Here is a 412,797-nt window from a genome sequence, read left to right as displayed (position 1 = left end):
AGATCACGTTCATATCTGTTTCGGCTTCAGAATCTTCTAGATACTCAAGGTCACTAATTGGTTGACCTTTATATACACCAACTGAAATTGCCGCAATCATATGCTTAAGTGGGTTTGAATTGATCATACCTTTACTACGCATGTAAGTAAGCGCATCAACTAATGCAACGCACGCGCCACTGATTGATGCTGTACGTGTACCGCCATCAGCTTGAATAACATCACAATCGATAGTAATGGTGTTTTCACCTAACGCCTTTAAATCAACCGCGGCACGAAGTGCACGTGCGATTAAGCGTTGAATTTCCATTGTACGACCGCCCTGCTTACCGCGCGATGCTTCACGACCATTACGAGTATGTGTTGAACGAGGTAACATACCGTATTCAGCCGTAACCCAACCTTTACCTTGGCCTTTCATAAAGCGTGGTACACCTGCTTCAACAGTTGCTGTACACAAAACTTTAGTATTTCCAAACTCTACTAATACTGAACCTTCAGCATGCATAGTGTAATTACGTGTGAATGTAACCGGTCTAATTTGGTTAGGTGTTCTTTCGCTTGGACGCATTAACGATCCCCTTAATTCTGAATTTGCCACATTATAAGTCGATGTGGTGCCAGATGCCATGTTCATTTACATAATTAACTGCATCAGAAAAGCACATTTCAGAAAATTTACGCTAGAGGTTAAAAGCTGATTCGGTATAATCAGTCAACTTTGTAAATTTAATAACACTAGGAAATCATCCATGATCCACAGCATGACAGCTTATGCGCGCCGCGAAATTAAAGGCGAATGGGGCACTGGCACTTGGGAAATTCGTTCAGTAAACCAACGTTACCTTGAAACTTTTATCCGCGCACCTGAGCAATTTCGTGGCATGGAACCAGTTATTCGTGAGCGTTTACGTAAACATTTACAGCGCGGTAAGGTTGAAGTTTTCTTAAAGTTTGCTGCAAATCCAGCGCATGTTGGTGAGTTAACGATTAATGAATCACTCGCTGAGCAATTAATCAAAAGCGCACAATGGGTGCAAAACCAAAGCAATGGTGACATCAACCCTGTTGATATTTTACGTTGGCCTGGCGTTATGGAAGCCGAAGAGCTCGATATGGATAGTGTAAACACTGCGCTAATTGCAGGGTTTGACCAAGTAATTGAAGATTTTAAACAAGCTCGCGGCGATGAAGGCGCAAACTTACAAGAAATGATAGCAACTCGCCTTGATGCTATTTTAGAGCAAGTAACTATTGTTGAAGGCCACTTACCAGAAATTGCTAAATGGCAGCGCGAAAAACTAAACCAAAAGCTAGAAGAACTAAAAACAGATATTGATGAGTCTCGCCTTGAGCAAGAACTTATTTACCTTGCGCAAAAGCAAGATGTTGCTGAAGAACTTGACCGCTTAAAGTCGCATGTTAAAGAAACCAAAAAAATCTTAACTAAAGGCGGCGCATGTGGCCGACGCCTAGACTTTATGATGCAAGAGTTTAACCGTGAAGCAAACACATTAGCATCAAAGTCTATCAACAGTGATATCACAAACGCTGCTGTAGAACTGAAAGTGTTAATCGAGCAAATGCGTGAACAAATTCAAAACATCGAATAGTTTTTTTACCCGTCCAAGAATGTCTTAGAAGCCCTGTTATTTGCTTGTAAATACAGGGCTTTTTTATTTTTCCTGTCCAAATCGGTTTGCAGATGTCCGTTACCAGTTGCTGTTTAAGTGGTGGGCAAAATGGTGGGCAGGACCTGTTTTTTTGACTCAATAAGCAAAAAGTCAAGGTATCTGGTGAGCAGATTTTTGCATCTATCTCACCACCGCCTTATGCCATCCCCACTTATCGTGCTGCTTGCAGATTGTTCAATCACTCAACTATCGAACCAATCGATAAACAAACAGTGGTGGGCAATGGTGAGCAAATTTTAACGATTTCTTAGGAATATAGAGTAACAAACGATGGCAAAACTAACCGCAACTCAGGTGCAATCTTATGCTCGCACCGCAGCAGCAAACAAAAAATACAGTGATGGTAATGGCCTATATTTTTGCGTAAGAAAATCTGGCATGCCGTATTGGATGCTAAGGTATACCAGCCTAAACGGACGACGAGAAGCCACGCTCGGTCAATATCCAAGTATGACCTTAGCAGAGGCTCGACTTGAATCGTCTAAAATGCAGCTACAACTTCAGCAAGGTGAAGATCCATTAGCAATTCGCGCTATTGAAACCATCCCAGAGATCCAAAATGTCAGCCAGCTGTTTCAAGACTGGTATGCCAAAGACTTAAGTCGCCGGTTAAAGCACCCCAATATACCCAAACGTGTTTTTACCAAAGAAATTGCACCAGTGATTGGTCAACTTCCTATCCAAGCTGTGCGCCCCACACATGTGCGCGAAGTATTAGAGCGCATTCGAGAAAGTAACCGCCCTACCATTGCCAACGATACCTTGATGTACATGAAGCAGCTGTTTCGGCATGCGATAAAGCTCGACTTAACGCTGAACAACCCAGCCGCAGCATTTACCGTAGACGATGCCGGTGGCGTGGAGTCCAGTAAAGACAGGATGCTCAACAAAGAGGAAATTCACTACGCCTTTAGCGTGTTTCATACCCATATCAATAGCTTTGGCCGCGACAACTACCTCGCTTGCTGCCTGTTTTTGGTATTGGGTGTACGCAAAAGCGAACTGTGCGAAGCTATGTGGCGTGAAATGGATTTAACCACGGGCGTATGGGACCTACCCAAGGAACGCAGCAAAACTGGCGTGCCGATAAGCATTCCCTTACCGCGCCAAGCCATTGCCTGGTTTAACGAGCTGCAAATCCGCGCTTGTGGCTCGCCTTACGTTTTCCCAGCCAGACGAGCAAGCCATCGTCCACATATGGGGCCAGATACGCTGAACCGCGCCATTTCTAAACTCTTTGGTCGCGAGCCAGGGCGCAAAAAACAGCCTCCCAATAAAATGGGCAAACTTGAACACTTCACCGTACACGATCTGCGTCGCACCTTTCGCAGCCTTGCCGCCTCTTTGGGCATTGCAGGCAATGTGGCCGAACGCTGTCTTAACCATAAGCTAAAAGGCGTTGAGGGTATCTACGACCGCCACGATTACTTTGAAGAGCGCCGTATTGCCCATCAAACCGTGGCTGATGCGGTTGAACCGCTAGTGAACTTTGAGCCACATTCGCAACAGCACGCAGGAGAGCATTAACATGCAATTTATGATGCGACTCGCCCCCATTACCTTTCCAATAGCCGTGCTGGCAGGGCTTGGCTGGTGTATTGGCATTGCCCTACTCGAACAGTCTCATGGTATAGGCTACGCACTTACTCGGCATTGCCTGATGGTATTCGTGGTACTCGCTCCTTGGCTGATACTAAAACTCATGTTCTACGTGATTATCAGTTTAGGACGCAAACTGGGGCTCATCCCGCCTGCACGTCCAACGCACAGCTTGGGGTATGAAGAATCACTCTATTGGTTCAGAGTATTGGCCTTCTTCGATGGCAAACGCAGCCGCATGCCGAAAAGGCCCATCAGGCGAAACTAACAATCCCCCATTTGCTCACTTACCGTGGGCAGTTGGGACAATGGGGCAACACTTGATACAGCGAGCTTTAGAAAGTGAATAAGAGGACAGCAAACTGCCCCAAGGAATGGGGCAATTGGGGATGCGGTAAAAACTCCTAACCGCATCAAAAATACCAAACTTGCAAAAGTCCCAATATGGGACTACCATCTATTTATGAGAATTATCGCACTATCAACCTTAAAAACATTTTGGGAAGACAGCCCAGAATACATTGACGCTAAAGAGCCAACTTTAGCTTGGTATAGGCATGCATTAAACGCTGATTGGGGATCACCGTCGGATGTGAAACAGGACTTTAGAAATGCCAGCATCCTCAAAGATGGGCGTGTCGTGTTTAACATTGCCGGTAATAAATACCGGTTAGTTGTTTGGATCAATTATGCCTACAAAGTGGTTTACATACGGTTTATCGGCAGCCATGCGCAATACGATAAAATTGATGTGCAAACGATTTGAAGCCAAAAGGTAGTAACAAGAGGTAAATATAATGGACATCAGACCTATTAAAACAGATGCCGACTACCGCGCGGCATTAAACGACATCGAAAACCTAATGATGGCGGAGCCTGATACCGTCGAAGGCGAAAAGCTGGACATTTTGGTTACGTTAGTTGAAGCCTACGAAGCAAAGCATTTCCCAATGGATTTGCCAGACCCTGTTGAGGCAATAAAGTTTGAGATGGAGCGCAAAGGCTTAACGGTTAAAGATCTTGAACCCATGATAGGTAAAAGCAATCGTGTTTATGAAATCCTAAACCATAAGCGATCACTTACGCTAAAAATGATTTGGAAACTTCATGAAGGGCTAGGTATTCCAGCAGAGTCGCTCATCAAACCGCCTCAAGTTCGCGCTTCATAGCGCTGCACATAAAAATTATGTTGTCATGAATGACGCTCGCTACCCAAACATTTCTGCTATTGATAACAGGCTAGCTGAGCTTGAAAACGAAAAGCAGCAGCTTCTCGCATTAAGAGAGGCTTTGCGTAGCGCTCAAAACGAGCGTTCAGTACAGACATTCACGCCAGAACAAAAGGTCGCCCTATTCAGACAACGATTTCGTGGAAGAGAGGATATCTTTGCCAATCGTTGGCAAAATCAACAGGGCCGCAGTGGCTATTCCGTAGCCTGTGATAATGAATGGGTAAACGGGGTTTGCAACAAACCCCGCATTAAATGCCAATACTGTTCACACCGAAAGTTTAGCGAACTAAACGAGCGCATTATTTACAGGCACCTTGCCGGTCATCAAGTGGTGGGGCTGTATCCCTTACTGAAAGATAATACGTGCTATTTGTTGGCAGCCGATTTTGACAAAGGCTGTTGGCAAGAAGAAGTCAAAGCAATGTCTAAAGCGTGCCAAGCGTTTGATATTCCCCACGCGATAGAAATCTCGCGTTCTGGCAACGGGGCGCACTTATGGATCTTTTTTGACACCAATATCCCAGCTAACCAAGCTCGGGCACTTGGTTTCGCTTTGCTTGATAAAGCCATGGAAATATTTCCAAATCTATCGTTTGACTCCTATGACAGGCTCTTTCCTAACCAAGATGTTCTTCCTGAAGGCGGGTTTGGTAATCTCATCGCGCTACCACTTCAAAAGGAGGCTCGCCTTTCAGGTCGTAGTTGCTTTGTTGACAGTGATTTGAATGCGATTGACGATCAATGGCAGTACCTAGCTGAGCTTAAAACGCTTACGCAATCGAGTATTGATCAACTCATAACAACCATTTCACCCAACCCCCTATTACTGTCCGAACAAGGGCTAACAGATAACCGCCCACCTTGGGAAATCACAGCCAAAGCCACACCAATAAAATTAGAGTCTTTGCCGAAAACCGTGACCATTACCTTGGCTAACCATATCTACTTTTTGATGAGCGAGTTACCTGAGCCACTACTGGCAGGACTCAAGCGATTAGCGAGTTTTTCTAATCCTGTGTTTTTTAAAACACAAGCGTTGCGCTTTTCAACCCATGGCATTCCGAGGTTTATTTCCTGTGCTCGTATTGAAAACGGTTATCTAGCACTACCGCGAGGCTGTCTCGATGACTCGATTGCTTTGCTACAAGAGCACAGTATTTCGCCACTGTTTGACGATAAGCGTGAAACCGGCAAACCATTATTAAAACTTACCCCTGAGTTCACTTTGCGAAAGAACCAGCGTGACGCAGTGGCCGCAATATCTAAACATGACTTCGGTATTTTGCATGCGCCGACCGCATTTGGAAAAACGGTTACTGCCATCGGCATGATCGTAAAACGCAAAGTAAATACCCTAATACTGGTTCATAGCCGACAACTGCTTGAACAGTGGCAAGAGCGATTACGCACGTTTCTACCCGACGTAAACATTGGCAGTATAGGCGGGGGTAAAAGAAAGCCGAGTGGCATTATCGACATTGCCACCTACCAAAGCTTGGTTAATAAAAAAGACAACTCCATCACGCCTCTCATCCAAGACTACGGCCACATTATTGTTGATGAATGCCACCATCTGTCTGCGCCAAGGTTTGAAATGGTACTCAACGAGGTAAGAGCAAAATATGTATTGGGCCTAACAGCAACGCCAGAGCGACAAGATGGCCATCAGAAGATCATTTTTATGGCGGCAGGTCCCATTCGCTATAAAGTGAAACAAAGTCCTGATGAGCAATTTACTCAAACCGTGATGATTCATCAGCTCTACGATATACCGCCAGCTGAGCTAATAAAAACAGATGAGCGACCCAAAATAAGCGATGCTTACCGCTGGCTCGTCGATAACCAACAGCGCACTTCAAAAATTGTCTCAGACGCCTCTCAGTGTGTTCAAAATGGTGGACACCCGTTAGTCCTTACAGAGCGTAGAGAGCACGCAGAGTACATACACTCACGACTTACCGAGATGGGTATAAGCACTGTCGTACTTAAAGGTGCCATGAAAGCTGCGGAACGCAAGAACGCTGACAATCATCTGCAATCGGCTCAAGTCGTCGTCGCAACAGGAAAATATGTAGGCGAAGGGTTTGACCTACCAAGACTGGATACGTTGTTTTTGGCCATGCCCATCGCATGGAAAGGTACATTGGCTCAATATGCCGGTCGTATTCATCGTGAATCGGAAGGAAAAACACAAGTCACCATTCACGACTATGTGGACTGCGCCCTCCCTATGCTGCAACGCATGTTTAAAAAACGCGAGAAAAGCTACAAGGCAATGGGGTACGCCCTTGAATACTTTGAGGGTAACAGTGACAAGCAACCTTCACTCAAGTTGGAAGACACCTCTCCATCAAATCCCAAGTTAAATTAGCAAGCCGCTCTTCGTTGAACACTTCCTCATACTTTTATACCCATACGCCAAAACCACTATCCGTTTGGCTTTTGGATCGAAACGCCAAACAGGGAAATTAGACCACTTACTGTTTGGCTTCTCGATTGAAATCCAACGCTGCTAAGCCTTGCCGGTACTGGCACAAAGCAAGGTTTGGCACTTTTTGTACCCTAAACCAACCTCGGCATAAAAGTACAAACCGTTTGATTTTTTAAACCCAGAATGCAAACGATCGTTTGGCGTCTCGATTTTTTTGCACTAGCCAAATGCCGCCAAACAGCGCCGTATTGGACTATGTATATCAAACAGTTAGCCGCGCACAGATCATCATAAAAAACTGATTTGACTGGTTAGTTTGATGGCCATTTCTTTCATCTATTTCACCACCGAGTCTGCACCCGACGACTGAAAATAGACGGCATGAAGAACCATAAGGTGATAAGTGACGTGTTGTGGGCAAGTGGTAACGATTGGGATAGAGAATGGATACAGCAGCTGGTCGCGTTACTGGTTGGGCATGGCGCGTTTACTCTCTACCCAGCATTAAGCCAGTGCGATAATGCCGCCGAACGCTTAACCCGCTGGCTGGCCTATCAGCTACCGCGGGTTAAACAAGCACACCCTGGCTGCCCGATTTACCAATGGCTGAACAGCATTGGTGCAAAAGCGATCTTAGAAAAATGGCAGTACCCCGAGCAATGGCCAAACCTGTATTGGTTGCCTTTACCTGAGGTTGATGGCCACGCCCAAGGCGGGCTAGTTTTGTTACCAGCGCATTTGTTACCGGCACATTTATTACCGACAGATAGGAATGGCACGAGTCAAACCAACACATTGCTCGCAAACACGCCCGCCAACGCCTGTATCTTTTGGTGCATTACGCCTTTATCTAAAACAGGGAAACGCGCTACCTTACACCCCAATCAGCAAAACCGAGCTTTTTGCCTGCCCAGTTCGCCGGAGCAAATAGGAAAAACGTGCACGGGGTTATTGCTGAGTGGTTTAAGAAAAGACAACGGAAAACGAAACGCCAACGTGATCAGCCACCAAATCAATCTAGCGCTGCTGCACCACCTTTGTGGGCCGGAGAATGATGTGTGGATTACGAACAAATGCTTTGTTAACGAGAAGGAAACTCAACAACAAGGCTAAATAACTTGATATTTGTTTTGAAGAAAACCACAATTTCACTCAAGCTATTTAAAACTGGTTGAGCCTTTACCTAGCGTTTTGGCTCGTGGCTGCGCCTCAGTCGCCGTTAAGACTGGGGTTTACCTCTTCCAAACTACCCGAAATCACAAGCCCCAGAAACGAGTAACCCCTCACAGGGCGCTGATCTAACGGGTAGCGGGAGGGGTGTTGTTGGTGCGATTTTAATATCAAAAGCGTCAAATAGCTCGATATTTTTATATATGTCGCTACCTCTAATCTGCTTGCCTTTGCTTCAATTAGAACTGCCCAGAATTTCTGGGTGATCGCATTTGCGCGAACCGTCACATTTTAAACAAAAAGCACGACTACACTAATGGGTGAATTATCAATCGTAACTATCTTAGTACAGTAACTGGTTGCGTAACCAGCTACCCCCGATAAATCAAAAGCTTAACCAACAAAAAACATCAATACAGTCAGCGGCTAGATATCAAGTGACCAAGATACTTACACGGCAGTCAAAGTATCCCCACCATGCTTAGTAACTCTTGGGCGACACTGAATCTTCATTGCGTCGCTGACAAATGCGTTATCACTGGCTTTGCTAGACCAAATATATGCCTCACCTGGTTTTAACGCTCCAAGCTTCTCAGGCGTTAGTGATTTCAAACCGATACAGGCTTTTTGAATATGCTTTAACCAGTCCGGAGCGTTGAACTTATGCAGAATAATCTGTGATGAAAGCTGAATAAGTTCCACCGGTACAGACGGTGGATCTTGGCTGGCAATCATGACACTGGTGCCCTTGTGGCGCATTTCGCGTACCGTTTCCACAAGCCCTTTTACTAGGTCTGGACTATCGATGTATTTATGACATTCATCAAACACAATTAGCTTATTAAAAGATTGCCCTTGGTACTTGGCTTCCGAGAATATTTGCAGAAGCACCACAAATAAGCCTAATGCCTCATCTTTTTCGATGAATTCGTCTCGAACATCTACAACGATCATTCTGCCTGGTCGAATCAGCGAACCAACGTTTAATTGGTCATCAATGTACTGTTCAGCAAAATCCAAACGCATGTCTGCTAGGTCTTTAAGTGAATCCGAAAGACTAGAGTTTTGTATTCCATCCCTTATCGCTTGGATCGAGAGGTTATTTCGATTTTTACGCATAATATTGCCTAGTTGGCGGATATATGCGGCTTGGTTGCCGATAGCCCCCATCAAAAATTTCCAGTGCCCAGCTTGCAATTCAGAAGAACAAAACTTCAACGGATGTACCTCAATTCCAGGGTACTCAGCACGACGTTCGTTTAACTTGTCTTCAGGAGCTAACAACACAACATCATCTAAGGAAGCTGGCTCCGCACCATATACTTCTTTAAGCTTAGCTAACTGCGTAAAATCGTCATTTGGAGCTATCATCGACGTAAACTCAGGTTTATAGTCCTGAGTAGCACTGTAATGGAATATCACACTGGCCAACTCTTTATGCAGCGTATTGATCGATGGAATTGATTTAGTTGCCATCTCCACAACTGAGCCTAATGTATAGCTTTTGCCCCCTCCTTGAACACCAAATAAACTTAGTGTGTGTGTATGGTTTAAATCTAAGGCTATTTTCCGTCCATGGACCTCTCCCAATAGGCCAAACTGAGCAGAGTCACCGTTGACACCGAGAACGATATCGTGGGGAACGACCTCAATTTTATTACCCGTTGTGATGTTAGGGATGTGCAAATTTTCGTCTGGCTCTGGCTCTGGCTCTGGCTCTGGCTCTGGCTCTGGCTCTGGCTCTGGCTCTACAGTATTAGTTATTGCAGGAGCTGGATTACCAACAGGTTTTACTTCTTCAACGCCCTGATTAATCGACGGCGAAACAGTAGCTGGCTCATCATCATTAAAAGGCAGTACTTTAATCGTTTCATCTTTCGAAGTATCTGGCTTCTCAGGTAAAGTGATCGCAGCTTGAGATACTAATTCAGCCCAAGATACGGTTCTATCTCGCTCTTTATGTAAAAATTCGGCCGAAGTTAACTTAGGCAGCGTTAGCTCAAGTGAATCCAACGTTCCTTCACTGTGTTCATTATCCTCAGGCACTTTAGCGGAGAGCAATTCGTCAATATGGTTTCGCCCAACACGATGAAACTCGATACCAACTTCTTTTTCAACGCCGGAACTATTCTGACCGAAATCAAAAATAACTGCACTTCGGGTAATTGAAAGCTTGTATCCCTGTTCCAAGGTCCGAAGCAAAAATCTCGCCTCCTCAACAACCTCAGAAGTCAATAAACCAAAACGTTCAGATCGTTTAAGGTAATGTTCAAGAAGGACACAGAGCTTTTGTGTTTTAACCAAGCGATCAGGTCTATCCGGTGTTGTACGAGTCAAATCAAAATGACGCTGAAGAACACGTTCAGATTCCGAGATTTGCTCAGCAATACTCTTTTTTAAACCTTCGTACTTCGTCATATCGCCGACTTCTGAATAACACTTAACTTCGACTAAATTACAACGAATTGTGCGTGATGAAGCATCTAAATCGAACAATGCTAAATCAGTTCTTTTAAAGCTAACGTCAGCACCAAGCTCCCCATCTCCTTTTTGAAGCTCGGAATATAGCTCTAGGTGGGCATCTAAAGGAACAATGATCTGATCTTTGAACACCCCCTGGTATTCAAGATAAAGTTTGGATAGCGCCAACCCTAAGGCTTCCGACTTTGAAGCGCTATTTGAAGCCAGTTTTAGTGCAAGCCTGCCTGACAACGCTCTAAGTGAGTCTAAAACCCTCGTCGCCTTATTAACATCAGAAACAATTTGATGCTGTTCTAAGGTCCCTCTCAATAATGCTTCTATTTCTGTAGTAGAACGCGAAGTAATAACAAAGTTGTGCGTGTTTGAAGAAGCCATTTCAGGGCTGTGATCGATCAGATAATCTGGACGACCATCTTTACCACCGTGATCAAAAAATTCAATGCCCAAGTTTCTATCCACAGTGAATACCCAATCACTGACTTCGTGTAATTGATTTAACAAAGCTCTTTCAGCGCTATCAAGAGCCAACCTGACTACAGGCACCTGTTCTAAAGAAAAGTCGCCCGTCGCTAATGATGCGGTTATTCCCGACATCATTTTAGGCAGTTTTGCTATAGCCTCCGATATCTGGCCACCAAAAAGCATTTTCGCAGCACCATGTCTCGTGTGACGATCCCAAGCAACAACCCCATTCTCATCGAAGTAATCAATGCAATAGTCCTGATACAACCCATATATAGGCGCAACTTGTTCATCTGCCTGCGGTTTTACTACCGATAACTCTTGTGCAGGGAACACATCGAATAACATGCTTAGATGAGACTGAAACTCATCAGGCGACTGCTCAAACTCAGAGCTAGCTCTGAGCGAAATGCTTAACTTTGGCTGCAAGTGATTTTCTGCTGAATGAAATAGCTGATTTTCATTCTCACTGTCTTCGCCACTATTTATCAGATTAAATAAATCAGCGCCTACTTCTGTCGCGTATGGGTCAGCTACGAATAGACGAATATCAAAACTAATATGCTTTAGCTCCGGTTTCTTTCTCAAAGCCAACAACATGCCCGCTACGGCTCCCGCAGCCCCCGCGTTAAACACATTGATCGATAAACAATTCACATAGGGGTGTTGTATCAGATATCTTTCGACTTTTGTGGCGAGAAAGGTACTACTTTGCTTACCAACTTGCTGGTAATCATTTTTAATACCAAATGCCGTTTTAATTTTATCAATGAGTGCTTGTGGCTCTTTTTCTTGTGCAGACGACAGAATACTCCAAAATGGATGAATACTATCAAGTGCGACCATCAACTGGCCTTGAGAGTCTGGCAGAACGTAAGGAAAATTGGTTAATGCGAGTTCTTCTAATAAACTGTTTTTAGTTCCTACCGCGATTTCCTTACCAACCTTCTCACTCTGTCTTGCCCAAGCTTCCGCAAGAGAAGCCCATCCACCTAGCCATAAAGCCCTCAGTGGATGCGTAGGCCCCAGTAACATGGCTTTTTTATAGCTGCCGTCATAATTCCATATCACGATTGAAAGTGAATCCAAGCGAAGTAACGCGGCTAATTCAGTCGAATAGTCATGTCCATTTTCAGTTTCCTGAAATACCGCTGCTAGGTATTCTAAATAGCTGCTGGAATACAAGTAGGCTTCATGTGATGAAGACACATGATCATGAGCGACAGAAATTAGCTCTTTCTCATCTTGATGTATAATTTGAAAGTACGTTTCACGTGCCACTTTAAACTTTTCAAACTGGCTTTCTACACCCTTTATTGGCCAATCTACAGCATCGGCACCAGACTCACTTGCTTCTTGATTGCGAATTTCTACACGCCAAGTCAAAGCGGCCATTGGATTAGCTAGAATTTTTTGCTCAAAGTCTTTTAAGTAAGTGGTAACGGGGATTTGAATACCACTTCCTTTCTTGAATTTCACATTGACGATCGACTCAGCCTTACTCTTACTATCCTGCCAAGTCGTTTCCATTACTTCAGCATTGGCAAATTTCTCAGTTTCGATGACGTTGGCAAATTCAGCTTTAATCTTCGCATGCGCTAATGACGCCTCTCTGACTTTTCGCCCCTCAATTGGCTCAACCTCTGCATCTGCTGCTGGCAATACATAAAACAGATCACTTTCATTAATTCGTGAGCCAGCTTCCCCCGCACTGGACGTACCCCACGGTATTGGACACTGTTTGTCATCAACCAAGGGTAGTAATTCATCGTTTTCATCGAACGCTTGAATTCGAATGTAATGCCAACCTTCTTCCCATTCGATTCCAGTCAACTTATTAAACGTGATTGTAACTGTGGATTTTGATGTAGCTTTACCTACCTTAATTAACCCAACAAAATCACCTTGTTGAGTAAACACCTGAGCTTTATATTTCGCTAAACCATTAACTTCACTAGGCTTTGGTGAAACAGAAAAAGTCACAGAAAACTTTTTCAAACCACCTTGGCCAGTAGTTAATACTTGTTGGCCAATCAGTTGTTGCAAGTTTGGGTCTGTTTCATCTTCAGGAATAAGCGGCAAACCAACCTCAGTCACCGTTAAACAAACTGCATCAGTGGCATCTTCCTCATATTGAAAGCGCCATTTATCAAAAGTGAGTGCCCAGTTGCTGCTATCCACCACTAATTGCTTGCGCCAACTGCTATCGAGTAGATTTTCCTGATCATTTAAAAAGAGCGCTAATCTCTTGTTAAAATCTTCACCTTCTAGCTGTAGGTCATAAACGGTTGCAATCGCTGATTTCTCAGAGCGGTTTATAATTTGTACACACTCACGATTTTTAACTAATTTGCGTACCAACATAGAATGATCTTGATGCAACTCAAGATCAGGAATCAACCCCAACTCGTAAAGAGCAGCACCAGCAACACTTGGATCAAAGCCATTAATCTTAATCGTTAACGCGTATCGCAACCATTGATAAGCACTGAGTTTTAACGCCGCCTTTTCTTGAAGAATGAAGTAAACTTCGTCCAACAACCGCTTAATCGGATCAGGAGATTCAGCCTTTACTTGATTAAACGCAAGCCAATAAGCATCTGAAATATCAATTTGTTCAAAGGTCGCAGCACCAAAAGAGTCTTCAGAGGACGTTTTTAATTCATTGGGTACAAAAATCAGTAATGGCTGGCGAAGCTGGCCGTCTTCATCAGGGTTTCGCAGTTCAACAAGCTTGGTACTGGTAACCGAAAAATTGCGCGTCGCTTTCTCTGCCAATACGGCAACCTGGGCATACTCAACCGCACCTGATATGACTTCACTAAGCTGATACATCAGCTCAGTTTCTAAATCAGATACCTTCATGCAGTGGCCCGCACCGCGAGTTTCTAGTAACATCTTAAACTTAGGTACAAGGACACTGATTAAGCTGCCGTCAATATCTGACTTAATAACGGTTTGAATTCCCTTAATCATGCGCTATGTCCTTTCATACTTTCATTTTGCTTACTATTTATCTGATACCTTGGAGTAACCGTTTGTGTTACATACGCATCAGAAAGATCGCGATAAAAACCAATTTCTCGTAACCGGCGTTTAAAACCAGATAAGTTATCTCTAAGCGCTTTATTCACATCAATTGATGACTCACAGAAAGCATCTGTGTCGGGTAACGAATCAATAAAAATGCCATATCGTTCTTTTAAGAAAGTTAACAGCTCATCAACTCTTAATTCCTTAGTGTGAAAACCCAAGTCACCACCTTTAGTGAGTACCGCCAGCTGTAACAACACTTCTAGCAGTCGTCCATCAACGCTAAATCGACGTCCACCAGTGCTACCACTTTGTTGTTCTAACAAAGCACCAGGTTTATTCTTGAGCATAAGACTATCTAGGTTTTTGACTAAACCAGAGCGAATTGCATTACCTTGGACAAACAACAAAATCTCTATGTAGGTTTCATACTCAGGTAAGCCGAGCTGGGTAATAGCATGAATCTCTGGCGGAATTTCCTCTGACTCATGTGCAGATGACACTGACGCATCTAAAATTCCAGCGTTACGTTGACCAAAAAACTGATCGCGCTCTTGCTCTAACGGCGACTCCAGCAGAGTGAACAAATCAGGCACTGACATTTGTTTTATCGATTTTGCCCCCGATAATTTACCTTTTTTCGATAGATACTCTGCAAATTCATCGAGTTTTTTAACGCCGAAATAGGCTTTAATAAAAGCTGGAATACGCTTGTAGTGTAACGTCGCACTTTGCTCAGCCATCGATTCACTCAAGCTATTAGCGCCATTTGTCATGTCCACATAGAGCGCCGTCTTTTGTTTATTGCTCTCTTGGAGATTACGGCCCTTATTCTTAGCCAAAGCCGGTAGCAACTTAAACAATTTCAATTGGTATAGCGCCAGGTGAAAGGCTAACAATATCTTTATGTACTCAACCATCACTGAACGAGGAATATACTGGCGATACGTCAGAAGCTTAATGATATCTTCAGCTAAAATATCCGCAGCTTGTTGATTAAGCGGCGCAAACCGTTCTTGTAAGTCAGTATGATCCGGCGCGTCAGACTTTACTTGATCAGACAGTCTTAATATTGCCTGCGTTTCAACATCTACTTGCGACGAACTATCATACTGACCTGTCGTAGAATCGACACCAGCAAAGAAAAACTGTTTGAGTCGGTTAATCGCGGTCTGACCATTATTGGCATGGTAAAGCAACTCATATACTTGCTTAGAGGCACCATAATCCCGGCAATTTTTAGGATTTCGAAACAAATAAGTATTGCCGTGAAGTGGTCTCGGTGCAGCAACCGCTTCGTTAGCCTTGCCACGATTAATTAAGTCCACCAAGTGGGTTTCAATCCACTTTTCAATAGTAATAGGGGCTTGAGAGAAGTTTTTAAAATGTGTTTCATTACGAGAGTCTAGAAACTCGTCTTTAAACAACTCAACCGTCATACCTTTAGCACTTAGTTTACTAGAAGCGCCATTGTGCTTTAGCCGAGCGAATAGATGAGTTAAGACCCTATCCATTTCAACAATTTTGTAATCAAGATAGCTCACTTTATTGGTGCGAAAAGCCTTATCTTTTTTACCTAACTTCATGGCTGAACCTCCGCTACCAATCGTTCTAATTGCAACACACCACCTTCTTCGTCGCGGGTTATTTTTTCATACTGTTGGCCGTTGGTAGTTAACAAAACCTCTTGATAAGGCGCTGAAGCCAGTACGTTCTTAAATACGGTTAAACTTAAATAAAAACTCTGCTCCGCTTGCGCCGAAGGCACATAGCCTTGATTAAGGCGATGCAGCATTTCAAACAAGTCCAAATCTAATTCCAACTCTGCGGTAAGGCCGGTTGCATCTTGGTACTTGAGCAATAGTGACTGCGGACTATGCTCCACAAATGACGAGTTCATCGCTGCGTCTTTCACTTCAATGGAAAAAACATCCGATGGGAATAAGCGATAACTTCTAATAGTGCCTAAGTGTACCTTACGTACTTGCATCGCCAGCTGGCCGTTAAAATACATCGGATTATGCAAACCTTCGCCACGGTTAATTGCATTAATGGCAAGCGATTTCGCTTCATTTAGTAACGTACTGTCTTCGAGGTAACGTACTAATAACTTCGCTGAACGATAAGGCAGTAATGTTTGCCAGTTTTCTCCACGGCGCTCAAAGTAGGCCTTTCTGCGTAACATCCCAACCATATTACGATGAGATAGATAGCGTTCCTTACTCTCACTTAGTGCCGTGCCATTTGGTAAGCTCTGATGAACATTGGCTAGCAGCTGAGTTTCGTGTTCACTACGCTGATCAAACTGCAACCAATCAACTGCATCTAAGCCTAAAAAGTCCAGTCCGCGATCTAAGCGAACGTCAGACCCTTGAGCAATGTCAGTTTCTCTCAGCAGCTTTAACAATCTATCTTGGGTATTGTCGTTACCGCACCAAGCGTTAAAGTAATAACCGTGAAGAATTTTGTCGGCTTCGCCATTGGCATAGATTTCTTTAATTTCGTTACAGGAGTATTCACCGACTAGCGTATAACTCAGTGCCGAGCGTAAATCTCGCATCGTGATATGTAGCTGATTGCGTAAACTGGTCAGTTTGTAAATATACTTCAAACGCTCGATGACTTTAGGGCCAGTTTGCTCGTCTTGAAAGGTAGCAATATTGTGCTTAACGTAGCATTTGTCTTTTAGCGCACAATAATCACAGCCTTGCCAAACCTTGGCCGAGGTCATTTTTCCGATGATTCGCTCAAAAATAGACTCAGGTTGACTTTGCGTCGAAGCCAGCACATCGCGCATATTCAGGTTAACTACCGCCACGTCATTTTGCACTGAGCCATCTTTTAAACTTTGTTCAACTACGGCTTTTAGAGCAGAAAACCTTTCTGAATGTTGGGTTAAAAAGTCGACTAGCCGACCTTCGTTAATGGCAATTAACCGGGTCTCGTGATGTGGCCATGCATTTGAATCGTTACCTTGATAGACGCTAAAGAACTCTTCGAGTACCGCGTCATTATCTTTGTTACCTTCGTCTTGACTACCATCGTAGTTAGTCAGGTTTTTATGACCATTTATTTCAAACCAGCTGCCATTCCCTTGTGGGTTTAAGTGAACGCTTGTTCCTTGCGCTTCAACTTGAGCCTCCAATTGCTGCAAAAATGCGGTTTTGCCATCACCTGCATTACCGGTAATCAGTACCAAGCGCAGTTGCCCAGCCAGAATTGCAGGAGCAAGCTCGGTATCTAAGGCGGTTTCAACGTAAATTAACTTTGCGTAATCATCTAAGCCACGGGTGCCGGCATTTGAATGCCGACTTTGGCTATACAGCGTCAGCATAAAATCATGAAACGCAGATTTACTTGGGTTAGAGCCATCCGCAAGTGGCGGCAAATGAAACTGCGAAGTACTTTCTTCCGATAAAGTTTGCGCCTTTTTCAATTGCTGGACTTTATTCAGTGCTTTCAGCAATTGTTCGGCAGATTCAAAACGGTCAACTCGTTTTGGAGCGATCAGTTTTAGCAGGACCGCCGAAACATCATCGGTTAAATTAAAGCTCTGGGTAAACTCACTAGGGTGACGAGCTAACTCGTCCATAGGTGGGCACTGCACGTTGGCCCATGGGTATTCACCGGTCATGGCACGATATAGGGTAATGCCCAAGGCATATAAGTCCCTGTCAACTAAATCAGAGGCTTGCGGTGTTTCGGTAATACTTAAATCTGGTGGTAAATACTTCCGTGAACCGCCCCCCAAGGTTAAATCTTCAGCATCTACCGATACATTAAAATCGATGATACGAACTTTACCGTCTTTCCAAATCAGATTTTGTGGCTTGATGTCACAGTGGAAAATATTGTGCTCATGTAAATGCTGTAAACCTTCTGCTACCTGCTTAGCCATGGTCCACACTTCGTGTGCCGTTAATGAGCGTTGCTGGATCAGCTCACTGACATCTAGGCCTTCAAGGTACTCAAAAACAATATAAGGAGGACCTTGATTAGGAAGTACGTCTGCATCGTACACCTTTACCACATAAGGGTGCTCTGGCAGTTTAACCAAGGTGCGGTATTCCTGCTTTAAGCGCTCTAATACCGATTCTCTATCATTCAAAATCAGTTTCACCGCACGCGAAACATCACCAAAGGTATCCGTTACCTTATACACAATACCAAAACCGCCAGGTTTACCCAGCGGTTGCTGCACGACGTATTTATTAGTTAGCTGGTAGCCACTCGGTAAGCGCTTGTAATTGACTGAAGGCTCATGGGTATTTAACGATTTAACACTCAGTTGTTCGGGTTTATTAGCCTCAATAGTTTCTACTGCTGCTTTGGGTTGCCAGAGTGCATTAAATTGCGCCAGCGCATCTTCTGGGGTTGGCCGTTGCAGTGCATCTTTGTGACATAAGGTTTGTAGCCAATCATCAAATGCTGCTGGTAGCTGTTTATATCGCTCACTTAACTTTGTACTGAACAGACACGATTTCTCGATAGCTTGGGTGACCGAATCAAAGGCCGCATCACCACTAAACAGCTCAAAAATAACCAGACCTAAACTGTACATATCCGAGGCGCAGCTCGCTGCATGGCTATCAGCCCAGAGTTCGGGGGCTTTATAACGGTTTGAGATCCGCTGCTGTACTTCGTCTGCAATTGTGGTGGTGTTTTCACTCCCTATCCGAGCGTAGTCAAAATCAATCAGCCTTGGCTGACCATCGGCCCCCATTAAAATATGCTCAGGGGTAATATTGCGATGGACTACGCCATTGCGGCATAAATGCGCTAACGCCAACAACAGGTCATTAACGATGCGCTTTTTCTGATCCAATGTGAGTAGTGAGCTTGCGTCTTTAAGCTTTTTGCTGAGGATTTCGCCAGGAATGTCGTCGGTTAGTAGCAAATACTTGTCTTGAGCTTCGGTAACAAAAAAGTCTTTCACACCAATAATGGCAGAATGCGAGGGCATTTTTGCAATGGCACGATACGCGTTTTCAATTAAGCGCTTTTGCTTGCTGCGTTCCTCTTCTGGCAGATAAGGGTCGGCTTTATAGGCTTTAGCCAGCACAGTGCCGCCTTTGCGACCAGCGGTAATGTTAAATACACGGTATTCCGTAAAGTACTGATTATCGGTCAAAGTTTCAGCCACTTCCCAGTTACCAAAACGTACACCATGGCTACGCTTTTTGGCCGATTTACCCAAGGCCTCTGCGATAATCTGAATGTACTTAGTCACATTGCGCTCAAAGCGCTCTGGAATACGGGCACTGTCGGTGAAGAAACGGGTGCTGTTTTTTAGTGCCACTACATGGCCGCGCTCGCGATCTTCCGGGTCCTTGAACTCGCAATCATCTATAGTGAGCACCACCGCAGTGTCTACATAGATGTTTTTTAAGTCTCTATTTGCGCGATTTTGCTTACAAATGAGGCCAGATAACGACTTAGCATTGCCGCGTAATTTTGGTAATGGCGAGCGATAACTGTTGTGGGTAGTGTGCCAAGTGGTGCCGTCCACCTCAACTTTTCCGTGGATGCCCTTGGCATCCACTAAATAAATGGCATGGGGCGCAACAACACAGATATCCACTTCAAACAGCTGGTCATACTGTTCAACTTCAAAGCTATGAATAATAAAGTAATCGTCTGGTAACTTTTCTTTTAACCAAGCGATAGCTTTACGCTCTTCATCGTTAACCACATCACCAATTGCAAATACCTGTGCCATAAACCTTCCTTAATTTTCTTTCGCCGCTGCCTTTATTCCAGTTTCCACCATCGCTATGGCTTTATTTTCGTATTCGTCCGCTAAGTCCCTGGCTTTAAAGGCATCGCGAATGAGTTGCTCAACAGCTCTTTTATCATGTTGTTCTATTATTGGAATAGGTAGTTCAGATAGCATACCGACGTGAATATCTTGTTGTTTACTTCCAATACTCATAGAACGTAAACAACGGAATGCAGTTTCTGAACGAAGGAACGCGTACAGGTAAGCACCAGAGACTTCGGGATTAGCCGAACAAACTCTTAAGAAGTGCTGCGTATATACAAAATCCAACCATTTGCCCGTAATGAATATAGGTCTACAGAAAACCTCTCTTTCACCAAGAGTTCCTTGAGAAGCGATCATAACGGTTTCATCTTTAGCAAAAATTCCTTGCGGCGAATGAGCAGCGCTAATCCAGCGACCTTCGGGTTTGAACCAGAATCCTTGTTTTTGTCCAATTAATTGAACTCCGTGCTCTTGATCCGCATCTATTCTTTTGAAGCGAGCCCCTGACGACAACTGCCCACCCCGACAAATCTCACCAAGGGTTTTATGTGGCACAGATTTTAGATTCTCAATTAGTCGCTTGAATCGCCCGCCGAAGTTTAAAGCACGGATGGAGCGTGGGCTTTTTAGATAAATCTGATCACCAATATCCGGGCCTTCACTGTGCCATTCCTCTGGTGTGATATCGCTTAATCCCGCAGATGAGAACAATAGCTCTGTTGCTGCATCAATATTTTTTTGGAAGTCGGCTCGAAGCTTAGAGGATTTCTTGATTAGCGAATCAATTTCATGCTCTACAGATTTAGACAGCCGAGGCACAAGCATCCCTGTTAGGTGTTCTGGCTCAATATGCTGAATCATTGCACCATAAACGCCTTCAAGAACCATTGGCATACCAAAACTAGAATTCAAAAAAGCGTATATAAAACCAGCACCTATCTTTGACTCGTCTATGTCAAGACGCATGACATGCTCAGTACAACTCATTCCATCCATAAAATCGTTAACATAAGACATTCGACCTACGGTTCCAGACCGCGTAATAAGTATCTGGTCTTTATGCACCAATAATTTAGGGTTTTCCGACACTGATTTAGTTGCTATAAAGTTCAACTTTGAAAGATCTGATTGCAATACATCGCGACTAGATAAAAATGGTTTTCCATTTTGAGCGCTTGCTACCCAAATACGCTTATATCTTCCAGCATGATAAGTGCCGCCAAATCTGCCTGAAGTCAAATCACCTAAAACAGAAGATTGATTTTCTAGCTTGCTAAGTGCAACACGTACCTCGACAGCACCTCCCATAAAGGGATTACAATCTAATCTATGGCCATTAGCATTGAGCCAGCTACTTGGAATAGTCTTTACTTTCATTGGTGCTCCACCGGATACCAAATCTGAATCCGCTGCAATAAACTGTTAAACGAGTCAACTGCACAATCTTTGGAAAAAACGTCTTTGGCAATACGTTTATACAGCTGTGAGTGAGTCTTGTTACGCCCCCGGTTTTGGACTTTTAGGGCATCTATCACCGATTTAGGATCAACGGGGTTGAGCGCTGCGGTATCAAAATCTGAGATCATACCGATGGCTCCGGATTGTTAGCGCGAAACTCTTTCCAGGCTTTAGCAATTTTTGGCAAGTCGTCATCTAAAATTTTGCTACGACGCTTCAGCTTACGCACCACATTGTGGCCGTTGATGCGAATACGCTCTTCAACTTCTTCTTCGATAACTTTCTCTTCGCCGTCTGGGTGACGCTCATACAGCGTATTACCACGACGATCAAAGCCTACTTTTTCTGCAACTGCCATAAATACCGGGTATTCGGGCTCTCCACCGATGGCAATAGCATCTTTTTCAGTATCAGTTTTCTTTTTCAAGAACAGCAGGCTAGTTAAGATGTTTACGTTAGCTTCAACGATAAATGACTCAACAGGTAAGTCGACACAACCAAGCACCCAGCACTCTTGCATTAACCACCAGCGAATATACTCGTCACCTGGGTTACCTAGAATGCCGTCGGGTAACACGATACCCATACGTCCGCCCTGCTTAAGCCATTGCACGCAACGCTCAATAAACAAAATTTCGGGCGAAACTGCATCTTTACGGCGCTCTGTTTTTCTAAAGCCGCCGTTTTCAGTGCGCTCCCACACATAGGCAAGATCATATTGCTCTAGAATCTGCTTGTCGGTAACTGGGATATCGGAACCAAACGGTGGGTTATTAAGATCACATCAACACTGCCGTCTTTACCGCTGGAATCGCCAACAGGAATCGTTTTCTTGGCGGGGTCTACGCCCTTTAAATGTCCGTGTGGGTATTCCAATGAGTTCATGTGGTAGATGTTAGCCATGGCATTACTTGCCATCACCACGTTCATTTGCGATGCACGGCACAGGAAGGGGTCAAAGTCACAACCAAACAGATTGTTTTCGGCAAACTCTTTAATTTGTTGCTGAATAGAAATAAATTCTTCGGTGGTTTCAGCTGCCAGGCTAATAGCTTCTTTTTCTCTTAGCTGCTTGTTGATGAAGCTCAGGGTCTGCTCTAGGAAACCACCTGTACCGCATGATGGGTCCAGCACTTTTTCATGTGGTTGCGGTGCCATCATTTCGACAATAAGCTTGATTGCACCGCGAGGTGTAAAGTACTGACCACGGTCACCACGTAGGTTATCACCCACCACTTCTTGATAGGCTGCACCTTTGGCGTCCATTTCAGTACGGGTAAAGTCGTACTTAGCAAGTTCAGAAACCATGAATGCCAAAGCCCGATCTGACAAAGTGATATCTTCGTTGCCAGCAAAAATTTCTGGATAGGCTTTTTTTACCTTTTCAAATAGGGGGTTAATGCGTGCTCTGATTCTCTTACGACCTTCGTCGTCAAACTGCTCAGTTGGTGATGCCCAAAACTCACGGTCTCGATTGCCGATGCGCTCATCATACATTTTAGAGAATATAAGGTATAAGAACTGCCAGAATGCCGCATCTTTAGGCATACCTTCGTTACCGTGAATAAAATTATGACAACGACGGAATGCAGTAAGTAGCATCTCACGGTCAGCGGTTCTTAGCTGTGCGTTTGATGCAACGTCTCGACTCCCCAAAGTCTCATCTGCTAATGGCCAATCGCCAACTGCGTTGAACTTGGTATCGAATCGCGACTCTTCTTTTTCAACAAAGAAAAATTCGATGCCGTTGGTCCATAAACCCCACTGGCACTTTTCTAGCAGGTACTTATCACCAACCTGTTCACGCATCATATCCTCCATCAACTGAAGGTCTTTATGCGCTTGATCGTGATCACGCATTTTTACTGCGGATTTTTTGCCTTTTTTCGGCTCTTTATCACAGATAACAATGCGGCGGATATTTTCAGGAATATGCTCAGAACCATGCTCGAAAATGGCGATATCAATTTTCTTCTGCTTACCATCAATCTTAACTTTTACATCAAGCTCCATATCTTCAGCGCTGATGCCGTATTCATGGAACAAGGCGCGTAAGGTTTTTTGACGAACCAATTCTTTAGGTGTTTCTTTGATAGGATTATTCGTTAGGTAATCCAGCATCATGCCATCTTCGATGGCGAGTACTTCTGATGGCTTTTTATCGTTGGTTGTTGTCATTACTTGTTCTCATTAAATTCGGTTTCTGCTGGCGATTTTTGTAATAGATCTTGGATTTCACAATCAAACAAATCACACAGCTGATCGAGCGCCTCTAAGTCCACCTTAAGCGCGGTTTCTTTGTAAAGTAGCGTGACTGTTGTGCGGCTTAGGCCGGTTTCTCGCATCACGTCGCTAATGCGCATTTTTCTCTCACCCATTAATCGGGCTAGGTGGCAGCGGATCATGCTCTCTCCACGGTGTTTTCTTAACCATAAACTTGGGGATTTTTCACTGTTGCTTACCCTACCATGATTATGATTATTCTCAACTTATTTAAGTTAAAACCAAATAATTGAGCGTATTTGTTATTCGTTCGGTGCTGGTTGTTGGTACGCTAGCGGTTCACGGGAATGCCTCTAGCGGTATTGTCTGCGTTGGACTTCAAACATCGCTAGCTATTTATGTTGACTGGCGGTTCACTGCAAGTCGACAAGCCCATACAAGATTAATCGCCTCGTTAGTCATCCAAAATACTGCCTTTAACACAGTACATTCGTGGGCGTGTGTTGTCGGGCAGGCTGACTTTGCGCTGTGGTCGGTTGCCATCAGGGACTAGGTAGCCTGCGGCCATCAGTGCTTTGGCAGCGCGATCTGGACTTAGGCCTTCGGTGGCTTCACGCCAGCCAGTTGGGTAAAACAGGTAAAGGGTTTGTGGGCCTGTAGAGTCAATCCAACCCGCGCGTTGGCGTACTTGGCTGCTGTAACCGGTTTGTTTGGGCGTAAAGCGGCTTTCGCCATGCTGCTCAATAAAGCTGCGCACCTGGCGAATGGCTTGTTGATCTTCATTGGCAGCCACACCACCGCGGGCGAGTATCCATTGGTTTAGCTGGCTTAAACAGGCTGCCTCGACACTTGGGGTTGGCCAATCGAGTACTTTGGCTTGAATGGCTAACAACCCAGCGCTGGCCAGTAAGGCAAACTTTTCGGCGACCCGGCGCACTTGGCCGTCTGACTCGGGAGGTAAGCTGGTTAAAAAGCGTTGGCGTACGTTTTGGAAAACGGGTCGCACCTGTGCGCCGTGCTGCGTTAAATACCGTAACCAGTCCAAGGCCAAGCAGCCGTAATGTTGGCGACTTTGCTGTTTTAGATGATCGGCTAAATCGGCAGCGTTCATACCATGACTCTGGTTAAACACGCCCATTTGCGCTCCAGCATCCGCACTGAGATCAATCACGCGCACTTGCTGCCCTGCTTTTACACGCTTGCCGATACTGGCAAGATGGCTTTCAAGCGTCACTTCGCCAGTGGATAAAAACACCAAGCGCCAACGGGCGGGTAAGCGCATTTCACCGTATTTGCCTGCACGGGTTTTACCTTGGCCATTGGCAAGCATATAAGCGACATCGCCTGCCTCTTTTGGGTCAACTTCGCCCATTTCATCGAGCGCCAGCAAGGCATCGTTATGTGCTAACGCAGTGCCTTCTAAACCGTTGGCCGTGGCACGCCAACTGTGGCGCAGTTGATTAGGCTCGCCCCACACCGATAACGCCGGATACAGCGCTGCGGTTTTACCAGTGCTGCTGGCACCATAGAGGTGTAAACCAAAACCATCCACTCCGCACAAGTGCAACAAAGGCGCGGCCAGTGCAGCGCAGACACCAACAATTAATAGCGGGTTATCCAGACAATAACGGCCAACGTGCTGCCGCCAACTGTCGCTACTACCTTGTTGAATAAAGCCTTCTATCGGGTGCATGGTTTGCAGCACCATGCGCGGGTTATTGCTGTGTTCGCTTGGGTAAAAGGTGAGGCGCGGATGCACATAAGCGTGGTGATGCCAGCCAATGCAGTTCACGCTAATGGCCTTTTGCGTGGCCAGCTCGCCCATTTGTTGAATAAACAGGGAGAGCAACTGCCGCGCTTTGACACTGTTGCTTAGCCGCATGCCTCGGCTGAGTAATATCCGACGGTACTCGCTGCCGTCTCCGGCCAATAGTTCTGCTGGCATAGCCCAGTAGCGATGGCGATTGTCATCGTCTAACCAGTGCAATAAATAGCCGTAGTTGTCCCCTTGTGGATCGCGAGTACGAGCAGCTACTTGCAACCAGGAGCAGATTTTAACTGGGCTATCTTGCCCTGCCGGTTGCATCACCAGCCAGTTTTGCGCGTTATAGGCAAAACCTGGCGGTAATGTTGGCGCGCTGTTATTCATCTCACTTGCAGGTAACGGGGTTGATGCTGATGGTTTATCCGCGGCCATAAGCAGCACCGATACGGCGGGTTTCAATCCACTGGTCGATATCGCTTTCTAACCAGCCCACCGCACGCGCGCCAATACGAATGGAACGGGGAAATTCACCGTTGGCCATCAAGGCATAAATGGTGCTGCGGCCAAAGCCTGTTTTGGCCTTTACCTCGGGCAAGCGCAAAATCCGCTGCTGACGCGCTGGGTGTGTTGATGTGGTGGATGATTGTGTAGTTGGGTTCATCGTTTGCTTCCTCACTGATCTGTTAAGTTCAGTTAGGAGTTTGCCAGTACTAAACGGACGCAGTAGGCAGATAAATGCCCAGATCGTGCAGCTTTCTGAGGGTACAAGTAGCTACTTGCCCCAGTTTGTAGATAGTGCTCAAAACAATAAATGCTCTGTGGGCAGAGTTAGTGCGTGGCTAAGTGGCGTGAACTAAGGCTTTGCCCAAACTGCCCCAAAAGCCCAAAGAACAGCGTACTGCTTTGAAGTTTCCTACTCAAAACTCGGTTTTGGTGAGTCGTATGGATGGAGTGTTTATATGTCGAGTGTATCGACACACAAGAAAGACATGTCGAAAAAACAGTAAAAAATCGACATGACCAGCTCAGATCTTGGCTCACATTACTTCGAGAGATGGCAATTTATTGCTTTACAACTTGAAGACAAAAGTGAAACTATAATTTCACTAAATTAATATTTAAGAAAATATAGTTTCACTATGGATACTGTCGAGCCAAAATCAAAACGCACTGCGGTCATATTCCCTAGACAAAGGAAGATGTTAAACATCTTGGGCGAAAACTTAACATTGGCGATGAAGAGACGCGGCATTACTCAAGAAATGATGCATAGTAGGACAGGGATTTCTAAGCCAACACTACGTAAAATATCAAAAGGTGATCCTTCCGTTTCACTTGGTCACTACGTTAAGGTTTTGGCAGTCCTAGGCTTGTTAAACGACCTAACCAAGGTTGCCCGTGATGACGAGCTGGGAAGAAAGCTGCAAGACATCCAATTGCTGAATAAAAAATAAGTGCAGCAGTAGCCCATATCCACATGACTAAAACTTGGCCAGCAAGGTCAGCTTCAGAGAAGAAAGATAGCTATTAAAGGGCTGTTTTATACTCAATAAGAACCAAATTACACTTTTATGCGCATAAAAATGTATAATTCCACACTTTTCTGCGCGTTAAAGTGTAGACTGAGTTATACTACAGGCAGTTAACAGTCTTAATTGGCGGGAAATGACAATGCAGCGCAACTTACTAAACGCCCTAATAGCATGGAAAAATCAACCGGTGCGCAAGCCATTATTGATCGATGGTGCAAGACAAACAGGTAAAACCTATCTGCTACAAGAGTTATTTGGGAACACCTTTGCCAACATCCTTCGTATCGACTTCCTTGAAAACCCTGCTTACAAAGAAGCGTTCGATGGCTCTCTGTCACCTGACGAGCTAGTAATGAACATTGAGTTGTTAACCAACCAAGCGTTCAACCCAGAAACCGATCTGCTGATATTAGATGAAATTGGCGAATGTGAACGTGCCGTTACCTCACTAAAGTACTTTGCTGAAAAAGCACCGTCCTATTTTGTCGCTGCCAGCGGCTCGAATATTGGTTTGCTCAACACCTTCCCTGTGGGCAAGGTAGAACAATACAATTTACGACCACTGACCTTCCAAGAATTTATTTACGCATCCAACGAGCAAGCGCTGATCAAAGCATTTGATAGTCAAGCAAGCACACCGGCAGTACACACCAAATTGATGGACAAACTCACTGACTACTTTTTTACTGGTGGTATGCCGGAAGCCGTTTCTGCTTGGTATCAGTATAAGGATTCAAGCATTCTAGAGCGTGTTGAAAAAGTCACAAAAATTCATGCCGATTTAGTGGAAGGTTATCGCCGCGATTTTGGTAAGTACGCGGGCAAGGTCGACGCCACACTGATTGAATCGGTATTTAATAGCATTCCAGCCCAGCTATCACTTGTCAGCGATGAGTCGGTTAAACGCTTTAAATTTAAGCATGTGCATGAGCGTAAATCTCGTTATAGCGATTTTGAAACCGCGATCCATTGGCTTAACTGCTGCCGCTTAGCTTTGCCAAACTACCCTATTGAAGGATTGCCGAAATCTCCGTTAGCGGCCGATAAAAAAGAAAATATGGTGAAACTGTTTCTGTTTGATGTGGGCCTGCTTAATCATATGCTCGGCAGCAGTTATAAAGAAATTAAGCAACAAAACAATGATCTCTCTGTTTATAACTACAGAGGCTATGTGGCTGAAAACTTTGTGCAACAAGAGCTCACTGCTATTGGCGTTGACCCAAGCTATTCATGGCATGACGCCCGCGCCGAAATCGAATTTATTTTGGCGACCGATGAAGGCGATATCGTCCCTGTGGAGGTCAAAAGTGGTAAACGTACAAGAGCAAAATCGTTGGCATCCTACGTTGAAAAATGTACTCCAAGTAAAACCTTTAAGTTAACGGGTACACAAGGCTCATCCGCATTAGAGCAAACCAATATCGTGATGCCTTTGTATTTCACGCAGTATTTACCACAGAGATGGTAAAAGCGCGTTGCTTAGACCCCGAGGTCTACACAAAGTGACTTCATAGGTAACAATTTGGGGTATACGGATTTAATGGTTGATGGGTCACCTTCACCCCATCAATCTGATACCACCCTCAGATGGTTGATAGATCGACTCCGTAGTTGAGTTCCTCTGCGAAGTCCGGCAGTCCGTAACCGATGGTTTTCTTGTAGAAAGGAGAGACCTTCGCAGTCGGTGCCTTCTTCTTGTGCTTCGTGGTGTAGAGCATTCGTGCCCGCATCACCTCGAAGGAGTAACCGCGCCCTTCACGGTTCTTGTCCTTGGCCAGTCGGTTGATGGACTCCGTGTAAGCGTTGGTGACGGGCATGTCCGTCTCGAAGTAGGTCATGGTCTCTTCGCGCCAGTTTCCCACTGCCCTGACCAGATCGCTCCAGACTTCCTTTTGGCCCTTCGGGATGGTGGCTATCCACTCGTCCAGGGCGGCTTCTGCCTGGAGCCGTGTGGTGGCGTCCCAGATGCCGTAGAAGCGCTCCTTGTGCTCGTAGGCGGCCAGCAGTTGCGGGAACGCGCCTGTCCAGGTCTCCATGATGAGGCGCTCCCGGTCTGAGACTTCGTGAGCGCGTTTCAGCAGGATTTTCCGGTCTCCCTTGAGAGTCCGACTCTGGGACGGTTTCAGCTCCTTTCTGAGGCCCTTGCGCACTCTCTCTAGGGCATCGTTGGCCATGCGCACCACATGGAACTTATCGACCACGATACGGGCCTGGGGCAGCACAGCCTTGACCGCTGCCCGGTAGGGGTTCCACATGTCCATGCTGACGATCTCGACCTTCTGCCGGTCTTTCAGCTTCATCAGGTAGTTGGTCACCACGTCCTGGCGGCGGGTGGCCAGCAGGTCGAGCAGGGTTCGCTCCTCAATGTTGGTCAGAATGCAGCGGTAGCGCTTGTTCAGGTATAGCTCGTCAATGCCCAGGATGCGGGGCGTCTCGAAGCGGTGCCAGTGCCCCAGGAACTCGGCGCGGGCGTTGAAGATGTCGCGCACCGTCTTCTCGTCCAGGCCGGTCTGTGCCGCCACAAAGGTGTAGGGGTGGTTGAAGGATTCCTTCTCCACGTACTCATGCAGCCGCAGTGTCATACGGAATCCGTCCACCATTTTAAAAATTGGACTTGGTGGAAGGTATTATGGTGCAACTGATTCGGTTTTAGTACACTCCTCCCCTTCTAGGCTCCAACCTGCAGGGCAAGTATTAGTGCTTGGAACTTCTTCAGTTTTACTACACAGATCCACTGATAGAATATAATTTTCGGGGCAAGAGTAAGTCACAGCGGTAGATGTAGAGCTAACGCAGCTAGTGCCATTTAATGTGCCACCATCTGGACATGAGTAAACCAAACTCGCACTCTCTCTCTTATTACATTTCGACCCTGACAAACTATATTGTGATGGACAAGAGTAAGTCACAGCAGCAGATGTAGAGCTAACGCAGCTAGTGCCATTTAATGTGCCACCAGCTGGACATGAGTAAACCAAACTCGCACTCTCTCTCTTATTACATTTCGACCCTGACAAACTGTATTGTGATAGGCAAGAGTAAGTGATACTGGTAGTTTGTACTTTTTCGCAGCTAACACCGCCATCTGTATATCCACTTGGGCAATATTTATCCGCAGCATAAGATGTATTTGACATACATCGCCATACCCCAGAACCTAAATCAACGGTTCCAGCTGGACATGAATATGATGCAGGCACTGTCTGTCCATTCTTTTTTTGGCAAGTTGGATAGACTGAAGGAATTAAGGTTTCACCAGAACCGCAGACATACTTCCCCCCTTCATATTTGGTTAAAGCACATTGGGAACCTGAGTTATTCGTTAGTGTACAATTAGTTGAATTTGGATCAAATGAACTTCCATTAGGGCAATAACTAGTTGGCCCAGCCTCTTCATAACTAGGCTTGCATGACATGTAGATAAAATCCGTTTGCTCTACTTTCCTACACTGGTTACCTGAAACATTATAACCAGATGGACAACTCTTAGATGCATCAATTTGAATATCTTTATAACAGCTGCTTCCAGAGCGCGTATATCCAGCGGGGCAAGATGAGCTTGCTGCTGAGCTAGATGAACCTAGACATAAACCATTTGAGTATGTTGTACCAGATGGGCAATTCTTAGTAGCATCAATTTGAGTGTCTTTATAACAGTTGCTTCCAGAGCGCGTATATCCAGCGGGACAAGATGAGCTAGCAGGCGAGCTAGATGAACCCATACATACACCATTTGAATACGCTGTACCTGCAGGGCAGTTCTTAGTGGCGTCTACTGTGTATGTTTTAGAACAATCACCCGAATTGAGACTGTACAAATAACCTGATGGACATACTTTAATTGCTGGTTGAGTCGTGGTTCTGTAACACATTCCGCCAGATAAAATGTAGCCTTCAGGACATGTTGCCCCTTTGACACTTAGAGTGATGGTATAATTTGCAGCTCCTGATGATCCAACTACCCCTGGGTAAATTGGAATGTCTAGACCACCAGCTGAGTTAACAGCCTTATCAAATTGAACAGTTTGCCCTTTTGTTACAGTAATTCCATTTACAACAACAGAGCTTGGTGCGTCACTATGTAACTTAAATGTGATCTGCTGTTCACCAAAAGCCTTATTTCCCTCCAAGGTGTACAATGTTGGTACCTTTATTATTGTAAACGGCTCATCCGTTTTACTACTTAGTAAGCTTTTAGAAGACAAGGTGTTTACAGGATCAACATGTACTGTGGTTTCAGCTTTAGTGCTTAAAGATATATATACCAAGGCTAGTAGTAATAGTTTACGAAATAGCATTTTAGAACCCAAAGTAAGTTGTTATTCTAAATAGAATTCCTTTTTGAATTTGGTAAAAATTTGAAAATCTATCAAGTTGAGATTATTAATTTACTTGAAATGGATTTCAGAAATGCCTGAAAAAAATCTATTTTTGACAGATAATTTAGGGAAAGTGGAGTTAGTTTTTACGGCTGAAGGTTTGGTTTTCCGATTCTCGAACCAAAATAGTGGCTCTGCTAGGTGACAAAACTCCGACATGACATACTACCATTAGCAGTCTAAGTATTAACTACAACTCCATTGCGTGCTTGAAATAAAAACAGATTTGAAAAAAGACTGATGATTAATACTAATAACAGCTTAAATCTTTACTCAGTTTTTCTAGTTAAGAAATGAACCCAACCTTTCCATTCACTTTTGTAATGAAGATTTGGATTTGATGGTATATTAGCAGGCCTACCACCCTCTTTACTCAACTCCCTAAACTGCGTCATCGTCTCAACACCCAATGTCCGAGCAATTCGACAAGCTTCATGAAACTCAACGAATCGCCCACAACCAGGTGAGTTTTTAGGAGCTAAAACTTCTGACCATTTACAGCCATATACATTAGGTGGGCGCTTAGGCATAGACTCTGGAAATTCATCACCTTCACTGGCCTAAAGCCATTCTTTAATTGAGGATAACTTTTTCTCTCGAGCATATCTTGCTGCTTCTGTAATTGATACGTATTTATCTTGGGACATTTGTTTAAAGTGTCTTACACAGAATTTTTTTAATTCTACGATCAATTTTTAAAATTTTAAACATTATGAATTTCTAAATTACTAACAACTTTAGCTATACTAAGTATTTAGACTTGTAATGGTGCTATTCAACTGGCATAGCTCATCACTATTCACAAAACAAGCAACACTTCTTTCAAGTATGAGAAGCTGAGTAGACATGCATTAACTGATAATTATTAGCATCTTTCCAACTAATTTTGCCATTTCTATTATATCCACTAACGCAGTTCATCATCACGAATTTTAATGCGGCAGTATGAAAGCCATACTCTAACAATTCTCATTTGAGATGAAAGTATATTGACATCTACAATTATACACTCAACCAACCACCTAACTTAGACATTACAATTTAATTAGAAGTTAAAAAACTTGAAGCTATAAAAATAATGCCCGAAAAAAGCCAAACTCCACAGTATTTCACCCAGCAATTACTATTAAGATAAGTGACATTAGGATTATTAGAGTCAATTAAAATTGTACAATCAATCCCATTTTTAAACTGGGCTATAAGCTGCTGATCAAAAGCAACAAAAACACTATAAAAATTACCTTTGAATTTATAGCTGACTAACATCCTCTTGTAGTGCAAAAGCTCTAAATTGCGCACGTTATTATCAATTACATTGTTAATGTTTACAATTTTACAAACTCGCCAATGTTGCTTATCATAACGAATCCTGAGCCATCTTATAAATGTTAGTAAGCTCAACATAACGAAACAAAGCCCTAATAATAAAAGTAATAAGCTACTCATTTTTTTAATGACTTATAAATATAATGGGCAGTTATAAGATCACTTAACGCTGTGCCAACAGACTTAAATACTGTTATATCGGATTCACATTTTCTCTCATAGTTATTTTTTTTAGCTAGATCCGCAAGCTCGCCGGATATATTAGCTTCATCAAAAACTCCCTCAGAAATAGGAATCAACAATTCACCAGCTTCAGCAAGAACATTCTCCTTGCTATCTACATATACCTTACTTTGTGCGATAGTAACACTGTCACATTCGCGCGAGTCGCAGCGATGATTACCAATCAAATCAACATGCGTACCAGGCTTTAACCAACCACCTTTAAATAATGGCGTTGGTGAACCTGTTGCGCAGCTGATCACATCGGCACTTTTAATAACTTTTTCACAACTTTGTCCGATAACAAACTCAATATCAGTAAATGCACGCTGTAAGCTATTGTGTAAAACAGCAACTTTATCTTGATTACGCCCAATTAACGTTACACATTTAAAATCGCGCACACTCAAGTGTGCTCGAACCATATACTCAGCTAAATTGCCGCTGCCAAAAAACACTAAATGCTGGCTATCTTTTCGCGATAAATAGTAGCTTGCCAAAGCAGATACTACAGCTGTGCGCCAAAGTGTTACACGTGTACCATCAACTAGAGCAAGAGGTTCACCATGAGCACGAGAGAACAGCATTATTTTTGAATAAAGTGACGCATACTCACTATCAGTATTACTTGGAAAGTAGGTAAATGCCTTTACTCCAATAACCTGTTCATTCCATGCTGGTAATACGGCAAATGCGTCATGGTTTGTGTCTGTTTTATCTAACTCATACACATGACGCTTGGGCATAGTAAACTGCTGAGCAAATCCTTTTTGTAAAGCAATGCGAAGCGAGTCAAAATCTAGGACAGCATCAATTTGCGTTTGATCTATTACTTTCATCCTACCCCTCCAATTCGAACAGCTTAGGGGCGTGGGTTAATACTTCATAACCATTTTGAGTTATTAAAATATCGTCTTCTATTCGCACACCACCAAAATTCGGAATGTAAATACCAGGTTCAATCGTGATCACATTACCTGCCTCTAATACATGGCGGCAATTTTTATTAATAAAGGGCAACTCATGTAAAAACAAGCCAACTCCATGGCCCAACCCTTGCCCTGCCCATTTACCAAAACCAGAGTCATCGAGTACTTGCTGTGAGATGTTTTGTAAGTCTAGACAGTCAACACCTGCTTTGAGTAGGTTGATCGCTGCTTGCTGAGCATTACTTACGCTTTGATAGATTGCTGATTGTTTCTTTGAAGCTTTACCAAGTACATAACTGCGAGTCATATCAGAGCGGTAACCATTGACCACTGCGCCAAAATCAAGAGTAATAAAATCACCTTTAGATAGAGTACGTTCACTCGGGCTGCCATGAGGCAGTGCACAACGCTCTCCAAACATTAAAATAGTGGCAAACGACATTCCTTCAGAGCCTAGTTTTTGCATTCTGAATTCAAGTTCCAGCGCTAGGTCTCGCTCTGTTACACCTTCTTTAAAATAGGGTAATGTTTGTCTAAGCGCTTCGTCAGCAATGGCCGCAGCCGCTTTTATTTGCTCGACTTCCCAATCATTTTTAACCATGCGTAAACGTTCAACCATACCGGTAACTTGTGTAACTGTATGACTAGTTAACTCACTTGCCACTTGCTGCCAAAGTGCAACATCAATAAAAGCGGCATCAAAACCTAATTGACTATTAGTCGTTAAAAAACGATTTATGCACTGACCTAATGTTTCACTATCACGATCACGGCTGACAACCTCAAAGCCAATAGACTCTTCTTGAGCTCGGCCAAAATAGCGATAATCGGTTATTAGTACACTTTCCTCCGCAGTTATTAACGCGTAAGCAGCATTACCGCTAAAACCACTTAAGTAACGAATATTTTCATGGCCTAATACGAGTAGTGCTGTTAACCCATTTTTTTTTAATGCCTGCTTTAGTAATTGTTGGCGAGAGGTAAATTGATTTTTCATCGAAATATAAATCCTTGCTTTAGGGGATCATTTGGATCAATTAAAAAAGTATGTTTGCCAGTGACAAAGGCTTCACCGCTCACTCTAGGTATTACTGCATGGGTATCAGCTAACATGCGTTGCGCTTTTAGCTCAACTGAAAATATAGAGCCTAAAATACTCTCTATTTTTATTTGCTGTCCTAATTTAAGCCTGCCTTTTGCAAACTCTAATGCAGCTCTGGCACTCACGCCGGTACCAGTAGGGCTGCGATCTAATTCGCCCTCAGCAAAAATGCAGACATGACGACTAAATACAGAATGACTTTTTTGTGAATTTGAATAGAAAATCACCCCATATAAAAAGCTTAATGCATCATCGGTCGGGTGTTTTGGTTGGTAGTGGCTATTAACATGCTGCTTAATGATTTTTCCTAAGCTAATAATTTGTTCATGATCGTTGGGCGCCAAACTTACATCCAAAGTATCAGCATCTACAAAAGCATAATAAGCGCCGCCATAAGCAATATCGCAATTGACGGTACCAAACAGAGGTATCTCTATTGGCATATCAAGTTTTTCTGCATAACTTGCAACATTATCAAAACAAACACTTATTAGTTGGTTATTTCGAAGAGTAATATACGCCTTGATAAGCCCTGCAGGTGTATCTATACGTAACTCATTAACGCCTTCAATAAAGTTGCAAATACTGCTATCTTTAGCTGCTGTGGCAAGCGCAATGATAGCGTGACCACACATTGTGCTATAGCCTTCATTATGTAAAAACAGTACGCCAAAATGGCTATCTTTACGTTCAGGTTTAGTGATCAACGCGCCGTACATATCAGCATGACCTCGGGGTTCAAACATCAGTGCTTTACGTAGGTGATCGAATCTTGTTAGGCAATCAGCTCGCTTTTCAATCATGGTTTGCCCTTGTAGTTCAGCAAACCCATCAATGATTATGCGTAAAGGTTCACCGCCGGTATGCATATCAAGAGTATCCACTTGCAGCCAACCATCTTTAGGCTGTTGCCAATGAGAAAATAAACTGTTCGTCATAGTTAACCTTAAAATTTATACGAAAAATGCCAAGCAGTTTCCTGCTCAGCATTAAGGCTGTATGGCTCAAATGAGCATGTGCTTAAACATCAAAACAACAAACTAAATTACCCTAAGATAAATAGCTTAGTCCGCTGTTTTCAAACAGCTGTTTCACTAGGGAGTTAAAACTCTATACGTGCAACTAAAGACACATAACGCGCGCCTTGACGCCCTGTCACGAGTCCATAGTCTGGATTCAGTTCTAAGCCATTATCACCGTACTGCGCACGCTCTTCATTGATTGACATAGCACTATCACCATCAAATAAGTTATAGACGGTGCCTTTTAAAGTCATATCGGTACCAAAAAAGTCCGTGTTATAAGTCAATGACATATCGACATTCGTTAACCAAGGTAGGTTTCCTTTGCTACCACGAGGAGCTGGATTACCATTTTCATCGTAATGTGATGCTTGATCATAGTATTGGCTAATACACGCATCCCAAGGATTCCCCTCTGCACAGCTATCTACGCCCGCTGGATGAACTGAAAAGTAACTTTTAGGACGGCCTGATGTAGTACGGGCAACAAGACCAATGGTCAGAGCTTCTGTGATGTTGTATGCACCACTGAATTTAAATGCATGGCGGTGGTCGTTAGGTAAGTTACCGTAGCCGTGATCCATCAAATCGCCATAGTCATAAGAGGTTGTCCAGCCTGGATCAGCTTGGTCGTTATCCGTTTTCACAAGCCCTTCGGTGTTACCATAACTATGTGACCAGGTATATGAGGTATTAATACGTAAATCATCCGTCACATTGCCGTCTAAGGTAAACTCAAGTGCTAAGTACTTTCGCTTCGCCTCTGGTAAAGCAAGTTCATCAGCACTTAAATTAACCTCATCAATCTGCCCATCACCGTCAAAATCATATGACATTTGAATAGCTTCACCTGGGTTATTAAGCACATAATAAGAGCCTTGACCCACGTTATCGGTAATGCCCATTTCTGCCAGCTTTTTAGCTAATACCGGTCCGACATCAGTGTCTTCAACACTGCGCCCAAGATCACGATAAATAGCGCGTACACCTGCTGACATAGTATCGAACACTTCTTGCTGATAGCCGATAGTAAATTCATCACTGTACATTGGTTTTAATGTAGATGAAGCAATCAACCCTGGTTCAGTAATACCACGCTGGCGCCAACGCCTATCTCGCAGCATATCTCCTCTGCTTGGCGAGCCATCAGCCATTAAACTTGGTGCACCGTTTGCGTCTAGTTCATCTAACTCAAAGTACTCAAACCATTCAATCGAAGCAGATCCTTGGGTGATATTCATGTTCGCAGATACGGGTTGGAAATAACGCCCATATGTAGCAAAGATCTTAGCACTGCCATCACCCGACACATCATAAATAGCTTGCAAACGCGGTGCTATTTGATTGTCAATATCAACGAAGGCACGACCATCTGATACCGTGTTTTCAAACTGGCTATAGCGTAGCCCCATGTTAAGCACTAAACTATCGGTTGCTTGCCATGAATCATTAATATAAAAAGCGAGTGAAGTTGTATCTGAATCGACTTCGCGACTTCGAACTCGTCTTTCTATAAAGTCACTCCCCAAAGAAGCACCAGATACATCATTTTCACCGGCAGTTTTAACTGTCCACCATCCCTCAGCATCACCAATACCGTTTTGACCTTCAAAGTAATCAACTTTTACATTAGTGTAATCAATACCAAACTGGATTGAATGCATATCTAGATCCCAGTTGAAATCAATTCTTGCTTGGTCACGCGTAAATTCTTGTTCTGTTACCGATGAATTTGTGTGTTGACTTAAAGTGACAAAACCATCACGTTCATCCCAAACTCCAGGATTTGGAGATGCGACTACATTTTCAACGTTTTCAGTCACTCGGCCAACAACTGCTGAAACAGAAAAAGTATCAGTTAGGTAGCCATTATAATTTAAGCTATATACTTTACCGCCATCTTCCCCTGGTGCATCCACACCTTGTTGCTCACCAATCACATTCTCTTGCCAGCTGTAAGCAAAGGTTTTATCGGTCCAAGTGCGCTTATTGTTCATTGCTGAAAAACCCACTGAGTGATCTTCATTTATAAACCAATCTACTTTTGTAAACCAGCGGTCTTCATCGCGCTCAAAATCAGAATAAGTTGTTTGTCCTGCGCCAGTTGACTCTTCACGGCGCGGTGCAAACAAACCATAAAAAAACAAGGTATCTTCGATGATTGCACCACTAGCCCATAACTGAAGCTCTTTAAAATCGTAACTACTTTGCTTCGTATTAGTGCTAATAGTCCCATTTTCTTGATAAATAGAGTCGTGCTGGCTACGTAAACCATCAGGATCCCAACGTACTTCTGCACCGAAGTTAAAGTCATTATCACCAGACTTAGACACCGCATTAACAATACCGCCAAGTGCTCCACCAAACTCAGGGCTAACACCACCCGTTTTCACTTGCGTTTGTGAAATAGCTTCCCATGGCAAGCGAATTGAGCCTAAACCTGTACGGATACTGGTTACGTTTAAGCCATTAAAGTAATAACCATTTTCAGCTGCTGATGAACCACCAAAGCTTGAAGCACCATTAAAACTTGCGCCACCCGGTGCCGCTGTACCTGGAGCTAATAACGCAATACTTTCAAAACCAGTGTTTACTGGCATAGCTTTTAATTCAGCATCACTGAATGTTAGACCTGAAGTAGACGAAGCCATATCTACACGGCGAATCCCGTAACAGCAATTCGCTCAATATCACTACCGGCTTTATATAATTGTGCATCGAGAATAATTGATTGACCAATCGTCACTGCAACATTTTCTTCAACTAACGGCTCAAAGCCTTCTTTACTTATAGTGACATCATATGTACCAACTGGCACATTGCGCAGTAAATAGTCACCATCATTATTACTAGTAATGGTATACACTAAGCCTTTACTTTTATGTTTTAAAGTTATTGTAGCCCCGGTTAAATCGTTGCCAGCTTGTGCCACTACATGACCTTTAACAATGCTACTACCATCAACTGCTTTTGCTGTAGGAGTCATTATTAATGCAGCCGTTACCGCCGTTGCTAACAGCGATTTAATGCCTATTCCCCGAGTTTGCTTTTTATTATTTGTAAACATGTGAATGTTCCCTTGTTCCTGTTGGTTTTATTGCCTATTTAACTTAGACGACAAAAAATATACACTCATTACATATTGTATACAATATTAAATATACACATAATTCATATTCATCTTTAAGCAACTGATCTTATTAGTGAAAAATTCTTATGAACTTTCGACCCAACAGAAAGGATCTATTTATGGTGCTAATTGGAATAATAAAAAGGGAGGGAAGGCATCACTTCTGTATTATTGCTGCTGGAAAGCGAAAGCAATGCCTAAAGTTATAAATTAGAGTTTAATAGCCTGTACTAGTTGCTAGGTATATTTTTTAATTACTTTTTTCACCTTCTAATTTTATTAGTAATTTTTTTATATCGTTTTTAGCTTTAACAATATGATTTTTTAGAAATTCACAGGCATTTTGACAGTCTTTTTTTCTGCATAACTCAAGTAAAGTACGGTGCTCTTCAGGAGCTTTTGTTAAACCACCTGCCAATAAAATATGCATACGTACATAGCGCTCAGAGTTTTTACTATACATATCAACCAGCTCACGGGTTTGTGGGCGCGCGGCGCGGCTGTATAATTTAGCATGAAACTGACTGTTTAAATCTCCAGTAGCTAAATGAGTATCGCCAGCGTCCATAGCGCTTTCAAGCTCAGCTAAAATTAATTCTGCATCAATTAAATCCTGATCAGTTAAATTATTTATCGAATGTTTTAGTAGTTCCGCTTCGAGCAATGCTCTTAAATCAAAAATCTCATCAATTTGAGATGCCGAAAGCTGTGTAGCAGTCGCACCTTTATGAGCTTCAAAGTTGACTAACCCTTCAGCTTCGAGTTGAAGCAAAGCTTCACGTACTGGAATCCGACTTACGTTTAGCTCAGTGGCTAATGCTGCTTGACGTAATGGATCTCCCGCTTTGATTTCACCTGAAAGAATTTTTTCGCGGATAGCTTCTGCAACAAGCTGAGTTCGAGTTTTATGTTCTATGGCCATAGTAATTTCTATAAATTGCATTTAATATGCATTATACCTATGAAAACACGCATGCCAAGTTAGAATCCTTCATAATAAAGAGATAGCGGGAAATGCAATTTCTACTCCCGCTACAATTAACTAAGACTGATAGCAAATTGGTCGCAAAAATCTCAACATTGCATTTAACCCAACAGAAGTGCTGCGAACATCTGTGGAGCTTGGAAAAGGTCCACCATGGTTCATTGAGCCACATACTTCTACGCCGGTTGGCATTTGATTGTGTATTAAACGCCCTACTTTGTATTTCAGCTCTTCTATAACGTGTTCAGCTTTAGCTAAATCATCAGCGCTGTCATGCACACTTGCCGTAAGCTGCCCTTCAAGCGCTGCTACTAGTAAGCTTAACTGCTCCATGCTTTCATAACGAACCAATAAAGCGGCTGGGCCAAATACTTCTTCACGTAACATTGGAGTTGCTAAATAAGTATCAACATTACATGCAAATACGTGGGCATTACCATGAAAGTCTTCTGTGAGTTCCCCTTTAGCAATAAGCTCTACGTTTTCGAGCTCACTGCGCTGGCTAACTTGCTTTTTAAAGGTCTTCACAATACCTGGGGTTAATAAAGTATCTGAGGCGGCTGCACTAATGCAGTTGGCTACCTCGGCTTCTAATTCATCACAGCCCGTTGGTACCAGCCATAAGCCAGGACTGGTACAAAATTGGCCATTACCCATTAGCATTGATTGGCAAAGAGCTTCAGCCATAGCTTTACCTTCATTTTGCGCTTTATTGGGTAAAACTATTTGTGGGTTTATGCTACCTAGCTCACCATAAAATGGAATTGGCTCTTGGCGTTTCGCTATAGTAGCTTGCAGTAAGTTAGCCACATTAAACGACCCAGTAAAACCGACTGCTTTAATGGCCGGAGCTGCGACTAATTGATGCGAAATATCGTAAACATCACTTTGCAGCATTGAAAATACACCTAGCGGCATGTCACATTCTTTAATCGCAGCAAGCGCTGCACGGGCCATTAACTCCCCAGTGCCTGGATGCGCAGTATGATTTTTAACAACCACTGGGCAGCCTGCTGCAAGTGCGGCGGCGGTATCCCCCCCGAGTGTTGAAAATGCATACGGAAAATTAGACGCACCAAATACAGCTACAGGCCCAAGAGGTAAGTAATTAAGCTCTGTACGAGGTTTAGGTAGTGGCGAGCGATTACTATCAGCTTCATCAAGCAGCTTTAAACCTAGTGGTGAGTCTGGGTTTTCACGCAGTGCACTGGCAAATGCTTTTAACTGATTAACCGTGCGCATTCGCTCACCTTGTAAGCGTGCCATAGGTAAATTGGTTTCTTGCGCGGTTTGCGTTAGTAAATCATCGCCAAGTGCTAAAATTTGCTCTGCAATACACGCTAAAAAATCTGCACGCTGACTAAAACTCGTTTTTCTGTACTCGATAAAAGCATTATTAGCAGCATCAACTGCCATATTTAACTGAGTACTCGTTACATTAAAGTAGCGTGTCGATAATGGTTGATTTTTAGCCGGTGAAAAGGCTTGAAATTCACCTTGCTCAGCGCGACCTTGCCATTGTCCGGCAATTAGGCTTTGTCCTGTTAATGTCATGCTTTTCTCCTCGTTAAATTACTTGAAACCCATAGGCATATGGGTCGTCGTCATCTACTGTAATGGTGCTCGTTCCGGTTACCCGAGACCAGCCGCGAATGCTAGGTAAAATAGCAGTTTGACCTGCCACTTCAGACACCTGCTCTATACAGCCAATAAACTGGCTGCCAATATAACTTTCATGAATAAATGCATCGCCTTGCTGCAATAAGCCTTTACTAAACAACTGAGCCATGCGGGCGCTAGTGCCTGTTCCGCATGGTGAGCGGTCAATGGCTTTATCTCCATAAAAAACCGCATTAGCCGCATCTGAGTTGGAATTTTTGGGTGAACCAGTCCATAACACATGGCTAGCACCTTGAACGGTAGAGTCGAGCGGATGGATACATTGTATTTTGGTATTAATAGCATCACGCACTAATGGGCTGTATTTGAGTAATTGCCCTGCACTAAAATGTTCAATACCTTTAAAGTTGCCCTGTGGTTCAACAATAATATAAAAGTTACCACCAAAGGCGATATCAACCTTTAATTCGCCCAACTCTGGAATATTGATACATATAGACTGATGCGCTAAATAAGCAGGCACATTGTAAATTTTAACCCACTGCACTTTACCACCAGTCATTTCATAATTGACCTGAACTCGTCCTGCTGGCGTATCCAGTTTTAAAGTACCGGGGGTTTTAGCATGTAGCAAACCATGCTCTAAGGCGAAGGTTACAATGCCCATTGTACCGTGACCACACATAGGTAAGCAGCCGGAAGTTTCTACAAATAAAATGGCTGCATCACCATCTTCGCTAGTAGGTGGGTATAAAAAACCGCCCGACATCATATCGTGACCTCTGGGCTCAAACATGAGCGCTTGACGGATCCAGTCATGGTTAGCTAAAAAGTCCTGGCGCTTTTCGCTCATGGTATTTCCCTGTAACAGAGGGTGGCCACTTGTTATAAGCCGCACAGGGTTACCGCAAGTATGGCCATCTATACAAAAAAATGTTCCTTTGCGCATCACTTAATCCAATTTAGGTTTATTTACATCAACACAATACGCTTTCGCAGTATCGTTAAGCGTTGATGAAGAAGTTTTTTCATTTACAACCAGTGGTTTAAAATCTGCTATAGCTTTTACTATAGCGCTGCCAACTAGTTGCCATGTAGAGCTAACTAACTCATCACTATTAAACTGAGCTGCCATTGCTGGGTTTATGCCATGCCAATTGGTTTTCATTTGCCTATTCCGAACTGAATTTATGCTTGATATGATAAGTATATTGTATACAATAATCAATATCCTATTTTAATATTAAATTTATAGGTACACACCCTTAAAAGATTACAAATAACTAATTACACATAACTAATTGAAAATTATAACTAAAAATGAGTTAGAAAGAGCTTGTAGAGTTTTTTCTTACTACTTGTCAGTAAATACAATATCGATTTATTTTTTAAAAAACGTATAGCGTTTTACTTTTATCATCAGGGGAAGGTAATTTTGACCAATACAAGAACTCAAAGAGTCGCCGTGATCGGTGCCGGTGTAATTGGTATTTGCACAGCTTTACAGTTACAACAAGCTGGCTTTGCAGTGACGCTATACGATGAAAATGGCCTAGCGCAAGGCTGTTCAAAAGGTAATGCTGGGCACTTTGCCACCGAACAGGTATTTCCTCTAGCGCAGGTAGCATTATTAAAAAAATTACCTGCTATGCTTTTTAACCCATCAGGACCATTGCGCATTGATTGGCGCTATGCAATAAAAGCTCTCCCTTGGTTTTGGCAGTTTATTAAAAATATGCCTACTGCCAGATTTATTGCACATACACACGCTCTCAAAGCCTTAAATGAACATGCAATTCATGCTTATGAAAGATTATTAGCAAACTATCAACTGGGCCACCTGCTTACTAAACAAGGGAGTTTACTTACCTTTGAAAAAACCCCATTGGTTGATGTGCAGCGCACCTTGGCTATGTATCAAGCGCAAGGAATTAAAGTAAAGCTACTTGATACAAAGCAAGTACATGCTCTAGAGCCCAGTTTATCCGACAAAATAAAACACGCTTTATTATTTGAAGACGTTGCTCATAGTATTGAACCACATTTATTTTGTATCCAATTAGCGCAAAAGTTCAGTTTATTAAAAGGGCAATTTCGTCAACAGAAAGTAGTTGCTATCACGCCTAAAAGTGAAGGTTTTATGGTGAGTGATGAACAAGATAGTCTCAATTTCGATAAAGTCGTGATCGCAGCGGGTGCTTGGAGTGCCTCTCTCATCGAGCCGCTTGGATACACAGCACCTTTAGATACCGAGCGTGGTTACCACTGTATGGTTAATATTAACCATGGCCTAACACGGCCCGTAGCTTCTGCTGAACGGAGTCTTATCATGACCCCGATGAGTCAAGGGTTAAGAGTGGCAGGCACAGTGGAGTTTGCGGGTATAAATAGAAAGGCTAATAATAAACGTGCATTAGCTTTACTGCCCCATGCACAAGCGTTATTAGCTAGCCAGCCTCTTAGTGCCACGACTACATGGATGGGCTGTAGGCCATCATTGCCTGACTCATTACCTATAATAGGCCAAGCCCCCAATCACAATAACCTGTACTTTGCCTTTGGTCATCAGCATTTAGGGTTGACACAAGGAGCCATAACTTCCGAGTTAATTACAGATTTGTGTCTCAATAAAGCCCCCTCCATAAATTTAGAGCCATATTCTATAAACCGGTTTATGCGCTAATTCTTTAAAAATTATAATTAAACAAATACATAGGAGAACCTAATGATGACCAAAGGTATTGGTACTCAAACGAAAGAACAAGCACTTGCTAGTCTTTCCAATATGACTCGCGATTTAATTCCCATTCAAGCTGATGAGCATCTAGCCCGTATTGCCCGTGCTCAAGAGTATATGCAAGCCAATAATATTGATGCAATTTACTTAAATGCAGGGACTAACCTTACTTACTTTACGGGTATGCGCTGGTACGCAAGTGAGCGCATGGTCGGTGCTATTTTACCCGCGAAGGGCGAAGTACAATATATAGCCCCTGATTTTGAAATTGGCTCTCTCAATGGCTTTAAAGTTATAGAAGGCCCAATTCGCGGCTGGCTTGAACACGAAAGTCCTTATGCATTATTTGTCAAAGTGCTCACCGAAATGGGCATTGCTGAGAGCGGCACTGTAGGGATTGACGAAAGCGCGCAGTTTTTCATTTTCGATGGCATAAATAAAGCGCAAACAGGCTTAAACCTCGTTAATGCACAGCCTGTTACAGCTCATTGCCGCATGCATAAGTCAGCCAATGAACTAATGCTAATACAGCGTGCGATGGATATGACCTTAAAAGTTCATCAGGCCACAGCTAGCATGCTATATGAGGGTATAAGCACAACTGAGGTAGAAGAATTTATTAAACAAGCACACCAAAAAGTTGGCGCGCCTGGTAACTACTTTTGCATCGTTTTGTTTGGCCTCGCGACATCATTTCCTCACGGTGTCAAAGAGCCACAGATTCTTAAAAAAGGAGATATGGTTTTAATTGATACTGGCTGTAAAGTACACGACTACTTATCAGATATTACACGCACTTACGTATTTGGTGAAGCTACAGACCGCCAACGCCAATTTTGGAATTATGAAAAAGCCGCACAAATGGCCGCTTTTGATGCAGCTCAAACAGGTCAAAGTTGTGAGAGTGTCGACAACGCTGCCCGCTCTTACTTAGCAGAGCAAGGCCTTGGCCCTGAGTATCAAACACCTGGCTGCCCACACCGTACCGGTCATGGTATAGGCTTAGACATCCATGAATGGCCTTACCTAGTCGGCGGCGATAAAACACCTCTAGCCGCAGGTATGTGCTTTAGTAATGAGCCAATGCTAGTTGTACCTGGTGAATTTGGTGTGCGTTTAGAGGATCACTTTTATATGACAGAGAATGGCCCAAAGTGGTTCACTGAACCCGCTCATAGCCTCGAAAACCCATTTGGGTTATAAGATAAATATACTCATTGCTGCACGGCGAATACTTACCGTGCAGCTAATTAGTACTTGAAAGAACTAGACAACGAATTAGCCTAACAAGTCCAAAGCTTTAAGCCTCTCTCGTGCTAAAAGATATCTTGCACGAACGTCATCAATTTGCTGTTGAGTTAATTTATTACCGAAAGTACGAAGTCCACCATCCTTATCGTCATGATGAATTCCAAATGCGCACTTAAGGTACTCCATAAGTAGCGGTTGAGCATCCAAGTAAGAGATGGAATTCATAGCCTGAGAAATTTTGTTAGCCTCAGCCCATTCCCCTTTATTTACATACTCCTGCATCGTCACACTCGCTTTTGGGAAGATACAACCTACACCTGTGATCCCGCCACATGCTCCTGCTAGTCCGGCATGCACAGTGACAGTGTCTACACCTGCCAAAATTTTTGCATCTTTGTTTTCTAACATTATCGTCTCAATGATTGAAACATCTGACGTCGATATTTTTAACGCAGTTACTTCAGGAAGCGCAGCAAGTTTTTTAAGAAGCTCGGTTGAAAGCGCATGGTAGCCAGCTGCATCTGGGTTGTTATAAGGCATAATTGTAATGTTAGCCTCTTTAGCTGCTGTTGCACAAAGCGCATAATATTCATACATATATTCATCACTAGGTGCTTCTTTGGTCTTTGGCGGCATAACCATGACTGTATCTACGCCAACAGATGCAAGTTGTTTTACAATTTTTGCTATTTCTTCTTTGGTTTCTGCCGCTGCGCCACTGATCAGTGGGACACCATATTCTTTTGCAACATCAGAAAGAGCTTTAAGTAAAGAAAGACGCTGATCAACACTTAGATAACTATTTTCACCTAATGTGCCTGAGCCAACAAGCCCCCCCATTCTACTACCGCCTTTCCCTTGTACTTTTAAAATTTCTGCAGCGTATTTCTTTGTTGTATCAAAGTCTATTTCAAATGATCCAGATTCAGACTCTTTTAGCCATGTGAATACGGCCGGCATAACTGAAAAGCGCCAATCTGTGTTCGTTGTTTTCATCATATTTCCTGTTGCTTAAAGGTAACTCCTATAAATATTAACACAAATAGAATATTGTATACAATATTCTATTTGTGTTAATTCTCTTGTAATTTGTGAAGCTTAAGCTGTGGTGATTAATTTATGCCATAGTGTGATTAGTCTGGTGAACTGAATTAAACAGTGCCAATTATTGGCACCATTTACCTTGCTTTTGAGCAATTAGTAATAAGTGTGCTGCGCTCCATGAAAAGTTAGGCGCTCCTTGTTGCTCACCATTAAGCGGATTATAATTCTCACGTATTGGCGCATTAGAAAGCAAACCATTGGCATGATTTAATAGCTTTTCACTTAATTGCTGAGCTTGTTTGCAATAACCGTAATGACTCATACCTACTAACCCAAAGTAAGCTTGATCAAGCCATACTCGTCCACGCCAATAAATATCCGCACCGAAAGCCGGATTAGTCAGCGCAGCACTGCCAAGCGGAACGTAAGTATTAAACTCATTGTTATCAAGCATTGTTTTTACCACATCACTGGCCTGTTCCATATTCGCTACTTGATTAAACAACGGTGACCACCCTTCAGGACCTTTGCCTCTTTTTACTAAAGCCCTCCCAGCGCAACCATTCGCTAAGGGGGTATCTGCTATTTCAATGTCATAGTAGAAGCCTGTATTTTTATCAAACATGCACCGATTGATATAATCCCTTAACTGAGCGGCTTGCCTTAAAAAGTAACTTGCTTGGTGCGGTAACTTAAGCTGCTTCGCTATTTTACTTAAATAACGGTTATCAGCAGCCATATAAGAGGCTTGATCCACAGATTCTTGCAATAATGAATACCCAACTAATGTACCTGTATCATTACGATTTTCTGCAAAACCAACTTGCCAGTCACCACGAATCCCGCCGTTTTTTATATAACGATTTAACTGTTGATTATTTATAAAACCAAACACAGCAGCATCATCACGACCAGATTCCCAAGATGCGGCTGTTTGTGCCGGAACTTTAATTTCTAAGGTTGCTTCATCGCTTAGGTAAGTCCTATAGTTTTTTAAGCCACTTCTTGTTCGCCAACCTGCCGAGGTTTTTACTTTAAATAATAACTTGCCGTCACGAGTATTATGAGCTTTATCAACAGTGGCACCATACTCTGGCACACCGTTTTTATTATGATCACGATTGCGTAGCCACCATTCACGATAAGCAACTAGTTTAGGGTATATGTGCGCGAGCCACTGAGTATCGCCTGTATTTTCAAACACCTGCCACACAGCCCAAGCTGCCAAGCTTGGCTTAGTATTACGCTCATTCCAATTTGTGCCGTCCCCACCGCGTTTTGCACTAAAATTATAGGCCACTAAGTCAGGTATAAATCCAGCATCCCATGGCCTGACAGCATCGTTTGGCGTTATTTGATGCTCAAACACAGCATTCAAATTTTGCTTAGCAAGCTCTGGATTAAATGTTACCAGTGCATATGCCTGCTTGTAGCTATCCCAAGGCCAAGTTTGATTACCTGAAAACCAACGACCGGTCACGGCAGGACTAACGGTATCAAAACCTACTGCACCAGCTTTACTGCGCCAATTTCCAATTAACGTTTCAACACTTTTTACCGCAAGTTTTTGTAAGGCTGGCTGCTTGTTACTTATTGGCTGTGTCGCTTTATTTATATACTCTTGCCAACGTAATTTACTACGTGATAAATAGTATTCGGGTTGCTTTAAAATTTTATCAATAACCTCTTTTTCACGTACCGCTTCTTGATTATTTAATAAATATGAATAGCTTGTGTAGAATGTACGATTGTTTTTTATGTGCGTTGTGCTTGAGTAACTTAGGTCGTCATGACGTGTTCTAACCGCTAACGTTTTTTTAAGCAATAACTGTGAGCTCCCCGAAGTGAGTATGTGTCCATGCGCCCTTACTTTGCCAAAACTAATCGCAATACTATTGCTGGTGACTTGCCATCGGGGGTTTAATTTCGGATAAACCACAAATGGCGAACGCCCCGCTTTTTCGGTGCCATTGTTAGCACGTAAATGGTTTATAAGCTTTCCTGTGAAATGTAATGTAACAGGCTCTGTGGTTTTAATCTGTGTTTTAACTAATGAAGTGCGATTTGTCACAAAGCGTAAAGTAAGCGTTATGTTTACCCCATCACCGCTTAGCTCTTGCACTAACGCGCCGGGTTCACTGTAAGCCCGCATTGCTAGTTTCACTTTATTGGCCTCGTCAATTTTCTGGCCTTTATAAACAGTCAGCTTTTCTAGATAAGGCGCTATAAAATTTAAATACTCCTCAGTAACAATAGCAGGCCCGGTGAACGCACCGACGTTTTCATCTGTTGGTAGCAAATGTCCATGCCACGCGCCTAGATCAAAAAGAGGGCTAAAACGTTGGTGGCCGCCTTGCTCAAAGTCCTGCATATAATATGGGCTTCCGGTTCTATCTATTAAGTTTTTATAATCAACCACCTCACTAGCAGCAGCCTCACAATGACTGATTAAAAGCACGGTGATTAAAATAAACAGATTTTTAAAAATCATTTATTTAACCCTTTTGTATAGCGCTAATAAATAAAAACCAAATCCGGTAACTAGTGCAATGCCTGCAAATAATAGCCACATGATTTCGGGGGATTTTATCTCTTTGACTAGGTAACCATAACTCCACCCAGACAAAAATCCAGCAAATAAAAAGCCTAATGCCATAGATACAAAGTAATAACCCATAAACATAGCAGCACTGCCTGTTGGAGCTATGCTCGCTACATACTCTTGGCTTTTTGGAGAGGTGAGCATTTCACCAAAAGCAATTAATAATATAACCGTTACCACTATTAAACCGCCCAATTGGCTTAGTAAAACCCCCGCGCTCATTAATAACAACACTAAAAAAGCACCTGCTGTGACAATTAAACCGCTTATTAGGACAGATATAACTTTAAAATGCTGGCATTTAACACTTACTATTATTTGTAACAGAACAATAGCTGCAAAATCTAAATTAATCAGGTATTCAGGGTTTACCTGTCGGTATTTAAGCCACTGCTGCGCCAATTGCATACTTTGCTCAGCCGAAAAGCTAGAAGCACTGGCTTGTTTAAAAAATAGCGCTATTTCAGCAACAGGAACATTAACTTTTAAGTGGACTAACTCTAGACGCAAAGCCTCTAAATTTACCTCTTTGACTGGTGTTACACTATGAGTAGCAGCCAGTGTTTGCAGTTTGTTACTTAAAGCTTGAATATCAACATAAGCAAAAAAATCCACTGCTGATTGACCAAAGTAACTCAAGAGTACAACTAAATCTTGAGTATCAATATAGTCACGTATAAACAAAGGTAGAGTATAAAAAAGTTGGTTATATACCGTCCAAAACCCCGTTAATATTGCTAAATATAGTGCAAAACTACGATTGCTAACCCTCACCGGTTGTAGATACCATTTAGACGCTTTTTGCACGCTTACGCACTTATCCCATAACCAGTTCGCAGCTAACCAAATCGTAATTAGTGAAAAAGCTTGAGTGTACGTTAACCAGCTAACTCCCCCCGTCATTAAAATAATTACACTGGTAAACAGTAATAATGCGAAACGGCTGTTACCCAAAACATGTTGAGCTTGCTGTAAAACCGCTGCCGCACCTATGCTGCTACGTAGTTTACTGCTTGACTCACTGTAAAAAAGCAATGGAATAAAATTAATAACAATCCAAGATGCCGACATAATAAATACCGCATCCCAACTAATAGTCCTTAAATACCCAGCCACTAACGGGCCAATGAAGCCTCCCAAATTAACCATAGTGTAAAAAATACCAAAGCCTAATCCTCGGTTACTGTCGTTAGTATTTTGACTAATAGTGCCTACTACCACAGGTTTAAAGCAGGATGCACCAAAAGCGACTAACATTAAAATCATAAAGAACGAATTAAAATCAGTCACTTGACCTAAGAAGTAATAGCTTGGCGCCATCACAACAAATGAGCATGTAAACATTTTTTTATAGCCATAGCGATCGGCAAAAGCCCCAGTGATCACAGGTAATAAGTATAAAAAAAACGGAATTATCCCCTGTACGGCGCCTCGCTCTGCATCACTAAATCCGACCCCCCCTTGCTCAATGGGTGTGGTCATATACACCGACGATACTGCAAAAAAGCCATACCAAGCTAAACGCTCAAAAATTTCCATGGTATTAGCCAAGTAGAAACCTAACCCAAAGCTACGCCAAGTTTGTTTATTTTTATCGGTTCCCTGCTGTGCTGCTGATTGTAATTGTTGGTTATTATTCATAGTTTACTTTTTCAATTAAACGCAGTATTTTATATTGCATACAATATACAAACAAAGCAACTAAAATGACAAAAATTATATCTCTCACATTATTAACTTTACTACTCACTGCCTGTCAGCCCACGCCTAATACTAGTGCGAATAATAAACCTGATATCGGCAACATAAAAAGCGGCCCAAGTAAAATGCAAGCAAACATTACCGTCCAGGGCTATACCAGCACACTCAATAATATCGATATTGAGTTTTTAGGAAAAACAATTCCATATACATACAGCGATGGCAAAATAGGAAATAGTCGGGGCTACAACTGGTGGGTAAGTAAGCACTTTGCGCTAAAAAGTGATCTACCCAAAGAGAAGGTCACGCTATACTTAGAGCTACTTGAAATGGCATATCCACATTATGTTGCTTTATTTGGTATGGCTCCCCCAAATATTGAGCGCCAACGCATTGCAGTTGTTTATGGTAGTAGTCGCTCCCGTGTACGAGAAGCCATGCTTGATGATGGTTTTTTACGTGGGGTACATAAAACGGCCGGTGGTGAAACCATGTTTTATAACCGTGCCGGATATAATTTCCCCAGCCACCGTGAGCACCATCAGCGTTATATAGTTATTCACGAAACCATGCATGCTTTTCATATGGCATTAAACGGCCATTCAACGTGGGCACCTAATTGGATCACCGAAGGTTTAGCTGATTCGATTGCTCACCATGTTTATGATCCTAAGCAAAAACAACTCACCGTCATGGTATTTGATCGCGCCCCAATGAATTACATTGAAACCGGTTTAAAACAATATTACAGCGCAAATAAACCTACAATTGAAGAAATAAATGACGATCCAGCACTAAAACGTGGACTTAATTTTTTTATTATTCATTATCTTTTAAGCTCTCCTGAACGGGCACAGTACTTTGCTCACTTTATTGAAGAGCTCAGATTAGCGAACCCACACAGCGAAGCCACACTTTCAACAGCTAACTCACTGCTTAAAAGTACTTTTAAAAATTGGTCGGAAATAGAACAAGGTTTTGCTGATTTTGTAGAAAATATCCAACCTAGTTTCCATATTGTATCAGGGCCTTGGGAGCAAGACGGTAACGCTTACTGGCTACGTAATACTCAATCAACGGCGTTATCACGATTAGATATTAATCCCCCCTCAGCTGCCAACCACCCAGTCATGGACTTTCCAGCGCCAAAGCCGAGTTCACTCATTGATGTAGCAAATAAAAACCAAGTGGCCGCGCTAATCGAGTTCGAAGCTGCTCAATTACATCGAGGAAACATTGGCATAGCACTACAAGGAAAGCGTAACCAAAAAAACCAAAAATATCGCCGTACTTTTGTTGGTGAAGAGCAGGCAAGTGATGATCAATTGCTGATGCTGCTTATTGAAGATGGCAGTCACTTAATTATAAATGCACAAAGCTACGATAACTTTAAAGCAAAGCAAATAGCCCTGACACCTGAGATAAAAAGTGCATTAATCGCAGATAAGAAACTTGCAATAAACCTAACGCTCGAGCAAGCACAATTAAGCATTAACTTACACGCTCAAAGTAATAGTCAAAAAGTAACCCAACAATTTTCTATTCCCCTGAATAAGCAAATGATTTCAACACTTAACAGCGAAAAGATCAGCTTATTAGGTCAAAATAACAACCATAAAATCACCCCGTACTTATTTAACCCTACCCCCACTCGCTTGGTGTCTATCACAGCAGAGAATGCGCTTACAAACCCTTGGCTTTTTAAAAATTATGCTCTATTAAACCGAGTGTTTAAAACCTGCCAGCAACACGCGAGATTTATACCACAATGCGATCTTGAGTTGAGTAATATTTTGGCAAAACTCCCCTCTATAGAGCTGCACGATGAAGCCAGTTCTGAACTAGAGTTCTTGGAAAATAAATATATAGCCACGTTAAATAATGCTGGTTTTAGTACACTTTCCGGGGTTAAATCTGATATTTATTATCACCAACAGAAGCCTTTTTTAAGAGTTGTCAATCCAACTGATTCCCCTTTAGAAATTACTGCACAAGTAACACTCATAGATAGCGCTGATAAGCCAAGCAAAACTCATCAGCTAAAACGCAACTTGACTTCAGGAACACATAATATCTCACTGCCAACAGAAATAAATGCTGATAAGATTACTATTGCGCAAACTCTCAAATGGAAGTCGTTAACGCACCAAACTACGCTCTCAAGGCGAGTAACCCCGTTTAATGGCGTTGAGTTCAATATAGTAAAAACGAAAGAGCATGAAGACCATTGGTTAGTAGCGTTTAATTTATCTGGGCCTTATTCTGGAGAAACAACTGGGGACATTATTCTAACCTCAACATTATTCGAGCAAGCCACCCCCGCAAAATCTCAACAGAAAAGTGTTGATATAGCACCTTATGAACAAAAAACATACACCTTCAAAGTAACAAAAACTGACAAACCACAACAGATTTCTGTAAAGGCCATTTTAAATGTTGATGGTGAGCCTATTCGTCTTATTCAAGAGCTAACTTTGTCCTAAGCTTAACAATAGGACAAAAGCCACTTTCGCAAGAAAGTGGCTTTTGCCTCCTCTTTAGATTACCATTGTTTAGTCCAGCGTTAACTGAGTTGATGTTGCTTTCTTTCTCTTGGTATTCAGCCACCTTTGGCCTAATTTAATTACCTTTCAATGCACTCATCAATATTGAAGTTGTCAGCTTTGGCGACACTTTTGCAACGTAAGTACAATTGAATGTTTATTTATCAACTTTACATCCAAGTAGTTCAATTTATAGTTAGTTTAAATACCAGAAAAAAGCTAAAGGGGTGTTTTGACTTTGAATAAATGAACCTTTGCAATTAAGTTTGGTGCGACAGCTCGTGGCATTTGGAATCTGTTGTTGTCTGAAAATATGCGTCGATATGAATACGATAAAACATTCCTGTTTTACAAAGATATGGCTTCTCTCCTCAAGGAAATTAAGCCATTCGAGGAATCTAGCTGGATTAAAGCGTTTGATTCTGCTGCTCAGCAGGTTGCTCGCGACTTGGAAACAGCGATGAAGAATGCATTTTCTAAAGGTCGTTTGCAGCATTTTCCAAAGCACAAAGTTTCCTACAAAAGGAAGCGGCTTCACAATGATAGCTTCCGAGCGCTCAATAATTCCAACTGTATTCGAATTGAAAATGACGCTATAAGCATCCCAAAGGTCGGCAAAGTGCCAATCGTTCTGCATCGTGAGCTAGTGAGCAAAATTAAGACCGTCACTGTTCAATATCGTCACGGAAAATGGGAATGCAGTATCACTCAGGAAGTGGAATGCAAAACGGCTAAACAAGTTTTGGAAACTATCACTGGCTTTGACATCAACTCAAAGCAAACGGTTGTTGGTTCGAACGGATTTGTGGCCGATAATCCGAAGTTTTTAAAACAGTCAAAAGAGAAGCTAAATCAATTGCAACGCCAGCTTGCACGTCGAACCAAAGGTTCAAATCGCTGGCAAAAAACAAAACAACGCATCAATAAATTACACGGAAAAATCTCAAGGCAAAGGCTGGACTTTGCGCACAAAACTTCACGACAGATAATCAATGAAACTGATATAGCGTGTTTTGAAGATTTAAACGTAAAAGCGATTCAAAAGTTCAATGGCAGCATGGTTGCCGATAACGTAATGGGGCTGATAACTCAGCTTTCAAAATACAAAGCTGAGTTAGAGGGTAAGTTGTATCACGAAATTGGTCGATTTGAGAAGTCCACTGGGATCTGCTCAGAGTGCGGCCAAAACCATGTTTTAACATTGAACGATAGGTATTTCACTTGTGTAGCTTGCGGAACGCATCAAAACCGTGATCTATCGTCGGCTAAGAGCATAGAAAAGACAGGTGAATTAGATTTAATTGCGGCTGGAATCGTCGCAAGAGTAGCACCCGTATCTCAGGAGAAACAATCCGTTAAAACGAAAGTCTTCGAATTATCGAAGTTGGATTTTGGATCTGAGAAAAAAGAAGCAGCCTAGCCGTTAAGCTAAACTGTAGAAGCCCAGTGATCAGAGCGAAGCGATGTCGCTGGATAGTTCACATATTAACTAACGACACCCTTGACTGTTAAAGTCGACGACTAAGCTTGCACCAGTGCTATTACCAGCTACTTTTAGGTAGCCCCAGTATTCACTCTGGCCTGAAATATAAATACACTCTCCATTTCCGCTATTATTTGACTCAGCCACTTCATTGTTACCATTTGGCCAACCACTTGCAGCGTAGCTTAGACTTAAATCACCACTACCATTAGCGGTGGTGATCGCAATACCATTTTGGCCTTGAACATCTGCAATGCTAAACCACATAGGATCGCTATTACCTAGACAAATTACTTCGCCATCATTTAAGCGGCCACTGCTTCGGCTACCTTGACTAGCACACACATCTGGCACGTTAGAAGTCACTTGGGTAAATGATGCTGTTAACTGAACGTTATCAAATGCATTATAACCTCTAACCATCACATGGTATCGGCCTACTTGTGCAGGATTTATAGCACACGACTCTTCGTTACCACCAATGTAAGGGCGACAATCATATATAGCTTCACTCGGTGCTGCTTCAAAACTTACATATAAATCCGCATCACCTGTACCACCAGTTAAATTAAACATAAGGTCGCTGGCGCCTGAAGGAACATCAAAAGTGAAATATAAAAATTCATCTTGAGCGCCACTGATGTTAATTGGCTGGCTATTCAATAGCACACCATCATCAACACTACTGTCAGCTTCGATAGTTGCTACTGTAGTGACAGTTTGGCTTGCACCTTCATTATCAACCACAGTTAATGTTATGGTGTATTCTCCTGCACTTGTGTAACTATGAGTAGGATTTGCCAGATTTGAACTGCTACCATCGCCAAAGTTCCATTGATAACTAGCGATACTACCATCGCTATCATTACTACCATTACTCGTGAAGCTTATACTGTTATTTTGCATGCCAGAATATGGGCCATTAATTTGTGCTATTGGTGGGGTATTAGTGCTCGTACCTGCAACTAAGTCATCGCACCACTGTACAAATTCATTCTCATAATTATTGGCCCACTCTACAGTTTTTGATTTATAGGCACTCCAATTACCAGTTCGGGTATGAGCCAACATAGCATCAAGTTCGTTGTTGTGACGTTCAAACATAAAGCGAACAGCTAAGTAACCCCAGCGATAAATTCGATCTTGGTGGCGAGCTTGCTACACAAAAACTATTAGCATCAGGAAAATCATTTTCAGCGGTATTCGTTTATAACGATGCAATGGCTATTGGTGCAATTTCTACCCTAGAAGATAACGGTTTTAAAGTACCTTCAGATATTTCAGTTCTAGGTTTTGATGATGTTTTATTATCAAGGTATTCAAGACCTAAGCTAAGCACACTGAACTACCCTATTGAAGAAATGGCAATGCAAGCAGCTAATATGTCGCTTGAGTTATCCACTTCTGAAACAAAAATAGATAGCAATAAAAGCTATAAACACATCCCGAGATTAGTTAAGCGAGAATCAACTAGTTTTAAATAAAAACGAGTATGAAGTATTTATTTGGTGATTCATAAAGATAATTCACTCCATTTATACGCATCTGTTTCTGATGCTAAATCTTTAAAGTTTATCTTTATAGAAAAATAACAATCAAGCTATTCTGAAATATCCTTTACTGAATCTCGCTCGACTAAATCAGCAATAAACAAATGCGTTTGCTTACTTACAGGCACTGAAGTATCACTTAATTTTATCGCTAAATTAGTCGCATAATGTGCCATTTCTTCTACAGGGTAATGCATCGTCGTTAAACGTGGGCGACAAGCTATACCTACCAGTAAATCATCAAAACCAATTACTGATACATCTTCTGGTACCCGAATGCCAGAATCAAAAAGGGCATGAATAGCACCTATAGCCATCAAGTCATTATAAGCTAACAAAGCGGTAAATTTTTCTCCTTTAGCTAACAATGCTTTAACAGCACTTTCCCCACCTTCAATATTTGCAGTTGATTCTTCTACATTATTAGCATCGAGTTTTAAGTCATTTTTTTCGAGTATATTTCTTATACCTTCGACTCTACAACCTGGATCTCTATTTTGATAAATGCTGGTTACCACGGCAAAATTTTCATGCCCTCTTTCAATCAAGTATTGTGTCGCTAATTGAGCGCCTGATAAATTATCTAACCAGACACAACGATTTGAAATTTCAGGAATGTAACGATTAATTAAAACCAAACCCGGTATTTCTTTTGCCAGTTTAATTAATGTTTTTTCGTCTGAGTATTCACTATGTAAAATAATCGCTTTACAGTTGTTTTCACGTAAAGATTCTATCGCTTTAAGTTCTGACTCCGTTTCATAAAGTGAGTTTGCCATCAACAACTTGAAATTATTTTCTCTTGCGCCATTTTCAACACCACTCGCTAAAGAGCCAAAGAATGGCATTGACAGCTTCGGCGTTACTACGCCAATAGTATTTGAGGTATTACTGGCTAAAGCACTAGCATTACTATTAGGCCGATAACCAAGTTCTACGATAACTTTTTTAACGCGTGCCCGGCAAACATCGCCTACTTTGCCTTTGTTATGAATTACCCTTGACACTGTAGCTATAGAAACACCCGCTACCTTTGCAACATCCTTAATTGTAGCCATCTTAAACACTCTACTTTTGTTATATTTTTTTTAATTGATTTTGTTCGAATCGCTCGTCTAACTTTTTCCGTGTTGCTCTACTTTTATCCGCATCGACGTGGTAATACCGTAAGAATAATAAAGGCAATAAAGCAAATAATACCGTACCCACTGACAAAATAAGCCGCATAGACATGATACTTTCACTTGTTTGGCTACTTTGTTTCATCGCATCAAAGCCTATTAGATTTAGGCATAAGCCTGCAATCAAAACCGCTAAGGCCATGCTAATATTCACTACCCAAGTATGCACAGAAACAAACAAGCCCTCACGCCTTTTATCATGCTCTAGTTCATCTTCATCACATAAGTCGGCTAACATCGACGGTATTAACATTGTCATTACTGTCCACACCGCGGTACAAAACATTGCATCAATAATGATTAACCATCGAGAATCGGGAGTAAATATAAACCACTTCATGATACCACCACAAACGGTTAACCAATAAACCATTTTCAGTGTATTAACTTTACCATAACTAACTGATAATTTTGATAACAATGGAATACTGAGCAAACCGAAAATAGCATAAGCACTCGATAATATCCCCTTCCATATAGCACCTTGTGCTACATCACCATCGTGTAAGTAGTAAACCAACAAATAATAATCCATGCTCGCAGTAAAAGCCCCACCACATAATTGCAATGCAGTGAGTATTAACAGTATTAATAGTGGTTTATTACGCCTTAATGTTTTTAAGCTCTTAAATAAGTCTGTCCTAGCGCTCGAGACGTTATGGTGGTGTACTTTTTCTTTTGAAAATAAAGCAGGAATACAACCGAGTAAACCTATGATAAAAATACCTACGCCCCAACCTACATACTTTATGCCAATAAAAATACTACTAAAAATGGCAAGCTGAGCTAATGGGAATAACCACTGATAAAGTAAAGAGCCAAACTTAATAAAATAGGAGGTAAACCCCATTATTTCTGTTCGTTCGTGATGATCGTCTGTCATTTCATAAGATAAACAGGTCATCGGCACAGACAAAAACATTACGGCGAAATAAAATAAAATTGAAAACACGGTAAAATAGCTAAGTTGAATTGCTTCTGACCAGTCAGGCGATACCATCCAAATCAAACCAAATGTTAACGCACTAACCCATGCCGCAACAAATATAAATGGTCTACGGCGGCCAAATTTACTTTGACAATTATCTGATAAGTGCCCGACCCATGGTCCAAACAACGTACTCATTAACATAGGAATGGTTAGCGCAATAGCCAACAAAAAAGGGTCAACCCCCAATGTCATTTGATAAAATGGAATTGCGAGAATTGGTACGCTTTGATTAGCAAAATACATGGCAAAAAAGCCAATACCTAAGGCGAGTTTTGGCTTTATTATGCCTTGCTTGTCGTTATTATAATGTTGCAAACATTCCACCAAAGGATTAAAAAAATTCGCCTATCGCTAGTGTATTCATCAGTAGTGAGAAAGTAAAAAAATAACCACGTTACAATTATTCATTGTGGTTTTCCGATAAACCATAATCTTGAACTATTTTATCATAAATTAGAAAGTCTTCCGGCTTAGCAGTATAAACATTTCCATTTTTAGTAAACATAGACAGCCCCCATTCCCCCGATAATACAGGTTCCCAGAAAAATGTCCCTAATCCACGTTCATTAGGCAAATTAAACATAATATCATTTAATAAACGTCGCTGAGGATTATACTCAACAATACTAAAACTTAACTCCGAATACGTTTCAGCTAACAAATTTAAAGTGCCTTGCCATTGAGTAGAAGGTCCTTGCCATTTTTCATAAGCAGATAAGCCTAATACATCGAACTTAACATCATGTTCAAGTGCTTGGTTAACCCAATAAACCAAGCCCTCTCTGTCGCCAGTATTTTCAATATGCAACATAATAGGGGTATGTTCGTTGACCTGTTTGACCCCTTTAATGCCAGCTTTAAGTAGTGTTGCTAGGTTCTCCCAATTAGCCGCACTACCATTCAGAGCGGTACTTTCAACAGAGTTATTGCCGTAGCAATCTGTGTCATCTGTGGGTATATGGATGAGCATACCAGGAGTAATTTCATTACCAACTTGCACCATATCGGGAACTACACCTACAGATTTCATATCGGTTAATACGTCTATCGTGTAGTTTTTAACCTCTACAGCTAAATCTTCGATGGTATTAATATTACGCCACGCTCGAGGAATGACTTGTTTATTGGGGTCGGCCCAAGTATCACTATAATGAAAATCAAGTAACAACTTCATCCCTGCCGCTTTTACTTGTTGAGCCATTTCAATGATATGCGCCTTATCATTATATGACTCACTTTTCGTCTCACACCACTCTCCTATGCCCGATGCATAGCCATACTCGGCATTAGGGTCAACAAAGGTGCGTAAGCGAATATAATTAAAACCATGGTTTTTCAATAACGATAATAGTGTTTTTTCATTACCGTCGGTATCTATAAAAATAGCGCCATTGTCAACAAACTCAGCTAAGCTGGAAACATCCGCACCTAAAATATAGCTATCACTAGTCCGGGTGTTATCTACTACAACCTCAGTCTGACTTTCCTCTGATGATTTATTAGTTCCACTACCACATGCACCCAGCAATGTAACTACAGTCAATAACAATGTTATTGTGATTTTTTTATTAAAAAACATGATGAAAACCCTAATTATATTAAAATAGCATTAATAACGAATTAAATTAATACTCTCGATTTCATTATCATACCAATGTCCACCTTCAAGTAGCTTAATACAGCAATGATAATCACTATATTCATCCGTTCTCGAAACTAATATTTATTTAACCGCATAGTCATTAAAAGACAAAGGCTCACTGTGAATATTGAGTGAAGTCGATTTAGCCTGAATACTGGCATTTTTTAAAGACTCACCTATACGCAATAATATTGCCGATTTTCCTTGTTCTGTATTACTCTTATTTGAATAGATGATCTCAATATCACCTTCACTGATAAACTCAATTTCATGATTGTTTATAGGGACTAAATTCCCCTGTTTATCAGTAAACTGCGCATAAACAAAAACAATATCTTTAACACCTTCAATAGGCTGTTTTCCGCTAACATCTAGTGTTAGCTTAAGGGTAACAGGTTTTCCTGCTGTAGTCACTTGATGTTCGCTCACTAATTTACCATTGATAAATGCTTTAGCTTTCAATTGTCCGGGTAAAAATTTATTCAGCTTAAACTCAAAAGGTGGATGAGGTAGGTGACTTGAAAACTTATTTTCAGTCGGTGTTTGTTTTGCCACTAGTATTCCGTTTAACCATAGCTCCACTTCTTCAGCATTACTAAAAACACGGACATTGGTAGCGGAGTTTTTATTCCATTCGCTAGCAATATAAACCATAGGGCCAGATTCATACTGTTCCGACTTTTCTTGTGGGCTTCTTTGACTTTGAAAAAAGTAATAACTGTATTTAGGCAGACGATTGATACTCATCACACCTGAAGCTTCAAGATCATCAGCATAACCACGGTTATAATCGAACATCACCCAGTATCCATCAGCAAACGCAGGAATAGTTAAATTATCATTATGCGCTTCTTGTATGTTTCTTGCCTGTTGTAATAATCGTGCTTCACCCGATCCTAATAATTGCCTAGAGGTTCTTTCCTCTGTTTTTAAGTCTGCCCATGCATCTTGATTCAAGCCTGCATTTTGTGCGTAATACTCCCAATCACCATATTCAGAAACATTATAAGGTTGAGTAGGCACATCATAATGTTTTTGACGGTGCTGACGTGCTTGTAAATACAGATCATAACCCTGTTGCCAACCCGCAGAATAACCATTTGAATCTTCTTGCTTAACCACTTGGTGCAAATCAGCAATAAACGCCTTTGGCATTTGTGACTCATTCAAAGAACATTCCCAGGCAAGTACACTGGCGTGATTTCTATCACGACGAATTAAGTCATGACAAGTTTGGATAATTTGTGCTTTGAATGAATAATCTTCAAAATAATATTGCCAACCTAAAATAGCATCAATTAAAACAAGGCCTAATTCATCTGCGGCATCCATAAAAGCTTTGGAGTGAGGGTAATGAGAAAGTCGTACATAGTCGAAACCAGCAGACTTTATTTTTACCGCATCACGATAATCCGCTTGTGCTGACGTGGCATAACCAACATGGGGATATTCTTGATGACGATTTACCCCTCTTAAAAAAGTAATTTCGCCATTAATTAATAATTGATGCTTAGCATTAAACTCAAATTTACGTAAACCGATACGGGTTTGTTTTTGCTCGATGAGTTGATTATCTAAGTATATTTCACTGACTAGTTGGTATAAGTTAGGCGTTTTTGGACTCCATAATTTAGCCTGATTAACGGTTAACTGTTGGCTAAATTGTTTATCGCCACCGGCTAATAAACTAGTGATTTTATCTTCTGTTTCTGTCATTAATTGCCCAGCAAATAATAATTTCTGTTTAAGCACAAACCCCTTGTTCTCAGGGTATTGATTGGCAATATGAGTTTTAACATTAACAACAGATTCATCGGCACTTATTTTCGGAAACGTAACAAATACTCCGCCACTGGCAACTTTATTAGCATGCATTTCATCAGTGATATGCAATGGACTTTTAATCAATAAGCTTACACCACGATACAGCCCTCCGTAAGTATTAAAGTCTAAGGTCTTAAGGGGCTTAGGGCCTATAGTCGGATTATCAACATTGCTCAATTTTACTTTAATAATATTCGGGCCACTAAAGTTGACCATATCACTAATGTCTAATGTGAAAGGTAAATAACCACCTAAATGTTCAGCTATTTTTTGATCATTTAACCAAACTTCAGCATGATTCATTGCCGCTTCAAAACGAATGAAAATTTTATTATTTTCCCATTGTGGCTCAACCACTAAATCTTTTTGATACCAAGCAATGCCTTGCCACTGTTCATTAACCACTAAAGGTTCTATTTTCGGCGTATGTGGCAAATTTACTGATTGCCATTGCTCTTTACTTTGCTCTGAATCTAAACGTTTGAACTGCCACTCTCCATTAAGGTTAACGGTGCTAGAAGTTATTGTTTTAGCTTGTATTTCACTACAGGCAAATAATGTACTTATCAGTACAGCAGAGATAATGAATAAAAATGGTTTTAACACCAGAAACTCCTTTTTTTCTTTAAAATCAAAAAAAATTGATTAATGAACGCTTCTCAATGGAAACAATTCAATGAATACGGTTTAACTTTATTTATAACCGTGCTTTAGCAAAAATTACTTTCATTTTCTGGTCGAATAACCATTTCATGAATCTGTACATTTGAATGTGTAAAAATCATGTTATAAATGCCATCAGCAACATCTATAGAACTTAAATACTCAGGCCTTGTCTGGTCACGAAAGTCGGTATCTATACCGCCAGGGTATAAAGAAAGCACCTTAACGCCTGTACCATGCAGCTCTTTTCTTAATACTTTAATGTAAGTATCAAGCGCTGATTTACCCGCGCTGTATTGCGCTGTTCCTGGGTTTGAAAACAAACAAGTCGTTGACAATACATTAAGCAGCACCCCCTTTTTCTTGGTTAACATTTTGGGTAAAACTAATTCAACAAAACGAAGTGGTGCAAAAAAGTTAATCTTCATCATCCATTCTAATTGTTGCCAATCAGGTTCACCTGCTGGTGTTCTTGATGAATTTAAGCCTGCGCAATTGATCAATATATCGACATCACCAAACTTACTTTCTGCAGCCAAAACAAAATCATTTATTTTGTCTTTGTTTGATAAACAAAAGCTTTCAGAAAAAATACGGCTTCTGTTTGAAATATCAGCCAGAGTTTGTGCCAGCTTCGTGCTATTTCTGCCACATAAACTCAAGTTAAAATTTAAACTAGAATCTTGCGAAGAGAGCTTAATAGCCAATGCTCGACCTACCCCTGAAGAGGCACCTGTAATTAAAATATGCTTAGACATATGCAACCTAGGATCAATTAGTACGGACTTGAGGTTATATTGAGTTGAACAACTACCGACTTGGTATTAAACCAAGCCGGTAGAGAGTAACTACATGTTATATTGGAAACCAACTAGGATGCGACGTCCCCACTCAACATTAAATGCTGGTTTGTTGAAGTCGTTATCCCAATAGTTTTCAGAAGACTCATTGGTTAAATTCTGTCCTTGAAGGGTAAGTTTTAAATTTTCAGTCACTTGATAACCAATACTTGCATCAACCGTTGTTTCTGAAGAATTCAAATTAACTTGTGCAGGTAACCAGCTATTTACGCCCGTAAATTCACTACGGTAGTTATATGAAACACGAGCATCAAAGCCATCTTTCTCATACCATAAGGTTAAACTGCCGATATCTTTTGATAAACCACCTAAGTTATAAGGATTATTTGCTGGCTTAAATTCCATCACATCACTATCAGTGTATGAGTAGTTTGCATAAACCCCTAAACCATCAAATGGCGCAGGTAACATGTCGAAAGCTTGTTGATATAACACTTCAAAACCTTGAATAGTACCACCGTCACCATTAACTGTACCGGTGAAAGCATAAGTGTCGCCATCAAATTCAACCGTTCCTTCAGAGAGGCCAATGTGTGATTCTAAGTCTTTATAGAAGAAGTTAATGGTCGCTGCTGAGCTATCCCCCCAATAATATTCATAACCTAAATCAACTTGGTTGGCTACGTAGGGGTCAAGTGTTGGGTTACCACCTGATGCTGTCCATTGAGTTTGTGATTTATCAAACGAAAAACCTGTACGCATTTCAAGCAACGGTGGACGCGCCATGGTTCTAGCTAAGCCAAGACGAATTTGTGAATCATCAGTTATATTGAAAACCATATTTAACGATGGCAAAAATTCATCATAATCATGATCTATTGCAATAGGATCGGTACCTCCCCCATTAGTTTGCTCATGACCTGTAGATTCAACTTCTGTTTTGGCGTATCGTAAACCAACATTACCGGTAAATGGAATATCGCCGATTTCGCCCGACATATTTAACATCACATAAGCGGCAGTATTAGTTTCGTTTAGCTTCCATGATGGGGTTCTAGGGATTTTCCCCTCTAAAAAGACATAATCCTCTGTAGACCACACCAATAAATGGCTGCGGAGGTGGGTTACTACTTATAAGTGTGGCAAATTAGGTAAATATCGTACATTTAATACGGAACAGCCCTGATATGGCCATCAAAAACGAAATTACTATTCTCACGAGAGCAGAACAGGCAGATCTTTATTCCCCACCCATTTTTTCAATCGAAGAACAACGTCTGTACTTTTCTCTGAACGATGCGGAATTGGCAGTTTTTCGGTCAATTCGTCTCAGAGCTCATAGATGTTACTTTGTCGCGATTTTGGGATACTTCAAATCAAAGCCCGTCATCCTAGATATCGCTTACTCGCAGGTTTCTAAGGATTTAATGTTCATCAGTAAAGAGCTGCTTGGCGGCAAGGGGCTCAGACCATTCACTCCCTCACAAAAACAAAAAGATCGACTCTACGCAAAAGTATTAGACCTTGCTGGTTATCACAAATGGGACGAAAGTCAGCACTTCAATTCTCTTTTCGACCACCTTGTTCAGGTGGGCAATGCCTGGCTGGAGCCGCGTTACCTCTTTGATACTGCTATTGAATTCCTAACCAGTCACAGCATTGCTATCCCTAGGTACACCGTACTCCAGAGACTGATAAGCAGAGCGATGCAGCAGGTCAGAAAAGACCTGGCGCACCAACTTAATCAACTCACCAGTCCTGAACTTCACGTCTTTCTGGACAGCATAACAGCCATTGATGACGGACTAAGCCTGAACCAGCTCAGAGGCGGTGCAAAAAGTCTGACCGTACCTGAACTTAAAAAAGAGCTTGCCCTTTATCATCAGTTAGCGCCATGGCGCACGCAAATCAATGGCGTTATCGATGGGCTTAATCTGTCTCTTAAAAATCGACAACACTTCGGTGAGCTCATCAACTATTACGGTAGTAAACTCAAACGATTCAAACGCGCACAGCAGCATCTATGGTTGCTATGTCACCTGACAGAGCGGATACAACTGGCACTGGAACGGTTAACTGATGGGTTCATTTACCATATCCGCAAGCAACAAGAAGCTGCCAACACCTTTGCACAACAAGCAGTGTTCCTGTCCTGGCAGTCAGCCGCGGACAATGTCACGAAAGCGGCAGAGTTACTGCATCTGTTTGTGGATGAGAACATTGATGATAATCAACCCTTCTCAGTAGTCAGACAACAGGCATTGAAGGTCATGAATGACAGGGATATCCAGACCCTCTGCCTTTACCTGAAAAAACAGAAACGGACCGTGGAAGAGTACCAGTGGCAACATTACGATGAACAATGCAATCTCCTGGAGCAACTGTTAAGGCAGGTGTTCTTGTGCCTTGAATGTGAGGCCGGTAAAGGCTCAGAAGCCGTCGTCGCCCAACTTCAACAGATGCAGACGGAAATCGCATTCGGTGGACCACTGAAGACGATGGATACGTCGCTCATCCCGAAAAAGCACCTCCCATGGTTGGTTAAACAGGATAACGTTAACCCGCAACGTTACGAATGGCTGCTCTACCGGCAGTTAACCTCACGACTGAATGGACGCATTTATTTGCCAAATGTTACCAAATACCGCGCACTGGAAGACGACCTGATCCCCCAGACATCGCAGGATACCTTGCTGGCCTCATCAACACTGGACAGACTAAAACAGCCCGCAGAGTTATTGTTACAGGAGAAACAACACCGGCTGGAAAGTGCACTCAAAGACGTTGCTCTCCATATTGATGAGGGAGACAATCGAAATGTGATCATGAAAAATCGTACCGGTACCCGCTGGCGTCTGCCGACCAAAAGCGCTACATCTCTGGTCAACAATCCCTTTTTTAAGCGAATGCAACCGGTCGGTATCGCGGATGTACTGCGGTATGTAGAGCGCGAAACCGGGTTCATGAAATGTCTGACTCATGTACTTCCGATACAAAAACAAGGGTTCACTCATCAGGATGATTTACTGGCCATTCTGATTGCCAACGCCACTCACCGTGGTGTGTATGGCATGGCGCAGATCTCCGATCGAAGCTATGAACACCTGAGTACGGTGCAGGCCAACTATATCCGGCCTGAAACGCTGCATGACGCCAGCGACGTGATCAATAATGCGGTTGCAGCGCTACCCATCTTCCGCCACTACCATATTCAGGAGGACCAGCTGCATGCCAGTGCGGATGGTCAGAAATTCGAAACCCATCTGGAAACCTTTAAAACCCGGTACTCCTCTAAGTATTTCGGCACCAACAAAGGGATCACGGCCATGACACTGGTGGCCAACCACAGCGCCCTCAATGCTCGGATCATCGGTTCCAACGAGCACGAATCACACTATATTTATGACCTGTTACAATCCAACAGCAGTGAAATCAAACCTGACGTACTCTCGACAGATACACACGGTGTCAATCATGTTAACTTCGCCTTACTGGATCTATGCGGTTACAGTTTTGCACCGCGATACGCGCAGTTCAGTAGTGTCATCAATGATCTGTTTGACGTAACTGAAAATGAACACGGCGGCACCAACCTTGCCCTGAAAAAGCCCATCAGGACGAATGTCATCGAAACGGGATGGCAGGATATTAGGCGCATTGTTCTGTCACTTCAGACAAAGCGAACGACACAGGCAATGCTGGTAAGAAAGTTGTCTGGTTATCCTTCGGGGCACCCGACATTACAGGCGCTGACGGAGTATAATCGACTGGTCAAAGCGCAATATTTACTGGATTACATAGACAATGCCAGTTTGCGGCAGTACGTTCAGCGTGCCCTTAACCGGGGAGAAGCGTGGCACTTCCTGAGACGGGCTATTGCGTCGGTGAATGGCGATCAGTTCCGAGGCAAAAACGAGAGTGAAATCGCTATCTGGAATGAATGTGCAAGATTGCTTGCCAACGCGATCATCTACTTCAACTCCGCGATACTGAGTCATCTGCTGGGACACTTTGAAGCGAGAGGAGATGAAGAGAAAGCGGGTATCACTCGTGCTGTTTCGCCCGTTGCGTGGCAAAATATCAACTTAAGCGGAACGTATAACTTCACTAATACTGGGAAATTGCCCAATATTGGCGAAATAACAAGGCCGATAGTGGATGATTAGGCTCCAAGCTGAAAGTAAACCACCTCCGCAGCCATTTATTGGTGTGGTCTACAGAGGATTATGTCTTTTTAGAGGGGAAAATCCCTAGAACCCCCAATAGAAATCAAAGGAATCCACAACATAGCCGCGAAAGACCCGGTCAATCAGGTTGCCCATGGCGCCACCGAGGATAAGACTGTAAGCGATGGCTTCTCCTTTATGACGATTTTCAAGGATCAGCTTGATCAGAAAAATCGAGACCACTACCGCGATTCCGATAAAAAAGTAGCGCTGCCAGCCTCCACCATTCGCAAAAAGACTGAATGCGGCACCGGTGTTCCATAGGTGCACCCAGTTAAAGAACGGGGTCACCGAAACATACTCGCCATAGGCCATTGATTGCTGCACCAGCCACTTTACAGCCTGATCAGACGCTGCCAGCAGGCCCGATATGGACAATAGGGCATACGGCGAGAGCTTTTTGCCAATAATGAGCATTATTTAACCCTTCAACGCCAAAATGCGTCTGGCACCGTTAAGTACAATGCCCCCCGCGATGGTGCCGATAATCAGATCCGGATAATTGGAACCGGTCCACGCGACCAGGGCGCCGGCGGTGATGACCCCCAGGTTGATCACCACGTCGTTGGCCGAGAATATCCAGCTTGCCTTCATGTGCGCCCCGCCTTCCCGATGTTTGGATATGAGCAGCAGACAACTGGTATTGGCAATCAATGCGACGAATGCGATAGCCATCATCACCAGCGATTCAGGCTCACTACCGAATACAAAGCGTCTCACCACCTCTACGAGCACGCCCACAGCCAAGATCAGTTGCAGTACACCAGCAAGATGCGCGGCACGTACCTGCATTTTCACGCTATGTCCAACCGCATAAAGGGCAAGCCCGTACACCGCCGCATCGGCAAAATTGTCCAGGGATTCTCCAATCAGGCCGGTGGACTGGGCGACCAGACCGGCAGTCATTTCCACCACGAACAGAAGTGCATTGATGCCGAGCAACCAGCGCAGGGTCCCGGATTCTTGCTTAGCAGAAGCTGCCGAAAACTCGGCGGCCTTGATGGTCTCCGGATTTGCAGCGACGGTTTCCTGAAGCGAGGCGCCTAGCCCCAAGGTCTTCAGTTTCGAGGTGACGGGCTCGACCTCGCCGTCATGCACGACCTTCAGCCGGCGGTTCGACAAGTCGAAGGACAGCGCCCGAATCTCCTCAAAGCCGTTCAGGGCTAGGCGAATCATTCGTTCTTCTGATGGACAGTCCATCTTCGGCACGGCATAAACACTGACCCATCTCCCTGGCGCCTCGGAGGAGGCCTGTATATCGGTATCCGCTGCGGACGTTGCATCAGCGCCACAGGCGCCACCACAGGATTTGCTCATGATACGACTCCACTTGAACAATGTTGTGGTACCATTTTAAACTATAAAGCTACTATAAGGTCAATAGAGTAAATAATCCGTTGGGGAGGAGGCTGATGCGCATTGGTCAGTTGGCGCAGTTGGTAGGGGTCGAAACACAGACGATCCGCTTCTATGAACAGCAGGGCTTGTTGCCGCCGCCTGATCGGCAGGACAACGGTTACCGTGTCTATACCGAGAAGCATGGTGAGGGGCTGGCCTTCATCCGTCGCTGCAGAATCCTGGGCCTGTCACTGGCTGAGATTCACGAACTACAGAGCTATCAGGACGACCCTCATCAGCCTTGTACCGCCGTCAACGCCTTGCTCGATGATCACATCTCTCATGTGCGGTCGCAGATAACCGCTCTGCAAGCGCTTGAGAAACAACTCGTTTCACTGAGAGCGAGTTGCAACGATGACCGGGAAGTTGAGGCGTGTGGGGTTCTTGCTGGAATTAGCGAAGGAAACATGCACCAGCAGTAGGTGAAGCATCAACCAGATAATCCGATGAGATGCCGGTCTGTCTCACTCTCATGCAAAGGTAAGATCAACCATTTAATCCGCTTACCCACAATTTGTAGACCTTTGGTGGGCTTACAACCTTCCATTAACCCTCAATCAGTTTTTTGCTAACGTCATTTGGCCAGTCTCTTGCCTCATCGTTTAAGCAAATCACTCAAGCGATTTAACAGCGCTTTCCGGCTATTATTCGCCACAACAAAGCGCTTAAAACGTTGTTCAAACACCGCTTCATCCGCTTTGAACTGATAGGCCTCAAACAGCTGATGCAAATAGCGTGATGCCGCATCATAACCACTTGCGCAAGTTCGAACCGCTTGCTCTTGTGCTTGCTGCCAGTAGTGCTCACGCCGATTGTAAACATCCGTCAACGCTTTTTCTTTTTCTGCTTTTTCGATGGCTAATTTTTTTGCGAGTGCTGCAGCTTGCTCTTGCTGTAATTGGCTTTGCGCTTGCTCAATAAAAGGAGAAATTACCTCGGGGGTTAACCAATACTGATAGATCTCGTCTGTGTTGACAGGTTCTTTTCGCGTCAGCGCTAAGGCTTGGTGACGGGTTAGCTGGCCTTGCTCAAACAACGTGCGTAATAGCGTGTCTTTCTCTGCTTGCGAGAGATTATGGATCCACGCATCAAGCGTAAGCTGAGTTTGTTTGGCTTGGTGACTGGGTTGTTCGCTCAGCACCATGGCGAGCGCCTTAACCAATGCTAAGGGAATATCATACAGCGCAGCAAACGCCTGCTCCTCTTCACTGAGGTGCTCAAAATCGAATTGAATTAACGGCACTCGCTCAACGCCATCATTAAAATCAAACGCTTTGAGCCACATAAAGTACACAAGGCGCCAATCCCCTTGCATTAACCCGCTGCGTAACCCAGCTAAATGCTGGAAAAAGTCGTCAGCATGCTCATCGTCAAAATACTCATCATACTCCTCAAGGGAAAAAATCAGCAACTGCCACTCATCGTTTTCGTGAATATGAAGCCCATCACTTGAAAAGCCAAGTAACGCATCTGGAAGCGTTCCTGCTGGTAGCTTGATGTAGGCATCGATTGAGCCCCAATCGGCATAGTAAAAACCGATGTCAAAGTATTTTAACATCAGCTCAAAAGGCTCGGCCTTTAGATCACTGTAGGTGTAATACACCTGAAAGGCCGTAGCGCTGATCTCGGCACGGCTTGAAATGGCCCTGAGTGCTTGACGTGCTTTAGCATCTAAATACCCATCCAGACGCTCAAATTTATAGTATTGATATTCGCTCACGATGACCTTGCTATGTATTTATTGTGAATTGAAAAGTTTGTTTCAATAAAGGCAGTACCTGTACCGTCCTACCAACAGATTCCGTGTTTAAAAAACTTCTTGGATCAAGGGTCACAAATCCCCAAAACTGTAAAAATCGCTCAATAAACCGTGATTCGATGAGTATGCTTAAGTTTCTTTCCGGCGAGAAGTAATCATCTGCTGGGAAACCCTGTAGTAAATCTGGGAAAGCCACTTTCACCTCTTCAACCAGCAGATCTACACTACTGTGGCTTTGAATACGCCACAGCATAAACAGCCAAAAGGTTCGCAAGTCGGCATCAAACTCAAAACCGTCCAAATAGCCCCAGTTATATTTGCTGATGGCGGCTTCTAACATAGGTTTAAAAAATGCTTGTATACCTAACACCTGATACTGCTTTTGCGCTGATTTTTTCACATGGTAGCGGCCGCTACGTCGATAAATAATACCGCTAATTTCGGCAAGCACTCGGGTGTAGTGCAAAGCATTAAACTTGTCTTCGTTGCTGCCCGCAAACTCGCTGATACTAATGTTACGTTCGAATTGAGCAACGGCAAATTCGGGCAATAACTCACTGGCCTGTTTGACTAATTTAGTCGGTAAGTTGCCTTTAGTTGTGGCTTTGAAGGAGCCTTCTTGCGCCATGGCATCATCAAGAATGAGCGCTAGATAACGCATCACAGGGCTGGCAGAAAGAGAGTCGGGAGTGCTGATTGTCACCCACTGTAATTGATCAAAAGGCGCATAAAGCCAATTGGCCATTTGCGTTGGCGTCACGCCACAAAAATCGGGATGAGGTTGATGATTGCGTTCTTGCACTTTGTGCTGCAAAGCGGTATTGAGTTCATCAAGACTCAAATTTGGGTTCATTGCCAGCATGGTTTCAACATCATCGAAAACTTGGGCATGTTGCTTGGAAACGCTGCTCATACAACAACGTTTAAATTTTTTACCACTGCCACAATGGCAAGGATCGTTTCGGCCGAGCTTCATTGTTGTCCCTTCTTATTGTTGTAGAAAAAGCGCTGCATTTTCCTGTTTGCGCTGATCCAATGTTTTAGCAATCGCAGACACTGTTGTTTTACTGATACCTTGCTGCCGTGCAAGATGAGTAAATTGGCTGATAGCTTCTGCGACTTCTTCAATGACTTGCTTTGCCTCATGCCAATTCGCAAAGCCTGCACTGGTCGCTAGTTTTTGCATCACCTTAAGCGGTGGCGCTTTACCATAACCTCCGAACGCAGTGGCGTGTTCGTTAAATGGATGTGGGCTGAAAGTAACATCGTAAAAAGGGGCAGGATCCCATTGACCGTCATCCGCTTGCAAGAACGCCCAGTTTTTACTGTGGTCGTCTTGATTAGACGACAGCAGGTTAAAAATGGCACGGCGAAATTGCAGCTGCCCAGCGGCTGGCGATTTACACAACTGACGGCTGGCTTTAATTAAATCAATGTAGTCTAAACTTGGCGTTCGAAAGTCTGCATCCAGTAGCCCGCAAGCGCTGTGCATATGCAATCGACCTGAACTGCGATTGCCGCTTAAATTGGTCTGCTCCGTGACATAATCAAAACGCTTAAGCACCAACCAGGCAGACGCACCGCTTGTAGGTGGTGCTTCAATGAGTTGCCATAGCGGTGGTTGACACTTAGCAAGTTCTGCCATTTGTAAATAAACTGCCTCGCACAAACCTTCTTCATGCCCGAGCGCGAGATTTTTAGAAGTAAATTTAATCAGCCAGGCCTCATCTCCAGGCAGAGCAAAGGTTCGACAATGCTGAGTTTCTCCAGCAGGCATATAAATCTGCGCCTTTGGTCTTGCCCCACCCGAACTACCTCCGGCGACTAATGCGGCCAACACCTGTTGCGTATGCCCATCTAACTCATCGTGATTATCATCCATATAATCTGACATCGAAGAATCGAACAGCGTTTGTGCTTCTAAGCCTAACGTCGCTAAATCAATATCCGCGTGCGTGGTGGCTGAAAACTCAGACACCGGAGAAAAAGACAATGCTCCCATGCCTTTATCACCGACAAAGGCTAACCTATCCATCGCCGTTAATTGATTAGGTAGGATGCCCTTTTGCCGGAAAATACGATCTTGTAACAGCATGCCCCAGCCATCGGGTAAACAATCTCCAAATACGCCATGTACACCTTGGTGCGGCGCTTTAGGAGCGACTTGAACTTGCGCGTTCGCATGCAAGGTAAAAGGTGATAAGTTGCCAAACTGCTGCAAATAGCTGTCTGCATACTGGAAAAAAACACCTTGCCGATTCTGCGCCAAGACCCCTACTGCATCCTGCTCACCTGAACTTAAGGTGCGAGTCACGGCGAGTTTTTGAATGGGTTTAAAACTCATCTTTTAGCACCTCATCAATACTAGAGGGCATAGTGACCCGTTCTTTGCTAGGTTGTGTGAGTTGATAGAGCCTCTCTAGCGAATCAAGGGTCTGCCATAGCAACAGCAATTGGCGAAATGAAATTTGCCCGGTCAGCTCAAACTTTTTAATGGTGGCCGCAGGTACACAGCTTCGCTCAGCAAGCGCAGATCGTGACAGCTTTGCCTGCTTTCGTAACTCACGTAAATAAGCCGCATAGGCTTGGCTTACATCGGTATCATCAAGTAAGGTAAAATTCATCCGCAAGGACCAAATGGATACAGTTATACCCATTATAGCGAAATAAAACAGAAATTGGATGTTATTGTATCCATTTATGGTTGGGGTGTTGAAAAAATTACTCGATAAAGCCCTTCAAAACTGCTATGTTTTAGCTCTAACAGCAGCATAAAAACGGCACTGTTTTTCCATTGCTAACCACTAAGATTTTTCCATTGCTAACCACTAAGATTTCGTAAAAGCCATAGGCAAGTGGTGGGCAGTTTGGTGGGCAAACAGGCATTTTTGAACGGTTTCTTTTCGATAAACCATTGATTTTGTTATGGTCTAACCCGCTACTCAATGAGCAGATCCAGAATATTGAATAAGCACGCTTTACAGTTTTTTATAAGACCCAGCACCTGCTGGGTCTTTTGTTTTAAAAAGTCTAAAAGCAGGCAAACTTGAGCACTTTTAGCGAAATAAAGTACAATAGTTCAATTAAAGGCTTGGATTAGCGATAGTCCGAGCCTGTTTATTTTTTATTAGAGACAGATCATGGCGCAAACTCGCGGAAATTTATTTATCTTGTCAGCTCCATCAGGGGCTGGTAAATCAAGCTTAATTGGTGCTTTACTAAAGAAACACAGCGATATGAAAGTATCGGTTTCGCACACCACTCGCTCACCTCGTCCGGGTGAAGAAAACGGTGTGCACTATCACTTTGTTTCTGTGGATGAGTTCAAAGCGCTAATTGAGAAAAATGACTTTTTTGAATGGGCGCAAGTGTTTGATAACTACTATGGTACGTCTAAGCAAGCAATCGAAAGCCAACTTGCAGCAGGTATTGACGTATTTTTAGATATCGATTGGCAAGGTGCTCAGCAAATCCGCAAATTAGTTGATGATGTTGAGACTATCTTTATTCTTCCACCATCAAAAGAAGAACTTGAATCACGCTTAAATAACCGTGGTCAAGACTCTGCAGAGGTAATCGCAGGAAGAATGGCAAAAGCACAATCAGAAACATCGCACTATAATGAGTATGATTATGTTGTTGTTAACGATGACTTTGATACTGCACTTACAGAAATCGAAACTATCGTTATGGCTAAACGTTTATCGTTAAAAAGCCAAACTGTGCGCCATCAGGCGTTATTAGAGAACTTACTTAAGTAATACTTTTTAAGAATAAGATAAAAATTAACCACAAGCTATTGGCGAATTTAACTTGGTACAGTAAACTACGCCTTTGCTTAAGAATTTATTTGGAGTGCTGAGATGGCTCGCGTAACTGTTGAAGATGCAGTAGATGCAATTGGTAATCGTTTTGACTTAATTTTAGTTGCGGCTCGTCGTGCCCGCCAAATCGCGGTTGGTGGTAAAGATCCACTCGTTGATGCTGAAAATGACAAACCAACGGTTATTGCTTTACGTGAAATTGAGAAAGGGTTAGTAGATAGCTCTTCTATGGACTTAATTGATCGTGAAGAACAACAACATCAAGAAGCAGCAGAAATGGCTGCTGTGGCTGCTATCGTAGGTGGCAACCAGTAATCAAGCTCCCCGCTTTGATTTAGCTATACGGCTAGTATTTCTACACTAGCCGTTGGCAAGCCCTTCTTTTCATCGTATATTCTATTCATACCGTTACCGATTTACTTCATTTGCGCATTGGAGTGTGACTTTGTATCTATTCGAAGGCCTCAAAAAGAAAATATCCGAATACTTACCACCTGCTGATATTGAGCTGGTACAAAAAGCATACGTGGTCGCTCGCGAAGCCCACGAAGGCCAAACACGCTCAAGTGGCGAGCCTTATATCACCCACCCTGTCGAAGTGACACAAATACTTGCCGGCATGCACTTAGACCACGAAACGCTGATGGCTGCCCTGATGCATGACGTGATTGAAGACACTGACTTTAGCCAACAAGACTTAGCTGAAATTTTTGGCGACACGGTTGCCGAGCTTGTTGAAGGGGTGAGTAAGCTAGATAAACTCAGCTTTAAAGATAAAAAAGAATTCCAAGCAGAAAACTACCGCAAAATGATCATGGCGATGACTCAAGATATTCGCGTGATCTTAATCAAACTGGCTGACCGTACTCACAACATGCGTACTTTAGGCGCACTGCGCCCTGACAAACGCCGTCGTATTGCCCGTGAAACCCTAGAGATTTATGCGCCAATTGCGAACCGCCTTGGTATTCATGATATTAAAAATGAATTAGAAGATTTAGGCTTTCAAGCGTTATACCCGATGCGCCATCGCGCATTAAGATCAGAAGTAGTCAAAGCACGTGGTAACCGTAAAGAAGTTATCAGTAATATTAAGACTGAAATTGAAGCGCGTTTAGAAGAGTCTGGCATCGAAGCAACTATATCAGGCCGCGAAAAACACCTTTATAGCATTTACAAAAAAATGCTCAATAAAGAGCTGTCGTTTAACGAAGTGATGGATATCTACGCGTTCCGTATCAATGTTGATAATATGGATACCTGTTACCGCGTATTAGGTGTTGCTCATAACCTTTACAAACCAATCGAAACCCGTTTTAAAGATTACATTGCTGTACCAAAAACCAATGGTTATCAATCACTTCATACCTCATTAGTTGGCCCTCATGGTATTCCTGTTGAGATTCAAATTCGTACCCACGACATGGATCATATGGCAGATAAAGGGGTGGCTGCTCACTGGATGTATAAAAAAGCCGGTGATAGCGCAGGCCACACAGCACAGCAGCGTGCTCGCCAATGGATGCAAAGCTTACTGGAGCTTCAGCAAAGTGCGGGCTCATCATTTGAGTTTGTTGAAAACGTTAAAACAGAGCTATTCCCTGAAGAGATCTATGTTTTCACGCCAGATGGTCGTATCGTTGAACTACCTATGGGTGCGACAGCAGTCGACTTTGCTTATGCAGTTCACACTGATGTAGGTAATACCTGTGTAGGTGCACGCGTTAACCGTAAACCTCACCCACTAAGTAAAGCACTTGATACAGGGCAAACGGTCGAAGTCATCACCAGCTCAGGGGCGCACCCTAATGCAACTTGGCTAAATTTTGTTGTAACAGGTAAAGCACGTTTAGGTATCCGCAATTACCTGAAGAGCCAACAGCATGAAGAAGCCATGCTGCTCGGTCGACGTTTACTAGACTCAGCACTTGGTGAAACCAAACTGGATGATATTCCAGATGAAAACATTCGCCGTGTACTTCAAGAGCATGAACTAAATACCGTACTTGAGCTATTAGTCGAAATAGGCTCAGGTAATCTTATGAGTGTGCTTATTGCAAAACGCTTGATGCAAGTTGATGCTGACGACCTAGATGACCTTGCACAAAAAGCAAAAGCAACCATCATAGGTACTGAAGGCATGTTAGTTAATTACTCTAAATGCTGCCGACCTGTACCTGGCGATGCTATTACTGCTTATATAAGCCAAGGTAAAGGCCTTACAGTTCACCGCCAAGAATGTAAAAACATTCGTGGTTGGGAAAAAGAGCGCTCAAAATACTTAGTTGTAAAATGGGACGATAACCCAGAGAAAGAATATATTGCAGCCCTTCGTATTGAGATTATCAATCACCAAGGTGCGCTGGCTAAATTAACCAATGTTGTTGCCTCAACCCAAGCCAACATTGTTGAAATAGCGACTGACGAAAAAGAAAGTAATTTATACATGATAGATTTAGGCATCACGGTTAAAAACCGCGTTCATGTTGCTAACATTATGCGCCGCATTCGCGTTATGCCTGATGTGCAAAGAGTCTATCGTAAAAAGTAACAAGGATAATCATGAACAAATCTTTTATTTCTACTGATAATGCACCAGCAGCAATCGGTACTTACAGCCAAGCAGTTAAAGTAGGCACGGCTGTTTATTTATCAGGTCAAATTCCACTTGTGCCAGAAACAATGGAAGTGATCTCTGAAGACTTTACTGAGCAAACTCACCAAGTATTCAAAAACCTAACAGCTGTTTGCCAAGCTGCGGGTGGTCAAATTCAAGACATGGTAAAAGTGAATATCTTTTTAACTGACCTATCTAACTTTGCGATTGTTAACGAAGTGATGAGCCAGTACTTTAAGCAACCATACCCTGCACGTGCCGCAATTGGCGTACGTGCGCTACCAAAAGGCGTGCAAGTTGAGATTGACGGTATCATGGAGCTACCTTCAACAAACTAATCAGCCCTGCCAGCAACGCAAAGTTGCTGGCACTTTTTTAGAAAAAGTTCTTACTTCCCTCACCCGAAATTCTTGACTCATTAGCAAATCTCTAGCACTCTGTTGTTATAACAAGTAAAACCTTTAGCTAATGTAGTAAAAAAGGATCTCCAGGTGTTTAAGCTCGCTCACAACGGCAACGTTTTATTAGATGTTCATGAAAACTCGCCTCCTAGTGCTGCGTTTATTATCGAAGCATTAGAAAAGTCACCATTTTGCGAATGCAGAGTGGATCATGAAGCTATCAATAATTTCTTCAAAAGCGATTCAAATGAGCGCATGCTTGTTGTTGCCTCTAAACATGATGCGAGCCTAGTTGTTACCCTGAGTGATGACAAAATGCTGGCTACAGGCGAGCTGACTTTAGCTGAAGGTGGCAAAGTCATGACGCTTGACGATGCTAAAAAAGAGCTTATCAAAGCAGGTGTTGCCCGCGGTTATAAGCAAGCTTTCTTAGAAAAGTTATTACAACAACAGTTTGAGCTACCTGCAGGTGAAGTTGCTAAAGGAGTGCTCGCAAAAGGCCGTTTACCGATTGATGGCCAACCGTCTAAGTTTGTACCACAGGTTGAGACCTTAAAAGACCGCTTAAAAACACCTAAGCTACGTGAAGACGGCACAGCCGATATGCGTGACTTTGGCAAGCTCGCAAGTGTCGAACCTGGTGTATTACTTATAAAACAAATTCCTGCTACTCCTGGCAAAGAAGGATTTACTGTTACTGGTGATGTACTTCCTGCAAAACCGGGGGAAAACACCAAGCTAGTCGCAGGTGAAGGCACCGAAATATCAAAAAACAACCCGCTCGAGCTAATTTCTGTGATCGCTGGTGTACCAGTGGATATTGCCAACGGTATGCGTGTCGATGATATCTTTACTATTGCCGATGTAAACGTAAAAAGTGGTCACGTAGACTTTGAAGGTAGCGTCATTGTTACTCACAACGTTGAACCGGGCATGCGTATTAACGCCAAAGGCGATATCACAGTGATGGGCACAGTGGAATCTGGTCATTTATCAGCGGCTGGCGATATCACTATAAAACAAGGTGTAATTGGTCACCAGCTCGAAGATAAAAAGCTGTCATGTAATATTATCAGCCAAGGTGACATTCACTTATCACATGGTCAATACTGCTACCTTGAAGCCAATAATATCCTCATTGAACGCCAAGCCAGCCATTGCACAATGAAAGCTACTAAGCTGTTGCAGATAGGCCAAGAAGATAATCCGCAAGGTAAGCTATTCGGCGGAGAGATCCTAGACGCACAAATGTTAATTGCCGGCGAAATTGGCAATGAATCTGGCGCTAAAATGGTTATTCACTTAGCAGCTTCGGGTGCTGATGTCACCGCACAAACAGATCAGTGTTTAAAAGATTTAGCACAAACAGATTCACAACTTGATACTTTGCAAGAAGCTATCGAAAAAGCAGATCAAGTAAAAGACGCCGAAAAGAAAAAACAGTTACTCGCAAAAATTGGTGCCACACAAATGCACTATTGCGAGCAAGCTGAAATGCTTGAGAAAAAGCTATCAAGCTTAGAGCATCACCTGCATGATTTACTGGAAGATGCGCAATTAGTCGTTAATAAAAAACTGCATTCTGGCGTCGAAATTCATATTTTCGAAAAAGTTCTACTCACTAACCGCCAATACCCACCATGTAAGGTAAAACTTGAAGAAAACAAGGTTGAGGTAGAGTTTAAGACCAGTTAATAAAAAAGAGGCTTAAAGCCTCTTTTTACCAGGGTCATTACTCTTTAAAGAATTCCTTCCACTTGCTGTTTTAGCTGTTCAGGCCAAACACCAACTTGTACTTGCCCGATATGCTGTTTTTGTAACAACAACATAGCGAGTCGTGATTGACCAATACCACCACCAATTGTTTGCGGAAACTTCTTCGCCAGTAGCTGTTTATGCCAATCAAACTCTAACCGAGCTTGGTCGCCTGTAATCGCTAATTGAGTAGCTAATGCATCAGGGCTTACACGAATGCCCATTGAAGAGATTTCAAATGCATCTTCAAGCACAGGGTTCCAAACTAAAATATCACCGTTTAAGCCTGCAAATTTACTACAGGTTTGTGTTGACCAATCGTCATAATCCGGTGCTCGTACGTCATGAATTTTGCCATCTGCAAGTGTGCCGCCTATACCAATTAAAAATACCGCACCGTACTCTTGTGCTACCGCTTTTTCACGTTGTTTCGCAGTAAAGTCTGGATACATCTGACGTAGCTGTTCACTGTGTACAAAGGTGATTTGCTCGGGCAAAAACGGCGTTAAATCAAACTCGCTTGCGACAAAGCGTTCGGTTGCTTTAATCGCCTGATAAAGTGATGTCACGGTTTCTTTTAGCTTGTCTAAAGTACGCTCTGTACTCTCGCAAATTACTTTTTCCCAGTCCCATTGGTCAACATACACCGAGTGAATTGGGCTTAAAGATTCTTCATCAGGACGAAGCGCCTTCATGTGCGTATAAAGTCCTTCACCTACCGAAAAATCGTAATCAGCCAAGGTTTTGCGTTTCCACTTAGCTAATGAGTGGACTACTTCAAATTGGCTACCCGGAATTGTTTTCACTGCTACCGATACAGCATTTTCAGTACCGCTTAAGTTATCTTGAATACCATCGCCTACTTTTGCCAAGATTGGTGCTTGTACTTCAACTAACCCTAATTGTTGTTCTAATTGGCTTGAAAAAAACTGTTTTACTTTACTAATTTGCTGCTGTTGCTGCAGGTAGTGTGAACTCATAATAATTGGCCTCATTCCCAGTTATTGTTACTTGCTTAATTAGAGAAACCCGCTGCTTGGCCCCTCCTGTTAAAACAATCCTCAACTAAACAAAGATAATTTTCAATAACCCACAATAAAAAGAACTTAACATTGAAATTTTCATAAAAATAATGCTATAAAATTTATTGATTCAATAATTAACACTAATAAATACCATGGAAAATTATCAAATCGATAATCTCGATAAAAACATCCTTAATGCTTTAATGGAAAATGCGCGAACAGCCTATGCAGAACTCGCTAAACGCTTTGCAGTCAGTGCCGGGACTATTCATGTACGGGTCGAAAAGATGAAACAAGCGGGAATTATTACAGGCACCCAAGTCAGTATTGATGCCAAACAGCTTGGTTACGATGTTTGCTGTTTTATTGGTATTAACCTCAACAATGCCCGTGATTACCCACAAACTTTACTGCATTTAAAAGAACTAGAAGAAGTTGTCGAAGCCTATTACACCACAGGTAATTACAGTATATTTATCAAAGTGATGGCGCGCTCAATTGATCATCTACAAGATGTGTTAATTAACAAAATACAAGCCATCGAAGCTATTCAATCAACAGAAACGCTGATCTCATTACAAAACCCAATTAGCCGTGCTGTTGTTCCCTAGGGTATAATCAGCGCCAATTAGAATCCGTCAACGAGCACACAACTATGGATACAACTCGCTTTGAGCGTGTTAAGCGCGTGTTAGACCGCCGCCAAACGGACCTAACGGTTTGTTTAGAAGAAGTACATAAGCATCATAATTTATCGGCCATTGCCCGCACAGCTGACGCGACTGGCTGCCATCACGTACATGCAGTATGGCCAGAGAATCAAAAATGGTTAACTAACAATACCTCAGGTGGTAGTAAAAACTGGCTAGAAACTCACTTGCATCGTAATATCGATGAAGCGGTTGCCATGATGCGTGCGCAAAATCCTGAAGTACAAATTTTAGCAACTCATCTCAGCGACGATGCAGTCGACTTTCGTGAAATTGATTACACCAAACCGACGGCTGTTATTGTTGGCCAAGAACGTGATGGTATTTCGCCGCGTGCCCTTGCCCATGCAGATAAAAACATCATTATCCCTATGCAAGGAATGGTGCAATCTCTTAATGTATCTGTTGCTGCTGCACTTATTCTATTTGAAGCACAACGCCAACGTGAAGAAGCCGGACTTTACAACCGCGATATGCTTGATGCGAAAATAAAGCACCGTATCTTATTTGAAGGCTGCCACCCTATCATTGCTGAACAATGCCGTGAAAAAGAGCTACCGTACCCTGAGCTTGATGAAAGTGGTGAAATTGTTGCTGATGAAACGTTCTGGAACATTTTAAAACACACGCAACCGCTTGAAGCCACTAACGAGAGCAAGTAAACTGAAAAACAGTCTACTAATTAATAATTTGAGTCACCTTTGAGTCATCCTAGCTTAGCGTTATACCCAATTACAGAATTAAAAGGCGTCGGCCCGAAAATGGCCGAGCGCCTTGCTAAGCTAAATATTCATACGGTTCAAGACATGCTGTTTCATTTACCTCATCGCTATGAAGACCGGACCCGCATTCACCCAATTTGCGAACTCCAACCGCATAGCCATGTTAGTGTTGAAGCCACCATTGAAACCAGCCAGATTACCTTTGGTAAAAGACGCATGCTGGTTTGCCAAGTAAATGATGGCACGGGCCGTTTAACGCTGAGGTTTTTTAACTTTAGCGCAGCTCAAAAAAATGCCTTAAGTACAGGTAAAATCATTCGCTGCTTTGGTGAGATCCGCCGTGGTCGTGTTGGCTTTGAAATGACACATCCGGAATACAGCTTATCGGATACCCCTTCTGAGCAACCAACGAACACCACGCTTACGCCGGTTTATCCTGTTACCGAAGGGCTGAAACAGTTATCTATTCGTGCACTTAGCGATCAAGCTCTTGCACTATTAACTAAGTACCCTGTCGAAGAGTTACTGCCAGAGCAGTTTCAACCGACCGGAATGTGTTTAGCCGATGCACTTATGACCTTACATCGCCCACAAAACGATGTTGATTTAACTGCCCTTGAACAAGGTATGCACCCTGCCCAGCAACGGCTAGTGTTTGAAGAGCTGCTTGCGCAAAACTTAAGTCTTTTAAAGCTACGTCAAAAAGGGCAAACGGTAAAAGCAGTATCATTAAAGCCTCATAATCAACTTGAGCAGCAGTTTTTAGCTAATTTAGCCTTTAGCCCAACTAACGCGCAAAGTCGTGTGGTGGCAGAAATCAAAGGTGACTTACAACACCCATTTCCGATGATGCGTCTAGTGCAAGGCGATGTAGGCTCCGGTAAAACCTTAGTTGCAGCACTCAGTGCGCTCACCGCGATAAGCGAAGGCTATCAAGTAGCGCTAATGGCACCAACAGAGATTTTATCAGAGCAACATGGCATCAACTTTAGCCAATGGTTTAATCAACTCGGTGTTGAAGTCGCTTGGTTAGGTGGCAAAAGTAAAGGTAAAGAGCGTGCAGCAACTTTAGAAAAAATCGCCTCTGGGGAAGCACAAATGATTGTTGGCACCCATGCGTTATTCCAAGAGCAGGTTGAGTTTAACAATCTCGTATTAATTATTATTGATGAGCAACACCGCTTTGGTGTTCATCAGCGCTTATCACTGCGCGAAAAAGGCCGCTTTGGTGACTGTTACCCGCACCAATTAGTGATGACAGCAACACCTATCCCGCGAACGCTAGCAATGACAGCCTACGCTGACTTAGAAACCTCAGTGATTGATGAGTTACCACCCGGTAGAACGCCTATTACAACGGTGGCTATTCCAGATGCACGCCGAGACGAAATAATTCAACGTGTGAGAACAGCGTGTACAGAGCAAGGTCGTCAAGTGTATTGGGTTTGCACTCTGATTGATGAATCTGAAGTACTGCAATGCCAAGCCGCGGAAGATAGCGCAGAGCAATTAAAAGCAGCACTGCCAGAGCTAAACGTTGGCTTAGTGCATGGCCGGATGAAAGCCGCCGAAAAGCAAGCCATTATGAGTGAGTTTAAAGCGGGCAATATTCATGTACTCGTTGCCACAACGGTGATAGAAGTAGGTGTTGATGTGCCTAATGCCAGCCTTATCATTATTGAAAACCCTGAACGGTTAGGGCTTGCACAACTCCACCAGCTGCGCGGCCGTGTTGGTCGTGGGGCTACGGCATCACACTGTGTTTTACTCTATCACGCGCCATTATCAGCTACAGCGCAAAAACGCTTAGGTGTGCTGCGTGAAAGTAATGATGGCTTTGTTATTGCTGAGCGAGATCTCGAAATCCGTGGCCCAGGTGAAGTACTTGGTACCAAACAAACAGGCCTAGCCGAATTTAAAATTGCCGACTTAAACCGCGATAAACAAACACTCGATCATGTAAGACCCATTGCCTTCAAAATTTTGAACGACTATCCAGAGCTTACCGATAAATTGATTCAACGTTGGCTTGCTGGCAAATCAAACTACGCACAAGCTTAATCGCAAGTCTAACTAGGCTACAAATTCTCGGCTAGAACAAAAAAGCCCAGCTAATTAGCTGGGCTGACAAGTTAGGGAGTTATCCAAAGGTTGGATTAGAACTTGTATTCAATACCAACACCTAGGTAGTCTTGGTCAACTTGATTGTCTGTATCAAACGTTGAGTAGAAACCAAATACTTTGGTGTTTTTGCTAAGCTTGTGATCAACACCTGCAGAAATAGCTGTTTTCTTATCGCCTTCATCAAAGTCAATTACTTGGTACTGCACTTTGAAAGTATTACTATTCATTTGGTAAGCAGCATTTACTAAGTAGCCATCAGCTTCTGCACTACCATCCACTTTTTCTTGTGTTTGGTACATAGCACCTAGTTTAAAGTCACCTAGTTTACCTTGTACTGTTGCACGAACAATGTCGTAACCTTTTACTTCGCTGTCAGCTGCAACTGATGCATAGAGTTTGCTTTCTTTAAGTTTTGCATCGCCGTAAGTTAACGCTACTGAGTAACCGTTATCAGCGTCTACATCATCTTCAGCCACATAAGTTGCTAATACTTTGAAGCCACTGAAGTCTTTAGAAGCATAAGAAATTGTGTCGCCTAAACGGTTTTCACCTTTAAATGCGTTCTTGATATCACCTTCAAGGTCATTGAATAAATCAACTTTACCTTGAGACTGCTTCATTGCTGTATCGTTACGACCGATAACAACTTGACCAAAGCTACCTTTAACACCCACGTATTGGTTACGTGCAGTGATGTTATCGTCATTGTCGCCTTTTGAATCAGCGTCAGATACGTCTACACCAAACTCAAATTTATAAACAGCTTCTAAGCCTTCAGAAATTTTTTCTGAACCTTTTAAGCCAAAACGTGAGTTATTGCTTTTAATTTCAGTGAAAGACCCTTCGCCATCATCTGATGATTGAACAGTCACGTTTGCTTTACCATATACATCTACATCAGCTAATGCAGAAAAAGATAAACCACCAAATAAAGCTAGGAATAAGCTAGACTTTGCAAATTTCATGTCGTTTCCTCAATAATCGCAACAAAAAACACATGTGTGTTTCGATGCGCGCAGTGTGACAGCGAAAAATGACAGAAAGATGACAATTGAAATAAAAGCGTCAATTTAGCTTCATAAAATGTAATTATTTTTGAAATAAAAACGTAACCTTCTGTTGCAGCATTAATTTTTTATGAAAGCTAAATTAAATTAATTTTAAGCTTTTATTTGTAGTTCAGTTAATAAGGTCACTAACTTCTCTAATAAAGGAGTTTGTTCGTTATCTCTGTGGTAAGCAACAAACACATCGCGCGAGGTATGCGCAACATCTTCAACATGATAAAGCTCACCAGATTTAAGCTGCTCTTCAACTAGTAACTGAGGAATAAACGCACTGCCGCCACACTTCAAAATTAAATCAAGCGCAATACGACCCGTGCTGGTTCTAAAATAAGGAGGAGCGTGACCGTTAAACTCACGAGCATGCCATAAAGAAAAGGTGGTTCCCCAATCAACATAAACATATTGATTATCGAAAAAGTTTTCACTATTTGCTGTTTCAAACGCGCTCACTGGAATAATAGGTAGCTCACAAATTCGCTGTACAACTAGTTCATCTACTTTAGGGGGATCGAACAACACAGCTAAATCTAGAGTACGTTCCAGTAATAAGCGAGTACTCTCTTGTTGTGCTTTGACTTCAGCAACTAACGACACACCCGGCATAGCAGAAACAATATTAGTAATACCAAACTGTAAAAATGCATCCCATATATTAGGTGTTCCCGCTAAGCTAATTTGCTTATGCATATTATCTGCAAGTGCCACATCAACTTTTGCGCGCTGCATACCCGTAATGATCATTTGTGCGTGTGGCAGTAGTCGCTCACCCGGCGCCGTTAACTGTATGTTGTTTCGTTGACGAATAAATAAGTTAACGCCTAAACCTTGCTCTAATTGTCGGATCCGAAAACTCACCGCAGACTGTGTAATATATAAATTTTCAGCTGCTTTACCGAAATGGCGTGTACGAACCACTTCAACAAAAGTCTTCAATAAATCGATATCCATTTTTTACCCTTACGATAAAAATAATTTGTTTAATAAAATCGACAACTTGATCCATACTCCAGCAAGAAATTAGGGCATGAGGATAAAGCCATGAGCAATGACATTTCATCACTTCGTCAGGCATTTGCAAGCCAACGTCAATTCTATGATGATCAAAATTTCCCACGCGGTTTTGGTCGTAGTGGTCACTTCACTTTGCTAGAAGCCGACATTCTCGAGCAGCATGGTGTTGTTCTAAAGGGTTTATACAACAAAACCCTAGAACCACAAAATGAATTTCAAACTCAATTTGTACAAGTTGTTACCGGTAATCTTGAAGCGACCAATCCGATTGAGCGCGCTTGGATAAAATACCTTAAGCAAACAACCTGTAAAACCAAGTTTCACACATTATTTGGGCGCTCTCGCATTGCGACCTCAACACCACAAAGTGTTGAATATTATTCTGAGTCAGACAGCCTATAACAATTTGCTTTTTTACCCTTTTAGGGTTAAAACTTGTAATAACTTTTGTTTCGCCAATAAGTTATTACAAGGCAAGCTGTGACTCGAAGAATATTAATAATTGAAGATACGCCAACCATTGCGCGGGTGCAAAAGCACATCGCGCAAAAAGTTGGATATGAAGCCGACATAGCCGGTAGCTTAGCTGAGGCAAAAGAGCTTATTAGCAAGCACAGTTACTTTTGTGCCGTAGTAGATTTTATTCTACCTGATGCGCCAAACGGTGAAGCAGTTCCTTGCACCATCGAAGCCGATATCCCGACCATTGTAATGACTGGCAACCTTGACGAAACAACACGTAGTATCGTTGAAAAACACCCCATCATTGACTACATCACCAAAGAAAATAAACAAGCCTATCAATACCTAGAAAAACAACTGGCTCGCTTGCCTCGTAATGAGCAAATATTGGTATTAGTAGTCGATGATTCAGCGGCAACACGCCACCATATTTGTAACTTATTAACCCGTCATAAATACCAAACAATCGAAGCGGTTGATGGTGTTGATGCTTTAAAAGTACTGGCTGAAAACCCAAAAATATCGGTGATCATTACCGATAATGAAATGCCTAACATGAATGGGGATGAGCTCTGTGTTGAAATTCGCCGTTTATACTCCAACGATGAAAAGGCCATAATCGGCATTTCTGCACTCGATACTCTGCATTTATCAACGCGCTTTTTGAAATCTGGCGCAGACGATTACCTTCGTAAGCCATTCAACAATGAAGAGTTTTATTGTCGGCTCAGCCAAAACGTCGACATGCTTGAAAACATTAAAACGATTCGTTTACAAGCAAACACTGATTATCTCACTAAGCTGCCTAATCGCCGCTATTTCTTTGGTGAAGCAAACAGTCATCTAAAAGCTGCAAAAGTGTCAGATACCTCAGTCTCTTTAGCCATGATTGATATTGACCACTTTAAATCAATTAACGATAACTACGGTCATGATGCCGGCGATGAAGTTCTTAAGGGGTTATCGCAATGTATGGCAAAGTATTTTGAAGATAACTTAGTAGGCCGCTTTGGTGGTGAAGAGTTTGCAGTCTATTTTGCTGATCAAGACAAACAAGAATCGTTGCAACGCTTAGAGAAGTTCCGCTTATTTGTCGAAAAGCACAGCCCTGAGTTCAGTAAAGACCATATCAAGTTTACACTGTCGATTGGTTTTCATAATGGGCCTGTTTATAGTTTGGATGAACTAATAAAACAGGCCGATTTAAAGCTTTATCAAGCTAAAGACACTGGCCGCAACAAGCTAGTAAGCTAAGCCTACACAGGCTTAGTTACCGCCTCTAATTGCGCTTTGCGTTGCTTACGGCTCTGACGATACGAATCCCAGCTGAATAATGCCAAAGCGCTCCAAATACATGCAAATGTCACCACTCGCTCAGCATCAAATACCTCACCATAAAAAGCCACCGCAAGCATAAACATTAAACTTGGACCAATGTACTGAAAAAAGCCAAGCGTACTGTATTGCAGGCGCTTTGCTGCACCGGTAAAACATAACAGCGGTAAGGTTGTCACCACACCAGCACTAATAAGTAACAAGTTAATGTGCCAATCGTTTGCAGTTAAATCAGAGCTTGCTGATGGCATCATCAACCACCAGTAAATTAGCGCAACCGGTAATAAAATAAGTGCTTCAAGCAGTAACCCTGGCAATGATTCAATCGGCAGCTTTTTACGAAGTAGCCCATAAATAGCAAACGATCCTGCTAATGAGAAAGCAACCACAGGGAATGAACCAAAGCTCACAAGCTGAAGCAACACACCACAAAGCGCTAGACCTACCGCAACGCCTTGCCACTTGCGTAGTCGCTCACCTAAAAATAACATACCCAATAACACATTCAGTAATGGATTTATGTAATAACCTAAACTGGCATCGAGCATATGATTATTGTTCACTGCCCAAATAAATAACCCCCAGTTAAAGCCAAGTAAACTTGCTGTTATTACCAACATCAAAAGTAATTTAGGTTGTCCGAGTACAACACGAATACGCTGCCATTGATGACGAGCAGCAATAATAAGAAGTAAAAATAACACCGACCAAATAACACGGTGCATTAAGATTTCAAACGCAGAAATCTGCTGTAGAAACTTAAAGTAAATGGGCGCAAGACCCCACATAAAAAAGGCTAAACAAGCGAAAATAACGCCTTTTCGCTGCTCAATGTTGGTAGGCATAAGTTTGGCTTTATAGTTTAAAAACGCTATTTTACGCCCCCTTAGCAGTGACGCAACCAAAACACGCTAAATAAACCCATGTATTTACTTCTTAAAAGGGACTGTCATTATTGCAAAGTAACGCCTTGATATTAAGCACCTGTGAAACGCTGAATTCTGCATCTTGAGGTCGTTTGGGTATATTTCTACAGACATCGCCATAAAAAACCACTAAAATGCTTGGCGATGAATACCAATACCGCAATGTCCAACACACCCGTTCGATCACCACAAGCCGTACTCAAACAAGTGTTTGGTTACAAGGACTTTCGTGATGGCCAAGAAGCGATTATAGCCGCAGCGCTAGACGGACAAGACTCGCTTGTACTCCTACCAACGGGTGGAGGCAAATCATTATGCTATCAAGTACCTGCTTTGATCCTTGATGGTGTGACTGTGGTTATCTCGCCGCTTATTTCCTTGATGCAAGACCAAGTTGCCCAACTAAGAGCACTCGGCGTGCAAGCGGCCTACATCAACAACAGCCTGCCTTTTGAAGAGCAGCAAGCTGTCTATCAGCAATTGCACTATGGGCAAATTAAGCTGTTATATGTTGCACCAGAAAAAGTACTGCAACACGAATTTTTAGAACGCTTGAGTCATCTAAAACTCGCACTTTTTGCAATTGATGAAGCTCACTGTGTGTCGCATTGGGGTCATGACTTTAGGCCGCATTACTGTCGGCTCAACGAGTTAAAGCAACGCTTTATGCATGTGCCCATGATGGCCCTTACAGCAACGGCAGATAAAGCAACTCGTTACGATATTATTGAACAGCTTCAGCTTAACCACCCTTACGTGCACACTGGTAGCTTCGATAGACCGAACATTCGTTACACCATAGAAGAAAAATTCAAACCTATGGTGCAACTGCTTCGATATTTAAAAGAGCAGCAAAATCAAAGTGGCATTATTTATTGCACCAGCCGCAAACGGGTTGATGATGTAGCCGAAAAACTTGCAGACGCCGGGTTCAATGCCGCCGCCTACCATGCGGGAATGAGTAACGAGCAACGCCAATTTGTGCAATCGGGCTTTGCCCGTGACGATATTCAAATTGTGGTTGCGACCGTTGCCTTTGGCATGGGAATTAATAAACCAAACGTACGTTTTGTGGTGCATTACGATATTCCAAAAAGCATCGAGGCTTACTATCAAGAAACCGGTCGTGCAGGTCGTGATGGCCTGGCTGCAGAAGCGATTATGTATTTTGATCCGGCAGACATAGGCCGCGTACGCCGCTTTTTTGAAGATATTGAAGACGAGCAACGTCGTCGTGTTGAAGAGCAGCGCTTTAATGCCATGGCAAGCTTCGCCGAAGCACAAACATGCCGCAGACAAATCTTGCTCAATTATTTTAGTGAATATAAGCGCGAAACCTGTGGTAACTGTGATATTTGCTTAAACCCACCCACCAGCTTTGATGGCACCCTTGTAGCGCAACAAGCCTTGTCGTGTGTATATCGTGCTGAGCAACGTTTTGGGATTGGTTATATTGTTGAGTTACTGCGCGGTGCAAACACTAGCCGCATTCGAGATAACAATCACCATCAGCTAAGCACCTATGGCATAGGTAAAGAACACAGCGTGGAATTCTGGCTAAGTATTTTAAGGCAGCTTATCCATCAAGGGTTATTAAGCCAAGATATTACCCAAGGTTCGTCATTACGCTTAACCGAAGCCGCCCGTGCAGTACTTAAAAGTGAATATGCATTGCAACTTGCTGAGCCTCGCTTACAAGCTAAGCACGTTTACCAAGATAAACTCGCTCAGTTTAATTACGATAAAAAGTTATTTGCGAAATTACGCGCTTTACGTAAAGAACTGGCCGATGCCGATGATGTACCACCTTATGTGGTATTCAATGATAAAACCCTCGCTGAAATGGCGCAGTTAATGCCAACCAACGACAGTGAGTTTTTGAAGGTGTCAGGTGTTGGTTTCACTAAACTCAATAAGTACGGCGCACCGTTTTTAAATACCATTCGCGACTATCTTGCCACCAATTAGGACTGCTATGACTGAACTAACTTATGATGCCGAGCATGAGATTATTCTCATAACGTCGAGTGAGCTTCCACACGATGAAGACTTTGAACTTTGGGCAACCCTTTTCTTGCACGCGCCAGCCATAACAACCGCCGACTTTGATGCCGGTGCTGATCGTCATCAATTACGCTTTCACTTTACAGATCATAGTTTTAATCTAAACTTTGAACATTACAGTGAAAGTATTTGGATCAATGCTGAGGGCATAGAAGCCAGTGCTGCATTGCCACAACTTCATCAGTATTTAGTAGCGCAATTACAATAATAAGCTAGACATTTTCCCACGCTTAGTATGTAGTAGTTGCACAGGAGATACTCAACTAAGGGTGTAAATGGGATTTAAGCAGTCGCACTTTGTTGCTAGGTTAATAACACTATTACCAATCTGCATAGCAGCCAATGTTCATGCAGAGCAGTTCTTTACTGACGATAGTAATTATTGTCAAAACCAACGTACGCTTAAATCACAAGATAATAACTTACGCCGCCAGCTCGATGCGGATAACCCCCTACCCGATGCCGCTAATAACCGTAAAATAGTCTCTATTGAACTTGAACAGCTGAACGTATTTAACACTGAGCTTGAAGAAGAAAATAACTTTTTATTTCGCTTTGCCAATCGCGCTCACATGACTACAGAGCCTAATGTAATACACAGCGTTTTATTGTTTCAAGAAGGTGATGTTTACAATCCACGTAAACTGCTTGAGTCAGAGCGATTACTGCGTAAACAAGGCTACTTATATGATGCGCGTATCAACGCAAAGCTCGATTGTGATGGCAACGTACATGTAAAAGTAATTACGCGCGATCTGTGGACCCTACTGCCCGAAATAAGCTTTAGCCGCAGTGGTGGTAAGAATGAGTCGAGCATTGGCTTTCGCGAATCTAACTTTTTAGGCTGGGGTAAACGAGTGTCGTTTAGTCGTACCCGTGATGCTGATCGCACTGGTTATCTGTTTGTGTATGATGATCCGCATATTTTCTCTAGCCGTTATCAAGGCCGTTTAGAATATTCAGATAACGATGACGGTAAACGTCATTATCTCGATGTAAGCTATCCTTTTTTCTCGATTGATACGCCCTACAGCTACGGTGTTACAAGTTACTCTGATCAACGCCGAGAGTCACTTTACTATCGCGGTGACGTAGTTAGTGAGTTTGAACAAAAAACCTTATTAAACCGCGCTTACTTTGGTCATTCATCACAACTTGGTAATAGTTGGACTCAGCGCATTAAGCTTGGCATCGAAAACCGAGAAGAAACCTTTAGAGAAACGCCATTCACGCGCTTTCCTATCGCTGAAGATAGAACGCTGAGTTACCCTTACGTTAGTGGCCAATGGTTTGAAGATCACTACGTTAAGGTTAGAAACTTCGATAGCATCTACCGCACTGAAGATTTAAACCTTGGTTGGAATATCCATGCCTTACTCGGTTATTCGAGTGATGATTTTAGCGACGATGCCAGCCGTACTATTTATTCGTTATCTTTATCAAAAGCGCATTACTCTGGAGACAATCAGTTATGGCGCTTTAAAGCAGACCTTGATGGCTACTGGAATGAAGAAACCGATGATGTCGAAAACCTATTCGCTAGCACGCAGCTACAGTATTATCTCAATACCACACTAAGGCAAAGCTGGTATGCCAAAGTACGCTTACAATATGCTGAAAACCTCACTGCTGATAAACAACTCACTATTGGTGGTGAAAATGGTCTACGCGGTTACCCGCTTGACTACCAAGTAGGCGACCGCAGCTTCTTAGTGAATCTAGAAAAACGCTACTACTGGGAATATGACTTACTACAATTGTTTAAAGTGGGTGGTGCCGCGTTTTATGATATTGGTAGAGCTTGGTATAACGACAAAGATAATGGTGCCAATGGTAACGTGCTACAAAATGTGGGTGTGGGCCTGCGCTTAGCGCCAAGCCGTGCCAATGCCGGTACGGTTATTCACCTAGATATTGCCGCACCTATTAACAAGCAAGATGACGACATAGACTCTGTGCAATGGCTAGTAACGGTTAAAAATACCTTTTAAAGTAGTGTTATTGTTAAGCTAAAAAGCTAAAATCGAAGCGTAAAATATTAACTTAGGAACCCTTTTGGACTTCGTCGAATTCTTTAACGAGCAATATCATTTAATCGTGACTATTATCGCGGTTTTGCTCTATCCATTACTGCGTAAAACCACCAAAAAGCTGCTGTTAAAAGCAATTAAAGGCAAGGCTGATCCGCATCGTGAATACCGTGCGGAGCTGTTGCTGAATATTATTCTTGCCATTGTTATGCTGTGCTTAGTGTTAGTTTTTTGGGGGATAGAGCTACGGGGCTTATTAGTACTTGGCTCATCAATTTTTGCCATGCTAGGTGTCGCGCTTTTTGCCGCCTGGTCTTTACTAAGTAACCTAACAGCGTTCTTGTTGATGTTTATTCAAAACGACTGCCGTGTTGGCTTTTGGGTAAGAGTAATTGACGGTGCAAACTTCTTAGAAGGCCGCATTATCGAAATGGGCTTAATGAATGTTGTACTTGAGCATGTTGATGGTCACAAAGTGATTTACCCAAACAACATCTTTGTCACCCGCCCTGTAATGGTGTTAAAGAACCCACCTACAGCGACTAAAGCGCCAACCATAAAACGTATTTTAGGCCCAAAAAAGTAACGGCTTAAAGTTAACGAGACCTTGCTAAATAGGTGTTATTTTTCTGCTTCCGTAGGCGATTAATATAAAACAAAATAGAATGACTAAAGGGTGAAATAACACGATATGAGCAACACTTAGCTCTGTAAAAAAGCCGTGCGTAAGTGAAATAGCAAGCGTAAATAAGCCTGTGTAAAATAGAAACATTTTCATCTTTGATCCTTTAGTCATTTTTACGACAATTAAGTAAGTAAAAAAACTATAAACCTTGCACTTGCTCTAAGGTCAAGTAATAGATGGGGACAGGCGGATACAAAAAAGCCAAACATATAGTTTGGCTTTTTGAATTACAGAATAGGTTATTAGTTATTTAAATCTGCGGTTTTTAACTCGTCTTCAATATCACTTATTTCATCAATAAAGTTTTCGAGCTGTTGTTCAACTAGGCTGTTTGCGTGAGCAAAGTAAGCAAGATGGAATACTGCATCCCCCTCGTTTACCAGCGGCATAGTTTGCTGACCAATGACAATACCACTGCGTGGCGCCAGTAGTTCAAGTTCAGCATCACCTAGTGGGCTACTTATATAAGCTAGAACCTGCCCTTTCATTACTCGCTCACCCAGTGATACCTGTGCACGAACAATACCGTCAACTTCGGCACGTATCCAACTCGTCGAGCTTGCAATAACCGGCTCTGGCAGTTTCTTAGCACGCTTACCACGCACCATTTTTAAATGACGCATCACATAATCAACACCTTGCACGCCTGCAGCAATGGCAATTGGGTCAAAGCGAAGCGCTTCACCAGCTTCATAAGTAATAACGGGTATGCCTAAATTGGCCGCTTCACTGCGCAATGAACCATTACGAAGTGACGCATCAATCACTGCTGGGGTGCCAAACGCTTTTGCCATGGCTGCTGTTGCAGGGTCGCTCAAATTAGCACGAATTTGCGGCAAGTTCGTACGATGAATTGCACCTGTGTGTAAATCAATAATATGCGTACAATGCATTGCCACTTGAGTAAAAAACGCATTCGCCATTCGCCCAGCTAACGAGCCACGCGTTGAGCCCGGAAAACTGCGGTTCATGTCACGGCGGTCTGGTAAGTAGCGTGACTTGTGAATAAAGCCAAACACATTCACAATCGGTACCGCAATAATAGTACCGCGCAATTGCTCTGGATCGATTTTAGCAAGCAACTGCCTAACAACCTCAACACCATTGAGCTCATCACCGTGAATAGCAGCACATACCATTAATACAGGCCCTTGCTGCACACCATTGACGACTTCAATTGGAATATTTAACGGCGAATGGGTGTAAAGCTTGGCAGCTTCAATTGCAAATGTTTTACGTTCGCCAACACCCACCGTATCGCCTAAAATTGAAAACGGTGTATTTTTCTTAACCTTAGCCACGCACTTTTCCTTTTAATAGAGCGCTTATTTTCTTAACCTTTACCACGAGTTGCAGTTTTCTTTGATGCCGCTGTTTTTTCAATAAACTCGACAATCATGCCTGCAATGTCTTTACCGGTTGCAACTTCAATACCTTCAAGACCAGGTGATGAGTTAACCTCCATCACCAATGGACCACGAGCAGAGCGAAGTAAATCAACACCTGCTACGTTTAAACCCATCGCTTTAGCTGCAGCAACAGCTGTTTTTCTTTCTTCTGGAGTAATACGAACCAACGTCGCACTACCACCACGGTGTAAGTTAGAACGGAATTCACCTTCTTGCGCTTGACGCTTCATCGCGGCAATTACTTTATCGCCTAATACAAAGCAGCGAATATCAGCACCGCCCGCTTCTTTGATATACTCTTGCACCATGATGTTGGCTTTTAAGCCCATAAACGCTTCAATTACACTTTCTGCGGCTTTGCGTGTTTCAGCTAATACCACACCGATACCTTGGGTACCTTCAAGTAGCTTAATAACGACTGGCGTGCCACCCACCATGCTTAATAAATCTTTTACGTCATCTGGTTTACTTGCAAAGCCTGTCACTGGCATACCCACACCTTTACGAGAGAGTAGCTGAAGTGAACGTAACTTGTCGCGCGAGCGAGTGATCGCCACAGATTCATTGACAGGGTATACACCCATCATTTCAAACTGACGTAATACCGCACAGCCATAGAAAGTTACTGACGAACCAATACGCGGCACGATAGCATCAAAATCTTTTAAATTTTCACCACGGTAATGGATTTCAGGCTGCTCTGAATTGATGTTCATATAACAACGAAGTGCATCAATTACTTTCACTTCGTGGCCACGCTGCTCTGCGGCTTCAATTAAGCGACGTGTTGAATACAAATTTTGGTTGCGAGATAAAATACCAAGTTTCATAAGTTAAAAACCTTAACTGATAAACTCATACACGTAGCAACGTGTGATAAGTCCTTTTCCTATAATAAATGAGATAAAGCCGGATCAACGACTATGCGATTTTCCATTGCTGTACGCCCTAACAACATTCTAAACTTCATTGTTGAACGGTTACTTAAAGTCACCCTTACAGGCCAGCTTTGGGTTCCTGCGACTAATTTTGTTTCAATAAAGTAGCGTAGCTCACGCTGACCGCTTGAACTGGTCACATACTTACGCTCAACTACTTTGGCGCGACACTCTACCGTTGTTTCTACATCGTCTTGTAGAGGATGGGTAGTAAATTTCACCCATGCTTCGCCATTTTCTGAAAATTCCTCAATGTCAAAAGCATGAATACATGAAGTTCTCGCTCCGGTATCAACTTTTGCTTTGATTTTTTCTATTCCCAGTTCAGGCAGGCCAAGCCATTCTCGCCAGCCAACAATAATTTTTGCGCTCATTAATGTGCCCTCTATAAAAAAGTGTCTTATACGCTACAGAGCTAGAAACACCAACGAAATATATTTATCCACTCGATAAGTCGATTTCATTAATATAGTCTTGACTATACTAATGTATATACTCAACCATATCCCACTATTTGTAAAACGAGAGTTCAATATGATCAATGGGTTACTTCATGTCTTAATTTTAGACGAACAAGGCGGTGCACGTGCTATTGAAAATAGTACTGAGCTGCAAAATTGGCAACCCGAACACGGAAAACTTTGGGTGCACATGGACTACAGCCAAGCTGAAGCCGTTGACTGGCTTGAGCAAAGTAATTTATTAACTGATTTCGAGCTTGAGTCCCTTATTGCCGATGAAACACGTCCGCGTTTAAGCAAAGTCACTAATGGTAATATGCTGTTTTTACGTGGCGTTAATCTAAACCCTGCGCAAAGCCCAGAAGACATGGTCTCGTTACGCTTATTTATTAACGAAAATATTGTGATCACAACCCGTAAGCGCCGTTTATTATCGGTGCAGGATGTTGTTGAATCGTTTGATGGCGGCAATGGCCCTTGCTCAATCTCTGAGTTAGTTTGCCAATTGGCGCAAAACTTAACGTCGCGTATGCAAGCTGTTATCGACAGTTTAGATGACACACTCGATGGCTTTGAAGATGAAATTGATGAACCAAACAAAGGCTTTGATCATCAATCATTAGCACAAATACGCCGCCAAACAATCGCGTTAAAACGTTATTTAAGGCCACAAAAAGAAGCGCTTATTACTTTGTTAAACAACAAATATAAGTGGTTAGATGAAGACGATAAGGCACGCTTAAACGAAACAACCAATATGTTGATCCGTTATTTAGAAGAGCTAGATAGCTCAATTGAACGCGCGCAAATTATTCAACAAGCAATAACAAGCCAAGTATCTGAGCAACTAAACCAACGCATGTATGTGATGTCGGTGGTTGCAGCGCTGTTTTTACCACTTGGCTTTTTAACTGGCTTACTAGGTGTAAACGTAGGCGGTATTCCGGGCACTGAAAGCCCTTACGCATTTAGCTTATTTATTATTTTTTTGGTGGTGCTAACTGTTGGGATTGGCATTTACTTTAAAAATAAGAAGTGGCTATAACGCGACAACCTTTTTAATTAAATCAAGGCGGACGGCATGTTCGCCTTTTTTTGTTGCCAAAATCAGGTGCTCACCATCGGAGTTGAGTATTTTGAGGGTCTCTGCTTTTCCTTCTAACTGCTCACCAGATACTAAGGTAATGCGTAATAGAGATTTATGCATGCACCATAATTCATATTTATCGTAGTCGCCACAAGCGATAGGTTGATAAGTCATTAGCTTTTTGGAATTGTTTGAGGAGTTAATCGAGCTTAGAAGATATTAAAGTGAAGAGCAAATGGCGCTCTCGGCAGGGATCGAACCTGCAACTTAGCCTCCGGAGGGCCACGTGATATCCATTTCACCACGAGAGCACATTTGTCGTCGTCAATACTGACTCGCGATATCAGCATGACAACCCGGCAATGATAATGGCATCTTGTGCTAAATGCTAGCATCGAGGCCTTTATATGCACATAAATTCAGCAATTTGCATTAAAACACTTCACTTTCGTGCAGAACCAAGGTATTAACGTATACTTAATAAAATTAATAACAAGGTGGCAGTATTGCCATGTAAGGGGAATTTGATCATGAGTTTAATGTCTACAGAGCAAGTCGCGGAGTTTTTAGGTGTAAAAGTCGAACGCGTAAAACGTCTTGCTCGCGAGCATTTACTGATCTCGAAATCACAAGATGACAAAGGTGAACCTTTGTTTAATCCAGAAGACGTAAAAAAATATAAAGAACTTGCCGAGCGAATTGGCGGTCTTTAATTTTTAGCTTTTTCTATGAAGTGGTTAAGCTGTATTAGCAGTGGCGCCACTTTATCCATCGCACCACGTTGTTCGTACCAACAAATACATAAAAGCAAAAACAGCGCATGAAATGCCTCGAGCTTTTCAACTGATAAGTAAAACTCATGATGTTCGCACACTAACGCTTGATAGCGTTTAAGTAACGCCAGTTGCTGCTCGTCATTTAACGCAAAGCTCACTACCAGCGCAGCTAAGTCGAAGTAAACATCGTTGCTTTTGGCATACTCAAAGTCGATTAAAAACATACCCGACTCATTCACAATGATATTTTCTTTCACTAAATCATTATGACAAAAACCCATGTCTTTAGGCACTGAAGCAATATAAGCCAGTGACTGTTTAATTAGCTCTGCATGTTGCTGGTACCGCGCTGTTTGTTGGTAGTAGTTAATTTCGTAGGCAATATCCATAGGTTCAGTAAGCACAGGGTAACGGTGTAAATTAACTAAGTCGGGCAATAAGCTACTACAAAATTCACCGCTGGCAATACTACCTGCCACGTATTCGAAAATAGCCGTATCGGTTGCTTGCTCTAACCAAAGTGGGGCTGGGCAGCAGCTTTGCTTTGCAAAGTGCGCTTGCGCTGCAAGGCCAATCGCCGGCCAATGGTCGCGATAGTGCTTAACCAAGAAATCTTGGCTTGCTGTTTTAACCAGGTAGTTATCATTGCTTAGCCCCTCAACCAGCGGGCTGATTGAGGTGATAACTAAACGTGAGTTGAAGCGCGTAAAAAGCGCGTGAATTTGTTGCTCAGTTTTCATCTATAGCTGTGCAAGCGGCTTAGCCTGATGCTGCTCGTATTCTTCATACCAGGTTTTAAAGCCCCACGCGGCCATAATGGTGTAAAACACGAAAAGTACTAAGGTTGGGTAATACCCTTTTTCAAAGTATAGATACATAGATGCTGCATCAATCACAATCCAGTACAACCAGTTTTCCAGTACCTTCTTGGCAACAAGGTAGGTTGTCACCACCGCAAAACAGGTGGTAAAGCTGTCTAAATAAGCAAAATCAGCGTGAGTGTAATTGGTCATCACAAAACCAATGGCAACTGAGGCCAGTGAGGTGGCAAGCAAAATCACCGCATGACGCTTTAACGACCATGAAATAATGGGCAAATGATCTTTATTATTCATGCCCCTGCGCCAAACCACCCAACCATATACCGCCATATACATGTAGTAAAAATTAAGGAGCGACTCCATCAACAGTGCGCCATTCCAGTACATTACGGTATAAATAAAGGTGCTCACAAACGCGGCTGGCCAGCACCATAAGCTTTCTTTAATCGCTAACAGTAAATACGCCATCGATAGGGCAACGGCAATATATTCCCAATGCGACATGGCAGTAAAGCCAGAGAAGGTTTCGCTTAAAAATTCCATAACTCGCGCTACTTTAGGGTTTAGTCTTCGCTAGGCGACAAGTCACCATGTAAGAATTTACAGACGAAAATAGCTTTACCAAACTCTTCATAAGAACGTTTGATTTCAGTATTAAGTACAGACATCACTAAATCATAGTCACCGAAAATCTGAGTAGATAAGGTGTTGGTGATCACTTTAAGACCTTCGTAACTGTTTACACGGTCAATAAAACCTTTGATAAACGGAATGTAGTCTTGATGTAGTGGGTACTTACTGATCTCTACTGAAAGTTTCATTATGATTTACCGAGTCTTTGAAAAGTATTGCATTGTAACCCGCTTATACTAACAAGTCATGGCTATGGTTATTTTTTAGTGTAAAATCAGCCCCGATAAACATTGAGGATTCATTATGGCACGCCGCATCACTTACAAATTTAAAAACCAGCCTCGCGAAATCAATTTTGCAAAAGATAAATACCGCGATATGTACCATGCCATTGCTGCGGCTGAAGGCATTGATTTAACCAATTATTTAAAGATGGAACAGCAAGTCGAAATGACTTCAAAAGGCTCTGCAGCAGTACGTAACTTTCGTGACCAAGAATTCGCACGAATGGGTTTCAGTGACGTGTATTTTATTAAAGAGTAACAAAGTTACTCTTGATACTCGTAGCTCACACGTGGGGTGATATTACAGAGTAACTCGTAAGGAATAGTTGTTGCGCACTGGGCAATCTCTTCAACGGGTAGCTCAGGCCCCCACATAATCACCTCATCACCCACTTTGATGTTGTCGCGGTTATCACCAATATCCACCGTGATCATGTCCATCGCTACACTGCCAACAATACCATAGCGTTGTGATTTAATAACCACAGGTGTGCCCTGCTCAGCATGACGTGGATAACCATCACCATAGCCCATCGCAACCACCGCAAGCTTAGTCGGTTTATCGCTATGCCAGCGTCCGCCATAGCCAACACACTGATCGGCATCGACATCGCGTATCGCGATAACTCGCGTTGTTAAACGCATAACAGGCTCTAGTCCGTGCTGTTGCCCTACGCCATTGAGCATTGGCGATACACCATAAAGCATCAAGCCAGGGCGCACCCACTCGCCATGACCTTTTGGCCAAGCAATAATGCCAGCAGAGTTTGCAAGGCAATGCTGCTCACTTTTGCCATCTGCCAGTGAGTCAAATAAGGCAATTTGCTGAGCGGTTTTTTCATCATTGATGTCGTCGGCGCATGAAAAATGCGTCATTAACTTAATGTCATCGCGGGCATTCGGGCTTGCTTTTAAGCGACTGTAGAAAGACTCAAATTGCGATGGCGCAATACCCAGTCGATGCATACCCGTATTCACCTTTAACCAGCACGCAATTGGTGCATCAAGGCTTGTATTTTCAAGCGTTGCGAGCTGATTTTCATCGTGAATAATGGTTTGAAAGTTATTGGCAAGCAAGATAGGTAAATCATCTTTATGAAAAAAACCTTCAAGCAATACAATCGGTTTTGTCAGCCCACCTGCACGTAGCGCTAACGCTTCGTCTATTCGAGCAACCGCAAATGCATCGGCATCATTTAGATATTGAGCAATTTTAACTAAGCCATGGCCATAGGCATTGGCTTTAAGCACTGCCATTACTTTGCAACCAGGCGCAAAGCGCTTCACTTGCGCTAAATTATGAGCAAGTGCTTTTAGGTTGATTTCGGCAATGGCTAAGCGCATTAGTATTCGTCGTCCATAGCTGGACCCGCGTAGTTATCAAAACGCGAGAATTGTCCTTGGAAGGTTAAACGTACTTTACCGATTGGACCATTACGTTGCTTACCAATGATGATTTCGGCCACGCCTTTTTCTGTACTGTCTTCGTTATACACTTCATCACGGTAAATAAACATGATTAAGTCGGCATCCTGCTCGATTGAGCCTGATTCACGTAAGTCGGAGTTGATCGGGCGTTTATCGGCACGTTGCTCTAGGGTACGGTTAAGCTGCGATAGTGCAATAACCGGACACTGTAGTTCTTTTGCTAGTGCTTTTAATGAACGAGAGATTTCAGCGATCTCTAAGGTACGGTTATCCGACAAGCTTGGCACACGCATTAACTGCAAGTAGTCGACCATGATCATACTAATTCCGCCATGGTCGCGGGCAATACGACGTGCACGCGAACGCACATCTGTTGGTGTTAGGCCCGATGCATCATCAACATACATCTTACCTTTTTCCATCAACAAGCCCATGGTTGACGACAGACGCGCCCAATCGTCATCATCTAGCTGACCGGTACGAACTTTAGTTTGGTTAATACGACCTAGCGATGCCAGCATCCTCATCATGATTTGCTCTGAAGGCATCTCTAGTGAGTAAATAAGTACAGGCTTATCTTGTGTCATGGCTGCGTGCTCGGCTAAGTTCATCGCAAAGGTTGTTTTACCCATCGATGGACGTGCCGCCACAATGATAAGGTCAGAAGGCTGCATACCCGCCGTCATTTTATCTAGGTCAGCATAGCCGGTACTTACACCCGTCACACCATCTTGTGGCGACTGATAAAGCTCTTCAATCTTATCAACAGTTTTTTCTAAGATACTGTGTAAGTTTTGTGGACCTTCGGTGCTTTTACTACGCTGCTCAGCAATTTTGAATACTTTACTTTCAGCAAAATCGAGCAGGTCATGACTGGTACGCCCTTCTGGGCTAAAACCAGCTTCTGCAATTTCGTTCGCAACACCAATCATTTCACGAATAACAGCACGCTCTCGCACGATATTCGCGTAAGCATCGATGTTCGCCGCACTTGGTGTGTTCTTAGCAATTTCAGCAAGGTAAGCAAAGCCACCAACACTACTTAACTGATTGTTTTTCTCTAAACTCTCAGAAATAGTGATCAAATCGATTGGATCACCGCCTTCAGCAAGACTAACCATAGCCTCAAAAATCAGCTTATGGGTTCGGGTATAAAAATCCTGCGCAACCACTAACTCAGCAACACGGTCAAACGCTTGATTATCAAGCATTAAACCACCTAAAACAGATTGCTCAGCTTCTATTGAATGGGGAGGGACTTTTAACGTATCGACTTGCTTATCTGGTTTGGCCATAACATCACAAAACTAAAATTGAATGGCTCTATTCTATCTACTTGCTAAGGCTGTGCAAATAGTAAAGCGGGAAAACTTCCCGCTTTATTGTAATTGGGTATACCTGTAATCGTTATTTCTGTTTACGAAGTTCAATGCGTCCGCTAATCGTATCCATTTCGATATCAGCATCCCCACCGTTAATACTAAATTCTAAGTCGCTAGATGGGCCGTATTTCGCCTTCGTTGCTCTGTCATCACTAAGCTCATTAACGATTTTACCGTTAGCGTGAGCTTCAATTTCAAACTTTGCCGATACATCAGCAGGGAAGTAAAACTCTGCATCACCACTGACTGATTCAAAACGAATATTGGCATCTGCTAGTAACTTGTTGATGTGAACTTCTGCTTCACCGTTTACGGTATTGATGCGCAGCTTTTTAATTGCATCAAAAGCAAAGTCGATATCACCGTTTACATTTTCAAGGCGAACATCTTGTGCTTTGGTTTTTGACTTAATGTCGCCATTCACCGCGGTAAAGCGTAAAGCACCTTGCGAGTTTTTATCGTTAATTTCACCATTGACTGTTTCAAAGCGAATATCACCGTTTAAATCATGAGCGTTCACATCACCATTAACCGTTTCAAAGCTCATGTTGCCGCGAATATCTTGCACTGTGATATCACCGTTGACGGTATCGATCTCTGCGCCTGCTTCAAGCTCTTTAGCACTAACTGTGACATTCACCCCAGCAAATTCAAGCTCACTGCTTTTTGGCATGTAAATGGTTAAACGAGAGCCGTCACCACTATTCCAGCCACCTAAATTACGCGGCATTTTTACGATAAATTCAACACGGCTTCCTTCAACCTCTAAACGATAGCCTTGTGCCTTATCGTCAAGCTCACCTTCGATTTTAAGTTGTGGTTTATCCCACCCTTCAATGCGTACATCACCACGTTGGTTTTCAATAAAAATGCGTTTATTTGCAGGTACATCAATTTGTTCATTAATGGTTTGTCCTGCCATTGCCATCAGTGGCAGTAATCCTAAAGTTAAGGCTAGTAATTTCATAATTGTCACTCCTAAATCGTTTGCCACTTCGGTGCATGCACCTTGTTAATTAAGTCCAGTTGTTGCTGATAAACCTGCGACAGCATTTGTAATAAAGCTGGGTTTTCAGGTTCATTCTCAAGTGCTTGCTTAATGGCACTTTCGGCTTCTTCTAACTCTTTTAGTTGTTGCTGCCAGTTATCGGTTAACGCAGGTTGATTTTGATACTGCACCAACAAACCTTGCTTTTGCTTGGTAAAATAGTCGCTCATTGCCATCATGCTATTTGGCTCACCTTGGCCAACAAAAAGCTGTACGGTCAATAGTGCGGCAATACAACAAGCGGCAACTGCAGCGAGTTTATTCCAGCCATGGTTTGGCTTCTCAGCTTGCTCTGGTTGCCCTGTTGCAATTGCTCGCTCAACACCGGGCCAGAGATCTTTGTCTGGGCTAATATCTTGCTTATGGTTAAGCGAGTCATTTAAAAATTGTTCAAATTCTGGCTTACTCATTTTCATACCACTCTTTTAATAACTGCCTTGCACGGTGAAATTGCGATTTACTTGAACCGACCGCCATATCAAGCATGCTTGCTATCTCTTCATGGCGATAACCTTCAATTGCATGGAGTACAAACACCATACGTGCTCGCTCAGGAAGTCTCAGTACTAATTTGTCGAGGCCGTTAAAGCCTTCGCAATCTGCTGCGCTTTGCTCATCCATACCGCTTTGTTCAAAACTCACTACTTTTTGAAACCAGCTTTTATGTTTGCGAATGTAGCTAATCGCAATATTGCTGGTAACACTATGTAACCAAGTCGAAAATTGTGAGCGTCCATCAAAGTTAGCGATTTTATGCCACAACTGTACAAACACTTCTTGTGTTGCATCTTCGGCGTGCTCTTTGTCTGCAAGCAATCTTAAACAAAGGCTATAAACCCGCTTCACATGCAACTCATAAAGTGTTGCATAGGCAGCTTGATCACCGCTTTTTACGCGCTCTATCAAGGCATGCTCACTTTGCTGGGCGAATGCTTGTTCTGCATCTATCAACATCCTGGATGTTGTCCTTTATGATTATTGTTGTGAATTTAGTGTATTAGACGTAAGGAGGGATTCAAAAGGTTTAAATGAAATTAAATTTTTTTTGTGTAAGCTACAATTAATTGAGCTTACACAATTTTATTTGGGAATTAGCGTTATTCTCCAGGTGAAGCTTCGCTTTCTTCTTCAGTTGTTTCTGTGGTTTTGTAGCTCCAACCTAAAAATACGATGCGTGCCGAAGAAGCAGGCGAGCCACCATTTTGTACTTGTAATAAACCTGCATCATAGTGAGCACCACTGCCCCCTGATGCAGTAATTGTTGAGCCACGTACACTACCAAACAGCTCGCCACTGCCCGATAGCTTCACTGTTGTCAAAGGGGCATAAATAGCCGCATATAAATTAGCAGCACCGCTAAATTGTACCCCATTCACACCATTAAATGATGAATAAAATGATAACGACGGATGGCCACTGGTGGTTAATCCTTCCTGCTCAGTAATGACTTTTGCGCCTGCGCCAATATTTACTTTTCCGGTTAATAACACTGTTAAGCTACTGTCTTTTTTGATTGTTAAGCTGGTATCCCCTTCCATCGAAAAGTCTCCATCAATCAGTAAAATAACATCACCACCAGAAACTTCCATTTTGCCGTCACTGGTCATTTTGAGCCTATCAAGTGCAAAAATATACTCTTTACTATTACTGCCATTAGCTTGGTTTTGCGCTTTAGAGTTAAACAAGAAAACATCGGCAAGGCTTGGCAAAATAACTTGGCTACCACCGCTACTAAAAAAGCCCCTTTCAGTATTAAGTTTAAATTGTTGCGTAGGACCAATCGAAACAGAACTATAACTACTCACTTGGTCTGTGATACCTGTCATTTTCTCTGGCAAAATTAACGGGTCGCAGCTGGTGTCTGGATTTGTTGGGTCATAATCGGGGGCTGTTGGATCAGCAACGGTTATAGGCTCCACATTCGGGTTTACGTTAAACTTGCTATCACTGTAGTGAACACCATCTTGTTGATTATTGTAGGTGTCTTTAAAATCGCCTGAGCCGCCATACATAATATCGAGTGCTTCGCCTTGGCTATTCGTAATGAATGTTGACCACTGCATTTTCGCATCACCATTGGCTCGCACAACCCCCGAAACAGTCCCACCACGGTGAGTATAATAACCTCGGGTATAGACATTACCGTCAACACGTAAACCATTGCCAGGAGAGATATAAACGCCGGTATTTGAATGGATATTACCAATAATTGGTGATGAACCATTTAAGTAGATAACCCCGGTCGCTTTTACATCCCCCTTAATCGGTGAATGACCTGATAGCACCACGTCTGAGTCGCCAGCAATCGTTGAAACATCACCATCATTCGACTTGGTTTCTTCGTACGTGCCTTTGCTAGAATCGTAGCTATCGATACTGCCACTCCCCGACAGATTAACCCCTTTACAGCCCACCATCGCATTAGTGAAAATCGAGCTTCCCTTCGCGCCTTGTACAGCAAAACGGGCGACTAAATTACTTTGTGCGTCACCATCAAATCGTTGACCAAGGCTTGCAATTTCAAGCTCACCAGCAGCATTTTTACTTAAACTGGCATTAAAAATGGCATCATCAGCGATCACACCAGAGCCCGATGCGTTGCTAGTTTTACTGATCAAATCTTCAACCGCTAATACACCTTCGTCATTCAAGGTTTGTTGTAATAACTTAGCTTGTTCAAACACACCTTTTTCTGCCAATAAGCGACTGTTTAATTTCTTTTGAAAGTTACCACTTAAGCGCTCTTGAACAATGTTTTCACGTAGCGAACTAAGCACCACGATGCTGGCCATACTGGTTAAGATCAACACTGTAATTAGGGTGAAACCATTTTGCTTGTTATACACTGCCAGCTCCGTATGCTTTGACTAATATTGCATTGGTTAAGGCAATATCAATATTAATGCCATTGCCAAACTGCGCAGGTAAATCATTTGGCTTTACAGTAACGGTTACAAGCTCACCGGCGATATCAAATGACAAAGCTTCGATACCTGTCAGTAATCGCTCTGAGGCAGCACCATCGAGTGAACACATTAAGTTGCTACCATTTAAGCTATATACTTCAACCACCTGCGCAGTTGTTGCAGAGCCATCACAGGCAATGACAACACTTGGCTGAGTAATAGTAATCGTGCTTTTATCTGCACTTATGGTCGGTGTTAGTTGTGTTTGCTTTATGCTGCGGTTGAATACTTTACTGGTATAGCGAATCACTTCTTGAGCATTTTCAAGCTCTTTACTTACTTCAATCGTGCTTTTTATCGCCGAGTAAGACAAGCTCACCCCAGCTAATAAAAAAGCGCCTGCTGCCAATGCCACCATCAGTTCAACTAAGGTAAAACCCTGAACGTGTTTATTCATGAGCACACCGCCGTTAAATCAGGGAAACTGGCATTTAGACTAATTTGATTTTCTGCATTATCTGTCATGCGCTTATCGACCCAAGCCACATTAACTTGCATATCATCACTGTAAGTAGCTGGGATCGTCAGTTGATAATCACTCACTTGTGGCGCGAGCGAAGCTCTAAAAGTCGCGTCTTGAAAAAGTGCGGTATTGGTTTTTTGAATTTCACAAATACGCGGCCACAAACGCTCAATGGTGTTTTGCCCTTGAATAAGTGACACGGTGTAATTAAAGCTATTGGTTGCATATTGCAGCGATTTTAGCTGCGCTGCCGCCAAGCCTAATAATGCGATGCCAGCGATCACCACTGAAATCATCACTTCTAATAATGAAAAGCCTGTCTGCTTATTCATGCACATCCTCGCTGTGAATTTTCTACTAACCAGTTTTGGCCACTTTTAAGCACACACATCACGTAATCTGTGGTATTTGCGTGCTCATCTTTCACTAAAATTTCAGCTTGTTTATCAACTTCGCCACTGGCACTAATGGCCAATGCGACTAAGTTGACGGTAACACCGCTTTTTGTGACCGAAAATTCTTTTAAAACCGTGTCTACCCCGCCCTCGTTGAGGGTCACTTGCCAACTATTATTATTGACAACTAGGTTAATAGGTTTGTCGCGTTTGACCGCTTCACTGCGTGCAAACTTATAGGCGCTATTTAATTGATTTGCAGTTGTTACCACGCGATCTTGCAAAATTTGTTGGCTAAAAGACGGAAAAGCAAGGGCTGCCATAATGCCAATAACACTCAGCACAACCATTAACTCAATTAAGGTAAACCCTGCAATTCGACGCAATTGTGTTACTCCCAGCAATCACTAAATGAAGCGCTATAACTACCATCATGTTTAACGGTTAAGTCACCACAGCGATCACCTGCTTGCGCCGAACCCGATTTAGGAGCGGCTTTTAAACTGTAGCCACGATTTTTAAAGTCGCTTACAGCACCTGATACTTTATCTGTTGCTGTGTAGGTAAAGGTGTAATAGTCGGTATTTTGGGTTACGAATGCATTAGGGTAGCCGCCATTTCGTGAATAAATACGTTCGAGGCTGGCGCTGTATTGCAGTAACTCTTGTTGAATATCAGCACGGCGACTACGTTGCATATGCTCAGTGTAAGCAGGCAGTGCTACGCTATACAGAATCCCTAAAATAGCGATTACGATAAGAATTTCTACTAATGTAAAGCCTGTTTGTTTACCCATTCCATGTGGTACTAATGCACTTTTCAACCTCAACCCCTTAATACTTTTTAACCAGCACAATACAAATGACAGCGTTGTCAGTGTCAATTTTAACCAATTTACTTTTACTCATTCGATTATACTAATAAGAATAAGAAAATTAAGAAAAAAGAACGTCTGTTTGTAAAATAGGTAAGATTATAGGATTGGTATTTGTGTGTTTAAAATATAGAAACTAATACTATTAGATGGCAACCGAGGAAGCAATAGCGGTACAAAATGCTACAATTCATAAATTTCAGGCACAAAAAAGCCGCACCTAAGTGCGGCTTTTTTACTTAATATTGCTATTAAGCTTCAGCGATAACGATTACTTTGATAGTAGCCGATACGTCTGAGTGTACTGCGATTGCTACGTCAAATTCGCCAGTCTCACGGATAGTACCTAGAGGTAAACGAACTTCTGATTTAGCAACTTCAACGCCAACAGCTGAAATAGCTTCAGCGATGTCGCGAGTACCGATAGAACCGAATAACTTGCCTTCGTCACCAGCTTTAGAAACTAGTGTAACTTCAGCTAATGCTTCTAACTTGTCAGCGCGAGCTTGAGCAGCAGCTAGATCTTCAGCGATCTTAGCTTCTAAATCAGCACGACGTGCTTCGAAAGTTTCGATGTTAGCTTTAGTTGCAGGAACTGCCTTACCTTGTGGGAAAAGGAAGTTACGTGCGAAGCCAGATTTAACTACAACCTGGTCACCTAGGCCACCTAGGTTTGCGATCTTGTCTAGTAGAATAACTTGCATGTCTCTACACCTTTTAAAAACTGTTAATCCGCTGCTTACTTATGTAAGTCAGTGTATGGAAGAAGGGCTAAGTAGCGAGCACGCTTGATAGCAGTTGCTAGCTGACGCTGATATTTAGCGCTAGTACCTGTGATACGGCTAGGTACGATTTTGCCACTTTCTGTAACATAGTTTCTAAGAGTAGCTAGATCTTTATAATCGATTTGTTGTACGCCTTCCGCTTTAAAGCGGCAGAACTTACGACGTCTGAAATAACGTGCCATGAGTAAAATTCCTCAAAAAATTCTTTCTATATGTTGAGCATGCAAAACCAATTGGCTTAAGCCGTTTCGGCCTTCGTGACGGTTTAAAAACCCCGTCACTTGCACTTGTTGCCCAACGTGCAATTGTTGAGTTTGTTGTTGCATTGGCGTGCCGCTGGCAACAACTTGAAGCCTGACATAACTATTACGGTTAAGGTCTGCTTCAACTTGCATCGATTTATGTTCAAGAACAAAAATACAATGCGGTATACCAGCAGGGCTTTGGCTATATTTAGGTGTTTTACAAACAACCCCAGATAGTGTCAGCTGATTCATATAAGGATTAAGCGGTTGGCTCATCTTTTTGTCTCAACTGCAAGCGCCATGCTTGAACTCAAAACGATTAAGCAGCTGGTGCTTCTTTCTTCTCTTCTTTCGCAAGAGGAGATGCTTCAGTTACAGCGTCTTTAGTACGCATAACTAAGTTACGAAGCACTGCATCGTTGTAGCGGAAAGTAGTTTCTAGCTCGCTGATTACTTCAGTAGGTGCTTCAACGTTCATAAGAACATAATGAGCTTTGTGAAGCTTGTCGATTGGGTAAGCCAATTGACGACGGCCCCAGTCTTCAAGACGGTGGATAGTACCACCAGCTTCAGTGATAGAACCAGTATAACGTTCGATCATACCAGGTACTTGCTCACTCTGATCAGGGTGAACCATGAATACGATTTCGTAATGACGCATGGATATTCCTTACGGTTAATAGAGCCTTCTACCGTTTCGGCCAGTCGGTTTAAGGCAAGGAATTAAATTTAATAAGCCGAAATGAGCGCGCATTTTACGCTTAGATTGATAATTAAGCAAGATAAAACAGCAAGCCAAGCTAGATTATTGTGCCCTATTAAGATTTTCTAAACGCTAAAAACAAAAAACCCAGCCGAGGCTGGGTTTTTGAATTCTGAAAACTAAAATTACTTGATTTTAGCTTCTTTGAAAATCACGTGTTTACGAGCTTTAGGATCGTATTTTTTGATTTCCATTTTTTCAGGCATGTTACGCTTGTTCTTGTCGGTAGTGTAGAAAAAACCAGTACCAGCAGTTGAAACTAAACGGATCTTATCGCGCATGATTCAGTTCCTTAAACTTTTTCGCCACGAGCACGGATTTCTGTAAGAACCGCGTCGATGCCTTTTTTATCGATAATACGCATACCTTTAGTAGTAGTGCGTAGTGTTACAAAACGTTTTTCACTTTCAACCCAAAAACGGTGAGTTTGTAGGTTAGGTAGGAAACGACGTTTAGTCGCGTTTCTCGCGTGTGAACGGTGGTTACCAACCGCTGGACGCTTACCTGTAACTTGACATACTTTAGACATGTCTATATATCTCCAATAACTTCGCTCGAGCTTAATTTTCCCTTAGGCCAGTATTTGTGCCCCGGGATAAATCGAAGGGCGCTCTTTATACAGCTTATACAGGCAAAGATCAAGTAACAGATCTTATCCAATCAGCTCATGTGTAAATTTGATAGCGGCTAATTATAAAGATCGAATGCCCTTAGGGAAAGTAAAAACTGCATTTAAATTAAACTAATTTCTAAAATCGCCCTAAACTGCTCATTTTTAACACACTCTCTAATACAGTTGGCTCTATATAAGCCCTCTTTCAGCAAACGAAACACAATTTTCACCACCCACTATGATGTGATCCAGCACATTTATGTCAATTAAGGCTAAGGCTTGCTGTAATTTTGTGGTGATTAATTTATCGGCCTGACTAGGTTCAGCAACCCCGCTTGGGTGGTTATGAGCAAGTATTAGTGCCGCCGCATTATTACGCAGTGCAGCTTTAACAACTTCGCGTGGGTACACAGAAGCGGCATTAATAGTGCCGTAAAAAAGTACTTCGTCTTTAATTAGCTGGTTTTGACTATCTAAGTACAGCACCATAAATACTTCTTGCTGTAAGCCTCGCAGCTGAATAGTTAAATAGTCATACACGGCTTGCGGCGAAGTAAATAGTGCTTCGCGCTTACATTGCTCAAGCATATAGCGCCGGCTTAGCTCAAGTACTGCTTGAAGCTGCACATACTTAGCAGCTCCTAAACCCTTTTGGGCACAAAACTCTTGTTCAGATGCATTAAATAAGTTGTGCAAAGTGCTGTTTATATCAAGTAGGTGCTCAGCCAGCTCAATGGCATTCATGCCCGGCACACCGGTACGTAAGAATATTGCTAATAACTCTGCATCTGAGAGTGCTTTGGCGCCTTGGGCAAGTAACTTCTCCCGCGGCCTTGCTGATAAAGGTAAATCGGTTAATGGCATTGCTTCATCCTTAAAACAACTATTCCATTTATTAAACTGTACTATAAAATCCAGTTTTTGCCTGTCAGTAAAAAAGAAAACTTCATGCTATCGGTAAAGATTTGCTATCGTTAGCCCATATCGACAAAGGTTAAATTTCACGTAATGACAAAATCAGTAAATAAAAAAATCCTGCTAGGTATGAGTGGTGGTATTGCAGCCTATAAATGTGCAGAACTTGTTCGCCGTTTAAAAGATCGAGGCTGTGAAGTAAAAGTCGTCATGACCGACTCAGCCAAACACTTTATTACTCCTTTAACTATGCAAGCGGTAAGCGGTGAGATTGTTTCTGATTCATTACTCGACCCAGCAGCAGAAGCCGCAATGGGTCATATCGAATTTGCCAAATGGGCAGACCTTATTTTAGTCGCCCCTGCAACCAGTAATATTTTAGCCAAAATGGCCATGGGTATTGCAGATGACTTACTAACAACCCTACTACTGGCTACCCCAGCAAAAGTGGCGGTTGCGCCTGCAATGAACCAACAAATGTATGCCCACCCTGCTACACAAGCAAATCTTGCCACACTAAGTGAGCGCGGCGTGGCTATTTGGGGCCCAGGTAAAGGCGAGCAAGCTTGTGGTGATGTAGGCGCAGGCCGTATGTTAGAGCCTCATGAGTTAGTCGCGCTTTGTACACAACCTGAAGTAGAGCCATTACTTGCAGGCAAAACCATCACGATTACTGCAGGACCAACCCGAGAAGCCCTCGACCCAGTTCGTTATATCTCTAACCACAGCTCAGGCAAAATGGGTTATGCCCTTGCAGAAGCTGCACTTGCGCTAGGTGCAAAGGTAAATCTGATTTCAGGCCCCGTAACAATTAAAGCACCTGCCAATGCCCTGCTTACTAATATAGAAAGTGCTGAGCAATTACTTACCGCCTCAATGGAACTGGCCGCGCAATCGGATGCTTTTATCGGCTGTGCAGCAGTGGCTGATTACCGTGCAGCAGCAATTCATGAGCAAAAGATGAAAAAGCAAGGCGATGAACTAACCCTTACTTTAGTTAAAAACCCAGATGTTATCGCTAATGTCGCAGCACTTAGCGAAAACCGCCCTTATACCGTTGGCTTTGCGGCAGAAACTCAAGATGTTGCAAGCTATGCACAAGGTAAATTAAAGAACAAAAACCTCGATATGATCTGCGCAAATGACGTATCAAAAGAAGGCCTTGGCTTTAATTCTGATCATAATGCTTTAACACTCTTCTGGCACAATGAGCAGCTAGATTTAGCAATGGGAAGTAAAAAAGATTTAGCCATGAGCGTAATGACTGAGCTTGCCAAGCGTTTGTAAAAATGCTGGAAAGAAACTGAATAAAACATTAACATAAGCCACTCATTTGCACAAAAAATGGCTTGTCTGACTCCCAACAGCGCAAGTAATAAATTATAAGAAAGGAATGGTCATGCCTGCGACAAAAAGAAGTAATCGCAAAGAGCAGATTCTGCAAGCACTCGCACAAATGTTAGAAACCAGCCCAGGTCAACGTATCACCACCGCAAAGCTCGCGGCCGAGGTAGGTGTGTCTGAAGCTGCGTTATATCGTCATTTTCCGAGTAAAGCACGGATGTTTGAGGGCCTAATCGAGTTTATTGAAGATACCCTGTTATCACGCATTAACCTCATTTTAGAAAATGAGAAAGAAAGCCAAACACGTGTATACAATATTTTGCTGTTATTGCTAGCCTTCGCCGAGAAAAACCCGGGCATTACCCGCATTTTGACCGGTGATGCCTTACAAGGTGAACAAGAGCGTTTACGTGAACGTGTACAAGGCTTATTTGAAAAGCTAGAAACTCAGTTCAAGCAAGTGCTACGCGAACGCAAACTTCGCGAAGGTAAAGCATTCCAGTCAGACGAAAGCACCCTAGCCAACTTCCTACTCGCCTATGTAGAAGGTAAGATGAATCAATTCGTGCGCAGCGACTTTAAAGCAAAACCAAGTGCACAATTTGAAAAACAATGGCCAGAGCTACAGAAGATTTGGTTGTAGGTAATTAGCCGTAGGCGCGATTTCATATCGCGCAACGGTGAAATTAAAATTACGCGGGGTAAACCCGCTCCCCTTCTAACAAAACCTACCGACCACTTTTTTTAGCTTATGGCTGATAGCTTAAAGCTTACAGCTATCAGCTCACCTCCCCAAACACGCCACTTATCGTATCTACTCGAATTGTTTATTAAAAACGCTACACTGGGCGCATCAATTTAAAAACAACGAGAAAGATGAATGAAAGCGCAATTATCACTTTTGAGCTTAGCCTTAGTGACAAGCCTTGGTAGTGCACAGGTTAGTGCGAAAGAAGCTCTGCAATTTAAAGACGTGTTTGATTTTAAATACGCAAAAGGCACCCAACTTTCTGAAGATGGCCAAATTCTTAGCTTTAGTGCCGACCCTTATCGCGGTAATGCACAAGGTCAGGTTTATACATTAAACAACAACACCTTGCTAACTAGCGTTGAGCGCGGTACTCGCCCAACTATTAATAAAGCAGCAAACTGGGTAGCTTTTACTCAGGTACCGACCCTACTTGAAAAAGAAACCACCAAGAAAAAAGATGAGCTAAAAAACAACCTTGTTTTAGTGAATACTATCAATGGTGAGCAACAAACCTTTAACGATGTAAAAGACTATGCACTATCGGATGATGGTGTATGGCTTGCTTACCGACTCGATAAGAAAGCAGAAAAAGCAGATAAAAAAGACAGCGAAGAAAAAGACGAAAACAGCAGCGAAATCAAGCCAGACAAAAAAGATAAAAGCTTTGATTTAGTGCTTGTTAACCTTCAAGACAAAACCACTCACACCGTAGATAATGTATTTAGTTATGCAATGAGTAGCACTGGCGAGCAATTATTAGCAAGCCAAAGCTACAGCAATGGTGCCGATAACCAAGTTGTATTAGTTGATCTTAATAATGGCTTTGCAACTAGTGTGTTGATTGATGAGCCGGGTGTTGTGGCAAATAAAATAGCTTGGCAGCCAAACAGCAATACCGCAGCGCTATTAATTGGTAATTACGTTAATGATGATACACGCCGCCGTGACCACAGCTTACAGCTTTTACAAAACGGAGCGCTTTCAACCATTCACTCTGCAGATAGCAGCTGGACTATTGGCAAAACAGCATCGCTAAAATGGTCTGAAGATGGTGCTCGTTTATACTTTGAAAACCACCCTAAACTCGCTGCAAAAGTTGCCCTAAAAGAATACAAAGATGAAGCCTCTTTATATGATTTCGATACCATTCGCGACCAAAAGGGCCTTAACGTTTGGCACAATAAAGACGCTGAAATTAAGCCACGCGAAGAGCAGCAATGGAACAAAGCGAATAAGCTTCGCCACTACCAAGCGGTATATCATGTAAATGGTCAGCAAGTTGTGCAGTTAAGCACGCCGAACATGCCTGAGGTCTCACTTAATACTCATCGCGAAGCTCTATTAGGCTATTCAGACCGACCTTACCTAGAACGTATTATGTATGGCGGTTTTTACGCAGATTACTTCAGCGTTGATGTTAAAACCGGTAAACAAACCGCTATTGTCAGCGACTATCCGTTTAGACCAAGCCTTGCGCCTAATGGTCAATTTGCGGCATTTTTCCAAGACAGCCAAGTACAGCTCAAAGATTTAGGTAACAACAAGGTTTCGACCTTATCTAAAGCAATTAACGCTATTTTTGCTGATGATAAACATGACTATCCATCGCCTCAGCCGGGTTATGGTTTTGCTGGCTGGTTAAACGACAGCAGCCAAGTACTGGTTTACAGCAAATTTGATATTTGGGCTTTTGATGTCGCAACACAAAAAGCAACCCGTTTAACTCAAGGTAAAGAAAGCAATACCCAATATCGTGTTATTAAACTAGATAAAGACCAAGTGGGCTTTGCCAAAGACGAAATATTATTACTAAGCGCAACCAACCTGCAAGATAAGCAAACTGAAATTGCAAAACTCGACTTATCAAGCAATAAGGTAAGCAAAGTACTTTCGGGTAAAAAGCGCTTTGATGTAGTGAAAAAGGCAAAAAATGCCGATAAATATCTCTTTACTGCACAAACATATCAGCAATTCCCAGATTACTACCAAACTGATTTTAGCTTCAAAAAGCCACAGCGTGTTACCAACCTAAACCCACAAATTAGCAACTTTGCATGGGGCGAAAAACCTGAGCTTATTAGCTACAAAGGGTTTGATGGGGAAGACTTACAAGGTGTGTTGATCAAACCTGCGGGCTACAAAAAAGGCGATAAAGTTCCAGTAGTTGTGTACTTCTACCGCTATATGAGCCAACGCATGTATGACTTCCCGAAAATGGAATTAAATCATCGTCCTAACTTCCCGATGTTTACTTCAAATGGCTATGCGATTTTCTTACCTGATATCCGTTTTGAAATTGGTCACCCAGGTAAATCGTCAACCCAAACGATGATCAACGCCACTCAAAAGTTAATTGATTTAGGCATTGCTGATCCAGATAAAATTGGTTTACAAGGTCACTCATGGGCAGGCTACCAAAGCGCCTTTATGATCACTCAAACAGATATGTTTAAGGCGGTTGTATCGGGTGCGCCAGTATCGAACATGACCAGTGCTTATAGTGGTATTCGCTTAAAATCAGGCCTTGCACGTCAGTTCCAATACGAAACAGGGCAAAGCCGCATTGGTAAAACGTTATTCGAAGCCCCAGAGCTATACATCGAAAACTCACCAGTGTTCTTCGCAGATAAGGTGAATACCCCAATTCTGATTATGTTTGGCGACAAAGATGATGCTGTGCCATGGCACGAAGGTGTTCAATACTACCTAGCGCTTCGTCGTGCGGGTAAAGATGCCACCTTCTTACAATACGAAGGTGAACCACATCACCTGAAGAAATTTCCTAACCAAGTGGATTTCTCAGTACGCATGATGGAATATTTTGATCATTACTTAAAAGGCAAACCAGCCGCTGAGTGGATCAAAAATGGTGTACCCTTCATTGAAGAATAAGCAATAAGCTGAATTTAAGCTTACTGCACACCTCCCCCAGAGCCAGCATTTTTGCTGGCTTTGTTCTATAAAATCAATCACACCATCTATTTTTTCGATTTTATCAATCGATTTAAACCCCGGTTTGTAAGTGGAAAGTTAACCAGAACATAACTATATTTCACCCAACTTCTAACTGGAGACAACACAATGTTTAAGAAATCAACTTCAGCTTTGTCTAAAGTAGCTGTTGCGGTATCACTATTGGTGGCAACAGGCGTACAAGCTACAAACGACATCAAATCAAACCAATTCTGGTGGCCAGAGCAATTAGATCTTAGCCAACTTCGTGCCCATGGCGCAGAGTCTGACCCTATGGGTCCTTACTTTGATTACAAAAAAGAATTCTTAAAGTTAGACCTAAACGCAGTGAAAGCTGATATTGAGAAAGTATTGACTGATTCTCAAGATTGGTGGCCTGCTGACTACGGTCACTATGGTCCGTTCTTCATCCGTATGGCGTGGCACGCATCAGGTACTTACCGTACTTTTGATGGTCGTGGTGGCGCAGGCGGTGGTCAACAACGTTTCGACCCATTAAACAGCTGGCCTGATAACGCGAACCTTGATAAGGCGCGTCGTTTACTTTGGCCTATAAAACAAAAATACGGTCGCAGCATTTCTTGGGCTGACTTAATGGCGTTAACAGGTAACGTTGCGCTTGAATCAATGGGCTTCAAAACATTCGGTTATGCCGGTGGTCGTGAAGACGATTGGGAACCAGATTACGTATACTGGGGCCCTGAAGGCAAAATGTTAACTGACGAACGTCGTGACAAAAAAGGTAAACTTAAAGGGCCATTAGCGGCAGTTGAGATGGGCTTAATTTATGTAAACCCAGAAGGCCCTCACGGTAACCCTGATCCACTTCTAGCAGCAGAAGACATTCGTTTATCATTCGGCCGCATGGCAATGAACGATGAAGAAATCGTTGCGCTAATCGCCGGTGGTCACAGCTTTGGTAAAGCACACGGCGCGAAAAAAGCGACGTGTTTAGACAAAGAGCCAGCAGCAGCGGGTATCGAAGAGCAAGGTTTAGGTTGGAAAAACAAATGTGGTAAAGGTCACTCTGAAGATACCATCACTTCAGGTCTTGAAGGTGCATGGACAGTGACACCAACACGTTGGTCAATCAACTACCTACAAAACTTATTCAGCTTTGAGTGGGTTAAAACTAAGAGCCCTGCAGGTGCGACTCAGTGGATCCCAGAAAATGGTCAAGCGTCTAACCTAGTGCCAGATGCGCACATTAAAGGTAAGCGTCATGCGCCTATCATGTTCACAACTGATATCGCGTTAAAAGCAGATCCTGAGTTCCGTAAGATCTCACAGCGTTTCTTAAACGACCCGAAAGAGTTCGAACTGGCATTTGCTAAAGCATGGTTCAAACTAAACCACCGCGATATGGGCCCACGTGCTCGTTACCTAGGTGACTTAGTGCCAGAAGAAGTATTAATTTGGCAAGACTACATCCCTGCGGTTGACCACAAACTAGTAGACAGCAAAGATATCGCGTCACTTAAAGCTAGCATCTTAGATTCAGGTTTATCTGTATCTGAACTAGTGCGTGTTGCTTGGGCATCAGCAGCAAGCTACCGCGATACAGATATGCGTGGTGGTGCAAACGGTGCACGTATTCGCTTTGCTCCACAAAAAGATTGGCCGGTAAACAACCCGAAAGAAGTGGCTAAAGTACTTAGCAAACTTGAGAAAATCCAAACTAAGTTCAACAAAAAAGCATCTGGCGGTAAAGAAATTTCACTAGCAGATATGATTGTTCTTGGTGGTGCGGCTGCAATCGAAAAAGCAGCTAGCGACGCGGGTTTCTCTATCGCAGTACCATTCAAGCCAGGCCGTATGGACGCATCATTAGAAATGACTGACGTTGAATCATTCGAAGTACTTGAGCCAACAGCAGATGCGTTCCGTAACTACTACAGCTCAGCATGGAAATCACCGGCTGAAATGTTAGTTGAACGCGCTGACTTACTAAGCTTATCAGTACCAGAAATGACTGCACTACTAGGTGGTATGCGTGCCCTTAACGCGAATACTGACCAAACTAAACACGGTGTATTCACGAAAAAACCTGGCACATTAAGCAACGATTTCTTCGTTAACCTATTAGATATGTCAACGAAGTGGTCTAAGTCTTCTGAAGAAGGTATTTACGAAGGCCGTGACCGTAAGTCAGGCAAACTTAAGTGGACAGCAACACCAGTAGATTTAATCTTCGGTTCAAACTCAGAGCTACGTTCAATTGCTGAAGTGTATGCCTCTGACGATGCTAAACAAAAGTTCGTTGATGACTTCGTAGCAGCATGGACTAAAGTGATGACGCTAGATCGTTTCGACTTACGTTAATTCAATATCAATCGTGTTAAGTTATTAAGCATTTATAGCGACAGAAAAATAGAGTGATAACAAGGCATAAATTTTGACACGTAGTTATTCTACTTAAAAAAATTATAACGCAGTTAGCGCTTTATTTAGCTCGCTAGAAGGATTAAATGTTTAAGTCGATTGATATCATATTTCGCAACCAACAAAGCCGCTAAATTAGCGGCTTTTTTTATTTTCGTTGATAATTTACTCGACAAGGCAGCGGTTTAAGTTAAAAATAAAACTTTATCATTATATTTATTTGGACACAGGCATTAGGGATGATTGCGCGCTTTTTACTGCTTTTTGTTTTCTACTCATTATGCCTAAGCATAACTAGCCAAAGCCGTGCAGATAATTCCCCGATTGTTAATATCGAACAACGTAGCGTTGACCTCACTCAATTTGCTATGAGCTATTTTATTGATAGCACAGGCACTATGCCTCTTTCACAAGTTCAGCAGCAAAATTTTATCAACAGTCAAAACGAGCTTACTTTAGGCACCAACGCTAAAACGACGTGGTCAAAAATAGTAATAAAAAATAGCTACAGCGATACCCTACGCTTATTTGTGCATAACCCAGATGCCTATCATTTAGAAGAAGTCAGCTTTTACGAAACACAATCAGCACAACTGATAAACCAATCAGTTATTCAACTTGATAAAACAGGCCCTAAAGCCAACATGTTTGGTGGCAGTGCCGTGTTTTCGTTTTATATTGCTCCTAACCAGCAAAAAACAATTTATATAAAAAGCGTCACCTTTTCACATCAGTGGTTTGCATTAACTATTTATGATGAAGAGCATTCAAAGCGAGCCCTTGTCGGGAATGGTAATTACATTGCGCTACTTGTCGGGATGATGTTAGCGCTAATGATTTATAACTTCTTCTTGTATTTATCGGCACGTAAAATCGAGAATATTGTTTACGCCCTGTATCTTATCTCTGGTACGGTTTGGGTGGCGCTATCTTATGGTGTTGCTGCTAACTTCTTTGGTATTTTTAGTGCTGAGCTACTACAGCTCAATTCTAACCTACTGAGCATGCCAAGCTTTTTAGTGATTTTTGTAATGCTCATTTTCGAAACCAAAAAACATTACCCTAAAGAGCATATCGCGCTGTCGATTATTTTGTTCTTACTGGTAGCTGACTTTATCTATAGCCTGTTCGATATTGTGGGGGCATTAAAACCTGCCAGTAGCTTGGCAGCTTTAATGATGACGGTGACATTTGGAGTATCTATTTCGCTGTGGCGCAAAGGTAACACACTGGCAAAATACTTTTTGCTCGGCCACTCTATGTTCGTTATTTTTAATATGCTGGCGGTGCTTTATTACAAAGGGATCAGCGACGCAAACGTGATAAATAGCCACGGTGTAGGCATAGGTATTTTGCTCGAAGCATTAATGATGGCGTTTATTCTTTCTTATCGAATTAAGAGCCTCGAAAAAATTAAAGCACAGCAAACTGAGCTCAACCGCCTAGTCGATACAGATCCTATGACAGGCCTATACAACCGCCGTTATTTTGACAGAAAAAGTGAAGAACTGATTGCCGCAATGTCAACCAATCAGCAAGACCTAACCCTTCTAATTGCTGATCTTGACCACTTCAAAAACATCAACGACACATATGGTCACGATGTTGGCGATAAAGTCATTATCGCATTTGCCAACATACTCACCTCAGAGCAAGGCCTTGCTGATATAGCCTGCCGTTACGGCGGCGAAGAATTTGTGTTATTACTCAATTGTAACCTACTTGATGCAAAACAAGCTGCCGAGCGAATTCGCCAAAAAGCCCAAGAAACCTACATCACCATTGATGAGGTGCAAACCGTGCAATTTACCGTGAGTATTGGTGTACACAGCGTAGCTCATGCTTCAACAACTGTGAAAGAAACCCTCACCATTGCCGACAAAGCATTGTATAAAGCAAAAAGTAACGGCCGTAATTGTGTTGAAGTGGCTGCTTGAGGGGAAAGTGGTGAGCGGTAAGCGGTATTATGTAGGTCGCCATTTATGGCGACAATTTTTAGTGCTAGGTTCAAGTTTCAAGTTTCAGAGTAACTTAAGGCGTTAAAACCATTAGCTGAAATGAATAATGGTTGTTCCGGGTTGCTTTTTAGCTTGGTACATAGCCGCATCCGCTTCTTCAATTAGCTGGTTTGCTGCATACACACCATCGCCGAGAAAATGCGCTGTCACACCGATACTTGCTGTGACTTCAATTGACTTACCTTTACAACTAAAAGGGGCTGAAAATTGATCCGCAATTTTATGTGCCAAGCGATTCAGAATCGTCGTGTTAGTCACGCCTGAAATAGTCACTAAAAACTCATCTCCTCCCATTCTTATCACATAATCGGTACTTCTGACGGCAGCTTTAAGTTGCTTTGCAACCCATACCAAAACTTCATCGCCTAGTGCATGACCATGCTGATCGTTGATTTGTTTAAACTCATCTAAGTCGATATAAATAAAGCCCATTCCCTCAGCCACATCACCATTTTCACTAAATACATCATTTAATAATTGCTCTAGATAACGACGGTTCGGTAATTGAGTAAGCGGGTCAAGGTTAGCAAGCTCAATCAAAGCCTGCTCTTTATTTTTTCGAGCTGAAATGTCACGCACAATCGCAAGAAGATAGCTTTTCCCTTGATGGTCGATATGACACACACTCACTTCAGTTGGAAAAACCTGACCATCTTTTTGTTTTAAGCACGACTCAAAAATAGTGGTTTCTTGAGCTTTTATACGCGCCACCCTTTCTTGCCATTTAGCCTTGGTATCGTAGTCAGGGTTAATGTCTGGAATGGTTAGTTTTAAAAGCTCCTCCTTTTCATAACCTAAGCACCTATAAGCAAATTGATTACAATTAAGGATTTGACCAAACTGAGGGTTTGCAACAAAGATGGCATCATTTGATTTATCAACCAAATAGGTCAGCAAAATATCCGCGGCCGCCTCTTTATTGACTGTTGTTAAGTCAATAATTTGCGAAATATAACGCACAACATTACCGTCATTATCCATCTCAGCAACAATATTCAGCTGACAATAAATAGCATGACCCAACTTATGCATGTAACGCTTTTCGATTTGTAATGGCTGCTCAGGAAACTGATTAAGCTTGGCACGAATAGTTTTATTTAACTCTCTGTCATCAGCATGAGTTATAACAACATCATCTGCGTACACTTCATCGCCTTCGTAACCTAATAGTTGTTTTAGCGCCGGGTTTGCATATTCGAGTTTGCCGCTAGGCGAGGAAACAATGACAGGGATAGGTGTAATTTCTATTAACCGATAAATAGGATTAACAAACATCTGTACGTCATTAAGTTTCATGGGCAACTCGAGTCCAATACATTATTACTACTCAGTAAAATGAAATAATAGACTATAAATCGGAAGTTAGCTTTAAGCGGGGAGCTGTAAGCTAAATTATGTAGGTCGCCATTTATGGCGTTATTAAAAACGCGCTAAAGCACGACCTACGAGCAAGTGCTAACCTAGAGCCTAGCTCCTATGACCTGACCACTAACACCTTTCCCCTTGCAACTCGCAACTAGCAACTTAAATCAACAATACTGCCCTGCTGCAAAGCCACAGCTCCAAGCATATTGGAAGTTGTAGCCGCCTAGCCAGCCGGTGACGTCGGTGACTTCGCCGATGAAATAAAGGCCCGGTGACTTTTTCGCTTCGAAGGTTTTTGAGCTTAACTCGTCGGTGTCTACACCGCCAAGCGTGACTTCGGCTGTTCTGTAACCCTCTGTGCCGTTTGGTTTAATTTGCCAATTGTGAATGTAGTCATGTAACGCGTCGATTTGCGCATGGCTTAGCTGGTTTACATTGCAATCAGGGATCGCTTTAGTATCGTGCAGCATTTCAACAAAACGCTTTGGTAAAATTGTGGCAAGGGTGTTTTTTAGTGACTTTTGCCCTTGGCTTTGACGCCACTGCTCAAGTTGCTTTTTTAAATCGATCTCGGGTAACAAGTTGATGTACACAGTTTGCCCTGCACGCCAAAAAGAGCTGATTTGTAAAATCGCTGGGCCCGAAAGGCCGCGATGAGTAAACAAGATGTTTTCTTTAAACTGGGTGCCATCTTCACTGGTAACCTGACAAGGAATGCTGATCCCCGATAACCCATCAAAGCGATCTTTATCATGCTGGTGTAACGTAAATGGCACTAATGCCGCCATGGTTGGTAACACTGTTAAACCAAATTGCTCTGCAATTTTATAACCAATTGGTGATGCACCAAGCTTAGGCATAGTTAATCCACCGGATGCGACAACTAACGACTCACATTGATAGCTGTCTTGCTCAGTAATAACTTCATAGCCCGCATCGGTTTTTGTCACGCTGAGTACTTCGTTACGCAGCGCTATGTTAACACCCGCCCACTCACACTCAGTTAAAAGAATGTCGACGATATCTTGAGCGCTGTTATCACAAAATAACTGGCCCAGCGTTTTATGATGATACGCCAAGCCGTGACGGTCCACCAGCTCTATAAAGTCATGCTGGGTATAACGACTTAAACACGATTTGACAAAATGAGGATTACCACACAAGTAGTTGTCTGGGCTTGCGTTTTCATTGGTGAAGTTACAACGCCCGCCGCCGCTAATTAATATTTTACGGCCCGGCTTTTTGCCCATATCAAGCACAGTAACATTGCGACCACGGTAGCCTGCTTGTGCAGCACACATCAAACCTGCGGCACCGGCGCCAATCACAATTACATCTACTTGGGTCATTACTCATACTCACTAAAAAAATTTAGCTGATTATAACAAGTTATTGTCGCTGCTGTGTTAACACTGAGGTGTTTTTACAAAAAAGATAAAACCAAAAAACGAAATAAAGTAAAAGCTCAAAACCGTAAAATTATAACTTTATTATGAGAAATGTGTAGAAAAACACCATTAAAAGACTAGTTTAGACGTCTATACACTTAGTTATAACCAAAATAGAGACAACCATAATAAAACGATATTTTAACTAAATTTACATTTATTTTACCTTTGTCCCCCTTCGCGAAAAATATCGTGGAGATTTACATAACAATCTAGGGATCATTATGACAACTAACAACAACTTGAAGAAGTGCGCAATTGCACTGAGCTTGACTGCGTTGTTTGGGACGACGGCAGCAACGGCTACTCCAAACCAACTAATGTCACCATCTATGCTGGAAACTGCAGCGAAATTACAAGGCCAAGAAGGCTTTGGTACACAATTCATCATCAAGTATAAAAACAATAGTGATGAAATGATGACGATGTCGGCAGCAGAACAAACGCCAACTATGATGAATAAAAAAGCAAAAGGCTTTGTTAAAAACTTCACCAGCAAAAAAGGTAAAGTAAAAGCGCAATATGTTCGTGCAATGGCGATGAGTAATCACCACGTAATGCGTGCTGATAAAAAACTTTCTGCTCAAGAAGCACAAGAATTCATGCAAGAGATGGTTGCATCAGGTAACGTTGAATACATCGAAATCGACCAAATGTTAAAGCCATTTGCAACGCCTAACGACCCACGTTATGACGACCAATGGCACTACTACGAGCAAGCGGGTGGACTTAACCTTCCTACTGCTTGGGATACAGCAACGGGTAGCGGTGTAGTTGTTGCGGTGCTTGATACAGGTTACCGTCCTCATGTTGATTTAAATGCCAACATCCTTCAAGGCTATGACATGATCTCTAATGTGTCTGTAGCTAACGATGGTGGTGGTCGTGATAGCGATGCACGCGATCCAGGTGATGCAATCAGCGCTAACGAATGTGGTTACACACATGGTGCGCAAAACTCAAGCTGGCACGGTACGCACGTTGCAGGTACTGTTGCAGCAGTGACTAACAACGGTGAAGGTGTTGCCGGTGTTGCTTACAACTCAAAAGTTGTCCCTGTACGTGTACTTGGTAAATGTGGTGGTTTAACTTCTGATATCGCTGACGGTATTATCTGGGCTTCAGGTGGTTCAGTTTCTGGCGTACCTGCAAATGCTAACCCTGCTGATGTTATCAACATGAGTTTAGGTGGTAGCGGTTCATGTAGCTCAACAACGCAAAGTGCCATTAACCAAGCGCGTAACAACGGCTCTGTAATCGTAATTGCAGCGGGTAACGATAACGATAACTCTGCAAACTACAACCCAGGTAACTGTAATGGCGTTGTAAACGTTGCATCTGTTGGTCGTAACGGTGGTCGTGCTTATTACTCTAACTATGGTAGCAACATTGATGTTGCAGCACCGGGTGGCGCACAAAGCTTTGCGAATGATTCTGAAGGTGTGTTATCAACACACAACTCAGGCTCTACAGGCCCAAGCAGCGATTCATATCACTACTCGCAAGGTACATCGATGGCAGCACCACATGTTGCGGGTGTAGCAGCGCTAATCAAGCAAGCTAAACCTTCTGCAACGCCTGATGAAATCGAAAGCATCTTAAAATCAACAACTCGTTCTTTCCCAGCAACATGTACAAGCTGTGGTACAGGTATTGTTGATGCAGCAGCCGCTGTTGCAGCAGCCTCAGGCACAACACCGCCACCACCAACGGGTAATGTATTAGAAGATGGTCAAGCACTAACTGGTTTAAGTGGCTCAGCTAGCAGCCAAACTTTCTACACCATGGAAGTTCCAACAGGTGCGACTAACGTAACCTTCACAATGAGTGGCGGTACAGGTGATGCTGACCTATACGTTCGTGCAGGTAGTGCACCAACAACGTCAACCTATGATTGTCGCCCGTATAAAGGCGGTAACAACGAAGTATGTTCTATCGATAACCCAACAGCAGGCACTTACCATGTAATGCTGAATGGTTACTCTGCATACTCAGGTGTTAGCCTAGTGGGTGATTTAACAACTTCTGGCGGTGGTTCAGGCTCAGGTTCACCACAAGCAGGTGGCGGCACAGTGACTGACATCTCTGCAAGTGCAGGTCAATGGAAACACTACACGCTAGAAGTACCAGCAGGTATGGCAAGCTTCACAGTAACAACGTCTGGTGGTTCAGGTGATGCTGACTTATTCGTTAAGTTTGGTAGCCAACCAACAACTTCAAGTTATGACTGTCGTCCGTACAAAAACGGTAACGCAGAAACTTGTACATTCAGTAACCCACAAGCAGGTACGTGGCACTTAAGCTTAAATGCTTACCGTACTTTCTCTGGTGTAACATTGGATGCACAGTATCAACCTTAATAGTTGATCTCCCCAGTTCCCCCCTGGGACTTTTCAGCCGGACTTACGTCCGGCTTTTTTGTACTTATATTGCTATTACAACTTTTCGAGCACAGCTTCAGCGCGGCTTACTACAAACTCTTTATCTTGCTCAACAAACAGCCCTGTTACCGTTTGGTTTTCAACGATCATTGCATAACGCTTTGAACGTACGCCACCAAAACCAGCGGTGTCTTTATCTAGACCAAGTGCTTTAGTAAAGCTTGCATCACCATCGGCTAACATACGAATATGCTCAGCGTTATGAGCTTCACCCCATGCTTTCATTACAAATGCATCGTTAACCGATACACAGTAAATTGCATCAACGCCTTTAGCGGTAATTTTATCAGCTAGCGTAATAAACTCAGGTAAATGAGCATTTGAACAGGTTGGTGTAAATGCACCTGGCACCGCAAATAGCACCACTTTTTTATCTGCAAATAATGCCTCTGTTGATAGGGTTTGCATACCCTCGCTAGTTAATTCGCTAAGGGTTGCCGCAGGTAAAGTTTGGCCTTGTTCGATCATCGTGATTCCTTGAAAGAAAATAAGAGTACAGAGTATATACCCAAAAAATTGAATACCGCATGATTTAAGGGCAAACAATGCAAACCATTGCTCGCCCCTTGAAGAGTTATAAACCTAAGCTGGTTTTAATGGTGTGCATTTGCTCTTGTAGGCGGTGCTGAATATCACTAACCAGTGAGTTTGACTCACTTACCTGCCCTTTCATGCTCTGCATTGATTGGCTAAAGTTTTCGAGTAAGGCATTTTGCTGTTTAGCAAGCTCCATAGCATCAAACGCTACCTTGTTAGCATCTTGCGCGTTATCGGCAACGCCTTCTGAGTTACGTTTAAGCTCTTGAGCATTTTGTGTTTGCAGCTCGGCATCAGTAGCCAGTGCACTAATTTGCTCTGATACCATGGTTGAGTTTTCACTTAGGCGGTTTAGCTGATTGTTGATATCATCAAGCGAGCCTTGCGTTTGTCTGGCAAGCTTTCGTACTTCGTCAGCGACAACCGCAAAGCCTCGACCATGCTCACCTGCACGTGCCGACTCAATCGCCGCATTCAATGCCAGTAGATTTGTTTGCTCAGCAATGTTTTTGATCACCTCAATAACTTGGCCAACATCATCAACGCCTTTTAATAGCTCTTTTAAGCTATCTAGACCTTGCTCAACGCGCTCTTCAGTGCGAGAGCTTGCGGTTAACATGCTGTCGGCAAAGCCTAAGCTTTGCTCCATCGCACCAAAGGTTTGTTTGGCGTTATCAGCAACTTGACCATTAATGTTATTGACCTGCTCACCGATGTGCTGAATATCAGTAAGTAAACCTTGGTTTTGTTCAACCTGAGAGTGGCTGGCATCCGTTTGCTGAGCAATGGTATGTAAGTGCTCGCTCATCTCTAGCATAAAGTCATTAATAACCTTAAGCATTTGTGCTCGCTCTTCAGCTTCACCACGCTGGCGTTCAATCAATTGATTAAAGTAATGGGCAATTTCACCAACCTCGGTTTTCGGATTCTTACTCTCAATGTTTTTAAGTTCATTACTTTCAATCAAGAAGGCAAAGCCATCACGCAATTGGCGCAGAGGGTTAAGCACTTGGTTACGCTGTACGAAATACACACCCGCAGCTAAAACCACCAGCATGCCAATAGCGACACAAAACACGATGAAAACTTGTTGCTTAAGCTGGCTTTGTTCATCTTTTAGTTTTTGCTCTGCACCGAGCACCGTTGCAGACAACGCGCCGATTTGTTCGCGCAGTGCTTGCATGCCGGTTTGTCGTTGCTCAGCTTGCTCAAGTGTTGATGCTAAATCACGAGGGAAACGTTTAGGCCAGCTTGTTAGCTCTGCTTTAATATCACCGGCTAAATCTTCTGCTTCTTCACCAAAAAATAAAGCGTCTTCATCCACTTCACTCATTACACCTAGGTTTTCGAGTCTGTCGATTTTAGTAGCAAGGGCATTTAAGTTTTCAACACTTTGATTAAGGCTGTTTTTAGTGTCTTGATCAAAGTTGATCACTAACTTGTAAGTATACAAAGCAAGTGATGTCACTTCGCTGTAGTAGTCAGCAGCAAGTTGATAATATTCAAGCGCAAGCGCTGTTTGCGGCTCGGCTTTACGTGCATAGCCAATTAACGAAGAGGCAGAGCCTGCCATTTGTCTTAAAGAGTTATCGAGCAGTGCCATTTCGTTACCCGATAGCTTACCTAAAGCGCGATACTTACCGTTAATGTCTTTATCGAGGGCCGTCAGTTGGCTATTTAGTTGACCCGCTAGATCTGTTGGTAGCTCAGCTAAATGCTGCTTTTTAACATCGCTAATCAGCGTTGAGGCTTTATTTAAGTGTTGGCTGTCACCTTGCTCTAAATAATCATCAAGGTAACTTTTTAAATCAATAATGATGGTGTTTTTCAGCTTATTATAAGCGTTATCTTGCTGCTCTAAGCCGAGTAAGGTTTGACTAGCCCAGAACAGGGTGGCTGCCAGTAAGATACTGGCGAGTGTAAGTAAAACGGCCAATAGCCGAGTAAATGATGACACACGCATAAACGATATTCCCAAGTAACGTTACGCGCGTAGAATATTAACCTTTTATGACAATTTGATGTAAACCGTAAAAAATAACAAGTAAAAGCGATAGCAACTAACCCAAAAGGGTTAAATAAATACCAATTCGCTTAATATTGCGGATGGTATCAGACCATTGCAGCTTTTACGTATACATCAAACCGGTTCTTCTTGGTTTTGATTTGCATACTCGGGGTTTTGTCATTTAGAAATGGGGCGTAATCAGGGCGCTTCACAACGACTCGCTTACTGGCAAGCGGATAAGCAAATTCTAATAGATCATCGGCATCGCTATCTCCACCAACAAGCTCTTGGAATACTCGCATTTCTTTTTTAACGAGGGCTGATTTTTCACGATGAGGAAACATAGGATCTAAGTACACAACATCAGGGGTATCACTACACTGCGCCAGTAAAGTATGGCTTGAGCCAAACACTAGGCTCATATTTTCTTTCATCCAAGGGCCGATTTCTGCATCGTTATAGGCGCGTTCTAGGCCGTCGAATAATAGTGCAGCTACCACTGGGTGGCGCTCATGCAAAATCACTTTACAGCCTAGTGATGCCAGTACAAAGCCATCGCGGCCAAGGCCTGCAGTGGCATCAAGCACCACTGGCGTGGCACCTTTGTTTAACCCTACAGCCTTAGCTATTGCCTGCCCTTTACCACCACCAAACTTGCGTCGATGAGCTGCAGCACCCGTTACAAAATCAACATGAATAGCACCAAGCTTTGGCTCGTCCTTTTTCTTCAGGCTAAGACCTTGGTCGTCATAATGAAGCGAAAAGCCTGCATTTTGTTCAGCCCATTTGGCCAAACCAAAACGCTGTTCAATCGCATCTAAATAAGGACGCATTTCTTTAAAAGGACAATGAATTACCACGCAAAACTCCGAGCTATATTATTCGGCGCCAGTATAGCATGGCTTAAAATAGCTCGATATCCGTTTGTGAAGTCACATCTTCGGTCTCACTCGGTTCAGCCATTTTTTGTAAGCTCGCTAAAAGCTCACTACGCGATTCGATAATATGTTTTAGCTGAAACTTTATAAACGATAAGTCTTCATTGAGTGAGGTAAAAATCAGCTGAGTTTGCTTTAATTGCTGCAAGTGAAATGCGACTTCGTCGCTTCCCGATAAACCACTTTGCTCAATAGACTTGTTTAGCTCATCAAGTTGGGCGGCAAATTTCTCTACAGCATGTTCGCGCGAATCACTGTTTTGGTACATTTGATCAGATAGCTCGTTAAACGAGTTACCAATTTGCTGCGCCTGAGTCAGTGCCCGCTCATTGTTTTCCATGTCTTGTACTTTGGCGTTAGTCACTTCAAGAATATGCGGGAATAAATCTTTATAACGACCATAAAGCTGGGCATCATCTAGTGGCATGTTCTTAACCAGCATCGACACTTTAGGGTAATTAATAATAGTGCGATGGCTAAAATCAACAAAACGATTTGCATCACGGTGCTTTTCGAGTAGCTCTTGCTCAAGTGGACATACCCCACCCTCAGCACTACAAAATACGCCAACATCTTGATACCAAAACGCCAGTACGACATCGAGCTCCATCGGATTAAAAAATTCAAACATATGCTCAGATAACGCTTTGATATCATGTGCATGATAGCTTTGCCCAACGTAGCGCATAATGCGACCCATATCACCTGAGTCTGTCATCGCGATTTCGGCAGTGATTTGCGCTCGCTCTACATCACTTTTAAGCTTTTTTGAGTGCTGACGATATTGATATAACACGCGAATACGTGCCATGAGTTCTTCAGCATTAAATGGTTTTACAATGTAGTCAGCAGCACCTGCGTTATAACCTTTTACACGGTCTGGTAGGTCAGCTTTACCCGATAAAAACATCACAGGTGTGTCTTTTGTTTGCGGGTTAGCTTTTAATTCGTTACATACCTCAAAGCCCGTTTTACCCGGCATTTCGATATCAAGTAAAATGATGTCAGGGTTGTACTTTAACGCCTGTCTTAATCCTTCGTCGCCATTTTTAGCATGGATCAGTGTGCAAAAGCCCGATAGCGATTCCTCAATCACATGATGGATATATTTATCATCATCAATGGCTAATACAAGTTTTGACATGCTTAATTCCTATAAACTCTTTTTTAAGAAGGATAGTACGAGAGCGTGATTTTGCGAAGAAATATTAATAAAAAAAGCGCCTTACGGCGCTTTAGATCAACAAACTTTATTATGCAGCAATGCCGCTGTGTCTAAGTAGTGCATCAACTTGTGGTTCGCGTCCACGGAACTTTTTAAATAGCTCCATTGGCTCTTCACTGCCTCCTTTTTCTAAAATGTTCTTTAAGAAAGCTTCGCCCGTTGCTGGGTTAAAGATGCCTTCTTCTTCAAATTTAGAAAACGCATCAGCCGAAAGTACTTCAGCCCACTTGTAAGAGTAATAACCTGCGCTGTAACCGCCAGCAAAAATGTGGCTAAAGCCATGTTGAAAGCGGTTAAATGCTGGCGCTTTAACAACGGCCGTTTTACTGCGCACATCATCAAGAGTTGCTTGAATGTTACATGGCTCACCCGCTTTGTAAGTATGGTGAATAGTAAAGTCAAACAACGAGAACTCAAGCTGACGCAGCATTTGCATACCTGATTGGAAGTTCTTCGCCGCTAGGAGTTTATCTAATAACTCTTTTGGTAACGGCTCATCTGTTTCGTAATGGCCCGAAATAAAGCTTAGCGCTTCTTCTTCGTAGCACCAGTTTTCAAGGAACTGGCTTGGTAACTCAACCGCATCCCACGCAACACCGTTAATACCTGCAACCGGTGCAGCATCAACTTGTGTCAACATATGATGAATACCATGACCAAACTCATGGAATAACGTAGTCACTTCGTTATGCGTAAACAAAGCAGGCTTATCACCCACTGCTTTATTAAAGTTACACACTAAGTACGCAACGGGGGTTTGTAATTCGCCGTTAGCACGTACTTTACGACCCATGCAGTCATCCATCCACGCGCCACCGCGCTTGCGATCGCGAGCGTATAAATCTAGATAAAAACGACCACGTAAAGTATTGCTGCTATCGTAAATTTCGAAAAAACGTACATCAGGGTGGTAAGTATCAAACTCTGTCACTTCTTTAACGCTAATACCAAATAAACGGTTTACAGTAGTGAATAAGCCACTTAAAACTTTATTGGCAGGGAAATATGGGCGCAGTACTTCATCAGAAATCGCGTACTTCTCTTGCTTAAGTTTTTCGCCGTAGTAAGCATAGTCCCATGCAGCAAGCTCAGTCACACCGTGCTTGTCTTTTGCGTAGGCAGTTAGCTCGGCAAGCTCTTGCTCAGCTTGTGGTTTAGACTTAGCTGCTAAATCTTCTAAGAATGAGAAAACTTGTTCTGGCGTTTCTGCCATTTTAGTCGCCAATGACATATCAGCGTAGCTGTTAAAGCCAAGTAACTCGGCAAGTTCATGACGAAGGGCAAGCTCTTCGCTCATAATGGCAGAGTTATCAAACTCACCGGCATTAGGGCCTTGATCAGATGCACGCGTTACAAACGCAGTGTAAAACTCTTCACGTAACTCACGGTTATCAGCATAAGTCATGATTGGTAAGTAAGATGGAAAATCTAACGTGAATACCCAGCCATCTAGCTCTTTGCTTTTAGCTGTATCTGCACCAAGGGCTAACGCAGACTCTGGTAAACCAGCCAGTTCGCTTTCATCTGTAATGTGCTTTTGCCAAGCGAGTGTGGCATCCATTACATTATTACCAAACTTAGAGGCCAGCTCAGATAAACGCGCACTGATTTCGCCATAACGCTTTTGTTGCTCAGGCTTTAAAGCAATACCAGATAGCTCAAAATCACGCAGTGCATTAGTAATGGTTTTTTGCTGGGCAATCGTTAGTGTTTTAAATTCGTCACTGTTGTGAAGCTCGTTGTAAGCATCGTATAAACCTTGATGCTGACCAACAAACGTTGAATACTCAGATAACAACGGCAAACATTGCTCATAGGCTTCACGTAGCTCGTCGTTATTAACGACAGAATTCATATGTGATACCGGTGAAAATAAGCGTGATAACTTGTCATCAGCTTCTTCAAGCGGAAGCACCAAATCATTCCATGTGTATGATTTAGTTGCCAGTACCTCATCTATTTTGGTACGACACTCAGCAATCGCTGCTTTTAATGCTGGCACTACGTGTGCTGGTTTAATTTTAGAAAACGGCGGAAGCCCTTCTAAACCAATGAGTGGGTTATTTTCTGCAATTGTCATTTTCGTTCTCAAATTTTATGCGAAGATGATTTTGAAGTTGGGGCGAATTGATGAAATACAAGGGGCTTAACCTTGGTCTTTATTATGCTATTATCAACTTATTACTAAATCGATTAATTAATAAAGAATTATCTATTTTTGAGGACAAACTATGGCTCAGCATTTTGATTACATTGCAATTGGTGGTGGTAGTGGCGGTATTGCCTCTGCAAACCGTGCAGCAATGCGTGGCGCAAAAGTCGCTCTTATTGAAGCAAAACACATGGGTGGCACCTGTGTAAACGTGGGTTGTGTTCCAAAGAAAGTTATGTGGCACGGTGCACAAATTGCTGAAGCAATTAACGCATATGCACCTGACTACGGCTTTGATGTTGAATTAAAAAGCTTTAGCTGGGCTAAATTAGTTGAAAGCCGCGAAGCGTATATTGGCCGTATTCACCAAGGTTACAACAAGTACTTATCGAGTAATGGTGTAACTGTAGTAAATGGCTTTGCTAAGTTTGTTGATAACAAAACAGTTGAAGTAAACGGTGAGCTATACACGGCAGACCATATCCTTGTTGCTGTTGGTGGTCGCCCTACTATTCCTAACATCCCAGGCGCTGAGCTTGGTATTGATTCAAATGGCTTCTTTGAACTAGACGCACAGCCTAAGCGTGTTGCTGTGGTTGGTGCAGGCTACATTGCCGTTGAAATCGCTGGTGTACTTCATAGCCTTGGTACAGAAACACACCTGTTTGTTCGTAAAAACAAACCTCTACGTACTTTTGACCCATACATTGTTGATACGCTTGTCGATATCATGGCTAAAGAAGGCCCGACTCTTCACACTGAGTGTACACCAAAAGAAGTGGTTAAAGAAAGCGATGGTAGCTTAACAATTCACTTTGAAAATGGTCACAGCCAAAACGTTGATGAAGTTATTTGGGCAATTGGCCGTACACCTACAACTGACAAGATCAATCTTGCTGCGGCAGGTGTTGAAGTAACTGAAGGTGGTTACGTTAAAGTAGACGAATTCCAAAACACCACAGCTGAAAACGTATATGCTGTTGGCGATATCATCGAAAACGGTATTGAACTTACGCCAGTAGCCGTTAAAGCGGGTCGTACTCTATCAGAGCGTTTATTCAATAAAGAATTACCTGATGATTTAAAAATGGACTACGAGCTAGTACCTACAGTTGTATTCAGCCATCCACCAATCGGTACAATTGGTTTAACAGAGCAGCAAGCAATTGATCAATACGGCAGCGATAACGTTAAAGTATATAAATCAAGCTTTGCAGCAATGTACACAGCGGTTACTCAGCATCGCCAAGCATGTAACATGATGCTAGTGTGTGCAGGCGAAGACGAAAAAGTTGTTGGCTTACACGGCATTGGCTTTACCGTTGATGAAATGATCCAAGGCTTTGCCGTTGCAATGAAGATGGGCGCAACCAAAGCAGACTTTGATGCTGTTGTGGCTATTCACCCGACTGGCTCTGAAGAATTTGTAACGATGAGATAAACTCGCGTTACGAGTCAATTTTAAAACCTTGTGGTGCTGCCACAAGTTTTTTTTATGCTTAAAGCTGGCACAAACCTTGTAACTGTCAATAAAGTAACCAGTTATAGCAAGAATCTGCCCTCATTTACTGTGTAATTAAGTAATTATTACGCAGTAAACAAGGCATTTTTACAAGGAGGCACTGTGTCTAAGTCTGCAATTTTATATCGCATGGTGACCGATGAGCATATTTGCCCATTCGGTTTAAAATCAAAAGATTTATTAGAGCGTCATGGTTACGATGTTGATGATCGTCATTTAACCAGCCGTGAGCAAACTGACGAATTCAAACAGCAGCATGATGTAAAAACCACACCACAAACCTTTATCAATGATAAACGCATTGGTGGTTACGATGATTTGCGCGACTTTTTTAATCTGCCCGAGGCAGGTCAGCAAGGTACTAGTTACACCCCTGTATTAGCGATTTTTGCAGTGACCATGTTACTAAGCTGCGGTTTTACTTATGCCAGCGGTGAAGCTTTATTTTCTATGCAAAATCTGATGCTGTTCGTTGCATTATCAATGGCGGTATTAGCGATACAAAAGCTGCAAGACTTATTCAGCTTTTCTAACTCATTTATTACCTATGACCTATTGGCGATGCGTGTCGTGCCCTACGCCTATGTTTATCCATTTATCGAGGCGTATGTAGCGATAGGTATGGTGACTAAATTACCCGCCTTAGCTGTTGCACCATTTTCATTATTTATTGGTGGTATAGGTGCGATATCGGTTATTAAGGCTGTGTATATCGATAAACGAGAACTGAAATGTGCCTGTGTTGGTGGCGACAGTAATGTGCCGCTCGGCTTTATCTCTCTGAGTGAAAACTTATTTATGATTGCCGCAGGTATATGGATGCTATTGAGCTAATACAAAAACGCGAGGGATTACCCTCGCGTTCATTTTAACTATTAGTGAGGATTATTAAGCCGTACCACCCACCGTTAAGTTATCAATTTTAAGGCTAGGTTGACCCACTCCAACAGGAACGCTTTGGCCATCTTTACCACACACACCAACGCCTTTATCAAGCGCTAAGTCGTTACCTACCATCGAAATTTGCTGCATAACTTCTGGGCCATTACCAATCAGTGTTGCGCCTTTGATAGGTTGTGTGATTTTACCGTTTTCAATTAAGTAGGCTTCAGAAGCACTAAATACAAACTTACCCGACGTAATATCCACTTGGCCACCACCGAAGTTAGGAGCAAAGATACCTTTTTTCACCGAGCTGATAATATCGGCTTGGCTGTGCTCGCCACCTAACATATAAGTGTTAGTCATACGCGGCATAGGTAAGTGAGCATACGATTCACGGCGTGCATTACCAGTAGGGTTAACACCCATCAAACGGGCATTTAGCTTATCTTGCATGTAGCCTTTTAGAATACCGTTTTCAATAAGCACGTTATATGCAGCTGGTGTCCCTTCATCATCCACGTTCAATGAACCACGGCGATCAGCAATAGTGCCATCATCCACGACTGTACACAGCTCAGATGCCACCTTTTGACCTACTTTACCGCTAAACGCCGATGCGCCTTTACGATTAAAGTCACCTTCTAGGCCATGGCCTACCGCTTCGTGTAGTAACACACCCGGCCAACCTGCGCCTAGCACAACTTCCATACTACCGGCAGGTGCATCGATTGCTTCTAGGTTTACTTTTGCTTGGCGAACAGCCTCTTCAGCGTATTCCATCCAACGCGGTTTGCCATCGACTAATTCTTTAAAATAGCCATAATCTAAACGCGCACCGCCCCCTGCACCACCACGTTCACGACGGCCGTTCTTCTCAAGTAACACTGAGCAATTTAAGCGAATAAGTGGGCGAATATCGGTGGCAAAGGTGCCATCACTTGCAGCAATTAATACTTCTTCATAAACCGCCGACATTGAACTGATCACTTGCTCAGCATCCGGTGCTAATTGACGAATATAGTTTTCAAGTTCACGTAGCAGGCTTACTTTGTCATCGTTGCTCATGCTTTGAATTGGTTGATGCGGCGCATACTGCTCTTTAGCAGCAACATCACTGAACACCTGAATCGTTTTGTTTTCGCCAGCATTGGCAATGCTGCGCGCTGCCGTTGCTGCTTTGTTTAACGCTTCAAGGTTAATCGCATCTGAGTATGAAAAACCGGTTTTTTCACCGCTAACAGCACGCACTCCCACACCACGTTCAACGTTGTATGAGCCTTCTTTTACTAAACCGTCTTCAAGCACCCAAGATTCGTGGTGGCTTGATTGAAAATACAGGTCGGCATAATCAACTTGATGTTGATGAATAAAAGCGAGCGTTTTTTCTAATTCTTCTCTCGTTAGTTGGCTGTCATGTAATAAATGCTGTTCAACCGTGTTCATAATAAATGCTCTCTAAATCGTTGCTGAGACTGCACAGGCATGTCTTGGCGAATTGTATTCAAGCGGTTTAAATCAAGCTCATGGCTGATAAACCCGGTACCAGAGGCAAGCTCACTGAGCGTTTCTCCCCATGGTGAAATAATAATGCTGTGACCATAAGTGTGGCGGCCATTCTCGTGCTCGCCCCACTGTGCTGCGGCAACCACATAACATTGTGTTTCGATTGCACGCGCAGCTAATAAAATATGCCAATGAGCAGCGCCGGTAACTGTGGTAAAGGCACTGGGCACTAAAATAAGCTCAGCCCCTTGGCGCTGCATGGCGGTGAATAAGCCACTAAAACGTAGATCATAACATACTGCTAAGCCAATTTTACCAAATGGCGAGTCGACCACCACAATATCCTTGCCTGCTTGCGTCGCATCAGACTCTCGGTAACTGCGCGTAGTGTCGGCAACATCTACATCAAATAAATGAATTTTATTGTACTGCGCAACCACATCGCCTTGGTTGTTAAATAAAAACGAGGCGGCTAAATACTTACCATTTTGCAGTGAAACAGGCAGGGTTCCAGCAGCTAACCAAATATCATGTTGCTTACATAAATCAGTAAGCTTCGCTTTATATGACTCACTTTGCAGACCTAATTCATAACTTGCTTGGCTTTGCTTGCTAAAGATCAAAAAGCTTTCGGGTAAACACACTAGCAATGGCCGAGTTGCAGGTAACTGATTCAATGTCTCTGCTAATAAAGCGAGGTTTTGCTCAGCATTCATACTTGAGCACATTTGCACAGCAACAACCTGTGGATGAGGGTTAGCCTTCATTGTTATCTAAACTCGCTGAAGATGCGGCATCTTTTAATTTTAGTTGCGTCGATGACTGCGGCTGGCTTTGCGCGGCTTGCGGTAACGTCACTTCACGGCTCTTACGATCTACTTCTTCAACGACAGGATCGTTCATACTACCTGTTACTTTAAAGTTGATCTCTGAGATCACCCGCGCCGAATGAATCACTTTATCGATTGCCAGCGCTGCAAGACCACTTACCGGGTTAACCATCCATGCCACAATCACTGGAATACTCGACGTCACCTGCGGTGCAACCGCTAGGTCGTAATCAATTTCAAAGGTGTTTAAATTAGTATGGCCTTTGATCGTCAAATCGGCAGGCACACCATCAAGCTTGGTATCTTGGGTGTAAGCTATGCCCTTTTCTAGCTGCATGGTGCCTTGCATACTGTTATAGAAAAAGCCTTTCGAGAATACATCTCTAAAATCCAGTTTCAGCTTACGCACTAACGAATCTAAACTCAGTAAAGAGAATACTCGCGCACCACCATCACTGATCTCAGCAAGGTGCCCTTCGCCTAAACGCCAATCTAACTCACCAGCTAAACTTGGTACATCAAAGCTATAAGGTGCACCTTGCCATGCAAGATCAAACTTAATATTGGCATCTGAATCTTTTACTGTAGTGGTGATATCAAACTCATCAAATAACTCGCCAATATCGTCACTTTGTAAGTTACCGCTAAAGCGTGTTTGCCCATCAGCAAATTGCCCTTTACCACGTAATACGTGATCGCCTTTGTCGATGACCAGCTCAGTGAACAAGAGTTTATCGCTCTCTCCCACTAAGCTGCTTTTAATTTTATCGAGCTGATACTCAGCCACTTTACAATCTTCACAGTTAAACTCGATGGCTGGGACTCGGGTTAACCAGCTTAAATCTTCTGGTTCTGGTTCTGAGTCTTGCTCTGTTTGCTCTGCGACTTCGTTAAAATTAATACGCAGGTAGTCAGTAAAAATTTGAATTGGTCTGCGCGTTTCACCGGTTGGAATAAGTGCGTCGGCACGTAATTCTTTAGCATTTAGCTTTAACTCTAAGTCTGATTGCTTTGGTGCTAAGCGAAATTCAAAATCATTAAAGTCGATATTGTTTAGTGCCAGTTTATTAAATTTACCCGTTACGTTATTGAACGCAGGCATCACACTTGGTGCATCTGACTTAACTTTGGTAAGCGCAATAATCTGATCAATTAGGCCAAACCAAGGCACTATTTCGGTTTTTGGTAAATCGATAGATACCGCAAAACCTTCACGATTAAGCCCTAAATCTTGCGCACCTAAAATTAAATGGGCGTTACTAAATTTCTTTTCGCCGTTATCTAAAATCGCATTAAAGAATAACTGCTCATCGATATTCGCGGTGATCAAGTTAGAAATACGGTCGCCCTGTACCACTGCAGTTAATGGCCATTTCTGCTCTGCGCCTTTGTTATAAGGTGCAGGTAGCTGGCTGGTTACACCGATTAAATTACCACTCACATCAGCGCGGTAATTAAAGTCATTTGGTAAAAAGTTAAGCGACACATTAATATCAACATCACTTTGACCGCTTAAGTAACCGGCCAGTAAACCATGAGCTTGTTCAATTAAAGGCTCAGCTTCAAGGCCCAGCTTTACCGCAATTTCGGCACGATAAGTGTCAGCCACATTTTCACTGTTGTAGTTGGCTGTGAGTGGCATGCCCATCCAATCTGCTTTGGCATTTTTTAAGTCGATTTTATCGTTATTAAACTTAACAATACCGGTCATGTGGTTAAGCGTGATCCCTGGTTGTGCAAGGTAAACCGGAATATTAGCTAATTCAACTTCACCAATCGCATCAACATGACCCGAACGTAAATTTACTAACAGCTCAATATCGGCCGTCGCTTCGCCTTGTGGTTGCACAACTTCAAAAACACTCGCCAAAGGCTTAGCAAGCGGAGTTGCTGTAAAGAACGGGTTAAGCTTATCGCCATGAGCACGTTTATTAATGGCAACTTTTAGGATTTCTGCATTCATTAAATCAGCAATACTGACATGAACACTCTCCCCCAAAGCGAGGTTAACCAGTTTGCCCGACTTGCTGTAGATATCCATGCGCTCATTTTCGAAATGTAAAATGACGTTGGCATCTTCAACTTCAGGCCAGCTTGGTGAAAACTTATATTTAGCGTTTTCAACATTCGCTAACACTTCAAATTGACCTTGCTGCTCTTTAAACGGGAAACCTTTAAATGGCCCTGAAAACAGCACTTGAGCTTTATTGACTTCACCGCCCTTAATTGCGCCATTAAGGTAATTAACCAGCTTTTCGCTCATTACAGGTAACGGGAAATAATGCCCAGCGACTTTGGCATCAGGGGCATAGGCTTCGGCATATAAATCTAACCGCGGTTCATCGGTCAGGCTTAGCATCATCTCAGCAGCTACAGTCACTTCGTCGTTATCAAGCCAGATATTATCGCTACTAATGCGCCAGCCATCATCGTAATGGTGAAGGTCGAGCTCTACATTTAATTGATTGTAGGCAATATCTTGGCTAAAGCTGCCGTTTGTTAGCAGTTGATTGTTCTCGCCATATAGCTGAATTCGCCCAGCTGATTGATTAATTAAGCCATCAACACGAATCGCCTGACCGCCAGGAATGCCCTGCAGTGACAGCCAATTAATTTGTTCGCCCTGAAACCAAAGTTGCCAGTTATCTTGCTGACCCAACTCAAGATAGGCATCACTTAACTGACCATTGGGTTGACGGGCTAAAAACGGGGCAAGTACTTCAAAATTACTTAACTGCGATAACTTTGCCAGTAATGCAAAATCAAATTGCTTTAACCAAATTTGGCTTTTATCGCCAAGTTGAGCTTCAAACTGTAAGGTTGGCCATTGTTTTAAGTCACTTTCAAAGGTGAGTCCGGTGCTTTTTAAGCGCCAGCCATTTTGCTTAGGAAATAAATGAAAACCACCTTCGCTTAAACTGATTTGATGTGCTTCTTGGTTTTGTTGCCAATTGATAAAGCTCGGTAGCCACTGCACTTTTACATCACTGATCAGGCCTTTTTCAAGACTAAACCAGGTTTGTAAGTTGATGTCTGAAGTAAGTTGCTGCTTGTCGGTATTAATATATTGCGCCAGCCACTTAGATACATCAACGTTAGCTGCTTGCACATAGATATCGCCAGCCATGGTTTCGAGGGTCGAACCATTCAGCGCCATGCGGGCGTCAAAGCTACCAACAGAAATTCCCGGTAAGGCTAACGTGCCTGAGCCTTGATGTTGCTCTGGGGTATTTTGCCAGACAATGTTTTCGAGGATCAGCTTACGCTCTTTACCATCATTAAGGGTAAAATTAAGGCTGCTATCTTGCACCGCAAAGTGGCCCGTTTCACCAAGGAATAAACCTTCAATTAGTTCTTTTTGCTCAAAGTTGCTGGTTTGCTGGTTATTCCCCAAATCAAGCATAGTGGGTAAATCAACATCAGCATGAAAACCATTGATCACAAAGTAGTTCGATTTAAGCTGACGGGTTTTTACTGACTCCCATAAGTTAACTTCAAGGCTCGCTTTATCAATGGTGAGTGCAATCGGTGAGGTCTGATTATCTTCAAAAGAAATATCTTCGATGACTAATGCGGGGCCTTGGCCATGCCAACTGGCTGAGATTGAGCCAATCGCTAAATTTACATCAAATCGTTCATACAAAAACGCTTCAATGTCATCTTTATAATCATTTGCGTATGGCAGTGAATACTTTACCACAGAGACAATAACGGCCAGCAGTACGAGAGTAATAGCAAATACTTGCCATAACTTACGTAAACAATAAAAGCAGACCGTTTTTGCCTTCATTACATCATTACCACATCAAACTGTTCTTGGTTATATAAACTCTCTGTTTGAATACTGACTTGCTTACCGATAAATAGTTCCAGCTCAGCAAGGTTATGATACTCATCGTTGATTAATGCTTCGCTTACTGAAGGAGCTGCGTAAACCATAAACTTATCAGCTGCATAAGCACGGTTTACCCTAACGATTTCACGCAAGATTTCGTAGCAAACCGTTTCTACCGTTTTTTGCGAGCCGCGCCCTGAACACGCAGGACACACATCACAAAGAATGTGCTCTAAGCTTTCGCGGGTCCGTTTGCGGGTCATCTCTACTAAGCCTAGTGCAGATAAGCCGTTTATGTTGGCTTTTGCACGATCTTTTGCAAGTGCAGACTCAAGTGAGTGCAAGACTCGGCGTTTATGCTCATCACTAACCATATCGATAAAGTCGATGATAATGATGCCGCCTAAATTACGTAAACGTAGCTGACGAGCAATTGCTGAGGTCGCTTCGATATTAGTATTAAAAATGGTTTCTTCGAGATTACGATGGCCAACAAACGCACCGGTATTTACATCAACAGTTGTCATCGCTTCGGTTTGGTCGATAATTAAATAACCACCCGATTTAAGCTCAACTTTACGATGTAGCGCTTTTTGGATCTCGGTTTCAACATCGAATAAATCGAAAATAGGTCGCTCACCCGGGTAGTACTCTAGTGCTCCCGATAACAGCGGCACAAATTCTTCAGTAAACTCTTTAAGCTCTTGATAGGTTAGTTTTGAGTCAACACGAATACGCTCCATGTCTTCACCTACGTAGTCACGTAGAGTACGAAACGCCAGTGTTAAATCTTCATGCAAGATACTTTCTTTACTGGTTTTTTTGCGCTTAGTGACGATTTTTTGCCACAGTTTTTTTAAGAATTCCGCATCGTGACGTAGTTCAGCTTCCGACGCCCCTTCTGCTGCAGTACGAACAATAAAGCTGCCGTCATCATCACCATATTCGGCAACAATTTTCTTTAAACGCGAACGTTCTTCTTCGGTTTCAATGCGCTGGCTTACACCTACGTGTGTTGCATCTGGCATAAACACTAAATAACGAGAAGGAATAGTGATATCAGTTGTTAAGCGCGCGCCCTTGGTTCCTAGCGGGTCTTTAACCACTTGCACCATGATATGTTGACCTTGGCGCACAAGCTCACGAATATCTTGTACTTTTTTGATTGGCTGCTCATCAACGCCTTCTACAATTGAGGCACTGTTTACAATGTCTGATGCATGTAAAAAGGCGGCTTTCTCTAAGCCAATATCGACAAACGCAGCCTGCATACCCGGTAGTACGCGGCTGATTTTACCTAAGTAAATATTGCCCACAATCCCAAGGTTGCCAATACGCTCTAGTTGGATTTCTTGCAGTACGCCATTTTCGATAAGCGCAACGCGACTTTCGCTCGGTGTAACGTTGATCAGTAATTCGGTGCTCATGTTACCCTCTTAAAAATTCGTTTAATAACTGCTCTGTCTCATATAAAGGTAAGCCGACAACCGCAAAATAGCTACCCGAAAGGTGACTAACAAAGCGACCACCTAAGCCTTGAATGCCATAACCACCGGCTTTATCTTGCGGCTCACCACTATGCCAATAAGCATCAATTTCAGCATCGCTGAGCGGTTTAAATGTAACATCGGTGACAACAAGGCAGCTTTTTACTTGCTCACTATCAGCAATTGCCACAGCCGTCATCACTTGATGGGTACGGCCAGATAAGCGCTTCATGGTAGCGGTAAAATCAGCTTGGTCTAGCGGCTTACCAAGTGCGGTATCATCAATAACAACCACGGTATCGCTGCCAAGTACTGGGCGGTCAGTGTAACCCATAGCAACGCCTGATTGCGCCTTGAGTCTAGCAAGACGCTCTACATAGTCGCGCGGGGCTTCGTTTGGGAATTGGCTTTCATCAGCATCAACGCTAAATTGAGAAAACTCAACGCCAAGTTGGCTGAGCAACTCTTTTCGGCGCGGTGATGCAGACGCCAAATAAATTGCGGTTTGCATTATCTAATCCTGAAATGACGGCGATATTTACGCAAAATTAAGAATATCCACCACCAACAAAGCATGCCGGTTAGTACTGGCCACATATAATGCGGGCTAAAATAAACGCCCATTAAAAAGTGGTTAAGCCAAAATTGCATGAGGTGGTAAAGCGTTAAAAACAAAGCAATTAAAATGCTTTGCTGCCATAAAGAAAAGTTTCTAATTTTTTGGAAGTTACTAGCAGTGATAAATATACACACTGAATAAGTCAGTGAGTTCACACCGAGTGGCGAGCCTGATGCAAGGTCCATTAATAAACCAACGACCCAAGCTGTGCCAATATTTAAACGGTGTGGCACCGCTAACGACCAATACATTAATACCATTAACACCCAGTCTGGGCGGTATGGTTCAAACGAAATCGGCAACGGCATTAATGCCATTACCAATGCAAAGAAGATACTGATAGCAATCAGCAAAAAGTGACGACTATTCATTGCTGATGCTCTCCTGCTGATTACGCCACAGCACAACCAATAAGCGAATACGGTCAAGTTGCGCAATTGGCTCAGCATAAACCTGCGCAAAAGGACGCCCTTCATCACGGTTAATTTCGGTCACTACTGCAACCGGATATCCCTCTGGGAAGGTACCACCAAGGCCTGACGTAACCAAGATATCGCCAATGCGAACATCAAGGCTATGCGGTACATGCGAAAGTTTTACCACGTTGATTTTGCCAATCCCCTCAACCACGGTACGCACATCGTTACGTAAAATACGCACAGGTGTGGCATGAGTTGTATCGGTCATCAGTAGTACGCGCGAAGTAGTTGAACCCACTTGAGTGATTTGCCCCACTACCCCCATTTCGTCAATCACAGCTTGGCCTTCGCTTAGGCCATCCGTTGTACCACGGTTAATAACCACTTGGTGGCTATACGGGTTTGAATGAACAGAGAGCACTTGTGCAATAATCTTACGGTTTGATTGCTTAGCCGATGAACCGAGTAAAGCGCGTAACTTATCGTTTTCACGAGATAAAAATGACAGTTGTTGTAGTTGTTCGCTTTGTAGTAACTGCTTCTTTTTAAGTGCTTCGTTTTCGGTTAAAAGCTGTTCGCGGGTATGCAGGTTTTTCGCGCCAATACTAAATAACTCATAGGGCAAGTTGGCAAGGTAAATAAGTGGGCTAACTAAAGTGTTTAGGCTGGTGCGGATTGTTGTTCCACCTTGAGTGTAGCGATCGCCCACGATCAGCACGACACTCAAAAGCACTGCGACAAAAAGTCGCAGTTGCAAAGAGATGGTACGACCAAAAAGTAACTTCATTAGTCGTAACTAAATACGTCACCACCGTGCATATCAATCATTTCTAATGCCTTACCGCCGCCACGCGCAACACAGGTTAATGGGTCATCAGCAACCACAACTGGAATACCGGTTTCTTCCATTAATAGACGGTCTAAGTCTTTTAATAATGCACCACCACCGGTTAATACCATACCGTGTGCAGAGATATCAGACGCAAGCTCTGGTGGAGATTGCTCTAATGCAACCATTACCGCGCTCACAATACCCATTAATGGCTCTTGCAGTGCTTCTAAGATTTCGTGTGAGTTAAGCGTGAATGAACGCGGTACACCTTCAGCAAGGTTACGACCACGTACTTCAATTTCAATTGGCTCGTCTGTTTTGAAAGCTGAACCGATTTGGTGCTTGATGTTTTCAGCTGTCGCTTCACCAATTAAGCTACCAAAGTTACGGCGTACATAGTTGATGATAGCTTCATCAAATTTGTCACCACCAATGCGTACAGATGAAGAGTAAACCACACCATTTAATGAAATAATGGCAACTTCAGTTGTACCACCACCGATATCAACAACCATTGAACCGGTTGCTTCAGACACTGGTAAGCCAGCACCGATAGCCGCAGCCATTGGCTCTTCGATTAGATATACTTCACGAGCACCAGCACCCATAGCAGACTCACGAATAGCACGTTTTTCTACTTGCGTTGCACCACAAGGCACACAAATAAGTACACGTGGGCTTGGGCGCATAAAATTGTTGTTATGCACTTGCTTGATGAAGTGTTGCAGCATTTTTTCAGTAACGTAGAAATCAGCAATAACGCCGTCTTTCATTGGACGAATTGCTTTAATGTTACCCGGAGTACGACCTAACATTTGCTTAGCTTCGGTACCTACAGATGCTACGCTCTTAGGGCCACCAGCACGCTCTTGACGAATAGCAACAACTGAAGGCTCGTTTAATACGATACCTTCTTCTTTTACATAAATTAGGGTATTGGCTGTACCCAAGTCGATCGATAGATCGTTTGAAAAAATACCACGGAGTTTTTTAAACATGAGGCTGGATGACCTTTGAAAATTCGTTCTTATACTAGCTGCTCTGACTCTATCATGCTAATCATGAGAAAGCGCAACTGCTTTAATTAAAATGCTAAAAAAGGAAGCGTCCATTGCTTCCTTTTTAAATTCTTATCGTTCGCGTACTAAACGGAAACCGATATAGTTTGCACGAAAATCTGGCGCTAAGATTAAGCGCGTTGATACGCGTGCTAGGCTAGGAGCAAAATTCCATGCACCGCCTCGAACAGCCACATCAGACTGCCCTGACTTTTTGTTTGTCCATTCCCACACATTACCTACTGTATCGTATAGGCCAAATGCGTTAGGAGAAAACGACCCTGTAGGTGCCGCGCTCTTGTTTGACCATTCGCTACCACACCAGCCACAGTTCGCTAAATTTTTACCAATTTCGTTACCCCAAGGGTATTCAGTTTCTTTACCTGCACGTGCAGCGTATTCCCACTCAACCTCGCTTGGTAAACGAAACAGCTGGCCTGTTTGACCCGACAACCAATCGGCATACGCTTTAGCATCGTTATAAGTTAAACACACCGCCGGAAAATCACTTTCTTGATCAAAGCCTGGGTTGCGCCAATTTAAGGCCGCTTCCCACACAGGCTCACCATTTAAGTAATACGCACAGCCGCGATCTTTTTCTGCTTCTGTTTTATAGCCGGTATTCGCAACGAATTGCTCATACTCGCCAACGCTTACTTCTTTGCTTTGCATTGCAAATGAGTTAGCAATGGTTTTTTCTACCACTGGGCGCTCATTCGCTAAACCATTGCCGTTAATGTCACCCATCTTAAATTTACCAGCGGGAATAACTACAATGCTGGCAGAACTGGTTTTATTAACAATACTTGCAACAGGTGCAGTTACAGGTTGTTCTGGTGCCGCAGTCACTTCAGCAACAACAGGCTCTGGCACTTTAACTAGGTTTGCATTAATGGTTTGTGCTTTACGCAGATCAATTCGCGCTTTATAACTTTTGTAGCCACGTTTGCGAATTTCAATATCATGAAAACCTTTTGGTAATGATGTCGTTAACCTTGTTGCACCATAGCTAACACCATCAATAAACACTTCGTCGTCATAAACATTTGAACGCAGTGTTAATTCAACCATTTTAGATTTTTTTTGATCAGGTAATGGTTCAACCTTTATTGGCTTTTTTACAGAATAATCGCTTACTGGTTGCTCACTCATACGTGAAACCGATACCACCTGCCCATTATCCTGAGAGTCACTGAATGTTAACTGACTATCTGAGTAAGTGGTGCCGTAGCTTGGCTGAAAATTACCAGCCAGTGGTGTGCCATAGTCAGCACAAAAACGATTATCTAAATTAAGTAAGCTACATAAACGGCTGCTGTTTACATCACCGCGCATCGTCACACTTAAGTTAACGTTGTAGTTACCTTGGCCACTGAACGCGCTGTTCACGACATGGCTACTTAAAATCTTAACTTGTGCACCAGCAAGGTTACGTTTTGGCTCAACTAAACGCTCTTCAGTTAAGTTAGCAAAAATCTGGTCTACAAAACGTTTAGTGGCTTTTTGTAAGCCCATTTGTTGACCACGTTGCTCACAAGCAGCAAGTGTTTCGGTGCGCTTACAGTTAATCGTATGATTAACCTCTAATGTGCCTTCACGAGTGAATTCGTTACGTAAACGCTCAACACGTGCCGTTGCTAACTGCTCTTTTAAACTTTCTAAGGTGTTTAACTGGGTGTGCTTTGATACACGAATTTGCTCAATGTCTTTTCTATGTGAAGCAATTGCCGCCAATTGCATCGAAATATCATCTTTGTTTTGTTTGTGATCAACCACAGCTTTTTGATAGCGCGACTGCGCATTGCTGATATCAAGGGTTGGGTCATCAATAAGTCGGCGGTACATCTCGTTCATTGCATCTAACGCTTGGTTTTTTTCTTTATCTAGCTCAGTTGAGCGGGCGCGCAATAATTCGAGTTGTTTTTGTAACTGACTTTCTTCTTTTAGGTGTTTTTCGAGGATTAGGGTCGAGTTATCGTATTCGGCTTGTTTTTTACTGATCTCTGATTGAATGCCAGTTACCGTAGCAGTATCTTGTGCAAATGCACTAGTTGCTAGCAAACTAACTGAAATTAACAGAGATAAAGGAGCAATTCGCATATATTCCATTCCCAAAAAGCGGCAATTATTTGGTCATTATTATTTTTTTATAATTAAACTCTTATGCTATGTACTTGCAAGGCAAAACACAAGCTTTGTTCAATTATTATCTGAGTTTACATCTATTACCTTAGTTGATGCCAGTAAATAACAAAATCATTTGAGTTTAATTGACTAATTTCTATCTGTAAGACGACTTTGCTACAATTAGACGTGTTTTTTTATGAAAATTAATGCCGTGAATAGCTCTTTTGAATCACCAGTACAAACAATCCATCACCCCTTATTAGCTGCACGTAAAATTCAGCTAAGCATCAAGCGAGATGATCTTATTCATCCGCAAATTAGTGGCAACAAATGGCGTAAGCTAAAGTTTAACCTTGATGTTATGCAACAACAGGGCAAGTCTGAACTACTCACTTTTGGTGGTGCGTTTTCAAATCATATTCATGCCACGGCAACTGCGGGTAAGTTATTTGGCTTTAAAACCCACGGTATTATTCGCGGCCCAGAATTAGACGAAGCAAATCCAACACTCAACTACGCAAAGCAATGCGGTATGCGCTTACACCCAGTAAATCGAATTACTTACCGGTTAAGGCACGACCAAACGTATTTAGCACAGTTACAAGCGCAGTTTCCGAATGCCTACATATTGCCTGAAGGTGGTACCAACTCAGCGGCTCTTTTAGGTTGTAAAGAATTAGCGCAAAGCCTACCAAGCTCTGATGTGATTGTTTGCCCAACCGGTAGTGGCGGCACACTGGCAGGTTTAATCGAAGGTGCACCACAACACACAAAGTTGTTAGGTGTCGCAGTACTGAAGCAAGCGCACTACTTAATTGATGAGATAAAGCAGCTAAGTAATAAAGCAAACCAGCAACAAAACTGGCAGCTGCTTTGCGACTTTCATGATGGTGGTTACGGAAAGTTTAGCGATGACTTGTGGCAATTTTGCCAAACCTTTAGTGAGCAACACGCAATCCCGCTTGAGCCAATCTACAGCGGCAAAATGCTCTATGCCGTTTGGCAATTAATAGAGCAAAGTTACTTTAGTGAAGGAACGCATATCATTGCAGTGCACACTGGTGGGCTACAAGGTTTAGACGGCCTTAAGTACCGAGGGCTAATTGACTAGCTGTAAGGTGTAATATCCGCCAGTTTTTGCAATGGCTCAGCAAAGTAAAAGCCTTGAGCCGCAATGATCCCTAGGTTTTTTAAGGTCGCAAGTTCGTTCTGTGTTTCTACTCCAACCGCATAAACAGGAAAGTTTAGCTCAGTACCCTTAGATATTATTTGCTTTACAATTTTTTGCTGTTGGGTGTTGGTATCAATATTGTGTATCAGTTCAAATGCTAACTTAATACTGCATACATTTTTGATATCTCTATAAGTTGCTATATGTTCTGCACTACGCACGTTATCAATAACAATACCAGCAGACAGTTTCTCTAAACATTCAAACTGTTCACTGAGCTTTTTATGCTGTTTTAGATAATCATCTTCGCTTAGTTCAAATTGCAATTTGTCTGCGCTATTAAAACCTTCCATTTGCTGTTTAAACCACAGCCAAAACTCGTCATTAAACCAGTTCATTGCGTGTAAGTTTATACTCACCGTTAATGAACCCGTTTCGTTTAGCAGCATTTTCTTCACTTGAGAAATCACAGTTTGGTCCAATAACAAGACATCTTTTTTACTACTCATATGAGGAATAAAATGCCGAGCCGCAAGCAAGCCTAAACTTTTGTGTCGAATACGGATCAACGCCTCATGCTGTAAAATATCGCCTGTTTGTAAGTCGAACAGAGGCTGAAAAAACAACATAAAATGTTTTTTCTTAATGTACTCAAATAGGTGTTCTTTACTATCAGCGAGCATGCTTGACTGCGTATGACCAAAGGGTAAGCGATTAATGTGCTGCCAAGCACTTTGTTTCGCCAGCGCTAATGCTGATTTAGTAAGCTGATAAACCACGGCCTGATCAGCCCCTGTGCGGTAATTACACACACCAATTTTTATATCAGCACGAGACAAGTCACTACGATAGTTTAAACAAGCTTGATATATAACCTGATGTAATCGCTTAGTGTACTTATCAACTTCGGTGGCAGGCACACTGTTTAATGTCACGGCAATACCACCCGATGGCAATAATTTAACAGAGCGATTTACAAGTTCACCAAACCCTTTTGCTATGACTAACTTAAAGTAATTATCAACGTCGAGGTTAGCAGGGAAAGGATTTTTCCAAAAAAACAGCGCAAATAAATGGTTATAGTTTGTTGGCACACCATACAAAATATTTAAATCCTGATGACCTAAAGGTTTAGGTGATGCAACTTTCTTGGCTGTAACCTGAGTGTTTAATTGTTCAAATGGTTTGCTCAGCGGTTTTTCTGTTATTGCTAATTGCTTGAACATTTTTTTCCACCAGCGGTAGCCCCAATACCCAGTGCCAAGCAATATTAAATTTAGGAAAATAAATAAGTGACTTTCGACCAACCAAGAAGGCCAATGAAATAAACGTAAGTTAACCGTTTTATAGCTAAACACCTCTTGCTCTAAGTCGATAAAGTTTGCAAAGTTATGTGGTACATCACTGGCACTCATTGCAAAACCTTGGCTTTTAACTAAGGTAGCAATAATATCTTGCGAGGCAATCGGGTCGAGGTTTAATTCATACACTTGCTTGGCAAGCTCAGTACCGGTGCGATGAACTTTGTCGTGCAACACATCACTTAAGAAAATATTAAAAACAACTAATAGCAAAAAAGCGGCCGCCACATAGATGGCCACCGGTTGCTTTATTTGTGAAGCTAAGTCTCGTTTCATTTCACAGGTTAGTTGCTTAAACATATACAAAGTGTTGTTCAAGAACCCTATAAATACAAGGCTGCAGGGCGATTTAAAGCAATATCAGAAATATCCTAGAACCAGCGCTGTCAAAAGTTTTGTAATTTTAAACACCTAGCAAAAACAGTTAATGAGAATTATTTTGTAACCGACAAACTGCTACTTAAAGAGTAGTAAGAAAGTTTGCAGTGCTAAAGCTTCCCCCAAATCAACGCTGTTGCTAATCAACTTTAAACACATTTAGGGCATCGGATGTTCTTTGCTGTGCATTTTCTAAATCTGTAATTAACTTCTCAAGTAACGCTAACTCGTTTTGAACATCATGCATGTTTGAAGTGATATTTTGGCTTGCTTTGCTCGCTTCTTCAGCAAGCTGACTTTGCGATTCAATTGCATCGGATACCGTATTTGTTTGGCTACTCACATCAGCAATATTCGCTGTTAAGGTATCTATATTAGATAACGCTTGTTCACTGTTATCACTAACCATTTGCGTTGAGTCAGAGGTATTTTCCATATATACCTGCAACTGCTGAACTTGCTGTTTTATATCATCTAGTACTGAAGATATTTCAGATGTAGAGTCTTGGCTACGTGTAGCTAAACCACGAACCTCATCGGCTACAACAGCAAAGCCACGGCCTTGCTCCCCTGCCCGAGCAGCTTCTATTGCCGCATTCAATGCTAGTAAATTCGTTTGCTCTGCAATGCTCGAAATCGTATCGAGTACAGATTGAATACTATTTGTTTTAGCACTTAGGGCATCTGATTGCTCATGAGCTTGCTGTATTAACTCTGACAACGAGCTAATACTTGCTTTATTTCTACCAATAATTTGTTTAGTACTTGCAGATAAATCATTCGCCTTTATCGTATTTTTAGAGCTCTCTTCTGCAGATACTGCTATTTGCTCTATCTGGCTATATAGCCTAGTGAAGTTGTCATGCAATGTTGCGGTCGTTGAATTAATATTTTCAACACGCTCAGATAGCTCTTTAGCAAATGTGATCAATGATTGAACACTGGATTCGCTGGTGTTATTTGCTTGCTGAACTTGCCTAATTAAATCGGTAAGCGCATCGACGAGCTCATCAACGCTTCTGGAGATTGCACCAATTTCATCACTCGAATTATCGTTAATTCTCACCGCTAAATCATGGCTGGTAGCAATAGTGCTAATCACATCTCTAACCCTAGTTACTTTTCTCGCCAGCGACTTAATAACGAATAAGCCAAAAGCAAAGAACAAACCTATAAGAATAATGGCAAAGCCACTAGTGGCATAAACCTTAGTATTTGCACTACTACGACTTTGTTCAATCAGCGACTCTAAAGCTTGCTGCTTATTTAGAATATGCTTACGGACCTTACCTATTAACTCAGTGGACTGAGCAAACCAATCTGATGGTGTTGGGTAGCTTAAAGATAACTCACCACTTTCTTGATTAAGCTTTTCAACAATGTTTTTTACATCTTGATAAGTTTGCGAGCTGGTCAATTCTGCTAGCCACTTTTGATCAGCTTCATCTGTAAGTGTTAAAGAAAGCAAAAACAAGGTTTCTTCAATATTGTGAAAATAGCTACTGACTAAGACTTGATTACTCTCAGAAATAGACTTGGAAGATAAGACACCATTCACTTTACCTCTTACTTGCCCAAGCCTCTCCTTCAATAAAGACATTTCGACTATTGCAAGACCAGAGGCGATTGCCTCACTTTGTTTGACCTGTGAGACTCGTCTGTTGGCAACATCGAGCATAAACTTGTTTGAATCAGAATAGACCACAAACGCTTGTTTACCTTGCTTCTTGTCGACACTTTCTCTCAGCTCAGTGATTTTCTTATGTTTTGCTAATACCGCATTGAATAGTGTTGATGAAACCTTATGCTGCTGAGTGTAACGGGCAAATTTATCAAATGCTTTATCGACCACTAAACGCTGCTGTGCAACACGTTCTTTATTTTGACTATAGCCAGAGCCAATTAGGCCCGCCGTTAAGCCTCGTTCAACAGCCGTTTCGTGAGCTATCTCATCAATCATTAAAGCTTCACGTATATATACAGCATCTTTCTCAACTGTGCTTTTTCTAACAAGCGACTCATTGATAACAATATAAGACGCTGCAAACATCACAACCAAAGCAAAAGCGATAACCGCTGCAAGCGCCTGTTGAAAACTAATCTTCCTTAAAAGCTGCATAGTTAATAATAAAGTTGTGGAATTAAGGTTCTATAAACTTAGACTAGGTTTTGAATATAGCCAATTCAGCCTACCAACTTGCTTTTATACCAACCCGCTTAATTAAGTAGTCTATTTTGAGGCAATAAAACCTCGTTGATAACAAGGCAAAAATTTCGTTATTTAGTTATTCTAAATGAGAAATTTTTAACGCAGTTAGCGACAGGTTTAATCCCTCAAAATGATTAAGTATTATTGCGGGTTAGTATTAGGTAAAGCATTAACTCTCACACATAAAAAAGCCCCGCTTATGCGGGGCTTCTTAAAAACTAATTGCACAGTTTTGCAATGTCATCATCTAGAACGGAATATCGTCATCAAAGTCGATTGGTGGTTCCATTGGGTTTGATGCGCCGCCTTGTGGTGCATTTTGTGGTTTAGGAGCAAAACCGCCTTGTTGAGGTGCGCTGCTTTGCTGCTGACCATAACCGCCACCATATTGGTTATTACTTTGTTGTTGTGGTGCAGATTGCTGTTGTGGACGCTGTTGCTGCTGTGCTGGCGCAGACTGTTGCTGTGGAGCATAGCTATTATTGCTTTGTGATTGCTGTGCACCACCGCCGTAACCGCCACCTTGTTGTTGGCCACCTTGGTAACCGCCTTGTGATTGACCACCTTGATAGCCACCACCTTGCTGTTCACCACGACCGCCTAACATTTGCATTTGACCGCCCATGTCTACCACGATTTCTGTGGTGTACTTTTCTTGGCCTGATTGGTCAGTCCATTTACGCGTTTGTAAACGACCTTCAATGTACACTTGTGAACCTTTACGAAGGTACTCACCAGCAACTTCTGCTAGTTTGCCAAATAACACGACACGGTGCCATTCAGTACGCTCTTGCATTTGCCCTGTGTTTTTATCTTTCCAGCTATCTGTCGTAGCAATGCTGATATTCGCTACGCCATTGCCATTAGGCATATAACGTACTTCTGGATCTTGGCCTAAATTACCAACCAAGATAACTTTGTTCACACCGCGTGCCATGGAACTTCTCCTATAAAACGTTAGATTAAACCAGCCACTTTGCGTGCTTGGTCTAGGTCAAATTCTTTATCATTAATCTTTAAATAGCTGCGATTTTCATCACAGACAACCGTTGCTTCAATTACGCCCGGTAAAGCAACAAGACGAGAAGCAAGCGCTTGTGCCTGCTGCTCTGAACTTAATTCAGTCATTAAGCTAATTATTTTACTTCTTGGTGGGACTTGCATATTCCAAGCAAGGATAAGCCATATTACCCCAACAAGTGCCGCCGCCGCAAACACTGCTTGCGCACTTAATGCTTGAGCTACGTAACCCCCTAATAAACCACCTAAAAAGGCTCCAAAAAACTGCGTAGATGAAAAGACCCCCATCGCAGAACCTTTCTGGTTTGCAGGAGCAATACGCGAAACAAGTGCTGGCATGGTTGCTTCTAAAAAGTTAAAAGCAATAAAGTAAACCAACATACAAATACCGATGCCAATCACCGAATCAACCCATAACGACATCGCGAGCATGCTTAAAACAAGCAGTGCGATTGAGCCAATAAAGGCTTGTTTTTCTTTTTCTTTACGAATCGCCACAATCATCATTGGTGCCATCAAGAAAAACGCTAAAAACAGTACAGGTATATATAAATACCAATGGTGGTCTGCAACTAAGCCATCTTTTATAAGCTGGCCTGGTAAGGCTACAAATACGGTAGTTAATGTAAGATGAAGCAGCATCACACCAAAATCAAGGCGTGCTAATTGTGGATGTTTAATTAGTTGCTTAATATCATCAAGGGTAGCAAGTGTGTCACCTTTTGGCGCCTTATTGACAGCATTTGGCACCAAAAACAACACGATTAAAATACCTAAAATGGCCAGTCCTGCAGTAAGCCAAAATACCCCAGCAACTCCCCACGATGCAGCAACAATTGGCCCTAGTAGCATAGCAACGGCAAAGCTCATACCAATACACATACCAATAACGGCCATAACTTTCGGACGTTGTTCATCACGGCTTAAATCAGAAGCAAGCGCCAATAAGGCACTGGCAATCGCCCCCATGCCTTGTAGTGCACGCCCAAGCGTAACCATTTGCACAGACTCAGCGGTTGCCGCAATAACAGAGCCAAGTGCAAACACACAAAGGCCCCCAATAATCACTTTTTTACGACCAATTTTATCAGACAACCAACCCATAGGGATTTGCAGCACGGCTTGCGTTAAACCATAAGCACCAATAGCAAAGCCAATCCAAAGCGGCGAAAACCCTTCTAATTGCTGACCATAAATCGCCAATACTGGCATCAGCATAAATAGGCCAAGCATACGGAATGCAAAGACGCTCGCCAACGAAACGGCTGCGCGTTTTTCTCGAGAGTTGAGTGAAGATGCTGTCATGAATTACTGATCTTGCTGTCTATTAAAATTTGAGCGTGGATTCTACCACAAGCGAAAACTAAATAATCACCTGTAAGTGATGATTTTTTCTTTGATCAAGGATTAATCTTATCGCGTATTATGAGATACTGAAAAAATAATTAGGTAATAAAACGAGATAGCATGGAAAACATTGAAGTCCGAGGCGCCCGTACGCACAATTTAAAAGACATCAGCCTAACCATTCCCCGTGATAAGCTGATAGTTATCACTGGCCTATCTGGTTCAGGGAAATCGTCTTTAGCGTTTGATACTTTGTATGCAGAAGGGCAACGTCGTTATGTTGAGTCACTGTCAGCGTATGCAAGACAGTTCTTATCGCTAATGGAAAAACCCGATGTTGATCACATCGAAGGTTTATCGCCGGCTATCTCTATTGAGCAGAAATCAACGTCGCATAACCCGCGTTCAACGGTCGGTACTATTACCGAGATTTACGATTACCTACGTTTATTATTTGCCCGTGTAGGTGAGCCACGCTGCCCTACTCACGACTTGCCACTTGCCGCACAAACTATCAGCCAAATGGTCGATACAGTTTTAGAGCTTCCTGAAGGAAGTAAGCTAATGCTATTAGCGCCAGTAGTAAAAGATCGTAAAGGTGAGCACGTTAAGCTGCTTGAGCAACTCGCAAGCCAAGGCTTCATTCGCGCCCGTATCGATGGCGAAGTCTGTGACTTATCAGATCCACCGACTCTTGAGCTTCATAAAAAGCATACTATCGAGGTCGTTGTTGACCGCTTTAAAGTTAAAGATGGCCAACAACAGCGTTTAGCTGAATCATTCGAAACGGCCCTTGAGCTATCAGGTGGTATTGCCCATGTAGCGGCAATGGACGACTCACTCAGCGAAGACATGCTGTTTTCTGCTAATTTTGCCTGCCCTACTTGTGGCTATGCCATGAGTGAACTTGAGCCGCGCTTATTCTCGTTCAATAACCCGGCGGGTGCATGTCAAAGCTGTGATGGTTTAGGTGTGCGTCAGTATTTTGATCCAAACCGTGTTGTGCAAAATCCTGAGCTAAGCTTATCGGGTGGTGCAATTAAAGGCTGGGACAAACGCAGCTTTTATTACTTCCAAATGCTGCAAGCTGTCGCAGAGCATTATAAGTTTGACCTAGAAGTGCCTTTCCAAGAACTTGGTAAAGATGCTCAAAAGGTGATTCTAGAAGGTTCTGGCAAAACTAAAATTGCCTTTAACTATCGTAACGACCGTGGCGACTTAATTACGCGTAACCATGAGTTTGAAGGCGTTTTAAATAATATGAACCGCCGCTACCGTGAAACCGAGTCAAACTCAGTTCGCGAAGAGCTTGCTAAATACCAAACAAGCCAAGCGTGTCCGAGCTGTCATGGCTCTCGATTACGCGAAGAAGCTCGTCACGTATTTATTGGCCAAACAAACCTGCCAGCTATCACCACAATGAGTATTGGTGAAAGCATGGCATTTTTTGATGGTTTGAATCTAACTGGTCAGCGCGCACAAATCGCCGAAAAAATTCTCAAAGAAATTCGCGATCGTTTATCTTTCTTAATTAATGTAGGCCTTAATTATTTATCACTTGAGCGAAGTGCCGACACCCTGTCTGGTGGTGAAGCGCAGCGTATTCGTTTAGCAAGTCAGATTGGTGCAGGTCTTGTTGGTGTTATGTACGTACTGGATGAGCCTTCAATTGGTTTGCACCAACGCGATAACGACCGCCTACTAAAAACCCTTATTCACTTACGCGATTTAGGTAACACCGTCATTGTGGTTGAGCATGACGAAGATGCTATTCGCGCTGCGGATCATATTATCGATATCGGCCCGGGTGCCGGTGTTCATGGCGGCCATGTTATTGCACAAGGTACCCATGACGATATTCTAGCTAGCAAAGATTCAATCACGGGTCAGTACCTCTCTGGCGAAAAGAAAATTGAAGTACCTGAGGCTCGCCATCAAACTACCGACAAATGGCTTGAGTTATTTGGTGCCACAGGTAACAACTTAAAGAACGTTGATTTACGTATTCCATTTGGCTTAATGACCTGTATCACAGGTGTATCAGGCTCAGGTAAATCGACGCTTATCAACGACACTTTATTTAAGCTGGCTCATACCGAGTTAAATGGCGCAACTACCGCAGAAGCGGCACCTTATAAGTCAATTAAAGGCCTAGATCATTTTGATAAAGTGATTGATATTGACCAAAGCCCGATTGGCCGTACTCCGCGTTCAAACCCTGCAACTTACACTGGCATTTTTACCGGTATTCGAGAGCTATTTGCGGGTACTCAAGAAGCCCGTTCACGTGGCTATAAGGTCGGTCGTTTTAGCTTTAACGTTAAAGGTGGTCGCTGTGAGGCCTGCCAAGGTGATGGCGTGATCAAGGTAGAAATGCACTTTTTACCTGATGTGTATGTACCTTGTGATGTATGTAAAGGTCAACGCTACAACCGTGAAACCCTTGAAGTACAGTACAAAGGTAAAAACATTCACCAAGTACTCGAAATGACCGTAGAAGATGCCCGTGACTATTTTGATAAAATTCCGGCTATTGCACGTAAACTGCAAACCTTAATGGATGTAGGCTTGTCGTATATTCGCTTAGGTCAAGCTGCTACTACCCTCTCCGGTGGTGAAGCGCAGCGTGTGAAACTGGCTCGTGAACTTTCAAAACGGGATACCGGTAAAACCTTATATATCCTTGATGAACCAACTACGGGTTTACACTTTGCTGATATTCAGCAATTATTAGTAGTACTTCACCGCTTACGCGATCACGGTAATACCATTGTTGTTATTGAGCATAACCTTGATGTGATCAAAACCGCAGACTGGATTGTTGACTTAGGCCCAGAAGGTGGCTCTGGCGGTGGTGAAATTTTAATTTCTGGTACACCTGAAGACGTTGCCGAGTGTGAGCGTTCACACACAGGAAGGTACTTAAAACCACTACTATAAAAAGGATATTGCGTGCGTAGGTATTTAAAAATTGCAAAATGGCGCGCTAATAAACAGTTTCAACAACAGCAACGTAGCTGGCAGCCTCATAAAACGAGGCTGGTTGAACGATTACAAGCCATTTGGTTTAACTTAAGTACCGCACAAAAGCTCTATCTTTTAGCATTAAGCAGCCTGATTGTTCTGCAATCGGGCTGGTTAAGTGCCACCATCACCATTATTGCGCTTGTTATTGAATTTTGGCCCAAGTTTAACCAACTTTGGCACTCGCTTGCCGGCAAAGCACTAATTTTAATCTTCTATGCCAGTATCGCTAATTTTGTGTTGGCCGGTGCGAGCGGCATAGTTAATGATGTGACTCATGTGTCTTCCAGTCATTTTAACTACACCCATAACTTTGCCACCCTGTTATATTTACCCCCTTGGGCAATGGGAATAACCCTAGGTACTTTATTGTTATTTCAACTTTTTTTACCTTTCTATATCTTTGTTTTATTACTAATAAAGCCATTTGGCTCTGAGCGAATTAAATTTATAAGCCAAAGCTACTCACCTCTATTAACTGCCATCGTGCGCTTTGTTTTAGCATCAGTGGTATTTATTAACCTGATTTCGTTTATCGACGATCAGCCACCTGAAGAAGTGCTCGACAACATGGTTAGCACCTTTTTGGATAGCAAAGTCATTGCCAAAGAATCTGGTGAAGAGCAGCAAATAGCAGTCGAAGAACTCGGTGAAAAGCTTGAGCAACAACTTCCTGAAAGTGAAGAAAGCTCAGCCCCTAACCAAGACGTCAATATAGAAGGTGACAGCGAAACCGCCGAAAACCTTCGTCAGTTTTTAGATACCAAAGGTTACTTTGAGCGTAGCAAACGTTTAATTGCGATGTTTGCTTACAGCTTTGAAGCCGATAGCTATTCACGCTGTTTAAAAGCAGAAAACAGTAAAGCCGTTGAGCTGAATGATTACGAAATAGTGCAAGTAACCCCTGATCACCATGCTGAGTATGGCTATCGATTTGAAGTCATTGCTTGTGACTCGCCAGGCGTTACACCTGTAGAAAAATAGCGCAGCAATCAATATTACTCGCTTGGCTTACTGCGTTTTTCTCTTATGAAATGAAATATCGAAAGCCCAATAAAACCAAAGCAAACTAAGGCGATTACTAAATTAGGTATAAAAATAAGTAACATAGTAGCATCATAGCCGATCTTTGCGAATGCAGCACAAAGGCTACCAATGATAAGTTCAGTTAAAATTAGTTCCCATTCTAATGAGCTATTCGCAGGTACAGTTTTAGCCGCATAATGTTTTACTTTAAAACCCATATCAAAACCTCCAAGTTCCTATTTGCTACATTCAAATTATCATCAATAGGCAAAAACACAAAAATAAAATGATTTAAAACCTTATTTCCTCTCATAAGAATCACACTTAAGCTATTGAAAATAGTTAAGTTAGCATTTTAAAACCTTATATATAAATCGCTTAGAACTAGATAAGCGACTCAAGCAACTTTCCTCGCTATTGTAGTTTCCATCAACGGGCCACCAACCAACTTTGCTTCGCTGATAAAACTAATCAACCAATTAAGAGAATAAAGTTATGAGCAACTCAGTTTTAAAAATAGTGTCGATACTCGCAGTAAGCACGCTTGTTGTTACACTGCCAAACCCCTTATTTAATAGCCAAGATACTCAAAAATTAGAACAACATCTTGAGATATCTATCGAGGTTTCTATCGAGCAAATGAACAAAAAAGTTGACCATCAAATTGAGTTAAAACTCAACAAGTAATGCCCTGCTTGCCCAGGACATTGGGCAAGCTTTTTCAATTAACAGGCTAAAAGAATGAAACAACTAACTCAATTACTGCTCTCAACAATTGCTGCATCATGCTTGTTAACAACGAGTATTTGTAATGCAAAAAGTGCCGTTTGGCAGGTAAGTAAAGGTGATGAATTTATATACATTGCGGGGTCAATTCATGTTTTACCGCCCAAGGAACTACCGCTACCGGCTGAATTTAATCAAGCATATAAACAAGCCGATACCCTAGTAATTGAAGCCGATATGCCAGCGCCAAGTAATAGCTCAGCACAACTTACTATGCTTAAAGCACTGAGCTACCAAACTGGTGAAACTTTAAGTAGTAAGCTCTCTGCAACAGTAAAAAAACAATTAGAAGCACAGCTTACTCAATACGATATGCAACTTAGCGAACTCGACAGCTTTCGCCCTTTTATGGTGAGCTTGCTGATGATGTCGCTAGAACTACAAAAACAACAGCTTTTCGGTGAAGGTGTTGATAGCTATTTCGCAAAGCGAGCCCAACAAGACAGCAAAGAATTAGCTTACCTCGAAACCTTGGCATTCCAATTACACCTTTTTAAGCAATTAGGCAGCCAAGACGAAGATGCCTTTATTCAGTCACAGTTAGCTCAAGTATCAAGTTACCAAGCGCTTTACAGTGCAATGCTTGATGCATGGCGCAATGGCGATATGCACGCAATGAATGAGCTAACTATCATGCCATTAAAACAACATGATCCCCTCACCTACCAAATACTCATTAAGCAACGTAATTTGAATTGGCTTAACCATATTGAGCATTACTTTACTGATCAGCAAAAAGAGTTGGTACTTGTTGGCGCTGCTCATTTGGCCGGTGAAGATAGCCTATTAGCCTTGTTAGAAAGTAAAGGCTACGTGATTGCACAGTTTAGCGCTGATGAGGAGTAAGAAAATGGAAAAAACAGACAAAACCGCTGCCGCACTCATCTGCTTTTTTACTGTTTTAATTGTGCTGAGTTTTTAATAAAAAAATACCGCTTTATAGCGGTATTTTTATTTCAATAATTTGTGCAAGCTTACGGGCGAGGAATAAAACCTACCGCATCGTAGACTGCTTTTAATGTTTTTTCAGCGCGAATACTCGCCTTTTCAGCACCTGACTTCATAATGCTATCAAGTAGTGACTGATCTTCGCGAATTTCTTTAAAGCGCGCTTGGATTGGCTCAATCATATTAACAACCGCTGCTGCAGTGTCTTTTTTCAGGTGACCATACATTTTGTCTTCATATTCAGGTACTAAGTCTTCAATTGAGCGCTTAGTTGCAACTGATAATAAAGTAAGTAGGTTTGATACACCTGGTTTTTCTTCACGATCAAAGTAGATACGAGCTTGTTCGTCTGAATCGGTTACTGCTTTTTTCAGTTTCTTTTCAATCTTCTTCGGCTCATCTAATAACATGATGTAACCGTTTGGATTTTCATCTGATTTAGACATTTTCTTGAGCGGATCTTGTAAGCTCATTACACGTGCGCCGAACTCAGGAATGTATGGTTCAGGTAGTTTGAACACGTCACCGTATAGGTTGTTAAAACGTGTTGCGATATCCCGCGTTAACTCTAGGTGTTGCTTTTGATCTTCACCCACAGGCACTTGATCTGCTTGGTATAACAAGATGTCAGCAGCTTGCAGTACAGGGTAAGAAAATAAACCCACATTGACGTTATTCGCATGCTTAGAAGACTTGTCTTTAAACTGCGTCATACGATTAAGCTCACCCATTTGAGCATAACAGTTTAATACCCAGCTAAGCTGTGCATGTTCTGGCACTTGAGATTGTACAAATAACGCAGCTTTTTCTGGGTCGATACCACATGCAGCATAAAGCGCAATACCGTCCAGCACGCGCGAGCGTAGCTGCTCAGGATCTTGGCGTACAGTAATGGCGTGTAAATCTACTAACATAAAGAAACTTTCGTGGTCTTCCTGTAGCTTAAGCCACTGGTTAATAGCGCCAACATAGTTGCCTATTGTCATACCACCGGTTGGCTGAATGCCACTTAACACTACTGGTTTACTCATGATGTTCCTTTATATTTTTACTAAACTAAAAAGACGAAATTAAAATGCACTTACCTTTGGGTAAGAACGGGTATTATATCTAAGAAATTCTCGCAGAGGTACTCTGGATTGAAATCAGCGAGGTTTTCACCTTGGTTATAGCCATAACCGAGTGCGACAACGTCAACCTTAGCAGCTTTTGCTGCCAAAATATCACTTTTTGAGTCGCCTATCATAACCGCTTTGGCTGGGCTGACATCTAATTGCTGACAAGCAAATAGTAAAGGCTCAGGTGATGGTTTCTTTGCCATATCATCACCACATACAATCAACTGAAAATGACTAGTCAGTGAAAGCTTATCAAGTAACTTTTCGGTAAAACGACGCGCCTTATTGGTGATCACCACTTTAGGAATACCAGCAAGTGCAGCAAGCCCAGTTTCTACATGTTGATAAAGCGCACTGTAGTCACCTACAACTTGGTCATAGTGCTGATAAAACAAATTAATTGCACGCTCAGCAAGGGCTTCATCTAAATGCTCACTGATTTGCATATCGCCACTCAAACCACGCTTTACAAGTGTTTCTATGCCATTACCTACCCAACTCTCAACTAGCTTTTGTGTAACAACCGGAAATGCGAGGTCAGTTAGAGTCAGGTTCATCGCAATGTATAAATCATAAACACTGTCGACTAAGGTGCCATCTAAATCGAAAAATGCCGCATCGTATTTCATGACTCAACCTTTGCAAGCTCGCTGCGCATCGCATCGATAACAGCTTTGTAATCTGGTTGATTGAAAATCGCTGAGCCTGAAACAAACATATCAGCGCCCGCTTCTGCAATTTCAGCAATGTTATCAACACCAACGCCACCATCAACTTCTAAACGAATATTGCGACCTGAGTCATCAATAATTTTACGCGCTTGACGAAGCTTTTCGAGGGTATGAGGAATAAAGCTTTGGCCGCCAAAGCCAGGGTTAACCGACATTAATAGCACTACATCAACTTTATCGAGCACGTGCTCAAGGTAGCTAAGGCTGGTTGCAGGATTAAATACAAGCCCTGCTTGGCAACCACTGTCTTTTATAAGTTGCAAGGTACGGTCAATATGCTCGCTAGCTTCTGGATGAAAGCTAATAATAGAAGCGCCTGCTTCAGCAAAGTCGGGAATAAGGCGATCGACAGGCTTAACCATAAGATGCACATCTATCGGGGCTGTAATACCGTAATCGCGCAGTGCTTTACAAATCATTGGGCCAAAGGTTAGGTTTGGCACATAATGGTTATCCATCACATCAAAATGTACAACATCTGCCCCACTTGCGAGTACACGATCAACATCTTCACCTAACCGGGCAAAGTCAGCTGATAAAATAGAAGGGGCTATTAAATACTTTTGTAATGTTTCCAACATGAGAGATTCCATCATAATTTGCGACTGCAAGAAGAGCGCATAATGTAACCCAATCGACAGCTGATTAAAACACCACAGCTAACTGTTAAAACGCTATTACTCAAGGCTAATCCTTTTAGCTTATTGAATTAATGTAAATTTAATCAAAAATTGAACAATCGTTCTATTCAGCTGCTTGCATAAATGCATTTAAATGAAACAAAATATAAACATAAAATTTACTTTAAAAGACTAATTTTATTAAATTTTTATTTAATTCAGCCGTAATTAAGTTTGTTATTTGAGCAATTGTTATGTATGCTTGTCTAAATAACACAAACAAGGGTTATTCTCATGCGTGCTTTTAAAATAGGGATCTTAATCGCGTCCGCACTTACGGTTGCTGCGTTTGTATCTTTTTCATCTGCTGATGAAGACGACTTTTTAGCAGCGGCGTCTGGCTGCTCATGCAATACGCTTAACGCATCATCATCTTCTGCTCAATGTATGAAAGCAGAACAAGAAACAGGATGGTTTTCTTGGTTAACGGGTGATAGCCGCAGCGCTCAGTTCCATTATCTTGATTTACTTGAGTTATTAACAAGTAGTGAAGAGTCAAAGAAAGTTAGCGGTTTAGGTTCTAAGTTCTAAATCGCATGAACAAATTCATTAGTGCATTACAAAGTGTCTTTGCGGCATTTTTTGGTGTGCAATCAGAAAATAAGCGTCAAGCTGACTTTAAAGAGCATTCGCTCAGTACTATTATCGTCATTGCCCTCGTTTTATTCAGCCTGTTTGTCGCAGCGATTTATTTCACCGTTTCTTTGGTGCTAAATACATAGCCATTAGCTCATTCACTTTATTGCGTGAACCGCCCTTCGGGCTAATCGTGCGTTTTACCTGAATTTCATCCAGTGATGCTTGGCTGTAGATCTTACGAGTCCACACCGTATCGTGGTTAGAAATAAGTACCGGCGTGTTATTTTCGAATGCAGCCTGCTCAGCTAAATTCGCCAAGTTAGCTTGATCATCTAAATTGAAACCGCCTTTAGCGTAAGAAGTAAATGATGCTGTTTTACTCAAAGGCACATAAGGTGGATCGCAATACACTACCGCATTATTAGGAATAAGCTTAAAGACCTCGTCATAACCTAAACACGTAAAGGTTGCTTGCTGAGCTTTTTCAGCAAAGAAGTGCATTTCTTTTTCAGGAAAATACGGGCGCTTATATTTACCAAAAGGAACGTTAAAAATACCTTTAAGATTGTAGCGGCACAGACCGTTATAACCATGACGATTCATGTATAAGAATAAAATTGCGCGCTCATACACATCGCTGCTCTGATTAAACTGAACACGGTACTCATAATAAGCTTCAGGATGGTTATTGAGCTCTACAAATAGTTTTTTTGCATCGCTAATAAATTCGTCAGGCGTTCGCTTTAGCTCGGTGTACAGGTTGATCAGATCCGCATTAATATCATTTAAAATATAATGCTTAAAATCAGTATTGAGAAATACAGAGCCAGCACCAACGAAAGGTTCAACTAAGGTGTCAGCATCCATACTCGCTTGCTTTAAGCGGGTACGAATATCTTCAACTAGGCTGTATTTTCCACCCGCCCATTTAAGGAAGGCTCTGGTCTTTTGCTGCATCTGCTCTTAACTTCAATTCGGTGTTGCGCGATTTTACACTAATCAGTTTTAATTTACTGATTTAGTGAAGCGATTTCTTGTTTAATTTTACTTATTTTTTTATAAAACGGCTGATTTTTACGCACATTATCAGAAAGTGTTGTTACGCCCTTCTTAGCATCATTCAATGTGGCATAACTGCCATAAGTGACAATCCACCACGGCTTACCGCTCCGTAAGCTTTGGTAAGTATTTACCTGACCTTGCAAGCCATTTTCATTAATAAACTTATCGCTGATCTCTTGCTTAGTGACCGCTAGTAATTGGATTACAAAATTGTCGTCTGGCTGAGACAAATACCACGCATTCCCTGCTAATGGCTGCTCTGCTTCAATTGCAGACTCAGCTTGCTCAGCATCGCTGATAATGGCTGCTACAACTTCATCTGTGGTTGGTTGCTCAGTCTCTTGTGTAACTGGCTCTACTGGCAAAAGGCTATCAACAATCGCAGCCACGTTATTGTTATGGTTTTCATTTTCAGGTTTTTTATTGTCAGAGCCATCAACTGGCATCTCGGTTTCCAGAGTCGTGTTGTCATCATCATTAGTAGCAACTGGCTGCTGTGCTGGAGGCTCATCTTGAGCTTGTTCTAGAACAGGCTCTTTGCTTGCTTCTGGGCTATTTATTACTGCTTCTGCAGGCAGTGCTGTTGCCACAGAGCTTGTTGTATCTTGTTGGTAATGTGCTTTCCACCACTCGGTCATATCAGCTTTATATAAAAAGCCAATGATCAACAGCATGGTTGTGATTAAGAGCAAAATTACATAAAGCAGTTTATAGCTTTTCTCGGGTGCGCGAATATCCGCGGTTTGCTGTTCAGGCTCCCAAGCTAGCAATAAGGCAGGGTTACCATGCGCTTCTTGTAAAAATGTGCGAAAAACTGGGTCTTCTTCAACAGGTAGGTTATCGAAAAACCAACGCATAAGTTGCTTACTTTCGCTCAAGTTAAGCGCTTCAAGGTGAATTTCGACCGCTTGGCTAAACTGGCCGACCGATTGTGATGCAATTAGTATGTATAACGTGCTCGGGCTTTGATTGGCAATAATTTCTAATTGCTGAATTAGCTCTTCAGATAAATGACGCCCTCCATCAATCACCCATAAACAATCACCACAAGGCTGTTGCTTGTAGAGTTGATAGAAGTTTTCAGACAAACTTAAAGAATGATCAATTAGCGGGTTGCTAAAGCTTTGTTCTAACAGTTCAGTCATAAACTGTTGGTCGGTCATTTTTCCAGACAACTGAACAAACGCTTTATTAAAGTCGAGGTATTTATCAGTAATGAAGGTTTCTAATAAATAGCTTTTACCAAGGCCTGACGGGCCAAGTAAGCAAATTAGATTTTGCCCATATTCAAACTGCAGAGCGATTCGATCAACTAGCGCAGCACGGCTAGGCAATATTTGCGATTGCATTAGCGCGCTATTAAATCACAAACCTGCTGATCAGTAACATCACTTACCAGCGCACATTGACCAAATTGAGTAGGTAGAATAAAGCGAATCGTACCTTTTTTGTTTTTCTTATCTTTACGCATGTGCGTTAAAAACTGCTCGCTTGTCATTTCTGCCGGAATATCGACTGGTAAATCATACTCAGCAATCAATTTAACAATGCGTTCAACTTCTGCAGTAGTTAGGTCATCACGGGTATGTGCAAGGCGTGCTGCCAGCACCATACCTGCCGCAACGGCTTCGCCGTGTAGCCAGTTACCGTAACCCATTTGTGCTTCGATAGCATGACCAAAGGTATGCCCTAGGTTAAGTAAGGCGCGTAAACCTGCTTCTTTTTCATCTTGCGCAACAATCAAGGCTTTGATTTCACAACAACGGTAAATCACATGCTGCAATGTTTGCTCATCAAGTGATTTAAGATTAGCGATATTTTGCTCTAGGTAAGCAAATAATTCAGTGTCGTAAATGAGGCCGTATTTAATGACTTCTGCCATACCGGCTGCGAATTCACGCTCAGGTAAAGTATGAAGTGATTGCGTATCAATAAATACTGCTTGTGGTTGGTAAAACGCACCAATCATGTTTTTACCAAGTGGATGGTTTACTGCCGTTTTGCCACCAACCGATGAATCCACTTGCGAGAGCAAGGTAGTTGGTACTTGAATAAAAGGCACGCCACGCTGATAACATGCAGCAACAAAACCCGTTAGATCACCCACTACACCGCCACCTAAGGCAATAAGGCATGTATCTCGACCACAGTTATGTTCAAGTAAGAACGCCGAAATCTTTTCAAACCACTCAAGTGATTTATATTGTTCGCCATCAGGGATGGTAAAAGATAACGGGTTAAGATCAGCCAACGACGTCATTACATCATCAAGATATAAAGGTGCAATGGTGTCGTTGGTGATAATGATAGGTCGACAATCGCTGATGTGCTCGCGTAGCCGACCAGTCTCTTTAAGAGCAGATTGACCAATATAAATAGGATAACTTCGCTCGTCCAAATTAACTGTTAATTCAAGCATAGCTAGTTTCCTTTTTATTATTGGTTTTTAAAAATCTAATTTCTCGATGATTTGATTAGCAACAACTTTCGCGCTTTGCTCATCAGTGCGGACAACAAAATCAGCAACTTCTTTGTATAACGGTTCGCGTTCTTCAGCTAAGCGTTCTAATACATCACGCGGTGCTTCTTCTGTTTGCAATAATGGGCGACGCTTGTCGCGCTGCGTGCGTGCAACTTGCTTTTCGATTGGTGTCTCTAGGTATACAACGATACCGCGAGCAGATAGCTTGTTACGCACTTCTTTACTGATCACAGAACCACCACCAGTAGCAAGAACAATACCTTGCATCTCAGTTAGGTCTGAAATTACAGTTTCTTCACGAAGTCGAAAGCCCTCTTCACCCTCAAGATCGAATACCCAAGCAATGTCTGCTCCAGTACGACGCTCGATCTCTTGATCTGAATCGAAAAATTCAAGGTGTAATTGGTCAGCAATGTGACGACCAATTGTGCTTTTGCCAGCCCCCATAGGGCCCACTAGAAATATATTACGTTTCTCAGCCATATCTTTTTAGTACAAACGAACTCTAAAATTTGAAATAAAACCCCGCCTAACGACCTGGCCCCAAAATTAAGGAGGGGATTATCTCAGTAATTGCTTGGGTATTTCAAGTCAATTAGCATAAAAAGCCAGATAACGAGCAATTAAACATGCTAATTGCTCGTTGCTTAAGAAAAAATCACTTAATCGATTTGAATTTTTGGTGTTACAAAGATTAACAGCTCTTTCTTCTCGTTAAATTCACTCGTACTTTTGAACAATACGCCTAAGTAAGGAATATCGCCTAACAGAGGTACTTTCTTAGTTGAGTTAACGATTTGCTGTTGGAAGATACCACCAAGCACCACAGTTTGGCCGTTTTCTACTAATACCTGAGTTTGAATTTCTTGGGTATTAATTGCTACAGCAGAACCTGTTGGTGTTTGTACTGTATCACCACGCGTATCTTGCGTGATAACGAGATCTAAAATCACTTTGTTATCAGGGGTGATATGTGGCGTTACTTATAAGCTCAATACTGCTTTTTTAAAGGTTACTGTCGTTGCACCACTTGATGCTGCTTCAACGTATGGGATCTCAGTACCTTGCTCAATACGGGCTTTTTGTTGGTTAGCCGTCGTAATACGAGGACTTGCGATAATCTCACCACGGTTTTCTTCTTCAAGGGCACTTAGCTCTAAATCTAATATAGTGCCGTTAGCTAATTTAGCTACTTGAACACCAATACTACCCGCAGGGCTAGAAACCGGTAAGTTAACATTTAAGCGGTCAGAAATACTTGGGATATTATCGTAAGAGCCAGCACCAAACATGCCACCAGCGCCCTCTAATGTGCCAGAGATAGCACCGTCGCTACCTACATCGCTGATACCCCAGCGCACACCTAAGTCTTCTTGCACGTTATCATTCACTGTTACCATACGTGATTCAATCACCACTTGCTTAACAGGAATATCTAAAGTTTCCACCATACGGCGCACGCTTTCGATGCTTTTCGCTGTATCTTTGATAAGTAAGGTATTAGTACGTTTATCAACAGACACACTGCCTCGCGCAGAAATAATGCTGTTGGTGTCTGTTTTCAATAAGTCAGCAAACTCTTCTGCTTTAGCATAGTTAAGGCGGATATATTCACTGTAAAGTGGCTCTAAATCCTCAACTTGCTGTTTTGCCTTAAGCTCTTTTGCTTCACGTGCGGCAAGCTCTTCTGATGGTGCAACCATCAAAATAGTACCGTCCATGCGCTTATCAAGACCTTTAATTTTAAGCACAACATCAAGTGCCTGATCCCAAGGAACACCATCTAAACGCAATGTAATATTGCCTGTAACTGAGTCACTGGTTACTAAATTAAACTCGTTATAGCCTGCAATAATCTGTAGCACAGAGCGAATTGGAATATCTTGGAAGTTAAGGCTCATTGGGCGACCTTGATATTCAATACCGCCTTCGAGGTAGGCACGCTGCGTATCATCTTTTTCAACAGTTAGCGTAAAGATATTTTCAATTTGTTGGTGAGTAAACTTAAACGCTGCATTTGGCTCAACCACAATGCGCGTCATATTACCTTCTTTGAAGGTTTCGATGTTACTTACAACCGTACCAAAATCCATCACATCTAATTGATACAATAAGTCGTCTAAAATATCAGTGTGGTGGAACTCAGCAATAATTTTGCCGCCACTCTCATGAACATCAATTGCTGCTTGTGTATCTTGTAAAAAAACTAACAGGCGAGCTTCGCCTTTCTCACCACGGCGAAAATCAATCGACTGTACTGTATTAATAAAGTTGCTAGACGCTGTCAGTCCATCCGCTGAATCATCCGTTGCGATTGGGTTATCTGAAACATGCAAAGTAACGATATTGTCTTTCGCCATTGTTTTATAAATTTTTAGCTTATCTAACGTTACAACAACTTTTAAACCGTCTGCGGTCAAGGTGCTGGTTACATGCTGGATACCTGCTTGGTTAACTGGCACATCACGTACTTCATTATCAACACCTACATTACTGAAAAGCATTTCAATACGAGCTGGGGCGTTATATACCTGAACTTTTGGTTCAAATGTTAGCGCTTCATCAAATACTAGCTGTAATTGTGTTTCGCCTTTCATTAGCGGGTTATAACGTACGTCATACAGTAAAGGGGCAGCGATTGCTGTCTGCGTCAAAATTAAGGCTAATGCAGCTAACATGAATTTATGCATGTGTTTTAACCAAGCCATTCCTTTATGCATCTTCTTTTTACCTTTCATAAGATTAACTTGCACCATTTGTTTCCGCCTCTAACATTTCTAGCTTAGTCAGGCGCTCTTTCCAACAACCAGCCCCATCCGGGATTAATTCTAATAATTCTATATAATTGTCGTGCACTTGTTTAATTTCACCGTGATACAAACCAATATAATTACCTACAGTAACTCGATAAAGCGTATCGTCTGCAGCTTTTATCAGCGCCCACGTATTACCAACACGGCCAATAGTTCCTTGCATAACAAGGTTATCTAGCGGGTACTTTTCAAGTGGTTGACGAACACGATCAGGATCTGGGTGTAAGCAGTTTTTAACTTGCACTAAATTGCTCTGAATAATTTCCGGTTTAGGCGCCACAAATGGACTACGTAATTTTCCGGCATTATAAGCAAAGTGCTCGAACTTAGTGATCTCAGGAATCGGCTCAACTTTAGGTGTTGTACTTGCTTTAACCTGATCAATAAACTCTTTTTGTTCTGAAGTATCATCATTACACGCGCTAAGTACAAGTGTCATGGCAATAATTAAGGGAAGCTTTTTCATTTTTTAGTGCCCCCTTCATAACGATAAGTCTTAGCAACAACACTAAAAGTGAGTTCATTATTGCCGAGAGTTTGGATTGTAAAATCATGCAAACTTACAATTCGCGGTAACTGAGCAACTTTACCAACAAATTCACCAAATTCATGGTACGTCCCGACGACTTCTATTTTAATTGGCAGCTCTGTATAAAACTCTTTTTCAACTTCAGGTAACCAGCCAATTTTCAAAAACGTCAAACCACTAGTAGTACCAACGTAAGATAAGTCGTCTAACAAACCAGGTGTCTCGTTCGAGGTTGGTAAGCGTTTTAAAAGCTGCGAGAACTTATCTTCCATCTCAACCATTTGCTGGCGATATAATTCTAGGTTACTCGCAATTGCATATTTTGCTTTGTATGTTTGGCGAAGCTCAGTTTCTTTGGCTACCGCACTGTGATAACTGGCGATTTCGTCAGAAACTAATAAGCTGTAACTAAAGTATAAAACCAGCGCAGCCACAAACGCACAGCACAGAGCTTTAACAGCAATAGGCCAATCGCCCATGTTTTCAAGCTCAATTTCATTCCAATCTATGTCAGTTAACGCTTTGATATCAAGGTTCATTGCGTGCCTCACCTATCTGATCAAATGGTTTAACGTAAAAATCCATATTAAAGTCACTCAATAATCTTGAGGTTTGTTCACCTGCGACAATACCTTGCATAATAGGTCGCTCTAATAAATACGAGCCTTGAACTTGACGCAGCATGGTAGATAAACGGTTATTTGATTCACTGCGACCAATTACATGAATGCGGTCATCACGACGTTCAAGTTTCGTTAAATAAACCCCAGCAGGAACAATCTTGGCGACTTCATCCATGATTTGTGTACCTAGGTTACGGTTACTTTGTAGCTCTTCGATTAGACGCATACGCTGTTGTAAGTTTTCTTTTTTCTTATCAAGTTCGTTAATTTCACGAATACGTTGGTTCAATAAAGCTATTTCTGTATTCAAAAAGTTATTTTTTACATTTTGCCCATCGCGTAATCCGCCATAAAAAGAACTTAGTAAATACATACTTAAGAAGCTAATAACAACAACACCAAACAACACAGTGACGAACTTATTTTGTGAGTCTTTTCTTTGTTGTTCGCGCCAAGGCAGCAGATTTATATGTGGCATGATGAAAAGCTCCTTAATGCCAATCCTGTGGCTATCGCAAATTGAGTGCGGTGACGCTGCAACATATTGCGATCAATCTTTGGCGAAATTTCAATGTTAGCAAATGGCTCTGCAACAACAGTGTGAATGCCTAGCTCTTCAATTAGGAGCCTATCTAAGCCTTCGATCATAGCAGTGCCGCCAGTCAGAACAATGTAATCAACTTGATCTTTACCACTGGTTGTTAAGAACATCTGCACTGCACGACGAACTTGTTGTAACAATGAAGTTTGGAATGGGGCTAAAACTTCGAAGGTATAATTTGGTGGTAAATCACCTGTAGTTTTACCAATTTCAGCTTCATCAAAGCTTTTGTTGTAATACGCAACAATGCTATTGGTATACTGGTCGCCACCAAATACTTGGTCACGGGTGTAAATTGTTTCACCTTCTTGTACAACGCTAACCAGCATCAGCACAGCACCAATATCAACCACAGCGACACATTTATTGTATGCATCACTAGGTAATTGTTGATAATACACATCCATTGCTCGACTTAGCGCATAAGTTTCTACATCGACAACCGCAGCCTTTAAATTGGCTGTTTCAAGAGCGCCAACTCGCGCTTGCACACTTTCAGTTCGCGCAGCAGAGAGAAGAACATTCACTTTACTTGGATCAGCTTCATTGATGGCAAGTTTTTCAAAATCGATATTTACTTCATCAAGTGGGTATGGGATTAAACTATCAGCTTCGATGGCAATTTGTGACTCTAATTCAGCATCTGTTAATGATACATCCATAAAAATCACTTTCGTAATTACAGTTTGACCTGAAACAGCTACTGCTGCGGTTTGCACTGATTTAGGAATTTTTCTTTTTAGTTTAGCGATAACATTACCTATCGCTTCTATGTCTTGAATAGAACGCTCAGACATAGCGCCTTTAGGCATAGGTTCAATAGCTAACGCTTCAAGCCGCAAACCTGCGTCTGTCTCTTGCAACAACACTGCTTTTATACAGTGCGATCCGATGTCGATTCCTACCATCATAGATGAAGGCTTTTTAAATAGCTGACTTAGCATGTTTGCAACTTGGCCTTTGTTTTAATAATAAACAAGTTATAATTTTTATCTGAAAAAATATTATTCATTTTTTAATCAATATATACTAGCAGTCTCCGATTCTAATTGGGAGTCCATTTAGGGAAAATATAAGTGATTTTATTAAAGCGAACTTTACAATTTATTATCATCTGCTCATTTTTAGGACTAATCACTTTAGTTGGTCTATACTATTACGTTAAACCTGATATTCCTAGCGTACAGGTTCTAAAAGACGTTCAATTACAGACACCTATGCAGGTATTCTCACGAGATGGATTATTGATTAACCAATTCGGTGAAAAACGCCGCATTCCCGTTACAATAGATCAAATCCCCCAACCATTAATCGATGCAATTTTAGCAACAGAAGATAACCGTTTTTACGAGCATATCGGTATCGATCCAATTGGTATCGTACGTTCAGCCATTGTACTCATATCTACAGGCGAAAAGAAACAAGGCGCAAGTACTATAACCATGCAGCTTGCCCGTAACTTCTTCTTAACTAGAGAAAAAGCATACATTCGTAAGGTCAAAGAGATCTTCATCGCTTTACATATTGAAAGTATATTAAGTAAAGACGAAATCCTCGAATTATATTTAAATAAAATTGAATTAGGTAACCGCGCTTTTGGTATTGGTGCAGCTGCACAAGTTTACTACGGCAAAGACCTCAATGAGCTTACTTTAGCGCAAATGGCGATGATCGCTGGCTTACCTAAAGCTCCTTCAGCCCTTAACCCTATTCGCAACCCTGTACGCGCAAAGGCACGTCGCAACGTTGTACTAGGCCGTATGTATACCGAAAAGTATATTACACAGAGTGAATACGAAGAGGCTATCAATGCACCAATTACAGCTAAATTCCATGGTGCAGAAATTGAAGTGTACGCCCCTTATATCTCTGAGATGGTGCGTGCTGAAATGGTTGAACGCTATGGTCATGAGCGTGCTTACAATACTGGTTTTAAAGTTTACACCAGTGTTGATTCAAATATTCAGCAAGCTGCACAAGATGCCATAGTTGATAATCTGCACGCTTACGACATGCGTCATGGCTACCGTGGTGCTACGGCTCAGTTATGGGACAGTGAAAACGAAAGTCCACTTAACCAAGAAGAGATCTTATCTAAATTAAAAGATGTCAAAGAGTTTGGTCCACTATTAGCGGGTGTTGTAACTAATGTCGCTGAACAATCAATTGATGTGCTATTAAAAAGCGGCGAACAAGTGACGGTTGAGTGGGATGGTCTAAAATGGGCACGCAAATATATTACCCGTTACCGTCAAAGTTTCGCACCAAAAACGGCTACTGAAATTTTATCAGCGGGAGCGCAAATTTGGCTGCGTAAAAATGCAGATGAAAGCTACATTCTTAGCCAAGTGCCAGAAGCATCGAGCGCACTTGTTTCACTTGACCCACAAGATGGTCGTATTAAAGCCATTGTCGGTGGTTACAGCTTTGAACAAAGCCAATACAATCGCGCAGTTCAAGCAAAACGCCAGGTTGGTTCAAACATCAAGCCATTTATTTATTCAGCAGCACTTGAAAACGGCTACACACTCGCTTCAATTCTTAACGATGCACCAATTAATCAATGGGATAAAAGCCAAGGTGTAGCATGGCGCCCTAAGAATAGCCCGGCGGTTTACAATGGCCCTATCCGAATTCGCCGTGCACTCGCTCAATCGAAAAACGTAATTTCTGTCCGTTTACTACGTGGTGTAGGTCTTGAACGTACTGCAGATCACTTACTTAAGTTTGGTTTTTTAAATAGTGATATTAACCGTAGCGAGTCATTGGCCCTAGGTAGTGCCTCAATCACTCCTCTTGAACTAGCTCGCGGGATGAGTACTTTCGCCAATGGCGGCCACTTAATTACCCCTTACTTTATTTCTGAAATTCAGGATTCTGCTGGTAATGTGTTATTCAAAGCAGAGCCAGAACTGGCCTGTGATGAACCAGAGCAAGTTGTTACACCAGAGTTTGCATCATTAGATGATAACCAATTGGATCAAGCACAAAGTTTGAGCACGCCACGTTGTGCACCGCGTATCATTTCAAAGCAAAATGCATTCTTAATTTCGCAAGCTATGCACAGTGCAATTTGGGGTGGTGGTAGCTGGACTCACAAAACAGGCTGGAGTGGTACAGGCTGGCGTGCACAGGCGCTTGACCGTCGTGATCTAGCAGGTAAAACAGGTACTACCAATGATTCGGTTGATACCTGGTTCAGTGGCTTTAACCGCAATGTGATGACCTCGGTATGGGTTGGTTTTGATAACCCTGGAAAAGCCCTTGGCCGTTCGACCTACAATAGTAACCTCGATAAATCACAAATCTCTGGTGCAGAATCAGGTGCTAAAACCGCGCAACCTGCATGGGTCGACTTTATGCGTGCAGCCCTCGATGGCACGCCAGAAGCACCTATTGAGTTTCCTGAAGGTTTGGTATCGGTTCGTATCGACTTAGCAACAGGTCTTTTAAGCCATAAGAATGACTACACCAGCCGTTTTGAGTACTTCATTAAAGGCACAGCACCAACCAAGTACGTACTTGATCAACCAACAGACGTATTTGAAGAAAAGCTCAGCACAGAGGAAGAGTTGTTCTAAATAAGTGAATTGCTATTTTGAAACAATAAAAAAGCGCCCTTCTGGGCGCTTTTTGCTTAGCTATTTAAACTAAGATCAGCAAAATTATTTTAGGTTATTTACCAGCCAATACAGGTCTGAATGAACCCCAGCGGCAGTGACTTCTTTACCCGCTCCCGGGCCTTGGATCACTAATGCATTATCTGTATACCACTGCGAATTGATCACAAAGATGTTATCGCCCGGTTTAAGGCTTGCTAATACATCATCTTTGCCAACATTGACTAAACCGACTTGAGCCTGAACCTTACCATCAACGAGTGTAATAGCACCGGTATAGCGCACTACTTTATCTTCAGCTGCAGCTTGCGCTGCTTTTTCTGTCATGAATTCATCGAGTAGCTGTTTGTTTACAAGAAAATCTTGCCAGCTACCTGCTGCAAGCTGTTCAGGCATAAGTGGTGTCAAAGCAATATCATCTAGCTCTAAATCAAGGCCTAGATCACGCGCTAAAATCAGTAGTTTACGCTGCATATCACGGCCAGATAAGTCTTCACGAGGATCTGGCTCTGTATAGCCCATTTGCTGAGCTTGAAGCACTAAATCTGAAAACGGCACGCTGCCATCATAACTGCTACATAACCACGATAAAGTACCCGAGAATACCCCTTCAATACGGTTAATGCTGTCTCCGCTATTTTGCAAATCAGCTAAAGCAAAGTTAATCGGCAAACCTGCGCCCACACTTGTGTTATAACGCCACAACAAGTTTCGCTCAGCCAAATTAGTGCGTAGGTTTTGATACCAGCTATTTTCTGCAGTGCCCGCATATTTGTTTGCACTGATCAAATGACAGTTAAGTTCTACAAAATCAGGATACAACTGACTAAAAGCCTCACTGGCAGTGATATCAATCACCACTTTGTGCTCATAATCTAGCTCATTGATACGTGCTAATAACTCAGCTTTGTCGTAGCTTTGCGCTTCATTGTGCCACTGTTCTTGCCATGTTTCGGTATTTAAACCACTAGCACTAAAAAGCATTTGTTTAGAGCGTAAAAGAGCTACTACTTTTACTTTGTACTGAGCAGATAAACGAGCAAACTGAGCTTGTAGTTGCGATAAAAACACTTCGCCTACATTACCAAGGCCAGCAACGATAATGGCCAACTCTTGACCTTTGTTTACCAGCTTGTCATGTAGAAGAGTTAAAACATCACTGTCAATTGCCTGATCGTTTAAGATCAACACATAGTTATCGTCTTGTTGTACAAAACGCGGATGAATGCTTTGCTCTTTTAAAAGCGCTGTTGCTTGCTCTGTCAGCGCAATTACATCTGCCGTTGGTGCAACCACTGCACAACCACTTAAATTAGACTCGACAATATTTGCACGGCCCGCTAAGTGGCTTACAACTTGGTGAGTGCTTTGACCTGGCACTAATAAGTAAGTATCGCCATCTTTAGTAAAGTGGTGCAGGCTGTGTTGAATTAACTGACTAAGTTCACCGACTTCACCACTGCTTAGTTTATCAACCCGTAATAAATCGATGTTATCTAAGGTAGTAATAAAACGCTTTGCTTTACTGTAGCCTTCTTTTACTACTTCGGTTGGCGTTGCATCGCAATCAAAGCTACTTCTTACCACCAGTTTGATTTCTGAGTCTTTTAACGGCGACAAGGTTTTTGCATGCAATACTGGGTTACCTAAACGCGCTAATAGGTTAGCTTGCTCGCGGCATACCTTGGCGTACTTAACCGCATTTTTAACTTTCCGAGGGTCAGTACTAAATACCCCTTGTGTGTCTGTCCATATAGACACTTGCTTAGCAAAAGTATAACTCGCTAACAAGGTGGCACTGTAATCACTGCCATTGCGGCCTAATGTCACCGTATTACCTTGGCAATCTGCAGCTATAAAACCCGTTACTACGTTGATATGTTTTCTGCTAATCGCATCACTGCATTGCTGTTGGTTTTTTTGATGTAAAAGCTGACCATCATTTAGAGTAAACAGCTGTCTTGCATCAACATCTTGCGCATCAACACCTAACTGACTTAGGTAAGCGGCCAATAAACGCGCCGACCACACTTCACCATGAGCAAGTAAAGGTGCTTCAAGTAACTGCTGCTGACTAATTAATTCATTTAATACAGCAAGTTCATCTTTTAACTGTGCCAACGCCTGTTGTTTATTCTGCCCTATAAGTAGCTGCTCAATAAGCGCACGTTGATTGTTATCAATAAGCAATAGAATATCGCTAACAGCTTGGCTATCTTGCTGCTGGTAACTTTGCCAAAGCTTTACCAGGGTATCGGTTGTTTTACCCGATGCCGACACAACGACGCAATCGCCCTGCTCAGTATTCGCAAGAACGATGTTCGCTACCGCATGATAACGATCTGCCGAGCTTAAGCTTGAGCCACCAAATTTATGAACAATATTTACCATTTTTCTACCACAATGCCGTATGTGCTGGCGTTAACTTAAATGACGCGTTTTGTTGTGTATCTTGCTGTGCTTGCTTAGCTTCAGCTTTTGTAACTTGCTGGCCTTGACCTGGTTTTACTAAATTGAAAACACGGTCTAAATCTGCAATGAGATCTTTTACGTCTTCAATACCTACAGAAATACGGATCAGCGTATCGCCCACACCGGCTTCAAGGCGCGCTTTAGGCTCCATGCCTGCGTGGGTCATTGTTGCAGGGTGACAAATCAAGCTTTCTACCCCACCTAGCGACTCAGCAAGGCTAAAATCTTTAAGACTAGTTAAAAACGCAGCAGCATCGTTAATGTCGCCTTTAATATCAAAGCTCACCATGCCACCAAAACCACGTTGCTGTGCTTTAGCAAGCTCATGTTGTGGGTGAGAAGCAAGGCCTGGGTAGTAAACTTGGCTTACATAAGGTGAACTCTCTAAATACTCAGCAATGGCAAAGGCATTTTCTTGGTGCTGCTTTAAACGTACATTCAAAGTACGTAAACCACGAAGCGTTAAGTAGCTGTCAAATGGTGCACCAGTAATACCGATATTATTCGCCCACCAAGCAAGCTCATCGCCTAGCTCTTGCGTTGCAGCTATCACTACACCGCCCACTACATCAGAGTGACCATTGATGTATTTAGTGGTTGAGTGCACAACAATATCAACACCAAACTCAATTGGGTTTTGTAATGCAGGTGATAAGAAGGTGTTGTCAGCCGCAACCAAAGCACCGCACTGCTTAGCAATGCTAGTGATTGCTTTAATATCTGTTAAACGCAAGATTGGGTTACTTGGCGTTTCAATCCAAATCAACTTAGGTTTAATCGCTAAAATTTCTTGGAGATTTTCAGATTTAGTTAAATCCAAAACTTTTAGTTTTAACAGGCCACGTTTTTCAAGCGAGGTGAATAAACGGTAACTACCGCCATAACAGTCATGTGGGATCACTAACGTATCGTCACTGTTTAATAGCTGAGTGGCTAAATGCACAGCAGACATACCTGTTGCAGTTATAATACCTCTAGCACCACCTTCAAGCTCAGCTAAGGTTTCAGCTAAGATATCGCGATTTGGATTACCGCTACGACCATAGTCATACTGGCGCTTAGTATCAAAATCAGCAAACGAATAGGTGGTTGATAAGTAAATTGGTGGTACAACCGCACCATGATGTTTATCGGCTTCGATGCCGTGACGAACAGCAATCGTCGCTTTATTTTTTTCGCTCATTTCATCACCTATTCTTAAATTGGATGTTTAGACGTCTAAAAGGTTAGATGATCAAATATGAGAAGTCAAAGCATTTATGGCTTACACATAGAAGTTTATACATTTACACCACTAGATGGCTAAATAACTAGTATTTGACTATCTTTTTTAAAGAGATAGAATTTCCGCATCTTGCGCTGTGAATAAGGCGTAAATCACTGACAACCGAGGCAACGAAACAACTTATGGCTAAATGGAACGGTGAATACATTCACCCATATGCAGAACACGGTAAAAAATCAGAACAAGTAAAAAAGATTACCGTATCGATCCCACTTAACGTATTAAAAGTATTAACTGACGAGCGTACACGCCGCCAGATCAATAACCTGCGTCATGCGACGAACAGTGAGTTATTGTGTGAAGCTTTCTTACATGCTTTTACAGGTCAACCATTACCAAATGATGACGACCTACGTAAAGACAACCCTGAAAAGGTACCTGAAGAAGTTAAAAGAATTATGCAAGAAATGGGATTAGATATCCCAGTGCTTGATTCAGAATAAGTATTTCGGCCATCGGATCACCGCCGATAATCGCAGATATAAAAAAACTCAGCCTAGGCTGAGTTTTTTATTGCGCGTTATAACTAATTAAATTTAACGCATGTAATCTTCTGGCATGTCGATTTGCGCCACACCCGACTCTACTGCCGCTTCAGCAACAGCACGTGCAATACGTGGTAATAAACGCGGATCCATAGGCTTAGGAATGATGTACTCGGCACCAAACTCAAGTGACTCAACGCCAGCCGCTTTTAATACTTCACTTGGTACAGGCTCTTTCGCGATACCACGAATAGCATGAACTGCAGCAATTTTCATTTCATCATTAATTGCCGTTGCACGAACATCTAACGCACCACGGAAAATGAATGGGAAACAAAGCACGTTATTTACTTGGTTAGGGAAATCAGAACGACCCGTTGCCATAATTAAATCGTTACGCGCACTGTGTGCAACTTCTGGAGCAATCTCAGGATCTGGGTTTGAACATGCAAACACGACTGGCTTATCTGCCATCAGCTTAAGATCATCTGCAGTTAACAGGTTAGGACCTGATACACCAACGAATACATCAGCATCAGCAATTACATCTTGTAATGTACGCTTATCCGTATTGTTAGCAAATAATTGCTTATACTCGTTTAAGTCATCACGACGTGTATGGATCACACCTTTACGGTCAAGCATATAAATGTGTTCACGCAGTGCGCCACACTTAATTAAAAGCTCCATACAAGCAACAGCAGCGGCACCGGCACCTAAACATACGATGATAGCATCTTCGATATCTTTACCTTGCACTTCAAGAGCGTTAAGCATACCAGCAGCAGTCACAATAGCTGTACCATGTTGGTCATCGTGGAAAACTGGAATATCACAGCGCTCAATAAGCGCTTTTTCGATTTCAAAACACTCAGGCGCTTTAATATCTTCAAGGTTGATACCACCAAACGTATCAGCGATGTTAGCAACCGTATTAATGAAATCTTCTGTTGTGCGGTGTTTAACTTCAATATCAATTGAATCAAGACCAGCAAAACGTTTGAATAGTAACGCTTTACCTTCCATTACAGGTTTTGATGCAAGCGGACCTAAGTTACCTAAACCTAAAATTGCGGTACCGTTTGAAATAACTGCAACCATGTTACCTTTGCCTGTGTATTTATAGGCATTTGCTGGATCAGCAGCAATTTCACGGACGGGTTCAGCCACACCAGGGCTATAAGCTAAAGCGAGATCGTTAACCGTTTCGGCTGGCTTGGTTAGTTCAACACTAATTTTACCTGGAACGGGGTGAGCGTGGTAATGTAATGCTTGTTCACGAAAATCTGACATAACGCGATAGTATCCTGCAAAAAGTTAAAAAGTGAGAGAGCTTGCATCAGTACGATACCTGTAATGTATAAAAATTCCAAGTATTATCAGGTCTATCCTGTTATATGCTATATCGCTTAATTTTAAAGGATTTCCCAACAGTTTCTGCGCATAGTTGCGATTAATCAGACATAAAAATTCACCTATTTATGACCTTTTAAGCACGTGTTTTTGTATTTTATACGCACGTACACTGCAATTAGCCGAAATTAGTCCAAAATAGCCATTTCAACGAAGTTCACAGCATTTACTCACAAAGTTATTTAAATTTATTATTTTTAATAACTTTTATGAAAGTTTATACAAAAAAGAATATAGCCAAGGGATGGCACTTTGTCTGCAAAATTAGCGACATAATGGGCATAACAACCAGAAATAGTTATGCAAGATACATAAGTGAAGATGATAAGTAAGTAGCAGCGTTAATAATGAGTTTTGTGAATTTTAGGCATAAAAAAAGCACCCTAAGGTGCTTTTTTTAACTAAACAGCAGAGATTACTTCTTGCTGCTAAGTGCACCAAAGCGCTTGTTGAAACGATCAACACGGCCGCCAGTGTCTAAAATCTTTTGCTTACCAGTGTAAAACGGGTGACACTCAGAACATACGTCTAAGTGGATGTCTTTACAAAGAGTTGAGCTAGTTTCGAATTTGTTACCACATGAACAAGTTGCAGTGATAGCTTCGTACTTAGGGTGAATACCTTCTTTCATAGGGAACCTCTAGTTAAGGCCGTATCGCTCTCCAAACCCGAAGTTTGGCACCATACGCAGTTAATACAATTAATAGGCCGCGTATTTTATAGCTCAAGTGACCTTGCGACAAGCTTTAAATGCATCTTTCGCTAAAAAAATAATCAAGTGGGCTGTTGTTCAGTATTTGTTGGTAGGTTTTTAACAGTAATTTTAGTACATTATCTTTCTATCTTTGTTTCAGTTGAGTTGTTATGCACTTTGTAGAAGTTGCCATAAAAGTCCCTTTACAGCGTACCTTCGATTATAAAGTTGAACAGCTGCTGCATAGCCCTGAGTTAAAGCCTGGTATGCGGGTTCGCGTGCCATTTGGTAGTCAAAAAAAGGTTGCCGTGGTCTTGGCTCTTAAAACATCAACCGATGTTCCTGCTGACAAAATCAAGCCGATTATTGATGTTATAGACGATACGCCTGTTTTATCTGAGCAACATTTAGCATTACTTAAATTCACAGCACGCTACTACTGTTACCCATTGGGCGAGACCATTCATACAGCACTTCCGGCTGCATTAAGGCAAGGCGAATGCCCAGATAAAACCAGTATTAACATGGTTGAGCTGACCGATAAAGGTGCAAAACTGCCGTCGCTGAAAGCAAAAACCCAGTTAAGTTTATTAAAACAGCTAGCCGAATCAGGCAAATCATCGGTTACAGAATTAAAAGCACTCGGATTTACCAAAAAAACCATCGACAGTCTGCTCGATAAAGAACTGATCACCCAGTTTATTGAACATGATAACCAATGGCAGCAACGCGCGCCGACTGTTGGTAGCAAGCCGGTGCTTAATAAAGAGCAAGCTGTTGCCTGTACCAGCATTAACCAAGCTCGTGGCTTTACCAGCTTTTTGCTTGAAGGGGTTACCGGAAGTGGTAAAACCGAAGTGTATTTGCAATGCCTAGAAGAAGTGCTAAAAAAAGGTCAGCAAGCCTTAGTATTAGTGCCTGAAATTGGCTTAACACCACAAACGGTTAATCGTTTTCGTCGTCGCTTTCCTGATACCCCGATTATGCTATGGCACTCAGCACTGACAGATAACGAACGCTTACAGACCTGGCGTTTTTGTGAAAAAGGCAGCTGCGCTATAGTGATCGGCACACGCTCGAGTATTTTCTTACCTTTTTTATCTCTTGGCATGATCATCGTTGATGAAGAGCACGACAGCTCGTTTAAGCAACAAGATACACTACGCTATCATGCTAGAGATCTAGCCGCTTATAGAGCATACCAGCATAATATTCCTCTGGTTTTAGGCAGTGCCACACCAGCACTTGAGACCTTACATAAAGCAATTAATAACAAATACCAGCTGTTGAGCCTTACTGAGCGAGCTCAAACCAGCACCGATAACCAGTTCCACTTAATGGATATGAAAGGCCAGCCTGAACAAGCAGGTATTGCCCATGCCAGCCTTGCCTATATGCGCCAACATTTAGAACGTGGTAAGCAAGTGATGGTGTTTTTAAACCGTCGTGGTTTTTCGCCTACCCTTATATGCCATGAGTGTGGTTGGCTAAGTGAGTGCTCACGTTGTAGCACCAGTGCAACCTTTCATAAAGCCATTGGCCAGATGATTTGTCACCACTGTGGTGAACAACACCAAGTGCCTCATCAATGCCCGGATTGCGGCAGTACGCAGATTTTTCCAAATGGCAAAGGCACTGAACAAATCGAAGAGTTTTTAACACAAACCTTCCCTGACATTCCGATTAGTCGTATTGACCGAGATTCAACTCGTCGTAAAGGCAGCTTAGAAAAAGCGCTTGATGATATTAACCAAGGCGGTGCGCGTATCTTAGTTGGCACGCAAATGTTGGCAAAAGGCCACCACTTTGCCGATGTTAGCCTTGTTTTAATCCTAGATGTCGACAGTGGATTATATTCGTGTGATTTTCGCGCCACAGAGCATTTAGCGCAACTTGTTACGCAAGTGGCAGGCCGTGCTGGTCGCAGTGGTGAACCTGGGCAAGTATTATTACAAACTCACTTTCCTGAGCACCCGCTACTGCAAGACTTAGTTAATAATGGTTACCAAGATTTTGCCCGTTACGCACTCACAGAGCGAGAAGACGCGCAGCTTCCACCAATCACAAATATGGCTATGGTTCGTGCCGAAGGACATAACATAAATCAAGTGATGGATTTTTTAACTGATTTGGTTCCTGTCCAGAACGTATCTGGTATACAATTGCTCGGTCCGATACCTGCACCACTGGAACGTGTAGCAGGTAAATATCGCTTTCAGTTACATATTCAGGCGCAGGAACGCTCCCACTTACACCAATATTTAGCGCAAATGGTCGACTATATAAGTACCAGTAAATTAGCGCAAAAGGTGCGTTGGAGCTTAGATGTTGATCCTATAGATATGATTTAAAGGCCAATTAAGAGTCATGGCACAACACGATTACATAAATAAAAAACCAGCAAATCGAAATAATAAAAAACAAGCCCCGGCGAAAAAGCCCTTCCCTATTATTCTTGTTTTAATTGCGCTTATCTTAGTAGGCGGGTTTGGTTACGGCCTATGGTATATCAAACATAATGCTGATCCTGAGTTAGTAGAGCAGCAAGCAAACCCGACTAAAAAAGAAGAAGTAGTTATTCCACCACCTAAGACACCTGAATTTATCAAAGAGATTAAAGAGCACGAAGTTCAGGTTGAAGTAAAAGAAATTGAACAAAAAGGTCCATATGTAATGCAGTGCGGCTCTTTTAGAACATTAGAGCAAGCACAAACATTAAAAGCTAAAATCGCTTTTGCCGGCTTAGTGGCCGAAGTTAAGAAAACACAAGGCAGCAATGGTATTTGGTATAAAGTGCGCTTAGGCCCATACGAAACCAAACGTTTAGCCGAAAGTGACAAGAATAAACTTAAACGCATCAAAATAATGGGCTGCGGAATTTGGCTTTGGACTTGATTTTAGTTCATTCACCCATATAAACACCTCATCAATCGCTTTTTACGAGCGGCCTTGCCGCTCGATGATGAGGAATAATCATGACCACTATTGTAAGTGTACGCCGCGACGACAAGGTCGTTATTGGTGGCGACGGCCAAGTTTCACTTGGTAACACCGTAATGAAGGGCAACGCCCGCAAAGTTCGACGTCTTTATAATGGCAAAGTAATCGCTGGTTTCGCTGGCGGTACTGCTGATGCCTTCACCCTTTTCGAACGATTTGAAAGCAAACTAGAAATGCACCAGGGCAACTTAACCAAAGCTGCCGTAGAAATGGCCAAAGATTGGCGTAGTGATCGTGCACTTAGAAAGCTCGAAGCACTATTAGCAGTTGCAGACGAAACTGCTTCATTAATTATCACAGGTAACGGTGATGTTGTGCAGCCAGAAAACGACCTAATTGCGATTGGCAGTGGTGGTAACTTCGCGCAATCAGCAGCCACAGCGCTACTAGAAAACACCGACCTAAGTGCACGTGACATTGTAGAGAAAAGCCTTACTATTGCAGGCAACATCTGCGTATTCACGAATAATTTCCAAACTATTGAAGAATTGTAATAGGAACTGCCATGTCTGAGATGACGCCAAGAGAAATCGTTCACGAGCTTGATCAACATATTATTGGCCAAGCTAAAGCTAAAAAAGCAGTTTCAATCGCGCTACGTAACCGCTGGCGCCGTATGCAACTGAGCGATGATTTACGTAGTGAAGTAACACCAAAAAACATTTTAATGATTGGCCCAACAGGTGTGGGTAAAACTGAAATTGCTCGCCGCCTAGCTAAACTTGCTAATGCGCCTTTCATTAAAGTTGAAGCAACAAAGTTCACCGAAGTGGGCTATGTTGGTAAAGAAGTAGAAACGATCATCCGCGATTTAGTTGATATCTCAATTAAAATGACGCGTGAACAGCAAACCAAAAAATTCAAACATCGCGCTGAAGAAGCGGCAGAAGAGCGTATTTTAGATGCTCTTTTACCACCAGCACGCGATACCTTTGGTGAGTCAAAAACAGAAGAGAACTCTTCTACTCGTCAATCTTTCCGTAAAAAATTACGAGAAGGTCAGTTAGACGATAAAGAAATTGATATCGATGTTGCACAAGCTCAGCCAAATGTTGAGATCATGGCTCCTCCTGGTATGGAAGAAATGACCAACCAGCTTCAGAGCATGTTCCAAAACATGGGTGGCGATAAGCGCAGCAAGCGTAAGCTAAAAATCAAAGAAGCATTTAAGCTATTAGTTGAAGAAGAAGCAGCAAAACTTGTTAACCCTGAAGAGTTAAAAGAGCAAGCTATCTTCGCAGTAGAGCAAAACGGTATCGTGTTTATCGATGAGATCGATAAAATCTGTAAACGTGGTGAAGCGTCTGGCCCAGATGTTAGCCGTGAAGGTGTACAGCGCGACTTACTACCATTAATCGAAGGTTCAACAGTAAGCACTAAACATGGCATGGTTAAAACTGACCACATGTTATTTATCGCATCTGGCGCATTCCAAATGTCTAAACCATCAGACATGATCCCTGAGCTGCAAGGCCGTTTACCAATTCGCGTTGAGCTTGAAGCACTAAGTGCTGATGACTTTAAACGTATCTTAACTGAGCCTCATGCTTCATTAACTGAGCAACAACGTGAGCTGTTAAAAACAGAGCAAGTTGACGTTGAGTTTACTGATGATGCCATTGAACGTATCGCGAAAGCGGCTTGGCAAGTAAATGAGAAAACCGAAAACATCGGTGCCCGTCGCTTGCACACAGTGATGGAAAAACTAATGGAAGAAATTTCATTTGATGCTTCAGAAAAAGCAGGTTCAACACTAACAATTGATGCCAATTACGTTGAGCAGCATTTAGGTGCACTTGTTGAAGATGAAGACTTAAGTCGCTTCATTCTTTAATCAACAAATTAGCGTTATAATCTAAAGCCTCCAGTTGGAGGCTTTTTAGTTTATAAATCGTAGATTCGAGGCTCACATGAAAGAAGTCACTAAAGTGCATTATCACAGCGTTAGCAAAGTATTAGATGTTCATTTTGATGATCAGACTATTGCTCAATTTAGTGCTGAATTTTTGCGTGTTCACTCACCTTCTGCTGAAGTACAAGGTCATGGCAATGAACCTATGAAACTCGTACTTGGTAAGCAACAAGTAGGAATTAACAAGATTGAGCCGGTTGGTCATTATGCGATTAGACTGGTGTTTAGCGATAATCATAATAGCGGTTTATTCAGCTGGCACTATTTAAGTGAGCTGCAAGCTAACCATGATGAGCTTTGGCAGCAATACCAAACGAGAGTCTCTGAGCACGAGGCTAGCAAAGACAGCGTGCCTATTAAGTTTGTGCCTTAATACCTTGTCGCGGTATACACACCCAAACAACAAAAAAGCGCGATGACGACACCGTCACCGCGCTCTATTTATATAAAGTATCAAGTACTCATTAAACTTTAAACTTATCGATTGCCTGGTAGAGCACACGTGCTTGCTCAGACACCTCTTCGCTGGTTTGCGCATTAGTCGCCGCGTGGCCCGATGCCTCTTGAGCTATATCACGAATACGTACCACGTTTTTATTCACCTCAGAAGCCACTTGGCTTTGCTCATCAATTGCGGTGGCTATGTGAGTACTCATATCCATAATGGTTTGTACATCTTCGGTAATTGAGCGAAGTAACTCACCGGCTTTACTTGCCTGTGCTGCACTTTCGCCACCTTGCGTACGACATTGCTGCATAATACTCACCACTTCTTGCGTACGCCCTTGTAAGGTCGAAATGATACTCTCGATCTCTTGCGTTGAATCTTGGGTACGCTGCGCAAGTGAGCGAACTTCATCTGCTACTACCGCAAAGCCACGGCCTTGTTCACCGGCACGCGCCGCTTCAATGGCGGCATTGAGTGCCAGTAAGTTTGTTTGCTCAGCGATGCCACGAATAACATCAAGTACAGAGCCAATGGTTTCAGCGTCTTTTTCTAACTGCGACACCACGCTTGACGCATTACCAAGTGAATCAGATAAGTGGTTAATTTGCACCACAGTAGATTCAACCTCAGAGCCGCCTTGCTGCGCACTTAAGTTAGTCGACTCAGCTTTTTTCGCTGCAGCTTCAGTATTGTGTGAGATATCTTGAATCGTCGCCTGCATTTCGGTGGCAGCTGTGGCAACCATATCAGCTTCGTGCAGCTGCTCTTGCATACCTGAGCTAGTTGCTGCAGTCGTTTCAGATAAATGTTCTGTTGCCACGTTAAGAGTACTTAGCGCTGTATTTACCTCGTAAATCAGCTTTTTAAAATCACTGATCAAGCTATTAAAATCAACCGTCATTGTGGTGATTTCATCTTTACCTGATTGAGTAATCGACATGCTTAAGTCGTTATTGCGACGAATCTCGTTAATCGTGTGGTACACACGTTCGATAGGCTGAATAATTGAGCGGCTAGTAAAGTAAACTAATAGCATCACTAAAATGCTCGCAATTATAAACACAAGAATGGCAATCAACTGCGCACTAGCAGCACTCGATTCTACAAACTCTTTAGTTTGTGTGGTTAACTGATTAACGATAGCATCACTAAGCTCAACACTGCGTTTCATCTCACCGAGTGCCCCTGATTCTAAATCAAGGCCCAAAGCAACTTGTGCATCAACTAAGGCTTTAAATTTACTTTGATAAGTCGCAAGCAAACTAAGCAATTGGTTTTCGTAATTTGCATCAAAGCCAGCGTTTTTAATCTCTGATCTAAAGCTAGCAACTAAATCATCAAACTTGCCCATATACTTTAAATCAAAGCGCAGCATAAAGTCTTTTTCTGCACGGCGAAGCTGAAGCATTAAAGCCAGTAGTTTATAGTTTTCGCGTTCACTTAATAATGTTTCTACTTGATGCACCGCACCACGTAAATCACCATAAAGTGCATCTTTAGGATGTAAACCAATTTTCTTTTGTAGTACCACAACTTCATTGAAATCATCGTAATAAGTTTTCGCAAGGCGTCTAAATTCATTTAGCTTAGATGAGTCCATCGACAAATCTTTCACTAACTCGTCCAGTCGCGCCATTTTATTTTTTAGCTGCGAATACTCTTTTTCAAAAAGCTCAAGGCTATCGACATTTTTGTAAAACAAAAAGTTTTTTTCATGTTTACGCATCGCAAGTTCATGAATGTCGAGCTCCTCCGCATTTTGAATTGTTTCGTTGAGCTTTAGCATCATGCGCGACTCAAAGATAATTACACACAGCATCACAATCATTGCAAGACCAACAACGAGCGCGTTTAACTGTAAACGACGCTTAATAGTTAAGTTTTGTAATACATTCATTCAAAGTGCCTTATAGAAACATGCATTTAAAGTATAGCTAAACTATTTAAAGCAGCTAATAAAAAGTGGTTAAACTTGCCGCGCATTTTCCAATATAAGGTACTTTTAAACAATCAGTTTTTGTTCTAAATCAACCTGTTGCCATAGATGTTTATGCAATTTATCCAGCTTTTCCCATTGTTTTTTTTGCAACCAATCAACCAAAGGTGCTGGATCGCTCGGAAAATTCAGTTTTTTGTTCTGTGGCGATTGCAACCAATCATCCATCGCATTGGGGTTTAAATAGCTCATCACATGGGCTGCTCCCATCGACAATAGCGTCTGTGCATTAATCCCCTGCTCAAATTGTTTACCAAGTGGTTTTAACAAAAGCTTTTTACCTAATTGCAACGCTTCACTTGCAAGTTCAAATCCGGCGTTGCCAATTACACCACCAGCATTAGCGAGATCATTTAAAAAGCCAACGCGTGAAGGCGCTCTTAGATGAATATTACCGATAGAGCAATCTTGGGCATCTGGGTGATAACAGTAAAACTCACGCTCAGGAAAGTCTTTAAGATAGTCGACCACACTGTCTAAATTCTCAAAAGGTAGATACACCAACACCTTATTTTCGACCATCACCGGGTTATCATGGTGATGATTTGCAATAAATGGCGGAATGATGTTTTCTGCATAAGGCTGCCAATGCACCCCTAAATAAACACTCGCTGGCGCATAGTTACGGATCAGCGCACGGCGGAAGAAAGCGCGGCCAAACATCGGCACTTTATCAGATAAAAACGCCGCTTGATGGCTCATACCAATAACAGGGATACCTTGCTGTTTAGCAGCCCATGCTGTAATCGGCTCAAAGTCATTAAACACCAAGTCATAGTGACGTAAATCAAGATTTTTTATATCTTTTATAAGCTGCAATGGGCGCGCATTTTTCAACGTTTTAAAGCTATCAACTTGCCCCGATTTACTGGTAAACGACAAGCCTCGAAAAGCTCGGTAATCAGCAAAATCGTCCATATCAAAGTAGTCTTGCTCTTTACGACCCGAAAACACATAGTCAACATCGACTCCTAATGCTTTAAAGGTCGTTGCCATTACTCGTGCTCGAGTAATATGGCCATTACCCGTACCTTGAATACCGTACAAAATTCTCATATAGATCCCACCAACATTACAGCTAATACTGCACAACTTGACCCCATCACTGCGCCAATCACCACATCAGCAGGGTAATGCACACCAATAATCACTCTAGATGCCGCCACCCCTGATGCCCACATCAGCCACAGCACAGCCAATTCAGGAAAATAGATAGTCAAAATCGTCGCCACCACAAATGCCCCAGCACTATGCCCCGACGGTAAGCTAAATTGGTCGCTCGGCACCAAATACGCGCCTTGCACTAAGCAGTCGCAGGGTCTAACCCGCGCGATACGCTTTTTAGCTAAAAAGTAAATAGGTCGCTCAATGGCAAAGCCCACCAATATACTCATCGCCAGTTGTTGAAAGTGCAGCTGCTCGGTGAACCACCAAAAACCAAGAAACAACACCACGTAAAGTCCGCCATCGCCGCTTTTCGAAAACCCGAGCGCTGATCTTCTAAGCCAAATTGGCGAAGCGTCGTTGAATACACTTAAAAACAGCTGTTCATCCACTTTAGCCAATTTAGTAAGTATGTTGTTTGCCATGGTGAGCTCCTTGTCATACTTTGCGTCTAATTTTTATACTCATCTCAGCTTAGGCGCTAAAAATAACAATTAGGTGACGCTTTTGAGACACTAATGTTGCGATGGCGAAATTCCTTTGATTTAAACCAATAATCCGCTATTAAGTCGTTGTTATTGAGTTGTATCAGGGTATACTGAGTACTAAACAGACAGTCTCTTTAGAGGATGAAAAAATGGATTACAGCACTTCTGATTTATGCGACCACTTTGCAGATGTGGTTGATGTGCTCGAACCAATGTTTATCAATTTTGGTGGACGCCCAAGCTTTAGTGGTCGAGTAAAAACCGTTAAATGCTTTGAAAATAACGAGCTGATCCGCGAAATTTTATCAACCGATGGCACCGACAGCGTGTTATTGATTGATGGTGGTGGTTCAACCCGACGCGCCCTGATTGATATAGAGCTGGCTGAAATCGCATTAGAAAACAACTGGCAAGGCATTATTGTTTACGGTGCCATTCGCCATGTTGATGAGCTTGAAGAACTAGACTTAGGCATTCAAGCAATTGCGTCTATTCCTGTTGCTGCCGATAGTGAAGGCGCAGGTGAAGACGGCATTGGCGTTAACTTCGCAGGCGTATCTTTCTTTGATGACGACTTTGTTTACGCTGATAGCACCGGTATTATATTATCTGCTGAAGAATTAGAGTTAGAAATAATAGAAGACTAATCTCGGTGACAAACTACCTTAAAATTTATGATGAAGCGGCGGTAAAGCACTTATGTGTCCGCCGCGCTAACGAACTAAAAGCTTGGCAAGCCCTTGCCCTTCTCGACACTCAAGTTAACGCCCCACAAGCACTCATCGATGCAAAACAATTCGGTATTCGCTATGTTTTAGTTGGCGTATGTGAAGATATTGGCCCTCGCGCTAACTTAGGTAACGGTGGCTCAGGGCAAGCGTGGCAAGCATTTTTAAAGCGCTTTTTAAACCAAACGCATAACCAGTTTTTAAATCACGAGCGTGTGTTGCTACTCGGCGAAGTTGCCCTTGATGACTTAAACCAACAAGCTGCTGACCTTGATAATAAAAACGACGCTGACTTAACCAAACTACGTGAATTGTGCGCTGATATAGACACCCGCGTTGAGCAAGTGCTTGCGATGATTTTTGCAGCTGGCCTTGAGCCAATTGTAATTGGTGGCGGCCATAACAACTGCTTAGGTATTTTACGCGCCCTTAGTAAGCAACATGGCAAACCAGTCAACGCCATCAACTTAGACCCTCATGCTGACTTCAGAGAGTGTGAAGGCCGTCATAGCGGTAATGGTTTTAGATATGCGTACAGTGAAAACCACCTTGCTGACTACCATGTGATGGGTTTACACGAATTTAAAAATAACCAAGCGATTATGGATGCCCTGACAAACGCAGACTTCACGTTTGATAGTTACCAAGATATTCAAGTACGTCGTAAAGTCGATTTATCTTCAGCGTGTCAACACGCATTAGCGCAGTTTGATAATGCACCGCTTGGAGTCGAAGTCGACCTAGACAGCATCTCACTAATGCCGGTTAGTGCTTACACCAACTGTGGCTTTAGTGTAAGTGATGCAGAACATTTTGTGCATTTAGCGGCTAGCCAAACAACTGCTCGCTACCTTCACTTATGCGAAGGCGCCCCGTCGCAACACCCGGTTGGTTTAGAAGCAGGCATGAACGACGCTGGCCAAATAATCACTGCTCTTGTGAATGCGTATTTGCAGGCGAGAGAGGCAAGTTAGAAAGTTAGAAAGTTAGAAAGTTAGAAAGTTAGAAACTCTAAAATACCTAGTATCTAAGTCAAGGAACTCGCTAACTTTCAACCTGAAAGCTGAAAGCTCTAACTTTACTCTTTCCCCTAGTAACTTGCTAACTTACCCCTGATGCTCTAACCGCCACTGTTTTAACCACGACATCATGCCTACGCTGCTAAGCGGGTAATTAAAGTAATAACCCTGGGCGGCGTAGGTGTTCAACGACTTAACAAATTTAAGTTGCTCTAGGGTTTCTACCCCTTCACAAATCACCTTGGCATTATTTTGATTATGCATATCCACCATGCCAGAGACTAGGCTACGAACTTGGCTTTGATGGGCAAAATCAGCGGTCAACGATGCTGCTACTTTAATATACTCAACATTAAGATTTGGCAGCTTAGCAAGCCAAATAGGCGTGTCGCCAAAGCCATCAATACACAGCTTAATACCAATGCTATTTAGCCTTGCGACCATGGCTTTACCTTGGTCGTCTAGGCTCATAAATAGATCGAGCGGGCATTCAATGATTAAATCGCCCGGCTCTAAGCGGTGTTCATTCATAATGCGGTCAACAAATTCAATGAACTCTTCGTGCAGCATTTCTGGACCAAACACGTTAATACTAAGTGGTAGTTCAATGCCTTCCATACGCAGTGCCATAGCAAGCTCAGCAGCACGTTCAATAACATACGCTGCCACAGGGTAACTTAGGCCAGCGACACGAATATCATCAATAAATTTGTTAGCCGAAAGAATGCCTTGTTTTGGATGCTGCCAACGTAGCAGTAATTCTAAAAACTCAATCTGCTCGTCGCTATTACGAATAACTGGCTGAAAATAAAGCTCAAGTTCGCTGGCAAAATCGAGGTGTGCTAATTCACGTAGGCGTGCTTGTTGCTCTAATTGCTCGATCATCATTTGCGGGTGGTAAGGCACAATTTCTCGCTCTGGGTTTGAATCAAGGGCAAGGTTGGCAAATGAAATTAAGTTCTCGAAGCTGTATTCTGGTTCGTCACAATTCACATAACTGGCGCGCACTTTAACTTCAATCGTACAGTTAGCAACATTGAATGGCTTTAATGTTACTTGCCTGATTTGGCTGATCAGCTGCTCATGAAGATGTTTTTGCTCTTCGAGTGAGCAAATAAACGCAAAGTTTAAGCCCCCTAAATGCGCTAATTTTTCAGTATTTGCGGTGTTACTTACCATACTCAGCACAGCATCAACACTGAGTTGCTGTTTAATACGTGTGGCCGATTGCGCTAATAATAAATCACCAAAGTCACGACCAATATGCTGGTTAACATCGTTAAAGCCTTCAAGGCGGATCATCACTAGTGCACAATTTGCTGAGTGCTCTTGGGTCCATGCAACAAAGCTATTTCTGAGTGCATTACGATCAGGTAAACCTGTCAGTGGAGCGGCATCTAAATCATCGTTATGGAGCGGTTCTACTTCAACCTGCTCATCTTCTTCGGGCTCTTCGTAATTAAAAAAGCCTGAAACAGATAAAATAACTACCGAGAAAACAAGCCAATATAAGGCTGTGTCGAGTAATAGGTGGGCAGAGTATAAAACCGCGAACGAAATTGCGGCAGAGACACTCAATATTATGGCAAGCCAATTAGTGGTGCGAAATGCTTGCCATAAATGAAAACATAAAGCTAAAGCAAGTAAGATCACCAGCCAAGGTAATCCTAAGCTTAAAATAGCTAAACCTAGTACGCCATTAACGACTAGGCTTAGTCTTAAAATAGGGTTTTGGGTTACGCATAGGGCACAGATCATTGCCATAAAAACGCTACCAGCTAAAAACACTGGCACTACATCACTTGTTAAATTTACGAGTTGCGTGCTACTACTCGCTAAACTAAAAATCAATGACATGTAATCCAAACTGCGTAATAAAACTTATCTAACTAAGTCTACCCAAAATCCACAGATTTAACAGTTTATTTACGCCGAATTGGTAACTTAATTGTGCTGGGTGGGATATTTGCCAATGAGCAATATCAGCACGAGCCCCCACTTTTAACACACCACGATCGTCAAGACCTAACGCACCCGCGGCGTTTCGTGTTACACCAGCTAATGCTTGCTCTGGTGTCATACGGAAAATAGTGCACGCCATATTCATCATTAAGTGCAATGAACATAATGGTGAAGTTCCAGGGTTAAAGTCAGTTGAAATGGCGATCGGAACTTGGTACTGCTGCAGTAGTTCAATTGGCGGATACTTTGTTTCGCGTAAAAAGTAAAATGCACCTGGTAACAATACCGCTGCAGTGCCCGCTTTGGCCATAGCTTGAATGCCAGCTTCATCTAAGTGTTCAATATGATCTGCCGATAAGCCATTAAATTCGGCAACAAGCTCTGCGCCATGTTGATTAGATAACTGCTCGGCATGCAACTTAACTGGTAAGTTGTGCTTTTTAGCCGCTTCAAACACACGGCGAGTTTGCTCGTTGCTAAAGCCAACGTTTTCACAAAAAGCATCAACGGCATCAGCTAAATCAGCTTCAACAACACGGTCAAGCATCTCACCGCAAACCAAATCAATGTACTCATCACTACGGCCTTTATATTCAGGCGGTAATGCATGAGCACCTAAAAACGTGGTTTTAACATCAACCGGGTGGTTCTCACCGAGTAAACGAGCTACTTCGAGTAGTTTAATTTCATTTTCGCAATCAAGACCATAGCCTGATTTGACCTCGACAGTCGTCACGCCTTCTGCGTATAACGCATTTAAGCGCTCTTTAGCACTAACAAACAGTGTTTCGTGGTCGGCTTCGCGGGTTGCACGTACGGTGCTTGCAATGCCACCACCATTTGCAGCGATTTGTTCGTAGCTAACACCTTGCAAACGCTGCTCAAATTCTTCTGCGCGACTACCGGCAAACACTAAGTGAGTGTGACAATCAATCAACCCAGGTGTTAACCACTGCCCTTTTGCAGATACAGTTGGCGTTGCTAACGCGTCAAATTTAGGTAAATCGGTTTGTGCACCTAACCAGGCAATTTTGCCATCTTTAACGGCAATCGCTGCATTTTCAATGGCGCCGTACGGTGCATCAACAGCAGGATCCATTGTGGCGATATTGGCATCTGTGATCAGTAAATCCCAGAGCGCTTGATCATTGTTGGTTGTGTGCATTTTTCACCTATCTTGATGCTTGCTAAAGGCTCAGTATGAGCCTAAATTTAAATTTGCTTAAAGTTTATCAACTCATCTTGTATATACAAGGAAATTATGTCACCTTGTAACACACTGTTAACTTATAAATAAACTTTTCATAATGAGCGTCCCTAAGTTTGCGCAAATAAAAGAATTCATTCTGGAAAATATACAATCGGGAGAATGGCAAGAGAACGACCGTGTCCCTTCAGAAAACGAACTCACCAGTCAATTTCAAGTTAGCCGTATGACAGCTAGGCGCGCGCTCAGTGAGTTAACCGATGCCGGTATTTTAACCCGCAGCCAAGGGCAAGGTACTTTTGTTGCCAGCTTCAAATCACAATCATCGTTACTAGAAATCAAAAACATTGCCGATGAAGTTAAAGCGCGCAACAGCAATTACAGTTGTACGATTTTAGTGATGGAGTCAATCAGCGCTATTGCCCCCATCGCGATAGCTTTGGGTGTCGAGGTCGACAGCCATGTTTATCGAAGTGTGATTGTGCACAATGAAAACGAGCAACCTCTGCAAGTTGAGGAGCGTTTTGTGAACCCCGCTCTTGCTAAAGACTACTTACAACAAGATTTTCACAGCCTAACACCCCACGAATACTTATCGAAAAACGCTCCGCTCACTGAGGCTCGCCACACGGTCGAAGCAATTATGCCCAATCAAGAAATGTGTGAATGGCTCAACCTGTACAACGAAGAGCCATGCTTACAAGTGATCCGCCGAACCTGGTCATCGCAAGGTATTGTAAGCTTTGCGCGCTTAGTCTCACCGGGTAGTAAATACCGACTAGGCGGCCATCTTACTTTTAAAAAGTAGCTAAATAGGCGCTTGATAACGAAAATTAAGTGACTCAATCGCCGAGCCATCAATGATACGCTCGCCTTTATCATGGCTAGTAAATGTTGGAGGCTGATTACCCTGCTCAGCGCATTTTTGTTGGTAGTAATCTGCTTTTGTAGGATGCGCAGGATTAACCACATTATAAATGCTGCTCGCGCTTGACCAGTTTTCAATTACAGAAAAAATCGCCGCTATCACATCTTGCTGCTGTACCATGTTTACCACTTGCTGACTTGAGCTAGACAGCTCTTTACCTGCAACAAACTTACCCGGGTCGCGCCCAGGACCAACAAGGCCCGCTAAACGCAATACTTTACCACCGGCATTGAGCACTAACTGCTCAGCATCAAATAGCAGTTGCTGGCGCGCTGATTGGCAATTAATTGTTGTGCTTTCGTCGTAATGACCATTGTCAGTTGGGTAAACACCCGTCGAAGAACATAAAATAAAGCCTTTACAATTTAGTTGCTTGGCAAGCTCAAGCCCTGCTTGCAAAGTAGCTAAATAATTACTTTCTGAGCTGCGACTACGCGGCGGAATTGCACACACCCACCATGCATCTTCAAGTGAAACATCGTGTTTAAGCACTGTACCTTCAAACGCAACCTGGCGCTGAAAGTCATGTTCGTGCTCGCTACTACGGTGTGTACCCTGCACTTGCCATGCTAATTTTTTTGCCTCAACACAAAGCGCACTACCAAGCCAACCTGCACCTAAAACGACTAGTTTATTATTTTCAGAACTCATTTATCTAACTACCTCTTAGAATTTATTATTAACGTTCGCTTAACGGTGTAGCGATTTGGGTGCAAATATGATTAGATAGATAACTCTACCCGATAATAAAAACACGTGCACCTATGTTAAATAACCTCTCTTTACGTAAAAAAATATTACTACTCATCGGCGGGACGATAAGTGTACTACTGATCATCGCGTCTAGTTTTTTTGTTAGCCATATTGCTGATCTATCGCGCCAAGCTATTCAACGCGAAGCCGACAGCTATTTACAGAGTGAGCGACTTTCAATGCAAGGTTACTTTGCCAAATACGGTAAAGTGGTTCAAACCTTCATTACAAATCCGCATTTAGTGAATTGGTTCGACAATTGGACTGAACGTGATCAAAGCCTTGATAACCAACCTGGATACGACAGCGTTAATCAAGATTTTGTGCGTATCAGTGGCAACGATGACAACATCTTATCTGCCTTCTTTGCATCTGCAACAACAGGTGAGTACTTTAAAGAAAACGAGCGAACCACTCATTATAATGGCCAACCTTACTACGCTTACAAACGTGGTTGGTGGCAAGATGCTTTAAAGATCAACAAGCTTTATGTTGGTCCTATTTCTGTAGATTTAACCACAGGTAATGCCTCTGCAGTTGTGCAACAGCCTGTTTATAAGCAAAACAAACTAATAGGCTTTGGTGGTGTCGATTTACAGCTAAACAACATCAACGACATGGTTGAAGAAATTCGCTTTAATGGCCAAGGCTTTGGTTTCTTACTTGATGGCAATCAAAAGGTTGTGCACTTATCTAAGCGCACTGGCCACAAGCTATCTGTGACTGACGAAGGTCCGAATGGCAAAGAAGGCCTAGATGCCCTCGAAAAACAATTTAGCGACACATCAGGCTTTAGCGAATTAAACCGCGCGATGAAAAGCCAAAAAGATGGCAGCAGCTTTGTTACTTTCAAAGGTGAGCAATATTACGTTGTATACAACCGCCTTGAGCTAGAAACCCCTTACCTTGATTGGTACGTGGGTATTTTAATTCCAACAAGTATGATTGATGAGCCAGTAAATGATGCGGTGATGACAACCACAACCTCTGTGATCATCATTCTTGCGATTATCATTGCGATGATCTTCTGGGCCACGCAAATGATCACCAAGCCGCTGACTAAGCTAACTTACATTATGCGTGATATCGCATCAGGTGATGGCGATTTAACACAAAAAATCGAAATCAAGAGTAATGATGAAGTGGGCCAACTTGCTCATCACATGAATACCTTCATCGATAAACTTCGTGCAATGATGCTTAATACTGCTGCGCAGGCCGAGCAACTTAGCCAAGCTGCAAGCCAATTGAAAATTGTATCGCAAAAAACCAACGATGAAATTCAGCAAGAAAAGCAACAAGTTGATAGTGTAAGTGCGGCGGTAACCGAAATGGCGTCTACTGTGATGGAAATCTCGCGCAATGCTCAGCACACTAATAATGCAGCTGAAGAAGTGCAAACCATTACCGTTGACGGTACGAAACGTTCAACTCAAGCTCAATCAGTGATGACCGCTCTGGCGAGTCACATCGGTGAAGCGTCTAAAGTGGTTGCGGGTCTTGAGCAAGAAAGTGGCAATATCGGCGCGGTGGTTGATGTTATCAACTCAATAGCAGAGCAAACCAACTTACTCGCACTAAACGCGGCGATAGAAGCAGCCCGTGCTGGCGAGCAAGGTCGAGGCTTCGCAGTTGTTGCTGATGAAGTTCGTTCACTGGCAAGCAGAACCCAAGAATCTACTGATGATATTCGCAACATGATCAGCCGTTTACAGCAAATTGCCCAACAAGCATCGACTATGATGCAACAAGGTCAAGAGCGTGCTGAAGGCTCAGTTGAGCAAACACAAATTGTATTGCAAGCTCTACAAGATATCGCCCAATCTGTGACAAATGTGCAAGATCAAAGTCATCAAATTGCGACTTCGACTGAGCAGCAAACAGTGGTTGCAGAAGATATCAATAATAGCTTGGCAGCGATTAATCATTTAGTGAATAGCACTGCGGATCATGCCCATGAATTGGCGGATGAAGCACGTGATTTGAATGAATTAGCAGCCGCTTTAAATAAAACGGTGAATCAATTTAAGTTATAAAGATAAATTGCTGAAGTAGTTAAAAACCCGATGTCACCTGAAGATGACATCGGGTTTTTATCGTCAGCCTTCCCTGTTAGTCGTGGCGCAACCGCTTTCGCGTGTTCCATAAATTCGTGCCACTGTTGCTTGTTCCATAAAGCAACTCCTTTGTTGGTCAATCCTTGTGTTGGTTGCGTTTGTACTTGTTCCATATAGTCTCCTCCTTACGCTAGCTTCATCCTGTTTGGCTCCTGCCTAAGCTTATTCCTTGCTGTCATCTCCATTCACTTTATCCATAAAGCGTTGCCATTGTGCGCTACTCCATAACGCCTTGTTACTTCCTTGTTGTCCTTTGTGCGTAGTTACATTATCCATACTGTAAACTCCTTGCGGTTTATCGTCCGTTACTCCTACAGCCCATCCTTGCTGTGCTCCATTACCCATCCTTGTAGATTAATGCGGTGATTATCGCTTAGCGATGATATACACAGCATGAATCAAACCTGGAATGTACCCTAATAAGGTTAAAAGAATATTAATCCAGAACTGCGCACCTAAACCTACCTGTAAAAATACGCCGAGAGGTGGAATTAAAACCGATAAAATAATACGTATTAAATCCATGACTCACTCCTTGAAAAATATAAGCCCAGCCAAAGCTGGGCTATATAGGGCTTGCTATTATTCAGCAACAATCGTTAATTCATCGATTACTTTGCGAACATCTTCTGCGTTTTCAGCAATGCTTACTGCTAATTGCTTTTCTGCATCAGACTCAACAGTACCTTTTAGAGTTACCACACCCATGTCAGTATCAACATCGATGTCTGTACCACCTACTTCTGAGTTAAATAAATAACGTGTCGTGATTACAGTACTCATTTTTGCGTCGGTTAAGTCGCTTTCTGCTGAATCAGCTTTGTCTGATTTCATGTGCTTAGCTTTCATGTTTTTAACAACAGTTAGTTCGTTATCAACAGAGCTAACACCGTCTAGGCTAAGAACTAGCTCTTCAGCAAGCTCTTTATCTAATTCGCTATCAACTTTACCTGTAAGTACAACCTTGCCATTAGTTACATCAGTGTTGATGTCAAAGTTGTTAAGGTTTGTGTTCATAAGAAGCACAGTTTCTGCCTTACCATCAATCCAAGCATCTTTACTTTCATTTTCCCAGCTGCTTGCCTGAGCTGACATGCTAGTTGCACCAATTACTAAAGCGGCAATCATAGATTTGTTAAAAGTGTTCATAATCTTTCTCCTTTTGATTAAAGACACTTTTACTAATGCGACTATAATGCCAACTATTTACTTGTTTATTTTCAGTAAGTTAAACACCCATTCAGCAGCTATTTATATTCATTTAGGTAAAGATTTACAAGCTGCTCGGTAAGAAGTTCACGATGTTGCAAAAATGGCCACTTAGTTGCTGATTTTATTAATCTGTGGTTAATTTAACGAAGTTGTTTATTAGCAAAAAAACACAAATCATTGATTTATATAAAAATAAACTTTGGCCTAAGGCTTGCTTCGTAATTAATAACTAAAAAATCACCTTTAAAATCACAACAGGGAACTACCATGGCCGTTAAACTTGAAGATCGCCCAATCGATCAAGTAAGAGAAGAAGTTATTGATCAACTCATTTATAACTACAGTCATGCTGTTATTTCAGCCGAAGCATTTGAACGCCGACTAGACCAGGCAATGGCAGCCACTAGCAACGAAGTACTGGTTGAACTAGTTGCTGATTTAGATCTGAAAGCGGATATTGACTATAAATCGCATAAGCATGCGCAATTTAAACCTCACTATAGCCACAGCAGCGACAACGAAAGCCTGCAGCTTCGTAGTATTCTGGGTTCAAATGAGCGCAGCGGCCAATGGGTAGTACCAAAAGAAATTCACCTAACAAACTGCCTAGGTTCAATCGAACTCGACTTTAGCGAAGCAATTTTCCAACATCAGCATGTCACCATTTACGTGAACTGTATTTTAGGTAACGACGAAATCTACGTACCAGAACATGTAAATGTGGTATCTAAATTATTTAGCGTGATTGGCAGCGTAGAGAATAAATCTGTAGCCTTAAATAAAGGCCAAGGCCCAACTATCACCATTGAAGGTAATGTATGGCTAGGCTCAGTTGAGATTTCAGTTAAACGCACCATGAAAGAAAAGTTCATCAGCTTTGCCAACAGCCTAAAAGCCAGCTGGAAAGAAATGAATAAGGTGCAGTAAAGTTGTGAGGTGCGATTATGTCAATGTAAGTCGTCATTTATGGCGACAAGATATTGCATACGTTTCATCAATGACGCGCTAAAGCACGACCAACAATAGTGCGCGCGAAATAAATTTCACGCCTACATCAACCGTAGGCGTCACGCTTGCTTGGCGCGTCGTACATACAACGCCATTCCATCAATCAATACCTGACCTACAAACAACACAATTCGGCTCAAAACTGACGGCTGAAAGCTGACAGCTCCTTCACAAGTCATTATTCCTCTCACTCGGGATATCACTAAAATACTCTACAAACTCAACTTCAAAACCTGCGGGGTCGATGAAATATACATTTTTACGATAAGGGTTTTCTGGGCCGTGTTTATCAATTTCATAACCAGCCGAAACAAGACGCTCAACTACAGCATTAATATCGTTTGTCACATAAGCAAAATGAGCAAGGCCTACTTGGTGGCCTGCTAAATCACGGTTTTCATCTTCACCGTTATCACTTAATGCAAGATATTGGTAATCATCACCAAAGTGCAGCCATTTACGCGGTTTGCCCGACCATTTGCTATCGCCTTGACTACGCACACGCCAGTGCGGGAATGCTGCTTTATAAAAGTGCAGCATGGCATCAACATTACTAACAACAAGGTTTACGTGCTCTAAATACATGGTAGTTTTCCTTTTTATTTTTAAACTGCCACCAAGATAAAACCTCAAGTTAAGTTTAGGTAAAGCGTTTTTTCAAATAAAAAAGCCCCACTAAAGTGAGGCTTTTAAAAAATGATTCGTTATTTATGAATTAACTGCCAGCAACCTGCATTTGTTCAATCAATACAGAGCCTGTTTGAATACCGCCACGACGTTCGATGTCGCCACCTAAGCCCACAACGGCCTTAAACATATCTTTTAAGTTACCAGCAATCGTGATTTCACTTACTGGGTATTGGATTTCGCCATTCTCAACCCAAAAACCCGCCGCGCCACGTGAGTAATCACCCGTTACCGTGTTCACACCTTGGCCCATAAGTTCCGTTACTAATAAGCCTGTGCCCATGGTTTTTAAAAGTGCTTTTAAATCGGCATGGGTTTGTTCAACTAGCCAGTTATGAATACCACCAGCATGACCCGTTGGTGCCATTGACAGTTTACGTGCCGCATAGCTTGCTAATAGGTAAGTTTGCAGCTCACCGCCTTGAATAATTTCACGGTCTACGGTTTTTAAACCTTCAGCATCAAACGGTGAAGACGCTAAACCTTTTAATAAGTGCGGGCGCTCAGAGATATTCACACAATCGCTAAAAACTTTAGTGCCTAAGCTATCAAGCAAGAAGCTCGACTTACGATAAAGCGCACCGCCACCAATCGCCGACACTAAATGGCCAAACAATGAGTTAGCAATATCAGCTCTAAAAATTACAGGCACTTTCATAGTACCTAGCTTTTGGCTGTTAAGTTTAGCCAAGGTTTCGGTTGCTGCTTCAAGGCCCACTTTTGCAGCGTCATTTAAATCATCTTTATGGCGCGCGATGGTATAAGCCGAGTCGCGCTGCATTTGCTCGCCTTCTTTACCGATCACCATCGTACTAATGCTATGACGCGTACGTGGGTAACCTGCAATCATGCCATGGCTGTTACCATAAACACGTAAACCTTGGTGAGAAGAAAAACTCGCACCGTCTGAATTTACAATGCGCTCATCGGCATTTAACGCAGCTTGTTCTGCTTGATGACAAAACTCAACACCTTGCTCTGGGCTAACTTCCCACGGGTGGTATAAATCTAAATCTTGCGGTGCAAATTCAAGTAACTCTTTATCGGCGATACCATTGAATGGGTCGTCAGAGGTGAACTTTGCAATATCAATGGCTTTTTCGACCACTGTACGTAATGTTTTAGGGTTTAAGTCAGCTGTTGAAGCAGAGCCTTTGTTGTTACCCACATAAACACTGATACCTAAGCCACCGTCTTGGTTAAACTCTATTGTTTCAACTTCGCCCATGCGCGTGCTGACAGACAAACCTGACGTGCTCGACATCGCCGCTTCAGCCGCAGTAGCACCCAATTTTTTTGCATGCTCAAGCACTTCGCTTACTGCGTCTTTCACTTCAGAAATGTGTTGATAAATAGGATCTTTCATCTTGTGTGTCCTAGGTTCTGATATTTTTTATAGTGTAACGAATGCTAACACACTGCGAGACCTGCATCAGCTAATATTAATCATTAACTAAATGGCGTATAATAGCGAATAGTTAAGTTTACTGAATGAGCATCCTTATGGCGAAGAAGAAAAAGCCACTTATCGAAGAAGAAATTATTTACGTATCAAAAAGCGAATTAAAACGTGAAGCCATGCAATATCATGGTCTGGGTGCTGAAATTGCAAAAATGCCGAAAAAGCAGCGCGATCGTTTACCGCTTAATCACGATTTAAAAGAAGCCCTTGTTGTTTCTGATAAAGTAAGTGATAAGAGCGATGCTTACCGTCGTAACTTAAACTACATCGCAAAAGTATTACGTACCACAGAAAACGTTGATGAAATCCAAGCGATGATCGACATCATGCTTAATAAAAACAATCAAGCGGATGTTTTGATGAACAAAATCGAAACCCTGCGCGATGATTTAATTAAACAAGGTGACGACCTGATCAATTCAACAATCGATCAATACCCTTCTCTTGAGCGGCAAAAAATGCGCCAATTAGTGCGCAGCGCCGCAAAAGAAGTGAAAGCAGAAAAGCCAGCCAAAGCATACAAAGAGTTATTCCAGTATCTAAAAGATGCGATTATGCTTTGATTTGTATAAAGAAAGCCGCTTAATGAAAATTTTGCGGCTTTTTAATAAACATTTCGGTGTTAAAACACCTCCTACAACCCCGTAGGAACGGGTGTAGCCGTGAAAATTGCGTACAATAATCACCTAAATATTTCGGCGTTAAAACGCCTTCTACAACCCCGTAGGAACGGCTTTAGCCGTGAACATCACGTACAATAATCACCTAAATATTTCGGCGTTAAAACGCCTCCTACAACCCCGTAAGAACGGCTTTAGCCGTGAACATCACGCACAACAATCATCTACCATTACGGTCTAAAAACCCACCTACAACCTCGTAGGAACGGCTTTATCCGTGAAGAATTTACCTATAAATAGATACAATCCCAAAAAGGGTAATCACGCACACTTTTAACAATTCCAGCCCTCAATGGGTTTGCGATGATGTACCTCGATACTCCAAGTAAATGTTCTTCGTTCCTTATTAAGGAATCATAATATCCTGGCTGCCAAATTTTTCGTTTAGAGCATGTTGCCTTGTTTATGAGATATGAACTCTTCCCTTTAACCTCTTGAATCAATCGAGCTAAAGGTACTTTATCTTGTAATTGAAATAACCAGTGTAGGTGATCAGGCATTACCACAAAACAGATAGTTTTAGCTTTAATTTCATCTATAGCCCTTAGGGTGTTAATTAAAACTCGTGCATTATTAAAGTCAGAGAAATAACAGTTTCTATCAAGCGTTGAAGTGGTAACAGAGTAATAATGAAATGGGATTGATACCCTATGCTTTCTTAGATTTTGATAATGTGCGGTCATCCATAACCCTCCATTTATTATTTTAAATCTAGACAAAAACGTATAAGAATCAAGTTAAACCCTCGTATGAACCGCTTTAGCTGGGAAAAAGATAAACATGTTCGGCGTTAAAACACCTCCTACAACCCCGTAGGAACGGCTTTAGCCGTGAACATCAGGTATAATAATCACCTAAATATTTCGGCGTTAAAACACCTCCTACAACCACGTAGGAACGGCTTTAGCCGTGAATATCGCGCACAACAATTATCTATAATTTCGGCGTTAAAACACCTCCTACAATCCCGTAGGAACGGCTTTAGCCGTGAACATCGCACACAACAACCATCTATTATTTCGGCGTTAAAGCGCCTCCTACGTCAAAGCTGACAACTCCAAACAAAAAAGGCTCTGAGCGTTCACTCAGAGCCTTTTTAAAATCGATAATCAATTACCAGATTTTTACGCGATCTTCTGGTTTGATATACATCTTGTCGCCTTCTTTCACATCAAACGCCTGGTAGAATTCTGGCATGTTTGAAAGAATACCGATTACACGGTAATGGCTTGGTGAATGAGGGTCTGTCATAAGGCGGTTACGTAACTCTTCGTCACGATATTTACGACGCCAAATTTGCGACCAACCCATGAAGAAACGCTGATCACCTGTGTAACCATCAATAATAGGCGCTTTTTCATCACCCAGTGATAACTGATATGCCGTATAAGCAACAGTTAAGCCGCCTAAGTCACCAATGTTTTCACCTAATGTAAGCTGACCATTTACGCTAGCATCTTCAAATGGTTTGTACTCGTTATATTGAGCAACTAACTGACCTGTGCGCTCCTCAAACTGTTTAAGGTCTGATTCGCTCCACCAGTTACGTAAGTTACCGTCACCATCGTACTTCGCACCTTGGTCATCAAAGCCGTGACCTAATTCGTGGCCGATTACCGCACCGATTGCACCGTAGTTAACAGCGTCATCAGCTTCTAGATTGAAGAATGGCGGTTGTAAGATAGCCGCTGGGAATACGATTTCGTTGTTCACTGGGTTGTAGTAAGCGTTTACTGTTTGTGGTGTCATGTGCCACTCAGAACGGTCAACTGGCTTACCTAGTTTTGCAGTCATATCTGCATATTCCCACTCGCTGTGGCGAATGTAGTTACCTACTAAGTCATCACCTTTAACTTCAAGTGCTGAGTAATCTTTCCACTTATCTGGGTAACCGATTTTTGGTGTGAACTTATCAAGCTTTTCTTTAGCAGCAATTTTTGTTTCTGGGCTCATCCACTCAAGGTTTTCAATCGCAACTGCATAACCTTTAATAACGTTATCTACTAACTCTTCCATGCGCGCTTTCGCTTCAGGTGGGAAGTTCTCTTTAACGTATACTTTACCTAAGATTTCACCTAGTACACCGTTTGATGCATCTACCGCTTTTTTCCAAAGTGGAGATTGCTCTGTTACACCGCGAAGTGTTGTGCTGTAAAAATCAAAGTTAAGGTCTACTAGCTCTTTATCTAATAAGCGAGCGTAGTTGCTAACAAAATGGAACTTAAGGTAATTTTGCCACGTTGCTAAGTCTGTATCGTTGTAGATACCTGCGAATTTTTCTAGGTAGCTAGGCTGGCGAATGATTACATCTTCAGTTTTGATACCTGATGCATCAAGGTAAGCTGCAAAGTCAAAGTCGCCAGTAAGTTTGTTAGCATCTGCAACGCTCATCTTGTTGTAAGATTTAGTCGCATCACGGCTTTCAACACGGCTCCACTGCGCATCAGCAATGCTTGTTTCAAGATCAATAATTGCTTTAGCCGCAGACTCTGCATCAGCTACACCGGCTTTGCTTAAGATAGCTGTTACGTATGCTTGGTAAGCTTCACGAATTTTTGTGAATTTTTCTTCATCTTTTAGGTAGTAGTCGCGATCTGGTAAACCTAAACCAGACTGATAAACATACATCGCGTTTTCGCTAGAGTTTTTCGCGTCGTTGTTTACGTACCAACCAAACGGTAAGCTACCGCCTTTAATGCGAAGTTCAGCCATTAAAGCAACAAGATCTGACTTGTTCTTAACTGCATCAACGCTTTCTAGCACTGGTGTTAATGGCTTGATGCCTGCCGCTTCACGGCCCGCTTCGTCCATGTAGCTGTTGTAGAATGCAGCTAGTTTAGCTTCATCAGAGCCTGGCTTAACGTCTTTATTAGCCGCTGCTTTTTCTAGTACTTCTTTCATCGCTTTTTGCGAATCATCGTAAAGCTGAGTGAATGAACCGTAGTTTGATTTATCACCTGGAATTTCTGTTTTCTCTAACCATTCGCCGTTTACGTGATAGTAAAAGTCATCTTGTGCGCGAACAGACTCGTCCATATTCGCCAGTTCAATGCCTGAATTTAAAGGAGCTTTTGCTTCAGTTACGGCCGCAGTTGCTGGTGCTTTAGTTTCTTGTTCTTTTTCACCACAACCAACAAGACCGAGGGCTAGTGCAATACTTGCCGCGGTAAGTGTTACTTTTTTCATGGGAGTCCCGTACTAATTATTTTTGATGTATTTATCGAAAAACTAGCAAACCTAATTAATCATTAGTTTTTCGCTTTAACCATAATAAACCGCTCAAGCAAAACAATAAAACCGAATATGTAACAATTCTTATCAAAACAGGATGAGACGCATTTTTGAGCGGTGGGAGGGGGAGGTTAAGTGGTTAGTGGTTAGTGGTTAGTGGTTAGTGGTTAGTGGTTAGTGGTTAGTGGTTAGTGGTTAGTGGTTAGTGGTTAGTGGTTAGAACAAAGTAAAATACAATTCATGTGTAGCAAGTTCTTTGTTTAATTACACAAAAAATAAAACCACCCTCTCGTGATCTGACTTCTGAAATCTAACTACTAAAAACTAACCTCTATTATATAACCACCGCGCGAAATAAATTTCACGCCTACATCAAACGTAGGCGTCACGCTTGCTTGGCGCGTCTTACATTCAGCACCAAGTCTGTAAATTAATAAAGAACCCGCAAACAATGCCGCTCGGCTAGAAACTTATAGCTTAAAGCTTACAGCTCAAACCTCTGTTTTATCTTTTCGATGATCTCAACATTCGCGGCTGGGAAGCTGTAATCATCAAGCTCGCTAAGTGCAACCCATTTGCCTTGTTGGCCTTCTGCGCCATGGGCCGTGCCTGTGAAATCATCAACAATGTGCACATCTAAACGTACGCATTTATCGCCGTAGTCATGTTCGATAACCATTAGCTCTTCACTGGCGTTTACGGTTAGGTTTACTTCTTCTAACAGCTCGCGCTGTAGCGCGGCAAATACGCTTTCGCCCTGCTCTACTTTGCCGCCTGGGAATTCCCATAAGCCGCCTTGGTGTTTGTCGTCTGGGCGCTTACAAATAAATAATTGCTGATCTTTATAAATAACACCGACTGCAACATGCACTACTTTTTTAGTCATTTGTTGTTTCCTTAATCATAAAAAAAGCGACGCAAGCGTCGCTTTTTATCACCGTGTTTTGGTTATTTTAATTTACCGCAACACTGCTTATATTTATTACCTGAACCACAAGGACACGGCTCGTTACGGCCTACTTTAGGTTCTGCACGTTGTGTTACTACAGCACCTTCTGGTGTTTCGCCACCGATGTGCTCAGCTTCTTCATGTTGGTATTCACGTGGTGCATTTTCGCTACGACGATGTTGCTCTTCAACTTTCTCAACATCTTCTTCAGCGCGAACTTGTACTTTACTTAAAATACCCACAACGTCGACTTTTAAGTTCTCTAGCATTTCAGAGAATAGCTCGAACGACTCGCGCTTGTACTCTTGCTTAGGATTCTTCTGTGCGTAACCACGTAAGTGGATACCTTGACGAAGATGGTCCATCGCAGCTAAGTGATCTTTCCAATGTTGGTCTAGGCTTTGTAGCATAATCGCTTTTTCGAATTGACGTAGTACAGACTCGCCTACCATCTCTTCTTTTTGCTTGTATGCTTGCTCAACTGCTTCTTCGATACGCTCACGAAGCTTCTCTTCGTATAGTTTGCTATCGTCAGCTAGCCATTGTGAAATTGGCAGCTCAATTAAGAAATCTTGTTTTAAGCGTTCTTCAAGACCTGGGATATCCCACATTTCAGCTAAGCTTTGCGGTGCAATGAATTGGTCAATCACACCATTTAGCACATCGCCGCGAATTGCGGTGATAGTTTCTGAAATATCGCCTTCTTCAAGTAGCTCGTTACGTTGCGAGTAAACAACACGACGTTGATCATTTGCTACGTCATCGTACTCAAGTAATTGTTTACGAACGTCGAAGTTACGTGCTTCAACTTTACGTTGTGCGTTTTCGATTGCGCGGTTTACCCAAGGGTGCTCAATCGCTTCACCGCGTTGCATACCTAGTTTACGCATCATGTTAGTCATGCGCTCACCAGCGAAAATACGCATTAGCGCGTCGTCCATTGATAAGTAGAAACGGCTTGAACCCGCATCACCTTGACGACCAGAACGACCACGTAACTGGTTATCGATACGACGAGATTCATGACGCTCAGTACCAATGATGTGTAAACCACCCGCTTCGATTACTGCATCGTGGCGTTTTTGCCACTCATCTTTAATCGCTTTGATTTGTTCGTCAGTTGGGTTTTCTAGCTTTTCAACTTCGCTGTTCCAGTTACCACCTAACACGATATCGGTACCACGACCGGCCATGTTAGTTGCAATAGTTACTGTGCCAGGTAAACCAGCATCGGCAACAATGTCTGCTTCTTGCGCGTGGAACTTAGCATTTAGTACGTTGTGCTTAATTTTTTCTTTACGTAAGAACTGCGATAAGTACTCAGAACTTTCGATAGAAATAGTACCCACAAGTACCGGTTGACCACGTTCTTGGCAATCTTTGATATCAGCAAGAATTGCTTCGTACTTTTCTTCTTGTGTTAGGTATACAAGATCAGCACGATCGTCACGGATCATCGGTTTGTTAGTTGGCATTACTACTGTGTCTAGACCATAGATAGACTGGAACTCAAACGCTTCTGTGTCTGCTGTACCTGTCATACCCGCTAGCGTGTCGTATAAACGGAAGTAGTTTTGGAACGTGATTGATGCCAATGTTTGGTTTTCGTTTTGAATGCGTACACCTTCTTTTGCTTCAACAGCTTGGTGTAAACCTTCTGACCAACGACGACCTTCCATTGTACGGCCTGTGTGCTCATCAACGATGATAACTTCGTTTTCTTTAACAACGTAGTCAACGTCTTTTTGATAAAGCTTGTGAGCACGAAGTGCCGCATACACATGGCTTAATAATGTGATGCTTGAAGCTGAGTAAAGTGAATCACCTTCTTGAATTAAGCCGCGCTCAATTAGTAGCTCTTCAACTTTAATTTGGCCACGCTCTGTAAGGTGAACTTGCTTAGACTTTTCATCGATAGTGTAATCGCCGTCGCCTTCAACGCCTTCTTCATCTTCTTTTTCTTGTAGCTCTAGGTCAGGCACAATTTTGTTGATTTCGATGTAAAGCTCAGAGCTGTCTTCAGCTGGGCCTGAGATAATAAGCGGCGTACGCGCTTCATCAATTAGGATTGAATCCACCTCATCCACTACGGCGTAGTAAAGTGGGCGTTGTACACGCTCTTCAATGCTAAATGCCATGTTATCGCGCAGATAGTCAAAGCCAAATTCGTTATTAGTACCGTAAGTGATGTCGGCAGCGTAAGCGATTTTCTTCTGCTGCGGCATCATGCCTGGTACATTACAGCCTACTGTTAGGCCTAAGAACTCAAATAATGGGCGGTTAGTTTCGGCGTCACGTTTTGCAAGGTAGTCGTTCACGGTAATTACGTGAACACCTTTACCTGTTAAACCACGAAGGTATGCAGGCAATGTTGCTGTAAGTGTTTTACCTTCACCGGTACGCATTTCTGCAATGCGACCTTGATGTAAAACCATACCACCTAGTAGCTGTACGTCGAAGTGACGCATGCCATTTACACGCTTAGATGCTTCACGTACCACAGCAAATGCTTCTGGTAAAATGTCATCTAGGCTTTGTCCGTTATCGTAACGCTCTCTAAATTCAGCTGTTTTTGCTTTTAAATCTTCATCAGAAAGCGCTTCTAATTGCTTTTCAAGCGCATTAATTAGAGCGACCGTCTTTCTTAGGTTTTTAATAGTGCGGTCATTGCGACTACCAAAAATCTTGGTAAATAAATTAGATATCATGATAAAACCGTTACAATGTATTCTTTGTTAGCTAGTCATTAGCTAACCCACTTTCTTCAATTGATAATTAATATGCGCTTATGCTCATGATGTAGGGCATATTAATTAACAATTTATCAGTACGCTGTTCAAAACACCGCTTATTTCGTGCGCTATCATACCAGAGTCTGCGCAACATCAAACCTTCTGTTTATGAAGATATGGATTTTCAGCAAGAAAATTTAAAAATCAGCCATAATCTTTGATCTAACCCCATAAAAAGGGTGAAAACAAGATTACTGAATAGATATGGCGACAATAAGAATAAAATCAAGATCAGGGGAGAAAAAAGGCGATTCGAGGAACGAGATGCGAGGAACGAGATTCGAGATGCGAGATGCGAGATTCGGGGTGCGAGATTCGGGGTGCGAGATTCGGGGTGCGAGATGTGAGGTGCGAGGGACGAGGTGCGAGATGCGAGTTTTCGTAGGCGTCACGCTTGCTTGGCGCGCCTGCCATACAACACGAATCATGCTCATCAACTCATAACCAACAGGCGATGCTGAGCAGCTCAAAACTGACAGCTGAAGGCTGAAGGCTGAAGGCTGACGACTTTATTTATTTTTCCGCCCATGTTGCGCTAAACGCTCTAACTTGGCTTTTAAAGATGGAGGGGCGTCTGCGGCGATGGCGCTGAGGTAATCGGCTGTTTGTTCGCTCATTTGACGTTTAGAAACAGGCTTTTGCTCTGGCTTATTTGTTGCCGATAAACGCTGAGTTGCTTGTGGGTTTGCGGTAATTTTAATTTGCCCAAGCTCTACCATGCCAGCTGCACGAAAATGCGAAAGCATATCCATTTTTAAGTAATTTAAACGCAGTGCAATCGGTGCCGAAACAGCTTCAATCATTAAGGTACCATCACGGTAATTACTTACCCGGCATTTTTTCGAAAGCGTTTCACCTAAAAAGTCATCAAGAATGGTTTGTTGAGAAGACAAGCCTTGGGTTTTACCAGCATAAGATGCCAAGCGACCACTCAAGCCCGCCATAATATCGCCAACAGCCTTTGGCGCGTATCTATCTTTTGCCATTAATCGTCTACCTAAAAGGGTTAATCACCACAAAGAGAATATACCACCTACGTAAATATGAAGCTATTAGGTTTGAGAGTCGAGATGCGAGGTTCGAGGTACGAGGTTCGAGATGCGAGGTGCGAGGTTCGAGATGCGAGGTGCGAGGTACGAGATGCGAGGTACGAGATGCGAGGTACGAGATGCGAGGAACGAGATGCGAGGAACGAGATGCGAGGAACGAGGTGCGAGGAACGAGGTGCGAGGAACGAGGTGCGAGGAACGAGGTGCGAGGAACGAGGTGCGAGATTCGAGGTGCGAGTTATCGTAGGCGTCACGCTTGCTTGGCGCGTCTTACATTCAGCACCAAGTCTGCAAATTAATAAAGAACCTACAAACAACACCGTTCGGCTCAAAACTGACGGCTGAAAGCTGACGGCTAGCCTTTCTCTTTGTGAATATATTTTCGCGCGAAATAAATTTCACGCCTACATCAAACGTAGGCGTCACGCTTGCTTGGCGCGTCTAAAATTCAACACCAAACCGGAAAATCATTAAAGAGCCCACAAACAACACCATTCAGCTCAAAACTTATAGCTTAAAGCTTCTCTTCCTCCTGCGTGATTGTTTCTGGTACACTTTTCCTTTGTTTTTTTATTTAACTTTCGCGATGACTCAACACTCTCTTACTTTAGTCGTATTGGCTGGCGGGCTGGGTAGCCGCTTTGGCGGAAACAAACAAATTGCCGAAATTCCAGGGCTGGGCTGTACCATCATGGAACTGAGTATTCAGGATGCGGTTAAAGCGGGCGTGAGCCAAGCGGTGATCATCATTAATAAAAAAATTCGTGCTGAATTTGAAGCGACGATTTTACCGCGCCTGCCTGAGTCGCTCGAAGTAATCCTCGTTGAGCAAGAAATTAGTGCTGTGCCTCATGGCTATGAGCACCTAGCTGCTGAACGCCAAAAGCCATGGGGCACAGGTCATGCTTTACTTTGCGCAAAACCCTATGTAAATAACCCTGCGATTGTCATTACAGCCGATGATTATTATGGCGAGTCCTCTTATGCAATTGTTAGTGAGCACTTCAAACAACATAGCAATTGGGCGATGGTAGGCTACCCAATAAAAGATACCCTATCCGAAGAAGGTGGTGTAAACCGAGGTGTATGCTCTGTTGATAGCCACCAGCATTTAACTGATGTTGTCGAGTACCTAGATATTAAACTCGAAAATAATGTTTTAAAAGGCAACAATCCACATGGTGAGAGATTACAAATTGCCGATGATGCCCTAGGTTCTATGAGCTTTTGGGGAATAACACCCAGTTTATTTAATGACTTAGAAACAGGTTTTATTGAGTTTTTAGAAAATACTGACAACGGTGTCACGAAAGAGTATTATTTACCAAATGAGATACAACTCGCGATTCAAGATAACCGCCAAGCTGTAACCGTTTATACTGCACAAGAGCCATGGTATGGCGTGACCTACAAAGCTGAACTGGATGCAATAGCACACACTTTATGTCAGTTACGTCGTAAGCTAAACGATTAAACCCTCGCCTCTTCTTGCAAAAAATAAGTAATGGAAAATTAATGAAGTCGAATCCTGTTGCAACTTATCTTTCTGAGCACTTTGGCTTGAGCACAGATAACGTAACGCTAAAGCCAATTGGCAATGGCCACATCAACACAACCATGTTACTTAAATCAGAAGAAAACGCCTTGGTTGTGCAAAAGTTAAATACCGATGTGTTTCCTAACCCTAAGCACCTAGTTGAAAATGCACGACTAATTGAGCAGCACCTTAGTGAAAAACACGACAATGGTGAATATAGCCTCGAAATTATTCGTCATGTTCCAACTATCGAAAGCGACTTTTTAGTTGAATGCGATCAAGGTGTTTGGCGTGCACTCGAATTTATTGGCGGCAGTTATAGTGAAGATGTGGTAGCAACTATCTCGCAAGCACAAACTGCAGCCAATGCATTTGGACAATTCGCGCTAGCATTACAAGATTTTCAGGCTGATCAGCTGCATCATGTGATCCCTGATTTTCATAACTTAGCGATGCGCTTTGACGCCTTTAAAAAGGTAATCGAAAAAGATCCTGTAAACCGTGTAGCCCTTTGCCAAGACGACATCGATTTTTGCTTAGCTCAGCAATCTTTAGTTGATGAATTAAAACAACTTGAAGGAAACATTCCTTTAAGACCATGCCATAACGACACAAAAATCAACAACATGCTGTTTTGCACGCAATCTGATGATGCTAAAGCAGTCATCGACCTCGATACCTGTATGCCTGGTTATTGGTTATTTGATTTTGGCGATATGGTGCGTACCTTCTGCTCTCCTGAGCAAGAAGATTCAACCAACCTAAGTAATGTACGTGTTCGTGAAGAGATCTTTGCCGCCATCGTTAAAGGTTATGTTGAACCACTACAAGATGTGATCACCGACGCCGAAAAAGAAAGCTTCTGGCTAGGCACTAAAGTCATGACCTTTATGATTGGCCTGCGCTTTTTAACAGACTTTATTGATGGCGATAATTACTTTGCCACCAAACATGCAAACCATAACCTAGAACGCGCCCGCAATCAGTTTGCTTTATATCGCGATATTCTTGAAAAAGAACATACGTTAAAAGCGATATTAGAGATAAATAAAGGGTAAAAATACAGTGGTTAGTGGTTAGTGGTTAGTGGTTAGTGGTTAGTGGTTAGTGGTTAGTGGTTATAACAAAGTAAAATACAATTCATATGTAGCAAGCTCTTTGTTTAATTACACAAAAAATAAAACCATCCTCTCGATCAACTGATATCTAACTTCTAAAATCTAACCACTAAAATAATATCTAGCCTTAAAATCAGGAGATAATTATGCATATAAAACACCACGGAGCGGTGAAAGGCGTAACAGGGTCTTGCCACCAGCTATTTATTGATGACACAAATTCTGTACTTGTTGATTGTGGGCTATTTCAAGGGGAAGACAGTAAACAAGACATAGCAATTGAGTTTGATATATCAACGGTAAAAGCGCTGATTGTAACGCACTGCCATATAGACCATGTTGGCCGCATACCCTACTTACTTGCAGCAGGCTTTAAAGGGCCTATTTTTACCTCGGTTGCCACCGCCAAGCTATTGCCTATGGTGATTGAAGATGCTTTAAAAGTGGGGGTAACACGGGACGAAGCAATGATCCGCACCTGCTTAAAGTTACTAAAAAAACAGATTGTCCCGCTCGATTTCAACATATGGTACTCCATTCCCGTAGGAGTGGGCTTTAGCCCCGAAAAAGTGCCCTCAAGCAACCAACCCTCTGAAGCCTTATTTAAAATTCGCCTGCAACGCGCCGGGCACATTTTAGGCTCAGCCTATGTTGAACTTGAACTAGGTAAAAAGCCAAACACGCATAGAGTGGTATTTTCTGGTGATTTAGGTGCGCCTTACACGCCATTATTACCAACGCCAAAGCCTCCTTACCGCGCCGATACATTGGTTATAGAATCAACCTATGGTGATAAAAACCATCAAGGTCGTAAAGAGCGTGTAGCCGTTCTTAAAAAGGTTATTGAGCGTGCGGTAAGCGATAATGGCGTGGTACTCATACCCGCTTTTAGCATTGGCCGAACTCAAGAGCTGCTCTATGAGTTTGAACAACTTATTCATTCTGCAAGCAAGCGCTCTATGTGGCATAAACTGCAAATTATTGTAGATTCGCCAATGGCAGCCAATTTCACAAATGAATATTTACATTTTAAAGCGCTATGGGATAACGAAGCCAAAAAACGCGTAAAACAAGGCCGTCACCCGCTCGACTTTAACCAACTACATACAATTGATAGCCACCAAGAACACCTTGCCCTGATTAACTTTTTAGCCTCAAAACAACAGCCAGCTATAATCATCGCCGCCAGCGGTATGTGTAATGGCGGCAGAATAGTTAATTACCTAGAGCGGTTTTTACCCGACAAAACAACCGATGTCATTTTTGTTGGCTACCAAGGTCAAGGAACCTTAGGCCGAGAGATTCAAAAATATGGCCCTCGCGGCGGCTATGTATTTATCGATAATCAAAAAGTAATGATTAAAGCGCAAATTCATACCATCAGCGGCTACAGCGCCCACGCAGATCAAAAAGGACTAATCAGATTTGTCACCGGCATGCGCAAAAAGCCAAGTTTAATCAAAATCGTCCACGGCGATGAGCAAGCCAAACAAGCACTAGCAGAAAAGCTTAAAGCAGAGTTAGGCGAAAGAGTAGAAATAGTGGTTAGTGGTTAGTGGTTAGTGGTTAGTGGTTAGTCAATACTCTAGATTTCCTGCATAAGTTAATTTATCAACATTAACTACATTGTCAGTAGTGTGATTAATGATATAACGCACTACCGCTGACCCAATAAAGCCAGCTCCACCTGTGACAAGGATATTCACTTTATTTCCTTACAAAAATTATTTAAGTTTGACCTATGCGAAATTACTTTGTTAAAAGTATTATTTATTGTCCTGATTTATATTCATAGTTGTAATACCCATAATACCCGTAGGCGTTGCTTGCTTTTCGGACAACTCCGTTAAATACAACACCTTTAACATCGATACCATTTTGCTCAAATCGATTTCTTGTTAGTTCTATTTCACGTAAGTGGTTTTGTCCAAAACGTGTTACTAGTAATGTACTACCTGCATGGGCACTTACAATAGCAGGGTCTGTTACCGCTAAAATTGGCGGTGTATCAACAATAACAAGGTCATATTTATCGCGAATCTCTTCAACAAGCTTACTAAAGTTGCTGTGCATTAATAGCTCAGATGGGTTTGGGGGAATTTGACCTCGAGTAATTACATCTAACCCTTCAACTTGCGACTTTTTAGTTACTTGCTTAAGGTTTAAACGGCCCGACAATAAATCACTTAAACCATCATCCCATTTCATCCCAAACTGAGTTTGTAAGTAGCCTTTACGCATATCAGCATCTATGATCAGAACTTTTTTGCCGCTTTGTGCAAGGACGGTTGCAAGATTAACTGAGATAAACGACTTACCCACGCCAGGGCTTGGACCTAAAATAGCGATAATGTTGTTTTTAGCCTCCATCATTGCAAAGTGTAAGCTTGTGCGAAGGCTGCGTAATGCTTCGATTGATAAGTCAGCAGGGTTATCTACTGCAAGAATAGATTTAGGCTTATCTTTAACTTTACGCGCACGGTTAAAACCTGTGAGTTTATCTTGAAAGTCTGAATATGGTACTGAAGCATAAACAGGTAAACCCAGGGCTTCAATCTCATTAGGGTCTTCTACCCCTTTATGAATTGCTTTTTGAATAAGCACTATTGCAATAGCAAGCATACAACCTAACATAGTCGCAATTATGACTATGAGAGCCTTTTTAGGTTTTACGGGTTTAGAAGTATTTACTTCAGCATGATCTATCACACGTACATTACCTACTGTACCAGCACGTACAATGTCTAGCTCTTGAGTTTTACTTAAAAGTAACGTGTAAATTTGGTTGCTTACCTCTACATCGCGTTTTAAGCGTAAAAGCTCTTGTTGAGTTTCAGGTAGGTTACCTACTTCACCCACTAAGTTTTGCTTTTGCTTTTCTACCGCTTCAATCTGCTCGAGTACACCTTGATACGTTGGATGGCTGTCTTTAAATTTGCGACTTAGTTCTAGGCGTTTTAGCTCTAGCTCTTGTAATTTAGTTTCTAGCTCTACTACTTGCTCTAGTACACCTTGAGTCTCTAAGGTAATATTGATTGACTGTCGCTTTATTTGGTAGTCGTTAAAACGCTTTTCAGCGAACTCAAGCTGCTTTTTAACCTCAGGTAATTGTACTTCTAAAAATTCAAGTGATTTTTGTGCCTCAGCGCTATTACGCTCTACATTACGGCGCACATAAATTGCTGCAACCTTATCGAGCACTTTTTCGGCGTAGCTAGCGTTTTCGTTGTGTAAGCTTAAATTAATAATTCCTGAGTCTTTGCCTTTTTCGCCTGCACCAATCGCAGCTTGTAAATCTAAAATAGTATTTAATCTGTCTTTACGGACTAGTGTAAATTCGGTGCCAGGGCGGGCAATTAAACTGCGTACTGTTAAATTAAATTTACCATTGCTAAGCTCTTCACCCACTTTTCCTTGCAAGATTACTTCGTCTTCACTATTTAAAAGGGTAAAGCTCTTGTTTTTGCCTGAGCCCTCACCCGTAATTAACGTGAAGTCTTCACCAATAGCAGAGCGAGGCACATCAAACCTAAATACATCAATGCTCTCGCCGCCCCATGCATAGCTGCTTGCAGCAAAGCTTGGCTCTGCTAAATCACCTGCTTCCACTGGAGTAAACTTACGAAACGCTCTATTACCAATTATTGGAAATAGTTTAGGCTCTGCGACTATATCAAGCTTTAAAGTATCAACTGCCTCGCCAATGACAGAGCGCGACTTAAGCAGCTCAATTTCGGTTACCGCAGCAGATGTACTTTCGAACATACCCGCCATATCATCAAAGCCTGGTACTGATGCACCGCCGTCTTCAACTTGGATCATGGCGGTTGCTTGGTAAACAGGTGTTGCAAATACAGCGTAAAGTACACCCAAAGCCATAAATACAGCGGTTATAGTTACAATAAAATACTTACGGTCGATTAATGCACCTAATAACGCCATTAAATCGATTTCTTGACTGCTTTGGTCTTGCGTTGTTCTATTTTGTTTATTATTTGCTGTAATAGCAGTGGGCTGAGCATTCATCTACTACCCTTTCCTTATAAATACTTTTGCCAAGCGCTACATGCGCTATCAATTAATTCGTAAACGTGCTTAAAAGCCTCTTGGCTTTGACGGTAAGGATCGGGGATTTCTTTATCACCAATCCATTTACCTAGTAGAAATGTTTTGCCTCTTGCTTCTGGGTAGCGAGCACATAAGTCGTTTATATGACGCTGTTCCATCACTAAAATAACGCTGTGCTGTGCAACAAGGGCTGAAGTGATTTGCTTGCCTTGGTGCTCATTCATATCAATACCATGTTGCGCAGCGATTTGCTGTGCTTGTGCATCTGCGTGCTTACCTTCAAGGGCCGTTAAGCCCGCTGAAGACACGCTAACATCTTTACCTTGAAGTTTACTTTTTAATACATATTCAGCGGTTGGACTCCGGCAAATATTGCCAGCACACACAACCAGTACAGAATCAAACATAACATTTAACCTTTAGTTCGAAGTTGTAACGTCATTAATTGAGTCAACTGTACTTACCGAAGGAAGTAATAAGCTGATTACACGGTTCCAACGCGCTAGCGGTGCTGAAGTTACATATACAATATCGTGCGGCTGTAACTCAAACTGCTCTGCTAAAACTAATGCTGCAACATTTTTTGCATGTAGTTGATATACATCAGCAATAATGCCATCGGTTTCTAAGTTGCGTTTACGTAATACAAATACGCCATTTGCATCTGCTGTATTTTCGTTTAAGCCACCAGCATCACTTAAGGCTTGCGCTAAATTTAAACCATAACGATTAACGCCCACTGTACCAGCGCTCTTTACATCGCCTAACACAAAGACTTTTTGCATGTCATTACGATTAACATGCACTATATCGCCATGTTTTAATAAACGGTTTTGCGAGATATCTCCATGGGCATAAAAGTCGTCTAATTGGATCACTTCTGTTTTGTCGCCACGAGTAAATGTAACTGTTCGCCAATCGGCAGATTCTGTTAAACCGCCGGCTTGGTTTAAGGCATCTATTAATGTAAGGGGTATTTCGGTTACTGGAAGTACGCCTGGTTTATTTACCTCGCCTGTTACATAGGCTTTTTGGCTTCTAAAACCAACTATTTTAATATCTACTTGCGGATCTTCGATCACGCGACTTAGGCGCTTTACAAGCTCTGCATGTACTTCTTGTACTGTTCTGCCTGCCGCTTGAATATTTGGTGCATATGCATACGTAATTGTGCCATCAGCTTGAACGCGAAAACCATCAAACTCCGCAGTACGCTGAACTGCCGCTGGTATTGTAAGCTCTGGATGATCCCATACGCCGATTGTGATTACATCGCCAATACCTAATCTGTATTGGTAATCAGAGGTGTCGATGCCATCGAGGCTTGATAGTAACGCTGGTTTCGTTTTACTTTGCTTTTGTCGATTAATGAGAGAAGAGTCGATGATTTGGATATTAACTTTATCGAGCTCCTTCTCAAGATTATCTATTTGTTCGCCCGATTCGATTCCTTCAAAATGGCTACCGGGGATGATTGTACAGCCAGTCATTGCTAGTAACGCAAATGACGTTACAATTGTTTTACAGCTAAGCGCCATTGTTATTTCCCAAATAATTATTCTTAAACGTCCAGTTAAAATAAAACCACAACTGTTTATTTTTACGCTGCCTAATTAAAGCATGGCATTACAAGGTTCGCAAGACTGAGTGTTTAGTAAACGCTCACTTGTGACAGGTTTTTGCAAAATAGTTAATGAATACTTCTAGGTTCTAGGTTCTAGGTTCTAGGTTCTAGTACTCTTTCACATATATTTTGATCAGTTGCCCCTACTTAAATTCAGGTAACTGATCTTTTTCAATCAATAATTCAATACTCCTGCTTTTTCCAGTAACTGATGTTATAAATTTCTTCTTCTTAAGAACTGAAATCATTGAATGAACACTTGAAGATGCGGTTCCAAAGTAGCGCTCAAAATCACTTTCAGCAGGCGCAATCCCATTCACTTTTGTGTAGTAATAAATAAATGCTAAATACTGACCTTGCTTTGCTGTAAACAGTGGCGACTCTTCTTTATTCATAATGAACTTTTACCCTAATCAACGATCCTTTAACTCATATAAACTTACTTAATATTGTTATGAACCGAAAGTATATTGTTGAATTATCAGAAGAAGAAAAACAAGAATTAATAGACTATTGCAAAAAAGGCATGGTCAATGTTCGAAAGTACAAGCGGGCTGCTATTTTGTTAAAAGCTGACCGTTGTAGATATACAACAGAGCAAATATGTGAAGCAGTTCAAGTGAGCTCTTCCACCGTATTTCGAGTCAAACGCCAGTTTGTTGAAGAAAATCTAGCGGCAGCTTTGAATGAAGGTGCACGAAGTGGTGCAATGAGAAAAACTTCTGCGAAAGATGAAGCAACGTTAATCGCCACAGCTTGCACTAAGCCACCAACAGGTCACGCTAGATGGACATTATCTTTACTTGGAGAGCGATTAGTTACGTTAACCGATTTAGATAGTATCTCGTATGAAACAATACGGAGGCGCCTTAAAGAGAATGCACTAAAGCCATGGCAAAAAAAGATGTGGTGTGTGGCGACAATGGATGCTGAATATATCGCGCGGATGGAACATGTGCTCGAGTTGTATGCTGAGCCAGCAGATGAGTTAAACCCCATAATTAACTTTGATGAGGCGATGAAACAACTTGTAGATGATACTCGACCGGCACAACCAATGAAGCCGGGGCAGACTAAGCGGTTAGATTATGAATATAAACGTGTAGGTGTGGCCAACTTATTTGTATTCTTCGATCGCCATCGAGGGTGGCGGCATGTTAAAGCAACAGAAAGAAAGACGAAAATTGACTTTGCTAATTGTATGAGGGATTTAGTTGATCTTCATTATCCACATGCGAACAAAGTAAAAGTTGTGTTAGATAACTTATCAACTCATACAGAAGGAGCGTTATATAAAGCATTTTCTACAGGAAGCACGGCGGATTTTAAATAAACTAGAATTACATTACACACCAAAACACGCGAGTTGGCTAAATATGGTCGAGATAGAAATTGGTAATATGAATAAGCAATGTTTAGATAGACGTATAGCAAGCATGGAAGAACTAAAGACAGAACTCGCGGCCTGGGAATGGATCCGGAATAAAGAAAGAACAAGTATAAACTGGATGTTTAATGTTGAGTTAGCTCGTGAAAAACTTCAGAGGTCCTATGGTGCCCTCAACTAGTCAGAACTTGTGTGATGAAGTACTAGGTTCTAGGTTCTAGGTTCTAGGTTCTAGGTTCTAGGTTCTAGGTTCTAGGTTCTAGGTTCTAGGTTCTAGGTTCTAGGTTCTAGGTTCTAGGTTCTAGGTTCTAGGTTCTAGGTTCTAGGTTCTAGGTTCTAGGTTCTAGGTTCTAGGTTCTAGGTTCTAGGTTCTAGGTTCTAGGTTCTAGGTTCTAGGTTCTAGGTTCTAGGTTCTAGGTTCTAGGTTCTTCAAGATTGTAAATCGTTGCTTGTGTGTGCTTGCAAGCGATATCGCATTATTAATACAAAAGCCTACTTCGTAGGAGGCTTTTAACGCCGAACGTTTTTCAACAATTCACGGCTAAAGCCTTTCCTACGGGGTTGGGCGTCTAGGCCATCACCGTGCATTCCATTTTGTAGGCGTGAAATTTATTTCGCACGAATTATTAGCAACAGAGCCGCGGTTGAGACGCGCCAAGCAAGCGTGACGCCTACGCTTTACCCTTCGGTATTCACCATTTGTAGGCGTGAAATTTATTTCGCGCGAATTATTAGCAACAGTGCCGTGTTTGAGACGCGCCAAGCAAGCGTGACGCCTACGCCTTACCCTTCGGAATTCGCCATTTTGTAGGCGTGAAATTTATTTCGCGCGAATTATTAATAACAGCGCCGCGTTTGAGACGCGCCAAGCAAGCGTGACGCCTACACCTCCCCCTTCGGAATTCACCATTTCTAGGCGTTAAATTTATTTCGCGCGAATTATTAACAACAGCGCCGCGGTTGAGACGCGCCAAGCAAGCGTGACGCCTACGCTTTACCCTTCGGAATTCGCCTCTTTGTAGGCGTGAAATTTATTTCGCGCGAATTATTAATAACAGTGCCGTGTTTGAGACGCGCCAAGCAAGCGTGACGCCTACGCCTTACCCTTCGGAATTCGCCATTTTGTAGGCGTGAAATTTATTTCGCGCGAATTATTAACAACAGCGCCGCGTTTGAGACGCGCCAAGCAAGCGTGACGCCTACGCCTTACCCTTCGGAATTCGCCATTTTGTAGGCGTGGAATTTATTTCGCGCAAATTATTAGCAACAGAGCCGCGTTTGAGACGCGCCAAGCAAGCGTGACGCCTACGTCTTGTCTAGCCCTTTGGGCACGCTTCCGCCCCTAGGTTGCAGTTCCTACGTACTGATTTTATTATTATTTTTATTTTTTCCGTGTTAAAGCTTAATGCTTACACCGTAGGAGGTGTTTTAAAACCGAATATTCTTCCCCATTCACGGCTAAAGCCGTTCCTACGTTAATGTCGCGCGGAATCACGACTTATAAATTACCCGTTACGTACGAGGTGTTTTAACGCCGAACATTTAAATCATGTTCACGGCTAAAAGCGTTCCTACGTTAATGTCGTGTTGAATCGCGACTTATAAACTGATTTCTTTATTATCTACACTTACGGTGACTTGTTTGTTCAATAAATTAACTAACAAAATGCTACGCATGTCACCATCTGACTCTTGGTAAATAGCTTGAACATTTTTAAATGACTCTGTGTTTAGATAAACAACATCACCGGCTTTTGGTAGCGAAGATGTTACCTTACTCATATCACTCATAGATTTGAGTTGAGCAATTAACTGCTCAGGAACGATTTGAAATTTATGACCATAAGCAACAAAACCACTTACTCCACGGGTATTTTTTACCGCAGAAAAGTTACAGTTTTGCGAGTCTAGTTTTATAAATAAATAACTAGGAAAAAGAGGAGATGTACGAATTTATCGGCGACCCTTTACGATTCGCTCGATTTTATGTTCGGGAAAGAACACTTCAAAACCTTGGTTTTGAAGGTTAGTTTGAGCTCTTAGCTCTTGTTTTGATTTACAAAAAAGTAAGTACCAACTTTCCATAGTCACACCTAAAATACTCATTTTCCTTAAAACCAATCCAAAAGGATTGGTTTTTATGAGCCAGCGATTATACGCAGAGAATTTAGGCGTGTCTATTACAAAATTGTTATTACCCCAAGTGAGAACTAATCACTACCAAACAGGTCTCTGGTGTACACTTTTTCTGCAACATCATCGAGCTCAGTTACCATTCTGTTGGCAATAATTACATCTGCAGAAGACTTTAATTCAGCTAGGTCATGGGTCACTTTAGAGTTAAAGAAAGTTTCTTCATGTAATTCAGGTTCATAAACTATCACTTCAACACCCTTAGCTTTGATTCGCTTCATGATGCCTTGAATAGCGGATGCTCTAAAGTTATCCGAACCAGCCTTCATGATTAAACGATGAATACCCACTACCTTTGGCTTTCTTGCGAGGATCGACTCTGCGATAAAATCTTTACGAGTAGAGTTTGCGTCTACAATGGCGCGGATCATGTTGTTTGGCACGTTTTGATAGTTAGCCAATAATTGCTTGGTATCTTTAGGTAAGCAATAGCCACCATAACCAAAAGAAGGGTTGTTGTAATGACCACCTATACGTGGGTCTAAACTTACCCCTTCGATTATTTGTTTAGAATTTAAACCATGACTTTCTGCGTAGCTGTCAAGCTCATTAAAGTAGGCTACGCGCATAGCAAGGTAAGTATTTGAAAACAACTTAATGGCTTCTGCTTCAGTTGGATCAGTAAACAATACTTCAATCCCTTCTTTAATAGCCCCTTGTGCTAATAAATTTGCAAATGCCTCGGCGCGCTCTGATCGTTCACCCACAATAATACGCGATGGGTGTAAGTTGTCGTATAACGCTTTACCCTCTCTTAAAAACTCTGGAGAGAAAATAATGTTTCCTGTATTAAACTTTTGCTTAATGCTTTCGGTAAAGCCAACAGGTACAGTTGACTTAATAACCATTACTGCTGTTGGGTTTATTGTTTGTACATCAGCAATAACAGCTTCAACTGACTTTGTATTAAAGTAGTTGGTCTCTGGATCATAATCGGTAGGTGTAGCGATGATGATGAAATCTGCATTTTGATAAGCTAATTGCTTATCTGTAGTGGCAGTAAAACTCAGTTGTTTATTAGCAAGAAAATCTTCAATTTCTGTATCTGATATTGGCGACTTCCCGGCATTTAGTTGCGCTACTTTTTCTTCAACAATATCTAGAGCTACTACATTGTTATGTTGGGCCAACAACATGGCATTAGATAAACCAACATAACCTGTACCCGCGATTGTAATATTCATATATACCTAATTAAACTACTTTATTTTTTACTTTGCATTCTTTAATACAGTTACGTTTTCGTTATTTTTTACACTCTCAAGCCAATGGAGGTCACAAATACCATCTGTGGGATTAAAGGCTGTTGGTGCTTCTAACAACAACTTACGAATAGAGTGGTGATCGTTTAAATCACATGACGATTTAAGCTCAAGTAAAACTTGTTCAAGCTCATCCCATGGCATTTTAACTTCGTGTGCACTCATGATTCTTTGATGATCAGTACCAACAACGTTATCACCAATCAATAGCTCTTCATAAAGCTTTTCACCAGGACGTAGGCCAGTACATTGAATTTCAATATCACCTTCAGGGTGTTTATTTGACTTCACTTCTAAGCCAGAGAGGTGGACCATCTTAGTCGCTAAATCCATTATTTTAACCGGTTCGCCCATATCTAAAACGAACACATCGCCACCTTTACCCATTGCACCTGCTTGAATAACAAGCTGTGCAGCTTCAGGAATCGTCATAAAATAACGAGTTATGTCTTTATGGGTTAAAGTGATAGGGCCGCCTTGCTTAATTTGTTGCCTGAATAATGGTACAACAGAGCCTGAAGAACCCAGAACATTACCAAAACGAACCATAGTAAAGCGCGTAGTTTTTTGCGTATCAGATAATGCTTGCAGCACTAACTCAGCCATACGTTTGGTTGTCCCCATCACATTGGTAGGTCGAACCGCTTTATCGGTTGAAATAAGTACAAAGGTTTCAACGTTATTTTCTATCGCAGCACGGGCAATGTTACTGGTGCCAAATATATTATTTTTAACACCTTCAATAACATTATGCTCAACTAAAGGCACATGCTTGTAAGCCGCAGCATGATATATAGTTTGCACTTTAAATGACGAAAGTGTCATTGAGATGAGTTTAAAGTTTTGAATAGAGCCAAGAATTGGCACTATTTCGATATTTAAGGAGTTTTGAAAAACGTAGTCTTTCAGCTCTTTTTCAATTGCATATAAGCCATATTCAGAAAGTTCAAACAAGACTAGCTTCGTTGGTGAGTTTTTAACAATTTGACGACAAAGCTCAGAGCCAATTGACCCACCTGCACCTGAAACCAAAACAACCTTATTTTGAATATTAGCAGACATTAATTCGGTGTTTGGCTCTACTGGGTCACGCCCTAAAAGATCTTCAACACCTACTTCTTTTATTTGTTCTAATGAAGTGTTCCCTGCTACCAAATCGGCCATTCCAGGAATCGTCATAACTTGTAGTTTAAAAGACTCAATTTCATTGAGGATTTCTTTTCTGCGGCTTCGGGTAGCACTTGGTAAAGCTAATAAAATTTTCGTGACTGATTTAGTAGCAACTACTTTTGCAATTTCTTTAGATGAAAAAACATTCAACCCTTGTACGAATGTATTTTGTTTTTTGGGGTCATCGTCTAAAAACGCAACTGGGGCATATTCAGGTCCATTAGCCAACGCAGTTGCTAATTGACGTCCAGCAGAGCCTGCACCGTAAATAACCACGCCTTCTTTTCTGCGCATAATGAGTTTACCGACGATCGCACGTACTGTTAATCGGCTACCACCAATAAGCAGCAAAGCGATACAAAAGTATATAACAGGTACAGTTCTTGGGACTTGCGCCCCAATAAAGAATGAAAGGCCAATTAGAGAGACCGTGGATAAGATCACACCTGCTAAAATTGCCCATAAAGCTTGAGAGTTAATATACCGTAAAACAGCACGATATAAGCCTAGCTTCACAAAAGCAGACAAACTTAATGGTAATACCCCTAAAAGTAATAACCAGTTCTGGTAGTCATAAAACTCTTTCAAGCTATCGAGTCTTAATATAAATGCAAGCCAAAAAGATAAAAATATAAAAAAAGTATCTATAATTAAAGAAACAACTCTTTTTTGGTTTCGCGGTAATTTGACAAGAGTATCTAAAAACAAGAAAGGGTCCCTATTAAAAAGTAACATATCAGTCCTACTCTAATTCTACTACATTAGGAACAACTAAAACAATTCCTATAATCTAGTTGAGCAGTGCTTAACAATCCTTTGCTTTTTTGTAAAAAAAAGTGGCAATTTGTTACCGGAGAAGCAACTAACTACCACTTAAGACTATGTTATTTAGATGCGGCTTCTAAAACCTCGTGTATAGCAATTGTAGTTTGCTGAATTTCATGCTGAGTTAGAGATGGATGTACAAGGAACATTAATGAGGTTTCACCTAACTGGACAGCATTTTTCAAGCGCTCAGCTGGTCGCCACAAAGTATTATCAAAAGCTTTTTCTAAATAAACTTCAGAGCAACTTCCTTGAAAACAGGGCACACCACGAGCTACTATTTCGTTAACTATTCGGTCCCGATCCCATCCTTCAGCTAAAGATTCAGGCTTTATAAACATATAATGCTTATACTCAGCATGCTCAATATATTCAGGTATTGACACTAAACGGACACAATTATAACCACTTGCAGCCTGATCTAGTTGTGCACCATAAGCTTGACGCTTTGCAGTCCAGTCACTCATACGAGTTAGCTGAATACGTCCAATTACAGCCTGCATCTCAGTCATACGCCAGTTAGTACCAAAGCTTTCATGTAGCCATCTAAATCCTGGAGGATGCTCGCGATTGTAAATGGCATCGAAGCTTTTACCATGATCTTTGTAGCTCCACATTTTTGACCATAACTCTTTAGAGTTTGTGGTAACCATGCCACCTTCACCGCCTGTAGTCATTATTTTGTCTTGACAAAAGCTCCAAGCTCCAATGTGGCCAATGCTCCCAACTGACTTACCTTTGTATTTTGCTCCATGTGCCTGAGCACAATCCTCAATAACATAGAATCCATACTCATTACTTAACGCCATGATTGCATCCATCTCAGCCGGCATTCCAGCTAAATGCACAACTATGACAGCTTTAGTTTTAGGAGTAAGTACGGCTTTAATAGACTCAGCTGTGATTGCTTGACTGTTAAGATCAACATCAGCAAATATTGGCGATGCACCTGCAGTAACAATACTGCTCGCAGAAGCTAAAAATGTACGAGGTGTAGTAATTACCTCATCGTCTGGACCTATATCTAATGCCTTTAAAGCAAGATCGAGAGCAAGAGTTCCATTACCTAACGCTACAGCGTACTCTGTACCAGTCCAAGCCGCAAATTCATTTTCAAATTCACGGCCTTCTGTACCGGTCCAATAATTAACTTTATTCGATAAAATAACGCGGCTAACAGCATCAGCTTCTTCTTGGGTAAAGCTTGGCCACGGAGAAAAAGGAGTGTTTAACATTACTTATACTCAAAAAAGCCTTTTTTAGATTTTCGCCCTAAATGATTTGCTCGAACCATTTTCCTTAGTAAAGGATGTGCTCGGTATTTAGGATCACCTGTTTCGCTATAAAGCGTTTCCATAATTGATAAATTCACATCATTACCAATTAAATCAGCTAGAGCTAATGGGCCCATCGGATGATGCGCACCAAGCTTCATAGCCTTATCAATATCCTCTGCTGTAGCAACACCTTCAGCTAAAATACTAACAGCTTCATTAATCATAGGAATAAGCATACGATTAACTACGAATCCAGGAGCCTCCTGCACAACCACAGGTGATTTACCTAACATCTTTGTTAGTGACTCTAACTTTTCCACAATAGAGCTAGATGTTTCATGACCAACAACAATCTCAACTAACTCCATTACGGGTGCAGGATTGAAAAAGTGCAAGCCTACAACATTTTTAGGATTAGGCAGTACACTGGCAAAAGCAGTAATTGATAGAGAAGAAGTGTTCGTTGCTACGATTGCATTATTGGACACTAAGTTAGATAGCTTAGAAAATAATTCCATTTTTACTGTAAAGTCTTCGGCTACAGCTTCTATAATTAAATCTGAATTCCTAATGACCTCTAAATCTGTACAGGCTTGTAATTTTTCAACAGATGTAGAAGCTTGCTCTTCGGTAATTTTAGACTTACGAATAAGTCGCTTCATACCTTTTTCGCAAATATCTATCACATTAGCTGCTTTAGCTTCTGTGCGAGCAATAATGTTAACCTTAGTAATCTGAACGCAGTTACAAATAACTTGGGCAATACCTGTTGCCATTGTACCTGAACCAATGATTGATACTTCCATTACTCAACAATCTCCTTGAGTTTCTTTGCTGGGTTACCTGCAAAAATAAATTTTTCCGGTATATTCTTAGTTAGAACCCCACCCATCCCAAGCATTGAACCGCCTTCTAGAGTTAGCCCCTGCCTAATTACAGCCCCAGTACCAACTTCAACCAAATCATGTAAGGTCACATTTCCTGAAATAGCAGCCATAGGTGCAACTGTTACAAAATCTCTAATTTCACACTCATGACCAACAGTGACATTAAGATTTAAAACACAGTGCTCACCAAGTTCAATGTCTGTTGTCAAAATAGTTCCAGCGCAAACAATAGCTCCTTTGGAAATTTTAACTGTGTTTGAGAAACGTACACTAGGATGTACTAAGATTGCGTAATCAGGGTCCCCTAAAAGCTTCATTTTATCAGCCACTAACTTACGCACACGAGGATTACCAATTGCAATTACAAACTGACAATCTGAAGCATATTCAATCCAAGAATCTATATTTCCCAAGACATTTACACCTTGAAGTTCAAGGCCATGAGTTTCGGAATTATCGTCTAAGACACCTCTAACTTTACGATTGCAATCATTAGCTAGCCAAATAACTTCTTTGGCAAAGCCTCCACCGCCAATAACTATAATATCTTTCATTCTTTATCACTACCTTTAAAGAGTGGCATTGTTGCTTCACCATCAGCACTAATACCTTCACGAACAAATACCTTTTTTACTGTTAAAAAAAGAATTTTTATATCAAGTAAAAAGCTATGATTATCGACGTACCAAACATCAAATTTAAACTTATCTTCCCAACTAATAGCATTTCGGCCATTAACTTGGGCCCACCCAGTTATACCTGGACGAACATCATGGCGTCGTGCCTGCTCTTTGTTATATAGAGGTAAATACTGAACAAGAAGAGGTCTTGGACCAACCAAACTCATCTCACCTTTGAGAACATTTATGAGACCAGGTAATTCATCCAAGCTTGTTGAACGTAAGAACGCGCCAAACTTTGTAATTCTTTTTTCATCGGGTAAGAGTCGGCCTTGACTATCTGTATCATTTAACATGGTTCTAAATTTAAGCATATTAAACACATGACCATTGAGACCTGGCCGCTCCTGCTTAAAAAGAATAGGTGAGCCTATATTGAATCGCACCAATAAAGATAAAATAAGCATTAGTGGGGATAATAAAAGCAAAGCAAAAAGCGAAACAATAAAATCAAAAAACCGCTTAATCATCACATGCTTCCAGTATCGTGTTCTCTAACTTTTTAGCCATAATATCTCTCGAAAAACGCTCATAAGAAAGTGTGCGGCAACTATCCTTTGCCAGGTTATATGCCTTCATATCAAATAAGAAATCTTTGATATTAATAACCGAACATTTATAGTTCCTATGGTCAAGAACAACACCACATTTAGACTCAAGTATAAATTCTTTTTGCCAGCCTCCGTAATTTATAGCAATCGGAGTCTGTGAGGCCAAAGAATCAAAAAGTTTATTAGCCGAATTATTCCACATCTCCTTTATAGGCCCAAATAATGAGAGTGATAAGTCGGCAGCGGAAAGAATCTTTACAATCTCCGTTTTAGGTACAGCAGGTAATATATAAAGATTCTTATTGAGAACTCCTGCACTTGACGCCTTCTCAATAACCTTTTCTTTCTCCATACCTTCACCTATTGCAACAAAGCATAACTCAGGTGCAATGTTCATAGCTTCCTTAGCTATTTCGACAAGGTACCCAACATCGTTGATCAAACCGAAAGTTCCTGTATAAACAATTAATTTACGGCCATTTAGAAAGCTAAAATTGGAGTTAATATAATTTTCACCAACGATACTATCGACATCAAAGAGTTCTGTATCACAACTGTTAGTAGCTAAGGTTATTTTACTTCTAGGTATCCCTTGCTGAGCAATACCATCACACATTCCGGGAGAAAGACCAACCAGGCGAGAAGAGTTTCTATATGTATACTTTTCTAACCACCTAGCAAAAGAAATTATTAATGGATTTTTAATCACCCCTGTTGCAATAGGAAGCTCTGGCCATAAATCTCTGACCTCAAAAACCAAAGGCTTTCCTTTAATTTTTGAATAGACTAATCCTGGAATCGCAATTGTAAGCGGAGTACTAGTAGCAAAAACCACATTGGATTTAACTTTTAAAGCTTTAAATGTAGAGCGAATAGAAAAGTTAATAAATTTAAAAATTCGCTTAATAAAACCATCATTATTAGAGTAATTAAGATTTAAGATATGAAGTTTAATTCCTTCAATTTCTAAATAATTCCATCCATTTTTTAAACTGAATTCATCAGATAAATAAGCCGAAGATGTAACAAAAGTCACATCATGGCCATTTTTAACTAACCTTTTAGCCATCTCATAAGAACGAGTTCCACTTTTAGAAGAAGGGGTAGCAAAATATTGATGCAAATATAAAATTTTCATTAGACTAACTTTCTTCTCCTAATAACACTAAAAATATGAGACCAACTATAAAAAATTTTATACCCTCTATAGCGACAGTAGAAATAACGACTTAAAAACTTATTAAAGCCGAATTTATAAGCTGAAAAAAGATGGCCTGACATAGCAGCTAGATTCGGGTCGCCTTTAGAAATAAGAAAGTCATTGTAGCGTGAAAGTGCATCGAACCTAGAGTCAATTACTTCTTCAGACAGTTGCTTTGTTAAGCTTTGATCACTTTCAACAACACAGTATATTTCATCAGTAGTAACAGCAATATTTTTAGCGAAATATGAACATTTCAAAGAAAAGTTAACATCGTTTGAAGCAATCACTTCATCAAAAAGTATATTGTTATCTACAATTAACTTTCTACTTACAAGTTTACTCCAAGGAACATGAAATCTGTATTTTATCGCATCTTTGCCTGTTTCAATAAAATCTAAGATAAGCTGTTTATAACTTAGGTGCCTTGTAGATGATTCTCCCGACTCTTTTCTACTCGTCGGTGTAAAAAAAACTAAATCATTTGATTTATGGCAATAATTATAAACTTTATCAAACGCACCATCTAAAAAACAATCATCGGCATCAGCAAATAGAATAAATTGACCGACTGATTTTTGTAAGCCTAAGTTTCGCGCCGCTCCAGCCCACCGATGCCCTTGTAATTGCATAAAAGTAATAGAACGTTTATGTTTAGAAATTATATCTTCTATACTGTCAGAGTGATCATTAACAACAATTACTTCTAGCCAATCATGCTCAGGAATTGAAGATAACAGTTTGGATAAACTAGCCCTAGAGTTGTAGTAAGGTATAATTACTGATACAAGAACTTTATTTGGCACTCAAACCTCTCAACTTTAAAAGATAACCAACCATCAGCGCTGACATATATGATAGTTTTGACATTTCTACCATTACCCCACTAAATTGCGTTAAGGGTAAAGTAAAAGCCCATAAGAATACCACAAGCGGGTAAATAAAGTCATCTGATTTACGCAGTTCACGCATTTTTATAAATGAGAAGACTACAATAAAAAATACAACAAAATAATGGAAAAATATTGATAGGAGTCCATATCTAAAAAAGTATACAGCCGGTAATGATTCTAAACTTTCATCCCTTCCGAGCCCGCTTCCAAAAAAGATGCTCTTTTCATATGCTGAATTAAAAGCTGAAATTATTTGCTCAAAGCGGACATTCAAAGTTCCAGAGTTTGATGTATTCATTAATAATGTATCAAGAGACTTTAGTGAGCGAAGTTCTGTTGAGATAAGTAGATTAGAAATTACATCTTTATTAATAAAAAATAAAAACACTAACGCAAAAGGGAAGAAGAATAGAATAGACTTAAGCAATAAACTCTTAGATTTAAAAAAAGCATACAAATATATACAGATAAACAAAGAGAAAATCATCGACTTACTCTGTGATAATAAAACCAGCAGTGCTGTAAAGACGACTAAAAGGAAACCAAAAAGTGTAGTTTGATACTTGTTATAATTAATTAACGCCAAAAAGAAAAGAATCAGAAAAGCATAGCCTGAATAGTAACTAGTTCCAAAAAAGGTTACAGCATAAAATAAAAGTTCAAATCTAAACTCTCTTTTATAAAGATAAAAAACGAGCTCATGAAAATATGGCTGAGAGTTTAAAATCAACTCAACAAAAACATATAAAGTCGAAGCAAGAACAATCAAAGCCAGCCGTTGCTTACATACAAAATCAGAATTTTTGACAGCATCAATAGCGGCAATAGTTATCACCAACAACATCAATGGCCTTAAGTAGGAAAATCCACTTCCAATAGATATCTCTAAGCTTACGATGTCAAAAATAAAACTAACACTAAGTAATAATAAAAGGACTAAGTAATAACTTATAACAACCTTGTCACGGGAAAAATCAACACTTTTTTTATAAATAATCAGGTATAGTATTGAAAGTAAAAAAACTAAAATATTAATATGAACCTGAGAATTAACCATTATTGATGGAAATAATGGAAAAAAGAAAATGCTAAAGAATATTACAAAGTTGACCTTATCTTTTGTCACTTAGACACCATTTCAGAAGATACCTTAATAGGTGTAGTTAGTTTAATATCTAACAAAGCAATTTCATAAAGCCTAGCTAAACTTGTATGGTAGTCATGCACATTGACTGTATTACTGATTCCTGTAATCGAAAAATGCCTTTCAAGTGCTTTAATTGCATAATTCTCATCTGAAATAATATTTGAGAGTGCTATTGCCTCCTCAATACCTGGCGGATTATATTGATAAGAATATTTAGATTTCTTTAATGACTTTAAATATTGTTCAGATTTTATTACTGATATAATTTTCTCAAACTTTTTACTTTTGAAAAAAGCATGTTCTTTGAATTCAGAATATAAATAACTTAAGGCGACCAGGTTAAAGGAGTGATAACCTACAGATTTAGAATAAAGAGAACGCTTAATTTTAAAAGAATACATTTTATTGAAAAAATAATCTAAGATCGAACCAAATCCTAGGTTCTTTTCTATTTTAAAACTATAAATCGATGATTTATGATAGATAATTCCATCTGAATACAATTCTACATTGCTTAATACATTATCCATAAAGCTTAGGCTTTGCTCTTTTGCAATGCTAAAGTCCAACTTTGCAGCTATAGATGCAAACCAAAGTTGATGATTAAAAGTTTGGTCGAAGTCTCCAAAAGAGCCTTCTACATTCAATACCCTCCAAAGACTTCGGTTACTGTCAAATGAATGCATTCTATAAAGAGAAATAGCCTGCTTCATCAACTCACTATCATTATAAACTTTTGATGAATAGATTAATGCTTCCATGATCCACGCTTGTCCCATAACACCATTAGAGAAGTCTTTAAGAGGATTTTTTCGACAGAAAAATGCTGCTTTCATCGGGCGGAACTGTTCTGATAAAAGAAGATCAATAGCTTGATAAGAAAACTCTTTATATTTAATTTCTTTAGTTTCCTTATATATACAACTGAAAATTATTATCCAGTGTGCGATATTTCTAGCTCTTGTCTCTTCATCTTTATAAGGCCCATTATGCCCTGCTTCTATAGAATCTAGTGAAAAATCAAGCTTATCAGAGCCCTTAATTAAAATATCTAATAATGTTATATAGCCTGGAGTAGTATTATTATTCATTAATTTTTTCCATATAGTGATTAAAGACTGTTTCTAAATTAAAAACTTCTCTTGCTAATTTTTCATCACTTATAATACTTTCTTCATCCATCGAATTATCAACTAAATATAGAAACTTTTCTTTAAGGTTTTCAACTGAAATTTCTTCACATATAGACTGTGTTTTGAAACCTAATTGGCTAAGGTACTGGTAATTATCTAAGGGAGAAAGTATGTTTTTTGTTCCCCGTAAATAAGCATAAACGATACTTATCGTTAATTGATCTGTAGAACCAAAACAAATATTATAATCAGCGCTGTCATATAAATTCATTAGATCAATACCTTCGTACCATTTATCTATATCAATTTTAATGTTATTGCTTTGATCATAATCTATAATGGTTTTACGTATCTTTTTAAGTACTTCAGGATCGCAACCATAGGCACCAACTATATGTAACTGATGATGTGTATTACTAGGAAAAGCTTTACAAAATGCTTCAACTACTAGATCTACATTATTATATGAGTGCAATGCTCTAGTAGATAAAAAGACTTTGTTTTCTTTTCTCTTTTTAGGTTTCATTTCATGTTCATACCAATCTAAATCTGCTCCCCATGGACAACACAGAACCTTTTCACTGAACTGTGGAAACTCATTTAGGAAGTCATCTTTCGTTGTATGCCAGTTACAATGAATTACATCTACTTTTTCAAGAACCTCTATAAATTGTTTCAGCCCAGCTTTATCAAGTTCTTTTCTAAGATATTTTCTATAAAAGTCACTTCCATAAATGTTTAATATTGACTTTTTATGCTCTATCTTACTTAATACTTTCAAGTTAGTCGCTGGTGTATAGTTCCCTTGTAGAATTAATAAATCTTGTATTCCTTTTCTTTTTAGGAGGAATAAATAGAGGTCAAGTAAAAATAATGAAACACTTTTATTCCTTAGTTTTTGAATTACCTTTGGTAGTTTTTTATAACCATAAGGTGAAAAAACCTTAAAAGAGTGCTTCAAAGTACAAAGGGTTCGTGCCAAAAATGTAATTTCTAATTGCTTATTATTTTTAGTTTGATGGTTTAGGAAGTTGAACCACAATAATGCATTTCCGCCAGTGGCTTGACCAAAGAAAAAGATTTTCATTTAAGCCTCTATACTTTTGCTTTTTTTATAGTTGATAACATGAACAAAAAATCCTTATAGAAAAGGGTTACTACTGCTAGTGATAAAAAAACCCAAATTAACACTATAACTTTACTTGATAATATTATTGTTACTATTGATGCTACCAAAAGAAATAAGGTTAATATATATAACCTTACCCTCGGTATACTCTTCCAAAAATAACATGACAACTCAGTTCGAAGAACAAGGAATACCCAAAATGAAGTTGCTGTACTAATCGCAGCTCCATATGCACCGAATTTTTTCACTAAGAAAAAGTTACCTATAAAATTAATAGCAAAAGCAAAAATTGATGCTAACATTGAGTAATTAGTCTTTTTTACTATATTAAGTCCAATCACTGTTGTTTCTGAAAGCACATAAAATAATGGGGCTAACATGCAAGGTATTACTAAATATTTCACCAAAGAATATTCATTTGGCAGTATATAATCAATTACCCAACTTGCCATACCGAGCAGTGAAATTATAACTGCAACAAATAAAACCACATACTTATTTATATTCCTAATTTCATTATCATCATGCCCGCCGTTTATAGTCTTATAAACGTATGGAGTCCATATTGTTGTAAATACTTTCTGGAAAATTATTGCTGCAGTAGAGAAACTTATAGCAACAGAGTAGATGCCTAACTCATTTAATGATGAGTAAGCTCTTAAAAAAAACTTATCTGTAGCAGTAAGCCCCCAATAAGCTATAGCACCAATAGTTAAAGGCAACCCGTAACTAAAATACTCTGAAAATCTTTTAATAGAAAACTTTATCAATATCGATTTATAAATTCCCTCTTTATTTCCATACAATAAATATAAAAGAATTAATAGGTTCGAAATAAGCTGACCTAATAGCAAATATATAAAACCTGAGCCTTCTTCAAATAAAATTATAATGAAAAAGTAACATAGAAAGAATACTTTAGGTAAGAATTGACTTAAGGAAAACAATAATGCATTTTCCTGCATTCGTACAATTAAAGATATAAACCTTTGTAAGTAAACGACCAAAATACATGCTAAAGTCATTAAAGTTAATGTTGAATCCTCAATCCCAAACAAAATGTAAGATATCAGAGTGGGATCAAATAGATATAATGTTAAAGACGTAATTATAAATAAGATAATGCCTGGTGTAATACAATCTTTAAATAATTGACCTACATCTTTTGAGGAGTAATAATAACGAATGTAAGATTGATCTAAACCTATGGAAAAAAAAAGTACAGCAAAACTCTGTACTATAAATAGCATGCTCAGCCTTCCAACATCTTCTGAACTGAAATGCCATGTAATCAGAGGTAAAGTTACAAATCCAAGGAACGCAGAACCGACAGGTCCTAGTGAGTATTGAGTTATAGTTCTTAGATTCATAAGTAAAATTTATAGTTGTTCATAGCGTTTCAGGCCAAATACTACTATCACTTTGAATAGATGCCTTTTATATTCGACAAGAAAAAGACAATCAAAAGACTCAGCATAAACCCAAGCAAAGTGCCAAAAATACAAATTAATGCCCTTTTGGGTCTATCTTTTAATTCTGGAACAATTGCAGGATCAATTACCTTAAAAACATATTCTTTTCTTACTTCGGCAAACATTATAGTTTTAGTTTGCTCTTCAATTAGGTTATAGAAAATTGACTTTATATCTGAAACACTTGTTTTGCGTATTTGCTCTTCTAGAAATGCGATACTCTTTTTAGCTTCCTCAATATCCTTCTTTTTCATTTCATTATTGATATCCTCTATTAGTAAATCGAGAATATTTTTAGCAAAATAAGGTGAAATATGATCAAATGAAATAGTGATCATGCCAGTTTCAATGTTTTCTATAATACTTAGCTTCTCTAAAAAACTTTTATAAGCTTCTTGATCTGTAGGCTTAAGCGTAAATGGAAGCTGCACTTCCCTCACCCACTTTTTCATCTCAGCATCATATAAATCTGGGTTATAACTCAACTTATTACTACCTAAATCCCAAAATTCTGCAGCTATCAAATCAGGTAATAAGTTATGTTTATTTATAAATTTTGATATGAATAGGCGCGACCTAAGTATTTCTACAGCTATCTTTGATTTATTTGATTGTGATGGAATATTCATTCCTGCCAAACTAGCAAGTCCGCCAAATTGACTAGCGAGAGAGGACAGCCCTCCTTTACTCTCTTGCTCAGCAGGCATAATTAAAGTAGTCGATTTATAAATATTTGGCTGGTTAATAGCAAATACTACTGAAATTAAAGCTGCTACTAAAGTTATTGATGAAATCAGCCATTTGTACCTAAAAAAGACATTAAAAACTTTTTTTAAGTCAACATCTTCAGATGAATTTTCGACTTTCATATTATGATTTAAACTAGACATTTTAATCTCTGTAAAAATAGGCTTTATATACTACTAATAGCAGCAACTGCTACACCTAACTGATAAACAATCTGTGTCGCAGTGCTCCACAGAGTTAGGTTGTCCATGTAATCTGAGTTCATTGGCACTACGATGGTATCGCCGGCTTCAAGCGTGTTTGTGTCATTAACTGCAAACCAGCTGCCTGTACTTGGGATTTTCACTGAGCCGTTAGCTTTGATGATATAGATTCGTTCATCTGCTGCGCGCTCTTTTAAGCCGCCACTAAGATCAATGTAATCGTCTACCGTAATACCTTGCTGGAATAAGTGTGAGGTTGCGTAGTTAACCTCACCAATTACACTGATTGAATCACGTTTACTTGGTACATAAAGCGCATCACCATTTTGCAGAACAAGCCTTTGTTTATCTTCTACAATCATTGGTAAATCAATAACCAATCGTCCCACAGCTTCAACGTTAGCCAGATCATTCAATAGCTTATTCATTTCATCATAAGAAAGACTGTTACTACTTACAGAGTTTTCAAAGCTTTTTGATGCAATATCACGACGCAAATCTTCCGAAAGTTTTGCTAATTGCTGTTGCTCTTGTTTGCGAATTGCTTCGCGAGTAAAAATAGCAGCATTTGGCGCGGCAAATTCAGAAAAACCGCCAGCACGTTCTAGTAAGTTGCTTAATGTTTCACCGCGACGAATAGTGTAAACCCCAGGGAATTTCACTTCGCCTTTAAGCTCTACCTTTACGTTTTCTTGCCAATTAGGAATAGAGAAGATATTAATACTATCTTTACTACGTAATGCGATATTTTCACCATTACTACCTAACATGGCAGCTTGCAGGTTAAATTTTATATGTTTAACTTTTGATGCGTCGCCATCCATTACACGGGTTATTTCAGCTTGCTCAGTATAAGCAGACTCAAGTAAACCACCGGCGGCGGCTATCAAATCGTTTACTTCGCCATTAACTGTAAGAGGATAAACACCTGGGTAAGTTACATGGCCATTTATTTCTACAAGCTGCATTGCCATAGTGACTGTAGCCTGCTGCTTTAGTTTAGAAATAATTGGCTTTAATAGATTAAAACGACTGAAAACTGCATAATCTTTTGTCTCAAGTAGCTCTTCATCGTCAGTTAAATTGTGCTTGGCAATATCTGCAATCGATTTAGTTCTGTCTTCTTTTGACTTTAGTCCTGTTGATGAGCCTGTAACACCGATGTATTTTTCAAACTCTCTTTGCTGGTATTGATGCCATTGTTTTACTTTATACTGCTGCTCTTGCTGCGCTTCTGTAAGCGCCATATTTGCAAGTGCAGTTTCTTCAGCTTGCTTTTCTTGATAACGGCTAAATACAAAAAGCTTATCGTTAGCTTTTAACTCTAAATCATGCTCTGCAGCCTTAACAATCGCTTGTGCTATATCAAATTGAAAAACTTTAATATCGCCTGCTACATTAACTTCACGAACAAGTAATCCGTATCCTAAGTCAGCCTGAGGCAGCAAGTCACCACGCACTGAAGTTAGAACGTCAGAGATGTGTTTACCTTGATGCCACTGATAATGACCCGGACGTGCAACAGCACCAATTAAGCTAATACTGTTTTGATATTGAAAGCTTACAGGGTTAAAACGAATACGATCCCCATCACGAGGGGTATAATTAATTTGATTACCGCTAAAGTCTACTGATAACACTTCTTTCATATTATTGTTATTGAAGCGTTCAACAATTGCTTTTTTAGCGTAAGCTTGCGGCTTTAAACCACCCGCCATTTTTAATAACTGTGCTGCTGTTTCACCTTTTTTTAGCTCAAAAATAGCAGGGCGCTTTACTAAGCCTTCAACAGCGACTTGTGAGCCAACTGATGGGATAAACACAACATCGCCAGGCTTTAAAATAATATCGTTGCTGCTATCACCGTTGATTAATAGATCATACAAGTCAAAGTTTGCAACAACCTTACCCGCACGTTTAACTTGAATATTACGTAGTGAAGCAATATCAGATACCCCACCACTAACAAATAGTGCATGGGATACGGTAGTCAGTGATGAAACAGAATAACTACCCGGTTTGTACGCTTCACCAAGCACTAGCACACGAATGCTACGAAGTTTGCCTACTGAAACAAATGCTTTAATACCAATTACTTCTTGTTCAACTTTTGCTTTGATTAACTCTTTGACTTCCGCAAAAGTCAGACCCGCCACTTGAACAGGACTTAAGTTTGGAATGCTGATACGCCCTTCGCGGTCAACAACAACTTCATAGCTCTCGCTTTCTTTACCGTAAAAGTTGATGTTAAGTGTATCTCCACGACCAATTAAGTAGGTATCAGGAACTGCCGCATTTTCACTTGGCATAAATGATGTTGGCTCACCAGCAAACAAGTCATAACCAAAAGGCTTTACTTCATCAACTTTTGGAGCAAAGCGTTCTTCATCTGTTAATTGCTCTTTTTCTTGTTCTAAACGAGGTTGTATTGTTGATTCTTGTTCAATTTGGTCGGTTGAAGATTTCTTACCTGTAATCGTCGATAAGTCGACACCATACTGCCTTGCTAGTGCCTCTTGCTGCGCTCTAGGAAGCTTTTTAAATTGTTCAATTTGTGCGGCTGTAGGAGTAAAAGCCAATACTGATGCGGAAGTTAACAGCAAAAAAGTAATGAAGAGTCTTTTAAATAACATCACAAGTAGGGATATCCATAGTTCTACAGTCAAAAAGATTGTCTATTCTACCTGAAATACAGGGAAATAAAAAAGGGACTTTCGTCCCTTTTTGTCATTAAATTGTCAACAAAACGATTTATTTAGTTAAAAACTGTAAACTAGCGTTAGTGACGTTTCTGTATCTGTGTTTTCTTTATCATCGGCAACATCTGAGTTGTGAGTGATGTTGTAAGCTACTTTCATTTGTAGTGAGCCGTTGATCTTAGCAAGGATTGCAGACTCTGAACGTGTTTTAGTATTGGTATCACCATATTCAACTGATACTAACTGAGTAAAACGTGCACTGTCTGAAATCTGCCAGTTGTAATCTACTTTACCTAGTGCGATTGCTTCACCTTCGCGCTCACCGGCAAGTGAGTCACCGTTGTCATCAACTTCAGTGCTGTCGTCTGGATATTGGAAGTACTTATAACCCGGACCGATTTCTGCGTTTAACCACATATCAGAGCGGTCGATTAAACGTAAACCGTAACCCGCTGAGATTACTGATTCATTACGGTATGCACCAAAGTAATCAGATACGTGCGAACCGTAGATGAATAAGTGTGAGTGCTTTTCGTTTAATTTATAGTTACCTTGCGCTGAAATTGAGTACTTTTCGTTGGTACGCTGTGTTTCTTTTACACCTTGGTCGTTTTCGATCTCATCTTCTTTGTAGATGCCGTCTAACTTGTACTCGTTATTCCAGTTTTCTAGGTTATGTAATACCTTGATACCACCTTTAAGTGTGGTTGTTTCAGTGTTACCGCTTGTTACGATAGCACCTAATTCACTGGTTACATCCCAAGTTTTGGTTTCATCTGCTGCGAATGCGCTAGTTGCAGCGCTTGCTGCAACTAGAATTGATAATGCTTTTAATTTCATTAAAAAATAACCTTTACTACTTGTACGTTAGACTTATTAGTCTTCTTTGTGCAAATGAACATCCATTTGCGGGAATGGGATTGTGATGTTGGCATCGTCTAGTGCGATCTTAATGTTTTCCATTAAATCAAAATACGTTGGCCAGTAATCAGCTGAGTTAACCCAAGGGCGAACCACAAAGTTTACGCTTGAATCTGCAAGCTCAGATACCGCTACTGTGTATGCTGGGTCTTTTAATAAGCGCTCTTCTTTATCTAAAACTGATTTAAGAACTGCTTTTGCTTCTTTAAGATCTGCATCGTAACCAACACCGATTACTAAATCGATACGACGAGTTGATTCACGAGAGAAGTTTGTAATTGGGCTGCCCATAATTGATGAGTTGGGCATGATAATTACTTTGTTATCTGGTGTACGTAATTCTGTAGAGAAAATTTCGATTTTCTTAACTGTACCCGCTTTACCACCTGCTTCTACATAGTCACCTGATTTGAAAGGACGAAGTAAGATGATTAAAACACCTGATGCAAAGTTAGATAGTGAACCTTGAAGTGCTAAACCTACTGCTAAACCAGCCGCACCTAAAATAGCAATGAATGAAGTAGTTTCAATACCTAATTGAGATAGTGCCATTAAGATTGTTGCAGCAAATACAATTGCATAGACAATACTAGCAACAAATGAACCTACAGCTTTATCGACTTTCTTTTTATCAAATGCTTTTTCAGTTAAGCCTTCGCAGAATTTAGCGATGCGACCACCGATAAAGAAAATGATTAGCGCTAGAACCGCCTGAACGGCGTAATGTATGATTAAACCTGAATTCTCGTTGATCCAGTTCATTATTGTATCCATGTTCTCTCCTGAAGTTCATTTGTAGCGTCACGCTGTACAAATTATATATGATCTTTGGTTAAAAAATCATTAAATTACGCATAAAACTACGAAATGAGTATTTGCTCAATTACAAAAGTCGCAAGTCTAATCTGCGAAACTGAACGCGAGCTGACCAGTGATGGTTTTCTGAATTTTCTGAGGTAAATAAGTTTTTTCTACTTTTTTCAATTTAGGGCTTCACAAGCCAACCTTAATTATGTAATATGCGCGCCACACCAAACGAGGTGTATCTCAGTGGCGGCTGTAGCTCAGTTGGTAGAGCCCCGGATTGTGATTCCGGTTGTCGTGGGTTCAAGCCCCATCAGTCGCCCCACTTCTCCCCCTTTGTAAATCCCTATATTTTCTTAAATATTTTTTATTTTGAATTTCAAGATTTTTCTTTAACACCTGTTTTCAATTCAAAAAGCCGTCAGCTTTCAGCTGTCAGTTTTGAGCCGAACTGTGTTGTTTGATCGCAATACACTCCCCCTTAAGATAGGTGTTGAATGTAAGACGCGCCAAGCAAGCGTGACGCCTACGATGTAGGAAGTACTTTAGTGCCGAAGTCCCTAAGATAATTCACGGCTAAAGCCGTTCCCACGAGGTACGAGATGCGGGGTATTGTAGGCGTGAAATTTATTTCACGCGAAATGTTATCAGCAGTGCCGTGTTTGAGACGCGCCAAGCAAGCGTGACGCCTACGATGTAGGAGATGTATGGACTCCTCCCCCAAATGGGGTGAGTACGGTATAAAGAGATTGGACAATTACTTTTACCAATAAGGAATCCATACATGTCAAAATTTAACCTAATTAGCATCGACTTGGCAAAAAATGTTTTTCAAGTCGGTAAGTTTTTTCATCAAAAACTTCAAAGTAATAAAGCGGTGGGCAGAAAAGAGCTACTGACCATACTCACTACGTCACCTCGCTGTAAAGTTGTTATGGAATCATGTGGTGGTGCTCATTATTGGGCACGCAAAGCACGTAGTGTTGGTCATGAAGTCGTGATTCTAGATCCTCGATTTGTCAAAGCATTTAGAGTTGGCCAGAAAACAGATGCAAATGATGTCATTGCAATAGCTGCCGCTTCTTTCTCACCTAATGTCCGCCCGTGTAAATCACTGACACAAGCACAGCAAAGCTTACAGTCAATAGAGCGAATGCGCGCCTTAGCTGAAAAGCAGAAACGACAGCTGGCTAATCAAATCAGAGGCTTGTTACTTGAATTTGGGATTGTAATCAAGCAATCGGAATGCGCGTTTAGGCAAGCTATCCCTGAGATTCTAGAGGATAGCGATAATGGATTAACCGCTGGTTTAAGGCAGTGTCTAGCTCAGTGCTATGAATTATTTAAAGCGCAATCAACATTAAAAGAAACATTAAATGAGTTACTGACAGGTTTAGTAAAACAAGATGAGCAGTGTGAACGTTTACTGGCGCTTGAGGGGGTCGGGCCTATCACAGCGGTTGGTTTATTAATAAGCTTAAGTGACACAACCCATTTTACGAGTGGACGTAATGCGGCAGCCAATGTTGGTGTCACCCCTCGGCAACACTCAAGTGGTGGAAAAGTACGAATAGGTCATATAGCCAAATACCGTGGAGAGATAACATTACGCAGTCACTTGTTTCTCGGAGCCAGAGCGGTTATCAGTCAGTTAAAGCATCGAGAGCCAAAAACGAAAAAAGAACAATGGCTCAAAGCATTAGTTGAAAGACGCGGTGTGAAGTGCGCCGCCATTGCATTAGCAAATAAAACAGTTAGGACAGCGTATGCCATGCTGAAAAAGGGCACGAGTTATGAACCCAGTTTACTAGCCAATTAATATTTAGCCTTCAATAACAGAAACAACAGTATTGACCAAGAACCTGCGTTAAGCGGTTAGACCCACCCTTGATAGCCTGTAAAGTGCCTGGCGTGTTAAAACACCGAGTAGGAGAAGAGGCACAAGGGCGCGAATACATCAAAGGGCCGAGGTAGCTCCTCATTATGAGCCCGCATATAAGCACGCAGTCTGACAAAATTAACGAAGGGTATTGTGCAATAGGAGGAGTCCATATAAGGTACTTTAGTGCCGAACTCTCTAAGATAATTCACGGCTAAAGCCGTTCCCACGAGGTGCGAGATGCGAAAGATTGTAGGCGTGAAATTTATTTCACGCGAAATGTTAGCAGCAGTGCCGTGTTTGAGACGCGCCAAGCAAGCGTGACGCCTACGATGTAGGAAGTACTTTAGTGCCGAAGTCTCTAAGATAATTCACGGCTAAAGCCGTTCCCACGAGATGCGCGGTATTGTAGGCGTGAAATTTATTTCGCGCGAAATGTTAGCAGCAGTGCCGTGTTTGAGGCGCGCCAAGCAAGCGTGACGCCTACGATGTAGGAGGTACTTTAGTGCCGAAGTCTTTAAGGATAATTCACGGCTAAAGCCGTTCCCACGAGATGAGAGATGCGACATATCGTAGGCGTGAAATTTATTTCACGCGAAAGCCTAGACCCTATCCCCTAATACCTAGCGCCTAATTTTTCAAACCCCAAACAAAAAAATGCCACCTTTCGGTGGCATTACACACGGGATTATTTCTATTTACTAGAAATGCTTTTCAAAGTTCAAGGCAGTGCGCTTTTCACCCAACCTCAAACTCATAATTACTTCCAACTTTTCATCTTGTGGCCTTTAACAGCATAGAAAAGTATGAATAAATAACAAGGCAACATCACAATATAAGCCATTTGTTGTGCTTCTGCGCTTTTTACGCCGCCACTTGCCAGGCCCCAAAATAATGGACCAAACGCTCCACCGGCAATACCCATAACGAGCAAACCAGAGCCTACACTAGTTAGCTTACCTAAACCAGATAATGCTAACGGCCAAACTGCAGGCCATACAATAGCATTAGCAAAGCCTAGCACAGCAATGAGCAATAATGTATCAGGTAGTACCGATTTTAATCCAAATAATGTTGATATAAATACAGTTTCATTGCTACCTGTAACTATCGCTAGCGTTAACACGCAACCCAATACCGCTGAAATTGTCAGCGCTGTTTGCTGCGATAACACTCTTGGGATAAGTAAAATCCCTAAAAAGTAACCTAGCACCATACAACCCATGGTGTACGATGTCATAACACTGTATTTTTCAACACCTAACGACAGCGCAAAGCTACCAATGGTATCACCTGCGATAACTTCAACAGCTACATAAACAAAAAGTGCCACAATCCCTAAGGCAAGGCTCGGATGGCTTAGCGCTTCTTTTACCTGCCCCGGTTTTTGTTCATCAACGTCGTCATCAATTAGCTCTGGTAAAGGCATTTTAGTTACCGCAAAGCCGAGTATACCAATAAAAATAGCCATCCCTAAATACGGTAATATTAAGCCATTGGCCATTGCATCAATATCAGTTTGGCTAAGCTCTTTACCTACAAAGCCTTTAAAATCACTGAGTATCAGTGCGGTAAACACAATCGGCGCAACAACACCTGCACCTTTATTTAATATACCCATAATACTAACGCGAGCCGCGGCTGATTCTTCTGGGCCGATTCTTACTACGTATGGGTTAACCGCTGTTTGTAATAACGTTTGCCCGGCTCCCATAACAAGTTGAGCGAATAAAAACAGTGCAAAAATTTGCGTTTTTGCAGCAGGAATAAACAGTAAACCTGCCACCATCATGGTCGCCATACCCAGCGCCATACCGTTTTTATAACCTACCTTTCTGATGATCATCGCCGAAGGTAAAGCCGTAAAAGTCACGGCGATATAAAACGAGAAAATAATCAGCGATGCCTGAAACGGTGAAAGCTGCAAAATCTGCTGTAAAAATGGCATCAGTGAACCATTTAACCATGTAGCAAAACCCAGTATAAAAAACAGCGTGGCAACAATCGCCATAGGCACAACACTGCTTTGTTTATTCATTTCAGACATAATATTTCCCATAACAGCACAGTTCGACTCTACGGCGCTGCTGATTCAGATGATTATATAAAAGAGATATTAAATATTTATAACACTATCGCAACAAAAATGACAGCGCTGACATATTTCTTTTAGACACCGTAGGCGTGAAATTTATTTCGCGCGATGAATTTAAATTAGCCGTCAGCTTTCAGCTATCAGTTTTGAGCGAACGGTGTTGTTTGGTTGCAATTCATTCCCCCTTCAGATAGATGTTGAATGTAAGACGCGCCAAGCAAGCGTGACGCCTACGAGTTGCGGGGTATTGTAGGCGTGAAATTTATTTCGCGCGAAGTTTTTAGGCCGCCAGATTTTAGTCAGACGCGCAAGCAAAAATGACGCCTACACTTTGCTGTAGGCATCATATTTATTTATCGCAGAAACATTACTCACCAACAACGGTCACGCGACTGGTTTGTTTTGCGTTTAAGCGGGTGCGTAGTGCAACTTTTGCATTGTTATCAACCTTCACAGGCTCGGCATAAGCTTGCCAGCTTTGGCCGTTGTCTAGGCTGTATTCAATGCTCAAATATGCAAATGCGCTGTTAGCATACAACTTACCATTTTCAATCACACCGCCCGGTACCGGTAAATGCAGATTGATGCCATCTTTGGCTAACTTATCAAGCTCTTTTAAGCCTACAGCACTTGAGAACTCAGCCCAGTCTTTTGCTTGTTTTTTACTATCGACACTTTCGCCTTCCCAATCAGCTTTGTGCCATGCGCGCTCTGCCACTGACAAAATACGCGGGAAGATCATTGCTAATACTTGCTCTTCAGTACGGATTGTTTCTGACCATACCTGACCTTGCATACCTAGAATATTTTCAGGCTTTTCAAGTTTAGGTAGTGGGCGGCCCACCAACGCTTCTAAATTAACGATTGGCTCACGAGTACGGGTGTAATCGGCATTGGCATACACGTCATCAGGCATGTAATTAAAGGCTTTTTTCGTATCTGTGTAACGAGTGGCCCAGTAATAACCACGCTCTTCAGGGCTTGCTTCGTGTGGGTGGTCAAAGTACAAATGCGTACCGTGTGATAACACCACTTGATAACCGGCATTTGCTAGGCGGTATGCTCTATCGGCAACGCCCCATTCCCAAATGTTATCCCAAGTATTAACGGTAAAAGTTTTGTTAGGGAACTCATCACGTTTAAACGAATTTTCGCGGTCATACATGATGCCATCTTCCCAAATACCCGGAGAAATACCGCGTTTTTCAAGTAAGGTTGCAACACGTTGTGTGAAATAAGGTTTTAAATCAGCGGGGCCAGCTACACCGTTATTAGGGTCGGCAAATAATGCCTGACAGATTGGTGAGCCTATCCACGAACCAGCACCGACTTCATCGCCACCAATATGCAGGTTCTTTAACTGCACACCTGCTTCGCGATACATCTGCTGAAGTTCATAAGTTACTTTATCTAAAAATGCGTAGGTAGAGTCCATACACACATTCATCGAGTTATCTTTGTAGTTTTGTACCGTCATGTACACAGAGGTATCTTTTGGATCAGTAAGCAAGTATTGCGTTGCCGGCCCCATATCTATGTGTTGAATTTCTTTGTTTGCAGAGCGCGTTTTAATGTTGTTTTTAGCGGCTTTCTCAGCTTCTTCTAACATGTTGTGATAACGTGCTTCCATCGCTTTGATTGAGGCACGTGCATGGCCAGGGCCTTCAACTTCAGGGATGATTTGAATGTGGCGGTCTTTCGCAAACTTTAATAGCTCAACAAACTCATCACGTTTCAGATAACCATTACCTGAGCCCGATTTAAATGGCCCAGTGCCAAGCTGAGTTAATAAACACTCGCGCTCTTCTAAATCAAAGCAGCGATAACCGCCAACGTCAGTGAGCTCTGGTAAGCCTGGGATCTCAAGTCGCCAGCCTTCATCTTCTGAAAAGTGCCAGTGTAGCTTATTCATTTTATAGCGAGCCATTTGCTCAACCAGCTTGAACATTGCTTCTTTGCCATGATAGTTACGACCATTATCGTAATGCATACCACGCCAACCATAACGCGGTGAGTCTTCAAGTTCTAACTGCGGTAAACTGGCACTGCCTTGGCTATTTGCAGGAATGAGGTTCAATAAGCTTTGCATCGCATAAAACACACCTGCGTTATCGCTACCTACGATAGTGATCACTTCATCATCAATCTCTAGAGTGTAGCTTTCTGCTTTTGCATTATTGAGTTTAGGGTCGACTTTTAAGCGTATTACTTTGTCTTTGCCAACATTGATATGATCAGGCTGTGCTTTAAGGCTAATGCCATAGTCATCTTGTAAGTCTTGCATAAACACCATAACTTCGTGTTTCAGCTGGCCTTGATAACTGATTTGCCAATTATTGTTTAGCGTCGCGCTACCTCGATTAAAATCGACTTTACGAGGCTTAGGGATAATACGCTTTAAAGCATCCTCTTTACTAACCGACACCTTATCAGTGCTATTACGCTCGAAACGTACTTTTGCCGTTGCTAAAACCGATAAATCTTTTGGCTCATTGTAACGGCGTAACTGATTTTCACGGGTAAATGGCGTCACAAACTGTTTAAAGTCTTCAGTGTCGGTGTTGGCAAATACGGCTGGTTTATTCTTACCTGAAACAAAAAATGCCCGTGGCATAAAGTCACTGTAAGCAACAATCCATACTTGTGCATCAAACGGCAACTCTAAGCTTTCACCTGCTGCTAAACCTTTAAAAGAGCTCGTTGGTACGATGCGATGAAGGTCACCATTAACGTGTTCAATGTTCAGGCCCGCAACATGCTCGGTTGAGATTTTACGAACTGAGTGAATATAAAGCTGCCAATCGCTCTCGCCTGCAGGTAACGCCACATCAGAGCCATTGTTGAGGGTAATTTTTCCTAAAAAGCCCGCATCTTTATTACGAAAGTTATCTTCTACCGAAAACAGCAGTTCGGTACCTTTCGCAAACTGATCAACTTGCGATTGAGTTAATGCTGCACTAGCCATTAAAGGCGCAGTCGCTAGCATTACCGCGAATAGTGACTTCTTAAAATCCATTACTTTCTCCTCGTTTAAGCCCTGAGTGTACGGTATTTCTGCGTACTATTTTTCATTTTTGTTAATAATTCGTTCCTATCATATAAAAACTAAAATGACAGCGCTATCATTTTATGAAAAATAAAGGTGAGGAGTTAGCTATCAGCTATCAGCTATCAGCTATCAGCTATCAGCTATCAGCTATCAGCTATCAGCTATCAGCTATCAGCTATCAGGCTGAAGGCTGACGGCTGACGGCTCAAACCTTAACACAAAGATACTTCTCTTCTAGGTACTCATCTAACCCTTGGTGACCACCTTCTCGGCCTAAGCCTGACTGTTTAACACCGCCAAACGGCGCTACCGGGTTTGAAATGAGACCTTCGTTAATACCTATCATGCCGTATTCAAGTGCTTCGCTTACGCGATAAACTTGCTTGATGTTTTCACTATAAAAGTACGCAGCTAAACCGTAAGGTACGTCGTTCGCAAGCTGAAGAACTTCTTCTTCATCATCAAAAGCGATGATGCTGACTACAGGGCCAAACACTTCATCATGATAGATATCCATCTCTGGGGTCACATCGGTTAAAATTAATGGCGCTTGAAAGCTACCTTCAAGCTCGCTGTTGTCACCGATTAACGACGCCCCTTTATCAACCGCATCTTGCACAAGCGTTTGAACTTTCTCTTTTGCTTTAGGGTAAATTAATGGGCCGATATCTACCCCGTCATCTAGACCATTACCTACCTTTAACTCAGCCACTTTGTCTGTCAGTTTTTCGAGCACCGTTTCAAGCACTGAGCGCTGAACAAAAATTCGGTTAGCGGCAACACAAGTTTGCCCTGCGTTTCTGAATTTAGCCCCCATTAGGCCAGCAACAGCTTCATCTAAATCGGCATTATCAAAGATAATGAACGGGGCATTGCCGCCAAGCTCCATTGACGTTTGTTTAATTGTTGAGGCACACTGCGATAGTAACTGCTTACCTACACCGGTTGAGCCTGTGAATGTGAACTTACGAACACGCTCCGACTCGGTCATGATCTCACCCACCATTTTTGCGTTTTCAGAGACCACCACGTTCAGCGCTCCTTTTACAAATCCTGCTTTATCAGCAAGGTAGGCTAAGGCAATAGCGCATAATGGCGTATGCTCCGAAGGTTTAATCACAAAACTACAACCCGCGGCATAAGCGGGTGCAACTTTACGGGTGATCATGGCAATCGGGAAATTCCAAGGTGTAATACCAGCCACCACACCAATTGGTTGCTTTATCGTTGTTAAACGATGCTTACTGTCGGTAGCAGGAATTGTGTCGCCATAACTACGCTTTGCCTCTTCACTAAACCATTTAATAAAGCCAGCACCGTATTCCACTTCGCCCAAGGCTTCTTTTAAAGGCTTACCCTGCTCTTTAGTCATTAACTCAGCAAGCTGTTGCTTGTGCTCAATAACCAACTCATACCATCGGCGCAGCGTTTCACTACGTTCGGTTGCAGTTGTTTGCTTTAGTTTGCTAAATGCCTCGTCAGCACTTTTTAAAGCCTGCTCAACCCCGGCTTCATCAATATCAGAAACCTGAGTAATTACCTCAGCGGTTGCGGGGTTATCTACACTAAAACGCTGGCTCGTAGAATAAAAGTCACCGTCGATAAACGAATCAGAAAAAACCAAATCAGACATAGAACCTCCAAAATCAGCTATCAGCTATCAGCTATCAGCTATCAGCTATCAGCTATCAGCTATCAGCTATCAGCTATCAGCTATCAGCTATCAGCTATCAGCTATCAGCTATCAGCTATCAGCTATCAGCTATCAGCTATCAGCTATCAAAAACATAAAACCTGAGAGATCAATGTAAAGCTACTTCAGTTCATTAACACAAAGAACTAAACCTCTATCTCGATCTGCTAAAAACTGACGGCTGAAAGCTGACAGCTCTAAAAACAAAAAACCGCTGTAGAGACCAAGCAACTACAGCGGTTTTTACGAAATCAAAGCCGTTAAAAATTAATGCTCTTCATTAACGATATTGAGATTATACTTTGGAATTTCAACCACTAAATCTTCATCTTTGATCACCGCTTGGCAACCAAGGCGTGACTCTGGCTCAAGACCCCATGCTTTATCTAGCATGTCATCTTCTAGCTCATCACTTTCATCTAAAGAGTCAAAGCCTTCACGGATGACTAAGTGGCATGTTGTACAAGCACATGATTTTTCACATGCATGCGGAATGCTAATACCGTTTTTTAGTGCAACATCTAATACCGTTTCACCTGCAGGAGCTTCAATAGCAGCGCCTTCTGGGCATAACTCTTCGTGTGGAAGAAAAATAATTTGTGGCATACCTTACCTCGTTAAACTTCGTCTACTGACTGCCCTTGCAGCGCTTTTTTGATTGATGCATCCATTCTACGAGCAGCAAATTCGCTACTTGCATTGTCTACAGCTTCAATCGCTGCTTTAATTTCTGCAGGTGTTGTTGCGCTTTCGCGTACGGCAACAAGTTTAGCAATTTCTGCTTTTAACGCACCTAATTCTTGTTCATCAAGTAATGCACTGTCGGTTGCCAGTGATGCTTCAAGCGCTTCAACAACTCGTAACGCTTCAACTTGCTGTTCTTTCAGCATACGCGCTTGCATATCGTCTTTTGCATTAGTCATTGATTCTTTTAGCATGTTTGCAACTTGGTCGTCCGATAAACCAAATGATGGTTTGACCTGAATTTCAGCTTGCACACCGGTTGATTTTTCCATTGCCGATACACTTAATAGGCCATCAGCATCTACTTTAAAGGTTACGCGAATGTGCGCAGCACCGGCTGCCATGGCCGGAATACCTTTTAAGCTGAATTTAGCCAACGAACGACAATCGTCAACTAGCTCACGCTCACCTTGTAGTACATGCAATGACATAGCCGTTTGACCATCTTTGAAAGTAGTAAACTCTTGTGCACGTGCTACAGGGATCGTGGTATTACGTGGAATGATTTTCTCAACCAAGCCACCCATGGTTTCAAGACCTAGCGACAGTGGTAATACGTCTAATAGCAACATGTCTGAATCTGGCTTATTGCCAACCAATACATCTGCTTGCAGTGCCGCACCGAGTGCAACTACGCGATCTGGATCGATAGAAGTCAGTGGCTCTTTATCAAAAAATGCAGCAACTTGAGAGCGTACAATTGGCATACGAGTCGAGCCGCCAACCATTACAACTTGTAGTACTTCTTCATTCTCGATACCGGCATCTTTAACCGCACGGCGACAAGAACGTAGTGTTTTCTTCACAAGGCTAAGAGCAAGCTCATCAAACGTTTCGCGGGTTACTTCAACTTTGTGGCTTTGACCATCAAACTCTAAACCAACATTTACAGTTTGGTATTGGCTTAGCGCTTCTTTACAGGCTTTTGCTTTATTAATGAATAAACGCAATACCGATGCAGAAAGCTCGCTAACACCCGTTTGTTTTTTGAAGTAATCAACTAATAGCGAGTCAAAATCGTCACCACCAAGGCTTGAGTTACCGCCAGTCGCAAGTACTTCGAATACACCTTGGTGTAAACGTAAAATAGAAATATCAAAGGTACCGCCACCTAAATCGTATACGGCGATAATACCTTCTTGGCCTGAATCAAGGCCATAAGCTACAGCAGCTGCCGTTGGCTCGTTTAATAAACGTAAAACCTTAATACCAGCAAGCTCTGCGGCATCTTTAGTGCTTTGACGCTGAGCATCATCAAAATAAGCTGGCACAGTAATAACCGCGCCTAAGATGTCTTGGCCTGCAAAGCTATCTTCTGCACGTAATTTTAATGCTTTTAAAATTTCACTCGATGCAGTAACAGGGCTAATTGCACCCGCAACCGTGCTGATTGCTAATGAGCCATCATGCTCACAAAATTCGTACGGCAGTTGACCATAGCTTTTTTCGATTTCAGCCTGAGTTTTACCTAAAAAACGCTTAACTGAAATTAGTGTGTTTGCAGGGTCTTGAGTAGCAGCTGCTGCCGCTCGTTCACCAACCACAATGCTATCTGCTTGATATTGAACAACCGAAGGTAGCATCGCATTGCCTGCTAAATCAGTCAGTGTACGCGCTTCGCCGCTTTGCACTGTTGCAACTAACGAGTTAGTTGTACCAAGGTCAATACCGACTGCTAATTTGTGCTCATGTGGTGCCGCGCTCTGCCCCGGCTCAGCAATTTGCAATAATGCCATAATGCTCTTTTTAAACTCTTAAATAGCTGTTGTATAACAACTAACGATTAATCATCAAATAAACTGTCTTCAATACGCTCTAGTTCATCGCGTAGCTTATAAACAAACTTCAATTTACGAATATTATCAGCGGCAGCTTTCCATTGTTGCTCATCATTACTTGCCAGCTGAGCGGCTAATTCGCTGCTGTATTGCTTATCGAGCTGTTTAATTTGCGCTTCAAACTGGGCAATTGCTGCATCAGGATCTGCGGCATTTTCAAGTTCTTCTAATTCTTCACGCAGCTCCATTTGCTGCATTAAGAATAGCGGGTCTTGTAATGTTTGTTGCTCGGCGCGAATATCAACACCAAGCTCGCTTAGCATGTACTCAGCACGTTTTACCGGGTGTTTTAAGGTTTGTAATGCATCATTGATTTCTGCTGCATTTTGCACAGCAAGTAATTTATCACGGCTGCTAGAGCTTGCGTGGCGATCTGGGTGAACTGCACGTTGCAGCTCAAGGTAGTGTTTATTAATAGTCGCTAAATCAATGTTGTAATCTACTGGAATTGCAAATAACTCAAAGTAACGCATTACATAGTCCAACTCGGTAAACAGGAAAGAACAAAGCCCTACATAGGCAGGGCTTCAAGCAAAGAAAGTTTTATAAGCTTAAACGGTGAAGCTTTCGCCGCAACCACACTCATCGGCTTGGTTCGGGTTGTTAAACTTAAACCCTTCGTTCAAACCTTCTTTGGTGTAATCAAGCTCAGTACCATCAATGTAGACTAAGCTTTTAGCATCAACGATTACTTTCACACCACGGCTTTCAAAAATTTCGTCGCCGTCTGCTAACTCATCAACAAATTCAAGAACATAAGCAAGACCTGAACAGCCCGTCGTTTTAATGCCAACGCGTAGGCCAATGCCTTTGCCGCGATTTGCTAAAAATGATTCTACGCGGTTTGCTGCCGCATCTGTCAATGTCACTGCCATGAATTTATCTCTTACTTCGCTTGTTTGCTTTTGTAGTCAGCAATTGCTGCTTGAATCGCGTCTTCTGCTAAAATTGAACAGTGAATTTTCACTGGCGGCAATTCAAGCTCAGCACTGATATCAGTGTTTTTGATTGTTGCAGCTTCATCTAATGTTTTGCCTTTTACCCACTCAGTTACAAGTGAAGAAGAAGCGATTGCGCTACCACAACCATATGTTTTGAATTTTGCGTCTTCAATTACACCTTCTGGTGATACTTTGATTTGCAATTTCATTACGTCACCACATGCTGGTGCACCCACCATACCTGTTGCAACTGATGGATCATTTTTGTCTAAAGCACCCACGTTACGTGGATTTTCAACATGATCGATTACTTTATCACTATAAGCCATAATACTATCCTCACTACCTGCTAGCGGCGGCGATCACTGATTAGTGATGCGCCCACTCAACTGAATCTAAATCAATACCTTCTTGATGCATTTCCCATAGAGGAGACATCTCACGTAAACGGCCGATCGAGTTTTTGATTAGTTCAACGGTGTAATCAATCTCTTCTTCAGTCGTAAAGCGGCCAATGCTGAAACGAATTGAGCTGTGTGCCAACTCGTCATTACGGCCTAATGCACGTAGTACATAAGAAGGCTCTAAGCTTGCTGAGGTACAGGCTGAACCTGATGAAACAGCAATGTCTTTAACAGCCATTAATAACGACTCACCTTCAACAAAGTTGAAGCTGATATTTACAATACCTGGAACTGAGTGACTTGGTTCACCATTGAAGTAAACTTCGTCCATATCAGCCATGATGCCATCAATCAGACGCTTACGAAGTGCGCTGATGTGTGCATGGTCTTTTTCGAAATCTTCTTTAGCGATTCTAAATGCCGCACCCATACCAACTAATTGGTGAGTAGCTAGTGTGCCTGAACGCATACCACGCTCATGACCACCACCGTGCATTTGCGCTTCTAAACGTGCACGTGGCTTACGACGAACATAAAGTGCGCCTACACCTTTCGGGCCATATACTTTGTGGCCAGAGAACGACATGAAATCTACTTTTAACTGTTGCACGTCAATAAGTACTTTACCTGCGCTTTGTGCAGCGTCTACGTGGAACATAATTTTGCGCTCACGGCACATTTCGCCGATTGTCGCGATATCTTGGATAACACCTAGCTCGTTATTTACGTGCATTACGCTCACAAGTACTGTGTCGTCACGCATTGCAGCTTCAAGCTTTTTAAGGTCAAGTAAACCGTTTTCTTCAACGTCCATATAGGTTACTTCGAAACCTTGACGCTCTAGTTCACGACACGTATCAAGCACTGCTTTGTGCTCTGTTTTAACAGTGATAACGTGCTTGCCTTTCTTCTTATAGAACTGCGCAGCACCTTTAATTGCTAGGTTGTTTGATTCTGTAGCACCTGAAGTGAAAACAATTTCACGCGGGTCAGCGTTGATCAGATCAGCAATATCTGTACGTGCTTGGTCAACCGCTTCTTCTGCTTGCCAACCAAAACGGTGTGAGCGTGATGCAGGGTTACCAAAATTACCGTCCATAGTCAGGCATTGCATCATTTCTTTTGCCACACGTTCATCAACAGGCGTGGTTGCTGCGTAATCTAAATAAATCGGTAACTTCATTTCTCTCTCCGCTTTCGTCAAGCTACAGTTGACAGCTTACTTGAATGTTTTCCAGTTGCTTAATTGCATTGTTGATGCTGTTATCTTGGCGCGATGCGACTTCTTTCACATCTGACTTTTCCACCAATTCAGCAAGGGTAATACTATTTAAAAACTCTTCGATACGTGCGCTTAAGTCCGACCATAAGGTATGAGTCAAACAACGCATGCCGCTTTGGCAGCCACCCGTTGCATTGTGGCAACGAGTTGCATCAACAGACTCATCAACGGCGTTAATCACATCGCCGACAGAAATTTCGTTCGCTTCTCGACCTAGTAAATATCCGCCACCTGGGCCACGCACAGAGGTCACAAGGCCGTTTTTACGTAAACGGGCGAATAGTTGTTCAAGATAAGATAACGAAATCTCTTGGCGTTCAGAAATATCGGCAAGAGGCACTGCACCCACATTTGTATGTAGTGCAACATCCAACATGGCGGTTACTGCGTATCTGCCTTTTGATGTTAACTTCATGGAGCCCCCGATGTTACTGCACGCTAAGGTGTGCAAATTTTAATTACCAGACCAAAATAGTCAAGTATTATATAAGCTATAAGCTATAAGCTATAAGCTATAAGCTATAAGCTATAAGCTATAAGCTATAAGCTATAAGCTCAGCATCAATACCTGACCTTTTTGGTCAAGTATTGAGTACATTTTAATTACCTGAGTAATTTAGTCAAGTATTATACTTATAACCTGTGATTATTTAATAGACTTATTAATAGAGGTAAGGATACCGCGTAAAATGTTCATCTCAGCTTCTTCTGGACGTGCGCGGTTAAATAAGCGACGTAGTTTAGTCATCACCATGCCAGGGTGTTGCTTGATGATAAAACCTGTGTCGTTTAGCGTTTGCTCTAAATGCTCGTAAAACAGCTCAGTTTGCTTTGCATTTGGGTAGGTTGCTTCGTCTTCTTCTTGTACTTTTGGCTGTTTATTTAAATATGCCATACGTGTTTCATAGCATAGCGTTTGCACGGCCATTGCTAGATTTAGTGAGCTGTATTCAGGGTTTGCAGGAATACATACGTGGTAGTTACATTGTTGTAGTTCTTCGTTCGTTAAACCACTATTTTCGCGACCAAACACGAGCGCAACAGGGCCATGTTCAGCCTCAGCCACTAATTTTTCACCACATTCACGTGGCTCAACCATAGGCCAAGATAAAGTACGTGAGCGTGCGCTGGTGCCAATTGTTAAGCCACAATCAGCAATCGCATCTGCCAGTGTATCAACAACCACTGTTTTACCTAAAACATCTGTCGCACCGGCGGCAAGCGCACTCGCATGACTATCAATTTCACAAGCAGGATCAACTAGATATAAATTTGATAAGCCCATCGTTTTCATAGCACGTGCCGCTGAGCCAATATTACCAGAATGTGATGTGTTAACTAATACGATACGAATATCATCAAGTGTCATTGCGTTGTTACTTACTGAAAGTCAAAAATTGCGGGGATTATAACATAGCTATCAGCTATCAGCTATCAGCTATCAGCTATCAGCTATCAGCTATCAGCTATCAGCTATCAGCTATCAGCTATCAGCTATCAGCTATCAGCTATCAGCTATCAGCTATCAGCTATCAGCTATCAGCTATCAGCTATCAGCTATCAGCTATCAGCTATCAGCTATCAGCTATCAGCTATCAGCTATCAGCTATCAGCTATCAGCTATCAGCTATCAGCTTCGATCCTATGCATAAGAGATGTCAACATTTTTGATAGCTCTTCCGTTTCACTCACCCAAGCTCTACCTATGGCGGCATCGATATATTTAATCTCAATTCCGATATAAATTTGCGTTCGTGTTTCTGCTATTGACGATCTTGATATATCTAAAAAACGTACCCGCTCTTTTTTGCTGACTCTCGCCATACCTTCTGCGATATTACTCGGTATTGATAAACCAGAACGAGTGAGCTGATTGCGAAAGCCAAAATCATTTAGATCTGTCGTTTCTTTGTAGATGTCAGCACTTAATCTTGCTGAACGCTTCCATACCTCTAATTTTTCAAAATTCATACTTGCATCCTTTTAAGTATAAAAACTTTATATAGGCACGAATTTTTCAGAATGCAAATTTCAAACTGACGGCTGACCACTAACCCCTTCTTCTGAAATTAAATCAACAACAAAATCAGAACTGTACAAAAAACAAACTAATTTATTCGAGTTTATTGTTTACTTTACGCTAGAAATCGCTAGAATACGCCGGCTTAAATATATTCGTTCTTTTACAACCCAAAGGTAATGCTATGCATCCAATGTTAAACATTGCGGTTCGCGCTGCGCGTAACGCAGGCAAAATTTTACTTCGCGCAAGTGAAGATTTATCAAAAGTTGATGTACAACAAAAAGGCACTAACGACTTAGTGACTAACATCGACAAAGAAGCTGAAGCCGCAATTCGTGATACCATTTTAAAATCTTACCCAGATCACACTATCGTAGGTGAAGAGCTTGGTGAGCATAAAGGTAAAGATGCAGATTACCAATGGATTGTTGACCCACTTGATGGCACAACTAACTTCATCAAGGGTATCCCTCATTTCGCAGTATCTATTGCACTTAAAGTTAAAGGTCGTTTAGACCAAGCTGTTATCTATGATCCAATCCGTGGTGAATTATTCACTGCTTCTCGTGGTCAAGGCGCACAGCTTAACAGCAAGCGTTTACGCGTAACTAAAACTAACGAGTTAGCAGGTTCTGTACTTGCAACTGGTTTCCCATTCAAACAAAAGCACCACTTAGACGCATACTCTGAAGCGTTTAAAGCACTTTTCGTGCACACTGCTGATATCCGCCGTGCAGGTTCTGCTGCATTAGATATGGCTTATGTTGCAGCGGGCCGTGTTGATGGTTTCTTTGAAATTGGCCTTAAGCCATGGGACACAGCAGCAGGCGAGCTTTTAGTTAAAGAAGCTGGCGGTATGGTTGTTGATTTCGCAGGTGGTATTAACTACAACCAAAGCGGCAACATCATTTGTGGTGCACCTAAGTTAACTCAAGCAATCATTCGTGAAATTCGCCCAGTGTTAACTGAGTCACTACTTCGCTAATAGCGGGTTGTAATGTAAAAATGCAAAAAAGGAGCTAAGGCTCCTTTTTTTGTGGCTGAAAATAATCGTTGTCGAGTTTTATCTCTATGACTTCACCTTCTTTAAATGGCAACTTAGCCAAGTCTTCAGCAAAGTAACTGGCAAATAACTGTTCAAATTCGCCCGTGCTTTTCATCACCTTGAGTCCTTTTAACAGAGCTTCTGCCAATTCAGGCTTGTGGTTACTGACAAAAAAGTAAAATGCCGTTGGATAGCTAATATAAAGGTCAGGCACTATAGCCAGATCGTCACTTTTGATTTGTTCCATTTCAGACATGACTTCAATGAACGAACGCGGAAAATAATCAACTCGCCCTCTGATCACTAAGCTAAACATTGCCTGGTAATTTGCCAGCGGTCTGACTGTTAAGCCGTTTTGCGCAAGGATTTTAGTATCGGGCCAATCATGGCCTTGAATGGCACTAAACTGCGCTAAATCTTGTTTCGTTTTTACATCTTTAAAACGCGGTAAAAACGCTCGCTTAGTGAGTAATGCGCGTTTACCAATGTAGCCTTTAAACAAAGGTACTTTAACTGCTATTGCAAGGTGTTCTCGCTCGGGGCTTGTCATACTCCAAAACACATCGGCTTGCTTTTCATCGAGCATCAGCAAGGTACGTTGTTGATGAGGATGAACCAGAACTTCGTTGATTTCTGCTTGATAATTACTGGCGCGTAAAGCCGCTGCCAGCAATTCATGAAGATAATAATCGCGTTTATACAGTGGGCGTTGTTCAATCGCTAAATTGACCACATTGTTAGCTTCTGTGGTAAGGCTGTATCCTAGGCTTAGCAATACTAGAATTGCACTACATAGTCGCTTCATTGTTATTTTTGTTTATTGTGTTTTTTTAAAGCTACACCCAGTTAAACAGGGACACAAGTAAAATTAAGCGAACTTAAAATTTCTTCATGAACTAATAGGGAATGCTTCATCTTTTTGGCTGCTTAAACGCACCACTGCGGGGGCTGGTCGGCTACGTTTACATACAAACAAATGACTACTCTGATAACGCTTGGCCTCTTTTTTCGCATCAGTTGCCAGCGCTGCAACTTGGTGGCTGTTAATACATAACTCTAAATCAGGCTTAACTAAACCGATTGATAATGTAAGTAGTGGCACAAACTGCTTTTTACCTTCTCGATTGCTTGCCCAATAACCCCCTTGCTCAATATGTTCTGGGGTGAAAAAGGCGCGAGACTGCAGCTCAAACTTACTAATGATGTCATGGCAAACTTGCTCTGCATCATTTTTATCAAACACCACCATAAAGTCATCACCGCCAATGTGCCCGACAAACCCTTTGCTAGTACTACAGGCCTCTACGATGACTTCAGCAAGTAATTTTATAACGCTGTCACCACTGGCATAACCGTACAGGTCATTGAATTGTTTAAAGTGGTTTAAATCAACGTATGCGAGTGAGAACGGATAATTATTACGAAGCCTCAGCTCAATTGCTTCGTTAATTGCGACATTACCCGGCAGCATAGTCAGTGGATTGGCATGTTGTGCATGGCGGATTTTTTCTTCGGTAATGTGTTTTAAGATATTACGCAAAGGCGCCAAACCTAAGTATTCACCACTTCGGGTGATAACAATGTGGCGTCGAATATCAAACTCAAACTCAGTAATTTGCTGACTCACCGTATCGAGTAACTCGTTTTCGTCAACGATTAACGGCTGTTTATCCATTAAAGAAGTAACTGGTTGCTTATCATAAAGTGCATGGCCATAGGGAGCAGCAAACACTTCAGTGAGTTGATCTCGGTGTAATAAACCAACAGGAATATTGTGCTCTAATACGGCAAGACTAGTTAGCGTTTTATCTTGCTCAAAGATACTGTGGGCATCTTTACAGCGGGTTGTTGCTTCAATGCTGGCGTGCTCGACTGCCAACCAACCGATTGCCATAGACTGCTCAAAAGTATTGCTATTGTCTGATGACTCTAAGTGCTTTAAGCAGTGGAGATTAATTTCGTAACTTGGCTGTAAGCTCGGCCTTTCGAGTAAAAAGCCTTGTGCATGTTGCACACCTAAGCTCTCGAGTAAACGAAGCTCTTCTGCCCGTTCTATGCCTTCTGCGATAACTTGCGTATTGGTGGCTTTTGCAAGCTCTATAATTGACTTTAAAAACTCTTTTTTAACCACACTCTGATCGCAGTGGTCGATAAAGTAGCGGTCTATTTTTACAAACTCAGGGCATAGCTCAGACCACTGCTTTAAGCCCGAATAGCCAGCCCCTAAGTCATCAATGGCAATCGAAAAGCCTAACTCACGATAATGGGCAATGGTCTTTAACAATAAAAAGCCATCATCGACTTTTTCTTGTTCTGTAACTTCAATTACTACCCGATTAGTTGCTAGGCCAAAGTGCTCAACTAGGTGTAATGTTTCACCTTTAGGATGGCAAGGGTCAAGTAAGGTTTTAGGGCTTACATTTAAAAATAGCTTGCCTTGTAAATTGAGTTTCACAAAGTTCTCAATTGCTCTACTGCGGCAAAGTAGCTCTAATTCAGAGATCTTATGGCAAGCAATAGCTGCACTGAATAATGCACTCGGCATTTCTAACTCAGACCCTTTCGGGCCGCGGCTTAATGCCTCATAACCCAAAATATGTTGATTAGAAATATCAAAGATAGGTTGAAACAAGGTCTCAATTGCACTGTTATCTAAGATCTGCTGTAGTTGTGCGTTCACCTTACACCTAGCGTTAGTAATACAAATAGGTGGGTAAATTATCAACCTTGTATGACAATTTTATGGCAAGGCTATGACGAGTGCAGATTACTCAATAGCGGTGATCAGCTCAAGTTGCTTAATGCGGGCAAAACTATCTGTCATTTTTAATTTAGCTTTTTGGTAATCACTCTGTGCTAAATCAGCTTGTTGCGCAAATTTATAAACTGCGAGCGGATTAAGTAATAACTTTTGTGCGTGATAACAGCTTGGTGCAGCAAACTCAGGTAGTTCAGGCTCTACATTAATTGTTATTACATTCTTTAACGCCTCTGTCCCCTCACTTTGTTGTTGCTGAAACTCTGTAGCGTCTGCCATCGCTTGCAAGCTTGCCTCACACTCTGGCAACTGTGCTTTTAGATTTAAGAACAAACCTGTTGATGAAGTAATTAGCTTAAGCGTCAAGTCTTGTAATTGCTGAGCAGTTGATTGGTTTTGTAGTGCTTCTACAACTTGCCAAGCCAACCCTTTATAGCTGTCGAACTGCTGCTGAAGTGTTACCTCAGGTATTTGCTGCACATCAGTCTGTTCTGGCTCAGGCTTATCGTCACAAGCACTAAGCATTAAAAGTATAAACACGCTAAACATCAGGTGTTTCATAATGTCTCCCATAAAAAAACCGCCCTAATTAGGGCGGTTTCTTTTTGTATCACTTATTAAGGCATAGGATCGAGATCCGCACCTTCTTTTTCAATTACTTCTGGAATTAAGTCTTCTTTACTTACACCCATTGCAATTGCTACAGCTGAAGCAACATAAACAGATGAATAAGTACCGATGAACACACCAAACAGTAATGCCGTTGCGAAACCGTGGATCGTTTGACCACCCCAGCCAAATAACGCAATCAATACTAGAATAGTGGTGATTGATGTTACTAGGGTACGGTTTAACGTTTGCGTTAATGAGATATCGATAATTTCAATCGTGTCATCAATACGCACTTTACGGAAGTTTTCACGGATACGGTCAGATACAACGATAGTATCGTTCAGTGAGTAACCTATTACCGCCAAAATAGCCGCAAGAATCGTTAAGTCAAACTCTAGGCCAAGTACTGAGAATAAGCCTAATGTGATGATAACGTCGTGTAATAGTGCTGATACAGCACCTACCGCAAAACGCCATTCAAAACGAAACGCAACGTAAATTAAGATACAGATAAGTGCAGTTAACATGGCAAGGCCACCCTGCTCTTTTAGATCTTCACCAACACTTGGGCCAACAAATTCGATACGACGCATTTCTACTGTCGACTCAACTTTTTGTAATGCCGTAATGATTTGGTTACCAATTACTTCTGCTTTTACGCCAGGACCTTGCGGAGCAAGACGCACTAAAATTTCTTTACTTGAGCCAAACAGTTGCACCGAGAAATCTTCAAAGCCACTTTCAGTGATTGCATCACGTACTTCTTTAAGATCAGGTGCTTGTGTAAAGCCTACCTCAACAGCGGTACCGCCAGTGAAGTCGAGACCAAAATTCAAGCCTTTAGTAAAAAACGACACGAAAGAAGCCAAAATCAACAAAGTTGATAATGTCATGGCAAACTTTCTTAACTTCATAAACGGGAGTGTTTTACCACCGAGTTTTAAAATTTGCATGCTGACTCCTAAATCGACAACTTATCAATACGCTTACCGCCAATGAATAAGTTGATTACCGCACGGGTACCAACAATGGCTGTAAACATAGAGGTGATAATACCAATCGCTAGTGTTACTGCGAAACCAGCAATAGGACCAGTACCCACTGCAAATAGGATCACTGCTGCGATAAGTGTTGTGATGTTAGCATCTAAAATTGTGCTAAACGCGCTGTCGTAACCAAAGTGAACGGCTTGTTGTGGACTACGACCATCAGCAAGTTCTTCACGAATACGCTCGAAGATAAGTACGTTGGCATCAACGGCCATACCGACGGTTAATACGATACCAGCAATACCCGGTAGCGTTAACGCTGCACCAGGAATAAGCGACATCACACCCACAATTAATACTAAGTTTGCGCCCAGTGCCAAATTTGCCACCATGCCGAAACCTTTGTAATAGAAAAGCATAAATACAAGAACAAACACAAAACCAAGCACAACCGCTGTCATACCAGCTTCAATGTTTTCTTGACCTAAGCTTGGACCTACCGTGCGCTCTTCAACGATTTGAATTGGCGCTACAAGTGCACCGGCACGAAGTAATAGGCTTAGGTTATGTGCTTCAGCTGGGTTATCGATACCAGTAATACGGAATGAACGATCAAGACGCGCTTGAATGGTCGCCACGTTAATCACTTCTTCAACTTTAATTGGTGGAAGTGCTTTTCCGTTTTCATCTGTTTTACCTGATGGCTTGTATTCGATGAATACCGTTGCCATGCGTTTACCGATAGCACGCTTAGTGAACGCATTCATTTTTGCGCCACCTTTGCTGTCTAGCGTAATGCTAACTTGTGGACGTTGATACTCATCCATACCTGATTGCGCGCCAGTGATGTGGCTACCTTCAAGAATAATGCGCTGCTTAAGTACCACAGGGTAACCTTCACGCGCCATGATCATTTCTGTACCTGGCGGTAAACGGCCTTGCAGGGCTGCACTTGCATCTGCGTTTTCATCAACTTCGCGGAACTCTAGGGTTGCTGTTGCACCCAGAATCTCTTTAGCACGCGCTGTATCTTGTACGCCCGGAAGCTGCACGATGATACGCTCAGCACCTTGACGCTGTACGTTAGGCTCTGCAACACCGATTTGGTTAATACGGTTACGGATAATCGTTTCGTTTTGTTTGATAGCGTAGTCACGAATCTCTTTTAGCTTTTGCTCGCTCATGCTGGCATAAAAAGCATTGTCGCTGCTGCTATCATCAACGTAAACATTTAATGGGTAACGAGTTGATAAGAAACGCTCTGCTGCATCTTTATCTTCTTCGTTACGCATTTCAACACGTAATCGCTCACTGTTCGCTACACGGCGAATAGTACGATAACGCAATTTTTCTTCACGTAAGTCACTTTTGAAATCTTGTTCCATTTGCTCAAGCTGAGTATCAACCGCCGTCGCCATGTCGATTTCCATAGTAAAGTGAACACCACCGCTTAAATCTAGGCCTAGTTTCATTGGGTTACCACCCAATGACTTTAACCACTCTGGTTGAGCAGGCGCCATATTGATTGCAGAGATATAATCTTCACTAAGGGAATCACGCAGTAGATCTTGCGCTTTTAGTTGGTCTTCAACATTCTTAAAACGAACGAGGATTTGTCCGTCTTCAAGTTTGCTTGATTTAACAGTAACGTTATGTTCTTTGAGAGTCGCATTTACTTTATCGAGTACGCTGAGGTCAGCATCAGTACCTTTAGTGCCCGATACTTGTATGGCCGGATCTCGGCCATACAAATTTGGAGAGGCATATAAAATACCAACGACTAACACTACAAGAACAAGTAAATACTTCCATAATGGAAACTTGTTTAACACGTGTGAGTCCTTATTTTTATTGTTATAGCGACTTCATAGTGCCTTTTGGCAATACTGCAGAAACAGCTGATTTTTGTACTGTTACTTCTGCTTGGTCGTTTAATGAAATCACGATGAAGTCTTTGTCATCAGCGATTTTAGCAATCTTACCTACTAAACCACCTTGCGTTAGTACTTCGTCGCCTTTCGCCATTGCGCTCATTAGGGCTTTATGCTCTTTTACACGCTTAGCTTGTGGACGGTAGATTAAGAAATAAAATACCAGACCGAAAATACCCAACATGATTAGCATTTCCATGCCACCACCTGCTGGTGCTGCACCTGCCGCACTTGCGTGGGCGTTTGAGATGAATAAACTCATTTCACTTCCTCTTTAATTTTTCTAAAAATTTAATCTGATGTATCTGCAAGCTCTGGCACTTCTTGACCACGGCGTGCATAAAAATCTGCAACAAATTCGTCTAGTTTGCCATTACTAATGGCATTACGTAAGCCTTCCATAACGCGTTGATAATAACGTAAGTTGTGAATCGTGTTTAGACGTGCGCCTAAGATTTCATTACATTTATCAAGATGATGCAAGTATGCACGTGAATAGTTTTTACACGTATGACAATCACACTCAGGATCCAGTGGACCGGTGTCTGTTTTATGTACTGCATTACGGATTTTAACAATGCCGCCAGTAACGAATAAATGACCGTTACGGGCATTACGCGTAGGCATTACACAGTCAAACATATCGATACCACGGCGAACCGCTTCTACTAAGTCTTCTGGTTTACCAACGCCCATTAAGTAACGAGGCTTGTCTTCAGGCATTTTGTAAGCACAGTGGTCAAGAATATTGATCATCTCGTTTTTCGGTTCACCAACCGATAAACCACCTAATGCATATCCATCAAAGCCAATTTCTTCTAGGCCTTTTTGTGATTGTGCACGTAGCTCAGGGTACATACCACCTTGGATAATACCAAATAGCGCAGCTGGGTTATCGCCATGACCTTCTTTTGAGCGTTTAGCCCAACGAAGTGATAACTCCATAGAATCTTTAGCTTCTTTTTCTGTCGCAGGGTATGGCGTACATTCGTCAAAGATCATCACGATGTCAGAGCCTAGATCACGCTGAACTTGCATCGCTTTTTCTGGCGAAAGCATGATTTTTTCACCATTAACTGGTGAGCTGAACATCACGCCTTCTTCTGTGATTTTACGCATTGCGCCTAAGCTGAATACTTGGAAACCGCCTGAATCAGTTAGAATTGGACGATCCCAATTCATGAAGTCGTGTAAATCACCGTGCTGCTTAATGATTTCTGTACCAGGACGTAACATTAAGTGGAAAGTGTTACCTAAGCAAATTTGTGCACCAGTATCTTTCACTTCGTCAGGCGTCATACCTTTAACAGTACCGTAAGTACCTACCGGCATAAATGCTGGTGTTTCTACAACACCACGTTCAAAAATCAAGCGGCCGCGGCGCGCTTTACCGTCAGTGCGGTCTAATTCAAATTTCATATTATCCTCAGTGTCGGAAAAACAGTCCAACAAGCTATAATTTAACCGCTCGATTCTACCCTGTTTGCGGGTTTATTACTATAAATTGGGCTAAATTCGAAAATAAAAAGCCCAGTTAAAAAACTGGGCTTTATATTAGGTATAATCGTTATTTGCGCGTTAAGAACATCGCATCACCATAACTAAAGAAGCGATACTGCTGCTCAATAGCCGTATGATAAGCACCCATTATGTTCTCTTGGCCTGCAAAGGCACTCACTAACATGATTAACGTTGATTCAGGTAAGTGGAAATTTGTCACCATGGCATCAACCACATTGAACTGATAACCCGGGTAGATAAAGATATCTGTATCACCAAAGTAAGTATCTAATTTACCGCCATGCACTTTTGCAGCTGACTCTAATGAGCGAACTGAGGTAGTACCTACAGCAATGACACGCCCACATTTTGCTTTCGTTTCGGCTACCGCTTTAACCACTTCATCTGGTACTTCGATGTACTCTGAGTGCATAACATGCTCATCAACTGAGTCAACGCGCACAGGCTGGAAGGTACCTGCACCTACGTGCAAAGTCACAAAAGCCATGTTAATGCCCTTGTCTTTTAAGGCTGCCATTAATTTATCATCAAAATGTAGGCCTGCCGTTGGCGCGGCTACGGCACCTGGCTTTTCACCATAAACCGTTTGATAACGCTCACGATCTGACTCGTTATCAGGACGGTCAATATAAGGAGGTAATGGCATGTGACCGATGTCGTTTAAGATATCTAATACATTTTCGTCTTTGGCAAATTCAAGTTCAAAAAGCTCGCCATGACGCGCAACCATGATTGCTTCGGCTTTACCTTCAAGAATGATTTTTGAGCCTGGTTTTGGCGATTTACTAGCTCGCACATGCGCAAGCACACGGTGTTCGTCGAGTACGCGCTCAACTAACACTTCAAGCTTACCGCCTGACTCTTTTTGCCCAAACATGCGGGCAGGGATCACTTTGGTGTTATTGAAAATTAATAGGTCATTTTCATTAACGAGCGATAAAATATCACTAAATACTTTATGCTCAACTTGGCCTGATGGGCCATCAAGCGTCAGTAAACGACTGCTAGTTCGATCTGCTTTAGGAAAACGAGCAATTAATTCATCAGGAAGGTCAAAGCTAAAATCAGCTACGCGCATAGAGCATATCTCTCATTAATAAAAACGCGCCAAGTTTACTCTGATACGTCCACCACCTCAAGCAAAGCCCTGCGTCAACTTGGTACTAGCTTAAAGGATTACAAACTTAAGTACTTATTAACCGCTTTTAGGTAAAGTTTGCTTGTAGATTAAGCAAAATGTCATTATTCTAGCTTATTCACTAAACATGGGTTAAGTAAGAGGTAGTAGCGCCATGGCAAAGCAGTTAAAGCTGCTAATTTTGAACGCGAGCGTTGCTGAGCGTGAAACAATTAAGACCACATTAAACAAGCTTAATGTCTTCACGTTTATCGAAGCCAGTGACTCCCAAGATGCGCTTAAAATTCTTAAAAGCCACCCGGTGGATATTATCATTACAGGCCTTGAGGTCGGTAAGATTGATGGTTGGCGCTTTTCGCGCATGATCCGTTCAGGGTTATTAAAAACACCAAAAAACACACCAATTTTACTTACTCCGCCAATCTATTGTGAACGTATAGCCGAAACCACAGCGCGCAGCTATGGCATTGATGCTGTTCTTCCATTTGAACGCCAAGATATGCTGCCGCAAGTGCTAGCCAACGTGTTATCAACTCACCTTGAAAAAAGTAGTCGTCTTAATTTATTACTACTTGAAACAGATAACCGTAAAGCAGAAGATATCAGCGAACAGTTAAAACTTAGCTTCGCGATAACCCATACCACTTCAACAAAAGCGGCACTTGCGACCTATCTGCAGCAAAAATTTGCCATTGTATTGATTGACGCCACTGAATCTCATTCAGATACCGCAGCTGGGTTAATTAGCGAAATACTACAGCACAACCCAAAGCAAGCGATTGTAACTATCATTGATAACAATGATGCAGATTATGCAGAGCAGTTGTTACTATCTGGCGTTACTGATTTTATTCGCGCCCCGTACGATCACTCGTTATTGAGTAAAGTGTGTGACCACGCTGCCCGTCGTGAAGATTTCATGGTGAGCTATGCAGAGTTTGCGCAAAAAGTAGAGCAACTAAGCCAAAGTCAAAGCCGCTATAAAGAGCTGTTTTCTGCCCACCAACGTATTTTATTACATCTAAATACTGTGGTACTTGAGTTTAACCAAGAGGGTAATATTCGCTTTATTAACCCTGCTTGGGAGCACCTAACAGGCTATGGCATTAAGTCTAGTTTAGCAAAGTCATTAACTGACTTTTGTTTACCTGAGTGTAAAACAAAGCTACAAGATACCATTCAGCGTATTCTGCATGGTGGTGAGCAACAGCAACAGGTAGAGATCCAGCTAAAACATAAAAATGGCAATGCCATTTGGGTTGAGTGTCGCTTACAGCTGATTAAAAACAGCCAAAACTCAGCGACTATTACCGCCACCATAGATAACATTCATGAGCGTAAGCAGGCAGAGTTACAACTTCGTCATTTAGCCTTGCACGATACGCTCACAGAGCTCCATAACCGTTACTACTTTGACCAACAATTACAACGTATTTGTAAAGCACAATACACCAGTAACGATACCGAGCACGCGCTGATTTATATCGATTTAGATCACTTTAAAATCATCAATGACAGTAAAGGTCATCAACAAGGTGACATCGTTTTAAAAGAAGTTGCCCAGTTATTCACAGCGAATATTAGTGATGAGCACTTAGTGTGCCGCATCGGTGGTGATGAATTTGCCGTGATCTTAAAAAATACTAACTTACTCGATGCACACTTGGTTGCAGAAAGTATTTGTATGGCGATTGAAAAGCACCGCTTTCATTCAGAAGGTCAAGAGTACTCAATTAGCTGTTCAATTGGTTTAACACAAATCACCGAGCAAAATAACGACCCAAGTGAGTGTTTAAAACAAGCTGATATCGCCCTTTATGTAGCAAAAAGCTTAGGCCGTAACTTAGTACACTGTTATTCAAAAGAAGATAGTCATCACAATAGTTTACAAGCCGGTCTTGAATGGGGTCATAGTATTCGCCAAGCATTACAACATGATGCTATCGAACTGCACTATCAACCGATTTGGGACTTTAAACGCGGCCACGTCGCCTACTTTGAAGCACTATTACGCTTAAAGCTTAATGATGAGCTTATCTACCCTAATCAGTTTATTCCTGCTTTAGAGCTTTTAAACGATACTTTCTTGATGGACCAATGTGTTATTCGTAATGCCATTAAGAGCGTTGCCGAGTACCCAGAGCTTAACCAAGTCGCAATTAACTTATCAGCACAGTCGTTTTTAGATGAACGTTTACTGCCGCACATTGAATCGAGTTTAAAAGAATACAATGTTGAACCAACACGCATTATTTTTGAGATCACCGAGTCTGCGAGTATTAACAACCTAGTTGCAACCCGTGCCATGATCGAGCGTTTGAATGGCTTAGGCTGTCACTTCTCTATTGATGACTTTGGTACTGGCTTTAGTACCTTCAATTACCTTAAACAGTTACCGGCTCAACACGTAAAAATTGATGGTTCATTTGTTCGCGACATGTTGAACGACCCTATCGATTTAGCACTTGTAAAAGCAATTAATGATATTAGCCGCTCGCTTGATAAGCGCTCTGTTGCTGAATATGTTGAAAACAAAGAAATATTCTTAGCACTAAAAGAAATTGGTATCGACTATGGTCAAGGCTACTTTATTGCCCGTCCAGTACCGGTTGAAAAAATTAGCGATGAGCTGAAAAAAATATCTGAAAATAATCTTTTTAACTAACAAATATCTAGCCTTAAAAAGCCTAAATTTAATACATTTTTAAACATTTTTTCTTAGTTTTTAAACTTCCATACTGACAATACTCATCTATACTTAAATCCACAGCAAGATAAAATGTCGTGCCTTTATAGTGATTATCCATAATAAACATGACATTACTTATTACATTAAACATACTGAGTATGACTTAACATCGTTAAGTCCATCTATTGGCGGTATAAAGGAGAAAAGTGATGACACAACTAATCGTTTTGTTGCTGATTGTGAATCTAGGGATAGCGTATCAATGTTACCGTAATGCGACCTTTAAGGGGTATCCGGTAAAAACATTTACAGGGCTAGGTTTAGTACCTTACTTTAACTTAGTCGTGTGGGTTTACTTGTTGTTTTTACCCGACTTAAAACCATTTTCAATGAATGAAAAGCAGCCACTTTAGGCTGCTTTTTTAGTTGGGAGAATTTAAAAACTATAAGTTGATGCTTTTTCGAGTAATTGCGCGGCTTTTATATCGCCAACCACACACTTTTTAATGTCTGACTTTTTAAATACTTTTACTTGCTCAGTTTTACCTTCGCTAACACCACGGATGATAAAGCTCACATGTTCATCGTTAGGCAGGTTTCTTAAACCGCTACCATAATCACATAAAGTCAGTGATAAGCTCTTATCTACTTGCTTAGCTAAAGAAGCCAGCTGTTGCTTTTGCTCTTTTACACGAGCTTGTTTTTTCTCGGCTAACTCTTTGCGCATTTGTTGCTGCTTTTGTGATAACTTTTGCTGCTGCTTTTCAAGCTCTTTAATCGATGCTTGCAATGCTTGTTTACGCTTCTCGAGCTCTTGCTCTTTGGCATCTTTATCGTGGCGACGGTCAAATTCAAGGTCACGCTTTTCACGTTCAAGATCACGGATTTCACGGCTCACATCGCGCTCTTGCTCAGCAACTTCACGTACTCGCTCTGCGCTTTCGCGCATCACTTCCATGGCTTGCTGATAGGCTTCTTGCGTTTTCACGACTACTGCATCGCTGATCACTTGCACATGTTCGCCTAACACTTCGATTTCAGTTAGTTCTTCAAAGTCGATATCTGGCATAGGTGGCAGCGGCGCATCGGGTACAGAGGCAAACACTGTAGACCAGCGCGAACTGCCTCGTACATCAAAGCTAAACACCACACCTTGATGCTGCAAATAACTCGAAGACACATTTCTTACCTTGTTATCGGTATCTTGTTTTAACGCCGCTGAGAGGATTTTTTCCATGATCCCGACTTCACGCTGAATTTTATCTAATTCATCACTTGCTTGTGCCGGTAAGCTTACTGCTGTGCAAAGCAATAAGGCTGCCGTAGTTGATTTGTATTTTGACATCTTAATACTCCAAATTGTTGGCAACGGTTGGCAATGGTCCGCCGTCCACTTGCTCTGCTAAATCATTTAACTGCATACGTAAGTACGCTTGGTCTTGGGCGCGCTGCGTCTTTATATATGCAAGTACGCTGGCAATATCTTCTTGGCGCTCGACTCGCCCAGTTTTAATCGCTTCTTTGGCCAGTTGGTACATCTGTTGTTGCTGCACTTCGTTTTGCGCAGTAATGATGTTTTGCAACTGATCAATTTGCTTTTGTTGTGACTCTAGTAAATTGGTTTGCTTGGCCACTTGCTCAAGTAACTGCTGATTTCCTTGCTGTGGATTACTAACAAAAACCCATGCGCAAAATACAATGGAAGCAGCCACTGCCCACATTCCAGCACCAAAAAACAGACTTTGTTTTTGCACTTTCGGCATCGTAGACTCTCGATCCCAATTTGGTACGGGTACCGTTTCATAATGTTGACTTTGTTGTTGCCACTGCATTGCATTGTTCATCATTGATGCATACTCAGCATTGGCTTGTAGCAACGCAATTTGATCTTCAGTGAGGCTTTCGCCTTCTAACCATGCGGTAAATAATGAATCTAAATTAGCCATCTACGGCCTCCAAATGCACTTTTAACTTACCAAGCGCACTGTATAGTCTTGATTTAGCTGTATTGGTCGAAATACCTAATTGCTCAGCGATTTCTTCAAATGTACAGTGCTGAAAAAACTTTAACTCCACCACCAAACGTTGCTCCCAGGGTAAATTGTTCATCATTGCTTTGAGTTCATGATGTTGCTCAGATTGCAGTTGATTGGTTTCTAACTCGCTATGCTCGCAGCTTTCTTCTGGTATACCATCTAAACCTTGATGCAGCTTACGGCGGCGGTAATATTCAACACTACGCCGGTGCACTATTTGATAGAGCCAAGTATTAAAACTCGATTCACCACGAAAGCTCGGCAAGCTTTTATAAACAGAAATAAACACTTCTTGCATTAAATCCATTGCATCATCTGGGTGGCTTAACATCCTTAGGCAATAGTTATATACCTGTGTTTCGTGCTGCTTGACTAATTTCAACCACGCCCGTTTATTGCCCTGTTGCGCTTTAGCAATTAGTGTCTCAAGTGATTGAAAAAACACGCTAGCCTCGTCATCTGATCTGCCTTTAATGGTTTTGTTATTATGTTAGTCGAGGGAAGGAAAAAAATAGTTTGCTTAAATAATAAAAAACCCCAAATATTTTTTATTTGGGGTTTTTTATTTAGAGGTTTTATTCGTTGTCACACTGACCGTCTAAGCTACACTGCTTATTAAGAAACAGCTCTAGCTGCTGGCTAAATAGCCTAAAGTCTCTGATCCGGCCTGTGGTTTTACGCCACACAATGCCAATATCTCGGTATGCATCGCCTTGTGATGGCGTAGCAACCATATCTTTTTTATCTAAAATACCGGCATTGATAGCCATTTGCGGTAAGAAGGTAACACCAAGCTGGTGTTCAACCATACTTAATAAGGTATGTAAGCTTGCCGCTTCAAATGGGTTAATACAGCTTGAGCGATTCAAATGGCAGGCACTTAACGCGTGGCCTGTCATACAGTGCTCACGCTCTAGTAAGAACACACTCGCATCTGGTAATAGGTTAAAGTCTTCCACGCCATCTGCTGGTGTGTAATCTTTATGGTGCACTAGGCTGAACTGATCTTTAGCGAGTACTTGGGTATGAAACTTTTCAGTGTCATACGGTAAAGCAAGTAATGCCATATCAATTTGGCCATGCTCAAGTTTATCGAGTAGCTTGTCACTGGTGTCTTCAACCAAGACTAGCTCTAACTCGGTAAAGGTCTGTTTGCAGAAATGATATAAAGGCGCAGCAATAAAGCTGGCAATCGTCGGGATCACACCAAGCGTTAGTGTGCCACTTAAAGGCGTTAAAAAGCTTTTTGTCAGCTCTTTAAGGCTAAGGGTGTCGTCAATAATCTTACGTGCTTTTTCGACAACCTCTTCACCAATTGCGGTAAACATTAAGCTGCGATTTTCACGCTCTATAAGCTGGCAACCTAAGGTTTCTTCTAAGTTTTGAATTGCACTACTTAAGGTTGATTGACCAATAAAACAGGCGCTTGCTGCGCGGCCAAAGTGTTGATGTTGGTGGACTGCTAATAAATACTGTAGTTGTTTAATACTTGGTAAGTTATTCATTCTCTACCTGCAAATAAAAAGACCCCAATACCTAAGGCATTGAGATCTTTTCAAGCTAAAAGTCTTTTAGTACTTTTTATACCCCGAAGGCAGTTCTCAGTACATAGAAAATAACAATAGCAAGGGCTGCGCCAACTGGCAATGTAATTACCCAAGAAACTACAATGTTTCTTACAACACCCATGTTAAGTGCTGCAATACCGCGTGCCATACCTACACCTAAAACCGCACCTACAAGTGTTTGCGTAGTAGAAATAGGTAAACCAGTACCTGATGCGATAACAACTGTAGAAGCAGCAGCAAGCTCAGCAGCAAAACCGCGGCTTGGTGTTAAGTGCGTGATACCTTCACCGATTGTTTTAATTACTTTCTTACCTAAAATAGCAAGACCAGCAACAATACCTAAACCACCTAGTGGTAAAATCCACCATGCGATAGCCGCTTTCTTAGCGATTTCACCGTTGTGCTCAACAATGTTTACAACAGCAGCTAGTGGACCGATTGCGTTAGCAACGTCGTTTGAACCGTGTGCGAAAGCCATACAACATGCCGTTAGTACCATTAGTACTGCGAACACTTTCTCAACGTTGTTGAATTGCATTGCTTTGTCAGCTTTAGGGTCAATTTTAAGGCGAGCAATCGCAATCTTACCGATGATTGCAACTACAACAGCAATCGCGATAGAAAGGGCATAGCCTTCAACAGCACCTAAGTTGATACCAATGTGCTTTAAGCCTTTCTTGATTGTTACAAGCGACATGATGAAGCCCGCTAGACCCATATAGATAGGTACAAAACGCTTAGCATTTTTAAGTGGTGCATCAGTGTCAAAAATTAGCTTTTGCGCACTCATGAAAATCAAGTAAGCAATAAAACCAGAGATAGCAGGGGTAACAATCCAGCTACCTACGATACCCATTACCTTGTTCCATTGGATTGCTTCGCTACCTACTGCAACTAATGCGAAACCAATGATGGCACCGATGATTGAGTGAGTCGTAGATACTGGCCAGCCTAAGAAAGAGGCAATTAATAACCAGCTACCTGCAGCGAATAACGCGGCAATCATACCTAGTATCATTAACTCAGGTATGTCCATAAACGGCGTGGCATCGATAATCCCTTTACGGATTGTAGATGTAACCTCACCACCGGCAAGGTATGCGCCAGCGAATTCAAACACCATCGCGATGATGATTGCTTGTTTAATTGTAAGTGCTTTTGAGCCTACTGATGTACCCATCGCATTGGCAACGTCATTTGCACCAATACCATAAGCCATGAAGAAACCGACTGCGGCGGCAGTTAAAACCAATAACGTGCCGTAATTTGCAATGATATCCATTGTGTGAACCTTTAATTTTTTTCGTGTTTGAACTGATTTTTAATTAACGAGCTAACATCAGCTCAAGACGAGAACCTACGCGCTCTGCAATATCTGCAAGCTCGCCTACCCACTCAATGATCTTGTATAAGAACATCACGTCAACAGGGTTAAGTTCATTTTCGATGGCGCGCAATTGACGGCGAATTATGATCTGCATGTCATCCGTGTCTTGTTCAATAGCGTCCAATTCAACGAGCATTTTTTCAACTAAAGTCACTTCTCGACCTTTGAAGCCCGTTTCAAGCAGCTCATCTAGCTCATTGATTGCTTTTGACGCTTGTTTAGTCGCATCAACACAACGAGTTACATAAGCAAGGAAATCTGTTTGGATTTCGGTAGGTATGATCATCTCACGACCAACTACACGACCTGCGATATCTTTTGCTTTGTTAGCAATTTTGTCTTGTTGAGTAACAAGCTCTAGCAAATCGGTACGCTCAACTGGCATAAATAAGCCACGAGGTAGTTGAAGGCGGATGTTACGTTTCATTTCATCAGCTTCACGCTCTAAATTACGAATGTTTAGACGGATTTCTTCCGCTTCTTGCCATTCTTCTTTAAACACGTGATTAAAGAAAGGGATCAATGCTTTACTTGCTTGATGTACTTTCTTAATGTGATCTTCCATAGGCTTAATAGGTGATTTAGCAAAAACCCCTAAAAATGCATTTGTAGGCATAACTGACCCTTTATAAATTAGTATGCTTTGGCAGCTGCGAATTTTACAGCATTGTGTTCGATTGTGAACGCTTTTTCTGCCTTACATCACCAATAATAGACAAAGCGGCCAAAGGCCGCTCGTTTTAATAATGAAAAGTTGCGGTTAAATTTACAGCGACTTTTCGATATCTTCTTGAGATGTATGACGAATATCTTTGCCGTTAACAAAATAGATGATGTATTCAGCAATATTCTGGCAACGGTCGCCAATACGCTCTAATGAACGAACTGACCACACTAAATCCATAATTTTCGGGATTGAGCGTGGGTCTTCCATCATATATGTCATGATTTGACGGGTAATTGCTTCGTATTCGCGGTCAACTTTGGCGTCTTCTTTATGTACTTCAAACGCACATTGCACATCCATACGTGCAAATGCATCAAGTACATCATGAAGCATTTTCGATACTTGGCGACCCATGTTTTCAATGTTCACCAGTAGGTCTTGCTGATCTTTTGTGAATGAGTCCAGCGCAACTTTAGCAATACGCTCAGCTTCATCACCAATACGCTCTAAATCGGCAATTGTTTTTGCAATAGCAATTACAAGACGTAAGTCACTCGCTGCCGGCTGACGGCGAGCGATAATGCGTGTACATTCTTCGTCGATGTTCACTTCCATTGCATTTACTTTGTAGTCGTTTTCACGAACTTTTTGTGCAAGATCGGCATCACCATTACTAACAGCATCCAGTGCACTGTTTAGTTGTTGCTCAACTAAACCACCCATGTTTAATACATGGTTACGCACATTTTCAAGCTCTTCATTAAAGCGGCCCGAAATGTGTTTATTGATATTATGTTCCATTGTCTACCTCTATAAATTTCGTTTACGGTACCAAGTGACTTTATTAACTAACCGTAGCGGCCTGTAATGTAGTCTTCTGTTTTCTTCTTGCTTGGTGTTGTAAATAACGTATTGGTATCTGAATACTCAATCAACTCACCCATGTACATAAACGCAGTTTGGTCTGATACACGAGCAGCCTGTTGCATGTTGTGAGTAACGATTACCACGGTAAACTTATTCTTTAAGTCGTTAATTAGCTCTTCGATAACTAAAGTAGAAATTGGATCTAGTGCCGATGTAGGCTCATCCAGAAGTAGTACTTCAGGCTCGATAGCAATTGAGCGAGCAATAACAAGACGCTGTTGCTGACCACCCGATAGGCCAAATGCACTATCGTGTAAACGGTCTTTAACTTCATCCCATAATGCCGCGCCACGTAAAGATTGTTCAACCACTTCGTCTAGTTTACGCTTTTCTTTAATACCTTGTAAGCGTAGGCCATAAACGACATTTTCGTAGATTGATTTTGGAAATGGATTAGGACGTTGGAATACCATCCCGACATTTCTTCGTAGTGCAGCAACATCTACATTCTTATCATAGATATTGTGACCATGTAGTAAGATCTCACCATCGATACGACAGCTATCAACAAGGTCGTTCATACGGTTGATACAACGTAAAAGTGTTGATTTACCACAACCCGATGGACCGATAAATGCTGTTACCTGACCTTTTGGGATGTTCATATTTACGCCGCTAAGCGCTTGTTTATCACCGTAGTATAGATCTAAGTCTTTAATCTCTAACGCTGTTTGTTCTGCAGTTAGGTTATCTAAATCTAGCTTTGCCGCGCTTTTAGCTTGGTTTACTTGTGGTGCAACTGTAATCATCTCTGTCTACCTATAAAAATTCTGTATTAATGCTCAAGAGCTCTAAACTTTTCGCGTAAGTGGTTACGAATACCAATCGCGGTGATATTCAGGGCGATAATTACTGATACCAGTAAGAATGCCGTGGCATATACCAGCGGACGTGCCGCTTCTACGTTAGGGCTTTGGAAACCAACATCGTAAATGTGGAAACCTAAGTGCATAAATTTTCTATCTAAATGTATGTATGGGAAGTTACCGTCAAGTGGCAGTGTTGGCGCCATCTTAACAACACCAACAAGCATTAGTGGTGCTACTTCACCGGCTGCACGTGCAACCGCTAAGATTAAACCTGTCATAATCGCTGGGCTTGCCATCGGAATGATGATACGCCATAGCGTTTCTGCTTTTGTTGCGCCAAGTGCTAATGAACCATGACGAACCGTACTTGGAATACGTGATAAACCTTCTTCAGTCGAAACAATAACAACAGGCAGCGTTAAAATTGCTAGCGTTAAAGCAGACCAAATCACACCTGGAGTACCAAATACTGGGCTTGGCGATGACTCAGGGTAGAACAATTGGTCAATACTGCCACCTAGCATGTATACAAAGAAACCTAGACCAAATACACCGTATACAATCGAAGGTACACCTGCAAGGTTGATTACCGCGATACGAATCATCTTAGTCACGGCATTTTTTGCTGCGTATTCATGTAAGTAAATCGCTGCAACAACACCAAACGGCGTCACAATCACTGCCATTAGTAATACCATGAACACGGTACCGAAAATCGCTGGGAATACACCGCCTTCAGTGTTTGCTTCACGTGGGTCATCTGCTACAAACTTACCAAGTTGCACAAAGTAGTGACCAAGCTTAGCAAAGAAGCCCATGTCATTAGGGAACCACACATCAAGAACTTGATACAGAGGTAAAGTAACCACTTCACCACGCATGTCTCTTACAGTTACTTGGTCACGCTTTGCTTGTTTACGAAGCGCGAATAACTGCTTTTCTAACACTGTGTACTCAGCACGTAGCTCAGCACGCGCTTGTGCAAGCTCAGCAACACGCTCATCGGTTAGTTCGTTATCAAGCTGGTATGCCTTTTCTCTTAAGCGTAAACGTTCAAGCTCATAGTTAATATGACCAATATCACCATTTTGTAAGTCTAACGCTTGGTCATTCAGGTCAACAGCACGGTCAACAAGATCATAAAGCACGTCGATTTTGTTATCAGTGATAACTTCACCGTCTTTAATAACCTGTTCTACATAACCGTAGAAGTTACCGTTTTTACTACGCTCGAATACAGCAAGCTCAGCTGGCGCAGTACGCGATGTGATGTCTGTCTCTAGTACCCAACGGAAATCTAGAGCTACGTACTCACGGTTACCTGTTTTAATCAATAAACGCTCTAGTTGCTCTTTATCGTAATGAGATAAATCAACGCCCGTCGCCTCAATACGTGATTTTGCAACTAGCTCACGGTCATAAACTTCACCGATCACTGTTTGCTTTTCAACTGAGCCTTGCAGCTCAAGTTGCACTACTTCTGATGGCCAGAAAAAGCTTAAACCTTTCCAAGCAATCATGGCTAGTAAGCCAAGAACCGAGATTAAACTGATGCTTACCGCACCGCCGGTCATCCAAATCCAAGGAGAACCAGACTTAAACCACTGCTTTACCATGTCGTGTCTCTCCACCTACATTGAACTGTATTTATCACGCAGTTGCTGTCGAACAAACTCAGCCACTGTGTTGAAAATGAATGTGAATATGAATAATACAAATGCTGCTAAGAATAGAATGCGATAATGCGAGCTACCTACCTCAGACTCAGGCATTTCTACCGCGATATTCGCTGCAAGTGTTCTCATACCCTGGAAGATACTCCAGTCCATAATAGGTGTATTACCTGTTGCCATTAGTACAATCATTGTTTCACCTACAGCACGGCCTAGACCCATCATTACTGCTGAGAAGATACCTGGGCTTGCTGTTAGTAATACTACGCGAACCAATGTTTGCCATTGTGTTGCACCGAGTGCTAATGAACCATTTGATAAGTGCTTAGGAACACTGAATACCGCATCTTCAGCAATTGAGAAGATAGTCGGGATAACAGCAAAGCCCATCGCAATACCAACAACTAGTGAGTTACGTTGGTCAAACGTCATACCCAGTTCATTGGTTAAGTACTGACGCACATTGCCGTCAAACATCCAAAGCTCAATTGAGTTACTCATCGCAAACGATAACCAGCCGATGAAAATAACCACTGGAATAAGTAAAATTGAGTGCGAACCTTCAGGAATACGGTGACGAATTGACGCCGGTAGCTTATTCCAACCAAATGCCGTTAATAAAATAGCGATTGGTAGCAACACCAATAATCCGATAATCGCAGGTAAATGCTCTTCAATTAATGGGGCTAACCAAAGACCCGCTAAGAAACCTAGGATTACCGTTGGTAATGCTTCCATGATTTCTACCGTCGGCTTAACCACTTTACGTAATTCACTCGACATAAAGTACGCAGTGTAAATTGCCGCTGAAAGTGCAATTGGTACCGCAAATAACATTGCGTACATTGCAGCTTTAATCGTACCGAATGAAATTGGCACTAATGAGAACTTAGATTCAAAGTCATCACTTGCAGACGTTGACTGCCAGATATAACCCGGCTCTGGGTAGCCTTCGTACCATACTTCTTGCCATAACGCAGACCAAGTTACTTCTGGGTGCTCGTTATGAATTTCAATTACTTTTAGCGCGTCATCAGCAAGAATAAGTGCCGCATTTGAACGTGGCGCTATTGCAAAGTTTTGAATTGGACCTTCGCTTACTTTACCTTGCCACAGTTTGGCATCGCTAGTTGTGTAATAAATACCTAGCTCACCGTTAGCGCCTGCTGTGAAGAATGTACGACGGTAGAACTCGGTGAAAATGTTTAGTTTCGATTGCTTGCTGGTTTCAAATGCACGAATCTTTTGGAACTCACGGCCATTTTCAGTGTTTACTTCAAACCACTGTGAAACTTCGCCATTATCGTTAGCAAGCATCAGTGAGTTGGCACCAGCCAATAGCTGAGTTGAAACTAGGTTCGCGTTTTCTTCGTTAGCTGCAAGCAGTTGGATTTGCTCAACTTCAGAAGGGTAACGGGTATCATATACGTAAATTTGATTTGCTGAACGTACAAATGTACGTGTTGTATCTGGTGAGATTAATAGCTCATCAACACGACCTTCGATATCAAGCTCAGTTCGCTCAACAACCCACTCTACTTCGCCGGTGAACATGTTTTCTTCACCCACAAAGCTGCTGAATATAACGCGCTTGTCAGCCGTTAAAGCAACAACAGCTGTTTTATCTTCGTAGTGGCTAAATGCAAATTTAGTGATTGCCGCACCTTGCTCATCAACTTCAAGCGCCATATCACCCAGCGGGTAATCTAAACGTGGTGTTAATTGGCGTTGATTGTTCGGGAATGTCACTAGGAATTTTGGCGCAACCACAACCACAGAGCCATTTTCTAGGCCGTATGCGTATTGCCCCTGAAACGGTGCAGAGCTTGCGAAGCTGCTTACATCGCTTGGTAATTCTGTATTAAGAGTGGTGATCTTTTTACCAAATTGCTCTTTTTCAACATTGTAAAAGTCCACATTACCTTTTTCACCAAGTAAAAAGGCAATTTCTGTTTGTTCTTCAATGCCAAGACCCACAACTTCTGACGCATTTTGTAGTTTTACACTGTTACGTGTATCTACTTTTGCTGACTCAAAAATAGGTTGAACAACATAAAGAAGGTAAAAGAATATAAGTAGCAGTGCTACTAGCACCATTACGCCACCTGCGGAAATACCCCACTTGGCAAACCTGTCTTTAAATAGACGGCTTCTATCCGTATGAAAGGTAGGTTTATTCGGATTGGAAGTCATCAAAACACCCTTAAATCTTAACGTTGCGCGCATTATATTTCACCAAGATGACAGTAATGTTACAAACGTCATAATTCAGTGTAATAAAGCGAGTATTTCAGGGACGTATTTTAAAGTTAAAAAATGACCAAATTGCGACATTGCTCTGCGTATTTATAACGACCAAATTGACAAGCTAACAAACTGTTATAACTAATTTTTTATAACTATATGGAAAAAATTGGACAAACAATAAAACTGCATCAATACTCAAGATGACTTATTTTTTTCGACAATAAGAATCATTTTTAACCAACGCCTCCTTCCTTTTATTGCATTTTTCAGAGGCATTTTTATAGAGATATAAGTATGAAGCAGTTAGTAATTACTATTTTGGGGCCAGATAAACCCGGCCTAGTTGAAGACCTTTCAGCCACAATTTTAAACCATCATGGTAACTGGTTAAGCAGTAATTTGAGCCACCTTGCAGGTCACTTTGCAGGGATCATTGAGGCAGCAGTGCCTGAAGAGCACCTGCAAGAGCTGCAAGACGCATTGCATAGTTTGCCGTATTTAGAAATCAGAATTGAACGCGGCGCCGAAACACTTTCAGAAGAAAAATCTGAACAAATCAATTTTGTCATTACTGGCAACGACAGACCTGGCATTGTGCAAGAGCTTGCCAGCGTTATTCGTCACAAAGGGGCGAATATCACTCACCTAAATTCAAAACAACAAAGTGCACCTAACTGGGGTGTGCCAATTTTTAGTGCTGTTGCCACCGTCGCTTTGCCAATAGGCATGAACAAGGACGAAGTAATCACGGCACTCGAGTCTATTACCACAGACTTAATTGTTGATATTGAGGACGCATAACAAGCAAGTTTATAGGGATATTTAAACTTAAACTAAGCTTTAAAAATTAATGACATACATGTCACATAACTGACATGTATGTCATAAAAGTGATAAATACGTCATATAAACGTCATCTGCATCCTCTATATTCTAACTAGCTATAAACGTTGGAAAACCAGATGAACGCATCACATTCTTCTTCTCAAGCCGTTAATTACTTTGCCAAAGAGCTAAGTTGGCTGTCTTTTAATGAACGCGTGCTGCAAGAAGCCAAAGATAAATCGAACCCGATTATTGAGCGCATGCGCTTTTTAGGTATTTACTCAAACAACATGGATGAGTTTTTCCGTGTCCGTGTTGCCGATGTAAAACGCCGAATATTACTTAATAAAATTCCTGATGCGAACTTTGAAGAAGACGAAATACTACTTCATCAGATCCAAAGTAAAGTGCTGCAGCTTGGTAAAAAGTTTAACCAAATTCATAAAGATATTTTAAATGACTTAAACGAGCACAATATTCACGTTGAGTTACCTGAGGAGTTATCTGAATTTCACTTGAGTTGGCTGAAAAAATTCTTCCACGATAATGTGCTACAACACATATTGCCGATTTTACTCTCTGAAAAGAAAGACTACTCAGATCAAATCAACGACACCATGACTTATTTGTTTGTCGAGATGACTAACCAAAAAAGTCATTATGCCATGATGGAAGTGCCAACCGACCGCGTATCTCGTTTTGTTATTTTGCCACCAGAGAAAACACGCCGTCACAAAACCATTGTGATGCTAGATGACATCATCGCCTACTTTATTCGCGATGTGTTTAGCAGCTTTTTTAGCTTTGATGATATTCAATGTTATGCCATCAAATTAACCCGTGATGCCGAATACAACTTAGATGACGAGCTTGAAGAAGGCTTGCTCGATAAAATGTCAAAAGGTCTAAAACAACGTATTTCTGCTGAGCCTGTGCGCCTTGTTTATGACGAGAGCATGCCAGCTGAAATGCTTAAAGTGATGAAAAAGCGCCTTAATATAAGCCAACATGATGCGTTGATCCCCGGCGGTCGCTATCGTAATTTCCGCGACTTTATTGCGTTTCCGAATGTTGGTCGTCAGTATTTAGAAAACAAACCACTACCGGCATTACAAAGCACGGCTTTTAACAATCACTCAAGTGTGTTTGATGCCATTTCAGAACAAGATATTTTACTGTATTACCCTTATCACACCTTTAACCATTTACTTGAATTTGTACGCCAAGCAGCATTTGACCCAGATGTAACCCAAATTAAGGTCAATATTTATCGCGTTGCGAGTCAGTCTCGACTTGTCTCTACGCTTATTAATGCCGCAAAAAATGGCAAACACGTAACCGTTATGGTTGAGCTGAAAGCGCGCTTTGATGAACAAAACAATATTGAATGGGCAAAAACCCTAAGCAATGCCGGTGTTAAAGTGATCTTTGGTATTCCTGCGTTGAAAGTTCACAGTAAGTTATGCGTTATTCACCGTAAAGAAAAGAACAACATAGTGAAATATGCCCATATAGGCACGGGTAACTTCCACGAAAAAACCGCCAAAATCTACACTGACTTTAGCTTATTCACCAAGTTTGAGGGCATTAGTGAAGAGTGCGATAGTGTGTTTAAGTTTATCGAAAGCAGCTATAAACCATTTCAATTTGATCATTTGATGATTTCGCCAGTCAACGCACGACAAACTATTATGTCGCTAATTGATGCTGAAATAACAAATGTAGAACATGGTAAGGCTGGCCGAATTACGCTAAAAATAAATAACCTTGTTGATAAAGAGCTGGTTGATCACCTCTACTTTGCCGCAAGACGCGGTGTGAAAATTCGTATTATTGTGCGTGGCATGTGTTCGTTAGTGCCCTCTGCCGTTAACGAAAATATTCGCATTATTAGTATCGTTGACCGCTTTTTAGAGCACCCTCGGGTGATGGTGTTTCATAATAATGGCGACGAAAAGGTTTATATTTCATCGGCAGACTGGATGACCCGAAATCTTGATCACCGTGTTGAAGTAGCCGCACCGATTTATGATGAAAAATTAAAACAGCTTATTATTGATATTCTTGAGCTACAGTTTAAAGATAGAACAAAAGCACGCATAATCGATAGCGAACAAAAAAACAGCTATGTGCGCCGCGGCAATCGTAAGAAAATTCGCTCGCAAATTGCCATTTATGACCACCTTAAGAAATGGGAAAGTAACTATAATAATGAATGATTATCCCTCAATTGCTGCCGTTGATTTAGGCTCAAATAGTTTTCATTTAGTGGTGGCAAGAGAGGTCGATGGCTCTTTGCAAATCTTACACAAAGAAAAACAGCGCGTTTACTTAGCTGACGGTTTAGATGATAAAAATCATTTAAGCCAAGAAGCAATCGAACGCGCGCTGGCGATTCTAAAGCAGTTTGCTACTACCTTGCAGGACTTCCCCCTTGAGAATGTCAAAGTGGCCGCCACTTACACATTACGCCGCGCTAAAAATATTCATTCGTTCTTAACCCAAGCAAGTAAAGTGTTTCCTTACCCAATTGAAGTAATATCGGGGCAGGAGGAAGCGCGTTTAATTTATCAAGGTGTTGCCCATTACATTCATCACGATGAAAACCGCTTAGTCATTGATATCGGCGGCGGCAGTACCGAACTCATCATTGGCAAACACTTTAAGCACAAGCTACTTACTAGCCGCAATATGGGCTGTGTTAGTTACACCAAGCAGTTTTTTGCAGATGGACAAATCACTGCTAAGCGCTTTGCCAAAGCTGAAGTTCGCGCAGAGCAAGAACTCGAAGTGATTTTCGCCAACTACTTATCGGCTGGCTGGCAATCTGTGGTGGGAACATCAGGCACTATTAAATCTATCCTTGCCATGATCAATGCTAACGATGCAGAGCAAGAGCTAATTACTTTAGAGCGATTATTAGAGCTAAAAACTCAGTTTATTGCTGCTAAACAAATAAAAGCGCTACAAATTGAAGGTCTTACACCTGAGCGGCAAGTGAGTATTTGTGGTGGTTTAGCTATTTTAATTGCGGTATTTAGGCTGTTTAAAATCGAAGCGTTGCAATACAGCGACTTTTCACTTCGTGAAGGCCTGCTACATGAAATGCAGCAAAAGCTCGCCCATAAGGATATTCGCACTAATACCATAGCGAACCTATCTGAGCGTAATGCCATAGATAAAGAGCATGCTAACCGCGTCTCGACAACTGCAAAGTGGCTGTTTGAACAAGTAGAAGAGGCATGGCAACTTACCGATCCTGACTACATCAACTTGCTGGATTGGGCCGCGCAGCTGCATGAAATTGGCTTAGGGGTTAATTCATCAGGGATACATAAGCACAGTGCGTATATCGTTGCGAATAGCCAATTGCCTGGCTTTACGCAGCAACAACAAACCTTGCTTAGTTGCATGATCCGTTTTTATCGTAAAAAAATTCGTTTAGAAGAGTTTCCGGCACTGCATACCATGCAGCATTATGAAATATTGCAACTTATTGTGATTTTGCGCTTAGCGGTACTACTGAATCAAAAGCGTATTACCGATCAAGGTTTTAAACTTGAGGTAACAGCCAAGCAAAATAGTATGTTCTTAAAGTTTCACAACAAGTGGCTTAAAGAACATACCTTGCTTTTAGCTGACTTACAGCAAGAGCAAAAATACCTTAAAAAAGTCGGCTTCTTACTCGATTTTCATTAAGCTGATTAATATATACCCAAACCACCTCAAGATGTGAGTTTCAGTTGGAATTAAAAGCGATTTAGGCAAGGCATTGATTGCAAGTAATAGTGGTTCTATTGTTAAGATCAATAACGCAGTATAAATCGCTTTTAAACCAACCCGTTGGGCGCTTCACAGGCACTTACTCTCATAGTTGTTACTTCTTAAAAGGGACTGCCATTCTTACAAAGTAACGCCTTGATATTAAGCACCTGTGAAACGCTGAATTCTGCATCTTGAGGTGGTTTGGGTATACTACATATCCATATGACGGTTTGAGCTTTGCATCATTTGCTTAAGGCCTTGATGTTCAAGCTCAAGTAAACGTTCGAGCTTTTCTTTACTTTGCTCTGTATCAGCTCGCGATACCAAGTACTCGTATAAGTCGATTACTTTTTGGTGTTGCGTGGTTAAGTAAACCTGAATCGCCTTTTCATCAATTTGCTGATCTGTGCTGATATCGTTAAAAGTAATTAGCTCTGGGTTTTCAGCAAAATACTCATAGCAATAGGTATCAAGCGTGTTTATTTCTGTAATAGCTTTAAAGCCAACGAGATCTTCTGCCAGTTTCTTCTCATATTGCAGGTAATAATCCACCAGCATTTGATTATGCTCGTCCAGTAAGTCTTTAACACTGTGGAAGTTAGCTGCCATTTGAGTATGAAATAACACGGTCCAATCATAAACTTGTTGTATTGTTTTAACTTGCATGTGCATTCCTTATCAAAATCAATTTAATATGACTTTGCATAAATCACACCAGAAATAAACTCATTAATTTTCAATATCTTAAAAATAAAGTGTGTAACTTGCAGCAAGTTAAAGCGTACAAGTTACACACTAACTGTAAAATTTATAGGTAACGTTTACGCCATAGAAAATAAAGCGCAGGTAACACAAGTAGCGTTAAAACTATGGCGCTGAGCATCCCACCGACCATAGGCGCGGCTATTCGGCTCATCACCTCACTGCCCGTTCCAGTGCCATAAAGCACTGGCAGTAACCCTATGATAATAGTGGCAACTGTCATCATCACTGGTCTAACCCGAAGGCCTGCACCATTGATGATTGCTTGGCGCAGCTCTGTAACCGTGAACTGTGCTGATTGCGCTTTAGCATCTCGATAAGCTTGGTTGAGATAAACCAGCATGATCACGCCAATTTCTACGGCAACCCCAGCTAGGGCAATAAAACCAACCCCAACAGCAACCGAGAAGTTGAAGCCTTCAAGGTACATCAGCCAAATACCGCCTATCATAGCAAGCGGTAAGGTCAGCATGATCATTGCCACCTCAATAAAGCTTCTAAAATTGAGGTATAACAGCACCACAATAATTGCCAAGGTTAATGGCAATACGTAACTGAGTTTAGCTTCTGCGCGCTCCATATATTCATATTGCCCCGCCCAAGTAATTGAGTAACCAGCTGGTAGCTCGAGTTGCTCATGCAGCGCTTGTTGCGCACGCTCAACATAACTGCCGATATCACTGCCTTCAATGTCGATTAAGCTCCAGCCATTAATACGAGCATTTTCACTTTTTATACCCGGCGGGCCATCTTCGATGAAGACATGAGCTACATCGGCCAATGCGATACGCTGTCCGTTTGGTGTCACTATCGGTAACAACTTAAGCTCTTCTGGCGAGTCGCGATAATCTTGCGGGTAACGTAAGTTAACTGGGTAACGCTCTTGCCCTTCAACAGTTTCGGTCACATTCATACCACCGATAGCGGTGGCAACAACCTGTTGTACATCAGCAATGTTTAAACCGTACCGTGCTGCTTTTTCACGGTTGATATCGACTTTGATGTAGCGACCACCGGCAACGCGCTCAGAGTAAACCGAAGCCGTGCCCGGTAAATCTTTTAAGATGACTTCAATTTGCTCACCGATTTTTTGAATTTCACTCAGCTTTGGCCCTGCTACTTTGATCCCCACAGGCGTTTTAATACCAGTGGCAAGCATGTCGATTCGGGTTTTGATTGGCATAACCCACGCATTAGTAAGCCCTGGGAACTTAACCAGATTATCGAGCTCTTTTTTCAGTTTCTCGGTTGTCATACCCTCGCGCCACTGTGATTTTGGCTTTAACTGAATAAAGGTTTCGATCATGGTCAGCGGCGCAGGATCTGTTGCAGTATCCGCTCGACCTACTTTACCAAATACCGACTCAACCTCTGGCACACTGGCAATTAGCTTATCGGTCTGCTGTAAGATTTCACGGGCCTTACCTATTGAAATACCTGGGTAAGTCGTTGGCATATACATTAAGTCGCCCTCATCAAGGGGAGGAATAAACTCACTACCAATTTTATTAACCGGGTAAAAGCCAATAGCAGCCAACACTAATGCCAGTACCAATGTTGTTTTCGGTACTTTTAATACCGCATTTAACAAGGGTTTATAGGCTGCCACTAATATGCGGTTTACAGGGTTTTTCTGCTCCGAAATAACCTTACCGCGAATAAAGTAGCCCATTAATACCGGCACCAGTGTAATCGCTAAACCAGCCGACGCTGCCATCGCATAGGTTTTTGTATAAGCCAGTGGCGAGAACATGCGCCCTTCTTGTGCTTCAAGAATAAACACCGGCATAAAGCTGACAGTGATGATCAATAAACTAAAGAATAACGCGGGCCCGACTTCTGCGGCTGAGTCCATCACCACTTGCCAACGATTTTCATCGGTCAGTGGGGTTTTCTCCATATGCTTATGCATATTTTCTATCATCACGATAGCGCCATCGGTCATTGCACCAATGGCAATCGCTATCCCGCCAAGCGACATGATATTGGCGTTTATACCTTGCCAATACATCACCACAAAAGCCGTTAAAATACCCATTGGCAACGTGATAATGGCTACGATCGATGAGCGTATATGGAATAAAAACACTACACACACTAAGGCCACGACAATTAATTCTTCAATTAACTTTGAGCTTAAGTTATCAAGCGCTTGGGTAATAAGGTTTGAGCGGTCGTACACAGGGATGATTTCAACCCCCTCTGGCAGGCCTTTTTTGAGCGACTCTAGCTTTTCTTTTACGAGTTTAATGGTTGCTTCGGCGTTTTCTCCAAAGCGCATCACAACCACACCACCAGTTACTTCACCCTCGCCGTTTAGTTCGGCAATACCACGGCGCATTTGCGGCCCAAGTTTTATATCAGCCACATCACGTAATTGCAGTGGCGTGCCATTGGCATTAGTACCCAGCGGAATGGCTTCTAAATCTGCGACACTTTTAATATAACCTGTGCTTGATACCATGTATTCAGCTTCAGCCATTTCGACCACTGAGGCACCACGCTCTTGGTTACCTTGCTTAATTGCTGTTTGAATTAAACTCAGCGGAATACCATAAGCACGCAATTTATCGGGGTCGACATTCACCTGATACTGCTTAACCATACCACCAACAGACGCTACTTCTGATACACCCGGCACCGTTTGCAGCTCAAACTTTAAAAACCAATCTTGCAGGCTGCGTAGCTGACTAATATCGTGCTTACCGGTTTTATCCACCAGCGCATACAAGTAAATCCAACCCACACCTGTTGCATCAGGGCCAAGTTCAGGCCTTGCTGAATCTGGTAAGCGAGCACTTACTTGACTCAAATACTCTTGCACCCGGCTACGTGCCCAATAAAGGTCGGTGTCTTCGTTAAAAATAACGTATACATAAGAGTCACCAAAAAACGAAAAGCCCCTTACCGTTTCAGCACCCGGCACCGACAACATGGCTGTAGTGATAGGAAACGTTACTTGATCTTGCACCACTTGAGGCGCTTGTCCTGGGTAAGACGTTTTTACAATAACCTGTACATCAGATAAGTCAGGCAAGGCATCAACTGGGGTATTCTTTAAAGAAAAAATCCCAAAGCCCGCCAACATTAAAGACAGCAGTAATACAAAGAAGCGATTACCGACTGACCAACGGATCACGGCAGCTATCATTGCATTTCTCCTTGCATAGGGTGGCTCATGGTCATGATGTCAAAAATCACAAACTCACCGTCTACCAACTTAAAGGTAAAATGCACTTCATCATCACTTTGTAAACTAGACATATCGATACGCGGCGAAAAATGAAATTCCATAGTTGCAGCCTCGCGTCCCCACTTAGGGATAGCCTCACGGCTGATCACGGCTGTGCGGGCTTCACGGTCAATGCTGTTGATCACGCCATTGACCATTGCGCTGTCACTATCTGGCTCTTGCATACGCATAAAGTCAGAACTCTTACTTGATTCGGAATCTATTAAGAACTGCGCTGAAACCACTACGTTATCGTCTTTCAATAAGCCTGATAAAATTTCGACATCATGATTATCACTACGACCTAGCGTCACAGCCACTGACTTAAAGCGCCCTTCACCTAAATCAATCACGACACGGTCTTGGCTACCGGTGCGGATCACCGCTTCTTTTGCGATGACTAATTGCGGCTCAGTTGGCTTAGTAGTAATGCTGACTTCAGCAAACATATTCGGTTTGAGTAAGCCATCTTGGTTGGCAAAGCGTAAACGCACGCGAAGGGTACGATTTTTCTCATCAAGGGTTGGGTAAATATAATCGACCTTGCCTTGCCAGCGCTTACCCGGTAAGTAATCTAAGCTCATAGTAACTGGCAAGCCTTTATGAATTAGCCCTGCTTGACGCTCAAAAACTTCAGCCTCAACCCACACTTCTTCTAGGTGAGCAATACTCATCATGGTTGTGCCCGGTTTCACAAAGAAACCTTCGCGGATATTTAACTCATCCAATACGCCACTTTGCTTGGCATAAAAGGTAATGTTTTGTCTGACCTTTTGGCTTTGCTCTAATTGGGTAATAAAATCGTCAGAAACATTCAGTGAGGCTAAGCGTGCTTTTGCCGCACGTATAAGCACTGCATTGTTACGTTTAAGGGCAAGCAATAGCTCTTCTTGTGCATTCACTAGCTGTGGAGAATACAAGGTATAAAGTGGCTCGCCTTGCTTAACTTGGTCACCTGCAGCTTTTACATATAAGGTTTCTATCCAACCTTCGACACGAGGGTGAATATGCACGAGTTGGTCTTGGTCGTATTGCACATAACCAACCGTATCAACCGTCGTTTGTAATGATTTAAACCTTACGGGCGCTGTTCTTACCCCTAAGTTATTAACGACTGCTGGTGAGATTCTCACAGTACCAGGGCTGTCTTCAGCGCTACTTTGCTCCTCATAAACGGGGACTAATTCCATACCCATTGGCGATAAACCCGGTTCATCACGGCGGTAATTACTGTCCATAGGCGCCACCCAATATAAGGGCTTTTTCTCAGCGCTTGGCATAGCTTCATGATCTGGCTCAGCTAGTTTATTTAAAGCCGTTGCCAATGCCGCACCTACCGCCAAGGCGATAACTAATTTCACTGTATTATTCATTGGTAGCTCCTTGGCTTTGTGCTGCATTTATTTGGTTATCTTTTGCTGCTGCGTAATAGTTAAGGCGAGCGAGGGTTATTTGTTTGTCTATTTCGATATTCAATGCATCAATTTTTGCGTTAAGTTCGCTGATGCGTGCACGCATCACTTCTGAAAAGTCACCATCATCGTTGGTGTAAGCATTTAAAGTCGCTTCGGCTTGCTCCGCCATTTGCGGTAAAAGCTGCTGTTGATATAGTGCTTTGCGCTGAGCAAGTCGGCTTAGTTGGCTAAGCTCTTTAAAATACTGACCTTGCAGTTTTTGTAGGGTAATAAGTTTGTTGGTTTTTACCGCCTCGGCATTAGCTATTGCGGCATTAACTTGTTGATCTTGACGGTTATCAGTAAACAGCGGTAAATCAACACTTACCCCAATAGAGAATAAGTCAGCGCGAGAGTCACCCATCGGGGTATCATCACGATAGCCATAGCCTAGGTTCATACCAAATTGCGGCTTATACGCTTCTTTAGCCACTTTCACTTGGGTGTTTTTGGCACGCATAGCATGATCAATAGCAATAATTGCCGGGTGATTCATCAGCACTTCAGTCACCCCCGATGGCGCAAGCTCTTGATAAGCCATTACTGCGGTCACCTTGGTATTTTCATCGCTCACTGCACCGTTTAGCATTTCAATAGGTAGCCATTGTGCTAGTCGTTTTTTTGCACTATCAAACTGTTGCTCTAACATCACCAGCTTATCTTCAAGCCGAGTCAGCTCTAGCTGGGCGCGAATAATATCCTGCTGGCGAGTCGCACCAAGTGTATTGGCATAGCTTGCTTCTGTAATATCAATAAGCTGATTAAATAAGGCTTTATCTTGGCTGATCAGTTGAATGCTTTTTTGTGCGCGATAGGCATTTAGCCATGCTTCGCTAACAATGGCTTTAATCTGTGCTTGGCGGTCAGCTCTTAGCCAAGGGTATTGTTCAGCCGATTGTTTTAAAGCTTGTTGCTGTAAGGCAAGACTATCACCTCGGCTAAATTGTTGTGACAAGCCCACTTTGAATTGCGTCATACCCTCTTGGTCAAAGGCAAAGCCATCGGTTGGTAAGTTCATGAGTCCAACGGTTAACACTGGATCTGGCAAGGTACCTGCCGCAATGCTTTGCGCTTCTATCGCCTGTTGCTGGTATTTATTTGCCTGTAACCAAGGCTCGTGAGTCAATGCATAATCAATCACCTGATTAAGCGCCAATGGCTCTGCTTTCACTAAACTTGAGGTTATCAATACTGCGCCTAGAGAAAGCGCCTTAATCAATTTGCTGTGAATCATCACATGCTCCAAAAATCTTAAAAATGGTTAAAAAACAATAGATTTTGGGTGCAGAATAAGGAGTATTTCAGCGTTTTACTGAATTTTAGACAGACCTATCCTGCTTAAGCAGTAATAGGTGGACGATATAAAGAACTTGCGTGGAAACTAAGCTGGCTGGCGCCTAACACGGTGACTTTTTCTGATTGCTTAATTGATTTAACAACTAAATCATTTAACGGCAGGAGTGAATGAGCTGTACAGGCATTGAACGGACACGCACAATCGCTGTTATCCATTACGTCTTCATGGCAACAATCCATATCACTCATGTCGCTGTCAGCACTCATATTAGCATGATGATCCATCTGCATACTGGCATGTGGCATATCACACACCATAGCAACAGACGCAATTGACTGACCCACAAAAGTGAGCAGCATCATAGCTATCAATAAGTAGCTTGAAAGTCGCGTCATCATCATACCTTAAAAATTAATTGCCCAAATTGTAGCCCAAAATTTACGCGCTCGACAAGGGCTTATCTATTTTTATGTTACTGCTGGCAGCAATAGCAAACAGGCAATAGCCAGTAAAATACCAAAATCCATCCCCCAGTTCGGCATGCATTTTGATTAGCTCGCCCATTTGCCCATCGGCATTACCAGCCAAATAAGACACGATTAATGCAATCACAAACACATCGACCATGCTCCATTTACTTAGGCCCTGTATGAGTTGACCGAGCAAATGCTTAAATCTATTCGCAGGTAAAAAACAATAAAGCAATTGCATCAGGAGTTTTAAAGTGGGAATAACAATCGAGAACACTGCAACAAGCGCGGCAACAAGGTAATTTTTGTTATTGGCGAGCTCATTCACGGTGCCCCAAATGCTGCGTGTTTTTTTGTAGGCATCTATTTCACCTTCGAGCTTATCAAGCCCCAACATGCTTGAAGCCATCATTAACACGCTACGGGTATTGCGATCGCCTTCATCGGCAATCATTTCAATACCTGTTTTGGCAAGCTTAGATTTATCGATTTTTCCTTCTAGGGTGAGCACAGGCTGGGTTACACCAAGAATTAGTAACGCCAAGGCAATTAAAATAGCCAGTACTGGAAAAACAACACGCATTAGTTACAAACCTTTTTAATACTCAGAGCCCGCATCATAACGAACTCTGCACTTTTAGTCTGTAACCGATGATAAGCTTGCGAACACTTCATCGGCATAAGCACGGGCATCGTACATAGCTTGAAAAACCACATCCATCTTTGACGCAGGGCGGATCATCATTAGCAGCTCATGAGCAGTTTGCCATTGCTCTTCTTCCATCGCCTTAACAAGTTGTAAGCTCGCACCTTGCATGCCATTAAAGTTTAACAGTGCGCTCGAAAGCTCACTACCCAGTGAAAACTCTTTGGCAATGATATCAAGCTCCATATCTAAAATAGCATCAAGTACGGATAGTAAACCGACTAAATAACCCTGCTCAGCTAGGTCTTTACCACCGGGTTCAAGCATCAGCGCAATAAACTTAGCTCTTGTTAAGCCCAGTTTAGTTAGCTCTTGCGGTTTATCATTGCCTAACTCGCTCAGCGCTAATACCCGTACAAATTGTCTAATCGCGTCTTCACCAAGGTAAATAACCGCTTGTGAAATCGAACGAATTGTTTGCTGACTATTGCTTATACGAGCATTAACTAATTTTAAAATGCGTGCTGTAAGGCCTATATCTTTAGCAACTCGTTGTTGAATTGCGTCAAAATTTAAATCTGTTTGCGCAGTACAGTTAAGTAATTCAAGCACGGCAACTTTTGATGGTTCAACATTACCAAAACTTAAAAGCTCTGGCTTGGCAAAAAAGTAGCCCTGAAACAGGTCGCAACCTGCTGCTTTTAGTTGCTTAAAGTCTTCATAAGTTTCAATGCGCTCCACTATGATAGTGGTTTCTGGGAAGCTGCGTTTGAGCTTTTTGATCATCATGTTGGTTTTGATAATCGGCTGCGTGACTTCAAGCTTAATAAAATCCATTAAAGGTAAAATATCTTGCCATTTATCTGTGCCGTCGTAATCATCAAGCGCAAACAAATAGCCTTCTTGTTTTAACTGCTTAACGCGGCTCACTACTTTTGGAATGCTAGTAGCCCGCTCCACTATTTCGATAACCGCACTGCGTGGTTGCAGCAACTTAGGGAAATCATCCAAAATAGCGTCGGTCGATAGGTTGATAAACGCAGGTTGAAAGCCCGTTAGTTTTTCGAGTCCCATCAACATTAATGCGTTAAAAAACAGCCGTCCCGTTGCTTGACCATCACTGGTGCCTACCGGAAAGACATTATCACTCGATTCTCTATACAATAATTCGTAAGCATACAAACTTCTATCAGCATTAAATATTGGCTGCCGGGCTATATACTGAGTCATGCTCTGACTTTTGTTACCTTCCATACTTAATTCTGACATTCTACTTCTCACTTAGATGTGGCTATCTCCACATTACTATTGTTATAAGTATAGTGAAAGATGTTTGCCTTGCTAAAAAACAAAAACCCAACCAAACTAGGTACATGAAAACGAATTCAATCAGACCATTGCGCTTCTCTAACTCGATTTTCTTAATTTTACTTTTTCTTACTCAAGCAGTTTTGGCTGAGCAGCAACCTGTACTGAAATACAATGTAACCGGCTCTGGGAACTACTATCCTTACTATATTGATGATAAAAGCAATCCAGGGATCCTTCCTGAAATTATCAAACAAGTTATGCTGCTTGCTGATATTCAAGTGCAGCATGTCGAGCTTCCTGCAAAACGAACCGTTAAATACCTTCACCAAGGACATATCGATTTTGATGTCATAAGCCCCGAATGGCTGAGCCAGACAGAAAAACAAAATCCACAGTTTAGTTACTCAAACACCCTGTTTGCCGTTGAAGAGTATCTAGTGAGCTTAAAAAGCTCTGTGGCTCAATGGCAGCAACTCAACAGTATTCGTAATCAACCCGTAGGGACTGTTTTAGGCTATTACTATTATGACGATAACCGCTTTAAACGGGTTGATTTTCACTCTGAGCAACAACTCATTCAGGCGTTAAAAATGCAACGAATTGAGGTCGTCATAATTGATAAACTGCCAGCATTATATTGGGCTGAGCAATTTGATGCAGATATCAGCTTTGGTGCATTACATTCGCTAGGTAATCTAAAAATTCGCCTGCGCAGTGAGCATCAATCATTGTTACCAAAAATAAATACAGCAATCAAAGAATTTAAAAATTCTGGCCGCTTAGATGCCATAATCAATAAATACACAAAAAGCATACCCCTACAATAATTAGGGATATTCCGCTTTGGACCTGCTTTTGCTATAATGCGCGCTGTTTTTCTTACCTTGTTAACTAAAAGAGCCTCCTATGAGCATTGAACAAGCCCTAATCGAACGCAGTAATAACCAATGTGAACTTTGCACTAATACAGACAATCTATCTGTTTACGAAGTGCCACCTGTTACAGAGGCTCATTCTGATAAATGCATTTACGTTTGCCAAACCTGTAAAGATCAAATTGAAAATAATGCTGATTTAACTGCAAACCACTGGCATTGCTTGAACGACAGCATGTGGAGTCAAACACCGGCTGTACAAGTTGTGGCTTATCGCATGTTGAAGCGTTTAGCTGCTGATAACGGTTGGGCACAAGACGCACTCGATATGATTTATCTTGAAGAAGACACGTTAAAATGGGCGCAAACAGCCCTAGCTGAAGATGACGATATTAAACACATCGACAGTAATGGTGTTGTGCTACAAGCAGGTGACACTGTGACACTTATAAAAGATCTTGATGTGAAAGGCAGCAGCCTTGTTGCTAAGCGTGGCACAGCAGTAAGAAACATTGGCTTAACGAGCAACCCAGAACATATTGAAGGCCGTGTTGATGGTCAACGCATTGTTATTCTAACCAAATACGTGAAAAAATAACGAGCACTCAATTTGCTTTTTAAAGCGAATCCGTAATTAAGAAAATGGGCCAAGTGCCCATTTTTTGTTAATTAAGCTATGATTAAGTCAGCGAACTTTATGCTTATTCAATTACAAAGACGCATAACCCTAAAACGCAAGGAAACAATCATGGCTTCGGATACCATCTCATCTTTCAAACGCGCTTCTCTATGCAGTTTAATGATCTTAGGGAGCAGCTTAGTATTAACAGGTTGTGGTGAAGACTCTGCCGCACCACAAGCTGAGCAATCAACAATGAAAACCCTCAATACTCAGGTTATTTATTTAGACCGCAGCATGCTGCCACCGGGTTCAGTATTAAAAGTACAACTTGCTGATGTATCAAAAATGGATGCCAAAGCAGAGGTTATCAGCGAACAAGAAATTGAATTAAATGGTGCGCCACCATATAACGTGGCACTTGAGTATGACGAAAGCAAAATTGCTGACCGTCACCGCTATAGTGTGAGTGCACGCATTGAGAATCAAGGTAAATTACTTTACATCAGCACCACTCACAATAATCCATTTGCCGAAGATGCGACGGATGATGTGTACAAGGTGACAGTGACAAAAGTATCAGCGAAAAAGCCAGACGTGACATTGACCAATACGTATTGGAAAGCAGTTACCATCAGCGGTGAGGCTATCACCGTTGAAAATAAAGAACCTTTCGTACAGTTTAAAGACGATGGTTCAACCAATGGTCACTTAGGATGTAATAACTTCTCAGGTAGTTACGAGGTTAACGAGCAGACGCTTACATTCAACCCATTAGCAAGCACCAAAAAAATGTGTGTATCACAAATGGATATTGAAGCGGCCATGTCTGCAGCACTTGCGGCAACAGCTAAGTACTCTATCAATGGTGAACAGTTAACCTTGTTAGATGATAGTGATGAGCCACTTGCGACCTTCGCAGCGACTTATATGAATTAACAACAGTTAAATAAAAAAACGCCCAGCAATTGCTGGGCGTTTTTGTATTGGAGAAATTATTCTTCAACTAACTGTTCACTGCGATAAAAACCACTGCTATCGCTTAGTAATGAAACAAGCTCTGGTAATACCGCATCCATTGTTTGCTTTAGTTTCCATGGCGGGTTGATCACTATCATACCCGATGCTGTCATACCGTGAACGTCGGTGTCTGCCTCTGTTGCAAGCTCGAAAAGCTGAATGTTACGCATACCCGATGCGATTAAACCCGCTTCCATTCTGTCAATTCGCTCACGATCTACAACCGGATACCAAATCATGTACGTTCCAGTTGCAAAGCGTTTATGCGCCTTAACAAGAGTGTTAACAACCGTATCGTAGTCGTTTTTAATTTCGTATGGAGGGTCAATAAGCACACAAGCTCGACGTGATGCTGGTGGTAATAAACCAATTAAGCCTTGAAAGCCGTTTTCACCACGTACGCGAATAGAACGCTTACCTTTCATGTTGTCTTGCAGTAACTGTAAGTCACGAGGATGCAACTCAAAGAACCAACCGTTATCTTGGCGACGTAAAAAGTGCTCTGCAATTTTTGGCGAACCAGGGTAAAAATCTAAATTACCATTTGAGTTAAATGATTTAATCAGCTCAATATACTCATTAAGTGCATTGTGTTCACTGTTATGCTGCCAAAGCTTAGCAATCCCATCTAAATACTCTTGTGTTTTTTGTGCATCACTGCCTGCAAGTTCAAAAAAGCCAGCACCTGAGTGGGTGTCCACATAATCAAGCGGTTTGTCTTTAATTGTTTGGTATTTAAGAACTTCAGCTAGAACAAGATGTTTTAGAACATCAGCAGGGTTACCTGCATGAAAAGAGTGTCGATAACTAAGCATATTTATAAGTCGCCAAATGCAAAACTGCATTAAAAATGAATAGCCATATTGTACATGATAAACAGAAAATGATCCTAGCATCTGGCGTTTTGGTGAATCATAAATGAATAAAAAAGCCGCTACGCTGAATTACACCTTAATAATAAATAAAAATCCTCTAAAACGGCCGTAAATGCTGGCATATCAAGACACTTTCCTTTACATTTGCATGACAATAATCACAGTTTTATGAGCGCATTTATGAATAACGAAACTCTTTCCCAACTCGAACAACTGATCGACAAGTTAATTCTTCGCAACAGTGAACTTGAAAGCGAAGTTAAAAGCTTACAAGAGCAAAACTCTAAGCTTTTAGATGAGAACGAAACTCTGCAATTAGAAGTACTAGAAAACGAAGAGAAACAAAAAGATACAAGCAGCACACTAACTGGCCTGCTTGAGAAATTACAAAGCGTTCAACAGGCTAGCTAATGAGCGGCCCACAAAGTCAGCGGGTCACCGTAGAGCTACTAGGTAAAGAACATGAGTTCTCTTGCCCACCTGGGCAAGAACGATGAAATGGTCTCCTCCCTTTCGGCATCGCAATGTGCCAAACTTGGAATTGAACGATTCAAGTAATAAAGCGAGGAGACCGAGATGAATATTACAACAGTTGGATTAGATTTAGCAAAGAATGTGAGTCATGTGGTTTGCTGTAATCAAGTAGGGAAAATTGTTAAGAAAAAAATCCTGAGAAGAAAAGAAATACTGAATTATTTTGCTCAACTAGATGATTGCCTAGTTGGAGTCGAGTCATGTGCCAGTGCACATTACTGGGCAAGAGAACTCGAAAAACTGGGGCATCGGGTAAAACAAATAGCGCCTCAACACGTAAAGGCTTATGTCAGAGGTAACAAAACAGATTTTAATGATGCATTAGCCATAGCCGAAGCTGTTGTGCGACCAGAAATGCGTTTTGTTAGAACAAAAACCCAAACCCAACAAGATATTCAATCGCTGCATGTACTACGCAAGAAATGTGAGCGAGACAGAACAGCGAATAGTAATGAAATACGAGGCTTATTGTATGAGTATGGGATTGTCATTCCATTGGGAGTACATAATGTTTATAAGGCCTTGCCTGAGTTATACGATAGAGAAGCAAATAATGGGTTGAGTGAGTTGTTCAAGGAATTATTGGAACAACACTATAAAAAGTTGTCAGAGCTTAAAGCGCACCTGGATGTTTATACTCAAAAAATCCATGACTTAAGTAAAGATGATGCCTGTGTTCGATTACAGAGTATTCCGGGTATTGGCCCATTGATTGCCAGTGCGTTTTATCAACATGTGGGCAATGGCAGTGAATTTAACAATGGACGAGCGGTATCAGCTTCCATAGGTTTAGTTCCGAGGCAACATAGTTCCGGCGGTAAACAAAATTTACTGGGTATCAGTAAACGGGGCGATGGGTATTTAAGAACCTTATTGATACACGGTGCCAGAGCCGTTATGCGAGTCAGTGCGAACAAAGATACGCCACTGGCAAAATGGATAAAGCGAATAGAGCAAACGCGAGGCAGGAACAAAGCTGCGGTTGCGCTTGCCAATAAGTTAGCTCGCGTTGGTTGGGCGATATTAAAACACGGCGGTCGTTACAACGATGATTTGGTAACGGCTTAACAATGAATAACGAGTTCACTTCAGAGGATTGCTGAATAAACATCAAGTGATGACAAACAGGTAAAACCGACATATCGAAAACCTGATAGGGCGTGTGAGTTTGATAAACTCGTGTCAACGATAAGGACGATATGTGCGAAGTTCATCGAGGCTCGAAACCAAAGTGTTTCAATTAAGAAGCCGGATATACGAACGCAAACCTATCCCTGTCAAAACTCATTGTTTATTCTTGCAATGTTGGAGGAGACCATATACACGCCCTAGTTGCTGCTGCACAAAATTTGAATGACTTAGTGGAGCAAATGAAACAACGCTCATCGGTTCGCAATGACCAAAAAGCGTTGCTGATGGCAGCATTACATTTAAGTCATGAATTGCTTGAAGTTAAATCTCAACAAGCAGAACAAGAGCAACAACATGACAGCTTAATAGATAAGCTCAGCCAGCACCTTAGTATTTAGAAAAAAGCGCATCCTGCGCTTTTTTTGTTTACAATCAATTCTACTAACCACTATCAGAGCGAAACACTATGCGATTTTGTGCTTTTTTGATCTGTCTTTTCGTAAGCTATAGCGCCCAAGCAAGCGTTAGATGGCATAGCATCACTCCCGAAATCCAATTTCTACAACAACAAAATAAACTGCGTTTTTACGATTCGAATCAAGTGCTGATTGAAGGTAAAGAATGCGCATTAATGTTTGATGCCAGTGGTAACTTTGCCGAAGTAGAAAAGCTCGCAGTGCAGTTAAAAAAACGCTTAAAAACACCATTATGTTATTTAGTAGCGAGCCATTATCATGATGATCACCTGCTAGGCTTGGCCGTTTTACAGGCTGAGTTCCCTGAAGCTAAGCTTATTGTGCATCAGCAAGTAGCAACTGAGTTTGTAGCGATGCAGCAAGCATTGACAGATAAATTAGATGGTTATGAAAAAAGTATTGAATTGAGCTATCAACGCCTTGCCAATCAACCTGAAGATCAACAAGCTATTTGGCGCGACAAACTAGAACTTGCTAAAAAACGCTTATTTCGCTGGCGAGAGCTCACCTTAAAGCCACCAGCGATTAGCATTACTGAACCAACACAGCTAGACCTTGGTAATTACCCTATCGTTATTACACCGTATCAAGCGCACACTAAGGGCGATCTCACTTTAAGTGCAGATCAAGGTCGCGTGCTGTTAGGTGGCGATATAGTCGACAGCTTACCCTATCCTGGGCATGGTACATTTTCTAGCTGGATAACCACGCTGCAAGGTATCCAAAAAAATACCACACTGACAACAATTTTACCGGGTCACGGTAAGCCACTGACACCTGCTGAACTTGCACTCCCTTTAAGGTTTTTAAAAACCATTCAAGAGATGACAAATTCCTCGCCAGATAAACCAGTGAGTGAATTAATTCCGCTTTTTCCTGCAGAGGTTAAACAGCAATACCAGCTTGATGAAGTGGGCGAAAGAGCGCTTTCTATGTTTCTAGAAGCTGGACTTAAACAAAGCAAATTGTCAAAATAGGGCTAAAATAGTAAAAGGATTTTATTATATGGCTCAAGTAAGTTTGAAATATTTACTTTTGCTGAGCTTGTTTATTGGCTTACAAGGATGCCAAGTAACTCAGCAAGAAACAGAACAACAACGGGCAAGGCCGGAGATTTTTAGCCATTATGAGCCCGATTTAACAACCCAACAAGCACCTAGTGAGTTTGTCGATTCAACAGCTGTTGAACCACGTCCTGTTGCTGCGCCCATAGCAGTCAATAATACCCCGCTAGCAAAGCCTCGCTCGAAAGATCTATGGCAGCATATCGCCAACAATTTAACGCTGGTATTTCAAACCAATAAACATACATCTGCACGAGTAAAATGGTATTTAAAACAGCCCAATTACCTGATTAAAGTAAATAAACGTGCGGCACCTTATTTGTATCATATCGTCACACGTATCGAGCAACAGAAGCTACCGATGGAGCTGGCCCTATTACCCTTTGTTGAAAGTGATTTTAGACCAACAATACGATCATCAGAGCAAGCCGTTGGTGTTTGGCAGTTAGTCGGCGCAACGGCTTATCATTTTGGTGTGCAAAGCGACCAATGGTATGACGGCCGCCAAGACATACTCGCTTCAACCGATGCCGCTTTAGCTTATTTAAGTTACTTACATAAACGCTTTGATGGTGACTGGCTGCATGCCCTTGCAGCCTATAACAGTGGTGAAGGACGCGTTAAAAAAGCTATCGAAAAAAATAAAAAGCTTGGCAAGAAAACTGACTATTGGTCATTATCACTACCAAAAGAAACCGCTGAATATATACCTAAACTTTTGGCACTTAGCTATTTACTAAAGCATCCTGAACAAGGCTTAAAGCGCCCTAAATTAGCGAATAAAGCACTCACCACAGAATTTGATGTTGGCCAGCAATTTGATTTTTCGGTGATCGCTAACTTATCTGGCGTGGGGCATAACCAGCTCCACAAATTAAACCCAGGATATTTAAAAAACCAAAGCTCGCCAAATGGTCCACATACTCTGCTTTTACCTATGGAGCGCCGCACCTTGTTGCAAAGTAAGCTTTTTCGCAACAACTTTGCCGGTGAGTATATAGTGCAAAAAGACGATACCCTTTATGGCATTGCCAGACGCTTTAATATGTCTGTAAAGGATCTGAAAGCGCTTAATAGTAAAACAAGTAACCTGATTAAGGTCGGTGAACAATTGCGCTTATCACAGCCCCAAACCATGCCGGAATCACTTATGGTTGATTACAATATCAGCCCTTACCTTGAACAGCATGAGGAAGTTATCGCAACCATTGCGGTTGATTACCTAGTCAAACCAGGTGATTCAATTTGGAGTATCAGTCAGCTATACGACGTGCCTCATAAAGACGTCGCAACGTGGAATAAACTCAGTGCCACTAGCATTTTAAAACCAGGCACCATTTTGACATTGCACCTACCGCAAGCAAAACCCGCTGAGCCGCAAGTACCAGCCAGCGAAGCCATATTGTCAGGCATTGAAAGCTCGTTGAAAAAGCCTTGATTGCTCACTCTTTGTGGTTAGCGTAAAATCAGCGCCTATATTTAAATTCTTAAGAGAAATAACATGCAGATCAGTAAAGACGCAGCGGTTGAGTTTCACTACACACTTAGTGAAGCAGGCGAGCAAATCGAATCAAGTAAAGATGGCGAGCCACTTTCATATATCCATGGCACTGAAGGCATGCTTCCTGGTCTTGAAAAAGCCCTTGAAGGTAAATCGGCTGGCGATAACTTTAGCGTAACACTTGAGCCTAGCGAGTCTTACGGCGAGCGCGTTGATAACCTTATCCAACGTATTCCACTTAAGCACTTACAAGGTAACACAAAAGTGTGGAAGCCAGGTATGACTGCAATCGTTCATTCAAACCAAGGTCGCCACCAAGTGACTATCGTTAAAGTGGGCCGTTTCAATGCCGATTGTGACTTAAACCACCCATTTGCTGGTAAAACACTAACGTTTGATGTTGAAGTGATTAATGTTCGCCAAGCAACTGCCGAAGAATTATCACACGGCCACGTGCACGGTGAAGGCGGTTGTGGCCACAGCCACTAAGGGTAAATGATGACAAACGTTGCAATTGTCACTGGTGGCAGTAAAGGTATTGGCAAAGCTATTGTTGAGCGTTTAGAGCGTGAGGCCTACACAGTATATAACTTAGATATCACCCCGTCTGAGGGCAACTATCGCCACTGTGATGTTAGTGATGTTCAGCAGGTGAAGTCAGTTATCGCCGAAATTATTGCCGAGACGGGCCGCGTTGATGCCTTAATTTCTAATGCGGGTCGTCATTTAAGTGCCAGCATCGAAAATACCGATGAAGCAACGTTTGATGCCCTGTTTGCGCTCAATGTGAAAGGTGCCTATGCAGCAATTCAAGCTGTATTACCTAGCATGAAAAGCCAGCAAGGCGGCAGTGTTGTATTGGTTGCCTCTGATCAGGCAATCATTGGCAAACCAAACTCGTTTGCTTATAACCTTACCAAACATGCGCTAGCTTCAATGGCAAAAACGACAGCACTCGATTATGCCGCGTTTAACATTCGTGCTAATGCGGTTTGTCCGGGTACGATAGAAACACCACTGTTTCATAATGCGATTGATGCATATTGTCAGCGCAGTGGTGCCAACAAAGCAGAAATTGTTGCTGAAGAAGCCGCACTGCAACCGCTAGGCCGTTTAGGGCAACCAGAAGAAATTGCAGCTTTGGTGAATTTTTTAATAAGCCCAGAAGCAAGCTTTATAACTGGTAGCTTACAAAGCATTGATGGTGGATACACCACGCAATGAGCGACAAAATTATTGACCCACATGTGCACTTTTTTAACCTCACTGAGGGTCAATACACTTGGCTACAAGGTAACAATCCCCTCGCTTGGCCAAATCTAGATAAAATAAAAAAACAAATTACTGCTTCAGAGCTTAAAGCCGCTTGCCCATTTCAACTAGAAGCGCTGGTGCATATTGAAGCTGGCTTTGATAACCAAGCGCCAGTGAATGAGCTTAATTGGCTTGCAACGCATTTAAATGACATTCCCTATCGCGCAATCAGCTACAGCGCGATTGACGCATCTAGCAAACACTTTGAAGCGTCACTCAATGAGTTAAAGCACTCATCTTTGGTTGGTATTCGCGATATAACCGAAGGTGATGAAGCAAAGCGCTTATTAACTCCTCAGTGCCGAGATAACCTAGCCATGCTCGCAAGCGAAAACTTACACTTTGAAGCACAGTTTGAAATTGAAAACATGCAGGTAACCGAGCAGCTTATTAAATATTGCACCGCACTGCCCTCATTACGTGTGGTAATTAATCATTTAGGCTTTATTAGTAATGAGCAAAGATGGCTCGAAGCAATCATTAAACTCAGCCGCTGCGATAATATCGCGATAAAGTTCTCAGGGTTAGAGTTCACGCAAATAGCAGTAAACAAACATCTTTGGCTGGTTAATAATTTAGTTAAGTACTTTGGTGAACATCGAGTGATGTTTGCCAGTAATTTCCCTGTTTGCCAAATAAATACCAGTTACACAAACTGCTGGCAGCACTATCACTCACTGTGCTCGCAGTCGAGTTTATGGCATAAACTAAGCTATAAAAACGCCCGCAAAATCTATCTAATTGCTTAAAAACTAGCTATATTCAGGTCAGTAAAGCTGTTTAGGTTGGTGTTATGTTTGTTCATTTTAAAAAGCCTTTAGCTGCTGTAGCAGTTACGTGTTCGCTTATCATTGCAGGCTGTGGTGGTTCTGGTAGCTCAGAGTCAGGGACTATCGATGCTGCTGATATCACATGGACTGAAGGTGTATTTGAGCCATCAAGTAAGTTTGACCAACAATGCCAAGCACTTAATGAAAAGCACTGGCTACGCGCTTGGAGTCACGAAACCTACCTTTGGTATGACGAAATTGTTGATCGCGACCCTGCATTGACTGACGGTGTTTTAAATTACTTTGCCTTATTAAAAACCCAAAACACCACTGATTCAGGTGCAAATAAAGATAACTTTCATGCCAGCTTGCCAACTGACGAGTGGCAAGCTCAGAGCCAATCAGGGCAGTCTTTTGGTTATGGCTTTAAACTTAAGTTAATCAGTGCCAGCGCCCCTCGCCAAGGGATTATCAGCTACACAGAACCTAACTCACCGGCTGCAAACCTCAATCTGAGCCGAGGCTTAGAAGTCATTGAAGTGGATGGCGTTGACTTTGTTAATGCCAGCACCCAAGCTGAGGTTGATGTATTAAATGCAGGCCTCTTTCCATCAGAGTCTGGCAAGGTGACCTCTTTTGTATTCAAAGACATTAATACCAGCGAAATTCGCGAAGTCACTATGACTGCACAAACTATTACAAGCCAAGCAGTTAGCAACATAAAGACCTTCGCCAATGGTGAAGTAGGCTACTTTCAGTTTAATCGCCATAATGCTGTAGCAGAAAAACCCTTATACGATGCCTTTAATGATTTAGCTGCAAGTAACGTTAAAGATTTAATTATTGATATGCGCTATAACCCAGGTGGATTCCTGCAAATGGCCAGCCAAGTTGCTTACATGGTAGCAGGTGAAAGCAACACCACAGGTAAAATCTTCGAGCGCACTATTTTTAATGATCAGCATCCAACGTTTAACCCAATCACTGGCGATCGCTTAGAGCCTGTTTATTTTACTGATGAGTTTTTAGGCTTTGCCGAAAACCCAGCTGTCAGCCCAGGAACCCCATTGCCTTCGTTGAACCTAGAACGTGTTTTTGTGCTGACAACAGGCAGCACCTGCTCAGCTAGTGAGGCAGTGATTAATGGCCTACGGGGTGCTGATATCGAGGTAATTCAAATAGGCGAAACAACCTGTGGCAAACCCTATGGTTACTACCCAACTGATAACTGTGATACTACGTATTTCAGCATTCAGTTTACCGGTGTCAATAATAAGGAATTTGGTGAATATGCAGATGGCTTTGCACCACAAAACAGCAACGATAGCGAGTTTCAACCTGTAATGATCCCAGGCTGCGCTGTGGCTGACGACTTCACTCATCAATTAGGCGATGAAAGTGAAGCTATGCTAAGTACAGCGCTTAGCTATCGTGAGACTGGCCGCTGCCCTGCCGCCACTTCAACGATTAGTGAACAAGGGTTTGCACCGGCTATTTTTACAGACACACCGAAAGTGCTTGATACCCGTACTTCTACCTTGCTTCAGCAAAGTAAAATTTTAGAGCAGTAGGAACCTTAATGAGAGCCCAACTAACTAGTCTATTACTGTTATCGGCACTGCTAGGCTGTAGTGCTCAAAGCCAAGAGCCAACACCGAAACTGCAGCATGCGCGGTTAACTGAGCCACAAAGTGAGCTAATAGCAAAAGGCATTGCCAGATTAATGCATAGCAAGCCAATCGCAGTTGCCAATGATGCGTTTATAAATAGCAGCGTGTTAGTCACAGATAGTATGAGTGTTGTAGATGCTCAGGGTAACCCGATGATGGGTAAACAGCTAGCTATGCCTGAGCGCTTTGAATTATTAATCAAAAATAAAATGTGTTTTGTGCGCCATTTAGATAGTAAAGCGACCGAGCCACTGCCTTTGGTAAAATGTAAACCGATAAACTAACCTAAACTAAAAAGCAGATATAAAAAAAGCCCTTACGGGCTTTTTTTAAAATATATTAGTGAGTATTACTTAATCTCAACACGTTGAGAACGCATAACAACTTCATCATTTAATTCAATACCGATACCTGGCTCTTCTGATACTTGGAAAAAACCATTTTTAGGTTGTGGATCTTGAATACATAACTCACGGTTCCATTTTTTAATCGCATAGGTGTGATGTTCGTGAATTAAGAAGTTAGGAATCGCAGTTTCTAAGTGTAACGAAGCTGCAGTTGCTACTGGACCGCCACACACGTGAGCTTGAATACGCACATCAAAGATATCTGCATAATCACACACTTTTTTAGTTTCAGTGAAACCACCACACAGGCCTAAGTCTGGCTGTAGCACATCAATACTTTGATCTTCTAAGTATGGACGCACACCCCAGCGGTTATACAAACGCTCACCACCTGCAATTGGCACCGCTACTTTGTCAGCAACTTTTGCATGTAATGAATGATTTAAGTAATTCACAGGCTCTTCGTAATACATACAATCGAACTCTTCAGCAATTTCACCAATTTGAATTGCTGATGTTGCGCCAGGTAAACTGTGACATTCAAAAATAATGTCAACTTCGTCACCGACTGCTTCACGAATAGCCTGCATACGCGCGCGATATAATTTCATTTCTGCACGAGAAATAATGTTAGTGCGATCGTAATAAGTATTGCCGTTTTTATCGTACTGGATTGGGTCAACTTTTACCGCATCATACCCTTCAGCCATCGCCTTAAGCGCTGCTTCTGCGTATTCTTCTGGGTGAACAAGCGCTTTAAATTCGCTGTCCCAGTCAAACTGTAATTGTGATGCATAAGTACGCAGCTTATCGTTAACTTTACCACCTAATAGCTGGTAAACAGGCAAGCCTAATGCTTTACCTTTAATATCCCAAAGTGCAATATCAATGGCGCTCATTGCTGCATATACAACAGGACCACCACCTAAACCCCAAAAGCTTTCGCGTAGCATTCGAGACCACAGTTTTTCTGTTTGAAATGGGTCATGACCAATTAAAAAGGCATCAGCCATTTCTTTAATCATTGCCGCAGCTGCACTATGACCTAAATCATAAGCCAGACCCGCTTCACCCACACCGCTAATACCTTCATCGGTGTGAATACGCACAAAAACAGGTGTCCAAGCAGGTCTGTCTGGACAATGAATATCGAACACTTCGACGCGATTAACTTTCATGGTTACTCCTTACTGAGCAAAACTAGGATCAAGACGATAAGCTTTACGCAACATGGCTGGCCAAGCTAACTGGCCACCGGTGCTGCCGCTATGCACGACATTCGCTTGATTATAAATATTATCGATAATAGGTTGTGGTACTGGAATTGCCGTTTGACCACTGGCTTGAATAGCCAATTGAATTTCACAGGCACGCTGCAAATCATAAAATCGCATAAAGGCATCTCCCACTGTTGGGCCAACAGTTAAGCCACCGTGGTTAACCAATAGCATGTGATTAGTAGTGCCTAAATCATCTTGCAAGCGCTTTTTCTCATCACTGTTTACCGCTAACCCTTCGTAGCCATGATAAGACAATGATGGCAATGAGAACATTGAGTATTGGCTAAGTGGTAACAGGCCTTTTTCTTGCGTTGCAACGGCGATGGTTTCTTTTGTGTGTAAATGAATAACACAGTGAGCGTCATCACGAACTTCATGAATAGCGCTGTGAATAGTGAAACCAGCCGGATTAATTTTAAATGGCGTGTCATCAAGAATATTGCCAGCTAAATCGACCTTCACAAGATTAGATGCCGTCACTTCATCAAAACTAAGACCAAATGCATTAACTAAATAGTGATCTGTGCCCGGTAAACGTGCCGATAGGTGGGTATAAATTAAATCCCCCCATCGAAAGTGCTCAACTAAACGATAACATGCAGCTAAATCAACACGAAGCTGCCATTCTTGTTCAGATACTTTATTTTTTAAATCGAGTTTTGGTAAGTCAAACATGGAAAACCTTGTATATGTGACACTGCACAAATAGATGTATAGAAGTCTAAATTACTATTAATAGATGATCAATAGATGATACAAAAAGGCCACATCAATTGATGTGGCCTTTTCACGCTAAAATGGTGTTTATTTTACTTGTGATAAGTAATCAGCAATTGCAGCCATTTCTTCTTCAGATACGTTTGCAACCATTGCTTTCATCGCAGCAGCCATACCGTTGCTACGCGCACCTGACTTAATGTCTTTCATTTGTGCTAGTAAGTACTCTTTATTTTGACCATTTAATTTAGGGTACTGAGGCATGATAGGCGCTTTACCTTCTGCACCGTGGCAAGTTTGGCAAAGCTTAGCTGTGTATAGTGTTGCACCATCCGCAGCCATAGTGTTGAAAGATAGGCTTGCAGCCATTGCAATGCCAGCCCCACATAAAATTTTCGTGATCTTGCTCATTTGTATCTTCTCTTTTTTGACGGGTTATTAAACATTTTCTTTAGTGTAGACCATGATTTAACAATATTGCACCCGAAAATTGTAACGGCAATAGAAACAGTCACTACCAAATTAAATCATCAGGTACTTCAAAATCAGCATACGGATCATCTTCATCCTTTTGCTTATCTTCAGGCTCAACATGGAACACTATGTAGTCTTCGCTGACTTCAGCGACTTTTCGTGCTGGTTCGTCTTCCAGTACAAAAAATTGGCCTTCTAAAACACAAATTGCTAAACGGCCACCAGCTAGGGCCTTTTGTGTTTTTTCGTTTACTTCGAGCTCTTTCACTTTATTTTGATAAGTGAAGTTAAATGTACGGTCACCACGAATTTCATCTTGATTGTGGTGCTCTAAAATCTGCTTAACACGCGCTACTTGCTCACGTTGCTTTTGCTCTTCTAAACGCGCTTTATTAAGCTCGTCGGCTTTTTTCTGCTGCTCAAGCTTAGTCTGCTCAATATGCTTTTGCAGATCGCTAGGATTACTCGTGGCGCCTTTCTTTTTCTTCTTTTGCTGTTTGCGCTTTTCAGATTTGGCTACTTTAGCTTTATGTGCCGTAGTAAGACCAGCTTTAAGTAATTGATCTTGTAATGAACCCATGACGAAATTCCAATTTATTAATGCGTATTAGGGTTATTTTAATCAGCTCTGCCAACAAATAACAGTACTGAGCCCACTTGATTAACAGCAATCGAGTATATTGATGTGAGATTAACACGCGATGAAATCATGACATATTGATTTAACGCAAGATTTATCATTTTAGTCGCCTTTGAACTTGTAAAAAAACCTGTACCCGATAAGCTAGGGCTTTTCCTCTTGGGAGCTAAAAATGCAGCTGCGACATTTGTTACTTTGCTCTGTGTTTATTTTCTTTGTTTTATACGCCCCACAACCCTTACTTGGATTATTTGCCAGTCATTTTTCTGTGTCACCTGCCACTGCTGGTAGCTTAATGACCGCAACTATGTTGCCACTAGCAATTGCTCCTTTAGTGTATGGCTTGTTTTTAGCTAAGCGAAACCCACTCACAATTCTAAAAATTGCCATGTTTGTGTTAGCAATCAGCTGTATCGCTTTTACTTTAGCACCAAGCTTTGAGTTGCTATTACTGGTTCGTTTTATACAAGGGATCACCCTACCTGCGGCTCTCACCGCTATGACCAGTTATATCGGTGTGACTTTTCAGGCTGACCAATTACAACGTAATATGACGCTTTACATTGGCAGTACCATTGTTGGTGGCTACTTCGGACGTATGCTCGCTGCCTTGTTCACCGACTTTTTGAGCTGGCAAAGTTTTTACTATGTGATAGCACTAGGGTTAGTACTGTTTGCGCTCGCCATTCCTAAATCAAGTAAAGGCGCGAGTATTCATGCTGCAAAGTCGCCACTGTTGTATCTAAAGCAATTAAAAGATCCGTTGGTATTAAAGCTCTACGGAGCGGTGTTTTGTATGTTCTTTTGTTTTGCAGCACTGTTAAATTATTTACCTTTCATTCTGCAAGACAGTTTTGCTATCACTAACACCCGAGACATCGGACTGGTTTACAGCGGTTATTTGCTTGGTGCACTAGCTTCTATAGCCACACCTTGGCTGTTACGAAAGTCATCAACACCTTGGCGTTTACTAACCTGGGTTTTTGTATTTTATAGCCTGACGATGGTGCTATTGATGAGCCAACAGTTATTACTTTTTGTTATTGCTTTTACTGGCTTTTGTGGCGCAATGTTTGTGATCCACTCAAGTGCCGCTCCACTGGTAAATAAAATCAGCAGTGCACCTGCAAGTGTCACCAATGGCGGTTATGTATCGTTTTATTATAGCGGTGGGGCATTAGGTTCGTTATTGCCTGGGCTGGTATATCAGCAACACGGCCAAGTTGCCTTTATGACCGTGCTACTTTTAGTCTGCTTAGTAGGTTTAAGCTTAGTTTATTTGGCAGGTAGAAATACGATACGCGGTTGATGCCCGGTACTTTCAAAAAACAGCTCTAAGTCACCTTTTTTCATCAGCCAAGTGGCGGTATTTTCAAAAGGGTGACAATGAAAAAGCTCGTTAAACCAAATTTCTTGGTCTAGCCAAAGAGTGACATTATTTTGCTTATCGTTTAACAGTGCCAACATAGAAACACAGCCCGGTGGCACTTTAAGATAACGCGCTAATCGCTCATCAGATGCAAACCCTAAACGCGATAACCCCTGCTGCTGAGCAATGGCTTTTAAGTCGAGTTGTTTGTCGTGAGCGGTGATCACTAAAAAGTGGCGCTTACCTTCGTTATCTCGTAAAAACAGGTTTTTTAAACGTGTGCCCGGTCTATCGAGCATAAACTTATCGGCATCTAAGCTGCCGTGTAATGGTGGATGCTCAATCACATCATAATTAATATCTAATTGAGCTAGCGTAGCAGCTAACTTGCTTTTATCTGCATACATTTACAAACAACGTCCTCGTAATTGCACACTTAAATCACGCCATAATACTTCGTCAATAACGTGTTTATCGTCGCAGTATTGTCGTTCTTTAAGCTCTTCATTTAATAATTCAACCGCTTGGTCTTCGAGCATAAGTTTTAAGTTGCTCGACTCTTCAAATACTTCTTGCTCGGCAAAATCTTTAAACTGCCGGCGTGTCATTGGCTTATCAAGATTAATCGGGCGTCTGCCCTGTGCTTTAACTGACACTACATAGGCAAAGATTTTATTGCCTTGCTGATCATTTTTTTCGTAAAACTGCTTATTATTGATTTCAAAAGGAGGCGCTTCTTGTTGGCTTGCGCAACCGGCAAGTAAAACAACCAAAAGCCATGCTATTTTTTTCATTATTGGATAAGCCTTGAACAGTGAATGCGCTTTAGTCTACCAAAAATAAAACAACAGAGTAAAAAATCGAACATTTTAAAAAAAATACTTGACCACAAATGCAAAAATATTTAAAGTTCACCCCGCTTGAGACGCAAGACTTAAGCATCCTGTATTTAGGAATGTGGGGCTATAGCTCAGCTGGGAGAGCGCCTGCCTTGCACGCAGGAGGTCAGCAGTTCGATCCTGCTTAGCTCCACCACTTTCCTACCTCTCTTTAGGCAATCTGCCAAATTTTTAATAAAAACCAATAAATTCTAAATTAAAGCGACTTTATTAGTCTTTCTACCGTCTTCGTTTTATTTTAAACACAAAAAAACCGAGCAAAGCTCGGCTTTTTAAGCAATTACTTTTTAGTGATTATTCACGAATTTGGCCTTCGCCATTCACTAAGTATTTTTCAGTTGTAAGCGACTCTAGACCCATTGGACCATAAGCATGTAGCTTAGTTGTCGCAATACCAATCTCAGCACCTAAACCTAACTGTGAACCATCAGAAAAACGCGATGACGCATTAACCATCACCACAGATGCATCCACACTGCGTTGGAATAACTCAGCTGCAGCTTGGTCTTTAGTACAAATCACTTCAGTGTGGTTTGAACCAAACTTAGCAATATGGTCAATGGCACCAGCAAAGTCAGGTACAACCTTGATTGCGATTTCTAAATCTAAATATTCTTCACCAAACTCGTCGTCAGCAAGTACTGTTGCATTATCAAAGTACTCAGCAGCTTTCGCATCTGCATTTACTTTTACGCCTTCTTGACGAAGAACAACTGCACACAGATTTAAAAACTCATCAGCGATATCTTGGTGAACCACTAAGCCTTCTAGGGCATTACACACACCAGTTCGCTGAGTTTTACCATTTAATAGTAAGTTGATTGCTACGTTTAAATCAGCGTCTTTATCAACATAAAGGTGGCATACACCTTTAAAGTGCTGAATCACTGGAATGGTACTGTTTTCTGTTACAAAATTAATTAAACCCTCACCACCACGCGGAATGATTAAATCAATTGTTTCACGCTGTTGCATCAGCTCCATGAGTAGACCACGGTCTGGATCTGGGATCACTGAAATCAACGCAGCTGGTAAACCATGCTTTTCAAGTACTTTATGCATTACACTTGCGATTGCTTGCGAGCTACGTAGTGCTTCTTTACCACCACGTAAAATAACACCATTACCCGATTTAAAGCATAACGCACCAGCATCAGCCGTCACATTTGGACGTGCTTCATAAATCATACATACAACACCCAATGGTACGCGCATCTTGCTGATCTTAATACCATTTGGACGCTCTGAAATTTCACGTAATTGACCTACAGGATCATCAAGGCTAACAATTACTTCGATACCTTCGGCCATTGCTTCAATACGCTCATCGTTAAGCGTTAAACGGTCAATCATCGATGCTGCAAGGTTGTTATCACGTGCTGCCGCTAAATCGCTTTCGTTTTCTTTGATGATAAAGGCTTTGCTTTCGCGTAGCGCCTCTGCCATCTCAGTTAACACTTGATTCTTAGTAGCAGTATCAAGTAAAGCTAACTGGGTTGCAGCTTTTGCAGCTTGACTCGAAATATCCGTAATTAAACTCATGACTTCTCCAATAATGCGATATCTTTCTCTGAAACAACTGGGCCGATTGAATCTTGCATTTTTTCGCTAAATTCACTTTGCTCGTTGTCAGCAATAAAATTCAATAAACAGCTACTGTAGTTCGCTGTTGCTTTTGCCAGGCGCGTACCATCATCACTACGAACTAATATGGTATCGCCTACGCCAAATTCTCCGTGTACTGCAACGATTTCATCGCTACGAATACAACCGTCTTCATCTGTTAATGATTCATCGAATGAACCTTCAACGACAACCTCACCTTGCTCATTAGCGGTGTGAGTCATCCAATGCACTGCTTCTTGCATTGGTTTTTCATATGGTGTGAAGATAGTACCTGGGTTGTCACCCGCAAGCAGTCGGTTAAATGTCTCTTCTTTAAAACCATTTAAAATAAAGGTTGTAATACCATGTGAAGTGGCTTTTTCAGCCGCTTCAATTTTCGTTTTCATACCACCTGTACCAACGGCACTAGTTGCACAACCGGCCATGGCGTAAATTGATTCATCGATGCTATCAATTTCAGGTAATAGAACTGCATCTTCATGCAAATTCGGGTTTTTGTCATATAGACCATCAACATCCGAAAAAATCATCAATGCATCGGCATCCGCAGCTGCGGCTACCATTGCCGACAAGTTATCATTGTCGCCAACTTTTAAATCGTCGGTTGTTACCGTGTCATTCTCATTAATGATAGGTAATACACCATGCTCAAGTAAGGTGAAAACGGTTTCACGGATACTTGTGTAACGCTCACGGTCACGTAGGTCACCATGAGTTAATAAAATCTGTGCTGATGGGAAATCAAAGAAGCGATCCCACATCGCCATCATTTCTGTCTGACCGGCAGCAGCCATTGCTTTTTTCATCGTCACTGAACGCTTTTCTTGTTCAGGGAATAAATGCGAACCAGCAGCTACCGAACCCGATGATACTAAAATTACTTCGATACCTTGCGCTCGACAGCGAACGATGAACTGTGCAATGGTCAGTAAATAACGTGAGCGACACCCGTCTTGTTCGGGTGCGATTAATGCGCTACCTACTTTTAGTACTATACGTCGCCAATTTAACTTTTGCATAACTGTTCAACTTTCCATTTTACTATCTGTTCAGTGCCAATTTGCCACTGATTAAAAGACTCGCGCTTAGCTTTACTAAACGCACTGACTATTATCACTTTGCCAAACTACTTATCTATGCACACGACTACGCCACGCAAGTACTGCGATTAGATATAGCACAACTTTTATTCAGTCAGTAGACCAAACGGTTATAAACCATAAGTTGATAAAAAAAGATAAGTGTTGTTTATGTATCGCTGTAAAAAGCTGTGTGCGGCTTTTATTAATAACAACATACATAGAGCCTATACAATCTGGTACACCAACAGATAGGGTGTAGATTGTATGACCGAGATTTAGCTACCACGATGGGAGCTAAACATTGACCAGATAATGAACTTATATTCTATTCAACACGTAATAAATATGTACTGAACAACTTAGAGCTCATTTCTATTTAATTAGAAAACAAAGTGTATAAAACACTAATAATGTCGCAAACAAGTATCTTTTCAGAAAGCTAAGCTATAAAGAGTGCCTTTAAAGCTAATAACTATTTAGATATCAAATTGTTTGAACACGAACTATAATACGGGAAATCAGGGGCAAAGATCAAGTGCAAAAAGTAGTCATAACTTTTATACTTACCATAAACATAGAAAATATACATTTATTAACAGTACCTTAGGCGCGCATTTTTATTGTGTAATAATTTTTAACGAGCCTAGCAGGGTTTAATTTCATAAACACACCCAAAAAGTATTAATAACGACTAAAATCGTATTTGAAGCAACGAGTTTGCTTGTATCCATGACGGTGAGTAGGCTTTAATAGGCAAGCATTATTTTAATAATGTCAGCAACTAATGACGCGATTATCTAAGGCGTTGGCATTTTAAATTGTAGTAACTAAAGGATAATTCATTCTATGTCAGCAATTTTTATAGCAGGGATCGCCTTGTGCTCAGTATTGGCACAATGGATAGCTTGGGCGTTTCGTGTACCGGCTATTTTATTTTTACTACTAACAGGTTTAATTCTCGGGCCTTTTAGTGGCGTATTAGAACCAGATGCATTGTTGGGAGATTTATTATTCCCAGTGGTTTCTTTAAGTGTGGCCGTGATTTTATTCGAAGGTTCACTCACTCTGCACTTTCGAGAACTTAAAGGGATTGGCAAGGTAGTTCGTAACCTTTGCTCAATCGGAATGATCACAACATGCTTGGTGATAAGTCTAAGTGCCTATTGGATTCTTGAACTTAATTGGCGTGTTGCCGCTGTACTTGGTGCGGTACTTGTTGTAACAGGCCCTACGGTTATTGCACCGTTATTAAACTCTATGAGACCAAACCAAGACATAGACCGCATTTTACGCTGGGAAGGCATAGTAATAGACCCTATTGGAGCCTTATTTGCTGTATTGGTTTTTGAAGCTGTCATGCTGGTAGGCCAAGGCGAGGTACTAAGTCATACCATTATCGCGTTATTTAAAACTCTCGGTGTAGGTTTAACCATTGGTGTGGTTGCAGGCTGGCTTACAACGCTGCTTATTCGTAGGGAATGGCTGCCGTTTGAGTTACACAAGTTTGGTATTCTTGCCTTAGTACTCATCAGTTTTACGGTTTCAAACCACCTAAGCCATGAATCTGGCCTACTCGCTGTTACCGTGTTTGGTATTTGGCTTGCCAACCAAGACGAACTTGAAATTGACTCTGTACTTGAGTTTAAAGAAGACCTTTCAATGATCTTGATTTCATCGTTATTCATCTTACTTGCAGCCCGCCTACAGCTATCAGATTTAATGATGTTACATAGCGATGTGTTTATTTTCTTAGCCATCGTGTTATTCGTAGCCCGTCCTGCGTGTATCGCAATATCGACTTTTAAAACCGATTTACCACTTAAGTCTCGCTTAGTTCTGGCTTGGATTGCGCCAAGGGGTATTGTTGCAGCGGCGGTAGGCTCTGTATTCGCGTTAAGTATGGTGGAAGCTGGCATTGCCGATGCTGAGAAAATTGTGCCACTTATCTTCACGGTGATCATCGTGACTGTGGTACTGCAAAGCTTAACGGCAACGCCATTAGCAAAGTTATTAAAAGTACGTCAGCCAGCGCCAAATACCATTTTGATTATTGGTGCAAACCATGTGGCCCGTGCCATTGCTTGCGGCTTAAAAGATCAAAACATTCCGGTGCACTTATCTGATCCTGCATGGGAGAACTGCAAAATGGCACGCATGGATGGCTTACCTTGTTACTATGGTAATCCGCAGTCAGAGCATGCTGAGCGTTATTTACCGTTAACGACGATTCGTAGCGTACTCGCGCTTTCGCCTAACCGTCACCACAACGCATTAGGCGTGCAGTATTTCTCGCATTTACTTGACGAAAAAGATGTGTTTTCACTGCGTTCTTCAACAAACCACGCTAAAGCAAATAAAGACAGTGCGACCTTCTTATCGCGACAAATTCTGTTTGGCGACAATGGCGCTTATGCGCGCTTAAGTAGCTTAATTGCCAAAGGCGGCAAGGTAAGTGCAACACGTATTTCTGAAGAGTTTAGTTGGGAGCAATACAAAGACGTTAATAGCGAAGCTATCCCGCTGTTTATTTTAAATGGTGAGAAAACTGATGATGACGATTCACCTATTAAAATTCGCCCGTTCACTACAAATATGGAAAAAACACCGCAAGTAGGTGAGCGTATTGTGGCACTACAGCCACCTAAGTTGTCGGTACTAAAAGACCCGAACAACGGCAAACCAAAAGAAACTAAAGAAGAGAAATAAAAAAAGGCCAGCATTAGCTGGCCTTTTTATTTGCATGTATTTTTATTTGCTTACATAGGTAAACGGGCGCGTGCAACGACGCTGTCTGGCATTTTTTCGGCAAGCTTAGCGAGTAAATTTTCGACTTTCTTGTGAGTTGCTTTATCGGCAACCATTGAATGAAATAACCAACGGTAGGCATCTTCATAATCGCGCGGGCTGCCATAACCTTGATTAAACAGGTTAACCAGTCGCATTTGTGCCTTTAAGTTGCCTTGGGCTGATGCTTCTCGTAAATAGGTTACCGCCATCGCTTTATCTTGCTGCACTAACTGGCCTACATCGTAGTAGCGACCAAGTTGCTCTAATGCCGCGCCTAGCCCTTGTTGAGCAGCCTGACGCATGTAATAGACCCCTAACTCTACATTACGGTCTACACACACAGCATAAGCTAGCATATCGCCATACAAGAACTGATACGATGGCAGTGCCATTTTATTGGCTCGCGCTTCGATATCTTGCACTAACTGGCAATCATCTGCCTTTACACGTGCTAGGTGTGCATTTTTATTGATCAAGCCAATTAACTCGCTCTCTGTGTACAGAGGCACAGCTGTTATAGGCTCTTCAGCCATGCTTAGGCTTGAGAAGAGTAATGTTAAAGGCAATAAAACACGCATCAAAATCACTTAAATAAAGTCAGTCTTAGCAAATAATATACAATTATCATTCCAGAGTGAATTTCGGGCACAAAAAAAGCTGCCGAGGCAGCTTCTTTTTTCAGTCACTATGACGATTATGCAAACGGGCTGCGTAATACCATAGTTTCTACACGGTCTGGGCCAGTAGAGATGATATCAACTGGAACGCCAGTGATTTCTTCAATACGTTTGATGTAATCAAGTGCCGCTTGCGGTAATTGATCAACTGACGTAGCACCTACTGTGTTTTCTGACCAGCCTGGCATCTCTTCGTATACTGGTGTTACTTTCTCGTAACCTTCAGCTGCTAATGGTGTAACGTTCGTTACTGTGCCATCTTCTAACTGGTAACCAGTACAGATTTTTAATGTTTCTAAACCGTCTAAAACGTCTAGTTTAGTTAAACAGAAACCTGAGATGCTGTTGATTTGCACTGCGCGGCGCATTGCCACTGCATCTAACCAACCTGTACGGCGTAAACGACCTGTCGTTGCACCGAACTCATGACCTTTGTCACCTAAGTGCTTACCAACTGGATCTTGTTTATCAAGACCGTCGTAAAGCTCTGTAGGGAATGGACCAGAACCTACACGTGTAGTGTAAGCTTTAATAATACCTAGCACGTAATCAAGGTGTAATGGACCAAAACCAGCACCTGTTGCTACACCACCAGCTGTTGTGTTTGATGATGTTACGTACGGGTAAGTACCGTGGTCGATATCAAGTAATGTACCTTGCGCACCTTCAAATAAGATGTTGTCGCCCGCTAAACGCGTTTGATCAAGAAGCTCAGTAACATCAACAACCATTGCTTTTAAGATATCTGCGATAGCCATTGCATCGTCAAATGTCTTTTGGAAGTCAACTGGTTCAGCTTTGTAGTAATGCTCTAATGTGAAGTTATGGTATTCCAATACTTCTTTAAGCTTGCTAGCAAACTGTTCAGGGTTGAATAAGTCACCTACACGTAAACCACGACGTGCTACTTTATCTTCATAAGCTGGACCGATACCACGACCTGTAGTACCAATTGGCTTATCGCCACGTGCTTTTTCACGGGCTAAATCTAATGCAATGTGGAAAGGTAAAATTAATGGACATGCTTCGCTGATTAATAAGCGCTCACGTACTGGTACGCCACGCTCTTCTAGCATGCCGATTTCTTTCATTAATGCTTCTGGTGATAAAACAACACCGTTACCGATCACACACTTAACATTGTCACGTAATACACCCGATGGAATAAGGTGTAAAACCGTCTTTTCACCGTTGATTACCAGAGTATGGCCTGCGTTATGACCACCTTGATAACGAACTACTAAAGATGCTTTGTCTGTAAGGAGGTCAACTACCTTACCCTTACCTTCGTCACCCCATTGGGTGCCTAGTACAACAACGTTTTTACCCATTGCAAATTCACTTAGAAAAAATTAGGACGAGATTTTATCAGAAAACGAGGTGAAAGATCACCCCGTTTAGCTTATTTTTTCTGCGCATGAATTTTTACCTTCTTAATTACTTAAACAACTACATGCAGAACAGGGGTTTATAAAATAGTTAAGGATAAAAATTAATCACACGCAAAAACAAAAAAGCCCTACATAAAGCAGGGCTTTTTATCACACAAATATTAATTACTGTGCTTTTGTACCTTTCATATAATTAAAGAAGTCGCTATCAGGTGAAATCACCATCACGTCTTGCTTATTTTTAAAGGTGTTTTTGTAAGCTTCTAGGCTACGCACAAAACCGAAGAACTCAGCGTCTTTGTTATAAGCGTTAGCATAGATAGCGGCTGCATCGGCATCACCTTGACCACGAACAGTACGCGCATTACGCTCAGCGTCTGCAAGCATTACTGTTACACGGCGGTCGACTTCTGCACGAATTGTTTCAGCTTTCTCTTGACCTTCAGAACGGTGCTCTTTTGCAACCGCAGTACGCTCAGCACGCATACGTTGGAAGATTGAACTACTCACTTCTTGTGGTAAGTTAATTTGCTTAACGCGTACATCAAGCACTTCAATACCTAGCTCTTGTGCACTTTCAGAGGCTTGAACTAATGCTTCTTCCATCAACTCACTACGCTCACCAGAAACGATCTCTCTGATAGTACGAGAACCGAAATTAGTACGTAGACCGTTGTTCACCTTTTGCTTAAGTAGTGTTTCAGCGTATTGCTTATCACCACGGGCACGCAGGTAGAATGCACTAAAGTCATTAATTCGCCACTTAACATAAGAATCAACGATTAAGTCTTTTTTCTCACTTGTTACGAAACGGTCAGGTGCACCATCTAGCGTTTGAATACGTGCATCTAAACGACGTACTTGGCTAAAGAAAGGCACTTTTAAGTGTAAGCCTGGACCATACACTACAGCCTTATCATCACTGTCTTTTTCAACTTTGCTGAATAACAGTACGATTGCCTTCTCGCCTTCTTGCACAACAAAAATCGCTGAGAAAGACAGCACAACTGCAAGGGCAAGTATTACTAAACTAAAATTTTTCATCTTGCTTATCTCCCCTCATTAAAACGGTCAGTTGCGAAACGGTCATTGCTTGAATTTACCGTGCTGTTACGCGACGTGTTTATTTTATTGCGAAGGTCTTTAATATCACTTGAGCTTGGTAATGCAACACGTGTTGCTGTACCTTGCTTTTCCATGATTTTATCAAGCGGTAAATACATCATGTTATTACCACCTTCAACATCAACTAACACTTTAGAGCTGTTACCTAGCACTTCTTCCATCGCATCGATGTAAAGACGCTTACGAGTTACCTCTTTAGCAGCTTGGTACTCAGGTAATAGCTTCTCAAAACGCGCTACCTCACCTTGTGCTTCTAATGTAATACGTTCACGGTACGCTTCTGCTTCTTGCGTCATACGAGTAACTTGACCACGGGCACGAGGTTCAATTTCACGAGCATAGGCTTCTGCTTCACGGATGAAACGCTCTTCATCTTCTTGTGCAGCAATAGCGTCATCAAACGCGTCTTTTACTTCACCCGGCGGACGTGAATCTTTAAAGTTCACATCGCTTACAATAATACCTAGATTGTATGGCTCGATGATTTTGTTAAGTTCATCCCACGTTTGTTGACGCACTAACTCACGGCCTGTCGTTAGTACTTGGTCCATTTTTACGTGGCCAATTACATAACGTAATGCACTATCAAGTGCTTGTTGTAAGCTGTGGTCGGCATCAGTAACACTGAACTTGTAAAGATGTGGGTCGATAACACGGTACTGTACTTCAAACTCTACATTTACCACGTTTTCGTCTTCGGTAAGCATAAAACCTTTAGCAGATAACGAGCGTACCGCTTCGATATCAACAGGGATCACGCGTTCAATGAAGGTCATTTTCCAACGTAAGCCAGGTTCAGCAATGCGATCGTATTGCCCAAATTGTAAAACAATACCGCGCTCAGCTTCTTTTACCGTGTAAATACCACTTAATGCCCATACAATGATGGCAATAATAAGGATGAAAGAAATGCCTGCGCCACCAAGTCCACCGCCGTTTTTACCTGGCTTATTACCACCAAATAAACCGCCAAACTTGTTGCCGAACTTACGCATTACCTCGTCTAAATCAGGTGGGCCTTGATCTTTTCCGCCTTTATTATTCCACGGATCTTTATCATTGCCATTATTACCCGGTTCATTCCAGGCCATAGCTATACTCCATTGTTATCTAAATGAATTAGGTTAAATCTATCAAATCTACAGCATTTCTCATACTAAAAAAGACAAATGCTGGTGATTTTTAATCAGTCACTACGAAAGAGTCTAGGTCTTGTCCCATCTCTTTTTTCAAGCGATTCCATTCTGCCATTGGCAAGCGTACCGATAATAACCAGTTTCCTTGCTCATCAAAACACTCTTGATGAACTGCATTTAAGTTGAATAATGCTGCGCGAATACGACCATGTTGTGGTGGTAATTTTAGCTCATCAGCAAACATCTTTTTGGCAAGTAACTCATTAATTGCCTCACTTAGCAGTTCACAACCAACGCCTGTGCGCGCCGACAACCAGACTCGTACTGGCTGACCTTCGTCGTTTCTATCTATACGTGGCGCAACGTCATCTAGCGCATCAATTTTGTTATAAACCAATAATTGCGGCACTTCATCTGCTTCGATTTCTTTTAAAACAGACTGTACTTGCTCAATATTTTCTTTTCGACGAGGGTCTGCCACATCGATAACATGTAGCTGTAAATCAGCTTCACGGGTTTCTGTTAAGGTTGCTTTAAATGCTGCAACAAGGTCGTGTGGTAAGTGACGAATAAAACCTACCGTATCAGCTAAAATAATTGGACCTATATCGCCGATATCCAACTTACGTAAGGTTGGATCTAGGGTTGCGAATAACTGATCAGCAGCATACACATCTGAGTCTGTAATACGGTTAAATAACGTTGATTTACCCGCATTGGTGTAACCTACCAGTGACACAGTTGGGATTTCATTTCGCGTACGCGCACGTCGTCCCTGCTCACGTTGAACAGCCACTTTATCTAAACGGGCACGAATGTTTTTAATTCTTGCGCGCAGTAATCGTCTATCGGTTTCGAGCTGGGTTTCACCTGGGCCACGTAAACCTATCCCGCCTTTTTGTCTTTCAAGGTGGGTCCAACCACGGATCAAGCGAGTAGAAATGTGGCGTAACTGAGCTAACTCAACCTGAAGCTTACCTTCGTGAGTACGCGCTCGCTGCGCAAAAATATCTAAGATCAAACTCGTACGATCAAGAACGCGGCACTGGCAAACGCTTTCTAAATTACGTTCCTGTGACGGGCTAAGTTGATGGTTGAAAATGATGACATCTGCATTGTGGATTTTGACAGTTTCAGCGATTTCTTCTGCTTTTCCGGTCCCGACGAAAAGTTTCGGATGTGGTGCTTGACGACTGCCTTGCACAATCGCCAAACTACTAACACCAGCAGAAGATACCAACAACTCTAATTCGTGAAGATCTTCGCGATCCCCCTCTTTAGGTAAGTCGATATGAACTAAAACTGCCTGTTCGCCGGCTTCATAACGGTCAAACAAGCATTACGCTCCTAAGTTTAAAAATTTCCAGATTCTTGCTCTTCTGAATCATCACTTCCTTGAACGCCTTGGAAGTTAACAGAACGCGCTGGAACAACAGTTGAAATAGCGTGTTTATACACCATTTGATTTACGGTGTTTTCAAGTAAAATAACAAATTGGTCAAATGACTGGATTTTACCCTGCAATTTAATGCCATTAACCAAAAAGATTGATACTGGAATGCGCTCACGACGTAACGCATTTAAAAATGGGTCTTGTAACGACTGGCCTTTTGCCATGTTATTTTCCTTCGTTCTAGGTGTTATTATAATTAAGTAGCTGAACTAATTTAACAAAGCTAAAAAACTTCCAGCTACTACTAGCTTAGCGAACTTACTACACGTTGCAAGTTTTCTTCATCACCCGTGGTCAACCAAGTTACTTCAGGCCAACCTCTTAACCAAGTGAGTTGTCGCTTGGCTAACTGCCGTGTGGCTGCAATACCACGAAAGACCATTTCATCATAGTCAATTTCGCCAGCAATGTAATCCCACATTTGTCTATAACCCACACAACGAATCGAAGGCAGGTCTGGGTGTAAATCCTTACGTTTATATAGGGATGAAACTTCATTTTCAAACCCCTGATCGAGCATTATTTTAAACCTTTTCTCAATTCGCTGATGTAATTCACTGCGATCATCAGGTGCAATGGCAAATTGATGGAAAGTATAAGGAAGCTCAGGCTGCTTTTGTTTTTGCAGCTCAGTCATTGTTTTACCTGTTATACGATACACTTCTAATGCACGATTAATTCTTTGCGAATCATTTTCGCTCATTTTTTTTGCTGCATCAGGATCGATTTTCACAAGTTCTTTATGCAAATGTGGCCAGCCAAACTGCTTTGCTTCCTTTTCGAGTTCAGCACGTACTTCTGGTGATGCCTCTGGTAGCGGTGATAAGCCATCAATAAGCGACTTAAAATACATCATTGTACCGCCAACCAATACAGGTACTTTACCTTGCTGATGAAATAGATCAATCTTTTCAATTGCATCACGGCGAAAATCTGCCACTGAATAACTATCTGCTGGGTCGATAATATCAATTAAGTGATGTGGCGCACGAGCAAGCTCTTCGGCATTTGGCTTTGCGGTGCCGATGTCCATATCTTTATAGACTAATGCTGAATCAACACTGATTATTTCTGTGTTTAAATGCTCACACAGCGAAATTGCTAAATCTGTTTTCCCTGCAGCGGTTGGTCCCATTAAAAAAATGACGGGTAAGTTATTCAAGCCTAAATACCTTGCTTAGTTTAAAAACTGAGATAGTTCTATTTTAACTGCTTTTTGACGTAAACGTTGCATAGTTTGTGGATTATTTTCTAACCGAGCCACTTGCTCCAAAAAGGCTTGGCTTGCGTAATAGCGTGCTGGGATTTGCTGAGCTAACCAAGCTAACCATTCATCGAGTGAACTTGGTGAGGCTTTACAGCCAGCAATAAGTCGCTCAATAGCATCACTTACATCAAGTAAATAGACACAAGGCGGAAGCTTTTTCACCATCACAAACTGTTTTTCAATGACTAAATCAAAACCAAGTAAGGTAAACCACGACTGCTGAGCATTTAACGCACTAATATCATCAGCACTTGCATTTACTCGCACAGGTAACAACAAGGCTTTGCCATCAAGGCTACCTGCTTGCTCTACGTGCGCTTGCCAGTCGAGTGCTAATGCATGCTTAAAGTGCGCAGCAAAGAGTTGGTTGTCTTCACTAAATACGCACTCGCCTTCTCGTACATGAATAAGCTTGGCAAGTTTTGCTTGCTCTACAACCGGTGCTGTAACACTTGGTTCAGGGCGTACTTGGTCAAAATGCGCAGCATGTTGCTCGCTGATCCCTTGATAAAATGCATTGACATCTTGGTGCGATGTTTTACTGCGACCTTGGCTGTCACTACTAAAACTACCGCCAGAGCGCCCTGCTCCTGTTGCCCCAGAATAACTCGCTGAACGTGTCGGCTGTAATTCAGATTTAGGGTAATCATACTGCTCTGTTGGCGCTGATTGAGTAAAACTTGGCTGTGTGCTGCTTGAGTGCGCCTCATCAAACGGAGCATGCTGAAAAGCAGTGTCATTATGCTCTGTAAAACCAGCTTCGTGCTGAAGCGGCACCACCACTTGTTTTATTGCCTGCAGGATAAAGTCATGCACTAAACGGCCTTGATGAAAACGCACTTCATGTTTTGCTGGGTGCACGTTTACATCGACCTGACGTGGGTCAATATCAATATAAATGACAAAACCGGGTAGCTCTTCTGAACCTGCAACTTCTTCAAAGGCTTGACGGATTGCATGCAAAATAAGTTTATCGCGCATCATGCGATTATTCACATAGGTATATTGCGTGCTATTCGTTGAGCCCACGGGTAATACCCAACCTCGCAGCATCAAACCGGCCTCACCTGATTGAATATGCAGCCCCTGCTCACTAAACGCTTTACCAGCAACTTGAGCGACACGCGCTATTGCTTGCTCAGGGTTTGGTTTAGCACGGTATTGACGCACAACTTTGCCATTATGAGTCAGGGTGATAGAGACATCAAAACGACTCAGCGCAATACGCTTTATGAGCTCATCAATATGTGAAAACTCGGTTTTCTCGGTGCGAAGGAATTTACGGCGCGCAGGGGTGTTAAAGAATAAGTCTTTCACCTCAATGGTGGTGCCATCAGGGTGTGCGGTTGGCTTAATCTGCACCGCCATATCGCGACCTTCAGCAAACGCTTGCCATGCAGCCTCTTGCTGCTTTGGCTTTGAGCTTAAGGTTAACCGCGACACTGAACTAATTGATGCTAACGCTTCACCACGAAAGCCAAGTGAACAGATGTTCTCTAGGTCATCGAGTGACTTAAGCTTACTCGTAGCATGGCGCGACAAGGCTAATGTTAGCTCATCTTTATTAATGCCAGAGCCATTATCGCGAATGCGAATAAGCTTATGACCGCCACGCTCAATATCTATTTGAATGCGCGTTGCGCCAGCATCTAAACTGTTTTCTACCAGCTCTTTAACAACGGATGCTGGGCGTTCAACCACTTCACCCGCAGCAATTTGGTTAGCCAATCGCGCGGGTAGTATTTCTATACTCATAGTGTTCCTAACACGAAAATTGACTAGCTTTGAGGAATATCAAGCTCTTGACCAATAAATAAGGTATTTGATTTTAAGTTGTTGGCCGTTTTTAGCTTACTCACAGAGGTGTTATATCTGCTTGCTAAAATACTTAACGACTCACCAGGGCGAACTTTGTGTTTAGTCGGAAACTGCGACTTTAACTTAGCGAAAAGCGAGTCATCTGGCGGGTTTTGCATATAGTAATTTTTAATCGAGGTGAAAATTGCTTTAGCTAAGCGCTCCTGATGCTGCGCCGTTTTTAGCATTCGCTCTTCGCGTGGATTCGAGATAAACCCTGTTTCAACCAAAATAGAGGGAATATCAGGTGACTTTAATACTGCAAGGCTCGCCGCTTGTGGGCGTTTCTTATGCATTTTAGCCACTTTTCGTAATTCGCTGACCACTTCTTCCGCGACACTAAAGCCTGTTTTCATAGAGTGATCCATCGACATATCTAGCAGTGCTTGCGCTAAATATTTTTCGCTTGCGGTATCTTTTAATACCCCAGCTGCACCACCTAAAAGCTCCGAGTGTTTTTCTTTATCCTCAATCCATTTACCGATTTCTGAATTTGCACGGCGCAGTGATAACACCCACACAGAAGCACCGTTTGGCTGCGGGCTGGTAAATGCATCCGCATGGATCGACACAAAGAAGTCAGCTTTTTTCTTACGGGCAATGCTAGTACGGGTGTTTAAATTTACAAAGTAGTCACTGCGGCGCACCATGCGCGAAATCATGCCTTTTTCAGCATCAATCATTCGCTCTAAGCGCTTCGCTATTTGAAGCGTAATGTCTTTTTCATAAGTGCCTGACGGACCAATTGAACCTGGGTCTTCACCACCATGACCTGCGTCAATGGCAATAACAATATCGCGCTCTTGATTGAGTTCGCGTTTTTTCACACTGGTATTGGTTACAGCAACAGGCTCTGCCTTCGGTGTTTTATCAACAAGGTCAACCACTAAACGATGCTTGTATGGATCGGTAGGCAGTAAAGCAAATACCACTGGTTTGCTGGCACGGGCTAGCTCAAAAACAAAGCGCACACTTTTGCTGTCTTTAGGTTTTGAGTAACGCAGTTTTGAAACAATCTGATGCTTTTTAGGAATAGCAGGCAAGCTATCTAGTTTGTCGGTGTCTTTTAAATCAATGACTAAACGAGCTGGATTTTTCAGCATGAAATAGCTGAAATCAGGTTTATCGTTTAAATCAAAGACCACACGAGTGCTGTCAGGTGAAGGCCACACACGTACGCTATTAATAGTATTTTGTGCAAGCGCAATTTGGCTCACAACCAATAACATCAAAGTAGTTAATAGTTTAAACGTACAACGACCCATTTTTACTAATACACCTTTATTTTTATATGTTTATTCTTGCGCGCTCTTAAGTTGCTGAACAATTGACTGACCACGTTCGGTTAAGCTGTTAATTGCAATGGCACGCGCCTCGCCTTCATAGCGTAGGGTGATATCAAGATCCGGTGTTGGAATAAATTCGCCGCCTTTTTCAGGCCATTCCACAACACAAATAGCCTGTGGTGAAAAATAGTCACGAATTCCCATATATTCAAGTTCTTCAGGGTCACCTAAGCGATATAAATCAAAGTGATAGACATCAGCTTTAGCTAATTGGTAAGGCTCAACCAGTGTATAAGTTGGACTCTTAACCTTACCTTGATGACCGAAACCTTGCACGATACCACGGGTTAATGTCGTTTTACCGGCACCTAAATCACCATGTAAATAGATGACTGCCCCTTGCTCCATCAAGGTTGCAAGTTGCTTACCCATATTAACCGTTGCTGCTTCATCAGCGAGTGGAAAACCAACACTGTCGGTCATTATTACCTCATGAAAAACTAAAAACACATTACTTTGTTAATCATACCAGAATAATTTTGTAAGGCGAGAGCCGCTCTTATGCCTAGTTTGACAAAAAAAAGCCGGCAAAGTTGCCGGCTTTTTAGCTTAAACAGAATTTTGTTTACAGACCTAGTTTCTTCTCAAGGTAGTGGATGTTTGTACCACCGTTTTGGAAGTTCTCATCTGCCAAGATTTTCTTGTGCAGTGGTGTGTTGGTCTTGATGCCATCAATTACTAATTCGTTTAACGCATTGCGTGAACGAGCAATAGCTACATCACGGTTTTCACCGTAACAGATCAGCTTACCAATCATTGAATCGTAATGAGGTGGTACTGTGTAATCTGCGTAGATGTGGCTGTCCCAACGAATACCTAAACCGCCAGCAGGGTGGAATCGCGTGATTTTACCTGGTGATGGAATAAAGGTGTCAGGGTCTTCCGCATTAATACGGCACTCAATTGCATGACCACGAATAACCACATCTTCTTGTGTGAATGATAGTGGCTGACCAGCTGCAATTTTTAGCTGCTCTTTGATTAAGTCAACGCCAGTAACCATTTCTGTTACTGGGTGCTCAACCTGAATACGGGTATTCATTTCAATGAAATAGAACTCGCCGTTTTCGTATAAGAATTCGAACGTACCTGCACCGCGATAACCAATTTCGATACATGCACGAGTACAACGGTCACCGATAAACTTACGCATTTCAGCTGTGATACCTGGCGCTGGCGCTTCTTCAACAACTTTTTGGTGACGACGTTGCATTGAACAATCACGCTCACCTAAGTGAACTGCGTTGCCTTGACCGTCTGCAAGTACTTGAACTTCGATGTGACGTGGGTTTTCAAGGAATTTTTCCATGTAAACCATACCATTACCGAAGAACTGCTTAGCTTCTTGCTGAGTAAGAGCGATTGAATCAACCAGCTCTTTTTCGCTGCGAACAACACGCATACCACGACCACCGCCGCCGCCTGCTGCTTTAATGATTACAGGGTAACCAATACGCTTAGCGATTTGAATGTTGCGCTCGCTGTCTGCCGTTAATGGGCCATCAGAACCTGGTACACAAGGTACACCGGCTTTACGCATCGCTTCGATTGCAGAAACTTTGTCACCCATTAAACGAATTGTGTCGCCTTTAGGACCGATAAATACAAAGCCGCTTTGCTCAACTTGATCAGCAAAGTCTGCATTTTCAGAAAGGAAACCATAACCTGGGTGGATAGCAACTGCGTCTGTTACTTCTGCCGCTGCAATAATGCGCGGAATATCTAAGTAACTTTCAGTGGCTGCTGGTTTACCAATACAAATTGTTTCGTCTGCCAGTAACACGTGCTTAAGATCACGGTCTGCCGTTGAATGCACAGCAACAGTTTTGATCCCAAGCTCTTTGCAGGCGCGCAGTACGCGAAGTGCAATTTCACCTCGGTTTGCAATGACTACTTTATCTAACATAGAGTTGGCCTTTTGTTGCGCTATTATTCAATGATGAATAAAGGTTGATCGAATTCTACTGGCTCGCCATTTTCAACTAAGATAGCTTTTACTGTGCCTGCTTTATCAGATTCGATTTGGTTCATCATCTTCATTGCTTCAACGATACATAACGTATCGCCAACATTTACTTTAGAACCTACTTCTACGTATGGTGCTGCTTCTGGAGAAGCCGCTGAGTAGAATGAGCCAACCATAGGAGATTTAACTTGATGGCCAGTCGGTGCAGCTGGAGCAGCCGCTTCTGCTGCTGGAGCCTCTGCTACTGGAGCTGGTGCCGCTGCTGGCGCAGGTGCTGCAAACTGTTGTGGTGCATACTGCATTGCAGGTGCTGCAGACATATTGTTACGATTGATGCGTACTGACTCTTCACCTTCAGTGATTTCTAATTCAGCAATACCAGATTCTTCTACTAATTCGATAAGTTTTTTGATCTTGCGAATATCCATTGAACGACCCGCCTGTTAGTTATTTAAAAATTAATGTGTGTTTTGCAACCGGCTAACAGCAGCTTCAAGTGCCACCTTATAACCCATTGCTCCTAATCCAATAATGACGCCTTGTGCCACATCCGAAAAATACGAATGATGACGGAATGCTTCTCGAGCATGCACATTAGTTAAATGCACCTCGTAAAAGGGAATGTTTACACTAAGTAATGCATCCCGTAAGGCTACGCTTGTATGCGTAAATGCAGCAGGGTTGATAATAATTGCATCAACCGTTTGCCATGCATCGTGAATGCGTTCTATTAATGCAGCTTCACTGTTACTTTGGAAATGCGTTAAATCAACATTGAGACCGGCAGCAACCTGACTAAGTTCAGCTATAATCTCATCAAGAGATTGAGTACCGTACTTTTCTGGTTCACGCTTGCCAAGCATGTTTAAATTTGGCCCATTTAGAACTAAAAGTTTGAATTTTGCAGCCATAATACGCGATATATCCTATAAGTAAGCAGTTTAACCATATTCATCATAAACCCACGCTTAACCTAAGCGTGCTGATGTAAAATAGCAACTATTTCTCACGTTAACCACCTATTATAGATATTTCGACGTAAATAGCAGCAAAATACTGGTCTAATCACTCCCTATTCGTGGCAAAGTCAAGCATAGCAAGGCACACAACAGGGTCATTCTAAGCGTTTTCCTGCTGATTAATTGAGCTTCAATCAGTGAATTTGCCATTTTTCACTTAAAATAAGTATTTTTTACGATGCAGATACAAAAACGCCACTCAGATGAGTGGCGTTTTGCTATTTTCTTGCACGTTTGCGTTTATTTAGCGATATTTCGAACTTTTGCTAAATGTTCTGCAAAGTCTTTGGCATTTAAAAAGCCTGTTACACGTTGCTCTAAAAGCTCATTACCTTGGCTATCAAAGAACAAAATGCTCGGCAACCCAAATACCGTGTATTCTTCCATTAGCTCTATGGTTTTTGCATCGCTTTGTGTTAAATCGATTTGAATTAACTCAAAGTGAGCAAATTGCTCTTGCACTTTAGCGTCAGGAAACGTGTAGTGCTCAAACTCTTTACACGCAACGCACCAGTCGGCATATAAGTCGACCATCACTAAGCGCCCCTCGCTACTTGCCTGTGCAATTTCTTCTTTTAATTCACTTAGATTAGCAACTTGTCTAAAACCATGTGTTTGTACAGCAGCTTCAGCAACCACCGCTTTACTAGGCCAAAAATAATTTTTCGTTAAACTCGCCCCAGTCACAACCAATAAGGTTGCAGCAAACCACAATGCTGTTTTTAGCTTGCCTTGTGATTGACCACTTTGCCAATGGTGTAAATAAAGCGCTGTAGCAAGTGCTAATAAACCCGCCATTAACCAAATGATTTCAATATCAACAATACGCTCAAGCAGAATAAGTGGTACAACTAGCATAATGAAACCAAATAGGGTTTTCACTTGCTCCATCCAACCACCGGCTTTTGGTAGTAATTTACCGCCAGAAGTCCCCAGTAATAATAACGGTAAGCCCATGCCTAAACTGAGCACATAAAGTGTTAAACCACCGACAAGATAGTCACCACTTTGCGCCACATAAAGTAAAGCAGCTGACAATGGTGCTGTTGTACACGGTGAGGCAATCAAACCAGACAATACACCCATCATAAATACGCCAACATAGTTGCCGCCTTTTTGCTGGTTACTAACCTGAGTGAGCTTATTCATCATGCCGCTAGGTAATTTGATTTCGTACCAGCCAAACATCGACATTGCCAATAATACAAATAAGATACTAAAGCTAATTAGTACAGTAGGATGCTGTAAATACCCTTGTACTTGCCCACCTAATGATGCAACCACTAAGCCCAGTGCTGCGTAAGTAACGGCCATACCTTGTACATATACAAACGACAGCGAGAACGCTTTTTTAGTCGATAAATTCTGCTGACCCGCTATAAGGCTCGACAAAATCGGAAACATTGGGAATACGCATGGCGTAAAGGCAAGACCAACACCAACTAAAAAGAAGATTACTAGGTTAGTCAGTAAACCTTGCGATGCCAGCTTATCGGTATATGACTGCTCACCAGCTGGTTTTGAAACTTCTTGAGAAGGGGCTGATGACGCTTCATTAGTATCGGCTGCTTGTGTTAATGCAGCCAATGCATTCCCCGCATCTGCAGCCTGTGATACTTGCTCACCTGCAATCACAGATAAAGGAATGGTTCTAACTTCTGGCGGATAACATAACCCCGCCTCAGCACAGCCTTGAAAACGCACTTTAACAACCGCACCTTCTGTGACGTTACTAAGCTTAGAAACCACACTTAACGAATCAAAGAATACCTCGGTCTTACCAAAAAATTCATCTTCAATAATCACGCCCTTGCCAAGATCAGGAATTTCAATATCTGCGCCTTTGGCAATAATTTCGACTTTCTTTTTATAAAGGTAATAATCAGGCGCTATATCCCAGCCAATAAATAAGGTTTTGCCTTGCTGGTCAAAATCGAAAACAAAAGCCTGATCAACTGGGAGAAATGTTTGCTCCGCAGGTTGTAGTAGATTTCCAAGTAAATTGTTATTACTCGCGGTTGCTGGCATTAGCCACAATGCACAAAGTAATAAAAGGAACGATCGCATTAATTAAGTACCTCATCCATCCAATTAAAATAGGCTAAATTGCCTGTAGCCACATCAACGACCTGAATTTCAGGCACCTCATAACTATGCAATTTCTTGATAGTTTGGATCACCTCATTCATTTTTTCTGACTTAGTTTTGATCAGTAACTTACTCTCAATAGCTTGAGTCACCTCGCCTTCCCACATGTAAATAGATTCAATAGTAGGCAAAATGTTCACACAAGCAGCTAGCTTTTCTTTAACTAGATGTTGTGCCAACTGACGGGCTTCAGCCTCATTTGCACAAGTAGTAAAAATAAGTCGAAAATGCGTAGTCATAAGGAACCTTTATTTGATTACGTGAGTCGCACCATAGTATCCGATAGTAACTATAATGTGTAGCGAGCAAGGTGATCCTAGGTTCCGTCTTGAAAAATGACCTGCTCACCCCAATTTATATTTCACTGACTCGAAAGAGAATGACATTTTTTAGAGAGCGTTATGTTTAGATTTTTGTTTTTGTTATTTATTTTAGTGCCGATTGTGGAGATCGCGTTACTCATCCAAGTGAGTGAAGTGATCGGCGGCTTTGCCACCATAGCGCTTGTAATTGTGACCGCGATTGTCGGTGCGAAATTAGTGAAGCAGCAAGGTATGGGCGCGATTCAAAACGTGCAATTACAAATGGCACAAGGGCAAATGCCTGCAAAAGAATTATTTACTGGATTATGTGTCATTATCGCCGGTGTTTTATTAATGACACCAGGCATCATGACTGACTTTTTTGGCTTTTTACTACTTACGCCAGCAATCCGCAACAAACTGGCTGCAGGCCTTGCCAGCCAAGCGACTGTACGTATGAGTTCGCAGGCAAATCAAGGCTCTGCACACTTCCAATATCATAGTAAAACAACCACTCATGAAGAGCCAAACCATCAACCTACAACTATTGATGGTGAATTTGAGCGAAAAGATTAAAATTTTTTAATTTTTGTACTTGAATTTTTTTAAGCCACCCCCATTAATGAATGCAATGAAACGCAACGGGTGGCTTAGCACTCCCCTGCAATAACACAAGATTTTTTCTGTACTGTTCAGAAACTGTTAGGAGAACTAAATAAATGAACATTCGTCCTTTACATGATCGCGTCATCGTTAAGCGTCTAGAAGAAGAAACTAAGTCTGCTGGCGGTATTGTATTAACTGGCTCTGCAGCTGAAAAATCAACTCGCGGAGAAGTTATCGCTGTTGGTAATGGCCGTGTTTTAGACAACGGTGAAGTAAGAGCATTAGAAGTTAAAGCCGGTGACACTGTGCTGTTCGGCTCTTATGTTGAAAAAGCTGAAAAGATCGAAGGTCAAGAGTACCTGATCATGCGTGAAGATAACATTCTAGGCATTGTAGGCTAATCCTACTTTTCGTTTAGCAACCCGTTTACAGAATTTAAGAGGAATTTAATCATGGCAGCAAAAGAAGTACTTTTTGCAGGTGACGCACGTGGCAAAATGCTAACTGGCGTAAATATTTTAGCAAACGCAGTAAGAGTAACTTTAGGTCCTAAAGGCCGTAACGTTGTATTAGACAAATCATTCGGCGCTCCAGTGATCACTAAAGATGGTGTATCTGTAGCAAAAGAGATCGAGCTTGAAGACAAGTTCGAAAACATGGGCGCACAAATGGTTAAAGAAGTAGCGTCTAAAGCGAATGACGCTGCTGGTGACGGTACAACAACTGCAACAGTATTAGCGCAAGCTATCGTAAACGAAGGCTTAAAAGCAGTTGCAGCGGGTATGAACCCAATGGACCTTAAGCGCGGTATCGACAAAGCAGTTACTGCGGCAGTTGAAGAGCTTAAAGCACTTTCTGTTCCATGTGCAGACACTAAAGCAATTGCACAAGTAGGTACTATTTCTGCTAACTCTGATAAAGAAATCGGTGACATCATTGCCGAAGCAATGGAAAAAGTAGGCCGTGATTCAGGCGTTATCACTGTTGAAGAAGGTCAGTCGTTAGAAAACGAACTAGACGTAGTTGAAGGTATGCAGTTTGACCGCGGTTACCTTTCTCCATACTTCATCAACAACGCTGAAAAAGGCGCTGTAGAGCTAGACAACCCATTCATTCTACTTGTAGACAAAAAAGTATCTAACATCCGTGAGCTACTACCTACATTAGAAGCTGTTGCTAAAGCTAGCAAGCCACTACTTATCATTGCTGAAGACCTTGAAGGTGAAGCACTTGCAACACTTGTTGTGAACAACATGCGCGGTATCGTTAAAGTATCTGCGGTTAAAGCTCCTGGTTTTGGCGACCGTCGTAAAGCAATGCTGCAAGACATCGCAGTATTAACAGGTGGTACTGTTATTTCTGAAGAAATCGGTTTAGAGCTAGAAAAAGCGACAATCGAAGACCTAGGTACAGCGAAGCGCGTTGTGATCACTAAAGATGATACAACAATCATCGACGGTGCAGGCGAAGAAGACGGCATCAATGGTCGTGTTGCACAAATCAAAGCACAAATCGAAGAAGCGACGTCTGACTACGATAAAGAGAAACTACAAGAGCGTATGGCTAAACTAGCTGGCGGTGTTGCAGTAATCAAAGTTGGCGCAGCAACTGAAATCGAAATGAAAGAGAAGAAAGACCGCGTTGAAGATGCACTACACGCAACTCGCGCAGCGGTTGAAGAAGGTGTTGTACCTGGTGGTGGTGTTGCACTAGTTCGCGTAGCAAGCAAACTTGTTGAACTTGCTGGCGACAACGAAGACCAAAGCCACGGTATTAAAGTTGCACTACGTGCGATGGAAGCACCACTTCGTCAAATCGTAACTAACGCAGGTGACGAAGCATCTGTTGTTGTTAACTCAGTAAAAGGCGGTGAAGGTAACTACGGTTACAACGCAGCATCAGGCGAGTACAACGACATGATCGAAATGGGTATCTTAGACCCAACTAAAGTAACGCGTTCTGCACTACAGTACGCAGCTTCAATCGCGGGTCTTATGATCACAACTGAAGCTATGGTTGCTGAAATCCCGAAAGATGAGCCAGCTGCTCCAGATATGGGCGGCATGGGCGGCATGGGTGGTATGGGCGGCATGATGTAATCATCCCCCCGGTAAAAATCTTTATTTAAAGATATTACCCGAAGGTACCTCCCCTTCAAAAGAAAGCCCCTATTAACACATGTTTTTAGGGGCTTTTTTACGATTATAGAAACTTAGTCTGATTTATAAATTATTTGATAAGAGCTATTCTAAGCTCCTTACTTTTTTGATTTACTTTGCTTAGGTTTACCTTTATCTGATTTAGCAGCTTCACTGACAATCGCGTCTTTTTGCTCTTCGGTAATTAAAGCTTGATCTAAAAGCTGTTCAGCCGCTTTTGCAACACAACTGACGTATTTACCATGGTTAGCAAACTCTGACGATTCACCACATTGTGCAGCCATATGTTGTTCAACTGAACATCCTTCATAGGTTACCGCCTCTAGAGCAGGAGTGTCTGGGCAGTAATCAAAATCATTATTTACTCCATCGCCGTCAACATCGGCATCACACTCATCACCTTGACCATCCTGATCAAAGTCTAGCTGATCAGGGTTTGCAACTTCAGGGCAATTATCGACAGCATCAGGTATACCGTCTTGATCCATATCTTCATCAACGATACCTATCGGGTCACTGATAGTTGAAACAAGGCAATAATCATCACATGAATAAGTTAATGATGCCGGCATATCATCCCATACAGCCAAAACAGTGCCGTACGTTGCATCATTTGTATAAATTAACCAAGTTAACCCTCCCCAAGGAACATCATATAATGCACTACCATCATTAATGATTGTATAACTGGTTGGTCTTGGACGAATATCAAATGCCCCTATGCCTGAGCCATAGTTGAACATTTGCATCGCAAATTTTCCATCTTCAGTACGAAAACCATCTTCATACATTTGCTGCGTAGTGTAAGTTCCAAACGATCCACCCGACATAACCTGCTCAGAGGATATTGAGATTGTCGAACCGTTAATACTGCCATTTGTGGGTTGTAAGTGAATAGTTCCAGTCATAGCTGTCACATCTGCAAATGCCACTGCAGACACAAAACACGAGGCCACTCCTGAAATAAGTAAGTGCTTATTCATATTTATATCCTTAAATTTGGTAGGGTTGGAATGTGCATTCCAAACATCACCCAGAAGTTTAGTGAAGCAGTATGAGGCAATTTTATAAGGTGTATAAAACATTCCCGAGACATGGCGAAACGAGCTTTTCTGAAACTGCGGCTTAATACTTGTAGACAATCCCAAAAAAGTCAATTTACAACCAATAATAATTTACAAAAAATTTACTGGTGTTACCGCGAAGATTTAAATTTAAAACCAAAAAACAGGATAGGAAAAAGGCAATTAAAATCAGCACCTTAACAACCGACAGGGTTCAAGGAGTAAGAATTTAAGATAGCATGCGAGTCCAAGTTACTTTGCCTAGATTGTTTGTACCATTTAACAGAACAATAAACTAATAGCTAAGTTCACAAGCCCCACCATACTTCTTTTTCAACGATTGGCATGTTGAATAGGCATATCCACAACGCTTTTCACCTTTAAGTATGTGGCAGTTCTAGCTATCAGTTTTAAGCTGTCAGCTATCAGAAACTGACGGCTGACGGCTGACGGCTGACGGCTGACGGCTGACGGCTGACGGCTGACGGCTGACGGCTCAGTTAACCAACTCCCTCACTATCGCAAACAAGTCACTCGCTAACATGCCTCTTTCACCTTCACGTTCTGCGGCAATATCACCGGCTTTTGCATGTAAGGTTACACCTAAACACGCTGCTTGCTGAGGAGTAAGCCCCTGTGCGATCAATGCCGCTATGATACCTGTTAATACATCGCCACTGCCGCCAACCGCAAGTGCAGGGTTACCGTCGGTACACACCCATGTTTGGTTATTATCAGCAATTAAACTGCCAGCACCTTTGAGTACACAAGTAGTGGTATAGCTACGTGCGAGCTGCTTTACTGCATGAAAGCGATTTTCTTCAATATCGCTAGCGCGACAATTAAGTAACCTTGCTGCCTCACCTGGGTGTGGTGTAATAACGGTATTAGCCAATGGAAATGACGAAGCATGCTGAGCCATTAAATTAAGTGCATCAGCATCAATAACCAGTGGCTTGTTATTAGCAAAGCAATACTGCATTACTGCTTCAAAGGTTGTTTCCGACCAAGTGTCTTGGCCAAGCCCTGGGCCAATAGCAACACAGGTTGCCCACTCTAGGGCGCTAATCAGGTTTGTATCTGTCACCATTAGCTCTGGCCGGCCAATACTCACAGGTAGAATAGAGCTACTATGGGTATACACTTTGACCATGCCCGCACCGCTGCGAAGCGCAGCCTCTGCGGTTAAACGAATAGCGCCTGCAGTGCCAGCATTACCACCAACACACAGCAATTTACCATGGCTGGCTTTATGGCTGTTGTTATCGCGCTTAGGAAGCCTAGCTTGGCTCTGATAATTGATAAGCTCAGCCGTGGGTGATGTCTGTTTTAAAAAGGCATCTTCAATACCTAAATCATTAAACTCTAATGTCCCTGCATGCGCTCTACCTTGCCCTGTCACTAAACCTTGTTTAATCCCCACAAAAGTCACAGTAAGCGCGGCTTTTATTGCGACTCCTTGTATGACACCTGTGTCGGCATGAATACCTGAGGGTAGATCAATAGCAACTATCGGCACTTGGCTTTCGTTGGCAGCTTTAATCAGCTGTGAAAAAGGCTCGCGCACCGCGCTTTGAATTCCTGTGCCAAGCAGGCCATCAATAATGATATCTGCACGCTCAATAGCACTGGCATCAGCGGTTATTGCCCCTCCGGCGTCAAGCCAAGCTTGCTGAGCACTGAGCGCATCACCTTTAAAAGGTTTATCAGATATTGCTGTAATAACCGTAACCTGTTTGCCCGCTTGTTTAGCTAAGCGAGCAACAACATAACCATCACCGGCATTGTTACCAACGCCCGCTAACACTACGAATGTACTTGCTTTAGGAAAATAGCTGATAGCTTGCTGATAAGTCGCCAGCCCTGCTCGCTCCATAAGCTCATACAAGGTAACGCCAGAGCGCTTAGCTGCGGGTCCTTCATGGTCACGAACTTGCTCTGCTAAAAATACTGACTGCGAGAGAACAACTGACATATCTATCCTTAAATTGGCCTTTTAATCAGCATATAAGTACAGATGAGTGCAGTCAATGAGGCATAAAAAAACGGCGCGTAACTTACATTACGCGCCGTTTCTTTAAAGCTATAGTGACTTACTCAGTGTCTGGTAAGTTGCGACCGTAGAAGATTTCTTGCATCTCGCGGGTCAGCTTAGAGTAGATAACTTCTTCTTCTTCTTCCGAAAGATCTGCTGTAGAAACACCGAATAGGTAAGTATTCAAGTCAGTTTCTTTTAACATCATCTTCGTGTGGAACAAGTTCTCTTGATACACGTTCACGTCCATCATTTGGTACGCTTCTTTGGTATCTTCAGTCATATAGTTCTGAATTGAGTTAATCGCGTGATCGATATAGTGTTTTACACCATCAACGTCACGAGTAAAACCACGTACGCGGTAGTCAATTGTTACAACATCAGACTCAAGGCTGTGAATTAAGAAGTTTAACGCTTTTAATGGCGAAATAATGCCACACGTTGATACTTCGATATCAGCACGGAACGTACAAATACCATCATCAGGGTGTGCTTCTGGGTATGTGTGAACACAAATGTGGCTCTTGTCTAAGTGTGCTACCACTGTTTCAGGAAGAGGACCCGGCGCTTCATCAACGTCATACGTTGTTTGTTGCTCAATTGGCTCTTCAGAGATCAAGATTGTTACGCTGGCGCCTTGCGGATCATAATCTTGGCGAGAAACATTTAGAATGTTTGCGCCAATAATATCCACAACTTCACCTAAAATATCGGTAAGGCGATCAGCACTGTACTGTTCGTCGATATATTCAATATATTCTTTACGCTGTTGTTCCGTCTTTGCGTAACAAATATCGTAAATACTAAAACTTAAGCTCTTAGTTAAGTTATTAAAGCCATGAAGCTTAATTTTATCGAAGGGTTTATTCATGCTAAACCAACCTTAAAACGAGTGAAACCTGCACCAGCAGAAATAAAAGTTCGCGGATTTTATACGAATTTCCTGCTCGGAAAAAGCGTTATTTTACCTGTTCTTGCACAACTTCATGACTATGCGTAATTTCTACTGTCTTATCAAGCATTAAGGCTACAGAACAATACTTTTCAGCAGATAATTGTACCGCTCTTGCAAGGTGCTTTTCAGAGACATTATCACCGGTAACCACAAAGTGTAGATTAATCTTGGTAAACACGCGAGGTGCTGACTCAGCACGCTCTGCAGATAGCTTAACTTGCACATCAGAAAATGACTGTTTTGCTTTTTTTAAAATACTAACAACATCAACTGATGAACAACAACCCGCTGACATTAAAACCATTTCCATTGGGCTTGGCGCAGCGCTATCGCTACCTGCATCAAAAACTACATTGTGACCTGAATTTGAAAGGCCAATAAACGTATCGCCTTCTACCCATTTTACATTCGCTTGCATGTGCTTTATCTCTTAAAGTTATTTTGCTTGATTGTAAGCAAGTCACACACAGATGCAAGGGATAAGAGGTGAGCTTTAAAGGAAAGCGAGTTGCTAACTTTGAGCTGCTCGCTTAAAGACTAGAAATTGTGTTGTGCTTTATAAGTTAGGCACTTTCTACAACAGCACTATCGAATAAGTTTTTTACTAATCCAGCAAACTCATCAATAAACGCGTGTTGTTCAACGGTTACTGTGTGATTTGTAACGCTGCTCAGCACTTCCTGTAAGTCATATACGATACCGTCGACTTCGCGAACAATTTGGCTGCGTTGTTCAGTATTAAGCTCTGTGTGTTGCTCGCAAAGTAACATGACATTTTCTGCTATCACGTCTTCAATCAGCTCTAACACTGTTGGAGCTCCTGGTTTAATTTGACCCGGCTTCTCAAAAAGCGCTAAATTTTGAGTGAGATACATGACAAGATCATCGTACCCTTGCCTATCTAAAACCATACGACTGCACACCTAATAAAAAACTATCTCTTTAGATTTAAGCAGAAAGCGCTTTTAATTGCTACCTTTGCCAAGCATCTCATACAAAAAAAGCAGCCGAAGCTGCTTTTTATAATAATTTACGATTATTAATCGATTTTTAAGCCTGGGCTTAATGTCGCTGGCATTGCTACTTTTTCAAGCTCTACCGAAGCGACAGGGTATGCACAATAGTCAGCAGCATAATATGCGCTTGCTCTGTGGTTACCTGATGCACCAATACCACCAAATGGTGCTGCACTTGATGCACCTGTGATAGGACGGTTCCAGTTTACGATACCTGCGCGAATACGACGAAGGAAATGGTCGTAATCTGCTGCGCTGTCGCTTAATAAACCAGCTGATAAACCAAAGCTTGTGTCATTCGCTTTATCAATAGCGGCATCAAAATCAGTGAAGCGGAATACTTTAAGCAGTGGTCCAAAGTGCTCTTCGTCTGGGAAGTTAGCGACATTTGTACACTCTAAAATACCCGGTGTCACAAAGCCGGTATTTTCTTTGTGCGTTAGCTCAACTAACACTTCAGCGCCAAGCTCAACAAGTTGCTGTTGTGCTGTGACCATACCAGCTGCTGCTGCTGAAGAAATCATTGACCCGATGAAAGGTTGCTCTTCTGCGTCGTAGTCACCTACTTTAATAGCTTTAGTTGCTTTAATAAGACCCGCTAAGATGGCATCACCTTGCTCGCCTGCAGGTAAGAATAACTTACGCGCACACGTACAACGTTGACCTGTAGAGATAAACGCTGATTGAATAATATCGTGGATAGCCGCTTTAGTGTCAGCAACATCAGTAACGATAAGCGGGTTATTACCACCCATTTCTAAGGCTAAGATTTTACCCGGCTGACCAGCAAACTGTTCATGTAAAATATGACCAGTGCGCGAAGAGCCTGTAAAGAATAAACCGTCGATCCCTTTATGAGATGCAAGCGCTTTACCCGTTTCTACTTCACCTTGCACAAGGTTGATAACACCTGCAGGGAGACCCGCCTTTTGCCATAATTTTAACGTTAACTCAGCAACTGCTGGCGTTAGCTCAGACGGTTTAAATACCACGGTATTGCCTGCTAATAGTGCAGGTACAATGTGACCATTTGGTAAGTGACCAGGGAAGTTATAAGGGCCAAACACCGCTACAACACCATGAGGCTTGTGGCGGATCATCGCGCGACCTTGTGGCATTGGATTTTCAACATCGCCTGTACGCTCTAAAAATGCTTTTTCAGAGATAGCAATTTTACCCACCATCGCACCTGCTTCAGTGCGTGTTTCCCAAAGTGGTTTACCGGTTTCTTGTGCGATAGCAATCGCTAATTCTTCGCTGTGCTCTTTAAGCGTTTCTGCGAATGTTTTTACAATCGCTAAACGCTCTGCAAATGTTTTATCAGCCCAGCTGTAAAACGCTTCACGTGCAGCAGCGACTGCGCCGTCTACTTGTTCTGCGGTGGCAGTGTTTGCTTGCCAGATTACATCGTTATTTGCTGGGTTTACAGACTGAAAAGTATGACCAAGGCCTGCTTGCCATTGACCATTAATAAATTGCGCTGCATGAGTCATTAATATGTCTCCTGAATTCTATAGTTCTGCAAGTGATACTGAATCACCCGCTTCTAAGTGAAGTGCTTTTGCTAATTCACTTGAGATTACGATGCTATCGGCATCGCATGATAGGCTAACTTGAGTCACAGTTGCTCTAAAATCAGCAATTTTATCATTTGCTAACAATACCGTGGTGTCGCCTTGGCTTTCACCAATTTCAACTTTAACTGTGTGGGCATTTCTGACTGTAGCAATGTTATCTACTTTTGCTTCAACAGTTGGGCCTGCATCAAAAATGTCTACATAACCATTAAAGGTGAAACCTTCGCTCTTTAATAGTTCAATCGCAGGGCGTGTGTTGTCATGTACTTGACCAATCACAGCTTGTGCATCTTTGCTCAGTAAGTTGACGTAAATTGGATATTTAGGCATTAACTCAGCAATAAATACTTTCTGGCCAATACCCGTTAAGTAATCTGCCGTTGGAAAGTCCATTGAGAAAAAGTGCTCTTCTAGCCATTGCCAGAATGGGCTTTCGCCGCTTTCGTCAGACACACCACGCATTTCAGCAATGACGGTGTCAGCAAAACGTTCTCTATGTTGATTAATAAACATAAAACGCGCTTTTGAAAGCAATTTACCGTTATTATTTTTACGGTAGCCATCTTTTAAGAATAATGTACATAGCTCAGTTGCACCGGTGTAATCATTACACAGAGTTAAAATATCAACGGCTTTATACACGTCTAGCGTACGAGAAGAATGAATTACTTTGCTTAAATGATAATGATAAAAAGCATCATCTAAACCAACAGCAGCTTCAATACCCGAAGTCCCTACAACTTCACCCGTTTCGCTATCTTCAAGAACAAACAAGTAACCTTCATCACCTGGCTGCTGTGCTGCTTTTGCAAATGAGCTGACAGAATGATCAATTTTCTTTTGTAATAACTCTTCATTATTAGGCAAAGACGTAAAGCCATGGCCTGACTCAACAGCAATCTTTACTAACGCTTGGTAATCGCTTTGCTGGATTGGGCGAAGGATCATCATAAGTCCGCTTGCTCCCTTATAAATAACGGTAAATTAAGAAATGTGGGCAAGCTTAACTTGCCCTGAAATGACAGTTTCGTTTAGCCGTTAACGACTTTTGCAACTGCTTTTTCGAAACGAGCCATACCTTCGCGGATATCAGCTTCTGGAATTACAAGTGACGGAGTGAAACGAACAACATCAGCGCCAGCCACTAAAGACATAACGCCTTCTGCTGTACCAGCCACTAAAAACTCTTTTGCACGACCTTTGAATTGCTCTGTTACTACAGCACCAATTAATAGGCCTTCGCCACGGATTTCAGTGAATACATTGTACTTTTCGTTAATCGCAGTTAATAACTCGCGGAATAACGCTGACTTTTCTTTAACACCATTAAGTACGTCAGGAGTATTTACTGTGTCGAATGCAGCTTCTGCTACTGCACACGCAAGTGGGTTACCACCGTAAGTAGAACCATGAGTACCTACTTTTAAGTGCTTAGCAATATCAGTTGTGGTGATCATTGCACCGATAGGGAAACCACCACCTAACGCTTTTGCAGTCGTTAAGATATCAGGAGTTACATTTAGACCTTGATAAGCATAAAGCTCGCCCGTACGACCAACACCTGTTTGTACTTCATCAAAGATAAGTAGTGCATTGTGCTTTGTACATAACTCACGAACACCTTCAACAAACTCAGCAGTTGGCGAAATGATACCGCCTTCACCTTGCAGAGGCTCCATCATTACTGCACAAGTGCTGTCTGAGATAAGCGCTTCAAATGCTGCTAAATCGTTGTAGTCACAGTGAACGATATCACCAGGTTTTGGACCAAAACCATCAGAGTATGCAGCTTGACCGCCTACTGTTACTGTGAAGAAGGTACGGCCGTGGAAACCTTTGTTGAATGAGATAATTTGTGACTTTTGCTCACCAAAGTTATCAAGTGCAAAACGGCGTGCAAGTTTAAGTGCCGCTTCGTTAGCTTCTGCACCAGAGTTAGCGAAATATACTTTTTCAGCGAACGTTGCGTCAGTTAGCTTTTTAGCTAAGCGAAGCGCTGGCTCATTAGTCATTACATTTGATAAGTGCCAAATTTTTTCGCCTTGCTCTTTTAATGCACTTACAAGAGCTGGGTGACAATGGCCAAGACAGTTAACAGCAATACCACCAGCAAAATCGATAAATTCGCGACCTTCTTGGTCCCATACGCGAGAGCCTTCGCCTCGAACTGGAATAACACTTGATGGTGCATAGTTAGGAACCATTACTTGATCAAATAATTCGCGATTGACTGTCATTTTATATCCTCATAATTGTAAGCACACTCAGAGTAAGGTGGCGCTCTAAAGCTAAACTAAGCCATTTTACTTAGCCGATTGAGCTTAGCGCAAAATCACCCAAATTACTCTTTGGTTCAATTTTCATTCATCCATTATTTCAGAAAATTTTCGTCCTGTCTCTTAGAAAACTTTCATGTAGCCCTTGAAAATAAAGGGCTTGAGATATTTTTTCATGGATAGTGAATAACTATTTGAAGACTATTTTTTGCTCTAAATACTATAAAAAGGCGTACGGCTAGTGAGCCAAGCAGAGGCTAAAGAGAAAAAATTTGTCACTGCGGATTGATAAACAATGAATGAATAGTCGCAAAAAAATTAACAATTTTTTTAATTAATTTGAATATGAAAGCGATCAAAATTGCATTTTGCTAGCTGATCAAGCTCTTCTTTAGTGAAATCGAAGTGTGCAAACCAACGTTCGGTTTCGTCATTTTCGACTAGTTGATGCTCATTTAAACTTAAATACTGAGCGTAACAACGTGCTTTTAAAATCACCTTGGTAAGCGGCAAATACTCATCGTTTTTAGCTAAAGGTGTAGTTAACTGCTGCATTACCGCATTAAATGGCAAATACCTAAAAGCCATTTTCTCAATTACGGTGGCTGTTACCTTCATCGACTGCTTATTTAGCAAGGTGCTTAAAAATAAAGGATCCGGTTTTAGCTCTAATAAAGCTGTGTGTAGATCTTTCTTTTGCTCATCACGGGCTTTCGTTACTTGGCGCTGCCAAACTAACTCAAAAATACGAAGGTATATACGTACTAGCGCTATCTTACCCACGTCGAGTAGCATACCTAAGGTAAACGCGTGCACCTCATTTACACCATTTAATTTAGCAAGTTCTTGAGCAGCAATGGCACACGCCATTGAGTTATCACGAAGTCGACGCTTTAGTAGTGGAAATGGCTCTGTACTGTGTGGCATCCAATGACGTACCGCAAAGGTTGGCACGACAAACTTTAAGTTATCTAAACCAATGTAGCGAAGCGCTAACAGTGGGTTATCGACTTGAACTGAAGTGTGTTTATTACGTTGTTTTCGATAGAAAGGTAAATTCACAAACGCAACTAGCTCACGACCTAACCAACTCAAATCTTTAACTAACGGCTCTAGTCGACCTACTGAGGCCGAACGCACAGCTAAAATATCTAAAATAGCAGGTACGCTATCTTGAATCCCTATAGTTTCATGAATTACTGAATCAATGTCTTCAAGCTGCTTATGCATGGCAGCCTCAATCACTTGGTGTAATTGCTTGCTCGCCTGTGCACGGTATTTATGGTGAGCAGTGCTACTCTTTTGACGTTTTTTCTCGGCAGCAACTTCTACTTCTAATAGAGTTCGCTGCTCCATTGATTCGCCATAATCAATTTCAAGGGTATGAATAAAGCCAATTTGACGCTGTGCAAAACTGTGACCAAGCAAAAGATCGTGCGCGCGCTCATTAAGCACCATCGCAGTCCTTTGTTGTCGGGTTTCTTCGGTCATTTGCACAGGCGTATTGTCGGTCATATTTGTTAATTCACTAGCCTAAGGTTAGAAGCGAGTTAAAAAGTTAGCAAGTAATTCAAGCCCTTGTTGGGTCAAAATTGCTTCGGGGTGAAATTGCACTCCTTCAAGTGCTAAATCATTATGCATGATCCCCATAATTTCATCAAAATCAGAATTTTGTTCTGTCCATGCGGTAATAGTGAAGTCACTAGGCAGGCTTTGTTTATCCACCACTAAAGAATGGTAGCGGCATACCGTCAGCGGATTTGCCAAACCATTAAACACACCTTGATTGGTATGCTTAACTAACGAGGTTTTACCATGCATCACTTGCTTTGCACGAATAACATCAGCACCTAGAGCCTGAGCAATAGTTTGGTGTCCCAAGCAAATACCAAGAATTGGCAACTGCCCTTTTAATTGTTCGACCACTTGCAAGGAAATCCCCGCTTCGTTTGGTGAACATGGCCCAGGCGATAGTACGATGTGCTCAGGGTTAAGCTGTTTAATCTCAGCAATGCTGATCTCATCATTTCGTTTAACTAATACATCTTGGTCTAAGCGCTGAAAATATTGCACTAGGTTGTATGTAAACGAATCATAATTGTCGATCATAAGTAGCATACAGGCATTACCTCATTGTTTTAATTGTAAATTTTATCACAGTGATGGTAACCATACCCGCATTCATACCCGCAATTTCAATCAGTGCTTATTTACACACATTTCAATAAAATTTAAAAACCGGACTTCAACATTGGGCAACACCTTGCTCGCTTAGAAACCCAGCTCAAGGACATAGCTTACTAAGGTTATACTACCAAAAATCGATGATAGCTTGTCGTACTACACCAATGATGGTGCAATTGCCGTTGATCGGTATTGCAGGGTATTGCGGGTTCAAAGGTTTTAGATACTTCTGTTCACCATCAATAACCAACTGCTTAAAGGTTGCTTCTTTCGAATCATCCAAACGCGCAACAACCAATGAACCTGAAGAGTACGGTAACTCAGGATCAACAACGATCACAGCTCCCTCAGGTATGGATTTTTTTCCGCTTGGATTTTCCATACTGTCGCCTTTTACGCGAAGTGCGAAACAACCCTCATGTGCTTTCCCAGTGACTTCACGCCACTCCTCAGCATCTTCATGGGCAAATCCCTCCGCTATTTCAGTCCAATCACCGGCCTGAACCCAGTTAATGAGAGGAATTCTTCCCTTAATATCAGGCCCGACTTCTACATTACCGACCCCTAAGCCAATCTCACCATCACCTGAGGCGAGCCAATTAGCATTCACGCGAAGCGCCTCCGCGATCTGCATGGTGTAACGAGACCTAGCCGATTTACCAGAGCAAATCTGGCTGATCGACTGCTGTTTAATACCAATGCGACGAGCCAACTCAGACTGAGTCACCCCAGTAAGCTGCAAGGCATGGTTTAGTCGTTCGGATAAAGTTTTCATAAGTCCGTATTCTACAAATAAAACTGTAGCCTTTCAACAATTTTAACTGTTGACTTGTCTACAGTTTAAACTGTAACATTCAATCTTGTAACAGTTTTTATTGTAACAGGAGACGGTATGGAAGTGTTCAACACGACACAAAAACATCTCCGCCGTGCCATTGACTTGGTCGGCGGGCAATCAGCATTAGCACGAGCCATCAACTCAAAGCAGCAAAACGTCTGGTTTTGGTTGAATAAATCAGGGCGTGTTCCCGCTGAATTCGTTTTACCCATCGAACAAGCTACGCAAGGACAGGTAACCCGATCCCAGTTAAGACCGGACATCTATCCCGAATGCCCAAGCGAGCTGAAAGCCAGTAACCAGTAGGATAAAGGGCAAGTAATGGTCAGCATTTTACGTAAACACAAAAGCGAGTACCTCCATGCGTGATTATGGCAAGGTCTATACCCGCTTTTGGCTAAAGCAAAATGTCTTGTCCTGGAGTGACTCAGCGAAGTTGCTAGGACTGTATTTGCTTACATGCCCACACTGTAATTTGCTTGGCTGCTTTCGATTGCCGATTGGTTACGTTGCTTCTGACTTGAACTGGGATGAGCAACAAGTTGCTAAGGCTTTAAGTGAGTTAGAACAAGATAAGTTTCTTATTCGTTGCGAGGGATCTGGTTGGACTTTGATTCGGAGCTTTCTGAAGCACAACCCAATCGAAAACCCAAACCAAGGTAAGGCAGCCTTTCGGTTGCTTAAAGATGTACCTGCCGACTTCGTTGGTATGGCATCGCTTTTGAAATCTCTTGCCGCTTTTCAAGCTCGGCTACCAGAAGAATTTTCATCATTGTTTATGCCTGATGGCAACCCGGTAAGGGACTCTCAACGGTCGGATGACTCTGAGAGAAGCAATAAATCAACAGTTAAAACTGTTGCCCACATACAGTTTGAAGACTTCTGGGATGTACAAATACGCAAAGAAAAGAAAGCGAAAGCCAAAGAAGAATGGCTACGCATGGGCCTCAATGAAGACCATGAACTCGCCTTGGAAGTGCTAACACGCTGGAAAGAGCAACGAGACAACCGATTGCAGTATCAAGATCGGACTAAGACCCCTATGCCACATAACTGGCTTTTAAACCGGCAATGGGAAGACGAGTACGTTCGCATTGATGAAGTACAGCAATCATCGACGAGCCTAAAGGGCAGCAATCACCAATTGAATATTGAAGAAAGCAATCGTCGCATCGCTGAAAACTGGGCCGGACCAGGTATTCGGGAGGTTCGTTCAAGTGCAGGAGGTTGATAAACGCGAGTTTGCTGAAGTTTGGGGAGCAGCTTGGGCCATGTATGGCAAAAGCGTATCACCGCAATTGCTTTCCATCGCATTTGAAGCCCTTCGTGCTTATAGCATTGAAGAAGTGCGAATCGGTCTGACTCGGCATATTCAATCACCGGATACTGGGCAATTTTTTCCAAAGCCCGCTGACGTCATCAAGCATATCGATGGCAACTCGGGTTCAAGAGCCATGGTTGCTTGGAACAAAGTTGACAAGGCTGTTCGTCAGGTTGGCGCTTGGACATCCGTGATGTTTGACGATGCACTTATCCACCGCGTGATTTCAGACATGGGGGGATGGGTTGAACTCTGCAAGGTTGATGACAGGGAATACCCCTTTAAGCAAAAAGAGTTTTTAACACGCTACCAGGCTTACTTGCTACGGGACGAAGTGGGTGAATACCCAAGGCTATTACAGGGTATTGCAGACCATCAGAACCAGCAAAAAGGATTTGATATGCAAGCGCCTGTTGCCGTAGGCGACTGGTCAAAAGCGGCACAAGTTTATACGAGAGGCATCGCCGACTTTAGCGCAGTGCCATTAAAAAGAATAAGCCCGAAAGCCATTCAGGCGCTTCTCGGAAATCAATTAGAGGACAAAAATGAAAACGATTAAAGCAAAAACCATTGCCCTAGTGATAGCCATGTCCGCAAGCACTTCAGTCTATGCGTTTCCGGGCTATCAGTGGGAAAAAGCAGCACAAAGCGTTGGTATTGATCCAGTCATGCTCTACGCCGTTGCCTTGGCTGAGTCGGCCTCACATCGTGGTCTCAACATGACCAGTCCATGGCCATACGCAATTCGCAATGGTTCAAACGCAACCTACGCCAAATCTAAGACAGAAGCAGAGCAACTGTTAAACCAGGCACTGCAAGAGACTGAAAAATATCAGCTCGATATTGGCCTTATGCAAATCAATTTGCATTGGCATGGGCATCGGGTGAGCTCAGCAGCGGAACTGCTAGACCCCATCACCAACCTTACGGTCGGCTCAAGTATTTTGGCCGAAGCAATCAAGTCTTCACCAAATGATTTAGAGCTTGGCATAGGCCGCTATCACAGTTGGAACGAAGAGCGTGCACGCTGGTATGGGCAAAGAGTGCTTTCTATCTATCGCAATATTTTACATGAACTGGAGGTCCGTCAATGACAACCAATCAACAAGACTTCTATCAATTAAATTTGGCGTACCTACACGCAGCACGAGAATTGGCGCGAATTGATCCGCAAGAGGCCGTCTTGCGCTTTGGACTTACACGCGACGTAGTTGATGCTCTGATTAATGCTGGTGTTGACGACCTGCAACGAGTGGCGACCTCATCATTCATGCTGTTTCAACCAAGGGGTAACCAAAGCCAACTGATTGAGATGGTGAAGAGCAAAGGCACAGGTATCCCAAGAATCGCTTATTTATTATCAACCCTAAACAACAAGGGGGATTCATGATTGATAACCTGTCCAAAAGTGAGCTATTTACCCGAGCCTCGCTGCTTATTAAATACGGATTTCGAACAACCATCATCGCGCTCGATACAGGTTTGCCAATCCACATTATCAGAAGGCTCCACAAAGAAGTGACTGGCAAGTCACCTTGTCCTGGTCAATTGCCAGAATCTGATGCCATCGTTAAAAGTAGAAGAGCCTTAGTTGAAGGCTCTCTGCTGATGGCGCTTTATGTCAATATTGGTGGTGACAATGTCTACAAGCAATTAAATATTGATGCTTTGATGAAGGCTTACGATGCGTACTTGGTTGCAAGAGAAGAAGCAGATCTTCCAGCTGAGATCCCCTGGAAAAAACTAACCATTAATGAAGGTTGGGTTCTAGCTCGTGATTTAAGGTCACAGCTTGCATCCTTACACCGTTGTCGATGCGGTAGTCTGTATTTGACGGTATCTCAACAGCGCATTCAGCTTAAATGTCCTGTGTGTGAGATTATGGCCGAGCAAACCACTAGAGCACTTTTTGAGAACTAACATGCTGATGCATGATTTGATTGTGCACCTCCCGTGCACTTTGAGAGTACTAAGAAGATGACAAACTTACTTAAATCTTTACCAGCACGCTGCTGGTTTATATCACTGGGACTTTTTCTGGCGACTTTGGCTGCGGCTCATTTTTTTCCATCAGAAATATTAACGGCATCTGCCAAGTTAGCGGCTTTGCCATTTCTGATCTGCACCATCGTTTTTTTCGGCTACTTGGGATTCAAAGCGACCTGTAACCCCATCGGCCTAATAGCCATCATCACGATGCTTTTAGCAATCGCATATTGGCAAGCGAGTTGGACAATTGTTGGTTTGGGACTCTTTTTCATAGCTATTTGTACTGGAATTATATTCTTGAGTAGCCAAGTTAAAGATTCGGGTAGAACTTTGAGCATTGAAGAAAAATGGTATTGGTATAAGCTCCATTCGTTTTTTGATGGCTTTTATCCAAGGTATCCCAAAAAGCCAAAAAAATAGCCAGCCCACCACAAGCTGGCTACCTTCTATTTTCAGTTCCTTCCTGATGCCTGGTTATAAGCCCTAATATCGATCAAGTTGTTCTGAGCATAATCTCCCGCAAGCGATGCATTTGAGATCACCGCTATCTGCTTATCCACAAATGCTTTATCTTCTTCGGACACACTGTCAGGAATGTAAGCGCCACTCTCATCCTTTTGACGATACTCATTTAGCATTTGCTCCCTTAGACCTAGCATTTCAGGCGACCAACTCGATGAGTCTTCAGAGTTGAATACGCGTCCCGCCAAACCTTCATTGAAAGCTTGAGCGAACACTTGACTTTGAATCGGGGTCAATCCCATTCTCTGCCCTTCGCTGTATGCTTCCTGTTTGAAATCATCGGCATACTGTTCTAAGAACTCACCATATCGATTGTTAACTGCCGCACCAAATGCCCCCGCCAACATGGCTTCAGACTTAGTGCCCCAGTTTACTTCGGAGGCATACTGCGAACTCGATCCACTGTATGCATCATTAAACGCCGTCAATGGATTTTCCAAAGAGGTTCCGGCATCAACGGCGGCTTTTAACCCATCCCAGGTTGATTTGCTGGCCACCGTTGCGTTGTGCAAGAAACCTCGTGAGCCAGGATCTTCAAGCGCTTGTTCTTTGTAACTCTCATAGTCTTCGCCAAAGTGATTCAAGGTATGCAGAGCTGCATCAGTATGCTTGCCACTGAAATCACCAATAGCACTGGCGCTGTTGAAGAACATTTCAGCACCAGAGACTCCGCTATCATCAGCCATAATGCGAGATCGCCACTGAGAGCCAGCTTCACTGTTTAGTCCAGATTGATAGGTACTTGTGTCAGAAGCTACGGCCTGCTGGGCTTGTTGCTGATGCGCATTCAGCTGTCCATCTACACCAGAAAGATTGGTTTGGTAAGCAGATTGAGCCGAATTGAACTGCGTTTGAACTCTTGCAGCATCCTCATAGCCTCCCAGAACACCGGATTCAACTTGGCTTTGAGTGCCACCAAAAGTAGGTGCCGTTGATGACAAGCCTTCATTAGAGCGTGGCTGAATTGATCGTAAATCGGCTCCGGTAGCCATGGCCATAACAGTCATTGCTGCTTGATAGTCATTGTCTCGTTCAGCGGGCGTCGAGGAGTTGCTATAGGTTAAAGACTCCATAGCTGCGGCCACATACGCCTGATTATCATCAGGTAGCAAGCGCTGATACATTGGAAGGTTTTCACGTAATCGGTTACCTGCTTCAACATGCTGGTTCATATAGCGACCTAAATAATCCATGACTTCAGGATTATCCGCTGCTAATCGAGTTAACGTCGCACCATCCGTGTTCCTTTGTCCTGATAGACTGTAGCTGGCCTGATCAAGCTCACTAAAGCGGTTTGATGCCGTGATAACGTCTTGTGCTGAACTCTGAAGTGACTGATAGTCTTGATTAGACAACGACATCTCAACGCCAGAGCGTCTTGAATCTGAAAGGTCCTTAACAATCGCATCGCGAAACTCAGCACGTCGTGAATCACTCGATGCCAAGCTTTGCATCTCCCCAGTGAGCGTATTTGCGGTCGTAGACCGAGAACTGCCTTCTGACGACTCAACTTGGCCACTAAAGTTACCACCTAGATCCAACCCAGCTCGTACCCTTGATAGTTTTGGTACACGAGATGAATCTGGCTTATCCATTCCTGGCAAGTTGCCCTGTGGAGAATCATTGCCGCCCGTACCAAGAAGCCTTCCAAGAAAACCCTTATCAGCAACTTCTTTCTCACCGGGATTAGTAATAGTTCCATCGCCACCGACCCTTAGGCCTCCCGATAACACGCCAGATACCAAGCCACGTACAGCATCTTTTTTATCGTCTCCGAAACCATACCGAGTTTGTAGGTCATCAGTAACCTGATTAACAACGGCGCTAGATGCGGAATTAGAAGAACCGATTTGACGTCCAACTGAAGATAGATTGTCGTAACTTAGCTTTTCACCAAAAGTTCGGCTCATGGTATTGCCAACTTGACGGCTAAAGGCTTGAGTTGCCTGAGTCATGGATTCTTTTGCAGAGCCGACCATTGAACCCACCGCATTTCCGACAGAGAAACTGCTAAGTAGGTTTGACGCGCCGGTCATAGCAGAACCAGTGAGGGCTGAATTTTGGAACATTGACTGTGATTGCATCACCGGGGCATTTTTCGCGACATCTGGACTTGCCATCTTTTCATCAATGGCATCACCGTTTTGAAGACGTCCAGCCAAGTGGGTTGCAGTTATTGCTGAGCCATACACGAGCATGAGCGAAATTGCCGGAACACTCGACGCCAACATGCCGCCAGTAGCTATCCAGGTTTGCAGCACTGAATCCATCTGCATCATCCCAGCAAAAGATGGCACTTCTGTACCTGCAAAGGCATCAAGAGCCGACATTTTCCCTGCAACGGTTAAATGAATATACAGGTTAATGATAGCCATGACAGGCATCCAAAGTTGAATCCAAAGCAGGATTAACAAGTACTTCCCAGCCATTCGCATCCCGATTTGGCCAAGGGCTATCACAAAGGCCATCAAAGGGGTGATGGCGTAAATGAAACCCTCAAAAAACGTCATCATCGGACGAACGATACTTTGGAAAAGAGTCTGCTCCGCCGCCCATTGTGTATTGCGCTGTTCAATCGCTTGATTAACCATAACGGCGGCGGTGAAAGCTTGATCATCCATATACTTGCCCGTCACGCTTTGCTCATAAATAGGCAAAAGCACTGACGCGGTCATGTACTCTTGGGTGTTAACCGAAGCCAAACCAAGGTTATTCAGTGCATTTCGGATCACGTCATCAGTGTCAGTGGCTGACGAAGTCCCCAATGAGGCTGACAGAACCTGTTTAAGCCTCGGAATGAAGGTTGATTCTGTCATGAGTTTCAGTTGGCTATAGGCATCGGTGCAGTCCAGATCGCTACTGCTACCACTGAGCATGATGCGTGTGCCATATATGCGCGAATCAAACCTAATCGCAGTCATCGGGTTAGGATCACTCAGCACCTGATCTAGGTTCTTTTGGCCGATGTCGATGCCAATCAAGGTGCATTCTTTGATGTAGTTAAACCACGATTGCTCGATATCTGAGCCACCGACACGATTTGCATCACCCAACCCCGAGCGATCCATCACCTGTTTTCTCACTTTAATCAGTGACTGTAAACTGGATGCAAAGCCGTATTCCGTCATGGCGGGAGTTGAGAACGCCGTTTCAAACAATCGCGTGATTTGAAAGCCGACAGTTGAAATCGTACTGCCTGCGGCAGCAACACCGATGGGCACATTATCAACCACTCGAACTTGTCCCGTGTACGCATCCTCAATGCTCACTCGGGTACTGGGTCCAAACATGGTTGCAAAGACTAACCATGAGACTAAAACGTGTTGAAAGTTAATGCCACGACCGCCTTGCATTAAGGCCTGAACAGAGACCATCAATACCCCAATGAGCAAGCCAATGCGAACCATTGAAGTAAAGTCGCCTGTACCAGTAATCATCGCGACAGCGTTCAAGACCTGCTCTAAAAATGCCGAATCCCCGATGGAATAGATCTCCCACATGACCTATTCCCCCAGTGCCGTAGATTTAACGGTGTAATAACGCTGTTTGCGAATGGTCTGAATCACCTGGTTAAAATGCGCCAGCAACTCTTGCTCTGAGCCGTATCTTCGCTGTAACGCGGCGTACTCCTCATTGATTTGGCGACGTGCACGTTCAAGGTCTTCAGTTAACAACTTCGCATAGGCATGATCTTCTACACCAGAGGTGCTTCTTGCTGCATTGAGCATGTCTTCAACCAATGCTCGGGCCATCTCAACAGCAATAAATGGTGCAGCTCTAGAAGCAAACGACCTAGCAGCCCCTTCATTTAATGCAGAAAGTGTTCGAATCATGCCGCCAATGCTCGCAGGAGCCGATGTCATAAAAGCCTTTTCGGTGGTGCTAGCAGCTCCTGTATTTCGAGCAAACTTAAAAATAATGCCGTTACTGGAACCTGTACCAAGAAGTAAATTTTCGACCTGAGTTGATAACCCGGTTAGGGTCACGTTAGTGATTGTTGGATTCAGACAGCCGTCTTGTGTCACTGTGTCACATCGGTACATAGCGACGTTACCGCCGTGAATTAGATGCTCAATAGTCACTTTATTGCCATTCAGTCTGGTCAGTTTTGGGGCTTTACCTTGACCATCAGCCGCATTAGCCAAATCACCAACGATGATCGACCCCGTCACCGACATAACCGCTTCAAGAAAACGGTCATCCCCCGATGCAAACCAGCTTGATGCCGAATGACGTTTCAGTGCTCGCCAGACCAAGTTACCTTTAATCGTTTTATTCACATCAGATGCCGCGACACTTGAAGCATTCTCATAAGGGTTCTTACCGTTGGACTCACTCCAACTGGTAAAAATGTCTCCAGCCCCTTTAAGTGAGCTCAACATGCTGGCTTCTGTTTGCCCCTTCTTACCAAAAGCGGCCAGTGTATCGTTCACGACTCCCTGAGCCATTTGACAGGAATTGCCAAAATACTCGTTCAACTGCTGGATTTTCTTTTGCAGAGTCTCCATGTGCTGGGAACATTTCTCACACATAGCACTTAGCGCCAATTGGAATGCGTACCCCTTGGCATTTGCCGCTACAGAGCGAAGTAATTGAACGAACTGATCAGCATTAACAAATGACAAACTTCCAGCGAACATATCAATGCCGCCACAACCGGCTTGGAATGACGGAGGCACCATAGAGACGAGGTTCTCGTTCATGATCCTGTTACGAACAACAACACTTCCGCCAGATATAACGCCACGCCGCTGACTCTCGAATACACCAGGCGCAGTGCTGTTGGTCATTGAACCAAATAACTGATTCATCTCCTGTTGCAAGCTTGCTTGGCTCATAGACGAAAAACCAATCGCAAAGGCGATTAGCGATACTCGTAATACTTTTTTCATCGTTATAACCCTCCTTGTGCACGCAGATAGCGAACAAGGAACTCAGGATCCTGCAATATCTTCTCGTTAAGCTCTTGGGCTGACATCGCGAGTGACACGCCGGGCTGAACAGGTCTAGTGGCATAGTAAGTTTGATCGTCAATCCAACCGGCTTGATGGGCTGCAAGAATGATTCGATTATTGAGCTCATCAAGGCTCATTGCGCCTTGGCCAATCGGAGTGATGACATTAGGCGGATCAACTAAGAACACGGCAGGGACAGTCGTAACGGACAAGGATTGTGCTTGTCCTGAATCGACTTTGTAATTGGGAAACTCTCCACCCGGTAAAGGCATGCCATCGACAGCAATAGCAAACACCTCGAAACCGTAGTTCAAAGCCATGGATTCGATGATAGGCGCTTGAGCGTGGCAGTAAGGGCAATCCGAACGATAGAAGAAGAACAAGCCAGCCCGTTTTGCTACTTCACCTAAAGCTACATCGCGTTGAGCGCCAGCTTCTCGATCCATCCGATTGGCAGCATAGGTCGCCAAGGGTCTGCGACTGATTTCATCCAAAACAGGATCACCCATGACAACCTGCTGACTAACATCAGCAAATAGTGAGCCCTTATCCATCATAACGCGCTGAAGATACAGATAGGCTCGGACGTTCTCAGTGGTCGGCTCATCAATTGCCTTATCCATGAACGACTGCATGTGCTCACGAAACCAAGCAGCACTGAAAGGCTTTAGCCCGCTCTGACTCGACTCTGCCGCACCTGATTCCGGCTTTATAGGCTCTTCATCCTCCGCTGGCTCAGGAATGACCTGATACCAAAACCAGCCTTCCTGACCACGCTGATAGAATTGCCCATCACTAGCATGGGCGGGCAGGATGAATAGAAAGAAAATAATGATTGGGATGGTCACCCATAGGATGAACCAAGGGAACAAGGGGGTTCTCATTGTCAGCTCCAGAAAATTTCATAGAGCTAACATGCTAATGATCCCGGTAAGAGCGATTGGCCAGATAGATGAATGAATCGTGTGTTTTTCTGACTAGCTGTTGTGACCAGTAACAACAGCTAATTTTAACGAGCCAAATTTATGATTGGACCGCTTTGATACGATAGCGGACGTTAACATCAATAGATTTTTGAGCTGTTTTTAGTGTTCATTAGACGTTGTTCTACCTTCACCTTGATAGTCAACAAAACAACCTAAGCGGTCACTGATATTTTAAAGATTCAAATGAAATATTGATTCTATGACGCTTTCGCCTCTATTACGTCGTAGAAAAACACAAAAGAGTGGCCAAGCTATTACAATAACTGAGACGACGGCCTTTCTTGTTCCTCATTTTTAATCAAATTGACAGCTACTTTTCTGCATTTCTTATTCATAAGTGAAGTTGACCAAACTAACATTCTTTTGAGGAGTTTCTGTGTTGTCTCTATTGTCATAAGATCATCTTTTCCTATTACTCCTATGCTAAGTAAAGTAGCTTCCATCATGTTTTATACCTCAATATTTTTAATGTCGATTACCATAAAAGGTCATACCGCTGGGTAGTCACTAGCATATATATGTTGTTTTTACTCAGAAGCTTATTTGTTGGTAGCATAATACCCAATTACCAATATGGGATAAATAGTATTATTTTCAAAACATACTTACCAGTTCGTAATAATCAAGCGTATGGGTAATTGAGTTTTAGTGGAGGTTAAAAAGATAAAGACAAAGTTATATTTTAAATGAAATGGAAAATTAAATTTGCTGTGGGTGATGAGGGAATTATAGATCCGATGGTGAATTTATATTTCAAAGAGGGATAACTATCACAAGATCACAATTAACAAACTGCTATGAGAACGTACAAGTCACCTTATACATTCTCATAGGCTATTATTTTATCGATAAGGTTCACTGAGTATTACTTAATCACTGTTATTTTCAATTTTTCTCTCTTCACGACCTAATCCTAAAAACTTTAAACTCAAAGCAAGTAATAGAATAGAAACAGGGAGTATTAATATCTCCCATGTGAGGCTATTTAAGTTAATCAAAATGATTTCAAGAAACTTGACAAACAAGATGATAACAATAACTTCACCCAGAATGTTCTTTAAGCGACCAATATTTGGTGTGCTTATCCACCTGAGAACAGAGGTTTTATTTGTAACTTTCTTATCACAAATAAATAAGGTAAATACACCATGAGCGAAGATAAACAAGACAAGCGCAATGAGGAATGTGTCTAACGATTTAATTAAATAAGTCGTTGCTACTTCCGATGTATCAAGGTGGGACAAGCTTTCATTGGCCACTTGACCAAACAACACCGTCGTATAGGCCGAATAAGTCTTCATTGCCCCAACGATAAACAATAAAACAGATCCCAATAGCGAACAGATAATCGCTATCCAACTAATAAATCTAAATACATTAAATGTTTCTTTCATTTTTTAAATCCTTCAATAGCTTTTTCATATAGATCATTCAAGTCGGTGTTTTACGGGTTGAATAGGAGTGGGTAAATCGGTTTCACCCAAAGTTTCTAATAGGTTAATTTCAATAGTACGAGACATTGCGCTTAACGCTAAATCGTTAGCAGAAAGGCCAAATGGATCTTCTAACTCTTCACTTAAGGCATCTAAACCAAAAAACGTATAAGCCACTATTGCGCAAAATAACGGCGTAACTAACCCCTGTGAAGCAACAATACCAAAAGGTAATATTAAACAATATAGATAAGCGGTACGCTGAACTAGCAGCATATAAGCAAACGGCAGTGGTGTGTTCTGAATACGCTCACATGCTGCCTGAACTGAGGCCATTGAGGTAATATGATCATCGAGACTTTGCATTAAAAAGTCTGATAGTAATTTTTTATGGCCGCAGGTTCCTAGTTTTTTCCCCATCAAACGTAGCAAAGCATCAGGTAAATTTTTCGACTGACGTAGCGGTTCAATATCCTCTGGTTCAAGATATTTCTCTATATCATGCCAAGGATCTGATTGTCGAAGTTTATGTCGTAAGGCATGATTAAAAGCGATAGTTAAATGTATCATGCGTTTTTGTACTTCTACTCCGCCTTTAGCATCCCCATCGATATATGAAGTCACCTGACGGGATAAGCTACGAGAATCCACGATGAGTTGTCCCCATTGCTTGCGTGCTTCCCACCAACGGTCATAACAGGCATTGTTTCTAAAACCAAGGAACAATGACAATGCTATGCCCAAGAGCGCTAACGGAGCCAATGTAAAGTTTGGAAATACTGTGGGATAATAATATTGAGTCGCCGCTACCATTGCTCCTAGAATAGTCATAAAAGCAATTTGTGGAAAAATAAGTGGCACAACAGAGCCGCGTATAATAAAAAACAGCTGGAATGCATTGGGTTTATTTCTAACAATCATTATTTTCTCCAATTTTACGTTTTACAGATTCAACTTATTCTCAGTATAAGTTGCGGACACAAATTTAGCCCTTCTATAAATATTTTATGACGCATTGTGACTCCGAAGGAAGTCATCAAATGAATTCGAGTAAGACTTCGGAGTCATCGGTGGTTATGCTATCGTACGTCATGCTTAGCCGAGTGCTTTCGGGTGTTCGGTTTGAGCGACAGTTGCCTTACCCCTTAAACCTTCCTTCTCAATACCACGCTGGATGCGAGTTAACAGAGATAAACTTTCTGAGACTGGATGTCCTTGAAGACGAGTTTGGTATAAATCGGACAAGACAGTTTTCCTTAAAATAGGGAGGATTGATACAGCTCAATATGACTGATGAAAAATATAACGGATAAAAACTGCTGCGATGTCATCCATGACACGGCAGTTTTATCTAAAACAGTCGGATTACTACTTATTTATGTGCTTTGCATGGAAGCGCAAGTGCTCTTCAATAAAGCTCGAAATAAAGTAATAGCTGTGGTCATAACCTTCATGAATTGACAGCTCTAACGGATAATTATTAATATTTGCTGCCGCTTCTAACGCTTCTGGCTTTAATTGTTCTTTCAAAAAATCATCAGATCCACCTTGATCAACTTTAGCCGGAATAAACGTGGTTGCTCGACGCATTAAATTACTGGCATCATGATTGTGCCAAGTTGCTTTGTCTTTACCCAGGTAAGCGGTAAAAGCCTTTTTCCCCCAAGGGGCATTCGCTGGATTGCAAATGGGGCTAAAGGCTGACATTGAGCGATAACGTTCCGGGTTTAGCATGGCAATAGTCAATGCACCATGTCCGCCCATTGAATGGCCGCTAATGGCGCGTTTATCCGACACAGGAAACGCCGCTTCGATTATCTGAGGTAACTCATTCACCACGTAATCGTACATGTGGTAATGGCGATTCCAAGGAGCTTGAGTTGCGTTTACATAAAAGCCAGCGCCTTGACCTAAATCATAACCTTCGTCATTCGCTACGTCGTCACCACGAGGACTAGTATCAGGCGCAACAATGGCAATACCTAATTCGGCAGCCATGCGCAGTGCTCCTGCCTTTTGCATAAAGTTTTCATCGGTGCAAGTAAGGCCCGAAAGCCAATACAGCACTGGCACTTTTTCTCCATTGGAGACTTGTGGCGGCAAGTAAATAGCAAATCGCATTGGGCAATTTAACGTTTTAGATTGGTGGCTATATTGCTTGTGCCAGCCACCAAAACTTTTGCTTGCACTTAAATTTTCAATTGTCATGTTTGGACCTCAAAATGCTGCCCCGTTACAAAGTGGTAGGGCAGCAAAACTAACTATTACTTATCAAAATGAATTACAGTACGGATACTTTCGCCTTTATGCATTAATTCAAATGCTTCATTAATATCTTCAAGACCCATGGTATGGGTAATAAAGTCGCTTAATTTGAATTCACCGGCTAAATAACGTTCAACGTAATCAGGTAACTCAGTGCGACCTTTAACACCGCCAAACGCAGAGCCTCTCCATACACGACCAGTCACTAGTTGGAACGGGCGGGTTGATATTTCTTTACCTGCACCGGCAACACCAATAACCACTGATTCGCCCCAACCTTTATGACAACATTCTAACGCTGAACGCATTAAGTCAACGTTACCGATACATTCAAAAGAATAATCAACACCGCCATCAGTTAACTCAACAATCACATCTTGAATCGGCTTGTCGTAGTCTTTTGGATTAATAAAGTCAGTTGCGCCCAATTTTTTAGCTAACTCAAATTTACTTTCGTTGATATCAATAGCAATAATACGGCTCGCTTTCGCCATAGTAGCGCCAATAACAGCCGATAAACCAATACCGCCAAGACCAAAGACAGCTACCGTGGCACCTTCTTCAACTTTGGCTGTATTCATTACCGCGCCCATACCGGTTGTAACACCACAACCTAGTAAACATACTTCTTCTAATGGTGCGTCTTTATTAACTTTCGCTAACGAAATTTCTGGTAATACAGTGTACTCAGAAAAAGTTGAACACCCCATGTAATGGAAAATTGGTTGACCATCTTTATAAAAACGTGTGGTGCCATCAGGCATCAAACCTTTACCCTGCGTTTCACGAATTTGTTGGCACAGGTTAGTTTTACCTGATAAACAGAATTTACATTCGCCACATTCTGGTGTGTATAAAGGAATAACATGGTCGCCAACTTGTACACTCGTTACGCCTTCACCTATTTGTTCAACAATACCGCCACCTTCGTGACCTAAAATTACCGGAAAAATACCTTCTGGATCATCACCAGATAAAGTAAAAGCATCGGTATGACATACACCAGAAGCAATAACTTTAACTAATACTTCACCTTTGCGTGGTAGCATTACATCAACTTCTTCAATAGATAACGGTTGGTTAGGTCCCCAAGCGATGGCGGCTTTTGATTTGATAAATTTGTCAGTCATTTAAATTCTCACTTTTTTTTAAATATTGGTTTAAATAATAATCATGTAAATAACCTTTGAGTTACTCACTTTCAGTTTTTGTAATAATTAGCATTAAGCCTATTATTGAATATTTTTTAATCTAGCATGTCACTTAGTGCGCATGCCCTTGAGATAAATTAATTAATACAACCCCTGTGGCAACAAGTGCCATACCAGCCCAGGTCGTTAAATCTAAGTGTTGACGATAAACGATGGTTGATAATAACGTTACACTTACAATCGCTAATCCAGCCCATAAAGCATGAACGATACCAACCGGCATGCCTTTCATTGCTTGCGACAAAAACATAAAAGCCGCAAGGTGCCCTGTTAACACCAAAGCGCTTGGTATCGGGCGGGTAAATCCCTCTGTTTCTTTTAACGCAACGTGAGATAATGTTTCAGCGATAACGCCTAATAAAAGAAATAACCAGCTCATGTATTCACCCTTATAAATATAGTCATAACCTAGCTAAAAGCTTTATTTGCTTTAATTAGGTTGCGCTTTGTTGATGGAGGCTATTATAACTATCTTATAAAAAATGATAATATGCTATTTTAGTAAATCACTTGTACATATAGGTAACAATCATGCAGTGGGACGGTATCAGCGAATTTGTTTATGTTGCGGAAAATGAGAGCTTTACGTTGGCCTCAAAAAGAATGGCGATATCAACAGCCCAAGTTAGTCGTCAGATAAGTGCGCTAGAAAAGCGCCTTAATATCAAATTATTTTATCGCACAACACGTAAAGTCTCCTTAACCGAAGAGGGACGTGTTTTTTATCAACACTGTCGTAGCGTACTCGATGGATTAGATGCAGCAGAACGTGCTATTACAAACTTGCAATCTAAACCTCAAGGGAAAATTAAGTTAACAGCCCCAGTAACCTATGGTGAGAAACAGGTATTACCCCTTGTGAATAATTTCATGAAGCAATATAACGATGTAGAAGTGTCTGCTTATTTAAGCAATCGTCAAATTGACATCGTTGATGAAGGGTATGACTTAGCTATTCGTCTGGGTAAATTAAGTGATTCGACAATGATGGCAAAAAAATTAGGTAAGCGAACAAACTATGTTTGTGCATCGCCAAGCTATCTAGAGAAACAGGGTATACCACATTCTATATCAGAGCTTAATAAGCACAGTTGTTTATTGGGGACAAATGATCATTGGCATTTTAGAGAGTCAGGAAGAGAAAAAAGTATCCGAGTAACGGGGAGGTTACGATACAACAATGGTTATAGCTTAACCGATGCAGCACTCAAAGGTTTAGGGATAGTGCAATTGCCTGATTACTATGTTCAGCAGCATATTCAACGTGGCGAACTAGTTACCTTGTTAGACAGTTATCGTGCGCCTGACGAAGGTATATGGGCGGTTTATCCTCAAAACCGCCATTTATCACCTAAAATTAGATTACTTGTTGACTATTTAGCTGAGCAACTACTTTAATCTCATGCTTTTCTGAACTGCATACCCAGATTCTATATAGCGCATCAATGTATGTAGTGCATATCCGCCACTGCATACAAACCTCTCTCCTTATTGCTTTTTTGATTAAAATACATTGTTACCGTCAGGTAAAGGTAATTTACAAATTAAGGTATTATCATTTATTTAGAAAGGTATATTATACCTCCATCGAAACGAGCCGTAGCAATTTAGCTACACATCGATAAGCAAATAATTAACTTAACTCTATGGAGAATATAAATGAGCATATTTACTCATGTAACTGTTGGTACTAACGACTTAACTAAATCACGCACTTTCTACGATAACGTTTTAAAGACAATTGGCCTTAAGCGCATCGCTGATTTAGATGAAAATGGAACTATTTGGGGCGTAGATGCACCATCATTTTTTGTTTTAAAACCAGCTAATGGCCAACCAGCTAGCGTTGGTAACGGTGGTACGGTAAGCTTTGAAGCACCGAACCGCGCAGCAATCGACGCATTCCATGCCGCCGCAATAGCTGCTGGTAGCCCTGATGAAGGCGCTCCTGGTACACGAGATTGGGCACCGAATGCATACGCAGCCTATACTCGCGACCCTGATGGCAACAAGCTAGCAGTCTACTGCTTTAAAGAAGCGTAAATTAACGCGACCTCTTAATCAAAATATAAAACACCGATTAGTCGGTGTTTTTTTGCATTCAGAAGCAGTATAAACCTATTTTTATCATCATAGATTTAGGGGGATTTATCAAAAGTTTTTATATAACACATTTTATTAATAAAGGAGAAATTTATGGCGGGCGGATGGTCTAAGGATGGAGCAGTTCAAGAACAAATCGATTCTAGCGTGGAAGACGCGGTAGCACAGGTTCGTAATCAATTACCCATGGGAGACAGCTTATTATATTGTGAAGAGTGTGACGTTAAAATCCCTGAAGCACGACGTCGTGCAATCGCTGGTATAAACTTATGTATTAAGTGCCAAAGTATATTTGAAGAAAGCCAAACCAGTCATAACCTTTATAACCGACGCGGAAGTAAAGATAGCCAACTTCGTTAACATGCTGTAAAAAAACAACACACTTTTATTGTTAACAAATATTAGTCCAGACTAGATTACCCAACGTTCAGAATAAATATTGACATCGGCATTAATAAGTAACTTCTTATGCAATCTAAATGACCATGGCGTGAAATCAAGGTACAAAGTGTAATAGAGCAAAGAGTTGTTCTAGTTATTATTCCGGTAAATTATTAACGTTCACTGCTTAAATATCAACGGCAGCAATGAGCTGTGAGTTCAACCAGCCCCACAAGTTAACAGTAAATTTAGGCTAATATTAGCTTAAATATGCTCCTGAATGTGCAAAAGCTTAATGTCAGCTATTGGCACATAAGTAATATTCATAAAGTGCGAATACTACATTAGCTTACTTTACTGCAAAAACCGTAACCAATGTCTTCATTGAGTCACCCGTAATCATAACAAAGTACATCTTGCTCTCCACGTGCTGCCAGAATTCGGCCTCTTGTGCATATTTTTTTGCTTTTTTAGTAGCGACGCTTTCTGGTAACTCGGCTTTAGTTAGCGCAGAACATAACAGCTTTGTGCACAAAGCCTTCCAAGGATGCTTAGGTACACCGTCTGAAAGCCTTTCCACAAACCGTTCCAGTGCATGACGAGTCACCACGACAGGTCCAATGTTCGGAACGTTGATGACCTCATCGATTTCTCTCACTGTAGCATTATCGACGCTGTATTCTTCGAAGGAATGTGAGAGCCAATCGTCCCGTTTCTCTGCCGAGATCTGTGCTTCCTGGTATCGAGTAAGCAAAAACCTAGTCAGGATGTACAGTGAATGCTGAGTTGAGCGTTGTTTCTGTAACTTTTTGATGGCTCCTTTACTGACTCGGATTTGAAGCCCATTGCCGCTTCGGTTACTGCCCATCACCTCTTTCACTGACAAGAGGTGATGAATAGCATAGAGCTCAGCTGCAATTGGCTTTTGCTGCTCAGGTAGCTTGTCGTATTGCTCACCTAAATTGACCTTTAGCTCGCCACCTCTTCGAATGCCGGTCTTCCAGTAAACCGTAAACTCACCATCAATCTGCTTTGTTAACAGGGTTAATACCATCATGTTTGTTTCTCCTATTGGTTATCTATTTTTCATTCTCCATGTTTTTTCAAATATGCAAGGCGCAAAAAAAGGGGCCGAAGCCCCTTGGATCAGATATGAACTTTCGGAAAGCCGATGGCACCGTAAACATTCAGCACATCATTCCAATCCCAACTTTTCACGCCAAGTGACGTTGGTATCGGAGGGATCAACACTTGTGTCAGAATGCCTTTTTGCCAGGCTTTTTTCTTGAGTTCATTCGCTGCCTTCAGGCCGGTCTCAGAGAGATCGTGATCTGCCCAGATGTACAGCATTTTCACATTACTTGGTGGTTCAAACCTAGCCAGTAGCGTTGCATTCACAACCGACCAACATGTTTGCCCCGTTGCTCTGGTTACCGCTAGGGCCGTTTCTATACCTTCAGAAACACCTAGTACTTCACCAGGCTCACCTATAGGAATGGCACCACCAGTGATTGTTCTGTCACTTGGTATCGGCATCATCTTTTTAGGCTTTTCAACCGGCGCTTTGAATCCATCTTCACTTAGGTAGATCCGATGGAACGTGGCCGAACGCCCTTGCTGCGTAACGATTTTACCTAGCAGCGCTGGGTAGCTATCGATAAACAGACCATCTTCATCATGGTAAGGCAAGTTTGGATGAAACCTCAGCACCGAATCCCATTCAGGACGAAGCCGGGTAACAATGCCACGACGATGCAAGTATTTCCAAACTGGTTGCGCACGAGTATCTGCAAGAGATAGCGTTTCTCCCCAGGTTTGATTCAAGCGATGGATAATCGCTTTGTCCTCGTCCTGCTTTCTAGCCTTCCAATCAACTGCGTTACTCGGTATTGGCCGAATAGACGCTTGTATTTGTCCGGGTTGAATACCAAGAACCTGGCCGATTGCTTCAATAGACTGAGCAAAGTTCCATCCATTAATCCAAGACAACAGTTCAAAGCCATCATGAAAGATCCCGCAGGTGTTACAAACGCCACCTCCGGTATATTCAGCATCTTTGAACAGCCTAAAGCCATCACGACCGCCATGAACAGGACAAGCCACATGACGGCCTTTTCGAGCAATAGCGGCATCAAGTTCAGGCACCAATGCCGCCAAGACTTGAAGCCATTGGCCATTAAGATATGGCCTTACTGTTTCAATCTGTAAAGGTAACGCCATATAACCTCCTTAAGTAAAATGCCGACTCCTACCACAGGTGGTAAAAGTCAGCTTAGGTCCTGCATTAGCCGTTCGGTTAATACAGGCGCGTTAGTCAAGCTGGATACCATGTCGTCTTAATAGCCACATGATGGAGTCACGAAGCACATCAGGATCGACAACCGCAGCCATCGCGCAAACACGAAAGCAAAATGGCGCTAATTCGTCATTTTGAATCCACGACAACACATCCTTTCGCAACCGAGTACTGACACGGCCATCCAGCAATACTCGGATCGCATCCAATAGAATGCCTTCGCGTAACTGCCAGATTTCCGTGTCAGACCAAGTGACTGGGGCATCATCAAACTCAAATAGAAATTCGAGCTGTGATGATGTGTGTTGATGGGACTGCTTTTGTGATGTAGGAGAATGGGCAATGCGCCCATTCATTAAAGATAACCGCGTTCGGCAAGCGAAACGCAGCCCTCGGATGCGACCACGACATGGTCAAGCGTTCGAATATCAACAAGTGACAAGGCGTCACGGAGTCGATGAGTGATGCGTTTATCAGCTTCACTGGGTTCAGGATCACCCGATGGATGGTTATGAACCAGTATCACTGCTGCCGCATTAAGCTCTAGCGCACGCTTTGTTACTTCCCTTGGATACACGCTCGCCGCATCTAAAGTGCCTTTGAACAGCTCTTCAAATCGAATAACGCGATGCTTTGTATCAAGAAACAGTACACCAAAGACTTCGTGCTCATACTCGTGCATCAGTGTTTGCAGGTATGAGAACGCCGACGATGGCTGTTCAATTTTTCGACCTTTAGTCAATCGACCACGGGCAAGTTTAAGCGCCATATCTAAGATATCCGCTTCAGTCACTTGGTCAGGAACGATGTAAGTACCGGCTTCTTCGCCAGCTAAGAACTTTTTGTTTTTCATAGGAGTCTCCAAAAAAAAGCGGAGACGAACCCATGCCCTGACGGGGACGGAATCGTCCCCGCAGGGTGGTAAAGTTGATGTGGTTACTGAATTAACAGTTGTTGTGTTACTTCGAATAACTCTCGCTTTAGATCTTTGACGTCATTAATCACGATGCTTTGAGGAAAGAACTTCTCAACACTGCGTGTTTGAATCCCTATTCCCAGCAGCTCAAAGCCACTTCGTCTGCACCGGTCAACAATGTCATGCGTAGCAGCCCAATCATCTGGGTCACCATCCGTTAGCACTATCATTAGCTTTCGCTTCTGTTTTTGTGCTAACAAACTGTTTGCAGCAAACCACATCGCTTGTGCCATAGGCGTACAACCTCGTGGTTTTTGGTCAAAACAGGCGGCCCGATGTCGAACCGATTGCTTGGGCAATAACGCGATAGAAACTTCCTGATGAATACCAGGAAAATAACTGACCGCAGGTACAACACCCGGTATGCCTTCCAGTGCCATGGCCAAAGCCAAAGCGGCTTCATTGGCAACATGAAAGTACTTTCGATTACCTTCGCCAATGGGTTTACCCATTGAACCCGATATATCGACCAGCAAGTGCACAGCAGCATTAGGCGCAATGCGAGGTTGCCTTTGAATAAACAATCTCGACTCACCTGCTTGTGAAGCGGCAAGACGATGGGTTGCAACTCGAAGACCGTGCCTTTTGACATGATTCCGATTGTCCTGACTGGACTGAACCATGCCCCTAAGTCGGGCTCGAATTTGAGCAGACTCCGACGCCGATAAGGTCAAAATAGCCTCATCACCCAACATTGCCTGCTCTGCTTGGGGCAAACTGAGTGGAGTGACGCCCTGATGTCCTTCAGCTTGTTCCGACAACACTTCTGCCACTTGTGCAAAGGTATCGGGTTCAAACTGAGCGGCACTGGCCTCTAAGGCTTGTCGCAAGTTGTCAGCTTGATCAGAGTTATCAGAATCACCCGTTTCAGCAGCATCCCCTGTTGCAGACGAACCTGTTTCCGGGGTTTGACTGTCACTACTGCTATTGCTGTCATTACTCGAATCTTGTCCAATGTCATTACCGCTATCAGCATCCGACTCATCCTGTGGTGGACGAGATTCTTCTTCCAACATGGCAACGATGGCATCGACAAGTTTCAGCACTTCACCTGTAGACCCTAAGCTAGGCACTGCTGTCAGCATGGCGCTTAACCGGCTCATCGCTGCGGCAGGAAAGAGTTGTCTCACTCTTTCATCAACTGCTTGATACAAAGGCGTCAGCGCTTTCTGGCCCAGAAAATGGCATCTCAAGCGGCACAACAACCAGGCTTGCAAGTTAGATGCAGGCTCAAGCTGTTCAGGTACACACATTTGCTGAGTGTCTACCATGTACTCAATCACTTGCGAAATACTGCGCCGGGTTCCGGGGTAATCCTTTGCCAATTCGTTTTCAATGCGAACGTCCTCAATGATATTGAGAAGTGCCTTACGGATCGGTTTGGACGACGCCTTCTGCACCATGTCAAAATTGGTATGCCGAATATGCGCCGCTTCATGAGCCAGATAACCCCAAGCTATCTGTTGATAGTGTGGGTCGTCTGGGTTTGCTGTTGGGATCACAATCCGCTCTCCATCGGTAAACGCATCTTGTCCTTGAATAAGCACCTTCACACCAAACTTTTCGCCATAAGCGGCGGCAACGATTGGCAGTGCATTTTTTAATGGATGATTCATGGGAGTCTCCTAATCATTAGGGGGAATACTCCCTCAGCGGGAGCGTTTCCCCGCTGGGAATATGGATGTTTAAACCTGTGCTTTTAGCTTATCCAGGTCGTATTTTTGACCTAACCAAGCCACCAATTGAGCTGGACTCTCGTGCTGCTCAAATGACGTTTTAAGCTGGTCTAAACTCAGGATGTCATCCAATGTCAGACCGTACTGATCTTGTAACTGAGTAGACACCTCGTGTTGATATTGCAGCCAGGCCCGCTCATAAGCGGTTTGCTGCAATGCCATGTTTGGAACAAATACCATGGCCGTTACCCAAGCTCCTTGTGCGTCCGCATCTGCGATCAAAACAGGATTCTTGGGGATCACGACACTATGTGTTGAGTACGACCGTTGTACTAACGTTCGACAACACGCCACTTCTGGTATCGATTCACTTTCAACCGCATCAGTCACACCACGAAAATGTGCTTCAAACTGGTTCAGTTGGCTGGGGTTATGGATAGTTGATTGCATAATTTCCTCTTACATAGTTCAGAGGACATGCGCCCTTAAGGGCAACATGCCCTCAAGGACGTTAGAAATAAAATGAGTTTGGTACAGTCGAACCAAGGTTTGGTCTGACGGTTGGTTGGGTTATTGCACGCAAGTTATCTGCCTGAGCAGATACTGGCTGTGCGGGTTTAGGTTCAGGTTTGGGCATCAGTTGTCTGATATCCAATTGACCTTCACCGTGCATTCTCATCTTGTCTGGATCAGACAAAATTAAAATGGTCGCCATCAGTTCGTGATAGAGATTGTCTGTCACAGGGCCGGTCTTCGGCAGACGAACAAATAAATTGTCCATCGCTTCAACCATCGGCTGAACTCGATGATCCAGGAAGGACAAACCATCCAACTTGTCTCTTAACCGTTTGAGAGGATTAAGGGCTCGCTGGCTGATTTGATTCTTACCTGCAACGGAACGCTCAAACAGTTCATTGGCATCACGAGCCACCTCCCTAAAGAGGGTGTGTCCCATACCATTGACCTTGTCATCTAAGCCACCAGCTTGTTCAGCTGGTTGCATTCGATAAATGGCATAATCGAACTGAAGCCGTTGTTCCACGTCTTCGACGGGTGACAGCGCACGCCGGATTGCATCTGCAAATTCCGGATGTTTTGCAACCCAGTCAAACGTCACCTGATCATAGTTGTCCAAGAACAACTGCTTGCACTGCGCAAACTCCTGACCTATACGGTCAAGCTCTGGAATAATTTGATCAATTCGATCTTCAGGGACGGCATAGCCACCTAAGAACCGCACACCGACTTGCTCACACAAACGCTGCGCTTCTTTCTTAAGCCTTTCAAAGTTCGCCAATGCCTCAGGGTCGCAAATTTTTTTACTCCCTAAGCTGGCAACATCCTTAGGTGGAAGTTGGCTGCCATTGGCTAATCTGAAATCTTCAGGCCGTAGTTTTTTTCTACCGCTCCAGATGGAACAGTCGATGTGACAAATCAAAAGTTTGTCGAGGGTTTGAATACTCATAGTGCATCCTCATGTAAGATGGGGACGCATCACTCCCAACAGGAGCAATAGCCCCCGTTTGGGTGGTAGTAGTTGACGCGCTAATGGCAACATCACTATCAGAAATAGTAATTTTGCGAATCAGGCGACGATTGGTTGAGATCGATTTTCGCAGGCATTAAGTCCAGTGCTTCAGCTATCGGGCGAACCCGCTCTAAATCACTGCCTAACAGCCTCAATACATCTTTTTCCAACTTCAGTTGGTCAGATACTTCTATCCCTTCAGGACTCGCTACTGTGAGCGAACACAGTGGTGGTAATTGACGCTTAAAGGCCAGTAACAGCAACAATGGCCACGGGCCATCATCAGTGTTAACAATGCCAGCGCCTTCACCTGACACCATGCTGATTTGATTGGTACTAGGTAATGCGCCTTTGCAAAACCCTAATGACCATTCTCCAATCCTGACCTGGTTATCATCAATAACAGCCAAGCCATAGGCTTCAAGCAGCTTTGCCATATCGAACAACGCTTTTTGCGCCAGCGATATTTGGCCATTGACGTCCTTGCGAGTACGAAACTCCCAACTGACGTTATTGGCACACGCGACGCTATCTAGCGCATTTGAGAGTTCAAATGGCCGCCCTTGATGATCAATGCCGACTTGTCCAACCAATCGATAACCCTTGTTGATTTTCTCATTGATTCGTCGGTCTGCTTCAGCGTTAGGATCAGTCGAGTCAATCAATCGCTGCTGTGACAATTGACCGGCTTTTCCAAACCGAACTTCAATCACCTGGGTATCTAATCCAACGTAAATGGCCCATTCTTTGGCTGTCCCATCAGAATGACTGTAACGGTAAAGAGCAAAGCACTTTTCCATCATCAATCCTCCCAATGGTCACCGAAGACATCAGCAGCAATACGATGAATGGCTTCACGTTGCTCCAACTCAGCACGAGCCGTCAAAGACCGAATCAGCGCATACTCCACTGCGTTAGGAGCGCCTTTAAAAGCAAGTGTTAGCTTTGCCCAGCGCACCAAGGTCCGAGTGGACATGGTGATACTAAGCTCAGCACCGCCATCCGCGCCCCCAATAAAAAGACGACGAATGTCACCAGCTACTTTCACCATTTTTTGGCGAAAGACTTCTGGCAAGCCCGGCGCAACGTTCTCCAGAATGGCTTCTTCTACAGATGGCTCTGCATAGGTCGCTTCAATGATTCTAAAGCGATCAAGGAAAGCCAAATTCTGTTGAAGCACACCTTGATACAAGCCCGTTTGATCACCGCTGCCCGCACTGTTGCCGGTTGCGATAAAACGAAACTTGTTATGTGGCATGATGATCTCACCGCCATTTTGTGCGATGACCAACGGGGCACCTTCCAAAATGTCATTGAGCCCAGCCAGTTCAGCAGGCTCAGCAAGATCCATTTCATTAATGATCAGCAAATGGCCATGCTTGACAGCCAGTGCCAGCGGTCCATAAACAAAGGTCATGTTGCCATTAACCAGTGTGTGGTGACCGATAAGATCGGACAACTCCAATCGACCATGCGCAGTAATTTGCTGAACTGGCCAATTCAATCGAGAAGCAACTTGGCAAATTAGCGAGGTCTTACCGCATCCCGTGGGGCCTGTAATATACAAACCATCACCGTCTGGGTTAGACAAAAACGCCAATACGTCACGTAAGTCTTCTTTTCTAAAAACATACTCGTCCTTGCGAACGGGAATGTTTGGATGGGTAGTGTCGGCACCAAATCCTTCCAGAACGAAAGCATCAGGAGCCGGGACATTAAACGCTTGATTCACTTGAACCAAAAATGGGGATTGTTCAGTCATGGTAAACCTCATCTGTTTTGACGAGGCCCCATACCCCAACAGGGAATGAAGTCCCCGTCGGGTGGTGTGTTGATTGTGGTATGGCTGTGTATGTAAGAGTTCAGCTCGCTCTATCATTCGTACCCAGCATGGGCTACGAGTGAAACTGCTTTCTGATGCACTCGATATAAGCGCATGAGAAAGGAGCCGAAATCGGCTCCAAGTAAACGTTAAAAGTAAAATGAGCTCGGCGAGTCACCTGGCAGAACCAAGTTTTCTTGCTCAAGGCTGATTTTGATTGGTGTTTCAACGGGCTGATCTGGCTTATTGGTGCTGATGCGCAACCGCTCTTGTGGCGCTTTTCGGTAAGCAGCTAAAACCTGTTCGTCCAGCTCGCCTAATTTATCGGTGGCCAATTGCTTATAGTCCACCGTCCCCGCCATCATGTAGCGGCTGAGTTTGACCCCAGCATAGTCGGCATGAGCGTAGTTACCCATCATAGCGACCAATTTTGACTGAGCGTCTCGCATTTCCTCTTTCAAAGATTTAATGTGATTTTCCAGTCGAACCACTTCGGCATGTGCTGAGCAATACTGCCGTGATAGCGATGTCCAGCGGTACTGGGCTTCACCCTTGGGAACAAAACAATCTTGCTCAGGGCATTTTGGCGGTTCTTTTTTAGTTTGAACTAACTCCCAAAACTGAAGCGCCGTTTCTTGCAATTCAGTTAAGAACGCCGCGTCTCGTTGTATTTCAAACTCAATCAGTTGATCCTCAAAATAGAATACCAACCAACCACGCGTGCTATTGGCGACCAGTATTTGATGCTGTACTTGCACCCAATATAACTGGTACGCCTCACTTTGTTCTCGGTGAGCTTGCACATCCTCAAAAACTGACTGGCAAGGACATTTCAGTTCAACGGGTTCGCCCGCATCGTTGATGCCATCAAAGCTGGCTCGAAAGATTGCGTTATGATCGGCTTCTGCACATAACGGCAGAAGAAAGTCATTATGCGCATTCTCAAATGCTCGCCTTGCTTGAGGCTCCAACCGAATACCGCGAAGCACATTAGGATTATTCGACAGGTCTTCCGGTAATACGAATCCCGTTTTTTCTGCCCATAATCGCCAAGGTGTTTTGTAGGGTGAACGCCCCATAATAATTGGGGCTTCAGATGCCGTAACCCCTGCAATGCGCCACTGGTGCCATGCAGGAGTACGTTGTGATAGGTCGATAACCTTCATATTGTCTCCTTTGAGGGGAGACTCCCCCGAAGGAGAGAACTCCCCTTCAGGGTTAAGTGGTTACTTTGCAGCTTGTGCTAACGATGTTTGGTGCTGGACAACACTTGCTTGAACCGAATCAATTGCCGCTATACCGGCTTGAATCGAACCTACGACAAGGGCAACAACCAATGCCAAGCGAAAAAGTGAGGCTGATTTAGTCATGGAAGATCTCCAATAAAAAGACGAGACCTTCCCCCTGACGGGAGAATAATCCCGCCAGGGTTAGTAAAATGAATGCGTGGCGCTAAGAAGCTAAAGGCTGTGTGAGCGCTTTGGCTGCTTGTTGCTGTGCATTAAATATTTCTTGTTTCGCAAACGTCAGTTCAACACCTTGAAAATGTTCATTGGCATATTCCAATGCACTATTCCATGCGTTTGAAGCTTCCGCCCGCTCGATAAGCTTGTAAACAAGCCCTCGGGTTCGATCATCAACTTGCTCGGGTGATATCACCGATGGCTCAACAACGTGTGTTGCTTGGCCTTCGATAATTCGCTCCGCTTCGTCTTGATCGAAAATTCCCACAAAGCCAAACGCAATGCGGGAACACTGGATCATGGATTTATGTCTTAGCATTCGCTTAGTGTGCGTCTGCCATGGACCATCTACACGGTAAGGGCCATTTTTGCCGTTACCTTCAAAAGGCGATCGATAGACTTCATCCAGATACTCAGTGATTTTGACTGGGTGCGAACGGTCGCGCCGATAGATGATGCATTCCATCCATTCCGGGCATTCTTTCGCGCCATCCAGGGAGACTTTGTTTTCTGAAGTCTTAAACTCCATGCCATCAAACTGGTCGTGTTGATTGATGATGCGAGACCATCCATCGACACCTACCACTGGGATAATCCCAGCTTGTTTATCAGGGAACGCAAAAATCTCTTTGGTGAAAGGGTTCAAGCCGTACTGATCTGCAACCACCAAGAGCGCCATCATCTGCTCATTGGTCGGTGCACTACCGTCACGTTGCTTGAATGCTGTTGCTTTTAGGGTATCGAACAACTTGTTTGGATCGACACTAAAGCGCTCAGCAAAGCGTTGGATTAGCTTTGGTTTTTCCATTTTGGACTCCGACAATCAAAGTGGGAGTCTGCCCCTGACGGGAAAGTACTCCCGGCTGGGTTAAAGCGTTTTTGCTCAGTTAAAAATCTGGTTCAGGATATGTTTGTGCCCAATTAGTTTGGGAGCCCGCATCATCCGCCGCTGATGGCTCAGATGCTTTGTTCACACTATCAAGAAGCAGAAACTCGTCCGCGTCCACTTCGGTCAATCGATGCTTAATACCATCTTTCTCCCATGAGCGCGTGCGCTGAGGCCCTTGAACAAAAAGCTTCGCTCCTTTTTGGATTAAATCTTTTGCCCTTAGCCCTAACTTAAATCCACCACGATCTCGAAAAACGACCCGATGCCATTCCGTATGCTCTTTGAGCTCATTGGATTGACGGTCGCGCCATTTCTCAGAAGTGGCCAGCGAAATGCTGGTCACCAAATCACCTGATGGATAGGCTCGCGTCTCTGGCTCAGCGCCAACGTAGCCTATGAGTGTTACTTGGTTTTTCATGATGTTCTCCTCGTCTTAGTTGAACTCTGTGCACACAGTTGCTTCTACCCGGCTGGGCAAAGAAGACTGACGACGCAGATAGGTTGGTATTTCGAGTAAAGCCATATCGTACTGATGTGGCTCTTTGTAAAACGCAGATGTCAAACGGGGCATACCAGGAGCTTTAGGCACTGCCATTGGACGACGTTTTGGTGTTGGTGTGAGCGAACGCTTGATTTGAATAAGTACAAATCGATACGGTCGCACGCTTTGACGAGCAAGCAATCGCAAAAGCGACAAGCTCAGCTTTGCAAGCAACATAATGCCTGCGATTTGGATAATAAATCCGAAGATATACTCCATTGGTGACTCCTTAATTAGGTTGTGAAGGAGTCACCCTCAACTGGGGAAAACTCCCCCAGTTGGGTGGTGAAAAGGCGAACCGCAAGGAACGCATGGTTGAGCATGTAAAAACATGCAGGCTATTTGTTTAAGGAGGCTAGCTACCTCTTAGTACCACTGAGAAAACTCAGCAGCGGGCTTCCTTTGAACTCATGCTCTCAGGCGCAGATATCACTGAAACAGATCAGCAATATTTGATAGTCAGTGTAACCGTCTTATCCAGACAGGATAGTTAGAAAGATGCTCAATTCTTCCACCTAGCTGAAAGGCCATTACCTCACAGAGGATTAGTCTAGGGACTGATTATTGTCATATCAGGAGCAAACTTATGGCCCAAGCAAAACCCAATTACTCAAAACCCATCTTTGAACAATCATTCACAATTAACAGCTTACAGGCGCAACGTGTCGTTGACCGTGTTTTTAGACGGACGGTCAGTGCGCTTTATGGAATCGATGTCATTTTGCGCATCATTGGCGATGAGAACGAAATTGATGAAGTGGAACAAATAATTAGCCAGTTGATCGAGGATTGCGCTAAGGCGGTAGACAACGAACAAGCTCGTTTGGACAAACTGATGGAGTCCAACGGCATCGATGAAGTACCTGACTACACAGACCCGATAAACTTCAACGCAAAAATAAGTTCGCCCCAGGTTGGCCAGTTTGTCGGCTTAGTTCGCAAACTCGATGCGTTGATGATCTCAATGGACACACTCTGGTTATCTAGCGTGCTTAGCAACAAGCAACGTGTTGATGGCAACTACGCATGGCAACAGCGCATCATCAAACTGGCTCGACGCATTATTGATATCGAAATTCGAGCACGAAAATCAGCTCAAGCTAAGGGTAAAGAAGCAGAAGTTGAGCAAGCGGTGCCTTCAACCGATGACGATATAACTGAAGAGGAAACATATTCTCCCTCCAACTAGCCAGCTAGGCTCCCATCACACAGCCGGTGATGTGAGGGAGGTTTTTCGAGGTCCCCTTTTATCAAAGAGTGGCTGTTTTCGGCGATTTACTGAAGTTGTACAGGCCCCTTTTTTCTTATATTCTTGTCAAAATCATGGCTTAGTATTTCACTTTACTAAGCATTAATTCCTTTTAGGGTGTTACAGATGAGAAAAAATGAGTAAAAGATCCACCTTCTAAAGAAGGTGGCTTTGCATTAGCCCCCTAGAAGGGGGCGTTGTTTACTGCAGTGTTAACTGCGCCTGCTCTTGCACCTCTTCCTTTTCTTGGTGCCTGACATACCGTCTTATTATTTCTTCATTTATCCCTACTGTATCTACGAAGTACCCTCTCTGCCAAAAATGGTTTCCCCATAACTTGTTTTTCCTTAAGTATGGATATTTGCTAAATAGCTTTAACGCTATTTTTCCCTTTAAAGCACCCATTAGTTTCGAGACTGTTCTGGTCAACTAAAACTGGACACTTTAATTTGATAATTCTCAAACTCTACAGGCGATAGATCATTATTCGCTGAATGCAGAGGTAATCCCCCCATTTTTAATGGAGGCTATCTATAGAATTTCTATTGTTTAACTTTTCCAGTTTTGTATGTGTGTGAGTTCTAATGAGAGAACCTTTAAACCAGCCAAATTAATTGACGCTAGATACAAGTCAATATTTCTGTTTATTTCATGACCAATGCAACCTAACCACCTACTTAACATAATAATAGCTATCGTAAATAGGGGTTTACGAGAGCTATTTTATAAGTTATCAGTGCTATTTATAGCTTCAGATAAAAGGTTTGAAAAGCTTAAGAGGTATAGAAGCCTGGAAAAGTGTGGAAATTCAAAGTTCGTTCAGATGAATGGGTACTAATATTTTTAGACTATCTAAAATTTACGGAGAAAAGGCAGATAGTAACAAACCGGTTTTACCTCAAATACACTGAACTAAGTTAAGTGATGTGAGTGTTGCACCATCTTATATTTATGCTCCAATCTTTCGTAGGTACTATTTAGTAAACTATTAACTAGTTGTGAAAGTACATATTTAATTTACGCAAAAGTTATCAAGCTTTTTAAAAGCCAAACTTCAGTAATACTAAAGCGGGATCTAAAAATCTAAAAATTAGACTAACGCTAATGTTGAAAAAATATTATAGCTGTTATAAGTTACATACGTCGCTAAGGTGAAAACTATCTTCAACGACAAAAACCTTTTTACTTTGGTAAAGAATTCGCTTCGGCGAAAGAGAACCATTATCGCAAAGGCGATAAAAAAGCATTATCGCAAAGGCGATAAAAAACCATTATCGCAAAGGCGATAAAAAAGCATTATCGCAAAGGCGATAAAAAAGCATTATCGCAAAGGCGATAAAAAACCATTATCGCAAAGGCGATAAAAAACCATTATCGCAAAGGCGATAAAAAACCGTTATCGCAAAGGCGATAAAAAATCTTTTTGCTTCGGCAAATAAAAAGTCGCTTCGGCGATAAAACCCCTTTTTTGCTTCGGCAAATAAAAAGTCGCTTCGGCGATAAAACCCTCTTTTTGCTTCGGCAAATAAAAAGTCGCTTCGGCGATAAAACCCCCTTTTTGCTTCGGCAAATAAAAAGTCGCTTCGGCGATAAAACCCCCTTTTTGCTTCGGCAAATAAAAAGTCGCTTCGGCGATAAAACCCCTTTGGCTGTTTAGCCAACTAACCGCTAGTTCAACTGAACTAGCAAAGTAGGTTTAAACCAGCCTACCTAACCACACAACCAATAAGCATTTTTGTTAATTTGCCTATAGGTCTCTTTTTTGTGTCCAAAATTTATCAAAACAAAATTGCATAAGTATATTTTCAATAACTTAGCATTTTTGACTGCGATTTTTTATATGGGACACGAAACCTAAAAATCACTAACCAATTGAAATAAAAAACTTACAAAAATTTAAAGAGTACATATTAAGAGCTCTATTTTGGAGCTTATCAAGAGCTCTAATTACGATTCACTCTGTACTTATGGAGTGAGCTGTTGCTTTGTTCTCATCCAGCAAAGTAACTCTTTCTACTACGGCTTCGATTATGTAGGCCTTATTAACATGTCCTAATCGTCACAGCAGCGAAATGAAAACTTTATGCTCTTTTGATGATTAAAACGTATAGAGAAGCTAATTATGAAATACAAACAAAAATCGATACCACTTTCAAAGGCTGAGCTGAAGCCTCACCCGCTACTAATTGAATTAACCAAAAATGATGTGATACAGCTAAGAGCAAACCAAAGTATCGATGACTTACCTATAGAAGTAATACAGTCATTATTAGACTTGCACCCATTAGCTGTGATTTTTGATACTGACGATAATAGCTATTTAACACTTACAGCAAGCAGCATACTTGAACGCTTTAAAGCACATCCACTGAAAGCGAAATTAAACTTAAGACTGCTTATTTACCCGCAAGAAGTTACCGAACAAGTTCTTCTGACAACTCTACTCTTTGACGGTGCATTAACGCTTTTTTCAAAAAGCAATTTAAGTACAAATATTAAACACCGTCTTAATTGCATTAAAGAGCAAGGAATAGCGACACCTAAACAATATGTATTGGCAAATCTAGCTAATACATCTCCTTCAACTTTTCGGTAATGGAGTGCTAAACATGGGCATATCGGAGCATATTGCGAGAAGTAACCGTTTAAGGAATGCCGGTGGTCGCTACCCTAATGCATTAGCGCACGCCACAACATTAGCTATTATGTTGATAAAGCTAGCTAGAGTTGATGCTAAAGCTCGTCCAGCAATGACTGCAGTAGCACTATTCATGTGGTTAACACTAGGCTGGAAATACATTAGTTCGGCAAGTGATATTCCTGATTTTATAAAAATACCAGCCACAAAACCTTGTAAAAAGCACACTTTTCGCACTTATTATGATGGTACAGTATCGTGGGCTGAGTATGCGAAACCCTATAAATACAAAAACCGTATTGTGTATTTATGGCAACCTATGCCGACCTATTTAAATGTATTTTTTCAACGCTTTATTAGCGATCACACTTACGGTACGCCTTTTTTAAATCTCAAAAACAAAGCACATTTATTTGAGATAATAAAGGCAGCATGGAAAACACCGAATACATTAAAAGATAACCCTCGCGTTAACAAAAATACCTTCCAGCATTATTTTATTAATTGTGCTCAGGCGGATAACACACTAGGTGCAATAGTTCGATCACAGCTAATAACGAATAATAGAGCACATCATTCTAGCGCGATATATTACCAACAGTTAAATACTGATCGTATCCGTGGCAAGATATTTAATGCGCATAACCGCTACTTATCACGCCTTATTAACGCAGCAAAAAAAGCTGAACTCCACGTATATTTTGAGCTCTTTCTGGAAGAGTATTCTGTAAACCTTATTAATACGTCAATAACAGAGGCCGACTATTTATCGCAACCTGGTGAGATAAGTCAGTTTGAACTCGATATCACACAAAACAGTCGTGATAAAAAGCGCACTCCAGCGATTTTAATAGGCAGTGCTCGATCACTTGAAGATAACCACGTCAGTCACTTTTTCCAAAAAGTACATACGTTAGTCGTAAATGCTAAAGAAAGTGTCTTGGCTAAAGGCCCTCGTTCAAAAACATATTTAGCAAATCAATCGGCGCTGCGAGATTACTATAATAAAGCAACCTATCGTATTGCATTACTGTTTATTGTTCTTACTGGCGCAAGGCCTACACATAGCATCAGTATATTATCAATTTATTACTCAGGCTCTGATGTTGTATTTATCAAAGATAAAGGTGTCCTTAGGCAGCTAATACTCTGTGATTACTTGCAACAAGAGATTAAACAGTATTTATCCTTACAATCAGTTATTCGTACACAACTCAGCATACATACTGAATTAGATGAGCTTTGGTATACGTGTAGTGAGAAAAACATCCCGAAGGCCCTAACAAGTCGCGAACTTCGTTTATTCATGCATCAAATTTGGCCCAATGTAGTGCCTTATCAATTGCGCCACTTTTTTAGTTTCTGTGCTAATAGCCATATGTTTTCAGACAAGCTATATGACAACGATATCGATCGGCTGATGGGGCATGAAAATCTGGGAGAGCGCCTCGGAAGCGATATGTTGTTCTCACCTCGACTCGAAGCAATTAAAGGTTTTTTAAATACACTACCGAAGCGTTTAGGACTGAAGGATTTAACTTATGTCTGAAAAATTTATACATCAGCATGCAAAAAAAATTGCTGAGTATTTGACTCAATCTTGGCCATTAAAGACTACAGAAGATGACATCTTTTGGGTATTAGAACACTGGCAAATAACAGAAAAGAAAACGCGTATTGTCGATAATACCGATCTCAGGAAGATCACTCAGCAGATCAATGCTATTCCGACCGGGAGGCAACGGGCATATAAGCAGGCGCTTGAGGGGATTCTTTTTTATTTGGGAGAAGCGTGTCATTGGCAATTACCAGCACTTATAAAAAACACAATCAGTGACACCAACCATCAATATTTTGAAGAGCTTACAAAAGGTGCAGCGCACGCACATAAAATTTTTGCATGCTACCAACAACAAAAAACGTATTTTTTTGATACAAGGGGCTCATTAACACCGTGCTTTATGGCATTGATAATTGGCTTTGAGATAGCCCCCTTATCGCTTGAGCATATCAGCGCTATTTTAAATAATCCGAATTCGATTATAGATAAAGAAGGTAATCCACGCCTTGCTATTACTCACATGGGGTATGGGGCAGATGAATTAAGAACAACTCATTACTATTTATCAATCGAAAGCTATCGTTTCTTAGAGGACTATTATGCGCAGTCACCTCCAAGAATCGGCTCAAAATGTTTGTATGCAGACTTATCAAGTTGGTTGGAAGAAAATGGGTTACCGGCCTGTAGTATTAAACAGATATGGCCGAAACGATTTCAAATCCATTGGTATCTTCGTTTTCAGCTACCGCCTGTTTTCGTTAAGGATTTGGCTAACCCTGAGCGGCATGTCGGTCTATCAAAATCCACTACTCTATCAAAAATAAGAGAGGCCGGGATTTATGCTATCGATTGGGATACCAAATGGTTTGATTCATTAACTAAATTACAAAAAAAAGTGCGTTGGCCCCATGAAGACTTACTCAAACACTCTGAAAGTTTCAGCACTGTCGAAACACCGCCGTGGGATGCCAATAACATTCTACCGCGCTTGTTATTTGATTACACAAAACAGCTGCTTGTGTATGGGGGAGTAAAAAAAGCGTCCCTTGCATTAGGATCGATTAAAAACTACACCTCACTTAAAAGTAAACTTGAGCCCTACCCTCTGTGTTACGCAGAGGCTATTAGCGAAGAGGCTATTAATGGGTGGGCTCAAACTGTCTATGACTCAATAGACTCCGATATAGTAAAAGGCACCTTTTATAATTTTTTACGCTTTTTAAGCTACCAAGAACAAACAGATACACTCGATTTATCTAGCTTTAGCTCACCTCTGGTAGCGCCATCGGTGAGTCCTGGTCGATTAACTGTTGACGAATTGGACCGTCTACTTGAAGTGCTTTTATCGAGCAAAACTAACAACCCTTTTCGTAGTTTATTTGGTGCGATTGCAGCATTATTAGGGTTTTACGCTATGTTGCGTCGTGGTGAAGTTCTAAGGTTACGCCGTAAAGATATTCGATTTAAACCAGGTACTGGTCTTATAACGATCACGGTAACTAATACATCAGAAGGCAACACCAAAAGCAACACCACTCGCATGGTGTACACCACACTTCCTGTGCAGTACCGCCTGTTATTTATATATCTATTTGAAATAAAAGAGAACATACCTCGCGAGGAACCTTTGTTGGGGTTTGAAGGCGAGAAATACCATTCACGCCAGCTTTATTACTTATTACCTGTGTCGCGTGCTTTACGGTATTTATTTGGTAAGCATCTTAATTTTCATCATCTTCGCCACAGTGGTGTACATCTGTTTATGCTGCAAACACTACATTTCGTGATCGATACACCAAATGAACACCGAGGGAAAACCCCATTAGAGCAAGAAGTGCTTTCAAACGACTCGGTGACTACTCGTTTCGATTATTGGTTTGAAGGCAGAGCTGTTAACGAAGTGAATGATGCTGCTTTTTTAGATGAAATGGGTTTGCAAATTGGTCACCTCTACTATGAAACAACAAGGTGGTCGTATTTACATGATATTGAATGGCTACTCCCTATTATTAGTCGTGCCCATGCACCGTATGTTCTTCATGAATATACGCACAGTGAGCTGCGCTATTTATTAGGGCTACACCCTAAATCTAACGACCTATCTCGAATACTACTTAGGCTCAGCCCTGAATACGCCAATAAAACACTGGGACAAAAACGCAGTCAACCAGTAAAAATGAGTGATAGGCAGCTCAGAGAGGTCATACTTGGCAAAAAGAGTGAAGCGGAAAAAACGAGTACAACTATTGATCTTGCCTCAATGTGGAAAAAATCAATTCATAGTAGCGAACACTCGTTACTGGGTTTTATTTTTGAAGCCATGTTTGAACATAAAGCACTCGACTTCAGTGCACTTAGCTTTATATGGGCGTTGTTTCCTAAAAGTTTGAACTATCTTGCCAGCCTGTGATCAGATCATCTATATCCTACTAGCCCGTGCAACAACAATGAGCAAAATCACAAACTGGTCTCACTATAATCAAGCCCTCGTTAACCGCGGTAATATTCGCTTCTGGTTTGACGAAAAAGCAACGCGTCATTGGTATAACGAATGTACTCACGGTGGGCGTGGCCGCTCTAATCATTTCTCTGATCTTGCTATTGAAACTTGCTTAACACTCAAAGCTGTCTTTGGCTTATCGTTCAGGGCACTACAAGGGTTCACACAATCGGTATTATCTTTGATGAAGCTTCCGCTTGAAGCCCCAACCTACAGTTGTCTGTGTAAGCGCAGTGCTGAGTTGAATATTAAATTTCGCAGTAAAGTCCGCACCACTGGATTTGTAGATATTGTAGTTGATAGCACAGGACTTAAGGTGTTTGGCGAAGGTGAATGGCATGCACAGAAGCACCACGTAAAGGCAAGAAAAAAGTGGCGAAAACTGCACCTTGCGGTGGATGCCAACACGCATGATATTGTGGGGGCGCAAATGACGCTCAGTAACGTCACCGACGGCGAGACCCTCCAAGATTTGATAAGACCATTACGTCGGCGTATAGATAGAGTGAGCGCTGATGGTGCTTATGATAGCCGCCGCTGCTATGCAGAAATTACTGAAAAAGGCGCGATACCTGTTATCCCGCCGAGAGAGAATGCACGCCTGTGGACTGATAAGCATCCACGCAATGAGGCTGTCATGTTGTGCAATAAGTTAGGAATCGCACAATGGAAAAAGCTCAGTGGATATCATGTGCGCTCATTAGCAGAAACAGCGATGTACCGTTTTAAACAGTTGATGGGGGCTAAGCTAAATGCGCGTGATTACAATCGCCAACTGGTTGAAGCGATGATCAAAGTGAAGGCGCTAAATAAGATCAACACCCTTGGTCTGCCTAAATATCAGTAAGTTAAGTGAATTTGTTAGAGAGCTGCATTTGATCAACAAGGCCCTTTATATGGGGTAATGGCAGTAAGCATCATATTCAACCGGTTTCTAAAAAGCAGCATACAGCTCTAAGCAATCTACCTCCCGTTGCACTTTCTGATGATGGTCAATCATTACAAATAACGCTGGCCTGCAATAGCAAAAACGCTCGTGCATTTACCACCGCTTTTAGACATAGCGATTGGGGCTGGTTAACTAGCAAATTTGTATTATCCGTTAATCGAAAAACCAATACCGAACGACAAAAACAGCTGCTTAAAGCACAGTTCGCTCAGAAAAATGAAGTCATTCAAATCACTAAACATGCTACAGGAGAAACAACATTAACTATTTATTTAATACCCAAAAAGCCTCTTTCACCTAGTGTGCTCAAGTTTGCACATAAATTTATTCAATCATTCAAATACAATAAGGAACAACCATGAAGATTAAAATTCCTAGTAATAAAAAAGCACTATTCGAAAGCATCACGGAGGTTATTGATACTCGTTATTTTGATAACCTAGCAACCGTATTAATAAATAAAAAAGAAGAGTCGATTACAATAATAGCGGGTAAACCGCCTTTATGCTCGCACAGTAAATTTACACTTGATAAATCTTCTAGTCATGTAAAAGACACACAATTTTCTATAGATGGCAGTTTTATAAAGCAGCTCCCAAACTATTTTAGTAAAGATGAAGACATTGAATTCAGTGTTCACACCTCCTTTTCAAATGCGACATCAGTTGAATTAATCCATAAAGACACTAAAAGCAGCGAAAATGCACTGCGTCGGTGTGAGTGTGTTGATGTATATGAAGCGCATTTAGCTTATCTCAAAGAAAGTGCACAGCGCCCAACCTCAACTGTTTCTAAAGCTACAATAGAGCGAGTTATATATGAGGCAAAACAAAATATGCCTTTAGAATTATGTGAAATGAACGCAGAAAAACAATATTGTCGAGTTCAACGCGATGGAAATGTAGAGGAAGTGCACCTACCTGACAACCTAAATCTACCGGTTTCAATGGTTTTGACAGAGGAGATTATCCGTGAGGTTGATAATGTATGTAAAGCAACAGAAGGCGATGAAATTGAAGTTGCCCAACAAGGTGAATCAATCACCTTTAAAACACCGGAAGTCACAGTCACTTATTCATTGGCCGGCGTTGAAGAGTTTTACGCAAAGAAGCCTCTTAAATTCATTAACGAAAAACATGTTGTAGTAGATTTACTTGCACTTAAAAATGAAGTTAGGCACTGCTCAGCTGAGTATAAAACTATTAAAAAATCAGATAATGCACTCTTATATTTAAGCGGTGATAAAGCCGCTATTGCATTTATTATGCCCCCTTTTGAATTTGTGCACCCAATCGCGGTAACTCAAACGTGTAGCGAAACAAAAAATAGTGAGTCATTATATCGCTTTTCACTAAAAGCACTATTGGGCATTAACATTAGCGACTTAACCCAAGCGGAAAGTACGCGCCTCGACATTCTTAAGTACTCGCGAATTCAACCCCGAAGTGCACCACTCGCTAAATTAGGCCGCATTGCGTAATTCGTTAAACACAACGACAGGCTGTTTGTAACCTAGGCACTTTCTAGGTCTGGCGTTTAGCGCACGTTCTATATCGGCCACCTGCTTATCCGTTACCGTTCTTAAATCCGTGCCTTTGCGTATGTACTGGCGCAGTAAACCGTTGAAGTTTTCATTCAATCCGCGCTCCCATGAGGAATACGGATTCGCAAAATAAATATCAGTGTTGAGCTTATCTGCAACTAGCTCGTGGTCACAGAACTCGCTGCCATTATCAGCGGTTATCGTATGCACATGACGGCGATATCGCCACAGCATGCCTATCATGGCTCTGCTTACGTCTGCCGCGCTCTTTGCTGGCACTTTACGTATTAAATAAAGCTTGCTTTGGCGTTCAACTAGGCTGACTATGGCACCCGTTCCATGCTTACCCAGTACGGTATCAGCTTCCCAGTCACCGAACCGTCTTTTCTTGTCAACAATCGCTGGGCGGTGCTCAATGCCCACTCGGTTCGGGATAATGACACGCTTCGCACGACGACCTTTGCGATATCGTCGATGGCCTTGTCGTAAGTGCCTAAACAACTTGCCGCCACTCAATTTATCCCGTTGCACATAACCGTAAATCCATGCATGACTCACTGAAAGCCCAATAATCCGGCCCACGCCTGCAATTTGCTCGGGACTCCACTTTTGTTTTAATCCGAACTCAACAAAGGTGATGGTCAGCTTAGATAGACACGACTTTGCGGCTTGAACGCGCCTTTTGAGTGTCTTTGCCTGGGCGACTTCGGGTAGATAGTGATTTTCCCGGATCCTATTTCGTCTGATTTCTCGGCTAATGGTGCTATGACTGACTTTCAGGCGTTTGCCTATCTCACGATAACTAAAGCCCTCGCGTAAGTAGGCTTCTATCTGGTATCTTTGTCCTGCGATCAACTGCTTGTAACTCATGGTAAATGCTTCTGTTTGTTTGGCGACGATAGAGTACCACCAACAGGCAGTTGATCTCTTCTCACCGTTTAACCATGAGTGGTGCACTTATTATCTGAATTCGGGCGAAAACGGCGAACGTAAATTAGGTGTGTATTTTTCACTTGAGAACACACTACCACATCGCACTATTTCGATTGAGAAAGATGAGAGCCAGCTTCCTAAAGTTGCAGCGTTGCTTGAAGAGTTAAATCAAAGTCAAGCTGGTACAAATGCTCGAAATACAAAGCGAGAAGTACAAGAAGATTTATTTGGGTACATTATGGATAAAGAGAAAGAGTATTAACGCTGAAAAGCACTAGACAAATATACAGTATTTACTATATTTTAAATGTGAAATTCTAGTCAGTAGCGCAATTTTGTACTTAGTGTATGGTATTCGTATTACTGACAATAAAATAAGCAGTTGGGGTAGAGAGACTGGAACCTCCCTACCCCGTACCGGCTGCGCGACGTTTAACCCAACCCAGCCGATGGCTCAATTCTAGCGAATTCCATTGGTGAGGGATAGATCTATTTATAGATCTATTAACTAATGGAGGCCATTATGGCTCACATTCGCATTCGTCCAAATGGGCGTATTCAATTTGATTTACACCTTTATGGGCAACGCTTTCGTGAAGGCACTAAGCTCATGGCAACGCCGGCTAATTTAAAAAAAGCCAATACCCTACTCAAAAAAATGAACGCAGAAATTGATTTAGAAACGTTTCAATACCGTGATTATTTTCCTGAGAGTAAAAAAGTAGCGAAGTTTGAAGCTCTACAGCGCAGTAAACACCCCGATCGCCTTCACCCATTTTTTAACGACTACGCCAATGAGTGGTTCGATCGTCAAAAAGCCAAATGGAAAAGCAGCTACCAAAGCGTAGTACGCAATACCCTCGATACCTATTTGCTCCCTGAATTTGGTAATATATTGGTAAGCGAAATTACATTGGCCAATGTAGATTATTTTCGTGAAAGCTTAACATTGATAGAAAAGAATGGCCGACGAAAGCTCACCAACAAGCGTATTAATGGCATTTTATGGCCACTTATTGCAATTTTAAGCTTGGCGGCTGAAGAGCATAACTTTCCTTACCCTATGCGCCGATACAAAATACTTAAAGAAGAGCGCGCTGACTCTAACCCATTAACGGCTGATGAGGTTCAACGGTTTTTAGAAGCAGCGCCTACACAGTGGCAAGATTACTTTAAAGTGCGTTTTTGGACAGGTATGCGCAGTTGTGAGGTGCACGGCTTACGTTGGGAAGACATTGATTTTAACCATCGTCTTATTCGTATTCGCCATAATTGGGTTAATGGTGAGCTGTGTGATGTGAAAACGCCTAAGTCACGCCGCGAACTAAAAATGTGCGATACGCTCTATACACTATTCAACCGCTTAAAAGAGCAAACAAGTAGTGACTTTGTATTTACTCATAAAGGCAACCCACTCGATAATCACTTTGTGAGTAAACAGCTGTGGTATCCCGCATTAAAAAAAGCGGGATTAGCACGAAGGCGCCCTTACGAAACACGTCACACTGCGGCTGTGCTGCATATTGCCGCACACGAAAACCCGCTTTATATTTCACATATGTTAGGGCATAGCGATACACGTTTATTATTTGAGGTTTATGCGCCATACGTAGCTAATGCATCTAGGCAGGATGGGTATGCATTTAATGAAATGATGATTGAGCGTGGGATTGCTTAGCAGGGTTAAGTTGGGGTATACGTGCTTCTAACCGCATTAACGTTTTCAAATAGGGATATTAGTAATAACGCCTAGATGACGCTCAAACAGAGCGTACCTAGAGATAGCGTTAGGAGTGAGTGCACACTCACTCCCTACTAGTAGTTCGTTTACAATAATGCTTTTATTGCACTTGCAATATGCTCAGCTTGCGCTTGTGAGGCCACTGAATCTGTAGACTCAACCATAACGCGGATGAGTGGCTCAGTGCCTGATTTACGCAATAAAACACGCCCAGTGTCTGCCAATATACTTTCGGCTTCAGTTACAGCTTGCTTTACTGAATCAGTATCAAGTATTTCATCGGCATTATTTTGTGTTAAACGCACATTTAAAAGTACTTGCGGTAGTTTTTGCATACCCGCTACGTAATCTTTTAATGATTGCTTTTGCTGTATAAGCGCGGTTAGCACTAAAAGTGATGCAACTATACCGTCACCCGTCGTCGCATAGTCTAAGTGTAGAATATGCCCAGAGCCTTCGCCGCCTAGTTTCCAACCGGTATTTTTAAGTTGCTCAACAACATAACGGTCGCCTACTTTTGCACGCTTAAATGGTATATCCATGTCTTTAAGTGCAAGCTCTAAGCCCAAGTTAGACATAAGCGTACCTACAACACCGCCGTTCATATTACCTTGTAGCTTCGCCGCTTTTGCCAGAATATATAAAATTTGGTCGCCATCAACAACGTTGCCCGCATCATCAACAAGCATTAGCCTGTCGGCATCACCATCAAGCGCAATACCTAAGTCTGCATTATTTGCTACTACGGCAGATTGCAAGCTATCTAAATGGGTAGCGCCGCATTGCTCATTAATATTTAAACCATCGGGTTTGTCATTAATGCTGATCACCTCAGCACCTAACTCTGAATAAACATTAGGGGCAATGTGATACGCTGCGCCATTAGCGCTATCTACAACTATTTTTAAGCCTTCCAGGGTTAAGTCTTTGGCAAATATGCCTTTGCAAAATTCAATGTATCGGCCGGCGGCATCGTTGATACGCCTTGCTTTACCTAAACGCTCTGAGCTTACACACTGCATTGCATCATTTTTTAATGCTTGCTCAAGCAAGGCTTCAATTTCAAGCTCCTGCTCGTCGTTAAGCTTAGTGCCAAAGTTATTAAAAAACTTAATCCCGTTATCGTAGTATGGGTTGTGTGAGGCACTAATTACAACGCCGGCATCGGCTCTAAACGTTGATGCTAAATAGGCAACCGCGGGGGTAGGCATTGGGCCAACAAAGGCAACATTTACACCTGCCGCCGAAAGGCCTGCTTCCATTGCCGACTCAAACATATAACCGCTATTACGTGTATCTTTACCGATTAAAATCTCTTTAGTACCGCTTGAGGCTAAAACCGTACCTGCAGCCCAACCAAGTTTCATTGCAAAATCAGGCGTGATTGGAAACGTGCCTACTTTGCCTCTTACACCATCGGTACCAAAATACTTACGTGACATGATTATTCCTTTATATTTAATCAGTTTAAATTATTTAAAATAAAGCAAGGTTAAAAATTAAAAAGCGCGACTTAAAGCCGCGCTATAATCAGTTTTTTTACTATAAGCTAAATAGCTTAGCAGCTCATAGCGTCAAACTTTAAGCTAATATTATTATAGATTAACGACATTATTAGTTTGTGCGTCATCACCATTCACAAGCGTAGTTAAGTATTTACCAAATTCGTCGCCAAGCTTAGTGTCTCGCATACCGTATTCAACAATCGCTTTTAAATAACCTAGCTTATCACCACAGTCGTGCGAGCGACCACTCATGTGAAAGGCTTCCACCGTTTCTTGTTTCATTAGCTCATCAATTGAATCAGTTAACTGTATTTCGCCACCTGCGCCAACCGGTGTTTTAGCAAGGAGTGGCCAAATAGTTTTACTCAGTACGTAGCGCCCTACCACCGCTAGGTTAGAGGGAGCTTTGTCTGCATCCGGCTTTTCAACCATGGTTTTAATAGCGGCACTATTGCCAGGAGTAAGCTGCACACCATCGATATCAGCAATACCATATTTACTTACATCTTCTTGCGCTACAGGCTCTAGCATAATTTGACTTGTACGTGTCTCACTAAAGCGTTTTAACATCGCTGCTAAATTTTCAGTTTTTTGGTCTGCCGTATATGCATCTAGTACTACATCTGGCAATAAAACAATAAAATCATCATCACCCACAATGGGCTTTGCACATAAAATAGCATGCCCTAAGCCTTTTGCTTCACCTTGGCGCACACTCATAATGGTTACATCAGCAGGGCAAATAGAGCGCACTTCTTCAAGCAAGGCACGTTTAACACGCTTTTCAAGGGTGGCTTCAAGCTCATAACTTGTATCAAAGTGATTTTCAATTGCATTTTTAGAGCTATGTGTGACCAGTACAATCTCTTTAATACCCGCGGCAATACATTCAGCAACAATGTATTGAATAAGCGGTTTATCTACAATGGGGAGCATCTCTTTTGGAATTGCTTTGGTCATAGGCAGCATACGTGTGCCAAGCCCTGCAACAGGAATTACAGCTTTCATAGGTAGTCCTTTATACAAATATTAATATTTTTTGAAATTGGGCGGGTTAATCACTACCAAATAAATCGCGCGTATACACTTTATCTGCTATATCACTCAACTCTTCCACCATACGGTTTGATACAACCACATCAGCCAGTTGCTTAAACTCGTTTAAGTCTTTAATTACCCGTGAGTGATAAAATTCCTCTTCTTCAAGCACCGGCTCATACACAACCACTTCAATACCTTTGGCTTTTATACGCTTCATTATCCCCTGAATAGCCGAAGCTCTGAAGTTATCTGAGCCCGATTTCATAACTAAGCGATAAACGCCAACTATTTTAGGGCAGCGCTTTATAATTGAGTTGGCAATAAAGTCTTTACGCGTAGTATTAGCATCTACAATCGCACCAATAATATTATTTGGCACATCTTGATAATTCGCGCGTAATTGCTTGGTGTCTTTTGGTAAACAGTAACCACCGTAACCAAACGACGGGTTGTTATAATGACTGCCTATACGTGGGTCTAAACCTACACCTTGGATAATTTGCTTTGAGTTCAAGCCGTGTGCTTCTGCGTAGCTATCAAGTTCATTAAAGTAAGCAACTCGCATAGCAAGGTAGGTGTTAGAAAATAACTTAATCGCTTCCGCTTCCGTTGAGTCAGTGAATAGCACTTCAACGTCTTGTTTAATTGCACCTTGCTTCAGTAAATTAGCAAAAATAGTGGCGCGCTCACTTTGCTCACCCACAACAATGCGTGACGGATGCAAATTGTCGTACAGCGCTTTACCTTCACGTAAAAACTCAGGTGAGAATAGTAAGTTGTCAGCCTTAAGCTGCTTTTTAATATCAGCCGTAAAGCCAACCGGAATAGTCGACTTAATCACCATAACCGCATTAGGATTATGTGCCACAGCATCTTTAATAACCGCTTCAACCGAGCGCGTATTAAAGTAGTTTGTTTCTACATCATAATCCGTTGGAGTGGCGATGATAACAAAATCTGCGTTTTCATAGGCCACTTTTTTATCGGTGGTTGCTGTGAAGTTTAAATCATCACGCAGTAAAAATTCACTAATTTCAGTATCAACAATTGGTGATGTCTTATCGTTTAAAAGCGCAATTTTGTGCTCATCAATGTCTAATGCCACCACTTCATTGTGTTGTGCTAAAAGCATTGCATTTGAAAGGCCTACATAGCCTGTCCCTACTACAGCGATTTTCATGGTATTCCTTTAAAGTTAATTTAAAAAAAACAATTCGTCTAAATGATATTTTGAATTAAAAAAGCTAGGGCGATTTAGATAATTCAATTACTAGTTGGTAGAGTATTTTTTTTCAGGTAAATCTAATTTTCGTCTAAAAAAGTTAATTACCGTGCAATAGTTTATTAATATCACTAAATACGTAGTAAATAAAATTACAAAGCCATAAAACATTAAAAAATCAGGTATTAAAAATACTTCACCAATTACACCAATACCTGCAAATACAGATGCAATAGAGCATATTAAAATAAGGGTTTGGGTTGGCGAACACCCTAAACGCTGACAAATATGATGCAAATGCTCACGGTCTGGCTTAAATGGAGACTTGCCCTGCTTAACGCGGCGAATCATTATTGCCACCATGTCCATTAAAGGTACCGCTATTAACCATAATGCAGTTACAGGGCGAATCATTGCATTACCCGGTGTTTGACTAGCACCAATTAATAACCAAATAACGGTAAATCCAATCATCATACTGCCGGCATCGCCCATAAACACTTTGCGCTCGCGCCCAACTAGGCCAAGGTTCATAACAATGTATGGGATCATACAAACAACAAGCAATAAGCATAAATAACTTAAGCTTTCTTCACCCACCAAGCTAAGTAAAATGCCCAAGCTAGCAAATGTAACTATAGATAATCCGCCTAGCAGCCCATCTATGCCATCAACCATATTAAATGCATTAATACACCCAATAACCGCAAAGATAGTAATAACTGTAGACAGATAACCTAAATCAATATTTCCAAAGCCAATTAAATTACCAAGCGTATGTAGGTTTGCGCCTGCGTAATAAATCATCGCAAACGATATAAACGCTTGTACAGCCATACGTATTTTTACACTTAAATCAAACCGGTCGTCTAGTGCACCTATAACTGTTAAGCCAATAATACAGCACATATATAAATTGGCATGGTTAATCATATTTGGGTGTGTATAAATGTAATTAACTATGGTTATACAAATAGCAACCCCACCAACTAATGGTATGTTACCAGTGTGCATTTTTCGGCCAGATGGTTTATCTACTAACCCTATATTACGTGCTACTTTACGCATTAAAAACAACACAGCAAAGTCAATAAAAAAAGTAAATAGTAAATCTATAAACATGGTTGTCCCTATCCTGAACAGCTTATTTAACCGGGGTATTGCATAAGCGGTTTGGTAATAAAATTTGTTTTACGATAAGTGTAAATTATCTAATGTTTATTTACACGGCTGCTTTAATAGTCAACAGAGGCTGAACTTTAGGCCATTACACCAGGGTGAGAGCATACTTTGTTAACAAGTATTAACCAAAGATAAGCTCAGCCCTGAATTCATCGTCAAAACTAGCCCTAACACACTTACTGCGTATCGAGTCTTTACGGCCTTTGTGCTGTTTTACCAAGTTGCGAACAAACCGTCTGAACAGCGCCATATTCTCCGCCGAAATCGGCTCGCTTATCTGGCAAGCGTCTTCCTTAAAGACGACATCCAACACCCAGTGCTGCTGATTTTCTATGTGCCAATGATGGCGGATTGCTTTCTGCAACATCTGTGCATCTGGCTCGACAGAAGTAACATAAAAGTGCGTGTCTATTTTTATTATTGAGTCTGACTTATTGTGCCTTTCGACTGCGACCAACGAAGTAAGCCCTGGCCATTTTTCTTTTATCTCTTTAGGCAGTTTGTCTGCTTTTAGAGCGTAAGTGATCCGTGTTTCCTGACGTCCATGCCCATTGCTGGTTTGTACGTCCTCAGGCAAATCTCCCTCTTCTTCAAAAGCTTTTTCAAAACATGAAGCGACTGCTTTATAAAGCGTTTTCTGATTTGCTTTGACCTGAACCAAATAGTCCGCATCTCTTGAAGTCAGTGCTGAGAGTGTCGCTTTCTGACAATGTAGTGCATCTAGTGTGATGATAGAGTCTGAAATATCGAGCACGTCTAATAAGGCCCTAACTGCTGGGATCTCGTTAGATTTACTTTCTACGGTACGCTGATACAAAGTTAAACCAGATTCACAATCAAAAGCGGACACCAAGTGTAAGTTATCCTCACGCTTTTTACTGGCACCACGCAGAGTTTTCCCATCAAATGCAATAATTGGCTTGTCAGATTGAGTTCGTTGCTCGTTAACCCAACTAAGCAGGGCCAAAATCAGAGAGTCAGTTTCCACTGTTTTAAGAATACGAGCAATACTATGTCGCGTTGGAATACCATGTTTAAATGCTCTGAACTGTCGGAGCCAAGACAGCTTGCTGTGTCCAAACACTTCGATATCTTTCCAGCCTTCACAACCAGATAAAACCGCCGAAATGATAAGAAATAAGACATCAGTAAGGTCATGATGTTGATTGATGAAAGAACGCTTATCTTCCACAAGTTCAAGGTGGCTAAATAACGACATAATTAACGAGTAGATAGTGACAATGTGGGCGTTATTAGATCAGAAAAGAGGCGGATGTTAAAGCCTTTTTACAAAGTGCGATCCCGCCGTGGCCATTACACAAGCCAATTCGTTTTGTACAAAGGGAAGAGTTAACTCTTAAATATGAATAATATGTGAAGCCAAAGAGTATAGTTCACAATAAACATTTGGTAACTTAATATAGTAACGCAGCACTATTTAGATATATAAATGAGCTGTCGTAGTAATACATACAACAGCCAAAAACTTAAACAGTACCAAAAAAAAGTCGCTAAAGCGAAATTAACTACTTGTTATAAAATTTTTTATACCAAGCAATAAACTCCGACACCCCTTCTTTTATACCAACTTTAGGTTTGTAACCTGTTGCTGCAAATAAATCTTGAGTATCTGCATAGGTTTGATATACATCACCTGGCTGCATTTCCCTAAAGTTCTTTTTAGCTTCTATACCCAGCTCATCTTCAATTGCTTTAACAAAGTCCATTAAGCTAATAGGTGAACCATGACCTATATTGTATACAGCATAAGGCGCAGAACTTGAAGCTGGCGTACCGGTTTCTACTGACCATTGCTCATTTTTAATTGGTGTAACATCAGCAATACGAACAACACCTTCAACAATGTCACCTACATGGGTAAAATCACGCCACATATCGCCATTATTATTTATGTCAATAGTCTCGCCGTCTAGTATTTTTTTAGTAAAAATAAATGGCGCCATATCTGGCCGTCCCCACGAGCCATAGACAGTAAAAAAGCGAAGCCCTGTAGTTGGTATATCATATAAATGTGAATAGCTATGCGACATTAACTCGTTAGCTTTTTTAGTAGCAGCGTATAATGATACAGGATGATCTACAGCATCAGACGTTTCAAAGGGGACTTTAGCATTTAACCCATATACAGAGCTTGATGATGCATAAATTAAATGCTTCACTTTAGTTTGACGACAACCTTCTAAAATATTTAGGTGGCCCAATAAGTTTGAATCTGCATAAGCATGAGGATTTTCAATAGAATAACGGACGCCTGCTTGTGCGGCCAAATGAATAACCCTGTCAAACTGCTCTTGCTCAAACAGATTGGCCATTGCACTACGCTCAACCAGGTCAAGTTCTTTATACTCAAATTGTCCGTGCTTAATACGCTCTAGCCTAGCAAGTTTTAAATTAACATCGTAATAGTCATTTAAGTTATCAATACCAATTACTTGATGGCCGGCTGCGGTAAGCTTTTCAACAACAGCACTACCTATAAAACCAGCAGCGCCAGTTACTAAATATTTCATTTTAATCCTTTTAAACTCTAAACTATATAAAATTAGAAATATGATTTTTAGACAACAATATATCGTTGCAATTAATTAGGTATCAATTATGAACAAACATGGTTATACCCTCGTCGTATAGACTTTACTAAAATTCAGTATTATAGATTACTGGAGAGCTTTTAAAACCGAAAGGTACTTTTGAATTACAATCTTTTCATCAAACTCTTGTTCTATTTTAGCACGACTATTTTCACCAAACTTTAAACGTTGCTTGTGGCCCATATTTGTTATTTTTTCTAAAGCTAAAACTAAGCTTTCAGTACTTCTAGGTTCGCAAATAAAACCATTATAGCCATTGTCAACTGTTTCACGGCATCCTACATTATCAGTTGTCACTATAGGTTTCCCCATAGCACCAGCCTCGAGCAGAGACTTTGGAACGCCTTCGCGGTAATACGATGGTAAAACCATGCAATCAACCTGCGCTATCTCAGCTTCAACATTGTCAGAAGTACCCAAATAATTAACTACACCTTCATCTACCCAGGCATTCATTTGTGCTTTTGAAACTGCTGAAGGATTATCAACATCTAAAAAACCTAATAACCTAAACTCAACACTATCACCGTATTTGGATTTAAGTACTCTTGCGGCTTCTACGTATTGCCCTACCCCTTTATCGAAAAGCATACGAGCGATAAGTAAAAAGCGAGTAATACCATCATTGGGAGCTGGCGATAGAATAAAACGTGTCAAGTCTGCACCTGAACCAGGTAAACGGTCAGACTGTACGTTTAGAGCTATTCGATGAGACTTAAATAGCTCCCTATCATCCTCATTTTGAAAAAAAATAAAATCAGCTTTAGATTGACTGTACCTATATAACACTCTAGCAATTTTTGAAGATATACTTTCATTAATAAACAATATGCCAAGCCCTGCAATATTGTTTATAGATTTTACTCCAACCATATTTGCTGCCAGCGTGCTATATATATTATTTTTTGGGGTAAAATTAAGTACGTAATTAGGTTTAATTTGACAATAAAGTTTAACAAATCCCAAAAAGCTGCTTATATCTTGGATTGGGTTTGTCCCACCCTGATCTATATTGATGTGATGATATTCAGCCCCCAAATCAGCGAGTTTTTCGGAATATGAGTCATAGGGAGATATAACTACAACTTTATAACCATGCATTATTAGTTCTAATATAGTATTTTTACGAAAATTAAATAAATACCAACTAGTGTTAGCAGTAATAACAACTTTACTCATATTTTTAATTGATACCTCAACCGCTCATTTAAAAAACACATCACTTTTCCCTTTAAAACACACTATAAAACCATTATAGAAACCTATAAATAGAGCCGACAAGAATAGAACACATCAAGGATTCTTATTAAAGCTTAAAATACAATGGAGAATATAAAAAGCTACTTAACGCGAGTAATTTTTAACACTCTCTTTAGAGCATATATAAGTACTATTTATTTACGAAGAGTAATCAAGAAACACAATATAGTAGCGTGTATTTTTCTAGAGCCATTATAATTAGCATTTACATATAAAATAATATATACGAGACTCAGGTTATATACTTATTTATTGTGAGCTATTACTATAAGTTTACCAAACAGAGTTAATAAAATTATTAACGAATTTTTCCTCAGAGAAATTATCTGCTACATACCTCCTCCTTCTCCCTCTCGATAATAGATATTTATCCCTATTAAAAACATATTTTGTGATGGATTTAGCTAGTTCGACATCTGAGTATCTATTTAAAATTATACCTAAGTAATCATCTGTAATAATATCGCCAACACCGTCTACATTCGTCGTTATGACGAAGCAACCATGTGAAAGCCCTTCGATTAGTACGCGCGGTAGACCTTCAGAAAAAGAAGTCAATACTACAGAGTCAATCTGTGAATAATATTCATGCACATTTGTAGTATGTCCTACAAATTTAAAAACTTCATTTAAACCTAGCTCATGGACTTTGTTCTTAATATTTTTTTCATAATCCTTTTCATCTAACTTAGCTTCACCTACAACAATTACCTCTATAGATTCTAAAGTTGGATTATCTAATAGATTAACTGCATTCATGAGGAGCTCAATATTTTTTCGCGCAGATAGTACACCTATAAACCCTAGCTTTATTTTAGGTAATCGAATAAAGTCGTTTTCTTTTTCTACTGGAAAACCTGTATGAACGACACACATTTTAGAACTGTAAGATTCAAGTTCCTTAGCTGTAAACATATCACGGCAAGAAGATGAGACTAGCAATATTTTATTAGAAATACGCCCTGCGAACCAGGTGACAAAGTTGACTCTGTCATTGATTCTAACGTACCAAATTAAATCCTTTCTTTTAAAAACAGCAATGGGGAAGAAGTATAGAAAGCACCTTATGTCATTAAAACATACTTTCGAATTTTTTATAGTTCTAATATACTTAAAGCACTTAGCCCAAGACCTAGCTAGAGATACGAAATAATTCAAAATAAACATAATAGAGATATTTTGCTTACCTCTTCTAACCATTAGTATTTCATCCAGATCAAATGAAAATGTGTCTAATCCATTTTTTTGAGCTTTTTTATACAAAGACCCTTTTCTAGCAGTATGAATGCTTACAATATAATTTAACTCATCCAACAAGCTTGCAAGAGTTAACATACTTTTGGGGGCACCTCCAGATGCATCAGAGTAAGAATCAAAAAAAGTTACACTACCTTTCATAACTGCACCTCTTAATAAGAGTACTTTCACGCTTTTGAATTAAGATACTATTTTCAGGTATATTTTTTGTAACAACACTCCCTGCACTAATGATAGATCCGCTCCCGACAGACACTCCCTTTAAAATAGTAACATTAGAACCAATCCATACATTTGAGCCTATGTTAATTTCACCTAAATCAAAACCTTGATTTCGTATTAACTTATTAGGGCATGAAAAAGCATGGTCATGATCATAAAATAATACATTTTCTCCAATTATTGTGTCACTTCCTATTACAACTAGATGTCTACAATTAATTGATACATTATTATTAAAAAAAACTCTTTTACCAATAGTCACAACCCCACCATCAACTGATAGGTTAATATTTTTTTTATTTCTAAAGCCATCATTTATATGAACGCTTCCCTTACGTATATAAATACGTCCATTAAAATAAGATTTGGTTATATTGATAGAAAATTTATTCCAGTATAAGACCTTTAAAGTAAGTGTATTTACCACTTTAAATAAAGCATTAAAAACTTTGTGTAACATATCTATCCTTTACGTGAGAAAAAACGAATTATATTTTTTTTATATTTTACAGCCTGATTTTTATTGATAGGAATCAATGATATAAATAATAGACTAATCCCTACTATGCTTGGTTTACTTATAAAGCTAATAAACGCATATTTACAGGCTTTAAAAGGTTTCCTCCCAAGGAATGATTTCATTAAGATATAATACATTTTAGATATAAAATTGCTTTTGAGCTTTTCAAGAGCGCTATGTTGTTTTATTGAAATATCTGAAAAAAGCATGAAAGACTTTATGAGAACCTTCTCGTCCACATTATTTCTTCCACTAGACTCATGTACCCTTACCTTAAAAAGCGGTTTTTCTATATATTTCAGTTCAAGTCCAGAACATAGAAGTGAGATAACCAAACTATGATCTTCTTTATACCTCAATTTTGTATTGAATCCGCCAACTTCAATAAAAGAGTTTTTTGGTATTACTAAACCAGGTGTGAGCATAGATATTTTTCCTAAATAGATAGCCTCTATAGATTCAATCCTATTTTGAGGACAAATATTTTTATGCTCTTCAATTACAATGTTGTCCTGATCAATTAGTAAACTGTTGCTTGAAGAGAAAGAACGCGTGTTGACCATAGGCATCTGAACGAGCAATTTATTTTCACACCATTCATCATCAGCATCTAGAAAAGCAATATATTGACCACTAGCCTTTGTAACCCCTAGATTACGAGCTACAGATGGACCGCTATTTAGCTGTGTTACAGTAATAATAGGAACTATAGAGTTATAACTTTCTATCACTTTTAATGTATTGTCTGTTGAGCCATCATCAACGACAACAACTTCAAGCGGCTTAAGCACCTGATTGTTAACACTTTCTAAAGCTTTTTCTATCCAATTCTCAGCATTGTAGCAAGGGATAATAACAGATACAGAACAATTAGTAGCTTTACTCATGAAATCTTCCTTACGAAAAGTCTTACTGTGAAAATAAGTATGATAGAAGATATAATGGTAGTTGCGGAGTAAAAACCATTAGTAAGTAAATAAGGGAATATCAGTATACACGGGTGAGTTATAGGCGCCCAAAAAAAACCTATAGGCTCTAGATTCCTAACAGTAATATAAAGTAGCCTCAAAAAAAACAGTACGGCTAAAGATAGAACTGTAGAAAACACACACCCAATAACCCCGTAAATAGGTATAAAAAATATGTTTAAAGCGACATTTAATATGGCTGCTATTAGAGTACTATAGAGTGCAACTTTCGGTTTTTTATCACGCATAAATATCCCTCCAAGTAATGAAGAGAGCACTGAGTAATAGGAACCAACAAGTAGCCATTGAACATAATCCGACGCTTGAGAATAGCGTTTATCAAAAATGAGATCAAAACTAAAGTAGAATATAACTGCAAGAGTGATAAAGCTTATATTCAACAACGCCATGTTTACTTTCCATAAATTTTCTATTTTTCCCTTTCCACCTACAATAGCAACATGCCAGAGTTGCATGAAAATGCGATTTAAAGAAGTAATTAAGGATGGAAACTTAGTAGCGACGCTATAAATAGCAACAGATGCAGGGCCACTCAATATTCCTAAGATAATTTTATCTGAAGCATTTAGAACCCACCAAAGTACTGTATTTGGCATCATATAGAGGCTGTATTTTAATTCATCTTTATTTATCCTTAAGATCTCTTTCTGGAATACGAACTCATTCCAAATACTAGATAGAAAGGATACAACAAATAGAGTAACTAAAACCGAGATAACTTGCATGTACAATAAAAACTCGATTTTAAATCCTGAACCAGAATAAGCAGCCGCTAGTATAAAAATTAAAAAGCTAAAGCTTTTTAAGCTCTCGGCCCCTGTAAAGTATATTAAAAGACCTTGAGATTTTTTTAACTGTTTAATAGATTCTAAAATTATATTAAAAAATATTAAACTTAATATTAACACCGAGACAACAAAATCAAAGTAAAAACTTAGCAACAAAAAGACTATAGGCGATAATATTAAAAAAACTAAACATCCAAATAATACTAATCTGCTAAATACAACCTTTCTGCCACTTTCGTCAATACAGAACCTAAAGATACCATCAATAGAACCAGCACAAAGAATTGGAAAAAGTAGATTAATTGATGTAGTAGCTATTTCGTACCAGCCGAACTCATCTAGAGATATATGCTTAGATATTACGACAACGGATAGCACTAGGAATACTTTGGAAAGAATTCCTAGTAATACAGAAAAAGTTTTATGAGGCATATTTTTTTAGCTTTCGAATTGAGTCATTATTCTTTCTTCTAGCTTAATCACTTCTTTCTTTATTTTTTCTGATGATATGCCTAGATGATTGATCGAATCTAATTCAGTAATTATTCTTTCAACCATTTCGCTACTTCCATTTTTTGGCTTCCACTTGGTATCACCAACGGAATCTATCATATGATGTTCAATATCCAATTCGCCTATGACTCCTTTAAACTTTACGCTATAAGATAATGGAATGGCGGGGACACCAACTTGATAAGCAGACACGCACGCATGCATACGTCCTGATATAACTACTTGAGCTCTAGATATAATCTCTCTAGCCTCAACTGGTAGTATAGTATCACTTATGAATTTAACATCGTTACTTGGCTTAAGTACCTTGCGTAACTCATCAATTATTTTATTATCTGAAGATGTATCGCTGAGTACATGTGATAAGATTAATACTCTTTCTCCCTTTAGTATTAAAGAATCTATTAAGTTTTTATATGAAGTAATATAGTCTGTAAAGTTACTTGTATAAGCTTTCCAAAGCCCTGAAGGTACAATAACGTTATAAGTATTAAAGCCGTCCAGCATACTATTTACAATATCTGAGACTTCTTTACTATCTTGCTTATATAAAGGAAGGTAAGCTAGATCTGCAGCTATATTCACATTATCTAGATTTAGCTCGTCAACTAGGTACTTAGCACTATTGTAGTCTCTAGAGTAAATAGAGACCTTACTTAATAGGTTTTTAGCCCAAACTTTCCTCCATGAAGAAAATGGTCCCATTGTTTGACCAACTAGTGAGATTGAAATCCCCTTTGAAATCATACTTTGAAGTTTTAAAAACTCTATTGTTAATGCTTTAATTGAGTAATATTCAGAGAAATCATCGCCACCTAATTGAACAACTTTATCCACACCCACATTAGATATTAGCTTGCCAAAACCTAATGAGTAACTAGCATATTTAAAGAGCTTTGTAATATTACCATTACCTTTACACTCAGGTCTTAAAGGAATTTCTAAAGTTTTGAAACTTTCAATTTCTTCAACACCTGAAGATTGTATAATTCTATCTAGGCCATCCACCTCAACATTATCAACAATAAAGCTACTTTCAGGGTATTTATCCTTATACAATCGAATATAATTAGCTACCATCATCAAGGAACCGTAATTCTTTGTATTACTAGCTCTCATTATTAATACTTTCATTTTCTCTCTCTAAAATATAAATTAATAAATAGGGTATTATAACAGCATTTGCGTACCGATAGTTATTATGTGACGCTATCAAAGCTACATTTGAAAGAAGAAAAAAAAGATTTAACCTTTGATATGCTTCTTTCCTTAAAGTTCTAATAAAAACAAACAACCCAGTAAGATTAATCGTAATCAATAAAGTCGCAAGGCCTATGGAATTACTAAAATAGCTAAAAGCACGTGTAGCATTAATATAAATTGTTTCATGGTAAACTGGAGAAAGAAAAAAATCTAAACCTGTTAGTTGCGAAACTGATACCGTTAATGGATCGTAAGTTTTATAAACATCCTCTAAACGCCTTGATATGAAGCTAAGTTTTATAGGTTGACTAATTGGAAATGAAAAAAATACTAAAACCCCGATAAAGCTAAAAAGTAAAGCTATACAAGCTTTCCATTTTGATTTTTTATATAAAACATACAAAATACTTGAGGCACTTAGTATTGCCAAAATATCAGGTCTTGCTATAGTTAAAATGATTATTCCTAAAAACAATAGGCTCTTTCTTTTTTCCTTAAGATAGAATAAAACTAAGACTAACCCTAAAACAGTTAAAGACTCTTTTAATATGAAAAAACACCAATAGTTACCAACTGCTAAGAGTATTATTACTAGAAAATTAAAAATATTTATTTTCGTAGTTCGATTCAATATATAAATTATAGAAAAGTTGTAAGCACATAGGTTCATTAACCTAAAGGCAGTGGCGCTTACTGTATCAAAAAGATAATTTACAAAGAATGAAAATGTTAAGGAGCTTGTTCCGTTAATATAGGTAGACTCATCAGGAAAAGTAACGCTAAATTCCCCTCCATACTTTCCTAAATGGAAATAAAATAGCATAACTAAAAAATAAAAAAGCAATGAAAAAGTAGTGTAGAATAAAGCAATTTTATTTTTACTATACAAGTAAAAAAATATATAAATAGGGGCTATCGCTATTATATCTAACACTACAGGTACTCTATAAACTCAGATACAGACTTTTTTGGAGAATTACATACTACAAATTTATCTTTATAATATCCAACAGCTAATAAAACAGTTGCTTCTTCTCCTTTTTCGAGTGAAAGCAGACTAGCAAGTTTATTTTTAGTCATATTATTAACACACCAGTTTAAGCAACAACTACCTATTCCCTCTACATGTAAAGCATTAATTAAATTCATAGTATACAAACCACTATCGAACCATATTTGCTTGCGCTCAGTTGGTGTGACACAAGAACTTAAATCGCCAGTTATAACCAATAAGTTATCTACATCCTCACCAAATCCGGAGTTTCCGTTCTGAAGACTGAGAACTCGCTTTATTAAAGGTTTATTTGTAATAACCTTAGTTTTCCAAGACTGACGGTTACAAGCTGAGGGGCTAAATCGAGCTACTTCAAAAACGTTATTAAAATCACTTCGAGAAATAACTCTTGAGCTAAAATGCCTTGTAGTTCTACGAGTTTTAATAATGCGTTTGTACAAATCTTTGTCTTTAGCTTCTAAGTGCAGATCTTTGGATTTTAAAGAGAAGTAGGCGGTGTTACTATCTAAACAACTATTATTGAACCCTTTAGTGTAATCTATATACTTCTGCAATTGAGGGGGATTTTGATGTTCTAGGGTATATTTCTTTATAACATCAACTGCTTTCAATACTTCTGGGTTCGAGCAGTCATCTATAATTCTGATATGTTGGATGATGTTATCAAGTACTTTTAAACCGAAAAAATTACGACGTGGCTCCATCGTTAAGCCTTTCTCTATTTTATGATAATCCTTTCGTAACTTGTATATTGCAGTAGCTTTACTCTTTGATTGTCCAAAACCTGTAGCCCTAACATAACTTATATAATCTGATGCATGAATAAGTAGAGCTTCACCGGCATACTTCACTTTCTTTAACTGATTTTTTACATACATATTAATACCTTAAAAAAGAAAAACTACTTTAATTTGAAAATGTGGTTAGCTATATTTCAAAACTGGGATTACCTCTTTGAGCACTTAAAATAGGTAATTTACCCATTAGGAGGAGTTACATCTACTATACTTTTCAATGTGTAAATTTGAAAAGTCTTTAAAAGTAATACATGTTTAGAATTATAAGCATAATAATAAAGGACTTGACTAAGCTCTATTAACTCGCCCCTAAAAGGAAATGATATCGCAAACATTTCCTATACTTATGTCTTGCAATCTATGTTCGAAAAATATTGTTTTTTTAGATATGCTGGTTCTGGTTAATTAAGTTAGCCGACCTATATACTTTAAAAGTATTAAGAGAAACATACAAACCAAATTAAGTTATTAACTGCTGTTAACCAAAGCCTATAATACCGCTCTTTAGATGCATAAATTAGACTATACTGATTTATTATTAACGTATGGCTTACAATCTGCGAGCTTTATAATTACTTAAAATGAATTAAAGTTTACACTAAAAAACATAATATTGAGTCAAGTACTAGTAGTGCTAACAATATTTAATAGACTCTAAGCGCGAAACCAAACCCGAAGTGCGCCACTCTCTAAATAAAGCCGCTTTTTGTAAGTCATTAGCATGACTTTTGTCTGCTTGAAGCCAAAACACTTTCTAGCAGCAGTTTAAGAGCACTTTCTACTCTTGTTACCTGCTTATCTATCACAATTTTAAACACTACCTTTGCGGATGTACTGCCGTAATAATCCGTTAAAGTTTTCCTTCAGTCCGTGCTTTCACAGCGAATACAGGTTGTCAAAGTAAATATCAGCTTTTAACTTATTTGCGACATCCCCATATCCACAGAATTCCTATCATCGCTGTACTTCCCACTCACCAAAGCGTTTCTTTATATCGACAATAGCTAGACGGTGTTCAATCCCAATACGATCATAAATAATAACTCGTATAACTCCGTAACCTTTTCGATACTTACGTAGACCATGACGAAACTGTTTTTACAACTTACAGCACTTAACTTGTCTCGTTGAGCGTAGCTAAAAACCTCTCGTATATAACTGTTTGCCCGATAATTGCCTTTACATGGGCCACTTCTGGAAATGATGACTCTCTTACCCGATTAAGTCTGACCTACCGGATGATGTTGCTGCAACTGACTTGCAACCTTTACTAATTTCACGATAACTGAAACCCTCGGGTAAGTATGCTTCTATCTGGTATCGTTACACCTTGATAAACGGCTTGCCACCATGCTATCACTGCTATTAGTTTGATAACTTCATAAACAACTACAGGCAAAGCAAGAGTGATCTTACAACCTCAATTCAAAGCTAGGTGCAACATTCTTATAGGGACAGCAAGTAATCTGTAGCGTTTGGAGTGTTTAACTAAGACCTCTTTCACATATATTAGTTTGTGTTTTAGCAGGTGTGCACCTCAGAGATAAAATTACTCCATGAGACACTTTTCTCCATTTTGAGACAGTCAATTTTGTCTATCTCATTGTAATTACTTGATTTAGTACTTTTTATAAAAAGTGCCCAATAGGCCCTAGGTAAAATTCAACCGAAATACATTTTCTTGTCTAGCCCTTCGGGCACGCTTCACGTTCCAGTTCGTCGCAGAGCTCCTCTCGCTTCAGCTTGAAAGCAAAAATATTTGCTTATATAGCTCTTCGGGCACGCTTCCGCACCTAGGTTGCAGTTCCTACGTACTGATACTTAATAAAATTTTCGCATAAAGCCGAAGCTGTGTATTTTACTAGTATTGTTTTATGTCTTTGTTATCTACGCTCATTTCTACTTGTTTATTAAGTAGATTGATCAGCAAAATACTACGCATATCACCGTCAGACTCTTTGTAGATAGCTTTGATATTATTAAACGAACTGTTATTTACGCTAACTACATCACCCATTTTAGGTATAGTAGAATCATTAGTCTGTAAACGCTCACTCTTAAGCTGTTCTATTAGGGCTGTAGGTACTATTTGATAATTTGCCCCATAAGATACAAAGCCGCTAATTCCGCGCGTATTTTTTACCGCAGAAAAGTTACAGTTTTGTGACTCAAGGCAAACAAATAAGTAGTTAGGGAATAAAGCCGACTGTTTAACGGTACGTCGACCTTTAACCAGTTTTTCGGTGATTAGTTTGGGGTAGAACACCTCAATTCCTTGGTTAAGTAAGTTGGTAGATGCTCGCTCTTCTTGACGAGGCTTACACGTAACTAAATACCAACTTTCCATAGCAATCCTTACTACAATATAATTGTAAAAAACACAACGCTATATCTTATTAAGTGTAATTATAAACAATTTAAGCGCATTAAGTAAATAAGTTCTTATTGTAAATATTTCGCTCTATTTTCGTTAACTGTTGATCATTGTGATTTGAAACAACGCTATAGTAGTCTTGACGGTATTTACTGGGGAATAAACGGGATTATGTTCTGTTCAAATGCTTGCTCTTGAACCTCAAGAGGCATTTGCCTAAGATCTACAATGTGACCATTTACTGATGCCAACCAAATAAGAGGGTTGTCGTACTGACGACTTGGGATTGTCCAGTTTGGGTCTGATGGGAACATATCGAACAAGTCTCTAATGAACTTAGACTTAGCACTGCCAGAACTACTACTCACGCTAAAACTCGAATATAAGTCTGAGGCGGTAACAAAAGGCTCGGTATCCTTATCAAACAAGAAGTTAACCATCCCAATTGCGTGTATGATCCCGCACGCCCAAAGCTTTTCTTTGCCTTTGACAAAAGGTGTCTCTTTTTTACGAGCTAATGCTGCTGTCAAGTACAGACAATACTCTAGATATTCATCATCAAGGTTATCTCTTGCGTATGTTGCAATAAGGTTTTCTACTTTTGAAAACCTGTCTTTGAGATGAACTGGAATTCTCTTGGTTGAATGCTTCAGCATGATACTACCTCAAATTTTTGTTGATTATGGGGAAAGCTAAATGCATCACTAATGAAGTCAGCAAGAGATAAATCTCTATTCTTCACGCTCTCCATTAAGCGCATCCACCCTAAATAATTCGG

353 protein-coding genes, 3 tRNA genes and 10 pseudogenes (2 of these 366 only partly in view) are annotated in these 412,797 nt (G+C 41.9%); 111 read left to right on the top strand and 255 right to left on the bottom strand.

The window, feature by feature from the left end; translation table 11 throughout:
• Nucleotides 1-571, bottom strand: partial view of a ribonuclease PH gene (rph, locus tag J8Z28_RS03225; protein WP_054554228.1) — the 5' portion only. It extends 143 nt beyond the left edge of the window; only the first 571 of its 714 coding nucleotides appear in the window; its start codon is at nucleotides 569-571; the stop codon falls past the left edge of the window.
• A gap of 181 nt (nucleotides 572-752) precedes the next feature.
• Here rph and J8Z28_RS03220 point away from each other — a divergent pair, with 181 nt between their 5' ends.
• From J8Z28_RS03220 to J8Z28_RS03190, 7 genes are all read left to right on the top strand, one after another.
• Nucleotides 753-1,613: a YicC/YloC family endoribonuclease gene (locus tag J8Z28_RS03220; protein WP_054563424.1), complete on the top strand. Its 861-nt coding sequence runs from the start codon at nucleotides 753-755 to the stop codon at nucleotides 1,611-1,613.
• A 351-nt stretch (nucleotides 1,614-1,964) separates the two neighbouring features.
• A complete protein-coding gene (locus tag J8Z28_RS03215; protein WP_250659886.1) occupies nucleotides 1,965-3,221 on the top strand; it encodes a tyrosine-type recombinase/integrase in 1,257 nt (418 codons plus the stop codon).
• 1 nt (nucleotide 3,222) lies between these two features.
• Nucleotides 3,223-3,561, top strand: a complete 339-nt coding sequence (locus J8Z28_RS03210) for a hypothetical protein (RefSeq protein ID WP_250659885.1) — start codon at nucleotides 3,223-3,225, stop codon at nucleotides 3,559-3,561.
• Nucleotides 3,562-3,756: 195 nt separating this feature from the next.
• On the top strand, nucleotides 3,757-4,059 hold the full coding sequence (locus J8Z28_RS03205) for a type II toxin-antitoxin system HigB family toxin (RefSeq protein WP_001219935.1): 303 nt from the start codon (nucleotides 3,757-3,759) through the stop codon (nucleotides 4,057-4,059).
• Nucleotides 4,060-4,090: 31 nt separating this feature from the next.
• Nucleotides 4,091-4,462: a helix-turn-helix domain-containing protein gene (locus J8Z28_RS03200; protein WP_000354815.1), complete on the top strand. Its 372-nt coding sequence runs from the start codon at nucleotides 4,091-4,093 to the stop codon at nucleotides 4,460-4,462.
• 25 nt (nucleotides 4,463-4,487) lie between these two features.
• Nucleotides 4,488-6,896 carry a TOTE conflict system archaeo-eukaryotic primase domain-containing protein gene (locus J8Z28_RS03195; protein WP_250659884.1) on the top strand — a complete coding sequence of 803 codons (2,409 nt, stop codon included), beginning with the start codon at nucleotides 4,488-4,490 and terminating at the stop codon, nucleotides 6,894-6,896.
• 441 nt (nucleotides 6,897-7,337) lie between these two features.
• Entirely contained in the window at nucleotides 7,338-8,069 is a 732-nt protein-coding gene (locus J8Z28_RS03190) for a hypothetical protein (protein WP_502934615.1), read from the top strand.
• Nucleotides 8,070-8,576: 507 nt separating this feature from the next.
• On the opposite strand, the gene mads8 is transcribed toward J8Z28_RS03190, so the two are convergent.
• The 9 genes from mads8 to J8Z28_RS03145 all read right to left on the bottom strand — a co-directional run bounded on the left by mads8 (nucleotide 8,577) and on the right by J8Z28_RS03145 (nucleotide 25,973).
• Nucleotides 8,577-14,045, bottom strand: coding sequence for a methylation-associated defense system ATP-binding protein MAD8 (gene mads8, locus J8Z28_RS03185; protein WP_250659883.1), 5,469 nt, complete (start codon nucleotides 14,043-14,045; stop codon nucleotides 8,577-8,579).
• A complete protein-coding gene (mads7, locus tag J8Z28_RS03180; RefSeq protein ID WP_250659882.1) occupies nucleotides 14,042-15,688 on the bottom strand; it encodes a methylation-associated defense system protein MAD7 in 1,647 nt (548 codons plus the stop codon). The genes mads8 and mads7 overlap by 4 nt, the downstream gene beginning before the upstream one ends.
• The gene (gene mads6 / locus J8Z28_RS03175; RefSeq protein ID WP_250659881.1) at nucleotides 15,685-19,821 is read right to left on the bottom strand and encodes a methylation-associated defense system protein kinase MAD6; all 4,137 of its coding nucleotides are present in this window, start codon (nucleotides 19,819-19,821) and stop codon (nucleotides 15,685-15,687) included. The genes mads7 and mads6 overlap by 4 nt, the downstream gene beginning before the upstream one ends.
• 9 nt (nucleotides 19,822-19,830) lie before the next feature.
• Nucleotides 19,831-21,243, bottom strand: a complete 1,413-nt coding sequence (gene mads5, locus J8Z28_RS03170; RefSeq protein ID WP_250659880.1) for a methylation-associated defense system restriction endonuclease subunit S MAD5 — start codon at nucleotides 21,241-21,243, stop codon at nucleotides 19,831-19,833.
• Nucleotides 21,244-21,448: 205 nt separating this feature from the next.
• Nucleotides 21,449-22,027: an N-6 DNA methylase gene (locus J8Z28_RS03165; protein WP_350338383.1), complete on the bottom strand. Its 579-nt coding sequence runs from the start codon at nucleotides 22,025-22,027 to the stop codon at nucleotides 21,449-21,451.
• Between the two features lie 20 nt (nucleotides 22,028-22,047).
• Nucleotides 22,048-23,502 (bottom strand): N-6 DNA methylase, encoded by a 1,455-nt coding sequence (locus J8Z28_RS03160; RefSeq protein ID WP_250659879.1) that lies wholly within the window; start codon nucleotides 23,500-23,502, stop codon nucleotides 22,048-22,050.
• Nucleotides 23,502-23,729 carry a helix-turn-helix domain-containing protein gene (locus J8Z28_RS03155; RefSeq protein ID WP_250659878.1) on the bottom strand — a complete coding sequence of 76 codons (228 nt, stop codon included), beginning with the start codon at nucleotides 23,727-23,729 and terminating at the stop codon, nucleotides 23,502-23,504. Before J8Z28_RS03155 ends, J8Z28_RS03160 begins: the two co-directional genes overlap by 1 nt.
• A 272-nt stretch (nucleotides 23,730-24,001) precedes the next feature.
• Nucleotides 24,002-25,744: a DUF927 domain-containing protein gene (locus tag J8Z28_RS03150; protein ID WP_250659877.1), complete on the bottom strand. Its 1,743-nt coding sequence runs from the start codon at nucleotides 25,742-25,744 to the stop codon at nucleotides 24,002-24,004.
• A complete protein-coding gene (locus J8Z28_RS03145; RefSeq protein ID WP_007146785.1) occupies nucleotides 25,731-25,973 on the bottom strand; it encodes a helix-turn-helix transcriptional regulator in 243 nt (80 codons plus the stop codon). Before J8Z28_RS03145 ends, J8Z28_RS03150 begins: the two co-directional genes overlap by 14 nt.
• Before the next feature lie 478 nt (nucleotides 25,974-26,451).
• Between J8Z28_RS03145 and J8Z28_RS03140 the strand changes: the two genes are divergently transcribed.
• On the top strand, nucleotides 26,452-26,766 hold the full coding sequence (locus tag J8Z28_RS03140) for a helix-turn-helix domain-containing protein (protein WP_250659876.1): 315 nt from the start codon (nucleotides 26,452-26,454) through the stop codon (nucleotides 26,764-26,766).
• Between the two features lie 217 nt (nucleotides 26,767-26,983).
• Complete coding sequence (locus J8Z28_RS03135) at nucleotides 26,984-28,312, top strand: ATP-binding protein (protein WP_250659875.1); 1,329 nt, start codon at nucleotides 26,984-26,986, stop codon at nucleotides 28,310-28,312.
• Nucleotides 28,313-28,427: 115 nt separating this feature from the next.
• Here the strand turns inward: J8Z28_RS03135 and J8Z28_RS03130 are convergent.
• From J8Z28_RS03130 to J8Z28_RS03085, 10 genes and pseudogenes are all read right to left on the bottom strand, one after another.
• Nucleotides 28,428-29,447: pseudogene (locus J8Z28_RS03130) on the bottom strand (ISL3-like element ISPpu12 family transposase); the annotation flags it as partial.
• A 24-nt stretch (nucleotides 29,448-29,471) separates the two neighbouring features.
• Nucleotides 29,472-31,142 carry a hypothetical protein gene (locus J8Z28_RS03125; protein WP_250659874.1) on the bottom strand — a complete coding sequence of 557 codons (1,671 nt, stop codon included), beginning with the start codon at nucleotides 31,140-31,142 and terminating at the stop codon, nucleotides 29,472-29,474.
• 1,523 nt (nucleotides 31,143-32,665) lie between these two features.
• Nucleotides 32,666-33,610, bottom strand: a complete 945-nt coding sequence (gene lhpI / locus J8Z28_RS03120) for a bifunctional Delta(1)-pyrroline-2-carboxylate/Delta(1)-piperideine-2-carboxylate reductase (protein ID WP_010557838.1) — start codon at nucleotides 33,608-33,610, stop codon at nucleotides 32,666-32,668.
• A gap of 1 nt (nucleotide 33,611) precedes the next feature.
• Nucleotides 33,612-34,697 (bottom strand): M24 family metallopeptidase, encoded by a 1,086-nt coding sequence (locus tag J8Z28_RS03115; RefSeq protein WP_036973855.1) that lies wholly within the window; start codon nucleotides 34,695-34,697, stop codon nucleotides 33,612-33,614.
• The gene (locus tag J8Z28_RS03110) at nucleotides 34,694-35,740 is read right to left on the bottom strand and encodes a proline racemase family protein (RefSeq protein WP_036973854.1); all 1,047 of its coding nucleotides are present in this window, start codon (nucleotides 35,738-35,740) and stop codon (nucleotides 34,694-34,696) included. The genes J8Z28_RS03115 and J8Z28_RS03110 overlap by 4 nt, the downstream gene beginning before the upstream one ends.
• Nucleotides 35,741-35,904: 164 nt before the next feature.
• Nucleotides 35,905-38,891: pseudogene (locus J8Z28_RS03105) on the bottom strand (TonB-dependent receptor).
• Nucleotides 38,892-39,204: 313 nt separating this feature from the next.
• Nucleotides 39,205-39,876 carry a GntR family transcriptional regulator gene (locus J8Z28_RS03100; protein ID WP_069439272.1) on the bottom strand — a complete coding sequence of 224 codons (672 nt, stop codon included), beginning with the start codon at nucleotides 39,874-39,876 and terminating at the stop codon, nucleotides 39,205-39,207.
• Between the two features lie 120 nt (nucleotides 39,877-39,996).
• The gene (locus J8Z28_RS03095) at nucleotides 39,997-41,493 is read right to left on the bottom strand and encodes an aldehyde dehydrogenase (NADP(+)) (protein WP_075593975.1); all 1,497 of its coding nucleotides are present in this window, start codon (nucleotides 41,491-41,493) and stop codon (nucleotides 39,997-39,999) included.
• A 13-nt stretch (nucleotides 41,494-41,506) separates the two neighbouring features.
• The gene (locus J8Z28_RS03090) at nucleotides 41,507-42,508 is read right to left on the bottom strand and encodes a 4-hydroxyproline epimerase (RefSeq protein WP_010557844.1); all 1,002 of its coding nucleotides are present in this window, start codon (nucleotides 42,506-42,508) and stop codon (nucleotides 41,507-41,509) included.
• A gap of 3 nt (nucleotides 42,509-42,511) precedes the next feature.
• Entirely contained in the window at nucleotides 42,512-42,727 is a 216-nt protein-coding gene (locus J8Z28_RS03085) for a hypothetical protein (protein WP_250659873.1), read from the bottom strand.
• A 267-nt stretch (nucleotides 42,728-42,994) separates the two neighbouring features.
• On the opposite strand from J8Z28_RS03085, the gene J8Z28_RS03080 reads away from it, so the two are divergent.
• Together J8Z28_RS03080 and J8Z28_RS03075 are read left to right on the top strand one after the other, a co-directional pair.
• Nucleotides 42,995-44,242, top strand: a complete 1,248-nt coding sequence (locus J8Z28_RS03080) for an NAD(P)/FAD-dependent oxidoreductase (protein WP_250659872.1) — start codon at nucleotides 42,995-42,997, stop codon at nucleotides 44,240-44,242.
• A 42-nt stretch (nucleotides 44,243-44,284) separates the two neighbouring features.
• Entirely contained in the window at nucleotides 44,285-45,499 is a 1,215-nt protein-coding gene (locus J8Z28_RS03075) for a M24 family metallopeptidase (protein WP_250659871.1), read from the top strand.
• Nucleotides 45,500-45,574: 75 nt separating this feature from the next.
• On the opposite strand, the gene J8Z28_RS03070 is transcribed toward J8Z28_RS03075, so the two are convergent.
• The 3 genes from J8Z28_RS03070 to J8Z28_RS03060 all read right to left on the bottom strand — a co-directional run bounded on the left by J8Z28_RS03070 (nucleotide 45,575) and on the right by J8Z28_RS03060 (nucleotide 50,834).
• Entirely contained in the window at nucleotides 45,575-46,543 is a 969-nt protein-coding gene (locus J8Z28_RS03070; protein WP_250660369.1) for a dihydrodipicolinate synthase family protein, read from the bottom strand.
• A gap of 169 nt (nucleotides 46,544-46,712) precedes the next feature.
• The gene (gene ygjK, locus J8Z28_RS03065; RefSeq protein ID WP_250659870.1) at nucleotides 46,713-49,082 is read right to left on the bottom strand and encodes an alpha-glucosidase; all 2,370 of its coding nucleotides are present in this window, start codon (nucleotides 49,080-49,082) and stop codon (nucleotides 46,713-46,715) included.
• Nucleotides 49,083-50,834: an MFS transporter gene (locus J8Z28_RS03060; protein WP_250659869.1), complete on the bottom strand. Its 1,752-nt coding sequence runs from the start codon at nucleotides 50,832-50,834 to the stop codon at nucleotides 49,083-49,085.
• Between the two features lie 65 nt (nucleotides 50,835-50,899).
• Between J8Z28_RS03060 and J8Z28_RS03055 the strand changes: the two genes are divergently transcribed.
• Entirely contained in the window at nucleotides 50,900-53,377 is a 2,478-nt protein-coding gene (locus tag J8Z28_RS03055; protein ID WP_250659868.1) for a hypothetical protein, read from the top strand.
• 319 nt (nucleotides 53,378-53,696) lie between these two features.
• The gene (locus tag J8Z28_RS03050) at nucleotides 53,697-54,857 is read left to right on the top strand and encodes an RNA-guided endonuclease InsQ/TnpB family protein (protein WP_284693435.1); all 1,161 of its coding nucleotides are present in this window, start codon (nucleotides 53,697-53,699) and stop codon (nucleotides 54,855-54,857) included.
• Between the two features lie 69 nt (nucleotides 54,858-54,926).
• Here the strand turns inward: J8Z28_RS03050 and J8Z28_RS03045 are convergent, their stop codons facing one another.
• The gene (locus tag J8Z28_RS03045; RefSeq protein ID WP_250659866.1) at nucleotides 54,927-56,024 is read right to left on the bottom strand and encodes a PKD domain-containing protein; all 1,098 of its coding nucleotides are present in this window, start codon (nucleotides 56,022-56,024) and stop codon (nucleotides 54,927-54,929) included.
• Nucleotides 56,025-56,065: 41 nt separating this feature from the next.
• Here J8Z28_RS03045 and J8Z28_RS03040 point away from each other — a divergent pair.
• Nucleotides 56,066-56,404, top strand: a pseudogene (locus tag J8Z28_RS03040) (substrate-binding domain-containing protein); the annotation flags it as partial.
• A gap of 116 nt (nucleotides 56,405-56,520) precedes the next feature.
• Here the strand turns inward: J8Z28_RS03040 and J8Z28_RS03035 are convergent.
• The 6 genes from J8Z28_RS03035 to J8Z28_RS03010 all read right to left on the bottom strand — a co-directional run bounded on the left by J8Z28_RS03035 (nucleotide 56,521) and on the right by J8Z28_RS03010 (nucleotide 64,672).
• Nucleotides 56,521-57,528, bottom strand: a complete 1,008-nt coding sequence (locus tag J8Z28_RS03035) for a LacI family DNA-binding transcriptional regulator (protein ID WP_250659865.1) — start codon at nucleotides 57,526-57,528, stop codon at nucleotides 56,521-56,523.
• A 19-nt stretch (nucleotides 57,529-57,547) separates the two neighbouring features.
• Nucleotides 57,548-58,957 carry an MFS transporter gene (locus J8Z28_RS03030; RefSeq protein WP_250659864.1) on the bottom strand — a complete coding sequence of 470 codons (1,410 nt, stop codon included), beginning with the start codon at nucleotides 58,955-58,957 and terminating at the stop codon, nucleotides 57,548-57,550.
• 85 nt (nucleotides 58,958-59,042) lie between these two features.
• Complete coding sequence (locus tag J8Z28_RS03025; RefSeq protein ID WP_250659863.1) at nucleotides 59,043-60,221, bottom strand: glycosyl hydrolase 53 family protein; 1,179 nt, start codon at nucleotides 60,219-60,221, stop codon at nucleotides 59,043-59,045.
• A 144-nt stretch (nucleotides 60,222-60,365) separates the two neighbouring features.
• On the bottom strand, nucleotides 60,366-62,714 hold the full coding sequence (locus J8Z28_RS03020; protein ID WP_250659862.1) for a glycoside hydrolase family 2 TIM barrel-domain containing protein: 2,349 nt from the start codon (nucleotides 62,712-62,714) through the stop codon (nucleotides 60,366-60,368).
• A gap of 104 nt (nucleotides 62,715-62,818) precedes the next feature.
• A complete protein-coding gene (locus J8Z28_RS03015; protein ID WP_250659861.1) occupies nucleotides 62,819-63,529 on the bottom strand; it encodes an SDR family NAD(P)-dependent oxidoreductase in 711 nt (236 codons plus the stop codon).
• Nucleotides 63,530-63,619: 90 nt separating this feature from the next.
• Nucleotides 63,620-64,672, bottom strand: coding sequence for a TonB-dependent receptor (locus J8Z28_RS03010; protein ID WP_250659860.1), 1,053 nt, complete (start codon nucleotides 64,670-64,672; stop codon nucleotides 63,620-63,622).
• Nucleotides 64,673-64,758: 86 nt separating this feature from the next.
• Between J8Z28_RS03010 and J8Z28_RS03005 the strand changes: the two genes are divergently transcribed.
• A complete protein-coding gene (locus J8Z28_RS03005) occupies nucleotides 64,759-67,737 on the top strand; it encodes a Tn3-like element ISShfr9 family transposase (RefSeq protein ID WP_013755170.1) in 2,979 nt (992 codons plus the stop codon).
• Between the two features lie 93 nt (nucleotides 67,738-67,830).
• On the opposite strand, the pseudogene lspA reads toward J8Z28_RS03005, so the two are convergent.
• Nucleotides 67,831-68,214: pseudogene (lspA, locus tag J8Z28_RS03000) on the bottom strand (signal peptidase II); the annotation flags it as partial.
• 3 nt (nucleotides 68,215-68,217) lie between these two features.
• Nucleotides 68,218-69,114, bottom strand: coding sequence for a cation efflux transmembrane domain-containing protein (locus tag J8Z28_RS02995; protein ID WP_250659859.1), 897 nt, complete (start codon nucleotides 69,112-69,114; stop codon nucleotides 68,218-68,220).
• 95 nt (nucleotides 69,115-69,209) lie between these two features.
• Here J8Z28_RS02995 and cadR point away from each other — a divergent pair, with 95 nt between their 5' ends.
• Nucleotides 69,210-69,617, top strand: a complete 408-nt coding sequence (cadR, locus tag J8Z28_RS02990) for a Cd(II)/Pb(II)-responsive transcriptional regulator (RefSeq protein WP_004364961.1) — start codon at nucleotides 69,210-69,212, stop codon at nucleotides 69,615-69,617.
• A gap of 173 nt (nucleotides 69,618-69,790) precedes the next feature.
• Here the strand turns inward: cadR and J8Z28_RS02985 are convergent, their stop codons facing one another.
• The 4 genes from J8Z28_RS02985 to J8Z28_RS02970 are packed head-to-tail and all read right to left on the bottom strand — an operon-like array spanning nucleotide 69,791 to nucleotide 73,578.
• Nucleotides 69,791-70,915: a hypothetical protein gene (locus J8Z28_RS02985; RefSeq protein ID WP_250659858.1), complete on the bottom strand. Its 1,125-nt coding sequence runs from the start codon at nucleotides 70,913-70,915 to the stop codon at nucleotides 69,791-69,793.
• A gap of 10 nt (nucleotides 70,916-70,925) precedes the next feature.
• A complete protein-coding gene (locus J8Z28_RS02980) occupies nucleotides 70,926-71,930 on the bottom strand; it encodes a YecA family protein (RefSeq protein WP_250659857.1) in 1,005 nt (334 codons plus the stop codon).
• Between the two features lie 12 nt (nucleotides 71,931-71,942).
• The gene (locus J8Z28_RS02975) at nucleotides 71,943-73,298 is read right to left on the bottom strand and encodes a type II toxin-antitoxin system HipA family toxin (protein WP_250659856.1); all 1,356 of its coding nucleotides are present in this window, start codon (nucleotides 73,296-73,298) and stop codon (nucleotides 71,943-71,945) included.
• Nucleotides 73,288-73,578 carry a helix-turn-helix domain-containing protein gene (locus tag J8Z28_RS02970; protein ID WP_250659855.1) on the bottom strand — a complete coding sequence of 97 codons (291 nt, stop codon included), beginning with the start codon at nucleotides 73,576-73,578 and terminating at the stop codon, nucleotides 73,288-73,290. Before J8Z28_RS02970 ends, J8Z28_RS02975 begins: the two co-directional genes overlap by 11 nt.
• A 516-nt stretch (nucleotides 73,579-74,094) precedes the next feature.
• Between J8Z28_RS02970 and gmk the strand changes: the two genes are divergently transcribed.
• The 5 genes from gmk to J8Z28_RS02945 all read left to right on the top strand — a co-directional run bounded on the left by gmk (nucleotide 74,095) and on the right by J8Z28_RS02945 (nucleotide 79,491).
• Nucleotides 74,095-74,715 (top strand): guanylate kinase, encoded by a 621-nt coding sequence (gmk, locus tag J8Z28_RS02965; protein ID WP_054563423.1) that lies wholly within the window; start codon nucleotides 74,095-74,097, stop codon nucleotides 74,713-74,715.
• Between the two features lie 102 nt (nucleotides 74,716-74,817).
• Nucleotides 74,818-75,093, top strand: coding sequence for a DNA-directed RNA polymerase subunit omega (gene rpoZ / locus J8Z28_RS02960; RefSeq protein WP_054554225.1), 276 nt, complete (start codon nucleotides 74,818-74,820; stop codon nucleotides 75,091-75,093).
• 130 nt (nucleotides 75,094-75,223) lie between these two features.
• Nucleotides 75,224-77,329 (top strand): bifunctional GTP diphosphokinase/guanosine-3',5'-bis pyrophosphate 3'-pyrophosphohydrolase, encoded by a 2,106-nt coding sequence (spoT, locus tag J8Z28_RS02955; protein WP_054563422.1) that lies wholly within the window; start codon nucleotides 75,224-75,226, stop codon nucleotides 77,327-77,329.
• 11 nt (nucleotides 77,330-77,340) lie between these two features.
• Nucleotides 77,341-77,733, top strand: coding sequence for a deaminase RidA (ridA, locus tag J8Z28_RS02950; RefSeq protein WP_054554223.1), 393 nt, complete (start codon nucleotides 77,341-77,343; stop codon nucleotides 77,731-77,733).
• Between the two features lie 153 nt (nucleotides 77,734-77,886).
• Nucleotides 77,887-79,491 carry a flagellar assembly protein A gene (locus J8Z28_RS02945; protein ID WP_058583784.1) on the top strand — a complete coding sequence of 535 codons (1,605 nt, stop codon included), beginning with the start codon at nucleotides 77,887-77,889 and terminating at the stop codon, nucleotides 79,489-79,491.
• Between the two features lie 44 nt (nucleotides 79,492-79,535).
• On the opposite strand, the gene asnA is transcribed toward J8Z28_RS02945, so the two are convergent.
• On the bottom strand, nucleotides 79,536-80,531 hold the full coding sequence (asnA, locus tag J8Z28_RS02940) for an aspartate--ammonia ligase (protein ID WP_054563419.1): 996 nt from the start codon (nucleotides 80,529-80,531) through the stop codon (nucleotides 79,536-79,538).
• Nucleotides 80,532-80,728: 197 nt separating this feature from the next.
• On the opposite strand from asnA, the gene asnC reads away from it, so the two are divergent.
• From asnC to recG, 3 genes are read left to right on the top strand one after another with little or no spacing between them, the layout of a single operon-like run.
• Entirely contained in the window at nucleotides 80,729-81,187 is a 459-nt protein-coding gene (asnC, locus tag J8Z28_RS02935; protein ID WP_054554220.1) for a transcriptional regulator AsnC, read from the top strand.
• Between the two features lie 44 nt (nucleotides 81,188-81,231).
• On the top strand, nucleotides 81,232-81,948 hold the full coding sequence (gene trmH / locus J8Z28_RS02930) for a tRNA (guanosine(18)-2'-O)-methyltransferase TrmH (protein WP_062565951.1): 717 nt from the start codon (nucleotides 81,232-81,234) through the stop codon (nucleotides 81,946-81,948).
• 39 nt (nucleotides 81,949-81,987) lie between these two features.
• Entirely contained in the window at nucleotides 81,988-84,069 is a 2,082-nt protein-coding gene (gene recG, locus J8Z28_RS02925) for an ATP-dependent DNA helicase RecG (protein WP_062565952.1), read from the top strand.
• A gap of 95 nt (nucleotides 84,070-84,164) precedes the next feature.
• Here recG and J8Z28_RS02920 read toward each other — a convergent pair whose 3' ends face one another.
• Together J8Z28_RS02920 and J8Z28_RS02915 are read right to left on the bottom strand one after the other, a co-directional pair.
• Nucleotides 84,165-85,097: a porin gene (locus J8Z28_RS02920; RefSeq protein ID WP_054563416.1), complete on the bottom strand. Its 933-nt coding sequence runs from the start codon at nucleotides 85,095-85,097 to the stop codon at nucleotides 84,165-84,167.
• Between the two features lie 195 nt (nucleotides 85,098-85,292).
• Nucleotides 85,293-86,147 (bottom strand): LysR family transcriptional regulator, encoded by an 855-nt coding sequence (locus J8Z28_RS02915; RefSeq protein ID WP_054554216.1) that lies wholly within the window; start codon nucleotides 86,145-86,147, stop codon nucleotides 85,293-85,295.
• Between the two features lie 90 nt (nucleotides 86,148-86,237).
• Here J8Z28_RS02915 and J8Z28_RS02910 point away from each other — a divergent pair, with 90 nt between their 5' ends.
• Nucleotides 86,238-86,612 (top strand): MaoP family protein, encoded by a 375-nt coding sequence (locus J8Z28_RS02910; RefSeq protein ID WP_054563414.1) that lies wholly within the window; start codon nucleotides 86,238-86,240, stop codon nucleotides 86,610-86,612.
• 78 nt (nucleotides 86,613-86,690) lie between these two features.
• Nucleotides 86,691-87,926, top strand: coding sequence for a GGDEF domain-containing response regulator (locus J8Z28_RS02905; RefSeq protein ID WP_062565953.1), 1,236 nt, complete (start codon nucleotides 86,691-86,693; stop codon nucleotides 87,924-87,926).
• Nucleotides 87,927-87,928: 2 nt separating this feature from the next.
• On the opposite strand, the gene rarD is transcribed toward J8Z28_RS02905, so the two are convergent.
• On the bottom strand, nucleotides 87,929-88,852 hold the full coding sequence (gene rarD / locus J8Z28_RS02900; RefSeq protein ID WP_062565954.1) for an EamA family transporter RarD: 924 nt from the start codon (nucleotides 88,850-88,852) through the stop codon (nucleotides 87,929-87,931).
• A 225-nt stretch (nucleotides 88,853-89,077) separates the two neighbouring features.
• On the opposite strand from rarD, the gene recQ reads away from it, so the two are divergent.
• The 4 genes from recQ (at nucleotide 89,078) to J8Z28_RS02880 (ending at nucleotide 93,613) form a co-directional block, all read left to right on the top strand.
• Nucleotides 89,078-90,901, top strand: coding sequence for a DNA helicase RecQ (recQ, locus tag J8Z28_RS02895; protein WP_055021899.1), 1,824 nt, complete (start codon nucleotides 89,078-89,080; stop codon nucleotides 90,899-90,901).
• 7 nt (nucleotides 90,902-90,908) lie between these two features.
• On the top strand, nucleotides 90,909-91,205 hold the full coding sequence (locus tag J8Z28_RS02890; RefSeq protein WP_062565955.1) for a DUF3630 family protein: 297 nt from the start codon (nucleotides 90,909-90,911) through the stop codon (nucleotides 91,203-91,205).
• A 67-nt stretch (nucleotides 91,206-91,272) separates the two neighbouring features.
• Nucleotides 91,273-92,988, top strand: a complete 1,716-nt coding sequence (locus tag J8Z28_RS02885) for a BamA/TamA family outer membrane protein (RefSeq protein ID WP_082710940.1) — start codon at nucleotides 91,273-91,275, stop codon at nucleotides 92,986-92,988.
• Between the two features lie 64 nt (nucleotides 92,989-93,052).
• A complete protein-coding gene (locus J8Z28_RS02880; RefSeq protein WP_063529308.1) occupies nucleotides 93,053-93,613 on the top strand; it encodes a mechanosensitive ion channel domain-containing protein in 561 nt (186 codons plus the stop codon).
• Nucleotides 93,614-93,637: 24 nt separating this feature from the next.
• Here J8Z28_RS02880 and J8Z28_RS02875 read toward each other — a convergent pair whose 3' ends face one another.
• From J8Z28_RS02875 to J8Z28_RS02860, 4 genes are all read right to left on the bottom strand, one after another.
• Nucleotides 93,638-93,805, bottom strand: a complete 168-nt coding sequence (locus J8Z28_RS02875; RefSeq protein WP_250659854.1) for a hypothetical protein — start codon at nucleotides 93,803-93,805, stop codon at nucleotides 93,638-93,640.
• Nucleotides 93,806-93,954: 149 nt separating this feature from the next.
• Nucleotides 93,955-95,013 carry a succinylglutamate desuccinylase/aspartoacylase family protein gene (locus J8Z28_RS02870; RefSeq protein ID WP_062565957.1) on the bottom strand — a complete coding sequence of 353 codons (1,059 nt, stop codon included), beginning with the start codon at nucleotides 95,011-95,013 and terminating at the stop codon, nucleotides 93,955-93,957.
• A 32-nt stretch (nucleotides 95,014-95,045) separates the two neighbouring features.
• Complete coding sequence (gene rimK, locus J8Z28_RS02865; protein ID WP_054563407.1) at nucleotides 95,046-95,951, bottom strand: 30S ribosomal protein S6--L-glutamate ligase; 906 nt, start codon at nucleotides 95,949-95,951, stop codon at nucleotides 95,046-95,048.
• A 59-nt stretch (nucleotides 95,952-96,010) separates the two neighbouring features.
• Nucleotides 96,011-96,433, bottom strand: coding sequence for an ATP-dependent zinc protease family protein (locus tag J8Z28_RS02860; protein ID WP_054554208.1), 423 nt, complete (start codon nucleotides 96,431-96,433; stop codon nucleotides 96,011-96,013).
• 160 nt (nucleotides 96,434-96,593) lie between these two features.
• Between J8Z28_RS02860 and zntB the strand changes: the two genes are divergently transcribed.
• The gene (gene zntB, locus J8Z28_RS02855; RefSeq protein ID WP_062565958.1) at nucleotides 96,594-97,565 is read left to right on the top strand and encodes a zinc transporter ZntB; all 972 of its coding nucleotides are present in this window, start codon (nucleotides 96,594-96,596) and stop codon (nucleotides 97,563-97,565) included.
• On the opposite strand, the gene J8Z28_RS02850 is transcribed toward zntB, so the two are convergent.
• Both J8Z28_RS02850 and J8Z28_RS02845 read right to left on the bottom strand, forming a co-directional pair.
• Nucleotides 97,560-97,781, bottom strand: a complete 222-nt coding sequence (locus tag J8Z28_RS02850) for a Rho-binding antiterminator (RefSeq protein WP_058583795.1) — start codon at nucleotides 97,779-97,781, stop codon at nucleotides 97,560-97,562. The two genes, zntB and J8Z28_RS02850, sit on opposite strands and share 6 nt — an antisense overlap.
• 62 nt (nucleotides 97,782-97,843) lie before the next feature.
• Nucleotides 97,844-97,918 (bottom strand) — tRNA-Arg (locus J8Z28_RS02845).
• Nucleotides 97,919-98,137: 219 nt separating this feature from the next.
• Between J8Z28_RS02845 and J8Z28_RS02840 the strand changes: the two genes are divergently transcribed.
• On the top strand, nucleotides 98,138-98,320 hold the full coding sequence (locus J8Z28_RS02840; RefSeq protein WP_062565959.1) for a helix-turn-helix domain-containing protein: 183 nt from the start codon (nucleotides 98,138-98,140) through the stop codon (nucleotides 98,318-98,320).
• Here J8Z28_RS02840 and J8Z28_RS02835 read toward each other — a convergent pair.
• The 3 genes from J8Z28_RS02835 to J8Z28_RS02825 are packed head-to-tail and all read right to left on the bottom strand — an operon-like array spanning nucleotide 98,317 to nucleotide 100,025.
• Nucleotides 98,317-99,123 carry a phosphotransferase family protein gene (locus J8Z28_RS02835; RefSeq protein ID WP_062565960.1) on the bottom strand — a complete coding sequence of 269 codons (807 nt, stop codon included), beginning with the start codon at nucleotides 99,121-99,123 and terminating at the stop codon, nucleotides 98,317-98,319. The two genes, J8Z28_RS02840 and J8Z28_RS02835, sit on opposite strands and share 4 nt — an antisense overlap.
• Complete coding sequence (pnuC, locus tag J8Z28_RS02830) at nucleotides 99,124-99,747, bottom strand: nicotinamide riboside transporter PnuC (protein WP_058583797.1); 624 nt, start codon at nucleotides 99,745-99,747, stop codon at nucleotides 99,124-99,126.
• Between the two features lie 20 nt (nucleotides 99,748-99,767).
• Complete coding sequence (locus J8Z28_RS02825; RefSeq protein WP_054563401.1) at nucleotides 99,768-100,025, bottom strand: YkoF family thiamine/hydroxymethylpyrimidine-binding protein; 258 nt, start codon at nucleotides 100,023-100,025, stop codon at nucleotides 99,768-99,770.
• A gap of 115 nt (nucleotides 100,026-100,140) precedes the next feature.
• Here J8Z28_RS02825 and J8Z28_RS02820 point away from each other — a divergent pair, with 115 nt between their 5' ends.
• Complete coding sequence (locus J8Z28_RS02820) at nucleotides 100,141-100,380, top strand: DUF2960 domain-containing protein (RefSeq protein WP_054554201.1); 240 nt, start codon at nucleotides 100,141-100,143, stop codon at nucleotides 100,378-100,380.
• A 5-nt stretch (nucleotides 100,381-100,385) separates the two neighbouring features.
• Here the strand turns inward: J8Z28_RS02820 and alr are convergent, their stop codons facing one another.
• From alr to radC (J8Z28_RS02735), 17 genes are all read right to left on the bottom strand, one after another.
• The gene (alr, locus tag J8Z28_RS02815) at nucleotides 100,386-101,465 is read right to left on the bottom strand and encodes an alanine racemase (protein WP_062565961.1); all 1,080 of its coding nucleotides are present in this window, start codon (nucleotides 101,463-101,465) and stop codon (nucleotides 100,386-100,388) included.
• Nucleotides 101,465-102,844 carry a replicative DNA helicase gene (gene dnaB / locus J8Z28_RS02810; protein WP_054563398.1) on the bottom strand — a complete coding sequence of 460 codons (1,380 nt, stop codon included), beginning with the start codon at nucleotides 102,842-102,844 and terminating at the stop codon, nucleotides 101,465-101,467. Before dnaB ends, alr begins: the two co-directional genes overlap by 1 nt.
• A gap of 112 nt (nucleotides 102,845-102,956) precedes the next feature.
• Nucleotides 102,957-103,898, bottom strand: a complete 942-nt coding sequence (locus tag J8Z28_RS02805; RefSeq protein ID WP_054563397.1) for a DUF4097 family beta strand repeat-containing protein — start codon at nucleotides 103,896-103,898, stop codon at nucleotides 102,957-102,959.
• Between the two features lie 11 nt (nucleotides 103,899-103,909).
• Nucleotides 103,910-104,395 (bottom strand): hypothetical protein, encoded by a 486-nt coding sequence (locus J8Z28_RS02800; RefSeq protein ID WP_250659853.1) that lies wholly within the window; start codon nucleotides 104,393-104,395, stop codon nucleotides 103,910-103,912.
• A complete protein-coding gene (locus tag J8Z28_RS02795; protein ID WP_250659852.1) occupies nucleotides 104,382-104,933 on the bottom strand; it encodes an RNA polymerase sigma factor in 552 nt (183 codons plus the stop codon). Before J8Z28_RS02795 ends, J8Z28_RS02800 begins: the two co-directional genes overlap by 14 nt.
• A gap of 143 nt (nucleotides 104,934-105,076) precedes the next feature.
• Entirely contained in the window at nucleotides 105,077-106,825 is a 1,749-nt protein-coding gene (locus J8Z28_RS02790; protein WP_250659851.1) for a DUF7305 domain-containing protein, read from the bottom strand.
• The gene (locus J8Z28_RS02785; RefSeq protein ID WP_250659850.1) at nucleotides 106,818-107,342 is read right to left on the bottom strand and encodes a prepilin-type N-terminal cleavage/methylation domain-containing protein; all 525 of its coding nucleotides are present in this window, start codon (nucleotides 107,340-107,342) and stop codon (nucleotides 106,818-106,820) included. Before J8Z28_RS02785 ends, J8Z28_RS02790 begins: the two co-directional genes overlap by 8 nt.
• Nucleotides 107,339-107,740 carry a type IV pilus modification PilV family protein gene (locus J8Z28_RS02780; protein WP_250659849.1) on the bottom strand — a complete coding sequence of 134 codons (402 nt, stop codon included), beginning with the start codon at nucleotides 107,738-107,740 and terminating at the stop codon, nucleotides 107,339-107,341. The genes J8Z28_RS02785 and J8Z28_RS02780 overlap by 4 nt, the downstream gene beginning before the upstream one ends.
• Nucleotides 107,737-108,189 carry a GspH/FimT family pseudopilin gene (locus J8Z28_RS02775; RefSeq protein ID WP_250659848.1) on the bottom strand — a complete coding sequence of 151 codons (453 nt, stop codon included), beginning with the start codon at nucleotides 108,187-108,189 and terminating at the stop codon, nucleotides 107,737-107,739. Before J8Z28_RS02775 ends, J8Z28_RS02780 begins: the two co-directional genes overlap by 4 nt.
• Before the next feature lie 5 nt (nucleotides 108,190-108,194).
• Entirely contained in the window at nucleotides 108,195-108,626 is a 432-nt protein-coding gene (locus J8Z28_RS02770; protein WP_321166298.1) for a type IV pilin protein, read from the bottom strand.
• Nucleotides 108,627-108,928: 302 nt separating this feature from the next.
• Nucleotides 108,929-109,381 (bottom strand): 50S ribosomal protein L9, encoded by a 453-nt coding sequence (gene rplI, locus J8Z28_RS02765; RefSeq protein ID WP_054554192.1) that lies wholly within the window; start codon nucleotides 109,379-109,381, stop codon nucleotides 108,929-108,931.
• Between the two features lie 35 nt (nucleotides 109,382-109,416).
• Nucleotides 109,417-109,644, bottom strand: a complete 228-nt coding sequence (gene rpsR, locus J8Z28_RS02760; protein ID WP_002962753.1) for a 30S ribosomal protein S18 — start codon at nucleotides 109,642-109,644, stop codon at nucleotides 109,417-109,419.
• A 12-nt stretch (nucleotides 109,645-109,656) separates the two neighbouring features.
• Nucleotides 109,657-109,959: a primosomal replication protein N gene (priB, locus tag J8Z28_RS02755; RefSeq protein ID WP_036973732.1), complete on the bottom strand. Its 303-nt coding sequence runs from the start codon at nucleotides 109,957-109,959 to the stop codon at nucleotides 109,657-109,659.
• A 67-nt stretch (nucleotides 109,960-110,026) separates the two neighbouring features.
• Nucleotides 110,027-110,368: a 30S ribosomal protein S6 gene (gene rpsF / locus J8Z28_RS02750; RefSeq protein WP_036973113.1), complete on the bottom strand. Its 342-nt coding sequence runs from the start codon at nucleotides 110,366-110,368 to the stop codon at nucleotides 110,027-110,029.
• A gap of 227 nt (nucleotides 110,369-110,595) precedes the next feature.
• On the bottom strand, nucleotides 110,596-110,751 hold the full coding sequence (gene rpmG / locus J8Z28_RS02745; RefSeq protein ID WP_022946036.1) for a 50S ribosomal protein L33: 156 nt from the start codon (nucleotides 110,749-110,751) through the stop codon (nucleotides 110,596-110,598).
• 11 nt (nucleotides 110,752-110,762) lie between these two features.
• Entirely contained in the window at nucleotides 110,763-110,999 is a 237-nt protein-coding gene (rpmB, locus tag J8Z28_RS02740) for a 50S ribosomal protein L28 (RefSeq protein WP_036973115.1), read from the bottom strand.
• Between the two features lie 273 nt (nucleotides 111,000-111,272).
• Nucleotides 111,273-111,947: a RadC family protein gene (gene radC / locus J8Z28_RS02735; protein WP_250659847.1), complete on the bottom strand. Its 675-nt coding sequence runs from the start codon at nucleotides 111,945-111,947 to the stop codon at nucleotides 111,273-111,275.
• Nucleotides 111,948-112,091: 144 nt separating this feature from the next.
• On the opposite strand from radC (J8Z28_RS02735), the gene coaBC reads away from it, so the two are divergent.
• The 5 genes from coaBC (at nucleotide 112,092) to J8Z28_RS02710 (ending at nucleotide 121,385) form a co-directional block, all read left to right on the top strand.
• Nucleotides 112,092-113,285: a bifunctional phosphopantothenoylcysteine decarboxylase/phosphopantothenate--cysteine ligase CoaBC gene (gene coaBC, locus J8Z28_RS02730; RefSeq protein ID WP_250659846.1), complete on the top strand. Its 1,194-nt coding sequence runs from the start codon at nucleotides 112,092-112,094 to the stop codon at nucleotides 113,283-113,285.
• A gap of 112 nt (nucleotides 113,286-113,397) precedes the next feature.
• On the top strand, nucleotides 113,398-113,985 hold the full coding sequence (gene slmA / locus J8Z28_RS02725) for a nucleoid occlusion factor SlmA (RefSeq protein WP_054554189.1): 588 nt from the start codon (nucleotides 113,398-113,400) through the stop codon (nucleotides 113,983-113,985).
• Between the two features lie 237 nt (nucleotides 113,986-114,222).
• A complete protein-coding gene (locus tag J8Z28_RS02720) occupies nucleotides 114,223-116,985 on the top strand; it encodes a S9 family peptidase (protein WP_250659845.1) in 2,763 nt (920 codons plus the stop codon).
• Nucleotides 116,986-117,174: 189 nt separating this feature from the next.
• Entirely contained in the window at nucleotides 117,175-119,388 is a 2,214-nt protein-coding gene (gene katG / locus J8Z28_RS02715; protein ID WP_250659844.1) for a catalase/peroxidase HPI, read from the top strand.
• Nucleotides 119,389-119,687: 299 nt separating this feature from the next.
• The gene (locus J8Z28_RS02710; protein WP_250659843.1) at nucleotides 119,688-121,385 is read left to right on the top strand and encodes a diguanylate cyclase; all 1,698 of its coding nucleotides are present in this window, start codon (nucleotides 119,688-119,690) and stop codon (nucleotides 121,383-121,385) included.
• 111 nt (nucleotides 121,386-121,496) lie between these two features.
• Here J8Z28_RS02710 and J8Z28_RS02705 read toward each other — a convergent pair whose 3' ends face one another.
• Nucleotides 121,497-122,762 (bottom strand): sensor domain-containing protein, encoded by a 1,266-nt coding sequence (locus J8Z28_RS02705; protein WP_250659842.1) that lies wholly within the window; start codon nucleotides 122,760-122,762, stop codon nucleotides 121,497-121,499.
• A gap of 233 nt (nucleotides 122,763-122,995) precedes the next feature.
• Nucleotides 122,996-124,180: a BaiN/RdsA family NAD(P)/FAD-dependent oxidoreductase gene (locus J8Z28_RS02700; protein WP_250659841.1), complete on the bottom strand. Its 1,185-nt coding sequence runs from the start codon at nucleotides 124,178-124,180 to the stop codon at nucleotides 122,996-122,998.
• A gap of 323 nt (nucleotides 124,181-124,503) precedes the next feature.
• Between J8Z28_RS02700 and J8Z28_RS02695 the strand changes: the two genes are divergently transcribed.
• On the top strand, nucleotides 124,504-126,639 hold the full coding sequence (locus tag J8Z28_RS02695; RefSeq protein ID WP_250659840.1) for a S8 family peptidase: 2,136 nt from the start codon (nucleotides 124,504-124,506) through the stop codon (nucleotides 126,637-126,639).
• 75 nt (nucleotides 126,640-126,714) lie between these two features.
• Here the strand turns inward: J8Z28_RS02695 and J8Z28_RS02690 are convergent, their stop codons facing one another.
• The 5 genes from J8Z28_RS02690 to prlC form a co-directional block, all read right to left on the bottom strand.
• Entirely contained in the window at nucleotides 126,715-127,188 is a 474-nt protein-coding gene (locus tag J8Z28_RS02690; protein WP_063529354.1) for a peroxiredoxin, read from the bottom strand.
• 106 nt (nucleotides 127,189-127,294) lie between these two features.
• Complete coding sequence (locus J8Z28_RS02685; protein ID WP_250659839.1) at nucleotides 127,295-129,220, bottom strand: methyl-accepting chemotaxis protein; 1,926 nt, start codon at nucleotides 129,218-129,220, stop codon at nucleotides 127,295-127,297.
• Nucleotides 129,221-129,369: 149 nt separating this feature from the next.
• Complete coding sequence (locus J8Z28_RS02680; protein WP_062565979.1) at nucleotides 129,370-130,125, bottom strand: class I SAM-dependent methyltransferase; 756 nt, start codon at nucleotides 130,123-130,125, stop codon at nucleotides 129,370-129,372.
• A gap of 43 nt (nucleotides 130,126-130,168) precedes the next feature.
• Nucleotides 130,169-131,347 carry a response regulator gene (locus J8Z28_RS02675; RefSeq protein ID WP_055197575.1) on the bottom strand — a complete coding sequence of 393 codons (1,179 nt, stop codon included), beginning with the start codon at nucleotides 131,345-131,347 and terminating at the stop codon, nucleotides 130,169-130,171.
• Between the two features lie 109 nt (nucleotides 131,348-131,456).
• A complete protein-coding gene (gene prlC / locus J8Z28_RS02670) occupies nucleotides 131,457-133,508 on the bottom strand; it encodes an oligopeptidase A (protein WP_058583821.1) in 2,052 nt (683 codons plus the stop codon).
• A gap of 151 nt (nucleotides 133,509-133,659) precedes the next feature.
• Here prlC and gorA point away from each other — a divergent pair, with 151 nt between their 5' ends.
• Nucleotides 133,660-135,021, top strand: coding sequence for a glutathione-disulfide reductase (gene gorA / locus J8Z28_RS02665; RefSeq protein WP_250659838.1), 1,362 nt, complete (start codon nucleotides 133,660-133,662; stop codon nucleotides 135,019-135,021).
• A 183-nt stretch (nucleotides 135,022-135,204) separates the two neighbouring features.
• Nucleotides 135,205-135,936, top strand: a complete 732-nt coding sequence (locus J8Z28_RS02660) for a glutaredoxin family protein (protein ID WP_250659837.1) — start codon at nucleotides 135,205-135,207, stop codon at nucleotides 135,934-135,936.
• Nucleotides 135,937-135,990: 54 nt separating this feature from the next.
• Here the strand turns inward: J8Z28_RS02660 and tldD are convergent, their stop codons facing one another.
• From tldD to J8Z28_RS02615, 9 genes are all read right to left on the bottom strand, one after another.
• Nucleotides 135,991-137,430 carry a metalloprotease TldD gene (gene tldD, locus J8Z28_RS02655; RefSeq protein WP_055021391.1) on the bottom strand — a complete coding sequence of 480 codons (1,440 nt, stop codon included), beginning with the start codon at nucleotides 137,428-137,430 and terminating at the stop codon, nucleotides 135,991-135,993.
• Nucleotides 137,427-138,257, bottom strand: coding sequence for a carbon-nitrogen hydrolase family protein (locus J8Z28_RS02650; protein ID WP_250659836.1), 831 nt, complete (start codon nucleotides 138,255-138,257; stop codon nucleotides 137,427-137,429). The genes tldD and J8Z28_RS02650 overlap by 4 nt, the downstream gene beginning before the upstream one ends.
• Nucleotides 138,247-142,110 (bottom strand): YhdP family protein, encoded by a 3,864-nt coding sequence (locus tag J8Z28_RS02645; RefSeq protein ID WP_250659835.1) that lies wholly within the window; start codon nucleotides 142,108-142,110, stop codon nucleotides 138,247-138,249. The genes J8Z28_RS02650 and J8Z28_RS02645 overlap by 11 nt, the downstream gene beginning before the upstream one ends.
• A complete protein-coding gene (rng, locus tag J8Z28_RS02640; RefSeq protein WP_054563357.1) occupies nucleotides 142,110-143,582 on the bottom strand; it encodes a ribonuclease G in 1,473 nt (490 codons plus the stop codon). The genes J8Z28_RS02645 and rng overlap by 1 nt, the downstream gene beginning before the upstream one ends.
• Before the next feature lies 1 nt (nucleotide 143,583).
• Entirely contained in the window at nucleotides 143,584-144,153 is a 570-nt protein-coding gene (locus J8Z28_RS02635) for a Maf family protein (protein ID WP_054563356.1), read from the bottom strand.
• A complete protein-coding gene (mreD, locus tag J8Z28_RS02630) occupies nucleotides 144,153-144,632 on the bottom strand; it encodes a rod shape-determining protein MreD (RefSeq protein WP_058583828.1) in 480 nt (159 codons plus the stop codon). The genes J8Z28_RS02635 and mreD overlap by 1 nt, the downstream gene beginning before the upstream one ends.
• Nucleotides 144,625-145,467: a rod shape-determining protein MreC gene (gene mreC, locus J8Z28_RS02625; RefSeq protein ID WP_054563354.1), complete on the bottom strand. Its 843-nt coding sequence runs from the start codon at nucleotides 145,465-145,467 to the stop codon at nucleotides 144,625-144,627. The genes mreD and mreC overlap by 8 nt, the downstream gene beginning before the upstream one ends.
• A complete protein-coding gene (locus J8Z28_RS02620) occupies nucleotides 145,467-146,510 on the bottom strand; it encodes a rod shape-determining protein (protein WP_054552787.1) in 1,044 nt (347 codons plus the stop codon). The genes mreC and J8Z28_RS02620 overlap by 1 nt, the downstream gene beginning before the upstream one ends.
• A gap of 132 nt (nucleotides 146,511-146,642) precedes the next feature.
• Nucleotides 146,643-148,670, bottom strand: coding sequence for an SUMF1/EgtB/PvdO family nonheme iron enzyme (locus J8Z28_RS02615; RefSeq protein WP_250659834.1), 2,028 nt, complete (start codon nucleotides 148,668-148,670; stop codon nucleotides 146,643-146,645).
• Between the two features lie 223 nt (nucleotides 148,671-148,893).
• Between J8Z28_RS02615 and J8Z28_RS02610 the strand changes: the two genes are divergently transcribed.
• On the top strand, nucleotides 148,894-149,808 hold the full coding sequence (locus J8Z28_RS02610) for a 1-aminocyclopropane-1-carboxylate deaminase/D-cysteine desulfhydrase (protein ID WP_250659833.1): 915 nt from the start codon (nucleotides 148,894-148,896) through the stop codon (nucleotides 149,806-149,808).
• On the opposite strand, the gene J8Z28_RS02605 is transcribed toward J8Z28_RS02610, so the two are convergent.
• The 4 genes from J8Z28_RS02605 to J8Z28_RS02590 all read right to left on the bottom strand — a co-directional run bounded on the left by J8Z28_RS02605 (nucleotide 149,805) and on the right by J8Z28_RS02590 (nucleotide 156,141).
• A complete protein-coding gene (locus tag J8Z28_RS02605) occupies nucleotides 149,805-151,529 on the bottom strand; it encodes an EAL domain-containing protein (protein ID WP_250659832.1) in 1,725 nt (574 codons plus the stop codon). The two genes, J8Z28_RS02610 and J8Z28_RS02605, sit on opposite strands and share 4 nt — an antisense overlap.
• 217 nt (nucleotides 151,530-151,746) lie before the next feature.
• Nucleotides 151,747-153,726, bottom strand: coding sequence for a methyl-accepting chemotaxis protein (locus J8Z28_RS02600; protein WP_250659831.1), 1,980 nt, complete (start codon nucleotides 153,724-153,726; stop codon nucleotides 151,747-151,749).
• Between the two features lie 337 nt (nucleotides 153,727-154,063).
• The gene (ssb, locus tag J8Z28_RS02595) at nucleotides 154,064-154,753 is read right to left on the bottom strand and encodes a single-stranded DNA-binding protein (RefSeq protein WP_054563349.1); all 690 of its coding nucleotides are present in this window, start codon (nucleotides 154,751-154,753) and stop codon (nucleotides 154,064-154,066) included.
• Nucleotides 154,754-154,773: 20 nt separating this feature from the next.
• A complete protein-coding gene (locus J8Z28_RS02590) occupies nucleotides 154,774-156,141 on the bottom strand; it encodes an MFS transporter (protein WP_054552792.1) in 1,368 nt (455 codons plus the stop codon).
• A gap of 162 nt (nucleotides 156,142-156,303) precedes the next feature.
• Between J8Z28_RS02590 and uvrA the strand changes: the two genes are divergently transcribed.
• Together uvrA and J8Z28_RS02580 are read left to right on the top strand one after the other, a co-directional pair.
• The gene (gene uvrA / locus J8Z28_RS02585; RefSeq protein WP_175083230.1) at nucleotides 156,304-159,123 is read left to right on the top strand and encodes an excinuclease ABC subunit UvrA; all 2,820 of its coding nucleotides are present in this window, start codon (nucleotides 156,304-156,306) and stop codon (nucleotides 159,121-159,123) included.
• Between the two features lie 12 nt (nucleotides 159,124-159,135).
• Nucleotides 159,136-160,191 carry a hypothetical protein gene (locus J8Z28_RS02580; RefSeq protein WP_175083229.1) on the top strand — a complete coding sequence of 352 codons (1,056 nt, stop codon included), beginning with the start codon at nucleotides 159,136-159,138 and terminating at the stop codon, nucleotides 160,189-160,191.
• A gap of 14 nt (nucleotides 160,192-160,205) precedes the next feature.
• Here the strand turns inward: J8Z28_RS02580 and J8Z28_RS02575 are convergent, their stop codons facing one another.
• Nucleotides 160,206-160,451 carry a hypothetical protein gene (locus J8Z28_RS02575; protein ID WP_055197515.1) on the bottom strand — a complete coding sequence of 82 codons (246 nt, stop codon included), beginning with the start codon at nucleotides 160,449-160,451 and terminating at the stop codon, nucleotides 160,206-160,208.
• 277 nt (nucleotides 160,452-160,728) lie between these two features.
• Here J8Z28_RS02575 and J8Z28_RS02570 point away from each other — a divergent pair, with 277 nt between their 5' ends.
• Together J8Z28_RS02570 and J8Z28_RS02565 are read left to right on the top strand one after the other, a co-directional pair.
• Nucleotides 160,729-160,920 carry a hypothetical protein gene (locus J8Z28_RS02570; RefSeq protein ID WP_175083228.1) on the top strand — a complete coding sequence of 64 codons (192 nt, stop codon included), beginning with the start codon at nucleotides 160,729-160,731 and terminating at the stop codon, nucleotides 160,918-160,920.
• A 54-nt stretch (nucleotides 160,921-160,974) separates the two neighbouring features.
• Nucleotides 160,975-161,865, top strand: a complete 891-nt coding sequence (locus J8Z28_RS02565; RefSeq protein ID WP_250659830.1) for a TraB/GumN family protein — start codon at nucleotides 160,975-160,977, stop codon at nucleotides 161,863-161,865.
• 128 nt (nucleotides 161,866-161,993) lie between these two features.
• On the opposite strand, the gene trpS is transcribed toward J8Z28_RS02565, so the two are convergent.
• Genes trpS through rpe form a run of 3 tightly spaced genes read right to left on the bottom strand, consistent with a single transcriptional unit; the run spans nucleotide 161,994 to nucleotide 164,397 of the window.
• A complete protein-coding gene (gene trpS, locus J8Z28_RS02560) occupies nucleotides 161,994-162,998 on the bottom strand; it encodes a tryptophan--tRNA ligase (protein ID WP_054552798.1) in 1,005 nt (334 codons plus the stop codon).
• Between the two features lie 50 nt (nucleotides 162,999-163,048).
• Entirely contained in the window at nucleotides 163,049-163,714 is a 666-nt protein-coding gene (locus J8Z28_RS02555; RefSeq protein ID WP_063527519.1) for a phosphoglycolate phosphatase, read from the bottom strand.
• Nucleotides 163,711-164,397: a ribulose-phosphate 3-epimerase gene (gene rpe / locus J8Z28_RS02550; RefSeq protein WP_054563342.1), complete on the bottom strand. Its 687-nt coding sequence runs from the start codon at nucleotides 164,395-164,397 to the stop codon at nucleotides 163,711-163,713. The genes J8Z28_RS02555 and rpe overlap by 4 nt, the downstream gene beginning before the upstream one ends.
• Before the next feature lie 333 nt (nucleotides 164,398-164,730).
• On the opposite strand from rpe, the gene J8Z28_RS02545 reads away from it, so the two are divergent.
• Both J8Z28_RS02545 and J8Z28_RS02540 read left to right on the top strand, forming a co-directional pair.
• A complete protein-coding gene (locus J8Z28_RS02545) occupies nucleotides 164,731-165,027 on the top strand; it encodes a hypothetical protein (RefSeq protein WP_054552801.1) in 297 nt (98 codons plus the stop codon).
• Between the two features lie 5 nt (nucleotides 165,028-165,032).
• Nucleotides 165,033-165,218, top strand: a complete 186-nt coding sequence (locus tag J8Z28_RS02540) for a DUF2970 domain-containing protein (protein ID WP_054563341.1) — start codon at nucleotides 165,033-165,035, stop codon at nucleotides 165,216-165,218.
• Here J8Z28_RS02540 and J8Z28_RS02535 read toward each other — a convergent pair.
• From J8Z28_RS02535 to J8Z28_RS02495, 9 genes and pseudogenes are all read right to left on the bottom strand, one after another.
• A complete protein-coding gene (locus J8Z28_RS02535) occupies nucleotides 165,190-166,032 on the bottom strand; it encodes a Dam family site-specific DNA-(adenine-N6)-methyltransferase (RefSeq protein WP_054563340.1) in 843 nt (280 codons plus the stop codon). The two genes, J8Z28_RS02540 and J8Z28_RS02535, sit on opposite strands and share 29 nt — an antisense overlap.
• Nucleotides 166,033-166,085: 53 nt before the next feature.
• Entirely contained in the window at nucleotides 166,086-167,486 is a 1,401-nt protein-coding gene (locus tag J8Z28_RS02530) for an AAA family ATPase (RefSeq protein WP_250659829.1), read from the bottom strand.
• A complete protein-coding gene (gene aroB, locus J8Z28_RS02525) occupies nucleotides 167,486-168,556 on the bottom strand; it encodes a 3-dehydroquinate synthase (protein ID WP_250659828.1) in 1,071 nt (356 codons plus the stop codon). Before aroB ends, J8Z28_RS02530 begins: the two co-directional genes overlap by 1 nt.
• Nucleotides 168,557-168,583: 27 nt before the next feature.
• Entirely contained in the window at nucleotides 168,584-169,102 is a 519-nt protein-coding gene (aroK, locus tag J8Z28_RS02520; protein ID WP_036973192.1) for a shikimate kinase AroK, read from the bottom strand.
• A gap of 179 nt (nucleotides 169,103-169,281) precedes the next feature.
• Nucleotides 169,282-171,375: pseudogene (locus tag J8Z28_RS02515) on the bottom strand (type IV pilus secretin PilQ).
• Entirely contained in the window at nucleotides 171,362-171,898 is a 537-nt protein-coding gene (locus J8Z28_RS02510) for a pilus assembly protein PilP (protein ID WP_054563337.1), read from the bottom strand. The pseudogene J8Z28_RS02515 and the gene J8Z28_RS02510 overlap by 14 nt, the downstream one beginning before the upstream one ends.
• Nucleotides 171,895-172,500 carry a type IV pilus inner membrane component PilO gene (locus tag J8Z28_RS02505; protein ID WP_130167272.1) on the bottom strand — a complete coding sequence of 202 codons (606 nt, stop codon included), beginning with the start codon at nucleotides 172,498-172,500 and terminating at the stop codon, nucleotides 171,895-171,897. Before J8Z28_RS02505 ends, J8Z28_RS02510 begins: the two co-directional genes overlap by 4 nt.
• Entirely contained in the window at nucleotides 172,490-173,062 is a 573-nt protein-coding gene (locus tag J8Z28_RS02500; RefSeq protein WP_250659827.1) for a PilN domain-containing protein, read from the bottom strand. Before J8Z28_RS02500 ends, J8Z28_RS02505 begins: the two co-directional genes overlap by 11 nt.
• Complete coding sequence (locus J8Z28_RS02495) at nucleotides 173,050-174,129, bottom strand: pilus assembly protein PilM (RefSeq protein ID WP_054563334.1); 1,080 nt, start codon at nucleotides 174,127-174,129, stop codon at nucleotides 173,050-173,052. The genes J8Z28_RS02500 and J8Z28_RS02495 overlap by 13 nt, the downstream gene beginning before the upstream one ends.
• A 132-nt stretch (nucleotides 174,130-174,261) precedes the next feature.
• On the opposite strand from J8Z28_RS02495, the gene J8Z28_RS02490 reads away from it, so the two are divergent.
• Complete coding sequence (locus tag J8Z28_RS02490; protein WP_250659826.1) at nucleotides 174,262-176,766, top strand: penicillin-binding protein 1A; 2,505 nt, start codon at nucleotides 174,262-174,264, stop codon at nucleotides 176,764-176,766.
• 84 nt (nucleotides 176,767-176,850) lie between these two features.
• On the opposite strand, the gene metL is transcribed toward J8Z28_RS02490, so the two are convergent.
• Both metL and metB read right to left on the bottom strand, forming a co-directional pair.
• Nucleotides 176,851-179,196, bottom strand: coding sequence for a bifunctional aspartate kinase/homoserine dehydrogenase II (gene metL, locus J8Z28_RS02485; RefSeq protein ID WP_250659825.1), 2,346 nt, complete (start codon nucleotides 179,194-179,196; stop codon nucleotides 176,851-176,853).
• A gap of 4 nt (nucleotides 179,197-179,200) precedes the next feature.
• Complete coding sequence (gene metB / locus J8Z28_RS02480; RefSeq protein WP_250659824.1) at nucleotides 179,201-180,460, bottom strand: cystathionine gamma-synthase; 1,260 nt, start codon at nucleotides 180,458-180,460, stop codon at nucleotides 179,201-179,203.
• Nucleotides 180,461-180,684: 224 nt separating this feature from the next.
• On the opposite strand from metB, the gene metJ reads away from it, so the two are divergent.
• The gene (gene metJ / locus J8Z28_RS02475; RefSeq protein WP_036973203.1) at nucleotides 180,685-181,005 is read left to right on the top strand and encodes a met regulon transcriptional regulator MetJ; all 321 of its coding nucleotides are present in this window, start codon (nucleotides 180,685-180,687) and stop codon (nucleotides 181,003-181,005) included.
• A 93-nt stretch (nucleotides 181,006-181,098) separates the two neighbouring features.
• On the opposite strand, the gene J8Z28_RS02470 is transcribed toward metJ, so the two are convergent.
• Both J8Z28_RS02470 and rpmE read right to left on the bottom strand, forming a co-directional pair.
• The gene (locus J8Z28_RS02470) at nucleotides 181,099-182,340 is read right to left on the bottom strand and encodes a malic enzyme-like NAD(P)-binding protein (protein ID WP_054552813.1); all 1,242 of its coding nucleotides are present in this window, start codon (nucleotides 182,338-182,340) and stop codon (nucleotides 181,099-181,101) included.
• Nucleotides 182,341-182,875: 535 nt separating this feature from the next.
• The gene (gene rpmE, locus J8Z28_RS02465) at nucleotides 182,876-183,091 is read right to left on the bottom strand and encodes a 50S ribosomal protein L31 (RefSeq protein WP_036973208.1); all 216 of its coding nucleotides are present in this window, start codon (nucleotides 183,089-183,091) and stop codon (nucleotides 182,876-182,878) included.
• A 233-nt stretch (nucleotides 183,092-183,324) separates the two neighbouring features.
• Between rpmE and priA the strand changes: the two genes are divergently transcribed.
• From priA to J8Z28_RS02440, 5 genes are all read left to right on the top strand, one after another.
• Nucleotides 183,325-185,505, top strand: a complete 2,181-nt coding sequence (priA, locus tag J8Z28_RS02460; protein ID WP_250659823.1) for a primosomal protein N' — start codon at nucleotides 183,325-183,327, stop codon at nucleotides 185,503-185,505.
• Nucleotides 185,506-185,521: 16 nt separating this feature from the next.
• Nucleotides 185,522-186,049: an SPOR domain-containing protein gene (locus J8Z28_RS02455; RefSeq protein WP_054552815.1), complete on the top strand. Its 528-nt coding sequence runs from the start codon at nucleotides 185,522-185,524 to the stop codon at nucleotides 186,047-186,049.
• 80 nt (nucleotides 186,050-186,129) lie between these two features.
• Complete coding sequence (hslV, locus tag J8Z28_RS02450; RefSeq protein ID WP_054552816.1) at nucleotides 186,130-186,648, top strand: ATP-dependent protease subunit HslV; 519 nt, start codon at nucleotides 186,130-186,132, stop codon at nucleotides 186,646-186,648.
• Between the two features lie 11 nt (nucleotides 186,649-186,659).
• Nucleotides 186,660-187,988 (top strand): ATP-dependent protease ATPase subunit HslU, encoded by a 1,329-nt coding sequence (gene hslU, locus J8Z28_RS02445; protein ID WP_063530072.1) that lies wholly within the window; start codon nucleotides 186,660-186,662, stop codon nucleotides 187,986-187,988.
• A 76-nt stretch (nucleotides 187,989-188,064) separates the two neighbouring features.
• Complete coding sequence (locus J8Z28_RS02440; protein ID WP_235374154.1) at nucleotides 188,065-188,439, top strand: gamma-butyrobetaine hydroxylase family protein; 375 nt, start codon at nucleotides 188,065-188,067, stop codon at nucleotides 188,437-188,439.
• Between the two features lie 91 nt (nucleotides 188,440-188,530).
• Here J8Z28_RS02440 and J8Z28_RS02435 read toward each other — a convergent pair whose 3' ends face one another.
• From J8Z28_RS02435 to J8Z28_RS02425, 3 genes are all read right to left on the bottom strand, one after another.
• Nucleotides 188,531-190,411 carry a methyl-accepting chemotaxis protein gene (locus J8Z28_RS02435; protein ID WP_250659822.1) on the bottom strand — a complete coding sequence of 627 codons (1,881 nt, stop codon included), beginning with the start codon at nucleotides 190,409-190,411 and terminating at the stop codon, nucleotides 188,531-188,533.
• A 105-nt stretch (nucleotides 190,412-190,516) separates the two neighbouring features.
• Nucleotides 190,517-191,566 carry an MJ1255/VC2487 family glycosyltransferase gene (locus J8Z28_RS02430; RefSeq protein ID WP_130167264.1) on the bottom strand — a complete coding sequence of 350 codons (1,050 nt, stop codon included), beginning with the start codon at nucleotides 191,564-191,566 and terminating at the stop codon, nucleotides 190,517-190,519.
• Nucleotides 191,563-192,099 (bottom strand): phosphatase PAP2 family protein, encoded by a 537-nt coding sequence (locus J8Z28_RS02425; RefSeq protein ID WP_250659821.1) that lies wholly within the window; start codon nucleotides 192,097-192,099, stop codon nucleotides 191,563-191,565. Before J8Z28_RS02425 ends, J8Z28_RS02430 begins: the two co-directional genes overlap by 4 nt.
• A gap of 212 nt (nucleotides 192,100-192,311) precedes the next feature.
• Here J8Z28_RS02425 and rraA point away from each other — a divergent pair, with 212 nt between their 5' ends.
• Both rraA and J8Z28_RS02415 read left to right on the top strand, forming a co-directional pair.
• Complete coding sequence (gene rraA / locus J8Z28_RS02420; protein ID WP_054552822.1) at nucleotides 192,312-192,809, top strand: ribonuclease E activity regulator RraA; 498 nt, start codon at nucleotides 192,312-192,314, stop codon at nucleotides 192,807-192,809.
• A gap of 5 nt (nucleotides 192,810-192,814) precedes the next feature.
• Complete coding sequence (locus J8Z28_RS02415) at nucleotides 192,815-193,864, top strand: formimidoylglutamase (RefSeq protein WP_250659820.1); 1,050 nt, start codon at nucleotides 192,815-192,817, stop codon at nucleotides 193,862-193,864.
• A 132-nt stretch (nucleotides 193,865-193,996) separates the two neighbouring features.
• On the opposite strand, the gene J8Z28_RS02410 is transcribed toward J8Z28_RS02415, so the two are convergent.
• Together J8Z28_RS02410 and hutI are read right to left on the bottom strand one after the other, a co-directional pair.
• Nucleotides 193,997-195,673, bottom strand: a complete 1,677-nt coding sequence (locus tag J8Z28_RS02410) for a GGDEF domain-containing phosphodiesterase (RefSeq protein ID WP_250660368.1) — start codon at nucleotides 195,671-195,673, stop codon at nucleotides 193,997-193,999.
• A 121-nt stretch (nucleotides 195,674-195,794) separates the two neighbouring features.
• Entirely contained in the window at nucleotides 195,795-197,036 is a 1,242-nt protein-coding gene (gene hutI, locus J8Z28_RS02405) for an imidazolonepropionase (RefSeq protein WP_063530070.1), read from the bottom strand.
• Nucleotides 197,037-197,178: 142 nt separating this feature from the next.
• Between hutI and hutC the strand changes: the two genes are divergently transcribed.
• Nucleotides 197,179-197,886: a histidine utilization transcriptional repressor HutC gene (hutC, locus tag J8Z28_RS02400; protein ID WP_175080976.1), complete on the top strand. Its 708-nt coding sequence runs from the start codon at nucleotides 197,179-197,181 to the stop codon at nucleotides 197,884-197,886.
• Here hutC and J8Z28_RS02395 read toward each other — a convergent pair whose 3' ends face one another.
• Nucleotides 197,887-198,657, bottom strand: a complete 771-nt coding sequence (locus J8Z28_RS02395) for a Rossmann-fold NAD(P)-binding domain-containing protein (protein WP_250659819.1) — start codon at nucleotides 198,655-198,657, stop codon at nucleotides 197,887-197,889.
• Between the two features lie 113 nt (nucleotides 198,658-198,770).
• Here J8Z28_RS02395 and J8Z28_RS02390 point away from each other — a divergent pair, with 113 nt between their 5' ends.
• Nucleotides 198,771-200,795 carry a methyl-accepting chemotaxis protein gene (locus J8Z28_RS02390; protein WP_175083213.1) on the top strand — a complete coding sequence of 675 codons (2,025 nt, stop codon included), beginning with the start codon at nucleotides 198,771-198,773 and terminating at the stop codon, nucleotides 200,793-200,795.
• Here the strand turns inward: J8Z28_RS02390 and J8Z28_RS02385 are convergent.
• From J8Z28_RS02385 to J8Z28_RS02375, 3 genes are all read right to left on the bottom strand, one after another.
• Nucleotides 200,780-200,989, bottom strand: coding sequence for a hypothetical protein (locus J8Z28_RS02385; protein ID WP_054563317.1), 210 nt, complete (start codon nucleotides 200,987-200,989; stop codon nucleotides 200,780-200,782). The two genes, J8Z28_RS02390 and J8Z28_RS02385, sit on opposite strands and share 16 nt — an antisense overlap.
• 253 nt (nucleotides 200,990-201,242) lie before the next feature.
• Nucleotides 201,243-201,401: a YqaE/Pmp3 family membrane protein gene (locus J8Z28_RS02380; RefSeq protein ID WP_064971745.1), complete on the bottom strand. Its 159-nt coding sequence runs from the start codon at nucleotides 201,399-201,401 to the stop codon at nucleotides 201,243-201,245.
• Nucleotides 201,402-201,458: 57 nt separating this feature from the next.
• Nucleotides 201,459-202,025 (bottom strand): BON domain-containing protein, encoded by a 567-nt coding sequence (locus J8Z28_RS02375; RefSeq protein ID WP_250659818.1) that lies wholly within the window; start codon nucleotides 202,023-202,025, stop codon nucleotides 201,459-201,461.
• 330 nt (nucleotides 202,026-202,355) lie between these two features.
• On the opposite strand from J8Z28_RS02375, the gene J8Z28_RS02370 reads away from it, so the two are divergent.
• Entirely contained in the window at nucleotides 202,356-203,015 is a 660-nt protein-coding gene (locus J8Z28_RS02370; protein ID WP_055197475.1) for a LiaF domain-containing protein, read from the top strand.
• A gap of 249 nt (nucleotides 203,016-203,264) precedes the next feature.
• On the opposite strand, the gene J8Z28_RS02365 is transcribed toward J8Z28_RS02370, so the two are convergent.
• On the bottom strand, nucleotides 203,265-203,681 hold the full coding sequence (locus J8Z28_RS02365) for a VOC family protein (protein WP_250659817.1): 417 nt from the start codon (nucleotides 203,679-203,681) through the stop codon (nucleotides 203,265-203,267).
• Between the two features lie 130 nt (nucleotides 203,682-203,811).
• Complete coding sequence (pmbA, locus tag J8Z28_RS02360; RefSeq protein ID WP_055021365.1) at nucleotides 203,812-205,149, bottom strand: metalloprotease PmbA; 1,338 nt, start codon at nucleotides 205,147-205,149, stop codon at nucleotides 203,812-203,814.
• 137 nt (nucleotides 205,150-205,286) lie between these two features.
• On the opposite strand from pmbA, the gene yjgA reads away from it, so the two are divergent.
• Nucleotides 205,287-205,808: a ribosome biogenesis factor YjgA gene (gene yjgA, locus J8Z28_RS02355; protein WP_054563425.1), complete on the top strand. Its 522-nt coding sequence runs from the start codon at nucleotides 205,287-205,289 to the stop codon at nucleotides 205,806-205,808.
• A 347-nt stretch (nucleotides 205,809-206,155) separates the two neighbouring features.
• Here the strand turns inward: yjgA and J8Z28_RS02350 are convergent, their stop codons facing one another.
• The 5 genes from J8Z28_RS02350 to J8Z28_RS02330 form a co-directional block, all read right to left on the bottom strand.
• Complete coding sequence (locus J8Z28_RS02350; protein WP_250659816.1) at nucleotides 206,156-206,608, bottom strand: REP-associated tyrosine transposase; 453 nt, start codon at nucleotides 206,606-206,608, stop codon at nucleotides 206,156-206,158.
• A 430-nt stretch (nucleotides 206,609-207,038) separates the two neighbouring features.
• Complete coding sequence (locus J8Z28_RS02345; protein ID WP_250659815.1) at nucleotides 207,039-209,111, bottom strand: M13 family metallopeptidase; 2,073 nt, start codon at nucleotides 209,109-209,111, stop codon at nucleotides 207,039-207,041.
• A gap of 529 nt (nucleotides 209,112-209,640) precedes the next feature.
• Entirely contained in the window at nucleotides 209,641-210,042 is a 402-nt protein-coding gene (gene mutT, locus J8Z28_RS02340; protein WP_250659814.1) for an 8-oxo-dGTP diphosphatase MutT, read from the bottom strand.
• Nucleotides 210,043-210,104: 62 nt separating this feature from the next.
• Complete coding sequence (secA, locus tag J8Z28_RS02335; protein WP_055022436.1) at nucleotides 210,105-212,813, bottom strand: preprotein translocase subunit SecA; 2,709 nt, start codon at nucleotides 212,811-212,813, stop codon at nucleotides 210,105-210,107.
• 593 nt (nucleotides 212,814-213,406) lie between these two features.
• A complete protein-coding gene (locus J8Z28_RS02330; protein ID WP_055199376.1) occupies nucleotides 213,407-213,883 on the bottom strand; it encodes a DUF721 domain-containing protein in 477 nt (158 codons plus the stop codon).
• A gap of 649 nt (nucleotides 213,884-214,532) precedes the next feature.
• On the opposite strand from J8Z28_RS02330, the gene J8Z28_RS02325 reads away from it, so the two are divergent.
• From J8Z28_RS02325 to J8Z28_RS02315, 3 genes are all read left to right on the top strand, one after another.
• Nucleotides 214,533-215,420, top strand: a complete 888-nt coding sequence (locus J8Z28_RS02325) for an NTP transferase domain-containing protein (protein ID WP_250659813.1) — start codon at nucleotides 214,533-214,535, stop codon at nucleotides 215,418-215,420.
• Between the two features lie 41 nt (nucleotides 215,421-215,461).
• A complete protein-coding gene (locus J8Z28_RS02320; RefSeq protein WP_250659812.1) occupies nucleotides 215,462-216,541 on the top strand; it encodes a phosphotransferase enzyme family protein in 1,080 nt (359 codons plus the stop codon).
• Nucleotides 216,542-216,747: 206 nt separating this feature from the next.
• Entirely contained in the window at nucleotides 216,748-218,157 is a 1,410-nt protein-coding gene (locus tag J8Z28_RS02315; protein WP_250659811.1) for an MBL fold metallo-hydrolase RNA specificity domain-containing protein, read from the top strand.
• 27 nt (nucleotides 218,158-218,184) lie between these two features.
• Here the strand turns inward: J8Z28_RS02315 and J8Z28_RS02310 are convergent.
• From J8Z28_RS02310 to J8Z28_RS02290, 5 genes and pseudogenes are all read right to left on the bottom strand, one after another.
• Nucleotides 218,185-218,307 (bottom strand): annotated as a pseudogene (locus tag J8Z28_RS02310) (NAD-dependent epimerase/dehydratase family protein); the annotation flags it as partial.
• A gap of 64 nt (nucleotides 218,308-218,371) precedes the next feature.
• Nucleotides 218,372-220,627, bottom strand: coding sequence for a polysaccharide biosynthesis tyrosine autokinase (locus J8Z28_RS02305; RefSeq protein ID WP_250659810.1), 2,256 nt, complete (start codon nucleotides 220,625-220,627; stop codon nucleotides 218,372-218,374).
• Between the two features lie 14 nt (nucleotides 220,628-220,641).
• Complete coding sequence (locus tag J8Z28_RS02300; RefSeq protein ID WP_250659809.1) at nucleotides 220,642-221,076, bottom strand: low molecular weight protein-tyrosine-phosphatase; 435 nt, start codon at nucleotides 221,074-221,076, stop codon at nucleotides 220,642-220,644.
• A gap of 12 nt (nucleotides 221,077-221,088) precedes the next feature.
• Nucleotides 221,089-222,207, bottom strand: a complete 1,119-nt coding sequence (locus J8Z28_RS02295; protein WP_250659808.1) for a polysaccharide export protein — start codon at nucleotides 222,205-222,207, stop codon at nucleotides 221,089-221,091.
• 229 nt (nucleotides 222,208-222,436) lie between these two features.
• The gene (locus tag J8Z28_RS02290) at nucleotides 222,437-222,688 is read right to left on the bottom strand and encodes a LexA family protein (protein WP_175081208.1); all 252 of its coding nucleotides are present in this window, start codon (nucleotides 222,686-222,688) and stop codon (nucleotides 222,437-222,439) included.
• 59 nt (nucleotides 222,689-222,747) lie between these two features.
• On the opposite strand from J8Z28_RS02290, the pseudogene J8Z28_RS02285 reads away from it, so the two are divergent.
• A pseudogene (locus tag J8Z28_RS02285) lies at nucleotides 222,748-223,861 on the top strand (IS630 family transposase).
• Nucleotides 223,862-225,279: 1,418 nt separating this feature from the next.
• Here the strand turns inward: J8Z28_RS02285 and rfaH (J8Z28_RS02280) are convergent.
• The 17 genes and pseudogenes from rfaH (J8Z28_RS02280) to J8Z28_RS02200 form a co-directional block, all read right to left on the bottom strand.
• Nucleotides 225,280-225,765, bottom strand: a pseudogene (gene rfaH / locus J8Z28_RS02280) (transcription/translation regulatory transformer protein RfaH).
• A gap of 125 nt (nucleotides 225,766-225,890) precedes the next feature.
• On the bottom strand, nucleotides 225,891-227,057 hold the full coding sequence (locus tag J8Z28_RS02275) for a nucleotide sugar dehydrogenase (protein WP_063529828.1): 1,167 nt from the start codon (nucleotides 227,055-227,057) through the stop codon (nucleotides 225,891-225,893).
• Nucleotides 227,058-227,084: 27 nt separating this feature from the next.
• The gene (locus J8Z28_RS02270) at nucleotides 227,085-229,040 is read right to left on the bottom strand and encodes a polysaccharide biosynthesis protein (protein ID WP_063529827.1); all 1,956 of its coding nucleotides are present in this window, start codon (nucleotides 229,038-229,040) and stop codon (nucleotides 227,085-227,087) included.
• Nucleotides 229,041-229,189: 149 nt separating this feature from the next.
• A complete protein-coding gene (locus tag J8Z28_RS02265) occupies nucleotides 229,190-230,365 on the bottom strand; it encodes a DegT/DnrJ/EryC1/StrS family aminotransferase (protein WP_130167246.1) in 1,176 nt (391 codons plus the stop codon).
• A complete protein-coding gene (locus J8Z28_RS02260) occupies nucleotides 230,365-231,213 on the bottom strand; it encodes a 3-hydroxyacyl-CoA dehydrogenase family protein (RefSeq protein ID WP_130167245.1) in 849 nt (282 codons plus the stop codon). Before J8Z28_RS02260 ends, J8Z28_RS02265 begins: the two co-directional genes overlap by 1 nt.
• Nucleotides 231,213-231,848 (bottom strand): acetyltransferase, encoded by a 636-nt coding sequence (locus J8Z28_RS02255; RefSeq protein ID WP_130167244.1) that lies wholly within the window; start codon nucleotides 231,846-231,848, stop codon nucleotides 231,213-231,215. Before J8Z28_RS02255 ends, J8Z28_RS02260 begins: the two co-directional genes overlap by 1 nt.
• Nucleotides 231,845-232,444: a sugar transferase gene (locus tag J8Z28_RS02250; RefSeq protein ID WP_130167243.1), complete on the bottom strand. Its 600-nt coding sequence runs from the start codon at nucleotides 232,442-232,444 to the stop codon at nucleotides 231,845-231,847. Before J8Z28_RS02250 ends, J8Z28_RS02255 begins: the two co-directional genes overlap by 4 nt.
• A complete protein-coding gene (locus J8Z28_RS02245) occupies nucleotides 232,437-233,663 on the bottom strand; it encodes a glycosyltransferase family 4 protein (RefSeq protein WP_130167242.1) in 1,227 nt (408 codons plus the stop codon). Before J8Z28_RS02245 ends, J8Z28_RS02250 begins: the two co-directional genes overlap by 8 nt.
• On the bottom strand, nucleotides 233,663-234,532 hold the full coding sequence (locus J8Z28_RS02240; RefSeq protein WP_250659807.1) for a glycosyltransferase family 2 protein: 870 nt from the start codon (nucleotides 234,530-234,532) through the stop codon (nucleotides 233,663-233,665). The genes J8Z28_RS02245 and J8Z28_RS02240 overlap by 1 nt, the downstream gene beginning before the upstream one ends.
• Nucleotides 234,522-235,745 carry a hypothetical protein gene (locus J8Z28_RS02235; protein ID WP_250659806.1) on the bottom strand — a complete coding sequence of 408 codons (1,224 nt, stop codon included), beginning with the start codon at nucleotides 235,743-235,745 and terminating at the stop codon, nucleotides 234,522-234,524. Before J8Z28_RS02235 ends, J8Z28_RS02240 begins: the two co-directional genes overlap by 11 nt.
• Nucleotides 235,742-236,857 carry a hypothetical protein gene (locus J8Z28_RS02230; protein ID WP_130167239.1) on the bottom strand — a complete coding sequence of 372 codons (1,116 nt, stop codon included), beginning with the start codon at nucleotides 236,855-236,857 and terminating at the stop codon, nucleotides 235,742-235,744. The genes J8Z28_RS02235 and J8Z28_RS02230 overlap by 4 nt, the downstream gene beginning before the upstream one ends.
• Complete coding sequence (locus J8Z28_RS02225; RefSeq protein WP_250659805.1) at nucleotides 236,850-237,986, bottom strand: glycosyltransferase family protein; 1,137 nt, start codon at nucleotides 237,984-237,986, stop codon at nucleotides 236,850-236,852. The genes J8Z28_RS02230 and J8Z28_RS02225 overlap by 8 nt, the downstream gene beginning before the upstream one ends.
• 8 nt (nucleotides 237,987-237,994) lie before the next feature.
• Complete coding sequence (locus J8Z28_RS02220; protein WP_130167237.1) at nucleotides 237,995-239,398, bottom strand: lipopolysaccharide biosynthesis protein; 1,404 nt, start codon at nucleotides 239,396-239,398, stop codon at nucleotides 237,995-237,997.
• Between the two features lie 47 nt (nucleotides 239,399-239,445).
• Entirely contained in the window at nucleotides 239,446-240,390 is a 945-nt protein-coding gene (locus tag J8Z28_RS02215) for a Wzz/FepE/Etk N-terminal domain-containing protein (protein ID WP_250659804.1), read from the bottom strand.
• Between the two features lie 23 nt (nucleotides 240,391-240,413).
• Nucleotides 240,414-243,083: an SLBB domain-containing protein gene (locus tag J8Z28_RS02210; protein ID WP_250660367.1), complete on the bottom strand. Its 2,670-nt coding sequence runs from the start codon at nucleotides 243,081-243,083 to the stop codon at nucleotides 240,414-240,416.
• Between the two features lie 126 nt (nucleotides 243,084-243,209).
• On the bottom strand, nucleotides 243,210-243,989 hold the full coding sequence (locus J8Z28_RS02205; RefSeq protein WP_063529616.1) for a DUF481 domain-containing protein: 780 nt from the start codon (nucleotides 243,987-243,989) through the stop codon (nucleotides 243,210-243,212).
• A 36-nt stretch (nucleotides 243,990-244,025) separates the two neighbouring features.
• Complete coding sequence (locus tag J8Z28_RS02200) at nucleotides 244,026-244,844, bottom strand: mechanosensitive ion channel family protein (RefSeq protein ID WP_054563554.1); 819 nt, start codon at nucleotides 244,842-244,844, stop codon at nucleotides 244,026-244,028.
• 279 nt (nucleotides 244,845-245,123) lie between these two features.
• On the opposite strand from J8Z28_RS02200, the gene J8Z28_RS02195 reads away from it, so the two are divergent.
• Both J8Z28_RS02195 and J8Z28_RS02190 read left to right on the top strand, forming a co-directional pair.
• Nucleotides 245,124-245,199, top strand: a tRNA-His gene (locus tag J8Z28_RS02195).
• 459 nt (nucleotides 245,200-245,658) lie between these two features.
• Nucleotides 245,659-246,693 (top strand): IS110 family RNA-guided transposase, encoded by a 1,035-nt coding sequence (locus J8Z28_RS02190; protein ID WP_250659528.1) that lies wholly within the window; start codon nucleotides 245,659-245,661, stop codon nucleotides 246,691-246,693.
• Nucleotides 246,694-247,513: 820 nt separating this feature from the next.
• Here the strand turns inward: J8Z28_RS02190 and nagP are convergent.
• From nagP to J8Z28_RS02130, 12 genes are all read right to left on the bottom strand, one after another.
• Entirely contained in the window at nucleotides 247,514-248,800 is a 1,287-nt protein-coding gene (gene nagP / locus J8Z28_RS02185) for an N-acetylglucosamine MFS transporter NagP (RefSeq protein ID WP_095209730.1), read from the bottom strand.
• 415 nt (nucleotides 248,801-249,215) lie between these two features.
• Nucleotides 249,216-251,864, bottom strand: a complete 2,649-nt coding sequence (locus J8Z28_RS02180; RefSeq protein ID WP_250659803.1) for a beta-N-acetylhexosaminidase — start codon at nucleotides 251,862-251,864, stop codon at nucleotides 249,216-249,218.
• 238 nt (nucleotides 251,865-252,102) lie between these two features.
• Nucleotides 252,103-253,530, bottom strand: a complete 1,428-nt coding sequence (locus J8Z28_RS02175) for an NAD-dependent succinate-semialdehyde dehydrogenase (protein WP_175079129.1) — start codon at nucleotides 253,528-253,530, stop codon at nucleotides 252,103-252,105.
• A 327-nt stretch (nucleotides 253,531-253,857) separates the two neighbouring features.
• Nucleotides 253,858-254,196: an ISC system 2Fe-2S type ferredoxin gene (gene fdx, locus J8Z28_RS02170; RefSeq protein WP_054563549.1), complete on the bottom strand. Its 339-nt coding sequence runs from the start codon at nucleotides 254,194-254,196 to the stop codon at nucleotides 253,858-253,860.
• 11 nt (nucleotides 254,197-254,207) lie between these two features.
• Nucleotides 254,208-256,070, bottom strand: a complete 1,863-nt coding sequence (gene hscA, locus J8Z28_RS02165; protein WP_250659802.1) for a Fe-S protein assembly chaperone HscA — start codon at nucleotides 256,068-256,070, stop codon at nucleotides 254,208-254,210.
• A gap of 47 nt (nucleotides 256,071-256,117) precedes the next feature.
• Complete coding sequence (gene hscB, locus J8Z28_RS02160; protein ID WP_250659801.1) at nucleotides 256,118-256,645, bottom strand: co-chaperone HscB; 528 nt, start codon at nucleotides 256,643-256,645, stop codon at nucleotides 256,118-256,120.
• A gap of 78 nt (nucleotides 256,646-256,723) precedes the next feature.
• Complete coding sequence (iscA, locus tag J8Z28_RS02155; protein ID WP_054552502.1) at nucleotides 256,724-257,047, bottom strand: iron-sulfur cluster assembly protein IscA; 324 nt, start codon at nucleotides 257,045-257,047, stop codon at nucleotides 256,724-256,726.
• A gap of 11 nt (nucleotides 257,048-257,058) precedes the next feature.
• On the bottom strand, nucleotides 257,059-257,442 hold the full coding sequence (gene iscU / locus J8Z28_RS02150) for a Fe-S cluster assembly scaffold IscU (RefSeq protein WP_054552501.1): 384 nt from the start codon (nucleotides 257,440-257,442) through the stop codon (nucleotides 257,059-257,061).
• 40 nt (nucleotides 257,443-257,482) lie between these two features.
• Nucleotides 257,483-258,700, bottom strand: a complete 1,218-nt coding sequence (locus J8Z28_RS02145; protein ID WP_054552500.1) for an IscS subfamily cysteine desulfurase — start codon at nucleotides 258,698-258,700, stop codon at nucleotides 257,483-257,485.
• 22 nt (nucleotides 258,701-258,722) lie between these two features.
• Complete coding sequence (iscR, locus tag J8Z28_RS02140) at nucleotides 258,723-259,214, bottom strand: Fe-S cluster assembly transcriptional regulator IscR (RefSeq protein WP_054552499.1); 492 nt, start codon at nucleotides 259,212-259,214, stop codon at nucleotides 258,723-258,725.
• A gap of 231 nt (nucleotides 259,215-259,445) precedes the next feature.
• Nucleotides 259,446-260,168 carry a tRNA (cytosine(32)/uridine(32)-2'-O)-methyltransferase TrmJ gene (gene trmJ, locus J8Z28_RS02135; RefSeq protein WP_054563546.1) on the bottom strand — a complete coding sequence of 241 codons (723 nt, stop codon included), beginning with the start codon at nucleotides 260,166-260,168 and terminating at the stop codon, nucleotides 259,446-259,448.
• A 254-nt stretch (nucleotides 260,169-260,422) separates the two neighbouring features.
• Nucleotides 260,423-260,770, bottom strand: a complete 348-nt coding sequence (locus J8Z28_RS02130; protein ID WP_199529801.1) for a four helix bundle protein — start codon at nucleotides 260,768-260,770, stop codon at nucleotides 260,423-260,425.
• Between the two features lie 233 nt (nucleotides 260,771-261,003).
• Between J8Z28_RS02130 and suhB the strand changes: the two genes are divergently transcribed.
• A complete protein-coding gene (gene suhB, locus J8Z28_RS02125) occupies nucleotides 261,004-261,807 on the top strand; it encodes an inositol-1-monophosphatase (RefSeq protein WP_054552496.1) in 804 nt (267 codons plus the stop codon).
• A 34-nt stretch (nucleotides 261,808-261,841) separates the two neighbouring features.
• Here the strand turns inward: suhB and J8Z28_RS02120 are convergent, their stop codons facing one another.
• The 8 genes from J8Z28_RS02120 to queA all read right to left on the bottom strand — a co-directional run bounded on the left by J8Z28_RS02120 (nucleotide 261,842) and on the right by queA (nucleotide 270,756).
• Nucleotides 261,842-262,672: a substrate-binding periplasmic protein gene (locus J8Z28_RS02120; protein WP_250659800.1), complete on the bottom strand. Its 831-nt coding sequence runs from the start codon at nucleotides 262,670-262,672 to the stop codon at nucleotides 261,842-261,844.
• Between the two features lie 84 nt (nucleotides 262,673-262,756).
• Entirely contained in the window at nucleotides 262,757-264,547 is a 1,791-nt protein-coding gene (locus J8Z28_RS02115; protein ID WP_250659799.1) for a GGDEF domain-containing protein, read from the bottom strand.
• 87 nt (nucleotides 264,548-264,634) lie between these two features.
• Nucleotides 264,635-265,186, bottom strand: a complete 552-nt coding sequence (locus tag J8Z28_RS02110; protein ID WP_250659798.1) for a hypothetical protein — start codon at nucleotides 265,184-265,186, stop codon at nucleotides 264,635-264,637.
• Nucleotides 265,187-265,242: 56 nt separating this feature from the next.
• A complete protein-coding gene (gene secF / locus J8Z28_RS02105; protein WP_063528501.1) occupies nucleotides 265,243-266,190 on the bottom strand; it encodes a protein translocase subunit SecF in 948 nt (315 codons plus the stop codon).
• Nucleotides 266,191-266,198: 8 nt separating this feature from the next.
• Nucleotides 266,199-268,058, bottom strand: coding sequence for a protein translocase subunit SecD (gene secD, locus J8Z28_RS02100; protein WP_063528500.1), 1,860 nt, complete (start codon nucleotides 268,056-268,058; stop codon nucleotides 266,199-266,201).
• 22 nt (nucleotides 268,059-268,080) lie between these two features.
• On the bottom strand, nucleotides 268,081-268,419 hold the full coding sequence (gene yajC / locus J8Z28_RS02095) for a preprotein translocase subunit YajC (RefSeq protein ID WP_036973302.1): 339 nt from the start codon (nucleotides 268,417-268,419) through the stop codon (nucleotides 268,081-268,083).
• A 29-nt stretch (nucleotides 268,420-268,448) separates the two neighbouring features.
• Nucleotides 268,449-269,576 (bottom strand): tRNA guanosine(34) transglycosylase Tgt, encoded by a 1,128-nt coding sequence (tgt, locus tag J8Z28_RS02090; RefSeq protein ID WP_058583935.1) that lies wholly within the window; start codon nucleotides 269,574-269,576, stop codon nucleotides 268,449-268,451.
• Between the two features lie 148 nt (nucleotides 269,577-269,724).
• Nucleotides 269,725-270,756 (bottom strand): tRNA preQ1(34) S-adenosylmethionine ribosyltransferase-isomerase QueA, encoded by a 1,032-nt coding sequence (gene queA, locus J8Z28_RS02085; RefSeq protein WP_250659797.1) that lies wholly within the window; start codon nucleotides 270,754-270,756, stop codon nucleotides 269,725-269,727.
• 214 nt (nucleotides 270,757-270,970) lie between these two features.
• On the opposite strand from queA, the gene J8Z28_RS02080 reads away from it, so the two are divergent.
• Nucleotides 270,971-273,481, top strand: coding sequence for a two-component system response regulator (locus J8Z28_RS02080; RefSeq protein ID WP_250659796.1), 2,511 nt, complete (start codon nucleotides 270,971-270,973; stop codon nucleotides 273,479-273,481).
• Nucleotides 273,482-273,714: 233 nt separating this feature from the next.
• The gene (locus J8Z28_RS02075; RefSeq protein WP_054563535.1) at nucleotides 273,715-273,918 is read left to right on the top strand and encodes a hypothetical protein; all 204 of its coding nucleotides are present in this window, start codon (nucleotides 273,715-273,717) and stop codon (nucleotides 273,916-273,918) included.
• A gap of 23 nt (nucleotides 273,919-273,941) precedes the next feature.
• Here J8Z28_RS02075 and J8Z28_RS02070 read toward each other — a convergent pair whose 3' ends face one another.
• The 10 genes from J8Z28_RS02070 to J8Z28_RS02025 form a co-directional block, all read right to left on the bottom strand.
• Nucleotides 273,942-274,850 (bottom strand): hypothetical protein, encoded by a 909-nt coding sequence (locus J8Z28_RS02070; protein ID WP_063528176.1) that lies wholly within the window; start codon nucleotides 274,848-274,850, stop codon nucleotides 273,942-273,944.
• A gap of 1 nt (nucleotide 274,851) precedes the next feature.
• Nucleotides 274,852-275,451 carry a hypothetical protein gene (locus J8Z28_RS02065; protein ID WP_063528175.1) on the bottom strand — a complete coding sequence of 200 codons (600 nt, stop codon included), beginning with the start codon at nucleotides 275,449-275,451 and terminating at the stop codon, nucleotides 274,852-274,854.
• A complete protein-coding gene (locus tag J8Z28_RS02060) occupies nucleotides 275,444-275,986 on the bottom strand; it encodes an RNA polymerase sigma factor (protein WP_063528174.1) in 543 nt (180 codons plus the stop codon). The genes J8Z28_RS02065 and J8Z28_RS02060 overlap by 8 nt, the downstream gene beginning before the upstream one ends.
• Before the next feature lie 130 nt (nucleotides 275,987-276,116).
• Nucleotides 276,117-277,046, bottom strand: coding sequence for a hydrogen peroxide-inducible genes activator (locus J8Z28_RS02055; protein ID WP_063528173.1), 930 nt, complete (start codon nucleotides 277,044-277,046; stop codon nucleotides 276,117-276,119).
• A 76-nt stretch (nucleotides 277,047-277,122) separates the two neighbouring features.
• Nucleotides 277,123-278,391 carry an inorganic phosphate transporter gene (locus tag J8Z28_RS02050; RefSeq protein WP_054563530.1) on the bottom strand — a complete coding sequence of 423 codons (1,269 nt, stop codon included), beginning with the start codon at nucleotides 278,389-278,391 and terminating at the stop codon, nucleotides 277,123-277,125.
• Between the two features lie 43 nt (nucleotides 278,392-278,434).
• Nucleotides 278,435-279,112, bottom strand: coding sequence for a TIGR00153 family protein (locus J8Z28_RS02045; RefSeq protein WP_063528172.1), 678 nt, complete (start codon nucleotides 279,110-279,112; stop codon nucleotides 278,435-278,437).
• A gap of 150 nt (nucleotides 279,113-279,262) precedes the next feature.
• On the bottom strand, nucleotides 279,263-279,964 hold the full coding sequence (gene phoU, locus J8Z28_RS02040) for a phosphate signaling complex protein PhoU (protein WP_054563528.1): 702 nt from the start codon (nucleotides 279,962-279,964) through the stop codon (nucleotides 279,263-279,265).
• A 47-nt stretch (nucleotides 279,965-280,011) separates the two neighbouring features.
• Nucleotides 280,012-280,839 (bottom strand): phosphate ABC transporter ATP-binding protein PstB, encoded by an 828-nt coding sequence (gene pstB, locus J8Z28_RS02035; protein ID WP_062566615.1) that lies wholly within the window; start codon nucleotides 280,837-280,839, stop codon nucleotides 280,012-280,014.
• A gap of 26 nt (nucleotides 280,840-280,865) precedes the next feature.
• Nucleotides 280,866-282,515, bottom strand: coding sequence for a phosphate ABC transporter permease PstA (gene pstA / locus J8Z28_RS02030; RefSeq protein WP_250659795.1), 1,650 nt, complete (start codon nucleotides 282,513-282,515; stop codon nucleotides 280,866-280,868).
• Nucleotides 282,516-282,530: 15 nt separating this feature from the next.
• A complete protein-coding gene (locus J8Z28_RS02025) occupies nucleotides 282,531-284,765 on the bottom strand; it encodes an ABC transporter permease subunit (RefSeq protein ID WP_063528170.1) in 2,235 nt (744 codons plus the stop codon).
• 348 nt (nucleotides 284,766-285,113) lie between these two features.
• On the opposite strand from J8Z28_RS02025, the gene J8Z28_RS02020 reads away from it, so the two are divergent.
• From J8Z28_RS02020 to ppx, 3 genes are all read left to right on the top strand, one after another.
• On the top strand, nucleotides 285,114-285,620 hold the full coding sequence (locus J8Z28_RS02020) for a glycine cleavage system transcriptional repressor (RefSeq protein WP_054563525.1): 507 nt from the start codon (nucleotides 285,114-285,116) through the stop codon (nucleotides 285,618-285,620).
• Nucleotides 285,621-285,781: 161 nt separating this feature from the next.
• Nucleotides 285,782-287,863: a polyphosphate kinase 1 gene (gene ppk1 / locus J8Z28_RS02015; RefSeq protein WP_054563524.1), complete on the top strand. Its 2,082-nt coding sequence runs from the start codon at nucleotides 285,782-285,784 to the stop codon at nucleotides 287,861-287,863.
• On the top strand, nucleotides 287,856-289,343 hold the full coding sequence (ppx, locus tag J8Z28_RS02010) for an exopolyphosphatase (RefSeq protein WP_062566619.1): 1,488 nt from the start codon (nucleotides 287,856-287,858) through the stop codon (nucleotides 289,341-289,343). Before ppk1 ends, ppx begins: the two co-directional genes overlap by 8 nt.
• Before the next feature lie 276 nt (nucleotides 289,344-289,619).
• Here the strand turns inward: ppx and J8Z28_RS02005 are convergent, their stop codons facing one another.
• From J8Z28_RS02005 to J8Z28_RS01975, 7 genes are all read right to left on the bottom strand, one after another.
• Complete coding sequence (locus J8Z28_RS02005; RefSeq protein ID WP_054563522.1) at nucleotides 289,620-290,075, bottom strand: hypothetical protein; 456 nt, start codon at nucleotides 290,073-290,075, stop codon at nucleotides 289,620-289,622.
• A gap of 142 nt (nucleotides 290,076-290,217) precedes the next feature.
• Nucleotides 290,218-293,322: an efflux RND transporter permease subunit gene (locus J8Z28_RS02000; RefSeq protein WP_250659794.1), complete on the bottom strand. Its 3,105-nt coding sequence runs from the start codon at nucleotides 293,320-293,322 to the stop codon at nucleotides 290,218-290,220.
• Entirely contained in the window at nucleotides 293,319-294,776 is a 1,458-nt protein-coding gene (locus tag J8Z28_RS01995) for an efflux RND transporter periplasmic adaptor subunit (protein ID WP_054563520.1), read from the bottom strand. Before J8Z28_RS01995 ends, J8Z28_RS02000 begins: the two co-directional genes overlap by 4 nt.
• Nucleotides 294,769-296,091 carry a TolC family protein gene (locus J8Z28_RS01990; protein ID WP_055020902.1) on the bottom strand — a complete coding sequence of 441 codons (1,323 nt, stop codon included), beginning with the start codon at nucleotides 296,089-296,091 and terminating at the stop codon, nucleotides 294,769-294,771. Before J8Z28_RS01990 ends, J8Z28_RS01995 begins: the two co-directional genes overlap by 8 nt.
• Before the next feature lie 104 nt (nucleotides 296,092-296,195).
• Nucleotides 296,196-296,549: a hypothetical protein gene (locus tag J8Z28_RS01985; RefSeq protein WP_055020901.1), complete on the bottom strand. Its 354-nt coding sequence runs from the start codon at nucleotides 296,547-296,549 to the stop codon at nucleotides 296,196-296,198.
• A gap of 43 nt (nucleotides 296,550-296,592) precedes the next feature.
• Nucleotides 296,593-297,207, bottom strand: a complete 615-nt coding sequence (locus tag J8Z28_RS01980; RefSeq protein WP_250659793.1) for a paraquat-inducible protein A — start codon at nucleotides 297,205-297,207, stop codon at nucleotides 296,593-296,595.
• 54 nt (nucleotides 297,208-297,261) lie between these two features.
• The gene (locus tag J8Z28_RS01975; protein ID WP_055198963.1) at nucleotides 297,262-298,539 is read right to left on the bottom strand and encodes an EAL and HDOD domain-containing protein; all 1,278 of its coding nucleotides are present in this window, start codon (nucleotides 298,537-298,539) and stop codon (nucleotides 297,262-297,264) included.
• A gap of 104 nt (nucleotides 298,540-298,643) precedes the next feature.
• Between J8Z28_RS01975 and J8Z28_RS01970 the strand changes: the two genes are divergently transcribed.
• From J8Z28_RS01970 to J8Z28_RS01960, 3 genes are all read left to right on the top strand, one after another.
• Nucleotides 298,644-299,408 (top strand): substrate-binding periplasmic protein, encoded by a 765-nt coding sequence (locus J8Z28_RS01970; RefSeq protein WP_250659792.1) that lies wholly within the window; start codon nucleotides 298,644-298,646, stop codon nucleotides 299,406-299,408.
• Nucleotides 299,409-299,487: 79 nt separating this feature from the next.
• Nucleotides 299,488-300,054, top strand: a complete 567-nt coding sequence (locus J8Z28_RS01965; protein WP_054563514.1) for a PhnA domain-containing protein — start codon at nucleotides 299,488-299,490, stop codon at nucleotides 300,052-300,054.
• A gap of 150 nt (nucleotides 300,055-300,204) precedes the next feature.
• On the top strand, nucleotides 300,205-301,014 hold the full coding sequence (locus J8Z28_RS01960; RefSeq protein WP_055198962.1) for an META domain-containing protein: 810 nt from the start codon (nucleotides 300,205-300,207) through the stop codon (nucleotides 301,012-301,014).
• Nucleotides 301,015-301,070: 56 nt separating this feature from the next.
• Here J8Z28_RS01960 and J8Z28_RS01955 read toward each other — a convergent pair whose 3' ends face one another.
• The gene (locus tag J8Z28_RS01955) at nucleotides 301,071-301,910 is read right to left on the bottom strand and encodes a 23S rRNA (adenine(2030)-N(6))-methyltransferase RlmJ (RefSeq protein WP_054563512.1); all 840 of its coding nucleotides are present in this window, start codon (nucleotides 301,908-301,910) and stop codon (nucleotides 301,071-301,073) included.
• A 240-nt stretch (nucleotides 301,911-302,150) separates the two neighbouring features.
• Here J8Z28_RS01955 and J8Z28_RS01950 point away from each other — a divergent pair, with 240 nt between their 5' ends.
• The 11 genes and pseudogenes from J8Z28_RS01950 (at nucleotide 302,151) to J8Z28_RS01900 (ending at nucleotide 310,714) form a co-directional block, all read left to right on the top strand.
• Nucleotides 302,151-302,381: a cell division protein ZapB gene (locus J8Z28_RS01950; RefSeq protein ID WP_054563591.1), complete on the top strand. Its 231-nt coding sequence runs from the start codon at nucleotides 302,151-302,153 to the stop codon at nucleotides 302,379-302,381.
• A pseudogene (locus tag J8Z28_RS01945) lies at nucleotides 302,381-302,461 on the top strand (cell division protein ZapA); the annotation flags it as partial. The gene J8Z28_RS01950 and the pseudogene J8Z28_RS01945, both read left to right, overlap by 1 nt.
• A gap of 85 nt (nucleotides 302,462-302,546) precedes the next feature.
• Nucleotides 302,547-303,572 carry an IS110 family RNA-guided transposase gene (locus J8Z28_RS01940; RefSeq protein ID WP_250659740.1) on the top strand — a complete coding sequence of 342 codons (1,026 nt, stop codon included), beginning with the start codon at nucleotides 302,547-302,549 and terminating at the stop codon, nucleotides 303,570-303,572.
• Between the two features lie 206 nt (nucleotides 303,573-303,778).
• Entirely contained in the window at nucleotides 303,779-304,033 is a 255-nt protein-coding gene (locus J8Z28_RS01935) for a cell division protein ZapA (protein ID WP_250660366.1), read from the top strand.
• Nucleotides 304,034-304,101: 68 nt separating this feature from the next.
• Entirely contained in the window at nucleotides 304,102-305,088 is a 987-nt protein-coding gene (locus J8Z28_RS01930) for an MBL fold metallo-hydrolase (RefSeq protein ID WP_250659791.1), read from the top strand.
• A gap of 28 nt (nucleotides 305,089-305,116) precedes the next feature.
• Nucleotides 305,117-306,613 (top strand): LysM peptidoglycan-binding domain-containing protein, encoded by a 1,497-nt coding sequence (locus tag J8Z28_RS01925; protein WP_250659790.1) that lies wholly within the window; start codon nucleotides 305,117-305,119, stop codon nucleotides 306,611-306,613.
• A 63-nt stretch (nucleotides 306,614-306,676) separates the two neighbouring features.
• Nucleotides 306,677-307,165 carry an FKBP-type peptidyl-prolyl cis-trans isomerase gene (locus J8Z28_RS01920; protein WP_054563509.1) on the top strand — a complete coding sequence of 163 codons (489 nt, stop codon included), beginning with the start codon at nucleotides 306,677-306,679 and terminating at the stop codon, nucleotides 307,163-307,165.
• A gap of 9 nt (nucleotides 307,166-307,174) precedes the next feature.
• Nucleotides 307,175-307,900 carry an SDR family NAD(P)-dependent oxidoreductase gene (locus J8Z28_RS01915; RefSeq protein ID WP_054563508.1) on the top strand — a complete coding sequence of 242 codons (726 nt, stop codon included), beginning with the start codon at nucleotides 307,175-307,177 and terminating at the stop codon, nucleotides 307,898-307,900.
• A complete protein-coding gene (locus J8Z28_RS01910; protein ID WP_250659789.1) occupies nucleotides 307,897-308,739 on the top strand; it encodes an amidohydrolase family protein in 843 nt (280 codons plus the stop codon). The genes J8Z28_RS01915 and J8Z28_RS01910 overlap by 4 nt, the downstream gene beginning before the upstream one ends.
• A gap of 44 nt (nucleotides 308,740-308,783) precedes the next feature.
• Nucleotides 308,784-310,331, top strand: a complete 1,548-nt coding sequence (locus J8Z28_RS01905; RefSeq protein ID WP_250659788.1) for a S41 family peptidase — start codon at nucleotides 308,784-308,786, stop codon at nucleotides 310,329-310,331.
• Between the two features lie 8 nt (nucleotides 310,332-310,339).
• Nucleotides 310,340-310,714: a hypothetical protein gene (locus J8Z28_RS01900; protein ID WP_250659787.1), complete on the top strand. Its 375-nt coding sequence runs from the start codon at nucleotides 310,340-310,342 to the stop codon at nucleotides 310,712-310,714.
• Between the two features lie 65 nt (nucleotides 310,715-310,779).
• On the opposite strand, the gene J8Z28_RS01895 is transcribed toward J8Z28_RS01900, so the two are convergent.
• The 4 genes from J8Z28_RS01895 to J8Z28_RS01880 all read right to left on the bottom strand — a co-directional run bounded on the left by J8Z28_RS01895 (nucleotide 310,780) and on the right by J8Z28_RS01880 (nucleotide 313,828).
• Nucleotides 310,780-311,955 (bottom strand): mandelate racemase/muconate lactonizing enzyme family protein, encoded by a 1,176-nt coding sequence (locus J8Z28_RS01895; protein ID WP_250659786.1) that lies wholly within the window; start codon nucleotides 311,953-311,955, stop codon nucleotides 310,780-310,782.
• Nucleotides 311,956-311,964: 9 nt separating this feature from the next.
• Nucleotides 311,965-312,732 carry a class II aldolase/adducin family protein gene (locus J8Z28_RS01890; RefSeq protein ID WP_054552449.1) on the bottom strand — a complete coding sequence of 256 codons (768 nt, stop codon included), beginning with the start codon at nucleotides 312,730-312,732 and terminating at the stop codon, nucleotides 311,965-311,967.
• Between the two features lie 129 nt (nucleotides 312,733-312,861).
• Nucleotides 312,862-313,185, bottom strand: a complete 324-nt coding sequence (locus J8Z28_RS01885; protein ID WP_054552448.1) for a c-type cytochrome — start codon at nucleotides 313,183-313,185, stop codon at nucleotides 312,862-312,864.
• A 103-nt stretch (nucleotides 313,186-313,288) separates the two neighbouring features.
• Nucleotides 313,289-313,828: a DUF2058 domain-containing protein gene (locus J8Z28_RS01880; RefSeq protein ID WP_054563501.1), complete on the bottom strand. Its 540-nt coding sequence runs from the start codon at nucleotides 313,826-313,828 to the stop codon at nucleotides 313,289-313,291.
• 232 nt (nucleotides 313,829-314,060) lie between these two features.
• On the opposite strand from J8Z28_RS01880, the gene J8Z28_RS01875 reads away from it, so the two are divergent.
• Nucleotides 314,061-315,197, top strand: coding sequence for an MFS transporter (locus tag J8Z28_RS01875; RefSeq protein ID WP_062566635.1), 1,137 nt, complete (start codon nucleotides 314,061-314,063; stop codon nucleotides 315,195-315,197).
• Here J8Z28_RS01875 and J8Z28_RS01870 read toward each other — a convergent pair.
• Nucleotides 315,164-315,664 (bottom strand): prolyl-tRNA synthetase associated domain-containing protein, encoded by a 501-nt coding sequence (locus J8Z28_RS01870; RefSeq protein ID WP_062566636.1) that lies wholly within the window; start codon nucleotides 315,662-315,664, stop codon nucleotides 315,164-315,166. The genes J8Z28_RS01875 and J8Z28_RS01870 overlap by 34 nt on opposite strands.
• Nucleotides 315,665-316,051, bottom strand: coding sequence for a putative periplasmic lipoprotein (locus J8Z28_RS01865; protein ID WP_250659785.1), 387 nt, complete (start codon nucleotides 316,049-316,051; stop codon nucleotides 315,665-315,667). It abuts the gene before it with no gap.
• Nucleotides 316,052-316,216: 165 nt separating this feature from the next.
• Between J8Z28_RS01865 and J8Z28_RS01860 the strand changes: the two genes are divergently transcribed.
• Nucleotides 316,217-316,292 (top strand) — tRNA-Ala (locus tag J8Z28_RS01860).
• Nucleotides 316,293-316,450: 158 nt separating this feature from the next.
• Here the strand turns inward: J8Z28_RS01860 and J8Z28_RS01855 are convergent.
• Both J8Z28_RS01855 and proB read right to left on the bottom strand, forming a co-directional pair.
• Nucleotides 316,451-317,698 (bottom strand): glutamate-5-semialdehyde dehydrogenase, encoded by a 1,248-nt coding sequence (locus tag J8Z28_RS01855; protein ID WP_058583963.1) that lies wholly within the window; start codon nucleotides 317,696-317,698, stop codon nucleotides 316,451-316,453.
• A complete protein-coding gene (proB, locus tag J8Z28_RS01850; RefSeq protein WP_175079156.1) occupies nucleotides 317,695-318,801 on the bottom strand; it encodes a glutamate 5-kinase in 1,107 nt (368 codons plus the stop codon). Before proB ends, J8Z28_RS01855 begins: the two co-directional genes overlap by 4 nt.
• Before the next feature lie 909 nt (nucleotides 318,802-319,710).
• Here proB and J8Z28_RS01845 point away from each other — a divergent pair.
• The gene (locus J8Z28_RS01845) at nucleotides 319,711-321,570 is read left to right on the top strand and encodes a cation:proton antiporter (protein ID WP_250659784.1); all 1,860 of its coding nucleotides are present in this window, start codon (nucleotides 319,711-319,713) and stop codon (nucleotides 321,568-321,570) included.
• Between the two features lie 50 nt (nucleotides 321,571-321,620).
• Here the strand turns inward: J8Z28_RS01845 and J8Z28_RS01840 are convergent, their stop codons facing one another.
• The 15 genes from J8Z28_RS01840 to cutA all read right to left on the bottom strand — a co-directional run bounded on the left by J8Z28_RS01840 (nucleotide 321,621) and on the right by cutA (nucleotide 337,275).
• On the bottom strand, nucleotides 321,621-322,229 hold the full coding sequence (locus tag J8Z28_RS01840) for a tetratricopeptide repeat protein (protein WP_054563494.1): 609 nt from the start codon (nucleotides 322,227-322,229) through the stop codon (nucleotides 321,621-321,623).
• Nucleotides 322,230-322,345: 116 nt separating this feature from the next.
• A complete protein-coding gene (locus J8Z28_RS01835) occupies nucleotides 322,346-323,659 on the bottom strand; it encodes an adenylosuccinate synthase (RefSeq protein WP_054552439.1) in 1,314 nt (437 codons plus the stop codon).
• A 225-nt stretch (nucleotides 323,660-323,884) separates the two neighbouring features.
• Nucleotides 323,885-324,763: a protease modulator HflC gene (hflC, locus tag J8Z28_RS01830; protein WP_062566639.1), complete on the bottom strand. Its 879-nt coding sequence runs from the start codon at nucleotides 324,761-324,763 to the stop codon at nucleotides 323,885-323,887.
• Nucleotides 324,764-324,768: 5 nt separating this feature from the next.
• On the bottom strand, nucleotides 324,769-325,935 hold the full coding sequence (gene hflK / locus J8Z28_RS01825) for an FtsH protease activity modulator HflK (protein WP_054563492.1): 1,167 nt from the start codon (nucleotides 325,933-325,935) through the stop codon (nucleotides 324,769-324,771).
• 91 nt (nucleotides 325,936-326,026) lie between these two features.
• Complete coding sequence (hflX, locus tag J8Z28_RS01820; RefSeq protein WP_054563491.1) at nucleotides 326,027-327,316, bottom strand: ribosome rescue GTPase HflX; 1,290 nt, start codon at nucleotides 327,314-327,316, stop codon at nucleotides 326,027-326,029.
• A gap of 17 nt (nucleotides 327,317-327,333) precedes the next feature.
• Nucleotides 327,334-327,597, bottom strand: a complete 264-nt coding sequence (gene hfq, locus J8Z28_RS01815; RefSeq protein ID WP_054552435.1) for an RNA chaperone Hfq — start codon at nucleotides 327,595-327,597, stop codon at nucleotides 327,334-327,336.
• A gap of 80 nt (nucleotides 327,598-327,677) precedes the next feature.
• The gene (gene miaA, locus J8Z28_RS01810) at nucleotides 327,678-328,595 is read right to left on the bottom strand and encodes a tRNA (adenosine(37)-N6)-dimethylallyltransferase MiaA (protein ID WP_082710980.1); all 918 of its coding nucleotides are present in this window, start codon (nucleotides 328,593-328,595) and stop codon (nucleotides 327,678-327,680) included.
• 15 nt (nucleotides 328,596-328,610) lie between these two features.
• Entirely contained in the window at nucleotides 328,611-330,455 is a 1,845-nt protein-coding gene (gene mutL, locus J8Z28_RS01805; protein ID WP_062566641.1) for a DNA mismatch repair endonuclease MutL, read from the bottom strand.
• 23 nt (nucleotides 330,456-330,478) lie between these two features.
• Nucleotides 330,479-331,786 carry an N-acetylmuramoyl-L-alanine amidase gene (locus J8Z28_RS01800; RefSeq protein WP_244269414.1) on the bottom strand — a complete coding sequence of 436 codons (1,308 nt, stop codon included), beginning with the start codon at nucleotides 331,784-331,786 and terminating at the stop codon, nucleotides 330,479-330,481.
• A gap of 66 nt (nucleotides 331,787-331,852) precedes the next feature.
• Nucleotides 331,853-332,326 (bottom strand): tRNA (adenosine(37)-N6)-threonylcarbamoyltransferase complex ATPase subunit type 1 TsaE, encoded by a 474-nt coding sequence (gene tsaE, locus J8Z28_RS01795; RefSeq protein ID WP_062566643.1) that lies wholly within the window; start codon nucleotides 332,324-332,326, stop codon nucleotides 331,853-331,855.
• Nucleotides 332,327-332,468: 142 nt separating this feature from the next.
• Complete coding sequence (gene accC, locus J8Z28_RS01790; RefSeq protein ID WP_062566644.1) at nucleotides 332,469-333,809, bottom strand: acetyl-CoA carboxylase biotin carboxylase subunit; 1,341 nt, start codon at nucleotides 333,807-333,809, stop codon at nucleotides 332,469-332,471.
• Nucleotides 333,810-333,832: 23 nt separating this feature from the next.
• Nucleotides 333,833-334,297: an acetyl-CoA carboxylase biotin carboxyl carrier protein gene (accB, locus tag J8Z28_RS01785; protein WP_054552429.1), complete on the bottom strand. Its 465-nt coding sequence runs from the start codon at nucleotides 334,295-334,297 to the stop codon at nucleotides 333,833-333,835.
• A gap of 30 nt (nucleotides 334,298-334,327) precedes the next feature.
• Entirely contained in the window at nucleotides 334,328-334,780 is a 453-nt protein-coding gene (gene aroQ, locus J8Z28_RS01780; RefSeq protein ID WP_062566645.1) for a type II 3-dehydroquinate dehydratase, read from the bottom strand.
• Nucleotides 334,781-335,128: 348 nt separating this feature from the next.
• Nucleotides 335,129-336,955, bottom strand: a complete 1,827-nt coding sequence (locus tag J8Z28_RS01775) for a protein-disulfide reductase DsbD (protein WP_062566646.1) — start codon at nucleotides 336,953-336,955, stop codon at nucleotides 335,129-335,131.
• Entirely contained in the window at nucleotides 336,955-337,275 is a 321-nt protein-coding gene (cutA, locus tag J8Z28_RS01770) for a divalent-cation tolerance protein CutA (RefSeq protein ID WP_054552426.1), read from the bottom strand. The genes J8Z28_RS01775 and cutA overlap by 1 nt, the downstream gene beginning before the upstream one ends.
• Before the next feature lie 162 nt (nucleotides 337,276-337,437).
• Here cutA and J8Z28_RS01765 point away from each other — a divergent pair, with 162 nt between their 5' ends.
• The 3 genes from J8Z28_RS01765 to groL all read left to right on the top strand — a co-directional run bounded on the left by J8Z28_RS01765 (nucleotide 337,438) and on the right by groL (nucleotide 340,043).
• Nucleotides 337,438-337,914 (top strand): FxsA family protein, encoded by a 477-nt coding sequence (locus J8Z28_RS01765; protein WP_054552425.1) that lies wholly within the window; start codon nucleotides 337,438-337,440, stop codon nucleotides 337,912-337,914.
• 143 nt (nucleotides 337,915-338,057) lie between these two features.
• Complete coding sequence (locus J8Z28_RS01760; RefSeq protein ID WP_036973362.1) at nucleotides 338,058-338,345, top strand: co-chaperone GroES; 288 nt, start codon at nucleotides 338,058-338,060, stop codon at nucleotides 338,343-338,345.
• Nucleotides 338,346-338,396: 51 nt separating this feature from the next.
• The gene (gene groL, locus J8Z28_RS01755) at nucleotides 338,397-340,043 is read left to right on the top strand and encodes a chaperonin GroEL (protein ID WP_062566647.1); all 1,647 of its coding nucleotides are present in this window, start codon (nucleotides 338,397-338,399) and stop codon (nucleotides 340,041-340,043) included.
• Nucleotides 340,044-340,201: 158 nt separating this feature from the next.
• Here groL and J8Z28_RS01750 read toward each other — a convergent pair whose 3' ends face one another.
• The 11 genes from J8Z28_RS01750 to J8Z28_RS01700 all read right to left on the bottom strand — a co-directional run bounded on the left by J8Z28_RS01750 (nucleotide 340,202) and on the right by J8Z28_RS01700 (nucleotide 351,985).
• Nucleotides 340,202-341,086 carry a thrombospondin type 3 repeat-containing protein gene (locus J8Z28_RS01750; protein ID WP_062566648.1) on the bottom strand — a complete coding sequence of 295 codons (885 nt, stop codon included), beginning with the start codon at nucleotides 341,084-341,086 and terminating at the stop codon, nucleotides 340,202-340,204.
• Between the two features lie 577 nt (nucleotides 341,087-341,663).
• Nucleotides 341,664-343,142: an NAD(P)H-hydrate dehydratase gene (locus J8Z28_RS01745; RefSeq protein WP_250659783.1), complete on the bottom strand. Its 1,479-nt coding sequence runs from the start codon at nucleotides 343,140-343,142 to the stop codon at nucleotides 341,664-341,666.
• 118 nt (nucleotides 343,143-343,260) lie between these two features.
• On the bottom strand, nucleotides 343,261-344,073 hold the full coding sequence (gene speD / locus J8Z28_RS01740; protein WP_054552422.1) for an adenosylmethionine decarboxylase: 813 nt from the start codon (nucleotides 344,071-344,073) through the stop codon (nucleotides 343,261-343,263).
• 88 nt (nucleotides 344,074-344,161) lie between these two features.
• Nucleotides 344,162-344,575, bottom strand: coding sequence for an OsmC family protein (locus J8Z28_RS01735; protein WP_055020887.1), 414 nt, complete (start codon nucleotides 344,573-344,575; stop codon nucleotides 344,162-344,164).
• Between the two features lie 145 nt (nucleotides 344,576-344,720).
• Nucleotides 344,721-345,068, bottom strand: coding sequence for a DUF3802 family protein (locus tag J8Z28_RS01730; RefSeq protein ID WP_054563480.1), 348 nt, complete (start codon nucleotides 345,066-345,068; stop codon nucleotides 344,721-344,723).
• 128 nt (nucleotides 345,069-345,196) lie between these two features.
• Nucleotides 345,197-346,666 (bottom strand): succinylglutamate-semialdehyde dehydrogenase, encoded by a 1,470-nt coding sequence (gene astD / locus J8Z28_RS01725; RefSeq protein ID WP_062566651.1) that lies wholly within the window; start codon nucleotides 346,664-346,666, stop codon nucleotides 345,197-345,199.
• Nucleotides 346,667-346,684: 18 nt separating this feature from the next.
• On the bottom strand, nucleotides 346,685-347,701 hold the full coding sequence (gene astA / locus J8Z28_RS01720) for an arginine N-succinyltransferase (protein WP_054563478.1): 1,017 nt from the start codon (nucleotides 347,699-347,701) through the stop codon (nucleotides 346,685-346,687).
• An 80-nt stretch (nucleotides 347,702-347,781) separates the two neighbouring features.
• Nucleotides 347,782-348,987 carry an aspartate aminotransferase family protein gene (locus tag J8Z28_RS01715; RefSeq protein WP_054563477.1) on the bottom strand — a complete coding sequence of 402 codons (1,206 nt, stop codon included), beginning with the start codon at nucleotides 348,985-348,987 and terminating at the stop codon, nucleotides 347,782-347,784.
• A 369-nt stretch (nucleotides 348,988-349,356) separates the two neighbouring features.
• On the bottom strand, nucleotides 349,357-350,517 hold the full coding sequence (locus tag J8Z28_RS01710; protein WP_062566687.1) for an HDOD domain-containing protein: 1,161 nt from the start codon (nucleotides 350,515-350,517) through the stop codon (nucleotides 349,357-349,359).
• Between the two features lie 48 nt (nucleotides 350,518-350,565).
• Entirely contained in the window at nucleotides 350,566-351,144 is a 579-nt protein-coding gene (locus J8Z28_RS01705; RefSeq protein ID WP_054552416.1) for an anthranilate synthase component II, read from the bottom strand.
• A 193-nt stretch (nucleotides 351,145-351,337) separates the two neighbouring features.
• The gene (locus J8Z28_RS01700) at nucleotides 351,338-351,985 is read right to left on the bottom strand and encodes a LexA family protein (protein WP_250659782.1); all 648 of its coding nucleotides are present in this window, start codon (nucleotides 351,983-351,985) and stop codon (nucleotides 351,338-351,340) included.
• A gap of 117 nt (nucleotides 351,986-352,102) precedes the next feature.
• On the opposite strand from J8Z28_RS01700, the gene J8Z28_RS01695 reads away from it, so the two are divergent.
• From J8Z28_RS01695 to eexS, 7 genes are read left to right on the top strand one after another with little or no spacing between them, the layout of a single operon-like run.
• Nucleotides 352,103-352,354 carry a helix-turn-helix domain-containing protein gene (locus tag J8Z28_RS01695; RefSeq protein WP_000451746.1) on the top strand — a complete coding sequence of 84 codons (252 nt, stop codon included), beginning with the start codon at nucleotides 352,103-352,105 and terminating at the stop codon, nucleotides 352,352-352,354.
• A gap of 55 nt (nucleotides 352,355-352,409) precedes the next feature.
• Nucleotides 352,410-353,279, top strand: a complete 870-nt coding sequence (locus J8Z28_RS01690; protein WP_250659781.1) for a hypothetical protein — start codon at nucleotides 352,410-352,412, stop codon at nucleotides 353,277-353,279.
• On the top strand, nucleotides 353,266-353,928 hold the full coding sequence (locus tag J8Z28_RS01685) for a DUF6475 domain-containing protein (protein ID WP_007105460.1): 663 nt from the start codon (nucleotides 353,266-353,268) through the stop codon (nucleotides 353,926-353,928). The genes J8Z28_RS01690 and J8Z28_RS01685 overlap by 14 nt, the downstream gene beginning before the upstream one ends.
• Nucleotides 353,915-354,463, top strand: coding sequence for a lytic transglycosylase domain-containing protein (locus J8Z28_RS01680; RefSeq protein WP_008843242.1), 549 nt, complete (start codon nucleotides 353,915-353,917; stop codon nucleotides 354,461-354,463). The genes J8Z28_RS01685 and J8Z28_RS01680 overlap by 14 nt, the downstream gene beginning before the upstream one ends.
• The gene (locus tag J8Z28_RS01675; protein WP_008843241.1) at nucleotides 354,460-354,759 is read left to right on the top strand and encodes a flagellar transcriptional regulator FlhD; all 300 of its coding nucleotides are present in this window, start codon (nucleotides 354,460-354,462) and stop codon (nucleotides 354,757-354,759) included. Before J8Z28_RS01680 ends, J8Z28_RS01675 begins: the two co-directional genes overlap by 4 nt.
• Nucleotides 354,756-355,289 (top strand): FlhC family transcriptional regulator, encoded by a 534-nt coding sequence (locus J8Z28_RS01670; protein WP_000566753.1) that lies wholly within the window; start codon nucleotides 354,756-354,758, stop codon nucleotides 355,287-355,289. The genes J8Z28_RS01675 and J8Z28_RS01670 overlap by 4 nt, the downstream gene beginning before the upstream one ends.
• Nucleotides 355,290-355,346: 57 nt before the next feature.
• Nucleotides 355,347-355,778, top strand: coding sequence for an entry exclusion protein EexS (gene eexS / locus J8Z28_RS01665; protein ID WP_250659780.1), 432 nt, complete (start codon nucleotides 355,347-355,349; stop codon nucleotides 355,776-355,778).
• A gap of 32 nt (nucleotides 355,779-355,810) precedes the next feature.
• Here eexS and J8Z28_RS01660 read toward each other — a convergent pair whose 3' ends face one another.
• The 8 genes from J8Z28_RS01660 to J8Z28_RS01625 all read right to left on the bottom strand — a co-directional run bounded on the left by J8Z28_RS01660 (nucleotide 355,811) and on the right by J8Z28_RS01625 (nucleotide 367,109).
• Complete coding sequence (locus J8Z28_RS01660) at nucleotides 355,811-359,380, bottom strand: conjugal transfer protein TraG N-terminal domain-containing protein (RefSeq protein WP_250659779.1); 3,570 nt, start codon at nucleotides 359,378-359,380, stop codon at nucleotides 355,811-355,813.
• Between the two features lie 3 nt (nucleotides 359,381-359,383).
• The gene (locus J8Z28_RS01655) at nucleotides 359,384-360,772 is read right to left on the bottom strand and encodes a conjugal transfer protein TraH (RefSeq protein WP_250659778.1); all 1,389 of its coding nucleotides are present in this window, start codon (nucleotides 360,770-360,772) and stop codon (nucleotides 359,384-359,386) included.
• Between the two features lie 2 nt (nucleotides 360,773-360,774).
• Complete coding sequence (locus tag J8Z28_RS01650) at nucleotides 360,775-361,719, bottom strand: thioredoxin family protein (protein WP_250659777.1); 945 nt, start codon at nucleotides 361,717-361,719, stop codon at nucleotides 360,775-360,777.
• Nucleotides 361,720-362,690: 971 nt separating this feature from the next.
• Nucleotides 362,691-363,215, bottom strand: coding sequence for a YqhA family protein (locus J8Z28_RS01645; protein ID WP_182259250.1), 525 nt, complete (start codon nucleotides 363,213-363,215; stop codon nucleotides 362,691-362,693).
• A 33-nt stretch (nucleotides 363,216-363,248) separates the two neighbouring features.
• Nucleotides 363,249-364,175, bottom strand: a complete 927-nt coding sequence (locus J8Z28_RS01640) for a bestrophin family protein (RefSeq protein ID WP_250659776.1) — start codon at nucleotides 364,173-364,175, stop codon at nucleotides 363,249-363,251.
• Between the two features lie 447 nt (nucleotides 364,176-364,622).
• Nucleotides 364,623-365,462 carry an S-formylglutathione hydrolase gene (gene fghA, locus J8Z28_RS01635; protein ID WP_250659775.1) on the bottom strand — a complete coding sequence of 280 codons (840 nt, stop codon included), beginning with the start codon at nucleotides 365,460-365,462 and terminating at the stop codon, nucleotides 364,623-364,625.
• Nucleotides 365,463-365,518: 56 nt separating this feature from the next.
• Complete coding sequence (locus tag J8Z28_RS01630) at nucleotides 365,519-366,649, bottom strand: S-(hydroxymethyl)glutathione dehydrogenase/class III alcohol dehydrogenase (RefSeq protein ID WP_250659774.1); 1,131 nt, start codon at nucleotides 366,647-366,649, stop codon at nucleotides 365,519-365,521.
• 133 nt (nucleotides 366,650-366,782) lie between these two features.
• Nucleotides 366,783-367,109, bottom strand: a complete 327-nt coding sequence (locus J8Z28_RS01625) for a DMT family transporter (RefSeq protein WP_250659773.1) — start codon at nucleotides 367,107-367,109, stop codon at nucleotides 366,783-366,785.
• A 152-nt stretch (nucleotides 367,110-367,261) separates the two neighbouring features.
• Between J8Z28_RS01625 and J8Z28_RS01620 the strand changes: the two genes are divergently transcribed.
• The 3 genes from J8Z28_RS01620 to J8Z28_RS01610 all read left to right on the top strand — a co-directional run bounded on the left by J8Z28_RS01620 (nucleotide 367,262) and on the right by J8Z28_RS01610 (nucleotide 369,193).
• Nucleotides 367,262-368,128 carry a LysR family transcriptional regulator gene (locus J8Z28_RS01620; protein WP_250659772.1) on the top strand — a complete coding sequence of 289 codons (867 nt, stop codon included), beginning with the start codon at nucleotides 367,262-367,264 and terminating at the stop codon, nucleotides 368,126-368,128.
• 261 nt (nucleotides 368,129-368,389) lie between these two features.
• A complete protein-coding gene (locus J8Z28_RS01615; RefSeq protein ID WP_250659771.1) occupies nucleotides 368,390-368,773 on the top strand; it encodes a VOC family protein in 384 nt (127 codons plus the stop codon).
• A gap of 153 nt (nucleotides 368,774-368,926) precedes the next feature.
• Complete coding sequence (locus J8Z28_RS01610; RefSeq protein WP_250659770.1) at nucleotides 368,927-369,193, top strand: DksA/TraR family C4-type zinc finger protein; 267 nt, start codon at nucleotides 368,927-368,929, stop codon at nucleotides 369,191-369,193.
• A 370-nt stretch (nucleotides 369,194-369,563) separates the two neighbouring features.
• On the opposite strand, the gene J8Z28_RS01605 is transcribed toward J8Z28_RS01610, so the two are convergent.
• From J8Z28_RS01605 to J8Z28_RS01540, 14 genes are all read right to left on the bottom strand, one after another.
• Nucleotides 369,564-370,271: a hypothetical protein gene (locus tag J8Z28_RS01605; protein WP_250659769.1), complete on the bottom strand. Its 708-nt coding sequence runs from the start codon at nucleotides 370,269-370,271 to the stop codon at nucleotides 369,564-369,566.
• An 89-nt stretch (nucleotides 370,272-370,360) separates the two neighbouring features.
• Nucleotides 370,361-371,434 (bottom strand): DUF7146 domain-containing protein, encoded by a 1,074-nt coding sequence (locus J8Z28_RS01600; RefSeq protein WP_250659768.1) that lies wholly within the window; start codon nucleotides 371,432-371,434, stop codon nucleotides 370,361-370,363.
• A 90-nt stretch (nucleotides 371,435-371,524) separates the two neighbouring features.
• Nucleotides 371,525-371,866 carry a hypothetical protein gene (locus tag J8Z28_RS01595; protein ID WP_032482365.1) on the bottom strand — a complete coding sequence of 114 codons (342 nt, stop codon included), beginning with the start codon at nucleotides 371,864-371,866 and terminating at the stop codon, nucleotides 371,525-371,527.
• Nucleotides 371,866-372,363, bottom strand: coding sequence for a RadC family protein (gene radC, locus J8Z28_RS01590; RefSeq protein WP_113603046.1), 498 nt, complete (start codon nucleotides 372,361-372,363; stop codon nucleotides 371,866-371,868). The genes J8Z28_RS01595 and radC (J8Z28_RS01590) overlap by 1 nt, the downstream gene beginning before the upstream one ends.
• Nucleotides 372,364-372,446: 83 nt before the next feature.
• Complete coding sequence (locus tag J8Z28_RS01585; protein WP_250659767.1) at nucleotides 372,447-374,102, bottom strand: VWA domain-containing protein; 1,656 nt, start codon at nucleotides 374,100-374,102, stop codon at nucleotides 372,447-372,449.
• A gap of 69 nt (nucleotides 374,103-374,171) precedes the next feature.
• Nucleotides 374,172-374,612: a hypothetical protein gene (locus J8Z28_RS01580; RefSeq protein ID WP_025574384.1), complete on the bottom strand. Its 441-nt coding sequence runs from the start codon at nucleotides 374,610-374,612 to the stop codon at nucleotides 374,172-374,174.
• Nucleotides 374,613-374,673: 61 nt separating this feature from the next.
• Nucleotides 374,674-375,627 (bottom strand): DUF3150 domain-containing protein, encoded by a 954-nt coding sequence (locus J8Z28_RS01575; RefSeq protein ID WP_123161601.1) that lies wholly within the window; start codon nucleotides 375,625-375,627, stop codon nucleotides 374,674-374,676.
• Nucleotides 375,628-375,725: 98 nt separating this feature from the next.
• On the bottom strand, nucleotides 375,726-376,490 hold the full coding sequence (locus tag J8Z28_RS01570; RefSeq protein ID WP_502934617.1) for a hypothetical protein: 765 nt from the start codon (nucleotides 376,488-376,490) through the stop codon (nucleotides 375,726-375,728).
• Nucleotides 376,491-376,492: 2 nt separating this feature from the next.
• Nucleotides 376,493-377,452, bottom strand: a complete 960-nt coding sequence (locus tag J8Z28_RS01565) for an AAA family ATPase (protein WP_250659765.1) — start codon at nucleotides 377,450-377,452, stop codon at nucleotides 376,493-376,495.
• Nucleotides 377,453-377,661: 209 nt separating this feature from the next.
• A complete protein-coding gene (locus J8Z28_RS01560) occupies nucleotides 377,662-378,678 on the bottom strand; it encodes a YqaJ viral recombinase family nuclease (protein ID WP_177340608.1) in 1,017 nt (338 codons plus the stop codon).
• 60 nt (nucleotides 378,679-378,738) lie between these two features.
• Entirely contained in the window at nucleotides 378,739-378,882 is a 144-nt protein-coding gene (locus tag J8Z28_RS01555) for a hypothetical protein (RefSeq protein ID WP_202620840.1), read from the bottom strand.
• Between the two features lie 82 nt (nucleotides 378,883-378,964).
• Complete coding sequence (gene bet, locus J8Z28_RS01550; RefSeq protein WP_250660365.1) at nucleotides 378,965-379,783, bottom strand: phage recombination protein Bet; 819 nt, start codon at nucleotides 379,781-379,783, stop codon at nucleotides 378,965-378,967.
• A 79-nt stretch (nucleotides 379,784-379,862) separates the two neighbouring features.
• Complete coding sequence (locus J8Z28_RS01545; RefSeq protein WP_199467232.1) at nucleotides 379,863-380,282, bottom strand: single-stranded DNA-binding protein; 420 nt, start codon at nucleotides 380,280-380,282, stop codon at nucleotides 379,863-379,865.
• 15 nt (nucleotides 380,283-380,297) lie between these two features.
• Entirely contained in the window at nucleotides 380,298-380,624 is a 327-nt protein-coding gene (locus tag J8Z28_RS01540; protein WP_250659764.1) for a plasmid-related protein, read from the bottom strand.
• 367 nt (nucleotides 380,625-380,991) lie between these two features.
• On the opposite strand from J8Z28_RS01540, the gene J8Z28_RS01535 reads away from it, so the two are divergent.
• Nucleotides 380,992-381,594: a hypothetical protein gene (locus J8Z28_RS01535; RefSeq protein WP_250659763.1), complete on the top strand. Its 603-nt coding sequence runs from the start codon at nucleotides 380,992-380,994 to the stop codon at nucleotides 381,592-381,594.
• Between the two features lie 261 nt (nucleotides 381,595-381,855).
• On the opposite strand, the pseudogene tnpA reads toward J8Z28_RS01535, so the two are convergent.
• Nucleotides 381,856-382,074: pseudogene (gene tnpA, locus J8Z28_RS01530) on the bottom strand (IS200/IS605 family transposase); the annotation flags it as partial.
• Nucleotides 382,075-383,000: 926 nt separating this feature from the next.
• Nucleotides 383,001-383,315: a hypothetical protein gene (locus J8Z28_RS01525; protein ID WP_250659762.1), complete on the bottom strand. Its 315-nt coding sequence runs from the start codon at nucleotides 383,313-383,315 to the stop codon at nucleotides 383,001-383,003.
• Nucleotides 383,316-383,776: 461 nt separating this feature from the next.
• On the opposite strand from J8Z28_RS01525, the gene J8Z28_RS01520 reads away from it, so the two are divergent.
• The 5 genes from J8Z28_RS01520 (at nucleotide 383,777) to J8Z28_RS01500 (ending at nucleotide 390,782) form a co-directional block, all read left to right on the top strand.
• Nucleotides 383,777-384,250: a hypothetical protein gene (locus J8Z28_RS01520; protein WP_055254443.1), complete on the top strand. Its 474-nt coding sequence runs from the start codon at nucleotides 383,777-383,779 to the stop codon at nucleotides 384,248-384,250.
• Nucleotides 384,251-384,263: 13 nt separating this feature from the next.
• The gene (locus J8Z28_RS01515) at nucleotides 384,264-385,841 is read left to right on the top strand and encodes a hypothetical protein (protein ID WP_250659761.1); all 1,578 of its coding nucleotides are present in this window, start codon (nucleotides 384,264-384,266) and stop codon (nucleotides 385,839-385,841) included.
• Nucleotides 385,834-388,263, top strand: coding sequence for a site-specific integrase (locus J8Z28_RS01510; RefSeq protein ID WP_250659760.1), 2,430 nt, complete (start codon nucleotides 385,834-385,836; stop codon nucleotides 388,261-388,263). The genes J8Z28_RS01515 and J8Z28_RS01510 overlap by 8 nt, the downstream gene beginning before the upstream one ends.
• A gap of 37 nt (nucleotides 388,264-388,300) precedes the next feature.
• Nucleotides 388,301-389,200, top strand: coding sequence for an IS5 family transposase (locus J8Z28_RS01505; protein WP_055022332.1), 900 nt, complete (start codon nucleotides 388,301-388,303; stop codon nucleotides 389,198-389,200).
• 460 nt (nucleotides 389,201-389,660) lie between these two features.
• Nucleotides 389,661-390,782: a hypothetical protein gene (locus J8Z28_RS01500; protein ID WP_250659759.1), complete on the top strand. Its 1,122-nt coding sequence runs from the start codon at nucleotides 389,661-389,663 to the stop codon at nucleotides 390,780-390,782.
• Here the strand turns inward: J8Z28_RS01500 and J8Z28_RS01495 are convergent.
• Complete coding sequence (locus tag J8Z28_RS01495; RefSeq protein ID WP_063528617.1) at nucleotides 390,765-391,715, bottom strand: IS30 family transposase; 951 nt, start codon at nucleotides 391,713-391,715, stop codon at nucleotides 390,765-390,767. The genes J8Z28_RS01500 and J8Z28_RS01495 overlap by 18 nt on opposite strands.
• Between J8Z28_RS01495 and J8Z28_RS01490 the strand changes: the two genes are divergently transcribed.
• Complete coding sequence (locus J8Z28_RS01490; RefSeq protein ID WP_250659758.1) at nucleotides 391,714-392,040, top strand: hypothetical protein; 327 nt, start codon at nucleotides 391,714-391,716, stop codon at nucleotides 392,038-392,040. The two genes, J8Z28_RS01495 and J8Z28_RS01490, sit on opposite strands and share 2 nt — an antisense overlap.
• 261 nt (nucleotides 392,041-392,301) lie before the next feature.
• Nucleotides 392,302-393,456, top strand: a complete 1,155-nt coding sequence (locus J8Z28_RS01485; protein WP_250659757.1) for an Arm DNA-binding domain-containing protein — start codon at nucleotides 392,302-392,304, stop codon at nucleotides 393,454-393,456.
• 149 nt (nucleotides 393,457-393,605) lie between these two features.
• Here the strand turns inward: J8Z28_RS01485 and glmM are convergent, their stop codons facing one another.
• From glmM to J8Z28_RS01400, 17 genes are all read right to left on the bottom strand, one after another.
• On the bottom strand, nucleotides 393,606-394,961 hold the full coding sequence (gene glmM, locus J8Z28_RS01480; protein ID WP_250659756.1) for a phosphoglucosamine mutase: 1,356 nt from the start codon (nucleotides 394,959-394,961) through the stop codon (nucleotides 393,606-393,608).
• 153 nt (nucleotides 394,962-395,114) lie between these two features.
• The gene (gene galU / locus J8Z28_RS01475; RefSeq protein ID WP_250659755.1) at nucleotides 395,115-396,032 is read right to left on the bottom strand and encodes a UTP--glucose-1-phosphate uridylyltransferase GalU; all 918 of its coding nucleotides are present in this window, start codon (nucleotides 396,030-396,032) and stop codon (nucleotides 395,115-395,117) included.
• Nucleotides 396,033-396,078: 46 nt separating this feature from the next.
• Nucleotides 396,079-397,245 (bottom strand): nucleotide sugar dehydrogenase, encoded by a 1,167-nt coding sequence (locus tag J8Z28_RS01470; protein WP_250659754.1) that lies wholly within the window; start codon nucleotides 397,243-397,245, stop codon nucleotides 396,079-396,081.
• Nucleotides 397,246-397,335: 90 nt separating this feature from the next.
• Complete coding sequence (gene wecA / locus J8Z28_RS01465; protein WP_250659753.1) at nucleotides 397,336-398,409, bottom strand: UDP-N-acetylglucosamine--undecaprenyl-phosphate N-acetylglucosaminephosphotransferase; 1,074 nt, start codon at nucleotides 398,407-398,409, stop codon at nucleotides 397,336-397,338.
• A gap of 181 nt (nucleotides 398,410-398,590) precedes the next feature.
• A complete protein-coding gene (locus J8Z28_RS01460) occupies nucleotides 398,591-399,688 on the bottom strand; it encodes an ISAs1 family transposase (protein ID WP_250659367.1) in 1,098 nt (365 codons plus the stop codon).
• Between the two features lie 307 nt (nucleotides 399,689-399,995).
• A complete protein-coding gene (locus J8Z28_RS01455) occupies nucleotides 399,996-401,000 on the bottom strand; it encodes an NAD-dependent epimerase (protein ID WP_250659752.1) in 1,005 nt (334 codons plus the stop codon).
• Nucleotides 401,001-401,147: 147 nt separating this feature from the next.
• Nucleotides 401,148-402,260 carry a glycosyltransferase family 4 protein gene (locus tag J8Z28_RS01450; RefSeq protein WP_250659751.1) on the bottom strand — a complete coding sequence of 371 codons (1,113 nt, stop codon included), beginning with the start codon at nucleotides 402,258-402,260 and terminating at the stop codon, nucleotides 401,148-401,150.
• A 354-nt stretch (nucleotides 402,261-402,614) separates the two neighbouring features.
• Nucleotides 402,615-403,739, bottom strand: a complete 1,125-nt coding sequence (locus J8Z28_RS01445; protein WP_250659750.1) for a glycosyltransferase family 4 protein — start codon at nucleotides 403,737-403,739, stop codon at nucleotides 402,615-402,617.
• A complete protein-coding gene (locus J8Z28_RS01440) occupies nucleotides 403,729-404,280 on the bottom strand; it encodes an acyltransferase (RefSeq protein WP_250659749.1) in 552 nt (183 codons plus the stop codon). The genes J8Z28_RS01445 and J8Z28_RS01440 overlap by 11 nt, the downstream gene beginning before the upstream one ends.
• A 2-nt stretch (nucleotides 404,281-404,282) precedes the next feature.
• Nucleotides 404,283-405,227 carry a glycosyltransferase family 2 protein gene (locus tag J8Z28_RS01435; RefSeq protein WP_250659748.1) on the bottom strand — a complete coding sequence of 315 codons (945 nt, stop codon included), beginning with the start codon at nucleotides 405,225-405,227 and terminating at the stop codon, nucleotides 404,283-404,285.
• Nucleotides 405,224-406,549 carry a lipopolysaccharide biosynthesis protein gene (locus tag J8Z28_RS01430; RefSeq protein ID WP_250659747.1) on the bottom strand — a complete coding sequence of 442 codons (1,326 nt, stop codon included), beginning with the start codon at nucleotides 406,547-406,549 and terminating at the stop codon, nucleotides 405,224-405,226. Before J8Z28_RS01430 ends, J8Z28_RS01435 begins: the two co-directional genes overlap by 4 nt.
• A gap of 6 nt (nucleotides 406,550-406,555) precedes the next feature.
• A complete protein-coding gene (locus tag J8Z28_RS01425; RefSeq protein ID WP_250659746.1) occupies nucleotides 406,556-407,764 on the bottom strand; it encodes a polysaccharide pyruvyl transferase family protein in 1,209 nt (402 codons plus the stop codon).
• A complete protein-coding gene (locus tag J8Z28_RS01420) occupies nucleotides 407,739-408,767 on the bottom strand; it encodes a hypothetical protein (RefSeq protein ID WP_250659745.1) in 1,029 nt (342 codons plus the stop codon). The genes J8Z28_RS01425 and J8Z28_RS01420 overlap by 26 nt, the downstream gene beginning before the upstream one ends.
• The gene (locus tag J8Z28_RS01415) at nucleotides 408,767-409,726 is read right to left on the bottom strand and encodes a nitroreductase family protein (RefSeq protein WP_250659744.1); all 960 of its coding nucleotides are present in this window, start codon (nucleotides 409,724-409,726) and stop codon (nucleotides 408,767-408,769) included. The genes J8Z28_RS01420 and J8Z28_RS01415 overlap by 1 nt, the downstream gene beginning before the upstream one ends.
• 1,780 nt (nucleotides 409,727-411,506) lie before the next feature.
• On the bottom strand, nucleotides 411,507-411,992 hold the full coding sequence (gene rfaH / locus J8Z28_RS01410) for a transcription/translation regulatory transformer protein RfaH (protein ID WP_250659743.1): 486 nt from the start codon (nucleotides 411,990-411,992) through the stop codon (nucleotides 411,507-411,509).
• Between the two features lie 176 nt (nucleotides 411,993-412,168).
• Complete coding sequence (locus J8Z28_RS01405) at nucleotides 412,169-412,675, bottom strand: DUF6398 domain-containing protein (RefSeq protein ID WP_250659742.1); 507 nt, start codon at nucleotides 412,673-412,675, stop codon at nucleotides 412,169-412,171.
• On the bottom strand, nucleotides 412,669-412,797 hold the end of the coding sequence (locus tag J8Z28_RS01400; RefSeq protein WP_250659741.1) for an IS1595 family transposase. Its footprint extends 867 nt past the window's final position; the window shows 129 of its 996 coding nt (coding positions 868-996); its start codon lies beyond the right edge, outside the window — the gene reads right to left on this strand; it ends in the stop codon at nucleotides 412,669-412,671. The genes J8Z28_RS01405 and J8Z28_RS01400 overlap by 7 nt, the downstream gene beginning before the upstream one ends.

This window comes from Pseudoalteromonas sp. SCSIO 43088, from assembly GCF_023650795.1.
Classification (GTDB): Bacteria; Pseudomonadota; Gammaproteobacteria; order Enterobacterales; family Alteromonadaceae; genus Pseudoalteromonas; species Pseudoalteromonas shioyasakiensis.
Note: the sequence above shows the minus strand (reverse complement) of the source record. Positions and strands in the feature narration are given on the sequence as shown.

Coding starts and splice junctions, on each gene's coding strand:
- uvrA (WP_175083230.1), top strand. CDS start 156,304: ATGGAAAACATTGAAGTCCGAGGCGCCCGTACGCACAATTTAAAAGAC.
- J8Z28_RS02005 (WP_054563522.1), bottom strand. CDS start 290,075: ATGCAAGTTAAAACAATACAACAAGTTTATGATTGGACCGTGTTATTT.
- J8Z28_RS01880 (WP_054563501.1), bottom strand. CDS start 313,828: ATGGGTTCATTACAAGATCAATTACTTAAAGCTGGTCTTACTACGGCA.
- trpS (WP_054552798.1), bottom strand. CDS start 162,998: ATGAGTAAACCAGTAGTGTTAAGTGGCATTCAGCCAACCGGTGGTATG.
- J8Z28_RS01690 (WP_250659781.1), top strand. CDS start 352,410: ATGCGTGATTATGGCAAGGTCTATACCCGCTTTTGGCTAAAGCAAAAT.
- J8Z28_RS01470 (WP_250659754.1), bottom strand. CDS start 397,245: ATGAAAATCGCTGTAGTAGGGACAGGCTATGTAGGCCTTTCAAATGCA.
- J8Z28_RS02070 (WP_063528176.1), bottom strand. CDS start 274,850: ATGTCAAAATACAAATCAACTACGGCAGCCTTATTGCTTTGCACAGCA.
- J8Z28_RS01450 (WP_250659751.1), bottom strand. CDS start 402,260: ATGAGTAAAGTTGTTATTACTGCTAACACTAGTTGGTATTTATTTAAT.
- rimK (WP_054563407.1), bottom strand. CDS start 95,951: ATGAAACTTGGTATTTTATCTCGCAACCAAAATTTGTATTCAACACGT.
- trmH (WP_062565951.1), top strand. CDS start 81,232: ATGGATACAACTCGCTTTGAGCGTGTTAAGCGCGTGTTAGACCGCCGC.
- suhB (WP_054552496.1), top strand. CDS start 261,004: ATGCATCCAATGTTAAACATTGCGGTTCGCGCTGCGCGTAACGCAGGC.
- J8Z28_RS02065 (WP_063528175.1), bottom strand. CDS start 275,451: ATGGCTAATTTAGATTCATTATTTACCGCATGGTTAGAAGGCGAAAGC.
- katG (WP_250659844.1), top strand. CDS start 117,175: ATGTTTAAGAAATCAACTTCAGCTTTGTCTAAAGTAGCTGTTGCGGTA.
- J8Z28_RS01845 (WP_250659784.1), top strand. CDS start 319,711: ATGTCAGCAATTTTTATAGCAGGGATCGCCTTGTGCTCAGTATTGGCA.
- J8Z28_RS02275 (WP_063529828.1), bottom strand. CDS start 227,057: ATGAATATTACAATCGCGGGTACAGGTTATGTTGGTTTATCTAATGCC.
- J8Z28_RS02915 (WP_054554216.1), bottom strand. CDS start 86,147: ATGGATATCGATTTATTGAAGACTTTTGTTGAAGTGGTTCGTACACGC.
- J8Z28_RS01505 (WP_055022332.1), top strand. CDS start 388,301: ATGAGCAAAATCACAAACTGGTCTCACTATAATCAAGCCCTCGTTAAC.
- J8Z28_RS01510 (WP_250659760.1), top strand. CDS start 385,834: ATGTCTGAAAAATTTATACATCAGCATGCAAAAAAAATTGCTGAGTAT.
- J8Z28_RS01965 (WP_054563514.1), top strand. CDS start 299,488: ATGAGCATTGAACAAGCCCTAATCGAACGCAGTAATAACCAATGTGAA.
- J8Z28_RS01580 (WP_025574384.1), bottom strand. CDS start 374,612: ATGCAATCAACTATCCATAACCCCAGCCAACTGAACCAGTTTGAAGCA.
- J8Z28_RS01700 (WP_250659782.1), bottom strand. CDS start 351,985: ATGAAAACTTTATCCGAACGACTAAACCATGCCTTGCAGCTTACTGGG.
- J8Z28_RS03035 (WP_250659865.1), bottom strand. CDS start 57,528: ATGGCTACAATTAAGGATGTTGCAAAGGTAGCGGGTGTTTCTATAGCT.
- ygjK (WP_250659870.1), bottom strand. CDS start 49,082: ATGATTTTTAAAAATCTGTTTATTTTAATCACCGTGCTTTTAATCAGT.
- J8Z28_RS01535 (WP_250659763.1), top strand. CDS start 380,992: ATGGCCCAAGCAAAACCCAATTACTCAAAACCCATCTTTGAACAATCA.
- J8Z28_RS01840 (WP_054563494.1), bottom strand. CDS start 322,229: ATGCGTGTTTTATTGCCTTTAACATTACTCTTCTCAAGCCTAAGCATG.
- J8Z28_RS01485 (WP_250659757.1), top strand. CDS start 392,302: ATGGCTCACATTCGCATTCGTCCAAATGGGCGTATTCAATTTGATTTA.
- secF (WP_063528501.1), bottom strand. CDS start 266,190: ATGCAAATTTTAAAACTCGGTGGTAAAACACTCCCGTTTATGAAGTTA.
- J8Z28_RS02315 (WP_250659811.1), top strand. CDS start 216,748: ATGCATATAAAACACCACGGAGCGGTGAAAGGCGTAACAGGGTCTTGC.
- J8Z28_RS02555 (WP_063527519.1), bottom strand. CDS start 163,714: ATGAAATACGATGCGGCATTTTTCGATTTAGATGGCACCTTAGTCGAC.
- J8Z28_RS01415 (WP_250659744.1), bottom strand. CDS start 409,726: ATGTATGTAAAAAATCAGTTAAAGAAAGTGAAGTATGCCGGTGAAGCT.
- J8Z28_RS02705 (WP_250659842.1), bottom strand. CDS start 122,762: ATGAAACTTAATGACGTACAGATGTTTGTTAATCCTATTTATCGGTTA.
- J8Z28_RS03210 (WP_250659885.1), top strand. CDS start 3,223: ATGCAATTTATGATGCGACTCGCCCCCATTACCTTTCCAATAGCCGTG.
- J8Z28_RS02365 (WP_250659817.1), bottom strand. CDS start 203,681: ATGTATTTAGAGCACGTAAACCTTGTTGTTAGTAATGTTGATGCCATG.
- dnaB (WP_054563398.1), bottom strand. CDS start 102,844: ATGGCCAAACCAGATAAGCAAGTCGATACGTTAAAAGTCCCTCCCCAT.
- J8Z28_RS02565 (WP_250659830.1), top strand. CDS start 160,975: ATGAAACAACTAACTCAATTACTGCTCTCAACAATTGCTGCATCATGC.
- J8Z28_RS01630 (WP_250659774.1), bottom strand. CDS start 366,649: ATGACTGACAAATTTATCAAATCAAAAGCCGCCATCGCTTGGGGACCT.
- J8Z28_RS02645 (WP_250659835.1), bottom strand. CDS start 142,110: ATGAAGGCAAAAACGGTCTGCTTTTATTGTTTACGTAAGTTATGGCAA.
- J8Z28_RS03195 (WP_250659884.1), top strand. CDS start 4,488: ATGAATGACGCTCGCTACCCAAACATTTCTGCTATTGATAACAGGCTA.
- rpsF (WP_036973113.1), bottom strand. CDS start 110,368: ATGCGTCATTACGAAATCGTATTCATGGTTCACCCTGATCAGAGTGAG.
- J8Z28_RS02685 (WP_250659839.1), bottom strand. CDS start 129,220: ATGCGTGTGTCATCATTTACTCGGCTATTGGCCGTTTTACTTACACTC.
- J8Z28_RS02075 (WP_054563535.1), top strand. CDS start 273,715: ATGACACAACTAATCGTTTTGTTGCTGATTGTGAATCTAGGGATAGCG.
- J8Z28_RS03060 (WP_250659869.1), bottom strand. CDS start 50,834: ATGAATAATAACCAACAATTACAATCAGCAGCACAGCAGGGAACCGAT.
- J8Z28_RS02435 (WP_250659822.1), bottom strand. CDS start 190,411: ATGAATGTATTACAAAACTTAACTATTAAGCGTCGTTTACAGTTAAAC.
- slmA (WP_054554189.1), top strand. CDS start 113,398: ATGCCTGCGACAAAAAGAAGTAATCGCAAAGAGCAGATTCTGCAAGCA.
- J8Z28_RS03045 (WP_250659866.1), bottom strand. CDS start 56,024: ATGTTTGAACGTCACAACAACGAACTTGATGCTATGTTGGCTCATACC.
- J8Z28_RS01760 (WP_036973362.1), top strand. CDS start 338,058: ATGAACATTCGTCCTTTACATGATCGCGTCATCGTTAAGCGTCTAGAA.
- J8Z28_RS02455 (WP_054552815.1), top strand. CDS start 185,522: ATGGCACAACACGATTACATAAATAAAAAACCAGCAAATCGAAATAAT.
- coaBC (WP_250659846.1), top strand. CDS start 112,092: ATGACAAAATCAGTAAATAAAAAAATCCTGCTAGGTATGAGTGGTGGT.
- asnA (WP_054563419.1), bottom strand. CDS start 80,531: ATGAGTTCACACTACCTGCAGCAACAGCAGCAAATTAGTAAAGTAAAA.
- rarD (WP_062565954.1), bottom strand. CDS start 88,852: ATGCCTACCAACATTGAGCAGCGAAAAGGCGTTATTTTCGCTTGTTTA.
- J8Z28_RS01640 (WP_250659776.1), bottom strand. CDS start 364,175: ATGATTGTTAGAAATAAACCCAATGCATTCCAGCTGTTTTTTATTATA.
- fghA (WP_250659775.1), bottom strand. CDS start 365,462: ATGACAATTGAAAATTTAAGTGCAAGCAAAAGTTTTGGTGGCTGGCAC.
- J8Z28_RS02675 (WP_055197575.1), bottom strand. CDS start 131,347: ATGTCAAAACTTGTATTAGCCATTGATGATGATAAATATATCCATCAT.
- J8Z28_RS02500 (WP_250659827.1), bottom strand. CDS start 173,062: ATGCCACATATAAATCTGCTGCCTTGGCGCGAACAACAAAGAAAAGAC.
- J8Z28_RS03190 (WP_502934615.1), top strand. CDS start 7,338: ATGAAGAACCATAAGGTGATAAGTGACGTGTTGTGGGCAAGTGGTAAC.
- J8Z28_RS01545 (WP_199467232.1), bottom strand. CDS start 380,282: ATGAAAAACCAAGTAACACTCATAGGCTACGTTGGCGCTGAGCCAGAG.
- J8Z28_RS02540 (WP_054563341.1), top strand. CDS start 165,033: ATGAACAAATTCATTAGTGCATTACAAAGTGTCTTTGCGGCATTTTTT.
- J8Z28_RS02820 (WP_054554201.1), top strand. CDS start 100,141: ATGGCACGCCGCATCACTTACAAATTTAAAAACCAGCCTCGCGAAATC.
- J8Z28_RS01515 (WP_250659761.1), top strand. CDS start 384,264: ATGGGCATATCGGAGCATATTGCGAGAAGTAACCGTTTAAGGAATGCC.
- J8Z28_RS03205 (WP_001219935.1), top strand. CDS start 3,757: ATGAGAATTATCGCACTATCAACCTTAAAAACATTTTGGGAAGACAGC.
- phoU (WP_054563528.1), bottom strand. CDS start 279,964: ATGGAACATAATATCAATAAACACATTTCGGGCCGCTTTAATGAAGAG.
- J8Z28_RS02390 (WP_175083213.1), top strand. CDS start 198,771: ATGTTAAATAACCTCTCTTTACGTAAAAAAATATTACTACTCATCGGC.
- J8Z28_RS01705 (WP_054552416.1), bottom strand. CDS start 351,144: ATGCTACTTATGATCGACAATTATGATTCGTTTACATACAACCTAGTG.
- accB (WP_054552429.1), bottom strand. CDS start 334,297: ATGGATATTCGCAAGATCAAAAAACTTATCGAATTAGTAGAAGAATCT.
- J8Z28_RS03125 (WP_250659874.1), bottom strand. CDS start 31,142: ATGCTATTTCGTAAACTATTACTACTAGCCTTGGTATATATATCTTTA.
- J8Z28_RS02825 (WP_054563401.1), bottom strand. CDS start 100,025: ATGAAACTTTCAGTAGAGATCAGTAAGTACCCACTACATCAAGACTAC.
- J8Z28_RS02535 (WP_054563340.1), bottom strand. CDS start 166,032: ATGCAGCAAAAGACCAGAGCCTTCCTTAAATGGGCGGGTGGAAAATAC.
- groL (WP_062566647.1), top strand. CDS start 338,397: ATGGCAGCAAAAGAAGTACTTTTTGCAGGTGACGCACGTGGCAAAATG.
- hflC (WP_062566639.1), bottom strand. CDS start 324,763: ATGAAAAATTTTAGTTTAGTAATACTTGCCCTTGCAGTTGTGCTGTCT.
- J8Z28_RS02000 (WP_250659794.1), bottom strand. CDS start 293,322: ATGATAGCTGCCGTGATCCGTTGGTCAGTCGGTAATCGCTTCTTTGTA.
- J8Z28_RS02620 (WP_054552787.1), bottom strand. CDS start 146,510: ATGTTTAAAAAACTCCGTGGTATTTTTTCAAACGATCTATCGATCGAC.
- iscA (WP_054552502.1), bottom strand. CDS start 257,047: ATGGCAGTGACATTGACAGATGCGGCAGCAAACCGCGTAGAATCATTT.
- radC (WP_113603046.1), bottom strand. CDS start 372,363: ATGAAAAACAAAAAGTTCTTAGCTGGCGAAGAAGCCGGTACTTACATC.
- J8Z28_RS01405 (WP_250659742.1), bottom strand. CDS start 412,675: ATGCTGAAGCATTCAACCAAGAGAATTCCAGTTCATCTCAAAGACAGG.
- J8Z28_RS03075 (WP_250659871.1), top strand. CDS start 44,285: ATGATGACCAAAGGTATTGGTACTCAAACGAAAGAACAAGCACTTGCT.
- J8Z28_RS01765 (WP_054552425.1), top strand. CDS start 337,438: ATGTTTAGATTTTTGTTTTTGTTATTTATTTTAGTGCCGATTGTGGAG.
- bet (WP_250660365.1), bottom strand. CDS start 379,783: ATGGAAAAACCAAAGCTAATCCAACGCTTTGCTGAGCGCTTTAGTGTC.
- hslU (WP_063530072.1), top strand. CDS start 186,660: ATGTCTGAGATGACGCCAAGAGAAATCGTTCACGAGCTTGATCAACAT.
- J8Z28_RS02190 (WP_250659528.1), top strand. CDS start 245,659: ATGTCAAAATTTAACCTAATTAGCATCGACTTGGCAAAAAATGTTTTT.
- J8Z28_RS02975 (WP_250659856.1), bottom strand. CDS start 73,298: ATGAGTTTTAAACCCATTCAAAAACTCGCCGTGACTCGCACCTTAAGT.
- J8Z28_RS01575 (WP_123161601.1), bottom strand. CDS start 375,627: ATGAGTATTCAAACCCTCGACAAACTTTTGATTTGTCACATCGACTGT.
- metJ (WP_036973203.1), top strand. CDS start 180,685: ATGGCTAAATGGAACGGTGAATACATTCACCCATATGCAGAACACGGT.
- accC (WP_062566644.1), bottom strand. CDS start 333,809: ATGTTAGATAAAGTAGTCATTGCAAACCGAGGTGAAATTGCACTTCGC.
- rraA (WP_054552822.1), top strand. CDS start 192,312: ATGGATTACAGCACTTCTGATTTATGCGACCACTTTGCAGATGTGGTT.
- J8Z28_RS02290 (WP_175081208.1), bottom strand. CDS start 222,688: ATGAATAAAGAAGAGTCGCCACTGTTTACAGCAAAGCAAGGTCAGTAT.
- aroQ (WP_062566645.1), bottom strand. CDS start 334,780: ATGGCTGCAAAATTCAAACTTTTAGTTCTAAATGGGCCAAATTTAAAC.
- J8Z28_RS01885 (WP_054552448.1), bottom strand. CDS start 313,185: ATGAGCAAGATCACGAAAATTTTATGTGGGGCTGGCATTGCAATGGCT.
- priA (WP_250659823.1), top strand. CDS start 183,325: ATGCACTTTGTAGAAGTTGCCATAAAAGTCCCTTTACAGCGTACCTTC.
- mads5 (WP_250659880.1), bottom strand. CDS start 21,243: ATGAAAGTAAAGACTATTCCAAGTAGCTGGCTCAATGCTAATGGCCAT.
- ridA (WP_054554223.1), top strand. CDS start 77,341: ATGAACAAATCTTTTATTTCTACTGATAATGCACCAGCAGCAATCGGT.
- J8Z28_RS03215 (WP_250659886.1), top strand. CDS start 1,965: ATGGCAAAACTAACCGCAACTCAGGTGCAATCTTATGCTCGCACCGCA.
- J8Z28_RS03025 (WP_250659863.1), bottom strand. CDS start 60,221: ATGTTTTTTAATAAAAAAATCACAATAACATTGTTATTGACTGTAGTT.
- J8Z28_RS02590 (WP_054552792.1), bottom strand. CDS start 156,141: ATGACAGCATCTTCACTCAACTCTCGAGAAAAACGCGCAGCCGTTTCG.
- J8Z28_RS01975 (WP_055198963.1), bottom strand. CDS start 298,539: ATGTCAGAATTAAGTATGGAAGGTAACAAAAGTCAGAGCATGACTCAG.
- J8Z28_RS02700 (WP_250659841.1), bottom strand. CDS start 124,180: ATGACCCAAGTAGATGTAATTGTGATTGGCGCCGGTGCCGCAGGTTTG.
- J8Z28_RS03095 (WP_075593975.1), bottom strand. CDS start 41,493: ATGACATTAACAGGACAAAGCCTAATTGCCGGACAATGGCAAGGTCGC.
- pmbA (WP_055021365.1), bottom strand. CDS start 205,149: ATGAAAGATCCTATTTATCAACACATTTCTGAAGTGAAAGACGCAGTA.
- priB (WP_036973732.1), bottom strand. CDS start 109,959: ATGAATCAGCTGACACTATCTGGGGTTGTTTGTAAAACACCTAAATAT.
- J8Z28_RS01455 (WP_250659752.1), bottom strand. CDS start 401,000: ATGAAATATTTAGTAACTGGCGCTGCTGGTTTTATAGGTAGTGCTGTT.
- lhpI (WP_010557838.1), bottom strand. CDS start 33,610: ATGAAAGTAATAGATCAAACGCAAATTGATGCTGTCCTAGATTTTGAC.
- J8Z28_RS01750 (WP_062566648.1), bottom strand. CDS start 341,086: ATGAATAAGCACTTACTTATTTCAGGAGTGGCCTCGTGTTTTGTGTCT.
- recQ (WP_055021899.1), top strand. CDS start 89,078: ATGAATACCAATACCGCAATGTCCAACACACCCGTTCGATCACCACAA.
- J8Z28_RS02020 (WP_054563525.1), top strand. CDS start 285,114: ATGAAGCAGTTAGTAATTACTATTTTGGGGCCAGATAAACCCGGCCTA.
- J8Z28_RS01670 (WP_000566753.1), top strand. CDS start 354,756: ATGATTGATAACCTGTCCAAAAGTGAGCTATTTACCCGAGCCTCGCTG.
- J8Z28_RS01440 (WP_250659749.1), bottom strand. CDS start 404,280: ATGTTACACAAAGTTTTTAATGCTTTATTTAAAGTGGTAAATACACTT.
- rpmG (WP_022946036.1), bottom strand. CDS start 110,751: ATGCGCGATAAGATCCGTTTAGTTTCAACTGCTGGTACTGGTTTTTTC.
- J8Z28_RS01950 (WP_054563591.1), top strand. CDS start 302,151: ATGAATAACGAAACTCTTTCCCAACTCGAACAACTGATCGACAAGTTA.
- J8Z28_RS03135 (WP_250659875.1), top strand. CDS start 26,984: ATGCAGCGCAACTTACTAAACGCCCTAATAGCATGGAAAAATCAACCG.
- J8Z28_RS01625 (WP_250659773.1), bottom strand. CDS start 367,109: ATGAGCTGGTTATTTCTTTTATTAGGCGTTATCGCTGAAACATTATCT.
- J8Z28_RS03070 (WP_250660369.1), bottom strand. CDS start 46,543: ATGAAAACAACGAACACAGATTGGCGCTTTTCAGTTATGCCGGCCGTA.
- wecA (WP_250659753.1), bottom strand. CDS start 398,409: ATGTTTATAGATTTACTATTTACTTTTTTTATTGACTTTGCTGTGTTG.
- ppk1 (WP_054563524.1), top strand. CDS start 285,782: ATGAACGCATCACATTCTTCTTCTCAAGCCGTTAATTACTTTGCCAAA.
- J8Z28_RS02305 (WP_250659810.1), bottom strand. CDS start 220,627: ATGAATGCTCAGCCCACTGCTATTACAGCAAATAATAAACAAAATAGA.
- J8Z28_RS03145 (WP_007146785.1), bottom strand. CDS start 25,973: ATGAACCCAACTACACAATCATCCACCACATCAACACACCCAGCGCGT.
- speD (WP_054552422.1), bottom strand. CDS start 344,073: ATGAATAAACCCTTCGATAAAATTAAGCTTCATGGCTTTAATAACTTA.
- metB (WP_250659824.1), bottom strand. CDS start 180,460: ATGAGCGAAAAAAATAAAGCGACGATTGCTGTTCGTCACGGCATCGAA.
- J8Z28_RS02850 (WP_058583795.1), bottom strand. CDS start 97,781: ATGACTTATCAACCTATCGCTTGTGGCGACTACGATAAATATGAATTA.
- J8Z28_RS02350 (WP_250659816.1), bottom strand. CDS start 206,608: ATGACCGCACATTATCAAAATCTAAGAAAGCATAGGGTATCAATCCCA.
- J8Z28_RS01865 (WP_250659785.1), bottom strand. CDS start 316,051: ATGAAAAAAATAGCATGGCTTTTGGTTGTTTTACTTGCCGGTTGCGCA.
- yjgA (WP_054563425.1), top strand. CDS start 205,287: ATGGCGAAGAAGAAAAAGCCACTTATCGAAGAAGAAATTATTTACGTA.
- ppx (WP_062566619.1), top strand. CDS start 287,856: ATGAATGATTATCCCTCAATTGCTGCCGTTGATTTAGGCTCAAATAGT.
- fdx (WP_054563549.1), bottom strand. CDS start 254,196: ATGCCACAAATTATTTTTCTTCCACACGAAGAGTTATGCCCAGAAGGC.
- J8Z28_RS02610 (WP_250659833.1), top strand. CDS start 148,894: ATGAAAATTAATGCCGTGAATAGCTCTTTTGAATCACCAGTACAAACA.
- J8Z28_RS02425 (WP_250659821.1), bottom strand. CDS start 192,099: ATGGCAAACAACATACTTACTAAATTGGCTAAAGTGGATGAACAGCTG.
- J8Z28_RS02045 (WP_063528172.1), bottom strand. CDS start 279,112: ATGCCTACAAATGCATTTTTAGGGGTTTTTGCTAAATCACCTATTAAG.
- J8Z28_RS01900 (WP_250659787.1), top strand. CDS start 310,340: ATGAGAGCCCAACTAACTAGTCTATTACTGTTATCGGCACTGCTAGGC.
- mads6 (WP_250659881.1), bottom strand. CDS start 19,821: ATGGCACAGGTATTTGCAATTGGTGATGTGGTTAACGATGAAGAGCGT.
- J8Z28_RS02835 (WP_062565960.1), bottom strand. CDS start 99,123: ATGAAAACTGAGCAACAAATTCACGCGCTTTTTACGCGCTTCAACTCA.
- J8Z28_RS01675 (WP_008843241.1), top strand. CDS start 354,460: ATGACAACCAATCAACAAGACTTCTATCAATTAAATTTGGCGTACCTA.
- zntB (WP_062565958.1), top strand. CDS start 96,594: ATGATCAATGGGTTACTTCATGTCTTAATTTTAGACGAACAAGGCGGT.
- J8Z28_RS01970 (WP_250659792.1), top strand. CDS start 298,644: ATGAAAACGAATTCAATCAGACCATTGCGCTTCTCTAACTCGATTTTC.
- J8Z28_RS02130 (WP_199529801.1), bottom strand. CDS start 260,770: ATGAATTTTGAAAAATTAGAGGTATGGAAGCGTTCAGCAAGATTAAGT.
- J8Z28_RS02980 (WP_250659857.1), bottom strand. CDS start 71,930: ATGAAGCTCGGCCGAAACGATCCTTGCCATTGTGGCAGTGGTAAAAAA.
- J8Z28_RS03055 (WP_250659868.1), top strand. CDS start 50,900: ATGACAAAAATTATATCTCTCACATTATTAACTTTACTACTCACTGCC.
- J8Z28_RS03220 (WP_054563424.1), top strand. CDS start 753: ATGATCCACAGCATGACAGCTTATGCGCGCCGCGAAATTAAAGGCGAA.
- hflK (WP_054563492.1), bottom strand. CDS start 325,935: ATGGCCTGGAATGAACCGGGTAATAATGGCAATGATAAAGATCCGTGG.
- J8Z28_RS01570 (WP_502934617.1), bottom strand. CDS start 376,490: ATGGAAAAGTGCTTTGCTCTTTACCGTTACAGTCATTCTGATGGGACA.
- J8Z28_RS01560 (WP_177340608.1), bottom strand. CDS start 378,678: ATGAAGGTTATCGACCTATCACAACGTACTCCTGCATGGCACCAGTGG.
- J8Z28_RS03150 (WP_250659877.1), bottom strand. CDS start 25,744: ATGGCCGCGGATAAACCATCAGCATCAACCCCGTTACCTGCAAGTGAG.
- asnC (WP_054554220.1), top strand. CDS start 80,729: ATGGAAAATTATCAAATCGATAATCTCGATAAAAACATCCTTAATGCT.
- J8Z28_RS02570 (WP_175083228.1), top strand. CDS start 160,729: ATGAGCAACTCAGTTTTAAAAATAGTGTCGATACTCGCAGTAAGCACG.
- J8Z28_RS02375 (WP_250659818.1), bottom strand. CDS start 202,025: ATGAACACTTTTAACAAATCTATGATTGCCGCTTTAGTAATTGGTGCA.
- J8Z28_RS01835 (WP_054552439.1), bottom strand. CDS start 323,659: ATGGGTAAAAACGTTGTTGTACTAGGCACCCAATGGGGTGACGAAGGT.
- J8Z28_RS01980 (WP_250659793.1), bottom strand. CDS start 297,207: ATGCGTGTTGTTTTTCCAGTACTGGCTATTTTAATTGCCTTGGCGTTA.
- J8Z28_RS02885 (WP_082710940.1), top strand. CDS start 91,273: ATGGGATTTAAGCAGTCGCACTTTGTTGCTAGGTTAATAACACTATTA.
- J8Z28_RS02120 (WP_250659800.1), bottom strand. CDS start 262,672: ATGAAGCGACTATGTAGTGCAATTCTAGTATTGCTAAGCCTAGGATAC.
- radC (WP_250659847.1), bottom strand. CDS start 111,947: ATGCCATTAACCGATTTACCTTTATCAGCAAGGCCGCGGGAGAAGTTA.
- iscR (WP_054552499.1), bottom strand. CDS start 259,214: ATGAAGTTAACATCAAAAGGCAGATACGCAGTAACCGCCATGTTGGAT.
- secA (WP_055022436.1), bottom strand. CDS start 212,813: ATGATATCTAATTTATTTACCAAGATTTTTGGTAGTCGCAATGACCGC.
- J8Z28_RS03155 (WP_250659878.1), bottom strand. CDS start 23,729: ATGATCCGCTGCCACCTAGCCCGATTAATGGGTGAGAGAAAAATGCGC.
- J8Z28_RS02635 (WP_054563356.1), bottom strand. CDS start 144,153: ATGCAAACCGCAATTTATTTGGCGTCTGCATCACCGCGCCGAAAAGAG.
- astD (WP_062566651.1), bottom strand. CDS start 346,666: ATGACTCATGCAGCGCAATTTATTAATGGTCAATGGCAAGCAGGCCTT.
- J8Z28_RS01990 (WP_055020902.1), bottom strand. CDS start 296,091: ATGATTCACAGCAAATTGATTAAGGCGCTTTCTCTAGGCGCAGTATTG.
- J8Z28_RS02440 (WP_235374154.1), top strand. CDS start 188,065: ATGAAAGAAGTCACTAAAGTGCATTATCACAGCGTTAGCAAAGTATTA.
- J8Z28_RS01930 (WP_250659791.1), top strand. CDS start 304,102: ATGCGATTTTGTGCTTTTTTGATCTGTCTTTTCGTAAGCTATAGCGCC.
- J8Z28_RS02230 (WP_130167239.1), bottom strand. CDS start 236,857: ATGAATAATAATACTACTCCAGGCTATATAACATTATTAGATATTTTA.
- J8Z28_RS01660 (WP_250659779.1), bottom strand. CDS start 359,380: ATGTGGGAGATCTATTCCATCGGGGATTCGGCATTTTTAGAGCAGGTC.
- J8Z28_RS02265 (WP_130167246.1), bottom strand. CDS start 230,365: ATGTTAAACACTCCTTTTTCTCCGTGGCCAAGCTTTACCCAAGAAGAA.
- J8Z28_RS03100 (WP_069439272.1), bottom strand. CDS start 39,876: ATGGCCATAGAACATAAAACTCGAACTCAGCTTGTTGCAGAAGCTATC.
- J8Z28_RS01585 (WP_250659767.1), bottom strand. CDS start 374,102: ATGAATCATCCATTAAAAAATGCACTGCCAATCGTTGCCGCCGCTTAT.
- J8Z28_RS01920 (WP_054563509.1), top strand. CDS start 306,677: ATGCAGATCAGTAAAGACGCAGCGGTTGAGTTTCACTACACACTTAGT.
- iscU (WP_054552501.1), bottom strand. CDS start 257,442: ATGGCTTATAGTGATAAAGTAATCGATCATGTTGAAAATCCACGTAAC.
- J8Z28_RS02805 (WP_054563397.1), bottom strand. CDS start 103,898: ATGAAATTACTAGCCTTAACTTTAGGATTACTGCCACTGATGGCAATG.
- J8Z28_RS02055 (WP_063528173.1), bottom strand. CDS start 277,046: ATGAATAACTTACCAAGTATTAAACAACTACAGTATTTATTAGCAGTC.
- J8Z28_RS01540 (WP_250659764.1), bottom strand. CDS start 380,624: ATGGAGTATATCTTCGGATTTATTATCCAAATCGCAGGCATTATGTTG.
- J8Z28_RS01555 (WP_202620840.1), bottom strand. CDS start 378,882: ATGACTAAATCAGCCTCACTTTTTCGCTTGGCATTGGTTGTTGCCCTT.
- ssb (WP_054563349.1), bottom strand. CDS start 154,753: ATGGCACGCGGTGTGAACAAAGTTATCTTGGTTGGTAATTTAGGCCAA.
- J8Z28_RS01430 (WP_250659747.1), bottom strand. CDS start 406,549: ATGCCTCATAAAACTTTTTCTGTATTACTAGGAATTCTTTCCAAAGTA.
- J8Z28_RS02545 (WP_054552801.1), top strand. CDS start 164,731: ATGCGTGCTTTTAAAATAGGGATCTTAATCGCGTCCGCACTTACGGTT.
- J8Z28_RS02780 (WP_250659849.1), bottom strand. CDS start 107,740: ATGAATAAGCAGACAGGCTTTTCATTATTAGAAGTGATGATTTCAGTG.
- mutL (WP_062566641.1), bottom strand. CDS start 330,455: ATGAGTATAGAAATACTACCCGCGCGATTGGCTAACCAAATTGCTGCG.
- gmk (WP_054563423.1), top strand. CDS start 74,095: ATGGCGCAAACTCGCGGAAATTTATTTATCTTGTCAGCTCCATCAGGG.
- J8Z28_RS02200 (WP_054563554.1), bottom strand. CDS start 244,844: ATGGATACAATAATGAACTGGATCAACGAGAATTCAGGTTTAATCATA.
- J8Z28_RS02600 (WP_250659831.1), bottom strand. CDS start 153,726: ATGCAGCTTTTAAGGAAGATTAGTTTTCAACAGGCGCTTGCAGCGGTT.
- mreD (WP_058583828.1), bottom strand. CDS start 144,632: ATGAATAGTCGTCACTTTTTGCTGATTGCTATCAGTATCTTCTTTGCA.
- proB (WP_175079156.1), bottom strand. CDS start 318,801: ATGCAAAAGTTAAATTGGCGACGTATAGTACTAAAAGTAGGTAGCGCA.
- J8Z28_RS02345 (WP_250659815.1), bottom strand. CDS start 209,111: ATGAAAAAAGTAACACTTACCGCGGCAAGTATTGCACTAGCCCTCGGT.
- J8Z28_RS01710 (WP_062566687.1), bottom strand. CDS start 350,517: ATGACCGAAGAAACCCGACAACAAAGGACTGCGATGGTGCTTAATGAG.
- J8Z28_RS02210 (WP_250660367.1), bottom strand. CDS start 243,083: ATGTTATTTAAAAGACTCTTCATTACTTTTTTGCTGTTAACTTCCGCA.
- J8Z28_RS02215 (WP_250659804.1), bottom strand. CDS start 240,390: ATGTCTAGTTTAAATCATAATATGAAAGTCGAAAATTCATCTGAAGAT.
- J8Z28_RS02970 (WP_250659855.1), bottom strand. CDS start 73,578: ATGAATTTTACCTTACTTGATGATACCGATGTAAGCCAAGCCTATGCG.
- J8Z28_RS03005 (WP_013755170.1), top strand. CDS start 64,759: ATGGCCATCAAAAACGAAATTACTATTCTCACGAGAGCAGAACAGGCA.
- galU (WP_250659755.1), bottom strand. CDS start 396,032: ATGAAAGCTGTAATTCCTGTTGCAGGGCTTGGCACACGTATGCTGCCT.
- J8Z28_RS02920 (WP_054563416.1), bottom strand. CDS start 85,097: ATGAAATTTGCAAAGTCTAGCTTATTCCTAGCTTTATTTGGTGGTTTA.
- J8Z28_RS02225 (WP_250659805.1), bottom strand. CDS start 237,986: ATGAAAATCTTTTTCTTTGGTCAAGCCACTGGCGGAAATGCATTATTG.
- J8Z28_RS02145 (WP_054552500.1), bottom strand. CDS start 258,700: ATGAAGTTACCGATTTATTTAGATTACGCAGCAACCACGCCTGTTGAT.
- aroB (WP_250659828.1), bottom strand. CDS start 168,556: ATGCTTGAATTAACAGTTAATTTGGACGAGCGAAGTTATCCTATTTAT.
- gorA (WP_250659838.1), top strand. CDS start 133,660: ATGGCTCAGCATTTTGATTACATTGCAATTGGTGGTGGTAGTGGCGGT.
- J8Z28_RS02380 (WP_064971745.1), bottom strand. CDS start 201,401: ATGGATTTAATACGTATTATTTTATCGGTTTTAATTCCACCTCTCGGC.
- eexS (WP_250659780.1), top strand. CDS start 355,347: ATGACAAACTTACTTAAATCTTTACCAGCACGCTGCTGGTTTATATCA.
- tsaE (WP_062566643.1), bottom strand. CDS start 332,326: ATGACCGACAGTGTTGGTTTTCCACTCGCTGATGAAGCAGCAACGGTT.
- hutI (WP_063530070.1), bottom strand. CDS start 197,036: ATGCACACAACCAACAATGATCAAGCGCTCTGGGATTTACTGATCACA.
- J8Z28_RS01875 (WP_062566635.1), top strand. CDS start 314,061: ATGCAGCTGCGACATTTGTTACTTTGCTCTGTGTTTATTTTCTTTGTT.
- rng (WP_054563357.1), bottom strand. CDS start 143,582: ATGAGCACCGAATTACTGATCAACGTTACACCGAGCGAAAGTCGCGTT.
- J8Z28_RS02050 (WP_054563530.1), bottom strand. CDS start 278,391: ATGGATATCATTGCAAATTACGGCACGTTATTGGTTTTAACTGCCGCC.
- J8Z28_RS02220 (WP_130167237.1), bottom strand. CDS start 239,398: ATGAATCTAAGAACTATAACTCAATACTCACTAGGACCTGTCGGTTCT.
- J8Z28_RS01995 (WP_054563520.1), bottom strand. CDS start 294,776: ATGAATAATACAGTGAAATTAGTTATCGCCTTGGCGGTAGGTGCGGCA.
- nagP (WP_095209730.1), bottom strand. CDS start 248,800: ATGTCTGAAATGAATAAACAAAGCAGTGTTGTGCCTATGGCGATTGTT.
- J8Z28_RS03090 (WP_010557844.1), bottom strand. CDS start 42,508: ATGCGCAAAGGAACATTTTTTTGTATAGATGGCCATACTTGCGGTAAC.
- J8Z28_RS03015 (WP_250659861.1), bottom strand. CDS start 63,529: ATGTCTAAGCATATTTTAATTACAGGTGCCTCTTCAGGGGTAGGTCGA.
- J8Z28_RS02175 (WP_175079129.1), bottom strand. CDS start 253,530: ATGTCTGATTTGGTTTTTTCTGATTCGTTTATCGACGGTGACTTTTAT.
- J8Z28_RS01915 (WP_054563508.1), top strand. CDS start 307,175: ATGACAAACGTTGCAATTGTCACTGGTGGCAGTAAAGGTATTGGCAAA.
- J8Z28_RS02180 (WP_250659803.1), bottom strand. CDS start 251,864: ATGGATTTTAAGAAGTCACTATTCGCGGTAATGCTAGCGACTGCGCCT.
- J8Z28_RS02615 (WP_250659834.1), bottom strand. CDS start 148,670: ATGCGAATTGCTCCTTTATCTCTGTTAATTTCAGTTAGTTTGCTAGCA.
- cadR (WP_004364961.1), top strand. CDS start 69,210: ATGCGCATTGGTCAGTTGGCGCAGTTGGTAGGGGTCGAAACACAGACG.
- rplI (WP_054554192.1), bottom strand. CDS start 109,381: ATGCAAGTTATTCTACTAGACAAGATCGCAAACCTAGGTGGCCTAGGT.
- J8Z28_RS01870 (WP_062566636.1), bottom strand. CDS start 315,664: ATGTATGCAGATAAAAGCAAGTTAGCTGCTACGCTAGCTCAATTAGAT.
- J8Z28_RS01910 (WP_250659789.1), top strand. CDS start 307,897: ATGAGCGACAAAATTATTGACCCACATGTGCACTTTTTTAACCTCACT.
- J8Z28_RS01490 (WP_250659758.1), top strand. CDS start 391,714: ATGGTAAATGCTTCTGTTTGTTTGGCGACGATAGAGTACCACCAACAG.
- glmM (WP_250659756.1), bottom strand. CDS start 394,961: ATGTCACGTAAGTATTTTGGTACCGATGGTGTAAGAGGCAAAGTAGGC.
- J8Z28_RS01730 (WP_054563480.1), bottom strand. CDS start 345,068: ATGGTTTTAGATAGGCAAGGGTACGATGATCTTGTCATGTATCTCACT.
- J8Z28_RS02080 (WP_250659796.1), top strand. CDS start 270,971: ATGGCAAAGCAGTTAAAGCTGCTAATTTTGAACGCGAGCGTTGCTGAG.
- rpe (WP_054563342.1), bottom strand. CDS start 164,397: ATGTTGGAAACATTACAAAAGTATTTAATAGCCCCTTCTATTTTATCA.
- J8Z28_RS02710 (WP_250659843.1), top strand. CDS start 119,688: ATGATTGCGCGCTTTTTACTGCTTTTTGTTTTCTACTCATTATGCCTA.
- J8Z28_RS01605 (WP_250659769.1), bottom strand. CDS start 370,271: ATGATGGTATTAACCCTGTTAACAAAGCAGATTGATGGTGAGTTTACG.
- J8Z28_RS02890 (WP_062565955.1), top strand. CDS start 90,909: ATGACTGAACTAACTTATGATGCCGAGCATGAGATTATTCTCATAACG.
- J8Z28_RS01855 (WP_058583963.1), bottom strand. CDS start 317,698: ATGAGTTTAATTACGGATATTTCGAGTCAAGCTGCAAAAGCTGCAACC.
- rpsR (WP_002962753.1), bottom strand. CDS start 109,644: ATGGCACGTTATTTCAGACGTCGTAAGTTCTGCCGCTTTAAAGCGGAA.
- J8Z28_RS01695 (WP_000451746.1), top strand. CDS start 352,103: ATGGAAGTGTTCAACACGACACAAAAACATCTCCGCCGTGCCATTGAC.
- J8Z28_RS02245 (WP_130167242.1), bottom strand. CDS start 233,663: ATGAAAATTTTATATTTGCATCAATATTTTGCTACCCCTTCTTCTAAA.
- J8Z28_RS01565 (WP_250659765.1), bottom strand. CDS start 377,452: ATGACTGAACAATCCCCATTTTTGGTTCAAGTGAATCAAGCGTTTAAT.
- J8Z28_RS03160 (WP_250659879.1), bottom strand. CDS start 23,502: ATGACAACAACCAACGATAAAAAGCCATCAGAAGTACTCGCCATCGAA.
- J8Z28_RS02260 (WP_130167245.1), bottom strand. CDS start 231,213: ATGGAAGTATCAATCATTGGTTCAGGTACAATGGCAACAGGTATTGCC.
- astA (WP_054563478.1), bottom strand. CDS start 347,701: ATGATGATCCTTCGCCCAATCCAGCAAAGCGATTACCAAGCGTTAGTA.
- hutC (WP_175080976.1), top strand. CDS start 197,179: ATGAGCGTCCCTAAGTTTGCGCAAATAAAAGAATTCATTCTGGAAAAT.
- hscA (WP_250659802.1), bottom strand. CDS start 256,070: ATGGCATTATTGCAAATTGCTGAGCCGGGGCAGAGCGCGGCACCACAT.
- J8Z28_RS02470 (WP_054552813.1), bottom strand. CDS start 182,340: ATGTCAGATTTTCGTGAACAAGCATTACATTACCACGCTCACCCCGTT.
- J8Z28_RS02495 (WP_054563334.1), bottom strand. CDS start 174,129: ATGCTAAGTCAGCTATTTAAAAAGCCTTCATCTATGATGGTAGGAATC.
- aroK (WP_036973192.1), bottom strand. CDS start 169,102: ATGGCTGAGAAACGTAATATATTTCTAGTGGGCCCTATGGGGGCTGGC.
- trmJ (WP_054563546.1), bottom strand. CDS start 260,168: ATGACACTTGATGATATTCGTATCGTATTAGTTAACACATCACATTCT.
- J8Z28_RS02270 (WP_063529827.1), bottom strand. CDS start 229,040: ATGTTACTTTTTAATAGGGACCCTTTCTTGTTTTTAGATACTCTTGTC.
- J8Z28_RS01650 (WP_250659777.1), bottom strand. CDS start 361,719: ATGAGAACCCCCTTGTTCCCTTGGTTCATCCTATGGGTGACCATCCCA.
- J8Z28_RS01890 (WP_054552449.1), bottom strand. CDS start 312,732: ATGTTTGACTTACCAAAACTCGATTTAAAAAATAAAGTATCTGAACAA.
- J8Z28_RS01985 (WP_055020901.1), bottom strand. CDS start 296,549: ATGACGCGACTTTCAAGCTACTTATTGATAGCTATGATGCTGCTCACT.
- rpmB (WP_036973115.1), bottom strand. CDS start 110,999: ATGTCTAAAGTATGTCAAGTTACAGGTAAGCGTCCAGCGGTTGGTAAC.
- J8Z28_RS02205 (WP_063529616.1), bottom strand. CDS start 243,989: ATGAAATTAAAAGCATTATCAATTCTAGTTGCAGCAAGCGCTGCAACT.
- metL (WP_250659825.1), bottom strand. CDS start 179,196: ATGGTAAATATTGTTCATAAATTTGGTGGCTCAAGCTTAAGCTCGGCA.
- J8Z28_RS02650 (WP_250659836.1), bottom strand. CDS start 138,257: ATGAAGGCTAACCCTCATCCACAGGTTGTTGCTGTGCAAATGTGCTCA.
- J8Z28_RS02720 (WP_250659845.1), top strand. CDS start 114,223: ATGAAAGCGCAATTATCACTTTTGAGCTTAGCCTTAGTGACAAGCCTT.
- J8Z28_RS01520 (WP_055254443.1), top strand. CDS start 383,777: ATGAAATACAAACAAAAATCGATACCACTTTCAAAGGCTGAGCTGAAG.
- yajC (WP_036973302.1), bottom strand. CDS start 268,419: ATGAGTTTATTCATCTCAAACGCCCACGCAAGTGCGGCAGGTGCAGCA.
- J8Z28_RS01905 (WP_250659788.1), top strand. CDS start 308,784: ATGTTTGTTCATTTTAAAAAGCCTTTAGCTGCTGTAGCAGTTACGTGT.
- pstA (WP_250659795.1), bottom strand. CDS start 282,515: ATGGTAAAGCAGTGGTTTAAGTCTGGTTCTCCTTGGATTTGGATGACC.
- J8Z28_RS02530 (WP_250659829.1), bottom strand. CDS start 167,486: ATGCAATCGCAAATATTGCCTAGCCGTGCTGCGCTAGTTGATCGAATC.
- hscB (WP_250659801.1), bottom strand. CDS start 256,645: ATGCGTTACTTTGAGTTATTTGCAATTCCAGTAGATTACAACATTGAT.
- pnuC (WP_058583797.1), bottom strand. CDS start 99,747: ATGGAATTTTTAAGCGAAACCTTCTCTGGCTTTACTGCCATGTCGCAT.
- J8Z28_RS03110 (WP_036973854.1), bottom strand. CDS start 35,740: ATGACGAACAGTTTATTTTCTCATTGGCAACAGCCTAAAGATGGTTGG.
- J8Z28_RS01955 (WP_054563512.1), bottom strand. CDS start 301,910: ATGCTTAGTTATCGACACTCTTTTCATGCAGGTAACCCTGCTGATGTT.
- J8Z28_RS01645 (WP_182259250.1), bottom strand. CDS start 363,215: ATGAAAGAAACATTTAATGTATTTAGATTTATTAGTTGGATAGCGATT.
- J8Z28_RS02785 (WP_250659850.1), bottom strand. CDS start 107,342: ATGAATAAACACGTTCAGGGTTTTACCTTAGTTGAACTGATGGTGGCA.
- J8Z28_RS02320 (WP_250659812.1), top strand. CDS start 215,462: ATGAAGTCGAATCCTGTTGCAACTTATCTTTCTGAGCACTTTGGCTTG.
- mutT (WP_250659814.1), bottom strand. CDS start 210,042: ATGACTAAAAAAGTAGTGCATGTTGCAGTCGGTGTTATTTATAAAGAT.
- J8Z28_RS02795 (WP_250659852.1), bottom strand. CDS start 104,933: ATGTTGATAGATGCAGAACAAGCATTCGCCCAGCAAAGTGAGCATGCC.
- J8Z28_RS01615 (WP_250659771.1), top strand. CDS start 368,390: ATGAGCATATTTACTCATGTAACTGTTGGTACTAACGACTTAACTAAA.
- J8Z28_RS02385 (WP_054563317.1), bottom strand. CDS start 200,989: ATGGAACAAGTACAAACGCAACCAACACAAGGATTGACCAACAAAGGA.
- J8Z28_RS01610 (WP_250659770.1), top strand. CDS start 368,927: ATGGCGGGCGGATGGTCTAAGGATGGAGCAGTTCAAGAACAAATCGAT.
- J8Z28_RS01895 (WP_250659786.1), bottom strand. CDS start 311,955: ATGAAAGTTAATCGCGTCGAAGTGTTCGATATTCATTGTCCAGACAGA.
- J8Z28_RS02875 (WP_250659854.1), bottom strand. CDS start 93,805: ATGAAAATGTTTCTATTTTACACAGGCTTATTTACGCTTGCTATTTCA.
- J8Z28_RS01600 (WP_250659768.1), bottom strand. CDS start 371,434: ATGGCGTTACCTTTACAGATTGAAACAGTAAGGCCATATCTTAATGGC.
- mads7 (WP_250659882.1), bottom strand. CDS start 15,688: ATGAAGTTAGGTAAAAAAGATAAGGCTTTTCGCACCAATAAAGTGAGC.
- J8Z28_RS02325 (WP_250659813.1), top strand. CDS start 214,533: ATGACTCAACACTCTCTTACTTTAGTCGTATTGGCTGGCGGGCTGGGT.
- J8Z28_RS03115 (WP_036973855.1), bottom strand. CDS start 34,697: ATGAAAAATCAATTTACCTCTCGCCAACAATTACTAAAGCAGGCATTA.
- J8Z28_RS01460 (WP_250659367.1), bottom strand. CDS start 399,688: ATGTCGTTATTTAGCCACCTTGAACTTGTGGAAGATAAGCGTTCTTTC.
- J8Z28_RS02510 (WP_054563337.1), bottom strand. CDS start 171,898: ATGAAAAAGCTTCCCTTAATTATTGCCATGACACTTGTACTTAGCGCG.
- pstB (WP_062566615.1), bottom strand. CDS start 280,839: ATGATTACAGTTGCACCACAAGTAAACCAAGCTAAAAGCGCGGCAAAG.
- J8Z28_RS01655 (WP_250659778.1), bottom strand. CDS start 360,772: ATGAAAAAAGTATTACGAGTATCGCTAATCGCCTTTGCGATTGGTTTT.
- tgt (WP_058583935.1), bottom strand. CDS start 269,576: ATGAAATTTGAATTAGACCGCACTGACGGTAAAGCGCGCCGCGGCCGC.
- J8Z28_RS02430 (WP_130167264.1), bottom strand. CDS start 191,566: ATGAGAATTTTGTACGGTATTCAAGGTACGGGTAATGGCCATATTACT.
- mads8 (WP_250659883.1), bottom strand. CDS start 14,045: ATGATTAAGGGAATTCAAACCGTTATTAAGTCAGATATTGACGGCAGC.
- tldD (WP_055021391.1), bottom strand. CDS start 137,430: ATGAACACGGTTGAACAGCATTTATTACATGACAGCCAACTAACGAGA.
- J8Z28_RS01495 (WP_063528617.1), bottom strand. CDS start 391,715: ATGAGTTACAAGCAGTTGATCGCAGGACAAAGATACCAGATAGAAGCC.
- J8Z28_RS02410 (WP_250660368.1), bottom strand. CDS start 195,673: ATGGCAATGATCTGTGCCCTATGCGTAACCCAAAACCCTATTTTAAGA.
- J8Z28_RS01940 (WP_250659740.1), top strand. CDS start 302,547: ATGAATATTACAACAGTTGGATTAGATTTAGCAAAGAATGTGAGTCAT.
- rpoZ (WP_054554225.1), top strand. CDS start 74,818: ATGGCTCGCGTAACTGTTGAAGATGCAGTAGATGCAATTGGTAATCGT.
- mreC (WP_054563354.1), bottom strand. CDS start 145,467: ATGAAGTTACTTTTTGGTCGTACCATCTCTTTGCAACTGCGACTTTTT.
- hslV (WP_054552816.1), top strand. CDS start 186,130: ATGACCACTATTGTAAGTGTACGCCGCGACGACAAGGTCGTTATTGGT.
- J8Z28_RS02605 (WP_250659832.1), bottom strand. CDS start 151,529: ATGTTTAAGCAACTAACCTGTGAAATGAAACGAGACTTAGCTTCACAA.
- J8Z28_RS02110 (WP_250659798.1), bottom strand. CDS start 265,186: ATGAAACACCTGATGTTTAGCGTGTTTATACTTTTAATGCTTAGTGCT.
- prlC (WP_058583821.1), bottom strand. CDS start 133,508: ATGACAATTGCAGAAAATAACCCACTCATTGGTTTAGAAGGGCTTCCG.
- cutA (WP_054552426.1), bottom strand. CDS start 337,275: ATGACTACGCATTTTCGACTTATTTTTACTACTTGTGCAAATGAGGCT.
- J8Z28_RS01595 (WP_032482365.1), bottom strand. CDS start 371,866: ATGAATGGGCGCATTGCCCATTCTCCTACATCACAAAAGCAGTCCCAT.
- J8Z28_RS02575 (WP_055197515.1), bottom strand. CDS start 160,451: ATGGGTTTTAAAGTAAAACATTATGCGGCTAAAACTGTACCTGCGAAT.
- J8Z28_RS01425 (WP_250659746.1), bottom strand. CDS start 407,764: ATGAAAGTATTAATAATGAGAGCTAGTAATACAAAGAATTACGGTTCC.
- J8Z28_RS01745 (WP_250659783.1), bottom strand. CDS start 343,142: ATGTCAGTTGTTCTCTCGCAGTCAGTATTTTTAGCAGAGCAAGTTCGT.
- J8Z28_RS02695 (WP_250659840.1), top strand. CDS start 124,504: ATGACAACTAACAACAACTTGAAGAAGTGCGCAATTGCACTGAGCTTG.
- J8Z28_RS02370 (WP_055197475.1), top strand. CDS start 202,356: ATGGCCGTTAAACTTGAAGATCGCCCAATCGATCAAGTAAGAGAAGAA.
- J8Z28_RS02025 (WP_063528170.1), bottom strand. CDS start 284,765: ATGACTTCCAATCCGAATAAACCTACCTTTCATACGGATAGAAGCCGT.
- rfaH (WP_250659743.1), bottom strand. CDS start 411,992: ATGGAAAGTTGGTATTTAGTTACGTGTAAGCCTCGTCAAGAAGAGCGA.
- J8Z28_RS02910 (WP_054563414.1), top strand. CDS start 86,238: ATGAGCAATGACATTTCATCACTTCGTCAGGCATTTGCAAGCCAACGT.
- J8Z28_RS01960 (WP_055198962.1), top strand. CDS start 300,205: ATGGCTTCGGATACCATCTCATCTTTCAAACGCGCTTCTCTATGCAGT.
- J8Z28_RS01735 (WP_055020887.1), bottom strand. CDS start 344,575: ATGCAAGCGAATGTAAAATGGGTAGAAGGCGATACGTTTATTGGCCTT.
- hfq (WP_054552435.1), bottom strand. CDS start 327,597: ATGGCAAAAGGCCAGTCGTTACAAGACCCATTTTTAAATGCGTTACGT.
- J8Z28_RS03085 (WP_250659873.1), bottom strand. CDS start 42,727: ATGAAAACCAATTGGCATGGCATAAACCCAGCAATGGCAGCTCAGTTT.
- J8Z28_RS01500 (WP_250659759.1), top strand. CDS start 389,661: ATGAAGATTAAAATTCCTAGTAATAAAAAAGCACTATTCGAAAGCATC.
- J8Z28_RS02690 (WP_063529354.1), bottom strand. CDS start 127,188: ATGATCGAACAAGGCCAAACTTTACCTGCGGCAACCCTTAGCGAATTA.
- J8Z28_RS02840 (WP_062565959.1), top strand. CDS start 98,138: ATGAGTTTAATGTCTACAGAGCAAGTCGCGGAGTTTTTAGGTGTAAAA.
- J8Z28_RS02255 (WP_130167244.1), bottom strand. CDS start 231,848: ATGAAAGATATTATAGTTATTGGCGGTGGAGGCTTTGCCAAAGAAGTT.
- J8Z28_RS03140 (WP_250659876.1), top strand. CDS start 26,452: ATGGATACTGTCGAGCCAAAATCAAAACGCACTGCGGTCATATTCCCT.
- queA (WP_250659797.1), bottom strand. CDS start 270,756: ATGCGCGTAGCTGATTTTAGCTTTGACCTTCCTGATGAATTAATTGCT.
- J8Z28_RS02330 (WP_055199376.1), bottom strand. CDS start 213,883: ATGGCAAAAGATAGATACGCGCCAAAGGCTGTTGGCGATATTATGGCG.
- J8Z28_RS01680 (WP_008843242.1), top strand. CDS start 353,915: ATGAAAACGATTAAAGCAAAAACCATTGCCCTAGTGATAGCCATGTCC.
- J8Z28_RS01775 (WP_062566646.1), bottom strand. CDS start 336,955: ATGCGATCGTTCCTTTTATTACTTTGTGCATTGTGGCTAATGCCAGCA.
- alr (WP_062565961.1), bottom strand. CDS start 101,465: ATGCGCTTAGCCATTGCCGAAATCAACCTAAAAGCACTTGCTCATAAT.
- J8Z28_RS02295 (WP_250659808.1), bottom strand. CDS start 222,207: ATGGCGCTTAGCTGTAAAACAATTGTAACGTCATTTGCGTTACTAGCA.
- J8Z28_RS02505 (WP_130167272.1), bottom strand. CDS start 172,500: ATGAACCTTGATATCAAAGCGTTAACTGACATAGATTGGAATGAAATT.
- rpmE (WP_036973208.1), bottom strand. CDS start 183,091: ATGAAAGAAGGTATTCACCCTAAGTACGAAGCTATCACTGCAACTTGT.
- J8Z28_RS02995 (WP_250659859.1), bottom strand. CDS start 69,114: ATGAGCAAATCCTGTGGTGGCGCCTGTGGCGCTGATGCAACGTCCGCA.
- J8Z28_RS01715 (WP_054563477.1), bottom strand. CDS start 348,987: ATGACAGTCAATCGCGAATTATTTGATCAAGTAATGGTTCCTAACTAT.
- J8Z28_RS02860 (WP_054554208.1), bottom strand. CDS start 96,433: ATGAGCGCAAAAATTATTGTTGGCTGGCGAGAATGGCTTGGCCTGCCT.
- J8Z28_RS01925 (WP_250659790.1), top strand. CDS start 305,117: ATGGCTCAAGTAAGTTTGAAATATTTACTTTTGCTGAGCTTGTTTATT.
- J8Z28_RS02300 (WP_250659809.1), bottom strand. CDS start 221,076: ATGTTTGATTCTGTACTGGTTGTGTGTGCTGGCAATATTTGCCGGAGT.
- J8Z28_RS02250 (WP_130167243.1), bottom strand. CDS start 232,444: ATGATTAAGCGGTTTTTTGATTTTATTGTTTCGCTTTTTGCTTTGCTT.
- J8Z28_RS02800 (WP_250659853.1), bottom strand. CDS start 104,395: ATGAAAATGAGTAAGCCAGAATTTGAACAATTTTTAAATGACTCGCTT.
- J8Z28_RS01435 (WP_250659748.1), bottom strand. CDS start 405,227: ATGAGTAAAGCTACTAATTGTTCTGTATCTGTTATTATCCCTTGCTAC.
- J8Z28_RS03200 (WP_000354815.1), top strand. CDS start 4,091: ATGGACATCAGACCTATTAAAACAGATGCCGACTACCGCGCGGCATTA.
- J8Z28_RS02395 (WP_250659819.1), bottom strand. CDS start 198,657: ATGAGTTCTGAAAATAATAAACTAGTCGTTTTAGGTGCAGGTTGGCTT.
- J8Z28_RS01445 (WP_250659750.1), bottom strand. CDS start 403,739: ATGAAAGGTAGTGTAACTTTTTTTGATTCTTACTCTGATGCATCTGGA.
- J8Z28_RS01620 (WP_250659772.1), top strand. CDS start 367,262: ATGCAGTGGGACGGTATCAGCGAATTTGTTTATGTTGCGGAAAATGAG.
- J8Z28_RS01800 (WP_244269414.1), bottom strand. CDS start 331,786: ATGTTATTGGTTGTGAGCCAAATTGCGCTTGCACAAAATACTATTAAT.